Raw genomic sequence first — 456,945 nt, forward strand, 5'->3', positions numbered from 1 at the left:
TCAATGGTAAGGGTACGCTTGACTACCAGCTCGGCGTGCGTGACCGCGTGCAGTTCGGCGCCAACTACCGTGGCAAACGCTTGACGCCGCAGGGCTACATTCTGCCGTTCGCCGTCTTCAATCTCGGTTACCGCCGCCAGGTCGATGAGCAGTGGACGATGGTGGCCACCTTGTCCGATGCCTTCAATACCCAACGCCAGCGCCGCGTGTATGAGACGGCGGATTTCAGCGGTACCTACCGCCGCCAGCAAATGGGACAGGTTGCCTACGTGGGGCTGTCCTACAACTTTGGCGGTGTCCGCAAGGCCAAAGATGCTGAATTCAACTACGAATAACCGGGAGAGAAATATGCGACCGAACGCCATGCTGAACAAAGTGCCTGAGGTGACACTGAGCTTCTGGCTGATCAAAATCTTGTCCACCACTGTCGGCGAGACCGGGGCCGATTATCTGGCGGTCAACGTCGGACTGGGCACGCTGATGACCGACGCCATCAGCGCTTGCTTGCTACTGGCCGTGCTGGTGTGGCAATTGCGACAGCAACGCTATGTGCCGTGGGTGTACTGGTTGACGGTTGTGCTGCTGAGCGTGGTCGGAACGCAGATCACTGACGCGCTGACGGATGGCATGGAAGTCAGCCTGTACGCCAGCACCGCCGTATTTAGCCTGCTGCTCGCTACCGTGTTTTTCCTGTGGTATCGGCGGGAGCGGACTTTGTCCATCCACACCATCTTCACGCGCCAGCGCGAACTGTTTTACTGGGCCGCGATTCTGTTCACTTTTGCGCTTGGTACTGCCGCCGGCGACCTGGCCACCGACGCGCTGGGCCTTGGCTTCCGTGTGGGCGTGTTGGTGTTCGGCGGCCTGATTGCGGCTATTTATGTGGCTTTCCGCTGCGGCGCCAATCCGGTGCTGACGTTCTGGCTGGCCTACATCCTGACCCGGCCGCTCGGCGCTTCGCTGGGCGACCTGTTGTCGCAAGCCCCGGAGTATGGCGGCATCGGCTGGGGCACGGTCAATACCAGCATTGTTTTCCTGCTGGTGATTGCCGGGCTGGTTGCTGTGCTGAGCCGTTCGTCGTCACCGGCTTCTTCCCAACCCTAGAAAGGATTCATCACGAAATTCCCTCGCATGATTCTGGCCAATGCCAATGTCCCACGGCTGGGCGCTATGCGACTAGGCGCTGAACCGCGCGTTTGATGCGCTGCGGGCCAGCCATCCGGATGCTGTCGCCTGCAAGAATACACTGGCAGAATTATTGTCAGCTTTTGAAGGCTGGCACGAATACTGCATAGCAGCGGGCTAGCCTGCGCTGGTGCATGTTTATGGTGCAGGAAAGCCACTCTTGACCATTTTCGGAACCAGTGTATGCACAATGACGAATAACGACCAGACCGATCCTATCGATGAAATTGCCGGTTTGGGACGCTGGTCGATGGTGCGCGGCACACCACACTTGAGCCTGTCCGCAGTGGCGATGCGCTTGCTGGGAATGGAATCCCGCGAAGCAGGGCAGCCATGGCGGTTGCGGGTGGTGCCGGAGGATCGCGACGTGCTCGATGGCGCGTTGGACGCCATCGCCAGCCGTGGCGCGGCGGTGGCCTGTGAATTCCGCCTGATCGAGCGCGAGCAGGGCGTGCGCTGGCTGCGCCTGCAGTCGGTGGCCTCGCCGCAGGGCACGGTCGTCAACGGCATGCTGACCGATGTCACGCTGATGAAGCGCGCTGCGCTGCGTGAACGCTTCAACTTCGCGCTGACCCAATACTTGATCGGCACCGATACGCTGGATGAGGCGGTGTACAAGATCATCCACCTGGTGTGCGAAGAGCTGGGCTGGGAGTGGGGCGCGTTCTGGGCGCTGGACCACAGCGGCGCTGCTGAAGTGCTGCGCTGCCGCCATATTTGGCACACACCAGATCGCGACTATTTACAGTTGCGCAGTGCCGCCGCCATGCTGGCGGTTCAAGCTGGTGATGGCGCAGTCGGCCAGACCTGGCTGAGCGGCCAGTCGCTGTGGGTCGATGTCAGCGCTGCGCACGGCGATGTGTCGCGGGTGCAGGCGGCGGCACAGTGCGGCTTGCAATCGGGCTTCTTCTTCCCGGTGACTTATGTTGGCGCTGATGAGCGCTTGCACAGCGTGGGGGTGCTGGAATTCTTCAGCGCCGAACCGCGCCAGCGCGAGGCGCAGCTGCCGGGGCTGGCTGAGTCGATCTCCGCCTTGATCGCCCAGGCCGGCCAGCGCATGGTGCAGCAGGAGCGGGTGCGCGTGCTGGCCCAGACCGATGAGATGACTGGCTTGTTCAACCGCGCCCACTTCCATGCGTTGCTGGATGCAGCTTGCGCGCGGGGCGAGCGCTTCGGCCTGCTGTACATCGACCTGGACCAATTCAAGCCGATTAATGACGGCTTTGGCCACGCGGCTGGCAATATGGTGCTGTGCCAGTTCGCTGAGCGCTTGCGGCAGTTGGCGCCGGCCGGGGCCCGCATCGCGCGTCTTGGCGGCGACGAGTTCGCCATGATGACGCCGGCTGGCGCTGGCCAGCAAGTGCTCGATGTCTTGGCTGCGGAGATCCTCGACGCCGCTCGCACGCGGTTCAATTACCTTGGACACGACTTGTCGGTCTCGGCCAGCATCGGCGTCAGCTTGTTCCCGCTGCACGGCGCCGATACGGCCCAGCTGCTGCACTCGGCCGACGCCGCCATGTACCTGAGCAAGCGCAATGGCCGCAACCTGGTCAGCTATTTCTGCAACGAATCCGATACCCAGCAGCGCGTAGTGGCGGCGCAGTTGCTGATGCTGTCGGCCTTGCAGGATGCCCTGCAGCGCAATGAGTTCTTCGTCGAGTACCAGCCGATTTGCGACCTGCAAAACGACAAGGTGGTCGGGCTGGAGGCCTTGATCCGCTGGCGCAAGGCCGATGGCAGCATCGTGCCGCCTGACCAGTTCATCCCGGTGGCCGAGCAAAGCCGGCTGATCGTCTACATTGGCCGCTGGGTGATCGAGCAGGTGTGCCGCGACCTGCCACGCTTGCAGGCGGCCGGGCTGCCGGACATCCAGGTGCACGTCAACATGGCTGCGCCGGAGTTCCTCGACGACGATTTGCCGCGCGAGTTAATGGCTATCGTCGAGGCCGCCGGCGTTGATCCGGCGCGCATCTGCCTGGAGCTGACCGAAGGCGTGATCATGCGGCGCATCGAAAAGACTTTGCCCATCATGCAGGAGCTGGTGCGGCTGGGTTTTGAGATCAGCCTCGACGATTTCGGCATGGGCTATTCCTCGCTGTCCCTGCTGAAGACCTTGCCGATCAGCTCGATCAAAATCGACCGCGTGTTCCTGCAAGGCGTGCCGCACAACCGCAACGATTGCGCCATCGTCCGCACCATCATCGACCTCGGCCTCAACATGCAGTTGCGGATTATCGCGGAAGGCGTGGAAAGCGCCGCGCAGCTGGGCTTCCTGCGGCAGTTCGATTGCACGCAGGTGCAAGGCTACTTGTCCGGCCGGCCGATGGAACTGCACAGTCTGCTGGCGCAGCACGGCGAACTGTCGGCAAATTTGACGGTGCGTCCATGCCCGCCAGCGCGCCATACGCTGAGTATTTGATCGATGGCGTGGTGGTCAGCGCCGCCAGCGCGACCAAATACTTGAGCTGGTCGTGCGCGGCGTGATGTAGGAGCTTACTTTTGACGACGGCGACGCGCCAGCAGGCCCAGTATGCCCAAGCCGCTGAGCAGCATGGCGTAGCTATCGGCCTCAGGTACCGCCGTGACCAGGGTCAGCGAGGTCAGGGCGCCGTTCGCGCCCATCATGTTGCGGTTGCCCTTGTTGGTGTACAGGTAGTAGAACGTCGACTGGCTGAAAGCGCTGGCGTCGATGGTGCCTGGAATGCTGTCATTGGCCAGTGCGTTGCCGGTCTGGTCGAAGAAATCCAGCACCATCATTTGCGATGCCGCTGCATTTTCTTGCACGTTGCCGATGGCCAGGCTGTCGCCGCCGCCCAAGATGGCGGCGTTGTTTGACACCTGCACCAGCGTGCTGTCGGAAGTGGTTGAGGCCAGTGCCAGGTTGTGGCCTGCCAGATTGGCCACTACCGAATTGCCCGCGCCGCTAGCGGAGTAGACCGGACCGGCGCCGAAGTTGCCGATCAGGCCAGTCACGGTGTCATAGCTGAAGTGGCCGTACACAAAGTCGCCAACCGAGACGGTATTGCCTGACATGCTGCTGGAGCCGACCAAGCCGCCCGTACCGGTCGATGGCGAGAATTCAACCATTTCCTGGATGTTGGCGGTGAAGTCATATTCATAAACTGTCGCATGCGCAGACGCACACAACGCAGCACTTGCAAGAAATATCCCGATTGTTTTCATGTTGCCACCTTTATTGATTATTTGCAGGTTACAACATTTGAAACTAACTTGTCAACATGTAATCGCTGAATTGCAACGCTTGTTGCCATGGGTTAATGGCCACCAGCCCTTGATGTTTATCAAAGGCTAAGGCGGCCAAGAACTGCTGGAAAGGAAGATTTAATGCAGGAAAGAGGTGAGTCAGGCGCGGCGAGCCTGTGGCGCCGGCGCGTACGCCGGTTCCACGCTGCGTGACTTTTTCAGCACCAGCTGCGCGCCGGATTTACCTTTGGCGCCGCCCTGTGGCGGCAGCTTGAAGACTTCCAGCGCCTTGGCCACGGCCCGGGTTTGCATGTCCAGCACGGCGGTGGCGGCCGAGGCTTCTTCCACCATCTGCGCATTCTGGCGCGTCACTTCGTCCAGCTGCATGATGGCATCCTGCACCTGGTGCACGCCGCTGTTTTGCTCGCGCGTCGAGCCGCTGATGTCGCCCATGATGGAAGCGACCCGGCCGATGGCCGCAATCACCGCCTGCATATCTTCACCGGCGGCGCTGGCCATGCCGGCGCCGACTTCAATCTTGCCGGTCGAAGTGTCAATCAGGGCCTTGATTTCCTTGGCCGCCGCCGCGCTGCGCTGCGCCAGGCTGCGCACTTCGTTGGCGACCACCGCGAAACCGCGGCCGCTCTCGCCGGCGCGTGCCGCTTCCACCGCCGCGTTCAGCGACAGGATGTTGGTCTGGAACGCGATGCCGTCGATCAGGCTGATGATGTCGACGATCTTGCGCGAGGACTGGCTGATGTCATTCATCGCCGCCACCACTTGCGTCACTGCCACGCCGGTGCGTTCGGCCAGGGCCGTCGCTTCGCTGGCCACGCCGCTGGCGGTGTTGACGTTGTCGGCGGTCTGGCCAACCATGCCGGTGATCTGGCCCATGTGGGCCGAGGTCTGTTCCAGGTTGGCCGCTTGCGCTTCGGTGCGTGCCGACAGGTCGCTATTGGCCGCGCGCACCTGGGTGGTGGTGCTGCGGGTCAGGCTGAAATTGCTGCGAATGTCGACCAGAATCGACGCCAGGTTCAGGTTCAGCTGGCGCACAAAGGCTTGCAGCTGACCCAGTTCATCATGACGGTCGACTGCCATGCGGGTGGTCAGGTCGCCGCCCGCCAAAATACGGGTGGCCTTGATGCTGGCTTGGATCGGTGCCACGATAGCCACGTGCAGGTTGCGCCAGCTATACAAGGACAGCGTTGCGGTCAGCAGCGCCATTGCGATGAGTGTGTTGTCGGAGAAATCGAACAGTGCATGACTGGCCATCAGCAATGCCAGCAGCGCCATGCTGCCAAAGCTCAGCGCCAGGCGCTGCGCCAGCGTGACGTCGCGCAGGGCGTTGGTGATTTTTTTCCAGCCGCGTGCCGCTTCCGCGCCGCGCACGATGCGCACACCGTCTGGATTGCCGCCCTTGAGGGTGCGGTACAGTTGTTCGGCCTGCTGGATTTGTTCGCGTTTCGGCTTGGTGCACACCGACATGAAGCCGGTGGTCTTGCCGCCCTCAATCACCGGCGTAACGTTGGCGATGCACCAGAAATAACCGCCATGCTTGCCGCTGTACTTGACCAGTCCGCGCCACGGTTCGCCGGACAGCACAGTGCGCCACATGTCGGCATCGACGTCGGACGGCATGTCCGGGTGGTAGAGCGCATTTTGTTCGCGTCCGTGGAGTTCCTCGTCGGTGTAAGCGCTGGCGTCAGTGAAGGTGGAGTTGACGTAGGTGAGGCGGCCCTTGAGGTCAGTGGTGGTGACGATAGGCTTGCCGTCTTCAAGAACGGTTTCGTGGCCGTGCATGTACAGTCCTGTGCGAGAGTGTGAAAAGTGGACTGCATACTAACAGATTTAGGTCTAAACTAATTCCTGAAAGTATCATTTTTGCACAGGAACAACACTCACCAGTCGGTGCGCAGGCGCAGCATGGCGTAAGGCTGGGTACGGGTGATGTTGTGTTCGGTGAAATCGACGCTGGCCAGGCGGTCGTTGCCGGCGTAATGGGTACGGTCGTAGCTGATGGTGCGGCTGGCCAGATTGTTCAGTTCCAGCGTCAGCATCATATTGGAGGCCGGGCGGAAGTTGACGAAGGCGCGCGCCCAGTTGCTGCCGCTGCTGGTGTCGCGCTCGGCCACTTGCCAGTTATCGTTGCTCCAGCCGTTGTCGACCGAGAAGCCCCAGTTGGCGCGCTGCGCCGGCAAGTCTTGCGAAAACTCCACCCGCCAGGCCAGCGGCTGCTCGCCGGACAGGCGGCGCGTGGCCTGCGTGGCCGGATCGGTCACCGACGACGAGCGCCAGGTGGTCGACAGCTTGAGCAAGCCTTGCGGCACGGCCCAGCTGTCGGTTGGCAGGTTCAGCATGCCGGTGACGCTGTCGGTATTGGCATCGCCGATATTGCCGGCCGTGTCGACGATGGCCGAGGCAGTGCGGATCGGCATGCGGTCGATGACGTCGCTGATGTGCGCTTGTGTGTAGCTCAGCATGGCCGCGCCGCGTTCCCAGAAGCGGTATTCCAGCGCGCCTTCGCACAACCATGTCTTTGCTGGCACCAGGTCGGGCGTGTCGGCGCGCAGCGTTTTGTCGGCCATGCCGAAATAGCCAGCGTTGTCGTAGAAATTGAACTGGCTGACTTCGCGTTCCAGTCGCAGGCGCAGTTGCAGCGCTTGGGAAGGCGACAGCGACAAGCGCAGTCTCGGCTTCGGATAGACGTAAGCCTTGCCGTCCTGCTGATTGGCGCTGGTGCTCATACTGGAGTGCTCGATGCGCACGCCTGCCTCGGCGTTGAGCGAGCTGTCCACTTGCCACGCCGAGGACAATTGGCCCTCGATGCGCGATTCCTGTATCCGCGCGCCGACGCCTGGCGTGACGACGGACTGCGCGTTAGCCTGATAGGTGTTGCTGGTGTCGTTAGCGTTGACCGAGTGTTCGATGCCGCCGCGTATCACCACGCCATCGTGCGCTTGCCAGATCAGCTGGCCAGCCACGACTTGTTCGCTGGCGGTGTTGGTGGTGAGCGAGTGTGCGGTGCCGCCGCCGGTGGCATAGCCCCAGTCGTTGCCGTTTTCGGAGGCGCGGTGCAGTAGCTTGAGGTCCATGCTGGCGCCGCGGGCAAGGTCGCGCGTGTAGGCCAGGCCCTGTTCCACCGTGCGGCCGCCGTTGTCGTTGATGTTCAGTGCAGGGGCTGCACCATCAAAGTGAATCTGTGACTGGTAGGACCACGGATTGACTGCGCCGCTCAAGGTCAGTTGGCCATCCAGCACGTCCTGCCCATAGTTCAGCTTGACCGACTTGTTTTCCGAGATGCCCGCACCGTTGATAGCCACTTCGGCAGTCGGCGTAACGTCGGCGTACTGCGTGGTACGCGAGCCGTGTCCCTGGCCGGTATCCGGCGAGCGGCGCCAGCCCACCGTGACATTGATATTCTTGTCGCCGCGTTTCAGGCTGTAGTTGCCGTCCAGCGTAGGCTGCAGGCTACCGTCCGGCATCACAAAACTGGACACCGTGGTGGACGCGGCCACCAGGTCCATCGGCTTGAGCAGCACATTGGCGACTGTCGGGTAGCCTTGCATGTCGATACCGCTGCTGCCGCCATTGATCACATCGATGCGCTCGACCGCCGCAACCGGGATGCGGCCCAGCACATCGCTGAGCGGTTCGGTTTTGGAAGTAGGGCGCTTGCCGTTGATCAGCACATTGCCGGCCGTGCCGCGCCCCGGATTGCCGCCTTCAAACACAAAGCCCGGCAAGCGCGACACCATATCCATCGCGCTATTCGACTGAAACTGGTTGAAGTATGCCGGCGCGAACGACTGCGCGCCAACCTGCCCGGCGGCGGCAAGCGCGCAGGCAAGAAGGATGGCTTGGCGGAGGGAGATCGTTCGGCTCATCCCGACATTGTGCAATGAACACCTTCGGACCGCAACAAGAACCTAGCTGCGCCGGAAATCCTTGGGTGTTCTGCCCATGCGTTTCTTGAACAAACGGCTGAAGTAGGCCGGGTCCTGGAAACCTAGTTCATAAGCGATGCTGGCGATGCTGGCGGGGAGATAGGTCAGCTTGCGGCAGGCTTCCAGCATTAGCCGGTCCTGCGTCAAATCGAAAGCTGATTGACCGGACAGTTTGAGGCACAAGCGGTTCAGCCGCGTCGGCGTGACGCGCAGCGTCTCGGCGTATTGGCCTACCTGCCACTGTTCCTTGTAGTGCTGCTCGACCTCCGCGCGGAAGCGGCTGAATAGTTCGAAGTCGCTGCGGCCCGACTGGTCGGCCAGCGTGTGTTCGGCCTGCGCGCGCACCAGCAGCAGCAAGGCGCTGCGCGCTAGCCACTCCAGCATCAGCGTGTGGCCGTATTCCGGCCATGCCGCTTCCAGCCGAAGGTTTTCCAGCAAAGCCACCAGCCGTTGCTGGATCGCGCCAAGATCGATTGCCAGCGGCTGCACGAACAGCGGTGAGTACAAATCACCTTGCCCATGCGCGGCCGAGAAAATTACGTTTTGGTCCACCGTCAGTACGTAGCCGTGCGCCTCCGGCGAGAAGTCGAAGCCATGCACCACCGACGGATGAATGGTGATGGCGACCGGGCCGCCACGCTGCCATATGGTGTCGCCGATGCTGGCGCGGACTTCGCCGCCCAGTAGAAAAAGTACCTGAAATAAGCCGGGGTGCGTATGGCTGCCGATGTGCCAGTCGTGCAGACGGCTGCGCGTCTCGATCAGTTCAATATGTACAAACTCCGCATTGACGGTGCGCGTTTGCTCGCCGTACAGGGCGAACTGGGGAATGTCGGTGGTTGGCATGGCGATGTGCTGGTCTCTCGTCTGTCAAAATAGTACAAGTTTTAGCGATTTTCATCCATGTTTTTTGCGCGCTAACGCCGCTACGATGGCGTCATACCTACACAACATTGGAGATAAAACATGCGCACCCAAGTCGCTATTATTGGCGCCGGTCCCGCCGGCCTTTTGCTGTCCCATTTGCTGCATCTGCAAGGGATTTCTTCCATCGTTCTTGAAACCCGTTCGCGCGCCGACATCGAAGCCACCATCCGCGCCGGCGTGTTGGAACAGGGCACGATGGATGTGCTGACCGCCGCCGGCGTCGGTGAACGCATGCGCAAGGAAGGCGCGCTGCATCACGGTTTCGAGCTGTCGTTCGGCGGCAAGCGCCATCGCATCGACCTGCATGGCCTGACCGGAAAATCCATCACCGTCTATCCGCAGCATGAGGTGCTGAAGGATCTGGTGGCGGCGCGGCTGGCGGCGCAAGGTACCATCCTGTTTGAAGTGAGCGAGGTTGCGCTGCATGATGTGACGTCCACCGATCCTTATGTGACGCTGCGCCATGAAGGCGAAGCGCTGCGCATTGAGGCGGATTTCATTGCTGGCTGCGACGGCTATCATGGCGTGTCGCGTCCCGCCATGCCAGATCAGTCATCGCGCCAGGACTACCAGAAGATTTACCCATTTGGCTGGTTTGGCATTTTGGTGGAATCGGCACCGTCGTCCGAGGAATTGATCTATGCGCAGCATGAACGCGGCTTTGCGCTGGTCAGCACCCGCTCGCCGACTGTGCAGCGCCTGTACTTCCAGTGCGATCCGAAAGACAGCGTCGATAACTGGTCGGATGACCGCATCTGGGCCGAGCTGCATGGGCGGTTGGAGAATCACGATGGCTGGAAACTCAAGGAGGGCAAGATTTTTCAGAAAGGGATTATCGGCATGCGCAGCTTTGTGTCGACGCCGATGCAGGCGGGCCGCTTGTTCCTTGCCGGCGACGCTGCGCACATCGTGCCGCCGACTGGTGCTAAAGGTTTGAATCTTGCGGTGTCCGATGTGAAGCTGCTGGCACAAGGCCTGCAGGAGTTCTATCACAATGGCAGCGAGACCACGCTGGCGGGCTACACCAAGCAGGCATTGAAACGCATCTGGCGCGCCGAGTGCTTCTCGTGGACCATGACCCGTTTGCTGCATACCTTTGCTGACCATACGCCGTTTGAACGCGAGATGCAGCGCGCGGAATTGGAAAACATCGTTAAATCGCCAGCGCTGGCGACAGCGCTGGCTGAAAACTACGTCGGCGCGTTTTAAGCGTCTGCCAAAAACTCCAACACCAGCGCCGCGAATGCTGCAGGTTGTTCGATGGCGCTGATGTGGGAGGCTTGCGGCAGCACACGTAGTTGCGCACGGGGCAGCTGCTTCGCCAGTTCTTCTGCCATCGCCGGCGGTGTGCCCGCATCCAGCTCGCCGGCGATGACCAGCACGGGAACGTTAATGCCTGGCAGGCGCGCAGTAGTATTTACGCCGCCGACTGCCGAGCAGCAGGCCACGTAGCCATCTTGGTCAGTAGTCAGCAGGCGACGGCGGAAGCGTTCCACCGTGGCGCCGCGTTCGGCGCGGAAGCCGTCGTGGAAGTAGCGTCCCATCACCGCTTCTGTAATCGCTGCAATGCCGCCTTCGCGCACGGTGGCGATGCGTTGCTCCCACATCGCTTGCGCAGCAGGCGGATACGATGACGTGGTATTGGCCAGCACCAGCGCTGATACCAGCGAGGGATGGCGCAGCGCCAGTTCCTGTCCCACCATGCCGCCCATCGACAAACCAATCCATGTCACCGGGCCGGAATCCAGCTCGCGCAGCAGGCGCGCGGCATCGTCGGCCAGATCTGCCATGGCGTATGGACCGGCCGGCGCGTCGGAACTACCTTGGCCGCGATGGTCGTAGGCGATTACGCGGCTGTCTTCTGACAGCAGGTTGGCCAGGTGATCCCACATAGTGAGGTCGCAGCCCAGCGCGTGGCTGAGGACTACGGTGCGGCGCGGCGTCTTGCCGTTGCGCGGCCCGCGCACGCTGTAGTGCAGTGCAGGCAGGCTGGCGGTGCGGCCTTCGCGGCCAATGCCGGGATGGGCGGTGGCGGCAGGCGCGAACGGCTCCACCGCGTAGCCGATTTGCGGGCCGACTTCGCGCAGGATGGCCAGCGCGTGGGTGAAGGCGGTGTTCGCGGCCGGCACGCCGGCGTAGATGGCCGACTGGATCAACACTTCTTTCAGTTCGTCCGGCGTCAGGCGGTTGCCTTCTTCGCCTAGCAACGCAGCGCGCACGTGCAGGTCGAATTCTTCCCAGCGGCCTAGCGCGATGGTGATGGACAGGACGATGGCGCGGCGGGTCTTTTGCTCCAGGCCCGGGCGGCCCCAGATTTCATTCCACGCGAAGCGCGTGATCAGGTTCTGGAAATCGGCGTTGAAGGTGTTGGCGTTGTTTAGCGAACGCTCTACCCATGCGTCACCGAGGATGGCGCGGCGGTTGTGCAGGCCGCGTTCGAAGTCGTGGTCGATAGGATCGTAGCTCATGATGGTGTTGAGAGTTTGGTGATGTCTGCGCGCAGTTGGCGCAGCTGTTGTTCGGCGAGGCGCTGGGCCGGACGCGCCAGCGCGGCGGCATCTTGTGCGTCGCCCGGATAGATCAGGTCTTTGAATTCGCCGATATTGCGCAGCATGCGCGCGCTGTCGATGTGCAGGCCCGCGAGGGCTTCGTTCAATGCGTACAAGGCGCCGTGCGCGCTGAGGAATAGCGATGGCCACTCGGCCAATTCCGCCTGCCAGTTGCCAAGGCCACGCTCGTGCTGCTGACCCATGGCCGCCAGCAGCGCGGCCGCGTGCTGCGGCGTGCGCGTTGCGGCAGCCAAGGCGATCATCGACGATACCGGATTGCGCTTGTGCGCCATTGCCGACGAACCGCCACGGCCTTCGCCGGACGGTTCCGCCAGTTCGGCGATCTCTCCTTGTGCCATCAAGCTCAGGTCCGCAGCGATCTTGCCCAGACTGCCGGACAGCACAGCCACTTCAAGTCCCAGCCGTACCCACTCGTCGCGCTGTGTGTGCCACGCGGCGTCCGGCGCGCGCAAGCCGAGGATGGCGGCCATGCGCTCGACCACCGTCGGACCTTGCTCGCCGATGACGGACAGCGTGCCGACCGCGCCACCCAGTTGCAATTGCAAGGCGCGGGCTGCGTGTTCGCGCAAGCGCGCGCGTGCACGCACCAGCGGCGCTAGCCAACCGGCGAACTTGAAGCCCAGTGTGGTGATGAGGGCCGGCTGCATCAGTGTGCGCGCCAGCACCGGTGTGGCGGCGTGCTGCTCGGCCAGTTCCAGCAGGCGGCCAGTCAGGTCGTGCAGGCCGTCATCCAGCAGCTGCAAGGCTTCGCGCGTGGCCAGTACCATTGCAGTGTCGATCACGTCCTGGCTGGTGCCGCCGAAGTGCACCTTGCGGGCCGCTTCGGCGTCGATGTTTGCTACGGATTTGGTCAGCTCCTTCACCAGCGGGATGGCCAGGCTGCCGGCACGGCGGCTGGCGACCACCAGCGCGCCGACGTCGTAGCGCTGCACGTCACAGGCTTGTGCGATGGTATTCGCGGTGGCTTGCGGCAGCAGGCCCACATCGGCCTGCGCCTGTGCCAAGGCCTGTTCGAAGCGCAGCATGGCTTGCACAATCGCGGCGTCGTCGAACACCGCGATCATGTCGCTGCTGGTGAGGAAGCTATCGAAGATTGATACGCTCATGGATAACGGTTACTCATAGTCGAAGAACACGGTTTCGTGTTCGCCCTGCATGTGGATGTCCCAGCGGTAGCTGCCGTTGGCCTGGCGCGCAGCCAGCAGCGTGGCGCGGCGTGCGGCAGGTACCTGTTCCAGTATAGCGGACTGCGACAGTGCCGCGTCGTCGGCCAGGAACACGGCGGTGAACTGGTGCTTCACCAAGCCGCGCGCGAACACGGTGACGTAGGCTACCGGTTCGCCGGGCGCTTGCTCGACTTTGGACAGCTGGAAGCGGAAGCCGCCATCCTCGCCGCTTGGCACGCGGCGGAAGCCGGGGATGTCTGCTGCGGCTTCCGCATCGGCGGCGGAAGGCTGCCACGATTCGAGCTGCGCGTCGTTGATTGGCACACCAGCGCCGTCGTAGATGATGCCGTGGATGGTGATGACGCCCGCTGCGGCGTTCAATTCAGTCGCCCATTTCCATGCTTCGTGCGAGAACGGGCCGATGGTTTGTGAAGTGGTGATATTGCTCATGGCTGGATTCCTCAGATGCCGAATGGGGTGGCGTCACGTCCGCGCAGGACGATGTCGAATTCATAGCCCAGCATTTGGTCGCTGACGGTTTGCTCAAGGCTGAAGCGCGAGATCAAGCGGTCGCGCGCGGCGAGGTCGGGAATGCTCTGGAAAATCGGGTCGTATTCAAATAGCGGGTCGCCGGGGAAGTACATCTGCGTCACCAGCCGTTGCGCATACACGTTCCCGAACAGCGAGAAGTGGATGTGCGCCGGGCGCCAGGCCTTGTCGTGATTCCCCCACGGGTACGGGCCCGGTTTAATGGTGACGAGGCGATAGCGGCCGTCGTCGTCGGTCATCATCTTGCCCCAGCCATTGAAGTTGGGATCGAGCGGCGCGTCATGCTGGTCCTTCTTATGGCGATAGCGGCCGGCCGCGTTGCACTGCCAGACTTCCAGCAGCGAGTTGCGTACCGGCTTGCCGTCTTCATCGACGATGCGGCCGGTGACGACGATCTTCTCGCCGATCGGCTCCGCCTCGCCATGCTTGGTCAGGTCGGCGTCGTTGGGCAGCAGGATGCGCGACTTCGGCGCGATGTTTTGCGAGACCGGTACCGGCGCGTCGAGGCGCAGCAGCGGTTGGCGCGGGCCGCGGTGGGTGGTCGATTTGTAGGGCGGATAAACCAGTTCCGGATAAACTCCGGGAGCGATGGCGTCGAATTTCACAGCTGTCTCCTCTGATTGAATGCTGTGATGATGGTACGAAGCGAGGCGGCGGCGGACAAGGTGGCGCAGGCGTGTTATATTCGCTATTCGCACGGAATGTGCGCATATCGCACAAATTTGCATTTATTTGCCATGGATACTGACGAAGACCTCAGCGCGCCGGCCCCGCGCGACCTGGTGGCCGGACTGGAAAAAGGTCTGCAGGTGATCGCCACGTTTGACCAGGAGCGCAGCCGCTTGAGCATCGCCGAGGTGGCGGCGCGCACCGGCTTGACGCGGGCGGCCGCGCGCCGCTACCTGATCACGCTCACGCACCTCGGTTATATGCGGCACGAGAACAAGCTGTTTTCATTGACGCCGATGGTGCTGCGGCTCGGCCAATCGTATTTGCACTCGGCGCGTTTGCCGCGTCTCGCGCAGCCGCTGTTGTATCGATTGGCGTACGAGCAGGGCGAGGCGGCATCGGTCGGCGTACTTGATCACGACCAGCTGGTGTGCGTGGCGGCGGTGAGCGCGGGTCAGCTGGTGTCGGTCACGCTGCAACCAGGGACGCGCGTGCCCGCGTGGTGCACGGCGAACGGCCGCATGCTGCTGGCCAGTTTGCCGCAGGCGCAGTTGGACAGCTATCTCGAACGCGTGCAGCTGGAACCGATCACGGAGTACAGCATCATTGACAAGAAGCGGCTGGGCGAGGCGATCCAGCGCGCCCGCAGCCAGGGTTACGCGCTGGTCGACCAGGAACTGGAGCTGGGCTTGCGCACCATGTCGGTCCCACTGAAAAACTTCCGGGGCGAGGTGGTGGCGGCGATGAATATCAGCGTTCATGCGGGCCGCATGACGCTTGAGCAGATGGCGGAACGCTGCCTGCCAGCGCTGCTGAAGATACAGGTTGAGCTGAATGCCATGCTGTAGTTTGCTGTACCATACCGGCTTTTCCAACGGGGAGGTCCCGTGCGTCTGCTACTGGTTGAAGATGATCCGATGATCGGTGAAAGCATCGAGGAAGGCTTGCGCAGCGAGAGCTACGCGGTCGACTGGGTGCGCAATGGTGGCGATGTGGAACTGGCGCTGTCCGGCGTCGGCTACGATTTGATGCTGCTGGATCTTGGGCTGCCGGGCAAGCAAGGCATGGAGGTGTTGCGCACCACGCGCGCGCGCGGCGACGATTTGCCGGTGCTGATTATCACCGCGCGCGACGGCACGCCGGCCCGCGTCGAAGGACTGGATGCCGGCGCGGACGACTACCTGGTCAAGCCTTTCGATCTGGACGAACTGCTGGCCCGCATCCGCGCGCTGCTGCGGCGGCGCGTCAGCCGCACGCGCTCCGTGATCGAACATGGCGGCGTAAGACTGGATCTCGCCAGCCATGAGGCTACGCTGGATGGCCAGCCGGTCAAGCTTTCGGCCCGCGAGTTTTCGGTGCTGCGCGCGCTGCTGGATAATCCCGGCAGCGTGGTCGCCAAGGCGCAGCTGGAGGAAAAGCTGTACGGCTGGAACGCTGAAGTGGAGAGTAATACCGTCGACGTCTACGTGCACCACCTGCGCAAGAAGTTCGGTCCGGACTTTATCAAGACCGTGCGCGGCGTGGGTTACAAAATACCGGCCGTGCCGTGAAGACCATCCGCCGTCAACTGCTGGCAGGCCTGCTCGGTGCGACGCTGTTATGCGTGGTCGGCGCGAGCGCTTCGCTGTATCGCTCGTTGCGCACGGAGACCAATGAGCTGGCCGATCTCCAGCTGCGCCAGTTGGCGGTGGCGCCGGATAGCGGCTCGCCGCTGGCGGAAGATCCCGAAGAAGAATTTGTCCTGCAAGGCTGGGATGACGGCGGCATGCATGTGTGGCATGCGTCGCGCGGCCTGCAGCCATTGGCGCGTTACCCGGTCAGCGGTTTCAGCACCTTGAAAATTGATGGCCACCACTGGCGCTTGTACGGTGAGGAGAGCCACGGTCGCTACGTGCAGGTAGCGCAGCCGCTGGCAGTCCGCAACAAGCTGGCGGCCGAAATGGCGCTGCGTGCCGGAGCGCCGTTGCTGATATTTGCGTTGGTGCTGGGTGTGCTGGTGGTGGTGGTCGTCGGCCGCGCACTGCGGCCACTGGACCGGTTGGCGCAAGCAGTGGAAGGGCGTTCGCCATCTTCGCTGGAGCCGATTTCCACAGGCGACCTGTCGCCCGAGCTGCAGCCGGTGGCGCTGGCGCTGAACTCCCTGATGCAGCAATTCGATGAGGCCATGACCGCGCAGCGCACCTTTGTGGCCGACGCTGCGCACGAACTGCGCTCGCCGCTGACGGCGCTGAAATTGCAGTTGCAACTGGCCGAACGGGCGCCGACTGAGGAAACACGCGCGCTGGCGTTGGCCAAGCTGCACGAACGGCTGGATCGCAGTACGCATCTGGTGCGCCAGCTTTTGAGTCTCGCGCGGCATGAATCGGCGATGACGGCGGCGCAGCGCAAGCCGGTCGATCTGGGGCGCTTGCTGGAGGCGGCGGTAGCCGATCATTCCGCGCTGGCCGAAAGCCGCGATATCGACCTTGGCGTGGAAGCACCGTGCCAGGTCGTGATCGACGCGGATGAAGACGGCCTGCGCGTATTGCTAAATAACCTGATCGACAACGCGCTGCGCTACACCCAGCGCGGTGGCCGGGTTGACCTGCAGGCTGCCCATGAAGACGGCCGCCGGCTGCTGCGCGTGCGCGACAACGGTCCCGGCGTGCCAGCCGAGCATCGCGGCAGGCTGTTCGACCGTTTCTTCCGCCCGGACGGCCAGCAGGCATGGGGCGCCGGCCTTGGGCTATCTATCGTGCGGAATATCGCTGACCACCACCAGGCCGAGATTGTGCTGGCCGATGGGATGGAAGGGCGCGGCTTGAGTGTGACGGTGCTTTTCTAATACCTTACAACGCTTTGCTGCAAAGCTGGAATTCGGGATCGTCGTCGTAAGGGCGGGTTTCAAAGCCGAGGCTTGCCATCAGTTTGAGCATGGGGCGGTTCTTGCGCAGTACCAGGCCGACGATTTCGTTCAGGCCGCGGTCGCGCGCGACGTCCATGATTTCGGCCATCAGGCGCGTGCCCAGACCCTGGCCGCTGAATTTGTCATCCACCAGCAGCGAGAACTCGCAGCTGCTGCGGTCCGGATTGGCGATGTAGCGCGAGACGCCGATGATGCTTTCGGTCTCGTTGAAACTGCCGTCATCTTCCACGGTGCGCGTGGTCAGCACAGCCACCAGCGCCATTTCGCGGTCGTAGTCGATCAGCGTGTAGCGCGCCAGCATTTGCGCGGACAGTTCGCGCAGCGACGAGGCGAAACGGTTGTAGCGCGACTGCTCGGACAAGCCGCGCACCAGCGATTGCAGCATTTCCGCATCGGTCGGCTGCACCGGCCGCAAAATGTATTGGCCGCCGCCGCGCATCGGCCATTCGCTCGCATAGTTGGATGGATACGGCATGATGGCCAGCTGGTCGTAGCGCTGTGCCAGCGGTGGGGCAGCGCCCACCAGTACACGAGCATCGACCGCCAGCACGCCGTGCTGGTCGACGATCAGCGGGTTGATATCCAGCTCGCGTAGCTGCGGCAGTTCGCACACCATTTCCGACACGCGCAGCAGAATGTGTTCAATACCTTGCAAGTCCACCGCCGGTGCGCCGCGCCATTCGCCCAGCGTGTCGGCCACACGCGCCCGGGAAACCAATCGTTGTGCGAGGAACTGGTTCAGCGGCGGTAGTTCGAGTGCGCGATCGTTGAGCAGGTCGATCATGGTGCCGCCCGCGCCGAAGCCGATCACAGGCCCGAACAGCGGATCGCTGGCGACGCCGATGTAGAGCTCACGGCCATCGCGCTTGCCTGCCATCCGCTGCACTGTGACGCCGTTGATGCGCGCGCCCGGCTGCAAACGCTGGACGTTAGCCAGCATGTCGTTGTAGGCGGCGCCCAGCGCGGCGGCGTCGGCAAGATTCAGCACCACGCCTTGCACCGCCGATTTGTGGCTGATGTCAGGCGAGTCGATTTTCAGGGCCACTGGATAGCCTAGTTGCGCCGCAATCAGTTGCGCCTCGGCGGCGCTGCGGGCCGGCATGGTCGGCGTGATGGGAATGTGGAAAGCCGCCAGCAGGGCCTTGGATTCCATTTCGGTCAGCACGCTGCGGCGCTCGGCCAGTACACCTTCCACCAGCCGGCGCGCGCCTTCCAGATCGGGCTTGGCCAGCTGCGACAGCGGCGGCGGGGTTTGCTGCAGCAGTTGCTGGTTCTGGTAAAACACGGCGATATTGCTGAAGCCATCGACCGCCGCTTCCGGCGTGCGGAAGTTGGCAAGGCCCGACTGGGCGATCAACTGGCGGCCCGGCGTAACGCGCTCGTCGCCCATCCAGCAGGCCAGCAGCGGCTTGCTCAGGCCACGTCCGGCCTCGGTTACGCCGCGCGCGACGGCCAGCGGATCGCCATCCAACTTGGGTGAATAGATCACCAGCAGGCCGTCGATATTCGGATTCTGCGCGCACGAGCGGATCGCAGCGGCGTAGTGTTCCGCGCCAGCTTCCTCGGACAGGTCGAGCAAATCGGTCAGGGTGGCGTGCGGCGGCAGTTCGGGCGCCAGGGCTTGTGCAGCTTCGTCGCCGGGCACACCCAGTTGCAGGCCAAGCTTGGCCAGCCAGTCGGCCGCCAGCACACCGGGGCCACCGCCGTTGCTGATTACAGCCAGCCGCGGTCCGACCGGGCGATAGCGCGAGGCCAGGCACTTCGCGGCGGAGAACAGCTGGACGAAGGTATTCACGCGCACTGCGCCGGTCCGACGCAGCGCCGCGTCGAACACTTCATCGCTGCCGATCAAGGTGCCGGAATGGGTGGCGGCCGCGCGCGAAGCCGCTGCGCCGTTGCCGGATTTGATGATCACCACTGGCTTGGTATTGGCAGTGCCGCGTAGCGCCGACAGGAAGCGGCGGGCGTCGGTAATGCCTTCCATGTAGATGACGATGCTTTCGGTGGCTGGATCGGTAGCCAGGAAGTCCAGCGCCTGCGCCAAGTCGACCGAGGTGTTCGGCCCCAGCGAAATCACTGTCGACAGGCCGACCGCATTGCTGCCGGCCCAATCGAGAATGGCTGAAGTCAGTGCGCCGGATTGCGAGATCAACGCCAGGCTACCGGCTTGCGCCAGTTTGCCCGCCACGCCGGCGTTGAGCTTCAGGCGCGGACGCTGGTAACCGAGGCTGTTAGGCCCGAGCAGGTACATATCGTGTTTGCGGGCGATGGCGTGTAGCTCGACCGCCTGCGCCGGCAGTACACCGGACGAAATAATCAGCGCGGATTTGCACTGGATCCGACCCGCCACTTCAAGCGCGAAGGCCAGTTCGTCGTTGGGTAGCGCGATTAGCGCGAGGTCGGCGCGCGAGTGAACCAGGTCGGCCAGCGTACCGGTCATGCTGACATCAAGGAAGGTCAGGGCGCCTTCGTAGCCGCCTTCGCGCAACTGGGCGCAGATGCTGCGGCCATACACATTCTGTCGCTCTGGTTCATCCGGCGGACCGGCAAACACCACGATCGACTTGGGCGCAAACAGCGGGCTAAGATAGTGCAGATCCATGACATCCTTTTCAGCGACAACAAGGCCACACTATACGCTAATCGCCGGCCTCGATCTAAGCTGCTGTTCCATGAATTCCACGCACACGCGCACCTTGGCCGAACCGGCCAGCCGCTGTGGGTAGACTGCCCAGACATTGGCGCTTTGGGTGTACTGGGGCAGTACCTGTACAAGTTGGCCACTGTGCAGGTACGGTTGTGCATCCCAGTGCGAACGCAGCACGATACCGGCATCTTCCACCGCCCATTGCAGTGCGATCTCGCCGTGGTTGGATGATAGCGAGCCGGTAACCTTTACCGTTTCTTCGTCACCGCTGCCGCTGCGCAGCGACCACACGCCGAACGGCAAGTCGCGCTCCTTGATCGCCAGGCAGTTGTGGCCTGCCAGTTCCTGCAGGCTGCGCGGCTTGCCGTGCCGTTTGAGATATGCAGGCGAGGCGCACAGGATCCGATGATTCGCCATCAGCTTGCGCGCGATGAGTTGCGGTGCAATGTCGTCGCCGATGCGGATGTCGAGGTCAAAGCCTTCCGCCACGATGTCGACCAGCCGGTCGAACACTTCAAACCGGACCTGCAGCGAGGGATGTGCCGCCACCAGCCGTGCCACTACCGGCGCCACCACGTTGCGGCCAAAACCGAAGCTGCTGCTGATGCGCAGCTGGCCGCGCGGCACGTCGCGCCGTTCGGCCACTTCATGCAGCAGGCCGTCGAGATTTTCCAGTATCGTCATGGCGTGCGCGTAGACGCGTTCACCATCCTCGCTGACGATGACGCGGCGCGTGGTGCGGTGGAACAGGCGCACGCCGAGTGCCTGTTCGAGGATGCCGATACGCTTGCTGACGTAGGCCGGCGACATACCCAGTTCCTCGGCCGCCGCTGCGAAGCTGGCTTTGCGTGCAGCGGTCGTAAATACGCGCAGGTCTTCGTTATCGATAGGATTATTCATGAATCGTGTTTTATGACTTCACATTTCATATCATTATAAACACGATTATCCGGTTTATGCTGTGGCTTTCCATGAAGGGAGCTGTCATGAAAGTACATAAAATCGCTGTCCTTGCGGGCGATGGCATCGGCAAGGAAGTCATGCCGGAAGGGATGCGTGCGGTGGAAGCCGCCGCGCGACGTTTCAATTTCGCCATCGAGTGGACTACGTTTGAGTGGCCTAGCTGCGACTATTATCGTGAACACGGCAAGATGATGCCGGACGACTGGATGCTGCAGCTGCAGGGGTTCGATGCGCTGTTCTTCGGCGCAGTCGGTTGGCCGGAGACGGTGCCGGATCACGTGTCGCTGTGGGGATCGCTGCTTAAATTCCGCCGCCAGTTCGACCAGTACATCAACCTGCGCCCGGTGCGCCTGCTGCCCGGCGTGCCTTGCCCGCTGGCGAACAAGCAGCCCGGCGATATCGACATGGTCATCGTGCGTGAAAACACCGAGGGCGAATACTCCAGCGTTGGCGGTCGCATGTTCGAAGGCACGGAACGCGAGTTCGTGCTGCAGGAATCCATCTTCACGCGCACCGGTGTGGACCGCGCGCTGAAGTTCGCGTTTGAACTGGCGCAGAAGCGTCCAAAAAAACACCTCACTTCGGCCACCAAGTCGAACGGTATTTCAATCAGCATGCCGTACTGGGACGAGCGCGTGGATGCGATGGGCATCGACTATCCTGAGGTCAGGCACGACAAGTATCACATCGATATCCTGGCTGCGCGCTTCGTGCTGTCGCCGGAACGTTTCGACGTGGTGGTGGCGTCCAACCTGTTTGGCGATATTTTGTCGGATCTCGGCCCGGCATGCGCCGGCACCATCGGCATCGCGCCATCAGCGAATCTGAATCCGGAGCGCACCTTCCCGTCGCTGTTTGAGCCGGTGCACGGCTCGGCGCCGGATATCTACGGCAAAAACATCGCCAATCCGATCGCCATGATCTGGTGCGGCGCGATGATGCTGGACTTCCTCGGTCACACCGATGCGCATGACGCCATCGTGGCCGCAGTGGAGCGCTGCCTGGTTGACGGTCCGCGCACGCCGGACATGGGCGGGACGGCCGATACCACGTTAGTGGGCAGCGCCATCGCCGCACTTATATAGTGTCGATCAGCGGCTTGACACTGAAGCCGTGCACCAGTATCGACAGCATGATGACGCCGAGCGCGATGCCTATCAGCTCGCGCGCGATGTTCGGCGGCAGACCGGATTGAATCGCGAATACGAGATAGAACAGCGAGCCGATGCCGCGCACGCCAAACCAGCCGGTCAAGCCGCGCATACGCTTGCTGACGCCACTGCCCATCAGCCCAATGTAGACCGCCAGCGGCCGCGCGACCAAAAACAGGAAGGCGGCCACGCCGATGGTTTCGTATGGCAGGTCGCGCAACGAGATCATGCCGCCCAGGATGAGCACCAGCGTCAGCTCGGACAGCCGTTCGAGATGCTCCTTGAACACCAGCGCCTCGGCGCTGACTACCCTCGGTGGCGTAGCGGCGTCGCTGGTATGTGCGGCTTCGGATTTGGCGACATCCGGTTCCAGCATGCCTTGCCGGTCCTTGGGCGCACCGGCCAGCACCAATTCAGTCTGGCGCAGCGCTACGGCAGCGAAGAATACCGCGAGGTATCCAGAGGCTTTGATCATGCTGGCAAAGGCGTACACGATGGCGATGAGGCCGAGCGCCACCAAATCATCCAGGATGTCGTGACGCGGCTCGACGATGCGTAGCTGCCAGCCCAGCCGCGCCAGCCCGGCGCCGGCAGCCACGCCAACTGCGACCGCGCCTGCCGTGGCCCAGCCGACGTCGATGAGCAGCCAGCGAAGATAGTACGTGGCGTCGCCAGTGTTTGCGCCGGCATCCGCACCTCCGCCGACGCCTAACAGGCCTAGGCCCAGCAGCACGAAGGGAAAGGCGCTGCCGTCGTTCATGCCCGCTTCGCAGGTGAGGGTAAAGCGCAACTGGTCCTTATCGCCAGCGTGACGCACTTGCACGTCGGTGGCCAGCACCGGATCGGTCGGCGCGAGTATGCCACCCAGCAGGATGGCAGCGCCGGGAGGCATGTGCAGCACGTAGTGAGCAAACAGCGCCACTAGCGTTACGGTCAATGTCATCGAAATCCACGCCAGCCGCAGTGGTGCACCCCAGCGCGCCAGCTTGAATGGCACCGGCATCTTGATCCCGGCAGAGAACAGGGAGATCAGCAGAGCGGTCTGAGTCAGCATTTCCAGCAACGCCGATTGCTTCCATGGGTCGAAGTGGAGAATGTCGAAAAAGCTCGGGCCGAGAACAATTCCGGCAAACAGGTACACAATCGCCGACGTGAATGGCGAACGCGAAATCGTCGTCGCTGCGAGGCCGCGCGCCAGCATCAGCAGCCCGACCAGCAGGAACCATTGATTATTACTCATGCAGGAAGGCTAAGAGGATTCCTTCAAAATGTATGTGGGATAGGGCACGCTGGAGCGGTTATACTCAGGGCTTACGTCAACGTCGATGGCCAGTGCAAGCTGCTGTCGGTACAAACCATGAATCTGAAATAATGCAGCGCGAAGAACTGGAAGAACAACTGGCGCAGGGCGTACGCCGTTTTGAAAACTGCGCCTTCGATGATGAAGACTTGTCGCGCCTTGATTTGCAAGGCTGCGTGTTCGAACGCTGCACCTTCGCCGAGACCTCGCTGTTTGCCGCCAAGCTGGCGCGCACGCAGTGGCTGCGCTGCCGCGCCGGTGGCGCGGACTTCGAGTCGGTCGATGCGGTGGATGCACGCTTCGACGGTTGCGACCTGAATAACAGTAAATGGCGCCGTTCCAAGCTGGCCTCCGCCGCTTTCAACGGCTGCAAACTGACCGGCGCATCGTTCGAAGAAGTAGCGCACCTTGGCATCCACTTTGAAGAGTGCCTGCTGGTCGGCGCGGACTTGCGCGGCTTCTCGTTCCGCAAGGCGACCCTGAAAGAACTGGATTTCTCGGACGCTTACTTGTCCGGCTGCGACTTCCGCGAGACCGTATTCGAAGGCGGCAGCCTGCGCAACGCTGTGCTCAAGCTGGCCAAGTTCCAGGGTGCGGACCTGCGCGGCGCCAGCATTGAAGGCGTGAAGCTGACCGAGGCTGGCCTGTTCAAAGGTGCGCTGATCTCGCACGCGCAGGCAGCGGCTTTCCTGCGCGAGCTTGATCTCATCGTGGTGTAGCGCCTACTCGCAGCTGAAGTTGGCGGCGTCCTCGATGCTGCCGCTGCCCTTGTACTTCGCCGTTTTCGGATAAGGGCAGAGTGGGCGGGTGCGCGTGGCGGACCATGCTGCCGGCAGATCCGCATTGACGCCGCCCGCGTTGCCGGTTCCGCGCACGCTGGCCTGCACGCTATCGGGCGCCTTGCCTTGCTCCACCCACGCGACCAATGGCGTCAGCATGTCAAATTGATCGGCTGTCGGGCCGCCGGCGCAGTGGTTCATACCTGGTACCGCGAAGAAGCGCGAAAAGTTCGATGCGTCGCCATTGTTCGCCGTGCGCAGCGCGCTGTACCACGCCGTGGTGTCGTCGCTGGAGAAGATAGGATCGCTTGTGCCGTGATAGACCATGATCTTGGCGCCACGGTTTTTCAGCGTCGATAAATCGGATGGATTTGGCGGCAGCATGAAAGACAGTGCGCTTTCCGTGTAGGTAGCGTTGGTAGCGCCGACCTTGGCCAGCATGCTCGCTAGGTCGCCGGTCAGCGCGAAGTTCGCACCGTTGAACGTGGCAGGATTTTCAGGCGGAGCTTCCCAAATCAGTCCCACCGCGCCGCTGTCCAACACCAGCGAGGCGAAGAATTTCCACCACGCCCACCCTTCGTAAGCCAGGCCTGCGTCATAAGGGAAGCTGGAGTAGATCTTGGTTCCCGTCGCCGTGGTCGCGCCGGCAAACAAACTGCCGATGGCCGTTTTCTGCGCCGCGCTCAAACAGGTGCCATCACGCGCACCGCTGCAAGTTGGCACATCGCGATTGAGATCGAAGGCCGCCTGGCATGCTTGCGTGTTTTGCACCATGCCGTCGGTCGCACCGTCGAGCGCATCACATTTTGCCAGTACTGCTTTGGATACCAGCTTGCGTTCCGCCAGCGTGAAGCCGGTCGACGCATCGCCCGGCGTGCTTGCCAGCGCGCTGTAGGTCTTGGCCCCGGCGATATTGGCGATGGCGGCGTAAGGCAGGCGGAAGCCGGGATTCCCGACCAGGAAGCCGTCGTACTGGTCGGCGTAGCGCGCCGCCGCCACCATTGTGTGCCGTCCGCCGTTGGAGCAGCCACCGATGTAGGAGCGGTCCGGCTTTTTTCCGTAAGCGGTTTCGATGATGTATTTGGCCATCGGCGTTAGCTTGCCGACCGCTTGGTAGCCGTAGTCGAGACGCGCTTGCGGATCGATGCCGAACATGGGCGTGGCCGCTCCGTGGCCCGCGTCCGAACTGATGACGGCAAAGCCCATGTTCAGTGCATGATCGAGCGCACCACCGCCACCCACTTCGCCGATGGCGGTGACCACGCTGCCATCCAGGCCGCCATTGGCCTGGTAGAAGAAGCGGCCATTCCAGTTGTTCGGTAGCCGCATCTCGAAGCCGATGGCATAGCTCTGGCCATCCACGGCGCTGGTGCGCTTGAACATCTGCCCAGTGACTTGACAGTGCGCGGGCACCGGCTTGCCGGCGACGGTCAGGGTACCTGTCGTGACGGCGGTGGCACCGGTGATGCTGGTGTTGGCGAAGTTGATTTTGCTTGCCAGTTCAGTGCACGAGGCCAGCGTGGCGCCGGTGGCCGCGCCGAGTTGCGGCAAGCCGTTGCTGGCGCCAGTGGTCTTTGCGCCGGAGCCGCCGCAGGCGGCGAGCAGTAGGGCGGCGGTTGCCGCCGATAGTGCCTGGATATGAGTGGTCTTCATATCAGTTCGGCATGACGTCTTTGAGGACGCCAACTGGCTGGTTCACCAGTTTGCCATTGATTTTCTTGACTTCGCGGATGTACATGTTCTGCACAATGTCGCGCGAGGCCGGGTCGATGCTGATTGGGCCGCGCGGGCTGTCCCACTTCATGTTAGACAGCACTTGCACCGCCTTGTCGCCGGTGACCGTGCCATTCAGCTTGCGGATGGTTTCGTAGATCATGCCCATCGTGTCGTAGGCGACCACGGTGACGAAGGTCGGCGGCGGTGCTTTCGGCAGCGCGTTGGCGTAGGCGGCCAGGAAGGCTTTGTTGGCCGCGTTGTCCAGCGCCGTCGAATAGTTCAGCACCGTGATGGCGCCCAGCGCGCGGTCGCCCAGTGCTTCCAGCGTCGGCGAATCGCTGGTCATGTCGCCGACACCGAGGAACTTGACGCCAGCTTTGTCCAGGCCCTTGTCGCTAAAGGCTTTCAGCACGCCGATGCCGTCTTCCGCACCGGGTGCGAAGAAGAAGAGGGCGTCCGGCTTTTCATCCTTGATGCGCTGTATGAATGGCGAGTAATCTGGATTCGCCAGCGGTACGCGCGAAGCGCCGACTACCTTGCCGCCGCCCGCCGTGAAACCTTTGGCGAAACGCGCTTCGGCATCGATGCCGGTGCTGTAGTCGCTCACCAGCGTGTACACCTTGCCCACCTTGTTGGCCGCGCTCCAGGTGCCGAAAGGCTCGGTCAACTGCTGCATGGTCATGCTGGTGCGCAGCATGTAAGGCGATTTGGCGGTGATGCCGGTGGTGACGGCGTTCATCACGATCATCGGGATCTTGGCCTGCGTGGCAATCGGCGCTACCGCCAGCGCGCTAGGCGTCAGCGAGAAGCCGATCAGGAAGCTGACTTTTTCGCGCGTGATCAATTCCTGTGCTGCGCGTTTGGACAAGTCGGCGTTGGAGCCGCCATCGTCGCGATAGATCACTTCAATCTTCTTGCCCGCGACCTTGTCGCCGTATTGCTGCATATAGGTCTTGATGCCGTCTTCAAACGGCTTGCCGGTGTTGGCGAATGGCCCAGTCAGCGCGGCGATGACGCCGATACGGATGGTATCCTGTGCTTGCGCCATGCCGCCGGCCCAAGCCATGCCTACTGCGATGCCGGCGCATGCGAGTTTTTTCAGTTTCATTGTGTCTCCGTTGTTTTGTTTTATGCAGCGATGATGACGTTTGGATCAGTACCTTCATAAAGCGATGCAACGATGGCCGCGCGGCGCGTGAGCACCGCCGCCTGGTTGATGGAGCCTTTGTCGGTCAGCTCGCGATGATCGATCGACGGTGGCTCCGCTTGCAGCAGCAGGCGGTCAATGCGCATGGATGAACCGCTGGCGTCCGCGTTCAGGCGATTCAACAGGCTTTGGAAGCTGTCGCGCACCGGTGCGCTGGCCAGCACTTTTTCGACGCTGGCGGCGGTGCCCAATCCGGACAGCGGCAGGCAGTGCTCCATGCGCGGGAACACCAGCAGGCCGATGGCGTTACGGTCGATGCCCGTCACCACCGCATCCATCACATACGGAGCCGCCGCGCTGATGACACGCGCCCGCAGCGGACCGACGCTGACGAAGGTGCCGGTACTGAGCTTGAAGTCTTCGGCGATGCGGCCGTCGAACATGAAGCCAAGTTCGCGCCGTTCAGGATCGATAAAGCGTAGCGCGTCGCCGGTGCAGTAGTAGCCGTCACTGTCGAAGGCCGCCGCCGTCAGGTCTGGTGCGCGCCAGTAACCCGGCGTGACGTGCGGCCCATGGAAGCGCGCTTCCAGCTTGTCACCCGAAGGCACCAGCTTTACCTTGCACCCCGGCGCCGGCACGCCTACGTATCCGGCCTTGATGATGTCGCCGGTGCCGAAGGTGCAGGAAGGCGAAGTCTCGGTCATGCCCAAACCCGTCATGATGCGGACCGACTCGCCAGTTTCGGCGATGGCCGCTGCATCGAGCCTGTCCCACGCCGCCTGCGACAGACCTGCGCCGGCGCACAAGAACAGCTTGACGCGGGAGAAGAAGGTGGCGCTGAGCTGCTGGTCGGTCTTCATGGCGTCGGTCAGCATTTCAAATCCCTTTGGGATGTTGAAGTACATGGTCGGCGCGATTTCGGCGAGGTTGCGCAGCGTGGCGGCGAAGTCGCGCGGCGTCGGCTTGCCGTCGTCGATGTACAGGGTACCGCCGTTGTACAAAACGATGCCGACGTTATGGCTGCCGCCGAAAGTGTGATTCCACGGCAGCCAGTCCACCAGCACCGGCGGCTGTTCGCCCATGAAGGGAAAGGTCTGCAGCAGCATCTGCTGGTTACTGCACAACATGCCGTGGGTGGTGATGACGGCCTTGGGCTTCTTGGTTGAGCCGGAGGTGAACAGGAATTTGGCGATGGTTTGCGCGTTCACGTTCGCATGCGCGGCTTCCACGCTCGATGGCGCCACGTCCAGTAGCGCGTTGAAGCGGGTGGCACGGTGGCCTGCTACCTCGCCGTGCGCCAGGATCAGTTCCGCGTCGGCCGGCATCGCGGCGGCGATGGCCTTGGCGAAGGCTGCGCCATCGGATGCGTACAATGCGCCTGGCGTCAGCTGCGTTACCAGTTCCGCCAGTTTGCCGTAGTCCGTTGCCACCAGCGAGTACGATGGCGACACCGGCGCGTACGGTATGCTCGCATACATCGCGCCCAGCGCCAGCTGGAAGTGTTCGAGGTCGTTGCCGGACATGATGAGCAGCGGGCGTTCTGCCGACAAACCGCGATCCAGCAGCGATTGGCCGATGCGGCGTGCGCGGTCCAGCACTTCGGCGTAGGACAGCCGTATCCATTCGCCATCCACACCGCGTCGTGCGACCAGCGTGCGTTCGGGATGCACAGCGGCGCCGGATTCCAGCCGGTCGGTAAAGCGCGGCGGGAAATCGCCCAGCGGTGTGATGGCGTCCACATGCCATAAGCCGTCCTCCTGGTAGACCGCGATTTCCGGGTTGCCCAGCTTGACCGGGCGCTGTGCCGCAGTCCTTGCTTGGTTCATGCGGCCTCCTTAGATCGGGTAGTGACGCGGCGTGGTCTGGATCGTGATCCAGCGCAGCTCCGTGAACTCCGCAATCGCCGCCTTGCCGCCAAAGCGTCCCTGGCCGCTGTGCTTTACGCCGCCGAATGGCATCTGCGCCTCATCATGTACGGTCGGACCGTTGATGTGGCAGATGCCGGACTCGATGCGCTTGGCGACTGCCATTGCGCGGCCGATGTCGCGGCTGAACACTGCGGATGACAGGCCGTATTCGCTGTCGTTGGCGAGGCGCAGCGCTTCTTCTTCCGTGTCGAAGCGCAGGATGGAGACGATGGGGCCGAACGATTCCTGCTGGTAGACCTGCATCTCCGGCGTCACGCCATCGACGATGGCGGGCTGCATCAGGTTTCCCTGTACCTCGGAGGTAGATTGCAGCACGCGCGCGCCGCGTTCCTGAGCGTCACGCAGCATGGCGCTTACTCGCTGGGCTGCGGCGCTGTCGATCATGCCGGTGAGCGGCGCATCGGCGTGGGCTGCTTTCAGCTTGCTGGTCTTGGCCGCGAATTTGTCGAGGAAGGCGTCGGCGATCTTGTTGTCGACGATGATGCGGTCGGCCGACATGCAGATTTGGCCCTGGTTGAAGAAGGCGCTGAAGGCCGCGCCTTCAACGGCAGCGTCGATATCGGCGTCGTCCAGTATCACGATAGGATTCTTGCCGCCCAATTCCAGCAGCACCGGTTTCAGATGCGTGGCGCAATGCTGGGCGATGATGCGGCCCACATTGGTGGAACCAGTGAAGTTAACGCGGCGGACCGCCGGCGCAGCGATCAGACGCTCCACCACTTTCGGCGCATCCTGCGGTGCGTTGGTAATGACGTTGACCACGCCGGCCGGGAAGCCTGCATCTTCAAACACGCTGCCGATCAGGCGATGCAGGGCAGGGCACAGCTCCGACGCTTTCAGGATCACAGTATTGCCGCAAGCGAGCGGCATGGCCAGTGCGCGGGTGCCGAGGATGACCGGCGCATTCCATGGCGCGATGCCGACCACTACGCCGCAAGCCTGGCGCACGCCCATCGCCAGCGAGCCCGGTACGTCGGACGGAATTACTTCGCCGCTGATCTGGGTGGTCATGGCGGCGGCTTCGCGCAGCATATTGGCAGCCAGCGTTACATTGAACTGATACCACACCGGTGCGCCGCCTGCTTCAGCGATGCCGCGTTCGACGAATTCTGCGCGGCGTGCTTCCATTGCGTCGGCGGCCTTGAGCAGCAATGCGCGGCGTGCGCCCGGCAGCATGGCGGACCACGCAGGGAAGGCTGCTTGCGCTGCCTGCACGGCGCGGTCCACATCTTCCAGCGAGGCTGCCGCAGCGCGGCTGGCGACTTCGCCGTTGGCCGGGTTGCGGCGCTCGAACACGGCGCCGTTGTGCGCGGCGGCGGTGGCGCCGCCGATCAGCAAATCGGTATTAAACATGGTTGTCTCCTCTTTGTTTTATTGTAGGGTTTAACCGCGTTTGTAGGTTTGCAGGCCTGGCTTGATGGTTTTATCGTCCAGGAACTGCTTGAGGCCTTGGGCCCGGCCCTTTTCCGGATCGCGGTAGTTGGACTGGTCAACCTTGGCGTACAGGTAGTCCTCGTTCTGGTCCCAATTCAGTTCGCGGCAGCGCTTGAAACCGTTCTTGGCGATGCGCAGTACCGTAGGCGATTTCTCCAGCAGCTTGCCGGCCAGCGCCAGCACGTGGTCGCGCAGTTCGGCGCGCGGCACGCTCTTGTTGACGAGGCCCATGGCAGCGGCTTCCTGGCCGGTGAAGGTGTCGCCGGTCATGATGTAGTGGAGCGCCTGGCGATGGCCCATCGTATCGGCGACGGCTTTGCTGACCAGGTTACCGGGCGGGATGCCCCAGTTGATTTCCGAAAGGCCGAACACCGCTTCATCGGCCGCGATGGCGAGGTCGCAGGCCACCAGCGGCGAGAACGCCCCGCCGAAGCACCAGCCGTTGACCATGGCGATAGTCGGTTTGGAGTACATGCGCAGCAGCTTCCACTGCCATTGCGAGCAATCGCGGCGCAGGCGTTCCTGGAAAATCTCAGGCTTGCCGTCGTTCTCGCGGAAGTATTCTTTCAGGTCCATGCCGGCGGTCCAGCTGTCGCCGGCGCCGGTCAGCACGATCACTTGCGCTTCCTCGTCCAGTTCCAGCGTTTCCAGCACGTCGATCATCTCGCGGTTGAGCGTTGGGCTCATGGCGTTGCGCTTTTCCGGACGGTTGAGGGTAATCCAGCCGATGCTGTTTTCAATATCCACCTTCACGGTTTCCCATCGGCCTGCGTATTTGGACATACAATATCTCCTGTGTGTAAGTTTATTATCAGGCTACCTGATATGTAACTTATACTATACCCACCTTCTACGTTTTACAAGATGAATTTTTATGGTTAAAGCACATTCCGATAATCGGCCGGCGGGACTGGCGTATCTGGTGGGGCGTCTGGATCACATTTTGAACAAGCGGCTGCGCGATTGCGTGGCCCCGGCCGGACTGACGGTGCCGCAGTACACAGCGCTGTCGGTATTCCGTGCCCATGGTTCGCTGTCGAATGCGCAGCTGGCGGTGCGCATCATGACCACGCCGCAGTCGGCCAACGAGATGGTGAAGGCGATGGAGAGCAAAGGCTGGATCGAGCGCTCGCCGGATCCGGCGCACGGCCGCATCATCCAGATCCAGCTGACCGAAGAAGGCCAGACCATCCTGCTTGAATGCGATCCGAAAGTGCGTGAAGTGGAGATGCTGATGTTCCCGGACACCAGCGAGGAGGAACGCGCACTGCTGCTGGCCCAGTTGAAGGGGGCAGTGCGCGCGCTCAGTGTGGAAGGACTTTAGTTCTTGGCTTCTTCGTGGCGCAGCTGCGCGCTCATGCCGTCGCATCTGGCCGACCATGCAGTCAGCCAGTCCGGCATGGCCGGCGATTGTTCCGGCAGGCCGAGGTCTTTGATCAGTACAGCCGGCGGCACCGTGCCTTTAGGCGCGCGGAACACGCCGCGCATGATCACCACGCCGGCGGTACGGCCATCCTTGACGAAACGGTGTTCGAGGAAGCTCCACTTGTCATCCCAGCCCAACATGCGGGTGTGGATTTCAAACGTCTCGAACAGTTTCAGCTCGCGGCGGAATTTGCCCCATGCGTCGCCGACGATGGGCACGGCCTTGAGGCGCAGCGCGGTGCGGAAGGCGCCGGTCTTCAGCACGTAGTCCATGCGGCCGATGTCGGCCATTGTGAAATAGCGGCCATTGGTAACGTGGCGGTTCAAGTCCAGGTCATGCGGCCATACGCCCATGCGGATCACGGTGATGGAAAACGGGTCGGCGGACTGTCGCCACGGACGCTTCAACAGCATCCATATCAGTCGGATCCAAAGATTCATGGTGTACAGGTAAGTAGAGGGTAGCCACCACTATAGGCGAGGCGGTTCTGGTAAGGTAGGTGCAGAAATGACTTTTTTCATGCGACTTTTGCCAACCTCGTTGCCATGCACCTCACCTTACTCTTTGCCGACCAATGCTCAGCCTCCAGCGCCACCACGGCGCTGGAACTGCTCACCGCTGCCAACCTGTTTGCCGGCGAAACCATCTTCGACGTGGTGACGGCGTCGCTGGACGGGAAGCCGGTTAGTACCCTGCGCGGCCAGACTTTACAGCCGGAAGTGGCGCTGGACCAGATCAAGCATACCGATTTGGTGCTAATACCCGGATTCCTCTTCACGCTGCGCGAAGCCTTGCCCGGCTTTGACCGTTACGCCGATTGGCTGCGCAAGCAGCACGCGCAAGGTGCGGTGCTGGCGACCATGTGCACCGCCACTTTCCTGTTGGCGGAAACCGGTTTGCTATCCGGCGCGCGCGCCACCACGCATTGGGCCTTCGCGGACCTGTTCCGCAAACGCTATCCCGATGTGCGCATGGATGAACGCGAGACGCTGTGCGAGGACAACCGCTTCCTTACCAGCGGCGGCGCCAGTGCGGCGATGGATCTGCTGCTGCACCTGATACGCCGTTACGGCTCACTGGACCTGGCGCAGAAGTGCAGCCACTACCTGCTGATCGATAACGCCCGCAGCGAGCAGTCGGTATATGTGATGTGGTCCATGCCGAAGAGTCATGGCGATGACGGCATCCTGCGCGTGCAGAACTGGCTGGAAGAGCACTATGCTGAGCCGCTGTCGATCGACGAACTGGCGCAGCGCTTTGGCTACGGCGCCCGCAACTTCGCGCGCCGTTTCAAGGAGGCGACCGGCTACACACCGCTGGCTTATCTGCAAACACTGCGGCTGGAGAAAGCCAAGCACCTGCTGGAGTCAACCCGCATGAGCCTCGACAGCATTACCTTCAAAGTGGGATATGAGGACAGTAATTCGTTCCGCCGTTTGTTCCAGCAGCGGGTGGGACTGCTGCCTGCGTCGTACCGGAAGAAGTTCCAGCCGCAGGCAGCATAAGAGGAAGGCTTAGTTCAGCGCGGAGTTCTTACGCGCATAGGTGAAGTAGATCACCAGGCCGATGGCCAGCCAGATGCCGAAGGCGACCCAGGTGAACCAGCTCAGGTAAGCCATCAGCGTGACGCAGAAGATCACGGCCAGCGCAGGAATTACCGGCACGCCTGGGCAGCGGAACGCGCGCTTCAGGTCAGGGCGGGTTTTGCGCAGGATGACAATCGCGATCGACACCAGGCTGAATGCCGCCAGCGTACCGATGTTCACCAGCTCATTCAGCACGTTCAACGGCACCAGCGCGGCCAGGATGCCGAACACAATACCAACCAGCCAGGTGGCGAAGAACGGGGTGTGGAAACGGGGGTGCACTTCCGACAGGCGTTTCGGCAGCAGGCCGTCGCGCGACATGGCGTAGATGATACGGGTCTGGCCGAAGGCCATCACCAGGATCACGGTGGTCATGCCCAGGATCGCGCCCAGGTCGACGAAGCCGGCGAACCAGTTCTCACCGGCTTTTTGCAGTGCCAGCGTCACCGGGTGGTCGATGCCAAGGAATTCCTTGAACGGTACGATGCCGGTCATGATGGCCGAGACGATCACATACAACACGGTGCACACAGCCAGCGAACCAATGATACCGATCGGCAGGTCGCGTTCCGGACGTTTCACTTCTTCCGCCGCCGAAGTGACAGCGTCGAAACCGATGAAGGCGAAGAACACCAGTGCTGCGGCGCTCAGGGTACCCTGCATACCGTACGGCATGAATGGCTGCCAGTTGGCCGGGGTGACGTGGCGCGCGCCGACGACGATAAACAGCAGTACCACGCCGATCTTGATGACCACCATGATGTTGTTCATACGGGCCGATTCACGTACGCCGATACTCAGCATCGCGGTCAGCAGCAGCATGATGCACAGCGCCGGCAGGTTGATGATGGTGCTAACGCCAGGGATGGCGCCGGGAGCGGCCGTCAGTGCCACCGGCAGGTGGATGTCGAAACCTGCCAACAGCGATTGGAAGTAACCGGACCAGCCGACCGACACTGCGGAAGTGGCAAGGCCATATTCCAGCAGCAGGTCCCAGCCGATCATCCACGCGGCCAGTTCGCCCAGCGTGGCATAGGAATAGGTATAAATGGAGCCAGCCACCGGCACGGTGGAGGCAAATTCAGCGTAGCACAGCGCAGCGAAACCGCAGGCGATGGCGGCGATCACGAAGGACAGCGTCAGCGCAGGGCCAGCCGTCACTGCGCCGGTACCGGTCAGCACAAAGATACCCGTGCCGACGATAGCGCCTATGCCCATCAAGACCAGGTCCATTGGACCGAGCACTTTCGCCAGCCCGCCCGGCTTCTGGGCGGATGCGATCATGTCATCCAGATTCTTAGTTCTAAAAATGCTCAAAATGGCTCCAATTTTATTGTGGTTATCGTGATTCCCGACGGCGCCTTGTGGGCTTAAAAGTCGGGCGACCGCAAATAATACAATATGGTGGCGCCAATGATGCCGATTAATCACCGAAAAAAGCCGGTGACTGCCGGAGGATGTTTCTTTTTAGTGTCGGAAGGCTTGTCCCAGTTTGCCGAGGTCAATCGGCGGCGGCACAAAGGCCTGGGCGAACAGGATTTGGTCGGCTGCCGGAGCAATACGCTCCACGACCCAGTCGACGACGGGGGCTGCCAGCGGCGAGGCGAGGACGGCGGCGCACAGTGCGGTTTTGAGGATGGCCATGGGTGTCTCCTTTGTTATGGATTCATGTTAGACCGCCCGGCATCCGTGCACGAATGGTTTATATCACTAGCTGGTATTCGTTTTGTCGATAGTTAGCAGCGACGAGACGTACAGCAGGAAGCGGTCCTCAAGCCGCGCCAGATCCAGGCCTGTGACCTCGCCGATGCGACGCAGGCGGTAGTCCAGCGTGTTGCGGTGGATATGCAGCGCGTTTGCGGTGGCGGCCGGATGGCCGTCGTGGGCGAACCATGCTTCCAGTGTGCGCTGCAGCAGTTCCTTGTTCTTGCCTAGCTTTTCAATGGGGGCGCGCAGCTGCGCTCCTTGCCAGCCGGTGTTCAGGCCAGAGAGCAGTACAGGCAGCATGTGGTCGTAGTAACTGTATTGGTGGCGGCGCGGATGGCGCATGCGGCCGATGCGTGCCGCAGTGCGGGCGCTGTGCCACGAAGTGGCCACAGCTTCCATGCCTTGCAGCGCGATACCCATGGTCAGGCGGTGCGGCTGTGGATACAGTTCGCGCAGCACGTTGGACAGCGTGTGCAATTGTTTCTTGTGGCCGGGACCGGGCGCATCGAAGAAGTCGAGCATGGCCAGTTCGCGCTCGCCTGCTGCCGCCGTCAGGAGCGAGGGCAGGCGTGATTGCAGCCGTAGTTGCAGCGCATGCAGGCCAGCGCCATCGTCTGCTTCATCAAGTTCCAGCAGGTAGACCGCGTGCATGCGGTCGAACTGCACGCCGAGACGGTGCGCCCATGCAGTCAGGTCGGCGGGATTGGCATGTTCGCCATTGATCAGGTTAAGGACGAAGGCTTCGCGGTAGCGCGAATCGCGTTGCAGCTCGCCCGCCAACTGCGCCTGTTCGAGGATCATCTCGGCGGTGAGGCGTACCAGTTCGCCGAACTGGCGGACTTCGGCCGGTGCGCCGCTCAGGCCTACTGCACCGCACAATTGTCCGTGCACCGTCAGCGGTAAATTGATGCCCGGCTGGGCGCCGTGCAGGTTGCGCGCGCTGGCGTCGTCGATTTCCACCGTCAACCGTTTGGCCAGTGCCAGTAGCGCGCCAGCATGCAACTCGCCGATGCGGGCCTGGTTGCCGCTCGCGATAATGCTGCCGTTGGCATCCATGACGTTGACGTTGTAGGGAATGATGCGCATGGTGCGCGTGACAATGTCCTGCGCCAGCGCCGTGCTTAGAATGTCCATGCGGGCTATTTTAGGGCATTTGCACAAGAAAATGGCGTAGCTGGCCGCAAAATTCGGGCGTGTGGCCAATGCTTTTTTGTGATCGATTCCAGATAATCGCCGTATCATTAAAAATACACTGGAGACCTGCATGAGCACATCCACCACCACGGCACAGGCCTGGCCGCCCGCGCCCATCCTCGACGGCGCATATAAAAAAGCCAGCTGGCACCTGATCCCGTTCATTTTTGTCTGCTACCTGTTCAATTACCTGGACCGCGTCAACGTCGGCTTTGCGAAGCTGGAGATGCTGGATGCGCTCAAGTTGAGCAATACCGTGTACGGCCTTGGCGCCGGCATTTTCTTCATCGGCTATGTGCTGAGCGGCGTGCCGAGTAACCTGATTCTGCATAAGATCGGCGCGCGGCGCTGGATTTCGGTGATGATGGTCGCTTGGGGCGGACTGTCGGCGTGCATGCTGTTCGTGAATTCCCCAACCTCGTTCTACGTGCTGCGCTTCTTTACGGGCGTGGCGGAAGCGGGCTTCTTCCCTGGCATGGTGCTGTACTTTACGCACTGGTTCCCGACCCAGAAACGCGGCCAGGTGATGGCGCTGTTTATGTCGGCGATTCCGATTTCTGGTTTGATCGGCGGCCCGTTGTCCGGCTGGATGCTGTCACACTTTTCGACTGGCCAGGGCGGCATGGCGGGCTGGCAGTGGCTGTTCTTGCTGCAGGGCGTGCCGACCGTGCTGCTGGGCGTGGGCGTCTACTTCTATCTCAACGACGGCATCACGCAAGCCAAGTGGCTGAGCAGCGAGGAGAAAGCCGCCATGCAGGCCGCACTGGCCAGCGACGAGCAACAGCGTGCCGCTACCAGCAATGTCGGCCAGTCCTTCAGTGCCGTGCTGCGCAACGGCAGCTTGTGGATGCTGGGCGTGATCTACTTCTGCATTCAGATGGGCGTGTATGCGATTAACTTCTGGCTGCCGTCGATTATCAAATCGCTGGGCTTCCAGAATCCGGTGACAGTTGGCTGGCTGAGCGCCATCCCTTACTTGCTGGCGGCCGTGTTCATGGTGTGGGCCGGCCGTTCGGCCGACAAGCACCGCGAACGCCGCTTCCACGTGTCGCTGCCGATGGTGATGGGTCTTATCGGCCTGCTGATGGCGGCCAACTTCTCCAGCAATGCGCTGATCGTGATGATCGGCTTGAGCATGGCGACCATGGGTGCATTGGCTGCGCTGGCGCAGTTCTGGTCTTTGCCTGCGGCCTTCCTTGGCAGCGCTGCAGCGGCGGGCGGCCTGGCGTTGATTAATTCGCTGGGCCAGATCGCCGGTTTCGTCAGTCCCTTCCTGGTCGGCTGGATCAAGGATGCGACCCAGAGCACCGATATGGCGCTGTATATTTTGTCCAGCGTGCTGCTGCTTGGTGCGATACTGGTCTTGCGCATTCCTGCGCGTCTGGTCAACCGTTAAGAGCTGCCGATGAAGATAGTCATAGCGCCCGATTCGTTCAAGGAAAGCTTGACGGCGATGGCCGTCGCCAACGAGATCGAGGCCGGCTTCCGCGAGATTTTCCCCGATGCCGAGTATTGCAAACTGCCGGTCGCCGATGGCGGCGAGGGCACGGTGCAAGCCATGATCGACGCCAGCGGCGGCAAGCTGGTGGCCTTGAAGGTGACTGGCCCGCTGGGCGAACCGGTGGCCGCGTTCTACGGCTTGATGGGCGACGGCCACACAGCGGTGATCGAGATGGCTGCCGCCAGCGGGCTGGAATTGGTCACGCCGGCGCAGCGCAATCCGCTGCGGACCACCAGTTACGGCACCGGTGAATTGATACGCCACGCGTTGAACGCGGGCGCGCGCCGCTTCGTGCTGGGCATCGGCGGCAGCGCCACCAACGACGGTGGTGCGGGCATGCTGCAGGCGCTGGGCGGCCGCTTGCTCGATGCCGGCGGCGAGGACCTCGCGGTCGGCGGCGGCGCGCTGGCGAAATTGGACCGCATCGACTTGTCCGAACTCGATGCGCGCATCAAGGACTGCGTGTTCGATGTGGCCTGCGATGTGAGTAATCCGCTAGTGGGACTGCAAGGCGCTTCGGCCATTTTCGGCCCGCAGAAAGGCGCAACGCCGGAGATGGTGGCGCAGCTGGACGACAACTTGCGCCACTATGCGGCGATCATCACGCGCGACCTTGGCCTCGACGTGGCCGACGTGCCGGGTGCGGGTGCAGGTGGCGGCATCGGCGCCGGCATGATGGTATTCCTCGGTGGGAGCCTGCGGCCGGGTAGCGAGATTGTGACTGCCGCTGTCGGCCTGGATGCGGCGGTGGCGGATGCGGATCTGGTCATCACCGGCGAGGGCCGCATCGACGGCCAGACCATCCACGGCAAAACGCCGATTGGCGTGGCGCGGGTGGCGCAGCGCCACGGCAAGCCTGTCATCGCTATCGCCGGCTCATTGGCGAGCGGCGCGGCGGTAGTGCATGATCACGGCATCGACGCGGTGTTCGCTGCCGTCAGCCGTCCGTGCACGGTGGAGGAAGCGTTGGCTAATGCAGCACTCAACGTGCGCAGCGCGGCGCGTAATATCGCGGCCACGCTGCGTCTCGGAGCCCAGCTCTCTTAGCTGCGTTTGCGGCGAGCGGCAAAGCCCACCAGAATAGTATTTGTTTTTTTAAAATTTCGTTGTTTCTGTGCACAAGCGCGCCGGCAGATAACAGGCCCAAGCTTGTGATAGAGTTGTCTTCCATGTAAGACACAGGAAAACTGTCATGGCGCGACGCCGACTGCCGTCGATTAAAGTGCAAATTTATAGCCTGGTCTGGGCTTGCGCTTTGCCGGCCATCGTGGGCTTTTCGCTGCTGACGGCGCACTTTGTTGAGCGTGAGCGCGACCAGATCCGGCAAGACACGCTGATCACGGCGCGCGCGCTAATGCAGGCAGTGGATCGTGATCTTAACACCGGCATCACCGTGGCGCTGGCGCTGGCCAATTCGCCCAGCCTCGATAAGCGCGATTTCGCCGCCTTCCATGCGGAAGCCACCAGAGCGCTGCGGCCCGAATTCCCCGGTTTTAATTTCGTCCTCAGCGACCGCGATGCGGTGCAGTTGCTGAATACTGCGCGTCCCTACGGCCAGCCGATTCCCGATCCCGGCAGCGCGGCGCGCATCCGCAAGGTGTTCGATACCGGCAAGCCGGTGATTTCCGACGTGTTTATCGGCGGTGCGCTGAAACGCCCGCTGGCCGCCATCCATGCGCCGGTGCTGCGCGACGGTAAAGTGGTGTTCTGTATTTCAACCGCGTTTGTGCCGGAGCGGCTCGGGCAAGTGCTGAAGGAACAGCGTCTGCCGCCGGACCGCGTGATCGCCATCTTCGATGCACAAGGCGTGATCGTGGCGCGGTCGCTGGATGCGGAACATACCGTGGGTAAGAAAGGCGCGCCATCGCTGCTGGCGCAGATGCCCCTCAAGATGGAGGCTGCGGTAGACGCCTCCACGCTGGAGGGCATGCCGGTGTATTCGATGTACAGCCGCTCGCCGTTCAGCGGCTGGGCGGTGGTGATCGGTGTGCCGCGCAGCGTGGTGTGGTCGGAGATACTGGTCTCGGTGCGCTGGATAGGGCTGGTGGTCGGATTGCTGCTGCTGGCTGGCTTCTGTGTGGCGTGGATTTACGGCCGCAATATCGGGCGCTCGGTGGAGCAAGCTGCCGCCGCCAAGGATGCTTTCGTCGCCAATATGAGCCACGAACTGCGCACGCCGATGAACGCGGTGCTGGGCATGGCGCACTTGCTGGGCACGACCCGGCTGTCGCAGGAGCAGAGCCGTTATCTGGAAATGCTGCGCGCGTCCGGCCAATCACTGCTGGGCATCCTGAACGACATTCTCGACTTCTCCAAAATGCAGGCCGGGAAGGTGGAACTGCACCCGGTGCGCTTCAAGCTGGAAGACGTGATGCATGCGGTAGCCACCATCATGAGCGTGAGCGCCGGCGAGAAAGACCTTGAACTGTGCATGGCGGTGGAGCCGGATGTGCCGCGCGAATTGTTCGGCGATGCGCTGCGTTTGCAGCAGGTGCTGGTCAACCTGGCCGGTAATGCGATCAAGTTCACCGAGCGCGGTGAAGTGTCGGTGCTGGTGCAGCGCATGACCAAGTCGCCGCTGACGCTGCGTTTCTGCGTGCGCGACACCGGCATTGGCATGAGCCGCGAACAGTTGGCGCGCTTGTTCTCGCCGTTCACACAGGGCGACCTGTCGTTCACGCGGCGCTTTGGTGGCACCGGGCTGGGACTGACCATTTCCAAGAACCTGATCGAACTGCTGGGCGGGACCATTCATGTCCAGAGCGAGCCGGGGCAGGGCACTGAATTCCGCTTCACGCTGACGCTGGCCGAGGCCGAGGATACGGCGCCGGTGCGCACCGGCGGCACGCTGCATGTGCTGGTGGTGGACGACAACCGCACCAGTCGCACCTTCATTAGCAAGACCATCCTGTCGTGGCACTGGACCAGCGACCGTGTGGCCTCCGGCGAGGAAGCGCTGGCGCAGCTGCGTTCCGGCGCGCAGTACGACGTGGTGCTGGTCGACAGCCAGATGCCGGGCATGGACGGCATCCAGACCATGCGCGCCATCCAGTCATTGACGCCGGTGCCGGTGATTTGCATGGTCGGCGCCTACACGCGCGGTAAGCTGATGCAGGAAATGGCGGAAGCCAGCGCCGCCGCTTTCCTTACCAAGCCGGTTACCGCTTCCAGTCTGTTCGACGCGGTGCAGACCGCGCTGGCGCCGCAGCAGCCGGATGGCGCCGCACCCTCCGCGCCGTCCACGCCGGCGCTGGACGGCGTGCGCATCCTGCTGGTGGAAGACAATCCGGTGAACCAGAACGTGGCGCGTGGGATACTGGAACAGGCGCGCGCCCAGGTGGCGGTGGCGGATCACGGCCAGCTGGCGCTGGACCTGCTGCGCGCCGGCGATTATGACGTGGTGCTGATGGATGTGCAGATGCCGGTGATGGACGGCTTTACCGCCACCCGCAAGATCCGCAGCGAGCTGGGATTGTCGCTGCCGGTGATCGCCATGACGGCGGGCGTGATGGAGTCCGAGCGCGAACAGTGCACCAGTGCCGGCATGGACGACTTCATCGCCAAGCCGATCGACGTGGAGCAGATGTTTGCGATCCTGGCGCGCTATGTGCCGGCAGGTGCGGCCGCGCGTAGCGATAACTAAATGAAAGGTAGCCATCAACGTTTCGATATCGCTGCCTTTTTTAAACTAGCTTATTTGGAATTGTTCGTTTTGTTACACGGGGGTGGCGGCTTATATTGGCGCCCATGAGTACCGTATCTTTTGCTACCGCCGCGCGTGACCAGTTTCTCGGCGGTGAATTCCGCCGCAGTTATGGCTGGCTTACGGCCTGCGTGCACCGGCTGGTCGGCTCGCGCTACGACGCCGAAGACCTGGCTGCATCGGCGTTCACCGAACTCGCAGGAATGGAAGACGTCAGCCATGTGCGCCAACCGCGCGCGCTGCTGACTACCATCGCACGCCGCCTGACGTATGAGTTCTGGCGGCGGCGCGACCTGGAACGCGCGTATCTTGAACAACTGGCGCTCGCGCCTGAATTTTCCGACGCTTCGCCGGAAGACATCTGCGAGGCCATCGACGAATTGATGCGCATCGACGCGGCTTTGCAAGGCTTGAGCGCCAAGGCGCGCGAAGCTTTTATCCTTAGCCAGTTTGAAGAACTGGGCTACGCCGAAATCGCCCAGCGGCTCGGCGTTTCGGTCAGCATGGTACGAAAATACCTGGCGCAGGCATTCACCGCCTGCTACGCACTCGCATGAAGCTGGCCCCGGCCGAACATCAGGCGGTGATGTGGGAAGTGCGCTTGCGCGAAGGTGACGTTGGCGCCGCAGTGCTGAATGAATTCGATCACTGGCGCACGGCGGCGGCAGCCAACGAACAAGCATGGAACGCCTTGCAGCAACGCCTGTTGCGTATCGGTGGTGCCCGCGCCCGCGATGCGGCAGCCGTGGTGCATGCTTTGCGTACGCCTGCTGTGGAGCGCCGGCGCGCGCTGCGTGCCGCTTTCGGCATGCTGGCGCTGGGTTGCGGCACGTGGGCGCTGCGTGAAGGTGTTCATGGTCTCGGACTGGATGCCGACTGGCAGAGCGCTGTTGGCCAACGCGGTGAGAGTGCGCTGGCCGATGGCACACCGCTGGCGTATGACGCCGACACGCGTATCTATCTGGGCGGCAGCGCCACTAGCCCGGTGCTCGATTTACAGCAAGGGCAGTTGCTGGTCAAATCCAGGGGACAGCGTGGAGGCGTGCTGAGTGTCGCGACCGAGCATGGAACGGTGGTTACCGGCGGCGCGATCTTCAACGTCGGCCGCCTGCTTGAGCGTAGCGTGGTGGCGGTGAGCGCGGGCAGTGCCTTGCTGCGGCCGAAGGGCGGGCCGGCAGTGCTGGTGTCGGCCGGCGAGACTTTCCACTTTGGCCGCTCCGGCGCGCATGCTGCCGAATTATCGTTTAACGCCGTCAGCGCGTGGACGCGCGGCGTGTGTGTCGCGGACCGCATGCCGTTGGCCGAGCTGCTGGACATCTTCAGTCGCTACCGCAAAGGCCTGCTGCGTGTCAGCGGACCAGCAGCGAAGCTGGAGATCAGCGGCGTGTTCCGGCTGGAGGATATCGAACGCGCCTTGCTGCAGGTGGCGGACATCCTGCCGGTGCGCATCCAGCGCTACGGCCGCTATCTGACGGTGCTGAGTGCTGTCTGAAAAATATTTTTAGTTTGTGGTGACACTTTTCGCTTCTCGCTGCACATGGGTAGTGAAGCGCCTTGATCGAGGCGCCATAACTTTGTGAGGCACGTTTTGCAGAAACCACAGCACATCCTGGCCATCCTGGCCGTGACCCAGCTACTCGCCTTGCCAGCCGCGCTGGCGCAGGACGCTACCCGTCATCCTTACCAGCTAGCCGGTGCGCCGCTGGACAAGATCCTGCTGCGCATCGCCGCCGAAAGCGGCGTGGCGCTGGCTTATGATCCCAAGCTGCTGGAGTCAGTGCGCTCTGCGCCGGTGAACGGCAATTTCAGCGCCACGGAAGCGATTACCCGGGCGTTGGAGGGTACAGGATTTGAGCTGGTCAGCACCGGTGGTGGCCGTACCCTGACTATCCGCCGTGCGCTGGCGGTGCCTGCGGTGGCGCGTCCTGCCGTGCAGGCGGTGATGACGCCGGTGGCTTTGCGTACGCCGGTTGCGGCTGTCGCGGCAGCGGAAGCACCGAACACCGAAGTGCTTGCGCGGGTAACGGTGAACGGCGCCAGGCGCCCGGGTGCCAGCCATGATGCCGATGATGTGCAACGCGCGCCAACGGCATCGTACCGCGTGAGCGGCGAGCAGCTGGAAGAACAGAACCTCACTACACTGGAAGACTTGCAGCAGCTGGTGCCGGGACTGGTCATTCAAAGCACTGATCCTTCGGATACGCAAATCACCATCCGTGGTGTGGGCGACGGTGGTGGTCAGGCCAGCGGCGACCAGAATATCGGCATGCCGAGTAGCGTGGCGATTTATGTCGATAACGTGTATCTGCCACGCGCGGGCATGCTGAGTAGCGGCTTGGGCGACATCGAGTACGCCGAGGTGCTGAGCGGCGCGCAGGGCACGACATTCGGCGCCAACGCCACCGGCGGCGTGTTGAATATCCATACTCGCGCGCCGAGTTTTACGCCGGAGGCTTCGGCCTCGGTGTCGTATGGCCAGAACGGCTATACGCGAGGGCGCGCTTTGCTGTCGGGGGCTTTGTCCGATAACTGGGCCGGACGTTTGAACTTCGTCTACACCAATAACGACGGTCCGGTGACCAATGTCCGCAACGGCAATAAGCTGGCCGGTGTGACCAGCACCGGCGCACGCGGGCAGTTGCTGTACAAGCGTGGCGACAATTTTGACTTGCGATTGAGCGCTGACATCAACGTCACTAACAGTGAGCCAACGCCGGTGCTGTTGTCGACCAATGTGTTCAGCGGCGTGGATAGCTTCCTCAAACACTCGGCGGCGGTAGGCAACCATGTGGTGTTTGGACCGAATGTCGATCTGGATGATGAGAATAGCGTGCACGTAAAGCAGGGCGGTGCGTCGGTGGAAGCCAACTGGCGTTTCGACAACGGCTACAAGCTGCGCTCTGTGACGTCGTATCGTTTTTTCCGTTCCGATCCTAGCGTTGCTGATGGTTTGAGTGTGGGCGTGTACAACAACACGGGTACGCGGGTGTTGGACCGCACTTGGTCGCAAGAACTGCGGCTTGATTCGCCCGCTGGCGAGAAGTTTGATTATGCGCTTGGCCTGACGTATCTGGGCGAGCATCTGGATACGCTGGCGCACACGCGCTATACCAACAACAAGCTGGCGGGCATTTATCTGGATTCGGCCAGCTACAACGGGCTGGATGTAATCCGCGTCGGCCAGCTGCATGACTATATGCTGTCGCCGTATGCGCAGGGCACGTGGCACTTTGCGCCAACGTGGGATCTGGTGGCCGGCGTGCGCGCGAATTACCAGGAGAAGGGCGGTTCGTTTGTGCGCTACAACCGCGCGGCTTTCAATTCGGGCTATCTGCAGGAGTATCACGTGCTGCCTTCGGGGACACTGGTGCTCAAGCACGAGTTGGCGCCAGCGTGGAGTACGTATCTGGCTGGTTCGTATGGTGAAAAATCTGGCGGCTTGAATATTTCAGCCGGCGCGGCCAAGGCGGCTGGTTACGATACGCTGATCATCAAGCCGGAGAAGACCAAGAGCGCGGAGCTGGGTATCAAGGGTGCGCTGTTGGAGAACAAGGTGCGCCTGAGCGCCGATGTGTTCCTGACCGAGATTACGGATTTTCAGACGCAGGGTTATAACCCTGATGACCAGCAGACGTACTTGATGAATGCCGGTAGCTTCCGCTCGCGCGGTGCTGAGGCCAGCATTGCTGCCGCGGTGGCCAAGGGCTGGGAGGTGAACCTGGCTGGCGTTTATAACGACGCATATTACACGGACTACGCAACTGCGCGCTGCCCTGCTGAGGTGATCTTGTCGCCTAAGCCACCAGCATCGTGCAATTTGACCGGACAGCGAGTGTTCAATGCGCCGAAGACGACGTGGAATGCGAGCACGCGCTATGAATGGCGGAGCGAGAATGGACTCAGTAACTTTGTCGGCGCGCGCTATTCGTATCGTGGCTGGATGTATGGTGCGGTTGATAATTCGCGTCTGACGCGGGTGGATGGTTATGGCCTGGCGTCGTTTTCGGCGGGCTCGCGCGGGAAGCTGGGGCACGGGGAGTGGAGTGCTTCGGTGTGGGTGAACAATGCGTTTGATAAGCAGTATTACCGTCGCGTGGCGAGTGGTGACTATGGTTCGGTGTGGGCGTGGCTGGGCGAGTCGCGGACTGTTGGTGCGACGCTGTCGTACAAATATTGAGGAGTTGGTGGCATGAGTGAATCGCTCAAAAGGCGGCAGTTCTTCAAACTCGCCGCGCTGCTGACCGGCGGTGCGGCGGTGGTTCCTGCGGACGCTGGCGATACGCCGGCGAAAAGCGGCTTGCATAAAAAGGCACCCAGCGACGCCGCGCCGCAGCCGGGAGAAACGCCGCTGCACTGGCTTGACGGCGAAGCGCCCGCCAGCTTCAAAGGCGCGACATGGGGTATCCCCTGGCCCCAAGGCCGGCTCCCCGCCGACACCACATTCGAACTCCGTCCCGCCATCGTCGCCCCTCCCGACCACGCCGCGTCCAGCACCGGCAGCGGCACCGCCAAAGGCAGCGGAACCAGCATCGGCGTCGAGAAGCCGCAGGGGCTTGCAGGCCGCCGCACGGACGCCAGCCACCAGCTCCGTGGCGTCGCTGGCCCGGAAGCCGCCGCAGTGCGTGTGCAATCGTGGCCGCTTGCGTATTGGCCGGACGGCACGCTCAAATGGACGGCCCACGCGTTGCCGCCTGCTGCCGACAGCGCGCTTCCGGGTGGCCACTACACGCTCCATCCGCAGCTAGTCGCAGCCGACCGCTCGCCAGTCGTCAGCGCCTCCGCCGCCGCAGTTCGCCCGCCTGACGACGCGTTGCTGGCGGATGAGGGGCGCGAGGCAATTCTGATTGATACGGGACCGTTGCGCTGCACGCTGGCGCGGCAAGGTTCTGTTCTGGTAGACGCAGTTCTGCGTGAAGGCAAGCCGCTGCTTCGCAATGGCCGCTTGATCCTGCTAGTCGACAGCGCAGCGGACGATGAAGCCACCGACACCAAACGGCGCGCATACGACAGCACCATCACATCAACTACGCTTGAACAAAACGGCCCGCTGCGCGCCGTAGTTCGTATAGACGGCACGCACCAACACACAGACGGCAGCAAACTATTACCGTTCACTGTACGTCTCTACTTCTACAAAAACTCCGACGCCATCCGCATCGTGCACACGCTCACCTACGACGCCGATCCACAGCAAGCCTTCATTCGCGGCGTCGGCCTGCGCTTCAACGTCCCGCTGGCCGCCTCGCTACACGACCGTCACATCAGACTAGCAGGCGCCAACGGCGGCATCTTCGCCGAAGCCGTCCAAGGCCTGACCGGCCTGCGACGCGACGCCGGCCCCGCCGCTGAAGCACAATTGCAAGGACGCGCCGCCATCGCCTTGCCAGAAAACGTTAGCAAAAACCTGCACTACATACCAGCCTTCGGCAGCTATACACTGCTGCAAGCGCACCCGGACGGCTACAGCATCACCAAGCGCACCGGCAAAACCAGCGGCTGGATCCACGCCGCCAGCGGCCAGCGTGCCAGCGGCACCGGCTACCTCGGCACGCCCGACGGTGGTGTCGCTTTCGGCATCCGCAATTTCTGGCAAAGCTACCCGGCACAAATCGATATCCGCGACGCCGAAACAGCAGAAGCCACGGTCACGCTCTGGATGTGGGCTCCACAAGCGCAAGCGATGGACCTGCGCTTTTACCACGACGGCATGGGTGAGATCGACCACGCCAAACAACGCGATGCCCTCGACATCACCTACGAAGACTACGAACCAGGCTTCGGTACACCATACGGCATCGCCCGCACCAGCGAACTGGAATTGCAACTGCTGCCAGCCACACCATCCAACGCAGAACTGGCGGCAATCAGCCATCGCATCCAGTCGCCGCCGATATTGACAACATCGCCCGAACGCCTGCACAGCGCCGGGATCTTCAGCGAATACTGGCACCCAGCAGCGCCACAGCCCACCAAACTCGATCAGCAACTGGCATGGGCCTTCGATTTCTACAAAAATCAAATAGAAGACCGCCGCTGGTACGGCTACTGGGACTACGGCGACGTAATGCATACCTACGACCAACAACGCCACGTTTGGCGCTACGACGTCGGCGGCTTCGCCTGGGATAACTCGGAACTCAGTACCGAAATCTGGCTGTGGCATTACTACCTGCACAGCGGCCGCGCCGACGCTTTCCGCGTGGCCGAAGCCATGACCCGCCACACCGGCGAGGTCGATATCCACCACATCGGCCCATACAGCCCGCTCGGCACGCGCCACGGCGTGCAGCACTGGGGCGACAGCGCCAAACAGTTGCGCGTCTCCACCGCCATCAACCGGCGCTTCTTCTACTACCTGAGCGCAGATGAACGCGTGGGCGACCTGCTGCGTGAACAGGCCGACGCGGTAGACCGCCTGCGCACCATTATCCCCGGCCGAAAAATTGGCCAGAAAGCGCCGCCCAGCGAGCCGGATACTCACGCCAGCGTGGCCTTCGGCACCGACTGGGGTGCGGTGGCCGCTGCATGGTTCACTGAATGGGAGCGCAGCGGCCAGCCGCACTATCGCGACAAACTGTTGGCGAGCATGGCCAGCATCGCCGTCCAACCGTTAGGCTTCTTCGCCGGCGGTGGCGTCATGGACTTGCGTAGCGGCGCCTATCTGCCGGACCCGGATGCGAAGATCAATGTCTCCCACCTGAGCGCCGTCTTCGGCCTGCCGGAAATCGCCAGTGAGTTGATCCGCACCGTGCCGCAGCCTGCCTTCCGCGATGCGTGGCTGCGCTACTGCCGCCTGTACAGTGCCAGCGCGGAAGAACAGAAAGCAGAACTTGGCCAAGACCTTGGCAAATTGAACCTGGGGCAGGGCCACGCACGCCTGCTGGCGTATGCCGCCATTCAGCGACAGGACGGCGCGATGCTGAAGCGCGCGTGGGCGCAATTCTACGAGGGCCGCGCCGGACTACGCGACAAGGACCTGGTCTCCGGGCGCGTTAAACCGCCGCAGGTGCTCAACGAAGTGGAGGAAGCGCCATCACTGTCGACCAACGCAGTCGCGCAGTGGGGCTTGGGCGCTATTGGCCTGCTGGCGCTCGAAGCGCAGGACCGCACGCTGGTGCGCGACGATTTTGCGCGTTTCGATCCACAAGTTTGGGCGGTGGAGGCGGAAGCTGGCAACCACACGGCGGCAGCGTACGTGGAGCACGGCGCGTTGGTGCTGAACGCGGAGCGCGGCTTGACGGTCTGGCTGCGCAAGCAGCTGCTGGGCCACTACGAAATCAACTTTACCCGCACCGTGCTGGCCGACGCGCGGTTGTCGGACTTGAACTTCTTCTGGGAGGCGCAGCTGCCGCAGGGCTTCCGGCAATCCGGCAAACTGGAAGAATACGACGCGCTAAGCCTGTTCTACGCCGGCATCGGCGGTAACACCAACAGCACCACGCGCTTCCGTTACTACGACGGCAGCGGCATGCGCAAACTGCTGCAGGAGTACACGGCACCGGAGTATCTGCTGAAGGCCGGTCACCCTTATCACATCCGTATCGTGGTGGATGCACGCGGCACCCGCCTGTACGTGGATGAGAAAGAGTACTTCTCAGCCCCAGGCCCGCTGCTAGGCGGTGGCTACTTCGGTTTCCGTACCACGCAGTCGCGCCAGAGGGTGGAGCACTTTACAGTACGGCGTGTGGCTTAGGCCAGGCAGCAATGGGACCCGTCGCGCGCCATTCGACGCGGTTGCGGCCGGACTTCTTGGCCTGGTACAGCAAGGTGTCCGCTGCGGTGAACAGTTCCGCGCTGCTTTCCGGCGCGGCGCCGTCCAGCGTTGCTCCGCCTGCGCTTACCGTCAACATTGGCGCCACCGAAGAAGCTTCGTGCGGGATTTGCAGTTCCGTGATCGCCGCGCAGATGGCGCTCACCACTTGCTGCGCCTGGGCCGCTTCGGTGTCGGGCAGCAGCAGCACCAGTTCTTCACCACCGTAGCGCGCGGCCAGGTCGGCCGGACGGCGCAGGCCTGCGGCTGCGGTTCGCGCCACGGCGCGCAGCGCGCGGTCGCCGGCCGGATGGCCGTAATGGTCGTTGTACTGTTTGAACGAGTCGATATCCAGCAAGGCCAGCGACAGCGGGCGGCCGTTGCGGCGGCTGCGCTGCCATTCGGCTTCGTAGACTTCGTCGAAGCGGCGGCGGTTGGCCAGCTCCGTCAGGCCGTCGACGTGGGCCAGGTGTTCCAGCATGCGGCGCTGGCGCACCATCTGCAAATGCATGGCCACGCGCGCCATCACCACGGTTTCGTTGAACGGCTTGGAGATGTAGTCGGCCGCGCCCATTTTCAGGCCGTTGGCCTCATCCTCCGGGCGGGCAAGGCCGGAAATGAACATCACCGTGATGTGCGCCGTCTGGGCGTCGGCACGCAGGCGGCGCAGCACTTCGTAGCCGTCCATGTCCGGCATCACCACATCCAGCAGGATCAGGTCCGGCAGGTGACGTGCGGCGCGTTCCAGCGCTTGCAGGCCGTTCTTTGCCAGCAGCACGGTGTGCTCAGGCTTGAGCAGTTCTGCCAGCACTTGGCGGTTGACGATGTCGTCGTCGGCCACCAGTACTTTTTGAGGTCCCGCAAAATTCATGCGCTAGGTTCCAGTTCAATTTGCAGTGCGCGCGACAGGGCGTCCAACGGCGCCAGCGCTGCATGGTATTCGATGTCGTCCACGGCGTGCTGCAGCGCCGCCGCCAGTGCTGCATGGCGCTGCAACAGCGGCAGCGCGAGCAGCTCGGCCAGCACGTCTTCGGCGCGCGCGTCATCGCTGCGCAAGTAGGCTTCCAGGCGGGTAATCAGCAGTGGGGCGTCGCTGTCGCGGTAGCGTAGCGGTGCCGGCGCCTCGCCCAGTTGCGCCAGGCCGCCAACCACCAGCTCAAGACCGTCCGCCAGTTCGCTGGCGAGCATCGGAATGCGGTCGCTGCGCTGGTTGCGCAGCGCCTGTTCCAAAGCCTGGGCTTGTGACGCCAGATGGAAGGCGCCGATGTAGGCGGCGGTCGATTTCAGGTTATGCGTCAGGCTATGCAGCACTTCATGGTGCCCGCTGGCGAGGGCTTCGCGCACGGTCTGCGCGGCCGGCTGGTACTCTTGCAGGAAGCCGCGTATGCGTTTGTCGAGGCGTCCGCGCTGGCGCTCCACGCCGTCCAGCGCCAGTTGCCAGTCCACGCCCGGTATCGACGGCAGCGGTGCGCTGGCGCCCATGTAATCAGCTGGCGGCGGGGCGATTTGCATGGCGGCGCTGGCCTGCGCGCGGCGGGCGGCCAGGCGCGACGGTGGTATCCATTTGATCAAGGCGCGGAACAGCTGCTCCGGCGCGATCGGCTTAGTAATGTGATCGTTCATGCCGGCGGCCAGGCTTTTGTCGCGGTCTCCGGCCATGGCGTAGGCGGTCATGGCGACGATAGGCAGGTGTTGGCAGCGCGGCATGGCGCGGATGCGGCGGGTGGCGGTGAGTCCGTCCATTTCGGCCATCTGCACGTCCATCAGTATCAGGTCGTAGTCGCTTTGTTCGGCCATGCGTACCGCTTCGCCGCCATGTTCGGCGATGTCGATCTGCAGGCGCGCGGCGGACAGGAAGTCCAGCGCCACCTCGCGGTTGTTGGCGTTGTCCTCGACCAGCAGGATGCGTGCGCCATCCAGCGCCGACAAGTCGCGCAGCGCGAAGCTGGCATTGTCGGAGCGTCGCATTTCACGTGCAGGCTGCTGGTGATGATGCAGCGGCCAGCCGACCGGCATATCGCTGCTTTCGGCGATGCCCAGACGGACGATGAAACTGAAACGGCTGCCGATGCCCGGCGTGCTGACGACTTGTATGTCGCCGCCCATCAGCTCCACCAGCTGGCGTGAGATGCTCAGGCCAAGGCCGGTGCCGCCGTATTTGCGCGTGGTGGTGGCGCCAGCCTGGTGGAAGGACTGGAACAGGCCCTCGACCTGCGACGGACGCATGCCGATGCCGGTGTCGCTAACCGAGAAGCGCAGCGCCACCGTGTCCGCCGTCTTGTCCATCAATTCAACGGCGACGATGATTTCGCCGCGCTCCGTGAATTTGACGGCGTTGCTGGTCAGGTTGATCATCACCTGGCTCAGTCGCAGCGGATCGCCGACTAGCCGTCCCGGCACGCTGCCGTCGACGCGGATTTTCAATTCCACGCGGGCGGCGTCGGATTTGATCACGGTCAGGCTGGCCAGGTGGTCCAGCATCTCCTGCAGTTCAAACGGCGCGGACTCTAGTCCCAGCTTGCCAGCTTCGATCTTGGAGAAGTCGAGGATATCGTTGATCACGGCCAGCAGATGCTCACCCGCGCCGAGAATCTTGCCGAGATAGTTTTGCAGCTTGGGATTGGGCTCCGTCATCAGCGCCAGGCGGCTCATGCCGATGATGGCGTTCATCGGTGTGCGGATTTCGTGGCTCATGTGAGCCAGGAATTCGGACTTGGTGCGCGTGGCTTCCTCTGCGCGCAGCATGGCGGACTGCATGGCCTTGGTGCGCAGGCCGAGGATGCGGGTGAACACCAGCATGTCGAACATATTCCCGAACTGTAGCGCGTGCATAGTCCAGAAATTGGCGTCCACCTTACCGCTGATAACCTGGCTCAGTACCGCCGACGAAGCAAAGCTCACGCCCCAGCCGATCAGGAAGTAGATGCCGACCAAATCGCCGCGCCGCGCGCGGAAGTAAGCACCGGGCAGGCCAAGCAGCATCGGCGTTACGCCCAGCGTGCTGACCACAATTACCAGCGTTTCCACGCTCATGATGTTGGTGATGTAGGCGAGGGCGCTGGCCACGCACAGGATGGCGCCAGCTTTCATCAGGCGGCTGAAGACGCGGTCCTTGCCTGGCCGCGCCAGCGCCTGTTCAACAAACAGGTAGGCACCGCAGGACGCCATCAAGGCGAAGAAGCCGCCGGCGTGGATGCTCATCCACGCATTGTTCTTCCACAGGTATTGGTTGCCAAGACCGAAGAACTCGACCGAGAACAGCGTGGTACCGAGTACCAGCAAGGCGAACTTGCCGTACAGCGGCTCGCGCAGCGAACTCCATTGGGCAAGGCTGTACAGCAGCAGGCACAGACTCAGGCCGGTCAGTACGCCTTGCAACATTTGCTCGTTGAGCGCCGCGCCATGGAAGTTGGCCGGGCGCGCAAGGCTGACCGGCAGTATCATCGCGCCTTCGTTCTGCACGCGCAGCAGCAGGATGTGCTCAGGGCCGGGCGTGAGGTGCAACAGGGCCGCCGGCACGCGGCCGCGCGCTACGCCGTCGGCATCCGGCTGCAGGTTGCCGATCACCTGGTGCTGTGCGATGGCGCCGTTGGTGGCGACGTAGACGTCGATGCGGTTCAGCACCGCGTAGTCGATATTCAGGATCCACTCGCCGTCGCTGCCGGCCGAAACGGCGACGGGAATGCGCAGCCAAACCACGTCTTTGTGCACGCCGAGTGTGGCGTAAGCGGAGTTGGGAATGGCGTAATGCTCGATGGCGGCCAGCGCCGCTTCCGGCGTCATCTTGCCGCCGGCGTCGGACATGATGCGCACCACCGGCCACGCTTCGGCGTAGTCGCGCTGCGCATCAAGCACCAAGGGCCCGGAACCGCCATAGGCCGCGCTGGACACAAAGGCCAGTGCGAGGATCAATAGCAGGTAGCGGGCCAGATGTCTCAGCATGGGATCAGAATCGGTAGTCCAGTCGAACGTCCATGGTGCGCGGATCGCTCGGAGCCAGCATGCCGAAGCTATCGATGGTCATTGGGTGGACCTTGTTCTCGATATTCTTCACGCGCGCCGTTACGCTCCACGCGGCGCGCTGCGGGTGGTAGCGCAGCGTGGCGTCAGTTTGCGTGTAAGCCGGCACGCGGTACTGCAGCAGCTGCGCCGGCACGGCGATGATGTAGGAGGCGCTGCGGCGGGCGTTGACGCCGGCCGTTACTGCGCCGAAGCTGCGCTCATAGCCCAGCATCAGGGTATTGGCCGGCGAGCGGTCCAGCTTATTGCCGGCCCAGTCATGCACGCTGTCCGGGCTATAGCGCACGTAGTGGGCGTCCAGCAGCGAGAAGGCATAGCTGATGCGGTCCTGCGCCGTCGGCAGGAACTGGCCTTCGGCCTCCAGGCCCTTGACGCTGGCTTCACCCGCATTGCTGGTGACGAAGCGCGGCGCACCGGCGACGATGGCAACGCTGGACAACTGCAGGTTGTTGTAGTCGTACTTGAACACCGACAGATTCAGGCTCGCTTTGTTGTCCCAGAAGCGGGTCTTGATGCCGGCTTCATAGGCGCGCAGGGTTTCAGGCTGGTAGATCAGCGCCGCCGCCGGTACCGCCAGTGCGGCCGGGCAGCCGAGGCCAAACTGGGTCGAGCCTTCGAGGCAGCCGTCGTTAAAGCCGCCGGCCTTGTAGCCGGTAGCGACCGAGCCATACACCAGCGTGGCCGGATTCAGATCATAGTCGAGTCCCAGGCGCCACGTGGTTTGGTGCGTGGTCAGGGCGGCGTCGTTCAGCAGCTTGAAGTCGGTAGCCGGATTAAAGCTGGCCGCTTGCTGGAAGTTGGTCGAGCCCACGCGCGATTTGTTGTCGCTGGTGGCACGCGCGCCGGCGGTGGCGCGCAGCTTGTCGGTTACGCGGTAGGTGGCCTGGCCGAACACCGCCTTGCTGGTCGAGAGGGTTGGACCGTTGTCGAATACGTAGTACGGCGGCAGCCCGATCAGGTCCAGGTCGCGGAAGGTGTAGCGCTGCGACGACTCTTCACGGAAGTAGTACAGGCCTGCCTGCGCGCTGAGCGGACCGTCGCCATTGGTGGCGATGCGCAGCTCGTGCGAGTTCTGCGTGTAGTTGCCGAGGAAGCTCTCGCGCACGTTCAACGCCAGCGTAGGCGCCACGCGATAATAGAAGTTGGCCAGCTGGTCGTGATCGTAGTTGCGGTGCGAGCCGAGGTAGTACAGCGTGGCCGCGCCCAGGTCCCAGGTCAGGTCGGCGCTGACGCCGGAAGTGTTCTTGTAGCTGTGTGCCTGCACCGGCGGCGCAATCGCGGCGTTGGGTGCGACGAAATTGTAGGTCAGCTGGGTGCGCGTGCCGCTGTTATACGGGACCGGATTGCCGCTGGCGACGCCGGTGTAGAAATTGGTATCCGGGACATAGCTGTTGTTATTGTCATCGACTTTGGCGTGGTCGTAACGCAGCACCAGTGTGGCGTCGCGCGTGATTTTCAGCTTGGCCGACAGGCGCGCCGAGATATCGTCGCGGTCCTTGCCCAATTCGCGGCCGTTATGCAGGCCGTTAATCAAATAGCTGTCATGCTTGTTGGCCGACATGGCGGCGCGCAGCGACAGCATGTCGTTGACCGGCACGTTGATCATGGCGCTGAATTTGCGGTCGTTGTAGTTGCCGAATTCAGTGGCGACCCATGCTTCGAAGCGGTTGATCGGCTGCTTCGAGATCACGCTCACTACGCCGGCGGTGGTGTTGCGGCCGTACAGTGTGCCTTGCGGGCCGCGCAGCACTTCCACCCGTTCCAGATCATAGAAGCTCAGGTTCTGTGCTTGCGGACGCGCGATGTAGATTCCGTCCATCAGGAAGGCTGCAGACGGATCGCCTTTTTCGGTGGTGTCCGCGTTGGAGACGCCGCGCATGGTGATGCGCAGGCCGTCGGTCGCATAGTCCAGTTCCACATTGGGGATGCGCGCGCCGATGGCGGCGGGCGTATCGAGGCCAGCGCTGTTCAGCTGCTCGGCGGTGAGCGTGGTCATGGAAACTGGCGTTTTCGACTCCAGCGAAGGCGAACGCTGTGCCGTTACCGTTACTTCCTGGATTTGCGCGTGGGCCGCTCCAGCGAGCAGCAGCGGCAGGGCGATCGTCTGTGCTTTCATGATTGATTTCGGATGCAAAACCAGAGAGTCTATCATGCTCGCTAGCATTATTGTAGTTGAAAAAGCAATTATATAGATAAAAAACTCACATTCCGCAGCGCGCCACAGGAGGGAAATGGCGGGCTCGCTGTCGGCAACAAACAACAGTCATCAGCGTTGCCACCAGCGCTTGGCGCCTGCATACGCGCTCCGCGCCGGCACGCTGAACTCGAGGCGCACGCCACCCTCCGGCGCCGTGCTGATCTCCAGTTTGCCGCCTGCGCGGGCCGCGCGTTCGCGCATGCCGATCAGGCCGTAGTGCTTTTGTTTGCTGGCGGCGTCCGGCGACATGCCTTTGCCGTTGTCAGTGATTTGCAGTGTGAAGTATTCGGAGCCGTAGGTCACGCGCGCTTCTACATGGCGGGCGTCGGCGTGCTGGAAAGCGTTGCGCAGCGCTTCGCGCGTGATTTCGCAGGCTTCTTCCGCCACGGCGTCCTGCAGCTTGCGGCGCGTTCCCACCAAGGCCGCGCCGAAGGTGGTAGATGGATGGGCATCGCATAGCTGGCGGCCTGCTTCTTCGGCGGCGCTATGCACATCGTCCACACGGCCGCTGCGCAACTCGTGCACCTGGTCGCGGCCTTCGATGATGGTGTCGTTGGCCTGGTCGAGGATGGGTGCGAGTTTGTGGCGCGCGTCTTCCGGCAAGCCGGCGGAGACCAGGTCGAGCCGCAGTATCAGCGCCTGCACGCTTTGCAGGAAGGTGTCGTGCAGGGTGCGGGCGATGCGTTCGCGTTCGGCCATGCGCACCATCATTTGCGCCGCCACGCGCTTGGTGGCGACACGCACACGGTATAAGTAGAGAAGGTAAAGCAGCGCAGCCAGCGTCACCCCGCACAAAGCCTTGAACCAAAAGGTTTGCACGAACTTAGGCTCGATCTCGAAATCAAGCCGCGCTTCTTCGCCGGTCATTGCACCGTCCTCGTTGAAGGCGCGCACGCGGAAGGTGTAGCTGCCCGGTGCGACGTTGGTATAGTAGGCGATGCGGCGGTTGCCGGCGTCCTGCCAGTCGTCGTTGACGCCGGATAGCTGGTACTGGAAGCGCATGGCTTCGGGCTTGCCCAGTCCCGGCGCGGTAAACTGGATGTTGAAGTTTTGCGATCCGGGATGCAGGCGCAATCCATGCTGCGCGGCATAGCTGGCGGCGCTCGTATCCACGCGCAGCACTTGTGGCACTGGCGTGACAGCATTGCGGCGAACCTCGCTCGGCGCGATGCGCAGCACTCCTGCGCTGGTCATGAACCAGATCCGGCCCGCTTGGTCGGAAAACACGCTAGGCAGGCGGTTACGCAGCATGGCTTGTCCGATGTAGCCATCCGATGCGCCGAGCAGCTGGTACTGCAACGGCGCATCGGGATGTGCCAGCGTGGCCTGCCAGTCGGCGCGGCGCACGTGCAGCACGCCCTGGCCGCCGTTGAGCCACAGGTCACCGTCGGCGCTGACTGCCATGCCGGAGATATTATTGAGCGTCGATGGCTGGGCCGCCGTCAGTTTGCGGAAGCGGCCATCCACCAGCACCGCCAGTCCAAGGTCGCCGCCGGCCACGATGTCTTTGCCCACATTCAGCATGGTCGGAAGGCCGATGCCGCCGGAATCATAGGTGGTCAGCTTGCCGTTGTCGTTAAAGACGATAGTGCCGTCGCCGGTACCGTGCCAACGCTCGCCGGGCTTGCGGCCCGCCACGCCGATGAAGATACGCGGCGGCAGGCTGAAGGCGGTGCGCGGTTGCCAGTGGCCGTCCACCAAGCCTTGCAGGCCCACTTGCTGGCTGGCCATCCACAGTACTTTGCCGTCGTCGACCATGCCGGCGACGTCGTGATCGACTTTGCCTTCTTTATTTAGTGGCAGTGGGATGTGGCTAACCTCACCGCGCAGGCGGCGCTCGATCTCGCTGCGGGTGGCCATGAGCAGCGCGCCATCGTGCGCCGCGGCGAATGAGGCATAGTAGCGCGGCGAGCGTTGCGGCTCGCCAGTACCGGACATGCGCCATGTAATTTCGTTCAGCTCGTCCGTCAACCAGATGGTTCCTGCGCCGTCGTCGCCCATGCTGAAGGCGCCGCTGGCAACTGGCAGCGGCACTGCCAGCAGGCTGTTTTCACGGAAGCGATCAAGGCCGGTCTGGGTGGCGACCCAGATATTGCCTTCCATGTCCTCCATCACGGCGTTGGTGGCGCCACGCGATAGGCCCAGTTGCGGGCTGGCGCGGTCGGTAGCGTCGCGCGCTGTTTCGATCAAGCCGCTGCGCTGTTTGTCACCGCGCGCCACCAGGCACAGGGTTTCCGGGCAGTCGCGGGTCCACAGGTTGCCGTCGCGGTCAAACTGGCCGCCGACGCGCGACTCGGCTGCATTGGACATGGTGGCACGCGGCAGCAGGCGCTGTTGGCCCGGCGGCAGGAACTTCTCCAGCGGGACTGCCTGCGCCTGCTGCGCTTCCAGGATCCACAAGCGGCCGTCGGGCGATTGTGCCAGGCGGCCCTCGCTGTTGCGCAACGCCTGCACTTGTACGAACCTGCCGCTGGCACGGTCCAGCCGATACAGGCCGGTGGTGTAGAGCGCCCACAGTTGGCCATATTGATCGAGCAGCACGTTGCGGATGTCGCGCGCGGGTAGGCCTTGCTCCGGCCCGACCTTGCGCAGCTGTCCGGCGGCATACAGGAACATGCCTTCGGCTCCGGCGATCCACGTGCTGCCGTCATGGTCGATGGCGAGCGTGAGTACCGCGCCGATCGGGCCATCTAGCGACGCAACATCTTCCAGCTTGCCGTTCTTGCGCAGCACCGACAACCCGCCGACCGAATAGCTGATCCACAAATCGCCGTCGGCAGTGGCGCGCAACTCGGTCATGCGGCGGCGCGCTACCTCGCCGATATTGGGCAGGTCCAGATGCTCGAAGCGTACGCCATCGAAGCGGTACAAGCCGGTGGAGGTGCCGAGCCATAGCCAGCCATCGGGCGTTTGCGCCATGTTCTTGATTTCGGCCGGCGCGCCATCACGCGCGGTCCACGAGGCATGGTTGTAATCGCGCAGGCGGATGTCGGGATTCAGGGCTTGCGCCGGATCTGAGAGGCCCAGCGAAACTGCCAGCGCTGCCAGTGCTACCTTGCTGCGGCGGCCGGGTGTTGATACATACATGCTTAATTTCCAAACAGGCGGCGCCACCACGGTGCGTGGTTATCCGCGTAAGCGCGGCGGGCCGGGAGCGACATTGTAACGCTGCTGCCCTTATCCTGTGTGCTACTGATCTCCAGTGCGGCGCCAATGCGTGCCGCGCGTTCGCGCATGCCGACCAGGCCCCAGTGGCCGCGTGCGTCCGGCGCAGCGGCTGCAGCTGCGGGTTGCATGCCCCGGCCATCGTCGCGCACCAGCAGCGTAAATTGCTCCGCGCTGTAGCCGAGGCGAACTTCAATGTGCGCGGCTTGCGCGTGCTGATAGGCGTTGCGCAGTGCCTCGCAGGCGATTTCGCTGATGTCCTCCACCACGCCGGCGCGCAATGCTCGATCGGCGCCGTCGATGCCATCGACTTGCAGCGCGAGCTGTACGCCGGGATAGCTGACGGAGAGCAGGGCGGCGACATCACGCAGGCGGCATTCCAGCTCGTCGACTTCGGCCGAACGCAGTTCGTGCACCTGGGCGCGGCCCTCGCTGATGCTGGCGCGCGCGCTGTGCAGCACTGGCGCCAGCGATTTGCGGGCGGCGCTGTCGTCGGGCAGGGAATCCACTGCGGCATCCAGCCGCAGCACCACGCCTTGCACGCTTTGCAGCACGGTGTCGTGCAGGGTGCGGGCGATGCGTTCGCGTTCCGCCAGCCGCACTTCCATGCGTTCCTCCAACCGCGCGGTCACGATGCGCAAGCGGTACAGATACAGCAGGTATAGCGCAGCGGCGACGGCCAGCAGGCAAGCGGCCTTGAACCACAGCGTTTGCATGAGGGTCGGCGGAATCTCGAACACCGCGCTGGCCGGCTGCTCGCTCCACACGCCGTCTTCATTGACGGCGCGTACCTGGAAGCGGTAAGTGCCTGGCCCCATATTGGTGTAGTAGGCGGCGCGGCGCAAACCGGCCTCCTGCCAGTCGCTGTCGGCGCCGTCCAGCCGGTACTGGAATCGTACGGATTCCGGCTGGCTTAAACTGGCCGCAGCGTAGCTGATGTTAAAACTCTTCGAGCCAGCAGGCAGCACCAGTCCGGGCATGTTCTTGTAGCTGGCGGTCGCGGTATTGACGCCGTACACGGTGGCCACTGGCGCCACCGCATTGCGCTGGATGGCGCGGGTGTCGAAGCGCAGGACGCCGGCAGTGCTGGCGAGCCACAGCTGGCCGTCCTTATCCAGCTTTGCACTTGGGTGGCGATTGAGCAGCATGGCCTTGCCGGCGTAGCCGTCCTGCAGGCCAAACAGCTCGTAGCGCAGCGGCAGCGCGGGATTGGCGAGGCTGGCCTTCCAATCGGCGCTGCGCACGTGGACCAGGCCCTTGCCGCCGTTCAGCCAGCGGTCGCCGTCTGGCGTGATGGCCAGGCCGGAGATGTCTTGCAGGACTTCGGGGTCTGCGCCTTGCAGCTGGCGGAAGGCGCCATTGACCAGCACCGCCAGTCCCTGGTCGCCGCTGGCAACGATATCTTCGCCGGTGAAGATGCCGGTGGCGAGGCCGATCATCGAGGCCGTGTAAGTAGTGAGCTTTTCGTTTTCATCAAATAGTGCGATGTTGCCGTCGGCAAGCGCGATCCATAACTGGCCGGCCTTGGTGCCTGGCACGCCGAGTATCACGCCGGGCGGTAATTTGAATTTGGCGCGTGGTAGCCACTGGCCATCACGCCGTCCGATCAAGCCAGTTTGCGCCGTGACGAGCCACAGGCGCTTGCCATCGTCGGTTACCCCGAGCACGGTCAGGTCACGTGGTTTGCCGTCCGAGCCAGGCAGCTCCGGCAGCGCAATCTTGGTGATCTTGCCCTGATAGCGGGACTCGATTTCACGGCCGTTCGCCAGCATTACGCCGCCATTGAAGTCGCGGGCCACCAGTTGCGCGCTGAGGGACTCGCGCTCCGGTTCAGCGCCGCCTTTCAGACGCCACACGTTGCTGGCGTAGGGATTGGCGACCCATAGCTGACCGTCGCCATCGGTAATCATGGTGGAGATCATGGGGCTCATCTCTAGCGGAATGCGCTGCCGCCGCAATCGGTTGTTGCGGTAGCGGTCCAGGCCTTCCTGGGTAGCGATCCATATATTGTGCTCGCGGTCTTCAAGCAGCGCACTCCCAGCCGGATTTCTTACGCCTTGCGCTGCCTTGGCCTGGTCCGGCGCCGGTGCGTTGATGGTGCCGGTGGCGGCGACTACATGCGCCGGCGTTACGCACAAGTCAGTGGGGCACTTGAGCTGCCACAGGTTGCCATCATGGTCGAAGCGAGCGTTCCAGTCGGAGCCGAAGCCGGGTGTGTTGACCAGGTTCGGCTTGCCCATGCGCGCCGCCGAATCGCTGGGTGCCGGCAAGGCCTGTACCTGTTGCTGGGTAGCGGTCCAGATACGGCCATCGGGTGATTCGATCAACGCAGCGGGTGTGGACAGGCTGCGTACCATCTCGAACTTGCCGCTGGCGCGGTCGTACAAATACGCGCCGGTGAGGGCGGTGACCCACAGCCGTCCGTAGCGGTCTATGCGCACATCGGAAATTTCTTTGGCCGGCGCTTGCGCTACCGCGACGCGTTCGGCCTGGCGTACGTGGACGCGGATCAAGCCATCGTTGGTAGTGAGCCAGATATCGCCATTATCGTCAAACGCCATCTGCGTCGACGGCTGCGTTTTGCCGGTGGGGATAATCTCTTCAAGCCGACCGTCCGGGTGGAGTACGGAGAGGCCGCCGCCCAGCGCGTACGACAGATATAGATCGCCGTTTGGATGCGCGCGAATGTTCGACACGCGGCGGCGCGAAGGATGCTCGGAGCCGGGCAGGTTCTGCTTTTCGAAGCGTACACCATCGAAGCGATACAGGCCGTTCGGGCCAGTGACCCATAGCCAGCCGTCGCGGGTCTGCGCCATGCTGTGGATTTCGGGCGGGGCGCCGTCCTTGGTCAACCAGCTGGCGTGGTTATAGTCTGCGAGCGGCGTGAGAGGATTGAGCGCCAGCGCGGTAGCCGGCAGTAGCGCGAGCAGCAGGATGAAGCGAGATAGCATGGGAGATCCCGGAAGGCCGGCAGGATGCCGGAGCATCCGGGATTGTAGCGTGTAAGCGATGAAAATAGATTAAGCTTTTTTAACGCCCAACTTATAGCCGATGGCCAGTACCACCATCCATGCCGGGATCAGGTAGACCGACAGTTGCAGGTCCGGTGTCAAATACATCACCACCAGGATCGCGGCCAGGAAGCCGAGGCACAGGTAGTTGGTGAGCGGGTAGCCGAGGCTCTGGAATTGGGTTGCTTGTCCGGACGCCTTCTTCTGCGCGCGGAAACGCAGGTGGATCCAGCTGATCAAGCCCCAGTTAATGATCAGGGCCGAGACCACAAGTCCCATCAGGAAACCGAAGGCCTTGGCCGGCATGAAGTAGTTGACCACGACGCAGATGCCGGTCGCCACGGCCGACACGCCCAACGCCGTCAGCGGCACGCCGCGCGCATTGAGTTTCAGGAGCGATTGCGGCGCGTTGCCTTGCTTGGCCAGGCCGTACAGCATGCGGGTGTTCGAATACACGCCGCTGTTGTAGACCGACAGCGCGGCCGTCAGCACCACCACATTCAGCGCGTGCGCCACCACATTGCTGTTCAGCGCATGGAAGATCAGCACGAACGGGCTGCCGCTGGTGACCACTTTCTCCCATGGGTACAGCGACAACAGGATGCCGAGTGCGCCGATGTAGAAGATCAGGATGCGGTAGATGGCCTGATTGGTGGCCTTCGGAATGGTCTCCGATGGATTGTCCGCTTCAGCAGCGGTAATGCCGATCAGTTCCAGCCCGCCGAAGGAGAACATGATGACGGCCATCGCCATCACCAGTCCACTGACGCCATGCGGGAAGAAGCCGCCGTGCTGCCACAGGTTGGCCACCGTGGCCTGCGGGCCGGCGTCGCCGGAGATGAGCAGGTAAGCGCCGAACAAGATCATGCCGACAATCGCCAGCACTTTAATGATCGCGAACCAGAACTCCATCTCGCCGAAAGCCTTCACATTAAACAGGCTGATGGCGTTGATGATGACGAAGAAGACCAGTGCCGACATCCAGGTTGGCACCGCAGGCCACCAGTACTGGACGTAGATGCCGACCGCCGACAGCTCGGCCATGCTGACCAGCACATACAGGACCCAGTAATTCCAGCCTGCCATGAAGCCGGCCCAGTGGCCGCAGTATTTATCGGCGAAGTAGCTGAATGAACCGGCTACCGGCTCGTCCACCACCATCTCGCCCAACTGGCGCATGATGAAGAAGGCGATCAGCCCGGCCACGCCATAGCCAAGCAGCACGGATGGACCGGCCATCTGGATCGTCTGCGCGATGCCGAGAAACAGGCCTGTGCCGATGGCGCCGCCCAGCGCGATTAACTGAATGTGCCGGCTTTTCAGGCCGCGCTTTAGTTCACTCATCTGCTTACCTATGCAAGATCAAAAATTGATTCTCGCATAACTTAGTCTTCGTGCACAGGTAATGGCGTGAACTTGTAATCAGCGCGCGCGAACTCGTGACCGCGCTTGACCGTCAACACCACCGAGCGCACGTTGCCCACATCTTGCAGCGGATCCTTCTGCAGGAAAACCATATTGGCGTACTTGCCCGTTTCCAGCGTGCCGAATTCCTTCTGCTTGCCCAGCGCTTGCGCGGCGTTGGCGGTAGCAGCGATGATGGCCTCTTGCGGTGTGAAACCAGCATACTTCACCAGCTTTTCCAGCTCATGGTCCACTACCGGGAATGGATCATCGCCGGTGTTGTCGCTGTCCGTGCCGGCGATGATCTTGATGCCGGCTTTGTGCATGGCGCGGGTGATGTCGCCTGCCAGTTCGATGTGGCAGTGCGGGCCGTCGGTCTTGTACACGCTCAGGGTGGCGTCCATGAGGGTGCCGGATTTGGCCAGCGCGGCGATATATTTCTTGATGCCCGGGTCTTCGGCGGTAAGGCCTTCATACGATGGCTCACCGGTATGGCCGTAGGCTGATTTTCCTGCTTCGCGCACGTGGCGCGCGATCATGCAGACGTGCGATACCGAGGTCGCACCCAGCGAATCGTAAGGCGAGGCAGGGTATACCTGCATGTGGGTCCAGACCGGGAAGTCCTGCGCCCGGGCTTCGGCAATCAGCTTGCGCACCAAGGTGCCGGGAAGGTTGGCGTAGATTTTCATGCCGGTGGCGCCGGTGCCGCGCGCCTGCGCGATGGCCAACGGCAGCTTGGTCTTATCGTCCACTGCGTACAGCCAAGGCACGGTGCCCGGCTGGGTGCCCAGTGCCGCGACGACGGTGCGTGGGTCTTTGAAGAAGCTGGGCCCGGCCACCAGCGACGCATAGAATACGTCCGGCGACGGGATGCGGTTCAGCAGCGCGTCGCGCGACAGGCCTGCCAGTTCGCGGGCATCGCCGGCCATGTCGCGCACGCCTGTGACGCCGCCGTAGATATTGCGCTTCAATTCAGCTTCGGCGTAAGGGCGGTCCGGATTGGTGGCGTAGTGAACGTGCGAGTCGATCAGGCCTGGCACCACGTACTGGCCTGCCACGTCGACCACGCGCGCACCGTCGGTTTGCTGGGCGGTCAACTGGGTGGCAGGCAGCACGGCTTCGATACGGTCATCCTTGACGATGATGGCCATGCCGGCGCGCGGCGCTGCAGTGGTGCCGTCAATCAGCGTGGCGCCGCGATAGATCACGCGGCCCAGCGCCTTGCCATTCAATTTATCGAGACGTTCCTGCTGGACGTTGGCTTTTGGCTTTTCTTCGGCTGCGTAGGCGGTCGCGCACAATGCGGCGATGATGAATGCTGCGTACTTCAATTTCATATTAGCTCCATACTCCGTCGGCTACGCGCAGGAAGTTCGCGCCGAGGATTTTTTCAATGCGGCTGCTGCTGTGTCCACGTTTGGTCAGCAGGTCTGCCAGTTTCCAGAATTTGTCCCTGCCCACCAGGTCCGGCAGGAAAGGCACGATGTCCGGGCGTTCGCCCGGCGCGCTGATGCCGGCTGCGCGGCGCTGGCGCACTTCGTCTTCCAGCCCTTTCATGTAGGAGGCCATGTCGTCGATCTGCGGCACGGTGCCGTCGGTGCCGAAGCCTACGTGGTCTTCGCCGCAAATATTGATGGCGTGTTCGATGTGCGCGATCAGGTCCGCCGCCATCGGCTGGCGTCCAACGGCCAGGAATGGCATGGAGTAGATGCCGACAAAGCCGCCTTTCTCGGCAACCAGGCGCAGTTCCTTGTCCGTTTTATTGCGCGGCAGGTCGGCCACCGCGCGGCAGCCGGTGTGGCTAATGATGATCGGCGACTTGGATGCGGCGGCGGCATCGAGACAAATTTGTTCGCCGCTGTGGCTCAGGTCCACGAGGATGTGGTTGCGGTTCAGTTCCGCCACCACCTCGTAGCCGAACGGCGTCAGGCCTTTGTTGGTGGGAACGGTGGAGCCGTCGCCCAGCTGGTTCGGGCCGTTGTAGGTTAGCTGGATCACGCGCACGCCGCCCTTGGCGAAAACTTCCACGCGGCGCGCGTCCTTGCCCATCATGACCGCGTTCTGGAAACCGAGAATCACGCCAAGGCGGCCTTCTGTTTGCGCGCGCTTGATGTCGGCGGCGCTGCGCACCAGTAGCAGGTCGGCGGATTTTTTCTGAATCAGGGCATTCCACGCGTGGACGTCGGCCAGCGACTTTTCATACGGATCGCCTTCGCCGAACACATAGCCGATGGTCATATTGAAGGCATTCAGGCCGGAGGCCTTGGCGTCGGCCAGCGCGCGCGCATCGATGCCGAAGTCGTAGGTGGCGCTGTCGCGTTGCACGGCGGGCAAGTTGATGTTGTCGATGTTACCCAGCGCGTCGATGATCAGCGGGCGCTTTTCGCGCAGGGACGGCGAGGCGGCAAAGGCAGGGAGGCCGAATGTGGCAAGGCTGGCAGCGGCGGCGCTGTGCAGGAAGGTGCGGCGGTCGGTCATGTGGTAGTCCTTATTTATTGACAGGCGCGTAAGCCATGCATTCCACTTCAACCTCGCCGCCCAGTGCGAGGCCGTTGGCGCCGAACGCGCTGCGTGCGGGCAGGTGGCCCGGCTTGAAGTAGCTCGCATACACTTTGTTGAAGTCCGCCCACTTGCCCATGTCGGCGATCATGATGGTGCACTTGACGACGTTGTCCATGCCGAGACCCATGCCCTTCAGGATGTCGGCCACGTTGTCCATCGCCTTGCGCGACTGTGCTTCAAAGCCGCCTGGCACCAGGCCCTTGTCGTCTGTGCCCATCTGGCCGGACAGGTAGACGAAATCGCCGGCGCGCACGGCCAGCGAGAATGGACGTCCCGGCGGATTGCCCTTGTTGTAGAACTCCGCGTCGGCGGCGTGGGTGAGGCCTGCGCTAGCCAGCAGCGCCAAGGCGGCGGTGAGGTGTTTGAATGTCATGGCGTTCTCCTTTGTCGCGAAAAATTATAAACAGTTTGTTTAAAAATGGGAAAATAAACGCATGAATCAACAATTTGTTAAAACTCGATGAAAAAAGTTTCAGTGGCGGGCGAGCGCGTCGCCGTGATCAATGCCTTGCGGCCGGTGGTGCCCATGTTGGCGGCAATGGCAGGGCCGCATCTGGAAGTGGTGCTGCATGATGTGAACAAGCCTGAGAACTCGGTGATCGCGATTGCGAACGGCCATATCTCGGGGCGCAGCGTCGGCAGCTCGGTGCTGGAAGGGCCGCAGAATGATCGCGGCTTTGCGGCGGCGACGCGCATCAAATCGCCAGATGGCGCGGTGCACAGCCTCGTTGAAGATTATGTGACGGTGACCAGCGATGGGCGAGAACTGCGCTCGGCATCGGCGATTTTTCGCGACGCGAGCGGCGAACCGTTTGCGACCTTGTGTCTGAACGTGGACATGTCTGGTTTCCAGGCGGCGCATGGCTGGCTGTCGCAGATGTTGAAGCCAATGGTGGTGGCCGTGGCGCCGGCCGCACCGCTTGCGCCGCCTGAGTCGCAGATGGATACGCTGATGCAGGAGATTATCAGCGAAGCAGTGGGCCCAGGTGGCAGCGCCGAGACCATGAAGCGCGAGGAGAAAATCCAGGCCGTTGGCGCCATGCAGCGGCGCGGCCTGTTCATCGTCAAGGGTGGCGTGGAGCGGGCGGCGGCGGCACTCGGCGTGTCGCGCTTCACGGTCTACAACTACATGGAGCAGTTGCGCCGCCGCGAGCTGGAATGACTGCTACTGCCAGTTCATTAAACAAGGCGGTATAATGAGTAGCATGGCCAGGATGGCATAGACGATTTGCAGCGGCACCATCCACTTGGCCCACGTCAGCCAGGGGATGCGCGCCAGTGCCAGCACGCCGACGGTGATGCCGGAGGTAGGGATCATCGGCGTGGTGAATTCGCCGAACTGGTAGGCCAGTACTGCCGTTTGCCGCGACACGCCGACGAGGTCCGCCAGCGGCGCCATGATCGGCATGGTCAGCGCAGCTTGTCCGCTGCCGGAGTGAATGAAGAAGTTGATTACGCTCTGCATCACAAACATTTTCTGCGCCGCGAACACGGGACTGGATGACGCCACCAGCGGCATCAGCGCATGCAGCATGGTGTCGATGATGTGGGCGTCGCGCGCCAGTACCATCGCGGCGCGGGCCAGTGCGATGACCAATGCGGTGCCGACCAGATCGCGCGCGCCTTGCACGAAGGCGGCTACCAGCGTGTCTGAATCCAGCTTGCCGGCGACGCCCACCACTATCGCCATCGCCAAAAATAGTGCGGCAATTTCCTCGATAAACCAGCCGTAGCGCACCACGCCCACTACCATCGCAGCCAACGTGCCGGCGAAGATCCACAGTACCAGCCGATGCGTGCGCGTCAGCGATGAATGATGGTCGGCCGGCATGGCGCTGCGTTTTTCTTCGTCCAGCGCGTAGGTCGGGCTGCGTTGTGGATAGGCTTTGATGCGTGCTGCGTACCACATCAGGAACACGATGGTGGCGGCAGTCGCGAGAGCCCACACCAGCAGCCGGTAGCCAATCCCCGAAAACACCGGTATGCCCGCAATGCCTTGCGCGATGCCGACATTGAAGGGATTCAGGAACGCCGCAGCAAAACCAACCTGCGAACCGACGAACGGAATCGCCACGCCAACCACCGAGTCATAGCCCAGCGCCAGCGCTAACGGCACAAACAACAGCACGAATGGAATGGCTTCCTCGTTCATGCCAAAAGTCGCGCCGCCCAACGAGAACATGGTGACGAACACCGGTATCAGTGCGGCACGTACCGCCGGCGACTGCCGATGCGCTCGGGCGATGCTGCGGATTAACGCTTCAATCGCCTCGGTCTTTTGCAGCACCGCGAAGGCGCCGCCGACGATCAGCACAAATCCGATGATCAGCGACGCTTCGGTAAAGCCCTTGATCGGCGCGATCAGCAGCTGCACCGGGCCTTGCGGTGCGGCTGCCACGTACTGGAAGCTGGCAGGATCGACCAGCTGTTTGCCATCCACTGTGTGCGTTTCGTAGCGGCCGCCCGGCACCAGCCAGGTCGCCGCCGCAATCAGCACCAATATTGCGAACAGCAGCACAAAGGTGTGCGGTAGTTTGAGTTTTTTCATGGTCAGAGGCTCAGAAGTTTGCCTTCGCGGAAAGCCGTGCGGCCTGCGATTTTGCCGATGTTCATACCGCGCAGGACGTGGCGGAAAGCGCTGCGCGCGAAGAATACGCCTGCCGTTCCAGCCCGTACCTGGCTGCTTGCGCCGCTGACTGGATCGATTAGCTCCGCGATCACGCTGCCGGCTTCCACGCGGTCGCCCAAGGCTTTGCGGTACAGCAGCACGCCGGCCTGCGGCGCCAGCAAAGGCTGCACGGCTTCCAGCGCGCTGGCTGCACATAGTGGCGGTGGAAGTGGATTTTCATGCTCAAGTTCCAGCATGCCGTTCAGGGCGAGATAACGCAGGATGGCTTCCGCGTCGGCGTCGGCCAGCTGCTCGCTGACATCGCGCTCGCCGCGTAATTCGATGGTGGCGGCGATGCAGGCTGCCGGTATCGGATGACGGCCGGCGAAATGCTGCGCCAGTTCCCACCACAGACGGCTGCAGGCCTCGTCGAATGGTTCGCCGCCGGATTCGGTAGTCAGCAGCGTAGCGTGCGATTGCATCAGCGACGACAGCGGTGCAATGGCTGCCGCCAAAGGCGTGCCGCTGTAGATGTGCAGCACCGCCTCGTTATCGCAATGCAGGTCCAGCACGATGTCGGCGCCGATGGCGAGTTCCAGCAGTGTCTTTTTCAGTGTTTCGGCGTCATCTGCCGGGCGCCACTCAGCCAGTGAGGCGCGTGCGTGGCGGCGGATGATGCGGACGTTGGCGGCTGCGTCGTCGCCCAGTTCACCTTCCAGCGTTTGTTTTAGTTCCCCGGCCACGTGCTTGTAAGCGCGGTTGAAATTGACGCCGGTACGCAGGTCGAAGCGGCCAAACGGCGTGCCGTGTACCGCCTGCGACAGACCGATCGGATTGGCGGCGGGGACCAGCACGATCTCCGCCCGCAGCTTGCCTTCGCTCTCCAGCGCCGACAACCGGCGACGCAGGAATTGCGCCACCAGCATCCCTGGCACCTCGTCGGCATGCAGCGACGCCTGGATGTAGACGCGCTTTTCAGCTGCGGGGCCGAAGTGAAAACTATGCAGCTCATAGGCAGCGCTGCTGTGCGGCGCCGAAATCGGATGTTTTTGCACTCTCATGGTGATGGGCCGCCCCGGTTTGGGGCGCGATGGTTGGGATGCGGTCGATTATGTATCGCAATTTACACAAAGTAAATCGATGTAAGCAAATTTACAGAAAGTTGTTGAGTTTTGTTTTTGGCGTTGCTAAAGTTGCCTGCAAATAGGATTCCAAATTTTCCGGAAATGTAAGTATGCTTACACCTTTCGGAAAAGGAGAGCTGCATGAAATCAGTGAATACGGCGGAAGTAGCGTTTGCGCATTCGGAGCTGGGACAGCGCTTGTCGGGCGTGATGGCGGAAGGTTCCGCCTCCAACCGCAGCATTGCCGAGTACCTGCTGCGCAATCCGCTGCGCGTGACCGCGCTGAAGATCGACGAGATGGCGGAAGTGTGCCAGGTCTCCAATGCCACTATCAGCCGCTTTGCGCGCGACATCGGCTTTGGCAACTACGCCGCCATGCGCAGCGCGGTGGCCGAAACGCTGCACACAGAGATGCAGCCGGTGGACAAACTGCGCCACACGATTGAGAACCGCAAAGGCACGGTGTGGCCGGGCGATGAAAGCATGGAGTACGCATTGGCGAACATCAGCAGCACCCGCAACAATCAATCGCAGCAAGAGATGAAGCAGGTGGTGCAGAAACTGAGCAAGGCGCGCACCGTGTATGTGCTGGGTTTCGGCCTGTCGTCGCATCTGGCTGGTTTGCTGACGCTGCACCTGCAACCGTTCTGCCACCACGTGGTGGAAGCGGCAGCGGCAGGCGGCACCGAGGTGGCGGCCGGGCACTTGGCCAACATCGGTTCGGGCGATGTGCTGGTGGTGATTTCCTTCCCGCGCTATGCGCTGGATGTAATCCGCCTGGCCCAGTATGCGCGCGACCGCAAGGCTTGCGTGATTTCGATTACCGATGCGCCGGCGTCGCCACTGGTGGAAGTGTCAGAGCATGTGCTGTACGCGACCAGCAGCCATGCCGTGCTGCCAAGTAGCGCGACGGCGGCGGTGGCGGTGATTGAAGCGATGGCGGTATCGCTGATGGTGTCGAACCAGGACAACGTAGAAAAAGCTGCGCGCCTGACGGAGGCAATTTCGGCCTACCTGTATGGCGCCGGCACAAGCAACACCAAGAAGGTGAAGAAGCGCACCGCGAAAAGCGGCGCGTCATAACCGCAATTTCAACAGGGAGTGGGTAATGAGTCTGCATCAGAAGAAAAAACTGGCATTGAAGCTCGCAGTGGGCGTGACGGCGGCAGTAGCGCTGCCGGTCCACGCGCAAGACGAGGCGCAAAAAATCCAGCGCGTGGAAATTACCGGTTCGTCGATTAAGCGTATCGACGCCGAAACCGCGCTGCCGGTGCAGATCATTAGCCGCGAAGATATCGACAAGAGCGGCGTTACCACGGCCGCAGAACTGCTGAAGAATATCAGCGCGAACACGGCGCCGCTGTCGGATGGCGCCAGCATCACGGATGGCACTTCGGGCCAGCGCGGCTTCAACGGCGCCAACTTGCGCGGTATCGGCGTGTCGTCGACGCTGGTGCTGCTGAACGGCCGCCGCCTCGCCAACTTTGCTTCGCCGGGTGATAACGCCGGCGTCGACTTGAATAATATTCCGGCCGGCGCGATCCAGCGCGTGGAAGTGCTGAAGGACGGCGCCTCCGCTATTTACGGTACCGACGCTATCGGCGGCGTGATCAACTTCATCACCCGCAAGGACTACACCGGCGTTGAGCTGAACGCTTCGGCAGCAGGCACGCAGGAAGGCGGCGCGGGCAAGCGCACCGCTAGCGTCAGCGCCGGTTTCGGCAAGCTGCAGGATGACCGCTTCAACGTGTTTGGCGTGCTGGATGTACAGAAGCTCGATTCGCTGCGTTCCAGTCAGCGTGACTTTATCAAGGAACGTCCGCTGGCGGCCAACCTGCCTGCGCTCATGTCCAGCAATACCTACCCGGCCAATATCGACATCTCCAGCGCCCAGCGCGCGGCGCTGATCAGGGCAGGCGTGCTGCCTGCCGGTTCGACTGCTAACCGCATCAACCCAAGCGCACCGGATTGCGCGCCACCAGCCACGGTGTATGCCCCCAAAGGTCCGGGCGGCAAGCTGGGATGCAGCTACGACTACATGGAAGACACGGAGATTTATCCGAAGTCCAGCAAGATCGGTTTCATCGGCCGCGCAACTTTCCAGGTCAGCGCCGATCATCAGGTGTTCCTTGAACTGGTACAGTCGGAAGCGAAGAGCGACTATGTGCTGAGCCCTAATCCGCAGCGCATCCGCAACCTGCCGGTCAGCCTGCTGCCTGAAAAATATCGCACGGTGCTGAGCGCACCGGGTCTGCCGGCGACCTTCAGCGGCATCCGCTACCGCATGACCGAAGCGGGAAACCGTACAAATCAAGTAACCAGCGATGCGCAGCGCCTGGTGCTGGGCGCAACCGGCACCGTAGGCACCTGGGACTACGACGTCGGCCTGTCGCGCGCCGAGAACAAGGCGGTTGACAAATACGTGAACGGCTATGTGCTGTACGATAAATTCGACGCTGCTGCGCGTTCGGGCGTGGTTAATCCGTTTGGTCCATCGTCGCAAGCGGGCCGTGACCTGATCAACAGCATCAAGGTCAATGATGAAGCGCGAAAATCGAAGGGTACTTCGACTGCCATCGACGGCAAGGTCTCCACCTCGCCAGCGACGCTGGAAGGCGGCGACCTTGGCCTGGCTGTTGGTGCGGAAGCACGCCGCGAGCGCAGTACTTTCACGCCGTCGGCGCTGCTGCTGTCGAATAACATCGCCGGTGACCGTGATACTGGCCTAACTGCCGGCTCCACCACCGACCTGGTGGCGACCGACGATGGCCGCACCGTGGCTTCGGTCTACGGCGAGATTAACGCGCCGGTTAGCAAACAGCTGGAACTGCAAGCCGCGCTGCGCTATGACCATTACAGCGAAGTCGGTTCGACCGTCAATCCGAAAATCGGCGTGCGCTGGCAACCGGCCAAGCAGCTGGTGCTGCGCGGTTCGGCCGGTACCGGCTTCCGCGCACCGTCGCTGTCGGACTTGAAGCGTCCAACCACCTACGGCAGCGCATCGAGCTTCCTGACTGACCCTGAATGCGTGAAGAATGGTCTCGATAGCATCGACGGCTGTACCGATCAATGGCCGGTGGAGCGCCGTTCGAATCCGCACCTGAAGCCAGAGAAGTCGCGCCAGTTCTCGCTGGGAGCAGCGTTGGAGGCCATGCCGGGCCTGAACCTGACTGTCGATTACTGGGATATCCGCAAGACCGACGTTATCAGCACCCTGGGCGAACAAATCATCGTCGACAACGCCGCCAAGTACGACGGCAAGTACATCCAGCGTGACAGCGATGGCTTCATCACCAACATCATTCTGCAGAAGGAAAACCAGGGTAAGCTGAATACTTCGGGCGTGGATCTGGGCGTGGATTATAAAACCGCCAACAGCGCCGCCGGCCGCTTCTCGGTCAATGCCACCGGCACGCTAGTGCTGAAGTACGACCGCCAGTTCGGTCCACTGGAGCCGATGCGCAGTAATCTTGGCCTGTTCCTGAACGACCAGGTGATCCAGAAATGGCGCCACCGCGTCAGCTTCGGCTGGGATCGCGGCCCGCTCAACCTGACGCTGGCCAACCAGTTCTCGTCTGGCTATACCGACCAGAATACGACCTACGACCCGGTGGCCGATTCGCTGCTGCCGTCGCGCCGCGTGAAATCGTACTCGCTGTGGGACCTGACCGGCAGCTGGGCGATCAGCAAACAGGCCAAGCTCCGCGCCGGCGTGTTGAACCTGGCCGACACCGCGCCGCCGTACTCGAATCAGGCTTATTATTTCCTGGCAGGGTATGATCCTACCTATACCGATCCGCGCGGACGCAGCGCCTTCATCAGCGTAAGCTACGCATTCAAGTAAGGCAGGACCGGGGAGCGGCGCGCAAGCAGCCGTTCCTCTTTCTTTAGACGGGGAATATGTATGACGATTTTGGTAAAAGCGGTGCGCTTGATATGCGTATCATGCGTAGCGCTGGCAGCACTGTGCATTCAGGTTTCGTATGCGGCCGATGCGCCGCCGCAGGGCAACCTGCTGATCGCCGGCGGCGCGGTCCGCGCGGATAACACCATCATCTGGGAACGGCTGGTGCAACTGGCCGGCGGCATGGGCGCGCGCATCGCAGTGATGCCTAGTGCGGCCGGCAATCCTGAGCGTTCCGGCGCCAATCTCGCGAACACGCTGAATAAATACGGGGCATCGGCCTTCGTCGTGCCGGTGGCTGTGCGTCTCAAAAATTCCGATTACAAAGCGGCTGCCGAAGACGAAACGCTGGCGCGCTCGATCCGCGAGGCGGGCGGCGTTTATTTTGCCGGCGGCGACCAAGGCTACATCACCAAGGCGCTGGTGCGTCCGGATGGCTCGCGCACCGCCGTGCTGCAGGCGATCTGGGATGTGTACAACAAGGGCGGTGTGATCGGCGGCAGCAGCGCCGGCGCGGCCATCATGAGCAGCACCATGTACTACGAAGCCAAGACGGTGCTCGGCACCTTGGCCGCAGGCGTCAACGACGGCCGCGAACTGGCGCCGGGCCTGGGCTTTGTCGGCACCGACCTTTTCGTTGACCAGCACTTGCTGGCGCGCGGCCGCTTCGCCCGCATGCTGCCGGCCATGCTGAAGAAAAATTACAAGCTGGGACTCGGCATCGATGAAAACACGGCGATGATTATCAGCGGTAAGCGCGAGGTAGAGATTATTGGTTACCAGGGCGCGCTGCTGCTGGACCTGAGCCAGGCCAAGACCAATGGCGATATCAAGGAATTCAACCTGACCAATGCCCGCATCAGCTACCTGGATCGCGGTGACCGCTATAACCTCGTCACCGGCCAGTACACGCCGTCCGCCGATAAAGTGGATGGCAAGCTGGATCTGGCCAAGCCATTCCTGAATGAGCAGATCTACACGGCCGACATTTTGGCGCACAACATGGTGCTGGTGATAATGGAAAAGCTGATCAACAATGCCCGCAACGAGGCTATCGGCATCGCTATCGCGCCGCCGGGCGAGGAGCAGGACAACCTGGGGTTCGAGTTCAAGCTGACCCGCGACGCTGCCAGCGCTGGTTATGAATCGGCCACTTCGGACGCCTATACCATCCTCAATCTGCGCATGGACGTGCGTCCGCTGCAGATCACGCGGCCCTGGTATCACTAAAAAGGAACACTTAAGGGTAAATACTAAGTTCACAGTTGTATAAAATGTACGTATCCTTACACCTTTTTAAAAATCGAGAGCAGTATGACGGCAGGTAATGGAGTACCAGCGGACGTCGCGTTCGTGCAATCGGCGCTGGGCAAGGTGCTTGCGGGCGTCCGGGCGGAGGGTTCGGCCTCGCACCGCAGCATTGCAGATTACCTGATGCGCAATCCGATGCGCGGCACGGCGCTCAAGATTGAGGAGATGGCAGAGGGCTGCAAGGTTTCGACCGCCACCATCAGCCGCTTTGCGCGTGACATCGGCTTTAACAGCTACGGCGCGATGCGTAGCGCGCTGGCCGAAACGCTGCACACGGCCATGCAGCCGGTGGAGAAGCTGCGTTCGTCCATCGCCCGCCGCAAGGCTTCGCAGTCGCCGGGCGATGCGAGCATGGAGTATGCGAAGGCTAACCTGGCGACCACGCACAGTGCGAATTCACCGCAGGTGCTGGATGCTGTGGCGCGCAAGATCAGTGGTGCGCGTGCGGTGTATGTGCTGGGTCTTGGCATGTCGTCCTGCCTTGCGTCCATGCTGACGTTGCACCTGCAGCCGTTTTGCGGACACGTGGTGGAGATGGCGGCAGCCGGCGGCACCGAGGTGGCGGCCGGGCAGCTGGTACACATTCGCCGCGGCGACGTGCTGGTGGTGTTCTCCTTCCCACGTTATTCCATTGATGCGATGCGGCTGTCGCAGTTTGCGCGCAGCCAGCGCGCTACCGTGATTGCGATTACCGATAGTCCGTCGGCGCCGATGGTGCCGCTGTCTGATCATGTGTTGTACGCGAGCGGCGCGCATGGCGTGCTGCCTAGCAGTGTGGTGTCGGCGGTGGCGACGATCGAAGCGCTGGTGGTGTCGCTGATGGTGTCCAACAAGGCCAATGTGCGCAAGGCGGCGCGGCTGGGCGAGGTAATCGGTGAGTACATGGTGAATGGTGTGGCCGGCGGCGCTGTTTAGCGGATTTACTAAACTCGCAGCCTTATTTGTTTTTTGAATTGACCGTGATTCGGGCAAGCGCTATAACAGCGGAATGAACCTGTCCAAAATTCTCCCGGCCAGTGCGATCGCGCTGGCTTTGGCATTTCCGGCGTTCGCCACCGCCCAAAGTACGCCTGCAGCGGCGGTTGATGTCTTCATCGGCACCGGCGGCGACGGCCACACCTTCCCCGGTGCGGCGCGACCGTTCGGGATGGTGCAGCTCAGTCCTGATACGCAGGTGCGGCCGTTCCGCCAAAGCTATCCGTGGGCGGCTGGTTACCGTTACGAGGACGACAGCATTCTCGGTTTCTCCCACACTCACTTTTCCGGCACCGGCCATTCTGACCTTGGCGATGTGCTGCTGATGCCATTCAGCGGCGAGACCAAGTGGGAGCCGGGCTATCCGGAGCGGCCGTTTAGCGGCTACCGCTCGCGCTTCAGCCATCAGGACGAACGCGCGGAGCCTGGCTATTACAAGGTGCGGCTGGCGGATAACGAAGTTGATGTTGAGCTGACGGCCAGCGATCGTGTTGGTTTGCATCGCTATCGCTATGCCAAGGGCGCGGAGGCCAAAGTGATGTTGGACCTGCGCTCCAGCATTTACGATTACGCCGCCAAGAATTTGTGGTCGCGTCTTCGTGTGCGGGACAACACGCTGGTCACCGGCATGCGCGAGACGCGCGGCTGGGCGGCCGGACGGCAGCTGTATTTTGCGATCCAGTTCTCGCATCCGCTGACTGCGCGTTCCTTGCGCAATTTCGAGCGCGATGTTGAATATAAAGGTTTTGCCGGGCCGGCCGACAAAGTGTTGGTAGAAGGTAAGGCGCTGGCTGGCGCGCTGGAATTCGGCGTGCCGTCGGATGGGCAGTTGGAGATCAAAGTGGCGATATCGCCGGTGAGCGAGGAGGGCGCTATCGCCAACCTGGCCGAGATGCCGGGCTGGGACTTCGATGCGGAGCGTGCCAAGGCCTCCGCCGCGTGGAATGAAGCGTTGGGCGCTGTCGCCATCGAGGCCGAGCCGGAGATGCGCAAGATGGTCTACACGGCGCTGTATCACAGCATGCTGGCGCCTGGCCTGTTCATGGACCGCGATGGCCGTTATCGCGGGCCGGATAATGAGGTGCACCAAGCGTCGGGCTTCCGCTATCACTCCACTTTCTCGCTGTGGGATACCTATCGCGCGCTCCATCCTTTACTGACGCTGATCCAGCCGGAGCAGCGCAACGTCGACTTTGTGCGTTCGCTGATCGAGTCGCAGAAGCATAGTCCGTACGGCATTCTGCCGGTGTGGCAGTTCCACGGCCAGGAGACGTGGTGCATGATCGGCTACCACGCGGTGCCGGTGATTGCGGATGCGTACATGAAGGGCCTGAAAGGCTTCGACGCTGAAGAGGCCTTGAAGGCCATGACCAGCAGCGCGGAATATGGTCCGTACGGTGGCCTCGAACATTATATGAAGCTGGGCTACGTGCCGATCGACCTTGAGCCGGAAGCGGCATCCAAGACGGTGGAATACGCGTTCGACGACTGGACCATCGCGCGCATGGCGGAGAAGATGGGCAAGAAGGACATCGCTGCCCGCTATTACAAGCGCGCCCAGAACTATCGCAATTCGTTCGATGTGAAGACCGGGTTCCTGCGCGCGAAGAAATCGGATGGCACCTTCCGCGAACCGTTCAATCCAGTGCTGTCCAACTTCGGCAGCGATTACACGGAAGGCAGCGCGTGGCAGTACTCATGGTATATGCCGCACGATAACGCAGGCCTGATCAACATGCTGGGCGGCGACAAGGGCCTGCAGGACAAGATCGACCAGGTGTTCGACGCCAAAGTGGACGACAACGTGTACGCGCACATGGAAGACATTTCGGGCCTGATCGGTCACTACGCGCACGGCAACGAACCATCGCATCACGTGGCTTACCTGTACAACTACGCCGGCGCGCCGTGGAAGACGCAGAAGCGTTTGACCCAAGTGGTGGCGACGCAGTACAACACCAGCGCGGCGGGCCTGTCGGGCAATGATGATTTGGGCCAGATGTCGGCATGGCTGGCCTTCACTGCATTCGGCTTCTACCCGGTTGCTCCGGGTAGCAACGAATACGTGATCGGCCGTCCGTTCCTCGACAAAGCGGTGCTGAATCTGCCCAACGGCAAACACTTCACCGTGCGTGCGCTAGGGCTGAGCAAAGATAAGGTGTACGTCGCCGGCGTGACGCTGAACGGCAAGCCGCTGGCCCAAACCTACCTGCGCCACGATCAGATCACGGCAGGCGGTGAACTGGTATTCACCATGTCCAGCCAGCCAAACAAGGATTGGGGTAACGCTATCGGCACCCGCCCGTATTCCCAGACCGCTTACTGAGAACGGCACGTGGAATATGCAGCATTGATAATGTCTTTATTTTCATTTTTTTAAAACCTTTTTTGCCTTGTCAGGAATATACGGTAGGCGCGTACCAGCGCGCTTCCCGAAACCATTTATATGGATAACTGACATGAAAAAAGTATTCCTGAGGACTCTTGCCGGGTTGAGTTTTATTGCAGCTGGCGCCAATGCGCATGCTGTCACCGATCCAGCCAATGACTTCCTGTCGGTGTACACTGGCAGCAAGGACGGCGCATTTGATGTGTTGTCGGCAGACGTGGGCTATAACGCTGCCAGCAATGAATTTGTATTCCGTACCACCACACTCGGTCCGATTGCCGGCGTGAGTGGCGCAGCCTACGTCTTTGGACTGGATCTGGGTGGTTCGACCAACGCGCCGTTTGCTTCGGTCGGCTTGCCAGGTGTGACGTTTAACGCGACCGTGACGCTGCGCTCGGATGGTACTGGCAGCGTGGGGGCGAAAGCCATCAGCACGCATATCGTCGGCAACGAGATCTTTGCCACGGTGTCTGGCTCGCTGCTGCCATCCAAAGGCTTGGCGCCGAAGGACTATACCTGGACCGTGTGGTCGATTGATAGCCGCGTCGCCGGTCTTGGTCGCCTGGCTGACTTTGCGCCAGACGTCAACATCAAGGTCAGCCCAATTCCTGAGCCGGAGACCTACGCCATGCTGGGTGTGGGCCTTGGTATGCTGGGCTTCGTCGCGCGCCGCCGTTCGCGGACTATTCCCTCGCAAGCTGCTTATTGATGCGGTAGCTCGCGTATCTCAACGGTGCCGCCGGCTTCGTAGTTGGGATTCCCATTGAGGAGGCGGCGGGCGGCGTCGATGCTTTCGGCGCGGATGCGGATATAGCCGTTGATGGCGGTGAGCCCCGGCGGATCGGCGTGATGTTTTTTGAATGCGGCTCCCGCGCCGATTGAGCTTCCGCCATCGAATTGGCCGGATGCCCGCAACTGCGAGAGGTAGTCGTTCCAGCGTGCGTCGTCGTTGGCGATCGCCGGATCTAATACATCGTCGTGCATCAGGAGGATGTACTCGTTCATGCCGAAATCTCCGGCTCGCGGTTGTAGAAGGTGAGGCGGTTGCCGGCCGGGTCTTTGATCGACATTTCACGTCCACCCCACGGCGCTTCATCTGCGCCGGGGCGGGCGTGTTTGTATTCTTTGGCGATTAATTCGGCTTGGTAGGCGTCGACGTCGGTGGTGGCGATGCGGATAGCCGCGCCGGGCGAACAGTCGCCGAAATGGCCGGAGAGGTGCAGCAGGCAGCCATCTTTCGATACCTGCATGTACAAGGGGAAGTTGCCCTCGAAGCGGTGCTCCCAATCGACTTTGAAACCGAGGAAGTCGACATAGAATTCACGCGCCATCGTTTCGTCGAAGATGCGCAAGATGGGGGTGACTGTGCCAAGGCTCATGGCGCCTCCTTAGTTGTTTTAACAACTTTAGCACAGCCTCCGGACTCAGTACACCTCAGGGACGATGATTTCCTGCGGCACCGGGCGGCGCACGTAGTCGTCGTGATACTCGCGCTCCGGCAGGAGGATGGCCGGGTGTTCAACTTCCTCGTATGGCATTTGGCCGAGCAGGTGATGGATACAGTTCAGGCGCGCCTTTTTCTTGTCTACGCCTTGCACCACCCACCACGGCGCTTCCGGTATGTGGGTGCGCTCCAGCATCACCTCCTTGGCGCGCGTGTATTCTTCCCAGCGGCGGCGCGACTCCAGGTCCATCGGGCTCAGTTTCCACTGCTTGAGCGGATCGTGGATGCGGCCGAGGAAGCGTGCGTTTTGCTCTTCGTCGGAAATCGAGAACCAGTATTTGATCACCTGGATGCCGGAACGCGCCAGCATGCGCTCAAATTCTGGCACGGTCTGAAAGAACTCTTCGTATTGATCGTCGGAACAGAAGCCCATCACGCGCTCGACACCTGCGCGGTTGTACCAGCTACGGTCGAACAGTACGATTTCGCCGGCGGCCGGCAGGTGCGAGACGTAGCGCTGGAAGTACCACTGGGTGCGTTCGCGATTGTTCGGCGCGGGCAGGGCGGCCACGCGGCACACGCGCGGATTCAGGCGCTGGACGATGCGCTTGATGACGCCACCTTTGCCGGCGGCGTCACGGCCTTCGAAGATAATCACGACTTTATGACCGGTGTGGACTACCCAGTCCTGCAACTTGACCAACTCCGCCTGCAGGCGGAATAACTCGCGGAAGTAGAGACGGCGCTCTTCTTTGGCTTCGGCGCTGCGTTCGTGCTCGACGACTTGCTTGGTGTGCGGGTCGATCTCGCGGTCTTCCAGCTCCATCTCCAGCTCTTCGTCATAGCTGTCGGTCAGCTCGCGCTGGACGCGGTCCAGTAACTCGTGCTCATTCAGGTTCACGCACTGCTCCTCATTTTGCAATGAGGAGTAGCTTACGCGATGATTATTACGCGCTGATGACCATGCCCGGCAACGCCGGTTCAGCCGGCTGCGGCGCTTCCACGTCCTGCGTTGCCAACTCCAGCTCTTCGAAGGCGTCGTAAGTCAGCTGCATCAGGCGGTCCGGATCAGGTACCAGGTCGGTATCCACGAACAGCGCCAGCTGGATCTGGCCGGCGTAAGAGATGAAGGCCAGGCCGACCCCCAGTTTGCCCGCTTGCGGCACCCAGCAAATCAGATCCGTCAGGCGCGAGCCGGCCAGGTAGCGGCGGCTGGCCGGACCTTCGATATTGGTCAGCACCACCGAGCCTTTGGAGGTGAACAGGTTGAGCGCGAAGTGCTGCAGGGCGGTTGGCAGGCAGCCGGCGATCGACAGGAAGGCCATGGTCGCGCGCGGCTGGTGCGAGCGCTTGATGGCGGTCATGCGGCTGTTGGACAGGCGCAGGCGCTCGGTCGGATTATCCTCGTTGGTCGGCAGGTCGACGGCCACCAGTCCGAATTCGTTCCCCAGCTGGAAAGCGTTGCCCTTCTCGCGCAGGTTGAAGGTGACAGCGGCACGCAGGGCGCGGCCGTCGGGACGCTGTCCACGCTCGGACAGGTAGCTGCGCAGCGCGCCCGAGACGGCGGCCACCCAAACGTCGTTCAGCGTTACACCCATGCGCTTGGACATGGCGCGCACGCGGTCCATCTCCAGCGGCGGCAGCCAGACCAGCTGCTTGGCGCCGGTCATCGGCGCTTTGAACTGGGTGTGCGCATCGGGCCACAGAACGGACAGGCGCGCCACGTGGGCGCCGATCTTCAGCCATGACAGGCCGCGTACCACGGCCGAACAGACTTTGTTATGCGCCACCGCGCGATGCGGATGGCCGACCGGGGAAGGCGTTTTACCATGCAGGCCGTTGTCGTCGGTGAGGTGATTTAGCACGTGCACCAGTCCCAGGCCATCAGTGATGCAATGGTGGACGCGGAACACGATGGCGTGGCCGCCGTTGACGCGGTCCATTACCGTCATGTGCCACATCGGGCGGTCGCGGTCCAGCGGCAGGTGGGCTAGGCGGGTCAGGTGATCATGCAGCTCGGCGCGCGGCACGTCGTGTTCCATGCGCTCCAGTTCAACGTGGCGGTTGATGTCGAACTGCTCGTCCTCTACCCAGTGCGGGCGGCCGCGCAGGCGGATGACTTTCTGCGTAAAGCGGGGATAGTTGGGCAGACGGTGGGCGATGGTGGACACCAGCCGCTCCATGTCTACCGGGCCTTCGAACAGCAGGATACTGTTGATGACCATGAGGTTCTTTTCCGTGTCCATGCGATGCCATGCATAGTCGCGTCGCGTCATTGCCGCTGGTGCTGCGTGGGCTTTGCTCATTTCGTGCTGTCTCCTGTGCGGCGTGGGTCTTTGCCCATCATCTCGCTTATATTTTTATGGGTGCTGCGGACTTCTCAGTTTGTGTTTCCGGTACATCTGCTGCTGCGGCTTTGCCTTCTGCCGATTTCGGTGCGCGTGGGCGCAGGGCGTAGCGGTTCAGGCCAATCATGTGGATGCGGCATAAGTACTCGCTCCAGTTGATGGCGCCCGCATCCACGTTGTAGCGCGCCTGGTCTTCGCTGCTGAAACGCTGGGCCAGCGCTTGCAGGCGGTCGCTCTGAAAGATGTAGCGTGGCGCGGTGTAGAACGAGAAGGTGAGGGCCAGCAGCTGCGTGGTGCGCAGGGCTTCGAGCTTCGGCGATTCGCCTGCTCCCAGCAGCTTGCGCACGCCGCTCCAACTGGCCGCGCCGATGCGCATGGCGCGCAACATCAGCAGGAACAGCGGACGGCTTACCACGCGGAAGTCGTGTTTCGGCTCGTTGTAGAACAGGCGTTCGTACTGGCGCCAGTTGCGCTGCGACTCGCCCTTAATCAGGTCAATCACGCGGCCGACGGTGATGGGGTTGGTGGCGCCGGTGCAGGCCTGGTAGATGCGCAGGGCCGGTAAGGCTTGCAGCGCTTCGGCCGATGCCAGCACAATGCTGTTAGCCACCAGGTCAGCCGGCACGATGTCCACCACCTCATTCGGCTTGGCCGGGAAGAAGTTGGTTTTGTCGCGGGCGTAAGCGAGGATGATGGCGTCGGCCACCTTCACGCCTTCGATCCACCCCGGTACAGGTTCGGCTAATGTGCTCTCGATGATGGAAGGGCGCACGATGGTCAGCGAGCGGCCGCGCATGGCGGCCATTGCCAGCTGCTCGCCCATCCACTTGGTGAAGGTGTAGGTATCATTCCAGCCGTGATAATTGGCTTCGGCGATGCCCAGCTCCGTCAGGCGGCGCGCCAGTTCTTCCGGCTCGCGCACTTCTGCACGCAGCATGGCGATGCGGTGCTGCAGGTGCTGCAGCAAACCGTATAAATCGTAATGGCCGTCGGCGTGGCGCGGGATGGCGGCGCGCGCTGGCGGCACATTGTGCTCAACCATCTGGCCCCGATTGTAGCCGTTGACGTAACAGGTCGATACCTGGATTAGCGGCGCATGGCCAGCACGCGCCAACTCGGTGATGTTTTGCACGCTGGTGGCGTTGATGGCCAGCGCTTCGTCCAGCGCTTCGCGGAAGTTGACGCTGGCGGCGGCGTTGATAGTCAGGTCGACGCGGCGCGCCAGCGCGTTGAATTCGGGGATCGGCATGCCGAAGCCGGGCTCCGTCACTTCGCCGGTGATGCACTCAATTTTTTCGGCGAAGAATTCGGCCAGGAAGGCAGGGCGCTCGGCGCGCAGGCGGTCGAAGACAGAGGAGGTGGCGACGTCGCGCTCGAAGCGGGTACGGGCGTCGGCGCCGTTGCGGCCACCGCGAATCAGCAGCACGATGCGGCCGATGTCGGGCACGCTGCGGATCAACTTCTCCAGTACTACCTTGGCGAGGAAACCGGTGCTGCCGGTGATCAGGATGCGTTTTCCTGAGAGTGCCGCTTGCACATTCAATGCTGGTGTCATAGGTTTCTCGGAAACGAACGGTGTCAGAACTGCAATGAACCGATCTTAGAGCGAAACCTCGTGGTCACTAGCTATTTTGCACTGGCTTGGGGAGCCAAACGCATGGCGTGGGGAGTCATCCCCGATGGCGCTGCGGGTTGGCCGCTGCGGCATTTGTACAACGGGTAAGGAGAGTGGAAGCTCATTCAACTCCGGTGCCGGGCTGATTTCTGCGAAGTTTTGCCCAAAAAGCTAGTTTCAGCATTTCGATGAAACGCTGGTGATTGTCGTTGAAGTGTTCATCGCTTGCATATTTCGTGAGCTGGTATTTGACTTCCGACGTCATAGAATTTCCCCTATAACTTGCTGCTCCGCAGCAACGTTGATAAATGCTCAAAACAACACCGGCCGCATGAGGCGGCCGGTGTTGTTTATTTGTCGCTACGACGATATTAGTTGTCGCGGATACTCCACGCCCGGTTGATGCTCAGGGCCGCCAGCGAGCTGACTGCGCCGGACAGCAGGTACAGACCGGCATACGCCAGACCGAAGTGCGAGGATACGCCCAAGGCTACCAGCGGTGCGAAGCCTGCCCCCACCAGCCACGCCACGTCCGACGTAAGTGCCGCGCCGGTGTAGCGGTATTTCTGCGGGAAGTTGGAGGTCACAGCGCCAGCAGCCTGGCCATACGACAGACCCAGCAGCGAGAAGCCGATCAGGATGAAGGCATCCTGGCCCATCTCGCCGCCGTCAATCAGGAACGGCACGAACAGGCTGAAGATACCGATCATGGTCGCCAGCGTACCCAGCGTACGACGGCGACCGACGTGGTCTGCCACGAAGCCGGAGATGATGATGCCCAGCGCCATCAGGCACACGCCCAGCATCTGCACCTGCAGGAAGCCTGCCAGCGAACGCTGCGAGGTGAGGGTGATCCATGACAGCGGGAACACAGTCACCAGGTGGAATAGAGCGTAGCTAGCCAGCGCTGCCAGCGCGCCGATGATGACGTTGCGCGATTGCGAGCTCATCAACTCACCGACCGGCACCGGATCCAGCTGGTGCTCGTCCAGCAGGTGCGAGTATTCATGTGTGGTCACCAGGCGCAGGCGGGCAAACAGGGCCACCACGTTGATGGCAAACGCCACGTAGAACGGGAAGCGCCAGCCCCAGTCGAGGAAGTCGAGGGAAGTCAGCGTGCTCAGCATGTAGGCAAACAGGCCGGCTGCAATGATGAAGCCGATCGGCGCACCTAGCTGGCCCAGCATGGCGTACCAGCCGCGCTTGTGCTCGGGCGCATTCAGCGCCAGCAGCGACGGCAGGCCGTCCCACGAGCCGCCCTGGGCGATACCTTGCCCGATGCGGAAGATGGATAAAAGCACAATCGACCAGGTGCCGAGCGAGGCGTAGTCGGGCAGGAAGGCGATGCCGGCGGTAGACACGCCCATCACCATCAGCGACAGCGTTAGTTTTGCTTCTCGTGTGAAACGATGCTGTACTGCCATAAAAGCGACAGTTCCGATGGGGCGTGCAATAAAGGCAAGCGCAAAAATGGCAAAAGCGTATAGTGTTCCGTCAAGCCTGCTCTCGTACGGGAAGAACACGGACGGGAACACCAAGGCTGACGCAATGGCGTAGACAAAGAAGTCGAAATATTCGGAAGCGCGCCCGATCACCACGCCAATTGCGATTTCTCCGGGAGAGATATGCCCATCCCTGGCATTGATACTGCGTGCGCCAGGGCTCGTTTGATGATGTTCGTGGACGCCAGCTGCTTGGACGTCACTGATAGAAGTCGTGTTAGCCATAGTCTCTTGTCTCGTGTTAGTTGTTCTTACAAGGGCTGTCCAGGCGGGTAGGACAAAGTGTCCAATGGCAAGAACGGTCCTTAGTGAGTACAGTAGCATGTTCCCAATATTCTGTAACGTACATTACCGCATGATTCCTCCTATCGTTCGTCGTGGATTGCTCCTCGCACCGTTATTGTGGCTCGCTGGCTGCGATACGGTGGTGCTCAATCCTTCCGGGGATATCGCAGCGCAGCAGGCACACCTTGTTGTTGTGTCAACCTTGCTGATGTTGTTGATTATCGTACCTGTCATGTTCCTGATCTGTCTGTTCGCCTGGCGCTATAGAAAGTCAAATACCGCCGCCGAATACAAGCCGGACTGGGACCACTCCACCAAGCTCGAACTGCTGATCTGGGGCGCACCGCTGCTGATCATCATCGTGCTGGGCCTGATCACCTGGATTTACACCCACTTGCTGGACCCATACCGTCCGCTGAGCCGCATCGACGAAAAGCGTCCGATCGCTGCCGGCGTCAAGCCACTGGAAGTACAAGTGGTGTCGATGGACTGGAAATGGATGTTCATTTACCCAGAGCAGGGCATCGCTACCGTGAACGAACTGGTCACCCCGATCGACGTTCCAGTACGTTTCCACATGACCTCGAGCTCGGTGATGAATGCGTTCTACATCCCTGCGCTGGCCGGTATGGTCTACACCATGCCTAGCATGGAAACGCAGCTGAACGCGGTAATGAACAAGGTAGGCGTGTACGACGGCTTCTCCGCCAACTACAGCGGCGCCGGCTTCTCGGACATGAAGTTCAAGTATCACGGCGTCACGCAAGCTGACTTCGACGCATGGGTCGCCAAGACCAAGACCAGCAGCAGCGCGCTCACCCGCGCCGAGTTCCTGGCCCTGGACAAGCCGACCACCAAGCACCCGATCATGCACTTCGGTACTGTGGACGCAGGCATGTACGACCTGATCCTGAACCGTTGCGTGGCTGAAGGCAGCACTTGCATCAACACCCAGATGCACCAGGATGCAACGCGCATCAAGGCAGCGGCAGCCATCAAGAAACTGCCAGAAGAAGTGTGCGAGCCGACCAACGTCGCCGCTACTACTGCTCAACCTACCCGTAAAGAATGACCATGTCTGATCTGAATCTCACCAATCTGATCTTTGGACGGCTGTCGCTGGAAGCAATTCCTTACCACGAGCCTATCCTGATCGGCACCTTCGCTATGGTGGCGATCGGCGGCCTCGCGCTGCTGGCTGCCATGTTTAAATTCCGCCTGTGGGGCCCGCTGTGGCGCGACTGGATCACCTCCATCGACCACAAGAAAATCGGCATCATGTACATGGTGCTGGGTATCATCATGCTGCTGCGCGGCTTTGCCGATGCACTGATGATGCGTGCGCAACAGGCTATCGCTTTCGGCGATAACCCTGGCTTCCTGCCGCCGCACCACTACGACCAGGTATTCACCGCCCACGGCACGATCATGATTTTCTTCGTCGCCATGCCGCTGGTTACTGGTCTGATGAACTACGTGGTGCCGCTGCAAATCGGCGCACGTGACGTTTCGTTCCCGTTCCTGAATAACTTCTCGTTCTGGATGACCACCTTCGGCGCCATGCTGACCATGGTGTCGCTGTTCATCGGTGAATTCGGCAAGACCGGCTGGCTGGCGTTCCCGCCACTGTCGGGTATCGCTGCGTCGCCTGACGTCGGGGTTGATTACTACATCTGGTCCTTGCAGGTCGCGGGTGTGGGTACCACACTATCTGGTGTCAACCTGATTGCGACCATCGTCAAGATGCGCGCACCAGGCATGTCGATGATGAAGATGCCGGTCTTCACCTGGACCGCACTGTGCACCAATGCGCTGATCGTTGCGACCTTCCCGATCCTGACCATCACCCTGGCACTGCTGTCGCTGGACCGTATCGCCGGCTTCAACTTCTTCACCACCGAACTGGGTGGTAACCCGATGCTGTACGTGAACCTGATCTGGATCTGGGGCCACCCAGAGGTGTACATCCTGATCCTGCCAGTGTTCGGCGTATTCTCGGAAATCGTTTCGACCTTCTCGGGCAAACGTCTGTTCGGCTACACCTCGATGGTGTATGCAACCGTCGTGATTACCGTGCTGTCCTACCTGGTATGGCTGCACCACTTCTTCACCATGGGTTCGGGCGCGAGTGTCAACTCGTTCTTCGGTATCACCACCATGATTATCTCGATCCCAACCGGCGCGAAGATTTTCAACTGGCTGTTCACCATGTACAAAGGCCGCATTCGCTTCACCGTGCCAATGATGTGGACCGTCGGCTTCATGCTGACATTCGTAATCGGCGGTATGACCGGCGTGATGCTGGCGGTGCCACCGGCTGACTTCGTGCTGCACAACTCGCTGTTCCTGATCGCTCACTTCCACAACGTGATTATCGGTGGTGTCGTGTTTGGTCTGTTCGCTGGTATCAACTACTGGTTCCCGAAAGCCTTCGGCTACAAGCTGGATGAATTCTGGGGCAAGGTATCGTTCTGGTGCTGGCTGGTGGGCTTCTGGGTTGCGTTCACCCCGCTGTACATCATGGGCTTCATGGGCGTGACCCGCCGTATGAACCACTTCGATGATCCATCGCTGCAGATCTACTTCATCGTTGCTGCCATCGGTGCACTGATCATTGCTGCTGGTATCGGCGCCTTCCTGGTACAGCTGGGCCTGAGCTATATGAACCGCGACAAGCTGCGCGACGTCACCGGTGACCCATGGGATGGCCGTACCTTGGAGTGGGCAACTTCGTCGCCACCGCCAGACTACAACTTCGCGTTCACCCCAGTGGTGCACGACAGCGATAGCTGGTCGGACATGAAAGCCAACCAGTACAAGCGTCCGTTGAAAGACTTCGTTGACATCCACATGCCGAAAAACACCGGCGCCGGCTTCATCATCTCGGCCCTGTCGTTTGGCTTTGGCTTCGCCATGATCTGGCAGATGTGGATTCCTGCAGCACTGGCCTTCGTCGCCATGCTGGGTGCGATCATCGTTCACACCTTTAACTACAAGCGCGATTACTACATCAAAGCTGATGAAGTAACTCGTACCGAAGACGCGCATACTCGTTTCCTGGAAAGCCATGTCTGAAATTAACGCAAACGGCGCCGTGAGCGCCGACCCAAGCGCGCGTTACTACGTGCGTGAACACCACCCAGAGAACGGCACCTTGCTGGGCTTCTGGATCTACCTGATGAGCGACTGCCTGCTGTTCGCCGGCCTGTTCGCCGCTTACGCAGTCCTGGGCCGCAGCTATGCGGGCGGCCCGTCGGGCGCGGAACTGTTTGACCTGCCGCTGGTGGCCCTGAATACCGGCTTCCTGCTGCTGTCGTCGATCACCTACGGCTTCGCCATGATCGCCTCGCAGCGCAAGAACCTGAAAGCCACCATCGTATGGCTGCTGGTAACCGGCGCCTTCGGCCTGTGCTTCCTTTACCTGGAGGTGTTCGAGTTCCTGCATCTGATCCACGAAGGTGCTGGTCCGCAGCGTAGCGCGTTCCTGAGCTCGTTCTTCGCCCTGGTCGGCACCCACGGCCTGCACGTGACCTTCGGTACCGTGTGGCTGGTAACCCTGGTAGTGCAGCTGTCCAAGCACGGCCTGACCCACGAAAACAACCGTCGTCTGATGTGCCTGTCGATGTTCTGGCACTTCCTGGACGTGATCTGGATCGGCGTCTTTACCTTTGTCTATCTGATGGGAGTCCTGCCATGAGCGCACCACATAATCACCATGAGCACGACCACCACGGCCACGACGATCACGGTCATGGCGATGACGGCCACCACGGCAGTCTGAAGGATTACGCGATTGGTTTCATCCTGTCGGTCATCCTGACCGCGATCCCGTTCTGGCTGGTGATGAACCACGCGTTCGAGAAATCGAGCACCACGGCCATCGTTGTGCTGGCATTCGCTGCGGTGCAGGTGATCGTCCACATGGTCTACTTCCTGCACATGAACGGCAAAGCTGAAGGCGGCTGGTCGATGCTGGCTACCGTGTTCACCGTTGTGCTGTTGTTCATCGTACTGTCCGGTTCGATCTGGGTCATGTACCACATGAACAAGAACATGATGCCGTCGATGGGCAACGACGCCCACAACATGCAAGACATGCAATGATGACGGGCGCGATTAAGCGCCAACGTCCCCGCGCCCTGCGCGTCATCCTGGCCCTCGTGGCCGGGGTGATGTTTGCAGGGTTTTTTGCTTTAGGGACGTGGCAAATCTTCAGGCTTCAATGGAAACTGGCGCTGATCGAGCGCGTGGAGCAGCGCGTGCATGCGTCGCCGGTGGCCGCGCCATCGCGCGCACAATGGCCGCAGTTGAACGCCGAAGCGGACGATTACCGCCGCGTGCAGTTGAGCGGCGTGCTGCTCGACGGCTCGACCACACAGGTACTGGCGTCGCTGGATCGCGGCATCGGCTACTGGGTGGTGACGCCGCTGTGCACCGCCGATGGCATCGTGATGATCAACCGTGGCTTCATCGAAGCGGGTGTTGGCGGATGGAAGCCGCAACCTGCGCCGCCAGCTGCGTCGGCGGATGCTTGCGCAGGCGCGCAAGGCCCGACGGTATCGTTCAGCGGCTTGCTGCGATTGAGCGAGATGGCAGGGCGCTTGCGCGCTAACGAGCCGTCGCGGAATTACTGGTACACGCGTGACGTCCAGGCGCTTGCTGCGGCGCGCGGTTTGCCGGCTGTCGCGCCATATTTTGTTGATGCCGATGCGCCGTCCGCGCTCGCTGCAGGTCCGGTTGGCGGCGTACAGCCGAAAGGCGGACTGACGGTGATTTCCTTCGTCAACAACCACTTGGTTTATGCTATCACTTGGTACGCACTGGCCCTGATGGTGGTCGCTGCGGTAGTCTGGGTAATCCGAGATGCGCGCAAACAAAAATCCTAATCCTTACGATCGTGGCCGGCCCGGTATGCCGGTAGTGGAACCGTTGGCGGCGGTGAATGCCTCCGCCAATACCATCACCCATGCTGCGGGCCACAAGAACATGCAGCAGCTGATCCAGCTGCGCTGGATCGCGGTGGTGGGGCAGATCACCACCATCGCCACTGCCTCCATTTTGCTGGGCGTGCAGCTGCCGATGCCGGCCATGCTGAACGTGCTGGCTTGCCTGATCGCGTTCAACGTCGCCAGCATCCTGCGCTGGCAAGAGAACCAGGTGGTCTCCAACAGCGAGCTTTTATTGGCGCTGACGGTGGACGTGGCCAGCCTGACGGCGCAGCTGTACCTGAGCGGCGGCGCCACCAATCCGTTTGTGTTCCTCTACTTGCTGCACGTGATTCTTGGCGCGGTGCTGCTGGAGACGTGGTCCACGTGGACTATCGTGATCGTCACCGGTGCATGCATCGTCGGGCTGGCACTGTTCTCCGAGCCGCTGCCGCTACCGCAGGATCACGCACTGGGCATCTTCAGCTTGTACGTGCAGGGGATGCTGATCTGCTTCATTCTGGATGCGGCGCTGCTGGTCATCTTCATCACGCGGATCACGCAGAATATGCGCGGCAGCGCAGCCAAGCTGGCGGACTTGCGCCAGCGGGCGGCGGAGGAAGAACACATCGTCCGTATGGGCCTTCTGGCGTCCGGCGCGGCGCACGAACTGGGGACGCCGCTGGCAACGCTGGCCGTCATTCTCGGCGACTGGAAGCACATGCCTGAATTTAAAGGCAATCCTGAACTACTGGAAGAAATCGGCGAAATGCAGACGCAGCTCAAGCGCTGCAAGTCCATCGTCAGCGGGATTTTGCTGTCGGCCGGCGAGACGCGCGGCGAGTCGTCGGCCGCAACCACCATCAACACCTTCCTTGATGAGGTGGTGGCTGAGTGGCGCATCGGTCGTCCGGTGGTGGCGTTTGAATTTGAAAACCGCATCACGCCGGACCATCCGGTGGTATCCGACTCCACGCTCAAACAGATGATCTGCAATGTGCTGGATAATGCGCTGGAAGCTTCACCTGCGTGGCTGCGCATGGAGGCTAGCATTGAACGCAAGACCTTGGTGCTGCAGGTGACCGACCAAGGCGCAGGCTTCGATCCATCTATACTGGCGCAATTCGGCAAACCATACAACTCCAGCAAGGGCCGTCCCGGCGGCGGGCTGGGATTGTTCCTGGTGGTGAATGTGGCGCGTACGCTGGGCGGCGAAGTCACGGCGACCAATTTGTCGCAGGGCGGGGCGATGGTGCGTCTGACGCTGCCTTTGTCCGCGATTGAAATCGAATCGGAACAACAATGACTACAGAAGAAGAACGCGTACTGCTGCTGGTAGAAGATGATGCGGCGTTTGCCCGTACTTTAGGGCGTTCTTTCGAGCGTCGCGGCTACAAGGTGCTGCTGGCGGAGAACGTGGACGAGGCCAGTGCGCTGCTGGTCGACCACTCGCCGGGCTACGCGGTGGTCGACTTGAAATTGAAAGGCAATTCATCCGGCCTGGCCTGCGTGCAGATGCTGCACGAGCATGACGAAGAAATGCTGATCGTGGTGCTGACCGGTTTCGCCAGCATCAACACGGCGGTAGAGGCGATCAAGCTGGGGGCGTGCCAGTACCTTGCCAAGCCGTCCAACACCGACGATATCGAAGCTGCGTTCGAGCACGTGGCCGGATCGGCCGACCTCGAACTGACCACGCGTGCCACCTCGGTGAAGACGCTGGAGTGGGAACACATTCACGCCGTGCTGGCGGAGACGGACTTCAACATCTCCGAGGCCGCACGCCGCCTCGGCATGCACCGCCGCACCTTGGCGCGCAAACTGGAAAAGCAGAGAGTGAAATGAGCGAGCAAGGATCCCTGTTCGATTTCGAACCGCCACCGAAGAACACTGACCGGCTGTTCTTTGCCGCTATGCCGGATCGGAATGCGATCGCCTCCATCCGCGCGCTGGCTGCTGAGGTCAAGACGCAGCATGGCTTGACGGGCCGCCTGATCGACGACGCCAAACTGCACGCGACCTTGTGCGTGCTGGGCGACTTTCCTCGTATGCCGGATGCGCTGATCAAGAGCGCCTCCAAAGCCGCCGCACTGGTGGCCGATAGCACGCTGCCATTTAAAGTCAGCTTCGACACCGCGCAGAGCTTTAATACCGGCCCGCGCCATCGTCCGCTGGTATTGACCGGCACCGAGGGCATAGTAGGCCTCAGTGGCTTCTACAAAAACCTCTCTGGCGCGCTGCTAAGAACCAGCGGCTTGCGCAACGCACCAAGCTACACGCCGCACGTCACCATGCTTTACGACGACGTCACCGCGTCGCCGCAAAACGTGACGCCGATCGAATGGACCGTACGCGAATTCGTCCTGCTGCACAGCCATATCGACCAGGGCCGTCCCTACAACATCCTCGCTCGCTGGACGTTCTAAACCCGGGGTCAGTTCTGCCAATCGCACACGGACTCATGTACCAATGGCAGACCTGACCCCGGATTTATGGTAGCGTTGTGTTGTCGATTTCTATCGGGGGCATCATGCTTGTCAGGCGTTGTGCTGTGCTGTTTGTGGAACCGCGCGAGGATCTGGATGTCGATTGGGCGGCCTTGTTTGCAGGGCAGGGCGCGATCGGCGCGACTATTCAATGGGTAGCCCTCGCGCCGCATCTCGGTGACGAAATCATTATCGATGCCGCTGAATTGGCGGCACTGGGCGGCGTCAGTCTCACACTGTGGCAGGAACGCGCCGCTTGCGAATCGCAATTCGGCACCAAGCCTGTAGCGCGCTTGCTGGAACTGGGCCTGCTGCTGAGCGACGCACCGGAAGGCGCACCACTGCGTGAGCGCGACGAAGTACTGCGCTCGCAGCACTGGCGTCCTTTGTCCGCTGCCTTGCATATGTACAGCCGCTGGTCTGATATGCGTGTCGACAAGGGTATGCAATTCCCCAGCTTCGAGGAACTGGTCGATAATTACGGCACGCCGCCAGCTCCCACTATCGACCGCCGCGACGACGGTCGCAGCATCGCGCTGCCGCAGCCCGAACGCTCGTGCCTCGACGACACGCTATTCCAGCGCTACACCGGCCGCAATTTCGATCCCAGCGCAGCGCTGCCGTTAGCCGCTGCATCACGTTTGCTGCAGCGCGCTTTCGGTTCGCAAGGCGAGAAGGAAATGGCGCCCGATGCTTTCGTGCTGAAGAAGCTCAGTCCCTCGGCAGGCGGCTTGCATCCCACGGAAGTGTATGTGCTGGCGCAGCGCGTAGAGGGCATCGCGCCCGGCCTGTATCACTATCAACCGACACGCCACGCACTGGAGCCGCTGGCTGAAATGGCGCCCGCCGAAACTGAGGAACTCGCGCTGCGCATGGTGGCCGACCAGGACTGGTTTCAACCGGCGCCGATGCTGGTGATCTTGGTCTCGCGCGTCGAGCGCAATTTCTGGAAGTACCGCAATCACGCCAAGGCCTACCGCGCACTGCTGCTGGACGCTGGTCACCTGTCGCAGACTTTCTACTTGCTCGCCACGGAAGCCGGCATGCCAGCCTTCGTCACCGCCGCCGTCAACGAGATTGATATCGAACGCGCGCTCGGCCTCGATCCGCTCAAGGACATGGTAGTCGCGGTGTGCGGCTGTGGCCCCGCTTCCGGCGCGCAGAACACGATCGAACTTCGCTACGAGCCATAAAAAAATGCCCGGCCCCTCTACGGGACCGGGCATGTCTGCCGGAGGAGGAGCGTTTAGCGCTGGCCGGACAGGAAGAACGGAATCGCGCCGGCGGCACTGTCCACTTTATCTTTGATGGCGTGACGGTTCGCAGCGATGACTTCTTTTGCAGGCAGGCTGCGGGTGCTTGGGATCTGGCTGGCGTCGAGCTTGATGCCCAGTCCACCCAAGGCCAGTTGCGGGTCTTTCAGAAAACTCTGGCGGAAGCTATCGTCGCCGGCGAGTTTGGACAGCAGCAGGTCGAGGTCTTGCGGGGAATGCGTGGCCATGTCTTACCCTTTCGGTGTTGGGGAAAAAACTGATGCGTGTGGGGAACGCAACTTCATCGTATGACATGCACGATACGATCTCAAGCCATTTCACGCCTAGCAAATTGCTAGGGAGTTTGCACGGCCTCCACTTCGCGCGGCTTGGTCTCGCGGCGCGCGCTGTGCATGACAACTTCGAACGCCAGCGAGAATGCGCGCACCAAATCCGGCAGTGCCGCCGGTTCCTCTCTGAGACGGTCTTCCAGCGCTGTTGACGTTTTAAAAAGTTCGTTTGCAGAAAGATTACCCGCCGCGCCGCGAATCCGGTGCACCAAATCGGCGGCGCGTAACATTTCGCCCGAGTGGATAGCATCTTGAATCTGTTGCAAACTGGATTCAAAGTCGTGCGCGAACAGGCTGAGCAGTTGTGACAGCAGCGCATCGTGGCCGCCCAGCCGCTCCAGCGCGGCGTGCACGTCGATGCCGGGACGCGGCGCAGACGGCGTCTCGCTACGGCGCAGGACCGGCATCGGGTCGGGCTCCGCTGCCGCGCGGCTCAGGTCCGGCGTGACCCAGGTAGCCAGCACCGCGTACAGCGTATCCGGATCGATCGGCTTGGTGACATAGTCGTTCATGTCCATCTCCAGACAGCGCTCGCGGTAGCCGGCCACCGCGTGCGCCGTCATGGCGATGATGGGCAGGCTGGCGTGCCTTTCATCGGCGCGGATCATGGCCGTGGCCTGGTAGCCGTCCATGTCCGGCATCTGGATGTCCATCAGTACCGCATCGTAATTGCCTTCAGCGGTCATGCGCGCCGCGTCCTCGCCGCTGCTGGCGACATCCGCGCGCACACCGGCGCGCTGCAGGATTTCGCTGGCCACCTGCTGGTTGATGGCGTTGTCGTCCACCACCAGCACATAGGCGCCGCGAATGCGCTGCACCGCCACCGATGGCGGCGCGTTGAGGGTGCTCACTTGCTGGCTGGCCTCCAACCCCAGTGCCGACAGCACGGCGTTGCGCAGCAGCTGCGGATTGGCCGGCTTGTCGAGGAAGGGCATGTTGCGGGTCTGCTCGATGGTTTCCTTGTTGTGCTCACGCGCGTAGGCGGTCACCATCAGTACAGCGGGGACGCTGGCCAATTCGCCGTCTTGTGCAATGCGCTGCAGGGTTTCGATGCCGTCCAAGTCGGGCATGTCAGCGTCGATCAGCAGCACGTCGTAGCTCTCCAGCTGCATGGCCGCCACCGCCGCGCTGCCGGAAGCGACCGTGCGCGCGCTCAGGCCCAGGCAGGCCAGCTGCAGTTTCAGCACATGGCGGGTGTTTTCGGAATCGTCCACCACCAGCACGCGCTTGCCCTGCGCGGCCGGCGGCACCGGCGGCAGTAGCGGCGTCTGATCCTGCGCCGCTTGCAGGTGAACGGTGAAACTGAAGCTGCTGCCGACACCCGGTTCGCTGTCGACCTTGATCTCGCCGCCCATCTTGCGCACCAACTGCTGCGAGATGGCGAGACCAAGACCGGTGCCACCGTATAGCCGCGTGGTGCTGGCATCGGCCTGGGCAAAGGCCTGGAACAGGCGCGCTTGCTGTTCAGGACTGATGCCCAAGCCGCTGTCTTCCACCGTAAAGCGGAGCACCAGCGGTCCGCCAGCAATCACGTTGGGTGTGGCCGCATCCAGCTCAACCCGCACCTCGATGTGGCCGCGCGCGGTGAATTTGAGTGCATTGCCGACCAGGTTGACCAGGATTTGCCCTAGCCGCAGCGGATCGCCCAGCAGGTTGGATGGCACGTCCGGCGCAGCCCACAGCACCAGTTCCAGTCCACGCTCGGCGGCGCGCCACGAGAACAGGTCGGCGATCTGGTTCAGTGTATCGGGCAATTCGAAGGGCAGGGCTTCCAGTTCCAGTTTGCCGGACTCGATCTTGGAGAAGTCCAGCACGTCGTTGATGATCTGCAGCAGGCTTTGGCCGGCGCGGCTGATTTTGCGGAAGTAGTCCATCGGCTGCGACGGCAAATCCAGGTGCGTGCCCAGTCCCGCGAAGCCGAGGATGGCATTCATCGGCGTACGGATTTCGTGGCTGATGTTGGCCAGGAAGTCGCTCTTGGCGCGCGTGGCCGCTTCGGCGTTGGCGCGTGCCTGCTCGATCATGCGCATCGAACGGGCTTTTTGGAAGGCCGAGACGTACGGCTCTTTCAGCGCCTTGAGCAGGTCAAGGTCGCTGTCGGAGAAGCTGGCCTGGTACTGGTAGTTTTCGAAAATCAGGTAGCCCTCGACCTGGCCGTCGATCACCACCCGCACCGACAGCAGCGCGCAGACGTCGCCCGGCAGCGAATGCGGGTGGTGCACTTCGAAGATGTCCGGCGCGATCATGTCGGCCGCTGGCGCGTAGCGCAATTCAGCCTGGCGCTGGTCGATGCGGTAGGCATCGGCGGTGGCGTCGATGCGGCCCCACGCGGCGCGCAGGCTCAGTGTTTCGGCGCCGTCTTCGCGCACCAGCGCCAGTGCCGAATCGATGCCCTTGATGATGGTCGATTCGTGCAGGATGGTGTGCAGCAGGGCGTCGAAATCGATTTGCTCGTTGATGGATTTGACGATGGCGTTCAGCTTCTCAAGGTGCTGGGTGCGCGAGTAGACCAGCGCCTGCAAAGCTTCGCCCTTGCGGTGCAGCTGCCGCACGCGCCAGCGCACCAGCGTCCACGCCAGCGCGCACGCGGCGAGGAAGTAGCACAGCCACGCCCACCAGGTCTGGTGCCAGGCTGGCAGCACTTCGACCCGCAGCGTGACCTCGTCCGAATTCCATAAGCCTTCGCGGTTACTGCCGCGCATGCGCAGCACGTAGCTGCCGGGCGGCAGGTGGCCGTAGGTGACGATGCGGCGCGTGGCGTCCACTTCCACCCAATGCTGGTCGAAGCCTTCCAGCAGGTAGGAGTAGCGGTTGCGCTGAGGTGCGGTGTAATCCAGCGCGGCCAGCTCCACTTCGAAACTCTGGTTGTCGGGCCGCAGCACCAGCGTGGGGCCGTCCTTGTGCGTCAGTTCGGATGGCGTAAGCGGCTGCTGGTCCAGCCGCACCGCGCTGATGACCAGCGGCGGGCGATACACCCAGTCGTTCAGCCGGCCCGGATACACCACCGCCATACCGGAGGTGGCGCCGAACACGATATCGCGTTCCAGCGTCACGGTGCTGGCGCCGATGTAGAAAGTGCGGAAGGCCAGGCCGTCGGCGCGGCTTAGCGCGCGTGCGCGCAGGCTACCGGAGTCGATCACGGCGATGCTGTCCGAGGTGGCGGCCCAGATCCGGCCCACCGGGTCCGATTGCAGCGCCATGATGGTGCCGTTGGACAGGCCGGCAGTGGCGGTGACGCGCTCGAAGGTGGGCTCGCCCAGCGCATCGCGCCCGGTCATGACGCAAATGCCGCCGCCGTGGGTGCCGACCCATAGGCGTCCCAGCCGGTCCAGCACCAGCGAGCTGATAACGGCTTCCGACAAGGCGTCCGGCTTGGCGGGATTGGCTTTGATTTGCTCCACTTTGCCGCTGTTGGGGTCGAGCCGGTTCAAGCCGTTGCGGGTAGCGATCCACAGGGCGCCGTCGCCGTCAGCCACCACCGAGTGGATGCGGTTGTCGGTCAGGCCTCCGCCTTCCTGCTGCCCCTGCACGTAGCGCACCAGCGCGCCGGTGGCCGGGCTGTAGCGCAACAGCCCTTCGAAAGTGCCCAGCCAAAGATCGCCCTTGTGGACCGTAATGGTGCCGATGCGCGGATAGGGATTCTGCTGCGGCAGCGGAATGCGCTTGACGGCAGTGCCGTTGCGGCTGGTGTGATACAGGCCAAGCTGGGTGCCGATCCAGGCCTCGCCCGGTTCCGCTTCCGCCATCGACAGCACCATGCGGTTGGGCAGCGCGGTTTCCGGTTTATGCGGATCGGGACGCAGCGCCGCGCGCCGCGCGCCGTTGGGCGGTACGATGTCGACGCCCTGGTCGGCGAGGCCGATCCAGACGTCGCCGCGGCTATCGGTCATCAGCGCCGAGACGGCGGCTTCCTGTGCGCCCGCAGCGCCGAATACCGAGTCGATCGCTTCGCTGTGCGGGTCATACAAGTCGACGCCGCGTTCGGTGGTCACCCACACCATGCCGCCGCGCGAACGCAGCAGGGCGGCGGTGCGGTCGCTACTCAGGCTGAAGGACACGGCTGGCTGATGCAGGATGCGCACACTGTTGTTGCTCTCGGTGCGGTATTCGATCAAGCCGCCGCCATAGGTCGCTGCCCACCAGATGCCGGGCACAGTCTCGGTCAGCGCCAGCACCATATTCGCTTGCACGTCCTTGATGCCTTTGGGCGCGACGATGCGGCCGCTGTCGGCCTGGGCGTCGACGATGCCAAAGCCGCTTTTCAAGGTGCCGAAGCCGACCTGGCCGCGGCTGTTTTCGCCCAGCGCCAGTACGGTGTCGCTCCACGCACCGGGATCGGGGCCGCGCACCGGGATGCCGACGATGGTGGCGCCGGGTTTCATGCGCGACAGGCCGCTGGCTGATCCTATCCACAGGTTGCCGGCGGCATCGGTCAGCAGCGAGCGGATTTGGTTGTCCGGCAGGCCGGGCGTGTCCTCATGCGAGTAGCGGCGGATGGTTTTGTGCAGCGTGTCGTAGTATTTCAGGCCGTTGGGCGTGCCGATCCACAGATTGCCCTTGGCGTCGCTGGCGATGGCGCTGACCAGACCTCGGCTCAGTTCATCGGTGAGGCGCACAAAGCGTTCGGTGTGTTTGTCGTACATCGCCAGGCCGGCAGCGGCGGTGCCGACCCACAGGCGGCCGGCCATGTCGACGTGCAGGGTCTGGATAAAATCGCCCGGCAGACTGGTGGGATCGGCCAGGTCGTGGCGGAAGCTGCGCACGCGATAGCCATCCCAGCGCGCCAGGCCGGACTGGGTGCCGACCCAGATAAAGCCGTCGCCATCCTGCGCCAGCGCCACCCCGACCGGATGCGGCAAACCTTGGTCGAGGCCCAGGTGTTCGAATAGCGGTGTGGCCAGTTGATCCCAGCGTTCTGGGCTGGCGTGGGCCGTGGCGGTGATGCCCAGGCAGGCCAGCAGCGCAAAAACAGCGGTGCAGAGCCAGCGCTGGGCGGCGATCAGGACGCGATTTTTGTAGGCGTGATCGTTCATGGGGTAGGTTAAGCATACGGAAATGCTGACCGAAAGTCTACGACTCGCAGCGGGAAATCGGCTCCGCTTGTACAATCACCACAGGCAAACCAGAGTAGGTATAGACATGAAACCGGAAGTATTGGTATTTGCGGCCAGTCCCTCGGCCAACGTGATGGCGCAACTGGAACAACATTTTCACTGCCACCACCTGTGGCAACAGCCTGCGGAGGCGCGCGAGGTCTGGCTGCATAACGTGGCCGGCAACGTGCGCGCGGTGTTGAGCACCGGCGCGATCGGCATCAGCGCGGCGCAATTGGCGCAGTTGCCCAAGGTGGAAATCGTGGCGGTGAATGGCATCGGTACGGATGCGGTGGATCTGGCAGCGACCCGCGCACGTGGTATCGCGGTCACTAACACGCCGGGCGTGCTCACTGACGACGTCGCCGACCTGGCATTGACGCTGCTGCTGTCGGCCGCACGTCGCCTGCCGGCGCTGGACTTCTTTGTGCGCACTGGCGCGTGGGAAGCCGGCAAGCCGGTGGCGCCGACACGGGCCTTGCGCGGTAAAGTGTGCGGCATCTATGGGTTCGGCCGCATCGGGCAGGCGATTGCGCTGCGGGCGCAGGCTTTCGGCATGCAGGTGCAGTACTTCCAGCCGCGCGCGATCGACGGCGTGGACGTGCCGCGTGCTGACTCGCTGCTAGCCTTGGCCGAGGCCAGCGATTATCTGGCGGTGGCCGCACCGGGCAGCGCCGCCACGCATCACACCGTGAATGCGGCGGTACTGGCGGCGCTCGGCCCGCAAGGTACGCTGGTGAACATAGCACGCGGTTCGCTGGTGGATGAAGAAGCCCTGATCACCGCGCTGCTCGAACGCACACTGGGCATGGCGGCGCTGGACGTCTTCGCCGACGAACCGCGCGTACCGGCCGAGCTGCGAGGACTGGACAATGTGGTACTAACGCCGCACGTTGGCAGCCTGACAGTGGAAACGCGCCATGCCATGGGCCAGCTTGTCGTAGACAACCTGCGCGCCTACTTCTCTGGCCAGCCACTCCTGACACCGGTTGCATAATCGTTTCAGGTTAATCGCGTTGTAATATCACGTGACCGATATTTTTCAGATACTCCGGCTGGCGCGCGTAGTCTCGGGCGCCGACCTGCTGCTACGGCTGCAAAAAAGCCTTCCGACGCTGAGCCGCGCCACCATGATGCGCATGGTGCGTGAGCTGGGCGAGCAGATAGTTGTACGCGGCCCGCCGTCCGCTACGCGGTAGCAGCGAGCCGCTGCCCGTGTATCGTATTCACCGCGCCGACAACCGCACTTTCCTTGAGGTGGAGCGCTTCGACCGTCACGGTGAATTCGGCCGTTCCGCCGTCCGCACCTTGGCTGCGCTGGATGCGTTGTTCGGCCCGGGAGGCGAGCCGCCGTTGCAGCTGGCGCCGGCCTACGACATGCTGCCGATGCTGCATGCGCCGGCGGATGATCGCATCAGCACGGGCTTCCGCGCTGTGTGCAAGGTTAATGGCAGGGAGTTGAAGCGTCTGCGGGCGTTGGCGGCGTGAGGGCCGCCGGTGGCAGCTGGGAGTAGATTTTGACGCAGTTGCGGCCACCGCGTTTGGCGGCATACAGGGCTTCGTCGGCGCGGCTATAGGCCAGTTCGAAGCTAGTACCCATCGCGTTCCAGCTGACGCCTACGCTGGCCGTGATCTGGCGGTTGATCGGCGCGCCGAAGATCTGGTCGGCAATCGCCTCGCAGATGCGCAGGGCGACGTCCCTGGCGTCGTCTAGCGAGGACGTCGGCCACACCACGGAAAACTCTTCACCGCCCACGCGGCCGATTGCCACGCCGGGCCCTAGCAGCGCCTTCAGGCAGGCCACTACGGTGATGATGACGGTGTCGCCGGCCGGGTGGCCGAAATCGTCGTTAATCCATTTGAAGTGATCGATATCCAGCACGATCAACGCGACATCGCCCTGGTCCAGCAGCGCCGAAGCGTGGTCGATAACCGCCGCGCGGTTCAGTGCTCCGCTCAGTGGATCGTGGGTAGCGCGGTATTCCAGCTGCTGCGCCAGTTCGTGCAGCTGGCGGTTCATCTGGTTCATGTCCAGCTCCGCGCGGTCGCTGCGGCGGATCAGGCGGCGGCTCTCGCGCATCAGGCGTTCGTAGTGCACGATCATTTCGGCCAGGGCGGCGCGCGAGTCCGCGCGGTGATCGTTATGCGCTGCCTTGGCATTGGCCAGCGCGGCGCTTTCCAGCGCAAACAGGTCGGCGTCGGCCATAGCTTTCATTAGTTACTCACTGCGTGGTCGTGGAAATCGAGTGCGCCGAAATCGTCCTGCAGTTCCTGGCCGAATTCGAGGATGGTGTCGTCGTCTTCATCGTGGTACCAGTTCAGGTGCACCTGGTTGCCGGCGATGGCGGCGTTGTTCAGCGATTCGAAGAAGGTGAACAGCATCTTGGTGCTGGAACTGTTGAAGTAGGCCAGCGACACATTCACGGTGATCTCGGCATCCTTGCTGCCGTCCAGCCACGCCTGCACACGCGCGATGATCGGGCCATAGAAAGCGGCGGCGTTCTCCGGGTAGGACTCGCCCTTGATCGACAGCGTGTGCTGGTCAAAGCGGAAGTCGATTTCCGGCGAGGTGGGTGAAGCGGCGATAAAAAGTGGTTCCATTGTCGTTCTCTTTTTTCTAATTCAGATAATCGCTTTGATGCAGAAGATGGTGGCGTCCGGATTATGCGTATCCTTGACGAACTCGAATTCCAGCGGCTCGCTGGCGTCGCGCGCCATCGTCAGGAAACCGAGGCCTGCGCCTTTGCTGTCGGCCGGCGTTTCATCGCGCAGGGCTTTCTTGTAGGCGGACTTGATCTCTTCCATCGTCATGGTATGCAGCGGTTCCAGGCGGCTGCTAATGCGCTCCACGTTGGCGCTGTCGACCGGATTGGCGCACAGCAGGAAGAAGCTGTCGCCCTTCATGCCAATGCAGAACGAGCCACGGCGGATTTGGTTCTCGGCCTGCTCGTCGGGCGTCAGCGAATCGGACGAGTAGTGCATGATGTTCTGCGACATTTCAACAAACGACGAGAAAATGCGGCGGCGCGTCGGCCCGGCCGCACCGGCTACGTCCAGGCGCGCCTTGATGGTCTCGGAAATAGCTGCCACCACGTGCTGCGAGAAATAGCCCACGTAGAAAAAGATGATGTGGCGCTTGCGGGCCACGTCAAAGAAGTCGTTGAATTCTTCGTACAGCAAAATTGCTCCTCAGGGGCGGAAACAGAAAAAGGTCAGATCGTCGCGGCGCGGCTGTTCGCCTTGCCACGCCTGGTAGTCGTCCAGCATGGCCTGCGACACGTGGCGCGCACACTCGGTGCGTTTGGCCAGCAGCACATCGCGCATGCGGCGCTTGCCGTAAGCGATGTCCTTGGCGCCGCCGATCTGGTCGATCAGGCCATCGGTGGTCAGGAATAGCAGGCTGCCTTCCGGGATGTCGATGATCTTGTTGGTCCACTGGTAGTCCAGCGGCGAGTCGATATAGCCGACGCCCATGCGTTCACCGTCCACCGTTTGCACCGCCTGCTGCTCGGGATCGAGCTGGAACAGCGACAGCTTGGCGCCGGCGAAGTGCAGCTGGCGGCTGGCGTTGTCGAACCAAAGGAAGGCGGCGTCCATGCCGTCGTTGGATTCGGCCGAGCCGTGGCCTTCCACTTGTCCGAGCATGCCTTTGACGCCGCGATTCACCTCGGCGATCAAACCGGCCGGATCGCGCGGGCCCAATTGCTGCAAGGCCTGCGTTAAAGTGGACGAGGAAATCAGCGTCATGAAGGCACCCGGGACGCCGTGACCGGTGCAGTCAGCGATGGCGGCGAACCAGCCGTCGTCATATTTAGCGAAGTGATAGAAGTCGCCGCCCACGACGTCGCGCGGCTGCCATTCGAGATGCGCGTCATCCAGTACGTCGGACAGGGCGAGATTGGATGGGCGCAGCAGCGAGCGCTGGATCACGCTGGCGTAGTCGATGCTGTGCATGATCTGGCGGTTTTTTTCGGCCTGCATATTGGCCACCACGTTCATCAGTTGCAGGCCAAAACCAACACCGGCCAGTGCGCCGTCACGCGTGACGATGAAGCCGTCGGCCAGGGCTTTCTCGCCTGATTCCACGGCGCGGAAGGTTAGTGCCTCGATGCTCATGGCTCCATCGACGATCAGCGGTTCTTTGTCCATGAAGGCGATGCAGCTCTTTTTACCGTATAGCTCATGGTAGAAGGGCTTGGACATCTGCGACATGAAGATGTTGCGGCTGATGAGGCCAATCGGACGGCCGGCTTCGATCACTGGCAGGCTCATCAGGTCGCGGCGCTCGGTGAACAGCTCCAGCACCGCGAAGTTCGTGGTGTCGGACAGCACCGAAATCGTCTCTACGCACAGGTCGGCGGCAACGGATAAGCGAAAGCGGGGCAGGTGCAAACGAGAGGCATTGAACTCCACGGCCAGGAACCCTTTATCAACACTGAGGCCTGCATGCTACAAGGAAATTGTTACCTCCTTATTACATCTTAACCAGAGGAAAATATTGTTGCTGAAATTGCCTTGCGGTAATAGTGGCGTCATATTCAGTGTGTAAATTGGTGAGAATTCGTGCAAGAGGCACTATTTTTTGATCAAGGCTTATGAAATTCCCTCAATTGAATACGGGTATGCGTGTGGTGGCGTCGTTTGCGGTGCTGCTGTTGGTGATGGTGTGCATGTCGGGCGTGTCGCTGTGGCGTTTGCAGTCGGCCAACGATACGGCGTCCAACTTGGTGAATGAAAAACTGGCGCGCCAGCAGCTGACCTCCGAGTTGCTGGGCGTGACGGAATTGAACGGCCTGCGCGCGATGTCGATCGGCCGCAGCGATAGCCTGGAAGTGTCGGATATTTTCCTGGCGCAGCTGAACAGCGGCGAGAAAGTCGCTGCCGAGATGGAGCGCAAGCTGGCTGCCATGCAGGCCTCGGCCGACGAGGCTGCGCTGGTGCGTGCTGTGGCCGAGAAAAAAACCGCGTTCCTCGCCATGCGCGGCGAGCTGTTCAAGTTCAAGGATAGCGGCCGCATCCAGGAAGTGGGCGACCTGCTGGATAACAAGTGGCCGGGCGTGTTCAAGGCTTACAGCGGCGCGCTGGAAAAGCTGCTGGCTTACCAGACGCAGCAAGCCAAGGCGCTGGCCGAGCAGTCCGCCAGCCAGTTCCAGGGTAGCCGTGCGCTGCTGATCGGCCTGGGTGTGGCGATGCTGGCGCTGGGCGCAGTGCTGGCCTTGATGCTGACGCGTAGCATTGTGCGCCCGCTGACGCGAGCGGTGGAGTTGGCCGAGCAGGTGGCGGGTGGCGAACTGCATGTGGCGATCGAGCATGGCCGCAGCGACGAGATCGGCCAGTTGTTCGACGCGTTGTCGCATATGACCGGCCGTTTGGCTGATACCGTGGGCCGCGTGCGCGATGGCGCGGTGGCGATCGATGCGGCGTCGCGAGAAATCGCCACCGGGAATATGGATTTGTCGCGCCGCACCGAGCATCAAGCGGGCGCGCTGGAAGAAACCGCGTCGGCGATGGACGAATTGACGGCGGCGGTGAAGCAGAATAGCGGCAACGCGCGTCAGGCCAGCCAACTGGCCGTGTCGGCGTCGGAGGTGGCGGGCAAGGGCGGAGCGGTGGTGACGGAAGTGGTGCAGACCATGGCCAGCATCAACGAGTACGCGCACAAAATTGTGGACATCACTAGTGTGATTGATGGCATCGCGTTCCAGACCAATATCCTGGCGCTGAATGCAGCGGTGGAAGCGGCGCGGGCCGGCGAGCAGGGACGTGGTTTTGCCGTAGTAGCTGGCGAGGTGCGCAACCTGGCGCAGCGCTCGGCGGAAGCGGCCAAGGAAATTAAGAAGCTGATCAACGATTCGGCAGAACGCGTGGCCAGCGGCAGTGCGTTGGCTGAAACAGCCGGTGCGACCATGAACGATATCGTGGCCAGTGTGCAGAAGGTGACCACCATCATCGGCGCCATCAGCGCAGCCAGTTCCGAGCAAGAGCACGGCCTCGAACAAGTTAATGCCGCGCTGGGCGAGATGGACGACGTCACCCAGCAAAACGCCGCGCTGGTGGAAGAAGCTGCAGCCGCAGCCGCCTCAATGCAGGCGCAGTCGCGCGAACTGGCACAGCTGGTCGGCTCCTTCAAAACCAGCATGCAGCAAGCCATCGTCCAGCACTTGCCCGTGCGCCCAGCGCTAGCCGCTCCGAAAGGCAGCGACCTCCGCCGCGCTGCATAACAAAGCAAAGCTCGTCAAAGGTCGAGCAAGCGCGAGAAGGTGTGGCTGCTTGGCGCATGTTCGGTTTGTGGACGGCGCATGATGGTGTGGTCGTATTTGGATTGAATGAGGCCATCATGGAGCCGACCCGGACGCAGACTACGCATCCCAGCAAGGAAGCAGTGCGGCGCTTGTTGCAGCAGCGCCGCTTGCAACAAACACCTCCGCTCTCGCCGGAGCGCATCCGCGAAGAACTCGGCTGGAGGCTGTTGCGACCTCCAATGTAACAAAATGCATCGCAATGTAACGCATTGTCATTGTGTCGTCATAAAGGTTTGCTATCTTGCAAGCCTTTCTAACAAGACGGATTGACGACATGAACCGTAAGTCTATTTTCATCGCTGGCTTGAGCGCCGCTTTACTGGCCGCTTGCAGCAGCGATAACGCGCCCGCCACCACCCCCGCACCGGTAGCCGCCGCACCGAAAAACGTCATCTTCTTCCTCGGCGACGGCATGGGCATGACCACCATGACCGCTGCCCGCATCTACTCCGTCGGCGAAGACGGCGAGCTGACCATGGACACGCTGCCGGAAACGGCCTTCGTCAAAACCTATTCGAACGACGCCCAGGTCACCGACAGCGCGCCGTCCATGTCCGCCTACATGACCGGCGTGAAGATGAATAACGAAGTCATCTCCATGTCGCAAAACACCCTGGCCATCGACCCGGTCAACGACTCCGCCGGTAATAAACTGGGCAACAACTGCGGCACCAGCAATGGCACGCCAGCTACCACGTTGCTGGAACTGGCCAAGGCCGCAGGCCTGGGCACCGGTGTGGTCACCACCACCCGCGTGACCCACGCCACGCCAGCTGCGACTTACTCGCACATCTGCCACCGCGATTTGGAAAACGACATCGCCGCCGCAGCGGTACCGGGCGGCACCGGCTACAACTCGGCGCTGGGCACCACCGGCCTCGATGTGCTGATGGGCGGCGGCAGCCAGTTCTTCAAGCCAGTCAAGGACGGCGGCAAGCGTGCCGACGGCCGCGACCTGATCGCTGAAATGAAAGCGAAGAGCTACGCCTACGCCAGCAACGCCACTGAGTTCAACGCCATCGACGGCACCAAGACCGACAAGCTGTTTGGCCTGTTCACCTCCAGCCACATGAGCTATGACCTCGACCGCGATCCAGCCAAAGAGCCTAGTCTGGCCGACATGACCACCAAGGCGATGGACGTCCTGGCCCGTAACGGCAAGGGTTACTTCCTGATGGTCGAAGGTGGCCGCATTGACCACGGCTTGCACGAAACCACCGCCAAGAAAGCGCTGCAGGACACCGTCGCTTTCGACAACGCCATCAAAGCCGCTATCGCCAAGGCCAAACTGACCGACCCGACGCTGGCCAACACCCTGATCGTGGTCACCGCCGACCATGACCACACGATGGTACTGAACGGCTACGCCAAACGCACCGGCAAGACCGCTACCGGCAACGCCGGCGTGCTGGGCGTGGTGAAGAACTACGTGACCGGCGCAGTAGAGAAAGACCTGGACGGCGCACCGTACTCGATCATCGGTTTCGGCAACGGCGAGAACCGCGTGCAAGCCAGCCGCGCAGGCCAGTCGTCGATGGACGATAGCGTCACCAGCGCCAACACCTACCATCAGGAAGCTGTGGTGCGCGTATCGGCGGGCAATGAGACCCACGGCGGCACCGACGTCTTCCTCGGCGCGATCGGCAAGGGCGCCGATACGTTCAGCGGCACCATCGACAACACCAAGGTATTCAGCCTGGTGAAGAGCGCCGCCGGCCTGTAACTCACGCACATACTAAGAACGGACAATGCATATGAAACGTACTTTTATCGCCGCCGCGCTGGCGCTGACCTTTGCCCAAGCCGCCTACGCGGCGGGTGAAGCCAAGAACATCATCTTCTTCCTGGGCGACGGCATGGGCCCATCGACCGTCACCGCCTCGCGCATCTACAAATACGGCGAAGCTGGCAGCCTGACGATGGATACGCTGGAACGCACGGCGCGCATCAAGACTTATTCGAACGACGCCCAAACCACCGACAGCGCACCGTCGATGGCCGCCTACATGACCGGCGTGAAGATGAATAATGAAGTCATCTCGATGTCGCCGGAAACCGTGGCCACCAATCCGGGCAGGGACGCTAACGGCAACCTGGGCGTGAACAACTGCGCAGCAAGTGGCAACGGCACTTCGGCTACCACCATCCTGGAACTGGCCAAGGCCAAGGGCAAAGCCGTCGGCGCCATCACCACCACGGAGCTGACGCACGCCACGCCAGCCACCACCTTCTCGCACATCTGCAACCGCAACGCGCAGTATCACATCGCGGCGCAGCTGGTGCCGGGCGGCGTTGGCTTCAACAGCGCGCTGGGTGACGGCGTTGATGTGCTGATGGGCGGCGGCCGTAATCACTTCACGCCGTTCGACGCGGCCACCAACAAGACCGGCCGCGCCGATGGCCGCAACCTGCTGATCGAATTGGCAGCGAAAGGCTACGCGGTCGGTGCAAACAAGACCGACATGAGCGCTGCTGTCGCCGGCAAGAAGTTCATTGGCCTATACAGCAGCAAGAGCCATCTGGAATATGAACTGGACCGCACCGCGTCGCCGCCAGTGGGCGAGGGCGCGACCCAGCCTAGCCTGGCCGAGATGACCGTCAAGGCGATGGACTTGCTGTCGTCGAACAAGGATGGCTATTTCCTGATGGTGGAAGGCGGCCGTATTGACCACGCACTGCACGGCACCAACGCCAAGCGCGCGCTGACCGACACGATCGCTTTCGATGACGCTATCAAGGCCGCGCTGGACAAGGCCAAGCTGACCGACCCGACGCTGGCCAACACCCTGATCGTGGTCACCGCCGACCATGACCACACGCTGGCCTTCAACGGCTACGGCAAGAAGGGCAATCCTATCCTCGACATCAATCGCGGCTACAAGGACAACCTGCCGAGCAAAGATGCAGACGGCAATACCTACACCACGCTGGTATTTGGTAACGGCCCGAATCGTCCGAACACCCGCGTGAACCTGGATAGCTCAACGGTATTAGCGGATAACTATCTGCAGGAGACCGGCGTGCGCCTGGCTAGCGAAACCCACGGCGGCGGTGACGTCAAACTGTTCGCCACTGGCGCAGGCGCCAAGACTTTCAAAGGCACGCTGGATAACACCAAGGTATTCGCCTTGCTGAAATCGGCCTTCGGTTTCTGATGAAAAGTCTGTTCCTGTTGACGGCCGCGCTGTGCGTGGCCGGTTCGGCCGCCGCCACCGACCTTGATGTGAAGATCGCTTACTACAGCAAGGTGGTGACGGCGGAGGGTGTGACGCGCGAAGCACGTTACGAGGAAACCATGCTGCGCCGCGATGGCCATGTATGGACTGCGCGCGTGCTGCCATCCCGCGCGGAGGCGCATGAACCGGGCTCGCACAAGCACTTCAACCACGTGGTGCTACCGCGTCACGTGGTGCTGGACAAGAACCAGCCGCGCGTCGAGTACATCGATGCGCATGCCAAAACGGTGGTGCTGATTCCGCGCGCCGAGTACGACAACGTCAGCTTCGACGGCTCGTGGGATCACGCTTACTATCTGCTGGATAGCAAACGCCTGAAGTCCATGCCGTTGTCGTCGCGCGCGTCGCCGGTGCCGGGTGCGCGCTGGCGCGAGCGTGAGGACAAGGGCTTGTTCGAACGCGTGCTGTGGGACGAGCAGCGCCAGGTCCCACTGGTGATTGAAAGCGGCGACAAGGCTGCCACTTTCCTGAACCGCACGGAGCTCACCATCCAGCCCGGCCTGACCAGCGACCTGCCGTGGCAAAAGCTGAAAGGCTATGCGCAGAAGGAGTACTCGGACTATCTCGATTGAGCTAGTGCGAAGTGGCGTTCTGGTAGCGCTTCCACATGGTATAAAATGAGGCTCTCCAGGAACCTCCTCCGACTCGCTCATGCCAGCCTCCAAAACGCCGATCCGCACGCCGCCCATGTTCAACCTTGCATGGCCGCTGCTGGTCGAACTGGGGCTGGCGATTGCTTCCAGTGTGGTCGGCACGGCGCTGGCTTCGCGCATCTCCGACGCTGCGGGCGGCGCGTTCGCCATCGCCAGCCAGGTGTCGGCGGCCTTGTTCATTTTGTTCCGCATCATTGGTGCGGGCGTCAGCGTGGTGGTCACGCAAAATCTCGGCGGCGGCCAGCGCGCGGCGGCCGATAAGGTGGCATGCGCGGTGGTCGGCGCCAGCACGTGGCTGGGCGCTTTCACCGGCTTGATCGCCATGCTGGGTGCGAACGGTTTGCTGCATTTGCTGAATACCCCCGCCGAAGTATTGCCACTGGCCGCGCCATTCCTCGTGGCGCTGGGGCCGGCGATGCTGTTCGATGCGTGGAACGCGTCGATGGCCGGCGTGATGCGCGCCCACCTGCGCACCCGCGACACGCTGGTGGTGCTGATCATCATGCACGTCAGCCACCTGCTATTGGCGCTGCCGCTGATGTATGGCTGGGGGCCGCTGCCGGCGCTAGGCTTGCCCGGCTACGCGATCGCGCTGGCTATCAGCCGCATGATCGGCCTGGCGCTGCACCTGCTGATGTGGCGTGTGCACTTGCATATCACGGTCTCGCGCGACGACTGGTGGCGCCTGCCGCGCCAGGAGCTGGCGGCGGTGCTGCATATCGGCTTGCCGGGGGCTGCGGAGAATATCGCGTGGCGGCTGGCCTTCATGGTCAGCGTAGCGACAGCGGCGGAACTGGGCGCCAAGGCGCTGGCCACGCAAGCCTATGTACTGCAGCTGATGGGCGGCGTGATGATGTTCAGTATCGCCACCGGGCTGGCAGTGGAAATCGTGGTGGGCTACTTGATCGGCGCGGGTAAATTGCGTGAAGCGCATCGTGTGGTGAAACGCTCGCTGGCGCGCGGACTGGTGGTGTGCGTGCTGATTGCCGCCGTCGCCGCAGTGTGCGGCCGCTGGCTGCTAGGCTGGTTCACGCAAGATCCCCAGATTCTCACGGCCGGCGCCACGCTGCTGTGGATTACGGTGCTGCTGGAACCCGGCCGCACTTTCAACCTGGTGGTGATCAACGCACTGCGGGCGGCAGGCGATGCGCGCTTTCCGGTGATGGCCGGCGCGTTCTCGATGCTGTTCGTGCTGGCCGGCGGTAGCTGGCTGCTGGGCGTAGTACTGGGCTGGGGACTGCCCGGCGTGTGGATCGCCTACGCCGCCGATGAGTGGATCCGTGGCCTCATCATGTGGCGGCGCTGGCAAACCCACGCCTGGGTGCCGCATGCGCGCACTTCGCGCAAGCGGCTGCGGCCTGCCATCGTGGTCGAAGGCTAGGCGCTTTGCTACTGTCTTACTGCACCGTGAGGATGACCTTCACTGTATCGTCCACCGCCGACTTCTCGATGTAGCCGATTGCGCTGGCGTCAGCCGCCACGGCTTTCTTCACCTCCGCGCTGGAGCCGTACTCCTTGGGCGCGCTGGCTTTCCCGGTGAACACCAGCTTGGACCAGATGGCCTTCACCTGCGTCGAGTCCTTGTCCAGCACCTTCTTGTAAAACTCGTTGCGCAGCGGGCCATCGGTATGTTCGATAGGCGTGAACAGCGTCGATTTACCAAGGAAGAACTGGGCCGCCTGTTCGCTGAACATGCGCGTGGCCGGGTTTTTGGGATTGACGATGACGACGATTTCCGCCGCCATCACCGGGGCCGCAGCCAGCCATACGCCAGCCGCCAGCAGCAGCTTGCCGATAATCTTATGCATGGCATTCTCCTTAGAAGACGAAATCGATGCCTGCGGCATAAACGTTGACCGAGCTACCGGCAAAGCCAGGTTTGGCGTTGACGAAATAGCCGGCGCCTTCACGCGTCTTGATGCGGTCCCACTGCACTTTGAACGCGGCGGATTTGTAGAAGTCCCAACGCAGGCCGATGCCGTTGGTCGACTGCAGGCCGCCTTTGATCGCGCCGTTGACTGCCGCGCTCAGTGGCGCCAGCGGGCCGGTGGTCGGCAGCGTTTCGAAATTGCGGCGGCTGTCCTGTTTCACATCGCCGTGCACGTAGTAGGGCACGAACTTGCCGTAGCGGTAGCCCAGCATGAGGTACCACGAGCTGGTGTCCTGCACCAGCCGTGTATCGGTCTTGCGCTTGGCGAATTCCGCCTGGCCGACGATGTTGTTGTAGTCCATGCTGATGCCGGCCGAGTTGAAAGTGCCCTTGATGTCGGTCAGCGGCAGTTCAGCGGCGACAGAGGTCAGGCCGACAGATTTGATGGTGGCCACCAGTGTATTCAGGCTGGCGTTGTCATACAGGCCGAAGGTGGCGCGCGAATGGCCGAGGCGATAGGTGAACGGGCCGTTTTCCAGCACTACCTGGGTCGAGATCACCGGTTTGAATTCAACGTAGTAGTTGCCCGGCGAGCGCACCTTGGTGCGGCCTACAGCTGCTTGCGCTGTAATGGTACTGTCGCCGAAACTGTGCTGGTAGATGACGTCACCGCCGTCTGCATTGTCGGCGGTGACTTGCCGGTACACTTCATTTGGCGGGCGCAGCATGATGTTGGCGTAGCCGACGTTGCGCACGTCCGAGATCATGTACACCGGCAGGCCGATGCGGCCAAGGCGCAGCGAAAAGTCGTCGTTCAGGCGGATCTTGGCGAAAGCCCACGCCAGCTCGGCGCCGAATTGGTCGTTGCTGCCGTTTTTGCGTACCAGTCCCTGCACGGTGAAGGAGACGGTGTCGCTGTATTTGGCGGTGGCTTGCAAGCCGAGATTTGAATCGACTCCAGCGCGCGCATCCTTGCCGACGCCTGCGGCCTGGTTGACGCGGTTGAATTCCGCCTGGTCGGTATTGGTCATGGTCAGGGCGCCGGTACCGAAGCCGCTGACGGTGATGGGCATGCCATCCTGGGCATGGGTGGTGACGCTGAGGGTACTGAGGATCGCTAAAGTGGTGATGGCGAGCGTGGGTTGTTTCATCGTGTCTCCCGTCCATGAGTTTTCATTGTGCTACTGCTTTTTTAGTATGGGTGTTTTTGAGGGAAATGTCACAATTGTGTTGTGAGAAGGCAACGATTTTGTAAATGCGAGCGCTACCAAGTGATGCAAAGTACAAGCTTACCTAAAGGGCATCCACGATATTGACGGACATTCTTGGCTGGCCCAGCTGGGTTTGCATGACACAATTCCGGCCGCTGTCCTTGGCGCGGTACAAGGCCTGGTCGGCGGCCTTGAGCAATAGCTCCGGCGTCTGTTTTTCACTAGGGATGATGGATGCCACGCCGATGCTGATGGTGACGCAGCCGGCCGGGGCAAGGGCGTGCGGGATGGCCAGCGCCTGGATTTCGGCGCGGATCTTGTCCGCCATCTCGGCCGCCTGTGCAGCGCTGTTGAGCGGCGCGATGAAAGCGAATTCCTCGCCGCCGTAGCGCGCTGCCACATCGGCAGCGCGGTGTACGCCAGCGTCCAGTATGCGTGCCACCTCACGCAAGCAGGCGTCGCCGGCTTGGTGGCCGTAGTTGTCGTTGTACAGTTTGAAGCAGTCAACGTCCAGCATGGCCAGCGCCAGCGGCTCCTGGCAGCGATGGGCGCGGCCCCATTCGCGCAGCAGCGCTTCGTCAAAGCTGCGCCGGTTGGCTAGTCCGGTCAGACCGTCGGTGGTGGACAGGGCGGTCAGCTTGCGGTTGGATTCTTCCAGTTCCCGGGTGCGCAGCTGGACCAGTGCCGCCAGCTCGTGCGCGCGCCGGGTCAGTGCCCGTACACGCAAGCGATACAGTGTGACGATAATCGCAATCACCAGCAGCACTGCACCGGTACGGAACCACCAAGTGCTCCAGAACGGTGGCGTTACAGTGATGGGCAGGACGTACTCCTCGCTGACCATGCCCTTGTTGGTGTACGCGCGCAGATGGAAGCGGTAGCTGCCGGGCGCAAGAAAGGTGTAGGTGGCGATCGGCTGGCCGGCGTCGGCTTGCACCCACTGGCGGTCGAAGCCTTCCATCCAGTAGGCGTAGGTGTTGCGCTTGGGCGCGGCGTAGTGCAGGGCGGCGAATTCCAGCGTCAGCACGGCGGCGTTCCACGGGATGGTCAGGGCGCGCGGCGCCATCACCGGGCCTTCCAGTTGCACGCCTTTGAGGCGCGGGCTGCGGCTCAACGAACGGTCGTAGATGCGGATATCGCTGATGGTCGCTTGCGGCACGGTCGGCGTGCGTAGCGGCAGTTCCGGGTAGACGGCGGTGATGCCGGTGGTGCCGCCGTAATACAGTTTGCCGTCGCTGGTGCGGGTCGAGGAGGCCTGGTACAAGCCGTCGGTCAGGCCGTCGTCGGCGGAATAGTGGGTGAAGGCGCCGGTGTTGGGATCGAGCCGCGACAGGCCGCGCACGGTGCTGATCCACAAAATGCCGGACCAGTCGCTCTCGATAGACTCGACCAGCACAGCGCCGATCTCGCCCGGACCGGTGTAGCGGTGGAAGGCTGGCACACCGTCGCGGCCAGGCACCATGCGATCCAGGCCGCGCGCCGTGCCGATCCAGATGGTGCCGTACATGTCTTCGTACAGGCAGGTGATCTTGTCGCTGCTGATGGTGTCCTGCCGCTGCGGATCGTGACGGAAGTGCTGGAAGCGGTCATCGTCGCCGGCCATCATATCCAGTCCGCTGCCGCGGAAAAATTCGCCGACCCAGACTCGCCCCTGCGAATCCTCCAGCACTGCGCTGGCTTCGTTGATGGCGCGGCTGTCCGGCCGTTCTTCCTGGTGCACGTAGCGCCGCGTGGTGCTGCCAGCGGGATCGTAGCGCATCAAGCTGGCGCCGGTGGCAAGCCACAGCACACCGCCGCGTCCCGGCGCGATGGAATTGACGAAGTTATCGGCAGGGATCTCGAAGTTGATCGAAGCCAGCTTGCCGCCCGCATGATCGAGCCGGTTCATACCCTTGGCCGTGCCTATCCACAGCGGACCGTTGTCCGGCTGCTGGTACAAGCTGTAGACCGAATTGTGATTCAAGCCGCCGTGCGGGCCAGCGGCCGTGTAGTGATGCAGGATGCGTTTGCGCGCCGGGTCGAACAGCAGCAGGCCGTCGTCCACGCCCAGCCAGATCTGGCCGTCGTTGGCCGCTGCTATGGTGCGCACGAAATTCGACGACGGGAAGCTGTCCGGCGCCACATCGCGCGGGATGATACGTTCCAGCCCATAGTTACCCAGGTTGGCGCGCGATACGCCGTCGGTAAAGCTGCCGATCCACAGCGTGCTATTGCGGTCTTCCATGACCGTGTTGACGGCGTTGCTGGGCAGGCTGTGGCCATCTTCGGCCCGATGGGTGTAGGTTTGCACCAGCTGCAGGTCCAGCGTCCAGCGCATCAGGCCTTCGGTGCGGGTGCTGACCCAGGCGTTGTCGTGGCTATCGAAGTAGATATTGTTCACACGTCCGCGCGCACCATCGAGATGCTGGCGCTCGCCCCACGGTGTGCCGTTCTTCCACACCACCAGCCCGGCGTCGGTGCCCATCCATAGCCGGCCATCGGGCGCGAAGCGCATGGCGCGCACGTCGTTCAGTTTCGCATCCGGCCGCTGCTCGCTATCCAGTCGCAGGTGGGTGAAGCCTTGCGCATCCGGCGCCAGGTAGCTCAAGCCGCCGGGCCAGTTGGCGGCCCATAAGCCGCCCTTGGGATCGAGCGCGATGGCGTTGACGTCGTTATAGCCCAGCGCATCGGCGCGCGTAGGGTCGGCCTGGTACATGCGGAACTTGCCGCTGGCCGGATCGAAGTGCTGCAGGCCGCCCCATGTCGCCAACCACAATCCCGTGCCGCCGTCGCCGATGATGCGGCGGATGATGCGCGTGTTGCGTTGTCTGGAATCGGGGTGGTAGCGCTGGAAGCTGTTGGCATCGGGATCGAAGCGCGCCAGGCCTTCGTCGGTGCCGACCCAGATGCGGCCTCGCGCGTCTTCGTGCAAGGCGCCGATGCGGCCTGCCGGTAGCGTAGATGGATTGGCCGGATCGTTAGCGTAGCGGATGGCGCGCCGCCCGTCGTAGCGAAACAAGCCGCCCTCGATGGTGCCGATCCAGATGTAGCCTTGTTTATCCTGCAGCAGCGACACAATAGACTGGCTGTCCGGCCCGAGCGATTCAATCGCTTCAAAGGTCAGCGGCAGCTTCGGTGGCGGCGTGGCGGCGCTGCATGGTTGGAGCAGGCAGGCCAGCAAAATGCAGCACAATGAGAATCCCGGTACGCGCATCGTTGTAGAGACATTTGGTGAGAATTCCGCGTTAAGCTGACTATCAGCGCGGGCCAGTCAAACGTCAATACATTTTTTTCGCTTGTGGTGCGCCCACCATAGGAAGGTTGCGCGCGATGACGCGCAACATTTCATCGACATCAATCGGCTTGGCGATGAAATCGTTCATGCCGCAGGCGATGCATTGCTCGCGCTCGGACTCCATCACGCCTGCGGTCATGGCCACCACTGGCAGGTGCAGTCCCAGCTCGGTGCGAATCTTGGTGGTGGCCTCGAAGCCGTCCATCTCCGGCATCTGCACGTCCATCAGAACAAGGTCGTAGCGATGGGCGTCGTTGCGCAGGCGCTCGACGGCTTCGCGGCCATTGTCGACCGCTTCGATCACGGCGCCCGCATAAGTGAGCATGCTGTTGGCCACCAGCTGGTTGACCGGATTGTCTTCCACCAGCAGCAGCCGCACGCCGTCCAGCCGCTGGCCGCTGCTATCGGCTTCCGCAGCGGGCGCTGCACCTGCGGCTTCGCGCGTATTGGCCTGCGCCTGCTGCAGCGTCTCGGCCAGGCGGGCGCCGGTGACGGGTTTTAGCAGCACCGCATTCGCCGCCTGCGCGCCGTCCGTGTGCAACATCTTCCCTTGACCGAAGGCGCTGATCATCAGGATCACCGGCGCGCGCGCGATGGCGGCATCGGCGCGGATGGCCTGCATGGTGGCCAACCCGTTCATGCCGGGCATGTCCCAGTCGACCAGGATTCCATCGTAGCGCACCGGTTGGCTGCGCAGCAGCGACAAGGCCTGTTCGCCGGAGCTGGCGCTGTCGCAGCTCCAGCCGCGCGCGCGGATGCTGCGGCAGAGGTAATCGGCGCTGGTGCTGTCGTTGTCGATGACCAGCAGGTGCTGGACCGTGCCGATGACGGGCGCCGCATCGGTACCCGCCTGCAAAGGCACAGTCAAGATGAATTCGCTGCCCACGCCGGGCGTGCTGCGCACATCGATGGCGCCGTTCATCAGCGCAGCGATGCGGCGCGAAATGGCGAGGCCAAGGCCGGTGCCGCCGAAGCGGCGCGTCATCGAGGCATCGGCTTGCGAGAAGGGCGCGAACAGTTGTGTGAGCCGGTCGGCAGGAATGCCAATGCCGCTGTCGCTGACCGTGAAGCGCAACGTGGCAGGGGCTTGCGCCAATTCCACCAGCACCGACACCGCGCCTTTCTCCGTGAATTTGATGGCGTTGCCGACCAGGTTAATCAAGACCTGCTGCAAGCGATGGCCGTCGCCGAGCAGCGCCTGCGGCACGCCGGGCTCCACGCCGATGGCCAGTTCGAGGTCCTTCTCGCCGGCGTTGACGGTCATGATGGTGGCTACCGCCTCCAGCATGGCGGACAGGTGGAATGGCGCCGGCGCCAGCTCCATGCGGCCCGCTTCGATCTTGGAAAAATCCAGCACGTCGTTCAGGATGCTGAGCAGCGAATTGCCGGACGAACGTATCATCTCGACATACTTCTGCTGTTCGGCCGACAGCGCGGTATTGCTCAGCAAATGCGTCATGCCCAGCACCGCGTTGAGCGGCGTGCGGATCTCGTGGCTCATATTGGCCACGAATTCGCTCTTGGCGCGGCTGGCCGCTTCGGCCAGGTCGCGTGCTGCGATCAGCGAGCCTTCGGACTCGCGCAGCGCGCCGGTCATCTGCCGCGCCAGCGCGGTAGCGTAGGCCTGGCGCGCCGTCAGCGCACGCACCACGCCGAAGAACAGCAGGCTGATAATCACGCCGGCCAGCAGTACAATGTGCGACTTCTGGCGGTCGATGGCGTTTTCAAACGCCGGCTGCGAGGCAAAGCGCAGCGTCCACTGGTGATGCAGTAGTTGCAGCGTCATGGTGTGCAGATACGGATTCGGATACTGCTGCGGGTCTGCTGCTTCGCGCTCGCTGGCGTACAGCAGCGCGCCCGGCGCGGTGTCGCCGCCATCGAAAATCTCGACCCTTACGCTGCGGTCGGCGGGGCCGAGCAAGTCCTGCATCAATTCGTCGGCGCGGATCGGGCTATACGCAAAGCCCTGCAGCGACGCCATACGCTGGGCTTCGCTGGCGTCCGGCCGCAATTGCGCTTGCTTGCGATAGATCGGGAAGTACATCAGGAAGCCTGGGCTGCCGGCCTGCTGTTCATTCTGCACCAGCACCACCTTGCCGGTCATGGCCGGCATGCCGCTGCGCGCAGCCTGTAGCAAGGCGGTACGGCGTATTGGTTCGGACATCATGTCATAGCCGAAGGCGCGCAGGTTGCGGCCTGCGAATGGCTCGATATACATTACCACGGCCGACATGCCAGGATCGTTGATGCCTTGGGTGTTGTTCCAGATGTGGAAGTCTTCGTAGCCCTGGTTGCGGATGTCGGATTCGGTCACCGCGCGCTGGTCGGCGCGCAGGTACATGCCGTAGCCCAGTCCCATCACGCCGGGGAAGTTGTTGTGCAGGTCCATGCCTTCGACGAAATCGCGCCACTGGTCGCGGGTCGGCTCCTGCTGCGCCTTGAACAGCGCTTGCGCGCCGCGCAGGCCCGATTCGTACAGGATTATGCGACGGCTGATGCGCTTGGCGATGTCGGCGCATTCGGCGTCGAATTGTTCTTGCGCGCGGCGCTCGGCGCCGACGGCCAGCAAGTGCCACACCGCGACCGTCAGGCCGACGCCGATCAGCAGTGTGGCCCATTGCGCAGCGCTGTAGCTGACCGCGCCGTCGCCGGCACGCTTGCGTTCACTAGCGTCCGCGCACAGCACCATCGCGATCAGGCTGAATAGCATGATGAAGCTGGCCAGCGCGATCAGCGCGTCGTTCAGGGTGCCAACCGCGAACGGCCCGCGCCCATTGATGGTGCCCATCACCGCGCTGCCGGCGGCGATGATGCAGACCATGCTGGCGCCGCGCAGGCCGTGGCGGTAGGACGACCATGCAATGGCCAGCACAAACAAATAAGGTAACCATCCGAGGCCGTCCTGGTAGGAGTAGCGGCGGCCGAAGACGGCGATCGCCAACAGCACCAATGCCACCAGCGAGGCGGCGATTTCCAGCGCGCCGCGCCAGCTCCAGCGCGGCCACCGGCGCACGCACCAGATCAGGATGGCCGGGCCGACCAGCAGTACGCCGGCGGTGTCGCCGACCCACCACGTGATGGCGATGGTGCTGAAGGCCGCCGCTGGCGCAAGGCCGAGCAGCACCAGCGTGCTGCTGCCGATGCCTGCGCTGACCATGCACATCACCATCGCCACCAGTGCAAATTTGTAGACGTTCTGCTGCTGCCCCATCGGCTGCTTGACGTCGAAGTAGCGCCGCACCAGCCATACGCCGGCCAGTGCTTCCAGCGTATTACCGCTGGCGATAAGTAGTGAAGCGGCCGCAGTGGCGGTGCTGAGGGACAGGCCGTTGGCGTCGAAGGTGGCGAGGTTGGCGAGCAACGCTCCCAAGAAGATAGCCGGCCAGGCGCGGTACCCCATGAGCAGCAGTGCCGCGAAGGCGATGCCCGACGGCGGCCAGACCGGCGTCGCGTTGGTATGCGCGAACGCCAGCAGCAGGCTGGCGCGGGCAATCAAGGCGTAGCACAGCGTGAGAAGCGTCAACGCGCGCATGGCAGGTTCTTGGGGTTGTCAACGATGAGCCACTATAGCGTAAATATTGTCATAATGGTTTGGCATTCGTGGTGGCAGCGGGTTATATTTTCGTATCTTGTTCATAGTGAGTTCACCTTGTTAATTGTCGCCTTATCGGTGGCATTCGCCGCGCTGGCCGGACTGCTGTCCGCAGCGAATTTCGTCCGCCAGAAGGCGTGGCGCCAGGATGCGCAGCGGCGCAGCGATGAAACGGATCGCCGCTCGCGCGTGCTGGCCGATACGCTGCCGCTGCTGATCGCCTACATCGACCGCGACCTGCGCTATCGCTTCGCCAACGCTTACTACCGCAGCGAGTGGGGTATCGATCCGCAAGCCATGATCGGCAAGACCGTCAGCGAGGTCTTTGGCGCGGCGGCCGAGTCGTGGCTAGACGACCTGCGCTCAGCGCTGGCAGGCCGCCGCCTGCATTTCGAGCGTGAATTCGACGGCGCCGGCGGCGTGCGCCACTTCCTGGTCGATCTGGTGCCGGACGTGGGCTCGGATGGCAAGGTGACTGGCTTCTACCTCACTGCGATGAATATCACGGACCGCAAAAACAGTGAGCAGCGCGCCGAAGCGGCCAGCCGCGCCAAGAGCGAGTTTGTGGCGAACATGAGCCACGAGATCCGCACGCCGATGAATGCGGTGCTGGGCGTGGCCTACCTGCTGGAGAACACGGCGCTCGTCCACACGCAAAAAGAATACGTGGGCATGATTCGTTCGTCTGGCCAAGTGCTGCTGGGGATCTTGAACGACGTGCTGGATTTTTCCAAGATCGAAGCCGGCCGCATGGAGCTGGCGCCGGCCGCCTTCCGTCCGTGCGAGGTGCTGGACGCGGTGGCGAATGTCATGACCTTGAACGCGGCCTCGCGCGGCATCAACCTTGCCATCAGCGTTGATGATGAGGTGCCGCCGGTGCTGGTGGGTGACGCCATGCGCTTGCAGCAAATCCTCATCAACCTGGTCGGCAATGCGATCAAGTTCACGGAACGCGGCGGCGTGACGGTGCGGGTGGCCGTGCTGGCGCAGCAGCGCGACGGCGGTGTGCAGCTGCGCTTTTCGGTGCGCGATACCGGCATCGGCATGGACGAAGACCAGCAGCGCCGTTTGTTCTCGGCGTTCAGCCAGGCCGACGCTTCCACCACGCGCCGCTTCGGCGGCACCGGCTTGGGGCTGGCCATCTGCCGCCGGCTGGCGGAGCTGATGGGCGGCGATATCGCAGTGCGTAGCATGCAGGGTGCGGGCAGCGAGTTTCTGGTGGCGCTGCCGTTCGGCGTTGGCGCTGCGGACGCCGAGGTAGAGGTCCCGATGTGGCAAGGCGCACCTGCGCAAGGCTGGCCGCTGCCGGATGCCGCTGCGGACGCGAAGGATGCGAAGGATGCAGATGGCGCGGAAGGCGAGCCGTCCGATGGCGATGCGCCGCGTCTGCAGGGCCTGCGCTTGCTGCTGGTGGAAGATCATCCTCTGAACCAGGTGGTGGCACGCGGGATGCTGGAGCACGCGGGCGCCAGCGTGGATCTTGCGGAAAACGGCCAACTGGCGGTCGACCGCCTGCGCGAGCGTGCAGCCGATTACGATATGGTGCTGATGGACGTGCAGATGCCGGTGATGGACGGCTTTGAAGCCACGCGCTATGCGCGCCGCAAGCTGGGTTTGACATTGCCGATTATCGCCATGACGGCGGGCGTGATGCAATCGGAGCAGGACCAGTGCATCGCCGCCGGCATGGACGATTTCATCGCCAAGCCGGTCGACGTCGAGCAAATGCTGGGGATCATTTCGCGCCATTGGGATGCAATTCGCGCCAGCTGACGACAATTCGTCGCATGGCACAGCGCAGGTATGGGACAGTGGATACAGTGGCTACACACTTTATCCACCCAGGAGCCCAGCATGTCCCGACTGATGATTGCCTTGTTGTTTGCCGCCGCCGCACCTTCCTTCGCCGCCGACCTGACCATCAACATCGACGGCGTGTCCAGCGCCGAGGGGCAGGTGATGGTGGCTGTCTTCAATTCCGCCGACACCTTCCCGGCCAAGCCGCTACGTGCGGCGGCGGTGCCTGCGCATGAGGGCACGGTGCAGCTGCAAGTGACGGACCTGCCGGCTGGCGACTACGCCTTGGCGGTCTACCATGACGCCAATGGGAACGGCAAAATGGATCGCAATTCGGTCGGCATGCCAACTGAGGATTTCGCCTTCAGTAACAACGCCTTCGGCAAGCGCGGCGCGCCGAGCTTCGAAGATGCGCGCATCGTGCTGCCTGCCAGCGGCGCCACCACCCGCGTCAACCTGCGCTGAACGGAGGCCGTGATGATCAACCGCCGTCAATTCCTGAGTCTTGCCGCTTTGGCTGCCGCACCGTTTCCGGTGCTGGCAGACGTCATCATCAGCGCCCCCGGCGAGCAGGCCGGCCAGGCCACGGTGCTGGGCCGCTTGCCTGCGGACCTGCAAGGCGTCTTTTACCGCAACGGGCCGGGACGCTATGAGCTGGGCGGCGAACGTTATCACCACTGGTTCGACGGCGACGGTTTCGCGCAGCGCTGGCAGATCGCCGACGGCAAGGTAAGCCACGCGGGACGCTTCGTCGCCACGCAGAAATTCGAAGACGAGAGCAAGGCGGGACGTTTCCTGTATCCGGCGTTTGGCACCTACTTCGACCGCAAGGGCATGAAAAACAACGACACCATCAACGCTGCCAATACCAACCTGCTGCCGTTCAACGGCGGCGTGTACGCGCTGTGGGAGGGCGGCTCGGCTACCGAGCTGGATCCGCAAACGCTGGCCACGCGCGGCATCAAGACTTGGCGCAGTGATTTGAAGGCGATGCCGTTTTCGGCTCATCCGAAAATGGATCCGGACGGCGGCCTGTGGAACTTCGGCACCGCGCCGGGCGCGGACAAGCTGGTAATCTATCGCCTGAATGCAAAGGGCGAAGTGGCCCGCACCGCCATCATCCCGGTGCCGCAGTTGAATATGGTGCACGACTTTGTGGTCAGCGGCCGCCACCTGATTTTCCTGCTCGCGCCCTATGATTTCGAATCGGGCCCTGAGCGCAGCTTGCGCGAAAACCTGCTGTGGGCCGGCGATCGCCGTCCGATGCGCGCGGTGGTGGTTGCCAAGGACACGCTGGCCGTGCGCCAGGTGTTCGAATTGCCGGCACGTTCGGTTTTCCATTTCGGGAATGCTTACGAAGATGGCGGCTGCACGCGGTTCGATGCGATCCTGTACGACGGCGACGCGCTGCTCAAGACCACGCTGGAGGCGCGCGAGGCTTTGCGCCCGGTGACGGACCATCCTAGCAGCTGCATACAAATCACGCTGGACTACGCCACTGGCCAGGCGCGCGAGGCGCGGCTGTTCGGCGCCAGTGAGTTCCCGCGCGTGGCGCCGCAAGTAGTGTCGGCGCGTCACCGCAAGCTGCTGGTGCTGGGCGCCAGCGGCCATGATCTGACGCTCGACAGCGTGAACATGATCGACACCGACAGCGGCAAAGCAGACGGCTACGCGTTCGGTGCGGGATGGCAAGTGGAGGAGCACGTGCTAGTGCCGCGTCGCGGCGCACGTTCCGAGACCGACGGCTATGTGGTCGGCGTGGCGCAGGATACGCACCATGCCCAAACCGTGCTGACGGTGTTTGATGCACACAACATGAAGGCCGGTCCGATGGCGTTGGCACGCCTGCCATATCGCGCGCCGGTTTGCTTTCATGGTAACTTTCTGGCGACATGAAAAATTCAATTAAATGCGCAACTGAAAATGACGGCATTCCGCCGTTGGCCCACCCGCTGGAACTGATCCCCGTGTTCCGGCGCTGGCCGAGGTCGATGGGCCGCAACCTGCTGTACACCATCATCTGGAGTTGCGGTATGGGGCTGGTGCTGGCCGCACTGGAGGTGCTGTTGATGCGCGAGGACTTCGAGTCCACCGTGCAGTTCGGGCCCTTGATGCTGATGTCCAACCTGATCGGCTTATTGATCCATGCCGGCTCGGTGCTCTCGAATCGCCTGCTGGATGGCTGGCCGCGCCGCGCACGCGGTCTGCCGCGCATCTTGTTCAGCATGACGCTGATGGGATTCAGCGTCATCACCGGCATCACGCTGGGGAACCTGATCTGGAACGGCACCGATCCAACCATACTGCTGACCAATCGCACGGTGCTAGTCGAATCGCTGGTGATTGCGGCGGCCGTGGCGCTGCTGCTCTACATGGTGCGCAGCGCCGCCGAGCGCCGTTTCGCGCGAGCGATGGAAGAGGCGCGCCAAAAGGAATTCGTCGCATTGAGCGCGCGCATGCTGGCCGAGGCCCGGCTGCGCGCTTTGCAGGCGCAGATCGAGCCGCACTTCTTGTATAACACGCTGGCAAATGTGGTGAGCCTGATCGGACCGCGCCCGGCGCAAGCGCAGCACATGCTGGAGCGCTTCATCGACTACCTGCGCGCCAGCCTGGCCGCCAGCCGCAGCGAGGAAGCGACGCTGGCCTCGGAGACTCAGTTGATTGCGGCCTATCTGGATGTGCTGGCGGTGCGCATGGGAGAGCGCCTGCGCTATCGCATCGAACTGCCGGACGAGCTGCGACAGTTCAGGATCGCGCCGATGCTGCTGCAACCGGTGGTGGAAAACGCTATCGCGCATGGACTGGAACCGAAAGTGGAGGGCGGCGAGATCGTCGTCAGCGCAAGCGTGGAAGATGGCCAGGTGTGTGTGCGCATCAGCGACACCGGCGTGGGTCTGAACGAAGCCGCGCCGCGTAAGCCGGGCGGCGGCGTGGGGCTAAGTAACCTGCGTGAACGCCTGCGCAGTTTGCACGGCGCTGCCGCCAAGGTAGAATTACTAGAAAATCAACCTTGCGGCATGACGGTGCGCCTGATGCTGCCTTTGAATGAGAGTCCAACATCGATACCATCCGCGCCCTGATTGCCGACGACGAAGCCCATTTGCGGGAATACCTGGAAGGCCAGCTGAAATCCGTCTGGCCTGAACTGCGTGTCATCGCGCGCGCCGCCAACGGCATCGAGGCGCTGGCGATGATCGATGAGCAGGCGCCGGATGTGGTGTTCCTCGATATCCGCATGCCGGGCCTCACCGGCCTTGATGTAGCAGCGCGGCTGGTGGGCAGCGCCAAGCCGCCGCACATCGTGTTCGTGACCGCGTTCGACCAATATGCGGTGGAGGCGTTCGAGCATTCGGCGGTGGATTACCTGCTTAAGCCAGCAAGCATTGAGAGGCTGGAGAAAACCGTCGCCAAGTTGAAAGCGCGTGTGGCTGTTCCGGCGGCGGCAGTGCCGGCGGTCGCGCTGCAGGCGTTATTGGCGCAACTGGGCGCGGCGGCAGTCCCGGCGACGGCGCCAGCATCCGCGCCGCTGCAATGGATCCGCGCCTCGCACGGCGAGGAAACGCGCCTCATCGCAATCGAAGAGGTGATCTACTTCCAGAGCAACGACAAATACACCAGCGTGTTCGTGGCAGACGGCGAGAGTTTGATACGCACGCCGATCAGCAAGCTGCGCGAGCAGCTCGATGAACAGCAGTTCTGGCAGATACACCGCAGCGTGATTGTCGCTGCGCGCCATGTAGCAGGCACACGGCAGGACTTCCGCGGACGCTTGATGGTGCAGCTGAAAGGCCGCCCGGAACAGCTGGTCGTGAGCCGTAACTACGTCGACCTGTTCCGGGGGATGTAGCTAATTACTTGATTACTTGGCGATGACCGGCTTGACGCGCGATGCCGCTTCCTTGGCGTTGACGCGTGCGGTTTCCACATCATCAGCGGTGGTCAGTGCCACGCCCATGCGGCGGCGGGCGAACGATTCCGGTTTGCCGAACAGGCGGATGTCGCTGTTTGGCACTTGCAGCGCATTGGCCACGCCTTCAAACGCGATGCCGGCTGCTTCATGCTGGCCGTAGATCACCGCCGATGCACCCGGCGCTTTCAGCGCCACGTTGACCGGCAGGCCGAGGATGGCCTTGGCGTGCAGTTCGAATTCGCTTTGCACCTGGGTCGCCATGGTCACCATGCCGGTATCGTGCGGACGTGGGCTCACTTCCGAGAACCAGACCATGTCGTTCTTGACGAACAGCTCCACGCCGAACAGGCCCAGGCCACCGAGGTCGCCGGTGACTTTGGCGGCGATGTCGCGCGCGCGTTCCAGCGCCACCGGGTCCATGCGGCATGGCTGCCACGATTCCACGTAGTCGCCTTGCACTTGCACGTGGCCGATAGGATCGCAGAACTGCGTTACTACTTTGCCGTCGGCGCCCAGCGAGCGCACGGTCAGCAGGGTGATTTCGTAGTCGAAATCGATGAAACCTTCGACGATGACGCGGCCCGAATCAACGCGGCTGCCGGCGGCGGCGTAGGCCCACGCGGCTTTCACGTCGGCGGCGGAATCCACTTTCGACTGGCCTTTGCCCGACGACGACATCACCGGCTTGACCACGCAAGGGAAACCCACGGCTGCGGCGCCGGCTTCCAGTTCTTCCAGACTGCTGGCGAAACGGTATGGCGAAGTGGCCAGGCCCAGCGTCTCAGCGGCCAGGCGGCGAATGCCTTCGCGGTTCATGGTCAGCTGCGCGGCGCGCGCGGTCGGAATGCAGGTGATCTTGCCGGCAGCTTCCAGCTCCGCCAGTTTGTCGGTGGCGATCGCTTCGATTTCCGGCACCACCAGGTCAGGTTTTTCCTGTTCGATCAGCGCGGCCAACGCGGCGCCGTCGGTCATGTTGATGACGTGGGCGCGGTGCGCAACCTGGTGGCCCGGTGCGTTCGGGTAGCGGTCAACGGCAATCACTTCCACGCCCAGTCGCTGCAGCGCGATGATGACTTCCTTACCGAGTTCGCCGGAGCCAAGCAGCATGACTTTGGTGGCGGTTGGGGACAGTGGCGTGCCGAGAGTGCGTGGAGTATGCATAGTAGTGATTTAAGTTTTTAGAAAGAATAAACCAGGGTGACCGACGTTTGTGTATCGGTGTTTTTCTTGTCAGCCGGGACGTTGGTGTCGTTACGGATGTTGAACGCGGCCTTCATCTGCATGGTGCTGTTGATTTTGGTGAGCAGCGCGGTTTCGGCCATCGAGTGGATGTTCGAGGTGCCGCGTTCCACGCTCAGGTTCTGGCGGAACTGGGCGCTGTCGCTCAGTTTCCATTTCAGGTTGGCGGCGCCACGGATGGTCATGCCGCTTTCCGCTTCGCCTTCCGAGCGTACGCCGCGGAAGTAGCCCGGACCGATTTCCACGTCCAGCGTATGCGTGTCCGACTTGTAGGTTTGGGTGCCGTAACCGACGCCGATGGTCGAATAGCGGGTGTACGCGCCGAATTTGTCGTCGACGTGGGTGGCCAGCGCGAACAGTTTGCCATGGTCGTCTTGCAGCAGCTTGTAGCCTGCTTTGGCCGACAGCGAGAAGCGCTGCGCCGAGCGCTCGCGGACCTTTTCGCCTTCTTCATTGGTGACTTGTTCGTCCTTGAAGTAGCCGGAGACGATGTATTCATTGCTCCACTTGTCGGTTTCCTGCTTGGCGTCGATCTTGCCGGTGACGGAGGTACCGACCGTGTTACCGGAAGTGGAGATGGCGCCCAGTTCAGCGGAGCTATTCCAGCCGAGATGGTTGGTTTGTTCGAGCGAGTCGGTGGCAGCGGCGTGGCCGGCGGCCAGTGCGGAGAGAATCAGGAGATATTTCATGGGACGTGCGTGATACCGAAAGAAGGCAGTATTGTACCCGACATAACACGACAATGCCCCATCATAGGGTGTGCGTGGCCGTACAGACGAAGGCGGCGCTGGGGTAGATGATGATGTCACTTATTGAAGGGGCATCGATCATGAGACTCATCTTGTGCGCGGCATTGGCCGTGATGTGGGGCGCCGCCGCTGCGGAGGTGAATAAATGCGTGGATCAGGAAGGCCATGTGCTGTTCACTGATGCCCAGTGTCCGCAGGTTGCACCGCCGCCGCCGCCACCGGCACAGTCGCCTGAACCTTCGCCTGTGCAGCCAGCGGTACCGGCGCCCCGCAGCCGGTGGGCTGATTTGCCGCATGCTTTGATTCGCAAGCCGGTCAGCATAGACGCCAGTACACTGCAAACCGCGCACCAGTCCATGCTGTTGCAGGATGAACTACGCAAATCGCGTCGTTTGGTCAGCGCCCGTTGACGTAATCTTCCAGACCTGCCGCCAGCGCCTTGTACACGGCGGCGCAGGCGGGATTGCTGCGCAGGTTTTCGTGCATGGCGAGCCAGGTGTCCAGCGGGATGGTGAGCAGGTCAGGTATCACGCGCACCAACGCCGGATCGCGTTGCGCCAGCCTTACCTGGCAAATGCCGATGCCCAGCCCCGCGCGAACCGAGGATAGGTGAACCAGGTCGCTATCGCTGCGGATCGAATAATGTCCATCCGCGAGCTCGCCGAACAGCGGCAAGAACTTGCGCGCGCGGGCGCCTTCCCGATCCAACCCGATCAGCGTGTGCTGTGCCAGTTCCTGCCATGTGTGCGGGATGCCGTGGCGTTCCAGATAATCGCGCCGCGCATGGAACCCAAGATCGATATTGCCAATGCGGCGCGCCACCAGTACGTCCTGCTCCGGGCGTCGCATACGCACGGCGATATCGGCGTCGCGCCGCAGCAGGTTTTCGATACGGTTGGAGGACGCCAGTTCGATGGTGATGCCAGGATGGCTGGCACGCAGTTTCGCCAGTATCGGCGGCAGTACTTCAACGCTGATCACTTCACTGGCGGTGACGCGCACTGCGCCTTTGATTTCGGCGTCTTCGCCGAGTTTCATGCCGGAGGCGGCGCGTAGCAGGGCGGTGGAGGTGGAAGCCAGCGTTTCTGCGTACGGGCGCAATGCATGCGCCGCTTCGGTGGCGATGAAGCCGGACTGCGATCGCGTGAACAGCGATAGCCCAAGCGACTGTTCCAGCGCGTCGATATGGCGGCCGACCGTTGGCTGGGTGAGGCCAAGCGAGCGCGCGGCGCCCGATAGCGAGCCTTCTTGCAGCACGGCGAGGAAGGAACGGTATAAATCCCAGTTTGGTTCGGTCGCGATCATACGAAATTGTATAGCGACTATGCACGTTTCGGTAATTTTCTTTCAGCTCGGCGCAGGCGACACTCCATCCATCGACACTCATACAAGGAGAGCAAACATGGAAGCACTGGTTCTGGGAGCAACCGGCGGCATTGGCGGTGAAGTGGCACGCTTGCTGGTGGCGCGTGGCTGGCGTGTGAAGGCTTTGCACCGCTCGGTGCGCCAGGGTGAAGGACTGGAGTGGATCACCGGCGATGCCATGAACCGTGACGACGTAGTGCGTGCGGCGCAAGGCGTGCAGTTGATCGTGCACGCAGTGAATCCGCCCGGCTACCGCAATTGGGGACAACTGGTGCTGCCGATGATCGACAATACGATTGCCGCTGCTCGCGCATCCGGCGCCCGCATCCTGCTGCCAGGGACTGTCTACAACTACGGGCCTGGCGTGCTGCCACATATTTATGAAGATGCGCCACAGCGTCCCGTCACGCGCAAGGGTGCGATCCGCGTGGAGATGGAACGGCGCTTGAAGGATAGCGGCTTGCCAGTGCTAGTGGTGCGCGCGGGTGACTTCTTCGGACCGAAGGCCGGCAATAGCTGGTTCGCGCAGGGACTGGTCAAACCGGGCAAGCCGGTGACGGTGATCAGCAATCCATCTGCGCCGGGCGTCGGTCACCAGTGGGCCTACTTGCCTGATGTGGCGGAGACGATGGTGCGGTTGGTGGAGCTGGGCGATGCGCTGCCGCTTTTTGCCAACTACCAGATGCAGGGCCATTGGGATGCGGACGGCATGCAAATGCCGGCTGCGATTGCGCGTGCTGCAGGCAAACCCGGACTGCGGGCCGGCGCATTTCCGTGGTGGCTGACGTGGGTGGCTGCGCCGTTCGTACCGGTATTCCGCGAACTGCGCGAGATGCGCTACCTGTGGCGCCAGCCGGTGCGCATGTCGAACGCCTGGCTGCTGGCAGTACTGGGCAGCGAACCGCATACGCCGCTGGACGTTGCGGTCAGCCGCACCTTGCAAGGGCTGGGCTGCCTGCCGGATCAGGTGAGCGCCAGCCCGGCCAGCCCTGCGATGGCTAGCGCGCCGGTTGCCGCGGCGATTGGAACGACGCGACGCGGCCAGTAAGCCAGTAGCAGGGCGGCCATCAGCGCCCCGATGGTCAGCATGCCGAGCCACGCGACGAATCCGGCGCCTGCTCCCCACAGCAAGGCGCAGGGCAGGAGGGCGAACGCCAGCAGCAGACTCCCGGCTACGCGCAGCAGCGTGCGGCGGCCGGGTGGCGCGTCACAGCGATAAAGCTGGCGGTGATGGCGGTCGATGGCCAACGAGAGTCCGGCCATGCCGGCGTGGCAAAGACCGAGCGCGGTCAATACAGTCCATGCGCTCATCATGCTGCCTCCCCGGTGATGCCGACGGTAGCTGCCTTGCGCTGGCCGGTGCGCAGCGCGGCAAACGCCAGTACGAGCCCGAGACCGGCGGCAGTCAGCTCGACGGCGGCGCGTTCTGTGTCGCCGTGCGCGAGATACCCTAGCAGATGCTGGCCGGTAGTCGCCGCATTCAGTGCTGGCAGCAGTAGGCAAAGCGCCGCACCAGCCCACAGCTGCTCGCGCCACGCGCGCGCCACCGGCCGCATCGTAGCGTGCAGCAGGGAGGCTAGCCAGAGCAGGAAGAAAGCTCCGACCTCCCATTCATGCCGCTCTTGCAAGTCCAGCGGCAGCAAGCGGTTGGACCACAGGAAGCCGATGCAGGCCAGCGACAATCCCGCGATGCTGGCCACGTTCAGCGCATCGATGGCCCGGTAGACGCGCGCAGTGGCACTGCCAAATTCGTTCAGTGATTTCTGGCGGCGCTTGACCATGAACAGGATCGCACCGGTCGCCATCATCGCGGTGCCTGCCATGCCGGCGACAAAATAGATCCAGCGGATGACGGAACCGGCAAAGTGCAGGCGATGCAGCTCATCGAGCGTTGCCATCGTGGCGCGCGCGCCGTTGGGTGGAGCGCGGTGCGGCATCTCGGTTTCCAGCAGTGCGCCGCTGACGCCATCGAACTTCATCATGCCGCGCTTACTTAGCAGGTTGCCTTCCTGCGTGTCCGGCGACGTGGTGCTGTAGACCTGCACCGTCATCGCCGCGTCTCCCGGATGATTGACCACCACTGCGTAGGCCGGAGTATGGAAAGTCGTTTCCGCCAGGTGCACCAGCGGATCGAGTGAGGCCAGTGCACCGCTGCGGCCTGACGGCTTGCTCTCAGGGCCGTACTCCCGCACATGCGCTGTTTCGCCGGTGCGCAGTTCCTGCGCCCATGACACCGCCGGCATGTAAGTGCTCCAGCTGATCGCCAGTCCGCTATACACAATCATGAACAGAAAGGGCAGCGCCAGCACGCCCGCCAGGTTGTGTGCATCCAGCCATGAGCGCTGGCCTTTGGCCGGACGGAAGGTGAAGAAGTCCTGGAAGATGCGCTTGTGCGTAATGACGCCGGAGATCAGCGCCACCAGCATCGCAGCCGATGCAAGGCCGACGATCCACAGGCCGGTGGTTCCCGCGTGCAGTGCATGGTGGAACTCGACGAAGTGCATGCCGCCCAGCGTGTCGCGCACGGCGCTGGCTTCTTCCTTCATTGCCGCGCCGGTGGCCGTGGACAGGTGCGCATCGGCGTAGTAGCCTTTTTCGTTCAGCCAGAATACCTGGAACTCATCGGCGCCCGCGCGCGGCCACAGTTCCCACATCTTGCTGTTTGGCGCGTGCTGCGCCAGATAGCGCAAGCCGTGTTTGAGCTGTAGCGCGTGATCGAGCGGCTCGGTGAAGGGGGCTTGCGAAATTTCCTGCGCTTGCTCCGGCCGCATCCAGTCGGAGATGGGATGCACGAACACACTCAGGGTGCCGGTCAGGAAAATGGCGAAGGCCAGCCAGCAGACCCACAGTCCGGCCCAGGTATGCAGCCACGCCATGCGCTGGCGCAAACCGCCCTTGATGCTGCTGCCGCGCCGCGTGCCAAAGCCCCACACGACCAGCGGCGCGTACAAGGCCAGGCCTAGCAGCGCGCCGCCCAGCATGGCGTCGCTGCCCGGCCCATTCAACGCCGACAACAGGGCGGCGCCGATGGAGGCAAACAGGTAGGCGCCAACGATGATGATGGCTATGCGCTTCATGATCAGCGGAAGCGGTAGTTCAGCGACACCATGACGTTGCGCGGCTCGCCGTAGTAATTGCCCCAGCCGGACGAGTAGTAGTGCTTGTCCAGCAGGTTGTTCACGTTAAGTGTAGCCGACAGCTCCCTGCTGATGCGATAGCGCGCCATCATCGCGACCAAGGCATAGCTGTGCTGCGTAAAGCGTTCGCCGGCTGGACTGGCGCCATCCTGGTAGATGTCGCCTTGCCAGTTGACGCCACCGCCAACCGTCAAGCCACTACCGATGCCGGCGATGTCGTAGCTGGTCCACAGCTTGAAGTTATTCAGCGGCTGGTTAGTTTGCAGGCGATTGCCTTGCGCGTCGGCGATGCGTGAGTGCGCATAGCCCGCAGTCAGCTGCCAGCCGCGCTGGATCTGACCCGATACCTCCAGCTCAAAGCCTTTGGCGGTTGCGCCTTTGACGGTGTGGTAGGCGGTGGAACCATCCGGCAGCACCAGTTGGTCGGCATCCATTTCAGCGAGGTTGTCCTGGCGCATATGGAACAGCGACACGCTGGTGCTCAGCAAGCCGTCCAGCAGGTCGCCCTTGATGCCTACTTCAGCGTTCTTGCCTTCCAGCGGCTCGATCACGCGGTTGTTGCGGTCGCGGTAGGTCTGCGGGGAGAAGATGGCGGTGTAGCTGGTGTAGGCCGACCATTGCGGGTTGACGGTGTAGACCACGCCCGCATACGGCGTCACCTTGCCATTTTTTTCGAATGCATCGCTGGTGGCCGAAGCGCCCCAGGTTACGCTGTCGGTGGTACGCTTCCAGTTGGCGACGCGCGTGCCGAGAATGACCGAGAGGTCGTCGCTTGGCCGCAAACGCATCGAGCCATAGCCGGCCAGCTGCTTTTCTTTTTCGGTGTAGCTGCCGCTGATGGTGCCGACGTAATTCGGCGTCGGCGAGTTGCCGTTCCAGGTGAAGAAATTCGGAATGTTGTTGTCGTAACCGGTCAGTATCCATGCCGGGTAGCTTGGACCGGTGTTCTTCATGTCCGAGGCACTCATGCCCACCACCAGTTCATGCTTGCGGCCGAAGGCCTCAAACGGTCCGCTGGCAAAGGCGTCGATGGACAGCTGTTCCGGCTTGCTGTCCCACTTGGTCTGCCACAGCGACAGGCCGGCGCCGGTTTGTTTATCGAGCGCGCCGCGGCCGGCGTAGCCTTGCACCGCGTCGTACTGATTGGCTGCGTAATTAACCGCGACCTTGGCGCTCCAGTCGTTGGCGAAGTAATGTTCCAGCGTGGCGAAGGCCAGGCTTTGCTTGCGGATGTAGTAGCTGGAGCTGGATGCGCTGTTGACCGAGCGCGCGAAATTGGTCTTGGAGCCATCGCTGTAGTAGGGGACGAAGCCGCGGCTGGCGCCATCCAGCTTTTCATTCTGGTAGCTGAAGCCTGCGCTCAACAGGGTAGAAGGGCCGAGGTCTGCTTCAACGATGCTGTAGAACAGATCCTTGTCCTGGTGATAGCGGTCGACGAATGAATTGGCGTTCTGCTGGGCGACGACGATGCGGCCGCGTACATGCTTGTCGTCGCTGAGCGGCGCCGAAACGTCGGCCTGGGCGCGATACTTGTCCCAGCGGCCTGCTTGCAGTTCAGCCTCCGCGCGCAGTTCGCGCGATGGACGCTTACGAACCAGGTTGACGGCGGCAGCAGGGCTGCCGTTACCGCCCATCAGGCCTGCTGCACCGCGCACTACTTCGACGCGCTCGTAGATGCTGGCGTCAAAACCGGCCGGCTCCACCAGCTTGGTGGTCGGGATGCCGTCGAACATATAGGTATCGATGGCGAAGCCGCGCGAGAACATCTGGTCGGTCTCGCGGCTGGCCGACGAGTGCTCCAGCGTGATGCCGGTGGTTTGGCCCACCACGTCCTGCAGGGTCTCAAGGCGCTGGTCTTCAATGCGTTGGCGGTTCATGACGCTGATCGCTTGCGGGGTTTCGCGGATCGACAATTCCAGGCCGGTGGCGCCGCTGCTGCGTGCCTGGCCCGGCGCGCCGTCGCTCATGCCGTGCACTTCCACCTGCGCCAGCGTAGCTACCGCAGGTGCGGACGTCGCCGGCCCTGTCGCTGGCAAACCGACTGCGGCGCTGCGCTTTTGCAGCGTGAGCGTGCCATCGGTGCGGGCAACGAGAGCCAGACCGGTGCCGGACAGCAGGTGCTCCAGCGCGGCGCGCGGCGTGTAGCTGCCGTGCAGCGCAGGGCTGGAGAGGCCGTCGGTCAGCGCCGGATCGAACGACAAGGAGATCCCCGCGCCGACGGCCACGCTAGAGAGGGTGCGGCCCAGCGGACCTGCGGCCAGCTGGTAGGTTTGTTGGGCGGCGGCGGGGAGTTCGGCGGCGACGGCGGTCTGGCCTGCGGCCAGCGCCATGCTGACCAGGGCGATGCGTGCGTTAAGCATTACAGAGACTTTCTTAAAATGGATTCTGTCTCTATGCCAGCCGAGGCGCAAAAAAGTATCACGAAAAATCAACAATATTTTCAGCCGCGCGGCACCAGCGTAATCCAGTAGCCGCGCACGCGCTGCACGGCGTCCACCGGGTAGGTGGAAACCAGCATGTCCAGCGACCGTTCGGTGTCGGTGATGGGGAACGCGCCCGAAACGCGCAGTGCCGCCAGCGCGGGATCGACCCGCAGCACGCCGTTGCGGTAGCGCGAAAGCTCGGTCACGAATTCGTCTAGCCGCATTTGGTCGGCCAGCAGCATGCCGGTGGTCCATGCCGTCAACGCCGGATCAACGGTGCGCAGCGGTGCGATGCTGTGCTGGTTGAAGCGAGTCTGGTTGCCGGCATCAACCACCTGCGCTTCCCCGGCGGTGCGCGCAGGCGTAATGCGCACTGCGCCTTCAATGACGGCAAGATCGGTACTGCATTCGCGGCGGCGCACGTTAAACACGGTTCCCATAGGCTGCATCAGGCCTTCCGTGGTGCTGACGCGCAGCGGCCGGGCTTCGTGAGTGCGGCTGCTGCGCACCAGGATTTCGCCGTTGCGCAGGACGATCAGGCGTTCGCTGTCTGTAAATCGTACATCGATGGCGCTGGCGGTGTTGAGGGTTACGCTGCTGCCGTCGGCAAGCGTGATGGTGCGATGTTCGCCGACGCTGGTATGAATGTCGCCGGACCACGGCTGCGATTCGGCATAGCGCCACGCACCCCAGCCAGCAGGTATCGCGACCATCAGTGCGGCGATGCGCGTGATGGCGGCGCGCCGGGCGGCATCCGGCGTGCGGCTTAATACCGGCATCGCCAGTGCGGGCGGCAGCGTGCCTAGTTTGTTCATCAGCAGCTGCGCGCGTTCCCATGCGAGCGCATGCTGCGGATCGCTGCCGCGCCATTGTTCGCAGGCGTTGCGGTCCGCGCTGGTGGCGCCGTCCTGCAAGCGCACCAGCCATTCCGCCGCTTCTTCAAGCGCCTTGGGCGAGATGCGGGCGTTCACGCGGCATCTTCCATCGCCAGCAGGCATTGGAGAAAGGCTTGTTTCATATAGCGTTTGACGGTGATCAGCGACACGCCGAGGCGGACGGCGATGTCGGCGTAGCCCAGACCATCCAGCTGCGCCATCAGGAAAGCTTGTTTGACCTTGAGCGGCAGGGCATCCAGCATGGCGTCGATGCCGTGTAACGTTTCGAGGATCAGCATGCGCTGTTCCGGCGAGATAGCGGTCGGTTCGGGCAGGGAGGCCAGCGCTTCCAGATAGGCGCGCTCCAGCGATTGGCGTTGATACCAGTTGACCAGTACACCTTTGGCGACCGTCGTCAGGAAGGCGCGCGGCTCATTCAACGCCGCCAAGTCACTACGCCCGAGAATACGGGTGAAAGTGTCTTGCGCCAGGTCGTCCGCATCACAGGCGTTTCCCAGTTTGGCGCACAGCCAGCGCTGCAGCCAGGTGTGATGGTTACTGTACAGGTCTGTGAAATGGGGATGCAGGACGGCGGCTGTCATTTTATGAGAATAAGAACTATTCTCATTTATTCTACAGGACGTGGACAGCCGCCGCAACTTCTTACATGCGCGGTTCGCCGGTTTTGCTGTTGACGGCGATGGTGGAGCCGGGCGGGGTACTCAGTTGCACGCGATGCTGGACGCCGCGATAGTTATACGCCACGTCCCAATATTGCGGCTGCTGGTTGCCGACGCTTTCGCAGCGGCGCACGTCGCGCGTGCTGGTGTTGTTTTGGTTGGCCACATTGTTGCCGATGGCCGCACCGGCAATCGCGCCGCCGGCGGTGGCGACATCGCGCCCGGTGCCGCCGCCGACCTGGTGGCCCAGGATTCCGCCGATCAGCGCACCGGCAATCACGCCGCCGGCGCTGGGGCGTGACGGTTCGTTGACCTGCTGGCGTTCGACCCAGCAGCGCTGCTCCGGCGTGCCGAGCACCGCATGCACGGAGCTGACCGGCACATCGACGATGCGCTCACTCGGACGGCGGCGCCATTCATACGATGGTTGGGCCAATGGCGGCGGGGCTTCGTTGTCGTAGCTGTCGCGCACCGGTACCGGACGGACCGAGGAAATGCGGTTGTTCATGCCCATGCCGGCCAGCGTTTCGTAGCTGCCGCGGCGCAGGACCATGCATTGGCCGCGGAAATTGGCGTCTTCGCACACTTCCCATTGCCCGCGGTCGACCACCACTGAGGATGCGCGGTCGTTGAAGCCGTTGCGCGAAAAGTCGCGCACTTGGCTGTTGGCGGTGAAGGCGCGGCCGCGCAAGCCGTCGCCTTCGTAGAAAGTGATTTGGGCGGAAGCCTGTGCGGCCATGCCGACAGCGGCTGCCGCCACGGCGAATTTCAGCGTATTGTTCATTGTCTTCTCCTGATGGGATGAGACGTGAGCATGGCCGATTTATGCGCCGGTTACTGTACGGTCGCGCACATAGTCAGGGTTCGACAGATTGTGCGCGCTTCAGGCAGCGCAGCACGAAAGTGGAGCGGCTGTGTTTAAGGCCCGGTAATTTATACAGCTTCTTGCGCAGGAATTCTTCGTAGCCTGCGGTGCCGGCGACAGCGACCTTGATCAGGTAATCGTAGTCGCCGGTGAGCAGGTAAGCTTCCGTCACTTCCGGCAGCTTGGCCAGTGCGGCGCCGAATTTTTCGAAGATGTCGTCGTCATGGCGGTCCAGCGTGACCTCGATGATGACAGTGTCGGGATAACCCAGCGCGGTCTGGCTGATCAAGGCCGTGTAGCCCTCGATCATGCCGCCTTCCTCCAGTGCGCGCACGCGGTTCCAGCACGGCGTGGTCGAGAGGCCGACTTTTTCTGCCAGCTTGGTGTTACTCAGGCGGCCGTCCTTGCGCAGTTCGCGCAGGATGCGGCGATCCAGTTCGTCGATTTCCATGGCTATCCAAGATAAATATTCCTCGTATTTTACATCGGGCAGGAGAATCTGCTGATAATAGCGCAAAACGGCAGAAAATCAGGAAGCCTATTTCTGCCATTTCTGGCTATCCTGTTCACATGGATACCACACAAAAAAGCTACCGTTTCTGCATCGAGCCGGATGCGCCGATCGCCACACTGGAGGCGGCATTACAGGTGGTGCGGCGTTTGAACATTGAGTTGCGCGCGCTGCGCACGACTTCCACGCCGTATGGCATGGAAGTCCAGGTGCGCCTGGCGGCGGAAGAGGAAGATATTCTGACGCTATGCCGTATGCGGCTGCATAACCTGATCGGCGTGATGCAGATCAGGGAGATGCCTAGACTGGTGGTGGATAACCAGCGCTATCAGGCGACGTAGCTGTACTTGATCAGGAAGACGATGGCAATGATCCACACCACCGGCTTCACCTGGCGCGCCTGGCCGGTCAGCAGTTTCAGGCCGGCGTAGGTGATGAAGCCGAAGGCGATACCGTGCGCGATCGAGTAGGTGAACGGGATCACCAGCGCGGTAATCGCGGCGGGTACGCTTTCGGTGGTGTCGCTCCAGTCGATGTCGATGAAGTCGCGCAGCATCAGGCAGGCGACGAACAGCAGCGCCGGTGCGGTGGCGTAGGCTGGCACCACGCCGGCGATCGGTGCGAAGAACAGCGCGGCCAGGAACAGGAGTGCCACTACCAGCGCGGTCATGCCGGTACGGCCGCCTGCTTGCACGCCAGCGGCGCTTTCGAGGTAGGCGGTGGTGCTCGACGTACCCAGCACCGAACCGGCGACGATGGCGCAGCTGTCAGCCAGCAGCGCCTTGTTCAAGCGCTCCATCCGGCCGTTGACCAGCAGGCCCGCGCGCGAGGCCACGCCCATCAGGGTGCCGGTGGCGTCGAACAGTTCAACCAGGAAGAACACCAGCACCACATTGAACAGGCCCATATGCCAGGCGCCCTGCAGGTCGAGGTGGAACAGGGTCGGCGAAATCGACGGCGGCAGCGACATGAAGCCGTGGAAGGTATTCCCGCCGAAGAAGAAGCTCATTACCGTCACCGAGACGATGCCGATCAACAGTGCGCCCGGTACTTGCAGGCGGTCCAGCGTCACGATTAGCAGGAAGCCGAAGATGGCCATGATGGTGTGCGGGTTGTGCATGTCGCCCACGCGTACCAGCGTGTCCGGATTGGCGACTACCAGGCCCGCGCTCTTCATCGCGATCAGCGCCAGGAACAAGCCCAGGCCCACCGTGATCGCCACGCGCAGCGAATGCGGAATGCCGTTAACAATATACTCACGCACCTTGAACAGGCTGACGATAATGAACAGGCAACCGGAGATGAACACCGCGCCCAGCGCCGACTGCCACGGTACGCCCATGCCCAGCACCACCGCGTACGCGAAATAGGCGTTCAGGCCCATGCCCGGCGCCATGCCGATCGGGTAGTTGGCGTACAGGCCCATGATCAGGGTGCCCAGCGCCGCAGCGAGGCAGGTGGCCACGAACACTGCGTCCTTGGGCACACCGGCGTCGCCGAGAATGGCGGGGTTGACGAAAATGATATAGGCCATCGTCAGGAAGGTGGTGACACCCGCAACGACTTCGGTTCGGACAGTGCTACCGTGTTCGGAGAGCTTGAAATATTGATTAAGAAATGACATGGCGCGCTCCTGCTGAAACTTCGAGGGGCGAAGAATAGCACGGATGGGCGCAACACTTCGTGGTGTCAAAAGGACAAAAAGATGTGATAATGGAAAAATAGTTATCTAACGTACCTCAAGGCTTGACTATGGAACTTCAGCCTATACAAGAGGGCCGCACCATTGTGCTGAGCCCCGCTGGCCGCATCGATCATACGCATGCCGATGCATTTAAACTGGCCCTCGATCCGCATCTGGCAGACTGCCGCAAGGACGGCCCGCCTTTGGTGATCGATTTTTCCGGCATCACTTATATTAGTAGCATCGGCTTGCGCGCGCTGATGGTGGCGATCAAACAGGTCAAGGCGCAAGGTGGACGCATGGTGCTGGCGGGCCTGCAGCCGCTGGTGCTGGAGGTGTTCACCATCAGCCGCTTCGATATGCTGTTTGAGATTTTCCCCGACCGCGCGAGCGCGCTGGCGGTGCTGGCAACGGCGGTTTCATGAAGGCGCGCATCTGGGGCGCGCGCGGCTCGCTGCCGGTGGCGCTGACCCATAAGCAGATCCGCGCCAAATTGGTGACGGCTTTGGAAGGTGCAATCGGCCGCAACCTCGATAGTACGGACAAGGTGGTGGACTACGTCGACAATCATCTCGGCTTTGAGGTGAGCGGCACTTACGGTGGCAATTCCAGCTGCGTGGAAGTGGAGGCGTGGGATACGGATACCATCCATGAGCACATCGTGCTTGATTTGGGATCGGGTGCGCGTCCGCTGGCTGGTTCCAAGCTGGCCAAGTATGGACCGGGCAAGCCGCAGACCTATCACGTGTTCATGTCGCATCTGCACTGGGATCACATCATGGGGTTCCCGTTCTTTACGCCAGCCTATATTCCAGGTAACCGCATCATCATCTACGGCTGCCATAAGGATCTGGAGACGGCGTTTCGTCGCCAACAGGAGCCGATCAGTTTTCCGGTAGGTTTCCAGCAGTTGGGCGCAACCATCGAGTTTGTGCAGTTGACGCCGGGCGTGCCGCAGCAGGTGCGCGATGTGACGGTGACGGCCAAGCTGCAGCTGCATGCGGGCGATTCGTATGGCTACCGGCTGGAGCAGGGTGGCAAGACGCTGATCTACAGCACGGACTCTGAGCACAAGCTGGATAACGCTGCGGAGCGCGTGGCGTTTGTGGACTTCTTCCGCGACGCGGACCTGGTGATTTTCGACGCCATGTACTCGCTGGCCGATTCGATTTCGGTGAAGGCGGATTGGGGGCACTCCAGTAATGTGGTCGGCGTGGAGCTGTGCCAACTGGCCGGTGTGCACAAGCTTTGCCTGTTCCACCATGAGCCGATCTACGACGATGCGCAGATTTCGCGCGTGCTGGCCGAGACGCGCCGTTATGCGGAGATCACCGGCGAGGCGCCGCTGGAGATTGTGTCCGCCTACGACGGCATGGAAATCGCGCTGTAAGCGCCGCCATGCTGCGCCGCTTGCAAACTCGCGCCTGGGGCGGCGTGCGCGCCGGGCAGGGCAGGCCGCTGGCCTTGCTGGTGGCGCTGGTGCTGGCCGTGCTGCTGGCGCGCGGTGGCGATGGCCCTTTGCCAGCTTTGCGCCTGGCCTTGTTCGATACTTATCAAACCTATTTGCCGCGTGAGCGGCTTTCCGGGCCGGTCCACATTATCAATATCGATGAAGCGGCGCTCAGTGAGTATGGGCAGTGGCCGTGGCCGCGCACTTTGTTCAAGGAGCTGCTGGAGCAGATAGCGGCGCAACGTCCGCTGGCCATCGGGTTGGATATTTTGATGCCGGAGCCGGATAACACCTCGCCCGAAGCGCTGGCGGCGCGCATGCCGGAAGGCCGTCTGCATGACGAGTTGACGCAGTTGCCATCGCACGATGCGCTGCTGGCCGAGCAAATGCGCCGCGCGCCGATTGTGCTGGGCACCGCAGGCTTCATGCACGCGGAAGCCGGTACCAGCGACGCCCTGCGCGTATGGCCGATGCATGTGCGCGGCGCGGACAAAGACGGCTCGGCGGTGGGCGTTCCGGACGCGGCGCACTTGCCGGTGATGCGCTTTCCGCAGGCGATGTCCAGTTTGCCGATGCTGCAGGCGGCGGCGCGCGGGCAGGGGCTATTGTCGGCGAATCTGGAAAAGGGCGTTGTGCGCCGCGCGCCGCTGGTGGGCGCGGTGGGCGACATGCTGGTGCCGTCGCTGTCGATGGAGCTGCTGCGCGTGGCCACCGGCACGCCGGCAATCGAGATCGAGGCCGATGCAAGCGGTGTGCACAGCGTCTCGGTCGGCGATCTGCGCGTGCCCACGCTGCCCGACGGCGCAGTGTGGGTCAACTTTTCCGCGCCGGCGCTGGACCGCTACATCTCCGCGCTGGATGTGCTGCGCGGCCGTATCGATCCCGCTGTCCTGCAAGACAAAATCGTCATCGTCGCCATGACAGGCCTGGGTCTCAGTGACTACAAAACCAACGCGCGCGGCGACCTGCTGCCTGGCGTCGACACCCACGCGCAAATGATCGAAAGCTTTTTTGACGGTGCGTTCCTGCGCCGCCCGCAGTGGATGCGCTGGATCGAAGTGGCAGCCTTCGCGGCCTGCAGCCTGCTAACCATCTGGATGCTGCCGCGCCAGCGCCTGCGCGTTGGCGTACCGATGGCGATCATGCTGGGCGCAGCCTTGTTCGGCGCCGGCGCCTTGCTGTTTGCGCGCGTCGGCCTGCTGTTCGATGCGGCCGGCGTGGTGCTCGGTTACGCAGCCATCTGTCTTAGCCTGCTAACCAGCATGCTGGCGGCCGCAGTACGCGACCGCAAACAATCCGAACGCGCATTGCAAACCGCGCGCGAAGCCGCCGCCCGTACCGCCGGTGAACTCAACGCCGCACGCCGCATCCAGATGGCGTCCCTGCCGCAGGCCGCAAGCTCCTTCCCCGGCGAACACCGCTTCGAACTGGACGCCTTGCTGGAACCGGCCAAGGAAGTTGGTGGCGATTTATATGACTTCTTCAAGCTCGATGACGACCGCGTATTTTTCATGGTCGGCGACGTGTCGGGCAAAGGACTGCCGGCCAGTTTATTTATGGTGGTTGCCAAGGCGCTCTCGCGCAGCATTGCCTTGCGCGGCGAGGCCGATATGGGCGTCATCATGAACAGCGCCAACCGCGAGCTGGTACGCGAGAATCCCGAAATGCTGTTTGTGACCAGCGTTGCCGGCATCCTTGATGCCGCCAGCGGCGCGGTCTACCTGTGCAACGCAGGCCACGACGCACCACGTCGCATCACTGCCGACGGCCGCGCCGAACTGCTGCAATCAGCAGACGGACCTCCGCTGTGCGTGATCGACGATTTCGAATATCCGGTGCAGCAGTACCAGTTGCAGCCTGGCGAAAGCCTGTGCCTGACCACGGACGGCATCAGCGAAGCAATGAACACGGCAGGGGAGTTGTACGGGAACGAACGGCTCAACCGCCTGCTGTCCGGCGTTGCGACCACCGCGCCAGCGGCGGTGGTGCAGGCGGTGCGCGACGATGTGCGCCGCCACGTGGACGGCGCCGAAGCCTCGGATGATTTGACCTTGCTGGTGCTGCGCTGGAACGGCGCAGCAGTGAATTAACGCACGCGGATTTCCACGCGTCGGTTGCGCGGTTCGTCGACGCCGTCCGCAGTCTGGATAAGCAGCTCGCGCTCACCACGGCCTTGCACCGCAATCTGGTCGGCCGCAATTCCGGCTTCCACCAGAATGCGTTTGACCGCTTCGGCGCGGCGCAGCGACAGGGCGTCGTTGTACTCCTGGCGTGCCACCGTGTCGGTATGGCCGATGACGATAATCTCCGGCGCAGGGCGTGCAGCCAGCTGCTGCTTGATCTGCGCTAGCTGGCCCGCCGATTCTGGCGTCAGGTTTTCGGTGTCTGTGATGAAGTAGACGATGAACACCGCTGCACGTTGCGGCAACGCGTCCAGCAGCGCGCCGTAACGGTTCTTGATCTGCGTGCTGTCGCCGCCTGTGGCAACCGCGCCACGGCTATCGACGGCGGCGGTTTGATACGGCTTATCCAGCACCGTGTCTTTGCCCGCCGTGGTGATGATCACGGCGCTCGGTTTGCCGTCCTGGCTAGGCAGCAAAGTGATTTGTTCGGTCGGGCCGCGTTGCAGTTGCGAGACAGCGGCGAGCAGGCACACGGCCCAAATGAGTAAGGCCATAACTTAGTCTCCGTCCTTGACGTCGATGACAAACTCGGTGCCGCGCACGCCTAGAATCGAGGTCGGAGTGCGGAACTGCACCGCACCCGGCGACTGCTTGGACAGCTTGCCCGAGATGACGCCCAGCGTGCCTTTCTTGACCGTGGCGTCCAGCGCGCCCTCGTGCGAGGTCGGGTCGAAAGCGTACTTCTCCAGCCACACATTGCTGTTCGGGCCTACAGCCAGCAGGGTTTCGTCACGCAGCGTGATGCCCACCGAGCCGTCGGCGCCGGTGACTACGCGGTCGCTCGCCATCAGCGCGGCGCCAGCCAGCGCCGGCGTTTTTTTACCTTCGCGTTCGATAGCAGCGCTGCCTTTTGCGGTTTTAATCATGCCAGCCGGGAGGTCGGCGGCGTTAGCCAGCAGCGCAAAGGAGGCTGCCAGCATCGTTATTATTCTTTTCACGGTTCTTCTCCTAACATAAGCATTCCGATAATATGCTCGAATGGACGAAAAAGAAACCGGTATCGCGCATCTGCTGCGTTTTCCGGCACGGCTGGATGCGGTCCCCAGCGCGATGGCGTTTGCCGCCATGGCGCTGACGCAGTCCGGCCTTGCGCCGGGCGTGGTCGCGCGCGCCGAATTAATCCTGGAGGAGCTGCTGCGCAACAGCATCCTGCACGGCTACGGCGGCGACAGCGCCCACGACGTGTGGGTAGGCGTGCGCGGACAGGTGTTGTGCTACGAAGACGCCGCGCCTCCGTTCAATCCCCTGACCGAGGGCCCGCCGCCGCCCGATCCTTCACTGCCGCCGGAGGACTTGATCGTAGGTGGTCTGGGTCTGCTGCTGATTCGCCAGCTGGGTGGTGCCGTGGCTTATTCCTACAGCGAGGGCCACAACCGGATCGAGATCGCCTTACAATAAGGTTTTTATTCCTCAGGATTTCGCATGACCGAGTTCTCCACCGATATCTACACCGAACCACATCCGATCGACGTCAACACGCTGGCTAACCTCGGGCCTTTGGCGCCGATGGCCGGTATCTGGAAGGGCGAGCGCGGGCTGGATATCAAGCCGAAGGCAGATGGCGCGCGCAAGCAGGCTTACGTCGAACGCATCGAACTGTATCCGATCGATCCTGTCACCAACGGCCCGCAGCTGTTCTACGGCCTGCGCTACCTGATCATCGTGAACAAGCCGGATAACGTGAAGACCTACCACGAGCAGGTCGGCTACTGGTTGTGGGAGCCGAAGACCAAGACGGTGATCCAGACGCTGGGTATCCCGCGCGGCCAGATCGCGATGGCTTCCGCCGTGGTGGAGCCGGACGCGAAGGAGTTTGAACTGGTGGCGCGGCTGGACTCCGATACCTACGGCATCCGTTCCAACCCGTTCCTGGAATATGGCTTCAAGACCATCGAGTACCGCATCAAGGTCACCATCAACGACGACGGTACCTGGGGCTACGAGGAAGACACCGTTATGCTGCTGCGCGGCGAGGAAGAATTCCACCACGTGGACCGGAACCTGCTGCACCGCGTGGCCGAACCTGTGCCGAATCCGCTGCACAGCGGCGTTCCAGCATAATCACCACTTAGTCGCCGACCACGTAACCATCGCGGCCATTGCGTTTGGCCGCGTATAGCGCGCTGTCGGCGCGCGCCACCAGCTCGCCGCAGGTTTCATCGTCGCCCTCGTGCAGGGCCACGCCCATGCTGGTGGTGACCTTGCGCTGCTCGTCGTCCAGCATGAACGGGCTGCGCACCGCTTCCACGATCTTGGCTGCTAGCCGGTTCGCTTCCGCCGCATTCGCCACCTGCTCGAATACGATCACGAATTCATCGCCGGCCAGCCGGGCCACAGTGTCCGATGCGCGCACGCTGGCCACCAGCCTGGCCGCAAACTCGCGTAGCACCACATCACCAGCGCCGTGACCCTGCGTGTCGTTGATCTCCTTGAAGTAATCGATATCCAGATAGGCCAGTGCCAGCGGCTTGCGGTGGCGCCGCGAGCGCAGGATAGCTTGCTGCAGCACCTCTTCAAATACCAGCCGGTTGGCGATGCCGGTCAGCGTATCGATGCGCGCCAGCTGTTTGAAGCGGGCCTCGCTGGCGGCGATTTTCTGTTCGTACTCCACCCGTTCCGTAATATCGTGCAGGAAGGCGGTGGCGTAGTAGGCGCCGCCGTGGCGCAAGGAACCGATCGACAGCTCGACCGGGATTTCGCGGCCGTCGCGGTGCAGCGCCGTCACGCGCACGCGGGCATTGATCATCGGGCCTTTGCCGCCTTGTGCGAAGCGGGTCATACCGGTGCGGTGAGCGTCGCGCTGGTCCGGCGGAATAATCAGCTCGGCGATGTCGCGGCCGATGGCCTCTTCGCCGCTCCAGCCGAAGATGCGTTCAGCGGCGCGGTTCCACATGGTGACGATGCCGGTGTTTTCGCAGCTGACGAAAGCATCGGGAGCGCGTTCGAGGATATTGCTGATCAGGGACTCGTTATCGCGGATGGCTTCCTGTGCTTTTTCGCGCTCCGCCATCAGCTCGTGAAAGGCGATGCTCAAGCCGCCGATTTCATCGCGGCGGCGGCGCTGCAGCACGCTGATGTCGGCGCTGCCGCTGCGGATATCGCCGATGTGGCGGTGCAGGCGGTCCAGTGGCCGTAGCAGCACTTGTATCAGTAGCCACGCCAACAGGCCGGCGACAGCGGCGAAAATGGCGGCGGCCAGCAAGGCGTGCTGGCGCATCGCGATCATCGGCGCAAACGCCTCGTCCACCGGGAAGCGTGCGCCAATAATCCAGCCGGTGGACGCCAGGTGCTTGTATGAGTAGATGCCGTCGCTGCCGTCCTTGTTGGTGGCCTCGACCCAGCCTTCAAACCCGTCGAGCGCCATTTCAGTGGCGCGGTTGTAGCCGGGGCGGGCGTTGATGTGAGTGAGCAGGCGCGTGGCGTCCGGGTGATGCAGCAGGATGCCTTCGCGCGTCATGATGAACAAGTAGCCGGTCTGGCCGGGCTTTTGCAGCGCAATCTGGTCAAGGAAGCCGGTGTTGCTGAGGTCTATGCTACCGCCAAACAGCATGGCCACCTTGCCCTGCGCATCACGCACCGGATGCAGAATCATAATCGAGGGCAGGCCAGTGATCTCGCTTTTGTACGGCAGGGAGACTACCGGTTTGCCTGCCGCCATTGCCCGTTCGAAGAATTCGCGGGCGCGTGGATTGGGCGGGCGCGTGGTGGAGGTGTGGTCGCCCTCCGTGTGCAGCAGCATGCCCTCGCGGTTGAAGATGTGCAGGTTGAGGAACTGCTTGCGCGCTACCGGATGGCGGTCGACAAAGGCCTGCATGGCGGCTGGATCGCTGGCGGCGTTTGCGGGAATGGTGTCGGCCATGCTTGCCAGCAGCACCTTGCGTGCTTCGATCTGGGCATCGACTTGCGCGGCGATGGACGAGAGCAGGGAATACTGCTGGTCACCGATCACGCTTTTCATGTCGCGTTCCGCCAGTACCAGCGCCACCAGCGTGACGATCACGGTGGCCGTCAGGACAAGCATGACCACCACTCCGGTCATGCGGAATTTGAGGCTACGCGGTAGCATGGATAGAGCGGCCATGTCGCGAGTATGTCACAAGCGGCGAACAGGTACAATTCAGTCTTTACCTGGAAAGCAGACGATGTTGCGGGCGATTTTATGGGATAACGACGGTGTGCTGGTCGATACGGAACAGCTGTTCTACGAGGCTAACCGAGAGCTGTTCCAGCCATTGGGCCTGGAGCTCAGCGCGCAGCATTTCTTCGACTGGTATTTGGCCGACAATTGCGGCGCGTGGCATTTGCTGGAGCCGCGCCTGTCGGAAGCGCAGGCCGAGGAGCTGCGTTCGGTGCGCAACCGGCGCTATGCGGCGCGGCTGGCGTCCGAGCATATTCCCGCCATCGACGGTGTCACCGAAACGCTGGCCGCCCTGTCGCCGCGCGTGCGCATGGGTGTCGTCACCAGTTCCAATGCCGACCATTTCGAGATTATTCACCACCGCTTGGACCTGCTACCTCATTTCGAATTCGTGTTGACGCATGAATCCTACACCCACAGCAAACCGTCGCCAGAGCCATATTTGCTTGGCCTTCAGCGCATGGGCGTCGGCGCCGATGAGGCGCTGGTGATCGAGGATTCACCGCGCGGCTTGCAGGCTGCTACGGCGGCCGGCATCCGCTGCATCGTCCTGCGCAACGCACTAACGCGGCACTACGATTTCCCCGGAGCCTGGCGCGTGGTCGACACAATGGCGCAGGTGCAGGCGGAAGTGGAAGCGCTGCTATGAGCCACATTCACCTGTGCTGGGAATTAGGCGGCGGTCTTGGACATGCGGGCCGCCTGAAGATGCTGGCGCAGGTGCTGTTGTCGCGCGGCCACCGGGTGACCATGAGTTTGCGCGACTTGATGCATACGCACGCTTTGCTGGCGGATCTGAATGTGCCCAAGCTGCAGGCGCCGGTGTGGCTGCACAGCGCAGCGGGATTACCGCAATCGGCGAATCTCGCGGAGATTGCTTTTCATTGCGGTTATCTCCAGCCGGAGGCGCTGCGCGGCATGGTGGCCGGCTGGCGCGAGATGTTTGCGCTGCTGCAGCCGGACCTGGTGGTGGGAGATTACGCGCCGACGGCTTTGCTGGCGGCGCGCAGCCTGGGTTTGCGCAGCGCTTCGGTAGGCAGCGGCTTCAGTAGCCCGCCGCACGGCCGAGCGCTGCCAGCTTTTCAGTCTGCGCCGGCCGAACGGCTGGCGGCGTCCGAGGCGCGGATGCTGGCGACGGCAAACGCGGTGCTGGCCGGATTCGCCGGGCGGTCAACTTGCATGCAGCCCTACGCGCATGCAGCCGATGTGTTCTGCGGCGACCTGCAGTTGCTGTGCACCTGGCCCGAACTCGATCATTGCGAGACGCGCGGCGAGGCGCAATGGATGGGGCCCAGCTTCGTGGCGCAAGGCGGCATCGCGCCGCAGTGGCCGGAAGGCGAGGGCCGCAAAGTATTCGCCTATCTGAAAGCAGGCCATACCGCGCATGGTGCGGTGCTGAAAGCCTTGGTGGAAGAGGGCTGCCGTGTGCTGGCCTATGTGCCGGAAGTGGCGGCTGGCGGACCTGCGCCGCTGGCAAGTGAGCAGGTGCTGTATGCCGAATCGCCGGTCGCGTTGCCGCAGGCGTTGGCGGAGGCTGATCTCTGCGTTTGCCACGCTGGTGAAGCCACGCTGGCGCAATCGCTGCTGGCCGGCGTGCCGCTGCTGATGCTGCCTTCGCACACCGAACAATTCCTCAGCGCGCGCCGCGTTGCCATGTCCGGTGCTGGCTACAACGCGGCGTTGCTAACGCCAGAATCGGACTGGCGCGCGGTGCTGCGGGCGCTATTGAACGATGCCAGCTACCGCGATGCGGCGCGGGCTTTCGCCGCGCGCCATCAGGGATTTAGCCAGCAACAGATGAACCAAGAGCTAGCGTTGCAACTGGAACGTCTGCTGCCTTAACGCCGCGCCGCCCGGCGCCAGCGCCGGTCAGTTTGAACACGCTGACCGCGCCTACCAGGTTGGAAGCCTGCTCCTGCATGGTGATGGCCGCCGCCGATGCCTGCTCCACCAGCGAGGCATTCTGCTGCGTGGTCTGGTCCATTTCGGTGATGGCGCCGTTGATGTGCTCAATGCCGGACAACTGCTCCTGACTGGCGAAGGCGATTTCGCTCATGATATCGGTCACGCGGCGCACGCTGGTGACGATTTCCTCCATCGTGGCGCCGGCCTGGTCGACCAAGCGTGCGCCTGCATCTACCTTGTCCACCGAGTCGCCGATCAATGCCTTGATCTCCTTGGCTGCGGCGGCGGAGCGCTGCGCAAGGTTACGTACCTCGGATGCCACCACTGCAAAGCCGCGCCCTTGCTCACCGGCGCGCGCGGCTTCCACTGCCGCATTCAGCGCCAGGATATTGGTCTGGAAGGCGATGCCGTCGATGACCGAAATGATGTCGACAATTTTGCGCGCCGAGGCGTTAATCGACGCCATCGTGTCGACCACCTGCGCTACTACCGCACCGCCTTTACCCGCCACATTGGACGCGGACATGGCCAGCTGATTGGCCTGACTGGCGTTGGCGGCGTTCTGCTTGACGGTCGACGTCAGCTCTTCCATCGACGATGCGGTTTCCTCCAGCGAGCCAGCCTGGCGCTCGGTGCGTTCGGACAAATCGAGGTTACCAGCTGCGATTTCGGCCGACGCGGTGCCGATGGAATCCGTACCTTTGCGGACTTCCGAGACGATGGAAATCAGGCTGGTATTCATGTCCTTGAGCGCGGCCGACAGCTGGCCGATTTCGTCGCGGGTGCGGATCTGGATGTCGGAACTGAGGTCGCCGTCGGCCACGGTGCGGGCCACGCGCACGGCGTAGCGGATCGGGCGCACGATGGTGCCGGTCACGTACCAGCCGGCGAACAGGCCCAGTGCTGCACCGGCCACGCCAAGGCCGATCATCAGCAGGCTGGAAGTGCTAGCGGTTTGCTGCGCGTTGGCGCCCGAGTCCTTCATCAGCTGGACCTGGAAGGTCACCAGCTTGTCCAGCGCCGCTACATACACCGTCTGCGCCGGCCGAACTTTTTCCAGCAGCAGTGCGCGCGCAGCCTCCTTGTCGCCGGCCTTGACGGCAGCCACCATCTGGTCGCGTAGCGGCGAGTAGACAGCGCGCGCATCGTTCACTTCCTTGAGCAGCGCCACACCCTGCGGCGCGTGCACGATGGCGCCCAGCTGGTCGAGCAGGGCGCGGATATCTTTGCTGCGCTCGGCGATCGAATCGAAGGCAGCGCCGGTTTCGCCTGCGTCCACCAGTAGCAGGTCACGTAGCGAGCGCGATTGCTGGGCGACGTTGTCCTTGACCTGGTTCAGCAAGCTGATTTTGAGATAGCGGTCGCTGATGGTCAGGTCGATCTCGCTGCTGGTGGCACGCAGGCCGAGCGCACCCACCGTCACCACTATGGCCAGCAACAATGTGCTGAGGGAAAATGCAATCGTCAGCCTGTGGCCGATCTTCAGGTTTGCAATGTTCATGACTCGTCTTTTTGGAGTGTTTTATTAAAAGAAGGTTATTGCCTGTGGGAACACAAAGTGTAGCTTGGAAACACATGCATACCTAGCAATGTTGCTTACTAATATGAACATATGAGTGGATAAAGCAACAACCGTCGTGTATAATCCAATCCAGTGTTGTCGCATCAGAAATAACAAAACATTGCCTCTGGTAGGGCTGGATGTTTGGAGGGGCCGGCGTTCGATAGATAGCCGGCCCTTTTTGTTTGTGCGGCGCTCCGCTAAAATGCGGCGACTACAATGTTTCTAGGAAGTTATGTCGCTGTTTCATCGCACTCTGGCCACAGTTGCACTGCTGGCCGCCAGCCTGGCCTCTGCCGGTGAATGCCCGGCCCACTACGTCGATGGCCGCTTGCCGGAAATCCGCAATACCAAAATGGCTGCCGCTACCACCGAGCTGTGCTACGGCGTATTTGGCGTCATGCATTCAGGCGTCACGCGCACGCCGCTGTGGTCGGCTGAGCACCTGACGGCGCAAAATATCGACGCAGCCAAGACCCTGTCGCGCGAAAATTCTTTCCATCCCGAGTCGCGCCTGCCGGCCCGCGCGCGCGCCGAGTTGTCGGACTACGCCCGCAGCGGCTACGACCGCGGCCACATGGCGCCGAATGGCGACATGCCGGACCGCGCAACCCAGCACGAGAGCTTCACGCTGGCAAATATGGTGCCGCAGGATTCGGACAATAACCGCCACATATGGGCCGGCATCGAAGGTGTGGTGCGCAAGCTGGCGCAGAAGGAGGGCGATTTATACGTGATTACCGGCCCGGCCTTCATCGGTGGCAACCTGCAAAAAGTGGGGAATGTGCTGGTGCCGACGCACTTGTATAAACTGGTGTACAGCCCACGCCAGCGCGCCGGCGCCGCCTTCTTTATCGAAAACCGCGCCGATGCCCAGTACGAGTTGCTGAGCATCGCCCAGCTGGAAGACAAGGTTGGCATCGACCTGCTGCCGTCGCTGCCGGCAGCGCAAAAGCAGGTGCTGCTGCGCGTACCCAAGGTGAAACAACGTCAGGATCGGAGCAAAGGATGAGTAAGTTTGTGCCCTACAAAAATGAGTCGGACGTGCTGCATATTGGCGGTTTGACGATTGAGAACCGGCTGGACCGCATTACCATCAGCGGCGACATCGACCTCACCGCCGACCAGGCTGGCCTGAAGCAAGCGCAAGCGCTCAAGCAGCTGCTGGCCGATGTGGTCGCCAAGCTGGAGGCGCAAGATTTGCCATCGACGCTGCCACCGGCCGCCACCACGTCCGTCGCCAACCCGTTTGACTAAGCCATGCATTTTCCATCCGACACCCACATTCACGTCATTGGCCAAGGCTTGCTGGACCGCACCTTGCCGAAAGCTGACTGGACCCACGCCGCCCACCTGGCCGCCGCCGCATGGCTGCTGGCAGTGCGGCCTGACATCGATGCGCCGACGCAGATGCCAGACATCATCCGCGCCTACAACGAGGCGGTGGGCACGGCCAACACCGATACTGGCGGCTACCACCACACCATCACGCTGGCCTCGCTGCGGGCGGTGGGCGATTTCCTGTCGCGCCAGCCAACTGGCACGCCTTTGCACATCGCCTGTGAAGAGCTGCTGAAAAGTCCTTACGGCGACAAAGCCTGGCTGATGCGCTACTGGAGTCCGGACTTGCTGTTCTCGAAGGAAGCCCGTCTTGGCTGGATCGCCCCGGATCGCGCGCCGCTGCCGTTCTGACGGCTAATCCGCGCCCGGCAGGCTGATGCGATTGCGGCCCATGTGCTTGGCGCGGTACAGCGCTGAGTCGGCCGTGGCCACCAGCTGGCTGGGATCGTTCTCGGCCGCCGCCAGCGCGGTGGCCGCGCCTATGCTGACTGTCACCACATGCTGCTGGCTGCCCAGATTAGGTAGCCGCAATTGCTCGACCCGGCGGCGAATGCGTTCGGCCACGATGGCCGCCCCTTTCAGCGACTGATTGGGCAAGATCACCGCAAATTCCTCGCCGCCGTAGCGCGCCACCAAATCGTTGGCGCGCATTTCGCTCGACACCGCTGTGGCGATACGCTGCAGGCATTCGTCGCCGCCGAGGTGGCCGTAGGCATCGTTGTACTGCTTGAAGTTGTCGACATCCACCATCAATAGCGACAAGGGCTGCTGCTGGCGCAAGGCGCGCTGCCATTCGGCGTTGAGCGTATCATCGAAGCAGCGGCGGTTGGCCAGGCCGGTGAGACCGTCGCGTGTGGCCAGCTGTTCCAGCGCCACTTGCGCGCGCTTTTCCTCGGTGACGTCGCGCAGGGTTTCCACCACGGCCACCAGCTTGCCGTCGCCGTCGAAGATCGGGCTGGCGTCAGCGGCGAGGTAGCGGCGCCGGCCCACGCGCGGCATATCGCACCAGTTTTCCGCGCACAGGTTGTTGTCGGTGTCATTGCGGCGCGCGTGCTGGCGGTACAGGCGGTGCAGTTCGGCGCTGCGGCCCTGGATGACCAGGTCGGCCAACGTTGGGCGCTGCTCTTGATAAAACGGCTTCCAGTGGTCCGAAGTAGCCAGCATTTCCCATGCAGGCACACCGGTCAGGCGCTCGCAAGCGATGTTCCAAATGATGACCTTGCCGTGGATGTCGATCACGAAGGTGGGGATCACCAGCAGCTCCATCAGCTTGAGGGCGAAGCCGTGCTGCTGGTCTGCCTGCGAGAATTCCATCAGGTGCTGGATTTTTTGTGTTCCGCTCATGGGCGCCGCCTTTTATCGTTATTAAATGGGGAAGGACATAGTGAGTGCCGTGCCCGCGCCGGGCGTGCTGGCGATATCGAAACGGCCGCCGGCCTCGCCGACGCGCTGGGCGATGCCGCGCAGGCCCTGGCCGCGACGCATGGACGGCTGTGGCAAGCCGACGCCGTTGTCGCGCACGGTCAGGCGCAGGCAGTGCTCTTGCCGGCACAGGCCGATGCAGACCTCGGAGGCTTGGGCGTGGCGGACGATATTGCTCAGCGATTCCTGCAGCACGCGGTACAGAACAGCCTCCATGCCACCGGGCGGTGCGGCGAAGGCGGCTGGTTCAGCATCCAGCCGGCAGCGGATGCCGCTCAGGCGGGCGAACTGGTCGATTTGTTGTTGCACCGCGCCTTCCAGCCCGGCATTCAGCGCTTCGGTCGGCTGATCGTGGACGATGGCGCGCATGGCGCGGGTGGCGTGCTGGATGCGCTCCTGTAGTTGCTCCAGCGGCTGGCGCAGGGCGGGATAGCTGGCGGCCAGCGCACCGGTGTCGAGGCTGAGCGCCAGCAGGTGCTGGCCGAGGTCATCGTGCAGGTCGCGCGCGATGCGGCGGCGCTCGGCGTCGCGCAGAGAGTGCTGGCCGGCGCTCAGGCGGCAGATCTGGCGCTGGGCATCGGCCAGTGCTTGCGCCGCCTGGACGCGCTGGCGCCGCCACAGCAGCAAGCAGACGATACACAGCAGCGCCGCGAGGGCGGCGGTGACGATATCGATTTCAAGGAGAGGCGGCGCGTATCTCATGGTGTATCTTCCTGTGATGGCCACAAGCCACCATAGCCCGCTTGCCCATCGGAAGCATTGTGAAATGTCAACATCGAGCGATGCTTCCCGGAAAAGTGTGGCGTAGGATATAATCGAGGGTTGTCCAATCGGGAACTATCGTGACTTACAGCATTAAAGAGATTTTCTACACGTTGCAGGGTGAGGGCGCCCACGCTGGACGTCCGGCCGTGTTCTGCCGCTTTTCCGGCTGCAACCTGTGGACCGGCCGCGAGAGCGACCGCGCAAGCGCCATTTGCCAGTTCTGCGATACTGACTTTGTCGGCACCGATGGCGAAGGCGGCGGCAAGTTCAAGACGCCTGAAGAGTTGGCAGCGACCATCAACGCGCTGTGGCCGGCCAGCTACCCCGCTAGCAAGTACGTGGTGTTCACCGGCGGCGAGCCGCTGCTGCAGTTGGACCAGCCGCTGATCGCCGCCATGCACGCGGCCGGCTTCACCATCGCGATTGAAACCAACGGCACGCTGCCGGTGCCGGAAGGCGTAGACTGGATCTGTGTCAGCCCGAAAATGGGCTCCGAGCTGGTGGTGAAGAAGGGCAGCGAAATCAAGGTCGTCATCCCGCAGACCAATCAAGACCTCTCGGTTTACGAACAGCTGGACTTCGAGAATTTCTTCGTGCAAGCGATGGACGGCCCGCTGGCCGAGTTCAATACGAAATTGGCGATCGAAACCTGCAAGCGCAATCCGAAATGGAAACTGAGCCTGCAAACCCATAAACTTTTACAGATACCATAAGCAATGCTGACCATTACCCGCAAGTTGGAATTCGACGCCGGCCACCGTATTCCCGACCACAAGAGCCAGTGCCGAAATCTGCACGGCCACCGCTACACGCTGGAAATCACCCTGACCGGCAACATCATCGACGTTGAAGGCAACTCCGACAACGGCATGATCATGGACTTCTCGGACATCAAGTCGCTGGCCAAAGAGCATCTGGTGGACGTCTGGGACCACGCTTTCATCGTCTACGAAAAAGACGAAGCCGTGCGCGATTTCCTGGCCTCGCTGCCTAACCACAAAACCGTGGTGATCGACCGTATCCCGACCGTGGAAAACCTGGCCCACGTGGCGTTCGGCATCTTGAAAGCTGCCTACAAAGACCGTTACGGTACTGGCCTGCACCTGCACAAGCTGGTGCTGCACGAAACCCCGAACTGCTGGGCCGAGATCACCGATGGTGTCTGATACGGATTTCATGCAGCTGGCGCTGGCACAGGCGCAGCAAGCGTGGGACCTCGGCGAGGTGCCGGTAGGCGCCGTCGTCGTCAAGGATGGCGAGGTGATTGCTGTCGGCTGCAATCAGCCGATCGGCAAGCACGATCCGACCGCGCACGCGGAGATTGTGGCTCTACGCGCCGCCGCCGAAAAGCTCGGCAACTACCGTTTGCCCGGTTGCGAACTGTACGTCACGCTGGAGCCATGCGTGATGTGTTCCGGCGCCATGATGCATGCGCGCCTGAGCAAAGTAGTGTACGGTGCGACGGATCCCAAGACCGGGGCCTGCGGCTCGGTGGTCAATCTGTTCGAGCAGGAGCAGCTCAACCACCACACCGAGATCGTCAGCGGCGTGATGGCCGAGGAATGCGGCGCCATGCTGAAGAACTTTTTTGCTGCGCGCCGTGCGGCAGCTGCGGCCGCCAAGCTAAAAGTGGTATCCTGAATCCCAAGCACGATTTGGGAGAAGGCCTTGGCTACCGCGCAAGCAAACGGCATTACGATCGCCTACGAAACCAGCGGCAGCCCGCTTGATCCGCCGGTGCTGCTGATCATGGGCCTGGGCATGCAGCTGATCGCCTGGCCGCAGGATTTTGTCGATGGTCTGGTGGAGCAGGGCTATTACGTGATCCGCTTCGACAACCGTGATATCGGCCTGTCCAGCAAACTCCATCACCTCAAGAAGCCCCGGCTGGTGTGGGCTTACCTCCAATCGCTGGTGGGCCTGAAGCCTGCCTCCGGCTACACTCTCAACGATATGGCCGACGATGCGCTCGGCCTGCTCGACGCGCTCGGCATCGCGCGCGCCCACGTGGTGGGCATGTCGATGGGCGGCATGATCGCGCAGATTTTCGCCGCCCGCTTTGCTGCGCGCACACTTAGCCTCACTTCCATCATGTCCAGCAGTGGCCGGCGCGGCTTGCCCGGTCCGACTGCGGCGGCACGCGCTGCCATGCTGCGGTCGGCCGATCCGGACGACCGCAAGGCGGTGGTGGACCGCGTGGTCAATATTTATCGTGTGGTGGGCAGTCCAGCCTATCCAACGCCGGAGCGCATGCTGCGCTTAGGCATTGAACGAGCACTGGATCGCGGCCCCAGTCCCGACGGTGTGGCGCGGCAGATGCTGGCCATCGTCGCCTCCGGCGACCGCACACCGCTGCTGCGCAAGATTAGCTGTCCGGCGATGGTGATCCACGGCGCGGCTGACACGCTGGTGCCGGTTGCTTGCGGCATCGCCACCGCCGAGGCGATACCGGGCGCCAGCCTGCACATCATCGAAGGCATGGGCCACGACTTGCCACAGCAGCTGATCGAGCGCCTGCTTGCCTTGCTCGACCAACACCTGCACGGTAATATGGCGCCGGAACTTCCTCCTGCGGTCACGCATCGTGCGGGCAGCGGCACCCATCACTGACTGAGACACTTTGAGCACATCGAATATCGGCATCGCCATTGCGGCGCCCAGCGGCCGCCCGCTGGACATCGACCTCTACAATCAAGGCCTGCAGCGCCTGCAGCAGCAGGGCTACCGGGTCCACAACTACTACGACGACGATAAAAATTTCCAGCGCTTCGGCGGTACGGATGAGTGGCGCCTGGCGCAGCTGAACGCGGCGGCGGCCGATCCCGATGTGCAAGTGGTGATTGCGCTGCGCGGCTCCTACGGCATGTCGCGCCTGCTGCCGATGATCGATTTCCAGAAAATGGCCGATAGCGGCAAGCTGTTTGTCGGCTACAGCGACTTCACCGCTTTCCAGATGCCGCTGTACAAACAGACTGGCCGCGTCAGTTTTGGCGGGCCGATGATGTGCGACGATTTTATCCGTCCCGAGCCGGTGGCCTACACGCTGGATCAATTCTGGAATTGCCTGCGCGGCCCAGTGCACACGGTGCGCGGCGCGGTGGCCGAGGGCGGGGTGGACAATCCGGTGCTGGAGGTCAGCGGCAAGCTGTGGGGCGGCAACCTGGCGATGATGGTCAGCTTGCTGGGCACACCGTACTTCCAGGCGCTGGAACAGGGTATTTGCTTTATCGAGGATATCGGCGAGCATCCGTACCGTATCGAGCGCATGCTGCTGCAACTGTTCTACGCCGGCGCGCTGGATGGCCAGAAGGCGCTGGTGCTGGGCGATTTTTCCGGCTACAAGCTTAATCCGTCTGATAACGGCTACGACTTTGCCGCCATGCTGGCTTACCTGCGCCAGCGTTTGCCGATGCCGGTGCTGACCGGCCTGCCGTTCGGCCACATCAAGGAGCGCGCCACGCTGCCATATGGCGGCATGGCGCATCTGGTGTCGGGTCCGCGTGACTTTGAATTGACGGTCAGCGACTACCCGACCTTGTAGTTACTGCACCCGGCGCACGCGCGGCGCCTGGGTCGTGCCTTCGATTTCGAGGAACAAGGTGCCCAGCGCATTGCGCGTGATCTTGACCTTGGGATTGTCCACTTCGTTGATGCTGCCGGTGCTGTCATCCGCCACGCGCCAGATCTGGCCGTTGGCGAGGCGGAACTGGGTGCCGGCGCTCCAGCCGTCGATGTGGCCGATCAGCGTGCTTTCAATGAAGTTAGGCTCGTCGGCTTTGCGCATTTGCGTGGCGTTCAGGCCGAAGGTGGCGGCTGGCGCGGCAACCGGCTTCACCGCTGCTGGTGCGGGTGCTGCTACCGCTGCAACGGGCGCGACTGGTGTAGCGGCGACAGGAATCGCGTCATAGCAGGCAACACGGCTGGAAATATCGGGAATGGCGCGGCAGCGCAGGAGGTCGGCGTCGTTGGCCAGGGCGGAACCGGATACGGCGAGCAAAACAAGCAAAGCTTTCATCAAACTCTTTCCAGGGTAACGGGCGCCGCAGTCGGCGGCGCCCTCTGTTCCGGATTATATCCAGAACGCGTCCTGGAGTCAGGCGCTGCGACGGCGGCGCACTGCGGCGCCGATCAGACCCAGACCGGCCAACATCATGGCATAGGTTTCCGGTTCTGGAACAGCGGTGACGGTCAGGTCGTAGCCAATAGAAATTTCCTTGCCTTTCGCCAGCGAGTCAAAATGGTAGCCCAAGGAGATGGTGTCGTCGGAATACGAATTGCCGGTGACTGCGGTGGCCAGGTAGTAAGGGTCGGTATTCCAGCCGTAGACGCCGGCATTGCCCGACCAGCCGCCAGTGCTGCTTAACTTGACGGTATAGCCAGTGAACAGGCCTGTGGCCTGGACTGCCGCACCGACGCCTTGGCTCAGGATCTTGTTGTCGGTATCGGAGGTGCCGTAGCTGTTGGAATCCTGGTCAGGGTCAAAGCCGACAGCGAATGCCAGATTATTCAGGGTGGCGCTGGAAGTGTTGCGCAGGACCACATTGGTGTGGATGATGTTCGAGGTGGTGTCAAAGGTGATGGTCTGGGTGATTTTCAGGCCATTGTAGGTTCCGCCCGAGGTCGCCACGTAGGTGGTGCCCGACAGGCTGAAGTCGGCGGTCGAGCTGCCGAAAGGGTTGCCGCCGTAGACCGATGCGGTCGCTGACGAACCACCCACGCCGATAGAGTAGAAGGCGAATGGGGAGCCCGGGGTCAAAAAGTCCGTGGCGCTGGTGAAAGTGCCAGTGCCGGTTGGGTCATACTGCAGACCGGTGAAGGTGGTGAAGTCGATCAGCGAACCGTTGTTGCCCACGCCAAACTTCAGGTAATCACCCGACACCGTTACATCCGCCATTGCCGACTGTGCACTCAAGACCATGACTGCCGACAGGACTGCGCTGTGTAGAATTTTCTTCACTGCTATTCCCCTTTAATTAAATAAAGTTGTTAACTTCGTAGTAAGAGACTGAACCTATCCTCGTTACCCCCGTAACGAGTAGCCATTCTCTAACGAAGTTTTAATATTTGCAACTACAATATTGAATTGATAACGAATATTGCTGCATATCGTTATCTGCCGGCCACACTTGGCTGCCTGGAAAAAAAAGCCCGCCTCCTTGCGGAGGCGGGCTTGATAGCCAGAACGGCAGTTAAGCTTGTTTGCGGCGGCGGGCGAGGAAGCCCACAATGCCCAGGCCGGCCAGCAACATGCCATAGGTTTCTGGTTCAGGCACGGCAGCGGCGGTGATGGTGTAGTCGTAGCCGATCGAAATTTGCTGATGACTCTTCATGTCGCCAAACTTGTAGCCCAGCGCAATGGCATTGTCGCCATCGCCGACATTGGTCACGCCGGCAGTCAGGAAGTAAGGATCGGTCTGCCAGTTGTTGACGGAGGCCGTGGTGTCGACCCAGCCGCTGGTGTTGCTCATGGTGATAGTCAGGCCGGTGTAGGCGCCCATGGCCGACACCGAGGCGCCGACCCCCTGGCCGTTGATCGTGTTCATGGTGGAGTAGGTGCAGCAGGTAGCGTCCTGGTCAGGATCCAGGCCGGTGCCGTACACCACATTTTTCAGTGTGCCGCCGGAAGCGTTGGTCAGCACCACATTGGTGTGGATGATATTGGAATTCAAGTCGAACGAGATGACCTGGGAAATTTTCAGGCCAGCGTAATTGCCGTTCGAGGTGATCACGTAAGTGGTGCCAGCGCCGGTGAAGCTGCCGGTCGTCGAGGTGAATGGGTTATAGCCTGGGCTATAGCCGCCCGCTGTGTCATAGCTGCCGTTCACGCCGATCGAGTAGTAGGAAAATGGTGTACCCGGCGTGATGAAATCGGGGCTGGAGACAAAATTGCCCATACCGGTAGGGTCGAACTTGATGCCTGTAAACGTACCGAAGTCGATCAGCGAGCCGTTATTGCCCACGCCGAATTCCAAATAGTCACCGGACACCGTAACGTCCGCCATTGCCGACTGGGCACCTAGTAACATGACCGCCGACAGTACTGCACTGCGTAGAGTATTCTTCACTTTTTTCCCCTCTTATTAGTTGAAACCCTGTGAATCTTGAATCATCCTCGTTAACCCCTTAACGAACTTTCATTTTCTACCCCTCTTTTAATGATTACAACTAAAATGTTCTAAAGATAATAAAAATTAATCTAGTTGTGATGAGTTCGCCACATGATAAAAAGTCACTAAAAATCACTTGATTGATGTTAGCGCTAGCCTCGGATTGGTCGCATTTATTCAGGTAATTCATTGCTTTACATGCCTAAGTAATTGTTTTGTATGGGTTAAACGTCAGCTTGCGTGATTGCTGTAAGATTCTCTTGCTCGATCCACTTTCCATAAGTTCGCGTGACCATTGTTGTGTCACGATGGCCCATTTGTTTCGCGATATACAAGCCATTCAGTCCAGCTGAAAGGAATGTCGAAGCAAAGGTATGGCATTAGGCCAAGGCGCATTCGAGTCCGGATGGCGGAAAACGGCTCCGTCTCCAATCCTGGTGTATTGACGCGGGCCCAATAGAGCTTGAAGAGTTCCGTTCCGCAGATGATATGGCGGCGGCCTGCTTCGGTTTTGGTCTCTACCCGCTCGATCCACATTTGACCGCTCAACGAGTACCGTGTGTTGATCCCGTCTACCGAACTCCATTTCAGGGCGATGTATTCGCTCGGGCGCATGCCAGCCACAAAAGCAAAGAGCAACATGTTGCGGTCTTCTGGCTTGCAAGTAGCTAAAATCGCGCGGATTTCTACGCCGCCGAACGGCTCCACTTTGTCCTCAACGCGCTGTGCCTCTTTCATGAGTATCTCGCCCCGCAGGCGCTCGGCGTGCTCTTCATCAAATCCGCTGCTGAAAGCAGGTCGCGGATGTGCTGATCCTGCAGAGGATCCATGCCAAGCGCTAGCACGGCTGGCTTTACCGCTGCGGATGGACTTTCTGCGGACCGTGTCGAATGCGGAAATCGCGCATGCCGCAGCGGCGGCCGTGGCGGAGTTCGATCGCAATGGAGTGCTGCGCGTATGCGCTGCCGTTAACGCGCGTCAGCGGGGGCGGCAAAGCTATAAGGTGGCATCGAACCAGACGAGATGCCGCCTCGAACTGCTACGGGGATATTCAGGCCCCGTGTCGGCAACCTTTGCGAGTGGAGCCATCCAGCCTCCACCACGAGTAGTTTGTTATTTTAACCATCACGTTCATGCTAGAATTTACAACTAGTTCCGCTCATTTTTGCCTGCCGCCCGTTATGACTAAAGACCGTGTCAATGAAATCGACCTGCTGCGCTTTATTGCCGCGATTTCAGTAGTGCTGTTTCATTATGCGTTCCGGGGCTTTGCGGCTGATGGGTTGTCGAACATGCCGTATCCGCTGCTGGCGCCGTATGCCAGGTATGGCTATCTCGGGGTCGAGTTGTTTTTCATGATCAGCGGCTTTGTAATCCTGATGACGGCTTCTGGCGGCAGCTTGCGCAGCTTTGTGATCTCACGCGTGGTGCGCCTGTATCCCGCGTTCTGGGCTTGCTGCACACTGACCTTTGCCATGATCAGCCTGTTCGAGGTGCCGCCGTTTCAGGCGGGCTGGCAGCAGTATCTGGTCAACTTGACGATGATGAGTGGCTTTGTCGATGTGCCCTCGATCGACAATGCTTACTGGTCGTTGTTCATCGAACTGAAGTTCTATGCGCTGGTGGCCATCGTGCTGCTACTGGGGCGCGTCCACCAGGTGCAGTTGTGGCTGTGGGCGTGGTTGGGGATTTCCATCGCGAACCAGTTTGTCCATAGCGGCAAGGTTACGATGTTCTTGCTGACGAATTATTCGGCCTTTTTTATTGCGGGCGCCTGCTGCTATCTGATTTGGTCGCGCGGTGCATCGCTGACGCGGCTGGCGATGCTGTTGCTAGCGTGGGGATTGGGCACTTGGCAAGCGCTGGTGCCACTGATGGAATTCGAGCAGCATTACGCCACCAGAATGAGCCGGTTCGGGGTTGTCGTCATCATTGCCGGATTCTTTGTGGTGCTGTTGCTGATTTCGCTGCGTCGCACTGGCTGGATCGGCCAGCGCCGTTGGCTACTTGCGGGCGTGCTCACCTATCCGCTGTATCTGCTGCATCAGAATATCGGCTTCATACTGTTCCACCTGGGCTATCCAGAATGGAATCGCCATCTGTTGCTGTGGAGCGTCGTGGCGGGAATGTGCGTGTTGGCTTACCTGGTGCATCGCATAGTGGAGCAACCTCTGGCGGGGCTGATGAAGCGCGGCCTGGCGGTGGGAATGGCGGCTTTGGACAGTAGGATGCCGCTGCGCCGCTAACCTCGAATAGGGTGGATGGCGCTGGAGTGGGGGTGGCAATGAGAAATTCGGATCTTCCTTTTTTCCATAGATGTATTAACGTCCAGCCACACACCAAGGAGCACACCATATGGGCTTTGTTGACCGGTACCTTCACGCCGTCAATTCATCCGACCTGCGCGACGACATCATAACCTCTCACGCACTGTACAAGTGTGTGGCAGCGGCATCCCTCGCGCTGGCTTTTTCTATTCCCGCGCCAGATCGCGAGGCCCCATGAGTACCGACCTGAATTCCGCCGACTATTTCGCCCAGATTCGTTGGGATCGTATGTGCATGGCGCTGCTTGTGGTGCAGAACGATATGGCCAGACGGACAAAAAATCCGGCCACGACCACCCGAAAGCGGTAAATTCACAATGAAACCATTCTTGCATTTGATTCCTCCTAAATATATTCCGTGTGCAGCGGAAATCCTGTCGCCCTAAAACGTAGGCGAAAATACAGACATTTCCAGGCGAAACCAGCCAAACACGCGTGATATTACCCACTCTATCCGCTAGGCCTGAGGTGGTTTGGAGTAGCCTCTAAAAGCCATCTTGGCATTGCTGTATAATCACTCTTTTTCGCACTACCTAATCTGCAAAGTTCAAGTTCACCATGCTCAGCACAGCAAATATCACGATGCAATTCGGCGCCAAGCCGCTGTTTGAAAACATCTCCGTCAAGTTCGGCGATGGCAACCGCTATGGCCTGATCGGCGCCAACGGCTGCGGCAAGTCCACCTTCATGAAGATCCTCGGCGGCGATCTCGAACCGTCCGCAGGCAACGTGATGCTGGACGTGAACGAGCGCCTCGGTAAGCTGCGCCAGGATCAGTTTGCCTACGAAGAGATGCGCGTGCTGGACGTGGTGATGATGGGCCATACCGAGATGTGGGCCGCTATCGCCGAGCGCGACGCGATCTACGCCAACCCGGACGCCACCGACGACGATTACATGAAAGCCGCCGAACTGGAAGGCAAGGTCTCGGAGTACGACGGCTACACCGCCGAATCGCGCGCCGGTGAACTGCTGCTGGGCGTCGGCATTTCCATCGACCTGCACCAGGGCCCGATGAGCGCCGTGTCGCCAGGCTGGAAGCTGCGCGTGCTGCTGGCGCAGGCACTGTTTTCGAATCCGGACATCCTGCTGCTCGACGAACCGACCAATAACCTGGACATCAACACCATCCGCTGGCTGGAAGATGTGCTCAACGAGCGCAACTCCACCATGATCATCATTTCCCACGATCGCCACTTCCTGAACCAGGTGTGCACCCACGTGGCCGACATGGACTACGGCACGCTGAAGATCTATCCGGGCAATTACGACGACTACATGCTGGCGTCGACGCAAGCGCGTAACCAACAGCTGGCCAACAACGCCAAGGCCAAAGAGAAGGTCGCCGAACTGCAAGACTTCGTGCGCCGCTTCTCGGCCAACAAGTCCAAGGCCCGCCAGGCGACTTCGCGCGCCAAGATGATCGACAAAATCAAGGTCGAGGATATTAAACCTTCTTCGCGTGCCTATCCGTTCGTGCGCTTCGAAGGCGAGAAGAAGCTGCATCGACTGGCCGTGGAAGTGGACAGCATCAGCAAGAAATACGACCGTCTGCTGTTCAACAACTTCAGCATCATGGTGGAAGCGGGCGAACGCATTGCGATCATTGGCGCCAACGGCGCCGGCAAGACCACCATGCTGCGCTCCATCGGCGGCATGGACATCGCCGGCCTGGAAGCGGACCACGGCACCGTCAAGTGGGCGGAAAACGCCAACGTCGGCTACATGCCGCAAGATCCAACCGAAGATTTCGGCAAAGAGATCAACCTGACCGACTGGATGGGCAAGTGGACCAAGGAAGGCGACGACGATCAGGCCGTGCGCTCCATCCTGGGCCGCCTGCTGTTCGGCGGCGACGAAGTGAAGAAGTCGGTCACCGTGCTGTCCGGTGGTGAGAAGGGCCGCATGATGTACGGTAAGCTGATGCTGGGCCGTCACAACGTGCTGCTGCTGGACGAGCCGACCAATCACATGGACATGGAATCGATCGAGTCCCTGAACATCGCGCTGGATAAATACGCCGGCACCCTGATCTTCGTGTCGCACGACCGTGAATTCGTGTCGTCGCTGGCCAACCGCATCATCGAGATCAAGGACAATGAAGTCGTCGACTTCCGTGGTAACTACGAAGAGTATCTGACCAGCCAAGGTATCGCCTAAGCCATCATGCAAGCCATTGAAATCAAACCCGTCGAGTATGAACATCCACAAGACGGCGCGAGCTGCGTAGCCCATGCGTGGGCACGCACGCCAGCCACGCCGGGCGCTGAAGAACGTATCGCGCTGAAAGAGCGCATCAAGCGCTTGCTGAAGGAAAAAGAAGCGGTACTGGTGTCGCACTACTATGTCGACGCCGATCTGCAAGACCTGGCCGAGGAAACCGGCGGCTGCGTCTCCGACTCGCTGGAAATGGCGCGCTTCGGCCGCGATCATCCAGCCAAGACGCTGGTGGTGGCGGGCGTGCGCTTCATGGGCGAAACGGCCAAGATCCTGAGCCCGGAAAAACGCATCCTGATGCCGGACCTGGACGCCACCTGCTCGCTGGACCTGGGCTGCCCGGCCGACGAATTTGCCGCCTACTGCGATCAGCATCCTGACCGCACCGTGGTGGTGTACGCCAATACCAGCGCCGCCGTCAAAGCGCGCGCCGACTGGATGGTGACGTCCTCGATCGGCCTCGATATCGTCAAGCACCTGCACGAGCAGGGCAAGAAGATCTTGTGGGCGCCGGACAAGCATCTCGGTTCGTACATTCAAAAGCAAACCGGCGCAGACATGCTGCTATGGCAGGGCTCCTGCCTCGTGCACGATGAGTTCAAAGGCGTGGAACTGGAACTGCTGAAGGCCCAGTACCCGAACGCGAAGATCCTGGTGCATCCGGAATCGCCGGCCAATGTGGTGGAACTGGCCGATGTCGTCGGCTCGACCACGCAGATTATCAACGCTGCGGTGGAATCGGACTGCGATACCTTCATCGTCGCCACCGACAACGGCATTTTGCACAAGATGCGTGCCGCTGCGCCGGGCAAGCGTTTCATCGAAGCGCCGACCGCCGGCAACAGCGCCACGTGCAAGAGCTGCGCGCACTGCCCGTGGATGGCGATGAACGGCCTGCAAAACCTGGCCGACGTGCTGGAAAATATGGACAACAGCAGCGCGAATGAAATCTTCGTCGATGCGGAAATCGGCAAGCAGGCGGTGACGTCGATCACCCGCATGCTGGACTTCGCGGCAGCCAAGAAAGCCAAGGTACAACCGGGTCCGGACCTGGCAAAAGAAGCACAACTGTTTTCGGGAATCGGCCCTGCATGAGCACTTTGCTGAACAAGTTCGCGCCGTTTGACGACGCGTTGAAATCGGCCTTTGAGGCTAACCTGCTGTCCGCATTGCTGGAAGACGTGGGCAGCGGCGACCTCACTGGCTTGCTGGTGCCGGAAGGCGGCCGCGCGCAAGCGCGCGTGATCGTGCGCGAAGACGCAGTGCTGTGCGGCGCCTCCTGGTTCGAAGGCATCATGAACTGCATGCAGGCCGGGATCGAGATCGACTGGAAGTACGCGGAAGGCGACATGATGAAGGCCGACAGTGTGGTCTGCATGATCACCGGTCCGGCGCGCGCGCTACTGACGGCGGAACGCGCTGCACTGAACTTCCTGCAACTGCTGTCCGGCGTGGCGACGGCCACCCGCAAATACGTGGACGTGATTGCCGGCACCCGCGCCGCCATCCTGGATACCCGCAAAACCCTGCCGGGCATGCGCCTGGCGCAGAAGTACGCGGTGCGTGTGGGCGGCGGCCAGAACCAGCGCCTGGCGCTGTATGACGGCATCCTGATCAAAGAGAACCACATCGCGGCGGCTGGCGGCATCACCAACGCGGTGCTGGCGGCCAAGGCGCTGAACAAGGGCGTTTCGATTCAGGTGGAAGTGGAATCGCTGGACGAGTTGAAGGAAGCACTGGATGCGGGCGCCGTCTCCATCCTGCTGGATAACTTCGATACCGGCATGATGCGCGAAGCGGTGACCATCAACGCCGGCCGCGCACTGCTGGAAGCCTCGGGCGGCATCAATTTCGATACCGTACGCGCCATCGCCGAAACCGGCGTGGACCGCATCTCGATCGGCAGCCTGACCAAAGATATCCGCGCGACTGACTACTCGATGCGCATTATCGGCTGATCACCTTGCGCATCCGGGCCAGTGGCACTTGCACTGGTCCCGGCAGCGCGAGTTCAAATCTCTCCAGTACTTCGAATCCGCAGGCGGTGTAGAGTGGGACGCCGGGCATGGTCGCGGCCAGTTCAAGCGTGTGGAAGCCGCCGGCTGCCGCCGCGTCTGTGCAGTGCTGCAGCAGCAAACGGCCCAGCCCTTGGCGCGCCGCCGATGGATCGACAAAGAAGGCGCGGATGCGGGCCGGCTCGCGCGCTGGATCCAGCAGCGGATCGGCGCCTTGCTTGGTGCGGTCGGCGCCGAACAGGGTGCTGCGTTTGCTCCAGCCGCCGCACGCTGCCAACTGTCCATCCTTTTCAACGACAAAATACGTCTGATCCGCCACTAGCTGGGTATCCACGCCGAACACGTGGCGCGTTACGGCTTGCGCTTGTTCGCTGGTGTAGAAACCTTCGCTCAATTCAATGCCGGAACGCGCAATCAGCGCTTCCATGGCGGGGATGTCGGCTTGCGTGGCGTGGCGGACGGAGATCATTATGTTCGTCGTGGCGGCGTGAGGATGGTGGGCAGGGCTTTGGCCAGCGTCTCTGGATAATCGCGGCTGAAGTGCAGGCCGCGGCTTTCACGGCGTAGCAGGGCGCTGTTGACGATCAGGCTCGCGACTTCCACCAGGTTGCGTAGCTCCAGCAGGTCATGGGTGACGCGGAAGTTCTGGTAGTACTCGTCGATTTCTTCCTTCAGCAGCGAAATGCGGTGCTGGGCGCGCTCCAGGCGCTTGGTGGTGCGCACGATGCCGACGTAGTTCCACATGAAGCGGCGCAGTTCATCCCAGTTGTGGGAGATAACCACTTCTTCATCGGCATCGCCGACGCGGCTTTCATCCCAATCCGGCAGGTAGGGCACTTCGCCTTTTTCCTTGGCGGCGATATCGGTGGCGCAGGCGCGGCCGATGACCACGCATTCCAGCAGCGAGTTACTGGCCAGGCGATTGGCGCCGTGCAGACCGGTGCAGGCGGTTTCGCCGACGGCGTACAGGCCAGGCAAGTCGGTGCGGCCATGCAGGTCGGTGACGATGCCGCCGCAGGTGTAGTGGGCTGCCGGCACAATCGGGATCGGTTCTTTGGTGATGTCGATGCCCAACTCCAAGCAGCGCGCATAGATGGTCGGGAAGTGTTCGATCAGCCAATCGGCCGGCTTGTGGCTGATGTCCAGATGGACGTAATCCAGGCCGCGCTTCTTGATTTCAAAGTCGATGGCGCGCGCCACCACGTCGCGTGGCGCCAGTTCGGCGCGTTCGTCGTGGGCCAGCATGAAGCGCTGGCCGGCGGCGGCGCCGGCTTCCGGCGGCAGCTTGAGCAAGCCGCCTTCGCCGCGGATCGCCTCCGTGATCAGGAAGGACTTGGCGTACGGGTGATACAGGCAGGTCGGATGGAACTGGATGAATTCCATGTTCGACACGCGGCAGCCGGCGCGCCATGCCATGGCAATGCCGTCGCCGCTGGCGGTGTCTGGATTGGTGGTGTACAGGTACACTTTGCCAGCCCCACCGGTACACATCACGGTGTGTTCTGCTGCAAAAGTGTGCACCTGGCCGGTTTGCTCGTCCTGCACGTACAGGCCGTAGCACTTCGGCTGTGCGTTGCCTTTTTTAGCCGGGTGCAGTTTGTCGGACGTAATCAGGTCAACCGCGCAGTGGTGTTCGAACAGGGTGATGTTCGGATGGGCGCGAACTTTTTCTTCCAGCGTGGTTTGCACCGCGTTGCCGGTGGCGTCGGCCGCGTGGATGATGCGGCGCTGGCTATGGCCGCCTTCGCGCGTCAGGTGAAAGCCCAGTTCCGCCGATTCGTCGCGGGTGAACGGTACGCCCTGGTCAATCAGCCATTCGATCGCTTCGCGGCCGTGTTCCACGATGTAGCGGGTGGCGCTTTCGTCACACAGTCCGCCGCCGGCGATGAGGGTGTCGTTAATGTGCTCGGAGTGACTGTCGCCGGAATCCAGCACGGCGGCAATGCCGCCTTGGGCCCAGTTGCTGGCGCCGTCCTTAAGGGCACGTTTGGAAACAATCGCTACGGTACGGGTCTCGGCCAGATGCAGGGCGACCGACAGGCCGGCCAATCCGCTGCCGACGATGGCAACATCAAATTTCATGATTACGCGTTTGGAAATGCACTAAAGAAGCATGACTATAGACCATTTGTCATACTTGCGTCACAAATGGCACAAATAGCCCTTTTGACGTTGCGGATTGCGGGGCCTCAAGACGGCTGCGTGCGGTGTTCCTCATCATGAGAGCTCCGTCGAGGGAGTCTATCGTGATCCGCATCTTTCAACACTATGTGTCCAGAATAGCGCTGATGTTGTTATTGCTGGAGATAGCTATCCTGCTGGCTGCAGCCGTGGCCAGCGCGCCGCTCTGGCCTGCGCTGGCGTTTGCGCTGGTGATGGTGTTCAGTATGGGCACCTTGGGCATGTACGCGCATGACCAGTCGCGCGAAAATATTAAAAGTACACTGCTGCGTATCATGCCGTCGTTTATCTTGGGCTTTTGCCTGATGCAGCTGCTGGCCGGGCTGCTGCCGGATATGCGGCTGGGGAGCATGGTGTTCCTGCTGGGCGGCGGTGCGGTGCTGCTGGCGCGGATGGTGGTGTTCACGTCGGCCCAATCGAGCATGCTGGAACAGCGGCTGATTATCGTCGGCGATGGTGCGATGGCGCGCGAGTGCATGGCGCTGGCGACGAGCAGCGTCAGTTTTCATCCATTCCGGGTGGTCGGCTTTGTGCCGGTGGCTGGCGAATTGCGCGCGGTGCCGCCGGCCATGCTGCTGCCGCCAGACCTGCCGCTGCTTGCGCTGGCCCGGCGTTACGCGGCCGACGAAATCGTGGTAACAGTGGGCGACCGGCGCAATGGCGCGTTCCCGGTGCGCCAGCTGCTGGAGTGCGCGCTGGGCGGCGTGCCGGTGACGGATGCCGCCACGTTTTTCGAGCGCGAGGCTTGCCAGATCAGGGTCGATTCTTTGCAACCGAGTTAATCGCGGTTGAGTTGGGCCAGCTCGGTTTCCGCTTCCGGCACGGCATTCGCCTGCGCCAGCAGGCGCTGGTGGCGCAGCGTGAATTCCTCCACCCGGGCGGTGATGGATGCCACGCGCACCTCGGCTTCGGTCTGCGCCACTTTTAGTTGTTGCAGCATCGGGCTGTAATTCTTGCCGGGATCGTTGCTCTGCTTGAGCTTGCTTTCCTCGACTTTGCGCGCTTCCAGCTGCGCCACCAGCCGTTTGGCGGCGATGATGTCTGGGTGCAGCTCGGTGTATTGCATGCGCAGCGCATCGAGGCTCTTATTTAGTACCGAGATGCGCGCGTCCAGCTCCGGATTGTCGATGGCGGCCGGATTCATGTCGGCGCCAAGCAGGGGCTCGTCTCCGCTGATCTGGTTGGCGATGGCTTTGCGGGCCTGCTCAGCTTCCGCCAATTCCAGCCGGGCAGCGCTGAGGGCGTCCGAAGACTGCATCAGCTGGCCTCCGTAATCGATGCCCTGGCGCGGCAGCAAGCCGTTGTTTTTCAGCTTGAATTCCTTGACGCTGTTTTCGGCGGCGCTCAGCTTGTCCTCGTAGGACTTGATTTGCTCGTCGATAAATTGCACCGCCTTGCGCGTTTCGCCGCTTCGCCCCTTGAGTCCGCCCTCGACAAAAATCGTCAGCAGCGACTGCACCACGTCGCGCACCATGCGCGGATCGCGGTTGTTGTAGCTGATGGTGTAGATGTCGAGGTTGCCGGTGCCGTTAATGCGGATCTTGCCCATCAACTCTTCCAGCTGCTGCTGTTGCTCGCGCGGCGTGCGGGCGTTGATGTCCTGGTCGATCATGCGCAGCACGCGCTCGACATTGGGACGGCTCAGTAAAGTGCGGCTCATGATGGAAACCTGTTGTTCGATATTCGGCACGCTGGTCATGCCCGCCAGCAGGGGTTTGAGGATGCTTTGGGTGTCGACAAACACGCGCGCGGAGGCCTGGTAGTCGTCCGGCAGCAGCGCAACCTTGATCCAGCCCGCGCCCGCCACCAGCCAGGCCACCGATATGGCGTACCAGCGGTACTTCCAGATCCCTTTCAGGCTGGATATCAGCTGGCTGATTAACTCCTCCATATTCGGTACTCCCAACGCAGGCCACAGAAACTCCGATTATATTTTTCTCAACTGGGCAGTCGTTGAGGCAGATCAAGCAGAGGCGGGCGAGATTTCTGAATCATGTCGATGAGGAGGAAATATCATGCGTGCTCTACTGTGTTTGTTGTTGCTGGCCGGCTGCGCCCACCGCGTTTCGCTGGAGACGCCGGATGCCGTGCCGCTGCAAGGCGACTACCAGATCGGCGCCGGCGATGTGGTCAACATCAATGTCTGGCGCAATCCGGAGGTGTCGCTCAGCGTGCCGGTGCGGCCCGACGGCAAGATCACTACACCGCTGGTGGAGGATTTGCAGGCGGCGGGCAAAACCTCCACCGAGCTGGCGCGTAATATCGAAAAGGCGCTCAGCAAATACATCCAGCAGCCGATGGTGACCGTCATCGTTACCAGTTTCGTCGGGCCGTACAGCCAGCAGATCCGCGTGATCGGGCAGGCGGCGCGGCCGCAGGCGCTGGCCTACCGGCAGGGCATGTCGCTGATGGATGTGCTGATCGCGGTGGGTGGGATTACCGACTTTGCGGCTGGCAACAAGGCCAATATCATCCGCATGGTGGATGGTAAGCGGCAAACGGTGCCGGTCAGGCTGCAGGATTTGCTGCGCGACGGCGATATTTCCGCCAATGTGGCGGTACTACCGGGCGATATCCTGGTGATACCGGAAGGCTGGTTCTAGCCTGTGCGAAAATTTTTTTTTGAATTTTTCGGGAACTTTCAAGCTGAGCGGCAGGTCTCAAGGCTATGAACCACCACCCAGGAAGCCCATCGTGCAACATGACGACGCTATTGTTTCGTTTGAGGTCCGCAATGAATTACGTGACCTCATGGTCGGCGAAGGTCAAGCCGAAGCCGCATTGGATCACCCCTTGGATCAACAAACTTTTCATATCCGCATGGCCAACTCGCAAGGCCGACGCGAAGCAGCCAGCCTGCTGCTGAAGAAGATGTACGGCTGGCGCGGCTACGCCGTCGATCCGGGCGTGACGCATACGCCGAACAAAATCACGCTGTTTGCCGAAACCGGCGGCGAAACCGTCGGCACCATGTCCTTGTGTCTGGACAACGACGAAATCGGCCTGCCGGCCGACGAAAATTTCCGCGACAAGCTGGATGAACTGCGCAGCGAACGCCGGCGCCTGTGCGAACCATCGCGGCTGGCGATCGACAAGGGCGTGTCCAAGCGCGTGTTCGCGGCCTTAATTCACATCTCCTACATTTACGCGCACAACATCCACGGCTACACGGATTATGTGATTGAGGTCAATCCACGCCACGTCATGTTTTACAAGCGCATGCTGGGCTTTCGCGACTTTGGCGGCGAGCGGCTATGCACGCGCGTCGGTGCACCAGCGGTGCTGCTGCGGCTGGACCTTGAATACATGGGCGCGCAGATACGCAAGTTTGGTGGCTTGATGGAGCAGCACGGCAACGAACGTTCGTTTTATCCGTATTTCTTCCCCACCTGGGATGAGCCCGGTATCACGGGCCGCCTGATGCTGGGGAAGCTTTGAGGTAGTTGGCCGGAATGGCGTAGGTAATGCCGCTGGGCGCGGTGATCGCCGATTCCTTCACGCCCTTGACGAACACCATGTTGACCACGCCGACCACTTCACCGGTGGCGGGATCGAACAAGGGGCTGCCGCTGCTGCCCGGATACGCCGTGCCATCCAACTGGAACACGGAATAGCCAGGCTGCTGTAGCTGGCGCGCTGTCTTGCCGTCCAGCTGATGCGCGGTGATGGCCGGCGTGGCGAGCGGCGTTATGGCGGAGACGATGCAGCGATGCGTGACGTGGTGCAGGCCCAGCACCATGCCGAGCGGGAATCCCATGAAGGCCAGCGCCTTGCCTTCGCGGACCTTACCGGAATCGCCCAGCTTCAGCGCAGGCAGTGCCGCACCTTTGATGCGCAGGCGGGCCAGATCGTGCTCTTTGTCCAGCGCGACGACAGTAGCGGAACGGAATTGTGCGCCTTCGCCGTTGCGGATCAGCACGCCAAGCGTAGCGCTTTGGCCGTTATTGATAAGGTCGTTCACGACGTGGGCGGCGGTGACCACGGTCAGGCCATCGCCGATGACGAAGCCGGTGCCGACAAAGCCGATTGCCGGTCCGCGCGTTTGTTGCAGGCTGCCGATGCCGACCACGGACGGTTTGATCTCGTCTATCGTTTGCACCAGCTCCTCGGCACCGGTGCGGGCAGCCGGTAGCAATAGCAACAGGCAAAGCAGCAGCTTCATAATGATCCTTTGCTTGGCAGCGCCGCCGTCGATAACAGCAGCATGGATAACAAGGTGATGCGCGGTACGTCCAGCAGGCTGTCGAACAGCCCAACGAGCTGGAATGCCAGCAAGGCGGCCAGCATGGCGCTGTCGCCGCGCCGCAGCAGCACCGCCACGGCGCTGAATAGCAGCAGGCCGTAGGCGCACAGTCCGGCCCAGCCCATCTCAAAGTACAGGTTCAGCACCAGGTTCTTGACGTGCCAGGGCAGGTGATTGCGATCGCTGCTAAAGAACCAGCTTGTATTTGCCTCGGAAAAGCTGCCGTTGCGCAGCAGTTCGTGACCGTCGGGGACGGTGCGCAGGCTGAGATTGTCGATGTCGAGTACGGCCAACTGGCCTTCGGCAGCAATTTCCAATTTGACAGGCAGCTGGTCGCCGCCCAGCACGCCGGAGTCGATGGTGTAGAGGTAGTGCTGCCAGGCGCTGCCATGCGGAATCTGGCGCAAAGGAACGGCCAGACAGTTTTGTGGATACAGTAGCTGGCGCTGGCACACATTGATATGCAGGAAGGCTGGCGGGCCGCCATTCCAGACATCGACACCCAGCGCGTACTGCTGGTGCGGCCGTAGCTGAATGCTTTGCAGCATGCGTAGCAATTCGCCGTAGCCTGCCGCGTACTGTCCCGCGCTCAGGCGCAAGTGCCGGTTGCTGCCCTGATCGATAAATTGATAGCTGGGCGGCAGTTCGCGTTGCGGATAGTACCAATAATAGGTGGCAGGGAATTTTCCAATCCCCATGCCGAGCAGGTTTGCATCGGCATCCATCATGGCTAGCGTGTTTTTCCAGTGGTGCAGCCGTGTAGCCCAATCGTTGCCAATGCTGGCAAACCGCACGTTGACGTAGTAGCCATGGCAGATCGGCACAACGGTGCCCAGCAGGAGCAGACTGGCCAGCGTAGGCGAAAGATGGTGGCGATAGTGTGCTGCGGCCAGCAGGAGCAACGCCATCAGGACCGGCAGGTAGGCGCGATAGCCGCCAAAACGAAAAGCCAGGTCCAGCACGACCACGGCCAGCACCGCACCTGCCAACCCTATCCATCCAGCACGCGGCGCACCGCCGTGCAAGCGGTCCATCAGCATGGGCGCAGCAAGGACAAGCAGGGCGGCGGCCAGCGCGAGATAGAGTCCACGTGAGAAGGTGGCGAGCGCGACATACCACGCCAACGGCAACAGCGCCAGCGCAGCGGCATTGCGCCAGGTGGCGTTGCGGGCCAACAGCCAAGTCGCGAGCAGCGGAATGCTGAGCGCCAGATAGCCGTCCAGCGCCGCGCCACCGGTATGCATGGCGGAAAACGGTGCGCTGATGCGATAGTCAGTGGAAAAATTTAGCAAGCCAGTAAATTGCATCCGTTCGTTGATGGCGGCCGTGCTGACCAGCAGCAGTCCGAGCATCATGCCCGCCACCAGTTGCTCGCGTGGAGCGATGCTGCTTCTGCGTAGCGGCGGCAGCAGCACCACGGTCCACACCCATGCCTTACCGACGCGCAGCGCATTGGCCGAGCTGAGGTAGTTGTTGAAGGTGTTGGCGTCCACCGGCCCGAGCGGCTGCAAGCCGCGCCACATGCCGATGGCCACGGCAAGGCCCATCAGTACCAGTCCGAGGCGAAACAGCGGCGGCCAACGCGGCAATTCGTCGCTGTTGGGCGGCAGGTGCCAGTAGGCCAGCCCGGCGGTCAGCAGCAACAGCAAGTCTATTTCTTCCAGAAAGAACCAGCCGGTGTGGGGCGTAAAGTCCAGTACCGGTAGCAGCGCAAGCAAGGACACCAGCCACAGCGCCGGACGCCAGCACAGCCAGGCTGCATAGGTGGCAAGAATGGGGAGCAGCCAGGTGCCGGCCATTGGATACATGCTCGCGGCCAAGGCAAAACCGGCGAAGAAGATCAGCGCCAGCAGGCGTGCCCAAGACATCTGCATCACCGCTACTGCGCCAGCATGCTGGTGATGGCGTCGTGCCGATCGAAGTCCTTCAAAGCGAGCAAGGGCTCCAGTTGCGAGCGCGCGCCGCGCTTGTCCCCGGACTTATACAGCGCAACGCCGTAGTGATAGCGGATCTCATGGCTTTTGGGCGCTTTTTCGCTGGCTTGCTTGAGCAAAAGCAGGGCGCGCTCCAGCTTGCCTTGCTCCAGCAGCAGCCAACCCAGCGCGTCCGTGATGGCGGGATTATCCGGCGCTTGCCGGTAGGCTTGCTCGGCATACGGCAGGGCGCGCGGATCATGCGTTTGCTGATAAAGCCATGCCAGATTATTCAGCGCGATGAAATGGCCTGGCACTTGCCGCAGCACTTCTTCAAACTGGGCTTTGCTGCCAGCATACTCCTTCAACGTCAGCAAACTGCTGGCATAGTAAAGACGCGACACATGGTCATTGGCATGTCCGGCCAGCCACTGTTGCATCCGCGTGCGCGCTTCGGCCGCATTGCCGGCCTGGGTCAGCGCGCCGTACAGTGCCTGTATGGTAGCCGAGGACGGACGCAATTCGTAGGCTTTCTGATACAGCGCGATTGCCTTGTTCATCGCGCGCGCCGCGCCATCCTTATCGTTGGCAGCTGCGCGGGCGGCGGCCAGCCGCAACTGAACATCGGGCGAATCGGGCTGCAGCGCGGCCAGCTTGACCCAGTTATCCAGCGCGCTGTCCGTTTGGCCGCCACGCGCCTGCAAGGATGCGAGCAGCGCCACCACCTGCGTGTCGGAGGGATGCGATGCCTGTAACTGCTCGGCCAGCGACAGCGCTTTCGCCACCTCGTTGCCGCGGGCATAGAAATGCGCCAGCCGCATCGCCGGCTCCAGCGCATCCGGTCGTGCCTGCGATGCACGTTCTAGCCAGTTGCGCGTTGCCGCCACCTGTCCCTGGCTGGCGGCCAGGCTGGCCAGTGCGGTCATGAGGTCGGCGTTGTTCTTGTCTTTGGCTAGTGCAGCTTCTAGGCGTTGGCGAGCTTGTTCCGGTTTTTTGTCCTGGATGTCCATGCTGGTCAGATTGTCGAGTGCGGGCAGGAAGAGGGGATCGAGCTTGATGGCGCGCTCAAAAGCGGCGCGCGCAGCTGGGCGATCGCGCTGCACTAGCAATACGCCGCCCTTGAGGTTGTGCATCATGGGATTGTCGGGATACTGGGCCACCATACGCTCGGCCACCGCCAGCGCCTTGTCGTACTGACGGTTGCGTAAGTGGCTCAGCACCAGCAGCGTCCCGACACGCGAGGATTTGGCGTCGATGGTGGCCGCTTGCTCCAGCTCGGCGACTGCGCGGTCGTTGTCGCCCGCACCCAAGTGGCTCATCGCCAGCGCCGCGCGCAACATTGGCGCTTGCGGCGACAGCTTGCTGGCCCGCTCGAAATATTCAGCTGATTTGCCGTACTGCCGCTGGCGCAGGTAAAGCTCGCCGGCCAGCGCCATCATTTCCGGATCCTGCTGCTGGCTGGCAAACAGCGGCTCCACCACGGCCAATGCCTGGTCGACGGCGCCGGTACTCATGAGCGTCGAGGCCAGCAGCTTGCTGGCGTAGGGATGGCCGGGATTGGCTTCCAAGAATTTTTGCAAATGCTGCTCGGCCTGGGCGTACGCACCTTTGCTGCGCAGGATCGCCCCCATCAGCAGATTGCTGGGAAGGTGTTCCGGCGCTGTCCGCAACACCAGCGCCAGATGGTCTTGCGCCGCGAGGATCTTGTTTTCTTTGAACTCCAGCAGCGCTTGCGTGTAGATCAGGAGCAGGTTGTTGGCTGCCGCCTGGCGGCCGATGGACAGCTCCTTGCGTGCCTCGTCCAGCTTGCCTGACTGGATATAGAGATTCGCCAGGTCAACATGCGCCTGCACCTGTGCCGGATGTAACTTGAGCACCTGCTGGTAGGCCGCCAGCGCTTCATCGTTCTTGCCAAGCAGGCGCAGTATGTCGCCTTGCATACGTAGGGCGTCGGCATTCTCAGCTTGCTGCGCGAGCGCCTGGCGGACCAGGGCCAGCGCTTGGTCTTTTTTGTCGTCGAGCAGGGCGACGCGTGCCTGCCCCAGCAGGGCCGGTGCGCTGCCGGGGTGGCGCAGCGCGATTTGCGCGAACACGGCGCGGCCTTCATCGATACGGTTCAAACCCAGCAGCGCGTGGCCGCGCAGCGCCATCCACTGCGCTTGCTGCTCGTCGGCTGGAATATCGTCCAGCAGCTTCTGGTATTGGCCCTCCAGCAGCAGCGCCTTGCCCAGCAGCGGCAATACCTCGCCAGCAGGCATTTTCAGGTCGAGCGCGCGGCGCAGTTCCTTGTCGGCTGACTGCACGTCGGCGATGTCCAGATACAGCTGGCCCAGCATCAGCCGCGCTTGCCCGTGCGACGGCGTTTGCTGCAACACATTTTTTAGCTGGATGATGGCGGCCTTGGCTTCGCCGCGCGCGGCGTAGGTCTTGGCTTGGGACATCAAATCGTTCTGGTCCTGGTGGCGGCTGCAGCCAGCCAGTAGCAATAGCAACAAAAAACGCAGCGACGGCATGGCGATCTCCCTAAAAACCCTAGAGTAGGAACGATCAGCGCGGCACTCGTTGATCAGCCGCAAACGGCGCTGCAAAAGGCGCTCGTAGAATCGGCTGACACGAGTATTCAACACATTCTCAACATGAGCGACTACGAAAACGGCACACCGGCCACCAGCGTCTACCAACTGGCGCGCGAGCAGCTACAGCATGAGCAATTTCGCTGGGTGATTAGCGGCGCGGCCGGCTTCATCGGTTCCAACCTCTTGCAAACGCTGCTGGAACTGGGGCAGCAAGTGGTCGGCATCGATAATTTCCTCACCGGCCATCGGCATAACCTGGACCAGGTACGAGAGCAGGTCGGCGCCGACGCGTGGCGCGACTTTTCGCTGATCGAAGGCGACATTCGCGACTTGCAGGCGTGCCGCAGCGCCTGCGATCGTGCCGATTACGTGCTGCACCAAGCGGCGCTGGGCCCTGCCGCGCGCTCGCTGGCCGAGCCCTTGCTGTGCCACGACATCAATGTTTCAGGCTATCTGAACCTGCTGGAAGCAGCGCGCCTGGCCGGGGTGCGGCGCGTGGTGTACGCCGCATCCGCCGCCAGCTATGGCGACCATCCGGCGCTGCCCAAGCAGGAGCAGCACATCGGCCTGGCGTTGTCGCCATATGCCTTGAGCAAGTACGTGGACGAACTGTACGCAGGCGTGTACGCGCGCTGCTACGGGCTGGAGTGTATCGGCCTGCGCTATTTCAATGTGTTCGGGCCGCGGCAGGATGCGAGCGACGCGCACGCGGCTGTGATTCCGCAATGGGTGGCGGCCATGCTCGAAGGGCGCCAAGTCGTCATCCACGGCGATGGCGAAAGCAGCCGCGACTTCTGTTTTGTCGCGAACATAGTGCAGGCAAACTTGTTGGCCGCGCTGAGCTGCCGCCGTGCCGCCATCAACCAGGTCTATAACGTGGCGCTGAACACCCGCACCAGCCTCAACGAGCTGTATTTACTGTTGCTGGAACTGCTGGCGGAGCGCCATCCGCATCTGCACGACCACCGCCCCACCTATGGGCCATTCCGTCCCGGCGATGTACGTCATTCGCAGGCCGATATTTCCAAAGCGGTACAACTGCTCGGCTACGCGCCTACGCACGATCTGCGGCGCGGCCTCAGGCAGGCTTTGCGGTGGTATGAGCAGCATCTTGGCGATGATCTGCCTCAAAAGTAAACCGGGAACTTTATTCGTCGTTATCCCACGGCGTGCCGGCCAATTCCTGCACCAGGAAATCGATCATCACCCGTACCTTGGCGCTCAGGTGGCGACGGCTAGGGTAGACGGCCAGCACGTCCATGTCCGGCATATGATAGTCGGGCAGCACGCGCTGCAAGCGGCCGGCGCGCAGGTCGGCGCCCACCAGGAAGGTCGGCTGCCAGATAACGCCCAACCCGCCCAAGGCGGCCGCGCGCGCGGTGTCGCCGTTATTGGTGTGCATTACGCAGCGAACTTTGACCGCATGGGCGGCGCCGCTGGCGTCCAGCATATGCCATTCGTCGGCGGTAGCGGCGTAGCTGTAGCCGATGCAGGCATGTTGCAGCAAGTCGGTTGGCGTGCGCGGCATGCCGTGTTGCTGGATGTAATCGGGCGAGGCGCACAGCACGTTGCGCGAACTGGCCAGCTTGCGCGCCACATTCGAGGTGGAACCGGCGCGCGAGATGCGCACCGCCATGTCATAGCCTTCCTCGACGATGTCGACCACGCGGTCAATCAGCGCCACGTCCAGCTGCACCTCGGGATACAGACGCATGAATTTGGCCCACAGCGGCGCCAGGTGCAACACGCCAAAGCTGAGCGGGGCATTGATGCGCAGTACGCCGTGCGGCTGCATGGTGGCGGATGAGACAATGGCTTCAGCCTCGGCCACATCGTCAAGAATCGATTTGGCGCGCTCAAACAGGGCTTCGCCGCTGGAAGTCAGCGACATTTTGCGCGAGCTGCGGTTCAGCAGCCGGGTTTGCAGGTGGGCTTCGAGATCGCTGATGTAGCGGGTGACATTTGCCGGTGAGGTATCCAGCGCTTCGGCAGCGCGGGCGAAGCCGTCACGTTTGACGACTTCCACGAACACTTCCAGTGCACGCAGCCGGTCCATGGTCTGCTGTTAGTGCGCCACGTAGTTGGCGGTGGCGGCTTCCTTGATCACGCGGCGGGCACTGCTTTCGTGCGCCATGCCGACCAGTCCGACTGCGGCTTGGGCGTCGCCAGCGTTGGCGGCGCGTTCAAACAGCTCCATCGCTTCGCGGCGCTTGGCCGGGTTGGACAGGTAACGCAAGGCCAGTTCGCGCTGGGCGACCGGCGAACCTTGCTCGGCCCATTCTTGCAGACGGCGTTCGGCGGCGGGTTGGCCGGTAGGGCCGATTTGCATGGCAGCAGCTTCAATCACAGTCGGGGAGGGAATAGCATCTTCTTGAGCCTGGCAGGCAATCAGGGCGCCAACCAGCACCAGCACCGACGATACCAATACACCAGACTTGTTGAATAATTCCATAAATTTAAAACCCTAGTTGAAAGCATTACTACCCAGCCCAGACAGGCCTCTGTGCATCGCACCATTATACTTGCGCCTCGGCAAATTGTCGAATACGCAATAACGTGGCGGTTAAAACCTGCTGAACATCAGTAAAAGCGATATTAGCATGAAGATTTTACGCTTCCCGTTCAGAGTTCACGCGTGCGGGTAACAATTGTAACCATTCGTTAATGGTTGAAAAGCCACAGTTGCACAGGCTACTGCTGTGCAATGCAGCAAAGATGCGGGTTCACAATTCGTGAATGATGGGGAAGAGCTCAGACGCCCTGCGGAGCGTTGCGTTGCAGCCAGGCGTCGGCGTCGCGCAATACCAGTTGATATTCGGACTCGAGTGCGGTGAACAGTGCGGGGATGGCGTCGATATGTTGCTCGACAATCGCTTTTTCCAGCTCGAGGGAGGACTGCACCAGCCGCCGGGCGCCCAAGGTGCCGATCGAACCACGCAAACTGTGGAAGATTTTGCCGGCTTCCTGCAGGCGCTGCTCGCGCAGGGCGGTGGCGGCCTGCTCAAACGGCGCCATGCGCGGCGCGCAGGCATCGCGCACGATCTTGGAGACGATCGCCAGGGCTTTGGCGTCATTCCCCATGTATTTCAACAGGGTGTCGACTGAGAAAATGCTTTCTTCGGCCGAGGATGGACTGGTGTCACTCATGTGTTGCTCCGGGACAGGTTGCTTTTATCCTATCATACGCTGTCCCGGACACAGCGAGATTACTGTTGCCCGTCGTAAAATTGTTGTGACAGGGTTTGCAACGGTGCGCGCGTTACCTTCGGTACAGCAACACTGCCCGGCGGCGCCACCCGGACTGGCTTGCTGCTAGTGTTGGCCGAATGCAACACGTTGCCTGCTGTTTCGGGCGCGGCGTTCCACACCGGTGCATCGAGGCCTTCGAATACGCTCTTCAACTGGTGGCCCCAGGTGCTGCGGATCATCTGGAAGTACTCGTTGCGCTCGTCAATGGTGACGAAGTGGGTAACTGCCAGTTTGTCGGCTTCATAGACCAGCATATCCAGCGGCAAGCCGACGGAAACGTTGGAGCGCAGGGTGGAATCCATCGAAATCAGCGCGCATTTGGCGGCATCGTCGAGCGAGGTGGCTGGGCTGACCACGCGGTCGATGATGGGCTTGCCATACTTGGCTTCGCCGATCTGGAAATAGGTGTTCTCGTCGTGCGATTCGATGAAATTGCCGGCCGAGTAGATCTGGAACAAGCGGCAGCGCTCGCCCTTAATCTGGCCACCGAAGATGATGCTGACGTTGAATTCGATGCCGAACGAGGACAGCGCCTCCGCGTCGCGCTGATGCACCTGGCGCACGGCCTCGCCCAGGATGCGGGCTGCTTCGTACATATTCGGTGCGTTCCAGATGCTGTGGCCGGCGTCGGTTTTCAGTTCAGACACCATCTGCCGGATCGACTGCGAAATTGACAGGTTCCCGGCCGTCATCATGACCATCATGCGGTCGCCGGGGATTTCGAACACGCTCAGCTTGCGGAAGGTGCCGACCTGATCGACACCCGCATTGGTCCGCGAATCGGATAAAAACACCAGCCCGGCATTCAGGCGCATGCCCACACAGTAAGTCATCGTCTCGAGTTCTTGATTGAAAGTATCGTATTTTACTGCGGAACAATCAGCACATCCACACTCAGCGACTCGGTACCGCCGCCGCGCCGCACGCCGCGCACCGGGGCGGCGCTGTCGTAGTCGCGGCCGATGGCGATGCGGCAGTAGGCGTCGGTCATCAGGCGCGCATGGGTGACGTCGATGCTGATCCAGCCGCTGTAATCCTTGTCTTCCACCCAGGCATCGACCCAGGCATGGCTGGCCGCATGGTCGCTGTTTTCCGGATCGATGTAGCCGGACACATAACGCGCCGGGATGCCATGGGCGTGGCAGCAGGCCAGAAACAGGTGCGCATGGTCCTGGCACACGCCTTCGCCCAGCGCCAGCGCCGCACTGGCCGTGGTATCGACGGCGGTCGCACCGCTTTGATACCGAACCGCACCAAAGATGTGCTCTGCCAAACACATCAAGTCGCGCGTCATGGCCTGGCCGTCCGGCAGGCAAGAGGCCGCCAGTTCAAGGATGCCGGGCGTAACGCCGGTCAGGCGGGTCGGCACCGTAAAAATCAGCGGCGACAGGGTATCGCCGTTGGGCACCCGGCCACGGTCGGGCGCGGTAGTCTCGACCGCGCCGCTGGCGACGATGGACAGCGTCTGGTGCGGCAAATCCATGGTCATCATGTGCGACTGGTTGCCGTACGCATCCGTGTAGGCGTGTACGTGGCCGGGCGTGGACAGCTGCCAGGACAGCACGTGCTGCTGCGGCTCCACGCGCGGCGTCAGGTGCAGCTGCTGTATCGTGTAGGCCAGCGGCAAAGTGTAGGTGTAGCGCGTTTCATGCCGTATGGTCAGATGCATAGATTCACCTTTCGCTTACGCCGCCAACGGGACCAGGAAATCGCGGCTGACGCGGTTGCCCAGTTCGTAGATGTCGGCCAGGAAGCGGGTCAGCGTGTCATGCAGGCCTTCCGCCAGGATGTCGTCGATCTTGCCGAACTGGAGTTCTGCGCGCAGGCGGCCGGCGAAACGTTCGGTATCGGCGGAAACGTCGTTGCGCACCTCGTGGAGATTCTGAACCACTTCATCCATGCAGGCTAGCAGAGATCGCGGCATATCGCCGCGCAGCATGAGCAGCTCGGCGATGCGGGCCGGGGTGATGACGTCGCGGTAGACCTTGCGGTAGATTTCAAAGCCGGACACCGAACGCAGCATCGCGCCCCAATAGTAAAAGTCGCGCTGGCTCATGTTCTCGCCGCTCTCGGTGGCGCCGCCGTGGTATTTGACGTCGATAATCCGCGCCGTGTTGTCGGCCCGCTCCAAAAAGGTGCCGAGGCGGATGAAGTGTACGGCCTCGTCGCGCAGCATGGTGCCCTGCGTGACGCCGCGCGACAGGTGCGAGCGGTACTTAACCCATTCGAAGAACTTGCTGGGGTCGGTTTCCAGCAGGTCGGAGTTGATGCGGCGCTGCATGTCCAGCCAGGTCTGGTTCTGGATTTCCCACACTTCCGTGGTCAGCGTGCCGCGCACGGCGCGGGCGTTTTCACGGGCCGCCGTCAGGCAGGCCACGATGGAAGAAGAGTTGCCGGGATCGCGCACCATAAAATCGATGACCTCGCGGCCTTCCAGCGAGTTGTACTTCTGATTGAAGGCGTACTGCAGCTCGGAGATGCCGAGCAGGGCGCGCCAACCCTGCGCCTGCTCCTCCTCGGATTGCGGCAGCATCGAGGTTTGCACGTTCACATCCAGCATGCGGGCGGTATTTTCGGCGCGCTCGGTGTAGCGGGCCATCCAGAATAAGTGGTCAGCGGTTCGGCTCAGCATGATTTATTTCTCCAGAATCCAGGTGTCCTTGGTGCCGCCGCCTTGCGACGAGTTCACCACCAGCGAGCCTTGCTGCAGCGCCACGCGGGTCAGGCCGCCCGGCACCATCGAGATGGTTTTGCCGGACAGGACGAATGGCCGCAAGTCGATGTGGCGCGGCGCGATGCCATTTTCCACGTAGGTCGGGCAGGCCGACAGGGCCAGCGTCGGCTGGGCGATGTAGCCGTCCGGCTTGGCCAGCAAGCGCTGGCGGAAGTCTTCGATCTGCGCCTTGGTCGAGGCCGGCCCGACCAGCATGCCGTAGCCTCCCGCGCCGTGCACTTCCTTGACCACCAGCTCGGGCAGGTTGGCCAGCGTGTAAGCCAGATCCTCTTTTTTGCGGCACTGGTAGGTCGGCACGTTGTTCAGCACCGGCTCTTCCGACAAATAAAACTTGATCATGTCCGGCACATAGGGGTAGATGGATTTATCGTCCGCCACACCGGTGCCGATGGCGTTGGCCAGCGTGACACGGCCGGCGCGGTAGACCGATAGCAGCCCCGGCACGCCGAGCGAGGAATCCGGACGGAAGGCCAGCGGGTCGAGGAAATCATCATCGAGACGGCGGTAAATCACGTCCACCCGTTTCGGGCCGCGCGTGGTGCGCATGAAGACGGTGTTATCGCTGACGAACAAATCCTTGCCCTCGACCAGCTCCACGCCCATTTGCTGGGCCAGGAAGGCGTGCTCGAAGTAGGCCGAGTTGTACATGCCCGGTGTCATGACCACCACGGTAGGATCGTTGATGCCCATCGGTGCCACTGAGCGCAGGTTATCGAGCAGCATGTCCGGGTAGTGGTCGACCGGGGCGATCTTGTTGCGGGCGAACAGTTCCGGGAACAGCCGCATCATCATTTTGCGGTCTTCCAGCATGTAGGAGACGCCGGACGGCACGCGCAGGTTATCTTCCAGTACGTAGAATTCGCCCTGGCCGGCGCGCACGATGTCGACCCCGGCAATGTGGGCATAGATGTCCGACACCACGTTAATGCCTTGCATCTCGGGCCGGTATTGGGCGTTCTTGTAAATTTGCTCGGCCGGGATGATGCCAGCCTTGATGATGTTCTGGTCGTGATAAATATCGTGGATGAACATGTTCAGCGCCTTGACGCGCTGGACCAGCCCGGTTTGCAACTGCTTCCATTCGGCCGCCGGGATGATGCGCGGGATGGTATCGAAAGGAATCAGCCGTTCGGTGCCGGCATCGTCGCCATAGACGGCAAAGGTAATGCCGACGCGGCGGAAGGTCAAATCCGCTTCGGCGCGCTTGCGTTCTATGGTTTCTGCCGACTGGCGCTGCAGCCAGCCGCAGAACTCGCGGTAGTGTTCACGTACTTCAGCACTGGCAGTGTGCGCCATGCCGTCAGCGGTCATTTCATTGAAGAATTTAGCCATATCGAACATTCCCTGTTGAGCACATTTAATCTTGTATCAAGAAGTGTGCCAGTGGAAACGCTCAATTTTGGTGCATGGCTTGCTGGCGGTAGCGTTCGATCTGGCCGCTGTCACGCATCTTTTTGATGATGGCGCCCAACCGTGGCGCCAGCTGGGCGTATCGGCGGTTCAGGTAGGCGTGTACCGGGCCGCGATCCATCACGGCCACCGGGCGAATGCCGACGCCGCGGAATTCCGGCCAGGACAGCAGGGAAGTTACGGTGTCTTCAACGTCCACGTACAGGTCGGAACGGCCGAGCACCAGCTTGCGCAGGCCGGTTTCGGCATTGCGCACTTCGCTGAGATTGGCCGGCGCCACCACCGCCGCCAGCTTGCGGGTCATGATGGGATAGCCCAGCCGGTGCTCGATGCGATAGCTGGTGTCGCGCAAGGATTCGTAGCCAGGCTCCAGCTTGATGTCGCTACGGGTGGCGTAGGCTATGGTGTTGGCGTAGAAGGTAGGTTCAGACACGCGGATCAGGTTGGGATGGGTGTCCTCGTACTCAAAGCTGCGGGCCAGTTCGCCGTCCACGTTGTCGGCGGCGGATTCAGCGGCGGCGCGAGCGGCCGGATAGGCACGAATTTCCAGCTCAATGCCCAGCTGCTTGAATGCGTCGCTGTAGATCAGTTTGAGCCAGCGCGCGGCGAAACCATCGCCATTGCCGACCAGGCTGGCCATAACGATGTGGCGTGGTTCGTCGGCCCAAGCCCGGCTGCCAGCCAAAACGGAAATGGTGATACCGGTGACGAATTGCCTGCGCCGCATGGCGGGTCCTGTCATAGTCGACGACAGGGCCAGTATAACAACTTTATTTCACCAGATCGATTTGCCACAGACCGTTGGCTGCCACCGTTTTGCGGGCCGACAATTGGGCCGGCAAGGCGACTTTCAGCGCTTCAAGCCGGGCCGGGTCAACCAGCACGGTCGGCGTTTCCTGACGCAGGATGGGCAACACGTCCGGTTTGGTGTGACGCTTGAGGATCTTGGCCGCCTGTGTGCCGGCCAACTGGCCGACCTGCTTGAAATCGGCGCCGATGTACAGCGCCGCGCCGGGTACGCTCACCATGGCCAGCGTCACCACCGGCACCTTGTTCTCAATACCGAAATCACCAAGGTCGAGCGACGCTTCGTAGCGGTGTAGGCCGTAGTAAGTATCCAGCGGCACCGCGAACATTTCGGCGCCGGCGGCATACAGTTCCTTCAGCTTGGGTGCGATGTGCTCATTCTTGCTGACCTGGCGCGCGCTGACATCCAGTCCCAGCGGCTTGCCCTTGGTGGTGGCTGCCGCCACATTAGCGATGCCGTTGTCGTCGTCGCTGTGCACCATGCCGATGCGGTGCACTTGCGGGAATACGTCCTGGACCAGCTTGAGCGAATCAGTCATGTCGGTGTACAGGGTGGAACCCGTGGCGCCTTCACCGGCGTCGACCAGCGACACGCAGCCAGCATCTTCCGGATTGGCGACGGCCGTGAACACCAGTGGAATGTGGGCGTCGGTCATCATGCCGCGCGCGTACTTGGTGGCCGGTGTGCCGATAGTCAGTACCAGGTCCGGCTTGGCTTCAACAATGCGGGTCGCCTCCTGGCGGATGCGCAGCAGCACGCCCAGTTTGCTCCAGAAACCGCCATTTTCGGCGTCGAAATCGATGGTGGCCTTGTGCACGCTGAGGTTTTTACCGTCCACCAGGCCATTATTTTGCAGGGACTTGAGGAAGCCGTTCAGTGCTTCGCGATAGGGTTCGATGTCCGTCACTTGCAATACTTCGACCTTGAACACACGAGTATCATCCATCGTTTCGGGCGGCAGCGGTTCAATCGCATGGGCGGACAAAGCGGTGGAAAGCAACAGGGTAGTTATGATTTTGTTCATACCCTGAATTAAACCAGAGAAGCCCGCCAGGCATGCCGCTTATCGCATGCCTTGGCGAGCCAATGTGTGCGCTATGAGGGCCAGCGTCAGATATTGCCGCTGTCCGTGCCACGGCTACTGCTGTAACCTGGATCGCTTTGCAGGTTGCCGCTGCTGCTGCCCATCACGCTACCGCTCGAGGTAACGCCGCCCGGTACACTTTGATGGGTGCCATAGAAACTGTGCAGCTCTGTATTGAACTCCGTACTGGCCATGTCCGGCCAATTGTCCTTGTCGAAGCCAGGTGCGTTTTTCAGGTGTTCTTTCGAGCAGTCCAGCAGGAAGCGCTTGTTGTCAGTGTCCAGTTGCAACGCTTGCCACGGCACGGCAAACAATTTGTCGCCCATGCCCAGCCAGCCGCCGAAGGACAGCACGGCGTAGGCCACTTGGCCGTTGCGTATGTCGAGCATAATTTCCTTGATGTCGCCGAGATCTTCGTCCTGGCGGTTGTAAACATCTTCGCCGATCAGCGTGTCCGCGCCCATCAGGCGCGGGCCGGGGCCCTCGGTGTCGTCGCCGGTGTAGATGCCGTAGGTGTCGCGATCCAGATAGCTCATGATGGTCTCCATGTGGTGAGTAAGTTGACACATCATGCTGGTGGCGCGACTGCCGAGGTATAGGTGCACGCGCGGTGTCGCTGTAGGACAGGACTTAGTTCGCGGGGAACCTAGTGGTAGACTATCGCCCTCGTTAAATTGGAAGAAGAATATGCAAGCACCACTGGAACTCCGCGCCCGCGCGCTGCAATGCCTGGTCGAGCGCGACCCTGCCGCCAAGGTGGCTGCGGTGTATGCGATCGCGGCGGCTTCGCAGGAAGGTAGCTGCGTGCCGGATCCGCAGGCGGTGCTGACATCAGCCGACGACATTCCCGGCCGTCCGGATAAGCCGGAACTGGTGCCGCCGCTACAAGTGGGGCGGCGTGCGATGAACACAGTTGAGGGCAGGGCGATGCTGATCCACGCGCTGGCGCACATCGAGTTCAATGCCATCAACCTGGCGCTGGATGCGATCTGGCGCTTCCCTGGTTTGCCCGCCGAGTACTACACGGACTGGCTGCAGGTGGCAAAGGAAGAGGCCTACCACTACTCGCTGCTGGAAGAGCACTTGCAAAAACAGGACTACTACTACGGCCAGTTCATCGCGCATGACAGCTTGTGGGAGATGGTCGCCAAAACTGCGGACGATGTGCTGGCCCGCATGGCGCTGGTGCCGCGCACGCTGGAGGCGCGTGGGCTGGACGCCAATCCGCCGCTGCGCGCCAAGCTGGCGCAGGCTGGTGACAAGGAAGCCGCAGCGATCCTGGATATTATCCTGCGCGACGAAATCGGCCACGTTGAAATCGGCAATCGCTGGTACAGCTACCTGTGCCGCCAACGCGGGCTGGAACTGATTCCCTCCTACGCCGATCTGGCCCGCCAATACAACGCGCCGACACCGCGTGGACCGTTTAACCTGGAGGCACGCCGCCAAGCCGGCTTTACGGAGGACGAATTACAGGTTCTGCAAGGAGAAAAAACAGCGCCCTGACGGCTTTCCAACACTATCCAAATGCTAGCAAAATGATAAGTCTTGGCGCGTGATACATTGGCCGGGCTTCATTCAACTCAGCTCAAAAAGGATGGGATATGGCCGGTTTCGACTTGAAACTCCACCGTGGTGAAGGCATGGTCTTGTTGGCCATGAACTGGCGCGACGGACAGCAACCGCCAGACGATTTTGTTGGCTTCGCCATCGAGTACAGCGAGCCCGATGGCAAGCGTTACTACCCAGTCAAGAACCGGCTGGCGTTCCGCGCCGACGACGGCAGCCTTAATCCCAACACACTGGCGACCACGCTGTCGCCGATCCAGAAATTCCGCTGGGTGCATTTCCCGCGCAATGCCGACAAATCCGGCGAGTTCAATTACCGCGTAACGCCAGTGTTCATGGATCCCGCAGGCGCCTTGAGTTACGGCGAGCCGCAGGAGCTGGGCATCGAACTCGCACGGGAAACCTATCCCGGCAAGCTGAATGTGACATTCACGCGCGGCTTCGTTTCGTCGCAAGCCTTTGTCGATAAATACCAGGCCTTCGGTCCGATCTCCGAGCTGTTGCCAGCCAAGGCGGTGGATGGCCTGACATTCGAGCCCACTCACCCCAAGGCGAAGGAAGCGCTGGAATGGATGGGCTTTGAAGCACGCGCCGCCATCCTCGATACGCTGGACAAAGCCGTCAAAGATCCCGACGCCCACGTCAGCCTCGTCGCCTACGATTTGAATTTGCCGGAAATCGTCGACAAGCTGGTGGCCTTGGGCGAGCGCGTGCGCGTCATCATCGACGACAGCGCCGAACATGGCGGCGCGCATAGTGCCGAAACTGCCGCCGAAACGCGCTTGAAAGCATCTGCGGGCGCGCACAACGTGCTGCGGCAGGACATGGGCAAGCTACAGCACAACAAGATGATCGTGGTGAACGGGCCGCACCAGAAGATCGTGGTGTGCGGCTCCACTAATTTTAGCTGGCGCGGTTTCTATGTGCAGGCCAATAACGCCATGATCCTGCACAGCGCACAGGCGGTGAAAGTGTTCAGCGCTGCGTTCGAGCAGTACTGGGCGAATTCCGTGAAAGACTTCCGCGACTCCGATTCTGCCGAATGGATACCGCTGGATTTCGGCCAGGTCGATATCAAGGTCACGTTCTCGCCGCATGGCGACAACAACGCCAAACTGGCCGAAATCGCCGCCGATATGCACAGCGCCCAATCCAGCATGCTGTACTCACTGGCCTTCCTGTACCAGACCGAGGGGCCGATACGCGATGCCGTCAAAGCAGTGACCAGTAAACCTGGCGTCTTCGTGTACGGCATATCGGACCGCAAAGTAGGGGGTCTCGATGTGCAGAAACCCGACGGCAATGTCGCTCCCGTGTATCCCGACGTGCTGTCCGGCGACGTACCGCCACCGTTTTCGGAGGAACCGGTAGGCGGCGGTGGCACGCGCATGCACCACAAGTTCGTGGTGCTGGATTTCGACAAGCCGACGGCCCGTGTGTATCTCGGCTCGTATAATTTTTCCGGCCCGGCTGATACCGCGAACGGCGAGAACCTGCTGCTGGTGAAGGATCCGCTGGTGGTCACTGCCTACATGGTGGAGGCAGTGCGCATCTTCGACCATTATCACTTCCGCCTCGCACAGCGTGACGCCAAGCTGGCGCACAAGGAGCTGGTGCTGCAACGGCCACCGACCAAAGCCAGCGAACGCCCATGGTGGTACGAGGATTATCACGACGAGCACAAAATTAAAGACCGCAAGCTATTCAGCGCCTGAAACAGCATACTTCGCAGGTATCAAAGGCATACTAAATCGGTCTTGGACCGTCTCCCGGAACTTGTCTACTCTGCCACAAAGACAATAACTCCGGGAGACACCCATGCAATCCTCATTGCCCGTATCCGCGATCGGTGCGGGCTTTCTCGCCGTGCTGGTTTCGCTTGCCGGGCCGCTGGCGATTTTCTACCAGGCCGCGCAAGCAGGCCACATGTCCAACCAGATGTTCGCATCCTGGGTATGGGGCATAACACTGGGCGCGGCGCTGGCTGGCATCATTCTTAGCTGGACGCTGAAAGCACCCGTCATCACCGCGTGGTCGGCGCCCGGCACTGCGCTGCTGATTCCTCTTTTTCCCGCGCTGTCGATCCACGAAGCGGTCGGCGCTTACCTGACTGCCGCGTTGCTGTTGCTGGCGATCGGCTTGAGCGGCGGCTTCGAACGCCTGATGGCGCATGTGCCCAAGGGCGTCGCCAGCGGCATGATGGCGGGGATTTTGCTGCCGTTTGGCCTGAACGCCTTCAAAGGCATGGGCACTTTGCCGCTGCTGGTGTGTGGCATGCTGGCGGCGTTCCTGATTTTTAAGCGCCTGACTCCGCGCTATAGCGTGGTGTTGCTGCTGGTCGCGGGCATCGCCATTGCCGTGGTGACCGGACAGACACATCTCGCCAGCGTGCAGCTGCAATTGGTGACACCGCAATTCATCACGCCCGTATGGAGCTGGTCCTCGACCTTCAGCCTGGCCTTGCCGCTGGTGCTGACCACCTTGAGCGGACAGTATTTACCCGGCATGGCGATCCTCAAAAGCGCCGGCTACGACGTACCGGTGCGGCGCGTGGTGGCGGTCAATAGCGTGGCTTCGATTCTTACCGCTTTCACCGGCGGCATCACCATCGCCATCGCCGCGATTACCGCCGCCATGTGCACCGGGCGGGATGCGCACGAAGATCCGCGCAAGCGCTACATCGCAGGCATCGCCAACGGCGTGTTCTACCTGCTGGCCGGCTTGTGCGGCGGCTCGGTGGTGATGCTGTTCGCCGCCTTGCCCAAGGAATTGATCGTGACGCTGGCCGGGCTGGCGCTGCTAGGCCCCATTACTGTCAACCTCGCACAAATCGCTGAAGCACCGGAACGAGAAGCCTCGGTACTGACTTTTCTCGCCACCGCATCGGGCATGACCTTCCTCGGCCTGGGCTCGGCGTTCTGGGGCATTTTGATCGGCATGGCCGCGCACCATGTGCTGCGTCCTGCCGCTGCAACCAATCCATCACCACTACTACAACAAGGAGACAAGCACCATGCAGCACATCGACATCCATAAACTAGCGGACAACGCGCGCTTTAACCGCTTCCATGCGGGCATTTTGGCCTGGTGCGCGATCATCATCATTTGCGACGGCTACGACCTGGCCGTCGCCGGTATCGCGCTGCCTTCGATCATGAAGAGCATGGGCGTGACAGCGCAGAATGCCGGCTTCATGGTCAGCTCCGCGCTGTTCGGCATGATGTTCGGCGCCATATTTTTAGGCACGGTGGCGGACCGCATCGGCCGCCCGCGTGCGATTGCAATTTGCCTTGCGCTGTTCAGCGTTTTCACTGCGGCGGCGGGATTGACGCAAGATCCTTACGTGTTTAGCGGCATGCGTTTCCTCGCCGGCTTGGGCATCGGCGGCGTGATGCCGAATGTGGTGGCGCAAATGACGGAGTACTCGCCGCGCAAAATCCGCGCAACCATGGTGACGCTGATGTTCAGCGGTTATGCTGTCGGCGGCATGCTGGCGGCGCTGCTGGGCAAGGGCATGATCGAGGCGTATGGCTGGTCTTCGGTGTTCCTGGCGGCGGGCGTGCCGGTGGTGCTGATTCCGTTCATCCTCAAGTCGCTGCCGGAATCGATGACGTTCCTGGTGCGCCAGCAGCGTATCGATGAACTCAAAGACATCCTGTCGCGCATGGAACCTGGCTATCGCGCCACTGCGCACGACAGCTTTGCTGCGCAGGGCAAAGCCGAAGGCGCGCCTATCGGAAAACTGTTCCAGGACGGCCGCGGTTTCAGCACCGTGATGTTCTGGATCGCCTTCTTTATGTGCCTGTTCATGGTGTACGCATTAAGCTCGTGGCTGGCCAAACTGATGGCCGGAGCAGGCTATAGCCTTGGCTCGGCGCTGACTTTTGTGCTGGTGCTGAACTTCGGTGCGGTGATCGGCGCAGTGGGCGGCGGCTGGCTGGCAGACCGTTTCCACATCAAATACGTTTTGGTGGGCATGTATGCGCTGGCGGCGGTGTCGATTACGCTGCTCGGCTACAAGGTACCGACCGAGGTGCTGTATGTACTGGTAGGTTTCGCTGGCGCTTCGACCATCGGCACGCAGATTGTGACTTACGCTTACGCTGGCCAGTTTTATCCAGCCGCTGTGCGCTCGACCGGCATCGGCTGGGCCTCGGGCGTCGGCCGCAGTGGTGCCATCCTGGCCCCGATTGTGATTGGCACGCTGGTGGGCATGGCACTGCCGCTGGAGCAGAATTTCGTCGCCATCGCCATACCGGCGGTGATTGCGACGATCGCCGTATCGCTGATCCGGCATGGGCGCTCGGCGTCGTCCGTCGTCACAGCGGAGGTGCAGGCGCAAGCCGCTTAAAGCGTCTCGCGGATGTAACTGATGCCGGCCGCGTCGTACACGTCGTAGATCACGGCCAGCATCTTCTGCAGTTCCTCCGTGCGATCCAGCTTGCGCACGCTGAACATCACCGGCGACACGGCGTGGCGGTCGGTCAGGGCGCGGAACACCACGTCGTCGCGGCGCATGCCTTGCACGCTCTCCGGCACGATGGCCACGCCCTGGCCAGCCGCCACCAGGCCAATCGCAATCTGCAGCTCGCGCACTTCGATGATTTTCAGCGGTACGATGGCACGCTCGGACAGCACCGATAGCACCTGGTCGGCAAAGCTGGGGCGCGGCGTCTTTGGATACACCAGCAGCGTTTCTGACTGCAGGTCCACAAGGCTCAATGGATCTGACGACGCCGCGCGCGGATGCGCTACCGGCAGCGCCATCACCAGCCGCTCCTCACGCAGCACGATGCGGCGAATGTTGGGATCTTCACTCTTCACGCGGCCAAAGCCGACGTCAATCACGCCGTCTTTCAGCGCCTTTATCTGCTGCATGGTGGTCAATTCATGAAAGGTCACTTCCACTTCCGGATGCTGCGCGCGATAGCTGCGCACGATGCGTGGCAGCAGGCCATACAGCGTTGAAGCCACAAAACCAATCGACAAAGTGCGCTCGATTTTGCCCACGCGCTGGGTCATGGTTTTGAGTTCGGCCGCTTTGGCCAGCAACTCCTGCGCATGCGCATGAAAGAAGGCGCCAGCCTCGGTCAGCTTGACCGGACGTGTGCCTTTCTCGATCAACTCCACGCCCAATTCCTCTTCGAGTTGCTGGATCTGGCGGCTCAGCGGAGGCTGCGCGATGTGCAAACGCTCAGCCGCGCGGGTGAAGTTCTTCTCGTCCGCGACGGCGACGAAGTAACGCAGGTGACGCAATTCCATTACATACCTTCCGGGTATTGAAACGATGCTAAATCGGTGTTGGACGGGGCGATTCTTCAGGAATATTGTGTCCCTATCCGATCAATTATACAAACTAAATATGATTCAGAACATCGAAGTCATCCTCGCCGACGTGCCGACCATCCGTCCGCACAAGCTCTCAGTCGCGACGATGAATACGCAAACGCTGGTGCTGGTGCGCGTAGTTTGCGCTGACGGCGTCGAAGGCTGGGGCGAGGCCACCACCATCGGTGGTTTGAACTACGGCGAAGAGAGCCCGGAAAGCATCAAGGTCAATATCGACACCCACATCGCGCCTCTGCTCATCGGCATGGAAGCGAGCCAGGTGGCGAAGGCGATGGCCAAGATCCGCAAGATCATTCAAGGCAATCGCTTCGCCAAATGCGCCATCGAGACCGCGTTGCTGGATGCGCAGGCGCGCCGCCTCGGCATCCCGCTCAGCGAGTTACTCGGCGGCCGCGTTCGCGATGCGCTGCCGGTGGCATGGACGCTGGCCAGCGGCTATACCGCCAAGGACATCGCGGAAGCGGAGACCATGCTGGAAAAGCGCCGCCACCGCATTTTCAAGCTAAAAATCGGCGCGCGTCCGCTGGCCGAGGATGTGAAGCACGTGCTGGCGATTAAAAAAGCGCTTGGCGATGCGGTCAGCGTGCGCGTGGACGTGAACCAGGCGTGGAGTGAACTGGAAGCGGTGCAAGGCATCGCCGCACTGGAAGCCGGCGGCGTTGATCTGATCGAGCAGCCGGTACGTGCCGAGAATATGGCAGCGATGGCGCGCCTCGCGCAGCGCTACGCAGTTTCCATCATGGCCGACGAAGCGCTACACGGCCCACAGGATGCGCTGGCGTTCGCGAATGCTTCGGCGGCCGACGTCTTCGCGGTGAAGATCACCCAGTCCGGCGGCCTGATTCCAGCGGCGCAGGTAGCGACGGTGGCGCAGCTGTCCGGCGTGAGCCTGTACGGCGGCACCATGCTCGAAGGCGGGATAGGCACGGCGGCATCGGCCCACCTGTTCTCGACCTTCGCCGATCTTTCAGCCGGCACCGAGCTGTTTGGACCGCTGCTGCTGACCGAGGAAGTGCTGCAAACGCCGCTGGTCTACAAGGACTTCATGCTGCACGTGCCGACCGGGCCTGGCCTCGGCGTCGACATCGACATGGACAAACTGGCGCGCCTGCGCCGCAAATAAAAGGAGATTGCCATGCTATTCCACGTCCGCATGGATGTTCAACTGCCCCCGGCCATGCCGGTCGCGCAGGCCGATGAACTCAAGAAGAATGAACGCGAATTGGCGCAAAGCCTGCAACGCAGCGGCAAGTGGCGCCACCTGTGGCGCATCGCCGGGCAGTACGCCAACTTCAGCGTGTTCGACGTCAACAGCGTCGACGAACTGCACGCGCTACTCACTTCGCTGCCGTTGTTCCCTTACATGAAAATCGAGATCAACCCAATGTGCCGGCATCCATCCTCTGTACGCGATACCGACGCTTAAATCCACAAACCTGAAGGAGACAAAAATGAACCATCAAGAAATCGACACCCTGGTAAAAAGCTGGATCATCGACAGCGCTACCGCCCCGGCCAATCCGCGCGTGCAGCAGGTAGTCGTTGGCCTGGTCAGCGCCTTGTGCAAGACCATCGAAGACCTCGACATTCAAGCCACCGAATTCTGGACCGGCCTCGAATACCTGCGTGAAGCCGGTGTACGCAATGAACTGGGTCTGCTGGCGCCGGGCCTCGGGCTGGAACGCTTCCTCGACATCCGCGCCGACGAAGCGGAAGCCAAGGCCGGCCTGACCGGCGGCACGCCACGCACCATCGAAGGCCCGCTGTACGTGGCTGGCGCTCCGGAGAGCAAAGGCTACGCGCGTCTCGACGATGGCACGGAAGTCGACAAGGCCGAAGTGCTGTTCATGCAAGGCACCGTGCGCGACGAACAAGGCAAGCCGCTGGCCAACGCCAAGGTCGAAGTCTGGCACTGCAACCTGATGGGCGGCTACTCGTTCTTCGACCAGACCCAGTCCGCATTCAACCTGCGCCGCACCATCTACACCGACGGCGAGGGCCGCTACCAGTTCCGCAGCTTCCTGCCAGTCGGGTACAGCTGCCCGCCGGACGGCACCACCCAGCGCCTGTTGGACCAGCTGGGCCGCCACGGCCACCGTCCAGCGCACATTCACTTTTTCATCAGCGCCGAAGGCCAGCGCAAGCTGACCACCCAGATCAACATCGATGGCGATGAATACCTGTGGGACGATTTCGCCTTCGCCAGCCGCGAAGGCCTGGTACCGGCCGTGCGTCACATCACCGATACGGCCAAGATCAGCGCCAAGGGTCTGGACCAGCCATACGCCGAAATCGACTTTGACTTTAGCTTGTACGCCGACCGCGATGCTGCACCGGCAGCAGAAGTTGAGCGCGTGCGCGCCGCTGCATAAGAGGGTGGCCATGATCCCGATTCACAAAGCCAAGCCTTCCATCGACCAGTATCTGGTCGAAGACCACGAGAAAGGCGACTACCGCTTGCACCGCGCCGCCTTTACCGACCCTGAGCTGTTTGAACTGGAGATGAAGTACATCTTCGAGGGGAACTGGATCTACCTGGCCCACGAAAGCCAGGTCCCGAACAATAACGATTACTACACGACGCACATTGGCCGCCAGCCGGTCTTCATCGCGCGTAATCGTCAGGGCGAGCTGAATGCTTTCATCAACGCCTGCACCCATCGCGGTGCGCAGTTGTGCCGCCATAAACGCGGGAACAAGGCGACTTACACTTGCCCATTCCATGGTTGGACCTTCAACAACAACGGCAAGCTGCTGAAAGTGAAGGACCCGGAAGACGCAGGCTATCCGGACTGCTTCAACAAGGAAGGTTCGCACGACTTGAAAAAAGTGGCGCGCTTCGAGAGCTACAAAGGCTTTTTGTTCGGCAGCCTGAATGACGACGTGGCGCCGTTGGCCGAATTCCTGGGCGAGGCGGGCAAGATCATCGACATGATCGTCAACCAGTCTGCCGATGGTCTGGAAGTGCTGCGCGGCGCCTCGACCTACACTTTCGAAGGCAACTGGAAGCTGCAGGCGGAGAATGGCGCGGACGGCTACCATGTCTCGGCGGTGCACTGGAATTACGCGGCCACCACCAACCGCCGCAAGGAAGAAGCGGCGCGCGAAGACAAGATCAAGGCGATGGACGCTGGCAATTGGGGCAAGCAAGGCGGCGGTTTCTACGCTTTCGATCATGGCCACCTGCTGCTGTGGACCCAGTGGGCCAATCCACAGGACCGTCCCAACTATCCGCGCCGCGAGGAATACGCCAGCCAGTTCGGCGGCGCCACGGCGGACTGGATGATCGAACGCTCGCGCAATCTGTGCCTGTATCCGAACGTGTATTTGATGGACCAATTCGGCTCGCAAATCCGTCTGCTGCGGCCTATTTCGGTCGATAAGACCGAGGTGACGATTTACTGCATCGCGCCGAAAGGCGAATCCGACGAGGCGCGCGCACGCCGCATCCGCCAGTACGAAGACTTCTTCAACGTCAGCGGCATGGCAACGCCAGACGACCTGGAAGAATTCCGCGCCTGCCAGCAAGGCTACAAGGGCATCGCGCTGGAATGGAACGATATGTGCCGAGGCTCCAAACACTGGGTGCAGGGTGCCGATGCAGCGGCGCGCGAGATCGGTCTCAATCCGCTGATGAGCGGCGTAAAGACCGAGGACGAAGGCCTCTACACCATCCAGCACCGCTACTGGCTGGACGTAATGAAGAAAGCCTTGAAAGCCGAAGGAGCTGCAGCATGATCAACGATATCTGCGCCTTCCTCTACCGCGAATCACGCCTGCTGGACGATGAGCAGTGGGACGAATGGCTGGAATGCTACCACCCCGACGCCCAATTCTGGATGCCGGCCTGGGATGACGACGACCAGCTGGTAACCAATCCGCAGCGCGAAATCTCGCTGATTTTCTATCCGACGCGTCAAGGCCTGGAGGACCGCGTGTTCCGCATCAAGACCGAGCGTTCCAGTGCCACCATGCCAGACACCCGCACCAGCCATAACATCGCCAACGTGGAGATCGAGAAGCAGGAAGGGCGCATCTACACGGTGCGCTTCAACTGGCATACGCTGAGCCACCGCTACAAAACGGACTTCAGCTACTTCGGCATGGCGCGCTACGTGATCGATTTTTCCGGCGAACGCCCGCTAATCCTCAATAAATACGTGGTGCTGAAGAACGATTACATCAACCAGGTAATCGACATCTATCACATCTAAGGAGACCACGATGAGCTACAACATCGCCCTTCAATTTGAAGACGGGGTGACCCGCTTCATCTCATGCAATGAGAATGAAAAACTGGCTGATGCAGCCTATCGCCAAAAAGTCAACATTCCACTGGATTGCCGCGACGGCGCCTGCGGCACTTGCCGTGGTTTGTGCGAGTCTGGCAGCTACGATATGCCGGAATCCAGTTACATCGAAGATGCGTTGACGCAGGAAGAAGCAGCTCAGCGCCAGGTGTTGGCTTGCCAAATGAAGCCAACCTCGGACTGCGTGGTGAAGATTCCCGCCACGTCCGCAGCGTGCAAGACCGGCGTGTCACGCTACACCGGCAACCTGGCCACGGTACAGCAGCTGTCCGAAACCACGCTGGGATTCGCGATTGAACTGGCGCCGGGGGCGGATGTGGGCTTCCTGTCCGGCCAATATGTCAACGTCGAAGTGCCCGGCACCGGTTTGACCCGGTCCTATTCGTTCAGCTCCGCGCCGGGCGTAAACCGCTTCGAGTTCGTGGTCCGCAATGTGCCGCAAGGCCGCATGAGTACTTTCCTTGCGAAGGACGCGCAAGTCGGCCAGCCGATTGCGTTCTCCGGACCTTACGGCAGCTTCTATTTGCGTGAAGTGCAGCGTCCCTTGCTGCTGCTGGCCGGCGGTACCGGCATCGCGCCATTCCTGTCGATGTTGCAGGTGCTGTCGGCGAGCGGCATGCGCCAGCCGGTGCGCATGGTGTTCGGCGTGACCAATGACGTCGATCTGGTCGCGATCGAGCATTTGCAGCGCATCGCGGCGGCGCATCCGCAATTCAGTTTTCGCACTTGCGTGGCTTCCGACGATAGCGCCCATCCGCGCAAAGGCTATGTCACGCAGCATGTTGAGCAGGAATGGCTGAACGGCGGCGACGTCGATATCTACCTTTGCGGCCCGGTGCCGATGGTGGATGCAGTGCGGCGCTGGCTCAAGGATTGCGGCGTGACGCCGGCGAATTTCTACTTCGAGAAATTCTCGGCCAGCAGTGAGGTGGCGGCATGAGTGCGCGGCGATTTGAAGGGCAGGCTGTCGTCGTCACAGGCGCTGGCCAAGGGATCGGCCGTGGCGTGGCACTGGCGCTGGCACGTGAAGGTGCGCAACTGGTGCTGGCCGACCGCTCCGCGATTGTGGAAGAAGTGGCAGCCGAAGCGCAGGCGCTGGGCGCGCTCGCCGTCGTCGCCCGTGGTGACCTTGAGACATGGGAAGGCGCAGCGGAGCTCAATGACATCGCTGTTGCCGCTTATGGCCGCGTCGATGTGCTGGTCAATAACGTGGGCGGCACGATTTGGGTACAGCCGTATCAGGAATACAAACCGGAACAGGTGGAGGCAGAGGTGCGCCGTTCTCTGTTCCCTACCTTGTGGTGCTGCCGCGCGGTGCTGCCGCAGATGGTGGCGCGCAAGCAGGGCGTGATCGTCAATGTATCCTCGGTGGCGACGCGCGGAATTTATCGCATTCCGTATTCGGCGGCCAAGGGCGCGGTCAATGCACTGACGGCCAGCCTGGCGATGGAGCATGCGGAGAATGGCATCCGCGTCAACGCCGTCGCCACTGGTGGCACAGAAGCGCCGCCGCGCAAGGTGCCACGCAACGTGCAGTCGCTGAATGAGCGGGAGCAGCGCTGGTATCAGGGCATTGTGGACCAGACCAAGGCCAGTAGCCTGATGCACCGCTATGGAACTATCGACGAGCAAGTGAATGCGATCCTGTTCCTGGCGTCCAGCGAATCGTCGTACATCACCGGTAGCGTGCTGCCGGTGGGTGGTGGAGACCAGGGATGATGCACTATCAAATTGACGGGCAGCGCGGCAAGCCATGGCTCATGTTTTCCAATTCGCTAGGCACGGACATGAGCATGTGGGATGCGCAGGTGGAGTACTTAAAGGATGATTTTCATATCCTGCGCTACGACACGCGCGGCCACGGCGGCTCGCCAGCGTCGCCCGGGCCGACCACGCTGGCCGCGTTGGGGCAGGATGTGCTCTCGCTGCTCGACCAACTGGATATCGAGCGAGTGCACTTCTGCGGCCTGTCCATGGGCGGTGCAATTGCGCAGTGGCTGGGCATTCATGCGCCGCAGCGGCTGGACAAGCTGGTGATCGCCAATTCCGCGCCGCGTATCGGCACACAGCAAGGATGGCTGGACCGCGCAGCACAAGTGCGGGAGACCGGACTGGATGGCGTGGCCGATGGCGCAGCAGGCCGATGGTTCACACCGTCCTTCATCGCGCGCGAGCCACAGCGTGTGGCTTCGCTGGTCGCCAAACTGCGTGGAGGTAGCCCGCAAGGATATGCCAACTGCTGCGACGCACTCGCCGCCGCCGACTTGCGTGCCGGCTTGTCGGCCATCACAACACCCACGCTGCTGATTGCCGGCGCCGGCGACCCAGTCACCACCACGAGCGACGCCGCTGCCATGCGTGAGCAAATCCGAGACGCCATCATGGTAACGCTGGACGCGTCCCACATTTCAAACATCGAGGCCGCAGCCGCATTCAATGTGGCACTCAGCGATTTCCTTTGTGGGCCGCCAGCAGACACTCACTGAAGGCGAGCGCCACGCGCGACGGACGTGGTGAGCCGCGCAGGATAGCGACAAAGTCGCAGTGGTACTTGAACAGCGCCGGATGCACCGCGCGCATTTTTCCATCAGCGACAAAGCCGCGCGCGTAATGGTCCGGCAGGAAGCCGAGGTATTGACCGGACAGGATCAGCGTGGCGATCGACTCTTGGTCAAACCCGGTCGCCTTGCGCGGCAGCCGCACCTGCTGGCTGATTTCCATGTTCGGCGAGTGATAGCCCAGGCCCGCAAAATGGTATTCGCGGATACTGTCCCAATCCAGCCTGCTATTCCGCTTGCCAAACAAGGGATGCTGCACGCCGCAGTACAGCAGCATGGTTTCGTCAAACAGCGTGTGGTAGCTCAGGCTCTCCGAACTGCGGTGCGCCGGGATAATGCCGACCTGGTACTGCCCATCGATCACACCACGCTCGATCATGTTGATCGTCCCCACGTGCAGGTTGAGCGACACTTCCGGCGCCCGCTCAGCAAACATGGCAATCGCCTCGTTGATCCGGCACGCCGGATTGCTGGCCGTCTTGTCGAACACCGCCACGTGTAGCTGGCCGCCCATGCGGCTGTGAATGTCATCGACGCTGGCGCGAAACGCATCCGCCGACGCCAGCAGCCGCTGCGTCTCTTCATAAATCCGCTCACCTTCCGCTGTCAGCGCGAACCCGGCGCGGCCACGGCTGCATAGAGTCAGTTTCAGCCGCTCTTCCAGATCCTTGATGTGCTTACTGACCGTCGAAATCCCGATATTCAGTTCCAACCCGGCCGCCGCCATCCCGCCGCAATCGACCACGCTCCTGAACACCTGCAGCAAGCGGAAATCCATATCGCTCAACTGTCCCAGTACCGCCTTGGCTTTTACTTTCATAAATCGCTAACTAAACATCGATAAGTTAATCACAATGAAAGTGAAATACTACCCTAGAATCGTCGCCAACCATGTGTTTTTAACAGGAGAAGAACATGAAACACGGCGAATCGCGCACGGATGCCGCTTGGCTGGAAGCCCACTGGATGCCGTTTTCCGGCAACCGCAATTTCAAAGCTGATCCGCGCATCATCGTCGGCGCCAAGGGTGCCTACTACACCGACAATGACGGCCGCCAGATTTTCGACGGCCTGTCCGGCCTGTGGTGCAGCGGCCTTGGTCACGCCCATCCAAAGATCACCGAGGCAGTCAGCAAGCAGGTCGCCACGCTGGACTACGCGCCGGCCTTCCAGTTCGGCCATCCGCAATCGTTCGCGCTGGCCAATCGCTTGAAGGAACTGACGCCAGAGGGACTGGATTATGTATTCTTCACCGGCTCCGGCTCGGAATCGGCCGATACCTCGCTGAAGATGGCGCGTGCTTACTGGCGCGCCAAGGGCCAGGCCAGCAAGACGCTGCTAATCGGCCGCGAAAAGGGCTACCACGGCGTCAATTTCGGTGGGATCTCGGTCGGCGGCATCGTCGGCAACCGCAAAATGTTCGGGCAGGGCGTGCAGGCCGATCATCTGCCACACACTCAGCTCAAGGAAAACGCCTTCTCGCGTGGTATGCCGCAGCACGGCGTGGAACTCGCCGACGAACTGCTGGATTTGATCGCGCTGCACGACGCCTCCAACATCGCCGCCGTCATCGTGGAGCCATTTTCAGGCTCTGCTGGGGTGGTGATTCCGCCGCAAGGTTACCTGCAACGCCTGCGCGAAATCTGCTCGGCCCACAATATCCTGCTGATTTTCGACGAAGTGATTACCGGCTTTGGCCGCGCTGGCGCCTACACGGCAGCCGAAGCATTTGGCGTTACGCCGGACATCATGAACGTGGCCAAGCAAGTCACCAACGGCGCGCAGCCGCTGGGCGCCGTGCTGGCGTCGAAAGAGATCTACGACACCTTCATGTCGAACGGCGGTCCTGACTACTTGGTCGAATTCGCACACGGCTACACCTATTCCGCACATCCGGTGGCTTGCGCTGCCGGCTTGGCGGCACTGGATGCGCTGGTGAGCGAAAACATGATCGCGCGGGTCCAGGAGCTGGCGCCGCATTTCGAGCAAGCAGTCCACAGCCTCAAAGGCGAACGTCACATCACCGACATTCGCAACTACGGCCTGGCCGCTGGCTTCACCATCGCCGCAGTACCGGGGGAACCTGCGCGCCGCCCGTATGAAATCGCCATGAAGTGCTGGAAGAAGGGCTTCTACGTCCGCTACGGCGGCGATACCATCCAGCTGGCGCCGCCATTTATCTCGACCCGCGAGGAAATCGACCGTCTGGTCAGCGCGCTGGGCGAAGCCATCTACGAAACCGTTTGAAAGAACTTATGCCAAACCAGAATATCATCGGCCACCTGATCAATGGTCAGAACGTCCGCGAAGGCGGCCGCACGCAAGACGTCTTCAATCCTGCCACCGGCAAGGCTGAAAAAAGTGTACTGCTGGCTGACCAGCACACCGTGGAAGCGGCCATCGCATCTGCACAGGCGGCGTTCCCGGCTTGGCGCAACACGCCGCCGCTCAAGCGCGCCCGCGTGATGAGCAATTTGAAACATCTGCTGGAAAAACATGCTGACGCCATCTGCCAGCTGATTACCGCCGAACATGGCAAGGTGCTGAGCGACGCGATGGGCGAACTGCAGCGCGGCATCGAGAATATCGAATACGCCAGCTACGCGCCCGAACTCCTCAAGGGCGAGCACACGAAAAACGCTGGCCCGTCCATCGATTCGTGGAGCGAGATGCAGCCACTGGGCGTGGTCGCAGGCATCACGCCGTTCAATTTTCCGGCGATGGTGCCGCTGTGGATGTGGCCTCTCGCCATCGCTTGCGGCAATACCTTCGTGCTGAAACCATCCGAACGGGCGCCGTCGTCCACACTGCTGATCGCGCAACTGGCGCTGGAAGCCGGGCTGCCGCCGGGCGTACTGAATGTTGTCAACGGCGACAAGGTGGCGGTGGACACGCTGCTCAACGACAAGCGCGTGCAAGCCGTCAGCTTTGTCGGCTCGACGCCGGTTGCCGAATACATTTACGCCACCGGCAGCGCGCAGGGCAAGCGGGTGCAGGCGCTGGGCGGCGCCAAGAATCACGCCATCGTCATGCCGGATGCAGACATTCCACAAGCCGTCAGCGCGTTGATGGGCGCGGCCTACGGCTCGTGCGGTGAGCGCTGCATGGCGATTCCGTTGCTGGTAGCAGTCGGCGACACTACTGCTGATGCGCTGATTGAAGGCCTCAAAACCGAAATCGCTAAAATGCGCGTCGGCCCGGGCACCGATTCGCTTAGCGATATGGGGCCGCTGGTCACGCGACAGCATTGCGACAAGGTGCGCGGCTATGTGGAGCAGGGCGTAGCTGAAGGCGCGAGGCTGGTGGTGGACGGCCGCAGCATCGTTCCGCCTTCCGGCTACGAAGACGGCTACTACCTCGGCCCGTGCCTGTTCGACCACGTCAAACCGGGCATGCGCATTTATCAGGAAGAGATTTTCGGCCCGGTGCTGGGCGTGGTGCGTGTGGAATCGCTGCAGGAGGCAATGGACCTGATCGACGCCCACGAATTCGGCAACGGCACTTGCATCTTCACGCGCGACGGCGAGGCGGCGCGCTACTTCACCGACAGCATTCAAGTCGGCATGGTTGGCGTCAACGTGCCGCTGCCGGTACCGGTGGCGTATCACTCGTTCGGCGGCTGGAAACGCTCCTTGTTTGGCGACCTCGGTGCCTACGGTCCAGATGGTGTGCGTTTCTATACGCGCCGCAAAACCATCACCCAGCGCTGGCCGTCGGCAGGCGTGCGCGAAGGCGCGGTGTTCAGCTTCCCTTCAAGCCGCTAAGTGACCGAGCGCCGGCCCAGCACAACGTGCAGCACAAACAGGCCGGCGCCTGCAAGTCCAATAGTCCAGTGGACGATCGACCAGATCACGCGGTCGCCATCACCAGCTAAATAATAGAGGCCAAAGCCGCTGGCGATCAGCGTCACCATCAGAGCGATCATGCTCCAGCCGGTGACCAGATTGCGACCGGCTTTGATGGCGCGCCGGATGTGCGCATTCATCAGGCTACCGAGGAAGAACAGAACGATCATCGCTGCGCCGCCATGCAGCTTCATGGCCAGCGGTTCCAGCGGATGAACCATTTCGCCGTATTCAGTCATGGGACGCAGGAAGTAGCGCGCAAGCAGCCACGTTGCGCCACTTAACAGCAGTGCGGCCAAACTCACGTAAATGGCGCGGCGGTGCCAACGCTCCAGGCGCAGGTTGATGTGGGGACGGTGACGATGGGTGTGCATGGATCAAATTATAAACGCGCTAGCCTGCCACTGCGACAGCGCCGGATGGCGGACATCCAGGCTAACCAGTACCACTTTGGTCAGCGCATCGGCATTCGCGCAGCAGGGCGCGCGTACTGACACGCTGGCGGTGCCAGTCATGGATGCCCCACTACGCCCATCAACCAGCGCGCTAACCTGTTGACCTTCGAACTCTCGCTGCGAGAAATAGCTGGCGGAGGTGGCAAAGGATTCATTTCGCAGCAGCAGTTGCGTATGCGTCCGCTGCGGATTTCGTGGATCGCGCACCGATACCGGCCAATCACGGTCGCCAAACACACGCAAGTCGCCACCCGCGTTGACGCAGCCTGTCGTGACGTCGCCTTGCAGCAGCGCCGCCACAGCCAGATCCACAGCATAGCCTTTGGCGACGCCGCCTGCATCGATCCAGCCATTGCGCAGCTTGCGCACCGTATCGTGTTCCAGGCATTGGAAGACTGCCTGCTGCGGTTCATAAGCCGGAGCAGCGCTTGCGGGCGCAGGCAGCACACGCCAGCCAGCGAGGCGCGGTGCGCAGGCCAAGTTGAATATCCCGTCCGACGCTGCCTGCATTTGGGTAGCCAGGTGCAGCACCTGCCATGTGTGCGGATGCAAGCGCAGGCAAGCACCAACCGGTGCGCGATTGAAGCGGGAGATGTCGCTATCGGCATCGTGAAAACTCATTAGCCGATGCACCAGCGCGACCGCCTCGAAAGCAGGCGCGAAGGCCTCGTACTCGCAATCGGCGGCGATACTCACCACCGTCCCGAGCCAGGGCTGCGCGCGCTGTTTCATTTTTTTAGCGCCACTTGCGCAATGGCTGCGATGCGGCGCACGCCATCCGTCAGGTGGGTGCATGACAAGGTGGCGCCGCTGATATTGGCGACGCCTTCGCCGATGGACAAGCCACCACCACTGGCGGTCTTGCCAACAAACTGGCGGCGCCATGCAGGCAGCCGAATCTCGCCGCCGTGGCTTTCGCGATACGTGAGTATTTCCACCTGCCGCACGCTGGCATCCGGATTGAGGCCAACCGCATACGAAATCAGTTCAAACTTCCCGATCACATCGTCCAGCACCATATAGCCCAGCAGCTTGTCGCCACTGTATGCGCCGATGACGCGCCAGTTGACTGAGCGGGCCTGCAAGCCGGCCAGCTTCTCAACCTGCTGCATCTGCGGCAGCGTCAGTGCCAGCTCCTGCGGGCGATACGAAGACGCATCCGGGAACATCAACTTGAGCGCCTGGTCAGCACTCAGATACTGCGCAGCGTGGACCGGCAGGCACGCCAGGCCTGCCGCCAGCGGAATGCAATGCTGGTAACGCATCAGTAAGAGAAGCCCATGCCGAGGTTGAGGCGATCGCGGGTCTTATCTTCCTTGAACTTCTGATAGTCCGCCTTCAGCACCACGCCTTCGCCGACCTTCAGGTTAGCGCCGACGGTGATCACTTTTTCGTCCGGCAGCGTCGCCACGCCCAAGCCTTGCGGCACCGGTTCATAGCTCTTGGCGGTGTTGTACTGTTCATAGCGCGCGAATGGACTCAAGGTGTAGTCGCCGGACTTCAGCAACTGGTAGGCCGCCTGCGTGTACCAGCCGGCGAAGCTCTTCGGGACTGGCGTTGGGTTGCCCACGAAGGTTTCGTTCAGCGCAGCAGTGTTGCTGATCTGGCCGCGCGCGTACAACGCCGACAAGTCCCACAGGCCAGGAGTGTAGCGGGCGTGCAGGTCGTAGACGGTGATGCGCGCGTCGTTGGCGGCGAAGCCTTCGGTTTTATGGCCAGCCTTGCCGCTGAAGACCGAGCCGCCCACCAGCAGGCCTGGAACACCGCGCCAGTTCAGCGCACCGTGCACGCTCAAGTCGCGCGATTTGGCAAACTGGCCTTCCTGGTGGATGGAGCCCAGCGGCGATTCGCGGCCCTCGGTGCTGGCTGCGTCCCATTTGCCGAGATCAAAGCCGGTGGTGATGCCGCCTTCCCAGGTCAGACCACCCGCCGTGTCACCGGCCAGGCTCACGCCCACTTCGCGCCAGGTTGAGGGAATGATCGCCGTCTCGACGAAATTGCGTTCGACGCCGTAGTAAGCGGTCGGCTCGTGATTGGTGTTCAGCAGGCCCGATGGAATCAGGAACAGGCCGACCTTGCCACGCAAGCCGTTGCCGAATTCGCGCTCGATGTACAGCTGTTCGATTTCGCTTTCACCCTGATCGGAAGCAGAGACGACGCCGTGCTCCCATTCGAATTCGGAGACCATCTTGGTCTTCTCATCGAAGCGGTGCTCGATGGCGATGACGGCGCGGCGGATGTCGGCCTGGGCGCCACTGGCGTCCTTGGTTGGACGGTTGTAATTGATCTCGCCATAGCCGCTCAGAATAGTAGCGGGAGCCGAGCGCAGTGGTTCAGCTGGGGCGGTGGTGGCTGCCGGCGCCGGTGCTGGCGCACTAGCGATCTCCTGCTGCTTTTGTTCGATGACGGCGGTCTTTTGCTGGTTGGCTTTCAGTTCCGCTTTCAGTTGTTCCAGTTCGGCGGCCATTTTGTCGATACGGGCCAGCAGGTCAGCTTCGCTCGCGGTGGCGGCAAGCGGAGCGCCGATGAATGCAGCGGCGATAGCGGAGGCGATCAGGTGTTTGTTCATGGTGTTATCTCTGCGATTAAGGATTGATCTGGTAGCCGTCAGTCAGGGTGCCGAGGAACTTCACGACATCGTCGATTTCGCTCGGGGACAGGGCAGGGACCATGCCCGGCTGGCGGTTGTACGGCACTTCCGTGGTGTTGACGTTCTTGCGGTATTGAGGTGGCAGGTCGTTGAATTTCTGGACGACGCCGTCCGCACCGAGCGGGTACCACTCTTCCGGATTGGTATCGCGTCGCACGTAAAAACTCACCACGTCTTTCAGGTTGTCGAAGGCGCCGTTGTGGAAGAAGGTCTGGCGCGTGGCGACGTTGCGCAGCGTCGGCACTTTGAAGGCGCCGCACAGGTCGGGATGCTTGTCCACCAGATCCGTGCGATCCGGGCCGCACAGGCCGAGGTCGAAGTACGCCGGATCGGCAGTCGCCTTCAGCTTGGCGTTGCGCGGCAGGCCAAGATTATCGAAGGTGAAATCGGTGAACAGCGGCGGCGAACCATCCGCACCACGCGCGCTCAAATGGCAGCCGATGCAATTGCCTTTGGCCGTATCGTTGAACAGGGCCAGGCCGCGCAGCTCCTGGTCGCTCAGTTTTACTTTACCGGCCAGGAACAGGTCGTACTTGGAATCGAACGGATGGAATTCCGGCGCTTCCTTCTGGTAGGACTGCAGCGCAAACGTGATGCGGCTGAAAGCTTGCTCGGCGTTGTCAAGAATGCCGGCGCCAAACTGCGCGCGGAAGCGTTCAACGTAGGCGGCCTTCTTCAGTTTATCTATCACGCTTTGCTTGCTGCCGTTGTCCATTTCGTGCGGCGCGAGGAATGGGCGTTCGGCTTGTTCGGCCAAGGTCATGGCGCGGCCGTCGCGGTTGAAGCCGCCAGTCGGTGTGCCATCCGCAGCGAAGAAAAAAGCCGGATTCTGGTTCAGGTAGCGCAGCGATGGCGCGGCACGGAAGCCCTGTACATCGCCGCTCGCACCGCCCAGTTGGGCCGACAGGTTGTTGCTTGGACCGTGAGCGTTGGCCGGATCGTGGCAGGTGGCGCAGGATTGTTTGCCCGAGGCGGACAAGCTGGCATCCTTGAATATCAGCTCGCCCAACTGGGCAGCTTCGCCAAGGCCGGCTTCAACCACCGGTGTGGCGGGCGTTGCGGGCGTGGTGGATGAGGCACCCGAGCCGCCGCTACAGGCAGCCAGCGTGGTGAGCAAGGCCGTCAAGCCGGCCAGTAGGCATAGTTTCTTGGTAACCATCTAAGCAGGGAGTAGTTAAATGCAAATAAAAACGATTCGCATTATCTCGCCACCGCTTGTAATTTTGCAAATTACAAATTGGTTATGTTGTATTAATGCACCGGACGTGTTGAACGGTTATAGCAACAGCTTTGCCCTCGCTGCGGAAGGCGGGGACGGCACCCGATTCATGTGGAAACTATCGCGATACTGATTAGGGGTCACGCCAAAGCGCTGTGAGAACACTAGTCGCAACCTCGCTGCGCTGCCGAAGCCGCAACGGTAGGCGACAGTCTTCACAGCCAAGTCAGTTCCCTCGAGGAGATTCCGCGCAGCGTCTATACGTGCCCGCTGCACAAACTCCGCTGGGGGGACCCCGACTTCCTTGGCGAACTGACGACTAAAATGCCGGGAACTCATGCAGACTACGTCGGCCAATAACTCCACCGATAAGTTGTCTGCCAAATGATTCATGACAAAACTCTGGACGCGTGATGCCAGCGACTCCGGCGCAGCGGACGACTGCAGGTAAGGGCTGAACTGTGATTGACCGCCTTGACGCTGAGCGACCACAAGCAGGCGCTTCGCCACAGTCAGGGAGATTGCTGGCCCGTGGTCCTCAGCGACTAGTGCCAGCGCAAGGTCAATTCCTGCGGTAACGCCGGCCGATGTAATCAACCCGCCGTCCCTCATGTGAATACGGTCCTCCTGAATACGGGCCATTGGGAATTGCTGGTTGAGCTGTGCAATATCGCTCCAGTGTGTGGTGACATTCTTATCGTCGAGCAGTCCAGCGCGACCGAGTAAAAACGCACCGTTGCAAATCGAGCCGTAGCGTGGAACCGACTTCGCGACCGCATTTAGCCAGGCTGAAAGTGCTGGGTCGTTTTCGTCCTTTGGAATTTTGGGGCCGCCGGCGGCCAGTACTACGTCGTAATCGATGCCAGCATTACTCAGGTCGAAATCTGTCCCGAGAAGCTGTCCGTTAGAGGCGCGTATCGACGGCGCGGTGCCCACTGTCACCAGCTTATAGCCTGCGCCGGGCTTCACATAGTCATTGGCCTCAGCGAAGACATCCATAGGGCCGGATACGTCGAGGGACTGAACCCCTGGTACCAGGACGAGCGCAACCGTCTTCATCTGACGCTCCGAACGATGAGTGGTGTTTGCGAACGCGCAGCATTTGCGAAGTTATGGAAAATGGTTTTCATGGCTATCTGCTATTTTCCTTTGCGGAGGTAGTCGCTCAAGTGTGCCCTTAGTACCAGGGCTAGCGGCACTGTCGCGATGTATCCGATGTGTTTGAATCCTAAGGCTGCGGTCGTGAAATGATAAATGACATTGCCCCGCCTCGTCAGCTAGTGCGCGCTTTACCTGTGTTTCTTCGATTTGGCAGGCCTCTCGTCCGAAATATGCGGAGTCCTAAATAGATGCAAATTTGGCGGAATTTGACTCTACGTGCTGATTTATGCCGGAAGGATTAGAGCCTATTATCAATTCATCGAAACCCACCAAATTGCCCATCATGAAAACGAAACTTTTACCGGCTTCTTTTTTCGCCCTGACGTTAGGTCTTGCCGAGACTGGGAACGCTTGGCGCCTTGCCCATAACCTGTGGGCACTGCCGCCGTTCGCAGGCGAGCTGCTCCAAGCGCTGGCCATGCTGTCCTTTGTCGTATTCGCTGCGCTCTACGTGCAAAAGTGGTTGGTGCATCGCGGCGCTGCTTCGGCTGAAACCCGTGACCCCGTCCAGTCCGCCTTCCTCGCCTTGATTCCAGAGTCGGTCATTTTAGTCGCGCTGGCTCTGCAGCCTTATGGCCAGCAGTTGGCCGTTGTTATCTTTTGGGTTGGCTCTGCCGCCAACTTGACATATGGGATCTGGAGGCTGGCTGCTAACTGGACGCACCAACGCGACCCGGCGCAGGTGGTGCCGCCCCTGTACCTGCCGTACACCGCCAGCATGCTGGTGAACGCACTGGCTGCGGGTATTTTTGGATATACCAACTACGGCTGGATGCTGTTCGGTATTGGCGGCATCTCCTGGCTCATCCTGGACTCGTCGCTTACGCATCAATTGATGACTGGCGGCCTGGCCGACAAGACTCGCAACTTCATGGGCATCTACACTGCTCCACCCGTCGTGGCACTCGTGGCCTACCAAGTATTGAGCGGCACCGACGCTAACGCAGCTGTCACTTACGCCCTCGCCGGGTATGCGCTGTTCGTGTTCGCCGGCTTGGCCTTTGCGATGAAGTGGCTGGGACAACAGGATTTCGCTCCGGGGTACTGGGCATATACCTTCGGGCTAGCTACGTTAGGCCAAGGCCTCATGCTGATGGCAGAACGCGACCATAGCCTCCCGCTGGAAGGAGTTGCAGCCTTCGCCTTCGCCGCCACTCTCGTTCTGGTGCTGTACGTTGCGTGGGGCTCATTGCGTCTGCTTGCACGCGGCAGTTACTTCCCCGCTGCGCCGGCGCCAGCCACAGTGCACGTCGCGTGAGATGAAGGCCCCGGCTTCATGCCGGGGCTCGCCTGAGTAAAAAATTGCGTTGGAAGCTGGTTGCGGCTTTGACCAACTTGTCGCCTGTCCGTCTCAGAATGCAAAGGGACCAGTGGCAGAGAGCAGGGACCATGCGGATATGTTCGCGGCTTTCAAATCCCACTTAGTAGCAGGGTGTGTAAGGCGGCGGCAGTCCTGCGAACTGAGTAGGGTAACTTTCGGATGTCGGATTAGGGCAGGGGTGCGCTACCGCTGTCCGTTAGATAGGGCTGCTGCTCGGCCACACTTATCTCGCTGTAAAAGGCGTGTCTAAAGGATTACGCTGTGTGGACAGCCTGACATTCCCCGAGTTCACGGACACTTCCGATTGGCCGTCATTGAGGAGCAGGAGCGCGGTGCGCTGCATTTCCATGTAGTCGTGCGCGGTCGCCAGGATTACGCGCTGCTGTGTTCTATCTGGCAGAGCGTTCTCGGTCTCGGGCCGAAAGGCGAATAAATGGGGCAAGTGAATGTGCGCGATCCGCACCAGCTATTGGCACTTGCGAAACCTTCGTGGTGCTTGCTGTCGCGGGCAGTGCAGTGTGACCAAACAGAGCGTAATCACAATTTACGCTCAAAACAATTACTCGCTTTTTTATTCAAAATCGTTCGCAAATAATTGAATATAAAAGGTTATTAATGCAAATGATCTAAGTTAACCTTTACGTAATAGCGTAAACTGTGCAGATAAAAACGGGGATTGACCTAAATCGCTTTTTTGTATGAGCAAAGTTTGGGCATATCCCGAAAATTCCGTAGAGAAAATTTGTTGCGAATCTCCAACAATTAACCTTTGTTAATGTCAAATTTGCTTTATATAAGTAAAAAAATCCCCTCACTCTGAAACTATCTTGACTGATATGCTTTCAGCTGTATAAATGAAAATGGTCGGCATCCGCCGACCATTCGCGCTAAGAGGGACTTCGAAAATAAAATACTACTAAGGCATGAAGAACAGCACGGCAATGCTTTTCTTCAACATAGAACTATTTTTTTGCTCTTTTGACTTTAGTCGACAAGCGTCTAAATGTCAAGAGGAAGACCTCTTACGCCCTAATTTTAGGGGAGGGCGTATGCAACGCTTAGTCAATCCTACCGCAGTGGAAGTTCGTTTCCTTGAAAAGCAAAGAGGCGCTCTGAAATACGATATCTGGACAGGTTATGCTTCCAAAGCAGGTTTCGAGTTTGCTCTCAAATCTATGCCCATCGCTCAGCTTCTTATCTTACTTGAAGCAGATCCTGAAATCATGAGCTATACGCTCAATCAACTAGTGGCGCGAAAAAAGAGTGAGTTAGTCAAAAGTGAAGATCCCGATGCTATTTGCATTTGCGAAAATAGCTCGATCATTTGGTATTTTCTGTCGAATGAATTCTTCAGCAATTCAAAAAGAAAAAGTTGTAAGAATTTTCAGATACCTGATGGTGTTACATCCAGGATAATCACTTATGAATACTTAGATAAAAAAGCAACCTTGCTTAAAAACTGGAGGCGCGGACTATGTTATTTAAAAAGTGCGCTCAACTACGATCTCTCTCCGTACATTAAAGATATCAAATCGCTATTAGCAGAGAAAGGCGAGTTGTCTCTTGAAAGTATATTTTCATTGCTTCAATCAAAAGACCAATCGCTTCTAATTGCATCTGTTTTTCTTCTTTCTCAAAAGCGTGAAGTATTAACTGACATGGACTTCAACGAATTAGGATTTGGCACGCTGGTTCAAGGGAGGTTGTCATGAATAGCACTAATGGCAAGCAACACTTGAGAAGAGTTTCAAGGCGACGTTTGTCCCCGGATCAATCATTAACCGAAAAATGGATTGTTCCCAATATTGAAGATATGAGTGAAGAAGACAAGAAAAGATACAATAGTTATGCTTCGGCGATAAAGGATTATATATCTGGGTGCCCAGTAAGCTATATTAAAAGTGCATATAAAATAAACATAAGCCATTTGCAGTCGCAAATTTGGCGAGCTATTGAATTGGATGATGATGGAATACCTTTCGGTTTTCGAGCACTCATTCCAAATTTACATGTTAAAAAATTACGCAGAACAAAAGATCTACCAGTTGGAAGTGAGGCGACATGTGGAGACTGTGCAGGTGCCTTTAAAAAACTAATGGATAAAGAAGATTTGTGGGGTTGGTTGGAATCTCGGGTTCTCAAACTAGGCCCAGGCCCACATCCAGCAAAAATTACTGCGCTGGAATTGCAGAAAGAACTTACAAAGATCTTGACGGAGCGTGGATATTTAAGAACTGATTATCCATTCAACACCAACCGTCCAGCATATTCTAGTATAGGTAGAGCAATAAAACAAATTAAGAGCAATAATTTCAAGGAGGGAGTTTTGGCTGGCTCTAATGAAGTCGCAAAAACTAATTTCGACGTGATGAGTGGCAAATCAAAATTTTTTAAAGGCAGGCGCCCATTTGAAGAGGTTGAATGTGATGAGCATAAACTACACGGGATTGCAGGCGTAAATATAATTATTGATGGAGTTTTGAAAACTATACCGACGCCCAGGGCGGTAGGAATTGTAATAATAGATAAATTCACGGGTATCCCCCTTGGGGCTACGGTGCACCTTGGCATTGAGGCGAGTGAATCCGCGTTGATCGCAGCAATTAGAAGCGCCATTGTAGATGAACCTGTGATGCTACCGAACGGCGAACCAGCTCCGTCTTTTCGTGCGTCGGACTATTTGCCAGAGGTAAAAGGTGCGGTATGGGACGTTATGCATTTGGACAATGCAAAAATCCATGTAAGCAACGCGTATTTCGAAGCTGAAAAAAGACTTGGGTGCCAGACCTGTTTCGGACCCTTGCGTAGCTGGAGCGCACGACCAAATATCGAATCTACTTTTGGAAATTTAGTAAATCAATATTTCAGCGCGACTCCATCCTTTACAGGTGCCGGAAGCAGTCATGATGGCCGATCCCAGCCAGCACAGGAGGCAGGGAATTGGTATATTGACCTCCCCGTACTTTGTAAACTATTTTACAGCTCGTTAGGTGCCATTACTCTTGCTAACTCAGCAGGAACGCTGTACGAACGTCGGATCGACGTAATTCAAAATTATGTTCACGGCCCAACGCGGCCAATATTAAGACGCCTCCCGCCACCGACAGCAAACACGCCAGAGATTGGCACGTCAATAGAATATGCAACCGTAAAACGTCGCTCTGAACAAAATCCCAATTTTTACATAAATAGAAACGGGAAATATACTAATCAGATATTGGCGAAAAGGGCTGATTTACTTGGTGAAAAAATAATTGTACATATATCGCCCAATGTGCGAACACTTTCAGCATTCTTGCGTAACGGTAAGCCTTTAGGTGAATTGATTGCGGATGGTGTTTGGGGTGGCTTCGATCATACTTCTGAGTTAAGGAAAGCCATTGAAAAAGACAAGGATAAGAAATTTGGCCATTACGGCGAGAAAGCAACTGTCGCCCAGAGCTTCTTGGAGGATTTAGGGAGGCGAGTGCTTAACGAGGCAGAAAAGAAAAAGAATGGAAAAGTGGTAGATGCCGGATTGAAATTAGCTCGCTATATGGAGGCAGCAAAAGTCCCCGTCTTAGATATCGAATCTAAAAAATACGAAGAAGAAAAATCTAAAGAGCAAGGCAACCAAAAAAGTAGTGCCATAGAGCGGGCCCGCCTCGCACGTAAAGCTTTGGAAAATATGAGGAGAAGTAGAAATGAATGATTTTTCTGAAAACTCTGAATCCGATAAAAAATATCGATTCCCAATTGCGAAGCGTGACTATATGGTAGTTACTCCTATGATGCTTGAACTATTTGAAATTGTTTCTAATGATGTAAATAATATGGAAACTGGTATATGTGTTTGGTCAACTTCTAGATTCGGTAAAACCACGGCCAAGGAATATGTTATCAATGAACTAAAAAGGAAAAATAAATCGTTGACTACAATTGATATTTCTATGGGCACTATCGCAAGAGATAGTGCTGCAAACTTTTTTATGTATTTTGAAAGGGCAGGTCTGATTTCCCTTGACGATGAACAAAGTACTGGTGATTATGTTTCAGACATTTCCCGAAGATTACTTGTAATAACATCACAAAGGCAAGAGCCACGCGTTTTGATAACAATCGATGAGGCACATAAAATGACAGGAAAGAGATATTTCTTCCTGATGGATCTGACGAACGAATTGGAGAGACTAGGTATGGCTCCAATAGTATTTTCGATAGGTCAACCAGAAATCCTGGAACTTCGAAGCAATTTCGTGTCAAAGAAGAAAAAAGAAATCGTTGGACGATTTTTAGAAGATCCCATCGCGCTTCTGGGAGTAAGTTGCGAAGACTCTTTTCGTCAGGTACTTGAGTGCTACGATAATCATAATAAGATGGAATTTCCTCGTGGGAGCGGAATATGTATAACTGCCGTCTTTGCATTTAATCAGTACAGATCTGGCTTGCGACTAGAGAATTTCGCAAAAGCCGCATGGCAGGCAATCACAAGCGCTGCTAATAGTTTGCAATTAAATCCAATGGTCGGAATGAAATCATTGGTGAAAATAATACAATGTGCGTTAACTAATATAGCGGCGAATTCCAGTATTGATGATGTAAATACAGAAGAATGGTGGGCTGAAATCTTGGATCAATCTGGGTATCTTAAGCAGCTTGCTCGCAACGCAGGAGATGGCTCCGATGTCGAAACATAATCATCTTACTGAATCATTACGATATTGGGTTCCAGCTTGGTCAAACCCATTCGAGTCGCCTGTTTCGATGTATCAAAAAATTGCGTGGATAAATGCTATTTGCATTTCAGATTATAGATTACTTTCCAACACTAGTTCATGCATGCACGAACGTGCGAATTTACACGCTCGGCTATATGAAAATTTGGAAGAGCGTTATCGAGCCCCCGACATTTGGCTGTGGGACGCAGCACACTTTTCGCATGCCATATGCCCCGAGTGCATTTCTTGTGGATACTGGTCTGAACTACCTCAGATCGCCGGATTAAACCTGTGTCCGATTCATGAAAATCGGCTTCAATGCAGATGCCAACACTGTCTAAATCCAATTTTCTTTGGCCATCCTACATTTCCGAAAACAGTTGCTTTTGTCTGTAGATCATGTGGTATGGCAATTGCTGGCGAATTAAGTGACGCCAGCAAAAAGTGGAATACGTTATCACGCGATGTCTTGATTAATAGGTTTGGCACGCTCGATGCCGTTGCTCAGCGGTTAAAAAAAATTGCTTCTGGCTTTTATAGTTTTCCATGTGAAACGGAGATAAAGGATTATAGGATTATCCTTGAATTACTCAGCCAAGGAGAAATTCGAGAAAATCCGGAAAACCAAAGCCTTTTTGGAAATTACCCCAAGGAAAGAGCAACGGCTATTGCTTTTCTATTGCCAAGTAACGCAGCTACACTTAAAGCTGAGTTAGAGGATTATAAAAAGGCCCAAGCATGGGAGCTTTCACGTAAGTGCGAAGTTGTTGGCTTATCTCCGAAAAACCCAACTTATTCCATGACACGCTTTTCTGCAAGAGAAGAATATCTTGACTATTACGCCAATTCATCATTTTCCACTAATGTACAGAAACTTATCAACGCTTTCCAAGATGAATCAGAGCTGCGATTGAGTATGCGGCTTGATGTATTAAAATCATTGAAAGGAGCACAAATTCTAGTAGAAGATGACCTAATCCAGGAACAGGTCATAGATATTGTTATGTCGTTGTCAACGTGGCAGTTCGCCAGGATATTAGTTCAAGTTAACGAAATTTGTGAGAACTTGAATTTAAAGATATCCGGTAACGTAATAGATGAAAAAACACAAGAGTACATCGGGAATTTACCTTTTGGCATTCAATTAAAAACAGCGCGACTAGATGACCAGCGATTCCGATTTTATATTCCATCCCGCTCTTGGATTCCGCCGTTTAGAATTCGAAAGAAAAATAGTAAAATTGAATTAACCATATTCAATATTCTTCCAGCGTTACTCGCGTAGGCTGCTCTGGGAACTGAGAATCAGAACTCTAAGTTGTGTCGACGCCCCCTTTGGGGAAGCACAGGTACTTGTTACGGGGGATGGACGTGCGAGGAAAATGCCGCGCACCGTCCATACGAGTGAGAATAGCTCTAAGCGAAACATCAAAGCGCCGGGTGAACTTGGTTCTCGATAGTAGCAGTTTGAATCCCCACCATCCTCCTAGACAGTCCGCAGCCTTAACGAATGTCGCCTAACGAAATGCATCAATTTCATCGTATGCTACGCATGTTGATTTGCATCCAAAACTGATAATCATCTAGGCGTCCTCCCTTCGGCCAGGCTGGGGAATAAAGTCACGGTACGACTCCGAACTTATCGAGGAGGACGTCATGTTATTTTGTGGCATTGATCTTCATTCCAACAACTGCCTTGTTATCGTCGTCTCCGACGACAACGACAAGGTGGTGTATTCCAACCGGTTGCCCAACGATCTGGCAACCGTCTGCACAGCGCTCGGCTCGTATCAGCAAGAGCTATCTGGCGTAGTCGTGGAGTGCACGTACAACTGGTACTGGCTGGTCGATGGCTTGGTGGCATCCGGATATTCGCTTCACTTGACCAACACCACTGAAATAAAACAATATGCTGGTCTCTAGCATCGCGACGACGAGTCCGATGCACGTCATCTGGCGCACGTTCTCCGCCTTGGTCTGCCGACGGAAGGCGTTTGGGCATCTCGCGAAACACCGTCCGGCGCTACCTGCGCTCGGAAACCATCGAGCCGGCCTACGCCGAGCAACGCTCCAAAAGCGCCATCCACCAATACGCTTTCCAACTTTCGGCAATGCTCAATACCGAGGCGGCGCGATCACATAAGCAGCGGCGCACGCTGGAACAAATTCACGAAGATCTGAAAAATCTGGGATTCGAGGGATCATACGACAGGGGCGCGGCGTTCGCGAGAACCTGGAGGGGGGGGATTCGAGAGGGGCAACCCGGCAAGCAAACGAACAAATATATCCCAGAAAGAGCTAAGTCAGAGGCCGGTATCTTCAAGCAACTGTAGCAATGTGACGTTTAATGCTTTAGCTAACGCAATGAGAGTGAGCAGTGTGGGATTGTTGTCGCCCCTCTCAATGGCCGAGACGTAACTAAGGTTAAGATCGGCAGCTTGCGCCAATCCTTCCTGAGTTAGCTTTCGCTCCATTCGTATCGCCCTAACCGTCTTACCCATTGCGATTAAGGGAGGCTGCCGCCGTTTTGTTGATAGGGTAGTCACGCGTCGATGATCGCGATATACTCTCGCCTAATCTAGCGGATATATCCGTTATTTCGGTTTTTCTTAGGCCAGCTCTATGACTTTGTTGACTTTAAATTACTTATCCACGCTACCCCGCGCAGCACATAGGTCTTTTAGGCCAGTTGAAATGCGTACATCTATGAGGAAAATATTCATCTCGATCGCTCGCCCGCTCGGGCATTGAGACTTCAAAAAGAGGAAAAGTAATGACGCCAGCAGAGCGTAGATATTTAGGAACGGCACTAGTCAACCTACATGCCAAGATTAGTAACAGGGCATCCCTTAATTCCGCGATTTCGGAATACAACATCCACGTCGGACGCAAAGATGGGCGAGCCGTCACCGAGATGGAACTTCGGTCCGTCCTCTCACAGGTTTCATGGGCGATCGACGGCGAAGATAGCTTGGTTATTCTGCGTAGGGTGAGCTAAATGGAAAGGAGAAGTAACTCATAGTTTCGGGGGAAATCCCTCGCCGCCAATGAAATTTCATTGATCATTGAACGTTTACCGGAGTCGTTCATTAGCACAGGCCAGACGATCGGAATGAGTGCGCGCCAATTGGTCCTGACGTTGCCCCAAAAACCTTTTGCTGCGAGGTGTTGAGAAGCACCCTGCGGTTTATGTAGACGAGCTTGATAGCTCAATTTCCAAGAGAGGGATGTACTTTGCGAAGTAAGAACAACTTTATGCTGCTCGTAGCGGTAACACTGACAGCCTGCGGTGGTGGCTCGACACCAGCTCAGCAACCGAATGTGACGCCAATCGTAACGCCGCCCGCAGTCAATGCGAACGAGCTAGTCCAAAGCGTGCCCGTTCCAAACTACTCAAGCGACAGTGGGAATCTAGTCGTATTCAACGCTGTAAATGCACTTCGTGAAAAAGTGGGATCTGGACTGCTCAGCCAGAATGGCGCTCTCGACAAGTCGGCGCTCGCTCATTGGAACTACCTCGACATCAATACCATCGTTAGCCTGCATAGCGAGGCAGAGGGCAAGATGGGATTCACCGGCGTTGATGCAACTGCACGCGCGAAGGCTGCGGGATACTCAAGCGCATATGTCGACGAAGTTATTTTCGGCACAAATGGCGCCAGCAACTTCGCGGGCTGTACCGCGAGCTGGGCAAATAGCGTTTACCACATCGGAGTCCTCTTTTCGGGCATGCGCGACATCGGTATCTCCGCGCTTAATACGAAAGATGATCCGATTTACGGCAAATATACGGTATGCGTCGCGGACTTCTCAATGGCCACGTCAAAAGCAGAGCAGTTGCCGGCTGACGGCACAATCCGCGTCTACCCGTATGCAGACCAGACTGCTGTTCCAATTGTCTTCTACAACCAGGCCGAATCTCCCATACCGCTTCCCCAATACCAGGAGCTTGGTACGCCAGTTACTCTAAATTTCAAAACCAAATCCTTCGTAGCGTCTGGCGTAAAGCCAGCTATCGCCGTCACACAATTGAATATAACTCCGGCCGGTGGGCAAGCTTTGTCGGCGCGCATTCTAGCAAATACAGCTAGCGGCACTTTTACATCGACCGGTCCTGAGCTGACAGCAGACGATCATATGGCTGCATATGCGCTCACCATTGTCCCTGTGGCCCGGATGGCCGCGAATACAGTTTATACCGTTTCGTTCTCTGGCACCGTAAATGGCACTGCGCTGTCAAAGTCTTGGAAATTCACAACCGCGGCAAATTAATCACGCCGGCCTCCCGTTATTGGGCGGCCGTTTCCTTGAGCTGTTGAGGGGTAGCTATGTCGATGTGGGGAAATGATTCAGGTGGTCGTGACACAAGCCATCTCTATCTCGGATTGGCAATGGGAGCAGTAGACCGCGCCAACCGAGCAGAAGACGAAAATGATAAATTATACGCAGCGGTTGCTGATGTCTACGCAAACAAAATCGTGTGGCAGGCAATTGCGATAGCATATCGGCAGCTCTGCGAAGCGATGCTCGATGAGCTCGCATCGGCTACTGAACCAAAGCACCTAAACAACCCAGCGCATGCCGGCACGCGTACTCTTTTTATCCGGAACGCTCTTGAGCAACAAATCAGCGGTGCCACAAAATTCTATCAAGACAATGGTCACGCCAAGAAATGGCCGGGCCTGCTCGATAAAGTTAGAGGTAGAGCCTTGACGAAAGTCGAAGATATGATTTTTAAAATGGATTTGCATGCCGACGGACACTTCCGAGCGGCGCGACGTAGGGCCGGCAGTACAGGCAAACGCAATCGATAATGGGAGGAGCTGTGCACACCCAAAAGAACATGCCGGAGATCTGGTTTGCTGGAGATTGCCACGGCAAGTTTGCACATATCGTGTCTGCGGCACATAAGTTGCGGCCAGACGGCATTGTGTTCCTGGGGGACCTTGATTGTCCAAGTCCGCTGCAAGACGAGCTCGGAGATTTGCCTGAGCATATCGAAGTAGCGTATATCCCCGGCAATCACGACAGTGATTCCGAATCGAATTGGGACAATCTAACAGCCAGCGGATTTCTAAACCTGCACAGCACTATTGCAAAGGTAGCCGGCGTGCGCATCGCCGGTCTGGGGGGCGTATTCAGAAAGCCTTGGAACCCGCGCAATCAGACTGTGGTCGATCCATTATTCAGCGGGGCCGAATACGCAAAAACGCTCGGCAAAGGAAATCTGTTCCGAGGCGGCTTACCACTGCGGCACCGTACGACGATTTTTCCCGCTGATGTTTTTGAGCTCTCCCAACATTCGGCGGATGTACTCGTTACTCATGAAGCACCTGATCTGCACGAGCTTGGATTCAATACGATTACTCAACTCGCCCAGCGCATGCGTGTAGCGAAGGCATTTCACGGGCATTTACACCAGTCGATCAGTTACCTGTCAAGTCCATGGCAGGCGGTGGGTTTCCGCAGCATCGTCAACCTTTGCGGAGAGGTCATTTACCCTGGCGGCGATACTTGATGCAGCCATCCAAAGTTCGCGTCGCATACAAATCAACTCACGGTAAAGGTCGAAATGCAAAAGGTACTTTCACAGCAGGCAGTCGAAGAAGATGTCCAAAAAGTGATCTCATCACTCGGCACTGTCCCAACCGTTACAGCTATTGAGCTTATTCGTGCCTTGCAGCAGAAAGAGCGCGCGCCCAATATGGCGCCGATCATCTCCGCATTTCTGAGTCATGCAACAGCGGATCTAATTGCGCGCATCTGTCTCGCTCCAGATGCGAATATGAAAGAAGTGTCTAATTTAATCGAGTCCATTGTTGCATTCGCCGGCAGTATTGGCTGCAGCCGTACGTCGACACTCGATATTGAGCTGCGGCGTGTGTTCGTTCCAATGGACTTTCCGGCCCAGCCGCGGGGGGCAGCGCTTAGCGGAGCAAATCCCAAGGTGGCCTTGGTCTCATACGGCGGCAAGTACTACGAGCCAGGCACAGCGCCGCCAGAGGTACTATCGCGCTGGGAGGTGGCCGAAGATCTCGCGCATCAGTTTGTTGAGAGATGCAGAATAACTGAAAAAGGGAAGTATTCTCATCTGTCCCGGCATGAAATCCTTCAACAGTATTTAGACAGACTACTTCAGGCTGGTTGGGGAACCGACTCCGACATGCGTTGGGTCATTCGCAGAACCGCCGTTTTGCTCGAATGGGATATTCCCGATGAGGCAAAATTACGCTAGCCCGCGCAATGAGTTACCGTGTGAGTTTCCGGCTCGGTCTGAAGTCGCCGATGCCAGTTCCTGAAACTACCGCGAATGATCACTGCAAATATCAAGGACGCATGATCACTTTATGGGTCCGTTCGAGCGTCGATGTATCTCTTGCGCGAAAGTTCTAATGACTGCTGAGTCCTGTATCGTCTTCGACTGTTCTCATCCTGATGCATCGATCCCGATCGGACACTTCGAAATCGACATGCACGGCGACGGGCGCTTCGGATACGGATCGCAATATCTGCAAACTTCGCACGCGTTTTCACTTGATCCAATCCATGTGCCCTTGCAAACACCTGAAATCGTTGTCCCTCGTAGAGGGGATGGAACGTATGGCATTTTCTCCGATGCGGGCCCGAACGCTTGGGGCGCTCAGCTCACTATCAAACTGTTACGTGAATCAAATAGCCGCGCGCCACAGAACCTGGTTGAATGGTTCCTTAGTTCGTCCCATCACGGTTCCGGCTGCCTTGGCTTCTCGACTGATCCCAGCACGCCGCCGCAGCTCAACGACGATATTCAATCTTCCCGCGCACTTTCAGGCAAAGCGTTGCAAGAAGTGGAGGCATACACGGATAATCCGGCGATGCGAATCGATGCAGAAACTGCACATCTTCTTTCCCCTGGCCGTAGCCTGGGCGGTGCGCGCCCTAAGACGGTGGTCATGCATGATGGCACAGAACACATTGCTAAGTTCAGCAGATTAAATGATTTGTTCGACGTACCAGCCGCAGAGTATGCCACGCTGAGGCTGGCGACCAAGGCAGGTATCAATGTACCCAGTTTCGAGCTCATCAATATTGGGAAGCGTTCTGTTCTGCTCATTGATCGATTTGATCGCGTGGAGGGGAGTCGTATTCACTACGCAAGCGCACATAGCTTTCTCGATCCGAAGCCGCTTAGTCCTCATGGTCGCGAGTACGTGACCAGTTTCTCGTACGCGGGAATCGCCGAAGTATTGCGGCTCTATGGCGCGGATGCTCGTACGGATGCGCATGAACTATACCGGCGCATGGTGTTCAATATCATGGTGGGCAATGTTGACGACCACTTGCGGAATCACGCTTTCCTGCTGCACCAACATGGCCAGTACCGTCTTTCGCCAGCCTTCGATATCGTACCCCATATTGACGCTGCCAACCGACCGCAGAGCATTGGAGTCGGTGAGTTCGGACCAGCGAGCACGATCGTGAACGCACTTTCGCAATGCGGCCGCTTTCTACTGACGCAGTCTGAAGCACTTGAAATCATCAGCGAGCTGAAGGACGTCACATCCACCTGGCGTGATGAATTCCGGTATGCAGGCATGGCGCGGTGCGACATCAATGCGCTAGCTAGCTGTTTCACTATTGCTGATGCAGTTGAGCGGCAACAAGTGCAGGCCAGCATTTCACTTTTGGCGGCGAAGCGCTGAGCGGTGGCGCGAGTAGACGAAATAGATGACCAGTCCGATGATGAGCCATGCAGTAAAGAATAGCCAGGTCGTCGTCTGAGGAAGTACATTAATCAGAATACACAGTAGAGATGAAAGGTAAGGGTTCGGTGCCGAAGTCTATCCGATTTGACCAGGTGAAAGTGCTTACCGGCGACACCAAGATCTTGGGGGGCACTGCCGCAGAGTGGGATGCTGCCTTTACGGGCAACATGCGACAGACGCTTCAGCATGTAAAACAGCTGGTCGAAAGCGGGGCAACGCGCGATATCTCGACGGCAGTAACTGATGTAGCCAGCACTGTTTCTTCGGCGCATCAATGGTCCAAAGACCGGTGACATTAATCTACTGGGGTTAGATACTACCCTAACAGTCGCTCCATCGCCGAGGGAACGTTGTCCGGCCCAATGGACTTCCCTTGCAGCAGGCGATTTACATCTAGGATCAAGTGCCTCGGGACTAGTACCCACTCGGCATCTAGTCCAGCAGCCAAAGCATCAATTGTGGAAACACGCGCATCAATTTTGCTATTGGGCGACAGCACGGCAGCGATGCGCGGCCGATTAATGCCTGTAGTCTCTGAGAGATATTCCTGGGTCCGCTGCAGGTTTGCACGACGCAATCGTAGTTGTTCGATTAGATTCATAGAGGTTCCTTCCGCAAAGTCTGGTCAACGATACTCTTTATTAAGCGAAATGTACACTTTGCGATACATAACTTATCGGTTTGTACGCCATAGTGAACATTCAAACTCTAGTGTGATTTTATTGTTTTGCCTACTGTGCCAACCTGCTTGATTGTTTTAATAGATCATTTTGTGCCATTTTTTCTATTCAAATATTTATTCAAAAACAGGGAAATCTACTATGAGAATAAAATGATTTTCCATATTAATTTAGTGATTCAGAATCGTGAGAAAAACTTCAAACGCTGACAAACTAGACTTGCTTCTGAAACAGGGGCCAGAGAAAGCGGCATTTTTCCTAAAGGAACTTGACGTCAGCAAGTCAACCTTTTCTCGTCTTTGGACTAGTATTCGAGGTGGTGTTGTGCTGGGGGCGGGCAAAGCAAGGCAATATGCATCGAGGCGCCATGTTTCAGGAGTCGATGCTCCCATCCCTGTGTTTCGTGTCTCAGCGGAGGGGCGGGTCGATCCAATAGGGTATCTTGATGTTTTACAAGGTGAGTTCTATGCAATGACCTCAATGGCGGGTACTCGTTATGAAGTGTATAAAGGCACGCCTTTCTTCTTTCGAGATTTGCGTCCACAAGGCTTTCTGGGGCGTATGGCGCCTGGCAAACATCGCGACTTGGATTTGCAAAACAACATTCTCCGTTGGACAGATGAGCAGGTCCTTCAGTACATCTCCAAGCGGAGTGAAAATGCTGTGGGCGATCTGATTTTAGGGAATGAGTCCTACGCAAGATATATCAATTCCATCGCAACAGAAGAAGCGTCAATCATTGCCGATGAAAATCGTGCACTTCGCTATCCGGTATTGGCGCAAAACTCCATGCAAGGAGAGGCTCCAGCGGCCTCAGCAGGAGGAGAGCAGCCGAAGTTTACTGCAGTAATTCGTCGCCAAGGCACGGAGGACTTGGTGGAGCATGTAATCGTGAAATTCTCCCCAAAAACTAGCACACCGTCGGGAAGACGCTGGGGAGACCTGCTCATATGTGAGCACCTGGCGTTGGCCGTACTAGCTCGTAACGGAATCGCCGCTGCGCAAACCTCAATCCTAGAATTGGATGAACGTGTATTCCTCGAAGTCGTTCGATTTGATCGAGCTGGATTGAGGGGACGCTGCCCAATGGCGAGTTTCTCAGCTCTTGACGGTGATCTGGGCATGATGGACCAGAATTGGACGGCTGTTGCGCGTGAGCTTGGCCGCATGGGAGAGCTACCGGACGAAGATATTGTCACGGTGGAGATTCTAGATCTTTTTGGGTCATTAATTGGAAATACCGATAAGCATCACGGCAATATAGCCGTCGCTTGGACACTAGAAAAGAAACACCGCTTGCTTGATGCTTACGACATGCTTCCAATGCTATATCGCCCCAATTCTGATGGGGAAATAGTTGACCGTGTGTGGACGCCAGCCTATTTGAGGCATCTAGAACTTAAACATCTCCCTCTATGCTATGGCATTGCGATCCAATTTTGGTCAAATGTCCTGAAGGATTCCAGAATATCTGATGAGTTCAAGGGTATAGCTTATCGTCACCTTGAGGCCATGAAACCATTTACGTCAGGTTGACACACTGGCGGCCACAAGTTCGATGCAGATAGGGCGATTCCAATATGATGGTCGTGGAGTAAAATCTGTTTATGCTAGAGTCGAGGCTAAGATAGTTAATCTGCGGAGGACGAATAATGAGCGGTCGAACGGAAGCGATCCCTGTATTTGGACAAGATTTCGAGCAGCTTCAGGTGTTTCTTCTTGATGATGATGGCGTTATATCCCCCATCCGCTTCGCGCGCGTATTCAGCATGAATCTCACGGCACTGGCCGGTGCTGCGCAAGTGTCGATGGAAAAGCTCTGCAAGACGCCGAGCGACGAAGTGGTTCAACGCCATTTGCGCGAAAGTCTTCAAATTACCTGTGCTGCAACTGGCGTTGCACAAAGTGTTGAACGCGCACTATTTTGGCTCAAAAATACACCTATTGAGCCTTTTGGTGATAAGACTGGCTACGAGTTGGCGTCAGAAGGCCGAACAGGCGATGTGCTGCACTATATCGACTCTCTGCAGGCCGGATTCTCCGGCTGAGGCGTACTAGATCAGACTAAAAAAAGACCTCCCACAGGCTTGTGCGACTAAGAGTAGAAATTGAAAATTGCCCTGCGCAGCGGTGCGTTAAATATCCGAAGCGGATGCGAGAAAATTGGTATAGGCCCAAATTACCATCTCAGTTACTTCCTGTATCTCTCGACGCCGAATGCACCCCGGTTAAAAATCGCTTACTGTGTTTGGTCGCGACGCGGTTAATGGAAGGGTCTGTAATCATGAATTGTTCAACCTGCTGCGGCGCCAATGTCGTCCATCAGAGCAAAGCGCTGCACTACACCCACGACGATCGTGCGCATGCCCCTGGGAAGCTCACAGGCTACTTTTGTCAACAATGCGGCACGATGCTAACTGGGCAGCCGGGGTTGACTGGCGCCAAGCTAGAGGCGTGTCGCTCCTTTCCGGCGCTTGTCTTGACCGAGGCCCAACGCGCGGCGCGACGCGAAGCAGGCGGGGTGATCTAATCAAGTGGGGATACGCGACGTTTTCCTGGCTGCGAGAAGTTCCTGTAACTGAGCATTCATTTTTTCCTGCATCTCGACCTGGGTGCGCGCTTGGGCAAGTGAAAGCTCAAGAGTCCGCACCTGCGACGACTGCTTGTCTTGCTCGCCAAGACTGGCCGTAAGCTGGTCCCGAAGCTCTACAGCGCGTGCCTCACGCTCGCGCATCTGGGTGCTCAGCTGTTCGTAAGCAGACTGGATAGCATGCAAATGTTCGAGCTCATCAACCTGTCGTTTTGCGTGTTCTTCGGCTGTACGTAGTGCCTGACGTGTGTGAGTGAGTTCCGTCATAAACCGTGCGCCATCGCGGTTCAAAATCGTTATCTCATCATTCTTGCCAACCAGACTCTGGTTGGCCTGACGCAGCTCCGCCTGCAGTTGCTGAACCTGGAGCTCGTGCCGGCGCGACTCAGCCTCCCGTTGCTCTTTTGCCGCGAGGCGATAATGCTCCAACGCGTCGCGCGCATGCTGGTGTTTTTCCTCCAACGAACGGCGATGGGCTTCATTTTCCGCCAATCTTTGCGATAGGCTATTGGCTTCCTGTGCTGCCAACTGACGGGCGGTGGTCTCCCGCGAAAGCGCTTCCTGTGCGTCGGCGAGCGCAGCTTCGTAGTGTTTGTTTGCCTTTTCGATTGCGGTGATCTGCACGCCCAGGCGTGCGTTCTCTGTTTCAATGGCTCGTATAGCTGCCAGTTGTTCCACCGCTTGGGCTTCAATGACGTTCGTTCGCGCAGCGTAGCGTTCGTCCGCTTCCTCCTGAATTCGAGCGGCCAGTCGCTCAACCAAATCAGTCAGGGCCTCGCTAAGCGAAGTGCGTTTTTTATCCACAGTGCCGGCTTCCTCTTCCAGCTCGCGCAAATACTTGTGGATGGTGGTCTTTGAGCCGGTGTTACCCAATTCAATACGTACTGCGTCAATGGATGGGCGCTGGCCTTTAGCCAGTAGTGCGTCCCGGGCCTTCTGGACTTCCGATTTATATAGGCCTGAACGAGCCATACTGCCTCCATTAGTGAAATACCGTACTGCAATATGTACTACATATTTACGTACTATTTTAACGCAAATTTAGCGAAATATGATTCCGAAATATCAGATTAGATAAGCTAATCTTATCCCGTATGATGCCGAATTTGGGCGTAAAATCTGCCCAATCTAGTACGAAATGGGCAATTCGCCCAGACAACGCCCATGACGATAAACCAGGCTCCTGACGTCGAGTTTTACCTCGATGCCGCCACCCGGAAAAACACCCGCCGCAGCTATGAGGCTGCCGTGCGCCATTTCGAAGTGGATTGGGGCGGCTTTTTGCCCGCCAGTAGCGATTCGATCGCCAAGTACTTGGCAAGCTATGCCGGCACGCTGGCCACCAGCACCTTGACGCATCGCCTGGCGGCCCTGGCACAGTGGCACATCGAGCAGGGCTTTCCGGACCCCACCAAGGCGCCGTTGGTGCGCAAGATACTGCGGGGCATTCGGGCTGAGCATCCAGCGCAGGAAAAGCAAGCCAAACCGCTCCTGATCGAGCAGCTTGATCGGATCGATCGCTGGCTTGCCGATGCCATCACGGCTGCGCGTGATTCTGGCCAACGCGGCGAGCACTTGCGGCACACGCGTAATCGGGCGCTGGTGTTACTGGGCTTCTGGCGTGGCTTTCGCGGCGATGAGCTCACTAGTCTACAGGCCGAGCACGTGCAGCTTGCCGCCGGCGAAGGCATGAGCTGCTTCTTCCCGCGCACCAAGGGGGATCGTCAGCACAAGGGTGTGACGTTCCACGCGCCGGCACTGGCACGGCTGTGCCCGGTGTCTGCCTATCTGGACTGGATCTCGTTGGCGCACATCGAGAGCGGTTCCGCATTTCGCAGCATTGACCGCTGGGGCCATGTCGGCGATGATGGACTGCATCCCAATAGCCTGATACCGTTGCTTCGCGCGATTTTCAGTAAAGTCGGCGTCGACGGCGCCGACGAGTACAGCGGTCATTCCCTGCGCCGCGGTTTCGCGAACTGGGCCGCAGCCGACGGCTGGGACACCAAATCCATGATGGAGTACGTGGGCTGGAAGAGTATTCAAAGCGCGATGCGTTACGTTGACAGCAGCGACCGCTTTGCGCGCCACCGGCCGGCACCGCTACGGCAGATTGACGACGCTGAACAATAAGACTTCAACAGGCCAAGGGGTATCGATGTTCAAGTTCCAAAAGCTTTCCAACTACGGCACCAGCACGCCGGCGGTAGCCAGAACTGTTTTGCAGGCCAAGCCCATCGTCGATGTGTTCAACTGCACGGCGGAGCAGCGAAACGCGCTGCTGGAAAAGCTCTTTGACGTTCAACGCCACCTGTTGAAGTGCGTTGAATGCCGCGATAGCCTGGCGGCAGAAATCGAAGAAGAACGTACGAGCTACTTGATGCCGCAGGCCGACGATCCGCGTGCCAAGGGAGCGTATACGCTGCCTGGCGTGGGTGATCTCCAGTCCAAGGGCGATACATTCTTGCAGTCGGCCAAGTTGGCCATCGCAGCCACCGGGGACATGACCGAGCCGTTTTATGGCAAGGGGTTCGGCCACAAGTACCATCAGTACGCTGCGTGGGCGAAAGAGAAGTTTGGCGCCGCTGACACCTTCACCACGTCGGTAGATGGCGCTGTCCCATTTGTCAAAAGGATCGTTCAGATGCGCAATGCCGTGGATCATCCACGATCCGAACCTGGAGCACCGATGGTCTACGCCAATTTTGATATGGAATTGGCCGACGGGAGGCCGCACCTTGTCGCGCCAGCTTGGTCCCTGACTGGCGAAACATTGCGTCCCATGTTGGATGACTTCGATCGGATCATCGAGTCGATCATCACGCTGGGCGAGCAAATATTGATCAATCTGTTTGAGAAATTCCGGATGGCGCCGATGATTGTGCTTGCCGAAATTCCGGTCGAAAAGCGCCGTACCGAAAACCCCATCCGACTGATGGTTGCAGCAGCTGGGCATCCGCCGAACTAACGATAGGCGGCGCACCATGACTGGGCATAAACAAACCATATCGAAGGCCGATGCGGCAAATCGGCAACTGGCCGTCGCCATCCGAATGTACCTCAATGGTGGGGACATGGTCGCAATCCATACACTGGCCTGCGCCGCGCGCGAGATCTACGAGAAGCACTGCCAAAAGGCCGGCATCAAACGCTTTTATGATGAGATCGCGGCCACCTATCCAGACAGCACGCAGAATCAGATCTTTGACATTTTAAATAGCACCCGCAATTTCCTGAAGCATCCCGATTCGGACGGTAATCTTGACGCCGTGATCGAGTTAAGCGATCGGGACAACAAGCTGACGCTGTTTGTGGCCGCCTATGATTGTGCATGCTTGCTTGGCGAACAGACGCCGGTGATCGTACAGGCATATAACGTGTGGATTCTGGCGACGGAACCAGACCTGCAAGGCGCGTGCACTACCGAAATGGAAACCAGATACCCCGGTCTGGTGAGCGGTTCGGCAGAGGAGCAAAAGGCCATCGGTTTGCGCTTCGTCGAAGATGCGCTATCTGGAAAATTTTTGGGTAACGAAGCATAGATATTTTTACGTAACCCTGCGCATGTTCAGACAAGAGCAATGAAACCCCCATTCAAGAAAAAAACTCTCGCGGTGGTAATTGACCGGACTTTTGCGCTCGTTCACGCGACACCAATCTCGGTCGGAGCGTCACGGCAGAAGATTCGCAAACAAGGGCCTTTTAAGTTGCCAAGTATTAGTCCAGACCATCACTATTTTTGCCACATATTGGGTGGAGTGCTGGAGTTAATCGCTGAACTCCCGGACTTTTCCGATGACAGCAAGATCGCCGTAATGTCCGATTATGGCGGCGAGCATAGCGATGCACATTACAGCACTTATTCTTTTTTGTTCGTTGCACTAAATAAGAACGGTCCTTTTCAAACGCACATGCAAGAGCTGAGACGGAAGCACAAGATCCTCGATCGTTATAGTGAATTCAAGTATAAAGATCTCAAATACGGCCCAAGGAGTCGCGCACTTCCCGAATATCTCCAGCTAATCGATAGTTTCATTCACGGAGCCGTCGTAACCGTGGTGATCGACAAGTCGATAGGATCAGTCTTTGGGACGACCAAAAGTGAAGGACACGCAGCGATTGCGAGACAACTCGAAGGCGGTGACTTTGGGAGTTGGCCTGGCCACGTCGGCGAAAAGGTGATGCGTGTGCTGCATATTCTTGCGGCGTTTACGGCGGCGCTGACGTATGACCAGCAGCGCCTGCTCTGGTACAGCGATACGGATCAGATCAACGACGATGCGAAGGACCGTTCATTTGCACACGTGCAGAAACTGTTCGAGAGAATAGGTGCGATGTACATGACCCACGGGTTCGATGTACTCGGATTTGGGAAATCGTTCTCGGAGAAGGGCTATCTCGACGACCTGTTAAGCGTACCTGATTTAGCCGCCGGTATGCTACAGGATCTTCTAGCGGCCAGAGATTCCGGAACTGAGATTCCCGGCGGGGAGGAAAAACTCGCGGTGCTGAAGTGGCTTGCAACACCTGCCAAGTTTCTGTCGAAAATACATTTACGCATTGCACCTAAGGAGGACGGCACCTATGAAGGTCAAGTTCTTACCCTTGAACCAAAATGGTGAGCTGCATGGTATAGGCGGGACCGGGGAGGATAGGTCAGCGAAAGGCAACAGTCCATTAAGCAATTTTTCTATTACATATCAATTGGTTAGTTCGATTTCTGCGAAAAAATCCGTAATCCCGACCATCCCTCGGGTTCAGCAAAAAGTCACACCAGTACGCTATATGGGCGAAACAGGGGTTTGGAGTAACACCTAACTTCTCATTAAATCAGCTACTTACAGCCGGATTTGAGTATTTTCACACGAATCCCGGCCAACCCTCTAAGGGATATAAGGATGTGATCTCTTATTACTTTTAGGCTTATGTGTCATTTCCGCCTTTATCCCGGCACACCCTCTGCATGACCAACTGGCTGATGGCCGCAGCATCCGCTTGTTCAACGTCATCGACGACTACAATCGCGAAGGACTCGGTATCGAAGTCGACTTCTCGCTGCCGTCTGAACGGGTGATCCGATCGCTCGACAGGATCATCGAGTGGCGAGGTAAGCCCCAAGCCATTCGTTGCGATAACGGTCCTGAGTACATCAGCGCGGTGACCTTGGCTTGGGCGGCGAAGCATGGTATCCGCATCGATTTTATCCAGCCAGGGCAGCCGCAGCAGAACGCTTACGTTGAACGCTACAACCGCACGGTGCGCTACGACTGGCTGGCGCATCACCTGTTCGAAACGCTTGATGAGATACAGGATTTTGCAACCCGCTGGCTGTGGACTTACAATCACGACCGGCCTAACATGGCACTCGGCGGTATCACACCAAAACAGAAGCTCGCCCTGGCCGCTTAACCCTACTTTTAGCGCGCTCTAAAAATGGGGGGATTACCCAGGCGCTCTTCGGCATACATTTTTTTCAGGCGACGATTTTCATCTTCCAGCTCTTTCATGCGGGCCATGAGCGAGGCATCCATGCCGCCGAACTTGGAGCGCCACTTGTAGAACGTGGCGTTGCTGATGCCATGCTCGCGGCATAGTTCCGGGACAGGGGAGCCGCTTTCGGCTTGCTTGAGGATGGCAATGATCTGGCTATCGGTAAAACGGGAGGTCTTCATGCAGAACTTTCAAAAATCTGAGTTTGGAAAATTCTACTTTTAAACGCAATCATTTGGTGGGGGGATTACCGAGTCACCGTATCGGAAATCCTATAATTTCGTAGCTTTGCGATAGAGATTTCGTACCGGTACGGGGCTTTTCAGCTGCTTAGAAAGCTTGCTTGTTCTCATGTATTGCGTGAAAGGATCTGTCGCTGCTGACGCCGGGATGCTGCATTTTTTCCCAGCTATTTTTCCACTCGATCAAATCGTCCGCCTTCATCGGCTTGGCAACAAAATACCCCTGAACTTGGTCACACCCTGAACTTGCCACCAAGTTCCAGTCTTCCTGAGTTTCTACGCCTTCCGCCACCAGATTTAAGTTGAAAATTTTCCCTAACCGCACCGATGATTCCAATATCATTCGGGCAGCATGGTCCTTGCTGGCGCCATCGACAAATGCCCGATCAATTTTCAACTCGCTAAAGGGAAGCTGTTTAAGATTTTCCATAGTAGAAAATCCCGTACCAAAATCATCGATAGACAAGTGAAAGCCTTTTAGGCGCAAACGAGTCAATATTTCGAGACTTAATAAAAAGTTGTCCATTAATCGCGTTTCTGTCATTTCCAAAACAATATGAGTTGGAGGGACACCCGCTTCGGTACTAATTGCCTGAAAAATCTCTGGTAAATCCAGTCGATTTAAATTATCCATCGAAACATTTACTGCAATCTTAAAGTCATAGCCATCTCTCAACCAGCGACCCAGTTGTGCCGTGCCTTTTCTGAGTATAAGCAACGTCAACTCATCTATAAGACCATACTCTTCAATCAAAGGTATAAAAGCAGCGGGAGGTAGCAGTCCGCGCGTCGGATGACGCCAACGCGCCAGGCATTCCACACCGACCATCTGACGCTGCTCAAGTAGGACTTTGGGCTGAAAGTAGATTTCTACACGGTCCGCAAGCAAGCCATCTCGCATATCTTCAGCGCTCAGTCGGTCTGCGTATTCTTGTGTTCGGCGGATGCTTTGGCGATTACCTAACCTTCCTAATGCAGCAACCAAGGCACTGCGGTTGAGCGGCTTTTCAAAAGCCCCTAAAACATGCAGTCCATGAGCTTTTGCAAGGCGTTCTGCTGCGACGCGAACGGAAAGGTCCATCCCTGAGTGCAGAATGACTCCACCCCGAAATTCGGTCGAGGCAGCAAGTCGAAGAAATTCAATACCGTCCATGCCTGGCATTGCCAGATCACAAACAAGTAAATCTGGCCGTGTTTGCTGGAGGAGCCATAGGCCACGCTTACTATCGGACTCGATCACGATATCAAATGTACCTAGCTCGTCAAATGCAGCTGAAATATAGTCAAGCATGAAAGCGTCATCATCAACCACCATCACGCGAAGTGCAGTCTGATTGGGTCTGGTTGGAAACAGTTGATTCATACAATGCCCTTTCAACTTCGACGCGTGTCTTATTGTCACGATTGCGCAACATTAGCTTAGCCACATCTAAGTGTAGCCTTCTTGACACGCAACATATACGCACATTCTCACACTAAGTAGCCCCCTAGAAGTCGAATTGGAAATTTCTTGTTGATTTGCTGAGATGGCCCCGACACCACCAAATCGGATCAGACTATCCGATGCGTGTCAATGTCGGATAAGGACATACATTGCACTATGGGCAGTGGGTGAGCATTCGGGTGAAAAACTACCTAAAGATCTAGGTTTGAGTAGATTAGCGGTGGGTTACGTGATCGAAAACTCTGCGCTATGTTTAGCATGCAATCTCGCGATGTCCGAGAAAGAGGTGACGCGACTTAATGAAATTTAAGAGAAAATGACGCAAGTTAATACATTTGTTTCATTTTTAATAAATACAACTACTAAATATGCACTCTAGTTTTTATCGTGTTTTGAAACCGGAAATTGTCCCCCACTGGCTCTGCCCCACGCTATAATCCACCAAGCTGCTTTTATCTTTTCCTCTGGACGGGTTGAGGAAACCAATCTCTCTATAGCAATCGTCATTCGTTGAATAACATATGATTCGCGAACGAGTTAGAGTCTTACCATTTTAAACGTCACTTTGGGAGGTGGGTGGCTATCTAAAATAGAATTATCGATTCCATTATGCTCCGAGCACTTTATACATTAGATGGCGTCCACCACGGTCTCATAGCTTATGAAAGCGATGATCCAGCTCCCGAAGGGCTGTGTCGGGTGAGATGGTATAAGCTCATCGAGTAGTTTGGTCACTACTTTGCACGTTGGATGATTTTGCCCGAGTGGTTCGAAAAAAGGAAGCTCGACGCTGAATAAGACGAATGTCCCATCATCTAAAATATCGATTTTTGGTAATGGCCAACGCCCTTCAGTGGCGTCAACGAAAGCGGCTGCGGCAATCTGTGCCAGTTGCTTATCCATAGTCACACTCTCTTCTATCCAACCCGCCCTCATATGGAATGCATGTCATTTTAACATGATGGAGACGATGGGGTGAATGATATTGTCAGTCGTCCCTTTGGTTACTTCAACTGCGAGCAGGTCAGCACCGGCCGCCTTTTGCTCCGCCGACGCACTGGGAGGGGAAGACCAAGAGGCAGTGGTCTATGAGTTCTTGGATTTATGGCGCGGTTCTTCATTCCTACTTCTCACCTGAGGTTATGAAATGCGCTTTCGCGGTGCCGAAGACATCGCGTGAACTACGCCCGCGCTTATCTTGGGATACCGGGTGCTGGCCCTATGAGACCGCGAGACTGCATCCACCAAACCAGTTCGTCGAACCAGTGGTCACTAGACATGCCTTTTTGCTTGAGATCGAATCCGTGGCCGCCGCGCTCGTAGACGTGGATTTCTGCAGCCACTCCCGCCTGCCGCCATGCTGTATATAGCTGTATCGCATCGTTTGGCTGATATTTGTCATCCGACGCAGCAGCAATAAAGGCCGGTGGCGCATCGATTGGGACTGGAGTTCGTAGTCCGCCATAAAACAAGGCGACGAAGTCCGGCCTAGATACCATGTCGCCGATCGCAAGATCCGCTGCAAGGAATGCGCCTGCGGAAAAGCCTATAAAACCGACTCGCCTGGAATCGACACCCCATTCTAACGCGCGCTGCCGCACGATTTGCATGGCGCGCGCGCCATCCTCTACAGCATGCTGCTCACCCGCAAAGCGTGGTATCTCGACGGGAGAGCCGCTTTTCGCCCGCGCCATAAGTGTATCCATTTCTTTAATATGGACTTCCGGCATTTGCATCGGATCAGGGGCACTTCTGATCGTCCGGTATTTGAGCACGAACGCTGTAACGCCAAGTTGCGCCATTCGACGCGCGACCGCCGTGCCGCCGGCGTCGTAGCCTAGCACAACGAAGCCTCCTCCGGGAGCGACAATCATCGCTGTTCCGTTGACGCGGCCCGGGGTAGGACGGAATAGTTCAAGCGTCGCTATGCTGACGTTGCGGATCATGGCGTCACCCGTCTTGTCCAGCTGCTCCCGGATTTCGGGAACGCCGAGCGGGGTAATCTTACCTTCAGGATAGATCGGAATAATCAGCCCATCGCCTGTGACGGTTGTCGCAGTGACTGTCGCCGAAAGTAGCATCGCCACGATACTCAGGCTGACTTTTTTGATGGAGTGGTTCATAAGCATTTGTCGGCTTTCAGAACTTGGTTTTAAGGGTAAGGAAGGCCGAACGGGGCTGGACCGGCATGACGAGTGGATTCCCGAAATACTGGTAGGTGTCAAACGAGCGCCGGCCAGCCAGATTAACGACTGAAGCCTGAATCGTAAACCGTCCGAGGTCGTAAGCAGCCTGAGCGTCGATCATGGCGTAACCAGGTACGCTCAACGTGTTGGGCAGCGTGAGCTGACGGGTACTGAGCGCAGTTATTCCCGCGCCAAAAGACAAACCTTCGGCAGCACCGTTAAGGATGCGGTAGTGCGCAGCGAGACGTCCGCTATTGCGAGGCACCCGGGTTAATTCGCTGCCCACCGGAATCGCATTATCCGCTGTCACCCGGGTGTTCGTGTGGGCATAATTGGCAAGCAGCGACAGCGCCGGCGTTGGTTCCCAGATCAGGTCGGCTTCCACTCCGCGCGCACGTTGCTGGCCAGTCTGGATATTGAACCCCACGTTGTTCGGATCCGCCGTGGCGACATTATCGCGAGTCTGGTTGAAGACCGAGAAAGTGCCCGACAACCCGGCTGTCGGTAACGCCAGCTTTAGGCCACCATCGATGTTCCGGGAGGTCTCGGGTTTGGGCACTGCGACGCCAACGAAGCCAAATGCCGCGCGAAAGGCCGTCGCGTAGCCTGCAAAGAGCGCAACGCCGGGAGCGATATCCAACGTTGCCCCGATCCTGGGCGAAAAACGATGGTAGGAGTCATCATTGGCCACGCCGATATTGCTGGCTTCCTCGAATTTGAGTTGCGTATAGCGCAGCGCGCCCGTTACATGTAGCCGGCCGTAGGTCGCCTGATCCTGCAGATAAAAGGCGATCGTCCGATAATGGTCTGTCTGCAGGTAGTTGACCGGCAATTGCGGCGTGTAGATCACGTCATAGACCGGCTTCGCCAAGTCGATTGTTCCCTCGGGCGTATCGCTCACGAATAGTCCCATATTGCTGGAGAAACGGGTCCAGTCGTAATCTAGACCTGCGAGGAAGGTATGCGTACCGCCGAGCATTTCCACCTTCGCCTGCACGTTCGCGTCGAACGTCGCTTCTTTTGTATCGGTGATCATCGTGATCGGAAGGATCGGGTAGACGGTTGGCGTGGCCGGGTCAGGCGCCATCATGTCTGGATCGACGAAGCTGCCATACTCCCGGATCGCGCTCTTGTAATAGCGGCCGCTGACGGTCAGCTTGACGTCATCGGAGAAGCGGTGGCGCAGCGTCGCCTGCCCCATGTGGTTGTTATTCGTGGTCAAAGGCTGTGCCAGCGGCGATCCAGGAAAGGCATTGCGGTCGATCTGTCCCGCCAGCGCCTGCCCGGCCGGCATGCCCGAGTATTCGAGCTGGCTCCGGTGATTGGCCTGGCCTTGAAGCAGCAGATCGGTCGCGGGATCGACCTGGAATGACAGACTGGGCTGCAACGACCAGCGTCGCCCATGAACCTGATCGATCCAGCTTTCGTTGTTCTGGTATTCGCCAGCAATCCTTGCGGCCACGCCAGGAGCAATCGGTACGTTGATGTCACCGGAAGCGCCCTTGTTGGAATAGCTGCCAGCGCGCATCGCCAAGAAGCCGCCAAGCTTGTCGTTTGGCCGCTCGGATTCAATATTGATGACGCCGCCCAGCGGCGTGCCCAGACCGCCGCCGTAGAGGGTGGCGCTCGGCCCCTTGAGTACGTCAATCCGCTCTACGCCCACCAGGCTGGTCGGATCGAACGCCTGCTGGTTGCCTGCGTAGATCGGCAGGCCGTCCAGATAGACCTCGGCAGGAAAGCCACGCACGAGCGGAGAAATCAATAGCTGCTCTTCGGAGCGCGTAGGAACCACGCCGGAAACATTGATCAGCGCCTCGCCCAAGGTGCGGCGGTCTTGATCCTCGATCAGCGATCGAGTCAGCACTTGCACTGACTGCGGCACCTCGATCAGTGGCGTGTCGGTGCGCGTCGCCGCCGTTGCGGTCGGTACAGCGTAACGCTCGCGCCTTCCTGTTACGACAACCTGTTTCATTATCCAGCTCGATGCATCCTGTTTTTGATCGGTTGGCGTGCCACCATGATCGGTGGTTGCATCCAGAACGGGAGAAAGGTCTGCGCCCGGAGCGGCTGCGCCTTTCGCGCGAACGTCAATGCTAGTGGCAAAGGCCGCGGCCACACAAATGCACATATACGTTTTTTTCATCTTATTTTCTGATTCATGTCGTTAGGCGCCGTCATGGCGCAGGAGAAATTCAGGGTTGTCCTTGGTTTAGCGCGCTAAATAAATAGGTGAGCCGTTTCAAAAACGATAGGTGACCGTCAGCTGTGCAGACAGCGGCCGGCTAGGATCGAGCGTGTAGTTGAAGACACTTGCCGATCCGCCGGTGTAATACTTGCGATCGAATAGATTAATGACGTTCAACTGCGTCCGCCATGAGCCGCTTTGATATGACAACGAGGCGTCGGTGCGGACATAGCCGGGCAACTTGTAGGTATTGGGGAGATTCGCTTCCCGTTCGCCGACGTAATAAATGCCAGCACCCACACCCAGCCCTTTCAGCGCTGCGCCCTGGAATTCGTACGTATTCCAGACGCTTGCGTGGTGGCGCGGGACATTGGACAGTGCGTCACCGACCGGCAGGCTGTTGTCGCTCTTCACGAAGGCATCGGTATAGGTGTAAGCAGCGATAAGTTTCCATGCCGGCGTGATCGATCCCGCGATGTCGAATTCGACTCCCCGGCTTGTTTGTTTTCCAGTGAGTACTTGACGCGTCGGATCGAGCGGATCGCTGGTCAGAATATTGGTGCGCTTGAGGTCGAATGCCGCGAGGGTTGCGTTCAGGCGATTCTTAATCAATTCTTGCTTTAGGCCGACTTCAACCTGTTCGCTGAGCTCGGCTTCATACGTACTACTGGTCACGCCGTGGGCGATATTTGGGGCGTGGCTGCGGCTCCAATCCGTGAACAGGGCAGTACTTTCGGTCGGTTGCCAGACCAAACCAATGCGTGGCGAGAAAGCATTCTGGCTACCTCTTGCAACTTCCGATCCGCCCAGCAGCTCACGGTTTTCAAACCGGTCACCACGCAAGCCAACATGAAGTTTGACCTGCGACGTAACATCAATCAGATCCTGAACATACACCCCGAGATCCTTGCCTTGGGCTTGATGGTAAGGGCCCGATGCCGATGCAGCCACGAATGATGAAACGTAGTTGGGGTTGAACAAGTCGAGCGTGAACTGCGATACCGCCGAACCGGCACCACCTTGCTCAAGGTAGCCATAGTCAATGCCGGCGAGCAGAGAATGTCTAAATGCACCGGTTGAGAAATTGCCGAGCAGCTCGGCCTGCGCCGAATACTGCCTCGATGCCTCATTGGCGCCGCTATAAACCGAGACGTCGAGCAGGTTGCCGCCCGTGTATGAGCCGCTGTCCGGGAAGCTCTGTTGGGATAATTGGTGCGCATGGCTGTAATGTGCTGCGGCCCGCACCTTCCATTGAGCGTTGAGCGCGTGTTCGAATATCAGCGTCGCAGCCTCGGTGTCGTTTTTAGCAAAGTCGCCTGCCACGCCGGGATAGACGCCATCGCGCAGCCCAAAATACCGGATGCGGGAAAGCGTCGCGTAATTTGGGAGGTTTGGGACGCCAAAATCAAAGCCATCACGATTCAGATGGTTGAATTCGGTGAGCAGCGTCAGCGAGGTTCCACGGCCGTTATTCCAGCTGATCGCTGGTGCGATTGACCACGAATCGTAGCCCGCGTTATCGCGGAAGGTCGAGTTCTTTTCATATGCGCCGTTGAGGCGGACGCTCAAGCCGCTGTCGAGACCCTGATTGACATCAAGGGTCGAGCGGCGCAAGCCATAGCTGCCCAGTGTCAGACCGACTTCACCGAAGTTCTCCGGCCCCGGTCGCTTGGAAACAGTATTGACGTAGCCACCTACCGCGCCGACACCGCCGTACAGCGCTCCGGCCGCCCCCTTGAAGACCTCCATCTGTTCAATGTTTTGTACATCACGGAATGCCAGATAGCCGTAATTGCGGAAGCCGTCCCTAAGGCCGTTGTTTTCGCTAAAGCCGCGGATATTAAAAAACGTCGCGCCGTTGCCACCGTAATTCGACTCAGCCAGCACGCCACTGACATTGTCGAGTAACTGGTCAGTGCGGGTAACGCCGCGGTCGCGTAAGACTTCGTGAGGAACGACCTGAATCGACGCCGGTAAATCTTTCAATGGGATCGCTGTGCGGCTCGTGCTTTCGGCAACTGCAGCCTGATAGCCGGGATCAGCATCAGCATGAACAAATACAGTGGGTAGCTCTTTAGGGGCGGTTGCGTCAGCCGACCAGGCGATCGAGGCATTAGAAGAAAACGCGATACCGAGCGCGATAACGAGCGGGCGAGCCTTGGTGCTGTTGCATTCAAATTTCATTGTGAATTCCGATTAATTATGTGTAGTTTGCGTATTGGCTTGGTATTTTTCGGGTTGAGATGCCTGTCGGCTGCTGGATAGATCAGCGCCAAAGGATGCATCACGGCGATTTCATTTGTGCAGAAGGGTGTCGCACCGCATCAATGAGGCGGTCGAACAGCAGCACGGCCACCATTGACAGACCCAGTAGCGGGAAGCAACAGCCCAGCACAACGGCGATTACCACTACGCCTTTGGCCAGCCGATCACCTTCCTTGCGCGCCGGCGCGGCCAACTTGCCGGTGGGACGACGCTTCCACCAGGTGATGATTCCGCTGACGCAAAGTGCGATTAGGGTCAGGCAGCCAGCAAGCATGACAATCAGGTTGGGCGTGCCGTACTCGGCCCCCTGGTGCACGCTGACACCCCACTCGGTGATGCGGCCAATGGGGCCGATGCGGTTGGCGCCGATATCCATCAGCACCTTGCCGCTGTATTGGTCAATGTGTACTACCCGCTGCCCTGCAACTTGGCCTGGCGTGCGGATCGCGGAATAGACACCGCGAGGATCGCGCGGCAGCGCCAGACGGTAGCTGCCATCCATCCCAATGCGGGCAAGGTCGGCCACCACCGTATCCGGAGCGACGACGACGGGATTGTTCAACACCGAATAGCTGCTGGTGCCATGGCTGGAATGCGCCATCGCTTTATGTTGCGCGTGCGGGTCGTCCGACGCCGGGACAGATTCCTGCTGCTGTGTCCAAGGTAACTCGCCAAGCTCGGCAGCTGGCAGCGTGGACTTGGGTACACCACGCCACATGCCGTTGGGCACGCCAAGATCGTGTGCGCTCAACCAGGCGTTAACGTTCTTGCCCCAGACCACGGACCACGGCATTCCTGTCAGCGCCAGGAACAAGATGACGACGCCCGCAAAAACGCCAGTGACTGCGTGGAGATCACGCCACCAGATCCTTCCGGCCGCATTGGGACGAATAGACACCACACCAGCAGTTCGTCCACGTGGCCACCACAGGTAAATTCCCGTCGCCATCAACACAATGATCCAGCTGGCCACTATCTCGATGACCACATTACCCGCGTCGCCGGCGATCGCCAACGAATGAACGTGCTTGATGATGGTCATGATGCGGTTGCTTTCGTCGATCGCGCCCGTAACGCGCCCCGTACCCGGATCAACAAACACCTGCAGCGTAGCGCCGTCAAGTCGGATGACGTCGACTTGCGCGTTGCGGCCGCTGTCTGCCGGCGGCGTGTAAGCCTTGGGTTGTCCAGGATAGGCCATCAAGGCTTGGGCAATGATCCTCGTAGGCTGGAGACCTTGGACCTCGCTTGCCGCCGCTGGCCTGAGCATTTCGGACGAATAAACAATGTCGTCGATCTGCTTGTGAAATAGGTATATGGCGCCTGTCACCGCAAGCGAAAAAATAAACGGCACACAAAGGACGCCGGCAAAGAAATGCCAACGCCAGATGCGGCGATACAAGCCAGGCGATCCAGCTGTGGTGTTGGGTACGTTTTGCGTACTCATAGTTTTACCTCAATAGTTAATGGCTTATCTGCGCGAGAGGGATGAGCTTCAGTGAGTGAGACGGCAGCGGCGGCAGGCTATAAGAGGCGAAGTAAAAAAACGCCAACGCTGCAAATGCGGCTGCGTTGAAGCAACGCAACGCTCGAAGGACGAAGGCGAGCGAGTTCAGTGCAGAGATACCTGATTGGTTCATGGCAATCCTCGTTAAACAGGTTCAGATCGCCGCCAGATTTATGGCGGCATAATGCACCGGCAAACCGGGCATAAACTGGAGCTGGAGATGTGACCGCGTCAGCGCACCAGAGTGCTGCTGAAGGCTTGGTCAGGCGAGGAAGGGAGGCGCGCGCGGGTTGGCGGTGGACCACGCATGCAGGGAGTGTGGTGCGGCGTAAAACAGCGGTGGATAGATTTCGCGAACGGAGTCGATGGCAAAGACAAGTGATGAAGAGCCCGTCAATGCAAATGTGCCGCCATGGGTGACGCAAAAAGCACATTGCTCCATTCCATGTTTGGCTGTGGCCGGCTTTTTGCTACTTTCGGAGTCAGTAACTTTGACTACTTTGTAGCCATTGACTGTACAGATTTCCAAGGTGACGGCGGAGTCGGTTCGGGCGGCCAGCGCGTGCGAAATGGTCGGGGCGAGCGCACTGAACAAGATGGCCAGTATGGCGATCCAGATATGCAGTGTTTGTCGCTTTGCCGTTCTGATCATCCTGATATTATAGTAGAAAGTTGTTCTCGATTACCGTCAAGGCAGGCTATAGGGCAATTTGTCCTATTATCCGTATCCTCCATTTGAACAATACCACCTGGTTCAACTCTAGAACAGATCGTCCAAAATGCGTCGCGTCAGGATGGGGCAGCGCGTGATGTCCCGTGCAAAATAGTAGCGATGGCAGCCGTGGACCGCTTGACCGTTGATGTCGGCGACTTGCCTGAAGCCGATCTGTTGGTTACGATGTCCCTCGACCAGCGCGATAGTCGGCGACAACGGTAGTACGGAACAATCCGAAAAATTATCTGGCACCAAAAATTCGGCTTCGTCCGACGTCAAAATGCCCCATCTTTTGCCGACCATTCTTTCACGCTCCCGGCGCATCTCCATCATAAGGCGAAACCCTGTCATGAATCGGCTCGGGATGGTATTGTCCGGCGCGGCGAACACATACCCGTTCGCCTCCAGAATCTCCTGAGTGTCGATCGACATTTCGCGTTCCGGCGCCACAAAGTTTAATCTCGCGTCAGGAATAGGATTAAGGAAGCGCTCGTGCCGCAAGGTCCACAGGAGATACAAGTCGGTGACGGCCTGATTCATCATGGCATCGAGAGTGGTCACGGCACCGGCGACGATCTTTCTTGCTACATCCTGGTACCGGTCCTCAATTGCTTTCATGAACACGGCTTCGGCCTTTTGATCCCAAAGACGACGCGCACAAAAATACGAATTTCCGGGTGCAAGCCACAGATCTTTCTCACCGCTCTTCCGGCGCACCTGCACCGTTCCTTTATCACCGGCAAAACGTGCGATGCACGACTTCGGAAATATGTGCTGGTCGATCGTTAGCCTGTGTGGATTGCCATTTTGCGGCTTTGGATAGCGCATTAGGGCCTCAGGGGAGCTGATTCGTCGCACGTGTCTACGGTGGAGGATGAGGCATCATCGGGCCCAAGACCCGGCGCGTCGAGCATAGCGACAAGCATGGTCTTCAAAGTGGCACAGGCTTGGTCGAAGCTTGGATGAAAATTGAGAGCGTCGACCGCTTCAAATTGCTGTTTCAGTTGCGCGTACCGCTCTTCAAGCTGCTCGAATACTGCTGCAGCATGCCTGACCATGAATTCACGCGCCGGCATAAGTACTTCCGGTTCACGCTCGGCAATCAGGGCGAAGTCGAAGATGTCGCGCCCCGTAATGCGATCACCGCGATGCCACATCTTTTTGGCGATAATCTCGACCGACGTCTCCACGCGCACCTGATGTCCCAGGACTGTCTCAACTTCAAAGCCAGGGGTAGTCAGATTCGGCGCGGCGACGAAGTCGATTTCGCCTTCCGCCAGATACAGCTTGACGTAGCCGGCAGTTTCCACGTAATCAGTGGTGATCGACTCTGCTACATCGCTCAGTCGAGGCGTGACAAAGCCAAGCGACTGCGGGTCGGGAACGAAGATGTCGATGTCCTTGCTGAAACGGTGGCCATAGCGCAGCATGAGAACGGTGCCGCCACCGAATGTCCAGAATGGATCGGCGCGACCGTGTCTGGCTATCTCGCCGATAACCTTCAACGCTTGGTCGAACAGGGTTTCCCAAGTCCGTGGAACTCCCGCCGCGCCGGCCATTACCAGACTGCTCTGCATACTTTCCATTGCTTCGCCCATAGACTGAGGTTTTTCATGATCTTCTTCGTTGGAACCTCAGGCGTGGCCGCCTCAGAGACCGCTTTTACGACGACAGGTAACGGCGTCTCATCAAGCAAGGCCATCAGGTGCGGATGAAACTGTTCTGGTGCTACGCCAGAACGCAGCATCATCGACAACATGTCTGGGGTGACAATGTCCCGATAGCTGGTGCTGATGCTACGGGCTGCGACGGCCAGCGCGCTTTTCATGCCGGATGGTTGCACGGTTTCCATGTCGAGGCCCAGAACATCCATGACTGCTTTTAGTTTCGTGTAACCAAGGTCCTTCAGCGTTCCGTTCTCCAACTGGTTGATCGTCACGCGGGAGAGGCCAGCGAATTTGGCCACATGTTCCTGCAGCAGGCCCGCTTGGACACGCTTGCTATGGATTTCACCACCAATCTGGACAAGGTTCATGGCTCCGCCTAATAATGTTAAGTATGTTTAACATTATATCTTCAAAAATCGAAATTCCAAGATTATAAGTATGCGACAGTTCGTCGCTTGCCTGTTGGCAAGTCGCCAGAAGCGCAGCAGCTATAGCACGGACGATGGAGCTAGCTCCAATTGGTGTCGTAGATATTTTTTGATCCAGAAAAGGTCACGGTTAAGCTTCGCTGGGTCAGATTTGACCTGTATTCGGGTCATCTGTTCTGGCACTGGCGTCGACGAGAGGCAACGTGCATAAATAATTGTTTGTTCGTTGCCAAACTGGCGTCTTCTGCATATAAAATTATCTACGTTTTAAGTTCTGCATTGTGATGTTTGTACAGCCGCGAAACGACGGTCGCCCGCACGCTGCCGGGTGAGCATGAAGTTCGTGGCTCAACCACATAGGAGCCTGAGCCTTGAGCAGCGTTCACGAAACCGCGTATCCTCGCTTAAAGGACGAGTTCACGGAGCAGGAGCTCATTGCCATCTATACGCCCACGCCAGAAGAGCTGCGTTTTGTCGCAGCACGCTACCGCCAGGTAACCTTACAAACATTTCTGCTCATTCAGCTCAAGTTATTACAGCGTCTGGGTTATTTCATCATGCTAGGCAGCGTTCCGAAGGAAGTGATTACGCACATTTGCACCCGGGCCCAGATCAGGGTGCCGACGAAATCAGCGCTGATCCGCTATGACAAATCCGGCACCAAGCAGCGGCACCGCGCCCACTTGCGCCAATATGTTGGCATTCGTGAATTACTTCCGCTCGACGAGATTTGGCTCAAGGAGCAGGCGTTCCAAGCCGCGACGACCAAACAGGAGCTGGCCGACATCATCAACGTACTAATCGAAGAGTTGGTGCAGCGGCGCTTCGAGCTGCCTGCATATACCGAGTTATTTCGACTATCGAGCAACGCACGTGCTACCGTCAACGAACAAATCTACCAATCGGTGGTGAGTCAACTTTCCGACACAGTAATGGAACGGCTCAACGGCTTGTTCAAATCGGTTGCCGGCCGCAGTGCCTGGGATGGGCTCAAGCGCGAGCCGAAGCAGCCGAGCGTACGCGAAGTGACAGAATTCCTTACGCACATCGAGAACATGACGGCGCTCTCGCAGGATTTGCCCAATACCAATAATATCGCAGCGACCAAGCGCGACCAGATGGTACTTGAAGCGCGTGCGTTGGATCTGGCAGAGATGAAGGCGATGAAGCCAATGAAGCGCTACACGCTGGCAGTGCTTCTGATTCAGACGCAGCTGCAGAGGGCGATGGACGATATCGCGGAGATATTCATCAAAACGGTACGCAACATGCACAATGTTGCGGAGGAGCGGCTGCGCCAATATCATCTTCAGCAAGCCGATCAGGTGGAGCGCCTGATCGGCCAGTTCCGCGATGTGCTGACAGCCATTAGCGAAGAAGGCACAGGTGATGAACGCGTAGGCCGCGTGGAAACGCTGTTGGATAATGATCTGGATAGCTGGATTGGTGCCTGCGATGAGCACATGGCGTATGCCGGCAATAACTACTACCCGTTCATGCTCAATAGCTATGTATCAAAGCGCAGTCTGCTGTTCAAATGTTTAGAAGCGCTAGATTTGCGCTCAAGTTCCCAGGACGGCAGCTTGTTACGAGCGATCGAGCAGGTGCAAAAATATCGCTCCAGCCATCGTGAGCAGATTGCCGTTGACGACAGCGGTATCGTCATCGAAGATCATGATTGGATGCCTGACAAATGGCGTGTACTGGTATTTGGGCGGCGCCAAACTACTGAGCCCTCCGCTTATCACCGCAAATACTATGAACTGGCAGTTTTCTCTGAGGTAATGATCGCACTCAAGTCAGGCGACCTGTACGTAGAACAAAGCGGCGACTATGACGACTATCGCAATCATCTGGTCAGTTGGGAGGAATACGAGAGAGAGGTGCACGCGTATAGCGAGATGGTCAGCATCCCCCTGGAGCCGAAGGCTTTCGTGGCCAATCTGCGCACCCAGATGAAGGAGCTGGCAAAGGTCGTCAATCTCAACTTCCCGGAAAATTCCGGCGTCGACATCGACGATTCGGGACTCATTATCCGCCGTTCGGAAAAGCAGAAGCCGCCGCCAGAACTGGAAATGGTCGATCAGGCCATACGCGATCAAATGACTGAATCGAGTATTCTGGACGTACTCACCGAGGTGGAAAAATGGCTGGACCTGCACAAGATTTTCGGGCCGCTGTCAGGGTTTGAACCCAAGGTCGATGAACCACGCAAGCGCTTCATCACCACTTTGTTCTGCTATGGCTGCAACCTGGGACCTACGCAGACCGCACGGTCGGTCAAGGGCTTGTCGCGCCGGCAGGTGGCTTGGCTCAACCTAAAACATATAACCGAGCAGCGCCTGGACAAGGCAATCTTCAGGGTCATCAATGCCTACAACCGCTTCGCTTTGCCGCGCTACTGGGGATCAGGCAAAAGCGCATCAGCCGACGGCACGAAGTGGAATATGTACGAGCAGAACCTGCTGTCCGAGTATCACATCCGATATGGCGGCTACGGAGGCATCGGCTACTATCACGTCTCGGACAAGTACATCGCGCTGTTCAGCCATTTCATCCCGTGCGGCGTTTACGAGGCGGTCTATATTCTCGATGGCTTGATTAACAACCTGTCCGACATACAACCGGACACATTGCACGGCGATACTCAGGCACAAAGCACGCCGGTATTCGGCTTGGCCTACTTACTGGGCATCAACCTGATGCCGCGCATCCGTAACATCAAGGACCTGACATTTTACCGCGCAGATCGGGAGGATAATCTGGAGCACATCGGCAGCCTGTTTCGCGGCAACATTGACTGGAATCTGATTGAGCTACATTTGAAAGATATGCTGCGCGTGGTCATTTCGATCAAGGCTGGCAAGATCGCGCCTTCGACCATTTTACGGCGCCTCGGCACGGCGAGTCGTAAGAACAAGCTTTACTACGCTTTCCGCGAATTAGGCAGGGCGGTGCGAACGCAATTCCTGCTTAAATACATCGACGATGCAGAACTGCGCCGCACGATCAACGCCGCCACTAACAAGAGCGAAGAATTCAACGATTTCGTGAAATGGCTTTTCTTCGGTGGCGATGGCGTGATCGCTGAAAATATTCGTCACGAGCAGAGAAAGGTGGTGAAGTACAACCAGCTGGTCGCCAACATGGTGATACTACACAACGTAGAAGGTATGACGCGCGTACTGAAAGACTTGCAGGCGAAAGGATTCCCGCTGACCGAAGATCTACTTAGAGGAACCGCCCCATATCGGCGCGAGCACATCAACAGGTTCGGAGAATATCCACTTGATCTCGACAAGCCTGTTGAGCCTATAAACTACAAATTGGATTTCTCCCTTTGACTCTGGGGGGAGTGAGATCAATCTTACTCGATTCGCCTTCTGACCACGCATCAATTTGAGGTAGCTCAAAGGCGTAATTGGACCTACCGATCTCGGGCGCCCCCTAATTCTGGCATTCAATCTTTTTGAAAATTCACGGAACGTGAAAATGTAGGAAAAATGAACGTGTTTACCGTTCTCACATACAGAAGATGGAGCAAGCAAGGAGGCCGCGTAGGTGTTCACGTCAGTGGTGAAGCAGTTGCCCAAGAAGCGAGTAGCTTGATTTTATGATTTTCTATTTAAATCATGAACTTAACTTAACTTTGGCGTAGAAAACACGAATCCCGGCCGATCCTCACTCAGCCCTGATCCGGTGTATCGCCTGCAAGTCTTGCTGCTCGACAGATTTGATCGAGACGAAGCGCATGTTCGGACGGCTCATCGCTTCACAAATTGCCTCCGCATCGTTCGCGTCGTTCTTGTTGCTCTTCACGTACGGCTTGACGAACTGCGGTGCGATCAACTTTACGGTGAAGCCTCGCTTTTGCAATTGCCGGGCCCAGTGATAAGCACCGCCACAGGCTTCCATGCCGATCTCGCAGCCCGGTTCGATTTTCTCCAGCAATGCCGCCAGCCATTCTGCCCGGCCCAGCTTCTTACGCCATACGACCTTTTCGCAACGATCAACCCCGTGCACTTGAAAGACATTCTTGGCGAGATCGACGCCGACGCGGATAATCTTCATGGTGGACTCCTTCTCTCAACTGGTTGTGTCGAAACTCCAGTTTAGGCGCTCAGACGCCGACAGGTGAGGAGGAGTCCATCCCATTGCTAATGGCTGAAAGGTAGCCAGCCAAGCGTCACTCAAGCATGACGAGCATTTCCATCTGATCGAATCGCGCTCGCTCCACGTGACTCTGGCTCAGAGTCGCTCAATAGCATATGAATGAGGGAGGAGGGCTCCCAACGCCCCAGATTCGTCGGCCGGAACGCCGATTTCGCGTTTGTCGTCGGTGCCGATGGATGGCGCTTTGCCCTACAACTGCTTGACCTGTCTGGAACCGCACACGACAGGCGCCTTATCCTGTAAGCGCAGCATGTCGAAATAATTTTGTCCCAAAGCGATATTGCGGAAGGCTTCGTCATCGACGAACTGATAAATGTAGCTCGTTACCGTCAATTCTTCCAGATAGGAGTCGAAGGTCTTGTCGTCGGACGCGACGAAGTCGGTGCCCGGCAGGATGCGTTTCGAATACTTGTTGATGAAAGGGATGTACTTGGCCCGTATCGCCGGCTTGAAGAAATAACTGTCGGCGATGACGCGCCACGACAGGTCGATCATCATGTTGGGATGTTTATCCAGCAAGTTCGACAGGAGCTTGATGTGCTTGTCCGGATCGATGTCCGTCAACTCCTTCGACAAGCCCATGTGCAGCCAGACGACCTTGTTGTCGGGATACAGATTGACCACCTCGGTGATCAGGTTCAGATATTTTGTCGGCTGGTCGTTGTCGCCCAAGTCGCCGTGCAGTCCAATGGGCATATTCCGTTCGCGCAGCGCCGCCATGAACGGCCCCCAACCGCGGATTTCCTCCAACGTCACCGGCCGGTGGCCGTTGGCAAATAAGGCTTGCTTGACGAGGTTCAGTTCACCCATCCATTTGAAGAGGCCGGGGAATTCCTGATCCAACACCGACATGCCCGGTTTCACGGTGGCCGGCTTGGCCAGATCCGCAAACGACATCGACATCGTTAGCTTGGGCACCTGAACCGGCAGTTCTGTCACATTTTGCGCATTGATGATGTCGTTCTTCAGGTTAGGCATGACCGGCGTGCCGGGGCAGTTGAGGTAATACGTGCACGCAGAGTCGTAGGGCAGGGTTTGACCTATACCGAACACGTTGGCGTACAGCACGCCCGCGTTTTTCAGCATGCGTGTCAGATCTTGATGAAGGATGGGGCTGCCGCCGAACGGGCGGAAATGCAAATGGCTGTCGACGATGGCCAGATGTGGCTGGGTTAGACGATCGTAGCAAGCTGGACCTGAATCGGCGTGACAAGGGATAGCCAGACAGGCCAAGGCCAGCATGGCGGCGTAGGGCGAGGTGCTTGTTTTCATGAGTTGCTCTCCTGGTCTTCGGCGGACGGACAAGCCCGGCCGCCATGGTTGGCTATCGCCGCCGACATCGCGGCCGCGTCGTCTGGCAAGGACAGCGCCGAATACAGGGCCGCCGCCTGACAATATGGTTTCCACACGTACTGGCCGCTGCGTCGTGCCGCACGAAGCGCGTCCAATGCTTGCAGCCGGTTGCCGGCAGCGGTGTCGATGGTGGCAGCCAGCACCCAGACCTGCACGCTGCGCGTCGACGGTCGCAATGACGACAGTGCCCGTTCTGCATCGCGATAGCGCGCTCGCTCGAAGTAGAATTGCGCCGCTCCGGCCGCATACACCTGCGGATAGCTGTGCATCATCTGGACATAGCGCCGCTCAGCCTGCACAAGCCACGGCCCCTGCTGGTCCGGCGGCAGCAAGTGAGTCAGGTGGTTGAGCAGATGCGGGTCGGGCGAGAGCGATATAGCCAGACGAAGCCTTTCGATCGCCTTTGTCCGCTCGCCGCGACGCACCTCCGCTGTCGCCAATGCATCGAGCAGCGGCACATACAGCGGCAGCCGCTGCAAGGCGGCGAGCAGTATTAGGTATGCTTGCTCATGCTTGCCTTGTTCCGTTAGCAAGCGAGCCTGCCCCAGATACAAGCTGGCCGCCAGCAAGGGGTGAGGGTCGGACAGGTGGGCGCGTGCAAGCTCCAACTGCTGTTGCGCTAGATCGAATTGACCTTGTTCCATCAACCATACCCCCTTGCGCGCATATAGCAGGGGTGTGGCGTTGTCCTCCAAAAGTTGATCCAGCTGGCGCCAGGCCGCCGACTGTCGGCCTCGGTTCCACCATGACTCCGCCTGCAGCACGGACGCTTGGGCATCGTTCATTTGCGCCAGCAACTTGTCTGCGTCCTCGAAGCGATGCAGGCTCAGATAAATCGCCGCCTGCACGGCCTGAACTGTGGTCGTAACCTGCAAAGTGCGCAGCACATCAAGCGCCGCGCCCATCGCGCTGACGTCGGTCACCAACTGGCCCTGCAAGTGCAGCAACCGCGCCAAGTCGATCGCCTCGTCATCCGGCAGCGTTCCGGCTAGACGGCTGCGCTGCAGTACAGCGATGCGATCGCTCAGATTGTGATAAAAGATGGTGCTATCGGTGCTGGGTACATGTTCCAGCCAGTCCGCGGCTGCCAGCGGCGCCAGCGTCGCTAGCGCCACCGCACAGCCGGCCAGCCAGCGCTTGGCCCCGCCGTCAACGGCTCGCTGGCTGTACATACGGGAATTCCGCCACCGCCGGTTTTGCGGGCGCATGCACCCCGACACCACGGTTCGGCTCATCGCGCCGGGGGCCATTGATCAGCAAGGTCATCATGGACTTGATGACGTCCTCGTTTGGCAAACGCCCCCCCATGGATTGCACCGGCTGGCCCAGCACCAGCGATTTTTCGACGCTGAGATATCCTGCCTGCTGGCTATCCATGGTCGCGGTGCGCTCCAAATTCAGGATCAAGAAATCGTCGAGTAGCAAATCCATCAGCGGATGCGGGGTAGTCCAGTCGATGACGTTGCTGCCGTCGAGCGTCTTTTCAAAATTGTCCAATCGGCTCAGACCGCTCTGCAATTCCGGCCGGTACAGCTTTTCATGTTCCGGATCAACGCGGAAACTGTCTTCCGCATTCCAGAGGTCTTTGAGCTTGTCGTCGCGAATGAGGAACACGGTCATTTCGATGCGGCCCATGCGGTCGATCTGCACCGGCTTGCTACCGGTGGTGTGTGTCTCAGACACCGCCGCCCACAACTTGCTTTCCAGTTGGGCGGCGTCGAGCAGGAACACCATGCTTAAGACGTTCTTGCCGGCCAGCGAGTTGAGGCCGGGACGGTTATCCATCCCCTCGTCGCGCCAGACGGGCATGCGCACTCTAGCCAGATCGGTAAATGACTGGTCAGCTCGGTTGCCGGCGAATACCCGCAAACGTGGATCGCCCGCACCAGTCGCAAGATTGACTGGTGCGGCCACTTCCGTCACCTTCTGGCCGTTGCGCAGCAGCGCGCAGCGCATGGTCTGCGCGGTGGCGGCATCGGCGCGGCAACGCAGAAGGTATTCCAGCGCATCGTTGACCTGCGCCCGCAGAGGCTGGGTGGAAAACCCGCTGATCGGCCGAAGCCTAACTCGGTATTCGACGGCGTCGCTGAACCGGGTATCGGCGGTGGCGCCGGGATACACGTTCATGATCAGCGCCAACCGCTTGCCCGGCAGCGAGACGGCGAAGAAATCCGTAATGTCCGCCGCCGGTTCGGCCATTACTGCAGGGCCGTCCCAATGGTCGGTGGCGGCGGCTGGGGGCGGCGCAATGCCTCCCGCTAGCACAAGAGCCAGAGCGGCCGCAAGGTAGCGCGGCATCAGTGCTCAGCCAGCAGCTGTCCCCAGCCGCTGATCCGGGCGCGTATGTCGTTACTGCGCAGACAGTGCCACCATGTGGTGGCGTTTACCGACAGGGTAGGCTTGCCGAGCCAGCCTTCTGCCTGAGCGGCCACGCTCGCCATACGCAGGTCCGTGCCTAGTTGCACCAGCGCCTGCGCCTCCGGCACGTTCACCTCGCGCAAGCATTCGCGCAAGACTGCTTCGGACACATCGCCGATTTCAATCGGATTGGTACAGTGAAGGCTTTTCTGCGCCACGACCTCAACACCGAACTCCTTGAAGAAGGCGACGATTTTCTCGTCCGCGACGGCCGGATAAGGCGTAACGACGCCGATGCGCGTGAATTTGAGCGTGTGCTGGGCAGCCAGCATGGCGTCGACGGGGGTGGTCATGTCGAGCCCTGTATCGGCCTTAATCGAGGCCTTGATCTGGCGGTTGCCTTCCAGTCCACCCCACAGATTGCTACTGGAGATGCCCAACAGCAGACTATCGGGCTTGCACTGCAGCCGCTTGGCAGTCTCCGGCAGACGAGCGTTGACGCCTTCGACGAAGCGCTGCAAGCCGTCGGGCGCCGTCCAATCCACTGCATCGATGATGATGCGGGCGGTGGCAATGGTGGCGGGTTCAACCCGCATGCTCCATAATTCGTTTTCAACGGTGACGTTGGTGGCCGGTGTTAGCACGCCGATCTTCCTACCCCATTGCGATTGCGTCATGATCTTCTCCAATTGAGCGCGCCGGCGCGAATGCCGGCGCTATCGATGCGTCAGTCCAGCAGCGTCGAGCGGAAGTCTTCCACCGATGGCGTTTGGGCGGCATTGGCGCCAGCGATGCGTCCATAGACGATGGTTTCCGAGAAGTTGGTCGACGTCTGGTACTTGAAGCCCCAGATCGAACCGCATTCGCCGGCACCGAACAGGTGAGGAATGGGTTTGCCGTCCGGGTCGAGCACGCGGGCGTGTTCGTCGCGGCGCGGGCCGCCCTGCGTGTTGTACATCAGCGGCACGATCGTGGCGACGTAGTAGGGGGCCTCAATAGCTTTCAGCGTTTCTGGCGGGCGACCGTGGTCGCGGTCCACGCCAGCGCGGGCTTGAGCGTTGTAATTGCTGATGGTGGCGGTCAGCGCTGTCAGTTCGATGCCAGTGATGCGCGACAGTTCCGGCAAGTCATTCGCCACCTGAATCCAGCCCTTGGCAATCTCGGCTGAGTTATCCTTGCTCCACTGGTAGCCTTTGACGACAACGTTGTACGAGAAGATATCCATCCCCAGCGGAGCGCCGCGGCCGTTTTCCTCGTCCATGATCAGGAAGGAGGGCAGCCGCGAGTATTCATAGGCGGGCAGGTTGAATTCGCCGATCGCCGCGCCCGCGTTGTGCGCTTCGAGCCGTGCCTCGTTGACGTAGCGGTCGCCGCGGCTGTCCACGTAAATGAAGCCGGGCCGCCTTACCGTCAGCACGAATCCGGCATCCCAGCCGTCTGGCTTGATGCCGATGGCGCTCGCTTCGGCGTCCATATGCCATAGTTGCGCGCCGACTTTCTCCGCAAGACGCACGCCGTCGCCGGTGTTGTGGGGCGAACCGGAGGCCTGAATCTTTTGTGGACGCAGATATTGGGCTTTCAACTCAGCATCATATTCAAAGCCGCCGCAGGTCATGATCACGCCTTTACGAGCTTTGCAGAAGAAGCGCTCGCCAGCATGGTCGGCAATGACGCCGATGACCTGACCCATGGTGTTCTTGACGATCTCGACGACAGCGGTTCCTGTCATCACTTGAATATTCTTTTCTTTTTCGACATTGCGATTAATTAAATGCCAGACCCTGGCGCCGCCAGTGCGTTCCGGCACGGTAGCGGTCTGTTTCAGACGGCGTAACTGCAGGTTCAGCCCCTTAGCTGCCGGCAATTGGGGAAATGTTTTATCGGGGATGTAATACGAAATGCTGGGGTCGGTTTGTTTATAATCATAGACTTCCAATTCGCCGCCGAGATCGCGAAACCATTGCGGATTGAGTAGCAGACCATCGACAAAGGTTTGTACCAGTTCTTTCGGAGTGGTGCCATGGGTTACCTGATGCAGGTAATCGACAAATTGCTGTTTTTGCTCTTCCAATATCGGATAAGTCATCATTGCCGACGATACTAACGAATTGCCACCGGCTTGGTCGGCCTTTTCCAACAGCAACACCTGCACACCGTGGCGCGCCGCTGTCAAAGCGCTGGTGCCGCCAGCAGAGCCGTAGCCAATGACGATAACATCTGTTTCCACTCTGGTTTGATATTGTGGCATGACTACCTCCTAGTTTTGATGTTTTCTTTTGGAAATTAATGGCGTATTAGCGGGGAAATTCGCAGCGAAACATTTACTATTGTAATGAAAGTGCGTTTTCACTCGAAGGACAGCGTTAGAGGTTTAAAGAAAGCATACCTAGGTTAATTCCATTTTTTTTCATTTGCAAGAAAATTATTAAATAAATTAAATTGTGAGACTTGCAATTAATTAGTTTTGATTTGCAAGGGATATGCCCCCAAGATGGTAGCGCCGTCTCCCGCGATAGTTATGAAAACGGTTTATATCGTTTTTCGGGGACGGGCGTGACAGGAGCACTTACTCTAGCTGCAGGAGCATGGGTACCCCTTAAGGGCATTCGAACTCAGGATTGGCGCAAGGACAGAGTTTTACCGGACGAGCGAAGTGCGTGCCAGTTTTCTAGAGATGTCCTTCATATGCTTGATTTAATTTTTGAAATTATTAGAAGTGCAAGCTAATTTCACTATCGTGACAATCTGTGAATATCTCCATGCGGCAGAGATGGTACTCTGCATACGTTCAATGCTGGAGTGCCAAGCCGCCTCTGCATTGATTAATTTCGTCCGCATAATTCGTAGTATTTAAAATAGAGAATTTAATAAATTTCATGTTAAATGTATTTCGTATGAATAGCAATTTTCCTCATATCAATGGGTAAAATCTAGGGTGAATTTTAAAATTAGTAATTCTAAAATGGAGGTTGCAATGGCTTTTGATATCATGGAAACTGTTAATAATACGGAATCATCTGCCGTTCAGAAATTTAGCTTTTGCACAAACGAAAATATATCTATTGATGAATTTAAGAAGAAAAGACTAAAGTCGGAAGAGTTGCTTTTGACTGGTGTTAGTAAGTACTGTCAGAAAGAATATGGATGGTCTGACGAGAAAACACAAGTGATCGAATCCCAATATAGAGATTTTCTAAGCCTCTATGCAGTTGATTTTTATGGGCAGTTTGTCGCGACAAAAGACGTCGATCTCTATTGGCATATTCACATATTACATACCCGTCTTTACAAGCATCATTGTGAAATTATGTATTCGCGTTTTCTGGACCATGATCCGGTTGCTGGCAATGAAGATCTGACGCCTTACCGGAGTGCCTACAAACAGACCTTAGCCGCTCTGGAGCGAGTGGGCAGTTATCCCTCGGATATAGGGCTGTCCAGTGCCATTGCTGAACCCAAACCCGCGGCGTGCATGAATTCAGCCCCCAAGCCAGCCGCCTGCATGAACGCAGCACCTGCGCCTGCGGCTTGCATGAATGCAGCGCCCAAGCCCGCAGCCTGCATGAACGCAGTACCCAAGCCAGCCGCCTGTATGAACGCATCACCTGCGCCTGCTGCTTGCATGAACGCAGCACCCAAACCAGCTGCCTGCATGAACGCAGTACCCAAGCCAGCCGCCTGCATGAACGCATCACCTGCGCCAGCTGCTTGCATGAACGCAGCACCCAAACCAGCCGCCTGTATGAACGCAGCACCCAAACCAGCCGCCTGTATGAACGCAGCACCCAAACCAGCCGCTTGCATGAACGCAGCGCCCAAGCCCGCAGCCTGCATGAACGCGGCACCACGTGCATAAAGTCGTCTAGGTGGTACGACTGCGTCTTGGCGAAATTCAGGGCGCAGTTTTCCCTTTTCTTGTTTCCATATTTGCTGGACTTGATGACTCCCTCCATGAGTGGCGACAATTTTTTGATTTCTGCCAGCAATGTTCGTGTGCCTTTACCCATATACGGCACAGCTTGGAAAAAGGAGAAGACCGCTGGCTTGGTTGAGCGAGCGATTGATCTGGGGTTTAGAGGTATCGATACCGCCTGCCAGCCTCAGCATTACAATGAAGCCGGCGTGGGCGAAGGCGTGGCTGTTGCATTGCGCAGTGGTTTAAGGCGCGAGCATCTATACATCCAAAGCAAATTTTCGCCGCTCAATTGCCAAGAGTCGAGCAATGTTCCCTACGATCCCAGCGCTAGTTTGACCGATCAGGTCGCACAGTCTTTTCTGCGCTCTCTGGACAATTTGCGAACTACCTATTTGGATGCTTTGCTGCTGCATTCCCCCTTGTCCGAGCCCACAGACACCATGCAAATATGGCGGGTTATGGAAGATATTTTTGATCGCGATGGCTGCAAGCAGTTGGGAGTTTGTAACTTTTACAATCTCAAACAGTTGGAACATCTGTATCACACGGCCCGGGTGAAGCCTGTCATATTGCAGAACCGCTTTTATGCCCAAACTCAATATGACAAGACTATCCGCAAATTTTGTCAACAACACCGTATCATCTATCAAAGCTTCTGGACTCTGTCGGCAAATCCCGACGTGTTGGCCCATCCGGTATTGTTGGCCCTCGCGAAGAAATATCAGCGTACCGCAGCGCAAATTTTTTTTCGTTTCCTTTGCGGGTGCAATATTATTCCCCTGACCGGCACGACCTCGGATGAACATATGAAGCAGGCTTTGGCGATCGTCGAATTTGAATTACACTCTTCCGAGATTCAAATGATTGAATCGTTGCTTTAAATGCAATCTAAGCATGTTCAAGGTGCCGTTTGCTCGCGCATCAGAGCAATACGGAATTTTTCGGCTAGCGCTGCAAAACATAGCATCAGCATCGACTTTCTCCCGCCAAAATCTGGCACAAAGGCTTGAGGCCTTGCTAGAAGAAATCGCGCTTACCGACGAGTTCGGTATCGATGCATTCGGAGTTGGCAAACATACCGCCCGGACTACGCTGATGTGTTAAGCCCCCCAACAACGCTGCTTTCAGCCCTGAATGCAAGAATTGACGGCATTGCTAACAGATAGCGGCGCTAAAGCGAATCGATTCGCCAAACCTGTTGATCTCGCGAAATTAATCAATGCTGATACCGCAGGTTAGCCTCGCAGCAGACCATGATCGGCCTACCGTATCGAAACTACATCGGGCATTCGCATTGACGCTTGATTTTAATATCGAAACTGCGCATGACCAAGTATCCCATTGCTGCTAAGTGTAGACTGTGTGACATCGTAGTCCAGATGACGAGGGAAGACATCATGGAAAAGATCTTTTGTTCGCATTGCTTTCAAATTTTGCAGACAGGATGTCCGACTTGCCCGTCTTGCCAGCAGAGAGTAGGGTATCTAAGTGATGTTGAAAGCCGGAGCATGCTACTGAAGATGCTACTTGACCAGCGCACTGAGGTTCGCTCCACTGCAATTTTCGCACTAGGTTGGCGGAAAGATAGGCTTGCTGCCGATGCACTCGTTGCGTGTGCATTAAGGCATCCTTCCAATATCAGTCAAGGGCTTCAGATCGTGAAAGTACTTGCAACTATCGATAATGGAACACCATTGATGACGGCGTTGCAATACTTGATGGCTCGTCATCCCGGCAGCGAAGTTAAGCAGGCAGCATTTTATGCGCTAAGTCAACATTGATGTCCGCCATTACGCGCTTTCATGAGCGATCTCATTCCGGCGTCTAGTAGACGCTGCGCAGATGGACTTGCGGTGTATCAGCGAGTAGGCTGCTCACTTGTCTAACGTAATAATGTTGCTTTCTGACTTAGGTATCGTCGCAATCCTAAAAGTTTATGAAATGCGCTGCCCATCCAACAGCTGGGTGTCTTCCCGCAATTTCTCTGCCCACGAGATCCTCAATGCCCAAGCTTTGCCCAACTCCTTTTACATTGCTGTATCTGTTACCCGCGCTTTTGCTCTCAAATGACGCCTTTGCCGATGATCCTGTCATTCAGCGTGTACTTGTTGAAGGGTCCCGCACAAGTCAGCTAGGTGTGACCGACTCTGCAAATCAGGGTAGGGTGACCGGGCGCGAGTTGGAATTGCGAACCGTCTATCGACCAGGGGAAATACTCGAAGCCACTCCGGGTCTGATAGTAAGCCAACATAGCGGTGAGGGTAAGGCGAATCAATATTATCTGCGAGGATTTAATCTGGATCATGGGACAGATCTGGCGACGTTTGTCGACGACATGCCGGTTAATCAGCGTAGTCACGCGCACGGCCAAGGCTGGACCGATCTGAATTTCCTTGTCCCAGAACTCGTCGGCCGTCTGAACTACAGTAAGGGACCTTACTCCGCGCGCCAAGGCGACTTTGCCTCCGCTGGCAGCGCCACAGTTACCTACGCCAATCGCTTACCGCAAAATATCGCCACACTAAGTGGCGGTCTAAACGGCTACGGCCGCGCTGCGCTGGCGGCATCAACGGATGCAGGGTCTGGCAGCCTGCTCTACGCTTTGGAGGCCGTGCACAACAATGGCCCGTTCACACAGGGGGACAATTATCGCAAATACAACGGCGTGCTGCGCTACAGTCAGGGGTATGCCGACAACGGCTGGAGCGTCACAGCAATGGCCTACCGCGCCAACTGGAATTCGACAGACCAGATCCCCGAGCGGGCTGTCAACGCAGGCACGATAGCCCGTTTCGATGCGATCGACCCGACTGATGGTGGTGCCTCGAAGCGCCTCAGCTTGTCCGGAACATGGCGCCTAACGACTGGGGACGCAGAATCGAAGGTGAGCGCCTATGTGATACGCAATCGGCTAGATCTGTTCTCAAACTTTACGTATTTTCTGGGTGATCCGGTCAATGGCGACCAGTTCGCCCAGCCGGATCGTCGGGTGACGACCGGCTTTGTCGCAGCGCATACCTGGTATCAACACGACGGGCCCTGGCAAATTTCCGATTGGACGGTTGGGGCTGTTGTTCAAAACGACAGCATCATCAATGGTCTAAATCACACCAAGGCGCAGCAGGTGCTGTCCATTACTCGACAGGATCACATCGTCGAAACAAGCGGTGCGCTGTTCGTGGAAAACGGAACGCGCTGGACAGACACATTCAGAACCGTAGCAGGTTTGCGCGCGGATCGCTACCGGTTCGACGTCAAAAGTGATCTGTCGGCCAATAGCGGCAGTAAAAATACTGGCATGGCTAACCCGTCACTAAATCTAATCTTCGGCCCCTGGTCGCAGACCGAGTTTTACGTCAACTTGGGTAACGGCTTCCACAGTAATGATGCGCGTGGCACGGTCGCAAAAGTCGATCCCAAGACAGGCGAAGCGATGAGCTCCGTATCTGGTCTGGTGCGTTCAAAGGGAATGGAAGTAGGCCTACGTACTGAAGCAATTCCGAAAATGCAAATGTCACTGTCGCTTTACCGGCTTGACTTCGACTCTGAGCTGACCTATGCCGGCGATGCTGGTACGACTGCACCAGGCCGGCCCAGCCGCCGTTACGGCATTGAATTCTCGAACTATTACAAGGCTTTGAAGTGGTTGTCAATAGACTTCGATGTGGCATTTGCGCACGCCAGATCAAGTGATCGTGAGCCGCTTGCAGGTGATTACATCGAAGGCGCCGTCGAAGGCGTGGGCCAACTGGCGCTGACGGTCGATAATCTGGGCCCGTGGTCCGGCGCACTGCGCCTACGTTATTTTGGACCTCGGCCGCTTGTGGAAGACAACAGCGTTCGGTCACACTCTAGCATGACGTTAAATGGACGCATCGGCTACAAGATTAGCCCAAAAACACGGATTGAATTCGAAGGCTTCAACTTGGCGAACCGCAAGGTTTCGGCCATCGACTACTATTACACGTCACAACTGCGAGGTGAAGCTGCCCCGACGAATGATGTCCACTTTCATCCGATTGAATCCCGGTCCTTCCGTGTGACGTTAATCCAAAACTGGTAAAAGCGGCGCGCTCAACTCAAGTGCCTCGCTCACCTCCAGAAAGTAGTCCGGAATCCGGAAGCATTAATATCCTTGCGCGAGGACATCTGCCCAGTCCCCGTGCACGTAGCGCACAAAGCCATCTGCCTGAAATCGCCAAAGATGAAGCCAGTCGTTCTCCAGCAATTGCCGGACAACTGCATGCTTACGAATGACTGTTTCAATTGCCTCCTGTGGAGCATCGATGATCACAGTGAGGCGCAACGGCTCATGCACCCACCGATCACCATCGTGTAGTGACTGGCGAGATAGGCCGATTCGCAGGTCTCCGCCATTGCCCTCGAACACACCTATGTTTCCTCCCACTACGTTGTGAAGCACCTTATTACCACTCCCAAGGTGCAGGGGATCGCAAGTCGAAGCGTGGTATTGCCAGTTGATCCAATTAGTGACCACCATCGGCGCGGTCATCAACAGCTCAAGTACGCTACCATCCGAATCTTGAGTGGCATCATAGTCGTGCAAGAAGCAGCGCCCCGCCAGTACCACCCCACGGCTTCGCTGACGGGGTGCAATCAGAAACGCCGCGTTCCCCGCCAACCCCCACTCAGGGCGTGTCTGTGCGCCATCATTGGCGCGACGGCGTAGTCTATCCAGCAGTTTTTTGCGAGGAGCGGTAGGGTTCAGGTTGAGGGTCGGCGCCCTTACTCTGCGCACCTGATCACAAGCGTGAGCAAATGCATCCTGCAAACGATTCCACCGGGCATGCGCGGCAGCGGGCAGCAAGTCAATATCAAAGCCTTCGATTTCATCGGTGGTGGTGTTATGCAAGGCGGCGAAAAACCAGGTTTCCTTGGGAATGGTAATCCCTTGAGCCTGTAGCCCTGATCGCACTGCGGGCGCATTGAGTAGCTGTGCCAAGCTGCGCGCATTGACCTCTCCGGTTTGGCCACAGCAAGCACCGCAGTCGAGTGCCGCCGCGTGAGCGTTATTGGCCGATTGACTACCATGCGCGACCAACAATATGAAAGGCGCCAAGTTCTTATCCAGGCCCATGGCATGCAGCACCGCAGCCGCTAATGACACCTTGGCATCCAGACTCAATCCAACGATTTGTGGCCGGCAAATGGCGCGATAGCGGGCAGCAAGGCCCTCGAGATCGTCCCGTGCTCTGGCCTTTTTGCTGGGTAGTAGCCACTGTCCAAGTTTGCCGACATAGCCAAGTCCCGCCGACTCGACATAAGAAAACGCCGTGCTGGGCCAGCGGCCGGTGGCATCCCATTGCTTGGTCTGAGCAAAACGCGCCAAGCGGGACCGGCTGGCCGCAGCTTGCAATACTTCGCCAGACACACCTTCGGATGCGTTGGTGGGCAATAAGCAGTCGGTCACCTCGGTAGTCGGTGCGAGCAGCCCCGGAAGTTGAGGTCGCCTTGCGTTGGTGGCCAGCGGGGTATAGGCCACCGGTAGGCCGAAGAAGCCTGCAAATCCGATGGTCTGGACGGCTGGCCACGCGGTTTCAAGCGCACGGCGCAATGGCTCGCTACGCACATCGATGCAAAAGGCGGCCTGTACTTCAACCGCTGGCAATTCTTCCGTTGGGTCGGCCACCGAAAGGAGTCGCTGCGCCAGATCCCGCTGGTAGCCGACTTCCAGTGCCACCTGCCACACCTCGTCGACCAATAAAGCCTGTTCGGCCTGTCTCAATACGGTTGGTGCTTGCCCCCATGTTTGCTGCACGAGTGTGAATGCCTGCACGGCTTGAGCGTCGTCTTTACACTCCAGCAGGAGTAAGCCCCAAGCCAGACGAATAGCTAGCAGCTCTCTCAGATGTGGATCCTCGCCACCTTCCAGTCTAGCCTGCCAGCCCAAGTAGGCACACCAAGAGGCCCAGCCATTGACCGTAAGCAGGACCGATTCCAGGTAGTCGGCCCACACCACCTGAGGCAGTCCTAAACGCTTAAGCACCCAGCGCTCGGCATCTTGCCTTGTGGCGGGCAGTGCATTGAGCGCGCGGCCCAGTCGGGGTAGTCCCATCAGCAAACCAATGCCGTGATCATGTTGCAAAGTGTCGCGCCAGAACGCATACAAGCCCAGCTTGCGCTCCGGCTGCCAATCGGCTTGCTCATCAAAATAGGCCGCACAAGTTTGACTTACTTGATGGGTAATGGCCTGTTTCCAGGACAGTCGGGTATGCCGTTGCTGATCATTGTCAAGCACATCGATTAGTAGCGCCAATTGTTGAACTGGAGGCTCGATGTGAAGGGCTTGCTGGCACTGCCCGGACGTCAACCCAGCTGATCGGGCGTCGGCCACTTGGCGCAACGCATGATCGAGATCGGCGGGACAGATTCTGCCCTCTAGCCAAGCTTGTCTCTGCTGGTTTCGCCGAGGGAATACTTGGACACCGCCGAGCACAGCCATTCTGGCGGCAACCCTGCGCAGCGGCATACCAATGCGTGACCAGTGCGGATTCACCGCGATGGCCCGATCCAGCGGCCACGCTGGTGCAATGGCTTGGCAAGCTTGGCTGCACGCAGTCTCAATTTGATGGTGCAGCGTTACATCTACGGCTTCAGCAAGAGCGACACCTTCTTTCCTACCATGGCGCTGCGGTTGACCGTTGTTCGTCATTTCCATTATGTGGTTCTCCTTGAGCGTGCTCATTTCGGGTCTTTGGCTGCAATTAATGTAAACACTTGTTGACGATCATTATTGAATGGCTCGCGTGTCCAGCGGGCGGGCCAAAGGTGCAGGGCCAGCCGCGTGTAGGCTTCATCCAAATAAAACCCCGCGTAGCTCCAGCGCCGCCACGTTAGCAAAGCATGTGGGCGCAGTTGCAGAGTCGCTAGAAAGACGTATAGAGCCATCATGCCCGTCACTGCGATCAGGCCTAGTGTGGAATCTGGCGCGTTTTGAACTCCGAGCGGCAAGGCATGGGCCAGCAAAGCGGTGCCTGTCAGGCCTGCCACCATGAGCACACCCCATGCTGCCTGTATGCCACTCGCCACCACACTGGTGCGTCTTACAGGCAACCACAACAGAGGTGCCCAAGCCAAGCCCAAAATTACGCTCCACCACCAGGGCCACACTCCGCCTCCGACCATCCACTGAGCCAGCAGTACCGTAGCTACTGCTACAGCGGGAGCAAACAACAAGCTAAGGCCCAATGGGGAATCCTTACCGCGCATGGCCTGGAGGCGGGTCTGCCGCACGACCGCTGAGGCTGAAAGAAAGGCATGTGCCTTGTACAGCGAATGCCCGATTAAATGCAGGGCAGCTAGGTTGTAAAGGCCCAGCCCGCATTCGAGCAACATAAACCCCATCTGGGCTACCGTGGACCATGCCAGTCTAACTTTGATGCTAATGCGGGTCAGCATCACCATGCCTGCCAGCACGGCCGTAACAACACCAAACACCACCAGCAACGTGCGAGCCACCGTAGCCTGCTCCAGTAGCGGCGTAAAGAGAATCAAGACATAGCCGCCGAGATTGACCACGCCTGCGTGCAGGAGGGCGGACACCGGAGTTGGCGCTTCCATTACTTGGGTCAGCCATCCGTGCACCGGCAACAGGGCCGTACGAAGGATGACGGCCAACGCCAGCCCCACGGCGCTAAACTGCAATGAAGTGGACGTCCCTTCACGAGCGACATGCGCCCAAAGATCCGATAACGAGCCGCTTCCCACCTCCCTCCAAGCTAGGATAGCCGCGCCTAACAACAACATATCGGCTAGGCGATCTGCGATCTGCTTCTTGTGCGCCGCGAGCAACGCAAACGGGCGATCCTGATAGAAACACAGCAAATGCTGTAACGCGCCGCCCACCAGAGCCCATGCGGTGACCAGCACCACCCAGTGATCCGCCATCAAGAGCAGATGAACAGCGGCCATAACGCCAGCCAGTGCCGAAACGTAGCGCTGCTGCCCCGCCTCTCCGTCAAGGTAGCGTGAAGAAAAGGCAGCTATGACCGTGCATAGCAATTGCACCAGAACCGCCAGTGCTAGCCCCAACCGACTTGCATGTAACCAGGGACGTACTTCTGGGAGTTGCTGACCGGCAAATGCAGCGATCAAACTGAATGCCAAGGCCACCGCTGAAAGCAGTATGAACGTACGCCAAAGTCGAGCAGCCGAGCGCAATGGCCATCGGGACAGCAGCATGGCTGCAAACATCATGAGAGCAGGCATCAATGTCACCATCGCGAGTAAAACGTTGTTCATAGCCAGACCTCGTAGTTGGACATTGCCCCAATGATGCCGATCGTCTATAGTTCTGTAAAATACATTAATAAGACCAAATCTATACTCAAAACAGAACAATGAAGCTCGAACAATTGAACTTCCATCATCTTTTCTATTTCTGGCACGTCGCAAAGGTCGGTCATTTGACCCAAGCGGCTCAGGAGTTACACACGTCGCAGTCCGCGCTGTCGGCACAGATACGTCAACTGGAAGATCGCATTGGGGAAGTTTTGTTTACCCGTGAGGCGCGCCGTCTGGTGCTGACCGATACTGGCCAACTTGTGCTGTCTTACGCAGAAGAGATTTTTGGTTTGAGCAGGGAAATGCTGGGCCGCCTGCAGGGCCGCAGTGAAGGCGTGACCCGCCTGCGCATTGGCAGCGTGGCAACGTTATCGCGCAACTATCAGGAGAACCGGATTCGCCCATTGCTAACAGATCCGACCGTGGTTTTGACGCTAGAATCTGGGCTATTGGACGGTCTGTTGACGCGCTTGATCCAACATCAACTGGACGTGGTTCTGGCAAACGAAACGGTACCTTCAGATGTGAACCGCCCATTGCACTGCCATTTTCTGGGCAGTCAGGCCATTTCGTTTGTCGGCCCTGCCCACCTATGGGAGCCGCTCAGCTTGCGTGTGCCAGATGATCTCGATAGCCTAGACATTGCGCTGCCAGGGCCGCGTAGCGCGATTCGGGCCCAGTTCGACGCTCTGTGCGCTTCGAGTAACGTGACACCTCGGGTGCGTGCTGAGGTAGATGACATGGCCATGCTACGTTTGATCGCGCGCGACAGTGGCTGGGTGACTGTTCTCCCAGAAGTGGTGGTTCAGGACGAACTGCAGTCCGGTTCCTTGGTTCGCGTTGGGCAATCCGATCTGTTACAAGAGCGATTTTACGCAATCACGACGCCTCATCGACATCACACTGAAGTGCTAGAGCAGCTGCTGTCGGGTACGCAGAGACCTCGTTAGATAGAGCCTTTATGCATAATCAATAGCCGATTGGAAGGATGATAGCCTTTCACCGACTCAATTATGGGTCACCGCTTATGGCCCATTACGCGCATGACGTTTAGCCTCGTTTTCTAAGGCAGTACTGCGGCGTGCACTGTGATCATCCAAAACTCTGCGAATAACAGAGCTGGGCACTCTTTGGTTCTGCAAAAAATGTAATGCTAGCTCATATCCGAGCTGAGCTTGAATATTGACGCCTGCATTGACAATCGCAGCGAGCAATAGATCCGACCTTTCGTAATATTGGCCTATATCCATTGGTTATTCTCGGGATTGGGTGGCGACCGAGCGCACCACCTGTTTATGGTATCCACATATTAACTTTGCTAGTTAGTTAATTCAAGGTAACGATGCGCAGTACAGTTGACCAAATGACTCGAGCACGGGTGCCCGATGCTAAATAATTGCGGGGTCAATGCTAATACTCACGTAATTTGAAGCAGCTCCATTTAGACCTCAAATAGCTGGGGTAGCAGGTCATGAAGGGTCTACGACCGCGTGGTGGCGTTTGCCAGACAGTGGAAGGCGGGTCAATTGGAGTGAGAATTCTGCGAGCAAACGAAAATGTAGAAGTCGAGCAGTACTAGAAGTGGACTATCGATACCTCACCGCCTCAACAAATGCTGAGAAAGCTGGTGATGCTTGGCGCCTGTTAGGGTAATACAGGTGAAAGCCCTGAAAGTAAGGGCACCACTCCGGCAAAATCTGTTTGAGCTTCCCTTTGGCCAGATAAGGCGCCGCCAGTTGTTCAGGAACGTAGGCAAGGCCAACACCATCCACCGCGGCATTAAGGACGTGCACGATGCTGTTAAAGACTAGTTGTCCTTCTACTTTTACGGTGAATGCTTTCCCGTCCTTTTCAAACTCCCACGCGTAAATAGAGCCTGATGGGCGGTGCCGGATATTTACGCAAGTTTGCGCTGTTAAGTCATAAGGTGTCTGGACCGGCGCGTTGCGTTCAAAATAGGTAGGCGAGCCGACAACGACCAATCGCCAATCAGGACCTATTCGGGTGGCAATCATGTCCTTGCTCACGGCTTCGCCCAACCGAATACCCGCATCAAATCTTTCTTCGACAACGTTCGTAAAGCCATAGTCCACGTATAGCTCCAATGAGATGTCTGGATAGTTCTGCAAAAAGGAGGCCAACATGGGCCTTAAGCAAAGCTCGATTGAGTCGTCCGTGCAGGTCACGCGAATTGTGCCGCTCGGCTTTTCCCGCAGTTCACCCAAAGCATCTACCTCGACCATGATCTGATCGAACAAGGGAGCGATTGCACCCATTAGCCGCTCACCGGCTTCCGTGCAGGATACGTTTCTCGTTGTTCGCGCCAGAAGGCGTACCCCAAGCCTTTCTTCAAGCGCGCGCATTGTATGGCTCAGAGCTGACGACGTTACCCCCAGCTTGGCCGCTGCTTTGGTAAAGCTCTTATCCCGGGCAACGGCCAGAAACGCTTGCAGATCATTAACTTTGGTATTTTTCATTGCTGAGTTTTTTTCACAAGAACATCAAGATTGTACCCACTAATCAAACTAAATCAAATCGAGCAAGATGGAGTCCTGATCATTTGAGGAGCAATGAAATGAGTATGACTATTAACGAAAGCGCACCGTCCCTGACTGCATCGGCTACTGAACGCCGCGAATTTGTCAAAAACGCCGGCGCTACCCTTGCCGCGTTAAGTGTACTGTCGGTAGCAGGTAACGCGGCCTTCGCTGCTTCGCCAACAAAAGCGCAAAGTACGTCCGACGGTGCCGACAATTTCTACCAAAGTGACAAAGTCAGCATTCAAAAAGTACATTTTAAAAACCAGTATCAGATGGCCGTCGTAGGTAACCTAGTCACGCCGAAGAATCTGAATCGACGTGCTCAAGCGCCTGCGATTATTGTCGGCCATCCTATGGGGGCGGTGAAGGAACAAAGCTCGATGCTCTACGCGCAAAAGCTGGCGGAGCAAGGCTTCGTGACGCTGGCGATTGATCTGTCATTCTGGGGTGAAAGCTATGGACAGCCCCGTAATTTGGTCGCGCCGGAGCTCTATTCGGAAGCGTTCAGCGCAGCGGTCGATTACCTCGGCACGCAAGATTTCATCGACCGCAACCGCATTGGTGTGTTGGGGATCTGTGGTAGCGGAGGCTTCGCAATCAGCGCCGCCAAAATTGACCCTCGCATGAAAGCGATTGCCACCGTCAGCATGTACGACATGGGCGCAGTCACCCGCAATGGCTTGAAGCACTCGGTCACTCTTGAACAACGCAAAGCGCTGTTGGTCAAGGCTGCTGAACAACGCTACCGCGAATTCGCCACAGGGAAAGGCGAGTTCCTGAATTATCTGCCGGTAAAGCCAACCGCCGATACAGACCCGGTAACGCGCGAATTCTGGGAGTTCTACCGTACTCCACGTGGCATCGCCATTCCGAAAGGACGGACGCTGGAGCTCACGCAGAACCGTATGTTGAGCAGCGAAGTCCGCTTTATGAATTTTTATCCCTTTAACGATATCGAGACAATCGCTCCGCGCCCGCTGCTTTTTATCGCAGGTGACCAGGCACACTCCAAAGAGTTTAGCGAGGAAGCCTATCGTCTGGCGGCAGAGCCCAAAGAGTTGGCCTGGGTTGCGGGTGCTGGTCACGTCGATCTCTATGATCGAATCACCCTGATCCCATGGGACAAGTTGACCAAGTTCTTCACCCAACATCTGGCCGCCTGAACCGGAGAGCACCGTGATAAAAGTCAAAGCCATCGTCGTTGATCAATATGGCGGACCTGAACAGCTTGTCATGCGGGTACGCGAACTAAAACGGGTCGAGGCCGGAGAAGCGCTGGTGCGCATCGCCAAGATCGGCGTCAACTTCGCCGACATCTATCGTCGGACCGGCTTTGACCCACAACCTCTGCCCTTCATTCCCGGGCTCGAAGCGGCGGGCATGGTGGAAGAGGTTGGGGCGGGAGTTCATCACGTCAAGCGCGGTGATCGCGTTGCGTTCGGACGGCAGCCGGGGGCGTACGCGGAGGCCTGCATTGTCCCTGCGGGCAGTCTGATTGCCCTGCCGGATACGCTCTCGTATGAGCAGGGTGCGGCAATCCCGCTTCAAGGAATGACGGCCCACTACCTGATACATGATTTCCGCAAACCAGGCCCTGGTGATGTGGTACTGATTCATGCCGCTGCCGGCGGTGTTGGCTCACTGCTGGTGCAATGGGCACGGCATCTTGGCGCCCATGTCATCGGCTCTGTATCGACACTTCAAAAGGCGCAGGTCGCCCGACGTGTCGGCGCCCATGACGTCATCGTGTACACGGAGCAGAATTTTGCCGAGGAGACTATGCGATTAACGAAGGGGCACGGTGCGGATCTCATCATCGACGGCGTCGCCAAGTCCACCTTTAATGCAAACCTCGATGCTATTGCCGTGCGCGGTCATATTGTGATCTTCGGCGCAGCCAGCGGTCCAGCCGTCCCGATTAGTCCGAATGCGTTGATGCCACGTTCGGTATCACTGTCAGGGGGCGATCTGCAGCATTTCCTGCAGAGTACGGAGGAGTTGCAGCGAAGAGCGCATGACGTCATTACGGGGGTGCTGGAAGGCTGGTTGACGCAGGAAATCTTCCAAATTTTCCCGTTGTCTAAAGCTGCAGAGGCCCACCGCTTATTGCAAGGGCGCCACACTACCGGAAAGCTGTTGCTTTCAACGGGCACCGCAGCAGCATCATCCGATTAATTTTTTGAGAGTATTCTATGAGCGCACAATTATCCGAGGTCGCGATAAGCGATCATGCTGCGAATGGAGAGTCAGCTAGCATTCCCGCACACTGGGGGGCAGTGTTTGCGATGACACTGTGCGTGTTCACGCTGATTGCATCGGAGTTCTTACCTGTTAGTCTGCTGACACCGATCGCGAAAGAGCTTGGTGTGAGCGAAGGCTTGGCCGGCTACGGGATCGCGATCTCTGGTGCCTTCGCTGTGCTGACCAGCCTGTCCATATCTACGCTGGCCGGCACGATGAACCGCAAGACCTTGCTGTTATTGCTGACCGCCTTGATGGGGATTTCAGGCCTGGTGGTCGGCACAGCGACCACCTACGTGACCTACATGCTCGGTCGCGCGCTGATTGGTGTAGTGGTTGGTGGATTCTGGTCAATGTCTGCAGCTGTCGCCATGCGCCTAGTTCCGCCAAATAACGTTTCCAAGGCACTGGCGATCTTCAATGGAGGGAATGCACTAGCTACCGTCGTCGCTGCGCCACTGGGTAGCTATCTCGGCGGCACCATCGGCTGGCGTGGTGCTTTCTTTGCGCTGTTGCCTTTAACGCTGATCGCGCTGGTATGGCAATGGATCAGCTTGCCATCGATGAAGGTTGCGCCGCGTACCACAGCGTCAGCCAATGTATTTGGATTATTGAAACGACCATTGGTGTTGACAGGGATGTTCGCGGTTGGCGCGTTCTTCATGGGACAGTTTGTGCTGTTCACCTATGTGCGTCCCTTCCTGGAAACTGTGACACGCGTTGACTTCGGCACCTTATCGATGGTGCTGCTGGTAATCGGCGTAGCCGGATTTGTGGGCACGCTGGTCATCGGTTCGCTGCTGAAGTGGAGCATGTATCGTACGCTGATAGTGATTCCTCTGTTGATGGCCGTCATCGCATCGGGGCTAATCGCGTTCGGCGAATGGGTACCCGTTGTATTTGTGCTCCTTGGATTGTGGGGGTTGATGGCTACCGCAGCGCCTACCGGCTGGTGGTCGTGGCTGGCGAAAGCCCTACCCCAAGATGCCGAAGCTGGCGGCGGTCTGATGGTCGCGGTAATCCAACTGTGTATCGCCCTGGGATCGATCATCGGCGGCATGCTGTTCGACGGCAGCGGCTACCGCGTCACCTTTATCGTCAGCTCAGTCCTTCTGTTGATCGCCGCAGTGTTGGCATTCAAGACTTCGCGTATCAACCATTCGTCTAACTGAACGGAGAATATATGAAACCACACGTCATCATGCACATGGTAACTAGCATTGACGGTCGCATCGTTACGACCCATTGGCCAAAAGACTTCGCCATAGGCGCGTTGTATGAGGATATACACCAGCAACTAAAGGGTGATGCATGGCTCGTCGGTCCGGTATCAATGGCAGAGTTTGCAGTCGGAGAAGCCAAGCCGGTTGTCAGCAACGAAACCTTCGCGCGTGAAACGTGGAAAGCACCTCACGCACACTCGGGTCCCTACGCCATCGCGCTGGATCGTCATGGAAAATTGCATCTGAATATTGATCGTGCCAATGGCGATCCATTGGTTCTTGTCGTACCCGAAAGCGTCTCCGATAATTATCTGGCTGAACTGCGCCGTGACGGCATTTCGTATCTCTTCGCTGGCGCGTCTGAGCTTCATCTTCCGACGGCAATGAATAAATTGGCACAGGAATTCGGCATCGGGCGCTTACTGCTGGAAGGTGGCGGCGGTATGAATGGCGCCTTCCTCGACGCGGGGCTGATTGACGAAATCACCTTGCTAATGATGCCTTTCGCGGATGGCACGCGCGGCGCTCCTGCGCTGTTTGAAAGAAACGAAGGCACACCGGTAGTGCTAAATCTTGAATCCGTAGTTCAGTTGGAGCGTGGTGTATTGCACCTACGATATAAGGTAACTTAGTCGCGGATGATGAAGCGGAATACTTTTGCTCCGCTAAGCGCTCGCAAAACGATCTCCTAGATCCTGGCGAGCAAGGATATTCAGATCTCATGGGGCTACTATTTCCGCGTCGGTATCGTATTGACCTTGCCGGTACTGTTGATCACGCTGGCCGCGCTCGCCGTGCGCCTGGCTTAATGGAGAAAATTTTATGACCGTTACCATCTACCACAACCCCGACTGCGGCACGTCGCGCAATACGCTGGGCCTGATCCGCAACGCCGGCATTGAGCCGGTGGTTATCGAGTACCTGAAGCATCCGCCTGACCAGGCCACGCTGGTCGAACTGATCGTAAAGTCCGGCCTGAGCATCCACGACGCGATCCGCCAAAAGGGCACACCCTACCTGGAGCTGGGGCTCGACTCGCCATCGAAAACCAAGATGGAATTGCTTGAAGCGATGGTGACCCATCCGATTCTGATCAACCGCCCGTTCGTGGTAACGCCATTGGGCGTGCGGCTGTGCCGGCCGTCGGAATTGGTGCTTGACATCTTGCCGCAACCACAACGCGGCGCCTTCGTCAAGGAGGATGGGGAGCGCGTGATTGACGAACATGGGGAGCGTGTCAAGCATGGATAAGATTGCGAATCTGCCGAACATCAATCCCGAACAGCTTGACATACCGATCACGGCCAAGCTCGCGCAAGTGGGCGAAATGAACCATCCGCCGCGCATCCTGATGCTCTACGGTTCGCTGCGCGAGCGCTCGTTTAGCCGCTTCCTGACCGAAGAGGCCGCGCGCATCCTGGAACACTTCGGAGCGGAGGTGAAGATCTTCGACCCCATGGAGCTGCCGATGGCAGGCAGCGTGCCCGAAGACCATCCGAAGGTCGTCGAGTTGCGCGAGCTGTGCCTGTGGTCCGAGGGACAGGTCTGGTGTAGTCCAGAACGCCACGGCGCCATCACGGCCGTGATGAAAAACCAGATTGACTGGATTCCGCTGGAGATGGGCGCGGTACGCCCTAGCCAAGGCCGCACGCTGGCCGTGATGCAGGTCTGCGGTGGGTCTCAGTCCTTCAATGTGGTCAACACACTGCGCCTGCTGGGGCGCTGGATGCGCATGTTCACCATCCCGAATCAGTCCTCAGTGCCGATGGCCTACAAGGAGTTTGACGATGCCGGCCGCATGCGCCAGTCTGCCTACTATGAGCGCGTGGTAGACGTCATGGAGGAACTGTTCAAAATGACACTACTGCTACGCGGTCGCAGCGACTATCTGACCGATCGCTACAGCGAACGCAATGAGCAACACTTGAAAACCATCAACGCGGCCATTCAGAAAATCTAGGTGGCCTCCGCTACGTATGCGGTCACGAAAGGATCTTGCATGGATAGACGGATAAACGGTGCGATAGGAGCAGAAGCATGATTCACCGATCATCGTCTATCCGAATGAAAAGGCCCACCTCTTTTTAAGGCGGGCCTTTTGTTATGCCGTATCTATCCGACGATTAGAAGCAGCAAGCCAGCATTTTGATGCAGCAGGCGATTTGACCGCAGCAGTCCGCGTTAGCAGCAAACGCAACGGCGGAGGCGGCGAACAGGCCGGCGGCGACAACAATTTTGGTAACTTTCGATTTCATAATCATTCCTCTAATGGTATTTGGTGAAAAGTCTGGAGATAAACCTACCACTGTAGTTAATCCGGTGGCGTCCAAACTTTTTCATAGCGATCGGCGAGAAATGGAGAAAGGTGGGCGGCATGCTCGCGAGCGGGCGGCACCATCACAAATGCCGCTACCGCCGCACCTGGTGCAATCGTCGGCGCCACTGGTGCGCATCCCATGTCGATGCATTGCGCTACATTGCACTCTTTCAGCGGACAGCAAGTATGCAATGCACTCGTCGCGGAAGCGAACGATGCGCAGAGGAAAAGCAATGCCAGCAGGAGAATGCGAATTTTATGCATGCTGTATTCTAGCCCAATCCATACTGCGCTGCCTGTTAGGCGTGGACGCGAGCGATATGCACAAGCCTCAGCTGCGCTAGCTCGAACTTGATCTGACATATTGCGTTCACTGACCTGTCGCATTCGCCTCTAAAGCAGCCCTTGGACGTCTTGGGCTATTTAGAACTTTTCTCATTGAGTAAACTTTCGAGGCGTGGCAAATATTTGTTAATCGCGGCGGTAGCATCCCGCTCGGCAGCACGATAAAGTTCAAGAACAATTGCCCCGGTGGCAGTGAGGTTTGCCCCACCTCGCTCAGCGCCCCCTCGCTTCGTCTCGACTAGCGCTTCCACGAAGTGTTCATTCATCGCTTTTACGAGGGTCCAGACATGCTGGTAGCTCATACCGAGTTCGCGTCCAGCGGCAGCCAATGAACCTGTTCTGTCTATCCACTCCAACACGTCAGCTTTGCCGGGGCCGATGGCTGTCCCATGGGCAATCGATACCCTTAGTCTGGGAAGTGCTTTCAATTCTGTCTTCATTTTTTTGACTGATTCTGGTTATACTTCGATATACAATAAATTTTATATCGGAATCGCTAGCATGTCTTCGTTTGAACCAACTGAGCAGGGATCAGCAAATAGAGCGCATAACGTGTTCACGATTTTCATTGCAGGGGGCGCTGTTGGCGCACTGGGCGGATTGATAGGGCTTGGCGGAGCTGAATTCAGGCTGCCGCTACTTATCGGCCTGTTCGGGTTTGCCGCCATTTCAGCGGTCATGCTCAACAAAACCATCAGCTTGGTGGTCGTTGCCTCAGCGTTGATATTTCGAGCGAAAGCAGTTCCGGTCGACCTCTTACTATCGAACTGGCACATAGCAGTGAATGTGCTGTCTGGTAGTCTTATCGGTGCTTGGTTCGGGGCATCTTGGGCTGTAAAGATGAAAAGCCGTACCCTTTATCAAACTCTAGCGGCAATGCTCGTGCTGATTGCAGTCGTGTTGTTTTTCGGACATCAAACAGAGACGTCCGAGCCGTTGTTTACTGGGCCGAAACTGATAATTGCTGGCGTCATTGCGGGCTTCGGCATCGGCGTTGTGGCAGCCATCATGGGCGTCGCCGGTGGAGAGCTTTTGATTCCAATGCTGATTCTCCTCTTCGGCGTTGATATCAAACTCGCTGGAAGCCTATCCCTTGCCATAAGTCTGCCGACCATGTTGGTAGCGTTTTTCCGCTTTAGCAAAGATGCCGCATTCCGAGTGATAAGGGAGAATAAAGCGTTTGTCGGATATATGGCGTTGGGTTCGATGGTTGGAACAAGCATCGGTGGGCACCTCGTCGGCGTCGTTTCTGTGTCCGTTTTGCTGCCTCTGCTGGCAGCAATCCTACTGGTGTCGTCAGTAAAGGTGTGGAAACATAAATAGTCCACATCGCCTGCTGCCTGCCGGTAGAAGCCGTTGAGAGCTCTACCTGCATCTCCAACGTTCAATGTCACATTCAGGTCATCGCTAGGCGGTAATATCGTGTCGTCTCTCGAATCAACTCCCGATTTGATTTACTGCCTCTATTTCGAGGCAGTTTTTTTTGCCTGCAGAACTAGCGCTGACCCAATGCGATGGTTCCCGCGCCAGCAAGCGCGAGACCTACGCCAACATAGTCATTCCACGAGGGGGTGACCCCATCAACGAAATACAGCCATCCAATTGCAGTAGCGATGTAGATGGCTCCATAGGTGGCGTACACGCGGCCGCTGGCGTCGGGGTGCAGTGTCAACAACCAGACGAATACCATCAAACTCAATGCCGCCGGCAGCGCCAGCCATGCAGAACCTCGTCCGCTTAGCCACAACAGTGGAAGATAGCAGCCTAAAAGCTCTGCAATGGCGGTGGCGAAGAACAAACCAAAAGTGCGTGCAACCGCGATCGTACCATCGCTTGCGTAACCTGTTCCACCAAGCGCACGAATCCACTTTATCGAACCTGTCAACGGGGCAACCGTGCGATAAACAATATCGTATGCATTTTGATTGCTTATCGACGCGGCGATTGCTCGTTGAGTCGGTTCCCTATCCTCAGGGTGGATACGGTCGTAAAAGTCTTCAATTGTCACTCTGACGGACGGCTCAAAAAAGAAGTGCTCTTTTACCTGATCATCCCACTCAAGTACATCGAAGGGCAGATCGCAGTACCAGAAGCCAACATTCGAGAGGCGGCTTGCATACTCAAGGCGCCCGCGATTGCGCTCCAGCTCCTGATTTATTTCTTCGCGCACCGCTCGCTCGCTGGCAAGTTCTTGGCCAAAGAAGTCCACCGACTCGACAATAGCCTGATCAATTGCCTCGTTGAAGCGCATCACATCATCTGCCGCTGAGTCCTCACTCAACGAGTATTTCATCGCCATCCATAGTCTCAAGACGCTCGTGCGTAGGGCGCGGTATTCGCTGACGAGTTGCGTCATTGAAAAGCCGTCTTGGGCGCGTAAGGCAACATGCACCTCAGCTGCAGTATGTGGGGCGTTTGGGGATATAGCGGCCAAGCCGTGAGACTTCGCAGTTCGGTTAGCCTCAGTCTGAGGCTGACGAAGATCGTCACAAATCGCCTGGAGAATCTGTGGTGCGTGGTGTCGCAACGAAAGTACGTCCATCTTTGCGGCGGATGGCAGTTCGGTAGCGGCGAACGCGTCCCACTCTGTGAGTATTTCCTGTATGTGTGAATCAATGAAATCTGACAGCCGCATATATGACATCTTTCCTTTGTGACTTTTAAAATGGCACGGGCATATACTTCGAGTCCTTCCCGATGAGTCGTTGCCGACAGTACACCTACCGACGCGTCCTCACGGTATGGCGTGAGGCGCTGCCCGCCCCAGCTGTAAAGCGCGTGCTTGGGTACTGGCTTGGCGTACTGGAGGAGATCGAGCGCGACACCCGCACGGTATTGGACATTTTGGTCAATTACCGATAGTGCCGTCTTGCTTAGGTATAGATGCTGTACCACAGGCTGCCATTGCATCGAGATTCTCTCAGCATGGTCTTGCTCAAGCAGTTACAGGGTAAGTCCATTGGACCACTGGAAGGCCTGCAGCTGCAACCGATGTAGATCGGCGGGACTCATTTTCAGGTATCGAAGATGGCTATGCATTGCCGTTCCCAACTGAGCCTGTTCGAGCATCTCGACAATATCAAGGAGTCGTCCCAAATCGCCGCTGCGCATTAAGAGGGCAGCACGGACATCGTCAGAGACGACGAGAGTATCAAGCACGTCGGACATCGACATCGAGAACAGAGTATCTATCAGGGACAACATGCCAACAGTAAACCCGGTATCGGCATCCGTTCTTCGCTCCGTACGGGTGTTAAGCAGCATCAATTCAAGGAGCTTACCCCGCACAGTCGCCATTTGCAAAAGTGGCGAAGATAGCTCAATCGTCTCGCCCGGCTTCGCATAAAGAAGGATTTGCAACCAGCGCTGCAATTGACGGCGCCCCAGCACCAATAAGGCCTTCCCGATCGAGTCAATTTTAATATGTGCCCCGGCGGTTGGCGTGTTCACTAAGCGCAATAAATTTAAGCTAATCAGGGGATCATGTTTCACGCTGAGCTCAATAACGCTATTTTCGACATCGGTGTTAATTTGATCGAGTATGCGCAGGATCGCTAATTCCGATGGCGAAATCTTCCGACCAGACAAGACGACTGGACGAGCAAAGTAGTACCCCTGAAAATAGTCAAATCCCAAGCTCAGGCACTGCTGGAACTCTTCGCGCGTCTCGACTTTCTCGGCTAGAAGTTTTTTACCTGCCTTATTCAGTTGACCAAGCAATACTGGCAGAGCGTTCGGCGCCACACCCTTTAAATCAATCTTCACCACATGAACAAGTGGCAGCAACTTTCGCACGTCCTCCGAATCGACAATCACATCGTCCAATGCAAATTTGAAACCGAATTGCTTGAGTTCCGTCACCCGAAGAATAACCTCAGGCGTTGCCTTGACAGTCTCCAATATTTCGAGGACCACTTTGTCGCTGGGAAGAAAGCGGACGAAATCGCTCGCGAGTACCGTCGCGTCGACGTTCACGAAAGCAAGCTGGTGTCCGACAACCTGCTCCATCCCCAATTGGGATACATGGGCAATGACTGCGGCGGTAGCCGAAACGTCATCCGATATGCCCGCTTGGCCGATATCTGCGCTGCGAAAAAGTAACTCAAACCCCATCAAGCGTTGATCCCGCCCGAGGATAGGCTGCCTGGCAAGAAAAAACTCTCCCGACGGTGCTGGCGCACGGACCGTATCGGTCGTAACGAGATCTGTCATTGAAACCCCACTACAGTGCAGAGTATTACGGAACGAGTGATGAGCCATCTTAGCATGACGTAACTTTCCAATAGTCAAAAAAAAGGAGCAGGGAAGAGGTGAAATCAAAGCTGGGCTCTTAGTGCCGCGCAGGGATCACTTCCAAGAACCGACGTCCCACATCAATGCTAAGTTGAAATATGATCAGAATTGATTAGAATGTGACGTCGTTATACAAGGATGCCTGACCGCAATTAAAAGGTCTTGTCCACGGGGAGAGCTGCGCTGGTTTTCGGCAAGATTCGCCGCAGGGATATCACTTTTGGAGGATGCTTATGCCCGTATTTTTTCCCGAACTCCCTGCACGCTGCACGGCGGTTGCCACCGTGGCTTTTGATGCTTACTACAATGGTGATCGCATAATTTGCGAAATTTCGGCCGAGGCGCTGAACGACCACTTCGGTGCGGTGTCTTTTTCAAGCTCAGATCTCGTTGCTGCTTTTGAGCGCAATCGCTTTTTGATCGAGACAGTGGCACGTGCCGTTCTCCCGGCGAGGGCACCGGCCGGTCGTTGCCTGCTAGTCACCGCGGATTTTTGATGCTGTTCTTCGCCGAAGTCGCATGGCGCTACTTGCCCAATCCCAAGCCATTACGCGATGCTATCATCTCGGGCCATGTCGATATCACACAGTTGGCCGGCAGCACGGTATATCTCATCTCCAGACAATGCCACAATGTAGATGAAGTGGAAGCCGCGATCATGCGGCGTAATGCTTGGGTGCGAGTAGTCGCGGACATCGAGAGCGTGGTGCTAGCCACGGCGTTCGTGTTTATTCTGTATTTCGCTTGGCATTTTTAAAAACAAATTGAAAGGGCAAATATGGCACGTGGAACTTTCCTACTGGCCACGACATGCCGCCACGGGCGGCGAAGCTGTCCCCAACTGGCAGGCTTGCCCGAAACTACTCTTGGCTGGATTTTCAAACAGATCCTTTCATCCAGAGGTGGGCCAAGACGAAAAGCGTAGCCGTCTTGACTATCCGATAGGCATGTGACGTTCGGTGTAGCGGCAAGTATGACCACTTTGACTGCGTGACTTGCTCCGCATGGTGAAGGGGAGGCGTTGCAAACCATCCATGGCGGCCGCGAGGAGGAGGTAAAACCATATGCGATCCCGCCATCCCGGACAGCGGGAAGGAATTGAAAACTTATCGCTGTCGCTTGAGCAGTTGATTCCGTCGAGATAAAGGCAATATACAGCGTGAAAGTTCGTAAACTATATAAGAAATCAATTCTTTATTACTTTTCCGCTTATGTGCTATTTCTGGCCTTATCCCGGCTGCCCCTCAAGGAAGCCATTGAGGTAACGACTGAAAATGGTTGGATAGCAAAGGACTTTGTTCCAGCAGTAAAACTTCTCCATGTTCCAGTCATTGATAGCGTCGGGGAATTTATCTCCGCCTGAATCTGAATTGATATAACAAAAAGCCAGCAGATCGCTGGCTTTTTTTGATTTCGTCATGGTGTAGCTGGCTCCCCCCTCCCAACTAAACTGCGCCTAGCTGTTGCTAGTTAGGCGAAGTGCGTTGGGAATGGGGCGCAGTATCGGGCATTGGGCAAGGTTTCTCGTAAAGTAGTAACGGTGACTACCTTGGACAAGAGTGACGTTCAACGACGCACATCGTCATCACTTTGCGATGTAAAGTTTTACACTTGCGCATCGCCATTGATGGGTTACCATTTTCCAATATCACTAATTAAGTGAATATCACTTTACCGTGCGGATTGGTGTAACTCGTTCGTGCATGCTGCCGTGGTTCCGCAACTGGCGGCAGGCCCGGCTCTTGATCGTCAGCAGTTGGCCGTGCGGCTGGCAGAATGGTTCGCCACGCTTCCGCGCAACATCACAGTGGCCTGCGCTAGCTTCACCGACTGGGAGTTGCTGCTCGACGCGCTGGATGGCTCGCTACCAGCAAACCAAATCGGGCGATACGATCTGCGTGCGCACAGTGACTCGGCAGAATTCAACCATGCGTTCATCCGCTATAATGAGCAAAGCGCGCCTTGGCATCACGCGCTGCACGATGCCCGCGCCCACAGGCAAGGCTGGTTAGCGTGGCAGGGCAAAGGAAAGACCAATTGAAATGACGAGGGATGAACTGATCGCAGCCGTGCCTACTCACATGCGAGATGGCAGGCCGTATCTGATTGCGCTCGACGCGATCCCCCAGCCGTGGCGGGGCCAGTTCGAAAATGATTTAGTTGGGAGCGCGTGCCCACTTGATCAGACCCTTGGCAAATGCGCCTTTGTCTGGGATTGGGCCGCATGGGTTAGTGGGAATTGGTATGGGCGTGGGCCTGCTGGGTTAGGGTTAGGGTTAGGCTGATGCTAATCTTCATCGATACGGAGTTCACCGCCCATGCGCACCCTGATCTGGTTACCCTTGACGTGCGCGGTGGCATGGACAAGATCATCACCTACAGAAACAACAAAACAGTATGCGCCGTTGCGACGGCCGTATTTACACTCAACATCCTGAAATTAGGCCAGCCTAATTAAACACTAACGCTATTTAGATTTTATTCATTTATTTAAATAATGACGGTCTATGCAGCCAAGACTGGCCTATCCGATCGTTGAACGCACAACTGGGGTAAGCGAGCTTAGCGCCCGATTTTTTCCAAATTCTGTGTCAGCCCTAAATACGACGCCGAGCCGGGCAAGCGGTTCTACACCAAGGTGGTGAATGTCGGCGTGCGCGATTCAACCTACGTGCTGGACGGCCTGCTGTACCGCGATCAAGCACCTGCGCGAACTTCCTGAGGTCGCTCACCTCGGCGGTCAGCTTGCTGAAAGCTTCACTTTACGCAGCCACAATGCCACGTAATTTCTCAACTTTCTGCTCCTGTTCGACGGTCCTTTGACGGGGCTGGCTCGGCGCCGCCTGCAGCAGCGCAGCGTTGGCCCGTTCGGTGCGCAGTTCCAACTCGGTTTCGCGCAGCCGGTCCGCGTAAAAGGCGGCCTGGGCCGTAGCGGCCCCGTCCACGCGGCGATTCTGGGCCGTCGCCTCGGAGACCGCGTCGGCAATTAGGGCGGGCAGGGCAGACGGCATTGCAAGCAGTACGCCGGTCTCAGGCATCGATTCGACCTGTGTGGTTTCAGCGGCCAGCGCGGCCTTTTCGGTGGCGAGCGTGGACGTTGCCGGCCGCCGGTGCTCCGCGTAGGTACGTAGAAAACGCCGTTAAACGGCGGGGCCGTAGAAGCGGCCAGTTGCGGAGCTAGGGCGGAGTAGCGATTCGGATTTCCGCTTGATCCACATGGGTGACAGGTGCGATTCACGCAACCATACGACGAGGCGCAGGGCACGATTCGTTACTGAGGAACGACAGCATTGGCGATGGGGCAGTAACGAATCGCAGAATACCGCGAGGATTTAATTCGTATCCTTGACAGTAGACGGCTAATGGGTGACCCACTTTTGAGTCAGATTCCGTTGCAAATCAGATTCCGTTGCAAATTCGTGGGGAAGGCGGATCCAATTTTCAATGCAAATTATGCACAATATTGCATTCTTCCGAGAGTTTGCACAACTTAAGGTTTTTCCGATATTTTCAAAATTTTGACAATTCAAGAAACCGCACAGATTTCATGCTTACAGAAAGTTTTTCAGTAAGTGAAATCCCGGCAAATTAGGGGAATAAAGGAGCATAGCTTGTGCTGACGCTCTCAAACAGCCGTTCAAACCATGCCGATATTGTCCGGTTTAGGCGACGACGAATGCGCATGCCATTTTACATAATATAAATTATGCGAAATTATGAAGATTCCCTGGAGCCGGTCACAGAAGCGAGAATCTCGTCGTGGCGTTCGTTGTCGGTCTTGTGCAAATACGCTGCTGTTGTGGCGATGCTGGCGTGGCCGGCGGTTTCTTGCAGGGTTTTCAGTTGCACGCCATTGTTGGCGTGATTGGTCAACATGCTGTGCCGCAGCCAATGCGCTGATGCTGCCCGTAAGGTTGCCGCCATGTCGAAGTTGCCCATCACGTCCGCTGCGCTGGCCGTTTCTGCAAAGATGGCTTTGAGCGCGTCGGACGCGGCTTCGTCGCTAATTCGTACCAGCGCCTCGCCACGGCTAGACAATACCAGCGGCGTGGCGTCGCTGCGGACTGCGTGTGGCGGCATGCCGTAGGCGTGACGATATTGACGGAATGCCGCCAGCATGTCCGGAGGCACCGGCAAACGGCGCGGTTTGTTGCCTTTGCCGAGGACGTCCAGCCACCAGCGGCCGTTGCCTTCAGTGTAAAACGCGCCCATGTTGGCGCTGACGATTTCATTCAACCGGGCGCCGGTGTGGATATACGCGGTCAACAGGAAAAGATCGCGCTCGCGCCGGCGTATGGCCGCTGGCGTCTGGGCGTCACGCGCGGCGGCCGTGGACAGCGCCAGACTCAGCGCGTCCGACGTCAGGTAGCGCGTGATGCGGCTCGCGCTCATGGTTTTGACGTGCTTCACCAGCGCTGCCGGATCGCGCCGCAAGTAGCCGGTGTGCGTGGCGTACGCGAACAATCCTTTGACTGCAATCATGGCCTGGCGGCGGCTGGCGTCGGACAACGGGCCGCTGAACGGCCGGTATCGTGGATCGCTGCGCGGCCATTTGGTGCTCGAAATCCAGTCTTGCGGCGGCGCTTTCAGGAAATCCTTGTAGCCATTCAGGTCGGCTACGTTGAGCTGGCGCAGGGTTTTTCCGGCCTCTTCCCGGCACCACGTGAGGAAGCGAAATAGCTCCTTTTGAGTATTTGCCATCGATTTCGGCCCCAATTCACCGTGGCTGATGAATTCCCGGGCAATTTCGCTGTCCGTACGGGCATCGGTCATGGCGTCCTCGGCGATGGTGCGCAGGGCGTCGATATCACGTTGGCGACGTTGTTCTGCGCCGTCGCTGCGGGCCGGGAATGGATCCAAGTTGATCAGGTCGAATTTTTTTGCTGGCATTACTCATGAAAACTGGACAAATATACAGTCAATTATACAGTATTTCACACAGTGTTTTTAATCGACAATATAAGTAGTAATGTCGATTAAATGACAGCAACGCATTTGGCCAGCGCCGCCCGCAGTTCGCGGATTTTTGGCGGTTTGCTCAGGACCTGGTCAACGTTCACCGGGCCATCTTCACCATCCGGTATCAGGCGCTGGCCCCAGCCTGTCAGCAGGATCACGGGTGTCGCAGGCGCGATTTGCTTGATTGTTTCCGCCACTTTGCGGCCGTCCACGTATGGCATGCCGAGGTCGGTGATCACGACTTCGTAGCCCTGCCCGCTGGCCTCGGCTTCGCGGAAACGGTCGATGCCGCCCTGTCCGCTGTCGGCTTGCGTCACTTGGTGGCCATCCGCGCCCAGGATGTTCCCTAGCGACGCCAGCAAGGTCGGATCATCATCCACGATCAGGATTTTCAGGCTGCTCCCCGGCCGCAGCGCCAGCTGGCTGTCGTCCACATCGATTGCCTGAGACGCCGCCGGGAAGTACATTTTCATCGAGGTGCCCTTGCCCACTGCCGATTCGATCGCCAACCGGGCGCCGTGGCGCTCGGTCATGCCGTACACGGTGGCCAGCCCCAGCCCGGTACCACGCTCGCCTTTGGTGGTAAAAAACGGTTCCATGCAGCGCCGCTGCGTGGCTTCGTCCATGCCGGCGCCGTTGTCGCTGACGTCGATCAGCACCTGTGCGCCGTCCTGCCGCGTGCGCAGCGTGATGATGCCGCCGTCCGGCATGGCGTCCACGGCGTTGAAGACCAGGTTGGTCAAGGCCTCGCGGATTTCGCCTTCCACGCCCAGAATCAGCGGCAAATCCTGGCCCAGATCCTGCCGCATCTCGATCACAATGCCGCGCTGTTGCGGCATGTCCGACCAGCGCGCCCGCGTCAGGTCGACCACGTGCTGCATGATCTGGTTGACGTTGACGGTGCTGAGCGTCAGCTGCGGCGCCCGCTGGCGGTAGAACTCGCGCATCCGCGCCACCGTGGCGGCGACATCGTCGATGGCGCGTTCCATCACTTGCAGGCTGGCGCGGCCGCGTTCGGTCAGGCCGTGCTCGGTTTCCAGCAAGGATTCGGCGTACAAGCCTATCGGCGCGATGGCGTTGTTGATGTCGTGCGCGATGCCGCTGGCCATCTGGCCGAGCGCGCGCAGGCGCTCCTGCTTGGTCACTTGCGCCTGGCTGCGGTGCAGGTCGTCGTAGGCTTGCTGCAGCGTGGCGTTGAGCCGCGCCTGGATGGCGGCCAGCGCCACGTGTTCGCTGAGCTGGCGTAGGAATTCGCAATCGCTGCTGGTAAAGCCTTCGCGCTGGCGGCGCGCCACAATCAATACGCCAAACACGGTGCTTTCGGCCAGCAAGGGCGCCAGCACCATTGATGCCAAACCGCCCTTTGCCAGCCGTTGCGGGAAGGGAAAATCGACCAAGCCGATGTCCGGCTCATATACGAGCTCGCCGGCAACACAACGCGACAGGCCGTTCTGGTCGATGGCAATATGGGCCGCTTCGCCCATCGCCAGCGCCATCGACAAATCATAGCTGCGCACGCCAACGCCGCTGACCACCAGCTCACCATCCGTGTAGACGCAAATCGCGCCAAAATCCACTGGCAACTGGTCCTCAAGGCTCCGAATCACCACCTGGAAAATGCTGCGCAAATCCTGCCGTTCGCCGATCGATCGTGTGATCTGATGCAGCAGGCTCATACGCGTCAGCTGCGCAAACACCCTGCCTTCGGCCGCTTGCCGCTCTTCGATTTCGGCCTGCAGCGCGCGGTTGGCTTGCAGTAGTTCGTTGCGTGACACGGTGGTTTGCCGGAGCCGGTCGACCATATTGTCAAACGCTTGCGCCAAGCTGCCAATTTCGTCGTCCGAGCGCAGGTCGAGCGCGAAATCCATGCTGCCGGCGCCCACCACTTCAGTGGCCCGGTGCAAGCGCGACAACGGCACCGTCACGCTGCGGATGGTCAGGCCCATCGCCCCCAGCACCACAATCAGGATCAGCCCACCCAGCGCAGCACCCGCCACCATTGAATTACTTTGCGCAGCGAGGATGTTTTTGCGGTTGATCTGCGCCAGCGTTTCTGCATCCGACATCATGTTTTGCGCGCGATTCATGATGAGGCCGCTGAGCCGGGCTTCCAGTTCCAGCAAGATCTCGCGCCGTGCTGGCTCTCGCTCCAGCTCGGCCTGCAGTCCTTGCAGTTCATTGAATATATTGCCGATGGAGCGCAGGCGCTGGCGCACGCTGTCCAGCAATTCCCGCTCTTCCTCGTCTTCAAACCGGCCGTTACTGGCGATGAGTTGTTGCAGCGATTCGCGCCGCAGCAGCCATTGCGCGCGGCTGCGCTCCTCGTGATGCAGCACGTATTCCAGTGACAGGTAACGCAAGCCGGAGGTGCCGCGCAGCACCTCGCTTGTCATTTCCGCCTTGGCGATTTCGTCGCGCATCTGCAGCGTGGTACGGGCGAAGATGACCGCCATGATCGCCAGCAGCACGATGCAGATCAGTTGCGCCAGCCTGAGTCGGGTTGCGATTTTCACGCGCTGTCCTAATAGATGATGGTCACTTCGGTGGGATCAACGGTCTTCATCCCATCGAGGTAGACGTAGTCAAGAAAATTGGGCACGGCATGCGCGCTGCTCAGGCCGCGTTTGATAGCCCAGCGCGACTGGTCTTCAAACACCAGCAGCAGGCTCTGGTCCAGCTCCAGTCCGAAATGGCGCGACTGCCACGAGGCCAGCATCGCTGCCCTGCTCTCCGGCGTCAGCCGCGTCAGGAAGGCGGAGGCGGCAGCCGGATGGTCACGGCAGTAGCGCTCGCCATCGTCCAGCGCTTGCAGCAGCCGCACGATGGTCTGCGGATGCTGGCGCAGGTACGGCGTCGGTGCCACCATGTTGTAGATGCTTTCGTAAATATCCTGCCCGGAGAAGCGCAGCGCGTTGGCGCCCTGCTGCTGTTCTATCTGGCCGAGGAAGGGATCCCAGCCGCTGACGGCATCCACTTCGCCCGTCGCCAGCGCTTGCTGTAAGCCGTCCGGCGCATAGTTCACCAGCTGCACATCACCGGTATCGAGGCGCAGGCGGTTGAGGAAAACCTCCAGCGCAAAATGGGCTGACGTGGTGAGTGTCACGCCGATGCGCTTGCCTCGGAGATCGCTGGCCTGCTTGATGCCGTGATCGCGCCGCGCCACCAGCCCGTGGTCCTGGTCGGTGCGGAAGATGGTGCTGATTACCTGCACCGGCGTGCCGTTCAGCGCCGCAAACACGATGGGGATATCAGCCACGGTCGCCATATCGGCCTTGTTCGCCAGCACCGCGCCCAGCGCCTGCTTGCCGGTGTTGTGCGGCTGCAGTTGCACGCGCAACTGGTGATTGGCGAAGTAGCCCTGGCTCTGGGCCGCCACCACCGGGCACGCGCCGAGGTAGTCGATATTGGTGGCGATGATGAGGGATTCGGTCGCAGGGGGCGGCCGGCTTGCTGGCCGCAAGCCCAGCCACAATCCGATGGCGATCCCGGCTAGCAAGGCCGCGCCCACCGCCAGCCACAGCGCTTTACGGCCCGATGGATTCATGGTGGCCTCCTTGGGATACGGCGGCCGGTGCCGGCGCGTCGTGCAATGGCAAGTCAATGCGGAAGGTACTGCCCACGCCCAGCTCGCTTTCCACTTCGATGGCGCCGCGCATGGCTTCCACCAGCCGCTGGGTAATGGTCAGGCCCAGCCCTGTGCCTTCTTCATCGCTGCTCTCGCGGCCAGCGCGGCCGAACGGCAGGAAGATATTGGCCAGCTGGGCCGCGCTCAATCCCACCCCGGTATCGGTGACGACTACCGAACCGTGGCCATTGTGCAGCTCGCAGTTCACGCTGACGCGGCCGCGCTCGCGGTTATATTTGACGGCGTTGGACAACAGGTTGACCAGGATCTGCTTGAGCCGCACCTCGTCCGCGTACAGCACCAGTCGCGTCTCCGGCAACGGCGCCAGCACCACTTGCCGTGCCTGCGCCAGCGGCGTGACGATGGCGTAGGCATCGCGCAATATGGCATCCAGCGGCACCGGGCCCATGTTCAGCGCCACCTTGCCCGCTTCAATCTTGGCGAGGTCGAGTATCTCGTTCACCAGCGTCAGCAAGTGCCGGCCGGACTGCACAATGTTATGGGCAAAGCGCTGGCGGTCGCCTTCGCCTTTGGGGAATTTATCGCTGGAGAGAATTTGCGCAAAGCCGAGGATGCTGTTGAGTGGCGTGCGCAGCTCGTGGCTCATGCTCGACAGGAAATTGGATTTTTCGTGGTTGGCCCGTTCGGCCTCCTTGCGCGCCGCGTCCAGCACGGTGTTCAGCCAGCCCAGCTCTTCCACGCGGTCGCGCAACGCCGCTTCCAGCTGCAGGTTCTGCAACCGCAGCTGGCGCGACTCGCCGGCCCGGTCCAGAATCGGCAGCAAGGTGGCGGCCTTGAACGGTTTGACAATGTAGTCGAGAACGCCAATCTTCATGGCCTTGACGGCGGTATCAACCGTGCCTTCGCCGGTCATGATGATGCAGGCAATGTAGGGATCGAGCGCACGGGCAGCCTCGACCAACGCCAGCCCGTCAATGCCGGGCATGACCAGATCGGTCAGTAGCAAATCGAAACTGCCACTGCGCAGCTGCACCAGCGCGGCTTCGCCGGTGGAACAGCCGACAGCGTCGAAATGGTGCTGCCCAAGAATGTCGCACAGTGCCCTGAGGTGGGAAAGCTGGTCATCCACCACCAGAATCCGTGCGGACGGGACGAATTCGGACATCGGCTCCCCCAAGCAAGGTCATCTTGTATGAGCATTATGCCAAATTCAACATGTCGAAAAGATCACCAAAAATCACAGTCCAAGTGACTTAAGGCCTTGATTTCGCTATAATTCCCGCCTTCATACGTAAGGAATCAAGCCATGACTCTGCTAGCCCACCAGCTTGAACTGCTGTCGCCCGCCAAAACCGCCGAAATTGGCCGTGAAGCCATCTTGCACGGCGCCGACGCCGTCTACATCGGCGGCCCGGCGTTCGGTGCGCGCCACAACGCCAGCAATTCGATCGAGGAAATCTCCAGCCTGGTGGAGTTCGCGCACCGCTACCGTTCACGCATTTTCGTCACCATCAACACCATCTTGCACGATGCTGAACTGGAAGCGGCGCGCAAACAGATCTGGCAGCTGTACGAGGCCGGCGTTGATGCGCTGATTATTCAGGACATGGGCTTGCTCGAAATGGACTTGCCGCCGATCCAGCTGCACGCCAGCACCCAGTGCGACATCCGCACGGTGGAAAAGGCCAAGTTCCTCGGCAACGTCGGCTTCTCGCAGCTGGTGCTGGCGCGTGAACTGACCATCGAACAGATCAAGAAAATCCGCGCCGACGTTGAGACCCCGCTGGAATACTTCATCCACGGCGCGCTGTGCGTGGCGTATTCGGGCCAGTGCTACATCTCGCACGCCGACACCGGCCGCAGCGCCAACCGCGGCGACTGCTCGCAAGCCTGCCGCTTGCCGTACACCCTGAGCGACAGCAAAGGCGGCGTGGTGGCGTATGAAAAACACCTGCTGTCGATGAAGGACAACGACCAGAGCGCCAACCTGGAAGCACTGGTCGATGCCGGCATCCGCTCGTTCAAGATCGAGGGCCGCTACAAGGACATGGGCTATGTGAAGAACATCACCGCCCACTATCGCCTGCTGCTGGACGAGATCATGGAGCGCCGTACCGAGTTCTCGCGCGCCGCCAGCGGCCGCACCAGCATCCTGTTCACGCCAGACGTGGACAAGACCTTCCACCGCGGCCACACCGATTACTTTGCCAACGGCCGCCTGGACGACATCGGCGCCTTCGACAGCCCGAAATACGTAGGCGTGGAACTGGGCACGGTCACCCGCATGGCGACCGACCATATCGATCTGCACACCAATGCCGCGATGGCCAACGGCGACGGCCTCAACTACCTGTTCAAGCGCGAGACCTTCGGTATCCAGGCCAACACGGTGAAAAAGCTGGGCGAGGATGAAGAAGGCCAGCAATGGCGCGTATTCCCGAACGAAGCCATCAGCGCCCTCACCGGCCTGCGGGTCGGTATGACCATCATGCGCAATCGCGACCATCACTGGGAAGGCGCGCTGAACAAGAAGTCATCCGAACGCAAAGTCGGCCTGCACCTGACCCTGAGCGAACACAATGATGGCCTGCGCCTGTCCCTGTGCGACGAAGACGGCCTCACCAGCGAAACCGACGCCGCCATCGCCTTCCAGCCGGCGCAGCAAGCCGAGCAGGCAGACGCCTCGCTGCGTGCCAGCCTGGCCAAGCTGGGCGCCACCATGTTTATTGCGGACAGCGTGGAATTGAATCTGTCCAAGCCGTGGTTCGTGCCGTCGGCCGCCATCAACGCGCTGCGCCGCGACGCCATCGAGGCGCATGAGGCAGTGCGTCTGGCCGCGTGGGACCGTCCTGAACGCAAGGCACCTGCCGAGCCGCCAGCAGAGTTCCCGGACACCCAGCTCAGCTACCTGGCCAACGTTTACAACGAAAAAGCGCGCGCCTTCTATCACAAGCACGGCGTGCAGCTGATCGCCGCCGCTTACGAGTCGCACGAGGAAGCCGGCGAAGTGCCGCTGATGATCACCAAGCACTGCCTGCGCTTCTCGTTCAATCTGTGCCCGAAACAGGCCAAGGGAGTACAAGGCGTGCAAGGCCAGGTCCGCGCGGAACCGATGACGCTGGTTAGCGGCGACGAAACCTACACCCTGCGCTTCGACTGCAAACCGTGCGAAATGCACGTGGTCGGCGCCATGAAACCGGGTATTTTGAAGTCGGCGCCACCGTCGAATATTCCGTACAGCCCGCTCACCTTCCACCGCCAGCGCCCACGCGCTTGAGTAATTTTCATGTAGCGCCCGATCCTGTATCGGGCGCGTTCATGCTAATTAATGTTAATTCTTGTTAGTTGCGCACGATTGCCCAACTGGCTTGACAGGTAATACAACACAATATATCTTCATGGACGTTGCCATGCGGCAATCCAGCCACGAGCCAAGGAGATAGCATGAAGAATCGTCCTGATCGACAGCGATCAATGGAAACGTTTCACCGAATAAGCACCACAGGGCTGCCAATCGCCCTGAGTCTGTTGCTTGCCGCCTGTGGCGGCGGCAGCGATACCACCCAGCCGGCCGAACAACGTGCGGCCAGCGCCATGAAGCTGTCCAACCTGATCGCGTCGGGCGTGTCGTCGAGCGAGCCGGAGGTGGCGCTGACGCCGGTAGCCGCCACGTCCAGCGGTTCCGAACGCGGCGATTTGTCGGCCGCTGCCGCAATCGATCACAACCCAGCCACACGCTGGGGCAGCCTGTTCAGCGACGATCAATACCTGACGCTGGATTTCGGCGTGTCCAAGCCGATCAACCGGGTCCATATCGAGTGGGAGAACGCCCACGCCATCCAATACCTGCTGCAGGTTTCCGATGACAACGCCAGCTGGACCACGATCAAGACCGTGGACAACAGCTTGGGCGGCATCGAGGACTGGAGCGGTCTCGGCGCGCAAGGGCGCTACCTGCGCATGAAGGGCGTCAAGCGTTCGACTGGCTACGGTTATTCGATCTTCGAGATCCAGGCCTATTCCGGCGGCTCGACCGGCAGCACCGATCCAACCCAGCCGACCCCGCCAACCTCGCCAACCTCGCCGGATCCAGTGCCGGTCGATACCAGCAAACCGGGCGTGTCGCTCAAGCCGATCGCCGCAACGTCTTCGCCGGTGGAAAATCCCGGCAACTCGGCCGCCAACGCCATCGACGGCAAGACCAGCACACGCTGGGCCAGCGCCTTCGACGACGGCGCCTGGATCCAGTTCGACTTCGGCGTGAAGACGCAAGTCGGCTACATGAAGCTGCTGTGGGAGAACGCTTACGCCAAACAGTACAACCTGCTGGTGTCGGACGATGGCAACAACTGGACGCAAATCCGCAACGTCGGCAATGGCCAGGGCGGCACCGAAGAGTTCTTCAACCTCGGCGTGAACTCGCGCTACATCCGCTTGCAAGGCGTGGCGCGCGCGACGCAGTACGGCTACTCGCTGTTCGAGGTCGAATTCAAAACGCCGGGCAGCGATAACACGCTGGGCTCGTCGACCACGTCGGCGTTCAAATTCCCTGCCAGCGGTGCGGGCTGGGCGCCCTTGCCTGCTTCCGATGCGATCGAGTCGCTGCAATTCACGCTCGCCGACGGCACGCTGGTCACCCGCTTCGGCGCGCGCGGCCTCGCACGCCACGGCCGTGAGCGCGGCGAAGAGTGGAATGAAATCGGCTACGGCCCTAATGAAACCGTGGATCCGGCCACCGGCCTCCCGGTCGATAAAGGCCCGGGCAATTACCTGACCTTTGTGCCGCAGTACTTCAAGAACCGCACCTGGGGCATGGAGATCATCGACAACAGCAAGGTGGCCGGCGTGACCAAGCCGCAGCTGATCGTCAACCAGTACACCACGGTCGATTTCCTGCAAGGCGGCGTGGCCTTCTTCCGCGCCATCGACCGGCCGGGCGTGACCGGCTACGGCTGGATGGCGCCGGGGCAGCTGGTGGACGACAGCGTCAAGGTCTGCAAACCGATCGCCTACCCGGCCAACAACAAGCTGGCCAGCGTGAACGGCATCAATGGCGCGTGTACCTTGCAGGTCAAGGAATATCCGGGCATGACGGCGCTGGACGCCAACGGCTTCCCTATCGCCGGCAAGGATATCAAGGCGCGTCCGCTGGTACAGGGCGATGTGATCGAAGTGTCGCCGTCGATGTTCTCGACTACCGACTCAATGCTGTCCAAGGGCGACAACGGCGGCATTCGCTACTACTCGTATGAGTGGGTGTACGTGGTCGGCCAGGGCCTGAAGCCATGGTACGGCGTGCAGCCGCGTTTGAACTCGGTGCCGCTGCCGGCGGAGACGCTGTCCGGCGGTCTCGGTTCAGTGGGCTACAACTACTCGGACAACGCGCTGTTCATGTTCCAGCAGCCGCAAACCAATATCGGCATGCAGAATATGCAGCGCTTTGTTGAAGGCCGCCGCTTGTTCCACACCAGCTTCACCACCGGTGAACACAACGAACCGGGTAATGACCGTTACGATGCGGCGGTGGGACTGCAAGGTCCGCACTTCAACCAGTCGTCGTGCTTTGCCTGCCACGTGAACAATGGCCGCAGTGTGGCGCCGGCTGCGCTCAACCAGCGTCTCGACTCGATGTCGGTACGTGTGGCAAGCACCAATGCATCGGGCCAGCAAGTGCCGCATCCGGTGTACGGCACCACGGTGCAGATGAATGCCGTGTCGTCCTCCGGCGCGCCGCAGAACTGGGGCACGGGTGTGCGCGTGTCGAGCTTCGAGACGTCTTCCCGCAAACTGGCCGATGGCACGGCAGTGGAGCTGCGCAAGCCAGTGCTGGCGTTTGAGGGCCCGGTGCCGGATACGGTCTCGCTGCGTGCAGCACAGCCTATCATTGGCGCGGGCCTGCTGGAAGCGGTGGCGGAAGCTGACATCCTGTCGCGCGCTACCAGCACGCCGGATGTCGATGGCGTGAAAGGTGTGGCCAACTACGTGTTTGATCCGGAAAGCGGCGCGGTGCGTTTGGGCCGCTTCGGCTGGAAGGCATCCAAGGCCACGCTGCGCCAGCAAGCTGCATCGGCACTGCTGCAGGATATGGCAGTGACGTCGCCGGTGTATCGCAACCGCTCGTGCAATACTGATCCTGCTGGTTGTGCATCGGCGGCGACACAGAAAGGTATTTCGGAAGCGGACCTGCAATCGCTGTCGCGCTATCTCGCACTGGTGGCAGTGCCGGCGCAACGCAGCTTGGCCAGCGGCTTCCCGAAAGGCGTAGCGCCTATCGATGAACTGAATGTGGATCCGGCCAAAGTATCGGCAGGCGCCAAGGTATTCCAGGGAATGCGCTGCGCGGCTTGCCACACGGCGGAAATGAAGACCGGTAACGGCCACCTGTTTGCGGAACTGCGCAACCAGACCATCCGTCCTTACTCCGACCTGCTGCTGCACGATATGGGCACGGGACTGGCCGACAAGTTTGCCGAAGGCCAGGCCAAGGGCAATATGTGGCGTACCGCGCCGCTGTGGGGCTTGGGCTACACGGAAAAAGTGATGGGCAATGCGGCCAAAGCCGGCTACCTGCACGATGGCCGTGCGCGCAGCCTGACGGAAGCCATCATGTGGCACGATGGCGAAGCCGCCAAGTCGCGCCAGCGCTTCGAGGCTCTCTCGAAGACGGACCGCGAGGCCCTGCTGGCGTTCCTGAAATCGCTGTAATGTAGCCTGCTGCTTTGGGAAAGGACGACTATTTTTTCATGTCGTCCTTTTTCATTTCATCTTTCTTCATGTCGCTCTTCATTTCGTCCTTCTTCATCTCGTCTTTTTTCATACCGTCCTTCTTCATCATCTTATCCTTGGCCATTTTGTCCTTGTGCATGGCCTCTTCCTTGGTTGGTTCCTTCTTCATGGCGTCCTGCGCGTAGGCGGACATGGACAGGCATGCGGTGATCAAAACGATGGCGATGTTTTTCATGATATTTTCCTTCGTAATAAAGAGAGAGATAGTTCAGCTGCCGCCGAACCAGTTATACCCCTGGTCTTCCCAGTAGCCGCCAGAGTAGGTATTGGTGACAAAAATGGCTTGCACGTGCTTGGGATTCTTGTAGCCGAGCTTAGTCGGCATGCGTAGCTTCATCGGATAGCCGTACCGCGGCGGTAGCGTCGCGCCGTCGTAAGTCAGCGCCATCAGCGTTTGCGGATGCAGCGCGGTCGCCATGTCGATGCTGGTGAAATAGTCGTCGGCACATTTGAAGCCGACATACTTCGCGCTCAGGTCAGCGCCAACGTGACGCAGGAACTGCGCAAACGGCACGCCGCCCCAATGGCCAATGGCGCTCCAGCCCTCGACACAAATGTGCCGTGTAATCTGCGATTGCTGCGGCATGGCGCGCAGCTGATCCAGGGTCCATGGCTTGCGGTCGGCGATTAGTCCGCTCAACTCCAGCCGCCAATCATCGCCATCAACCTCGCGGACTTCCTCTTCGCCGTAATAAGCGTTGAACGGGAACGGCTGCGTAATCATGCTGGCCGGGTAAGTTGGCGCCAGGCGGTTGGGATCAAACAGCAAGGCCTGAGCGCGGTCGTTCAAGCGCGAAATACTGGTGAGCGCCTGCTCGATGCTATCCTGGTCATCGGTGGCGCAGCCGGTGAGGAGACTCAGGCCGCCGAGCGTCAGGCCGCGCTGCAGGAAGGCCCGGCGCGAAGGCTGGGCGATGCGTTTCATCGCATCCTTCAGCATCAACTCACCGTCGTTGGGCAGAATGATCTCGCGTTTTTTGAATAGTTTCATGGCAGGTCCGATCGTTAATGGCCGCGCAGCATAGCCAGCAAGGTGCGCGGCACCAGGGCTACCATCACGACATGCAGGGCGATGAAGGCGCATAACGCTGTCATCGCGTAGAAGTGAACGTACCTCGCGCCCTCATAGCCGCCCAGGCACTCGCGCAGCAGCGGAAACTGCACGGACTTCCACAGCACCAGCCCTGATAACACCAGCAGCACACAATCCAGCATGACGAACAGATAGGCCAGGCGCTGGACGCTGTTGTAATGCCGCGGGTCGGCGTGCGACAGCTTGCCCTTCAGCGCTGCGCCCACGTCATGCAGCAGCTGCTGTGGCGAGATCGGGAAAAACTGCCGGCGCAAGCGTCCCGAGAACAGGTTAATCAGCAAATACAGCGCACCGTTGAAGGCCAACAGCCACATCGCCGCGAAGTGCCATTGCAAGGCGCCGCCCAGCCAGCCGCCTAGCGTCAAGCTGCGGGGAATGCTAAAGCCCATAAAGCCGGTCGCGTTGTAAATGCGCCAGCCGCTCGAGACCAGCAACAGCACGGCGATCGCGTTCAGCCAGTGCGTGCATCGAAGCCAGGCCGGATGAATGGTCTTTGACTTGACAGCCGTAGCCGGCATATCATTCAGCCGCAAGTTAGGGAGTTTCATTGTGCATCGCCTGTTTGTGAGGGGCAGTGACAGGTAATTCGCTGCAATCGATGAAGAGGTTACAGCGGCACGCAAAAAAAATTTAATTAAGGCTGTTACCAACGACGCCAATGGAACGAATAACTGAGCATAGCCCCTTGCACCATACCGAGTTGCGGCTGCACGCACTGTTTTTGCAAGGGCTGGATGGCGACGCTGCGGCATATCGCGTTTTTTTGAAGGCGACAGCGCCATATTTGCGGGCTTTCCTGCGGCGCCGCCTGAGTGCTTGGCCGGACCAGGTGGAGGACCTGGTGCAGGAGTCGCTATTGGCGATTCATAACCAGCGCCTCAGCTACGACAGCGGATTGCCGGTGACCGCGTGGATTTACGCGATCGCCCGCTACAAATTGATCGACTGGCTGCGGCGACACGCGCGGCAAGACGGTTTGCACCAGCCGTTGGATGATGAGGATGCGCTGTTTTCCAGCGCCGACCAAGAGGCCGGCGAGGCGCAACGGGATGTATTGAAATTATTGGCCACGCTGCCTGATAAGCAGCGCGATGCGATTATTCACACCAAACTGGATGGTTTGTCTGTGCGTGAAGCGGCCGACATATTGAACATGTCGGAAGCGGCCGTGAAGGTATCCGTGCACCGCGGCTTGAAGACGCTGGCGGCGACATTGCGAGAAACGATATGAAAACAGACGACTTGATAGAGATGCTGTCCAGCGGGCCGGATGCCGGCGTCGCGGCAGGCGCCAAATCCGGAGGCGCCCTGCTACTGCCTTTGTTGGCCGGCTTGGTAGCGAGTGCAGTCCTGATGCTGGTGCTGCTGGGCGTACGTCCGGATCTGGCGGAAGAAATGACGCAGCTCGCATTCTGGAGCAAATTGATATTTTCGCTGGCCTTGGCCGCCGCAGGATGGCTGGCCGTCAAGCGCCTGTCCGCGCCGGGTGCCCGCACCGCCGGGTTGCCATTTTTCTTGAGCATGCCGGTGTTACTGGCATGGTTCGCCGCTGCCCTGCTGCTGGTGAGTGCTGTACCTGAAGCGCGGGCAGGCATGTTCTGGGGCAGCACATGGCGCTACTGCCCCTTGCTGATTGCCTTGATCTCCATGCCCATCTTCGCCGCCACCCTGCACTTTATGCGCAACCGCGCGCCGACTCAGCTACGCACCGCTGGCGCGGCGGCAGGCTTCGCGGCCGGCGGCGCTGCTGCTGCTGTCTACTGCCTGCACTGCCCGGAATTGAGCATCGTCTTCGTCGGCTTCTGGTACTTGCTCGGAATGCTTATTCCTGCGGCAGTCGGGGCCATGATCGGACCACGCGTGCTGGCCTGGTGAGTTACTTGGCCGCGTTGACGATGGCAGTGATCACCGCAGGATAGGCCTGTGCGCCGGTAGCCCGGTTAAACAGGCCTGACTGATGGTTGCTGGACGGACCATTGTCCCAGTACACCGGCACCAAACCGTGCTGGTAGGCTGATTTGGTGATGTACTGATCCCAATACTGGCGGTATTTTCCGGCTGTATCGTACTCGGTGCGCAGGCTGGCCGCATATTCGCCGAGGACCACTGCGACGCCTTTGTCGACGAAGCGGGTCTTCATCTTCTGGAATTGCGTGTCAACGTAGGATTCATTGGCCCACGTTTCGGTAGCTGTACTGTCGGTCGCGATCGAGCCCCACTGCCAGATTGCGCTGCTGGTATTGAGCGTGAAATTGTACGGATCGTAGAAATGCACCTCCATCATCATGCGGCTGGTCGCCGTATCGGTCGGCACCGTATTGGTGGCGTAGGTGTAGTCGATGTTGGTGTTATAGCCTTGTACGATTAGGTGGCGCTGAGCGTTGTTGCTGCCCGTGCCCCGCACCGTATTGACGAAGACTTGATTGAAGCCGTTTTGCACGGCGATGTTTTCCGCCGTCGGCGCGGTGTACACGTCGGTCACCATCACTTCGTTGGTGCCGGCGAATAGCAAGTAGTCGTCATAGTACTGGAAGGTGGTAGCAATCTGCGTCCAGAACTTGGCCAAGCGCGCGTTGGCTGCGGATTGCGCAGCGTAAGTTGGCTGCAGCCAGCCGCCGTCCCAGTGCACGTTGATGATGACGTACAGGCCAGCGCTGCGGGCCGCATCCACCACTTCCTTCACGCGCGCCATCCAGCTGGCGCTGATGTTGTAGTTGGCGTCGGCGTACTGGGTCCACGACAGCGGAATGCGCACGGTCTTGAAACCAGCTGCTTTCACGGCAGTGAACAAGGCTTGATTCGCAGGTGGATTGCCCCAAGCCGTTTCACCGCCGATGGCTTCCATCGAATTGCCGAGATTCCAGCCTGGCGACATTTGCGCCGACAACTGCACGCTGGTCAGGCTGCGCATTGCCCCCACGCGCACCGCCGTAGCAGAGCCGGAATTGCCGCTGCCGCTGGTGGTCGTGAATTTGACCCAGTACCAGTAAGGCACGCCGAGGGTAGGCGTGGTGTCGGTGTAAGTGCTAGCCGTGGCGCTTGGCACGGCAATACGGGTGCGGCCATTGGCGTCGCTATCCGTGTCCCGGTAGATTTGTACTCCGGTCACGATGCCGCTGACGGTCCACGTCAGTTTGATGTTGTCCGATGAACCGGCTGCGCTCAGGCACACGGTGGCGCCGGCCGCCGTACCGCAGCTTTGCGCTTGCGCCGCGCCGCCGCACAGCATGGCCAGCAGCCCAGCCATCGCGACTGGCAGCACGAAGCGCTTGCGCGCGGCGACTATCAGCACGGCCAGTCCCGCCAACAGCATCAGCAAACTGCCCGGCTCCGGTACCGCACTTATCACGGTAAAGTCATCCATCACAAACCAGCCATCGTCGCGCGTAATGCTCACGCGCGAGACGTTCGCAAAATTGGCCGCCACCCATTGATAGCTCTGGCCGATGCTCACATTGCCGGTGCTGCCGATCACGTGGTTGGCTGCGTCGTAGGCCGTAATATTGATCCAGCTGGCGACTGCTCCGTTGGTGTCAGGTGCAGCAAACCACGCGCCGGCCAGGTTGAAGGCGGTCGTGCTGCTGACCGCAAGGTTATCCACGCCATAGCCATTGGTGACGAACGACACGCCGGAATGCGCGCCGTTGCCGTAGCCGTCCACCGTGGTGTCGCCGTAGTACCAGTCTTCGCCCCAGTTCAAGCCAGCGTATGGGCTGCTCAATGCAGTCAGGTCACCGTCCGCATGCAGGTCTTCAAAATCCACCGGCGCGGATTGCGCTTGCGTTGCCAGCATCAAGCCAGCGCTGATAAGTAAACCAATCAGGAAGTTTTTCATCTTGTCCCCTCGCTTAATTGCACGCATCGCCGGTCACTACCGGAATGGCCGAGCCGCTCACCGTCATGCCGAATTCCACGGTGTTACCCGGGTAAATGTCGTGATTCCATGTCTGGTTCGGTACAGCTGTATAGGTCGGATTGCTGCCTGTAACGGCAGCGTTCCAGTATCCTTGCACGACTGAGTTGTCTGTATAGGTCCAGGTGACCGACCAGCCACTAATCACTGTGCTGCGATTGTTGGTGATGCGTACTGCCGCGTTATAGCCGCCGTACCAGGACGCCGTCACCACGTAGCTGCAATGGTTGACTGGCTCCGTGGTAGCCGGTGGGCCGGCGGTGACCGGCGTGACAGCCACATCGCCATCCGCCACCACGCTGCCGTAAGCGATGCCACGGCCCGCAGTGCTCATGTACACGCGGCCAAACACATTCAGGTCGCCGTTGATCATGTGCGCATTGCCGCTGCCGCCGTATTGGTGGGCGTCATCGTTGACGCGCACCCAGGTGACACCTGCGTCAGTTGAGCGCAACACGCCGCGCGTGCCGCCCACAGTGCCCAGCAAGTACAGCGTCGGATAGCTTGCCTCTGGTGCGGCCTTGCCAAAGCCGATGGCGCCGCACTGGTTCACGCTGGCGACCTTGGCAAACGTCGCACCGGAATCGGTCGATCGCGCCAGCCCACCGCCGTTCAGGCATACCCACACATCCCCTTCACGGCCTGGTGCAAGGCGAATGATGCTCGATCCCCCGGAGCCGGGGTTGCCTTTGGCTGCAAAGCTCGCGCCGCCGTCCACGCTCGCCAACAGGCTGCCGCCGTCGTAGGCATAGAACTTGTTCGGATTAACCGGATCCGCTACCGGCCGCGCATTGCTGGAACTGAGACCAGCAACCGGCGTCCAGCTGCCGCCATAATTGGTCGAGCGATAGCTGGTAGACGAATTGGCAGGGCTATGCAGCAGAGCGTAACCATCCGCCGAGAAGGCCAACTGCCCTTGCGATCCATTGAACGACGCCGCCTTGTTCCAGCTTGCGCCGCCGTTGGTGGAGTAGTACAAAGACGAACCGGCACGCGCCATGATGCGGCCATCCTGCGCCGCAATTGCCAGGCCGCTGGTGGTGCCCATTTGCGGACTGTGTTGTACGCCATACTGCGCCGGATCGGCGTTCACGAAACCGTCAAAGTCGCCGATGGTTGATACCAGTGGGCCGCCTTGCACCGTTTCGAAGTTGAACGGCACGGTTTCTTCCAGCCCGGCCACGTTGAAGTTCCACGTGGTGGTTGGTGCGTCGATATCCGCAGTCTTGAACAAGCCGTTGCCTGAGCCTACCCACGCCTTCTTGCTGTCGAAAGGATCAAATTCAATCGAACCGGCCCAATGAATGGAAGCGCCGTTAGTGATCCAGCTCGCGCCGCCGCTATCGAGCGCAAAGCCGCGCGCCACCACATCGGTCCACGTACGGCCAGCGTCGAGCGAAGTGAGGATGCGGTCGCCCCAGGCGTTAGCGCCTTGCTGCATCCAGGTGTTGATGGTGGACGCCACCAAGTGCTTGGGATTAGCCGGATCCACGCTGATACCGCCGAATGGGCGCGCCAGTCCCGCAGGCGTAACGTTTGCCCAGTTACCGCCGACCGCGTTGTATTCCCAAATCTGGCCATTGTCCATCGGCTCACCGTCAGCCGGATGCGGGCCTGCGCCGTTGGCATAAGTGATATACAGCTTGCCCTTCGAAGAGATGGCAGCGCGCTGCGGCATCAGGCTTGCGCTTGGCCCGCCTTTCACTGCGGAGAAGGTGGCGCCGCCGTCGGCACTGAAATACAGATTCGGACCAACCGACGCAAAGCGCGACACGCCGACAAACAGCCGCTTCGCCATGCCGCCGTTCACACTGGACGGATCGGGCAGCACGAAGCTGATGCCGTTATCGTTCGGCGTGGCCGTCACGTCCAGCGCAGTCAAACGATTCCACGTCGCGCCAGCGTCCACGCTCTTGAACAAGCCATTGCGACGCGTGCCCACGTACAGCACATTGCTGGAGCCGGGATCGACTTGCAGCTTTTCGCCGTTCTGCCGTCCCATACCGTTACCGTGCGCCTTGAACTGCGTGCTGACATCGGTCGCGGTAAAGGTCTTGCCGTAGTCGGTGGAATGCAGGATGGCGGTCTTGCCGCCACTGAAGTAGCTGGTGCCAGCCAGCAGATAAATATTCGCCGCGTTACGCGGATCGACTGCCAGCGACTCAATCCCCAGCAAACCGATATCCGGTTCGCTGATCCAGTCGGTCAGCGCAATCCAGCGCGCGCCGTTCTGGTCCCATCGGTAAGCGCCACCCACGTCGGTGCGCGCATACACAACACCGCGCTCCGACTTACTGGGAATGATACCCGATACAAAGCCACCGCCGCCGATGGCAACCGAGTCCCAGTGGTAGTTTTCCGCTGTACAGGCGAGCGGCGTCGATAGCGCTGCCATAAGCAGCGCCAAGCTGTGATTGACCTTCATTTTTCGTCTCCGTCGTTTTATAGTTATCACGTGTTAGCACGCGTGAAATCATTCTGCGACTGGTTTCACGACGGAGCAATTGTGAAAACCACCAAATCCGGGAACGAAATTTGGCAAATCAAGGACTGCGAAAAAATTTGCCTCTGTCTAATCGAGCGGTGTCAGCTCCACGTGACGCAATTCGTAAGGCGTGCCTTCCAGCTGGAAGCCGATCCGCCCCGACGCCGGCGACACGTTCGACACCCGATTTTGCAGCACGCCGTTCACGGTCACCTCCACCATGCCATCGAGGCTGAAGATATCGCATGTATTCCATTCGCCCGCCGGCTTCTCACTGTCCGGCGCCATGTGAGCTTTGATGCGCGGCTCGACACCGGGTGCGCTGGTAAGCGATTCGGCAAAACTACTTGCCGCCATCGGCAGCAAATCTCCCACATTGCCAAACTTGGTCTGCACCTGCAGGCTCACTGGCCACACGCGGTCGAACGTGCCGGGACTGATGTGCAGCAGCACACCGCCGTTCCCCGGCTTGCCCGGCCAGCGCCACTCCACGTGCAGCTTGTAGTTGCGATAGCTCTCGCGCGTGGCGATGAAGCCCGGCGGTTTTCCAGCCGACGCGATCACGCCGCCCGGCAGCATCTGGAAGACATCCACCAGCGACGCCGCTGGTGTGGTTTGCAGCTCCCAGCCGCTGAAATCGCGGCCGTTAAACAGCTCAACCGCGACCGCACTATGGGTGGACACGGCCAGCATCAAGGCAATCAACAATTTATTCATTGTGTGTCTTTACTTATATGGCGTGGCCAGAGTGTAAAGTCATACTTTAGAATCTGGCAAGCGGTAGAAAAATCGCGCTAGACTAGCGATATGGCCATCTACGACACCTTCAAGACCCGGACCGCCCAGGCGCTGCCCCAACTGACGCCGGCGGAACTCAAGCGCATCCAGCGTTTTGGTACACTTGTGTGCTTCAAAGATGGCGAACGCCTGTTCGAGGCGGGGTTGACCTACTTCGGCATGTACGTGGTACTGAAAGGAGCGATCCGCATCAGCCGCTACGACGGCTTGGGGAACACCTCGATCATCACCGAGCACGCGCAAGGCGAATTTGCCGGTGAAATCAGCCAACTGGCCGGCGCCCCGACGCTGGTCAACGGCCACGCGGTCGGCGAAGTGGAGGCGCTCATGCTGAGCGTTGAGGGGCTGCGCGCGCTGGTCGTCGCCGAGGCGGAACTGGGCGAACGCATCGTCCGCGCCTTCATCCTGCGCCGCGTCGAACAAATCCAAAGCCAGGACGGTGGACTGGTGCTGGTCGCCACGCCCGGCCATCCGCGCCTGCATGCCTTGCAGGGCTGGTTGTCCAGTAACGGCCTGCCGCATCGTGTGCTCGATCCACGCAGCGACGAGCAGGCACGCGCGTTGTGCGAACGCTATCAACCGGAAGCACACGACTGGCCGCTGGCCGTGTGCCCCAATGGCGATGTCAAGAAAAATCCCAGCATGGTTGACCTGGGACGCTGCCTGGGCACCCTGCCACCACTCAGTCCTGACGATATCTGGGACGTAATCGTGGTCGGCGCCGGCCCGGCAGGTTTGGCCACCGCGGTGTATGCGGCGTCCGAAGGTTTGTCCGTGCTGGTGCTGGAGACGCGGGCCTACGGCGGGCAAGCCGCAGCCAGTGCACGGATTGAAAACTATCTCGGCTTCCCGACCGGCATATCAGGCGGCGCGCTGGCCGGCCGCGCTTTCGTCCAGTCGCAAAAATTCGGCGTGAAGATGGCAATACCCGCGCCGGCCGGCCGCCTGTTATGCGACACCTCTCCGCTGCAGGTGGAAATGTGCGGCAGCCTCACGCTGCTACAAGGACGCACTGTGGTGTTGTCTTGCGGCGCGCGTTATCGCCGCCCATCGCTGGCGAATCTCAAACAGTTTGAAGGCAAAGGCGTCTACTACTGGGCCTCGCCGCTGGAGGCGGGCCTGTGCGCCAGCGAGGAAGTCATCCTGGTCGGCGGCGGCAATTCGGCCGGACAGGCAGCGGTGTACTTGTCCGCCCATGCCGCCAAGGTGCATATGCTGATCCGCAAAGACAGCCTGGCATCCACCATGTCCAGTTACCTGATCGAGCGTATCGCAGCCACGCCGAATATCGTACTGCACGTGGAATCGGAAATCATTGCGCTGGAAGGCAGCGATGAGGAAGGCTTGCAGCAGGTACGCGTGCGCGACCACCGCAGCCAGCTCGAAACCGATTACGACATCTGCCGCGTTTTCCTGTTCATCGGCGCAGACCCTAACACTGGCTGGCTAGGCGATTGCGGCGTAGAGGTCGACGACAGGGGCTTTATCCTGACTGGTTTCGACGTGCCGGACGGCGACACAACGCGGGCCGGATTGGAAACCAGCGTACCGGGCGTGTACGCTATCGGCGATGTGCGCGCCAATTCCACCAAGCGCGTGGCGGCGGCAGTCGGAGAAGGCGCGGCCGTGGTATCGCAAATCCACGGCTTCCTTGCGCGGCGCAGTTAGGCGATATCGATACGCTGGTGCGGTTCCAGGTCGTGGAAGATGTCTTCCTGATGCAGCGGAATGTACAGGTGTATCGCTTTACCGCGATGGAAAACGCCGCGCAGCTGGTTACACACATTCCACACGTGCTCATATGAGTCATGCACTTCGATCAAGGCCCACGGATTATCCACTTCGCCTTGCCGTATCATCTCCACCCGCTTGACGTTAAAAAAGCGGGTTAGTCCTTCTTCGACGCTCGTTTCGCTGGCGTCACCGTGCAACCCCGTCAAAATTACCTGCATGATTAACTCCTCTCAAGCGATGATATTCAGCCCGCCGTCCACGTAGACCGTACTGCCAGTAAGGCGTTTGGCGTAAGGCGAGGCCAGATAGGCGCAGGTGTTACCCACATCGACGATATCAACCAGTTCACCCAGCGGTGCACGCGACACGGCATCGGCCAGCAAATGATCGAAATCTTTCAGGCCAGAGGCGGCGCGCGTTTGCAGCGGTCCCGGTGAAATGGCGTGGACGCGGATATCGCGCGGTCCCAGTTCATAAGCGAGATAGCGGCAGGCTGCTTCCAGCGCGGCCTTCACTGGGCCCATTACATTGTAGTTGGGGACCACCTTGTTGGCGCCGTGATAGCTCATGGCGAACATGCTGCCGCCATCTTTCATCAGCGGCGCGGCCAGCTTGGCCATGCGCACGAAGGAATGGCAGGATACATCCATCGCCTGCAGGAAGCCGTCCAGCGAACAGTCCAGCAAGCCACCTTGCAGGTCGGCCTTGGGCGCGAAGGCGATGGAGTGGACCAGGATATCCAGACTGCCCTGCTCCGCCAGCGCCGCAAAGACGGCTTCCAGCTGGCCGGGCTGCATCACGTCCAACGGCAGCAACTGCGCGTCAATTTGCTCGGCCAGCGGCGCCACGTGGGGTAGCGCTTTCTCGTTCAGATAGGTCAGCACCACTTGTGCCCCCAGCTTGCGGAACGCCAGCGCGCAGCCCCACGCAATGGACTGTTCATTGGCCACACCGACTACCAGCGCGCGCTTACCGGTCAAAATGGGATAAACCGTTTCCGTATTCATGGCTGTTCCACCAATTCCAAGGCGTGCCGTGCGATCATCAGCTCTTCGTTGGCGGGCACCACCCACACCGGGACCTTGCTACCCGCTGCACTGATGCGTGCCACACCGCGCGCGCCGTTCGCTCGTGCGTTAGCGTCGTCGTCGATCTGCACGCCCAACCAGGTCGCATCACGACAGACTGCGGAGCGCAAGGCCGCGCTGTTTTCGCCTATGCCGCCGGAGAACACCAGCGCATCCAGACCGCCAAGCGCCGCCGCCAGCGAACCGAGTTCGCGACCAATGCGATACACCATCAGCGCAATTGCCGCCTTGGCGCGTGGATCATCGCTTTGCTCCAGCGTGCGCATATCCGACGAGATGCCGGACACGCCCAGCAGGCCAGATTCCTGGTACATCAGCTTCTGCACGGCCGCAACGTCCATACCCAGTTCCTGCATAAGGTAAAGGACCACGCCCGGATCGAGCGCACCGCAGCGCGTGCCCATCGGCAGCCCGTCGACGGCGGTGAAGCCCATGGTGCTGGCCATGCTGCGCCCGGCCTTCATCCCGCACATGCTGGCGCCGTTGCCGAGATGCGCGGCAACGACTTTTGCTTGTGCCAGCGCTGGATCAAGCTTTGGCAGCACACTGGCAATATACTCGTACGACAGTCCATGGAAACCGTAGCGGCGCACGCCCAGATCAGTGATCCGCGCAGGCAGCGCAAACTCTTGCGCCTCGGCCGGCTGGCCAACGTGGAAGGCTGTATCGAAGCAGCCGATCTGCGGCACCTGTGGCGCCATCGCCAGCACTGAGCGCACCGGCGCCAAGTTGTGTGGCAGGTGCAGTGGCGCTAGCGGCACCAGCTTTTCCAGTTCATCGACCAGCGCCGCGTCCAGCCGCTGCGGCCCACTGTGCGCCACACCGCCGTGCACGATGCGATGGCCGACAGCCACCACCCGGTGTCCATCGAGGTGGGTCTGCGCAAAGTCGACCAGGAAGCGCATGCCACCTTCGTGGTCAAGCGGACCGTCACGCCACGCGCGTTCGCCCACCACGCCGCCCTGCGCATCCTGCGCCACAAAGCGCGCAACGCCGCTGTACAGGTTTTCTATCTTGCCCCGCAGAGTAAGATCCAGCGCGGCGCCGCTGTACATCGAGAACTTGATGCTCGACGAACCGGCGTTAATCACGATGATGCAATCGTTGGCCAGCATGGCGTCAGCCTCCGAGAATACGGGCGCCAGACAGTTTGCTATGCGCCACCAGCACAGCCACCGCGCACGACGCCAAGCGTGCCTGCACAGTATCTGCACGGCTGGTGAGGATTATCGGTACACGCGCGCCAAGCACGATGCCTGCCGCACTGGCGCCGGCCATAAAGGTCAGGCTCTTGGCCAGCATATTGCCCGCTTCCAGATCGGGCGCCACCAGCACGTTGGCCCTCCCCGCCACCGGCGACACCAGATGCTTGATAGCGGCGGCTTCCGGGTCGATGGCGTTATCCATCGCCAGCGGACCATCCAGCAGCGCGCCGGTGATCTGGCCGCGATCGGCCATCTTGCACAGCGCGGCGGCATCAATCGTAGAAGGCATTTTGGCGCTCACCGTCTCCACGGCGGCGAGGATGGCGACCTTGATCGGATCAAAGCGCAGTACTTGCGCCAGGTCGATCGCGTTCTGCACGATGTCGACCTTCTCGTTCAAGGTGGGGATGATGTTGACGGCGGCGTCGGTGATGATCAGTGGCTCGGCGCGTCCCGGCACGTCCATCACAAAACAGTGACTGAGGCGGCGCGCGGTGCGCAGGCCGGTGGCCGTGGCGACCACGGCGCCCATCAGTTCATCGGTATGCAGGCTGCCCTTCATCAGCGCGGAAGCCTGGCCTTGGTGCACCAGCTCCACCGCGCGTGCGGCCGATGCGTGACTATGTTCGGTGTCGATCAGCGGCAGCGCGGAGATATCCAGCTGCGCTGCATCTGCTGCCTGCTGGATGCGGTCGCGCGGACCAACCAGTATCGGCTTGATGATGCCCATCCTGGCCGCATCAAGCGCGCCTTCCAGCGCGTTGCGGTCGCATGGGTGGGCGACGGCGACTGTCGCAGGACCTGCGTGCCGCGCTGCGGCAATCAGTTTATCGTAATGCGGGTGCGATACTTCCATGCGATCTCCTCGATAGACGGCACAGAAATAATAACAACTAATGCAAATAAATCAATCGTTTTTTGTGCGACGCCGCAAGCCAAACCAGAGGCACAGCGTTACCGGTACGCCCAGTGCGACGGCGGACACGTGGTCCCACACGCCGTCGCCGACCAGCGCAGAAATCAGGCCGATCAAAGTGAGGACGGCAAGCGCAATCGGCGCGCCCCACATGCGCATGAAGGGACTAGTCATACCGTCGCCTCCTGCTGCCGTTCTTCCTTCGCCGCAGCAGCCCTTGCCGGTGCTGGCGCGCCGCGTTTCAGCCACAAATACAAACCGCTACCCAGCACGAAGATGGTGATCACATCCAGCGCCGCCCACAGGAACTGCATCCACGCGCCACCATAATCACCAAAGTGCAGCGGCTGCGAAATCAGCAGGCCGGTGAGATACCAGGGCAGCTCGCGGCGATCGGTAATCTCGGTGGTTTGCGCATCGATCAGCACCGGCTTGTACAGGCGCGAGGTCAGCGCCGCATCGCCGCGCATGAAAATGCCGTAGTGGTGAGGACTGCTGAACGCCGTACCGGGGAAGGCGACGAAGCCGATCTTCATGCCCGGCTCCGCAGCTACCGCGTGCTCCAGCGACTTTTGCATCGAGCCCAGTTGCGTCGGCGGCGGCAGGCCTTTGTACGGCGCGATCATGTCGGCCATCTCGGTGGTCTGCCAGTACTTCAGCATCAGGTCCGCCCAGGTGTTAATCATGCCGGTGGCGCCAACCACCAGCGCCCATGTCATGGTCACGATGCCCAGCATATTGTGCAGGTCCAGCCACTTCACGCGTGGCCCGCGCTCGCGCCGCACTTCACCGAATTCCAGCTTGCGCATGAACGGCGCGTACAGCACCACGCCCGAGACAATCGCGATCACCAGCAGCAATCCCATGAACCCGAGGAACAGCTTGCCCCACAGGCCGGCGTACAGATCGACGTGCAAATGGAACATCACGCCGAGAAAGCTACCTTCAAAACTCGGCTCGCCCAACACCTTGGCGGTGCGCGCATCAACTGCGATCGATTTGAATTTTTCGTCGGTCGGGTTGTCGCCCATCGTCAGGAACCAGATGCTGGGATCATCCGCTTCCTGCGACAGATACATCGCAATCTTGTTTGGATAAAGTGTTTTGCCTGCGGCCAGTACAGCGTCCAGGCTCGCTTTGGGTGTACTGGCCGGCATCGACGGCGCTTCAATGGCGTTACCCAGCGCGTGATCGATCTCGTGGTGATAGATCAGCGGCAGGCCAGTCACGCAAAGCAGCAGCATGAAAACGGTGCAGATCAAACTGCTCCATTTATGTATCCATGCCCAGCGGCGGACGGTGCTTGGTGTCATTTTCATTCCAAAATACTGTACTTAGACCACAATGATAATGCAAATTACTCTCATTTAGCAGCAAAAATCCGGCACAGAAGATATAATTGGGAATCATTCTCATTTACTTAGTAAATCGCCATGCATAACAGGAATTTGAAGCTGTCCCCATTCGCCCTCGCCGCCATGATGCTGGCTGCCGGTTACGCCTCTGCGGCTGCAGTCGTCGACAGCGACACCCCGGTACAAACTGTCGTAGTCAGCGCTTCCGCCGACGCATCGGCCGAAGGCCTGAGCAAAAACTTCGCCGGCGGCCAAGTCGCACGCGGCGGCCGTGCGGGCATGCTGGGCAACGTCGACATCATGGACGCGCCATTTAATACGCTGAACTTCACCTCGGAACTGATCCAGGACCAGCAAGCGCGCAGCGTGGCGGACGTGCTGCAAAACGATCCTTCGGTGCGCGTAGCGCGCGGCTTCGGTAACTTCCAGGAGTTGTATGTGATTCGCGGCTTCGCCGTCAGTTCTGACGACCTGGCCTACAACGGCTTGTACGGCGTGCTGCCGCGCCAATTCGTTGCGTCGGAACTGCTGGAGCGCGTGGAAGTCTTCCGCGGTGCGAACTCCTTCCTGAATGGTGCAGCGCCGGGCGGCGGCGGCATCGGTGGCTCGATCAACCTGCTGCCGAAGCGCGCAGGCGCCAATCCGCTGACCCAGGTAACGGTTGGTGTTGAAACCGGTGGCCAAGGCTATGCCGCGGTCGACATCTCGCGCCGCTTCGGCGCTGACGGCAATACCGGTATCCGCGTCAACGCAGCGCGCCGCGATGGCGATACCGGCGTCGATAAAGAACACCGTGAACTGAACGTGGCGTCGGTTGGTCTCGATTTCCAGGCCCGCGACTTTCGCCTGTCGGCTGATATCGGCTACCAGGATCACAAGCTGACCAGCCCACGTCCTGCCGTCACTGCCAGCACCGCCATCGCCCTGCCATCCGCGCCGGACAGCGGCAGCAACTGGGCGCAGGACTGGACCCGCTCCAATGAGCGCGATACCTTCGGCACCGTGCGCGGCGAATGGGACCTGAACAAAAACACCGTGGCATGGGCAGCCTTCGGCGCCCGCAGCGGCGACGAAAACAACGTCCTGTCCGAGCCTACCGTGACGAAGGTAGACGGCACCGCAAACGCCTACCGCTTCGACAACACCCGCCACGACAACGTGCGTACCGGTGAAATCGGCGTGCGCACCAAACTGCGCACCGGCGATATCGGCCACACCATCAGCGCCAACGCATCGAGCTACTGGCTGGAGTCGAAGAATGCTTATGCATTCAGCCTGTTCGGCGGCATCGCCACCAACATCTACAACCCGGTCAACGTGACTGCACCACCGGCCAACTTCTTCACCGGCGGTGTGTTGAGCAATCCTGGCCTGACCGCCAAGAGCATCCTGACCAGCTACGCCATCGCCGACACACTGTCGATGATGGATGATAAAGTGCTGCTGACCGTGGGCGCGCGCCACCAGGCCATCAAGGCTGACAGCTACGACTACAATACCGGCGCAACGCAGGCGCACTACGACGAAACCAAAGTCACGCCGGTCGTCGCGGTAGTCTACAAACCGGTGAAAGGCGTGTCGCTGTACGCGAACTATATCGAAGGCCTGCAGCAAGGTCCGACCTCGCCTAGCACCGGCGTCACCAACCCGAACGTCATGTACGCACCGTATGTCTCGAAGCAGAAAGAACTCGGTGTGAAGTATGAACAGGGTACGCTGGGCGCCACCGCCGCCGTGTTCCGCACCAACCAGCCATCGGGCTACGTGCAGGGCGGCGTGTTCGGCATCTTTGGCGAACAGCGCAACCAGGGCCTGGAGATGACCGTGTACGGTGTGCCGCTGAAAGGCCTGCGCCTGTTGGGCGGGCTGACGCTGCTGGATGCCACCCAGCGCAGCACCAAGGACGGTGAGAACCAGGGCAAGAATGTCATCGGCGTGCCGGATACGCAGCTGAACATCGGCGCGGAATGGAGTGTGCCGGGCGTGAGCGGTTTGAACCTGAACGCGCGTACCGTCTACACCTCGTCGCAATACGCTGATGGCGCCAACAAGCAGGAACTGCCGGCGTGGACTCGTCTTGATATCGGTGCCAGCTACGCTACCCGCATCCTGGATCGCAACGTCACCTTCCGCGCACGTATCGACAACGTCACCGACAAGAGCTACTGGGCTTCGGCCGGCGGCTACCCAGGTTCGGGCTACCTGATCCTGGGTGCACCGCGTACCGCCTCGGTATCGGCGACCTTCGAGTTCTAATTAATAGATCTCGCGGCGCAGGCGCTGCATTTGCTGCTCATGGCGCTCGACCCAACGTCGGGCGTCATCCAGCTGGTACTCCAGGCGCTGCAGGTAGTCGTTTAACTCGCGCCGCTCCTGTTCGCGGCGGCGATCCTGCTTGGCCGTTTCGTCGTTGACGGGACGGTCTTTCGCTTCAAGGTTGGCGCGAATCTCGCGCTCCAGCCGTCCCAAACGGTTGCGCGCATCGCGCACGCGGCCTGCCAGTTCATTCGCATCCGCTACCGCCTGCCGCTGCTTGACAGCTGCGATCTCGTAATCCTGTCCGCTAACATACGCGTGCTTTAACTGGTTTTGCAATGCAGGCGCGCACACTTCCACGGCCATGCCAACGTTGACGCGACCACTTTCAAATGCATTCTCCGGCGTGCAATAGCGCGCATTCTCTTGTCGCCATGCGTTGCTGTAAGCGTCCTCCGTGCCGGGAATGACGAACACACCGTCGCGGCTCGCATTGGCGATGCGCTGCTCCAACTTGAAGGGATGGCCGTAACCATCGGCCAGGCCGGTATCACGCCAGTAGGTCAGCAGGCGCGCTTCCCACGCCTCGCGGTATTCGCGTTCGTGGATTTTCAATCCTTTGGCCTTGGCCTCGCGTCCGCGCACGCCGAATTCCTTGCCGCTGGTGGCATCCTTTGTGCCGAGATTGCGCCAGTAGTTGACGATTTCCGTATTCCAGGCAGTGCGATACGAATCTTCCTGTACCTCGACACCGGCGTTGCGCGCGGCAGCAGCGCGGTTGCGGAACTCGCTATCCGGCGTGCCACTACGTGCATCGGCGTAGCCCGCATCCGACCAGAAGGTGCGGTTGCCGGCGCGCCAGCCGTTGGTGTAGGCCATGTCGTCAAAACGCAGCTGCGCGGCGGAAGCCTTGCTGCGATTGGCTTCCTTCTGCGTGAGCGGCAGGCCGCTGGCGCCTTCGCGCTGACCGGTCGCGGTCCAATATGCAGAATTCCCGGCGCTCCAGCCGGCGTCATAGGCGGATGGATTGAGCGGCGTTTTATGTTTGCGCACTGCTTCGCCGCTGGCGTGGCGATCATACTGCGCCAACGTTCCCTGTTGGCCGTCGGTGTCGCCCAGCGCGTACCACAAGTCCCAGTTACCTTGCGCCCAGCCAGCCGTGTAGCGCGTGGCGGCATCGGCGGCAGCTGGCTTATCGGCGTGATCGTCGCAGAAATCTTTGCGTTCAGCGTAGTTGGCCGGCTCGCCGAGCGTACCGTCTTTATGGCCAATGGCGGACCAGTCGCCGACTTTGCAATCGGCCACGCGCTGCATATGGGACTGGCAACCGGCCAGCAACAGGATCAGGGGAATCAGGCGCAGGGATGTTTTCATGCGCCGAATTATAATGCCAATTTACTATCCAAAGTCCACTTCCACACGCAGCCCGGGACCATCATCGCGATTGTCTAGCCGGATGCGCGCGTGATTGCGCGCCGCCGCGCGTTCCGCAATGGCCAGCCCTAGTCCGCTGCCTGGCTGGTCCTGCCCCGGCAGGCGGAAGAAGCGTTCAAACACCTTGCGCTGCATATCCGGCGCAATGCCCGGCCCTTGATCGAGTACCGACAACACCACCGGCAAGGCCGCCGACGAGATGCGCACACTCACACGCCCGCGCTGCGGCGAATATTTGACTGCGTTGCTGACCAGGTTATCGATCAGCGACGCCATGCTTTCAAGGTGCAGCGGCAGCACGCACTGCTCCGGTGCTTGCAACTCAATCTCAATGCCGCGTGTCGCCGCAATCTGTCCCGCCAGCGCCAATCGGTCCGCCACCAGTTCGACCAGATCGCGCTGCAGCAGGCTGGCGTGATCACGATCGCTGCCCGAACGGGCCAACGCCAGCAGCTGGTGCACCGTGTGCGTGGCGCGCTGCACGCCGGTACGCAGGCCGTGCCCAGCTTCCTCGATTCGCTGCGGCGTGCGCGCTTCGCCGAGACTCTCAGCATTGATTTGGATGATCGACAGCGGCGTTTTCAATTCATGCGCGGCGTCGATCAGGAATTCCTGCTCGCGCTCCAACCGTTCCGTGAGCCGCTCCATCAGCCGGTTGACCGAGCCGACGAGAGGCTGTAAATCCTGATAAGGCGTAGACGCCAACGGCGACAAATTCGCCCCCGAGCGCTGTTCAATCTCGCCGACGATGCTGCGTAGCGGTCGCAATCCGGCACGAATGATGAACCATGCAGGCACCAGCAAGAACGGTACGCTGAACAGCAGCGGCGCCAGATAATAGCCAACGCTTGACACCTGCAGCATCCACTCGCCGATCACCTCCGTCGTCATGCGCACAGTGACGCCGGTAGCCGCGTCGCTCTCCACCGATGCGACCCAGCCGTCGCGCAATCCCTGATGATAGGGGCCGGCAGCGGCGTCCGTTGTAGGCAGTCCTGCATCGGGAGACTGATAGACCAAACTGCCCTGCTTCCACACCTGCGTTTGCAGCGCGGGCGTGTACCAGCCCAACTCCTTGTACAAGGCGTAGTGCAGCTGCTCCATCTTGTGCACCACCGGCTGGATCTCGGCAGGCGGACGGCCTTCCATGGTCTGCATCACCACCAGAATGCGCAAGGCGCTGGCGCGTAACTCACGCTGCATGTCGCGCCGCTTGGAGGTGCGCGTTTCATAGACATCCAGCGCCAGGTTGGCCAGCCATACCACAGCCATCACCGAGATGAAGCCGATGAGCAGGCGGCGGAACAGCGAGCGGTTCTTCATTTATCGACCACGTAACCGACGCCGCGCACGGTGCGGATATAGCCTTCGCCGATTTTTTGGCGCAGGTGGGACATGTGCACGTCCAGCGCCGCGCCTTCGCTGTGCGGCAGTGCACGTGCTTCCAGCTCGCGCCGCGTCAGCACGCGGTCCGGATAGCGCATCAGCGCATGCAGCAAGGCGAATTCGGTTTTCGACAGCACCACATTGACGCCGCCGCGCGTAAGGATCATGCGCTTGTCGTCCAGCACCAGATCTTTCACCTTCCAAACCGGCTCGCCGCTCTCTGACCAGCCGGTGGTGCGCCGCATGACCGCGCGCAGGCGCGCTAGCAGCTCGCTGACGGCAAACGGTTTGACCAGATAGTCGTCGGCGCCGCGATCCAATCCGTTCAAGCGGTCTTCCAGGCTATCGCGCGCGGTGATGACAAGGATGGGCAGCGTGTGGCCGCCGGCGCGCAAATCGCGCAGCACTTCCACGCCATTCCCGTCTGGCAGGCCGAGGTCCAGCAGCATCGCGTCAAACGGTTCGGTTTCAGCCCAGCGCCTCGCATCACCGGCGCGGCGCACCCATACCACTTCTTGTCCCGCGTCCTGCAGCGAGGACTGCAGCGCCTTACCCAGCTCTAGGTCGTCTTCGACCAGGCATATCTTCATGTGTTAATACCTCTTTTGCTCATCCCCGATATCTACGCATTTTCTTATCTATAAGTCAATCGCCTGCGCGCCACAGCCTTAGGCAAACGTTAAGGTTTCTTTTGGATTTCATTAAGGAAGACTGGCGAGAATCTGCGTACAACAAATCACCACCACGACACGAGGGAGAGCAATGAACAGGATGAGAACCGCGCCGACGCCTATTGCATCGGCAGTTTGTATGTTGTTAGCTTGCGGCGCCGCGCCAGCATGGGCGCAGGACGAGAACAAACCGATGGAACAAGTGGTGGTGACCGGCATCCGCGCCTCACTCGAACAGGCGCTGACCCGCAAGCGCAATAGCGACACGCTGGCCGAAGTGATATCGGCCGAAGACATTGGCAAAATGCCGGACAAGAACGTGGCCGACGCGGTGCAGCGCGTACCGGGCGTGAACATCTCCTCCTCGGCCGGCGGTGAAGGCGGCTTTGCCGAGAATGACCGCGTGAGCATCCGCGGCACCAGCTCCAGCCTGACGCAGACACTGGTCAACGGCCACTCGATCGGCACCGGCGACTGGTTCGTGCTGGACCAGGCAGGCGCGGTTGGGCGCAGCGTCAGCTACGCGCTGCTGCCGTCGGAAATCGTCAGCGCCGTGACGGTGCAGAAAAGCCAGCAGGCCGATATGGTTGAAGGCGGCGTGGCCGGCTCGGTCAACATCGAAACCCGCAAGCCGCTGGACTTCAAGAAGCAGTTCACTGCCGAAGCCACAGTACAAGCCATCTACGCCGACCTGCCGCGCAAGACCGATCCGCAGATAAACGCCCTGTTCGCGTGGAAGAACGAAGCCAAAACCTTCGGCGCGCTGGTGCAGCTGTTCTCGGAAAAACGCCACGAGCGGCGCGACGGCCAGGAATTCTATGGCTACACGCCGATCGATGCAGAGAGCAATGCGGCCAAGGCGCATCCCGAACTCGCAGGCATCCTGGCGCCGGCCGGCATCAGCGCCTCGCTGTTTGAGCAAGAGCGCAAGCGCACTGGCGGCGCGATCGACCTGCAGTTCAAGCCATCGCGCGACTTCAGTTTCGACATCAACGGTTTCAGCTCCTCGCTGGATGCAGCCAACTATAACCGCAGCTTCTACAACAACATCTCGGCCAATATCAACGCCACCGATCCGAATACTGGCGCTTCCGTTGGCGTGATTCCGTCTGCTTATGTGATCAAGAGCGGCACGCTGGTGTCGGCGACCATTCCAGCCTCGCAGTATCCGGCTATCAGCGCGACCAAGACTTATAACTCCTCGCTGTATTCGGCCTTCGGCGACCAGATTTATCGTCCTGGCTCGGCATCGTCATCGGCCTATCTGGATCTCGACAGCAGCTACCGCGTCAACGATGACTTGCGCATTACCGGCAGCGCAGGCTACACGCGCGGCACCGGCAAGACGCCCGCCGATATCGGTTACGAAGCCGGCCTGACTGGCGCGGGTTCCAGCTACAGCTTGAACGGCATGTCGCCAGCGACCATGTCCTTCCCCGGCGCCGACACCTCCAAGTTCACCAACTACGTCACTGCTGCAGCCTGGGGCTCCAACGTCAAAACGCTGGACACTGAAAAATACGGCCAGCTCGATGGTGAACTGCGGCTTGACCGCGGCGTGATGGAGTCGGCCAAATTCGGCGTGCGCTACGCAGAGCACCATCGCAATGTGAGCCAGCCGGAGAACCGCAGCTGCGCGGCTTGCGACGGCACCACTTCGGCACCGCTGCCGCAATGGGACGGCTCCACCTATCCCGGTAACTTCGGCACCGGCATCAGCAGCGCGGCAGGCTTCCTGCGCGGCGTGTGGCAGATCAGCCCTGCTGCCATTGCCGCATGGGCGGCGAAGTACGACCTGACCGGCGGCCCGACCACCCGCAACTGGGCCGGTGAACTGGATGTGAAGGAAAAAACCAGCGCCGTCTACGGCATGGTCAACCTGGCTGGCGATGGCTGGCGCGGCAACGTCGGCGTGCGCTATGTGCACACCAACCAGGCCACCATCACCAATATCCCGGGCGGCGCCAATCCGATCGGCCAGGATAACGTCAACGGTGAATTCACGCCGACCCTGAACCAGCGCGGCTACAACGATTTCCTGCCTAGTGCGAACCTTAAGATCGACTTGTCGCCAACGCTGGTGGGCCGCGTCGCCGTTGCCAAGACCATGGCGCGTCCCGACTACAGCGCGATGGTTGGCGCGGTCACGCTGAACGACACCAACCTGACCGGCAGTAGCGGCAATCCTAACCTGAAGCCGGTCCGCTCAGTTAACTACGATGCGGCGCTGGAATGGTACTTCTCGCCAAAATCCCTGCTGTCGGCCGGCGTGTTTTATATGGACATGGCGTCGTACGTGACCTACGGTACGGCCAATCTCACCTACTACAACACCTCGTTCAAGCGCTTTGACAGCTACTCGATCTCGTCGCCAACCAATATCGGCGCGAAGAACAAGGGCGTGGAACTGGCGTGGCAACAGCATATCTGGGGCGGCTTTGGCGCACTGGCCAACTACACTTACACCGACGGCAAAGCCGACGATGGACTGGCGGTGGTGGGCAATTCCAAAAACACCTACAATGCCGAGGCTTATTATGAGGACGATAAACTGAGCGCGCGGCTGGCCTATACCTACCGTTCCAGCTTCTCTGGCGGCTTGTATAACAGCTTCCCGCAGGTGATGGCCGGCACCGGCAACCTGGCCGCATCGCTCAATTACAAAATCAACGACAACCTGACGATTACCTTTGATGCGCTGAACCTCAACAACGCCGTGCTGCGCTACTACGGCATGAACAAGGACCAGCCTATCGCGTCGTATTCGAACGGCCGTCAATATTACCTGGGTCTGCGTGGCAAACTCTAAATCTCCTGCCACCACGCGCGTGCTGGCGATTGATGTCTTCCGGGGCATCACCATCGCCGTCATGATCTTCGTGAACACGCTGGCCGGCGTGCGCGGCATGCCGGCCTGGATGGATCATGCGCCGGCCGACGCCGACGCCATGACCTTCCCGGATGTGGTGTTCCCGGCCTTCCTGTTCATCGTCGGCATGTCAATTCCGTTTGCGATGGCGCAGCGCGAGGCCGCAGCCGACCATGGCTGGCGGCTGTGGCGCCACGTGCTGGCACGCGTGGCTGGCTTGCTGGTGCTGGGGGTTTTTATGGTCAACGCCGAGGAAGGCTACAACGAGGCGGCGATGGGCATGTCCATCCATATGTGGTCGCTGTGCTTTTATACCTGCGCGATTGTGGTGTGGGCCGTGTATCGCTTTAAGCACGCGTGGATGCTGCGGGTGGCCGGATTGGCCGGTCTGCTGGTACTGGCGCTGGTGTTTCGCGGCGGCCCGGATGGCAGCCTGCGTTTCGCGCCGCAATGGTGGGGCATACTTGGACTGATAGGCTGGGCGTACCTGTACGGCGCCGTTACATGGGGCCTGACAAGTGGACGCCTGCTACCACTCACCACCATCATGCTTGCCGGTACAGCGTGGTACTGCTTTGCCGGTACGGGAGCAGCACAGACGGAAAACGCCGTGCACGCATCGATCACACTATGCGGCATGCTAACCGCGCAGCTATTCTTCGCCGCCGGCCGCAAAGCCCCGTTCCAGCGCGCACTCCTACTGGCGGCGGGACTGGCGCTGCTGGCGTGGCTGCTGCGGCCCTACTTCCATATTTCGAAGATCTATGCCACGCCTAGCTGGGCCCTGTACAGTTCCGCCATCTGCGTGCTGCTGTTCGCCGCGCTGTTCTGGATGGTAGACTTGAAGCAGTACAGTGGCTGGACCGCATACTTCCGCCCCGCTGCAGCAAATCCGCTGCTGGTGTACATCGTCCCTTACATTGTCTACGCGGCGATGCAGTACCTGCACCTGTCCTTCCCGGCGGTGCTGGGCGCGGGCTGGCCGGGATTGCTATGGGCAATCGCGTACACGGCGTTCATCGTGGCGCTGGCCGTGGTGTTCAAGCGCCTGCACATCAAACTACAACTCTGAATACTATGCGCATCAACTCTATCGACGCCGTGCGCGGCCTAACTGTGGCCGCCATGCTGCTGGTGAACGACGCCGGCGACTGGTCGCACGTCTATCCGTGGCTGGAGCACGCGGAATGGCACGGCTGCACGCCGGCCGATTTCATTTTTCCGATTTTCATGCTGATCGTCGGCGTCTCGATCCAGCTAGCGCTGGGCCGCCAGCTGGACGCCGGCGCACCGGCGCAGCCGCTGGCGCGTGCCGTGCTGCTGCGCGGCGCGCGCATCATCCTGCTCGGTGTAGCCCTGAACGTCGTCGCGGCGTTGCTGCTGGAAGGTCGCGGCTTCCGCTTGCTGGGCGTCTTGCAGCGGATCGGCTTCTGCTTCGCCGTCGCTGGCTTGATGGCGGTCTACCTGCGTAATGCACGCGCACAGTGGGCGGTGTTGGGCGCCATCCTGCTTGGCTACTGGGCGCTGCTGGCCGGCACCGGCATGGAGCCCGGCGCCAACCTAGCCGACCGCATTGATACCGCATTGTTGGGCCACTTCGCTTATCAATATGATGCCGCCACGGGATTGGCGCACGATCCTGAAGGCATATTGAGCACCCTGCCTTCGCTGGCCACCGTCATTCTCGGCATGCGCGCCGGCGACTGGGTACGCTCGCAGCGCATTGCCACGCTGGCCTACGCCGGCGCCGGCGCCATGCTGCTCGGCGGCGTTTGGGCCTCAACGTTAGCGCTACCTCTGAACAAGCAGCTGTGGACTTCCTCCTTCGTGCTGTGGACTGGCGGCTTCGGCATGCTGGTGATGGCGCTGGCCTACCGCCTGATCGATGGCCAAGGCTGGCCACCGCTGGGCCGCGCGATGGGTGTGAATGCGATTGCTGCCTACGCCGGTTCGTGGCTGGCCACCTGCCTGCTGTCGGCCAGTGGCGTGCTGGATCCGCTTTACCACACCGTTTTCCGCGCCACGCTGGCGCCGGCCTTCGGCGCGGAGTTTGCGTCGATGGCGTTTGCAGCGGCCTTCACCGCCGTGTTCTGGCTAGCGATGGCCTACGCCTGGAAACGCGGCTGGCGCGTCACCATTTAAAAACGCCAGCGCAGCGAGACCGTGAGGCTGCGCTCCATTTGCAGCGCCGGTTCACCAATCAAGACGCGCGCCGAGCGCTCGCTGCGCACCAGCAGCGCTTCGGTCATCAGCGACAGGCTCTCGGCCAGCGGCCAATCGTATGCCAGCGCCACGCCGTAACCGACTTCGTTGTTTGGATCAGAAGGAATGTTATCGTGCTCGCTGGTGCTGAAGCGGTCGTAGCGCACCGCCGCCGTGCCGGGGCCGAGCGGATGACTGGCCAGCACAAACCACGACTGGAAATCCAGTCCCACGCCGTTACGCCCCATCATGGTATCGCCGCGCATCGACTGCATCGACACTTCCCACTGGCCTTGCGGACGCCACACCGCGCTCACATGGTCAAAGCGCGTGCGCCAACCGTACTGGCCGTCCTTGACCACAGTGGGATCGGTGAGGTTATCGTAGTGCAGCGCCGCCAGTTCCAGCCCCGTGCCGAAATTCATATTCGCGCCGACGTAGTAGCCCAGCTTTCCATCCAGTTCGCGGAACGGATGGATGGTACGCGACTGCCGCAACAGGTAGCCGGACGGGTGCCGGTACACCGGCAGATCAGCCAATTCCACAGTATCGTTACGGCCGCCGATACGGTCGCTGATCGACCAGCCGCGCCACGACAACAGTGTACCGGTAGGGTCATTGCCAGTGTAGACGGCAGCCAGCACACCCACATCATACGGCGCACCACTGTACCGGCCCAGCCGGCGGGCGCTCCACTCCACGCCGTTGGTGCGCAGCTCTTCGCCGATCCAGCTGTTGATGGCAGAACTGGAGATGGTATGTTTGGGCACCCAGCCCACGCTGTCGTAATCGATTTCCACGCTGGTCGGCGGGAAGAAGAAACCGGCGCGCACGCGGGTTTTCCATGCACCGTCCGGCACCGGGCTCCAGGTCAGGTGCGCCTCGCGCACATCCACCACGCCGCGATGCTGCTGGTCTGCGCTTAATTCCATGCTGGCGCTCACGCTATCGAACAAATCGGCGTCGGCGCGTAGCACCGCCTGGCCGATGCTCAGGCGTGGTGAGTTCTGGTCGTAACGGGTCTTGCCCAAGCCGCTGTCGAGGAAGCTGCGGCCAGCGTCCGAATCGATGGCCCGCACATCCAGCAGGCCGCGCCATTCGACGGTTTGCGCGCCGGCGGAAGTGACGGCCAGCGCCAGCAGGATCGGGGATGTGCGTAATTTCATGCTTGCATGATACACGGCTATAATCCATCGTCCTTCAACCTGGAAGAAGAAAGCTTCGAATGATGAAAAGTTTGTGTATTGTGGGTTTGGCGCTACTGGCCGTTGCGGCTAATGCTGAAACCATCGAACCGGCGCCGCTGAATGAAGTGTGGCTCAACGGCGGCTTCTACACCTACCACTTCCAGCGCGACAAAGACCTGAATGGCGCCAACGGCGGCATCGGCGCCGAATGGCGCTTCTCCACCGTCGCTTCCGCCACTGCGGGCCGTTTCTATAACAGCGACCGCGCCTACTCCAACTACCTCGGCGTCTACTACCAGCCCTTGAAATTTGGTCCGGTGCGCGTGGGCGCAGTGCTCGGCGCCTTTGACGGCTACCCGAAAATGCGAAATGGCGGCTGGTTTCCCGCCGCCATTCCAACCCTCAGCTACGAATATGAACGCGTCGGCGTCAACGTCGCGATCATCCCGACCTACAAAGACCGCTTGTACGGCGGGATCTCGGTGCAGCTCAAACTCAAGGCGTTTTAAGCTGCACGCGTTTTGGTCACGGCGATCTGGTCGAGGATATGTTTCGGCACTTCCGCATAGTGCTTGAACTCCATCGTGTAGGTCGCCCGGCCCTGTGTCAGTGACCGCAGGGTGGTTGAGTAACCGAACATCTCGGCCAGCGGCACCGAAGCGCGGATGATCTTCCCGCCGCCACCCGGGATTTCATCCATACCCTGCACCATGCCGCGCCGCGACGTCAAGTCGCCCATCGCATTGCCCATGAATTCCTCGGGCGTTTCGACTTCCACCTGCATCACTGGCTCCAGCAGCACCGGCCCCGCGCGCCGCATGCCTTCTTTAAAGGCCATCGACCCGGCCATGCGGAAGGCATTTTCGTTCGAGTCCACGTCGTGGTAGGAACCGAAGGTCAGCGTGGCACGCACGTCGACCACCGGATAGCCAGCCAGCACGCCGGTACGCAGCGTCTCCTGGATACCCTTGTCCACCGCCGGTATAAACTCGCGCGGCACCACACCGCCCTTGATGGCGTCGACGAATTCATAGCCTTTGCCGCCCGCTTCCAGCGGTTCCAGCGTCAGCACCACGTGACCATACTGGCCGCGGCCACCGGACTGCTTGACGAATTTGCCTTCCACATCGGTCGCCGTTTTGGTGATGGTTTCCCGATAGGCCACTTGCGGCTTGCCCACCGTCGCCTCCACGCCGAACTCGCGCCGCATGCGGTCCACCAGAATCTCCAGATGCAGCTCGCCCATACCGGACATGATGGTCTGGCCCGACTCTTCATCCGTATGCACGCGGAAGGACGGGTCCTCCTGCGCCAGACGATTCAGCGCGATGCCCATCTTTTCCTGGTCGGCCTTGGTCTTCGGCTCCACCGCCTGCGAAATCACCGGCTCGGGGAAGATCATCTTTTCAAGCACAATCACATGATCCGGCGAGCTTAAAGTATCGCCAGTGGTCACGCCCTTCAGGCCCACCGCCGCCGCGATATCGCCAGCGTAGACTTCCTTGATCTCCTTGCGCTCATTCGCATGCATCTGCAGGATGCGGCCCAGACGCTCCTTCTGCGACTTGGTCGGGTTATACACCGTGTCGCCGGAATTGACCACGCCTGAATACACGCGGAAGAAGGTCAGCTGGCCGACAAACGGATCGGTCATGATCTTGAACACCAGCGCGGAGAACGGATCTTCATCAGTCGGATGGCGTTCGATCGCATTATCGTCCTCGTCGTGACCGGCGATGGCCGGTACGTCCACCGGCGAAGGCAGATACTCAATCACCGCATCCAGCATCGCTTGCACGCCGCGATTCTTGAAGGCGCTACCGGCCAGCATCGGCACGATCTCGTTGCGGACGGTGCGCAGGCGCAGGCCGGTCTTGATCTCGTCCTCGGTCAGCACACCGCCGTCCAGATACTTCTCCAGCAATTCCGGCGTACCTTCGGCAGCCGCTTCCACCATCTTGTCGCGCCATTCCTGCGCCAGCCCTTGCAGGTCAGCCGGGATGTCTTCATAGGTGAACTTGACGCCCAGCGTCTCGTCGTCCCAGTTAATCGCGCGCATTTTGACCAGATCCACTACGCCGTGGAAGTTATCCTCGGCGCCCAGCGGAATCTGGATCGGCACCGCCACACCTTTGAGGCGACTGGCAATCTGCTCGCGCACGCGGAAGAAGTCCGCACCGACGCGGTCCATCTTGTTGATGAACGCAATCCGCGGCACATGGTATTTATTCGCCTGGCGCCACACGGTTTCCGACTGCGGCTGCACGCCGCCGACAGCGTCATACACCATCACCGCACCGTCCAGCACCCGCATCGAGCGTTCGACTTCAATGGTAAAGTCGACGTGGCCCGGGGTGTCGATGATATTGATGCGGTGCTCAGGGAAGTTACCGGCCATGCCTTTCCAGAAGGCGGTGGTAGCGGCCGAAGTGATGGTAATCCCGCGTTCCTGTTCCTGCTCCATCCAGTCCATCGTCGCCGCACCGTTGTGCACTTCACCAATTTTATGGTTGACTCCGGTATAAAAGAGGATGCGCTCGGTAGTCGTAGTTTTGCCGGCGTCGATGTGAGCGCTAATGCCGATATTGCGGTAGCGCTCGATGGGGGTCTTGCGGGTCATCACACTCTCCTTAATGTTGGGACTAACTACATGCTAGCGCGAACGAAAACAATCTTATCTCTCTCCTTGGGCTTGGGCCCGGCCTTGGCTTTCGCCCAGGTCACCGATCTTGAACTGCGGCTGGAACGCTGCTCCGTACTGGGCGATGCCAGCGCCCGCCTGGCCTGCTACGATACGCTGGCGCACCCGGCACAAACACCTGACGGCGAACCGGCCCGTACTCAGCCAGCGGCGCCGCCGCCCGAACCTGTATTGCCACCCAAGGTCGCCGCGCTGACCACCATTCCGCCCGAAGACAACGTCTCGCGCATGGTGCAGGAATGGGAATTGGACCGCCCGGCCAAACGCGGCGTCTTCAACTTCCGGCCGCATAAGGATACCTATATGCTGCTGGTCAACTACAGTTCAAGCACCAATGATGCGCCTTTTCAGGACTTTACGCCTGCCGGCATCGAATCCAAGCACGTGGAGCTGACTTACCAGATCAGTTTCAAGATGAAGCTGATCGAGCAGTTGATGAGTACGCCGGTCGACCTGTGGTTCGGCTACACCCAGAACAGCTACTGGCAAGCTTACAACCGTGCGGCATCGAGTCCCTTCCGTGAAACCAACTACCAGCCCGAGCTGATGCTGGCCACGCCGCTGAATCTGGACCTGGGCATACTCGACGTGCGCTACCTGACGCTGGGCCTGAACCACCAGTCAAATGGCCAGACTTCCACGCTATCGCGCAGCTGGAACCGGGTGTATGCGGAATTGGGGGCGGAGAAAGGCAAGTTCGGCGTGTCGTTCCGCCTGTGGAAGCGGCTGGACAATGCACGCTCCGACAACGATAACATCGACATCGTCGATTTCATGGGGCATGGCGACATCAACGCCACCTACCGCTTCGACGGCAATGAACTATCGCTGATGGCGCGGCGGAATTTCGCCACCGGCCGTGGCGCGCTGCGGGTAGGCTGGTCCTTCCCGGTGGCGGCCAACCTGAAAGGCTATGTGCAAGGCTTCAAAGGGTACGGCCAGAGCCTGATCGATTACAACTACTCGCAGAAATCGCTGGGAGCGGGCTTCCTGGTCGATTTTTAGCGCGGCGAGCCGCCTAGGATGCGCGCCGGCAGCATGACGATGGCGCGCAGCAGCTCAAATACGCCTTCCACGCCGATACCGATCAGGCGGAACGGCAAAGTAATCAGCCACATCAGCGGATAGAGCACCAGCGCCAGCAGGGCCAGCGGCCAGCACAGGAACAGCAATACCAGCCACAGGATAAAACTCAGCATGAGACGCCCCCGGTACGGTTAATTTATTGTCTATAATGACACTCTAATCGAGAGGTGCAGCAGGCGCAATTGACATGCGACCATTTGCAGATAAGGGCGATCAATCGCCGGTTTTCGGGGACAAACGGAAAAATCATGCTCAAACCTTGGTATGCGGCGGTGGCGCTGTGCGGCGCTGGTGTAATGAATGTCCATGCGCAGCAGCAGGCTACGGCGCCCAGCGTGGTGGTGGCCGGCCAGCGCAACGCTTCCGAATGGTTCCGGGTCGAGAGCCAGCACTTTGTGGTGTACTCCAATACCAGCAACGACGATGTCGCCACCTTGCTGCACCAGCTGGAACGGCTCGATTTCATGCTGCGCATTTACACCCGCTCCTTCCTCAAATCCAGCGGCGCCGAGCCCAAGCTCACCTTTTACTACCATGACGGTGCGGTAGCGCTGAATGGGCTGGCGCTGGCCCAGCCGGCCAATGCCATCGGCCTGTACAATAGTTGCAGAGCGGGCGTGCAAGGCTTCGGTGTGCAGTTGGCGACCGGTGATGAAGGCCTGAGCTACCTGTACGAAGCCTACACCCGCCACTTCCTGTACCGCTACACCGATATCCGCGAGCCGATCTCCTTCATCGACGGCCTGGCCCACTACTTCGCCAGCGCGCGCTTCACCGATACCCAGATGAGCATCGGGAAAACGCCTCTCAACGTCGGCAACTACCTGAATTTCCTGGAACAAGGGCGGCTCTACAGCCTGGACTACAAGGATGTGCTGGAACAGAACGACTCGCAAGGCGTCAACTACGCCTCCACGGCGGGCATCAAGCTGGAATTCGCAGCCCGCTCCTGGCTGCTCACGCACTACATGCTGTCGACCGAGGACACGCGCCAGCGCATGGTTGCCTACTTGAGTGCGGTCTACCGCGACGTGCCGATCACGCAAGCGTTTGAGGAAGCTTACGGCATCAAGGTCAGCGAGTTAGGTACCATGCTATGGCGCTACCGGCGGCAAAACATCAAGGTCTTGGCGGTAGTGGTGCCAGACCTGCCACTGGCCAAAATGGAATTCAAGGCCTTGCCACAATCGTCGGGAGAATTTGTGCTGGCCGAGGCCGCGCTAAAATCCTGCCCCGACCGCAAGCAAGGCGAAGCGCTGCTGCAGCGTACCGCCAGCGCGGCGGCGCAATACCCGGCCAACGCCTACGCCCAGCGCGTGCTGAGCCGGGCCCAGATCGATTGGGGCAATCCGCAAGACGCGCTGCCGTATCTGACCATCGCCGCTCGCACACCGGATGCGGAAGTGCTCTACCTGCTGGGCCAGGCCAGCTTGCGCATGTCGCAGCCGGAGGCCGCTCGCGCTTACCTGTTGCGTGCGCTGGCGCTGGATCCAAACTCGCCTGAAACAGCTTATGCGCTTTACCAGACCGGCCTGAAATCGGCCGCCACGCCGGATGACGCGACTTTGCAAGCGGCTGTCTCTGCCTTCAGGAGCGGGCACGAAATCAACACCCTGGCCCGCTCGGCCGCGCTGGCCTACGCCTATGCGGGCGACAATGCGCGTGCCCGCAATACGCTCAAGCTAATGGCCCATAACATCCGCGAGCCGGAACTGGCGGCGTGGGCGCAAACGTGGCTGGGGAAAGTGGTGGCTGGTGTCAGCCAGGAGGCCGTGCTGGCCGAAATGCACAAACAGCCGGCCGAAACGGCCTTCCGTGAGTGGACTATCGCCAACGCTGTTGTCATGCAAACAGTCGAAAAGAACGCCGGCATGCAGGACGCACGCGGACGCGTCGACCAGCAGGCCATGAATCCGAACAATCCGGTCCAGGCGCTGCCGGCCACACCTTATGCGCGTTGAAGCGCTGATTACTGGCCGAGGCAGATAATCTTGGTGACGTATTCCTTGGCGTTGGGCTTCTTCTTGTTGGCCCACGCAATCGCTTCGTTGGCCTGTTCAATGGTCAGTATCGAGGCCTTCTCCTTCGATTTAATGAAGGACACGCCCTCGAACACGCCTTCCTTGCTGCGCATCACCTTGGCGAATACCGGCGGCTTGCTTTCGCCGTCGGCAATCTTGTTTTGCTGGATAAGGTAGCGTTGATCGGTATCAGTCATAAAATTCTCGCGTAAAAGACGAGATTTTACGCGAATGCCGGGATGTGCTGGGCAGGTTGCAATACTGCTTCGTACAAGATCTCTGCTTTCAGCGACGCTTGCAGCGACGGAATCGAGCCGCCGGCGCGGTACTGGAAGCTCACCTGCAGCACATCGCCCTCGCGCGCCTTGACCGGCATCGCCAGCGGCAGCGTCATGTAGTGATTGAGCCAGTCGATGGTGGTCGAGCGTTCCTGCACCACCGCCAGAATGTTCTTGGTCACAAAGCGCATGGCGTTGATCTCGCCGTTGCGCTCGACCACAAACTTGCCCTGCCAAGTGTAAATCAGCTCATTCGGCTGGTTGAAATCGATGATGCTGTAGACGGCCGGCTGCGCCATTTCCACCGTGCCCGGGTAAATTACCGTGGTTTCCTGGAATTGCACGATGGGGGCGTAGAAGCCTTCGAAATCGTACTCCTGCTGCAGCGGCTGCACCGCCATGATGACGGCTTCCGGCAGAAACACCGGCAGCGGACCGTCGAAGCGCTCCAGATAGCGGCGCTTGAACGACTCAATCACCTCCACCTGTTTTTCGCGCAGCATACCGACGTGGATCATCTCGCAGATCACCACATCGACCGGTTCCGGCGGCAGGTATTCAAAGGCATCGGCGTGGATCACTTCGACCTTTTCGCCGTTTGGATTCTTGGCGAGGAATTTGCGGGCCTCCTTCACCATATCCGGATTGAACTCGACGCAATACACCTTGGCCGCCTTGGCCGCCGCGAACCACGACAGCACGCCGGTGCCGCCGCCCAGCTCCAGCACCTTGGCGCCCGGCTTGACGGCATAATCGATGGCCGATTTAAAGCCATGCATGCGGTTTTGGTCCATCAGCATATTGTGATGGTAGTGGACTGGAATAAACTGCCCCAGATAGCAGCTTTCAATTTCGCGTTCGTTCAGCATGGTGGTCCTTGGTGAGTGCCTAAGGACATTATCGTTAAGATTGTTGATGCACCATGCAGGGAACTACGCAGCAAACACCCGTCAATTCTTGCGGCGGGCCAGGAAGGTATTGATGGTTTTGGCAATCCACGGCTTGTCAGCTTTGAGTGCGAATTCGGCGGCGGTGAGATGGAAACCGCCGTCTTTCAGGGTGGCGTCAGCGCCTTGTTCCAGCAGCAGCGCGACCACGGCTTCCTGGCCTTCGCGGGCGGCGATCATCAATGGCGTCATGCCGGATGGGGATTCGGCGTCGATGTAAGCGTGTTTGTCGAGCAGGATGGTGGTGATTTCCACGCTGCCCGCTGCGGCCGCGTAATGTAATGCGGTCCAGCCTTTTTGATTGACTTGCGCGCCGCGCTTCAGCAGCTCCAGCACGGCGGTTTTGTTTTGACGGAAGGCGGCCATCATCAAGGCCGTGTTGCCGTTAGGTGCTTTGGCTTCGAGATCGATGCCCGGCTGGTCCATGAGCAGGCGCGCCACTTTCAGCGATTCGTAACGCATGGCGACGATCAGGCCAGTCTCGCCGTTGGGATCGCGGACATTCGGGTTGACGCCGCGCAGCAGCGCCGTCGCCACCCGGCCCGCGCCATCCAGCTGGGCGGCGCGGAAGAAATCGACTTCATCGTCGGTTTGATCGGCAGCCAAGGCAGGCAGGACCGCCACGGCGGTTAACGCCAACACCAGCAAGCGGCGCGCGCGCTGCATCATGCCGGTACGTTGAACAGCTTGCGGAAGTTGGCGGTGGTCTGCGCCGCGACTTCCTCGACCGGCACGCCTTTCAGCTTGGCGATGTACTCGCCCACGTGCGCCACAAAGCCCGGCTCATTCATCTTGCCGCGATACGGCACCGGCGCCAGGTATGGCGAATCGGTCTCGATCAGGATGCGTTCCAGTGGCAGCTCCAGCGCCACTGCCTGCAACTCCTTGGCGCTTTTGAAGGTCACGATGCCGGAGAAGGAAATATAGAAGCCCATTTCGATGGCGGCACGCGCCACCTCCAGCGATTCGGTAAAGCAGTGCATGACACCGGCCACGCCGCCCGCCTCCGTGCCCGCGCCCTCTTCGCGCATGATACGTATCGTGTCCTCGCTGGCGTTACGGGTGTGGATGATCAGCGGCTTGCGCGTAATGCGCGAGGCCTTGATGTGGGTGCGGAAGCGCTCGCGCTGCCATTCCAGGTCGCCTTCCAGGCGGAAATAGTCGAGGCCAGTTTCCCCGATGGCGATAATTTTCGGGTCATCGGCCAGCTGCACCAGCTGCTCCACCGACGGCTCCGGCGTGTCTTCATAGTCCGGATGCACGCCCACCGAGGCGTAGATGTGCGGATACTGGTGCGCCAGTGCCAGCACCTGCGGGAAGTCCGGCAAATCGACCGACACGCACAGCGCATGGGTCACCTTGTTGTGCTCCATCTGCGCCAGGATGTCCGGCATGCGGGCGGCCAGCTCCGGGAAATTAATATGGCAGTGAGAATCGATATACATGCCGCGATTGTACCTGATCTGCCACGGGCATTAAAAAACGCTTTCCTATTTGCCAATTGCTAGGTTAGCATTCGTGCACGTTATGTAATTACGTTACACGATAAAAGGAGACTTATGAGCACCACCGAAATTTTCCTGTTGGCAATGCTACTGATTTTCGTCACACCCTATCTGGTCTGGCGCCTCGGTAAAACCGATTATTTCGCGCCGCTGGTGGTGGTTCAGATCATCATGGGTATCGTCCTGGGCCCGGGTGTGATGGGCGCTTTGTTCCCCGACTACCACAAATTCATCTTCAATCCAGACGTCACCAAGACCCTGAACGGCATCTCCCAATGGGGTGTAATGCTATTCGTAATGCTGGCTGGCGTTGAGCTGGACCTGAAAAAAGTCTGGCAATACCGCCGCGAAAGCGCCACCACCGCCGGCCTGTCGCTGGGTGTGCCGCTGGTGTTCGGCTGCGGCGCCGCGCTGCTGCTGATGAACTACCAAGGCTGGATCGGCGCCAAAGCCGCCAACTGGCAGTTCATGCTGGGCACCGGCATGGCCTGCGCCGTCACCGCGCTGCCGGTCCTGGTACTGCTGCTGGAAAAACTCGACATCCTGCGCCAGCCGATGGGCCAGCGCATCATGCGCTACGCCAGCCTGGACGACGTCGCCATTTGGGGCGTGCTGGCGCTGATCATGCTCGATTGGGAGCGCGTGGGCCGCCAAGCCGGTTTCCTGGTCGCCTTCACCCTGCTGACCTTTGCCTTCCGCCGCCTGATGGCGCGACTGGAACAGAGCGACCGCTGGTACGTCGCCTTGATCTGGCTGATCGCCTGCTCGTTCGGCGCGGACTGGGCTGGCCTGCACTTCATGGTTGGCGCCTTCCTGGCTGGTGTGGTGATGGATTCGGAATGGTTTGGCATCGAGAACCTGGACCGCCTGTTCAACAGCGTACTGCTGGTGCTGATGCCAGTCTTCTTCCTGAGCACCGGCCTGCGCACCAAGTGGGACATGGGTGGCTACTCGGTATTCTTCGTGGCGGGCCTGCTGCTGGTGGCGTCGGTCGGCGGCAAGCTGGCTGGCGCCCATATCGCCGGCAAAATCCTGAAATGGAAAGACGGTGAAGCCTCGATCATCGGCTGGCTGCTGCAATCGAAAGGCCTGATCGAAATCGTGTTTGCCAACATCCTGCTGGACAAGCAAATCATCACCAACGGCACTTTCACCGCGCTGTTATTGATGGCTGCAGGCAGCACCATGTTGACGATTCCGATCGTGCACCCTAAACTCAACCGTGCACAGAATCGTGGACTGGTAGGTCAAGCCAGTTCCTGAGTTTAAAAGGATGAAAACATGGCGCGTACCGGATTAACCAAGTCTCAAGTCAGGGAAACCCGCGACCAGCTGTTGGCCGAGGGGCGCTACCCTTCGGTTGATGCGGTCCGCCATGCGCTGGGCGACACCGGCTCCAAGTCCACCATCCACAAGCACCTGAAAGAGCTGGCGGAAGAAGACAACAGCGCCGGCCTCAAGCGCGAAGACACCAGCCGCAGCCTGCAAGCGCTGGTTGAGCAACTGGCGGACAAGCTGCATCTGGATGCCGAACGCCGCTACCAAGCCCAGCTGGAGCAAAAAGATCAGGAACTGGCGGCCTTGCGACATGAGATCGAACGCCTGCGGGCCCGCGTGGAAGGGCTGGAAATCGATGCCTATGCCAGCCAGCCGCACGATCACGGCTTTGGCCAGTTCGGCCACATGCAGTCCAGCCTGCGCTGCGGCATCAACGACAGCACGCCGTTCAGCATGTTGATGAACGGCGGCCGTTCAGCGGTGGTCGATTTCGACAGCCCGCAAATCCACCTTACGCCACGCGTTTTCCAAGGATAATCAGGTCGCGCTCGACGCCGTCAAGGTTTGCCACTTTCGGCAGGTGGGCCCAGGTTTCAAAACCGAATTTGGCGAACAGGCCCAGGCTAGGCTTGTTGTGGCCGAAAATGAAGCCCAGCAGCGTGTGCACCTTGATCTGCGGCGCATAGGCAATCGCCTGCTCGATGCAGTAGCGGCCCACGCCTTTGCCGCGCCATGCCTCGGCGATGTAAATCGAAATCTCGGACGTGCCCGAATAGGCTGGACGGCCATAGAAATTCGAGTACGACATCCAGCCCAGGATTTCAGCACCCGTCTCTTCCGACTCAATAATCCACAGCGGACGCTTATCCGGCGTGTGATCGTGATACCACTGCGAACGCGATTCGACTGACACCGGTTCGGTATCGGCAGTCACTTCGCGCGAGGCGATGGTGGTGTTGTAAATGGCGACGATGGTCGGCAGGTCTTCAAGCGTGGCGAGGCGATGGCGGAAAGTCATGAGATAAAAACGAGGTTACAAAGTATGGGTAGCGCGCGAAGAACGCAACGCAGCGCCAAGGATTTCTTCAATCCGCAGGCGGGCGCGCTGGCCGCTCTCGTCGTCCGGGAAATGCACGCCGATGCCCTGCGCCTTGTTGTGGTGCGCGCCGGGCGGCGTGATCCAGGCGACCTTGCCTGCGATGGGATATTTGTTGGGATCGTCCATCAGCGCCAGGATCAGATAGATCTCGTCACCGAGTTTGTATGGCTTCTGGGTCGGCACAAACATGCCGCCGTTTTTCAGGAACGGCATATAGGCGGCATACAGCGCCGCCTTTTCCTTGATCGCCAGCGACAGCACCGTCGGCCGTGGCGTCAACGGCACGGTGTTCGGGTCGAGAGGGCTGGCAGCGGACATTCCTTACCTTTCAGGCGCAGCAGTTGGTGTACTCAAGCAGCATATCCTCCAAAAACAGCTTTGGCGACAGCGGATGATCTGCGGTCGCGCGGCGCTCGTTGGCACCCTTGATCGCGGCCAGCAAGCGGCTGACGTGGATCTTGTCGGCCAGTCCGGCCAGCTCTTTCTGGTAGCGAGGATAATACCGGATGTTACCTGCCAGTTTGTAGGAAAACACATCATAAAGCCAGCGCTGCAACCATGACACCGGTCCGCTCAGCGGGACTTTTTGTAACTTGTCGGCTACTTTCAGCGCGCCTTCAATGCTCGGATGCGCCAGCAGCTGCAGCAGGGTTTCCAGATCCTCGCGACTGCCGGATTCAGCCTGTGTCATGGCGGCCAGCGGTGCGCCGCCCTGCTCGCGCAGCCAGCTGTCGGCATCCGCCACGCCTTGTTCCTTCAACCATGCCAGCGCTTCGCCGTGGCTCGGCATCGGCATGGCGAACTTGCGGCAGCGCGACAGAATGGTCGGCAGCACGCGCTCCAGGCTGTTGGAGGCGACCAGGAATACGGTGCCAGGCGGCGGTTCTTCCAGCGTCTTCAGCAGCGCGTTGGAGGCCGGCATATTCAGCGCCTCGGCCGGATACAGCACCACCACCCGCAAGCCCTGGCGGTGGGTCGAGATATTCATGAAATCCGCCAGCGCACGGATTTGTTCGATCTTGATTTCCTTGGACGGCGTTTTGGACTTGGCGGCCTTCTTGGCTTCGCCCTCGCCCTCTTCGCCATCAGCCGGCGGCTCGTCTTCCATCGACTCCGGCCGCACGCGGCGGTAGTCCGGATGGTTTTGCTGCGAGAACCAGCCGCACGAGGCGCACTGGCCGCAGGCGTGGCCGTCCGCCAGCACCGCCTCGCACAGCAGGCCTTGTGCAAAGCGCTCGATGAAGTCGGATTTGCCTATCCCGGCGGCGCCATGGAACAGGATGGCGTGCGGCATACGCGGGCGCAGCGCTTGCAGCTGCTGCCACGACGATTCTTGCCACGGGTAGATGGAATTGCTCATTAATCAGTATTGTATTTCAAAAGCAAGCGTCGAGGATGCTTGCGATCTGCAATTGAATCGCAGCGATGCTTTGTGTGGAATCGATGACACGGAAGCGCTGCGGGAACTGCGCTGCGCGGCGCAGATACTCGTTGCGGGTGGCGGCAAAAAAGTCGGCCTTCTCCTGCTCAAACTTGTCCAGCTCGCGGGTGGCGTCCAGACGGGCGCGCGCCACATCCAGCGGTACGTCGAACAGCAAGGTCAGGTCCGGCTGCAGGTCCGCGTGCACCCACTGCTCCAGCGCTTCCAGCTTGGCCCGGTCCAGGCCGCGGCCGCCGCCCTGGTAGGCGAAACTGGAATCGGTAAAGCGGTCCGAGATGACCCAGGCGCCGCGCGCCAGCGCCGGCTCGATCACTTCCGCGATGTGTTCGCGGCGGCTGGCAAACACCAGCAGCGCCTCGGTTTCGAGGTGCATTTTTTCGTGCAGCACGATCTCGCGCAGCTTTTCGCCCAGCGGTGTACCGCCCGGTTCGCGCGAGCTCACCAGCTCGATGCCGCGCTGTTGAATGTAGTCCGCAACGAAGGCGATGTGCGTGGACTTGCCGGCGCCATCGATGCCTTCAAAGGTGATGAATTTACTCATTATTCTTATCGTTGATACTGATTGACTGCCCGATTGTGATCGTTCAGGTTGTCCGAGAACTGGCTGGTGCCATTGCCCTTGGAGACGAAATACAGCGCGGCCGTCTTGGCCGGCGCCAGTGCGGCCGTCAGCGATTGCACGCCCGGCAAAGCGATCGGCGTTGGTGGCAGGCCAGAACGCGTGTAGGTATTGTAAGGTGTGTCGGTTTCCAGATCCTTCTTGCGGATTTTTCCATCGTACTTGAGGCCCATGCCGTAGATAACGGTTGGATCGGTTTGCAGCAGCATGCCGATCTTCAGGCGGTTGACGAACACACCCGCGATCATGCCGCGCTCAGACTTCTGGCCGGTTTCCTTTTCCACGATGGAGGCCATGGTCAGCGCTTCGTACGGATTTTTGTACGGCAGCGCCGGATCGCGTTTTTCCCAGGCTTCCGACAAGCGGGTCAGCATCATCACATGCGCCTGCTTGTAAATTTGCAGGTCGCTCGCACCTTTGGCGAACAGATAGGTATCAGGGAAGAACAAGCCTTCGGCCTGCTTGTAATCGGAGGCGATGGCGCTCATCACTTCGGCGTCGGACAGCGCGATGGTGTCGTGCTTCAAGCCCTTGTGCGCGGCGATGGCGGCGCGCATCTGGCGGAAAGTCCAGCCTTCGATGATGGTCAGCTGCTCTTGCGCATACTCGCCGCGCGCCAACTGGTCGATCAGGCGCAGCGGCGTTGAGCCCGGCTTCAGTTCGTAGGAACCAGCTTTCAACTTGGCGCTCTTGCCGGTCACGCGTGCGAGCAGATTGAACAGCAGCGGCTCCATCGGAATCCCAGCTTCAGCGATTTGCTGGCCGGCCGCATGGGCGCCGCTGCCGGGGGTGATGCTGAATTCAATCGCCTCGGCATCCCCGGGGATGATGGGCTTTTGCGACCAGTACATGAAATAACCGCCGCCGAGAATGGCGAGTACGATAAACAGACTAATTATTTTTTTGATAAAAGCCATTGTTGAAGCCGAATTGGTGGATCGGGACGATCTGACGCGTTTTGCGCGACATCACTATAATAAGCCCGTAATGATAATGCCTTCCCAGTGAAAAGATTGAAAATTATGTCTTCCTTGAGCCCTACCCAACTTGCCGCCGGCTTCGTCGCCCGCATCACCGGCCTCGGCCTGATCGCACTGGACGGCGAAGAATCCGCCAGCTTCCTGCACAATCAGCTGACCAACGACGTGGAGCACCTCGGCCAGGGCGAAGCCCGCCTGGCCGGTTACTGCTCGCCGAAAGGCCGCCTGCTGGCCTCGTTCCTGATGTGGCGCAGCACTTCGACTATCTTCCTGCAACTGCCGCATGAAATCCAAGCGCCGGTGCAAAAGCGCCTGTCGATGTTCGTCCTGCGCGCCAAAACCAAGCTGAGTGACGCCACCGAAGCGCCTTCCAATGCGGTGGTGCTCGGCATCGGCGGCGCGCAAGCGCCAGTCGCGCTGCAAGCGTGGTTCGAGACTCTGCCCGCCACGCCGTACGCCAAAGTCGATCACGCACTCGGCACCCTGATCCGCGTGGCCGATGCCTTCGGTGCGCCGCGCTATCAATGGCTGATGTCGACTGAAACCGCTGACACCGTGCTGCCGGCACTGGAAGGCAAGCTACTGGCCGCCTCCAGCGAAGCATGGCAGCTGTCCGAAATCCACGCCGGTGTTCCGCAAATCGCCAAGGGTACGCAAGAACAGTTCGTGCCGCAGATGGTGAATTACGAACTGCTGGGCGGCGTCAACTTCAAGAAAGGCTGCTACCCGGGACAAGAGATCGTCGCGCGCAGCCAGTACCTCGGCAAGCTCAAGCGCCGCACCACGCTGGTCTCGATTCCTGATGCGGCCGCAGCGGCTGGCATGGAAGTGTTTGCCACCGCCGATCCCGAGCAACCATGCGGCATGATCGTCAACGCCGCACCGAACGGCAATGGCGGCGTCGACGCGCTGGTCGAAATGAAGCTGGCCGCGATCGAAGCAGGCTCGGTGCGTCTCGGCTCGGCCGAGGGCACGGCACTGGTCTTCCTCGACATGCCGTACGCGCTGGAACCGCTCGATCTCTAAGCATGGATCTCTACATCTACTACAAGGTCAAGGACGCCGACGCGGCGTCCTTGCAGACGGCTGTCGCCGCGATGCAGGCGGCGCTGGCGCAGCGCCACGGCGTTGCAGGCCAACTCAAACGCCGCCCGGAGTCCAAGGACGGCGTGCAGACGTGGATGGAAGTGTACCCATCCACGCCTGAAGGATTTGCGGCAGCGTTGGACAGCGCTGTCCATGAAGCTGGTGTGCTGGCCTGGATTGCGGGCCTGCGTCACACCGAAGTTTTTCTGGATGTGGTGCCACCATGTGCCTGATCGTTTTTGCCTGGCAGGTCGTGCCAGCGGTGCCGTTGATCGCCGCCGCCAACCGTGATGAATACTACCAGCGCGCCACCGCCCCGGCCGCCGCTTGGCCCGAGCATCCGCAGATTTACGCGGGCCGCGACTTGCAGGCTGGCGGCAGCTGGATGGGCATCACCCAGCCAACGGAAGATGGCCAGCCAGCACGCTTCGCCGCCATCACCAATATCCGCGCACCGGCCGAGCACAAGGATGATGCGCCGTCGCGCGGCCAACTGGTCGCCGATTATCTGGCGAGCAGCATGACGCCGCGGGAATACGTCGAATCCATCCGCGCCACCGCGCATGAGTACAACGGCTTCAACCTCGTGCTGGCCGACCGCGACAGCTTGATCTGGTACTCCAACAAAGGCGACAACGACCCGCGCAACGGCCAACCATTGCAACCCGGCGTCTACGGTCTGTCCAATGCGCTGCTGGACGCACCATGGCCGAAAGTCCTGAAGACGAAAGCCCAATTCGCCAGCCTGCTATGCCTCGGCGCACCGGACGACGCCTTCTTTGAAATGCTGTCCGACACCGCGCAAGCGCCGGACCTGCGCCTGCCCGAAACCGGCGTCTCGCTGGACCTGGAACGCGTGCTGTCAGCAGTGCGCATCGAAAGTCCGAGCTACGGCACGCGCACCTCCACCGTCGTCAAACTCTACGCCGACGCCCACGCCACGCTGCAAGAAATGCTGGTGCATTGAACGGGGTACGCATGATGAGTACCCACCGCCGTTGCGATAGCGCCCTAAAAAAGTACCCCGAACGAAAGGGTCTGACCCCGTACGGGGTCAGACCCTGGCTAGCAGCGGTGTGCGGGTTGGGTTAGTGCCGCACACATTTACGGCAACAAGCAGCATCAACCCCAGACCGACTTTACCTGCTTTAACACGGCTTAACACGTGCTGCGTATCGTCGTGAAATAAGATGGTTGTTCTTGCCCCAGGCAGTACAACCGTCTTATTTTCATGATTATTGCCAGCGCAGATAGCACCTGGATCAACGTATTCGACAAACCTCTCCACGAACGCTACGGCCCCGCGCCGGACGAGGCGCTTCGACATATTTCGCAAGTCAACGCCGGCCGTGTGTGGACCGACACCCGCACCGCCACGCCCGATGAAGCGCTGATGATGCGCATCCGGCTGGCGCTGGCGGAGTTACCGCACGCCGTCAGCGCCCGCTTGCAGGACAGCTTCCTCGGCGTCTATTTCGCCAACGGTCTCGGCTCGTCTGCCGTGACCGATATCGTGGTCTCGCCGCACAGCGAGTTCCTCGGCCTGATCGTCGTACTGGATATAGAAGCGCTCGATCACGCCGGCGCCAACGCCTGGGCTAGCTGGCGCGAACGCTCGCCGTTCGACAACACCGCCGCCATGACACTCACGATGCGCATCGCCGACAATAACGACGATGACCTGCTGCACGCCATCCGCTTCCTGCTGCTGCACGAACTCGGCCACGCGCTCAGCGCCGGCCGAAACTTCCTGCCCGACTGGTGGAGCGGCCTGCCCGACCACAGCACTGTGGACGATTATTCCTACCTGCCGCTCTCCTGGCAGATCGACGACAAGCGCCGCATCGTGCCCTTGCCCGGCAACGACTTTGCCTTGCGCGCCAGCGTCTCGCACTACGACGGCGATCCACGCCTGCCTGCCGGCTACATGACCGACATCTATCGCGCCCTGAAGCGCACCAGTTTCCCAACGCTGTACTCGGCCGCCAGCGTGCACGAGGATTTCGCCGAGTGCTTCGCCTGCTACGTGCACATGGTGCTGCTGAACCGTCCACTGTCGGTCAGCATCCACCAGCACGGCGAGCTGGTGCTGGACTGGCGGATGGACTGGCGCAGCGAGCGCTACGCCCGCAAGCTGGCTTTCTTCGAACGCCTGCTAGGCAGCAGCGCGACCTAGCAAGTTCCGGAAGGCGTTGAACACGCGCTGCATGGCTGGCGCTTTGTACGGGAACATGTCCTCCGGGTCCATTGCGTGGACGATCATGGCGTTGTCCACTTCGAAAATCAGCAAATCACCGTTTGGCATTTCAGCGCAATCGATGCCGAGATATGGCAAGCCCATGCGCTGATTGATGGCCTCCAGCGCCGTTTTGTGGCGCACGGCGAAACCATCGTCGAAGCCAGCCATACAGGCCGCCTCTTCCGCGCGCTTATCCGGGCTGTTGGTCATGCCGGCGTTCAGGTAGTGAATCATCCAGCGCTCGGAAATGGCGTAGTGGCAGATGTACGGCTTGCCATCCACCAGCGCCACGCGGTATTTGCGAAACAAACCGTCAGCGCTGCGGTAGTCGACAAAGCGCGAAATGTAGAACTGCTCGCCCTTCACTTCATTGAGGTACTTGCCCAACTGGGCCGGCGTGTCGACCTTCTCCAGGTTGGTGCCCGCGTGCGAACCGAGTGGGCGCACAATCAAAGGAAAACCTCCATCGCCGAGCAGTGCTTCAATCGGCTGCTCGCGTGACGCGACCTTGAACAAGGTGTAGCGTCCAACGCGCACCGACAGCGGCATCTCGATCCCCGGTGCGCCTTGCAAGGCCGCGCACACGCCGTCCCGCGACAGCTTGCGTATGCGCTCCGGCCGGTTGATCACCGGACGCGGCCAGTCGCTGACGTATTCCGCCAGCCGTTCCAGCAGCGGCTGGTTCGCTTCCGATTCGGCGACGGCCACCAGCATCACGTGATGGTCCGGCACCTCGTCCGGAAACTCTTCGTCGGCGCGCAGGTAAAGCAGTTCCAGCGTGACGTCGCTGTCCTCGACCAGGAATTCGACCGGCGTGTTGGCCATCAGATCGCCGGGGCCCATCAGCACCAGCAGCGTCAGGCCGGGCTGGGGTGACGGCAGCGTGTAATGCTGCTGCAGCATGATGGCCTCCGCCTGCACTGCCAACGCGTCATCACGGTTGCCGGTCAGTTGCAGCACGGTGGAAAAATCCATGTAGGCTTGCCCGTCGTTGGGATAGGTTTGCGCGCGTTGCAGCAGAATCTGGCCGATGGGCGTCAGGTCTTCACCGGCGAAGGCGCGGCGCATCAGTGGGGCCACGCCGATCAAGGGCGCGTTGTGCTGGCCGATGGTGTTGGCATCAAAAGTCATGCGGACTCCGTGGTGTGAGTGTATGTCAGTACGGCGGTCATCAGGGCGTCGAGATCGGTGCGGCCGGTGCGGTGGTTGACAATGGCCACGCGGATCGCCAGCTTGCCGCGCACGGTGGTCAGTGACGGCGCGGCGATGCCGGATTCCTGTAAGTCCGCCACCAAAGCGGCATTGAAGCCATCCACATCGCCGTCGTGACGCACGCGGAAGCAGACGATGTTCAGCGCCACCGGCGCCAGCAGCTCCAGCGCCGGTTCGGCGCACACGCGCTCGGCCAGTTCGCGCGCCAGCACGCAGGTCTGATGGATGGCCTGGCCGATGCGTTCCGCACCGTAGACCTGGAAGGTGAACCACGTCTTCAAGGCGCGGAAGCTGCGCGATAAGTCCGGGCCGAAATCGCACGGCCACGGCGACCCGGCTGCCATGCCGCGCGTATCACGGCGCAGATAGGTTTCGGGGGTGGAGAAAGTTTCGAGGTGCAGCACGCCGTCGCGCACGAGGATGAAGCCGGCGTCGTACGGCACTTGCCCCCATTTGTGGAAGTCGCAGGCGATGGAGTCGGCCAGCTCGATACCCTCCAGCAGCGGCTGCAATGCCGGCGACAGCATGGCCAGCGCTCCGTACGCGCCATCGACATGGAACCACAAGCCGTTGCGCTCGGCGATCGCGGCAATCACCGGCATCTCATCGATCGCGCCCACATCCACCGTGCCCGCCGTGGCGGCGATAAAGAACGGTTGCAGACCGGCCTGGCGGTCAGCCGTGATGGCCACCTCCAACGAGGACGTGCACATCTGGAACCGATCGTTCATCGGGATCTTGCGCAGGTTGGTACTGCCCAGCCCGGCCAGATCCATCGCCTGCGCGATGCAACCGTGCGCACCGGCCGACGCATAAGCCACCAGTTGGCGCTTGGGCGGAATGCCATGGCTGCGCACTTCGCGGCCCAGTGCGTGATAGCGCGCCACCAGCACCGCAATCATATTCGCCATCGAACTGCCGGTCACGAACAAGCCGGAAGCGTACGGCGGGAACTCGAACAAGTCCGCCATCCAGCGCACCAGCTGGCGCTCGACTTCCACCGGAATCTGGTCACGCCCGCCGAGATTGGCGTTCAAGCCCGCCGCCAGCATCTCGGCCAGCATGCCGACTGGCGTGCCGCCGCCATGCACCCAGCCGAAGAAGCCCGGATGCGCATTGCCAACCGCGTACGGCAAAATCTGCTGCATGAATTGCTGGTGCACCTCGGTCAGGTCACGCCCCTGCGTCGGCATGCTGGCTAAGAACGCCTCGCGCGCCACATCGGGAATAGGCTGCCAGACCGGTCGCTGGCGGATGTGTTCCAGATAATCAACCATATCGTCCAGCATGCGGTGCCCCTGGGCGCGGAACTGCTGCCAGTCCGCCGGGTCCAGCGAACCGGCGGAAATTTTTTGCATTTTCTTTGACATTGAACTCAATTTTTCTTCAGGCCTGCCGTTATCACCGGTAGTGGGGTAATTTATCCCATCAAAACGAAGGAAAAAGACCATCATGGACACGAGCAGCATCAGTCGACTGGATTTGCTACCCGCAAGCGCCATGCCCACGTCTGGTAAGAGCGGAGGGACGACGACACCTGCACTGGGTATTGTCGCCTCTAAAGACGCCCCTGCGGCCCGTACACCAAGTAAAACTGAGTTAAGAAATTCGGTCGATGCGCTTAACCAGCACGTCGACAACGATGAAGTACATTTCAGTATCGATGAAGATAGCGGACTTTCCGTGGTGAAAGTGATCGACACTGAAACGAAGAAGGTGCTGCATCAGTTCCCGTCCGAGCAATCGCTGGAAATCGGGAAAAACCTCAATAGCCCTAACAAAGGCCTGCTGATCAACAGCGAGGCCTGAGCAGGCAATTTAGAAGGTGTGCTGCATAGTGATGTGCGGGATGCCGGCCTCGAAGAACTGTTCCCCATCGATGCTGAAACCGTGGCGCAGGTAGAACGGCGCTGCGTGCGTTTGCGCGCTCAGCACCACCACCGTGTCACCGCGCGCCTTGGCTTGCGCCATCAACGCCTGCAGCAACTCGCCGCCGACACCATTGCCACGGCCCGCCTTGCGCACCGCCATGCGGCCGATGTGACCGTCGGGCAGCAGGCGGCCGGTGCCGACCGGCACACCGGCATCATCGTAGGCCACGGCGTGAAGGCAGACCGCATCCATATTGTCCATCTCCAGCTCGGCTGGCACGTTTTGCTCCTGCACGAACACTTCGAAACGGATCAGCTTTGCGTCAGCGCTCAGCGTGCTCCAGTCTCCCAACTTGATCATTGTTTAGCTCCCTTGATTTTGGCGCGCAAGATCTCCCGTAGCTGCGGCGCATGGGTGTAGGGATCGGCCGGATTGTCGCCCGCCACGATGTGCTCCATGCGCTCGCGCACGCCGGTCAATGCTTCCGGATGCGAGTAAATGTAGAACTGGCCGGCGGCAATCGCCTTGAAGGTCGTCTCGGCCACATCCTCGGCCGATACTTTACCTGAAGAGACGGCTTTGTCGGTCATGACTTGTGCGGCCAGCTGGCTGGCGGTTGGTCCAGCCGTCATGCGCACATCTTCCGGACGGTTGCGGTGCGACTGGCTGATGCCGGTCGGGACAAAGTACGGGCACAGCACCGAAGCACCGATCGGCGCTTCAACCAGCTGCAGGTCGTGATACAGGGTTTCGCTCAACGACACCACGGCATGCTTGGAGACGTTGTACACGCCCATTGCCGGCGTGTTCACCAGCCCGGCCATCGAAGCGGTGTTGACGATGTGGCCTTCGAACGCCGGATCTTGGGCGGCGGACGCCAACATCAGCTTGGTGAAGATACGCACGCCGTGGATCACGCCCCAGACGTTCACGCCCATCACCCATTCCCAGTCAGCCTCGGTGTTTTCCCAGATCAGGCCACCCGAGCCAACGCCGGCGTTGTTGAACACCAGGTGCACCGCGCCGAATTCGGCCACGGCGGCATCGGCCAGCGCCTGCACTTGCTCGCTCTTGCGCACATCGCACAGGCGGCCGATCACGCTGGCGCCCTGCGCGCGCAGCTCTTCCGTCGCGCGATCGAGTGCATCTGACTGCACGTCGGCCAGCACCAGCTTCATGCCTTCACGCGCCGCCACGTTGGCGAATTGACGGCCCAAACCACTTGCACCGCCGGTGATGACGGCGACTTTGTCTCGGAATGTTTTCATTTTTTTAGATGAGCTTCACCAGTTGTTTGCCAAAATTACGCCCGTGCAGCAGGCCCATGAACGCTTCCGGCGCGGCAGCCAGGCCGTCCGCCACCGATTCGCGGTATTTGATTTGACGATTGGCGACCAGCACGGCCAGTTCCTGCAAGCCCTGCTGCCAGTATTCCATATGTTCGGTGATGATGAAACCGCGCAGCGTCAGGCGATTGAGTAGCAGCGCGCGCGCGTTCTTGATTGACATGTCGGCGCCATTGAAGCCGCCGATCAGCCCGCACAGCGCGACCCGCGCAAAGGCGTTGGTGCGGCCCAATGCGGCGTCGAGGCAAGCGCCGCCGACGTTTTCGAAAATGGCGTCGACACCATCCGGCGTGGCGGCGGCGAGATCGGCTTCCAGATTACCGGCTTTGTAATCAACGCAGGCATCGAAGCCCAGCTCGTTGACCACGTAGCCGCACTTCTCCGGACCGCCGGCGATGCCGACCACGCGGCAACCGCGCAGCCGCGCCAACTGGCCGACCACGCTGCCGACCGCGCCGCTGGCGGCCGACACAATGATCGTCTCGCCAGCAGCCGCTTCCATGATCTGGTTGAAGCCGTACCACGCCGCCATGCCCGGCATGCCGACCACGCCAAGGAAAGCCGACAAGGGAATACGCGTGGTGTCGAGCTTGCGCAGCAGCAGGCCGTCTGACACGCCCATCTCGGCCCAGCCCAGCATGCCGTTGACGTAATCGCCGACTTTGTAGAACTCGTTGCGCGACGCGACCACCTGGCCGACGGTGCCGCCGATCATGGTCTCCTCCAGCGCTTGCGAAGCAGCGTAGCTGGCGGCCTTGCTCATGCGGCCGCGCATATACGGATCCAGCGACAGGTAGTGATTGCGGATCAGGACTTCGCCATCGGCCAGTTGCGGCACCGGCATGGTTTCGAGGCGAAAGTTCTCCGCCGCCACCGGGCCACGTGGACGCGCCGCCAGTACGATGCGTTGGTACGACTCAGGAATCTCCAACATGCTTACACCGCCGAGACGCCGCCGTCCACAGCCAGGATCTGGCCGGTGATGTGTTTGCCTGCGTCGGAGGCGAACAGCACCGCTGCGCCCTTCAGGTCTTCGTCGTCACCGAGGCGGTTCAGCGGTGCGTGCTTGATCAATTCCTCGCCCATCACCGACAACAGACCCTTGGTCATCTTCGACGGGAAGAAGCCCGGCGCCAGCGCGTTGACGGTAATGCCATGGCGGCCCCACTCACCGGCCAGCGTGCGGGTGAAGTTAACTAGCGCACCTTTCGAGGTGTTGTAGGCGATGGTTTGCATGGTGCCAGGCGGGTTGCCGGCCAGGCCAGCAATCGAAGCGATGTTGATAATACGGCCGTAGCGGCGCGCGATCATCGAACGCTTGCCGACTAGCTGCGACACTACGAAGATGCTGCGGATGTTCAGGTCCATCACCTTGTCCCATGCATCGACCGGATGGTCTTCCGCAGGCGCGCCCCAGCTGGCGCCGGCGTTGTTGATCAGGATATCGATATGGCCGAGGTGGGCAATCGCGCCATCAACCAGTTGCGAAGCCTGCTCGTCCTGGGACAGGTCGGCGGCAATCGCGTGCGCGCTGATGCCGTGTTGCGACAGGTAGGCCACAGCTTCGTCGAGGTCAGCCTGCTTGCGGGCTGAGACCACGATCTTGGCGCCCTGCTCGCCCAGCGCCAGCGCCATTTGCAAGCCGAGGCCGCGCGAGCCGCCGGTTACCAGCGCGGTCTTGCCGGCCAGCGAAAACAGTTCTTGGGTAGTGCGCATTTTGTCTCCTTGGATATTAGAACCACGCATCCTGCATATCGAGCGTGGTGGTGTCTATGCTGGACAGCAGTTCCAGCTGCGGTCCGATTTTTGGCAGCTCCCAGCGGAAGAAATAGCGGCAGGCTTGCAGCTTGCCGCGATAGAAATCAGCATCGCCTTGCTGCATGGATGCGGCGGCCAGCAAGGCCTGCTGCAGCCAGATCCACGCGACTACGATATGGCCGCACGCTTCCAGATAGGTGCTGGCGTTGGCCAGCGTTTTGTTCATGTCGCCAACAGCATACAGCTTCTGCGTGGTTTGCTCCAAGGCTTGCCAGGCATGCTCCAGCGCGTCTGCGTGTGACAGCAATTCCTTGCCGATGTCCGCGTAACCCACCGGTGCGACGTCCGGCGCGCCCACGCTGCCGCGCACTTTACGTACCGTTTTCCGGATCTCGGCGCCAAATGCTTTGAACAAGGCGCCATCTTGCTGCGAAACTTTGCGCCCTAACAGATCGAGGCCGTGGATGCCGTGTGTGCCTTCGTGAATCGCGTTCAGGCGATTGTCGCGATAAAACTGTTCGACGTTGTACTCGCGCGTGTAGCCGTAGCCGCCGTGAACCTGGATCGCCAGTGAGTTCGCTTCCACACACCACTGCGACGGCCACGACTTGGTGATCGGCGTCAGGAATTCCAACAGCCGCGCCGCATGCTCGCGGGCTTCCGGCGTTTCCGCGCTGTTTTGCTCGTCAACCAGACGGGCACTGTACAGCACCAGTCCAAGACCGCCTTCAACATAAGCCTTCTGCGCCAGCAGCATGCGCCGCACGTCGGTGTGTTCGATGATGCGCAGCTGCGGCAGCGACGGATCCTTTTGCGCTGGATGTCGGCCTTGCGGACGATTGCGCGCGTAATCGAGCGCATGCAGGTAGCCGGTGTAGCCCTGCACTGCGGCGTTGAGGCCGACGGCGATGCGGGCCTCGTTCATCATGTGGAACATATTGGCCAGGCCGTGGTGCGGCTTGCCGACCAGGTAGCCGATTGCGCCGCCGTTCTCGCCAAAATTGAGCAAGCAGTTGGTGGTGCCGCGATTGCCCATCTTGTGATTCAGGCCGGCCAGCGCCACGTCGTTGCGCGCGCCGACGCTGCCATCATGATTGACCAGATACTTCGGCACGATGAACAGCGAGATGCCTTTCACGCCCGGAATCAACTTGCCGTCTTCGCCGGGAATCTTGGCCAGTACGAGGTGGATGATGTTTTCCGCCAGCTCATGCTCGCCGGCCGAAATCCACATCTTGTTGCCGGTGATGCGGTACTGGTGTTCGCCGTCTGGCACTGCGCGGGTGGTGATATCCGACAGGCTGGAACCAGCTTGCGGTTCGGACAGGCACATGGTACCGAAGTAGCGGCCTTCCAGCATTGGGTTGACGAAGCGTTCGATCTGCTCCGGCGTGCCGGTCTTGAGCAAGGTGTTGGCATTGCTCATGGTGAGGAAGGTGTAGGCCGCAGTACCGACGTTGGCCGCCGTGAACCAGGCCGCCAGTGCCTTGTCGACTACCGCTGGCAATTGCATGCCACCGCGCTCGTAGTCCTGCCCGGCCGCCATCAGGCCGGCGGCACTGAAGGCATCCAGCGCAGTCTTTACCTCGGGGATGATCTGCACCTTGCCATCGACCACGTGCGGCTCGTGGCTGTCGGACTTTTTGTTGTGAGGGGCGAACAGCTCGGTGGCGAGCCGTTCGGCGGTATCAAGGGCGGCGTCGAAGGTTTCACGGTTGTGATCTTCGAAGCGGCTGCGCTTGGTAAGCGCCTCAGCGTCCAGCCATTCGTACAGCATGAACGCGAGGTCGCGACGCGACAGGATGGTCGAGTCCATGTGGCTTACACCACTTCGAACAGGCCTGCCGCTCCCTGGCCGCCACCGATACACATGGTGACAACGACATATTTAACGCCGCGGCGTTTGCCTTCGATCAGCGCATGGCCGACCAGGCGCGCGCCAGATACGCCGTATGGGTGGCCGACGGCGATGGCGCCGCCGTTCACGTTCAAGCGATCCATCGGGATACCCAGCTTGTCAGCACAGTACAGCACTTGCACGGCGAAGGCTTCGTTCAATTCCCACAGGCCGATGTCTTCGACTTTCAGGCCGGCTTTTTTCAGCAGCTTAGGAATCGCAAACACTGGGCCGATGCCCATTTCATCAGGCTCGCAACCAGCGACCGCGAAGCCACGGAAAACGCCCAGCGGCTGCAGACCTTTAGCGGCGGCGGTCTGCGCGTTCATCACAATCGACATCGAGCCGCCGTCCGAGAACTGGCTGGCGTTGCCGGCGCTGATAACACCGCCCGGCATGGCGCTGCGGATTTTCGAGACGCCTTCGTAAGTAGTATCGGCGCGAATGCCTTCGTCCGCCGAGATGGTCACTTCGCGCGACAGCAGCATGCCGGAAGCTTTGTCAGCCACGCCCATGACGGTAGTCATCGGCACGATTTCAGCATCGAACAGGCCGGCGGCTTGGGCGGCAGCGGCGCGTTGCTGGCTTTGTGCACCGTACTCATCCTGGCGCTCGCGGCTGATGCTATAGCGCTTGGCGACGGTCTCGGCGGTTTGCAGCATCGGCCAGTAGATTTCCGGCTTGTGCTGCGACAGCCAGACTTCCTTATACATATGCAGGTTCATTTCCTGCTGCACGCAGGAGATCGACTCGACGCCGCCAGCGGCGAAAATGTCGCCCTCGCCCGCGATGATGCGCTGGGCGGCGGTAGCGATGGTTTGCAGGCCGGAGGAGCAAAAACGATTGATGGTCATGCCGGCGGTGGTGACCGGGCAGCCGCCGCGAATCGCGATCTGGCGTGCGATATTGCCGCCGGTGGCACCTTCAGGATTGGCGCAGCCGACCAGCACGTCTTCAACTTCACCAGCTTCAATGCCAGCGCGCTGGATCGCGGCTTGCAGCACATGGCCGCCCAGCGTGGCGCCGTGCGTCATGTTGAACGCGCCTTTCCACGACTTGGCCAAACCCGTGCGGGCGGTAGATACAATGACGGCGTCAATCATGAGAGTCTCCTATGGAATGAAGTGTTATTCGGACCAGAATAGCACATTTTTAGTACGGTCGTTCGCAAATTTATTTGTCAGTTTCACGTAAGTTTCGCGCAAGAATGCCGTAAGGTTAAGAGTCCAGACTGCGGATAAGCTGACGAAAGAATAACTATCGCAGCTGGGGAAAAACATCCTACAAAATCAAAGGAGACACACATCATGGCAAATACAGGAACAGCTGACCCGCGCGCGTCGGGCAAAGCCACCCCGATCACCGCCGAAGAGCGCAAAGTGATTTTTGCGTCCTCGCTCGGCACCGTGTTCGAATGGTACGACTTTTATCTGTACGGCTCGCTGGCGCCGATTATCGCCAAGCAGTTCTTTATCGGTGAGCCGACCACCACCTTCATCTTTGCACTGCTGGCGTTTGCTGCGGGCTTCATCGTGCGACCATTTGGCGCGCTGGTGTTTGGCCGCCTGGGCGACATGATCGGCCGTAAATACACCTTCCTGATCACCATCCTGATCATGGGCGCCTCCACCTTCATTGTCGGCTTGTTACCCGGCTACGCGGCGATCGGCATTGCCGCGCCGATTGTGCTGGTGTCACTGCGTATTTTGCAAGGGCTGGCGCTGGGCGGCGAGTACGGCGGCGCAGCCACCTACGTGGCCGAGCATGCACCGCACGGCAAGCGCGGCTCGTTTACCGCATGGATCCAGACCACTGCAACGCTGGGCCTGTTCCTGTCGCTGCTGGTGATTCTGGGCACCCGTACCGCCATCGGCGAGGAAGCCTTCAATGCCTGGGGCTGGCGTGTGCCGTTCCTGGTGTCGGTACTGCTGCTGGGTATTTCGGTATGGATACGCCTGTCGATGAATGAATCGCCGGCCTTCGCCAAAATGAAAGCCGAAGGCAAGACCTCGAAAGCGCCGCTGTCCGAAGCATTCGGCCAATGGAAAAACCTGAAAATCGTAATCCTGGCCCTGATCGGCCTGACCATGGGCCAAGCGGTGGTGTGGTACACCGGCCAGTTCTACGCCTTGTTCTTCATGACCCAGGTACTGAAGATTGATAGTGCCAGCGCCAACATCATGACCGCGCTGTCGCTGGCTCTGGCGACTCCGTTCTTCATCTTCTTCGGCATGCTGTCGGATAAGATCGGCCGTAAATACATCATCCTCGGCGGCTGCGTGCTGGCTGCGGCGACCTACTTCCCACTGTTCGGCGCCCTGGCCCACTACGGCAATCCGCAGCTGGAAGCAGCGCTGAAAAATTCGCCCGTGGTAGTGATCGCTGATCCGGCATCGTGCAACTTCCAGTTCAACCCGACCGGCCAGAAGAAATTCACCTCGTCGTGCGACATTGCTACCAGCATCCTGTCCAACGCCTCGGTGAACTACACCAAGCAAGACGCGCCGGCTGGCAGCGTGGCCAAGATCAAAGTCGGCGATAAGGAAATCACCGCCTTCAACGCGGTGCTGACTGCGGACGGCCTGAACTTCGACAAAGCCAGTAAAGATTCCGACGCTGCGCTGAAGAAAGAAGTTGCCGCCACCGTGAAAGCGGCCGGCTACCCACCTAAGGCGGACGACTCGCAGATCAACAAACCGATGGTGGTCCTGATCCTGTTCATCCTGGTGTTGTACGTGACGATGGTGTACGGCCCGATTGCGGCCATGCTGGTGGAGATGTTCCCGACCCGCATCCGTTACACCTCGATGTCCCTGCCATACCACATCGGTAATGGCTGGTTCGGCGGCCTGCTGCCAACCATCTCGTTCGCGCTAGTGGCGTTCAAGGGCGACATCTTCTACGGCCTGTGGTACCCGATCATCGTCGCCCTGATCACCGTCGTGATCGGCGTACTGTTCATCGGCGAAACCAAGGACAACAACATCTACGCAGCCGACTAACCCCAGCAGTCCCCACCCCAAGCCGCCCCGGGCGGCTTTTTTTCTGGCAAAAACCCGGGGTCAGTTCTGCCAATCGTACACGGCCTCTGCTTTAGATGAGGATTCTTGCCTGCGAACGACGCGACTAACCGTCCGGTAAGAGACGCGAAAATGGGCCGCAATTTCTTTCATGGTGTAGGCAGTAGAAAAATACGCCTCGGTGATGGCTTCATCCCGATTGGCAAATTTTGCCTGGTACTCCGCTAAAGTAAGTGCAAATGCACGCCGGTGCTGTTTGGTGACTTCATTCAACCGAGTAAAGGATTGTGCGCTGCGCCGGCTAGCAACGAAAGCCTCATCTCCCAAAAGGAGTTGATGCATCACATTCTTCATAGGATTAGCCGCACCGACACCCTGCGCAACAAACTGCCGATAGGCTTCAATAGCCTGCTCGCGGTCTAGGCCAAACAGGGAGAGTATCCAGTCGGTCTCCAGCCAGGAGGGCGCTGGAGCATCTTGAACCATCAACTGGTAACTACTCCAGCGCCACTCACCAGGCGCGGCAACCATGCCCGCGCGAACTGGATTCAAAACAACGTAGCGCACCACTTCGCGCCCATAACACTCTTTCTGCACCAAGATCGCCTTATAGCGCCCTTGGAACAAATGGCCAACCAGCTTATGCCTACGGTTACAGTACTGTGAATATTGACCGTTCAGCTGGCGCATTCCGTGGGACAGGTTTGGATCGCCGGTCTCCACAACCAGATGATAGTGATTCGTCATCTGGCAAAAACCGTGAACTTTAAAGTTGAAGCGTGCGCAGGTGCTGGCAAGCATGTCCAACCACACCAGTCGATCGGTATCATCCCGATAAATCACCTGTTGCCGATCACCCCGCGACATGACGTGGTAAAAAGCACCGGCAAATTCCTGTCTTAAAGGTCGGCTCATCCAGACAACATACATCCTCCTGAATCACAGCACATGATGCAGATCATGAGATAGTGAAGAGCTCGTGTGCGATTGGCAGAACTGACCCCGGGTTGCGGGCAAAAAAAACCGCCTCGTGGAGAGGCGGTGAAATAAACCCAAGGAGTCCCTTACTACGATGCTACGGTACTGCAGTGCTACTTAAAACGACTACTTACTGCTGCTTACGGCGGCGCGCAAAGGCGCCGACCATGGCGAGGCCGCCCAACAGCATCGCGTACGTCTCCGGTTCCGGAACCGCCGCAATGCTCGACGAACCAAACTCCACCCGCAGCCCGGTCGGATTACCACCGTTCTGCGCCCAATTGGTCACCACAAAGTCCAGTGTGTTGACGCCGGCGACGAAACCGCTGCTGGCGCCAAAGCTGGTCCAGTTGGTAAAGCCGGACGCGCTGCCGATGACGTTGTTGTTCAGCTTGACCACCACGCTGTTGTCCGCTGCCAATCGGCCGCTGAACGCTGCGCTGGCCGCGTTGAAGCCAGTCAGGTCAAAGCTCAGCGAATAGGTGTAGGTGCCGTTGCTCCATGGGTCAAAGCTTTCGCCCTGGCTGGCGGTCGGCGTGATCCATTTCGAGGTGGTGTCGTTGGACATCCAGGGACCGATCGGCCATTGGGCGTCGTAAGTGATGACGGGGGTGCTGCTGACAGCCGAGCTCAGGCTGTAGTTGGTGTCGTTGGCGCCGCTCACGCCAAGGCCGGTGTTCTTCAGGCCGGTGATAGTGGCAGCGTGGGCGGAGGTGATGGCGGTCAGCGCCAGTGCGGCGGCTGCAATCAGGGAGCGTTTCATGAGAGCCTCTAAAAAATGGTTGGTTAGCGTATCAGCCAGCATCAGTGCGGATGCTTGGTGTTGATCGAACCGTTTTTTAGGGCGTCGAAAGATGGGTGCTGTTGGAACAAATTATAGCGGGCTTTTTCCACTCATGCTCACAAGCCATTTAAATTTCTTTATGGCATGTGAGCATTTTCCCACAGATTACTTCTGTTTGCGGCGGCGAGCGATGGCGCCCACCAGTGCCAGGCCGCCCACCAGCATGGCGTAGGTCTCTGGCTCAGGTACGGCGGTGATATTCGATTCGCTGAACTCGACGCGCAGGCCGGTCGGATTACCGGAACCCTGGCGGTAGTTGGTGACCACGAATTCCAGGCTGTTCTGGCCGGCGACGAAACCGCTGCTGGCGCTGAAGTCCTGCCACGACGAGAAGCCGACGCCGCTGGCGATATCGGTGCCGTTCAGCTTGATGGTGACGGCGTTGTCGGCGGCAAAGTGGCCAGTGAACGAGGCGGTGCTGGCGTTGTAGCCGGTCAGGTCGAAGCTCAGTTTGTAGGTGTAGGTGCCGTCAACGCTAGGATCCAGCGTTTGCGCCTGGTCGAGCAGTGGGGTGATCCACTTGGAGGTCTCGGTATTGTGCAGCCAGGTACCGTCGTTGATCGGCCATGCGGCTTCGGTGCTGGTGTACGCGGTGCTGCTGACAGCCGAGCTCAGGCTGTAGTAAGCGTCGGCGCTGCCGCTCGCACCCAGACCAGTGTTGTACAGGCCGTTGATGGCGTCAGCGTGGGCGGCGGAGATGCTGGCCAGGGCCAGTGCTGCTGCGAAAATAGTGTGCTTCATGGGAATCCCTAAATTTTATCGTTTGAAGTCGTCACGCCCACGTGGACTATCAGCCGTTTCCTGGGCGCAGGAAAACAAAAACGGCCGGGCTCGATTATAACGAGCCCGGCCGAAAATGTGAATACAATATCAATTCATGTGTTCATAATGCAACAACTACTAGTTATTAAGCAACTTTCCTTCTGCGGCCAGCTTAAGCAGCAGCGGCGCCGGTTGCCATGCCTGGCCTTGGTGGCCCTTGGCGTATTTACTGATCGCCGCCAGCACGTTCGGCAGACCGACCGTATCGGCGTAGAACATCGGGCCGCCACGGTACAGCGGGAAGCCGTAGCCAGTCAGGTAGACCATGTCGATATCCGAGGCGCGCAGGGCAATGCCCTCTTCCAGAATCAGCGCGCCTTCATTCACCAGCGAGTACACCAGGCGCTCGACGATTTCCTCGTCGCTGATCTTGCGGCGGGTAATGCCGAGGTCAGCCGAGTGCTGCACGATCATGGCATTGACCTGCTCGTTCGGGTAAGCCTTGCGGTCGCCAGCCTTGTAGTCGTACCAGCCGCCGCCAGTTTTCTGGCCGTAGCGGCCCATTTCGCACAACAGGTCAGCGGTTTTCGAGTAGGTGATCTCTGGCTTCTCAACGTAGCGGCGCTTGCGGATGGCCCAGCCGATGTCGTTGCCGGCTAGGTCGCCCATGCGGAACGGCCCCATGGCGAAGCCGAATTTCTCGGCCGCCTTGTCGACCTGCTCCGGCAGCGCTCCCTCTTCCAGCAGGAAGCCAGCCTGGCGGCTGTATTGCTCGATCATGCGGTTGCCAATGAAGCCGTCGCACACGCCCGACACCACCCCGGTTTTCTTCAGCTTTTTGGACAGTGCCAGCGCGGTGGCCAGCACGTCCTTGCCAGTCTCCTTGCCGCGCACGATTTCCAGCAGCTTCATGACGTTGGCCGGCGAGAAGAAGTGGGTACCGATCACGTCTTGCGGGCGCTTGGTGAAGGCGGCGATTTTGTCGACGTCCAGCGTCGAGGTATTGGTGGCCAGGATGGCGCCCGACTTCATCACTTCGTCCAGCTTGCGGAACACGGCTTCTTTCACGCCCAGTTCTTCAAACACGGCTTCCACCACGATGTCGGCCTGGCCGATCTCGTCGTAGGACAGCGTGCTGGTCAGCAGGCCCATACGCTGGTCCAGCTTCTCTTGCGTCAGCTTGCCCTTTTTCAGGCTGCTCTCGTAATTCTTGCGGATGGTGGCGATGCCTTTGTCCAGTGCTTCCTGTTTGGTTTCCAGCAGCTTGACCGGGATGCCGGCGTTGAGGAAATTCATGGCAATGCCGCCACCCATCATGCCGGCGCCGATCACGGCGGCCGACTTGATGCTGCGCACCGGCGTATCGGCCGGCACGTCGGGCACCTTGCTGGCGGTGCGCTCGCTGAAGAAGGCGTGGCGCAGCGCTTTCGATTCGGTGGTCTGGATCAGGTGCAGGAAGCGCTCGCGCTCGAACTTCATCCCATCGTCAAACTTCATGGTGACCGAGACGGCCACTGTTTCCACGCATTCCAGTGGCGCCGGAAACGGGCCCGACATGGCTTTCACGGTGTTGCGCGAGAATTGCAGGAAGGCTTCGTGGTTCGGATAGTCGACTTTGCGGTCGCGCACTTTCGGCAGCGGACGCGCATCGGCAATCTTTTCCGCAAACGCCACGGCCGATTGCACGATATCGGCATCGGCGGCAAAGATTTCGTCGAACAGGGCCGGCAGTTTTTCCGACAGCACTGGGTTTCCCGACACGATCATATTCAGTGCCGGCTCCAGGCCCAGCACGCGCGGCAGGCGCTGGGTGCCGCCGGCGCCCGGCAGCAGGCCCAGTTTCACTTCCGGCAGCGCAATCTGCGCGCCCGGCAGCGCCACACGATAGTGGCAACCCAGCGACAGTTCCAGGCCGCCGCCCATGCAGACGGTGTGAATCGCCGCCACTACCGGCTTGGTCGAGCTCTCGGCGGTGGCGATCAGGGTGTGCAGGCTAGGTTCCTGCAATGCTTTCGGGGTGTTGAATTCTTTGATGTCGGCACCGCCCGAGAAGGCTTTGCCGGCGCCGGTGATGATGATGGCCTTGACGGCATCATCAGCCAGCGCTTGCTGGATGCCCTTGACGGCGGCCGTGCGCGTTACCAGGCCCATGCCGTTGACCGGCGGATTGTTCAGCGTGATGACGGCAACTGCGCCGTGCACTTGATATTCAGCAGTCATGTCTCTTCCTTGTGTTCTTGGTTGGAATGCTAGGCTTGCTCACTATACCGCATAAAAAGAACGGTCGTGTTATTTTTTTGTGCCGTGCCCGCACTTTTGAATCCGTGCGTGGCACTTTGTAATACTGAGAATGACGACAAAAGCTGTCGCTTGCAGAGTACATTTAACCCTGATTCGTTATTGCCGCGCTTGCCTGCACTTTGAATAAGGGAAATAATTAGTACGCGCCACATATATTCCCCAACCCCGAATATCAGAATAAATCTCACTAAATATCACGATATTTAGTTTGTCCACGACAATTGCTGATTTAAATATACGACAGGGACTCCCATGAACGCTCCTAGCCAGGTAATCCAGACCCATGATGTAGAACTCCAAGCTATCCACGCCGCGCTCAACCGCGTGCAGGCGGTCATCGAGTTTGACCTGGAAGGGAAAATTCTACACGCCAACGACAACTTCCTGCGCGTGCTGGGCTACTCGCTGAGCGAAGTCCAGGGCCGCCATCACTCGATGTTCTGCGAACCGGAATTTGCCTCCAGCGCCGTCTACAAGCAGTTCTGGGCCCGCCTGGCAAAGGGCGAGTACGAGCACGGCGAGTATAAGCGCGTGGCCAAAGACGGCCGCGAGATCTGGATCAACGCCTCCTACAACCCGGTGATGGATGCCGACGGCAAGCCCTACAAAGTGATTAAGTTCGCCACCGACATCACTGAAAACCGCGTCCGCAACGCCGAGTACGAAGGCAAGGTCAGCGCCATCAGCAAGGCCCAGGCAGTGATCGAATTTGACATGCAAGGTCATGTATTGAGTGCTAACGATAATTTCCTTGATGTTATGGGATATTATCTGGACGACATTAAAGGCGAGCATCACCGCATGTTTTGCGATCCTGACTTTTCCGCTAGTGCCGAGTATAAATGTTTCTGGCAGAAACTAAATCGTGGCGAATTCGATAGCGGCCGTTACAAACGCCTCGGAAATAATAAAAAGACTATCTGGATTCAAGCTACTTATAATCCGATTATGGATTTAAATGGCAAGCCATACAAAATAGTTAAATATGCAAGCGATATTACCGCGCAGGTAGCTCTGGAAGAATCGGTAGCCGCCAAGGCCAAATCGGACGGCGAGAAGATTACCCGCCTGCTGGACTCGGTCGCGCGCGCTGCCAATGGCGACTTGACCAGCAAGATTGTGGTCGAGGGCGAAGAGCCGCTAGACCAGCTGGCCGAAGGCATCAGCAAAATGATTGCCGACCTGCGTAAAGTGATCAGCGACGTGGTGATGTCCGCCAGCGGCCTGGCCGACGCCTCCACCACCATTGCCGAACGCTCCAACGGCGTGGCGGTCGGCACCCAGGCGCTGGGCGCTACGGTGGAAGAAATGAATGCCTCCATCGACGGCCTGACCAGCTCGATCAACACGATTGCCAACAACACCTCGGACGCCGACTCAATGGCCAAGTCCGCCCAGCACGAAGCTGAAGTCGGCGCCAAAGCAGTGGCCAAATCGATTGAAGCCATGGACCTGATCAACCGCTCGTCGGAAGACATCGGCGAAATCGTCAAGGTCATCAGCGATATTGCCAACCAGACCAATATGCTGGCCTTCAATGCCGCCATCGAAGCAGCGCGCGCCGGCGAGCACGGGCTGGGCTTCTCGGTGGTGGCGGACGAAGTGCGCAAGCTGGCCGAGCGTTCCTCGCAGGCGACCAAGGAAATCTCCAAGCTGATCAACGAATCGGTCAAGCGTGTGTCAGCCGGCAGCGAGATTTCGCGCCAGGCCAGCGACGCGTTCGACAAGATCCTGGCCGGCGTGATCAAGACCACCATGGCCATTTCCGATATCTCCAAGGCCACCAACGAGCAATTGCTGACGGCGCGCGAAGTCAGCACCGCCGTGCAGTACATTGCCGAGGAAGCCGAGAAATCGGCTGCCGCCTGCGACAGCATTGCCCGCTCGACCGAGGGGCTGAACCAGCGCGCCGGCGACCTGAATAAAACCGTGGCCGGCTTTACGGTGTAATCATGGACGCCACCGGTATCACTCCCGCCACGCTGACCGCGCTGATCGCACTGGTGCGCAAGCACACCGGCATTGCGATGAGCGAACGCAAAAGCGTACTGTTGGAACGCCGCCTGCGCCCGCGCGTGCAGGCACTCAAACTGGGCAGTTACCAGGCTTACCTCGACAAGGTGGAGCAGGACCGGGCCGAAGTGCCGCACTTTATCGACCTGGTCACCACCAACGACACCCTGTTCTTCCGCACCCCGCAGGTGTGGGACTACGTCGAGCAGGAATTCCTGCCGCAGTGGTGGAAAGACCATCCGGGCAAGCGCCTGAAAATCTGGTCGGCAGCCGCCTCCAGCGGCGAGGAACTGTACTCGATGGCCATGCTGTGCGAGGAGTTCCAGGAGCGCCATCCGGGCTTCAGCTACCAGATTCATGCGACCGATATTTCGCAGCAGATCCTGGCGCTGGCGCGTGACGGCCAGTACAGCGGCCGCTCGGTTGAGCGCATCCAGGAAACCCATCCGGACTGGGTGAAAAAATACTTCCGTCCCAGCGCCAATGGCCTGCGGGTGGTGGACGCGCTGAAGAAGAATGTCGACCTGGCGCAGCACAACCTGATGACGCCGCTGAAACCGGCCAAGCAGTTTGACCTGGTATTCCTGCGCAACGTGCTGATTTACTTCGATCAGGAGCATCAGCAAACCATACTGCAACAAGCACGGTTGAGCATGGCTTCGCACGCCATCATGATCGTGGGCGAATCGGAGTCGATCTCGGGCATGAACACCGCCTATCAGTTCGACCGGCCAATGATTTATCGAATGGAATAAGCCATGCATGCCACGTTATTGAACGCTCCAATCCGGCCATCAACGGTGCCGTGGGATGACCTGAGCAGCGACGAATTCCGGGTCATGCCCGGCGGACCGCTGCAAGTGGCGATGGGCCAGCTGAAAATCGGCGTCCGCACCGGCCAGCTGCAAGCGCTGCTGGGCTCCTGCGTGGGCATTGCCTTCATCTGGAAAAAGCAGCGCCGCTGCGGGCTGGCGCATTGCCTGCTGCCGGAAGCTGTTACCGGCCCGGGCGAACTGGGCGCGCGCTATGTCAGTCAGGCTGTGCCTTCGCTGCTGCGCCTGATTGGCGCGACCGAAGCCGATTATGCCGATATCGAAGTCATCCTGGCCGGCGGCGCCACCATGCTGAACGGCTGCTCCAGCCGGCTGCAAATCGGCCAGCAGAATGCCGATGCGGCGCGGCGCTATCTGCGCAAATACGGCCTGAATGTGGCCTACTGCCGCGTCGGCGGAAAATGCGGCCGCACCTTGACCATTGATTGCGCAGCCTGCGACTACACGGTGCAGGAAATCGTCACCCCATGCGCCGGAGCCACCTATGCCTGATGCGTCCACGATTAACTGCACCGAATTGTTTGGCTCCTTTGTGCTGGGCGACGACGAGTTCGCCCTGCCCGCCAACTGCTTCCGCGAAGTAGTGAACTACCCGGCAAAGGTCTCTGCCCTGCCCTTGTCGCCACGCTTTCTCGAAGGCGTGTTCACACTGCGCGGCAGCGTGATCCCGGTGGTTAATCTGGGCCGCGTGTTCAATCCCGAGGCGCGCGCTGCGCTGCCTAGCGATAAAATCGCCATCCTCGATTACGACGGTGTGCTGGTCGGCATACTGTTCGACGCCACCGGCGAAATCCTGCGCGTGCGTCCCGAGCAGCGCAGCACGCTGACCTATGCCGACGGCGAAAAGCGCGGCGTGGTGGCCGGCACCATTCTGCTCGATCATGGCGCGCGGCTGGTGCAAGTGCTCGATCCAGACACGCTGATCCGCATTGAAAACGTGCCGCAGGTGCTGGCACTACAATGCTCCGACCGCGAATCGCGCCGCCATCATGGCGAGCGCCGCCAGTGCGTCAGCTTCCGCGTCGGCATCTCTTCGTTTGCGTTTGAGATGGCGGCGATCCAGGAGATTATCCGCGTGCCGGAGTTGCAGCCTTCGGTGCTGAACAGCGCGCTGTGCCTGGGCCGCATCAACTTCCGTGGCAGCCCGGTAGCGGTGGTAGATTTTGCTACCCTGCTCAATGCGGCCAACCGCGGCGAGCAGGCGACAACCACGGACCAGCGTATCATCGTGGCGCGCATCGACGACGCCACCATCGGTTTTCTGGTTGATTCGGTCGACAACATCGTCAACTTCTACAACGAAGAAATCATGCCGATCCCGATGCTGAGCAAGGCGCGCGCTGGCATGTTCGGCGGCTGCCTGTCCAAGCCGGAGTTGGGCGACATCTTCTTCCTCGACCATCACCAGATCTTCTCCAGCAACGAGATCAAGGAAATGCGCACCGGCCACGCCAACCTGTATCCCAAGGATGATGCACAAGTGGCCAAGATCGAACGGCGCGAAGCGGCGCGCGGCCAGCGCAAGGTCTACATCACCTTTGCGCTGGAGAACAGCTACGCGGTGGAGATCAAGCAGGTGCGCGAGATTATCGACCTCACCGTTGGCGAGATCACCTGCCCGCCCGGCCTGCCCGCCTTCATGCGCGGCATGCTCAACTTGCGCAAGCAGATGGTAACCGTGATCGACCTGCGCGGCCTGTACGGCATGCCGCCGCTAGAAGATGCTTCGCAATCGAAAATTCTGGTCGTCGAACGCGGCGATGAATGCTACGGCCTGCTAGTCGATGCAGTGGAAAACATCATGACCATTGCCGACAACAAGCGCTTCGGCGCGCCCAAGATGATGCGCAATCCAAATTCGCAAGGCGATCCGCGTTCGGAAATGGATGAGGTCATCGACATCGAGGGCGAAGGCGGTGCGCACCAGACCCTGAGCGTGTTCGAATGCGCGCGCCTGCTGGAACGGCTGGCCAAGGAGATCCCGGCGCTGGCGGCATAGACTGCGGTGGAGTACAGTAAGGTCTTTACTCACCCGGAGGTTTATCCATGCCTGTATCGCGCCGCGCCATCGCCCTGTTGATCCCGTTAAGCTTGCTGGCCGCCAGCGCTTATGCCCTGTCGCTGGACGACCTCACCAACAAAGACGCCTCCGGCGGTTTGAAAGCGGCGCTGGAAACCGGCTCGGCCGCTGCCGTGTCCAAACTCGGCGCCGATGGCGGTTTCCTCAACAACGACAAGGTGCGCATCCCGCTGCCGAAGATCCTTGAACAAGCGCGCCCGCTGCTGAAGATGACCGGCAAAAGCCAGCAGCTCGACGACCTCGTGGTGCAGATGAATCACGCCGCCGAAGCCGCCGTACCGATGGCCAAGCCGCTGCTGCTGGACGCGGTCAAGTCGATGAGCATCACCGATGCCAAGAACATCCTGACCGGCGGCGACACCTCGGTTACGGATTTCTTCCGTAGTAAAACGCAGGACAAGCTGGCGGTGCAATTCCTGCCGGTGGTAAAAAAAGTCACCGACAAGTCCGGTGTGGCGACCAAGTACAACGCCGCCATGAGCCTGGCGCCGAAACTGGGCGTGGTGTCCAAAGACCAAGCCACGGTGGAAGGCTACGTCACCCAGCGCGCGCTGGACGGTCTCTACACCATGATCGCTGAAGAAGAGAAAGCCATCCGCGCCGACCCGCTGGGAACCGGCAGCAAACTGATAGGCAAAGTCTTCGGCGCGCTTAAATAAGGTTGTCTCCTCCCTCTGCCCGGTTCGCCGGGCATTTTTTTGCTACAATAGATAGGTAGCCTACCTATCTTACTATCATGACCACCGACATCCCCCAACATGCCATTGCGCTGGCCGACGAGCTGCGCGTGGCCCTGCATCATGTGTTCCGGCGCCTGCGGCAGGAAAGCGACGACGATCCGTCCGGCCTCACCCTGCAGCAGAAAATGCTGATTTCGACCATTAGCCTGCAACCGGGCATCGGCGTGGCCGAGCTGGCGCGACAGGAAAAGCTGCGTGGCCCCACCATGAGCGGCCACATCAAGACGCTGGAAGCATTCAACCTGGTCAAGCGCGACGCGCCTGATCCGGAAGACCGCCGCCGCAGCGGCTTGCTGCTGACCGAGCACGGGACGGCGGTACTGAACGACATCCGTGCCCGCCGTCGCGACTGGCTAGCCCGCAAGCTGGCGCAATTACCGCCAGAAGGCGCAGTCGCCCTGCGCAATGCCCTTATTTACCTCAACGAGATTGGCGAATGAATCAACAGATCCGAAACATCTACATGGGGCTGGTCATCATGATCGCCCTGGCGGCGCTGGACCAGAGCATCGTGGCCACCGCCCTGCCGCGCATCGTGTCCGACCTCGGCGGCATGGCGCACCTGTCGTGGGTGGTGACGGCCTATGTGCTGGCCTCGACCGCCACGATGCCGCTGTACGGCAAACTCAGCGACCAGTACGGCCGCAAGCCGCTGCTGTACACGGCCATCATCATCTTCCTGATCGGCTCGGCGCTGTGCGGGCTGGCGCAGAACATGGTGGAGCTAATCGCCTTCCGCGCTATCCAGGGACTTGGTGCGGGCGGTTTCATGCCGCTGGCCCAAATCGTAATTGCCGACCTGATTCCGCCGGCCGAACGCGGCAAGCGCCAGGGTAGCATCGCCGCCGTGTATGCGGCCACCAGCGTGCTGGGACCGGTGCTTGGCGGACTGATGACGGATTGGCTGTCGTGGCATTCGATTTTCTACATCAACCTGCCGGTGGGCGCGCTGGCGATGTATGTCATTGCTAAGTCCATGCCGCATGATAAGAAGCACCATGCGCACAAGATCGACTATCTCGGTTCGGTGCTGCTGACCGGTGCGATCACGGCGGCGCTGCTGGTGCTGGCGCTGGGCGGCAACGAATGGCCGTGGCATTCGCAGGAAGTGCTGTACACCAGCATACTGGCTGGCGTGCTGGCGATGGCGCTGCTGTGGCACGTACGCCGCGTGCCAGAGCCGGTGCTGCCGCCAGACCTGTTCCACAATCGCGTGTTCAACGTCGCCAGCGTGGTGCTGGCGCTGACCTTCGTTGGTATGATGGGTTCCAGCGTGTTCTTCCCGCTGCTGTTCCAGATGGTGATGGGCGCAACGCCCGCCAGTTCCGGCCTGCTGACCATGCCGATGATGGTGGGCATGGTGATCGCCTCGGCGCTGAACGGCCGCGCGCTGGCCAAGTCGGGCCGCTACAAACCTGCGCAAGTGCTGGGCCTGTCGATGGCGACGGCGGCATTCGCGGCGCTGGCTTGGGGCATCAGCTCGGCAGCCGGCTACATGGTGCTGGAGCCAGCCATCTTCGTACTGGGCGCTGGGCTGGGATTGGTGATGCCGAATATGACCATCGCCGTCCAAAACGCCCTGCCGCTGATGCGGCGCGGCGTCGGCACGGCGATGCTGGGCTTCTTCCGTTCGTTGGGCGGCCTGATCGGCGTGACCGGTTCCGGCGCGATCCTGGCGCAGCAATTGCATGGGCAAGCGGCCAATGCGGAGCTGTACCGCCACGCCATCGGCACCATCTTCAGCGCCGGCACGGTGCTGGTAGGCCTCGGCCTGCTGATGCTGTTCTGGCTACCGGAAACCCCGCTGGCACTGCATAGTCCGGCAAAGCAAGCATGACCGGGTAACAAAAAGGCGCCGATTGGCGCCTTTTCCTTAGCGGCTCAGCGCCAGTAGCGGCCGGCGCACGGTGTCGCGATGGCCGATGCGGGGAGTGCTGGTGTCCAGCTTGAAGGTGCTGACCATTTCTTCCAGCTGTGCGGCTTGCTCTTGCATGGCGTTGGCAGCGGCTGCGGCTTCTTCCACCAGCGCGGCGTTTTGCTGGGTCACTTCGTCCATCGACACGATGGCCTGGTTGATCTGCTCAATGCCCGCGCTTTGCTCTTCGCCTGCGATCATGATCTCGGTCATGATGCCGGTTACACGCTCCACGCTGCTGACGATTTCATCCATCGTCGCGCCGGCTTTATCCACCAGCTGGGTGCCGGCGTCCACTTGCTCCACCGATGCGGTGATAAGCTCTTTAATCTCTTTCGCCGCCGCCGCCGAGCGTTGCGCCAGGTTGCGCACTTCGGTCGCCACCACGGCAAAGCCACGGCCTTGCTCGCCAGCGCGGGCTGCTTCCACGGCCGCATTCAGCGCCAGGATATTGGTCTGGAAAGCGATGCCATCAATCACGCCAATGATGTCGGCAATCTTGCGCGACGAGCTGTTGATGGTGCCCATGGTGTCCACCACTTGCGACACCAGCTGACCACCCTTGCCTGCCACATCTTGCGCGCTCCGCGCCAGCTGGTTGGCTTGACGGGCGTTGTCGGCGTTCTGGCGCACGGTCGAAGTCAGCTCTTCCAGCGAGGACGCGGTTTCTTCCAGCGCCGCAGCCTGGCTCTCGGTACGGCGCGACAGATCGAGGTTGCCGGCGGCGATTTCCGAGCTGGCGGTAGCGATGGCGCTGCTGCCGGTGCGGATGCTGCTGACGGTGCCGGACATCTGGTCCTGCATCTTGGTCAGGCCGTTCATCAGCTTGCCCATTTCGTCGTTGCGGTCGGCAGCGATGCGGTTGGCGAGGTTGCCGGCAGCGATCTGGTCGAAGTGACCCAAGGCCGTTTCCAGCGGACGCAGGATGGCGCGCAGCAAACGCACGGCCGAGAAGATAATCAGCGCCGCACCCAGCACCAGCGCAATGATGTAGCCCTTGGTGAAACCGGAGAAGAACGACTGGCTGTCATCGTAGTGCGACTTGGCGCCGTCCATCTGGAAGTTTTCCAGCTTGACCGAGGCGGCGTCAAACACGCCGAACTGGGCCGACAGGGTTTTCATCGACAGTTCTTCGATCTTGTCCTGACTGTGTTCGCGCAGCGCAGTCATCAAGGCACGCATTTCCTTCACGTACAGGGTGCGTTTGGCGTCTAGATCGGTGGCCAGCGCTTTTTCGTCGTCGCCCAGCGGCAGCGCCAGATAGCTTTTCCATGCCTTGTCGGCGTCTTCGATGAAACCATCGGCGCGGCTGAGAGTCTTGTCGAGGTCCGCTGCTTCAGGATGAAACACGCCGCGGTCAATCACGAAGCGCGAGCGGTTCAGAAAATTCTTGGCGTTGGCCAGCGCGATCGTCGACGCCAGCTGGTTGGAGTACACGTCTTTCAACGCGTAATTGACGGTGTTCATGCCAAAGATGCTCAGGCCGCCAAGGGCCAGCATCAGCACGCCCAATACCGACATAGTCAGGATCAGGCGGGCGCGTATGGTTATGCTGTTGAACATGGTTTTCCTCTAGAAAAATTCCGTAAGGCAATAATGTACGAGGAAAACAGTTCGGGGTCAAACTATTTATTACTAAACTAACTGGGCAGTTGATAGTCTTTATACTGCTCGCGCAGCTTGTTTTTCTGAATCTTTCCGGTGCCGCCGACCGGCAAAGCTTCGGCAAACACCACGTCATCCGGCAGCCACCACTTGGCGATTTTGCCGTCGAAGTGGGCCAGCAACTGCTCGCGCGTGACTTCGCTGCCGGGTCGGCGTACCACCACCAGCAGCGGGCGTTCGTCCCACTTCGGATGGAAGACGCCGATGCAGGCGGCCTGCATTACGCCCGGATGCGACATCGCGATGTTTTCCAGGTCGATGGTGCCGATCCACTCGCCGCCGGATTTGATCACGTCCTTGGCGCGGTCGGTAATTTGCATGAAGCCGTCAGGGCAAATGGTGGCCACGTCGCCAGTCGGGAACCAGCCGTCTTCCAGCACATCGCCGCCCTCGCCCTTGAAATAGCTGGCGATAATCCACGGGCCTTTGACCAGCAGGTTACCCGACGTGGCGCCATCCCACGGCAGCTCCTCACCCAGCTCATCGACGATTTTCATGTCGACGCCATAGATTGCATGGCCTTGTTTTTGCAGAATTTTGCGCTGCTCTCCCTTTGGCAACTCCATGTGTTTGGACAGCAACCCGCCGGTGGTGCCCAGCGGCGACGTCTCGGTCATGCCCCAGCCGTGGATGACCTCTACGCCGAACTCGTCGATCAGCGTATTCATCATGGCCGGCGGACAGGCCGAACCGCCGATCACAGTGCGGCGGAAGGTCGAGAACTTCAGCTTGTTCTGAAGGCAGTAGTTAATCAGGCCTAACCAGACAGTCGGCACGCCGGCCGAGAAGGTCACGCGCTCTTTTTCCATCAGCTCGTAGACCGATTTGCCGTCCAGCGCCGGACCGGGGAAGACCATCTTCGCGCCCGACAGCGGCACAGAATATGGCAAACCCCACGCGTTGACATGGAACATCGGCACCACCGGCATCACGGCGTCATGCGAGGATACGTTCAGCACATTCGGCAAAGCCGAGGCGTAGGCGTGTAGCACGGTCGAGCGGTGCGAGTACAGCGCGCCTTTCGGATTGCCGGTAGTGCCGGATGTATAACACAGTGTCGCGGCGGCGTTCTCGTCGAAGCTTGGCCAAGCGTAATCGCTGGACTGGGCAGCCAGCAAATCTTCGTAGCACATCAGGTTAGGGATTTTGCTGTCGGCCGGCATGCGGTCCGCCGCGCCCAGCAGGATCCAGCCCTTTACCGTTTTGCAGTGCGGCGCAATGGCCTCGATCAGCGGCAGGAAGCAAAAGTCGAACAGCAAATACTGGTCTTCGGCGTGGTTGCAAATGTAGGCTAGCTGTTCCGGATGCAGGCGCGGATTGATGGTGTGCAGCACCGCGCCGCTGCCGGACACGGCATAGTAAGCCTCAAGGTGACGGTAGCCATTCCACGCCAGCGTCGCCACCCGTTCGCCGCTTTGCACGCCCAGCGCTTGCAGGGCATTGGCCAGCTGCTTGGCGCGCTGGTGGCAGTCGCGGAAGGTGTAGCGGTGCAGGTCGCCTTCCACGCGCTGCGAAACAATTTCGCTGTTGGCGTAATGGCGGGCGGCGAATTCGAGGATGCTTGAAATCAGCAACGGCTGATTCATCATCTGGCCCATCAGCATGAGGTCTCCGTGAGTAGTGGTATGGTGATTCGAGTGTGGTGGCTCGTCGCGCGCAGCGTCAATGCTTTTCGATGCTGCAGTGCCGCATTGCCGCCCTGCGGTAAAATCCAGAGCTTAGCCAATCTGGAGCTCATCATTACTGCTGCTAATCTGCCGCTGGACAATTCCTTCGCGTCCTTGCCGCCTGCTTTCTACACCCGTTTGATGCCTACGCCGTTGCCTGCGCCATATCTGGTGGGCGTCAGCGCGCCGGCGGCGGAACTGCTCGGCCTGTCGCCGCAAGACGTGGCCGACAGTCTCGACATCCTGATCGGCAATGCCGTGCCGGAGCGCGGCCAGCCACTGGCCGCCGTGTATTCGGGCCACCAGTTTGGCGTCTGGGCCGGCCAGCTGGGCGATGGCCGCGCCATCTTGTTTGGCGACGTCGCCACCGCGCAAGGCCCGATGGAGCTGCAATGGAAAGGCGCCGGCCTGACGCCCTACTCGCGCATGGGCGATGGCCGCGCCGTGCTGCGCTCGTCGATCCGCGAATTCCTCTGTTCTGAAGCCATGCATGCGCTGGGCATCCCGACTTCGCGCGCGCTATCGGTGGCCGGTTCGGACCAGGGCGTGATGCGCGAAACCGCTGAAACCTCGGCCGTGGTGGTGCGCATGGCGCCTAGCTTCGTACGCTTCGGCTCGTTCGAGCACTGGTACAACCGCAAGAAAAACGATGAGTTGAAACTGCTGGCCGATTACGTGATCGACCGCTTCTACCCTGCCCTGCGCGACGCCGAAAATCCATACGCCGCGCTGCTGGAAGAAGTTACGCGCCGCACCGCGCACATGATCGCGCACTGGCAGGCGGTCGGCTTCATGCATGGCGTGATGAACACCGATAACATGTCCATCCTCGGCCTGACGCTGGACTACGGCCCGTACGGCTTCATGGAAGCCTTCGACGCCAGCCACATCTGCAATCACACCGACCAGCAAGGCCGCTACTCTTACGCTAACCAACCGCAAGTAGGCCACTGGAACTGCTATGCGCTGGCACAGGCGCTGCTGCCGCTGATCGGCGAAATCGAACCAACGCAAGCCGCGCTGGACGTCTACCAGCCTGAATTCGCCGCCAAGATTGACGAACTGCTGCATGCCAAACTGGGCCTCACGCAACTGGAACAGCACGCCGAAGCCGACCGCGATCTGTTCGACAGCCTGTTCGCCACTCTGCCCGGCGTCGATTTCACTCTGTTCTTCCGCCGCTTAAGCGGCGTGCGCGCGGCCGACGCCAGCGGCGACGAACCGCTGCGCGACCTGTTCATCGACCGTCCCGCCTTCGACGCCTGGGCCGAACGCTACCGCGCTCGTCTGCAAGCCGAATCGAGTGACGACACCGCGCGTGCGCTTGCGATGAACCGAGTCAACCCCAAATACGTGCTGCGTAACTATCTCGCCCAAGTGGCGATTGAAAAAGCGCAAAATAAGGACTTTTCCGAGGTGGAGCGTCTGCTGGCCGTGTTGCAGCGCCCTTACGACGAACAGCCCGAGCACGAACACTACGCCGCCTTGCCTCCGGACTGGGCAAGCCATCTTGAAGTCAGCTGTTCTTCTTAAGCGAGAAATAAGTCATGAGCAATAAAGTTGTCAAATCCGACGCCGAATGGCGCACCCAACTCGACCCGATGGAATACCAAGTCACGCGCCATGCCGCCACCGAACGTGCTTTCACCGGCAAGTTCTGGGATCATCACGAAGCCGGCATCTACACCTGCATATGCTGCAACACGCCGCTGTTTCGTTCCGACACCAAGTTTGATTCCGGCTGCGGCTGGCCCAGCTACTTCGAACCAATCGATCCAGCCAATGTGATCGAAAAGGTCGACCGTTCGCATGGTATGCTGCGTACCGAAACCATCTGCGGTGTGTGCGACGCCCACCTCGGCCACGTGTTCCCGGACGGCCCACCGCCGACCGGCCTGCGCTACTGTATTAACTCTGCTTCGCTCCGCTTCGACCCACAAGACTAATAAGAGACATCATGAAATTCCTGTTCGACATGATCCCGGTGTTGCTGTTCTTCGGCGCCTACAAAGGCGCCGGCATGAATGCCGAGGCCTCCCAGCACCTCATCAACACTTATATGAGCGGTATGATTTCCGGCGGTTCCGTCACCGCCGAGCAATCGCCGATCGTGATCGCCACCGTGGTCGGCATCCTGGCCACGATGGCGCAAATCGCCTGGATCAAGCTGCGCGGCCGCAAGGTCGACGGCGTGCTGTGGGTATCGCTGGGCATGTTCGTGGTATTCGGTGGTCTGACGATTTACCTGCACGACGAGGATTTCATCAAATGGAAACTGACCATCGTCTACTGGCTGTTTGCCGTGGTGCTGCTGTTCAGCGACCTGCTGTTTAAAAAGAACCTGATGCGCCAGTCGATGAAGGAGATTATCGAATTGCCCGAGTTGATCTGGTCGCGCCTGAACTTCGCGTGGGTCGCCTTCTTTACCTTCATGGGCGCGCTGAACTGGTATCTGGCGTTTGTGCTGTTTAAAGGGAATACCGACGCGTGGGTCAGTTTTAAAGCCTTTGGCGCTACCGCCATCATGTTTGTGTTTATCATCGCACAAACGATTTATTTATCGCGTCACATGAAAGACCAGGCATGACCCAGGATACCCGGATGGAGCGCATGCGCGCTGCCTTTGAAGCCAAACTGCAACCCACTGAACTGGTGCTGGACGACGACTCCGCCGCCCACGCCGGCCATGCCGGTGCGGCCTCGGGCGGCGGTCATTACAACGTCAGAATTGTTTCGTTACAATTCGAAGGGCTGAAACTCGTCACAAGGCATCGTCTCGTGTATGATTCTGTGCACGATATGATGCATAAAGAGATTCATGCACTGGCCATTACTGCTTTGGCTCCGTCCGAAGTTTGATGGCTGCTATCGGCTTTTAAAATAATTGAAGACAAGAACCTAGCCGTCCAAGCTAATTCGCTATAACTTTCCCCTGACAGGAATTAATAATGACTTTCAAGCCAGCCAAGTTGCTGATCGCACTCCTCGTTGTTGCCGTACCAGCTTTCGCACAAAACGTTGCCGTGGTTAATGGCAAGGCTATCCCGACCTCGCGCGTTGACGCTGTCGTCAAGCAAGTCGTGGCCCAAGGCCAGCAGCCTGATTCGCCTCAGCTGCGCGACATGATCAAGAAAGACCTGATCGGCCGTGAAGTCATGATGCAGGAAGCGGAAAAGCAAGGTTTCGGTAAGAACGCCGACGTGAAAGCGGCACTGGAAAACGCTCGCCAAGCCATCATCATCAACGCGCTGGTAGCGGACTACGTCAAGAAAAACCCAGTATCGGACGCCGACATCAAAGCTGAGTACGACCGTTTCGTGGCGCAAGCTGGCGACAAGGAATACCACGTACGCCACATCCTGCTGGGTACCGAAGCGGAAGCCAACGACGTGATCGCCAAAATCAAAGGCGGCGCCAAGTTTGAAGACCTGGCCAAACTGTCGAAAGACACCGGTTCGGCAGCTAACGGCGGCGACCTGGACTGGGCATCGCCTTCGTCCTTCCCACCAGTGTTCTCGGCAGCCTTCACCGCCCTGCAAAAAGGCCAGGTTACCGAGAAAGCCGTGCAAACCCCTAACGGTTTCCACGTAATCAAAGTGGATGACATCCGTGCAGCCAAACTGCCTACCCTGGAAGAAGTGAAGCCACAAGTGGCCGAAGCCCTGACCCAGAAGAAACTGCAGGCTTACCAGGAAGAACTGGTAAAGAAAGCAAAAGTGCAGTAATGTTATGAAAGGCGGCGCCCTGCGGGGCGCCGTTTTTGATTCAGCGTCGGTATGATGCACCTTCAGAGTGTAATTTTTTAAGGATTTTAAATAATGATGTTGAAGCCAGCCCGCCTGATGTTAGCCCTGATCGCTGTTGCGGCAGCCCCAGCTTTCGCGCAAAACGTCGCGACCGTGAATGGCAAGGCCATTCCAGCCGCCAAAGTCGATCAAATGGTCAAACAAGTAGTGGCCCAGGGCCAACAGCCAGATTCGCCGCAATTGCGCGAAATGGTGAAAAAAGAACTGATCGGCCGTGAAGTCCTGCTGCAAGAAGCGGACAAACAAGGCTACGGCAAAAAGCCGGAAGTGAATGCAGCGATTGATAATGCCCGTCAGAGCATTATTATCAATGCCATGCTGGCTGATTATGTGAAAAAGAATCCAGTAAAAGATGCTGAAATCCAGGCTGAATACGACAAGTATAAAGCTGCTGTTGGCGGCACCGAATATCACTCGCGCCATATCCTGGTTGCGACCGAACAGGAAGCCAAAGATATTATCGCCAAGCTGAAAGCCGGCGGCAAATTCGAAGACCTGGCCAAAGTATCGAAAGACCCAGGTTCGGGCGCCAATGGTGGCGATCTGGGCTGGATGACCCCAGCTAAACTGGTTAAACCATTTGCTGATGCCATGGTCGCACTGAAAAACGGCGAAATTACCCAGACCCCGGTTAAATCGGAATTCGGCTTCCACGTCATCAAACTGGAAGAATCGCGCCCAACCAAATTCCCATCGTTTGAAGAAGTTAAAGCCCAAGTGGCTGAAGGCATTCAACAGCGTAAAATCGTGGCCTACCGCGAAGAACTGCTGAAGAAAGCCAAGATCCAGTAATCTGGTTCTCATCAGCAATAAGCGCCTGCATGCAGGCGCTTTTTTTATGTCCTTTGCAGACTCAATACTGGCTTATACGTGCCAACTACCAGCATGAAACCTGACTTCCTGACCGATGTAGCCATTGCCCTCGCCTCTGAGGCCGTCCCGGAACGCGTACCAGCCATGCGTGCCTACATGCGCGACCAGTTCGACTTCATGGGCGTGCCCACGCCGCAGCGCCGTGGCGCCTGCAGGGGCCTGCTGAAGACCTTGAAAGGCGAGTCATTACTTGAGCATGCCCGCGCCTTGTGGGAACTACCGCAGCGTGAATATCAATACGTGGCGTTGGATCTGCTGGCTATGCACTGGAAAGAATTAAATACCGAAGATATTCCCGCATTGCTGGAATTGGTGCAGGATAAATCATGGTGGGATAGCGTGGATACGCTGGCGGGAATTATTGGCGACGTTTTACGTCACCGTCATTATCATATGGATGAATGCCTGCACCATGATAATTTCTGGATGCGTCGTATCGCTATATTGCACCAATTAGGCTGGCGCGGAAAAACCGATCAGCAGCGCTTATTTGATTATTCTCTTGCGCTAGCCCACGAAAAAGAATTCTTTATTCAAAAAGCCATCGGCTGGGCATTAAGGGATTATGCCCGCCACGCGCCCAACGAAGTCCGTTTATTCACCCACAAACAAAAAGAGCGGCTTGCGCCGCTCTCTTTCCGTGAGGCGAATAAACACCTCGCCGATAATTAGCCTACAAACTTACGGGCATTACGGAACATACGCATCCAAGGCGATTCCTCGCCCCACGATTCCGGCGCCCACGAATGCTGCACCGAGCGGAATACACGCTCTGCGTGCGGCATCATCACGGTGAAGCGACCATCCTGCGTGGTCACCGAAGTCAGGCCTTGCGGCGAGCCGTTCGGGTTGTATGGATAGGCTTCGGTCGCTGCGCCACGGTTGTCGACGAAGCGCATGGCAGCAACGGCTTCGCCGATGTTGCCAGTTTGCGAGAAGTCGGCGTAGCCTTCGCCGTGGGCGATGGCGATCGGGGTCTGGGTGCCGGCCATGCCATTGAAGAAGATTGACGGCGAGTCCAGCACTTCCACCATGGCGAAACGGGCTTCGAACTTCTCCGACTTGTTGGTCGTGAACTTCGGCCATGCATGCGCGCCAGGGATCAGCGGTTTCAGGTTGCTCATCATCTGGCAGCCGTTGCAGACGCCCAGGCCGAAGCTGTCTTTGCGGGCAAAGAACTTGGCAAACTGGTCCGACAGCGCGTTGTTGAACAGGATGGTCTTGGCCCAGCCCTCGCCGGCGCCCAGTACGTCGCCGTACGAGAAGCCGCCGACAGCGATAATGCCCTGGAAGTCATCCAGCTTGGCGCGGCCAGCAATCAGGTCGCTCATGTGCACGTCGACGGCGGTGAAGCCGGCCTGGTGCATGACGTAAGCGGTTTCGATGTGCGAGTTCACGCCCTGCTCGCGCAGGATGGCAACGCGTGGACGCACGCCGGTGGCGATGAACGGTGCAGCCACGTTTTCCGACAGGTCAAAGCTGACTTTCGGGGTGATGCCAGGATCTTGCTCGTCCAGCAGGCGGTCGTATTCAGCATCCGCGCAAGCGGGATTGTCGCGCAGGCGGGCGATGCGCCAGCTGGTCTCGCTCCACAGGCGGTGCAGTTCAACACGCGGCTTGGCGTAGATGATCTTGGCGTCGCGGGTGAATTCGATCACGCCACGGTCATTCAGCTTGCCGATGATGTGGCTGCATGCGCCCAGATTGAACGAACGCAGCACGTCCATCACGGCCGATTTTTCCTCAGCACGCACCTGGATTACAGCGCCCAGTTCTTCCGAGAACAGCGCGCGCAGGGTTTGCTCGTTGCGGCGCTCGGCAATTTGGGTAGCCCAGTTCTTGGCGTCGCCGTGGTCGGCGCCGTGGCCTTCTTCCAGAGTAAGGATGTCGAGGTTGATCGACAGGCCGGCGCGGCCGGCGAAGGCCATCTCAGTCAGCGTGCCGTACAGGCCGCCGTCCGAACGGTCGTGGTAAGCCAGCAGCTTGCCATCAGCGTTCAGTTGCTGGATGGCGGCGAAGAAGGCTTTCACGTCTTCCGGATTATCAACGTCCGGCACCGAGTTGCCCAGCTGGCCCATGACTTGCGCCAGCGCCGAAGCGCCCAGACGGTTCTTGCCGCGGCCGAGGTCGATCAGTATGATGGAGGTTTCGCCCGCATCAGTACGCAGTTGCGGCGTCAGCGATTTGCGCACGTCGTACACCGGAGCGAACGACGATACGATCAGCGAGACCGGCGACAGCACGGCTTTCGACTCATCGCCCTCTTTCCAGGTGGTGCGCATCGACAGCGAATCTTTACCCACAGGGATGGAGATCCCCAGCGCCGGGCACAGTTCCATGCCGACTGCTTTCACGGTGTCGTACAGCGCTGCGTCCTGGCCTGGCTGGCCGCAAGCCGCCATCCAGTTGGCCGACAGTTTGATGTCTTCGATCGAAGCGATAGGCGCAGCAGCGATATTCAGCACCGCTTCGGCAACAGCCATGCGGCCCGATGCAGCAGCGTCGATCACGGCCAGCGGCGTACGCTCACCCATCGCCATTGCTTCGCCTTTGTAGCCTTCAAAGCTCATCGCGGTCACAGCGCAGTCTGCGACTGGAACCTGCCATGGGCCGACCATCTGGTCACGCACCGACATCGCACCCACGGTACGGTCGCCAATGGTAATCAGGAAGGATTTATCGCCCACGGTCGGCAGCAGCAGCACGCGCTGTGCGGCTTCTTCCAGATCCATGCCGGTCAAGTCGATGGCCGGGAAATCGTTTTGCACGTGATGTACGTCGCGCTGCATTTTTGGCGGTTTGCCCAGCAGGACGTCCATCGGCATATCGACCGGGTTGTTGCCCAGTTCCGGATCGATCAGCTTCAGCTGGCGTTCTTCGGTGGCAGTACCAACCACGGCGAACAGGCTACGCTCGCGTTCGCAGATCGACTGGAACAGCGGCAGGTCCGAAGGCGCAATCGCCAGCACATAACGTTCTTGCGATTCGTTGGACCAGATTTCTTTCGGCGCCATGCCGCTCTCTTCCAGCGGAATCTTGCGCAGGTCGAAGATCGCGCCGCGCCTGGCGTCATTGGTAATCTCAGGGAATGCGTTCGACAGACCACCCGCGCCCACATCGTGAATCGAGATGATCGGATTGTTCGCGCCCAGCTGCCAGCAGCAGTTAATCACTTCCTGCGCACGGCGTTCCATTTCCGGGTTGCCGCGCTGGACCGAGTCGAAGTCCAGGTCAGCGGTGTTGGTGCCGGTCGCCATCGACGACGCGGCCGAGCCGCCCATGCCGATGCGCATACCAGGACCGCCCAGCTGCACCAGCAGGCTGCCGACCGGGATGTCGTTCTTGTGGGTGTGCTGCGACGAGATATTGCCGATACCGCCGGCAATCATGATCGGCTTGTGGTAGCCGAACACGGTGTCGTGCGCGCCGGCGAACTGCTTGCCGATGTTCTGCTCGTAGGTACGGAAGTAACCGCCCAGCACTGGACGGCCGAATTCGTTGCTAAACGCAGCGCCGCCCAGCGGGCCGTCGATCATGATCTGCAGCGGCGAAGCGATGCGCTCCGGCTTGCCGTACGGCGTGCCGCTGTCGCGGTAGTCGCTCACCGGTGCGGTGACGACTGCATCGCTTTCCCATGCGCGCACAGCGCCCGGCAGCAGCAGATTCGAGACGGTAAAGCCGCACAGGCCCGCCTTCGGCTTGGCGCCGCGGCCGGTTGCGCCTTCGTCGCGGATTTCACCGCCGGCGCCGGTCGAGGCGCCTGGGAATGGCGAGATCGCGGTCGGGTGATTGTGCGTCTCCACTTTCATCAGCGTGTGGGTCAGCTCGGTCATCGGCGCGTATTGCTGGCCTTCGCCTTGCGGGAAGAAGCGCATCACTTCCGCGCCTTCCATGATCGACGAGTTGTCGCTGTACGCCACGACAGTGCCTTTCGGCTGCAGCTGGTGGGTGTTCTTGATCATGCCGAACAGCGATTTAGGCTGCGCTACGCCGTCGATGGTCCAGTCGGCGTTGAAGATCTTGTGGCGGCAGTGTTCCGAGTTGGCCTGCGCGAACATCATCAGTTCAACATCGGTTGGATTGCGACCCGCCTTGGTGAAGGCGGCGTCCAGGTATTCAACTTCATCATCCGACATGGCCAGGCCGAGGTCGGTGTTCGCCTTATCCAGCGCGGCCTTGCCGCTGCCGATCACGTCGATCGATTCCAGCGGACGGGCTTCCAGTTCGCGGAACAGGCCCGCTGCGTCGTCGGCCGAGCGCAGTACCGATTCGGTCATGCGGTCGTGCAGCAGCGCGGCGACGGCTTGCAGTTCTTCGTCGCTCAGCTTTTTGGCGGCGCCGATGCTGCTACCTAAAATGCCGGTCTTCAGGTTGATACGGAACGCCACACCGCGCTCAACGCGCTTGATGTGCGCCATGCCGCAGTTGTGGACGATGTCAGTGGCTTTCGAAGCCCACGGCGAAATCGTGCCGAAGCGCGGGATAACGAAGAATTCCTCAGCGTGGCCTTCGGTGTTGTCGGCGTGAGCCGGTTCACCGTAGGTCAGCAGGCCGGTCAGGCGCTGGGTGTCGTCGGCGGACAGCGGCGCGGCGGCATCGATGAAGTGGACGTAGTGCGCCTGAACAGCGGCTACAGACGGCAGCACCGCTTGAAGTTGGTTCAACAGGCGTTGGCTACGGAATGCGGACAGGGCGTTGGAACCCGGCAGAATCAGCATGGTGGGAAGGTAGTTGATGCAGCTAGGCTGCGGTTTAAAGGGAGATGGGGCACGAGCTACGATGTAATGCAGAATTTTCCTTTGCGCGCATTATACCGTTTCAGCCCCTCGCCCGCCACCCGCCGCCCTTGGATATTTCGTCGCTGCAAGGCAGCAAAACGTGCCTCCGAAGCAACATTCCGTGCTAAAAATGCTGAAAATCCGGCTTTTCGGCTTGCCTTGGAGTATGCTGATTTGAAAGTAGCCGATCCATGAGAGCAAGCAATGCGCGACTATAGCAACCTGTCGGTTCTGATTGTCGACCCCAGCCAGAGCATGCGCGCCAGCGTGCACAATATGCTGACCCAGGTGAATATCAACAAGGTCGACCAAGCGGTCAGCGCCGCCACGGCGATTCGCGCCCTGACCAACCGTCCCTACGACGTCACCTTGTGCGAATACGACCTCGGCACCGGTGCCGACGGCGCCGGCCAGGACGGCCAGCAATTGCTGGAAGACTTGCGCCACCATAAAGTCATCAGCCCGTGGGCTATTTTTGTGATGCTGACGTCGGAAGGCGTGTACAGCAAAGTGGTCAGCGCGGCCGAGCTGCTGCCGACCGATTACATCCTCAAACCGTTCACGGTAGACATACTGTCGCAACGCATCGGCCGCGCGCTGGAGCGGCGCGCCGTGTTCCTGCCGGTGTACCAGCTGATCGGCCAAGGGCGTTCAGCGGACGCGATTGCCGCCTGCCTCGCCAACGAAGCGGCGCAACCACGCTACGCCGTCGATTACGCCCGCCTGCGCGCCGAGCTGCTGTGCAGTCTGGAACGTCACGCCGAGGCCGAGCAAGCCTACGCAGGCATCCTCAAACTCAAGCCGCTGGGCTGGGCGCTGCTGGGACAGGCGCGCGCCGTCTACGCCCTCGGAAGGCTGGACGACGCCGAAGCGCTGCTGCGCCAGCTGCTGGCGGAGAATCCCAAGTTCATCGCCGCCTACGACCTGCTGGCGCAGCTGCTGCGCGAACGCGACCGCGATCCCGAGGCCAAGCAAGTATTGGAAGATGCAGTGGCGCTATCGCCGCACATGGTGCGCCGCTTGCGCAATCTCGGCGACGTAGCGCTGGCCACTGGCGACATAGCCACCGCCGAGAAAGCCTATAAACAGGTGGTATCCAAGGCCAAGTATTCCGAGTTCCGCGATCCGGCCGACCACGTCAACCTGGTGCGGGCGCTGGTGCACAAGGGCGATGCAGCTGGCGCGGCCAGCGTGGTGCGCGACCTCGAACGCTCGATGCGCAGCAGTCCCGGCGTTGATGTATGCCGCTCGTATGCGGCCTCAATGGTCAAGCAGCTCAGCGGTGACGCCGACGGCGCTGCCGCTGAACTGGCCAAGGCCATGGACAAGCTGGCCGAAGCCACCGGCATGTCGAGCAATCTCAAACTGGGGCTGGCGCACAGCTGCCTCACCAACCGCATGGACGAGCAGGCAGCCGCCCTGTTCGACGAGCTGGTCGCCAGTCCCGACAGCGGAGTCGATCCCGAACAAATAGCCGCGCTGTGCAAGGAAGCGGGCTGTCCTGACCTCGGCAAGCGCTACACCATGACCCAGGACCAGGCGGTGGACCTGGCAGTGCGCGAGGCGGCCGTCCTGAGCCGTTCCGGCGATCCGCGCGGCGCGGTGGCGGTGTTGCAGGACGTGCTGCACCGCTACCCTACCCATACCGACCTGTGGTCCGTCAGCGTGACTACCATGTTGCACCAGATCGCCGAGCTCGGCTGGGACGCCGAACTGGCCACACAATGCACGGCACTGATGCGCCGTATGCGTGAACACAACGCCCAACACCCACTATTGCCGGGTTTGCTGGCACAATATGCATCGTTGCGGCAGAAGGCCGCCACCAACCCTACGCCCGCTGCGGCAGAAAGCAACTGATGGCCGATTACGCTGCCCTCTCCGTCCTGCTGGTCGACCCAAGCCAGAGCATGCGCGCCAACCTGCGCAATATGCTCGGCCAGGCCGGCATTACCAGTGTCGATGACGCCGTCAGCGCCGGCACGGCCATCCGCCAGATCAACAAGAAAAGCTACGACGTGGTGCTGTGCGAGTACGACCTTGGCAGCGGACAGGATGGCCAGCAGCTGCTGGAAGACCTGCGCCTCCACAAGCTGATCGTGCCGTGGACCATCTTCATCATGCTCACGTCGGAAGGCGTGTACAGCAAAGTCATCGGCGCAGCCGAGCTGACGCCAACCGATTACGTGCTCAAGCCCTTCACCGTGGACGCCCTGCTGCAGCGCATCCGCAAGGCGGTTGAGCGGCGCGACGTGTTCCAGCGCGCCTACCAGATGATCGAACTGGGCAACCTGCGCAAGGCCATCGCCGAGTGTGTGGCCGCCGAAGAAAAGAATCCGCGCTACGCGCCTGATTTCGCCCGCCTCCGCGCCGAACTGCTGGCGCAACTGGGTGACCTGGCCGATGCCGAACAAGCCTACACTGTGATCCTGATGACGCGGCCGGTGGCCTGGGCCCACCTCGGGCTGGCGCGCTGCCAGTTCGGCCAGCAGAAATTTCTCGAAGCACAAAGCACGCTGCAGGAACTGCTACAGCACAACGACAAATACATGGCGGCCTACGACCTGCTGGCGCGCACGCACGAAGCGCTGGGCCAGCAGGAAGCAGCCAAGAAGATCCTGGAAGATGCAGTGTCCATTTCGCCGCACATGGTGCACCGCCTGCGCCACCTCGGTGACGTGGCTTACGAAACGGGCGATGTCACGGCGGCTGAAAAAGCCTTCAAACAAGTCGTTGCCAAGGCCAAGTACTCCGAGTTCCGCGATCCGGAAGACCACGTCAAGCTGGTGAAAACGCTGGTGCGCAAAGGTGACGCCAACCAGGCCAGCGGCGTGATCCGCGACATGGAACGCTCGCTGCGCAGCAGCGCCAACGTGGATGCCTGCCGCGCCATCGCCTCCGGACTGCTGCAGGAAATGAGCGGTAACATCACCGCCGCCGCGACCGAGCTGACCAACGCGGTCAACGCTGTGGCGGGCAGCCGGGGACTATCGACCGGGCTGAAAATCGGTCTGGTGCACAGCTGCCTGAACATCAAGCTCGACCAGCAAGCCTCGGACCTGATGCTGAATTTGATGAACGATACCGAAAGCGGCGTATCGATGGACGATGCGGTGCAGGTGTTCGAAAAAGCCGGCCGCCACGATCTGGCGCAAGGCATGGGCGAGCAAATCAAGATTCAGGTGGACGAGCTCATCGCCCACGCCGACGAGCAGCGTTCGCACGGCGACCTGCGCGCGGCGGTCGATACGCTGAATGCCGGCCTGCGCAAGGCGCCGGGCAACCTGGCGCTGCTGCCTGCGGCCACGTCGGCCATGCTCAAACAACTGGACGACCTTGGCTGGGAAGCGCCGTTGGCCGAGCAGTGCCAGTTCCTGCTGGACCGCATGCGCCGGCTCGATCCCGACCATCCGTCGCTGGAAACGCTGCTGGCGCAGTACCAGCACACCCAGCGCAAGTACGGTATTTCGGTGGTGGCTTAAGTTTAGTCGGGGCTGTCGACCTGATAGCCCTTGGCTTTCAACGCAGCCAGATAGCTGTCCGCGCCGACGATATTCGACAGGCGCAGCATGGCGAAGCTACTGGCGTTGGTATTGATTGCCTGCTCGGCCGACGCCACCCACGCCTCCCGCACGCGTTCCTTGATATTCTGGAAGCCAGGACGATTCTTCACAAACTCGGCGCTGAGCATGGCGTCATCGCACTGGGTTTCCTGGTCGGGATAGCTGAGCCTCTGGATCGCCTCCAGGTCACCTTTGGCCCAGGCATTGGCGCGCACGCGCATGGCGTCGATATCGCTTTCCAGCCGCGCCAGCGTGCTGGTGAAGCAAGCGGTATCGGCGAGAGATGATTTCTTGAAGTCTTTCACCATGCCGGACGCGTCGCCCATATCAAGTTTTATGCCGGTCTCGGTGACCTTGATGTTGTGCTGCTTGATGATGGCGTCGATCTTGGTATCGACAGCTTGTCCTCGGGTCAGCCCGGCCTGCTTGAGGCCGGCGCTGAACAGAGTCTGTGCGGCGAAAATCGGGCGCTCACGCTCGATACTGTCATTTTCGCCTATATATTTGGCTTTCAACGGCAGCCAGCGGGCGTAGGCATCGGCCGGCACCACGTCCTTCAAGCTGGCGCCGTCAGGATTCTTTTTCACGCCGATCAGGCTGGGCAACATGGTCAAGCCGCGGAAAAATCCAACATTGGCGTGCGCGGCTGGTGGCGTCAGGTATTCCTGCGATTGGGCCAGCGCAGCCTCGACTTTTTGCGAGCGCCATTCCATTTTCTGCGGCAGTGGCGAGTAGGTGCCGAACACCCACAGCACGTGGTCGCCCTTGCTGACTTTCCACAGGCCGGGGCCGGGACGCTGGCCAACCAGCAGCACCTGCTCCGGCGCGGCCTCCGGTTCTTCCTGCGCCAGTGCGGCGCTCAATGGGATGGTCAGGCAGAGGGCAAGTAGGAGGCGCATGGCTTAAAAACCTGCCAGACCAGCGGTGAGGTAGTGGCTGATGACGTACCATGACACGAAGTACAGTCCGCAGAGCGCGAAAGCCGAAACGATTGCCGCGCGGGGCTGCAAGTGCTTCAGTATCTTACCCATCATGTATCTCCCTGCCGGTTAAAAACCCGACTTTACGTCGCAGCAGGGAGATGGACAAGCTGGGAATCGGTGGTATTGGATTCCGCTACCCTTGGTATCAGGAACCGAAACCGCCACCGCCAGGCGTCTCGATGATGAACACGTCGCCTGGCTGCATGTCGGTCTTGCCGATGTGGCCCAGCACCTCGACGCTGCCGTCGGCGCGCTGCACACTGTTGCGCCCCAAAGCGCCCGGTTCGCCGCCGGCCATGGCGAACGGCGCGTAGATGCGGTTGTTGGACAGGATGGCTGCCGTCATCGGCTCAAGGAAACGCACTTTGCGCACGCCGCCATTGCCGCCATGCCAGCGCCCCGCCCCGCCGCTGTCGGCGCGGATTTCGTAGCTATCCAATCGCACTGGAAAACGGAACTCCAGGATCTCCGGATCGGTTAGGCGCGAGTTGGTCATATTGGTTTGCACCACGCTCGTGCCGTCGAAGCCATCCCCGGCGCCGGAGCCGCCGCTGATGGTCTCGTAATATTGGTACTTGGCGTTCCCGAAGGTGAAGTTATTCATGGTGCCCTGCGCCGCCGCCATCACGCCCAGCGCGCCGTACAGCGCGTTGGTGATGCAGGTCGAAGTCTCCACATTGCCCGACACGACCGAGGCCGGATAGTGCGGATTCAGCATCGAGCCTCGCGGGATCAGCACCTTCAGCGGCTTGAGGCAGCCTGCATTCAAGGGAATCTCATCGTCCACCAGCGTGCGGAACACGTACAGCACCGCCGCCATGCACACCGCAGATGGTGCGTTGAAGTTGTTATCCAGCTGCGCCGAAGTGCCCGTAAAATCAATCTTCGCGCTGCGCGATCCTTGATCGACGCGGACCGCCACCTGGATCTGCGCGCCGTTATCGAGTGGCAGCGTGAACGCGCCATCTTTCAAGGCGCTGATCACGCGGCGTACCGCTTCCTCGGCGTTATCCTGCACGTGTCCCATGTAGGCTCGCACCACGTTGAGTCCGAAGTGCGCCACCATCTTGTGCAGCTCTTCCACGCCTTTCTGGTTGGCGGCAATTTGGGCGCGCATGTCGGCCAGGTTCTGGTCCGGATTACGCGCCGGGTACTGGGCGCCGGCCAGCAACGCACGCGTTTCGTCTTCCAGCATGCGGCCGCCATCAACCAGCTTGAAGTTGTTGATCAATACGCCCTCTTCCTCGATCACGCGCGAATCCGGCGGCATCGAGCCGGGCGTGGTACCGCCGATGTCCGCGTGGTGGCCGCGCGAGCCGACGTAGAACAGGATTTCGGTGCCCGCTTGATCGAACACCGGCGTAATCACCGTCACATCCGGCAAGTGCGTACCGCCGTTGTACGGATCGTTGAGCATGAAGACATCGCCCGCGCGCATGCTGCCTGCGTTCTCGCGCATCACGGTCTTGATGCTCTCTCCCATCGAGCCGAGATGTACCGGCATGTGCGGCGCATTGGCGATCAGGTTGCCGTCGGCGTCAAAGATGGCGCAGCTGAAGTCGAGCCGCTCCTTGATGTTCACCGAGTGCGCGGTGTTCTGCAGCCGCAGCCCCATTTGCTCGGCAATCGACATGAACAGGTTGTTGAAGATTTCCAGCATCACCGGATCGGCCGTGGTGCCGATGGCGCGGCGTTCCGGCAGCGCGGCCACGCGCTTCAGCACCAGGTGATCGTGTATCGTCACCTCGGCCTGCCAGCCGGTTTCCACGATGGTGGTGGCATTCGCCTCGGCGATAATGGCCGGGCCCTTCACCACATCGCCGATGCGCGTGGCGGAACGCTGGTACAAACTGGTTTGCCGCCATTTGCCGCCGGTGTACATCGGCACCACCGCATCTGGCATCAGGCCGGAGACGCGGCGCGGCGCCGGCTCCACCGCTTCGGCCGGCGCATCGGACTTGCCCACGGCTTCCACCGACACCGCCTCCACGATCAGCGCACGCGCCGGCATCAGGAAGGAATAGCGCTTGCGGTAAGCAGCTTCAAACTGCTGCTGCATGCTCTCCACCATATCGAACAGCACAATCAGCGCAGTGTCCGTACCCTCGTAACGCAGGTGCACGCGGTTGATCAGCGAGATGCGTTCGTCGACTACCTGCTGGTGATGCAGGTCGGCACGCGCCTGGCGGCCCAGCGCATGCAGCCGCGCCGCCAGATCGGCGTAGGCCTGCTCGTTCAAACGCAGCTCCACTGCCGCTTCGCGCATCGCCGTCTGGTCGGCGAGGCCCATGCCGTAGGCCGACATCACGCCGGCCAGCGAATGGACGAACACTGTCTTCATGCCCAGCGCATCGGCCACCAGACAGGCGTGCTGCCCGCCCGCGCCACCAAAGCTGGTCAGCGCATACTCGGTGACATCGTGCCCACGCTGCACCGAGATCTGCTTGATAGCGTTGGCCATATTGCCGACCGCGATATCGAGGAAGCCTTCCGCCACCTGCTCCGGCGTGGTCGGCTGGCCGGTGGCGGCGGCGATTTGCGTCGCCATATCGGCAAAGCGCTGGCGCACGGTGGCCGCGTCCAGCGACTGCTTGCCGTCGCTGCCGAACAATTGCGGGAAATGCGCCGGCTGGATTTTGCCGAGCATGACGTTGCAGTCGGTGACCGCCAGCGGCCCGCCGCGACGATAGCTGGCCGGACCGGGATTCGCACCGGCGCTGTCCGGGCCGACGCGATAGCGGCTGCCGTCGAAATGCAGGATCGAGCCGCCGCCCGCCGCCACCGTGTGGATGCTCATCATTGGCGCGCGCATGCGCACGCCGGCAACCTGTGTTTCAAACACGCGTTCAAACTCACCGGAGAAGTGCGACACGTCGGTCGAAGTACCGCCCATGTCGAAGCCGATCACCTTGTCGAAACCGGCCAGCTTGGACGCTCGCACCATGCCGACGATGCCGCCCGCCGGGCCGCTCAAAATCGAATCCTTGCCCTGGAACGCGCGCGCATCGGTCAGGCCGCCGTTGGACTGCATGAATTGCAGGTTCACGCCCGGCAGCTCTTGCGCAACTTGATCAACATAGCGGCGCAGGATCGGTGACAGGTAGGCATCCACCACGGTGGTATCGCCGCGCGCCACCAGCTTCATCATCGGGCTGATTTCGTGCGACACCGAGACTTGCGTGAAGCCCATCTCGCGCGCCAGGTCGGCCACCTTGGTTTCGTGCGCGTGGTAGCGGTAGCCGTGCATGAAGACCACTGCCAGCGAGCGCAGACCGCGATCGTAAGCTTCGGCCAGCCCAGCGCGTGCAGCCGTCAGGTCGAGCGGCGTGACGGTGTCGCCATGCGCGCCCACGCGCTCATCAATTTCGATCAAATGGCTGTACAGCAGCTCCGGCAGCAGAATGCGGCGATCAAACAGGCGCGGACGATTCTGGTAAGCGATGCGCAGCGCATCGCGGAAGCCGCGCGTGATGGCCAGCGCGGTCGGCTCGCCCTTGCGCTCCAGCAGCGCGTTGGTGGCGACCGTGGTGCCCATCTTGACAGCGCTGATCTGTGCCACCGGAATCGGCTTGCCCTTGGCCACACCCATCAGTTGGCGGATGCCGGCAATGGCCGCATCGGCGTAGTGTTCCGGATTCTCGGACAGCAGCTTGAGCGTGCGTAGCCGGCCGTCGGGCGTGCGCGCGACGATGTCGGTAAACGTGCCGCCGCGGTCGATCCAGAATTGCCAATCCATGCATAGCCTCGCTAAGGTGAGAATCATCTATTGTAGTGCGGCCAGCCCGTCGCACGCCAGCCGCCCCGGTAGAAATTTCGATGCTAAAATGGCAGCATGAATCCGCTCTACTCCGTCGCCGAAATCCGCGCCATCGAGCGCGCTGCCGCCGCCGCATTGCCGCCGGGCGCGCTGATGCAGCGTGCCGGCCAGGCTAGCGCCAACGCGGCGCTCGACCTGTTGCCGTTGTCGACCGCCCACGCCCGCGTGCTGGTGCTGGCTGGCCCCGGCGACAATGGCGGCGATGCACTGGAAGCGGCTGCGCATCTTTCCTATACCGGCGCGCAAGTCACACTGATCCACTTTACGCCCAGCGGCGCCTCCTCGCCGGAACGCAACGCGGCACTGCAGCGCGCCAAGGTCAGCGACGCCCGCTTCCGCGAATGGGACGATACCGACATCACGGGCACCGAATGGAGCCTGGTGGTGGACGGCCTGTTTGGCATCGGCCTGAAACGGCCGCTGGACGGCGCTTTCCGCGCACTGGCCGAGGTCATCAACCAATTACGCTGCACGGTGCTGGCGCTCGACGTGCCCAGCGGGCTGGATGCCGACACTGGCGCGGTGATCGGGCCAAACGGCATCGCTATCCACGCCACCCACACGATCACCTTCATCGGCAACAAGCCCGGCCTGCATACCTGCGATGGCCGCGATTACGCCGGCCTGGTCGATGTGGCGCGACTGGAAATCGACGCCAGCCATTACGCGCCGACGCGGCTGCACCTGAACGACGTCAAATTCTTTGCCCGCCATTTGCGCGCCCGCCGGCACAACTCGCACAAGGGAAGCTACGGCAACGTGGCCGTCATTGGTGGCGCGCGCGGCATGGGTGGTGCGCCCATCCTGGCGGCGCGGGCTGCACTCAACAGCGGCGCCGGACGCGTCTACGCCTTGTTTGCGGAAGAAGCGCTGGCCTTCGATCCGGGCCAGCCGGAATTGATGTGCCGGCTGGCTGGCGATTTTGACCTCAGCCTGGCAACGCTGGTGATTGGTCCGGGCCTCGGCGGCAGCCGCGCGGCGCACGATTTGCTGGCAGGCGCCGTCAACTGCGGCAGCGCCTTGCTGGCCGATGCGGATGCCTTGAACTTGCTGGCTGCCGATCCGGCACTGCAAACTGCCATGGCGCACCGGCCTGCTGCCGTAGTGCTGACGCCGCATCCACTGGAAGCGGCCCGACTACTCGGCAGCAGCATCGCCGCCGTGCAGGCGGACCGGCTGGCGGCAGCGCGCGCGCTGGCGGCGCGGCTGCATGCGGTAGTGGTATTGAAAGGATCCGGAACGGTAATTGCCGCGCCAGGCGGCGATGCAGTGATCAACACCACTGGCAATCCGGCGCTGGCTACGGCTGGGACCGGCGACGTGCTGGCAGGATTATGCGGCGCGCTGCTGGCACAAGGCTGGCCGCAGTGGGAAGCCGCGCTGGCGGCGGCCTGGCTGCACGGCATGGCGGCCGATGTACTGGTCACCGAGGGCGCAGGCCCGATCGGCCTGACGGCGGCGGAACTCATCCCAGCCGTCCGCGTCGCGCTGAACCGCATGGTCCAGCATCACGGCCGCTAGCGCTTCAAGTCCGATTCAATCGCCTTCAGAAAGTTCGCGGTCGACCATTCGAGATCATTAACCGTGATGTGCGGCGTATAAAACTGCCCCGCCGCGCGTGGCCTGCCAACATAAACCTTGGTCGGAATGACCACGCGGGCCAAGCCGGAGTTCAACGGCTGGTAACGGACTTCCATGTAGGTGGAGTCGGCCGAACTAGGCGCGCCTATCAGTTTCGTGTTGGGGAACATGGTGAAGTAGTCCAGCGCATCCAGGCAAGCACTCACGCACTGGCCCGGCACGATCACGTAAACTGGACGGTTGAAGGCCAGTGGCGCCGCAGCGGTATGAGATGCCGCGTCTGGCGCCCGCGTGCCGCTGACTAAGAACTTATCATTCCTCTCCATCGCCTGCTGCATTGCATCGGCCAGCGCATTGATACTGGCCGCCAGCTGCGCGTTGCCCTGCTCCTTCAGCATGCCAACCAGCCAGCGCACATGCGCCACATTGCCGGCCGACGCACGCCACCACACCTGCTGCCCGCTGGTGCGCGCCGCATCACGCCGCGCGACCTCCTCGTCGCCCCACAGCGCGGAAGCGAAGTCCAGACTCCACTGGGAGGAGCCGCCATGATTTCCACGCAAATCGATCACGACCGCATCCGCCTGCTGATAGCGCTGCGGCTGCGCGCGTAATTTGGACGACATCGCGCGGTAAGCCGTCCGCTGCGCCTCGTCTGGCTGGAACTCGGGCATCGCCGCCCAGTACAAACCCGGACGCGTTTCGCTCAGGCCCACCGGCAGCACGTCGCCGGTGTAACTCTGCTGCCGCCAGCGTAGCATCTCATCGGTATAAACACTCCATGCCAGCGTCATGGAGAATGGCTTGCCCTCCAGCGTGAACGAACAAACCTGCGGCAGCTGGATAAAGGGATTGCCCTTGTCGACAAAAGCATCCGCTGCCTCGCTCCACCAGTTGCCCGGCTCCTCACTCCGCCCTTGAAACGCAAACACATTGGATTCCACCAGCCACGCAATCGGCAGCCCATCGCAGGATTCAATGCGGCTGCCTGCCGCAGGACCGCCCGGCACGGTGGCGTAGACATACATGCTATCGCCGCGCCATGCGGCAACAAAGCCCGGCCAGCGCCACGGCGCCGGCGATGGCGCAAGAAATCCGACGCCAGCATGGCCGTCATGAAGCACCGTATTGAACCGCGAGAGCGCGGCGTGATAGCCCGCACCATCGCGCACCTGTGCGGCCAATTGCAAACCCGCCTTGCGCGCATCGCCCAACCGCGAAACAAAATCCGGATTGGCCGGATCATAGGTGCCGGGATGGTTCTCCAGCGTGAGCTGATAAGCCGCTTCGATATCGGCAGCAGCCACATCCTGCCACTGGGCAGCGGTTTGCGGCGTTTCCGCAGCCACGGCGGCACCCGCCGCCAGCAGGCAAGCCGTAGCGAGTCTGGGCATCAAACCAAGCGGCCTGCTGCGATGGTGATGGTGCGGCGGCAGCGGGCTGCCATGGCCTGGTCGTGCGTGACCAGCACCAGCGTCGAGCCGTGCTGGCGATTCAGCTCAAACATCAACTGGATCACCGCTTCGCCGGTGGCCGCATCGAGGCTGCCAGTCGGCTCGTCGGCGAACAGCAGTGGCGGCTCGGTGACGAAGGCGCGTGCGAGGGCCACGCGCTGCTGCTCGCCACCGGACAGGTATTTCGGATAATGCTTCAGGCGGGAGGCCAGTCCGACCCGCGACAGCATGGCTTCGGCCCGCTCACGCGCGTGGTTCACGCCGGCCAATTCCAGCGGCAGCATGACGTTTTCCAATGCCGTCAAATGCGCCAGCAGTTGGAAGGACTGGAACACAAAGCCCAGCTTTTCCATGCGCAGCGCTGCGCGGCCATCTTCATCCAGTGCATAAATGTCTACACCGTCCAGCACTACTTTGCCGGCGCTTGGCGTGTCCAGGCCGGCTAACAAGCCGAGCAAGGTCGACTTGCCGGAGCCGGAGGCGCCAACAATCGCCAGCGTCTCCGCCTTTTGCACGGTAAAATCCACCTCGTGCAAAATGGTGAGTTCGCCGCTGGCGTCCGCCACACGCTTGGCCAGGCCGCTGACGGCAATGGCTGGATGCACCACAGACGCCGTCACAGGCGCTGCTGCAGAAGCCGGACCGTCCGGCATGAATTGAGTCGACGCATTAGAAAAATCGGGCATGCTGAATATGTTAAATCGTTTATCTGGAAAGTTCCTGGGCGCCCTGCTCTTGTTATCGGCAGCGGCGAGCGCCTATTCTGCACCAAAAACCGTGCTTGTGCTCGGAGATAGTTTATCGGCCGAATACGGCCTCGCGCGCGGCACCGGCTGGGTAGCGCTGGCAGAGCAAAAGTTCAAGCAAAACAAGATCGATGCGGTGGTGGTCAACGCCAGCGTCAGCGGCGAGACCACCAGCGGCGGCCGCTCGCGCCTGCCCGCCCTGCTGAGCAAGTACAAGCCCGACCTGGTGGTGATCGAACTGGGCGCCAACGACGGCCTGCGCGGCCTGCCGGTGGCCGCCGCCCAAACCAACCTGCGCGCCATGAGCGACGCGGCCGCCAAGGCCGATGCCAAGGTCATGCTGATCGGCATGCGCATGCCGCCCAACTATGGCCGCGACTATGCCGATAAATTCTTCGCCATGTACGGCACGCTGAGCAAGGACATCAAGGCGCCGCTGGTGCCGTTCATGCTGGACGGCGTGGCCGACAAGCCGGCGCTGTTCCAGCCGGATCGCCTGCATCCGCTGGCTGAAGCGCATCCGATTATTCTTGCCAATATCTGGCCCACGCTGCAAAAAACCATTAAGGCCAAATGAAGTATCCAGAAGTACTGAGCATCGAACAGGTGCTGTCGCAACTCGGCACCTTCGACGCCATCATCGACGCCCGCAGTCCGTGCGAGTTCGCGCTCGACCACCTGCCCGGCGCCATCAACGCGCCGGTGCTGGACGATGAGCAGCGCATCCGCGTCGGCACCATGTACAAGCAAATCGGCTCGTTTGAAGCCAAGAAGCTGGGCGCGGCGCTGGTCGCCAAGAACATCGCCCAACACATCGAAGAGCTGTGGATCGATAAACCGCGCGAATGGCGGCCGCTGATTTACTGCTGGCGCGGCGGCAATCGCAGCGGCTCGATGGCGCATATTCTCGCCAAGATCGGCTGGCCGGTAGTGCAGCTGGAAGGCGGCTACAAAGCCTTCCGCCAGCAAGTGAATGCAGCACTGGAGCACGCGCCGGCGCTGAATTTCAAGGTGGTGTGCGGCACTACGGGCAGCGGCAAGAGCCGCTTGCTGGAGGTGCTGGCCTCACAAGGCGCGCAGGTGTTGGACCTGGAACAGCTGGCCGCGCATCGCGGTTCGGTGCTGGGCCATCTGCCGTCGCAGCCGCAGCCTAGCCAGAAGGCATTTGAAACGATGGTCTGGAATGTGCTGCGCCGCTTCGACCCTGCCCGTCCGGTGTTTGTGGAAGCGGAGAGCAAAAAGGTCGGCAACCTGCGCGTGCCGGCCGCGCTGATGGAGGCGATTCGCGCCGCTGATTGCATCGCCCTCACGCTATCGCGCGCGAATCGGGTGCGCTTGCTGATGGAGGACTACCAGCACTTCCTCGATAGCCCACAAACGCTGAATGCGCAACTTGAGCACCTCACGCAGTTGCACGGCAAAGAAAAGATCGCTCACTGGCAGGCGATGTCGCAATCCGGCCAGATGGCGGCGCTGGTCGACGAGCTGCTGGCCCAGCATTACGACCCATCCTACCTGCGCTCCATCGATCGCAACTTCATCAAGTACGCGCAAGCCGTGCCGCTGGAACTGGCCGACATTGACGACGCTTCGTTCGCCGCCGCCGCGCGGCAACTGACCAGCCAATAAAAAAGGGCCGCTTGATGCGGCCCTTTTAGTTTTTACTTCACTTCGGTGACGACAGTCGCCGCTGCAATCGGCTTCAGGATTTTCACCTTGGCTTTTTGCTTCAGCAGTTCGACGTACTGTGCCATCTCTTGCTGGGCAATCAGGTTGCCGATCTGGTCGGATTCCTGTTTGCGCTGCGCTTCATCTTGCTGGGCAGGCTGCTGTACTTTGTTGACGCGGTACAGGCCATAGCCCATGCCTGGCACTTCCACACCAACATACGCTGGCAGCTTGGTGGTGTCGGCTTTCATGACAGCTTGCATGGCCAGGCCGTTGATGCCTTCAGCCTTGGCGCGCGAGACCACTTTGGCAGCGCCAAAACCATTGGCTTCGCCCGATTTCTTGAACGCAGCCAGTTTCTCTTCACCCGCCTTGGCAGCAAGCTTGGCCGCTTCTTCGATGGTCACACGTTGACGGATCGCTGCATCGACTTCAGCCAGCGGACGCTTGGTCGCAGGCTTGAATTCAACGATGCGGCCGGCCACCAGGGTGCTTGGTGCAGTTTCAACGGCTTCGGTGTTGCGCTTGTTGCTGATCGAATCGTTCGAGAATAGCGCGGCCAGGAACTTGGCGTTGTTGTATGGTGCAGGACCGGCGGCAGGCGACGGATTGCGCGATACGCTTGCGGCGGTTTCGATCTTCAGGCCCAGCTTGTCAGCCACTGGCTTCAGGCTGTCCGCTTGCTCGTAGACAATGTTGGTGAACGCTTCGGCCATTTCCGAATATTTCTTGGTGGCCTTCTGCTTTTTCAGCAGGTCGGCCACCTCGCCTTTGACGGTGTCAAATGGCTTGGCAACGGCTGGCTTCAGCTCGGTCACGGTAATGATGTGGAAGCCGAATTTGGACTGCACCAGATCGCTGATCTCGCCCTGTTTCAGTTTGCCGATGGCGCTTTCCACTGGCGCGACAAACAGGCCTTTCTCAACCACGCCCAGGTCGCCGCCCTGCTCGGCCGAACCGGTGTCTTCCGATTTGGCTTTGGCGATCTTGGCGAAGTCAGCCGGGGCCTTGCGTACCTCAGCCAGCACAGCTTCCGCTTTGGCTTTGGCAGCAGCGGTCTCGGCAGCGTTGGCGCCTTCTTTCAGATTGATCAGGATGTGGCTGGCACGGCGGGTTTCCGGCGTGGTGAACTGCGCAGTGTTCTTGGTGTAGTAGTCCGACACTTCGGTGTCGCTCACGCTCACCTGGCTCATGACGGCGTCGTTGCTGAACACCACGTATTCGATCTTGGCCTGTTCAGGCACTTCGAATTGCTTGCTGTTCTTTTCGTAGAAAGCCTTGACCATGTCGTCGGTGACTTTCACCTGCGGCACGAAGTCGGCCACCGGCAGCAGCAGTTCCTGCACTTCGCGCTCTTGCGCGGCGATGTCGGACAGCGATTTGGCGACGCTACGCGGCGCAAAGCCGGTGCCTTCGATGGCCACAGCCAGCTGCTGCAACGCCAGTTCACGGCGCATGCGGGCGTCGTTGTCGACCGGGCGCAGTCCTTGCGCGGCCAGCACCTGCTTGTAGGTGTCCATATTGAAGTTGGCCGGGCCACCGAACATGTCGACGATGGCTTTTTGCAGCTGTGCATCGGTCACATTCAGGTTGGCGTGGATCACTTCAGCGGCGATGGCGCGCTGCGCGATCAGCTGGTCCAGCACGTTTTGCTTGAACTCAGGCGTGTCGAACATTTTCTGATCGAACTGCGCGCCCAAGCGCTGGCGGTAGCTGTCCAGCTGGTTGCGCACGGCGGTATCGAATTCTTGCTGGGTCAGTGGCTTGCCATCGATTTTGGCGATGGTGCCGGCGTCATCGCCAAAGCTCTTGTAACTGCCGATACCGACAAATGCAAACGATGGCACGATGATAATGGCCAGAAAAATCTGCATCAAGCGTTGATGGGTACGAATAAATTCAAACATGGTCTGCCAATTCGGATTGATGGGGCTTGCACATACAAAAAAGGCGAACTCGCGTTCGCCAATTCCGGTTGCCGGATTTTACAATGCACACCCCTCTATAGCAAGGGCGAATTATTGGCAAAACAGCCACGGCGAACCACAAAAATGTTGCTGCGGGCGATATTTAATTAAATATCGGCGCGGAAACGAAAAAACCCGCAGCCTTATTCAAGCTGCGGGTTTCTATATTCTGGCGGAGCGGACGGGGCTCGAACCCGCGACCCCCGGCGTGACAGGCCGGTATTCTAACCAACTGAACTACCGCTCCTAAACGGCATTACGTCGACTTACTAAACTTGATATTTGTTGGCGGAGCGGACGGGGCTCGAACCCGCGACCCCCGGCGTGACAGGCCGGTATTCTAACCAACTGAACTACCGCTCCAGCTGAATATCAAGGTGCTACATATTACATTAAAACTTAATTTCTGGCAAATGTTTCTTGGTGGGCGGTGAGAGGCTCGAACTCCCGACCTAAGCCTTGTAAGGGCTCCGCTCTACCAACTGAGCTAACCGCCCATTTGCCTTTATGAGCAGCCTAGTTATGTACTTCTTAACCGTTGCTGCTCACTGAAGTCCGTTAGTTTACAGCATCTTTCAAAGCTTTACCAGCTTTAAATTTAGGAACTTTAGCTGCTTCAATGGTGATCTCTTCTTTGGTGCGCGGGTTGCGGCCGGTGCGGGCAGCGCGTTCGCTCACAGAGAAGGTACCAAAGCCAACCAGGGTCACGCTGTCGTTTTTTTGCAGGGTGGTGGTTACGCCGTCGATCACTGCGTCCAGCGCGCGAGCAGCAGCCGCTTTCGAAATATCAGCGGTGGTGGCGATATGGTCGATCAATTCAGTCTTATTCAAAGCAATTCCCCGTCACAAAGGTTATATCGTTGTTTCCATTTAAAACATGGAAACAGAAAAATTTCAGGCCGTATTAAACAAGCCAGCCCACCTTGGTGTCAAGGCTGCACAATAGAAAAATAAGTAAAAATAAAAAAACGGGCACTATAAAAGTGCCCGTTTTCTTAGTAATGCAGCTAAACAGTTAGTGTTTTACCACTTCACCCTGGCCATCAGCTTTGGTCGCTGCTGCCGCCACGGCTTCTACCGGTGCGGTTTCGGTCAGCGGTTCCGGCTGGCGTTCCAGTGCGATTTCCAGCACTTTGTCGATCCAACGCACTGGCACGATTTCCAGTTTGTTTTTGACGTTGTCCGGAATGTCGGCCAGATCCTTGACGTTCTGCTCAGGGATCAGCACGGTTTTGATGCCACCGCGCTGGGCCGCCAGCAGTTTTTCCTTCAAGCCGCCGATCGGCAGAACTTCGCCGCGCAGCGTGATCTCGCCGGTCATCGCCACATCGGCGCGTACCGGGATGCCAGTAAACACCGACACCATCGCCACGGTCATCGCAGCGCCGGCGGAAGGACCGTCTTTCGGCGTAGCACCTTCCGGCACGTGGATGTGGATGTCGCTCTTTTCAAACACTTCGTTCTTGATGCCGAGACGGCTGGCGCGGCTGCGCACCACGGTGCGGGCTGCTTCGATCGACTCTTTCATCACGTCGCCCAAGGTACCGGTGCGAATCACACCACCCTTGCCCGGCATTTGCACAGCCTCAATGGTCAGCAGATCGCCACCCACTTCGGTCCATGCCAGGCCGACCACCTGGCCGATCTGGTTTTCTTTCTCTGCCACGCCGAAGTCATAGCGGCGCACGCCCAGGAACTTGTCCAGGTTTTTCGGCGTGACGATCACTTTCTTGTCCGACTTCTTCAGCAGCAGCATCTTCACGACCTTGCGGCAGATCTTCGACACTTCGCGTTCCAGCGAACGCACGCCGGCTTCACGGGTGTAGTAGCGCACGATATCGCGCACCGTCGCTTCGCTGATCGAGATCTCTTCCTCTTTCAAGCCATTGTTCTTGACCTGTTTCGGCAGGAGATAGCGCTGGGCGATACTGGTTTTCTCGTCTTCGGTATAACCCGACAGGCGAATCACTTCCATACGGTCCAGCAGTGCCGGCGGGATGTTGTACGAGTTCGAGGTCGCCACGAACATCACATCCGACAGGTCGAAGTCGACCTCGATGTAGTGGTCCGAGAAGGTGTGGTTCTGTTCAGGATCCAGCACCTCCAGCAGCGCCGACGAAGGATCGCCACGGAAGTCCGCGCCCATCTTGTCGATCTCATCCAGCAGGAACAGCGGGTTGCGCACGCCGACTTTCGCCAGCGATTGCAGCACCTTGCCCGGCATCGAGCCGATGTATGTACGGCGATGACCGCGAATCTCGGCCTCGTCACGCACACCGCCCAGCGCCATGCGCACGAACTTGCGGTTCGTCGCGCGGGCGATCGACTGCCCCAGCGAGGTTTTACCCACGCCCGGAGGACCAACGAAGCACAGGATCGGTGCCTTCAGCTTGTCGACGCGCTGTTGCACTGCAAGATATTCCAGGATGCGTTCTTTAACCTTCTCAAGACCGAAGTGATCGCCTTCCAGCACTTTCTCAGCGTTGGACAGGTCGTTATTGACCTTGGATTTTTTCTTCCACGGCAGGCTGACCAGGGTGTCGATGTAATTGCGCACCACGGTAGCTTCGGCCGACATCGGCGACATCAGCTTGAGTTTTTTCAGCTCGGCGGTAGCCTTGTCCAGTGCCTCTTTCGGCATCTTGGCCAGGGCAACCTTCTTCTCCAGCTCGTCCAGATCGGCGCCGTCTTCGCCCTCGCCCAGTTCTTTCTGGATGGCTTTGACTTGCTCGTTCAGGTAGTACTCGCGCTGCGACTTCTCCATCTGGCGCTTAACGCGGCCACGGATGCGCTTCTCGACTTGCAGGATATCGAGTTCGCCTTCGAGCTGACCCAGCAGGTGCTCCAGGCGCTTGGCGACGCTGAAGATCTCAAGGATCACTTGCTTCTGTTCGAGCTTGAGCGGCAGGTGTGCGGCGACGGTGTCAGCCAGGCGGCCGGCATCGTCGATACCCGACAGCGAAGCCAGGATCTCAGGAGGGATTTTCTTGTTCAACTTAACGTACTGGTCGAACTGCTGAACGATGGCGCGGCGCATAGCCTCGATTTCCGAATCGTCGCCCAGCTCGGAATCGAGCGGCGTCAAGTCGGCCACGAAGTGCGTCGGCGCATCGGTAATTTTGTTAATGCGCGCGCGCTGGGCACCTTCGACCAGCACCTTCACGGTACCGTCCGGCAGTTTCAGCATTTGCAGAATATTGGCCACGCAACCAATTTCATAGATATCGGAAGCAGAAGGTTCGTCCTTGGCAGCGGCTTTTTGGGCGGCAAGCATGATGCTCTTGCCTTGCTCCATAGCGGCTTCCAGCGCCTTGATCGATTTTGGGCGCCCTACGAACAGCGGTATCACCATATGCGGAAAAACGACGACGTCCCGCAGCGGCAATAACGGCAGTTGAGTTTGCTCAGTTAATTTGGAAGTTGTCATGGCGTACCTTATGTGAAAGCGTGATTATGATGTGGGCGCTGTTTTGCCAAATCACAAGACCGACCTACAAGAAATAATTCCCTTATAAAAAGAATGTTTTTCAAAGAAGCAGTCCTACTCTAAAAGTAAGGCTAAATAAAAAAGCCACGCGCGACACAGGTGTCACGAGTGGCTTTCCGAATGAAGCCTGTATTCTTTTATTGATTTTTATTGTACCGCCTTGCCCCATGGATGCGAAATGAATTTTTGCAGTGGCGCGGGACAAGTGTGCACAAGTTATTTAATTCTCACCAGAGGCTTTTGCCTGCTCCTGATAAATCAACAAAGGTTTAGCGCCACTGGTGATGGTATTCTCATCAATAACCACTTTAGTGACATTGGTTTCATTTGGCAGCTCGTACATGGTATCGAGCAGCGCATGTTCCAGGATCGAACGCAGACCACGGGCGCCGGTTTTGCGCGCCAGTGCTTTCTTGGCGATCGCGTGCAGGCCAGCCGGACGGATTTCCAGTTCCGCGCCTTCCATTTCCAGCAGCTTGGAATACTGCTTGATCAGCGCATTCTTCGGCTCGACCAGGATCTGGATCAGCGCTTCTTCGGTCAGCTCGGCCAGGGTGGCAACCACCGGCAGACGGCCCACCAGCTCAGGGATCAGACCGAATTTGATCAGGTCTTCCGGTTCCGCTTCCATCAGCACGTCGCTGACATTGCGCTCGGACTTGCTCTTCACCGAAGCGCCGAAACCGATGCCGGATTTCTCCGAGCGGTTCTCGATCACTTTGGCCAGGCCGTCAAACGCGCCGCCGCAAATGAACATGATGTTGGTGGTGTCGATCTGCACGAAGTCCTGGTTAGGATGCTTGCGGCCGCCTTGTGGCGGTACCGAAGCCATGGTGCCTTCGATCAGTTTCAACAGCGCTTGCTGAACGCCCTCGCCCGACACGTCGCGGGTAATCGATGGGTTGTCTGACTTGCGCGAAATCTTGTCGATCTCGTCGATGTAGACGATGCCGCGCTGGGCCTTGTCGACATCGTAGTTGCAACTTTGCAACAGCTTCTGGATGATGTTCTCAACGTCCTCGCCCACGTAGCCGGCTTCGGTCAGCGTGGTGGCGTCGGCGATCACGAACGGCACGTTCAGCATGCGCGCCAAAGTCTGGGCCAGCAGGGTTTTACCCGAACCGGTAGGACCGACCAGCAGGATGTTGGACTTAGCCAGTTCGACGTCGTCTTTCTTGCCCAGGTGCTTGAGGCGCTTGTAGTGGTTGTACACCGCCACTGACAGGATGCGCTTGGCCGTTTGCTGGCCAATGACGTACTGGTCCAGCAAGTCCTTGATTTCATGCGGCGTCGGCAGGTCCGACTTGGCGCCCGTCACCGACTCGATGGCCGAGGTTTCGTCGCGGATGATGTCATTGCACAGGTCAATGCACTCATCGCAAATGAAGACCGATGGTCCGGCGATGAGTTTCTTCACCTCGTGCTGGCTTTTGCCGCAGAACGAGCAGTACAGAAGTTTTTCGCCGCTGGAGGATTTTTTGTCTGACATGGGCAGTTTTCTTTGGTTACAGGATGCAAGTAATCAGTGCAATGCGGCCCGGAAACTCCGCCTGCATTCACATGCTACCCGAAATAAAAACGAAACGCCCGAACGATTAATCGCCCGAGCGTTTTTTCTAGCTATGCTGCAAAGGTTGCATCAAGCCCGGTTGGTCAACATTTTGTCGATCAAGCCGTACTCTACCGCTTCTTCTGCCGACATGAAACGGTCACGATCGGTATCTTTGGCGATCTGTTCAACGGTTTGGCCGCTGCGTTCTGCCATGATCGAGTTCAGCCGGTGGCGCAGGTACAGGATTTCCTTGGCCTGGATTTCGATATCCGAAGCCATACCTTGCGAGCCGCCCGAAGGCTGGTGAATCATGATGCGCGAGTTCGGCAGCGAGAAGCGCTTGCCTTTGGCGCCTGCGGCCAGCAGGAATGCGCCCATCGAGGCGGCAATGCCGGTGCACAGGGTCGATACATCAGGCTTGATGAACTGCATGGTATCGTAGATCGCCAGGCCGGCCGAAACCGAGCCACCTGGGGAGTTGATGTACAGCGAGATGTCCTTGTCTGGATTTTCGCTTTCCAGGAACAGCAGCTGGGCGACCACCAGATTGGCCATTTGGTCGTTGACCGGACCGACCATGAAGATAATACGTTCCTTCAGCAGACGCGAGTAGATGTCATAAGAGCGCTCGCCGCGACCGCTTTGTTCCACCACCATCGGCACCAGGCCGAGCATTTCGGTGTCCAGCGCCGGATTTCGGTTCATACCAGTCATTCTATTTCCTTGTGAAGCAGCTTTAAGGGCCGGAATGACAATAATACATCATCCGGCCCAAACTGAATTACGCCTGAGCGTTGCTTCCCATCAGTTCGTCAAAGGCGATTGCCTTGGACGAAGTTTTCGACAGGCCCAGTACGTAGTTGACGACGTTTTCTTCCAATACAAGGGCTTCAACTTCGGCCAGACGACGACGGTCGCTGTAGTAGTACTTCAGCACTTCGCGTGGATCTTCGTAGCTTTGTGCGAAGTCTTCGATCTGGGCTTTTACTTGTTCTGGCTGCGCTTGCAGGTTGTTTTCGCCAACCAGTTGCGACAGGATCAGACCCAGGCGTACGCGACGCTCGGCTTTTTCTGCGAACAGTTCTGGTGGGAATGGCACGTCTTTAACGTTCATGCCGCGCTGAGCCATGTCTTGACGGGTCATTTCAGCCAGGCGCTCGGTGTCTTGAGCAACCAGCGATTTTGGCACGTCCAGGGTGGCGGTCTTGACCAGGGTGTCCATCACGGCTTCTTTGTTGCGTGCTTTCACGCGGCCAGCGACTTCACGCTCCAGGTTGACTTTGATGTCTTCGCGCATTTTAGCCACGTCGCCATCGGCCACGCCCAGCGATTTAGCGAATTCTGCGTCAACTTCCGGCAGGTGGGCCCACTCCAGCTTTTGCAGGGTGATGGTGAACGAAGCGGTTTTACCGGCTACGTCTTTACCGTGGTAGTCCTCTGGGAATGCCAGTGGGAAGGTCTTGGCTTCGCCGACTTTCAGGCCAACGGTAGCAGCTTCGAATTCTGGCAGCATGCGGCCTTCGCCCAGTACGAATGGGTAGCCTTCAGCTTTACCGCCTGGGAATTCCACGCCGTCGATCGAGCCAACGAAGTCTACGGTCACGCGGTCGCCATTAGCAGCAACAGCTTCGCCGCCGTCGCCGTGTTCGCCAGCTTCGCCTTTGGTGTGGAAGTGCACGCGCTGTTTGCGCAGGATGTCGATGGTCTTGTCGATTTCAGCGTCGCTGACGTCGGCTTTGACGGTTTCGATTTCTACGGTGGTCAGGTCGCCGATAACGACTTCTGGGTAGACTTCGAAGGTTGCATCGAAGGTCAGCACGCCAGCTGGCGATTCTTGCTTAGGTTCGATGTTAGGGTAGCCAGCTACGCGCAGTTGTGCTTCGTTTGCGGCGTCGTTGAAAGCGCGGCCAACTTTATCATTCAGCACTTCGGTCTCGATCTGATAACCGTATTGTGCTGCGACCATTTTCAGAGGAACTTTGCCCGGACGGAAGCCTGGTGCCTTAGCCGTTTTGGCTTGCACTTTCAGGCGCTTCTCAACTTCAGCGCGGACTTCGGTCAGCGGGAAGGAGATCGTGATACGACGTTCGAGTTTGCCCAAGGTTTCGACTGCAGTTGCCATGTAAAAATCGTCCAAAAAATAAGAAATACAGTTGGTGCGAGGAGGGGGACTCGAACCCCCACACCATTGCTGGCGTCAGGACCTAAACCTGGTGCGTCTACCAATTTCGCCATCCTCGCGGCTTGTTTGCACAAAAGCAAAGGGCGACCTGTAAGTGAAAAGGGTCGCCCTCTTCCTGCTTTCAGAGCAGGAGCTTTCAACTTCAACGCGATATTCTAACGGGTTTTTCGCGGAATGGTGACGATTTTTACCATGTCGCCAACATTCCGCTGTTTTTCGCCCATTTTTGCTTATTTATTGGGCTTTTTCACTCTAAACCAGGCCGCATACAGCGCTGGCAGGAACAATAAAGTGAGTGCTGTGGCCAAAATCAGACCGCCCATGATGGCTACCGCCATCGGCCCCCAGAATACCGAGCGCGACAATGGGATCATTGCCAGCGCTGCCGCAGCGGCCGTCAGGATGATAGGACGGCAACGGCGCACCGCCGATTCGACGATGGCAGTCCACGGATCGTGGCCAGCTTTGATGTCTTGCTCAATCTGGTCGACCAGGATCACCGAGTTGCGGATGATCATGCCGAACAGCGCGATGATGCCGAGGTTGGCCACGAAGCCCAAAGGACGGCCCAGCAACAGCAAGGCCATCGCCGCCCCTGCCACGCCCAGCGGGCCAGTCAGGAACACCAGCAGCGAACGCGAGAAGCTGTGCAGCTGCAGCATCAACAGCGTGAAGATCAGGAACACCGCCAAGGGCAGATTGGCCGCAATCGAGGCTTCCGCTGCGCCGCTATCCGAAGCCGCGCCTTTGACACGGATGGCGTAGCCGGCGGGCAGCGCATCACGCAGCGCTTTCAGTTGCGGCTCGATCTGGCCGGAGACGGTTGGGCCCTGGATGTTATCTGCAACGTCGGACTGCACGGTAATCGCCCAGTCACGCCCTTCCCGCCACACCACGCCCGGCTCCCACACAAAGTGGGCGCGCGCCAGTTGACTGATCGGCACCGACTTGCCGCTGGCAGTCGGGATATTGGTGTCGTTCAGCACGGAGATAGTGTTGCGCTCTTCAATCGGCTGGCGGATCTGGATGTCGATCAGCTTGATACCTTCGCGGAACTGGCCAATGGCGGTGCCGGACAAGATCGTGTTCGCAGCACGCATCACGGTTTGCGAAGTCACGCCCAGCGCGCGCATCTTGTCCTGGTCGAGATCGAGGCGCAGCACCTTGATCGACTCGTTCCAGTTGTCGTTCACGCCAATGGTGTTTGGATTGGCGCGCATGATGTCTTTCACCTGGTCGGCAATCGCGCGCACCTTGTCCACTTCCGTGCCAGTGACGCGGAACTGCACCGGATACGGCACCGGCGGCCCGTTAGGCAGCAGCTTGACGCGGCCGCGCACCTCAGGGAAATCATGCTTGAACACGTCGACGATCTTGTCGCGCAGCGCGGTGCGTGCTTTCAAGTCCTTCGGCAGCACCACGATCTGCGACACGTTCGTCTGCGGGAAAATCTGGTCCAGCGGCAGGTAGAAGCGCGGCGAGCCGGTGCCGACGTAGCTAGTCACGCTGACCACGCCCTCCTGCTTGCGGATGAAGGCTTCGAACTTCTTCACCTGCGCTTCGTTGGCGCTGAAGGTCGTGCCTTCCGGCGTCCACAATTCCACCATCAGCTCAGGACGGCTCGAATCCGGGAAGAACTGCTTCTCGATGAACTTGAAGCCGTAAATACCCAGCGCGAACACAGCCAGCGTGGCGCCGATGGTGATCCAGCGGAATTCAACGCACCAGTTGACCAGCGCACGGAACTTGCGGAAGCCCGGCGTGTCGAACAACTCATGCTCGCCACCGCCGTCGCCATGCGGCTTCACTTTCAGCAGGACGTAGCCCAGGTAAGGCGTGAAGGTCACTGCCACCACCCACGAAATTACCAGCGCCAGCGCGTTAACCGAAAACAGCGAGAAGGTGTACTCGCCTGCTGCGGACTTGGCCAGGCCGATCGGCAGGAAACCTGCGACGGTAATCAGCGTACCGGTCAGCATCGGGATGGCGGTCGATTTGTAGGCGAAGGTGGCGGCGTCGAAGCGCGACATGCCCTCTTCCATTTTGCGCACCATCATTTCCACGGCGATGATGGCGTCATCCACCAGCAGGCCCAGCGCGATGATCAGCGCCCCCAGCGAAATTTTGTGCAGGTCAATGTCCAGCATGCGCATGAACAGGAAGGTCACCGACAGCACCAGCGGAATACTCAGTGCCACCACCAGGCCCGGACGGACGTCCAGACGCAGCTTCGGCTTGCTATGCAAACCTAGCGCCACAAAGCTGACGGCCAGCACGATCAACACCGCCTCAATCAGCGTGTGCACGAACTCGCCCACCGAGGCTTTCACGGCCTCAGGCTGATCGGACACGCGCTCCAGCTCGATACCAACCGGCAGCTTGGCCTTCATCTCGCGCACGGTTTTCTCCATGTGCTTGCCAAGCTGGATGATGTTGCCGCCCTTTTCCATCGACACACCAAGGCCGATCACTTCCTTGCCATTGAAGCGCATCTTGTTGCCCGGCGGGTCCTGGTACTCGCGCTTGATGGTGGCGAAGTCGCCAAGGCGGAAGGTGGTGCCGTTGGCCCGCAACTCCAGCTCTTCAAGATCCTTGACGGTCTTCAGGGCGCCAGTCACGCGCACTTGCAGATTATCGGTCGGCGTTACCAGCACGCCGGTAGCTTCCACCGAGTTCTGCGTGGCGATCTGGTTAACGATGGCCTCGAACGGAATGCCCAGCTGGGCAAATTTCTTGTGCGAGAACTCGATATTGATCTTCTCGTCCTGCACGCCGAACAGCTCGACCTTGGACACCAGCGGCACGGCCAGCAACTGCTGGCGCACGAAGTCGGCGTAGTCCTTCATCTCAGCGTAAGTAAAGCCGTCGCCGGACAGCGCGAAAATGGAACCGTAGGTATCGCCGAACTCATCGTTAAAGAACGGCCCCTGCACGCCGGACGGCAGCGTGCCGCGGATATCGCCTATCTTCTTGCGCACCTGGTACCACGACTGCGCCACCTCTTTCGGCGGCGCCGATTCACGCAGCTTGAGGATGATGGTAGTCTCGCCCGGCTTGGAGTAGCTGGAAATCTCGTCGATATCCGGCGTTTCCTGCAGCTTTTTCTCCAGCTTGTCAGTGACCTGCTCAGCCATTTGCAGCGAAGTCGCGCCCGGCCAGTTGGCCCGCACCACCATCGCGCGGAAGGTGAACGGCGGATCTTCATCCTGGCCGAGGTTGGAATAACTGAGCGCGCCACCAATGAGCAGCACCGCGATCAGGTAACGGGTCAGCGGGATATGCTCCAGCGCCCAGCGTGAGAGGTTGAATCCTTCCTTCATTTGCCGACCCCGTCGTTACCGAGGATCGTGACCTTCTGGCCCGGCTTGAGCAGGTTGACGCCAGCCGTGACCACGGTCTGGCCGGCCTTCACGCCGCTAGCCAGCACGATATCGTTGCCCGCCACACCGCCGATGGCAACCGGCACCAGCTTGACCGCGCCCTGCTCCACGATCCACACCGAGGTGGCTTTTTTCTCATAGAACAGCGCGGTCAGCGGCACTTTGATCTGTGGCGTCGGCGTTTTGGAGGCGAACTGCACCACGGCAGTCATGCCCAGTTTGGCTTCGGCCAGCGAGTCGGGAATCGACACTTTGACGGTGTAGGTACGGGTGGAAGGATCAGCCACCGGCGAAATTTCGCGAATCTTGCCGGCCACCGCGTTCTTTGGATCGGCCCACAGGCGCACCTGCACGTCGGGAACGCGGCGCAAGCTGTCCACCTTATCTTCGGGAATGCCGATGACGATTTCCTTCTCGCCCGATTTGGCCACATTCACCACCGGCGTACCAGCCGCAACCACTTGGCCGATCTCGGCGCTGACCGCCGTCACCACACCATCCACATCCGACAGCAGCGAGGCATAGCCGGCCTGGTTGGACTGGCCGCGATAACCAGCCTGCGCCGCATCCACATTGGCTTGGGCGGCTTTGTAAGTGGAATCCTTGGCGTCCAGCACAGCCTGGCTGACGAAGCTCTTACTGCGCAGTTCCTGGTAACGCTGCAGCTCGGCCTTGGCGAGGTCGCGATTGGTCTCGGCCGCACGCAAGTTAGCCAGCGCCTGTGCCTGCGACAGCTGCAAGTCCTGCGGATCAAGCTGCATCAGTACCTGGCCCTTCTTGATCAGTGTGCCCACATCCACCTTGCGGCTGACAATCTTGCCGGCGACGCGGAAACCGAGGCGCGACTCCACCCGCGCCTTCACTTCACCGGAAAATTCGGCATTCACATCGACGTCGCTGCTGGCTAGCGAGATGGCGCGCACCGGGCGGATATCTTCTGTTTTCTCCGCCTGCTTGGAGCAAGCGCCCAGTACAGCCAGCGCCGAGGCGGCGACCAGCACATTCTTGAGAGTAGACACGAGGGGCTTCCTTTTTAATGACTGACAGGTTATTTATTGATTATAAGCTGAACAACGTCCTTTGCAAATGACTTGTGCGTCATTAATTTTTGGCATGAATACTTGCTCTCATTTCAAGATAGCACTACCATTACGCGCTGGAAACCAATCACACACCGGCACCTGCCGTTCTCCCCGTTTATGCCGGTCGATCACTACGAAAACTTCCCTGTTGCCTCCATTTTGCTGCCCAAGCGCCTGCGCCCGGCGGTAGAAGCAATTTACGCCTTCGCCCGCAGCGCTGACGATTTGGCCGATGAAGGAAATGCCACGCCGGAAGAACGCCTGGCGGCGCTGAATGCCTATGAAGCGGCCCTGGACCGCATCGCCCAGGGCGAGAGCGACCATGAACCGATGTTCGAACGGCTGGCGCAGGTGGTGCGCGAATACGAGATGCCGCTCAAGCCGCTGTACGAATTGCTGTCCGCCTTCAAGCAGGATGTGCTGGTGACGCGCTACCAGACTTACGACGCGCTGCTGGACTACTGCGCGCGCTCGGCCAATCCGGTCGGCTTCATGATGTTGCACCTGTACGGCGCGGCGGATGAGGACAATGTGCGCGATTCGGACGCCATCTGCACCGCGCTGCAGCTGATCAATTTCTTGCAGGACGTGGCGATTGATTTACACAAGGAACGCATCTACATTCCGCTGGAAGACCTGAACCGCTACGCGATTTCGCCGGCGGCGCTGGAACACCCCAGCGCCCGCCCGCGCTGGCGTTCGATGATGCGGTTTGAAGTGGATCGCGCCCGTAAGCTGCTGCTGAGCGGCGCGCCGCTGGCCTTGCGCTTGCCCGGCCGCATCGGCTTTGAACTGCGCATGGTGGTGCAAGGCGGCTTGCGCATTCTCGATGCGATTGAGGCGGTGGAATACGACGTCTTCCTGCACCGCCCCAAGCTGGTCCGGCGCGACTGGATGGGCATCTTCTGGGCCGCCGTACGCATGAAAAAACGCCTGGCAGCCACGCCCCGCACGGCTTGATGCAGCTCAATTGACGCTCATATTGCGAGGCCTATACTCGCAACATGGCTGATATGAACAGAGAAGAAGCGGATGCAAAAATCGGCGCGAGCGAAGCGCGTACCGATTCTAAATTTGCGACCGTCCTCGCCAGGTTCGATGCGCTCACCGCCGCAGTGCGCGAGATGAAGGCGGAAATGCGCAATATAAAAATGACGGTGATTCTGACCGGCGTCAGCACAGGTCTCGCAGTCATTTTCGGTGTGGCCGGCTTCAATGCCTCGCTGCTCAACAATATGCTCGCCTCTTACGACTCACGTAAGGAGCGAGGCCAATGGCAAAGCGAGATCAGGAAGCAGTCCATCGAAACCGAGCTGGCACTGACAAGAATTCGCAAACAACTTGACACAATTGACGCGCGACAGGCGCAAATGAGCGCTGAGTTCGAAAAAATCAAACAGGAGCGAGCGTCTGGGCGGAAATGATTTTTTGCTCGGTGCGTTCTTGCGGGATGGGCGCGGACGAGGACGGCGGCGTGGCTTTCGGCGCGACAACCGGCGTTGTTTGCGGCTTAGATTGCTTCAGCACGAACTCACGCAGTGAAGCCGCTTCCGACACCGACAGCGCCGTCTGGCAATTCACGCCTTCGTTGGAAATCTGCCACTCTTGGTAGTCGCCCACGCTCAGCGAGCGCTGTTTCTGGGCGTCCAGCAGCTTGCAGTGGCTCGCTACTTCCTGCGCTTCCGACAGGTGCTGGGTGTAATACGTGGCCGTTTTCATGGGCGCTGCGTCCTCCGCAGACGAACCTTCACACCCAGCAAACACTGGCAAGATGATCAAGGCTGCGACAATCTGCGACTTCATACGAATACAATCTCCCGAAAAGGTAACATATTGTATCCTTAAATCACGCTACGTTGCAGTAGGTGGTCCCTTCAGTTCAACCACATTACCTTCGGGGTCGGCCACATAAATCGACGGCCCCTCCCCCTCGGCACCGTAGCGGGACTCGACAGCGCCTGCCTCCACACCATGTTCGGCCAGGTGCAAGCGGATCGCCTCGGCATCAAATGGTTCTACCCTCAGGCAGAAATGGTCCATATTGCGCCCCTCCTTGCCAGGCGCCGCGCCGCCCATGCGGCCCAGCTTGCTGTCCAGGGGCACCAGGTCGATCAGCGAGCTGCCGGCGCGCAGCTGCACCAGCCCGATTTCATCCTGCCGCCGCTGCACAGGACAACCCAGTGCACCGCAATAAAAGTCCAGCATCGCCGCCAGATCCACCACCCGCAGCACGACATGGTCAATTTCCCGGATAGAAATCATGTCAACTCCACCAAATAATGAACCGAGACTGTAACTCATTCCTATAAAATAGCGGCTTCGAACAGTCCATTGCTTTTTTATCCATGTCTCCCGACGACTACTGCCAGCAAAAGACCGCCCAAAGCGGCTCCAGTTTCTACTACAGCTTTCTGTTCCTGCCGACGGAGCGTCGCCGCGCCATCACCGCCCTGTACGCGTTTTGCCGCGAAGTGGACGATACCGTCGATGAATGCACCGATGAATCGATCGCCCGCATCAAGCTGGCCTGGTGGCGCAAGGAGATCAGCAGCATGTACGCCGGCCAGCAGACGCACCCGGTAACGCAGGCGCTGCAGCCGCATATCGCGCCGTACAATCTGAAGGAAGAGCACCTGCAGGCCATCATCGACGGCATGGAGATGGATCTGAACCAGACCCGCTACCTCGATTACACCGCGCTCAGCAAATACTGCTGGCACGTGGCCAGCGTGGTCGGCATCCTGTCGGCCAGCATCTTTGGCGTGACCAATCCACAAACCCTGCAGTTCGCGGAAAAGCTGGGCCTCGCATTCCAGCTGACCAACATCATCCGCGACGTCGGCGAAGATGCCCGCAAAGGCCGCATCTACCTGCCGATCAACGAGCTGCAGCAGTTCAACGTCACCGCCGCCGACATCCTCAACAGCAAGCACAGCGAGAAGTTTGAGCAGCTGATGGCGTTCCAGGCCGCCCGCGCGCAAACCGCCTACGACGAAGCCTACGCCCTGCTGCCAAAAGAAGACCGCCGCGCCCAGCGCCCGGGCCTGATGATGGCTGCCATCTACCGCACCGTGCTGACCGAAGTCCAGGCTGACGGCTACCACGTGCTGAACCAACGCATTTCGCTGACGCCGCTCCGCAAACTCTGGCTGGCCTGGAAGACCTACATCCGTGGCTGATCCGGATATCGCTGGCATGCCGGTCGACAAGCGCGGCCAGGCGGATAGCGGCGTAGTGGCGCGCTCCATCGCCGTCATCGGCGCCGGCTGGGCCGGTTGCGCCGCTGCTGTCGAACTGGCGCGCGCCGGCTACAAAGTCACCGTGCTGGAAGCGGCCCGCAGCCTCGGCGGCCGCGCGCGCCGCGTGGAAACCGACCGCAAGCAGCTGGACAACGGCCAGCACATCCTGCTCGGCGCCTACAGCGAAACCCTGCGCCTGATGAAGCTCACCGGCGTCGACCGCGAGCAAGCCCTGCTGACGCTGCCGCTGCAAATGCGTTACGCGCCCGATACCGGTGGCATGGACTTTATCGCGCCAGCATTGCCGCTGCCGGCGCCGCTGCACCTGGCCGCAGCCCTGCTACGCGCCAAGGGCCTGCAACGAGAAGACAAACTCAGCCTAGCACGTTTCTCCACCACAGCCCGCTGGATGGGCTGGCAACTCGACACTGATTGCAGCGTCAGCGAACTGCTGCAACGCTTCGACCAGACCGAACGCCTGATTCAGCTGATGTGGCGCCCACTGTGCCTGGCCGCGCTCAACACGCCCCCGGAGCGCGCCTCGGCGCAGGTGTTCCTCAACGTGCTGCGCGACAGCCTGGGCGCCAAGCGCCGTGCATCAGACATGCTGCTGCCGCGCGCCGACCTGAGCGCCTTGTTCCCGGAAGCCGCCACCCGCTACATCATGGCCAATGGCGGCTCGGTGCGCAGCGGCGCCAAGGTGCAGGCGCTGCGCTCGATTGAAGGCAGGCTGTGGCAGCTGGACATCAGCGGCGCTGCGGTCGGCGGCACATGGAGCACGTATTTCGGCGGCGTGGTGCTGGCCACCGGCGCGGCCCAGGCCGCCGCTCTGTTGCACGACATCCCGGATGCCGATACCACTGCCCTGTGCAGCCAGCTGACCGCCTTCGAGCCGGAAGCCATCACCACCGTCTATCTGCAATACGAGGCCGCCACCAGGCTGGACTTGCCGTTCTACGCCCTGCTCGATGATCCGGACAGCCACCAATACGGCCAGTTTGTGTTCGACCGCGGCCAGCTGGACGCTACCCAAAATGGCTTGCTGGCGGTGATCATCAGCGCCTCCGGTCCGGCCGCCGCCCAGCCGCAGGAATTGCTGGCCGAGGCCGTCGCGGTACAGCTGGCCGTGGTATTCCAGCGCCCGGAACTGGGCCGGCCGGCGTGGTTCAAGGTCATCACCGAAAAGCGCGCCACTTACGCCAGCTCACCCGGTCTGGTCCGCCCCGACAACGCCACCGGCCTGCCGGGGCTGGTGCTGGCCGGCGACTACACCGCCGGCGCCTACCCGGCCACGCTGGAAATGGCCGTCCGCAGCGGCGTCACTGCCGCCCAGTTGCTGAAAGGGAGCGCCGTCCAGTAGCCCTTTTTTGTCGCCTGTGCCGCGTCTTGTGCAGCCTGTCACACGCCGATGGCGTCTGGACAGCCTCTTGGGTACAGTTGCACCATCGGCAAAAAGCACGCAACATTGTGGATTTGATATCATGACCAAGCAGCAATACCTCGACGCGCTCAAGCAGGCCATGCAGGGTCTGCCGCCAGAAACGGTGGCCAAGACCCTGGCTTACTATGAGCAGCGCTTCATCGACGGCCAGGTCGCCGGCCAGAGCGAAGCCGAGGTCTTCAAGGATCTGGACGAGCCGCGCAAGATCGCCATGACCTTGCGCGCCAGCGCCCACATGAGCGCCTTCGAACAAAAGAAAACCCCGTTCAATCTGTTCCGCTTGATGGCTTCCTTCCTCGGGCTGGCCATCTTCAACCTGTTCATGGTGATCCCGGCGATAGTCTACGCCAGCCTGCTGGGCGCCATCTACATCTCAGCGTTCGGCTTCTACATCGGCGGCGTGGCGCTGACCGCCAGCGGCCTGTCGGGCCAGAACGAACTGGCACTGGAAGGTCCGCTGCGCCACCTGATGGAATACACCAACACCCATTTCGACACCCATGAAGAGGAAGAAGACGCCCAAGGCTGGCGTGTTTCGATCAACAACATGGGCGTGCAGGTCAACAAGGACGATAGCGAAACGCCGCCGGACGAAGAAGGCCTGAGCCGCAGCGGCAAGCTGCTGAACCGCGCCGAAGCGGTGGCCGCCGGCGACGTCCACATCACCACCGATTTCGATAGCGGCGCGCGCACCACGCAATCCTTGATCGGCTTAGGACTGATCCTGGGCGGCATCGGCCTGTGCTTGGTCAGCGTTGTACTGACCCGCTACACCGTGATCGGTTTGAAGCGTTACGCGGCGATGAATGCCTCGCTGCTGCGCGGACGTTGAAGGATAAATGATGCGCGCATTAATGAAAATTGGAGCTGGCCTGCTGTTGCTGGCGTTTGTGCTGATTGGCGTGACCTACAGCATGTTGAAGGCCTACGGCAGCAGCAGCCCGACCAGCGTGGCCGGCCGCTCGCTGGGCACCGAGAGCCGCAAGATCGACGCCATGGCCACCGTGGTGGAGTTGAGCGGACCGATCGACCTGATACTGATGCAGGGCCAGACCGCCACGCTCAAGGTGCGCGGCGAGCAGCGTTCGCTGGCGAATATCGAGACCATACAAGACGGCCGCGATCTGCACATCGGCACCAAGGGCATGCTGCTTAATCCGCGCCATCGCTTGCAGGTGGAGCTGGTGCTGCCGTCGCTGGAGGAACTGGTGGTGCACAGCAGCGGCGATACCAAGGTTAGTGGCTTTAACGGCGAACGGCTGGAATTGCAGCTGCACGGTTCGGGCAACGTGAGTTTCACTGGCCGCTATCGCGACCTGACGGCAGGTGCACACGGCAGCGGCAATTTGAACCTGAATGCGGGTAGCAGCGAGAATGTGGAGCTGGAGATGGTGGGATCAGGCCAGATCAGCGCCGCCGGCAGCTGCAAGACGCTGAACGCGGAATTGACCGGTTCCGGCGACTTGAATGCGCGCCATCTGGCGTCGGACAAGGTGACCGTGAATCTGAAAGGCTCGGGCACCAGCCACGTCTTCGCCAAGCAATCGGCCGACCTGACCTTGCGCGGCAGTGGTGATATTCGGGTGCTGGGCAATCCGGACCAGCGCAACGTTCACCGCACCGGTTCCGGCGAAGTTACCTGGGAGTGAGCCACGCAAGCACGTCGCGCGCTGCCGCAACGCCGCCGGCAAAGCATGCCGTGAGCAGGTAGCCGCCGGTCGGTGCCTCCCAGTCGACCATCTCACCGGCCACGAACACGCCCGGCGCAGCTTTCAGCATCGTCCCTTCCAGCGCCGACCAGCACACGCCTCCCGCACTGCTAATCGCTTCATCGATAGGCCGCACGCGCTCCAGCCGCACCGGCAAGCGCTTGATGGCCTGCGCCAGCTGCGCCTCGTCGGCAAACTGCTCCTTGCTTAAACACTCGCGCAACAAGCCTGCCTTCACGCCCTTGATGCCAAGCCGGCTTTGCAAGTGCGTGGACATCGAACGCGCACCGCGCGGCCGCGACACTTCATCGGCCACACGCTCCGCACTCAGGTCCGGCAGCAGATCCAGCCAGATAGTAGTGCTCCCCTCCGCCGCAATCTGGTCGCGCAGCGCAGCGGACAGCGCGTAAATCAAGCTGCCCTCGATACCGCCCTGCGTCACCACAAACTGCCCTTGCTTGCGCATTTCCTTGCCCTGCGCATCGCGCGCAATCACGGCCACCGTCATCAACGGCTCGCCCGCGTGGCGGCTGCTGAAATACTCGCTCCAGTTCACATCAAAGCCGCAGTTGGCCGGCACCAGCGGAGACACCTCCACGCCGCGCGCCGCCAGCAGCGGCATCCACGCGCCATCCGAGCCGAGACGCGCCCAGCTCGCGCCACCCAGCGCAAGGATCACGGCGTCCGCATGCACCTGGCGTTCGCTATCTTCGGTGCTGAAGCGAAGAGCGTCATCCTGCCAGCCCAGCCAGCGATGGCGCATATGGAACTGCACACCACTCTCGCGCAAGCGATGCACCCATGCGCGCAACAGCGGCGCAGCCTTCATATCAGTCGGGAACACGCGGCCCGAGGTACCGACAAAAGTCTCAAGCCCCAGTCCATGCACCCAGTCGCGCACCGCCTGCGGACCGAAATCATCCAGCATCGGACGCAGAGGCTCGGCGCTCGCACCATAGCGCGTGACGAAACCAGCATATTCCTCGGCGTGCGTAATATTCATGCCACTGCGCCCAGCCAGCAGGAACTTGCGGCCGACCGAAGCCATCGCGTCATAAACGTCCACCTGAACGCCGCCCTGCGCAAGCGTCTGCGCTGCCATCAAACCGGCGGGACCGCCGCCGATGACGGCGACGCGAAAAGGTGTCAAACTAGACTGCATGTGAGGTCCAAATCAAAAACAAGGGAGATACAATGGGAGCGATATTCTGGGTCAAGCGCTACCTGCTGGCAGCCGTGTCGCTGTTCGCCATCCTGGCCGCAGTGGAATGGTTCAAGGGCTCGACCGCGAAAGAGGACTACCTCAGCGCCGGCGCTTGGGCGCTGATCGCCGCCGGCATTTTTACCTACACGAGCTGGCGCCGCTACCGCAACGCCATTGCCTGCGGCGCCTGCGACAACATCACCAAGAAATAATCAGCCGCCCGTTACCGGTGGGAAGAACGCCACTTCGGCGCCATCGGCCAGCGCGGTGTCGGCGCCGCACATCACCTGATTGTACGCCATGCGCAGCGCTGGATGGCCCAGCGCCTGCTGCCAGCTGTCGCTGCGCGCCGCCAGATGGTCGCGCAGCGCGCCAACCGTAGCCACGCCGTCCGGCAAAGCCAGCGACTCGGAAGAGACGCCAACAGTCTCGCGCACACTGGCGAAAAATTTTACTGTAACAGCCATCAGTACAATAACTCGCTAAACGGTATAAATCGAACCATGTCGCCGGCGTTGATAACCTGCCCCGGTGGATTGTCGATCAGGCCGTCGCCCCACACCGTAGATGTCAGCACGCCAGAACTCTGGTTACGGAACAGCTCCACACCGCCGTTATCGTTGATGCGGGCGCGCAGGAATTCGTTACGTTTATCGGCTTTCGACCAGCTGAAATCGGCGCGCATATTGAAAGCACGCGGCGCAATCGGCCCTTCCACGCCCTGCAGGCGCAGGATGAACGGACGTACAAACAGCAGGAAGGTCACAAAGCTCGATACCGGATTGCCCGGCAGGCCGATAAAGAACGCCTGCTGCACCTCGCCGAACGCCAGCGGCTTGCCCGGCTTGACGGCGATCTGCCACATATTCAACTTGCCCTCGGCTTCCACTGCAGGCTTGATATGGTCTTCCTCACCAACCGACACGCCGCCCGAAGTGATAATCAAATCATGGCCCTGCGCCGACTGGCGCAGCACAGAGCGCGTAGCCTCCAGCGAATCCGGCACGATGCCGAAATCAGTGATCTCGCAGCCGAGATTTTCCAGCAGCGCGCGCAGCGTGAAGCGGTTAGAGTTGTAGATGGCGCCCGGCGCCAACGGCTCGCCCGGCATGGTCAGCTCGTCGCCGGTAAAGAACACGGCCACGCGCAGCTTGCGCTTGACCGGCAGCTCGGCCAGGCCGACAGATGCGGCCAAGCCCAGTTCCTGGCTACGCAAGCGCGTACCCGCTGGCAGAATCACGCTGCCGCTGGTGATGTCCTCACCCGCCCGGCGTACCCACTCACCGGATTTAGGCACGTGCTTGATGGTGACCACATCGCCAGCCAGCTCGCACTGTTCCTGCATAACGACAGCGTCCGCACCTTCCGGAATCATGGCCCCGGTGAAGATGCGCGCCGCAGTCCCCGGCTGCAAAGGCTGCGGCACATGGCCGGCCGGGATGCGCTGCGATACTTTCAGCGCCGCGCTGCCGCTGACGCAATCGGCGGCACGCACCGCGTAGCCGTCCATCTGGGTATTGTCCGCGCCCGGCACGTTCATGCCGGAAGCCTGCGCCGTTGCCAGCACGCGGCCATTGGCAGACAGCGACGGAATCACTTCGGCGTCCGCCACTGGACGCGCAGCGTCCAGCATGAACGTCATCGCTTCGCTGACCGACAACATCGGCTTGCGCGGCTCGTTCATTACAGCCCCGTGTTGGAAGCGATGTACGCCTTCATGGCCGCGACATCAGGTTTCATTACAACGAACTTCTGCGGCAGGTCTTCGATGTTCTCAAAGCCTTCCGGACGCTCGGCGTCTTCGCCCAGCGCTTCCAGGATGGTTTCGTTGAACTTGGCCGCCAGCGCGGTTTCCAGCACGATCATGGTCACGCCAGGTTCCAGGTTTTCCTTGGCGACCTTGATGCCGTCAGCGGTGTGGGTGTCGATCACGATGCCGTAATCGTCGGCCACGTCGCGGATGGTGTTCACGCGGTCGTCGTGGGTCGACTTGCCGGATTTGAAGCCGTAGTTAGCCACCAGTTTGAACTCGTCGCCATCGCTGCCCGGTTTGCCCGACAGATCGAAGCCGCCGTCGGTGTCCACTTTCTGAAAAAGTGCGCGGGTGCGGTCGCTGTCGCGGCCTACCAGGTCGTAGATGAAGCGCTCGAAATTGGACGCTTTCGAGATATCCATCGACGGGCTGCTGGTGTGATAGGTCTCGGCCGATTTGCGCACGCGGTACACGCCGGTGCGGAAGAATTCATCCAGCACATCGTTCTCGTTGGTGGCTGCCACCAGTTTGTCGATCGGGAGGCCCATCATGCGGGCGATATGGCCGGCGCAGATGTTACCGAAGTTACCCGATGGGACGGTGAACGACACCTTCTGATCGTTCGATGTGGTGGCCGACAGATAGCCACGGAAGTAGTACACCACCTGCGCAACAACGCGCGCCCAGTTGATCGAATTGACGGTGCCGATTTTGTACTTGGCCTTGAATTCCAGGTCGTTCGACACGGCTTTGACCATGTCTTGCGCATCATCGAACACGCCTTCGATGGCGATGTTGTAGATGTTCGGGTCCTGCAGCGAGAACATTTGCGCGGTCTGGAAGGCGCTCATTTTTTTGTGCGGCGACAGCATGAAGACACGGATGCCCTTCTTGCCGCGCATTGCGTATTCGGCGGCGCTGCCGGTGTCGCCCGAGGTGGCGCCGAAGATGTTCAGTTCCGCGTTTTGCTTGGCCAGCGCGTATTCAAACAGGTTACCCAGCAGCTGCATGGCCATATCTTTAAAGGCCAGGGTCGGACCATTGGACAGCGCTTGCAGTACCAGCTTGGTACCGTTCTCGCCTTCTTCCAGTACGCGCAGTGGCGTAATCTGGGTGGCTTTTTCGCCGGCGCGAACGTTTTTGTAGACTTCCTTGGTGTAGGTCTTGGCAGTCAGCGCGCGCAGGTCGGCTTCCGGAATATCGGTCGCGAACTTCTTTAGAATCTCGAACGCCAGGTCGGCGTAGGACAGCTGGCGCCATGCATCCAGCTCAGCGCCGGTCACCTGCGGGTAGGCGGCCGGCAGGAACAGGCCACCGTCAGCGGCGAGGCCGCCCAGCAGAATGTCGGAGAATTGTTGGGAAGACGAAGCGGCAGCCGACGACGCGGCGCGAGTAGACACGTATTGCATAAATGAGAAAAAATTCCAGTTGAGCTGCAGGACGGTACAAAGGCGAGCGGCTATTATAGTGCGCCGCGCGAATTCCGGTGAAATTCACGTTGTTTTATGGTCATGACGTATACTGTTAGCCTCCGCATTTCGCCATACAACGCCATGAAGTCACTGCCGCAACCCCGATTTACCAGCTACCTGTGGGCCTGCTCCGCCACATTGCTGCTGGTGGCTGCGGCTTTCATGTTTTACGTCTGGACCGAAAAACGCATCGACCGCGCCAATGAGCTGCGCTACGCCTCACATAACCTGGTTGAAGAACTGCGCCAATCTTCCGATGATTTGAGCCGCATGGCACGCACCTACGTGGCCACCGGCGACCCGCAGTATCGCAAGAACTACCAAGAGATCATCGACATTCGCGACGGCCGCGCCGCACGCCCGCAAGACTACGAAAATGTCTACTGGGACCTGGTACTGGCCAATGGCCCGCGTCCGCGCGCCAACGGCGGGACCGTCTCCTTGATGCAGCTGCTGCGCGAAGCGCGCCTGGCACCGGACGAACTGGCGCTGCTGGCCGCCGCCAAGAACGAATCGGACAAACTGGTGGCAGTGGAACTGGCCGCGATGGACCTGCGCGCAGGCGGCGACACGGAACGCGCCACCGCTATGCTGCACGACGCGGCCTACCACCAGACCAAGGCCTACATCATGCGGCCTATCGGTGAAGTCAACGAAAACGTCGAGCGCCGCACTCGCCTACAGGTGGAGGAGACTGCACTGGACGCCAACCTGGCGCGCGCCATCTTCATGCTGAGCGGCGTCGTGCTGGTGATGCTGGTATGGCGCGCCAAGCGCCGCCTCGATGCGGAACGCCTGCAAGCAGTCGAACGCACCCAGCGCATCAGCCGCCTGTACTCCGCCCTTAGCCAGTGTAATCAGGCGATTGTGCGCAGTCATTCGGAGGCCGAACTGTTCGAACGGATATGCCGCGATGTGGTGGACTACGGTGGCATGGCGATGGCGTGGATAGGCCTGATCGACCGCGACACCAAGCGCATTACAGTGGCGACCTCGCACGGCGTCGGTATGGAATACCTCGATGCGCTGGAAGTCTCGCTGAATGCGGCATCGCCCGAGGGACGCGGCCCGATCGGCCTGTCCTATCACAGCGGCCAGCCTTACTGGTGCCAGGATTATCAGCACGCGCCGGAGACGGCGCACTGGCACACACACGGTGAGCGCTATGGCTGGGCATCGTCGGCAGCCATCCCGCTGCGCCGCGACGGCGAGATTATCGGATTCTTCGCGCCCTACTCCAGCGCCATCAACGCCTTCGACGAGGATGTGCGCCAGCTATTGAAGGAAATGACGCTCGATATCGAGTTCGCGCTGAAGAACTTCGACCGCGAAGCGGTGCGCCAGCAGGCCGACCAGCGCGTCCACTACCTCGCGCATTACGACGTGCTGACTGGCTTGCCGAACCGCTCGCAATTGCACCAGCGTGCGCGCCAACTGCTGGAACAAGCGCGCGCCAGCCGCGCACCGGCGGCCCTGTTAATGCTGGACCTCGATCACTTCAAGGACATCAACGACTCGCTCGGCCACACCGTCGGCGACGCACTACTGGCAGAACTGGCGCTACGCCTGAGCAGCTGCCTGCGCGACGGCGACATGGTGGCGCGCCTCGGCGGCGACGAATTCATTTTTGTGATGCGCAACTTAAGCAGCAGCGAGACCAGCGACGTGGCACGCAAACTGCTCGACATCATCGGCCAGTCTTACACCGTCGGTCCGCACGACTTGCGCGTCTCGGCTTCCATCGGCATCTCCATGTACCCGGACGATGGCCACGATGTGGAGACGCTGTTGCAGCGCGCGGACGCCGCCATGTACCAAGTCAAACGCGCCGGCCGCCACGATTTCCGCTTCTTCACCGCCGCCATGCAGCAGCGCGCGGCGCGCCACCTGCAACTGGTAAACGCGCTGCGCTACGCCCTGGAACGCCAGCAGCTACACGTCGTGTACCAGCCGCAGGTATCGCTGAAAACCGGCCGCATCGTCGGCGCCGAAGCACTGCTGCGCTGGACCGCCCCGGAACTGGGCGCAGTATCGCCTGCCGAATTCATTCCGGCCGCAGAGGAAAGCGGTTTGATTATACCGATCGGCGACTGGGTGCTGCGCCAGGCCGTACGGCAGGCGCGCCAGTGGCTGGACGACGGCTTGCCGCCGCTGGTGATGGCGGTGAATTTGTCGGCAGTGCAGTTCCGCGCGGCCGATTTGCCGCACCAGGTGTCGCAGATCCTGTACGAGGAAGGCCTGCCGCCGGAGTATCTGGAGCTGGAATTGACGGAGGGCGTGGCGGTGCAGGATCCGCAAGGCGCCATCGCCACCATGAATGCGCTGCACGATCGCGGCATCCGCATGTCGATCGACGATTTCGGCACTGGCTTCTCGTCGCTTAGCCATCTGAAAAAATTCAAGGTCTACAAACTGAAGATCGACCAATCCTTCGTGCGCGACATCAGCACCGACGCCGAGGACAAGGCCATCGTCAGCGCCATCATCAACATGGCGCGCAGCTTGGGGCTGACGACGATTGCGGAAGGTGTGGAGACGGTGGAGCAGCTGGAATTCCTGCGCGAGCAGCTATGCGACGAGATGCAGGGCTATCACATCTCCAAGCCGCTGCCGCCGCAGGAATTTGAGGCGCTGCTTAGCAAGCAGCGTGATTGACGGTGATCACGTGAATCGCCAGGCCACCCAAGGAGGTTTCCTTGTACTTGGCCTGCATGTCGGCGCCAGTCTGGCGCATGGTTTCGATCACTTCATCGAGGCTGACGAAGTGAGTGCCGTCGCCTTTTAACGCCAGCGACGCCGCGGTAATCGCCTTCACCGCGCCCATGCCGTTACGTTCGATGCACGGGATCTGCACCAAGCCGCCGATCGGATCGCAGGTCATACCCAGATGGTGTTCGATGCCGATTTCCGCAGCGTTCTCGATCTGGCCATTGCTGCCGCCCAGCGCAGCCACCAAACCAGCAGCAGCCATTGCACACGCCACGCCGACTTCACCCTGGCAGCCAATTTCCGCACCAGAGATGGAGGCGTTACGCTTGCACAGCATGCCGATGGCCGCAGCCGTCAGCATGAAATTGCGGATGCCGGTAACTGGGTCGCTCGGTTTGCAGTCTTCCGCGTAGTAACGCAGCACCGCCGGGATGATACCGGCCGCACCGTTGGTCGGCGCCGTGACCACGCGGCCACCAGCGGCATTTTCCTCGTTGACCGCCATCGCGTACAGGCTAACCTGATGCAGCGCGTCGTGCGGTAAGCTATTCGGATTGGCGACGTTGGCTTGCGCCTGCGTCCACAGGCTGGCGGCGCGGCGCTTGACGTTCAAGCCGCCCGGCAGCTGGCCTGGCGTTTCCAGTCCTTGCACGATGCAGTCGCGCATCACATGCCAGATCTTGTCGATGCCAGCGTTCAGCACATCGTCGCTGATGCGCGCACACTCGTTCGCGCGCAGCATTTGCGGGATGGTCAGGCCGCTGCGCACGCCGTGCGCCAGCAGTTCGTCCATGGTGCCGAATGGGTAAGGCACGGCGACGCTATCTGCCGCCGCAGTGGCTTCCTCGCCCTCCTCGCGGATAAAGCCACCGCCCACCGAGTAGTAGACTTTGGACACGGTGCGACCATCCTTGCGGGTCAGCGTGAAACGCATGCCGTTCGGGTGCTCAGGCAGCGATTCGGCCATGTGGAATACCAGGTTGGTCCCGCGCTTGAATGGCACCGCGTGCGCGCCGAGCAGCTTCAGTTGGCCCGCCGCTTCGGCGTTGGCCAGTTGCTGATCCACGCTGGTCGGCACCACGTCTTGCGGCGTTTCGCCCATCAGGCCAAGCAGCACGGCTTTGTCGGTGGCGTGGCCAATACCAGTCAGGGCCAGCGAGCCATACAGCTCGGCCTTGACTTCGGTCACGTCGTCGAGGGGAGCGTTATCCAGCAAGAAGCGGCGCGCAGCCACCATCGGGCCCACCGTGTGCGAGCTCGAAGGTCCAATGCCGATCTTGAACAGATCAAATACGCTCATGTCCATCAGGCGGCCTTCCCGAGGTTGACGTCGATATTGGCCAGCATGTCCGCTACCATTTCTTCCACGCCGACGCGCGCTTTCCAGCCCCAGTCGGCGGTGGCGGTGGCATCGTCCAGGCTTTGCGGCCAGGTGTCGGCGATGGCTTGGCGGCTATCCGGCTTGTAAGCGATCTTAAAGTCAGGCACCTTGCGGGTGATGGCTTCTGCCAGCTGCGCCGGATTGAACGAAACGCCCGCCACGTTGTAAGAGGAGCGGACTTTCACCTGCTCCACCGGCGCGTCCATCAACTCGATGGTGGCACGGATGGCGTCCGGCATATAGATCATCGGCAGCGTGGTTTGCGGGCCGAGGAAGCATTCATACTGCTCGCCGCGCAGCGCCGAATGGAAGATCGCAATCGCGTAATCGGTGGTGCCGCCGCCCGGGGGCGACTTGAAGCTGATGATGCCTGGATAGCGGATCGAACGCACATCGACGCCGTACTTCAGGAAGTAGTACTCGCACAGGCGCTCGCCGGCCAGCTTGCTGATGCCGTAGATGGTGGTTGGATCCATCACGGTCAGCTGCGGCGTATCGGTTTGCGGTGTGTTCGGGCCGAAGGCCGCGATTGACGATGGCCAGAAGACTTTCAGCGGCTTGCCGATGACGCCACGTTCACGCGCCACTTCGAGGATGTTCAGCAGACCGTCCATATTCAGCGTCCACGCCTTCAAGGGCGCAGCTTCGCCGGTGGCCGACAGCATGGCCGCCAGCTGGTACACCTGCGTGATGCCTTCGTCGGTCACCAGCGCGGCCAAGGCCTGCTTATCCAGCACGTTCAGCGTGATGTAGCGCGCTGCGTTGTACAGGTTAGTGGTACTGACATCGCTGGCGATGACGTTTTGCTCGCCGTGCTGCGCGGCCAAGGCTTCCACCAGTTCACTGCCGATCTGGCCATTGGCGCCGATAACGAGAATTTTTTGCTGTGTCATTTGATTATGTCCTGACGATGATTACTTGAGCAGTCCCAGCTCGTGACCGGCCTGCTCGAATGCTTTTAATACGGTGTCCAGCTGCTCGCGGGTATGAGCAGCAGACAATTGGACGCGCACGCGCGCCTGGCCCATCGGAACTACAGGGTAGAAGAAGCCGCTGAGCAGCACACCCAGTTCATACATACGCGCCGCAAACTTCTGCGCCACCGGCGCCTCGAACAACATCACAGGAACCACCGGGTGTGTACCCGGTTTGATGGTGAAGCCGATGCGCTCGATCTCCTTGCGGAAGTATGCGGTGTTTTCGTGCAGGCGGTCGCGCAGTTCGGTCGACGACGACAGGCGCTCCAGCACTGCCAGCGAGGCGCCGGCAATCGACGGCGCCAGCGTGTTCGAGAACAGGTAAGGACGCGACTTCTGGCGCAGCATCTCGATCACTTCCTTGCGGCCGGAGGTGAAGCCGCCCATGGCGCCGCCCAGTGCCTTGCCCAGCGTGCCGGTGATGATGTCGATCTTGCCGACCACATTGTGGTGTTCGTGCGTGCCGCGGCCAGTCTTGCCCATGAAGCCGGACGCGTGGCATTCGTCGATCATGATCAGCGCGCCGTATTTGTCGGCCAGTTCAACGATCTTGTCCAGCTGCGCGATGGTGCCGTCCATCGAGAACACGCCGTCGGTGACGATGATCTTGTGGCGTTTGCCGGATGCGTCTTGCAGCTGCTTCTCCAGGTCCGCCATGTCATTGTGGGCGTAGCGGAAGCGCGCAGCCTTGCACAGGCGGATGCCGTCGATGATGGAGGCATGATTCAGTGCATCGGAGATGATGGCGTCGTTCTCGTCGAACAGTGGTTCGAACACACCGCCGTTGGCGTCGAAGGCTGCCGCATACAGTATGGTGTCTTCTGTGCCGAGGAATTTGGAGATGGCCTGTTCCAGCTGTTTGTGCACGGTCTGGGTGCCGCAGATGAAGCGCACCGACGACAGGCCGTAGCCGAATTTTTCCGTCGCTTCGATGGAGGCTTGCGCCACCCACTCCTGGCCCGACAGACCCAGGTAGTTGTTGGCGCACATATTAATCAGGGTGCGACCATCATCGCCCACCACTTCCGAACCCTGGCGCGAAGCGAGTACGCGTTCCGGCTTGTACAGGCCTTGTTCACGCAGATGATCCAGGTTTTGCTGGAGACCGCTGTAGAAGGTGTCTTTTTGATTGCTCATGATGGTCCTTGTATGTGATACGATTTCACGGTCTTATGCGAAATTCATTATTTCGAATGCAAATTCGATATATTGAATTTTAAAGCGATCCAGTGAACTCCGCAACTCAAACAATGAAAACACCAGTTCCAAATAATGCACCACCAGAAGTTGGCGCCTCCCTGCAGCGCCTACGCCTGGCCCGTGGCCTGACGCTGGAAGATTTGTCGCGCATTGCCGGCGTCTCCAAGTCCATGTTATCCCAAATCGAGCGCGAGAAAGCCAATCCGACGATTGCCATTACCTGGCGTCTTGCCAATGCCTTGGGCGTGCAGATTGGCGAGCTGCTGGCGACGGCGCAGCGCGAAACGGAAACCATCCGCGTGATCGACGCCCACGAAACGCCTACCCTGCCCGGGCTGCACGCCGGCTACGTGTTGCGCATCCTCGGCCCGCTGGAGCTGGCGAGTAAATATGAGTGGTATGAATTGACGCTGTCGCCAGGCGGCGAACTGGCCTCGCAAGGCCACGATCCCGGCGCACAAGAGCACCTGACGCTGTTACACGGCTCGGTGGAAGTGGAAGTCGGAAACGACAAGAAGAAGGTCAAGCTGGGTAGCACGGCGCGCTACCCAGGGGACCAGCAGCACATTATTCGCAACGTTGGCAAAACGGAAGCGAAGGCGCTGCTGGTGGTAATCCACCGCTGATTACCAGTTAGATTCGCGCTCCGGCATGGAGGTGATGCGGTGGATCGACAGGTCGGCGCCCTGGAATTCCTCTTCCGGATCAAGGCGCAGGCCCATCGTCTTTTTCAGCATGCCATAAACCAGCGTGCCGCCGACAGCGGCGATCACCACACCCATCACGGTGCCGACGATCTGCGACGCAAACGCCACACCGCCCACACCACCCAGCGCCCTCAGGCCGAAGATGCCGGCCGCGATGCCGCCCCACGCGCCGCACAGGCCATGCAGCGGCCATACGCCCAGCACATCGTCGATCTTCCATTTGTTTTGCGCCAGCGTGAACATCCAGACGAAGATGGCCCCAGCGATGCCGCCGGTGACCAGTGCGCCCAGCGGATGCATGACGTCCGAACCTGCGCACACGGCGACCAGCCCAGCCAGTGGGCCGTTATGGACGAAGCCCGGATCGTTCTTGCCCATCAGGGTGGCGACCAGCGTGCCGCCCACCATCGCCATCAGCGAGTTGACCGCCACCAGGCCGTTCATCTTGTCCAACGCCTGCGCGCTCATGACGTTGAAGCCAAACCAGCCCACCATCAGGATCCATGCGCCCAGAGCCAGGAACGGAATCGACGAAGGCGGATGGGCCGCAACGCCGCCGTTTTTCATGTAGCGCCCACGGCGCGCGCCCAGCAGCAGCACGGCCGGCAGCGCGATCCAGCCACCCACCGCATGGACCACTACCGAACCGGCAAAGTCATGGAACTCGGCGCCGAAGGTTTGCAGCAGCCACGCCTGCACGCCAAAGCGGTGGTTCCACGCGATGCCTTCGAAGAATGGATAGACCAGGCCAACCAGCAGCGCCGTCGCCGCCGTCTGCGGGTGGAAGCGCGCGCGTTCGGCGATGCCGCCCGAAATAATCGCCGGAATGGCGGCGGCAAAAGTCAGCAGGAAGAAGAACTTGACCAGCTCATAGCCGTTTTTAGCGGCCAGCACCTCGGCAGAGGAGAAGAAGTTGACGCCATACGCAATGCTGTAGCCGACGAAGAAGTACACGATGGCCGATACACAGAAATCCACCAGGATTTTCACCAGCGCGTTGACCTGGTTTTTCTTGCGAACCGTGCCTAATTCGAGGAAAGCGAAGCCCGCGTGCATCGCCAAAATCATGATGGCGCCGAGCAGAATAAACAGCGCATCTGCACCGTCTTTGAATCCAGACATCAAAATCACTCCCCAAAATAACGCACACAAAATAAAGATATAAGGTGAAAAGCAATTTGTGTGCCACTTTGGTGCAAAATCTTAAGTCGCTGATTTTAATGTAGTTTCATGTTGGTGCATCGACGGATGCCTTCCGCCGACGCACCAAATAGATGCGCTAAATTGGTGCACCCGGCGGCACCGGCGGCGCGCCATGCAACTTGACGGTGCGCGGATCGGCAAGGTAAGCCATGATCATTTCGCCCGCCTGTTTGCGGCTGTCGGCAGTTACGCCTTTACCCGGATTTTTTTGCAGCCACTGCGCCAGTTCGCGCGCCGAAGCTCGCACTTCGGCCGCCACCTGCTGGTGCAGCTTGCCGCTGTCGAGCAGGCGAAGCAGGCTGTCGGCCACCACCCAGTTGGACGCCAGTTGTACCGCTTCACCGCCGATCACGGAAGCAGGTACCCCGTCGCGCTTCCAGGTTTTTTGCAGCAGCTGCGCCAGTACTTCCTGCACGCCCGGCTGCTTGCTGTCGCGCGCATGCTGCCATGCCACGCGGTTGATGCGTTCCGGGTCGAGCAGGAAACCGGCCGTTTGTCCGGCGCCCGCTTCGGCGATGGAGATGGCGTCGAACACGGAGCCCATGCCGGTGGCGAAATACTCCCGGTTGCGTTCATGGCCCGCTGCGGGCGGCGTCAGGATATCGAGTACGTTGGCCGGCAATGCGAGGTATTCGGCGCGCAGGCTGTCGGTCAGGCGGTTCAGTGCTTGCCGCTGCACCTCGGCCGGCGTGGTCTTGATACCGGCTTTGGCGATACCCGCTTTGACGTCGCCGGCGCTAGTGTAGTCAAAGTCACCGCCGCCGATCAGGCGTGCCAGGGCTTCGCCTTGATAGCGCTGCAGCAGATAGACCGGCACCAGACGCGCTTCCAGTTGACCGATCTGGCGTGCATCCGGTAGCACGTCGACCGAGAAGGTTTGCAGCGCGCGCTGGCGTACAGCGCCCAGCTGGTCCCAGGTCTTCAGCGTGTCCGGGCCGAAGTCCCACAGCAGGCCGTCCGGATGGCTGGCGCCCGGCGAGCGGTCGTCCTGGTCGCTGGAGTACAGCATGCCGGACGCGCGCGCGTCGGCGCGCAGTTTGGCCAGCGCCGCCTGTTCCTGCTCGCCGCTGCCAAAGTCACCGTAGATGTATTTGACGATATAGTCGTCCCACGGGCCGACGCCAACGCTATACGCGTTGGAGATATCGACCTCGCCCTGCGCATTCAGCTTGAGGATCGGGTGCGGATAGTCCATCACCGAGCCATTGCCCATGCGGCTGGCGGCAAAGTTGTGCGCGAAGCCCAGCGTGTGGCCAACTTCGTGCGCGGACAGCTGGCGCAAGCGGGCCAGCGCCATTTGCTCGGCCAGTTTGTGCTTGTCAGCGCTGCTGCTCTTGCCGTATGGCGCAAGCAGCGCTTCGGCGATCAGGATGTCCTGCCGCACGCGCTGTGATCCCAGCGTGACCGCGCCGCGCAGGATTTGACCGGTGCGCGGATCGGCCAGCGCATTCCCATAGGACCAGCCGCGTGTGGCGCGATGCACCCACGAGATGACGTTATAGCGTATGTCCTGCGCGTCCACGCCTTCCGGCAGCAGCTCGACGCGGAAGGCATCCTTGAAGCCAGCCTTTTCAAAAGCGCTGGCCCACCACGATGCGCCTTCAATCAACGCCGAACGCACCGGTTCAGGTGCGCCGCGGTCGACGTAGTAGACGATTGGTTTTTTCACCGTGCTGACGGCGGCCGATGGATCGGTCTTTTCCAGTTTGTGCCGCACTTGCCAGTGCACGTCGATGCTGCTGGCCAGCGGCGTGGCGAAGTCGAAGTAACTGGCGTCAAAGCCGCCGGAGTAAGGGTGGTAGACGCGCGGACGCCAGCTATCTGCTGTCGGCAAGCGCACCATGCTGATACGCTGGCGCATCGACAGGCTGGCCGGATCAGCGCCGACCTGACGCACGAATTCTGCCTGCCCCGGACCGGCAAAGGTCAGCAAGACTTCCAGTTCAACGTTGTCCGGGAAAGCCTTCGCCTCAGCCGCCAGCACCGCGCTGCGCGATGGGTCGACCGAGTAAGCGCCCTGCTTCGCATCGGCCAAACGCGCCGCAATACCGTGACGGTCAACCAGCAGGAAACTGGAGAAGTCCACCAGATGACGGTCTTTGTCGCTGGCGAGAATCTCACCGGACCACAGCACCGAGTTGGAGAACGATTCACGCACGGCGGCACGTTCGTCCTTGTCCGCCGAGTTGGCGACGTAGTTGGTGTTCTCCTGCACCAGGAACAGTTTGGAGCCGTGCTTCTCGAAATGCACCATGCGCATCTCGCCGCTCTGCGCACGGTCCAGGCCTACGTCGTTGGAGCCCAGCGCATAGGGCAAGGAGCTGGCTAGCAGGAAGGGCTGCTCCAGCGCGCCGATCGACAGCAGCACCCTGCCCTTGTCGCTGTCGCGCCAGACGTCGATGAAGCCTGGCTGCGATTGCAGGCCGCGCGTGACGTCGGCAATCGTCTTAGCCGTCGGCGCGGCGGCGGGGGCACCGCTTTGTGCCGCATCGGCGACAGCCACCGGCACAACGCCGGCCATCAGCAAGGCAAGCAGCAGCGGTGCTGCAACCGGCGCCCGCATCATTGCTGGCCCGCCTGCGTCGCAGCGCCGCCATCCATCTGCAGCGCGCGGCTCAGGAAGCCCCAGCGGTCAGTCACTTCTTCGATCTGCTTGGTGGTCGGCTTGCCCGCACCGTGGCCTGCTTTGCTGTCGATGCGGATCAGGATAGGCGCGCCGCCGGTTGCCTGGTCGGCCTGCGCGGTGGCGGCAAACTTGAAGCTGTGGGCCGGCACCACGCGGTCATCGTGATCGGCAGTGGTGATCATGGTGGCCGGGTAGCAGGTGCCCTTCTTCAGATTATGCAGCGGCGAGTATTTGACCAGCGCCTTGAACTCTTCGGCGTTATCAGACGATCCGTAGTCCGAAGCCCACGCCCAGCCGATGGTGAATTTGTGGAAGCGCAGCATGTCCATCACGCCCACTTGCGGCACCGCTGCTGCGAACAAGTCCGGACGCTGCGTCATCGCCGCACCAACCAGCAGGCCGCCGTTGCTGCCACCGCCGATCGACAGTTTCGACGGCGACGTCACCTTGTGCGCCACCAGCCATTCTGCCGCGCCGATGAAATCATCAAACACGTTCTGCTTTTGCAGCTTGGTGCCGGCCGCATGCCACGATTCACCATACTCGCCGCCGCCGCGCAAGTTGGCCATCACGTACACACCGCCCATTTCCAGCCACGCCAGGTTCGCCACCGAGAAGGTCGGCGTCAGCGAGATATTGAAACCGCCGTAGCCGTACAGGTAGGTCGGGTTGCTGCCATCCAGCTTCAGGCCTTTTTTCGAGACGATGAACATCGGCACCTTGGTGCCGTCGCGCGAGGTGAAGAACTCCTGGCGGGTTTCAAACGCGCTTGGATCGAAGTCCACTTTCGGCTGGCGATACACGCTGCTCTTGTTGGCTTTCAGGTCGTAGCGATAGATGGTGCTTGGGCTGGTGAAGCTGGTGTAGGCGTAGAAGGTCTCGCTGTCGCCACGCTTGCCGCTAAAGCCGCCGACGGTGCCAAGGCCCGGCAGTTCGATGTCGTGCAGCGCCTTGCCTTTCAGGTCGTAGACCTTGACCAGGCTATGCGCGTCGCTCAGGTAGTCCACCACCAGTTGGCTGTTGAGCAGCGAGGCGGATACCATGGTGTTGCTGCTCTCCGGGACAATCTGGTGCCAGTTCAGCACACCCGGCTTGCGGGTATCGATGCTGACGATGCGGCCGCGCGGCGCATTGCGCTCGGTGCGGAACAGGAACACCGGGCCGTCGTTGCCGATGAAATCATAGGCCGCGTCGAAGTCCTCCAGCAGGCCGACCACTTTCGAATCCTTCTTGCTCAAATCCTTGTAGAACACGCGATTCTTGTTCTCCGTGCCTTGCGAGCCGACGATGATCAGGAAGCGGCCATCTTCCGTTACTTCCGCGCCGAAGCCCCAGTCCTTGTGGTCTGGACGGTCGTACACCAGCACGTCCGCGCTTTGCGGCGTGCCCAGTTTGTGGAAGTACAGTTTCTGGAAGTAGTTGACGTCAGCCAGCTTGGTGGCTTCTTTCGGCTCGTCGTAACGGCTGTAGAAGAAGCCCGAACCATCGTGCAGCCACGCGGTGCGCGAGAACTTGACCCACTTGATGTGGTCTTCAACATCCTTGCCGCTGTCGATATCGCGCACCTTAATCTCGTTCCAGTCCGAGCCCGATGCAGCGGTGCTGTAAGCGAGGTATTTGCCGTTCGGGCTGACCGCCATTCCCGCCAGCGCCACGGTGCCGTCGGCGGCCAGGGTGTTCGGATCGAGCAGCAGTCGCGGGACGTCGGCCAGCGTCTTCATGGTGTATAGCACCGATTGATTTTGCAGGCCGTCGTTACGGCTGTAGAAATAGCGGCCGCCTTCCTTGAACGGCACGCTGAAACGCTCGAAGTTCCACAGCTTGGTCAGGCGCGCCTTGATCGCTTCGCGGTTGGGGATCTGCGCCAGATAGCTTTGCGTCAGCTGGTTCTGCGCCACCACCCAGTTCTTGGTCTCTTCGCTGTTGGCGTCTTCCAGCCAGCGGTACGGATCGGCGACGACGGTGCCGTGATAGTTGTCCTGCTGGTCCACGGTGCGCGACACCGGGTAGTTCAGCGGGGCGCCCGGCGCCGGGCAGTTTTGTGCCGAAGCCGCAGCGTGGGCGATCAGGAGGGAAGCCAGGAGTGCGCGTCGTTGCATGTGTGATCCGTATCCATGTAGGGTTCATCAAGAATACAGATCATAACGTGAAGCGTAGCAAATAAGACACGTTAGCTGAAAAACAAAGACGTTTTTTATTTGGCGTAGCTGACGTCCACCACCGGCTCCGCTTGGGCGCCGATTGCAATCGGGGCGCGCCATTTTTCCAGCCACGGAATCAGCTGATCGCCCGGGATCGGACGGCTCATGAAGTAGCCCTGCCCCTGGTCGCAGCCCAGTTCCGCCAGCAGGCGCCATACGGCTTCGCTCTCAATCCCTTCCGCCACCACGCGCAGGCCCATGTTGTGACCAAGGTCGATGGTCGAACGCACGATCTTGGTGTCGCCTTCGTCCTTCTCCATATTCAGCACGAAGGACTTATCGATCTTCAGCTCATTCACCGGCAGGCGTTTCAGGTAAGCCAGCGACGAGTAGCCGGTGCCGAAATCGTCAATCGACAAATCGAGGCCCATGGAACTCAGGCGCTCCAGCGTATTCTGGGCGCGCACCGGATCGTCCATGATGGCGCTCTCGGTGATCTCCAGGCAGAAGGAGCCCGGCGTCAGCTTGTGGCGCGCCAGCAGGTCGGCAAATTTGGCCGGCAAGTCCTGGTCCAGTAAATCGCGGGTGGACAGATTGACCGACACTTTCAAATGATGGCCTTTGCTCGCCAGCTCGCGGCACAACTCGGCCGATTTCTCCATCACCCAGCGTGTCAGTATGCGGATAAAGCCGGTCTGCTCGGCGAACGGAATGAACTCGTCGGGGAACACATTGCCGCGCTCCGGATGCACCCAGCGCACCAGCGACTCCATGCCCACCACGCGGCCCGTTTGCAGCGATATCTTGGGCTGCACGTGCAGACGGAACTCGTCGCGCTCGATGGCGTTGCGCAGCTCCGTGAGCAGCGACAGGCTCTTGGCGCTGCCCTTGTCCATCGCCGCGTCATAGACCACCGCGCCGTCGTTGCGCTGCTTGGCGGTGTACATCGCCACTTCGGCCATGCTCAGTAAGGTCTCGCCGTCGTCCGCATGTTCCGGATAGCCGGCGATGCCGAGGCCCGCGCCGATGTCGACCATCTGGTCTTCCAGCGACAGCGGCGTCTCCAGTGCAGCCAGGATTTCAGCCGCCATCATCTGCGCCGAATCGAGATTGGTGGCTGGCAGCAGCACTGCAAATTCATCGCCGCCCAAACGCGCCACCTGCGCCGACGATTGGCGGCGATTCGCCAGCAGTAGCTGCAAGCGGCCCGCCACCTGGCGCAGCAGCGAGTCGCCGAAGCTGTGGCCCATCACGTCGTTCACGTGTTTGAAGCGATCCAGGTCCATCATCAGCACGAACAAATCTTCTTCGCGGCCGCGTGCATCGTGCAGCGCGTCGTTCAGCAGCAGCACGAATTGCGCGCGGTTCGGCAAGTTGGTCAGCGTATCCCAGTACGCCAAGCGCCTGATTTCCTGTTCGCGCTTGGCGATACCTTCGCGCATGGCGTCGAAGGCGTGCGCCAGCTGGCCGATTTCATCCTCACGCCGGCTGTCGATGACGACTTTGTAATCGCCGCCCTCCAGCCGCTTGGCGGTCACCGCCAGCTCACTGATCGGCTGCGCAATACGCTTGGCTGTGAACACGATGGCAATCGCCGAGGCGATGATGCCGCCCAGCGTCAGGCCGATCAGCCAGCGTTCGAGGCGGCGATATTCGGCGGTAGCTTCGTCGATGGAGCGCGCCAGCACCACGCTGGCGTTCTGGCCATTGTCTTCGCCGATCGACATCAGGCGCGCACTGTATTGGGTGGTTTCCACCATGATGTCGAACGGGCCGGCAGGTGCGGCTGGCAAGGCTTGCAGCTGGTCGACCACGGCCTGTGCCGAGGGTCCGACAAAGGTCGAGCCGACCGGCAGCCATTTGCCTTTCGAATCGCGTGTCAGCACCGAGGTATGCAACGAGGTGACTTCGCGCATGTCGTTGGCCAGTTGGCGGTCGATCGGGAAAGTCATCACAATCCAGCCGATAGTAACCGGAGCCTTGATCGGCATGGCGACGATCTGGAATGGGCGGTGATCGACAATCGCGACACCGATAGCGCCGTCGGCGGCTTCTGCCGCGTCCAGCATCGACAGCGCTATTTTTTCCAGGCCGGCCGATTGTGCCGGATTGGTGGTGGCGCTGATCTTGCGGTCATCGCCAATCAGCATCGACAGCGAAGCCTTGATGCGGCGGCCGCTGTTGGCCAGCGCCGATTCGATGGTGGCGCGGTCGCTTTCATCGTTATTGCCGATGGCCGCCACAAACGCCGTATCGCGCGCCAGCAGGCGCGCGCCGAAACGCAAGCTTTGCGCATTCTGGTCCAGCAGGCGGCGGAATACCTTGGTGCCGTTATTCAGCTCGGAACTGATGGCGGTGCGCGCGTTGTTGTCGATGCCATGCTGGATCACTACCAGGCCAACCACCTGCACCACCACAATCAGGAACAGGAACAGCGTGACGATGCGGCTTTCGAGGCTACGAAAGCGAAAACGTGTGCTCAGGTACGTCCAATTAAAGACTGGATGCGGCATCGTCCACCACCACTGGCTTCATCGGCAATTTAAAGACGGCGGTGGCCAGATCACTACCCGCCTTCACGGTCAAAGTCTGCTCCGGCGTGGCGCCGCCCAGCGTGTTGTAGTGCCAGGCCTTGACCACGTATTTGCCGCCGGCCGGCAGCTCAATGCGCGCCGCGCCAGAACCGTCGGTTTTGGCGAAATACGGCGTGTCGACGATTTTGACGTAAGCGAGCATTTTGTCATGAATATTGCAACCAAGCACAACTGTACCCGCTTTATCGAATACTTGCGGCGAAGCGGCCTGGCCGGAATACAGTTTCTGGTCGAATTTGTGGGCTGGCGAGAACGAATAGATGTGGTGCCGGACCTTGTCGTTGTTCGGGAAGTTAATCGCCGCGCCGACCTGCACCACAGTCACCAGCGGCAGGAACTTCAAGCCTTTCTGCTCGATTTGCGCGCCGCCTGGCGATTTGGGCGCCGGCGCGCCGCCTTCCGGCTCCACGTAAATCACAGTATCGGGCAGCACCTTGCCGGTCGCGTCCTGCACCTGCACCACAATCCCGGTCGCGCCGGCGCTACTGGCGCCCAGCAGGGTGCAAACAAAGGCTAAACGGCGTTTAAAACGATGCATAAAGTTCCAGTCCTGAACAAAACATTTCCATAATTCATCATGACGTCATAAATGTCCACTAAGATCGTACAGTTAAACCGATATTTAGCAAACTCCAGCCCGTGAATTCTGCACTCCAGCCGGCCACCGGCGCCACAGTCACTTACCTGAAACCTCGCGAAGAAGATGAGGAGGCCGTGTTGCGCGCGCATTTACATGACATCCTGGCACGTCGACAGCTGAGTGCGCTGTTCCAGCCGATTGTACACATGCAGACGGGCGAAATCATCGCCTATGAAGGATTAATCCGCGGACCATCCGACAGTCCGCTGCATTCGCCGATGAATTTATTCAAGGCGGCGCGCCTCAACGGCCTGACGGTGCAGCTGGAACACTTGTGCCGCAAGGTGGTGCTGGAGCGCTTTGCCGAGCTCGGCCTGCCAGGCAAGCTGTTCCTCAACGTCAGCCCGGAAAGCCTGCTGCAGCGCGACGCGCGCCACGGCGAAACGCTGGAAGTGATCCACCAGATCGGCATCAACCCGGACCGCGTGATCATCGAGCTGACCGAAAACCAGCCCACCTACGACTACGACCTGATGCGCGAAGCGGTACTGCACTACCGCAAAATGGGTTTCCAGATTGCTATCGATGACCTCGGCGAAGGCTTTTCCAGCCTGCGCCTGTGGTCGGAGTTGCGGCCCGAGTTCGTCAAGATCGATATGCACTTCATCCAAGGCATCAACCATGACCCGGTGAAACTGCAATTCGTGCGCTCGATCCAGGAAATCGCCGAAAAATCCAACACCCGCGTGATTGCCGAGGGCATCGAGACGCAAGCCGAGTTGCTGGTGCTGCGCGACGTCGGCGTCGCTTATGGCCAGGGCTACCACCTGGGCCGCCCGCATCCGACTCCGGCCCGGGCCGCGCCAGCGGAAGTGGTCAAGACACTGTCGCGCAACGGTGTGGCGGTGTACCCGCAACGCGCCGCCGACAAGCAAGCGACGATCTGCAAGCTGCTGCATGAGGTGCAGGCGGTGCCGTCAAGCATGAACAACAACGAGGTGTATGAGATTTTCCAGCGCAATCCAGACTTGCTGATTATTCCGGTGGTGGACGATGGCGAACCGCTGGGCCTGATCAGCCGCTTCGTGATGATCGAGCACTTCGCCCGCCCATACGAGCGCGAACTGTACGGTAAAAAGTCCTGCCGCCAGTTCATGGACCAGAAACCGCTGATCGCCGACACCGGCACCAGCTTGCAGGACCTGAGTTTCCGCATGGCGCAGGCCGACGCCCATCACCTGTTCAACGGCTTCATCATCACCGACCAGGGGCGCTACCTCGGCATGGGTACCGGCCACGACCTGATGCGCGAAATCACGCAGATGCAGATCCACGCCGCGCGCTACGCCAACCCGTTGACCCAGCTGCCCGGCAATGTGCCGATCACCGAGCATATCGACCGCCTGCTGGAAAGCAGCACGCGCTTCTGGGTCTGCTATTTCGACCTCGACCACTTCAAGCCGTTCAACGACGTCTACGGCTACCGGCGCGGCGACGACGTGATCCAGCTAACCGGCAACCTGCTCACCAGCCATTGCGACCGCGACCGCGATTTCGTCGGCCACATCGGCGGCGACGACTTCATGGTGCTGTTCCAGAGCGAGGATTGGGAAGCGCGCTGCCAGGCCATTCTGGAGGAATTCGGCCGCAACGTGCAAGACTTTTACAGCACCGAGGACCGCGAGCGCGGCGGCTACATCAGCGAAGACCGGCAAGGCAAGAAGGTGTTTTATTCGCTGATGAGTTTGTCGATCGGCGCGATCCGGGTCGAGCCGCAGCAGTACTACACCCACCACCAGATTGCCACGGCAGCGGCGGAATCGAAAAAGCAAGCCAAGAAAGTCTACGGCAACAGCCTGTTCCTCGACCGCCGCCAGCGCTGATCACTCCACCAGCCGGCTTGGCGGGACGGCCACCGCCGGATGCGAACGCCACCATGTGCGCACCAGCTCCAGCCCGCTCTCCACGGATTGCGGCGTCATCGCCAGCTGCATTTTGCTACGGTTGCTGAGCGCCGCGCCATCGCCGCCCTGCGCCGACAGCGTCAGCCACATAAACGATAGCAGCGGATCACGCTGCACCCCGAGGCCGTTGGCATACATCACACCGAGGTTGTTTTGCGCGCTGGCGTCGCCCTGCTCAGCGGCGCTGCGGTACCAGACTGCGGCCAGTTCATCGTTCTGACTGACGCCGTGGCCGTTGGCATACATCACCGCCACATTGAATTGCGCGCTGACCGCACCCTGCTCCGCCGCCCGCCGATACCATTCCAACGCGCGGCGGTCGTCGCGGTCGATGATGCGGCCGTGCGCGTACATGGCGCCGAGGTTGTACTGCGCCAGCACATGGCCGGCCTCAGCGGCGCGGTGATACCAGACCAGCGCCAGGTCCTCATCGCGCTCGATGCCCCGGCCCAGCGCCAGCATCAGGGCCAGGTTGAACTGCGCATCGACGTCGTCCTGCTCGGCGGCGCGCAGCATCCATGATACGGCGCGGGGCAGATCGGCCGGCACGCCCAGCCCTTCGGCGTAGGCCACGCCGACCAGCCGCTGCGCCGCCGGGATGTCGCGCATCGCCGCTTGCCGGAACCACGCCGTGGCCTGCATTTCGTTGCGCGCCATGCCTAGGCCAAGCTTGTACATCAGCCCGAGGCGCAACTGCGCCTGGGCGTCATTTTGCAGCGCGGCTTTGCGGTACCACGCCAGCGCCAGCGGATAGTTGCGCGGGATGCCGCGGCCGTCGGCATAGCTTTCGCCGAGCAGCGTCTGGGCGCTGGCCAGCCCCTGCTCGGCGGCGCGGCAAAACCAGCTGAAGGCCATTTCATCGCTGCACACCAGGCCGCGTCCCTTGCGGTACATCTGGCCGAGGTTTTGCTGGGCCGATGCCTCGCCCTGGCGTGCGGCGCTGCGGAACCAGTGCACAGCAAGGTCATCGTCCGGCTCCACGCCGCGTCCGTAGTAGTAGATGGCGCCCAGCTGGTTCTGGGCGTAGGCGATGCCTTGGGCGGCAGCCTTGCTCATCCAGCGGAAGGCTTGCGCTTCGTCGCGCGCCACACCGTCGCCGCTTTTAAACATGCGGCCGAGATTAAATTGCGCATAGGGACAGCCGCGTTCGGCGGCTTGCAGAAACCAGCGGTAACTGTCGTACGCGGCTTGGGGCGAGCAGAGCTTTTTCACGGGACACCTCTGACCAAAGTTTTAACAATCTTGATCAAAGTGTAAAACGCGCCACCCTTCAGGGTTTGCGCGCGCTCAAACGCGCCATGATGAAATGCTATCGATTATTGACCAGCGCGCTTTTTGAGGAACTGCGGCACTTTGGCGGCCGCCAGTTTATTGACGGAGACCAGCAAGTCGGTGTCGACCTGGCCGATGCCGTGATGGGAGCGCAGGTGGCGGCCAATGTGGATCAGCACTTTTGCCGCCACTTCGGCATCGGCCTCGGCCCGGTGGGCATTGCCGCCAAAGCGGATGCCGAGCGAACGCGAAAGGTCGCCCAGCTTGTAGCTGCTCAGCTCAGGGAACACGCGGCGCGATAGTTTGAGCGAGCACACCAGCGATTGATGGCGCGGCGTGAGGTCCAGCTGCTCGGCCTCGGCACGCAGGAATTTTTCGTCAAAGCTGGCGTTGTGCGCCGACAGCGCGTCGCTGCCAATAAAATCCAGCAGTTGCGGCACCACTTCGCCGACCGGCGGCGCGCTGTTCACCATCGCTTGCGTGATGCCGGTCAGGCCGGTGATGAAGGATGGGATACGCACGCCGCAATTCACCAGCGACACGTAACGATCGACGATTTCGCCGCCGACGATGCGCAGCGCCGCCACTTCGGTAATGCGGTCACCCATTGCAGGCGACAGCCCGGTGGTCTCAAAGTCCAGCATGACGATGGCTTGATCGAACATGGCTTATCCGAACTTACGCACGGCATCCAGCGCCAGGCCGGCGCCGATGCTGCCGAACAGGTCACCCTCGACCTTGCGCGCCGACGGCACCAGCGCACCGATGCGTTCGCGCAGCTTGAGCACGCCGCTGGAACCGCCGGTGAAGAACACCGTGTCCACGTCTTCGGCTTTCACGCCGGCGTCGCGCAACAAATTAGTGACCGTGGTTTCGACCGAGCCGACCAGGTGGTCAATGGCGCCGTTGAACTGGTCGCGGTTCAGGTCCAGCGTGACCGGCGGGGCCAGGCGGTCCAGCTCCAGCTGCACTTGCGGGGCGCCGGACAGGGCGATCTTGCCCTCTTCCGCCTTCATCGCCAGCCAGTGACCGGCGCGCTCGTCGATCAGGCGCTGCAGGCGCTGCAGCTTTTCCTGTTCGCCCGAATCACGGATCAGGTCGGACAGCTGGGTCCACATTTTCTTGGTGTAGACCTGGTTGATGGTGTGCCACGTGGCCAGGTTGAAGAAGTAGCTGGACGGGACTTCGCTGTTATTGCGCAGGCGGCTGCCGTAGCCGAGCAGCGGCATGATGGACGACAGGCTCAGGTATTTATCGAAGTCGGTGCCGCCGATGTGAACGCCGCCGTTGGCCAGGATATCGTCGCGGCGTTCGGCTTTTTTCGCGCGCTCGGGCGATAGGCGCACCAGCGAAAAGTCGGAAGTACCACCGCCGATGTCGGCGATCAGCACCAGTTCTTCGCGGTCGATTTGCGACTCGTAGTCAAACGCAGCGGCGATCGGTTCGAACTGGAAAGCGATGTCCTTGAAGCCGACCGAACGGGCCACTTCGCCCAGCGTGTCTTGCGCCAGCTGGTCGTTTTCCTTGCTGTCGTCGATGAAGTGGACCGGGCGGCCAAACACGGCCGAGGTGAACTCACGGCCGGCAGCGCGCTCGGCGCGATGCTTCAGCTCGCCGATAAACTGGGCCAGCAGCATGCGGAACGGCAGCGCGCGGCCACCGACCTCGGTCTGGCCGTCGATCAGGCTGGTGCCGAGCAAGCTCTTCATGGAGCGCATCAAACGCCCCTCGTAGCCGGCCAGGTATTCACCCAGTGCGGCACGGCCGTAGGTAACCTCGTCGTCATCCGCGTTGAAGAAGACGACCGATGGCAAGGTGGTCTTGCCATCCTCGAGTCCCAGCATCACCGGGTGGCCGGGACGCACCCAACCAACGGTGGAATTGGACGTACCGAAATCAACGCCGCAAGCAATGGCCATCTCGCCCCTTCCTGTAAATAAGGGGCGGGATTTTATCAGAAATAGCTCTTTTTTGCATTGTTGCCACGGGTGGAGCACCATTTCTTTGCGGAAAGTCGATATTTATTGCCATTGGGTAAGTTTTTAATTATTCTAGATTACCTGAAAAGAATGCACGCCCAAGGCTGCGCCCCTGAGACGATGACCAAATCCAAGCTGTCAGTTGAGCAATGCGCGACCGAGCTGAAAGCCGCTATCGCCGGCGAAAATCGCCGCGTGACGTCATATGATGTGGCGCAGTTGGCCGGGGTGTCGCAATCGGCGGTGTCGCGCTGCTTCAAACCGGGCGCCAGCGTCTCCAAGGACAAACACGCGGCAGTGATGCAGGCCGCCGCCCTGCTCGATTACATCCCCAACGCCGCCGCCCGCAGCCTGATCACGCGCCGCTCGAATATGGTGGCCGTGATCATCACCAACCAGGCCAACCTCTACTATCCGGAGCTGCTGGCCGAAGTCAGCCAGCAATTCAATGCGCGCGGCAAGCGCTTGCTACTGTTCACCCTGCAGCGCGAGAGCGATGTTGACCGCGTGCTGGCCGACGTCTGGCAATACCAGGTCGACGGCGTGATTGCCGCCGCCCGACTGTCGCCCGAACACATCGCAGAATTCGACCGCCGTCGCATGCCGCTGGTGCTGTTCAACCGCATGCTGCGCGACCATTCCGTCAACACCGTCACCTGCGACCATCTGGAAACCGGACGGCTGCTGGTGTCGCGCCTGGCCGCTGCCGGCCATCGCCAGTTCGGCATCATTGCCGGCGACGAAGAATTGAGCGTGGCCTACGAACGCCGGCGCGGCGCCTGCGAGCGCATCGCCGAACTGGGCTTGCCGGCGCCGGTAGTGGTGCCTGGCCAGTACGATTATCGCAGCGGCGCGCTCGGCCTGAAAGCCATCATCGCGCAGCTGGGCGCGGTGCCGGATGCGATTATCTGCGGTAGCGACCTGATGGCGATCGGTTGCCTCGACAGCGCGCGCCACGAGCTAGGCATCGACGTACCGGGCCAGCTGTCGGTGGCAGGTTTCGATGCGGTGGAGCCATCCAACTGGGTCAGCTACAACCTGACCACCTTGCGCCAGCCGATGCCGAAAATGGCGGCGGCCGCAGCCGACCTGCTGTGCGCGCGCATGGCGCATCACGATACAGAAACCGAGAAGCGCGTATTCAGCGCCCAGTTCATCGAAGGCGCCACCGCGCGCCTGACGCCGGTGGGCGCCCGTCTCGCGCCCGTCCGCACGGCTACCGGTTTGCCGCTGCCGGTCGCTATAATGTAGCGGATGAACCAGCCCAATCCCTCGAACTCTCCCCGCTTTACGCCGCAAGGCCTGATCCCGACCGCTGAGCAAACCGCCATCCAGCTGGCGCAGAACAAGGTCGTGCTGGTCGACGCCAACGCTGGCGCGGCCAAGACCACCACGCTGGCGCTGCGCATCGGCGAAGCGCTGGCGCGCGGTCTCGCGCCGGAGCAGATCCTGGCCCTGACCTTCACGCCGGAGGCGCGCGAAGTCCTGCGCCGCCGTCTGCTGGAAGTGGGCCTGGCGCGCGCGACAGTGGACCGCATCGCGGTGCTGAGCTTTGAAGATTTTTCGGCATGGATGCTGGACTTGAGCGACGGCGACAACGTGCGCCAGTGCAGCGAAGTGCGCGCCCTGAAGCACTACGCGCTGCAAGCCATGGACTATGCGGGCGAGCGCTACGCCGGTAGCGTCGACGGGCTGGAACTGCACACCCACAGCCTGGCGCTGAGCCAATTCCTCGATGTGCAGCTGAGCCTGAAGGCCACCATGGCCTTGGAATCCGACGTTGAATTCATGGGGCCGGAAGAAGCGGCCGAAGTGCTGGGCGTGCCGCTGACCGATTACCTGACCACCCTCGAATACGAGCGCCTGCGGCTGGACGGCGGCGCCGGCGCCGTGTTCCGCGGCCCGTTCGACGCCACCTACGACCTGGCCTGCAATCTGCACGGCGGCAGCCGGCTGGTCGACCAGTTCCCCGACTACCGGCTGCTGCTATGCGACGAGCTGCACGATTTGAACGAAGCCGCCTTCCGCATTCTGGATGCGCTGGTGGACCGGCCGCAATGCTATTTCGTCGGCGCGGGCGACAAGGACCAGGTGATCCACGCCAAGCTGGGCGCCAGTGAAGAGTACCTGAACCGCCGCTTCGCCGAACGCTACCCCAAGCTGCAGCGCTATCCGCTGACCCAGACCTATCGCCACGGCCCGCACTTGGCCTACGCCATGGCCGAGTTCAAGCAAAAGCAGGTGGAGTCCAGCCTGCCGCTGCGCACCGAGATCGGCCAAGCGCACTACGCCAGCGATGCCGACTGCGCGCAGCGCGTGTTGGCCGCCGTGCGCCAGTGGAAGGCCGACGGCTACGATATCGACGGCTGCGCCATCCTGATCCGCGACCGCCATCAATCGATGGCAATTGAAAACGCGCTGATCGAAGCCGATATCGACTACCGCACGCCCCCCATGGCCGGCTATTTGCAGCGCGATGAAATCCTGTTCCTGCGCGGCCTGCTGGCAATCGCGCTGAAAGACTTCGCCGCCGTGAAGTCCGAGCAGGTGCGCACCGCCATCGTGGACGCCTTGGTGGCCTTCAGCGAAATGAAATTCTCCGCGCGCAGTATGGACAATTTCAAACAGCAAATCGTGAAAAGCCCCGACCTGCTCGGCGAGCTGTTCCTGATGGAAGACGAGCGCCGCGACGGCGTTGCATCGAGCTATCGCGATGTCGCCAGCGAAGGCACCAAGCGTGCCGTGATCAGCGCGCTGGCCTGGCTATCGAGCATCGATCCGTCCACGCCAGCCGCCGCCGTCCTGACCGAACTGTGCGAGCGCGTGCAGCTCGCCGCCACCGCACGCCGCATCTTCGTGCGCGCCTACGATGCGGGTGTGATCACCAAATCCATCAACAGCCTGCTGGCAGCGGCAGCCAGCTCCGGCCAGAGCCTGGGCGAATTCTGGAGCGCGGTCAACGCGCGCGAAGCCTTCGTGCGCCGCAAGCGCGACCGCAAGTCGGTGCTGATCGAATGTGCGGCCAACGCCAAAGGCAAGGAATTCGACCACGTCATCTTGCCTTTCCTTCAAGAGGGCGAATTTCCCCATCCTTTGCAGCCCAAGCGCGAGGAAGAGAACCTGTTTTACGTGGCCGCCACCCGCGCCCGCGCGCGCCTGACGCTGCTTTCACCAGCCGACCCGGCGCAGCGCAGCAGCTTCATCGGACAAATGCGTTTGCCTAAATCTTCAGCAGCGGCCGAAGCCGCTTTGGAGCGCAATGAACGGGCGCCCGCCCCGGCCCCGGCCTCGCGCCGCTACCTGACGGCCGGCTTCCACGAAAAGGATCAGGTGAAAGCACTTGGCGCCAAATTCGACATCGCCCGCCGTGCCTGGTATGTAGAAAGTGATATCGATTTAAAGCCTTTTGCCCCTTGGTTGAAAAAATAATGCACGGTACCAATATTTCCAAGGGAAACCCTTATATAATACCGGTCGCGGCTGGAGGTACAGCCTCACACCCTTGTGTGTCCCACAAACAAAACCAATTCGGGAGTTTTACGATGAAAGCTAAAACCAATCTTCTGCTGGCAGCCTGCACCATCGCTCTGCTGAGCGCTTGCTCGACCCCAGCTCCAGCCCCTGCACCAGCACCGGCTCCAGCTCCAGTTGCTCCGGCACCAGCCCCAGCACCAGTAGCCGCGCCAGTACCAGCACCAGTTGCTGCACCACTGCCAGCCTACCTGGATCCAAACAGCTCGATCTACAAAAACCGTAGCGTCTTCTTCGACTTCGACAAATACACCGTCAAGCCAGAGTTCGACACCCTGGTTGCTGATCACGCCAAGTTCCTGGCCGCTAACCCGAACGTAGCGATCAAAGTCGAAGGCAACACCGATGACCGCGGCGGCGCAGAATACAACCTGGCCCTGGGCCAGAAGCGCGCGCAAGCCCTGATCACCGCCCTGAAAGTACAAGGCGTGAAAGAAGGCCAGGTAGAAGCCGTTTCGTACGGTAAAGAGAAATCGACCGGTACCGATGACGCAGCACGCGCTCACGACCGTCGCGATGACATCATCTACCCAAGCAAGTAATTATTTGCGGTAATATTGAACGCCCGGCACTGCCGGGCGTTTTTCATTGTGGCTCTCTCTTTTGAGAGCGGTGAAAAGTTGCTGTAGTAGTTAAGCTGGAAGTTTCCATTCATCCCCAATCAGGCGAAGGAAGTTTCATGAAGAATCTCACTACTGCTGCCGGCGCGCCGGTCGTTGACAACCAAAACACCCAGACCGCCGGTCCGCGCGGCCCAGTCCTGCTGCAAGATGTGTGGCACCTGGAAAAGCTGGCCCACTTCGCCCGCGAAGTCATTCCTGAACGCCGCATGCACGCCAAGGGTTCGGGCGCGTACGGCACCTTCACCGTCACCCACGACATCAGCCAATACACGCGCGCGGCGTTATTCTCGGAAGTCGGCAAGAAAACCGACGTGTTCCTGCGCTTCTCCACCGTGGCCGGCGAGCGCGGCGCGGCCGATGCCGAGCGCGATATCCGCGGCTTCGCCGTCAAGTTCTACACCGAGCATGGCAACTGGGACATCGTTGGCAATAACACGCCAGTGTTCTTCTTCCGCGATCCGCTGAAATTCCCGGACCTGAACCACGTGGTCAAGCGCGACCCGAAAACCAACCTGCGCAACGCCGAAAATAACTGGGACTTCTGGACCTTGCTGCCGGAAGCGCTGCATCAAGTCACCATCGTCATGAGCGACCGTGGGATTCCGAAAGGCTACCGCCATATGCACGGTTTCGGCAGCCACACCTTCAGCTTTATCAATGCGGCCAATGAGCGCTATTGGGTCAAGTTCCACTTCGTGTCGCAGCAAGGGATTGAAAACCTGAGCGATGCCGAATCCACCGCACTGATCGGCGTCGACCGCGAAAGCTCGCAGCGCGACCTGTTCGACGCCATCGAGCGCAAGGACTTCCCGCGCTGGAAACTGGCGGTGCAGATCATGCCGGAGGCCGATGCCTCCAAAGTACCGTACCACCCATTCGACCTGACCAAAATCTGGCCGCACAAGGATTACCCGCTAATCGACGTCGGCGTGCTGGAACTGAACCGCAACCCGGAAAACTATCACGCCGAGGTGGAGCAATCGGCCTTCTCGCCGGCCAACGTGGTGCCGGGAGTGAGCTTCTCGCCGGACAAGATGCTGCAATCGCGCCTGTTCTCGTATGGCGATGCGGCGCGCTACCGTTTGGGCGTCAACCATCACCAGATTCCGGTAAACGCGCCGAAATGCCCGTTCCACAACTACCACCGCGACGGCGCCATGCGCATCCTGCCAAACGAAGGCGGCAGCACGCCATACGAGCCGAATAGCCGTGGCGAGTGGACCGAAAGCCCGCAGTTCAAGGAACCGCCGCTGTCGCTGGAGGGTGCGGCCGACCACTGGAACCACCGCGTCGACACCGACTACTACTCGCAGCCCGGCAATCTGTTCCGCCTGCTGACCGCAGAGAAAAAGCAGCTGCTGTTTGAAAACACGGCGCGCGCCATCCGAGGCGTTTCGAAACCAGTCCAGCAGCGCCACATCGACAACTGCACCCAGGCCGATCCAGCCTACGGCGCCGGCGTCGCTGCCGCTATCGCAGCACTCGAAGCTAAATAAGCACTTATGCCGTAGCCATCACGCCCGAGCGCTGCAACAGCAGCACGCAGCGCTCGGACAGGTGCAACACCTGCAATGCTTTGCCGGCACGGGCATAGCGCTCGCTCAGCGCGGCCACGGCCACCACCGCCGAGTGGTCCGCCAAGCGCAAATAGCGGCCATCCAGCACCACCTGCTGCGGATCGCCTTGCAGATCAAACAGTTCATTGAAGCCCGCAACCGAAGCGAAGAACAGCGTGCCATGCGGCGTGTAGGTCTTGACGCTATCTGTCACCGTCGCCTCGGTACGGATCTCACGTGCGTGGCGCCATGCAAAGCTGAGCGCTGCTATCACAATCCCACACAGCACTGCGGTCGCCAGGTCGGTCGCCACCGTGATGACGGTCACGGCCACAATCAGCAAAGCATCGTGACGCGGCACCTTGCCGAGCACCTGCAACGAGCTCCATGCAAAAGTCTGCTGCGCCACCACCAGCATCACACCAACCAGTGCCGCCAGCGGGATGCGCTCGATCAGCGGCGATAAAAACAGTATAAACAGTAATATCATTATCCCGGCCACCGCACCGGAAACACGCGTACGGCCGCCGGAGCTGAGATTAATCATGGTCTGGCCGATCATGGCGCAGCCACCCATGCCGCCAAACAGGCCGGATGCCAGATTGGCGGCACCCAGCGCCACGCATTCGCGGTCCGGCAAACCGCGCGTGGCGGTGATTTCATCGGTGAGATTAAAGGTCAGCAGCGTCTCCAGCAGGCCAACCATGGCCATCAGCGCCGCGTAGGGCAGCACAATGCGCAAGGTCGCCATATCAAACGGCACCGCCGGCAAGGCAAACGACGGCAAGCCGCCGGCGATATGCGCCATGTCGCCCAAGGTATGCACCGGCAGCTGCAGCAGCCACGCCAACAGGCCAACGCCGAGAATCGCCACCAGCGCTGGCGGTAGTGCCTTGGTCACACGCGGCAACCAGTACACGACCATCATGGTCAGCAGCACCAGGCCGGCCATCCACGCCAGCGCGCTGCCTTGCAGCCATTGGCCATCCACCTTGAAATGTTGCAGTTGCGACCACGCAATCACAATCGCCAGGCCATTGACGAAGCCGAGCATCACCGGATGGGGCACCATGCTGACCAGCTTCCCTAGCCGCAGCACGCCAAACAGCAGCATGATCAGGCCGCTCAACAGCACCGTCGCCAGGAAGTATTGCAAGCCGTGCTGGGCGACCAGCGCCACAATCACCACCGCCATCGACCCGGCGGCGCCGGAAATCATGCCGGGACGGCCACCGAACAGCGCGGTTATCGTGCAAATAAAGAACGCACCGTACAGCCCGGTAAGCGGATTCAGGTGCGCCACCAGCGCAAACGCTATGCATTCGGGAACCAGCGCAAACGACGTGGTCAAGCCCGCCAGCGCGTTATGAGAAAATTTGGACAAGGGGAGTTTCTGCGGAGAACGATGCAAAAATGCAACAACGCCCTTATTTTACACGGGCAGTCTCGACTTCTCATCGTCATGGGTGAACTGGCGCACATTCAGAACTGGACTTGAGCAGGCACAATGGCGAGGCATAACCGATCAACTTAGCCAGTCAAACTACGCCATGACTACCCTGCACACCGCCAGCTACGCCCTGCAAAGACAGAAAATAGCCGTGGAACGGACGCTGTACGCCCGTTCAGCCGAAGAATCCCTGCTGGCGGCCCGCTGGGCCAGCGCTTGGCACAAGCTGGTGCAGCGCAAGCTGGATCAGGACCTGGCTGCCCGCCTGCCGGCGCGACGCGGGTTTGACGGTTTCCAACTTACCCCGCCCTCCCGCGTGCTGCATTAATTACGCTGCATAACGTTGCGCGGCAACTTGGCTGGCGGCAGGTACTTGATAGCAGCTGCCGGCGCGACGTTCCATGCCATCACGATCCAATACCGTCACGCAGCCGCGGCGATATGCAATTAGCCCTTCCTGTGACAGCTTGCCGGCCGCGCCAGTGATACTCTCGCGGCGCACGCCCAACATATTGGCGATCATCTCCTGCGTCACCTTCAGTTCATTGGACAGCGAACGGTCCAGCCGTTCCAGCAGCCAGCGGCACAACTTCTGCTCGATGCTGGTATGGCGGCTGCCCGCCACGCTCTGTGCCAACTGGGCAAACATCATGCTGGTGTAGCGCATCAGTTGCTGCGCCAACGGCCCACCGGTGTAGAACAGCTCGCGCAGCGTGGCGGTTTTCAAGCGATAGCCATAGCCGGCGGTTTGCACCACAGCAGCAAAACTGGCGCGTTCAGCGGGATTCAGGGCTACACCAACCACGCCCTCGCGGCCCACCACTGCGATCTCAGTGGTGGCGCCATCCTCCATCACGTACTGCAGCGAGACGATAGCGTTGGTCGGGAAATAGGTGTATTCGATGGCATCGCCGTAATCGAACAAGTGCTTGCCTTCTGCCAGCGCGACCAGTTCCAGGTTGCCAAACAAGGCCAGCAGATCCTCGCGCGTCAGCGCCCGCAGTAAATCGTTTTGTTGTGCGCCGATCAGGCTAACGGTATGGCTTGCGTTCATGATGTGCCCCTGAGGATGAATGTCTTTGATGTAGACACTATATCCAGCGGCCTAAGCCGCCGGTATAGGAGCACTTTGTAGTCTTATGTAGGCTATGAACATTGCAAAATGTCATCTTAGTCCTACGAAAAATCCGGGGTCAGGTCCTCCATTTCTACACGATCTCATCATTCAACCGTGATCTAGCACAAAGCCGACAGGAGGAAATTGGCTACGCTGCCCATATGACACGACCACTCCGACTTGAATACCCAGGTGCGCTCTACCACGTGACCAGTCGTGGCGACCGCAAAGCGCCCATTTTTCGTGACGACACTGACAGAGCGATGTGGCTGCAAACGCTAGGCGAGGTTTGCGGGCAATTCCAGTTTGTCGTCTATGCGTTTTGCCAGATGGGGAATCACTATCATCTGCTGGTGGAAACCCTCGATGGCAAGCTAGCCCGTGGAATGCGCCAGCTGAATGGCATCTACTCGCAGTATTTCAACCGCCGCCACGAATTAGTAGGACACGTATTCCAAGGCCGCTACAACGCAATTCTGGTTGAAAAGCACAGCTACCTATGCGAATTAGCACGCTACATTGTCCTGAACCCGGTTCGTGCCCACCTGGTTCGCTCTCCGGAAGAGTGGGCTTGGAGCAGCTACAACCACACCTACACCGAACTTCCAGCGCCAAGCTGGCTGGACGTCCAATGGCTACTATCCAAGTTCAGCTCGCCACACCACCACGCTAGAGAGTCCTATCGCAAATTTGTCCTGGCTGGCGTTGGTCTCGCCAGCCCACTAAAAGATACCTATCGCCAATTGATACTCGGCAGCGAGCAGTTCATCAAACAACTACAGTTACCTGCCGAAGTGCTCAACATCAATGGTGTATCAAAAGTGCAAAGAAGCTCGCTGGCCTTATCGCTCAAAGCCTACCAACAGCAACTCCCCGATCGCGACACAGCGATGGCCGAAGCCTACCGCTCCCATGCTTATACCCTCAGTGAAATCGCCCGCCACTTCGGCGTCTCTCTCACAACGGCGAGCCGCGCCGTAAAGAAGCGGCTCTGATAGCGTTGAGTTCGTGTAGAAATGGGGGACCTGACCCCGGAGTTTAGTAGGCGACGCGCAGTTGCAGGTAGGCGGTGCGCGGGGCGGCGGCCATGCGGCCGGCGTTGCCGTCAACGTTGCGGGTGTAGTAGCGCTTGTCCGTCAGGTTGTTGACGCCCGCCGCCACTTCGTAGGCGCGCTGCTTCCACGACAGTTGCGCGTTCCAGGTGCGGAAGCCCGGGATCAAGCCGACGCCGCCGTTTGCCGCTTCCGCCACGGTGTTGGCGGTGTCGGAATATTGCTTGCTCTGGTGCGTGGTCGACAGGTTGGCAGTCCATGCGCCGACGCGGTAGCGCGCGCCTATGGTGTCGGTGTTGCGCGAGTAGAATGGCACGTCCAGCCCCGCCGTGGCGCCCGATTCCTGGATCGCCTTGGTGTAGGTGTAGTTGGCGTAGACGTTCAGGCCCGCCAGCGCACTCGCTTCGTCAAACGAGTAGTCGACCGCAGTTTCGATACCGTCATGATTAGTCGCGCCGATGTTCTGGAAGGTGGCCGGCGTGATGCCAGGCACTTGCGCGATCTGGTTGTCGAACTTGAGCTTGAAGGCGGTGATCTCCGCGCTCAACGCCGCATCTTTCCAGCGCGCGCCCAGTTCCGCCGTCTTCGCCACTTCCGGCTTCAGCGGGTTGGACGGCGTTTGCGAATTCAACTGGGTATTCTGCACCGCGCCAAACGAGGTGGTGTAGTTGGCAAATACGGTCAGTGCGCGATGCAGCAGGTACGCCACATTCAGCGACGGCAACGCTTTATTATTGCCGGTCTCGAAGCTGGACTTGGCCGTCGCGTCTTCACGCGTCGACGCGATGTGCTCGTAGCGCACTCCCGGCGTGATGCGCCATGCGCCCAACGCGATGCGGTCGTCGATGTAGGCCGAGTGGGCATCGGTGCTATTGATGAAGCTGGTCGTTGCGCCATTTACGCCGGTTGCCACGCTCTGCGCATAGCTGTTATCGTCGCCGCGCTCGCGCAGATAGCGGTAGCCGACCGTGACGTCATGCGTCATGCCGCCGCCGTTGAAGCGCTGCGTGTAGCGCGGCTCGATGCCGGTCACCTGGTAATTGCGCGGCTGCCAGGTCACCTGCGTCTTGGCAGCATTGATCAGCGAACTCTGGCGGAAGCTCTCGTTGTAGTACGCCTTGACTTCAAACTCCTGCGTGGCCGAGATCGTATTCAGGTAGCCCACGTCCACGCCCTTGCGGTCACCGCTCCAGAAGTCGGTCGGGCGCGTGTTCTGGTACGGATTGGCGTTGTACTGCGCCACCGTCAGGCCGCCCGGCGTGTGTGACAGCACGTCGTAGTACGACACCTTGCCGTAAACCTCGCTGTGATGGTCCAACGGGTAGCGGAATTTCAGCGCGAAGTCGTTGACGCGCTCGCCACTGCCCTGGCGCCATTCCGAGCCTTCCATGCCCGAGTACATCAGCGCCACGCCCAGTCCGCTGGCAGCGGTGCCGCCCACAAACGCGCTGTACTGGCGATTGCTGCCGCCCTGGCCAAAGTCGTTATAACGCACAGTGGCATCGCCGCTGACGCCCTCGCCCTGCGGAATCGCACGGCTGCGGAAGTTGATGATGCCGCCGACGTTTTGCGGACCGTAGCGCACCGCACCGCCGCCGCGCACCACGTCGATCGATTCAATATTGTTCAAGCTGACGGGCGCAAACGACAGCTGCGGCTGACCGTATGGCGCCACCGCCAGTGGAATCCCGTCCAGCAGCACGGTCGAGCGCGGCGAGTAGCGTCCGGTCAGGCCGCGCACGCCGATGTTGAGCGAGATCGCGCTGCCCGCCGTGCCCGAGTTGTCGGTCGACTGCACGCCCGGAATCCGGCGCAACACGTCGCCGATATTGGCCGCACCGCTGGCCGCGATGTCCTCCTGATTGACCACCGTGCGCGCCCCGGCAAAATTCTTTACGCTGTTTTGCAGGCCGGAGCCCAGCCAGCTGCCGGAAACCTGGATAGATTCGATCGGCGTTTCATCGGTTTGTTGGGCGTGCGCAGCGGGCGCCAGCAACACGGCCACTGCAGCAGCCACTACGGTCAATTTGAATTCAGGCATGTGAAGAAAGCTTATTGATAAGCAACAACGCAAATGATAACACTTCTCATTCTCAATTTCCAGAGGAGCAACAGATCCGTTATAATTGCCGCATGCTCAAGCACCTCAAACGTCAAACGCTGCACTTGTGGATCGCCATCATGGCCGTCCTCTTTGCTGCGCTTGCGCCGACGGTGTCGCACGCGCTGGCTGCGTCGACTACCGGCGTGCTGGCGGAGATGTGCTCGGTCGGCGGCCCGGCCAAGAAGGCGCCGACCAATGTCATGCACGGCATGGAGCATTGCTCGTACTGCGCCACGCACGGCGGTTCGCCCGCACTGCTGCCGCCAGCATTGAATGGCTTTGCCGTCATCGGTGGCGACGATTTCTATCCGCCCCTGTTTTACACGGCGCCGCAGCCGCTGCACACCTGGAGCGCCGCCAGTCCGCGCGGGCCGCCCACCACTTCCTGATCGTTAGTCTTAGTTTCCGCTGTCCTCTTTAGCGAGGATCGCGGCCATCTTTACGCATCATCAGGAATACCATGAAAACCACTATGTCTCCACTGGCATTAGCGCTGCTGGCCGCGTTCGCGGCCGCCCATGCCGAAGACGCTCCTCAACATCAACTGGGCACTGTCACGATTACCGGCAATCGCCCTACTTCGCTGCCGACGCAAATTCCAACCACGATCGAAGGCATCACGCGCGAAGAGATCGAGCGTGACATCAACGCCACCGATGCAGAGGACGCGCTCAAATATCTCCCTAGCCTGCTAGTGCGCAAGCGCTACATCGGCGATTACAATCACGCAGTGCTGTCGACTCGCGCCTCAGGCACCGGCAACAGCGCGCGCTCGATGGTGTATGCGGATGGCATCCTGCTGTCCAATTACCTGGGCAACGGCGCGAGCTTTGCGCCACGCTGGGGCATGGTCAGCCCCGAGGAAATTGAACGCGTCGATGTGCTGTATGGCCCCTTCTCCGCAGCCTACGGCGGCAACTCGGTGGGCGCGGTGGTCGATTACGTCACCCGCATGCCGACCAAATTTGAAGCGCACGCCAAGCTGACGCTCACGCACCAGCCGTTCAAACTTTACGGCACCAACGATAATTACGACGGCAAGCAAGGCAGCTTCTCGCTCGGCGACCGCAATGGCGCGTGGTCGTGGTTCGTCGATTTGAACCGCACCGACAGCGAAGGCCAGCCACTCACCTTCCCAACGCGCACACTGGCCAGCGGCAAGGCAGGTACGGCGGGCACCCCGGTGACCGGTGCGGTGTCCGGCGTGGATCGCACCAACAATCCGTGGTACCTGCTCGGCACAGCCACGCAATACCACACCGTGCAGGACCAGTTCAAAGCCAAGCTGGCGTATGACTTCTCACCGACCATGCGCGCTACCTACACCTTCGGCTTATGGCGCAACGATTCCGAGGGTCGTCCAACCACCTACTTGCGCGATGCGGCTGGCCAGCCGGTCTACTTCGGCGCCATTAACATCGATGGCCGCAGCTACTCGTTGGGGAAGACCGATTTCAATCTGTCGAACGAAGACCTGCAGCACATCATGCACGGCCTGACGGTGAAGACCAACACCAAGGGCGTATTCGACTGGGAAGTGGCAGCCAGCCTGTATGACTACAACAAGGACCAGCTGCGCGCGCCCGTCAACGAATTGCCTGGCGCGCTATCCGGCGGCAAGGGCCGTCTCGTGAACCAGGGCGGCACTGGTTGGAATACCTTGTCTGCGCGCGGCGTCTGGCGTCCGGATGCAGCGCACGTGGCGGAATTCGGCTACCAGCGCGAGGCCTACAAATTAAGCAGCAAGGAGACGCCGACCGATGACTGGATCAGCGGCGCGACCGTCGGCGATCCAACCTCACGCTTTGCAGGCAAGACCGAAACCAATAGCTTGTATGCGCAAGACATGTGGAAGTTCGCGCCGCAATGGAAGACAGTGCTGGGGGCGCGCTTCGAGCATTGGCACGCGCACGATGGTTTGACGGGCAACGCCACTACGGCCAAGCCGCATCCGGAGCGCAGCGAAAATTATGTGTCGCCTAAGGCGGCGCTGGCCTACCAGGCTAGCGAAGACTGGGTGCTGAAAGCATCGCTGGGCCGCGCGGTGCGCATGCCGACGGTGTCCGAGCTGTATCAAGGTGGCCTCAACGCCGCCGGCCAGTTGACCAATAACGATCCGAACCTGAAGCCGGAAAAATCCTGGACCACGGAGCTAAGCGGCGAGCACAAACTGGCCGACGGCTATCTGCGCCTGACCGCATTCGGCGAGCGCACTGCCGATGCGCTGTACTCGCAAACCAATGTGCTGGTCGCGCCGATGGTGACCAACATCCAGAACGTGGACCTGATCCGCACCAAGGGGCTGGAAGTCTCCTACGCCGCCAAGATACTCGGTTTCGACCTGAGTTCCAGCCTGACGTGGACCGATTCGAAAATCATCCGCAACGACAAGGCGCCAAGCAGTGTAGGTAAATGGCAGCCGCGCATTCCGGAATGGCGCGCCACCGGCGTGGCGACCTATGAGTTCAACGATAAGCTCTCGGCCACGCTGGCCGCGCGCTACAGCGGCAAGCAGTATTCGACGCTGGATAATTCGGACATCAACGGCTTCGCCTACCAAGGCTCCAGCAAGTACTTCACGGCTGATACGCGCGTGCGCTACCGCTTCAACCAGCAGTGGAGCATGGCGCTGGGCGTGGATAATCTGAACAACTACCAGTACTGGAACTTCCACCCTTATCCGCAACGCACCTACGTCGCTGAACTGAAGTTCGACCTGTAAGACTTGTAAAAACCGAAGCGCCGCTGATTTTTTAGCGGCGCTTCGTGCACGCCTAAACATTCATATGATATACTTCTTTATGTCGAAACTTCATAGATCGCGAGAACCATCATGCTGAGTACTGAACATAAAGCCATCATTTCCGCCACTGTGCCTATCCTGGAGCAAGGCGGCGAAGCGCTGACCCGCCACTTCTACCAGTCCCTGTTCCGCGACTATCCGGAAGTAACGCCGTTCTTCAACCAGGCCAACCAGGCCGGCGGTACACAGCAGCGCGCGCTGGCCAATGCGGTGCTGATGTATGCGAAAAATATCGAGAAGCTGGAAAACCTTGGCCCGCTGGTCAACACCATCATCAACAAACACGTGTCGCTGCAGATCCAGCCGGAGCACTACCCTATCGTCGGCGCCGCGCTGCTGAAGGCGATCCGCGAAGTGCTGGGCGCGGAAGTGGCGACCGATGCGGTGATCGACGCATGGGGCGCGGCCTACGGCCAACTGGCCGACATCCTGATCGGCGCGGAAGAAAACATCTACAAAACAAATGAGCAGGCCGAAGGCGGCTGGCGCGGCGCCCGTAGTTTCAAGGTCGCCAGCAAAACGGTGGAGAGTGACGAAATCACGTCCTTCGTGCTGGTGCCCGCCGATGGCGGCAAGGTGGTGGTGCACAAGCCAGGCCAGTACATCGGCCTGACGGTGAAGGTGAACGGCGTTGAGCAGCGCCGCCAGTACTCGCTGTCGGCCGCAGCGAATGGCGCCGATTATCGCATCAGCGTGAAGCGCGAGGACGGTGGTCTCGTATCCGGTTTCCTGCACGATCAGGTGCAGGTGGGCGATACGCTGTCGCTGTTCCCGCCCGCCGGCGACTTTGTGCTGGCAGACAGCGACAAGCCGCTGGTGCTGATCAGCGGCGGTGTCGGCATCACGCCAACGCTGGCGATGCTGACGGCGGCGCTGGCCGGTTCGCGTCCGGTGCACTTCATCCACGCCGCGCGTCACGCCGGTGTGCACGCCTTCCGCGAGCATATCGATGCGCTGGCGGCCAAGCATCCGCAGTTGAAGCGTTTCTATTGCTACGAGAAGGCCGATGACGCGCATGCGTCGCAGCCGCATGCCACCGGTTACCTGAACCAGCAGCAGCTGGCCAAGTGGCTGCCGGAGACGCGCGATGTCGATGCCTACTTCCTCGGTCCCAAGCCGTTCATGAAGGCGGTCAAGGCGCAGCTGCTGGAGCTGGGCGTGCCGGCATCGCAGACTTACTATGAGTTCTTTGGCCCGGCAGAGGCGCTGGCCTGATACGGTTTTCAACTATGTAAAGCCGGATTTCTTCGTGTACTCGGGTGAAGGCGGATGCAATACTAAAAGCATCAACGCCTCCCCCCAAGGAAAACATGAAGCGCAGAACCCTGTTGAAACTGGCGGCCGGCAGTGCCGCTGTCGCCGGTTTTTCTCCCGTCTCGCTGGTCGTCGCCGCTCCGCTCAAGGAGCTGCGTCTGGACTACGCTTACTACTCGCCTGCTAGCCTGGTGCTGAAGCGCTTCGGCTGGCTAGAGGATGAGTTCAAAGCCGACGGCGTTCAGGTGCGCTGGGTGCTGAGCGCCGGCAGCAATCGCGCGCTGGAATATCTCAACGCGAACAGCATCGACATCGGTTCGACTGCGGGCCTGGCTGCCTTGCTGGCCAAGGCGAACGGCAATCCGATCAAGACACCTTACATTTTCTCGCGTCCCGAGTGGACCGCGCTGGTGGTGCGCAAGGATTCCAACATCCGCTCTGTCGCCGATTTGAAAGGCAAGAAGGTCGCCGCCACCAAAGGCACCGATCCTTACCTGTTCCTGCTGCGGTCCTTGCAGACTGCAGGCCTGAAACGCAGCGATATCGAACATGTGAGCTTACAGCATGCGGATGGCCGCGCGGCGCTGGAACAAGGCAAGGTGGATGCGTGGGCCGGTCTCGATCCACACATGGCAGCCAGTGAGCTGGAAAGCGGCTCGAAGCTGATTTACCGGAATGTGGCTTTCAACACCTACGGCTTCCTGAACGTACGCGAAGACTTCCTGGCGACCCGTCCGGCGGAAGTGGCGCGCGTGATCAAGGCATATGAAAAAGCACGTGCATGGATACGAGCGAATCCGAGCGAAGCGGCGAAGATTTTGTCAGAAGAAGCCAAGGTGTCGCTGTCCGTCGCGCTGTTGCAGGTGAAGCTGCGCACGGACTTCAGCAATCCACAGCCTGGCGCAGAGCATGTGAAGGCCTTGCAGGTCGCTGCGCCGATCCTGAAGGCGGAAGCGCTGGTGAAAGCCGACACGGACCTGAACCGCGCCATCGCGGAGCTGGTCGACACGCGTTTCGCGCAGCCCTATATCGCGCGTAGCTAGGAGCGGTAAGCATGAGTAATCACCTCGCCGCGCCGGTGGATGCGCCGTCTGCGGCGGATGCGGCGGAACTTGCCCATGCCGCCAGCGCGGCGCGAGCCGGTCTGGCGTCGCTCGTGCGCGGTGTGGCCGGGCAGCGCGCGCGCCGCGTGCTGCTTGCCTTGCTGCTACCGGTGACGGCGCTGCTGGCGATGGAGTTTTCTGTGCGCGGCGGCTTGATTCCTTCAAACCTGCTGCCGGCGCCAAGCCAAATTCTCGATACGCTGCGCGACCTTGGCGCACAAGGCCTGTTCGGACATATCGCCGCCAGCACCTTGCGTGTGGCGGCCGGCTTTGCGAGCGGCGCGATACTGGCTGTGCTGCTGGGCGCCACGGTCGGCTTGAGCCGCCACGCAGAAGCTATTCTCGATCCGACGTTCCAGGCACTGCGCGCGATTCCATCGCTGGCGTGGGTGCCTTTGCTGCTCCTCTGGCTAGGCATAGACGAGGCGCCAAAAATCGTGCTGATTGCGATCGGCGCCTTCTTCCCGATCTACATGGGCGTCGCCTCCGGCATACGCGGCGTGGACCGCAAGTTGATTGAAGTCGCTCGACTCTACCGGCTCTCCAACATCGCTTTGACCAAGCGCGTGCTGCTGCCTGCCGCACTGCCAGCTATCCTGACCGGCTTGCGCAACGGCCTTAGTCTCGCGTGGATGTTCATGGTCGCCGCAGAACTGATCGCCGCCAGCAAAGGCCTAGGCTACCTGCTCTCCGACGGCCGCGAAACCAGCCGCGCCGACATCGTCCTCGCGGCCATCACCTTGTTGGCCATCCTCGGCAAAATCAGCGACACGCTGATGGCCGCCATTGAACAACGCAGCCTCGCATGGCGCGACAGCTACGCGTGAGCATTGCACTCGATATTCACGTCAAAGAAAAGCGCTACGGCGCCCGCACCGTGATGCGCGACGTCAGCCTGCAACTACAACAAGGCGAAATCGTCAGCCTGATCGGCGCCAGCGGCTGTGGCAAAAGCAGCCTGCTGTCCATCGCTTCAGGACTGGACCAGAATTTCAGCGGCGAGATCCGGCTCGATGGCGCGCTCCTGCAAGGCGCCAGCAGCGACATCGGTTTTATCTTCCAGGAGCCGCGCCTGTTCCCGTGGCTGACAGTTGCGGAGAATGTCGCCTTCGACAGCAACAACGCACTGTCGACGCAACGATTGGTCACGCGCCTGCTGGCGGAAGTCGGCCTGCACAACCATGCCAACGCGCTACCCAAGCAGCTCTCTGGCGGACAAGCGCAACGCGCCGCCATCGCACGCGGCTTGTTCACACAGCCGCGCGTGCTGCTGCTCGATGAGCCCTTCTCCGCCGTCGATGCCTTCACGCGCATGAAGCTACAGGACCTGCTATTGAAAGTGGCCCTGGAACACCAGCTCACCGTGCTGCTGGTCACGCACGACATCGACGAAGCACTCTACCTGAGTGACCGCATCGTCCTGCTGGACGGTGGCCTGACCGAGTTCCATCCCGGCCCGGCCCCGCGCAAACGCGGCGACGTGGATGCGGCCCAGCTCAAGGCCGCAATCCTCGACAGCCTGCACGTTTAGAACTTGGCGCGCACGCCGAACACCACGTTACGGCCAGGCAGCGGCGCGATATCCTTCAACACCGAAGTCGAAGTGCGGATCTCGGCGTTGGTCAGGTTCTTCGCCAGCAGGAACCAGGTCAGGTCGTAATCGCCCAGCTTTTGCGTGTACGAAGCGTTGGCGTTCAGCTGGTTGTAGGACGGCGTGGTCGTGGTCTCGAACGACGCCAGGCGATCCTGCGATTGCGCGTGCACCAGCGACAAACCAGCGCGCCAAGCGCCCATCTTGTACGCGGTGCTCACGCCGACGCGGCTGGCCGGTTGCAGCGGCAGGTTGCCGCCCCGTTCCAGCTTGCCGTGCGTGGTGTCGGCGAACAGACGGCCAGACCAGCCGGCGCCGGTCGGGTTATATTCCAGCTCCGCTTCCGCGCCCTGGATCGTGGCGTCAGCCTGCTCGAAGATACGCTCGCGCAGTTCGCCGCCCGGATTGCCTTCTTCGTCCAGCAGCTTACCGGTGATGTGGCCGTAGATGAAATCACTGACCTTGTTACGGAATAGGTTGGCCTTCCAGCGCACCAGACCCGAGGTCTTCTGCAGGTTGACTTCGATATTGCGCGAGGTCTCCTTCTTGAAATCGGCGTTACCGATATCGAAGGTTACAGTGGCGTCGTGCGGACCGCTGGAGTACAGCTCCTCAGTCGACGGCGCGCGCTGCGCATACGACAGGGTCGCGCCCACTGCGTAGCCAGGCACGAACGGCCACAATGCACCTACCGATCCCGATTGCAGGTTGAACGAGCGGTCCACGCCCGTCACCGGTTCGCGCTTGACGCGCTCCACACGTGCGCCCGCGTTGAACTTGACCGGGCCGATGTCGCGTTCTTCCACCAGGAAGGCCGCGTTGGAGGTCGAATGCGTGACCGGCACCGTATCCGGTCCGCCTTCCGCGCTCAACGCGGAGAAGTTGGTGTTTTCAGTTTGCACGCCGAAGGTGCCGTGCCAGCCGGCCACCGGTTTGTGCGCCAGTTCCACGCGCGTCTCCAGCGAGTGGTTCTTGAACAGCACTTCCGGCGCGCCGTCTTCGCCGATTTCGGCGTGCTTGTAGTCGGTGTAGCCGGCCTTGAACTTAAAGCTCTCGAAGCCTGCAAACGGCGCCTTTACCAGGCTATCGATGTCGTAGCGATTTTGCTTTTGGTCGATCTTGGAGCCTTCCTCACTTGGAATGCCGTACACATTCGACAAGCGCGATGCCGATACGCCGACAAAGCCCCAGCTGTCCACATACGAACCGCCGATGCCGCCGGTGCGCGAGCGCGTATCGGAATGCTGCAAGCGGCCGACCGGCGTGTTGTAGTCGTCGGCATTGCGCAGGTTACCATCGATGTGCCATGCCAGCTTATCGACCGAACCATCCAAGGTGCCGGAGGCATTGCGGCCACTATCTACCGTGCTGGCGCGTGCTTCCATCTGGCCGGTCAGCTTTGGCTCCAGCGTGGTGGGAATACGTTCGTTGACGACATTGACCAAGCCGCCGATCGCGCCCGAGCCATACAGCAGCGCGGCCGGGCCGCGCAGGATTTCGATCTGCTGTGCCACCGCGCCTTCCGCCGCCACTGCGTGGTCGTTGGACAGGCCGGAGACGTCGGAGACGGCCATGCCGTTCTCCAGCATCTTGACGCGCGCGCCTTCCAGTCCGCGAATAATGGGGCGCGATGCGCCAGCGCCGAACGCCGATGCGGACACGCCCAGTTCCTGCGACAGCGTCTCGCCCAGCGAGCTACCGGCTTTGTCGCGCAGCTCATCGCCGGCCAGCACCTTGGCCGGTGCCAAAATTTGTTCGTTGGCGCTATTGCCAAATGGGTTAGCCGTAACAACAACTTGTTGAACCGGTGCGGCCTGGCCGAAAGCCAGCGACGAATAAGCGGACAGGATCGCGCTGGCCAGCAGCGTGCGTTGAATCTTCATGTAAAACCTCTAGCGATATAAGTGACACGCGCGCAGCAGCGCCTTCCCGGCGGCTGCGGCGAAATAAAAATCAAAACGGATTTCGGGTGTCAGGCCAGAGGGGGTGCGCGCGATTGGAAGACGCAGGTGGTCCGTTCGCACGCAGCCAGCGTTGCCGGCAGGTGCACCGGACCGGTGCTGAGGGTGGAGATAGCGAGTGTGAGCGGCGAACTGGTAATGGCCGCAGCCATCTGCGCCACCGACACGCATTCCGCGCAGACCTTGTGCACGGCTACGCGCTTGCGGTGCTCGGCATGGTCTTCGTCGGTCAGTACCAGGTTTTGCTGCTCGATGCCGCTCCAGTGGCTGTAGACGTGCGTTACCCCGACCTGCTGCGTCAGGAGCAGCAGGAGCGCAAGGAACACGTGAACAAAGGGAGTACGGCGCAACATGGCCGATATTCTAACCGCAAGCGCGCCGCCTGCGCCAGCAGGCATTAATGTTATGATGCGCGGCCATGAAAAAACCGCTCATCACTCTCGCCTGCGCATTGACGCTCACCGCCTGCGCACCCTTCACTGCCCGCCAATCAGCCTCTCAAGACATCACGGTTTCCAGCCTGCGCTACATCGGCGAGCAGCGTTTGCCGTGGCGCCAGCAATTCCAGGGCACGACCATCGGCGGCTTGTCCGGCATCGACTACGACGCCGTCAACGACGAATGGGTGATGATCAGCGACGACCGCTCGCAATTCAATCCTGCGCGCCTGTACCGCGCCAAGCTGTCCTACGATGCGCGGTCGTTCAAATCGGTGCAGGTCACCGGCGTGACGACGCTGCTGCAGCCAGAAGGGACGCCCTACCCTTCGCGCGAGGAATACAAACGCAGCATCGGCATGGTGCCGGACCTTGAAACCATCCGCGTCGATCCTCAGGACGGCAGTATCTGGTATGGCAGCGAGGGCGATGTCGGGCTGTCGCTCGATCCCTTCATTCGCCGCGCCGCGCCGGATGGCCGCCACCAATTCACGCTGCCGCTGCCGCCGATGTTCACGGTGTCGAAGGAGCACAAATTCGGCCCGCGCCACAACCAGAGCTTTGAAGGCTTGAGCTTTACGCCGGATGGCCGCACCCTGTGGGTGTCGCTGGAAGGCCCGATGTACCAGGACGGCCCGGAGCCGACGCCGGCGCAAGGCGCGGTCAACCGCATCACCCACTTCAGCCGCGACGGCAAGGTGCTGGGCCAGTATGCCTATCCGCTCGAACCGATTCCGGCCGCACCGGGCAAAGGCAAGTACGCCGACAACGGCATTTCGGAAATCCTGTCGCTCAGCGAACAGCGCATGCTGGTGATGGAGCGCTCCGGCGTGCAGGCTGATGACGGCAGCTACAAGGATTATGTGCGCATCTACGAAATCGACGCCACGGGTGCCACCGATATCCAGCAGCTGCCGACCTTGAAGGACGCCAGCTACCAGCTGGTGAAGAAGCGTTTGGTGCTGGACCTCGGCACGCTGCATTTGCCCATCGTCGACAACCTGGAAGGCATGTCGTTCGGGCCGCGCCTGGCCAATGGCCACGCCAGCCTGGTGCTGATTTCGGATGATAACTTTAGCAAGACACAAGTCACCCAGCTATTGCTATTCGAATTGCTTCCATGAATCTGTCATACTATTGCTTTTAGTGGCTATCCCAAACAACGATGGACCCGAGACGCGAGCATGTCAGGCGCCTGCTACAGGTGGACGCCTACATCACTGACCTTCATGGAAAGAATGCACAACCGGCGCAGATTATCGATATCTCGCGCATGGGCGTGGCATTTGTCAGCGATACCGCCATGCCGACCAATGAGCAGTACCTCTTGAGCTTCAACTTCCCCGGCAGTGACATCCGCAACGAGATCACGCTGACGGTGCTGCATTGCGCCAGCATCGGCTCGCAGGGCCGCTTCCGCAACGGCGCGCGCTTCCTCGTCATTTCCGAAGCCTGCGCCGACCGCATCTTCGAATACGTCACCACCGCACCGGCATAAGCAGCCTACCAGCCGATATCCTTTAATAGCGGGTAGGTCAAGTCGAACGGCGGCTGGCCCTCGTGCTTGAGATCGGCATTGATGGCTGGCTCCATCAACTGATTCGGCGTGGCGCTGGTGTCGTAATGCGATACCGACGAGCCCGGCTGATTGGGGCGCGGCGCGTACATCAGCACCCTGCCCAGTACATCCGTCCCAGCACGCAGCGCCAGGTTCACACCGAGGTTGGCAAACAGTCCCGAGTGCATGCGCGTGCGCGCGGCAATAGCTTGCTTGAGCGCCGCACCATCCTCTAGCGTGATACGCACGGCCGAAATGACGATGCGTGTATCGCTGCCACCCAGGCCCGGCGGCGGCGCAGCGGCCACGTTGTCCACGACAATCACACCAATCGCACCGGCATTCTGCACATTGCGCACCTTGACCACGAAGGTGCACAGGCCACGGTCCACCAGCGCAATTTTTCCTTTCACCGCCAACGCGTTGACCACTGACAGCGGCGCGCAGGCCAGCCCCAGGTCAGGCGGCGTGTCGATCACGGGCATCACCTCGCCGGTCAGCCCCGGCGTGCCCAGCGGCGGACCAAACGCTGCCGTGCCTACTTGAATCACGCCCGCCACAGCTGGCGGTGACAAGATAGTGAGCACCGGCGTGCCGGCTTGCAGCACCGCACTGGCCGCATTGGTGACCCGCACCCCGCTCCACACCAGCTTGCCTGACTTGACGGCCGAGGCCGCGCGCTCGGCGTTGTTCATGTCTTTCCACACTTTGCCAGTGCTGGTATCGAGAAGGAAGTAATCCCAGATGCTGGGAAGGCCGGCCAGCAGCTCGCCGCTTTGGTCGTCGGTATAAGTCTGGAAGCCGAGGCCATGTGCGAACTCATGCAGCAACACCGTCACCAGGTCGGTGTTGGCGCCGTGCTGGTTGTCGAGCCCAAGATAAAACGGCGAACCGGTAAAGCAGCCCGGCTGGCCAAGATTGACGTTGAAACGCGCCCGCACATCCGGCGTGGCAGGGTCGGCGTCGAGGCCCAGCAGCTTGTTGGTCTCGGCCTTGCCGAACCACGCATGGGCTTGCGGCGCGCCGGGGAAATCGGCAAACACTTCCAGCGCGCCGGCGCTACCCAGCACGGCGGCGGTGTCGGTGCACGGCAAGGCGTCCCAGGTAGCCAGCACGCGAATCAGCACGCTGCTATCAAGCGTCGCGCCCCATTTGCTGGCTGCGGCCTGGAATGCGTTGAGGCGCTGTGCACCCAGCGTGGTGCCGGTGTTGCCGCCGACCGGCGCCACCGGTGTCGGGTCGTTGAAGCCGATGCCAGCAGGATCGCCGTTGACGATGGTAATGGTGGCGGCCGGCCAGCAAGCGGACGAGACCAGCAGCGCGGCGATGGCGAGCAGGCGTTTCATTTTCGTTCTCCTGGCAGCGGCGCACAGGTTTCGGTGACGCTGCCATCAGCGGCTTTATGCGCTAACGCAAAGCGGGCCTGACGCTCATCCAGCATCAGGCTGACGCCGCCGTGTGCTGCTTTGGGCAGCGGCGGCGCCTGGCGGACCAGCGGCGCCGGTGCGCGCGCGGCCGCCGTCAACAGTGCGGCCTGTTCGGGATTGGGGCCGGTCAGCTGGCCGGTGACAGGATCTTTGTAGGCCATGAAGCCGCCCTGCCCGGCAACCGACGGCGCCAGCGGTTGCGCGACGACCTGCACGTGCGGGAAGCTCATGATGCCGTCGTTACCGGCCTGCGCCGCCATCATGCTGGCGTACACACCGGCCGCTGCCAGCCAACGCTTGCGCGGACGGCATCCAGCGCGCAGCGCCAGTGCGCCGAGGCAGATCAGCGCCACCGTGCCTGGTTCGGGAATGGCGTTGATGCTGAGGCTGTCGATACCAATGTAGTCGCCATTGAGACTGATGTCATCGACCACGTAGCGGAAGGCAAAGCGGCCGCGGTCCGGCGTGGCCAGGCCGTTGACCAGCAAGGTGTAATCCTGCCAGCCGGTGTCGGTACGGGATTCGTAAGCGGCCAGCAGATCCTTGCCAGCGTACACCTCCACGCGGTCAAGCAAGCCTTCGCCGAGGAGGCGTAGCGAGAACGTCAGCGACTCGCCATTGGCCAGCACCACTTCCGGCGTCAGCAGCCAATTGCTGACCGAGCCGCCAAAAGCTGCATTGTTGAAGTTGGCCGCGATATAGGAATCCGCCCCCGTTACTATATACAGACCTTGATCCTCAAGGTTTTGGCCAGCCAAGTTCGGCATGATTGTTGCCCCCAGTCGCCCATGATCCGGGGGGTGTTGTCACCGAACTTGGTGGGTGGCTGGTGATCGCT

The 456,945-nt window shown here is 60.1% G+C and carries 392 protein-coding genes, 4 tRNA genes and 6 pseudogenes (1 of these 402 running past the window's edge); 191 read left to right on the forward strand and 211 right to left on the reverse strand.

Going from position 1 to position 456,945, the window contains the following annotated elements:
- The 3 genes from GTP46_RS04850 to GTP46_RS04860 form a co-directional block, all read left to right on the forward strand.
- Positions 1-335 carry the end of a TonB-dependent receptor domain-containing protein gene (locus GTP46_RS04850; protein WP_161005498.1) on the forward strand. It extends 1,753 nt beyond the left edge of the window, so 335 of the gene's 2,088 nt are visible here — the last part of the coding sequence; the start codon falls outside the window, past its left edge; it ends in the stop codon at positions 333-335.
- Positions 336-363: 28 nt separating this feature from the next.
- The gene (locus GTP46_RS04855; protein WP_161005847.1) at positions 364-1,104 is read left to right on the forward strand and encodes a COG4705 family protein; all 741 of its coding nucleotides are present in this window, start codon (positions 364-366) and stop codon (positions 1,102-1,104) included.
- A gap of 271 nt (positions 1,105-1,375) precedes the next feature.
- The gene (locus GTP46_RS04860) at positions 1,376-3,604 is read left to right on the forward strand and encodes a putative bifunctional diguanylate cyclase/phosphodiesterase (protein WP_161005499.1); all 2,229 of its coding nucleotides are present in this window, start codon (positions 1,376-1,378) and stop codon (positions 3,602-3,604) included.
- 74 nt (positions 3,605-3,678) lie between these two features.
- Here the strand turns inward: GTP46_RS04860 and GTP46_RS04865 are convergent, their stop codons facing one another.
- The 4 genes from GTP46_RS04865 to GTP46_RS04880 all read right to left on the reverse strand — a co-directional run bounded on the left by GTP46_RS04865 (position 3,679) and on the right by GTP46_RS04880 (position 9,179).
- Positions 3,679-4,272 (reverse strand): PEP-CTERM sorting domain-containing protein, encoded by a 594-nt coding sequence (locus GTP46_RS04865; RefSeq protein ID WP_229258805.1) that lies wholly within the window; start codon positions 4,270-4,272, stop codon positions 3,679-3,681.
- Between the two features lie 276 nt (positions 4,273-4,548).
- A complete protein-coding gene (locus GTP46_RS04870) occupies positions 4,549-6,189 on the reverse strand; it encodes a methyl-accepting chemotaxis protein (protein ID WP_161005501.1) in 1,641 nt (546 codons plus the stop codon).
- Positions 6,190-6,287: 98 nt separating this feature from the next.
- Positions 6,288-8,273, reverse strand: coding sequence for a TonB-dependent receptor plug domain-containing protein (locus GTP46_RS04875; RefSeq protein ID WP_161005502.1), 1,986 nt, complete (start codon positions 8,271-8,273; stop codon positions 6,288-6,290).
- Positions 8,274-8,315: 42 nt separating this feature from the next.
- Complete coding sequence (locus GTP46_RS04880) at positions 8,316-9,179, reverse strand: helix-turn-helix domain-containing protein (RefSeq protein ID WP_161005503.1); 864 nt, start codon at positions 9,177-9,179, stop codon at positions 8,316-8,318.
- Positions 9,180-9,299: 120 nt separating this feature from the next.
- Between GTP46_RS04880 and GTP46_RS04885 the strand changes: the two genes are divergently transcribed.
- Positions 9,300-10,469, forward strand: coding sequence for a 4-hydroxybenzoate 3-monooxygenase (locus GTP46_RS04885; RefSeq protein ID WP_161005504.1), 1,170 nt, complete (start codon positions 9,300-9,302; stop codon positions 10,467-10,469).
- Here the strand turns inward: GTP46_RS04885 and pcaCD are convergent.
- From pcaCD to pcaH, 4 genes are read right to left on the reverse strand one after another with little or no spacing between them, the layout of a single operon-like run.
- Positions 10,466-11,728, reverse strand: coding sequence for a bifunctional 4-carboxymuconolactone decarboxylase/3-oxoadipate enol-lactonase PcaCD (gene pcaCD / locus GTP46_RS04890; RefSeq protein WP_161005505.1), 1,263 nt, complete (start codon positions 11,726-11,728; stop codon positions 10,466-10,468). The genes GTP46_RS04885 and pcaCD overlap by 4 nt on opposite strands.
- The gene (pcaB, locus tag GTP46_RS04895; RefSeq protein ID WP_161005506.1) at positions 11,725-12,936 is read right to left on the reverse strand and encodes a 3-carboxy-cis,cis-muconate cycloisomerase; all 1,212 of its coding nucleotides are present in this window, start codon (positions 12,934-12,936) and stop codon (positions 11,725-11,727) included. Before pcaB ends, pcaCD begins: the two co-directional genes overlap by 4 nt.
- Before the next feature lie 9 nt (positions 12,937-12,945).
- Complete coding sequence (locus GTP46_RS04900) at positions 12,946-13,446, reverse strand: peptidase associated/transthyretin-like domain-containing protein (RefSeq protein WP_161005507.1); 501 nt, start codon at positions 13,444-13,446, stop codon at positions 12,946-12,948.
- A gap of 11 nt (positions 13,447-13,457) precedes the next feature.
- Positions 13,458-14,150: a protocatechuate 3,4-dioxygenase subunit beta gene (gene pcaH / locus GTP46_RS04905; RefSeq protein ID WP_161005508.1), complete on the reverse strand. Its 693-nt coding sequence runs from the start codon at positions 14,148-14,150 to the stop codon at positions 13,458-13,460.
- A gap of 132 nt (positions 14,151-14,282) precedes the next feature.
- Between pcaH and GTP46_RS04910 the strand changes: the two genes are divergently transcribed.
- From GTP46_RS04910 to GTP46_RS04920, 3 genes are read left to right on the forward strand one after another with little or no spacing between them, the layout of a single operon-like run.
- Positions 14,283-15,062: an IclR family transcriptional regulator domain-containing protein gene (locus GTP46_RS04910; protein ID WP_161005509.1), complete on the forward strand. Its 780-nt coding sequence runs from the start codon at positions 14,283-14,285 to the stop codon at positions 15,060-15,062.
- Between the two features lie 39 nt (positions 15,063-15,101).
- Positions 15,102-15,764 (forward strand): response regulator, encoded by a 663-nt coding sequence (locus tag GTP46_RS04915; RefSeq protein ID WP_161005510.1) that lies wholly within the window; start codon positions 15,102-15,104, stop codon positions 15,762-15,764.
- Positions 15,761-17,038 (forward strand): ATP-binding protein, encoded by a 1,278-nt coding sequence (locus GTP46_RS04920; protein WP_161005511.1) that lies wholly within the window; start codon positions 15,761-15,763, stop codon positions 17,036-17,038. Before GTP46_RS04915 ends, GTP46_RS04920 begins: the two co-directional genes overlap by 4 nt.
- A 4-nt stretch (positions 17,039-17,042) precedes the next feature.
- Here GTP46_RS04920 and GTP46_RS04925 read toward each other — a convergent pair whose 3' ends face one another.
- Positions 17,043-19,721: a bifunctional acetate--CoA ligase family protein/GNAT family N-acetyltransferase gene (locus GTP46_RS04925; protein WP_161005512.1), complete on the reverse strand. Its 2,679-nt coding sequence runs from the start codon at positions 19,719-19,721 to the stop codon at positions 17,043-17,045.
- A gap of 30 nt (positions 19,722-19,751) precedes the next feature.
- Positions 19,752-20,666, reverse strand: coding sequence for a LysR substrate-binding domain-containing protein (locus tag GTP46_RS04930; protein ID WP_161005513.1), 915 nt, complete (start codon positions 20,664-20,666; stop codon positions 19,752-19,754).
- Positions 20,667-20,752: 86 nt separating this feature from the next.
- Here GTP46_RS04930 and GTP46_RS04935 point away from each other — a divergent pair, with 86 nt between their 5' ends.
- Complete coding sequence (locus tag GTP46_RS04935; protein WP_161005514.1) at positions 20,753-21,814, forward strand: tartrate dehydrogenase; 1,062 nt, start codon at positions 20,753-20,755, stop codon at positions 21,812-21,814.
- Here the strand turns inward: GTP46_RS04935 and GTP46_RS04940 are convergent.
- Positions 21,807-23,120 carry a cation:proton antiporter gene (locus tag GTP46_RS04940; RefSeq protein ID WP_161005515.1) on the reverse strand — a complete coding sequence of 438 codons (1,314 nt, stop codon included), beginning with the start codon at positions 23,118-23,120 and terminating at the stop codon, positions 21,807-21,809. The genes GTP46_RS04935 and GTP46_RS04940 overlap by 8 nt on opposite strands.
- Before the next feature lie 131 nt (positions 23,121-23,251).
- Between GTP46_RS04940 and GTP46_RS04945 the strand changes: the two genes are divergently transcribed.
- A complete protein-coding gene (locus tag GTP46_RS04945; protein WP_161005516.1) occupies positions 23,252-23,899 on the forward strand; it encodes a pentapeptide repeat-containing protein in 648 nt (215 codons plus the stop codon).
- Between the two features lie 3 nt (positions 23,900-23,902).
- Here the strand turns inward: GTP46_RS04945 and GTP46_RS04950 are convergent, their stop codons facing one another.
- The 5 genes from GTP46_RS04950 to GTP46_RS04970 are packed head-to-tail and all read right to left on the reverse strand — an operon-like array spanning position 23,903 to position 30,967.
- Positions 23,903-25,612, reverse strand: a complete 1,710-nt coding sequence (locus GTP46_RS04950; protein WP_161005517.1) for a tannase/feruloyl esterase family alpha/beta hydrolase — start codon at positions 25,610-25,612, stop codon at positions 23,903-23,905.
- Position 25,613: 1 nt separating this feature from the next.
- The gene (locus GTP46_RS04955) at positions 25,614-26,783 is read right to left on the reverse strand and encodes an ABC transporter substrate-binding protein (RefSeq protein ID WP_161005518.1); all 1,170 of its coding nucleotides are present in this window, start codon (positions 26,781-26,783) and stop codon (positions 25,614-25,616) included.
- A gap of 20 nt (positions 26,784-26,803) precedes the next feature.
- Positions 26,804-28,648, reverse strand: a complete 1,845-nt coding sequence (locus tag GTP46_RS04960) for a feruloyl-CoA synthase (RefSeq protein ID WP_161005519.1) — start codon at positions 28,646-28,648, stop codon at positions 26,804-26,806.
- A gap of 9 nt (positions 28,649-28,657) precedes the next feature.
- The gene (locus GTP46_RS04965; protein WP_161005520.1) at positions 28,658-30,103 is read right to left on the reverse strand and encodes an aldehyde dehydrogenase; all 1,446 of its coding nucleotides are present in this window, start codon (positions 30,101-30,103) and stop codon (positions 28,658-28,660) included.
- A gap of 30 nt (positions 30,104-30,133) precedes the next feature.
- The gene (locus tag GTP46_RS04970; RefSeq protein ID WP_161005521.1) at positions 30,134-30,967 is read right to left on the reverse strand and encodes a p-hydroxycinnamoyl CoA hydratase/lyase; all 834 of its coding nucleotides are present in this window, start codon (positions 30,965-30,967) and stop codon (positions 30,134-30,136) included.
- Between the two features lie 91 nt (positions 30,968-31,058).
- Here GTP46_RS04970 and GTP46_RS04975 point away from each other — a divergent pair, with 91 nt between their 5' ends.
- Entirely contained in the window at positions 31,059-31,508 is a 450-nt protein-coding gene (locus tag GTP46_RS04975) for a MarR family winged helix-turn-helix transcriptional regulator (RefSeq protein WP_161005522.1), read from the forward strand.
- Here GTP46_RS04975 and GTP46_RS04980 read toward each other — a convergent pair.
- Positions 31,505-32,023, reverse strand: a complete 519-nt coding sequence (locus tag GTP46_RS04980; RefSeq protein ID WP_202414151.1) for a thioesterase family protein — start codon at positions 32,021-32,023, stop codon at positions 31,505-31,507. The genes GTP46_RS04975 and GTP46_RS04980 overlap by 4 nt on opposite strands.
- 132 nt (positions 32,024-32,155) lie before the next feature.
- Between GTP46_RS04980 and GTP46_RS04985 the strand changes: the two genes are divergently transcribed.
- Positions 32,156-33,115, forward strand: a complete 960-nt coding sequence (locus GTP46_RS04985; RefSeq protein WP_161005524.1) for a GlxA family transcriptional regulator — start codon at positions 32,156-32,158, stop codon at positions 33,113-33,115.
- Between the two features lie 9 nt (positions 33,116-33,124).
- On the opposite strand, the gene bcaP is transcribed toward GTP46_RS04985, so the two are convergent.
- The 3 genes from bcaP to GTP46_RS05000 all read right to left on the reverse strand — a co-directional run bounded on the left by bcaP (position 33,125) and on the right by GTP46_RS05000 (position 36,037).
- Positions 33,125-34,513: a branched-chain amino acid transporter BcaP gene (gene bcaP / locus GTP46_RS04990; protein WP_161005525.1), complete on the reverse strand. Its 1,389-nt coding sequence runs from the start codon at positions 34,511-34,513 to the stop codon at positions 33,125-33,127.
- 150 nt (positions 34,514-34,663) lie between these two features.
- Complete coding sequence (locus GTP46_RS04995) at positions 34,664-34,840, reverse strand: hypothetical protein (RefSeq protein ID WP_161005526.1); 177 nt, start codon at positions 34,838-34,840, stop codon at positions 34,664-34,666.
- Positions 34,841-34,906: 66 nt separating this feature from the next.
- Entirely contained in the window at positions 34,907-36,037 is a 1,131-nt protein-coding gene (locus GTP46_RS05000) for a sugar diacid recognition domain-containing protein (RefSeq protein ID WP_161005527.1), read from the reverse strand.
- 130 nt (positions 36,038-36,167) lie between these two features.
- Here GTP46_RS05000 and GTP46_RS05005 point away from each other — a divergent pair, with 130 nt between their 5' ends.
- The 7 genes from GTP46_RS05005 to GTP46_RS05035 all read left to right on the forward strand — a co-directional run bounded on the left by GTP46_RS05005 (position 36,168) and on the right by GTP46_RS05035 (position 48,994).
- Positions 36,168-37,493, forward strand: a complete 1,326-nt coding sequence (locus tag GTP46_RS05005; RefSeq protein ID WP_161005528.1) for an MFS transporter — start codon at positions 36,168-36,170, stop codon at positions 37,491-37,493.
- A 9-nt stretch (positions 37,494-37,502) separates the two neighbouring features.
- A complete protein-coding gene (locus tag GTP46_RS05010; RefSeq protein WP_161005529.1) occupies positions 37,503-38,645 on the forward strand; it encodes a glycerate kinase in 1,143 nt (380 codons plus the stop codon).
- A gap of 145 nt (positions 38,646-38,790) precedes the next feature.
- Positions 38,791-41,241 (forward strand): hybrid sensor histidine kinase/response regulator, encoded by a 2,451-nt coding sequence (locus GTP46_RS05015; protein WP_161005530.1) that lies wholly within the window; start codon positions 38,791-38,793, stop codon positions 41,239-41,241.
- 104 nt (positions 41,242-41,345) lie between these two features.
- Complete coding sequence (locus GTP46_RS05020; protein WP_161005531.1) at positions 41,346-41,858, forward strand: sigma-70 family RNA polymerase sigma factor; 513 nt, start codon at positions 41,346-41,348, stop codon at positions 41,856-41,858.
- A complete protein-coding gene (locus GTP46_RS05025; protein WP_161005532.1) occupies positions 41,855-42,793 on the forward strand; it encodes a DUF4880 domain-containing protein in 939 nt (312 codons plus the stop codon). Before GTP46_RS05020 ends, GTP46_RS05025 begins: the two co-directional genes overlap by 4 nt.
- A 96-nt stretch (positions 42,794-42,889) precedes the next feature.
- Positions 42,890-45,478, forward strand: a complete 2,589-nt coding sequence (locus GTP46_RS05030; protein WP_161005533.1) for a TonB-dependent receptor — start codon at positions 42,890-42,892, stop codon at positions 45,476-45,478.
- A 12-nt stretch (positions 45,479-45,490) separates the two neighbouring features.
- Positions 45,491-48,994: an exo-rhamnogalacturonan lyase family protein gene (locus tag GTP46_RS05035; protein WP_161005534.1), complete on the forward strand. Its 3,504-nt coding sequence runs from the start codon at positions 45,491-45,493 to the stop codon at positions 48,992-48,994.
- Here the strand turns inward: GTP46_RS05035 and GTP46_RS05040 are convergent.
- The 9 genes from GTP46_RS05040 to GTP46_RS05080 form a co-directional block, all read right to left on the reverse strand.
- Positions 48,972-49,922: a diguanylate cyclase gene (locus tag GTP46_RS05040; protein ID WP_161005535.1), complete on the reverse strand. Its 951-nt coding sequence runs from the start codon at positions 49,920-49,922 to the stop codon at positions 48,972-48,974. The two genes, GTP46_RS05035 and GTP46_RS05040, sit on opposite strands and share 23 nt — an antisense overlap.
- Positions 49,919-52,993, reverse strand: coding sequence for a hybrid sensor histidine kinase/response regulator (locus GTP46_RS05045; RefSeq protein WP_161005536.1), 3,075 nt, complete (start codon positions 52,991-52,993; stop codon positions 49,919-49,921). Before GTP46_RS05045 ends, GTP46_RS05040 begins: the two co-directional genes overlap by 4 nt.
- 4 nt (positions 52,994-52,997) lie before the next feature.
- Positions 52,998-55,187, reverse strand: a complete 2,190-nt coding sequence (locus GTP46_RS05050; protein WP_161005537.1) for a TonB-dependent receptor — start codon at positions 55,185-55,187, stop codon at positions 52,998-53,000.
- Between the two features lie 150 nt (positions 55,188-55,337).
- Positions 55,338-58,355 (reverse strand): sensor histidine kinase, encoded by a 3,018-nt coding sequence (locus GTP46_RS05055; protein WP_161005538.1) that lies wholly within the window; start codon positions 58,353-58,355, stop codon positions 55,338-55,340.
- A gap of 2 nt (positions 58,356-58,357) precedes the next feature.
- The gene (locus tag GTP46_RS05060; protein ID WP_161005539.1) at positions 58,358-61,384 is read right to left on the reverse strand and encodes a sensor histidine kinase; all 3,027 of its coding nucleotides are present in this window, start codon (positions 61,382-61,384) and stop codon (positions 58,358-58,360) included.
- 69 nt (positions 61,385-61,453) lie between these two features.
- Complete coding sequence (locus GTP46_RS05065) at positions 61,454-62,788, reverse strand: amino acid permease (RefSeq protein ID WP_161005540.1); 1,335 nt, start codon at positions 62,786-62,788, stop codon at positions 61,454-61,456.
- 41 nt (positions 62,789-62,829) lie between these two features.
- Complete coding sequence (locus tag GTP46_RS05070; protein ID WP_161005541.1) at positions 62,830-64,185, reverse strand: amidohydrolase family protein; 1,356 nt, start codon at positions 64,183-64,185, stop codon at positions 62,830-62,832.
- Between the two features lies 1 nt (position 64,186).
- The gene (locus tag GTP46_RS05075) at positions 64,187-65,326 is read right to left on the reverse strand and encodes a dipeptidase (RefSeq protein ID WP_161005542.1); all 1,140 of its coding nucleotides are present in this window, start codon (positions 65,324-65,326) and stop codon (positions 64,187-64,189) included.
- A 10-nt stretch (positions 65,327-65,336) separates the two neighbouring features.
- Positions 65,337-65,783: a RidA family protein gene (locus tag GTP46_RS05080; RefSeq protein ID WP_161005543.1), complete on the reverse strand. Its 447-nt coding sequence runs from the start codon at positions 65,781-65,783 to the stop codon at positions 65,337-65,339.
- A gap of 87 nt (positions 65,784-65,870) precedes the next feature.
- Between GTP46_RS05080 and GTP46_RS05085 the strand changes: the two genes are divergently transcribed.
- Positions 65,871-66,572 (forward strand): helix-turn-helix transcriptional regulator, encoded by a 702-nt coding sequence (locus tag GTP46_RS05085; protein ID WP_161005544.1) that lies wholly within the window; start codon positions 65,871-65,873, stop codon positions 66,570-66,572.
- Between the two features lie 3 nt (positions 66,573-66,575).
- Here GTP46_RS05085 and GTP46_RS05090 read toward each other — a convergent pair whose 3' ends face one another.
- The gene (locus GTP46_RS05090; protein WP_161005545.1) at positions 66,576-67,958 is read right to left on the reverse strand and encodes a YfcC family protein; all 1,383 of its coding nucleotides are present in this window, start codon (positions 67,956-67,958) and stop codon (positions 66,576-66,578) included.
- A gap of 2 nt (positions 67,959-67,960) precedes the next feature.
- Entirely contained in the window at positions 67,961-69,079 is a 1,119-nt protein-coding gene (locus GTP46_RS05095) for a succinylglutamate desuccinylase/aspartoacylase family protein (protein ID WP_161005546.1), read from the reverse strand.
- A gap of 204 nt (positions 69,080-69,283) precedes the next feature.
- Here GTP46_RS05095 and GTP46_RS05100 point away from each other — a divergent pair, with 204 nt between their 5' ends.
- The 6 genes from GTP46_RS05100 to GTP46_RS05125 all read left to right on the forward strand — a co-directional run bounded on the left by GTP46_RS05100 (position 69,284) and on the right by GTP46_RS05125 (position 78,430).
- Complete coding sequence (locus GTP46_RS05100) at positions 69,284-70,225, forward strand: MurR/RpiR family transcriptional regulator (protein ID WP_161005547.1); 942 nt, start codon at positions 69,284-69,286, stop codon at positions 70,223-70,225.
- A gap of 25 nt (positions 70,226-70,250) precedes the next feature.
- The gene (locus tag GTP46_RS05105; RefSeq protein ID WP_161005548.1) at positions 70,251-72,986 is read left to right on the forward strand and encodes a TonB-dependent receptor; all 2,736 of its coding nucleotides are present in this window, start codon (positions 70,251-70,253) and stop codon (positions 72,984-72,986) included.
- A 60-nt stretch (positions 72,987-73,046) separates the two neighbouring features.
- A complete protein-coding gene (locus GTP46_RS05110; protein ID WP_161005549.1) occupies positions 73,047-74,276 on the forward strand; it encodes a cyanophycinase in 1,230 nt (409 codons plus the stop codon).
- A gap of 84 nt (positions 74,277-74,360) precedes the next feature.
- Positions 74,361-75,272 (forward strand): MurR/RpiR family transcriptional regulator, encoded by a 912-nt coding sequence (locus tag GTP46_RS05115; RefSeq protein WP_161005550.1) that lies wholly within the window; start codon positions 74,361-74,363, stop codon positions 75,270-75,272.
- 73 nt (positions 75,273-75,345) lie between these two features.
- Complete coding sequence (locus GTP46_RS05120; protein WP_161005551.1) at positions 75,346-77,658, forward strand: GH92 family glycosyl hydrolase; 2,313 nt, start codon at positions 75,346-75,348, stop codon at positions 77,656-77,658.
- 133 nt (positions 77,659-77,791) lie between these two features.
- Positions 77,792-78,430 carry an FxDxF family PEP-CTERM protein gene (locus GTP46_RS05125; protein ID WP_161005552.1) on the forward strand — a complete coding sequence of 213 codons (639 nt, stop codon included), beginning with the start codon at positions 77,792-77,794 and terminating at the stop codon, positions 78,428-78,430.
- Here the strand turns inward: GTP46_RS05125 and GTP46_RS05130 are convergent.
- The 7 genes from GTP46_RS05130 to GTP46_RS05160 form a co-directional block, all read right to left on the reverse strand.
- Positions 78,424-78,726 (reverse strand): YciI family protein, encoded by a 303-nt coding sequence (locus GTP46_RS05130; RefSeq protein WP_161005553.1) that lies wholly within the window; start codon positions 78,724-78,726, stop codon positions 78,424-78,426. The genes GTP46_RS05125 and GTP46_RS05130 overlap by 7 nt on opposite strands.
- Entirely contained in the window at positions 78,723-79,100 is a 378-nt protein-coding gene (locus GTP46_RS05135; protein ID WP_161005554.1) for a glyoxalase superfamily protein, read from the reverse strand. The genes GTP46_RS05130 and GTP46_RS05135 overlap by 4 nt, the downstream gene beginning before the upstream one ends.
- 45 nt (positions 79,101-79,145) lie before the next feature.
- Complete coding sequence (gene ppk2, locus GTP46_RS05140) at positions 79,146-79,991, reverse strand: polyphosphate kinase 2 (RefSeq protein ID WP_371869578.1); 846 nt, start codon at positions 79,989-79,991, stop codon at positions 79,146-79,148.
- 121 nt (positions 79,992-80,112) lie between these two features.
- Positions 80,113-81,471, reverse strand: coding sequence for a wax ester/triacylglycerol synthase family O-acyltransferase (locus GTP46_RS05145; RefSeq protein ID WP_161005555.1), 1,359 nt, complete (start codon positions 81,469-81,471; stop codon positions 80,113-80,115).
- A gap of 46 nt (positions 81,472-81,517) precedes the next feature.
- Complete coding sequence (locus GTP46_RS05150; protein WP_161005556.1) at positions 81,518-83,068, reverse strand: fatty acyl-CoA reductase; 1,551 nt, start codon at positions 83,066-83,068, stop codon at positions 81,518-81,520.
- 181 nt (positions 83,069-83,249) lie between these two features.
- Positions 83,250-83,393: a hypothetical protein gene (locus GTP46_RS05155; RefSeq protein WP_161005557.1), complete on the reverse strand. Its 144-nt coding sequence runs from the start codon at positions 83,391-83,393 to the stop codon at positions 83,250-83,252.
- Positions 83,394-83,499: 106 nt separating this feature from the next.
- Positions 83,500-84,855 (reverse strand): MFS transporter, encoded by a 1,356-nt coding sequence (locus tag GTP46_RS05160; RefSeq protein ID WP_161005558.1) that lies wholly within the window; start codon positions 84,853-84,855, stop codon positions 83,500-83,502.
- A gap of 130 nt (positions 84,856-84,985) precedes the next feature.
- Here GTP46_RS05160 and cyoA point away from each other — a divergent pair, with 130 nt between their 5' ends.
- From cyoA to GTP46_RS05205, 9 genes are all read left to right on the forward strand, one after another.
- Positions 84,986-85,987, forward strand: a complete 1,002-nt coding sequence (gene cyoA / locus GTP46_RS05165; RefSeq protein ID WP_161005559.1) for a ubiquinol oxidase subunit II — start codon at positions 84,986-84,988, stop codon at positions 85,985-85,987.
- Positions 85,984-87,990 (forward strand): cytochrome o ubiquinol oxidase subunit I, encoded by a 2,007-nt coding sequence (cyoB, locus tag GTP46_RS05170; RefSeq protein WP_371869565.1) that lies wholly within the window; start codon positions 85,984-85,986, stop codon positions 87,988-87,990. The genes cyoA and cyoB overlap by 4 nt, the downstream gene beginning before the upstream one ends.
- On the forward strand, positions 87,983-88,612 hold the full coding sequence (cyoC, locus tag GTP46_RS05175; protein WP_161005561.1) for a cytochrome o ubiquinol oxidase subunit III: 630 nt from the start codon (positions 87,983-87,985) through the stop codon (positions 88,610-88,612). The genes cyoB and cyoC overlap by 8 nt, the downstream gene beginning before the upstream one ends.
- On the forward strand, positions 88,609-89,019 hold the full coding sequence (cyoD, locus tag GTP46_RS05180) for a cytochrome o ubiquinol oxidase subunit IV (RefSeq protein ID WP_161005562.1): 411 nt from the start codon (positions 88,609-88,611) through the stop codon (positions 89,017-89,019). Before cyoC ends, cyoD begins: the two co-directional genes overlap by 4 nt.
- Positions 89,016-89,801, forward strand: coding sequence for an SURF1 family protein (locus GTP46_RS05185; RefSeq protein WP_161005563.1), 786 nt, complete (start codon positions 89,016-89,018; stop codon positions 89,799-89,801). The genes cyoD and GTP46_RS05185 overlap by 4 nt, the downstream gene beginning before the upstream one ends.
- A gap of 25 nt (positions 89,802-89,826) precedes the next feature.
- The gene (locus GTP46_RS05190; protein WP_161005849.1) at positions 89,827-91,146 is read left to right on the forward strand and encodes an ATP-binding protein; all 1,320 of its coding nucleotides are present in this window, start codon (positions 89,827-89,829) and stop codon (positions 91,144-91,146) included.
- Positions 91,143-91,685, forward strand: coding sequence for a response regulator transcription factor (locus tag GTP46_RS05195; RefSeq protein ID WP_161005564.1), 543 nt, complete (start codon positions 91,143-91,145; stop codon positions 91,683-91,685). Before GTP46_RS05190 ends, GTP46_RS05195 begins: the two co-directional genes overlap by 4 nt.
- Positions 91,682-92,266 (forward strand): 2'-5' RNA ligase family protein, encoded by a 585-nt coding sequence (locus GTP46_RS05200; protein WP_161005565.1) that lies wholly within the window; start codon positions 91,682-91,684, stop codon positions 92,264-92,266. Before GTP46_RS05195 ends, GTP46_RS05200 begins: the two co-directional genes overlap by 4 nt.
- A gap of 104 nt (positions 92,267-92,370) precedes the next feature.
- Positions 92,371-93,519 carry a putative peptide maturation dehydrogenase gene (locus GTP46_RS05205; protein WP_161005566.1) on the forward strand — a complete coding sequence of 383 codons (1,149 nt, stop codon included), beginning with the start codon at positions 92,371-92,373 and terminating at the stop codon, positions 93,517-93,519.
- A 53-nt stretch (positions 93,520-93,572) separates the two neighbouring features.
- On the opposite strand, the gene GTP46_RS05210 is transcribed toward GTP46_RS05205, so the two are convergent.
- Both GTP46_RS05210 and GTP46_RS05215 read right to left on the reverse strand, forming a co-directional pair.
- Positions 93,573-93,827 carry an NHLP-related RiPP peptide gene (locus tag GTP46_RS05210; protein WP_161005567.1) on the reverse strand — a complete coding sequence of 85 codons (255 nt, stop codon included), beginning with the start codon at positions 93,825-93,827 and terminating at the stop codon, positions 93,573-93,575.
- 107 nt (positions 93,828-93,934) lie between these two features.
- Positions 93,935-98,962: a response regulator gene (locus GTP46_RS05215; RefSeq protein WP_161005568.1), complete on the reverse strand. Its 5,028-nt coding sequence runs from the start codon at positions 98,960-98,962 to the stop codon at positions 93,935-93,937.
- 106 nt (positions 98,963-99,068) lie between these two features.
- On the opposite strand from GTP46_RS05215, the gene GTP46_RS05220 reads away from it, so the two are divergent.
- Genes GTP46_RS05220 through GTP46_RS29410 form a run of 3 tightly spaced genes read left to right on the forward strand, consistent with a single transcriptional unit; the run spans position 99,069 to position 100,510 of the window.
- Positions 99,069-100,019 (forward strand): 2-hydroxyacid dehydrogenase, encoded by a 951-nt coding sequence (locus tag GTP46_RS05220; protein WP_161005569.1) that lies wholly within the window; start codon positions 99,069-99,071, stop codon positions 100,017-100,019.
- Positions 100,020-100,050: 31 nt separating this feature from the next.
- Complete coding sequence (locus GTP46_RS05225; protein WP_161005570.1) at positions 100,051-100,221, forward strand: hypothetical protein; 171 nt, start codon at positions 100,051-100,053, stop codon at positions 100,219-100,221.
- A gap of 16 nt (positions 100,222-100,237) precedes the next feature.
- On the forward strand, positions 100,238-100,510 hold the full coding sequence (locus GTP46_RS29410) for a hypothetical protein (RefSeq protein WP_202414153.1): 273 nt from the start codon (positions 100,238-100,240) through the stop codon (positions 100,508-100,510).
- Here the strand turns inward: GTP46_RS29410 and GTP46_RS05235 are convergent.
- From GTP46_RS05235 to GTP46_RS05250, 4 genes are read right to left on the reverse strand one after another with little or no spacing between them, the layout of a single operon-like run.
- On the reverse strand, positions 100,467-101,228 hold the full coding sequence (locus tag GTP46_RS05235; protein WP_161005850.1) for a GGDEF domain-containing protein: 762 nt from the start codon (positions 101,226-101,228) through the stop codon (positions 100,467-100,469). The two genes, GTP46_RS29410 and GTP46_RS05235, sit on opposite strands and share 44 nt — an antisense overlap.
- Positions 101,229-101,236: 8 nt before the next feature.
- Positions 101,237-101,623 carry a DUF1987 domain-containing protein gene (locus GTP46_RS05240; protein ID WP_161005571.1) on the reverse strand — a complete coding sequence of 129 codons (387 nt, stop codon included), beginning with the start codon at positions 101,621-101,623 and terminating at the stop codon, positions 101,237-101,239.
- A gap of 21 nt (positions 101,624-101,644) precedes the next feature.
- Positions 101,645-102,202 (reverse strand): SiaB family protein kinase, encoded by a 558-nt coding sequence (locus GTP46_RS05245; protein ID WP_161005572.1) that lies wholly within the window; start codon positions 102,200-102,202, stop codon positions 101,645-101,647.
- 9 nt (positions 102,203-102,211) lie between these two features.
- A complete protein-coding gene (locus GTP46_RS05250) occupies positions 102,212-103,414 on the reverse strand; it encodes a SpoIIE family protein phosphatase (RefSeq protein ID WP_202414154.1) in 1,203 nt (400 codons plus the stop codon).
- 203 nt (positions 103,415-103,617) lie between these two features.
- Between GTP46_RS05250 and GTP46_RS05255 the strand changes: the two genes are divergently transcribed.
- From GTP46_RS05255 to GTP46_RS05275, 5 genes are all read left to right on the forward strand, one after another.
- Positions 103,618-105,243, forward strand: coding sequence for a methyl-accepting chemotaxis protein (locus GTP46_RS05255; protein ID WP_161005574.1), 1,626 nt, complete (start codon positions 103,618-103,620; stop codon positions 105,241-105,243).
- A 355-nt stretch (positions 105,244-105,598) separates the two neighbouring features.
- The gene (locus GTP46_RS05260) at positions 105,599-107,047 is read left to right on the forward strand and encodes an alkaline phosphatase (protein WP_161005575.1); all 1,449 of its coding nucleotides are present in this window, start codon (positions 105,599-105,601) and stop codon (positions 107,045-107,047) included.
- Between the two features lie 25 nt (positions 107,048-107,072).
- Complete coding sequence (locus GTP46_RS05265; RefSeq protein ID WP_443093203.1) at positions 107,073-108,479, forward strand: alkaline phosphatase; 1,407 nt, start codon at positions 107,073-107,075, stop codon at positions 108,477-108,479.
- Positions 108,479-109,132, forward strand: coding sequence for a hypothetical protein (locus GTP46_RS05270; protein ID WP_161005577.1), 654 nt, complete (start codon positions 108,479-108,481; stop codon positions 109,130-109,132). The genes GTP46_RS05265 and GTP46_RS05270 overlap by 1 nt, the downstream gene beginning before the upstream one ends.
- Positions 109,133-109,211: 79 nt before the next feature.
- Positions 109,212-110,594: an MATE family efflux transporter gene (locus tag GTP46_RS05275; protein ID WP_161005578.1), complete on the forward strand. Its 1,383-nt coding sequence runs from the start codon at positions 109,212-109,214 to the stop codon at positions 110,592-110,594.
- Positions 110,595-110,610: 16 nt separating this feature from the next.
- On the opposite strand, the gene GTP46_RS05280 is transcribed toward GTP46_RS05275, so the two are convergent.
- The 4 genes from GTP46_RS05280 to GTP46_RS05295 all read right to left on the reverse strand — a co-directional run bounded on the left by GTP46_RS05280 (position 110,611) and on the right by GTP46_RS05295 (position 119,100).
- The gene (locus GTP46_RS05280; protein WP_161005579.1) at positions 110,611-111,021 is read right to left on the reverse strand and encodes a type 2 periplasmic-binding domain-containing protein; all 411 of its coding nucleotides are present in this window, start codon (positions 111,019-111,021) and stop codon (positions 110,611-110,613) included.
- 10 nt (positions 111,022-111,031) lie between these two features.
- Positions 111,032-112,234, reverse strand: coding sequence for a hypothetical protein (locus GTP46_RS05285; RefSeq protein ID WP_202414155.1), 1,203 nt, complete (start codon positions 112,232-112,234; stop codon positions 111,032-111,034).
- Positions 112,235-112,376: 142 nt separating this feature from the next.
- On the reverse strand, positions 112,377-115,466 hold the full coding sequence (locus GTP46_RS05290; RefSeq protein WP_161005580.1) for a diguanylate cyclase: 3,090 nt from the start codon (positions 115,464-115,466) through the stop codon (positions 112,377-112,379).
- A gap of 85 nt (positions 115,467-115,551) precedes the next feature.
- Positions 115,552-119,100, reverse strand: a complete 3,549-nt coding sequence (locus GTP46_RS05295; RefSeq protein WP_161005581.1) for a CHASE domain-containing protein — start codon at positions 119,098-119,100, stop codon at positions 115,552-115,554.
- Between the two features lie 117 nt (positions 119,101-119,217).
- Between GTP46_RS05295 and GTP46_RS05300 the strand changes: the two genes are divergently transcribed.
- The 5 genes from GTP46_RS05300 to GTP46_RS05320 all read left to right on the forward strand — a co-directional run bounded on the left by GTP46_RS05300 (position 119,218) and on the right by GTP46_RS05320 (position 124,804).
- Entirely contained in the window at positions 119,218-120,933 is a 1,716-nt protein-coding gene (locus tag GTP46_RS05300; RefSeq protein ID WP_229258806.1) for an ATP-binding protein, read from the forward strand.
- Between the two features lie 81 nt (positions 120,934-121,014).
- Entirely contained in the window at positions 121,015-121,422 is a 408-nt protein-coding gene (locus tag GTP46_RS05305) for a DUF2141 domain-containing protein (protein ID WP_161005583.1), read from the forward strand.
- A 12-nt stretch (positions 121,423-121,434) separates the two neighbouring features.
- On the forward strand, positions 121,435-122,853 hold the full coding sequence (locus tag GTP46_RS05310) for a carotenoid oxygenase family protein (RefSeq protein ID WP_161005584.1): 1,419 nt from the start codon (positions 121,435-121,437) through the stop codon (positions 122,851-122,853).
- Positions 122,850-124,037, forward strand: coding sequence for a sensor histidine kinase (locus GTP46_RS05315; protein ID WP_161005585.1), 1,188 nt, complete (start codon positions 122,850-122,852; stop codon positions 124,035-124,037). The genes GTP46_RS05310 and GTP46_RS05315 overlap by 4 nt, the downstream gene beginning before the upstream one ends.
- A 20-nt stretch (positions 124,038-124,057) precedes the next feature.
- Complete coding sequence (locus tag GTP46_RS05320; protein ID WP_229258807.1) at positions 124,058-124,804, forward strand: LytR/AlgR family response regulator transcription factor; 747 nt, start codon at positions 124,058-124,060, stop codon at positions 124,802-124,804.
- Between the two features lie 12 nt (positions 124,805-124,816).
- Here the strand turns inward: GTP46_RS05320 and purT are convergent, their stop codons facing one another.
- Complete coding sequence (gene purT, locus GTP46_RS05325) at positions 124,817-126,028, reverse strand: formate-dependent phosphoribosylglycinamide formyltransferase (protein ID WP_161005586.1); 1,212 nt, start codon at positions 126,026-126,028, stop codon at positions 124,817-124,819.
- A gap of 17 nt (positions 126,029-126,045) precedes the next feature.
- A complete protein-coding gene (locus GTP46_RS05330; RefSeq protein WP_161005587.1) occupies positions 126,046-126,795 on the reverse strand; it encodes a DUF481 domain-containing protein in 750 nt (249 codons plus the stop codon).
- A 140-nt stretch (positions 126,796-126,935) separates the two neighbouring features.
- Here GTP46_RS05330 and GTP46_RS05335 point away from each other — a divergent pair, with 140 nt between their 5' ends.
- A complete protein-coding gene (locus GTP46_RS05335; protein ID WP_161005588.1) occupies positions 126,936-127,265 on the forward strand; it encodes a hypothetical protein in 330 nt (109 codons plus the stop codon).
- Here the strand turns inward: GTP46_RS05335 and GTP46_RS05340 are convergent.
- On the reverse strand, positions 127,252-128,160 hold the full coding sequence (locus tag GTP46_RS05340) for a LysR family transcriptional regulator (protein ID WP_161005589.1): 909 nt from the start codon (positions 128,158-128,160) through the stop codon (positions 127,252-127,254). The genes GTP46_RS05335 and GTP46_RS05340 overlap by 14 nt on opposite strands.
- A 97-nt stretch (positions 128,161-128,257) precedes the next feature.
- Here GTP46_RS05340 and GTP46_RS05345 point away from each other — a divergent pair, with 97 nt between their 5' ends.
- On the forward strand, positions 128,258-129,268 hold the full coding sequence (locus GTP46_RS05345; protein WP_161005590.1) for an NAD(P)H-binding protein: 1,011 nt from the start codon (positions 128,258-128,260) through the stop codon (positions 129,266-129,268).
- Here the strand turns inward: GTP46_RS05345 and GTP46_RS05350 are convergent.
- The 7 genes from GTP46_RS05350 to GTP46_RS05380 all read right to left on the reverse strand — a co-directional run bounded on the left by GTP46_RS05350 (position 129,184) and on the right by GTP46_RS05380 (position 136,651).
- The gene (locus GTP46_RS05350; protein ID WP_161005591.1) at positions 129,184-129,534 is read right to left on the reverse strand and encodes a DUF3325 domain-containing protein; all 351 of its coding nucleotides are present in this window, start codon (positions 129,532-129,534) and stop codon (positions 129,184-129,186) included. The genes GTP46_RS05345 and GTP46_RS05350 overlap by 85 nt on opposite strands.
- A complete protein-coding gene (locus GTP46_RS05355) occupies positions 129,531-131,297 on the reverse strand; it encodes a PepSY-associated TM helix domain-containing protein (RefSeq protein WP_161005592.1) in 1,767 nt (588 codons plus the stop codon). The genes GTP46_RS05350 and GTP46_RS05355 overlap by 4 nt, the downstream gene beginning before the upstream one ends.
- 2 nt (positions 131,298-131,299) lie before the next feature.
- Positions 131,300-133,717, reverse strand: a complete 2,418-nt coding sequence (locus GTP46_RS05360; protein WP_161005593.1) for a TonB-dependent siderophore receptor — start codon at positions 133,715-133,717, stop codon at positions 131,300-131,302.
- 80 nt (positions 133,718-133,797) lie between these two features.
- Positions 133,798-134,751 (reverse strand): FecR domain-containing protein, encoded by a 954-nt coding sequence (locus GTP46_RS05365; protein WP_371869566.1) that lies wholly within the window; start codon positions 134,749-134,751, stop codon positions 133,798-133,800.
- The gene (locus GTP46_RS05370; RefSeq protein ID WP_161005595.1) at positions 134,748-135,257 is read right to left on the reverse strand and encodes a sigma-70 family RNA polymerase sigma factor; all 510 of its coding nucleotides are present in this window, start codon (positions 135,255-135,257) and stop codon (positions 134,748-134,750) included. The genes GTP46_RS05365 and GTP46_RS05370 overlap by 4 nt, the downstream gene beginning before the upstream one ends.
- A 61-nt stretch (positions 135,258-135,318) precedes the next feature.
- Positions 135,319-136,119, reverse strand: a complete 801-nt coding sequence (locus GTP46_RS30170; RefSeq protein WP_308495417.1) for a beta/gamma crystallin-related protein — start codon at positions 136,117-136,119, stop codon at positions 135,319-135,321.
- A gap of 73 nt (positions 136,120-136,192) precedes the next feature.
- Complete coding sequence (locus GTP46_RS05380) at positions 136,193-136,651, reverse strand: Lrp/AsnC family transcriptional regulator (RefSeq protein WP_161005596.1); 459 nt, start codon at positions 136,649-136,651, stop codon at positions 136,193-136,195.
- A gap of 119 nt (positions 136,652-136,770) precedes the next feature.
- Here GTP46_RS05380 and GTP46_RS05385 point away from each other — a divergent pair, with 119 nt between their 5' ends.
- On the forward strand, positions 136,771-137,052 hold the full coding sequence (locus tag GTP46_RS05385) for a hypothetical protein (protein WP_161005597.1): 282 nt from the start codon (positions 136,771-136,773) through the stop codon (positions 137,050-137,052).
- Here GTP46_RS05385 and GTP46_RS05390 read toward each other — a convergent pair.
- Positions 137,040-138,335, reverse strand: coding sequence for an NCS2 family permease (locus GTP46_RS05390; RefSeq protein WP_161005598.1), 1,296 nt, complete (start codon positions 138,333-138,335; stop codon positions 137,040-137,042). The two genes, GTP46_RS05385 and GTP46_RS05390, sit on opposite strands and share 13 nt — an antisense overlap.
- 128 nt (positions 138,336-138,463) lie before the next feature.
- Here GTP46_RS05390 and GTP46_RS05395 point away from each other — a divergent pair, with 128 nt between their 5' ends.
- From GTP46_RS05395 to GTP46_RS05405, 3 genes are read left to right on the forward strand one after another with little or no spacing between them, the layout of a single operon-like run.
- The gene (locus GTP46_RS05395) at positions 138,464-138,820 is read left to right on the forward strand and encodes an STAS domain-containing protein (protein WP_161005599.1); all 357 of its coding nucleotides are present in this window, start codon (positions 138,464-138,466) and stop codon (positions 138,818-138,820) included.
- Positions 138,817-139,785, forward strand: coding sequence for an MBL fold metallo-hydrolase (locus tag GTP46_RS05400; protein WP_161005600.1), 969 nt, complete (start codon positions 138,817-138,819; stop codon positions 139,783-139,785). Before GTP46_RS05395 ends, GTP46_RS05400 begins: the two co-directional genes overlap by 4 nt.
- 8 nt (positions 139,786-139,793) lie before the next feature.
- The gene (locus tag GTP46_RS05405) at positions 139,794-141,935 is read left to right on the forward strand and encodes a CHASE2 domain-containing protein (protein ID WP_161005601.1); all 2,142 of its coding nucleotides are present in this window, start codon (positions 139,794-139,796) and stop codon (positions 141,933-141,935) included.
- Here the strand turns inward: GTP46_RS05405 and GTP46_RS05410 are convergent.
- Both GTP46_RS05410 and GTP46_RS05415 read right to left on the reverse strand, forming a co-directional pair.
- Positions 141,932-142,522, reverse strand: coding sequence for an OmpA family protein (locus GTP46_RS05410; RefSeq protein ID WP_161005602.1), 591 nt, complete (start codon positions 142,520-142,522; stop codon positions 141,932-141,934). The genes GTP46_RS05405 and GTP46_RS05410 overlap by 4 nt on opposite strands.
- 3 nt (positions 142,523-142,525) lie before the next feature.
- Positions 142,526-142,966 carry a FecR family protein gene (locus tag GTP46_RS05415; RefSeq protein WP_371869567.1) on the reverse strand — a complete coding sequence of 147 codons (441 nt, stop codon included), beginning with the start codon at positions 142,964-142,966 and terminating at the stop codon, positions 142,526-142,528.
- A 40-nt stretch (positions 142,967-143,006) separates the two neighbouring features.
- Here GTP46_RS05415 and GTP46_RS05420 point away from each other — a divergent pair, with 40 nt between their 5' ends.
- On the forward strand, positions 143,007-143,426 hold the full coding sequence (locus GTP46_RS05420) for an ATP-binding protein (protein ID WP_161005603.1): 420 nt from the start codon (positions 143,007-143,009) through the stop codon (positions 143,424-143,426).
- A gap of 24 nt (positions 143,427-143,450) precedes the next feature.
- Positions 143,451-144,089 carry an FABP family protein gene (locus tag GTP46_RS05425; RefSeq protein ID WP_161005604.1) on the forward strand — a complete coding sequence of 213 codons (639 nt, stop codon included), beginning with the start codon at positions 143,451-143,453 and terminating at the stop codon, positions 144,087-144,089.
- 7 nt (positions 144,090-144,096) lie between these two features.
- Here GTP46_RS05425 and GTP46_RS05430 read toward each other — a convergent pair whose 3' ends face one another.
- A complete protein-coding gene (locus tag GTP46_RS05430) occupies positions 144,097-146,049 on the reverse strand; it encodes a diguanylate cyclase domain-containing protein (RefSeq protein WP_229258808.1) in 1,953 nt (650 codons plus the stop codon).
- Between the two features lie 121 nt (positions 146,050-146,170).
- Here GTP46_RS05430 and GTP46_RS05435 point away from each other — a divergent pair, with 121 nt between their 5' ends.
- Complete coding sequence (locus GTP46_RS05435; protein WP_161005605.1) at positions 146,171-146,815, forward strand: HAD family hydrolase; 645 nt, start codon at positions 146,171-146,173, stop codon at positions 146,813-146,815.
- A complete protein-coding gene (locus GTP46_RS05440) occupies positions 146,812-148,008 on the forward strand; it encodes a glycosyltransferase (RefSeq protein ID WP_161005606.1) in 1,197 nt (398 codons plus the stop codon). Before GTP46_RS05435 ends, GTP46_RS05440 begins: the two co-directional genes overlap by 4 nt.
- Here the strand turns inward: GTP46_RS05440 and GTP46_RS30175 are convergent.
- A complete protein-coding gene (locus GTP46_RS30175; RefSeq protein WP_161005607.1) occupies positions 147,950-149,572 on the reverse strand; it encodes a methyl-accepting chemotaxis protein in 1,623 nt (540 codons plus the stop codon). The genes GTP46_RS05440 and GTP46_RS30175 overlap by 59 nt on opposite strands.
- Before the next feature lie 295 nt (positions 149,573-149,867).
- Here GTP46_RS30175 and GTP46_RS05450 point away from each other — a divergent pair, with 295 nt between their 5' ends.
- Genes GTP46_RS05450 through GTP46_RS05460 form a run of 3 tightly spaced genes read left to right on the forward strand, consistent with a single transcriptional unit; the run spans position 149,868 to position 151,324 of the window.
- The gene (locus tag GTP46_RS05450; protein ID WP_161005608.1) at positions 149,868-150,644 is read left to right on the forward strand and encodes a DNA/RNA non-specific endonuclease; all 777 of its coding nucleotides are present in this window, start codon (positions 149,868-149,870) and stop codon (positions 150,642-150,644) included.
- Entirely contained in the window at positions 150,641-150,889 is a 249-nt protein-coding gene (locus GTP46_RS05455) for a histidine phosphatase family protein (protein WP_161005609.1), read from the forward strand. The genes GTP46_RS05450 and GTP46_RS05455 overlap by 4 nt, the downstream gene beginning before the upstream one ends.
- A 3-nt stretch (positions 150,890-150,892) precedes the next feature.
- A complete protein-coding gene (locus GTP46_RS05460; protein WP_161005610.1) occupies positions 150,893-151,324 on the forward strand; it encodes a hypothetical protein in 432 nt (143 codons plus the stop codon).
- A gap of 3 nt (positions 151,325-151,327) precedes the next feature.
- On the opposite strand, the gene GTP46_RS05465 is transcribed toward GTP46_RS05460, so the two are convergent.
- Both GTP46_RS05465 and GTP46_RS05470 read right to left on the reverse strand, forming a co-directional pair.
- Complete coding sequence (locus GTP46_RS05465; protein ID WP_229258809.1) at positions 151,328-152,317, reverse strand: sensor domain-containing diguanylate cyclase; 990 nt, start codon at positions 152,315-152,317, stop codon at positions 151,328-151,330.
- A 21-nt stretch (positions 152,318-152,338) separates the two neighbouring features.
- Entirely contained in the window at positions 152,339-153,097 is a 759-nt protein-coding gene (locus tag GTP46_RS05470) for a sensor histidine kinase (RefSeq protein ID WP_161005611.1), read from the reverse strand.
- A 140-nt stretch (positions 153,098-153,237) separates the two neighbouring features.
- Between GTP46_RS05470 and queE the strand changes: the two genes are divergently transcribed.
- The 5 genes from queE to GTP46_RS05495 are packed head-to-tail and all read left to right on the forward strand — an operon-like array spanning position 153,238 to position 156,701.
- Positions 153,238-153,873, forward strand: a complete 636-nt coding sequence (gene queE / locus GTP46_RS05475) for a 7-carboxy-7-deazaguanine synthase (protein WP_161005612.1) — start codon at positions 153,238-153,240, stop codon at positions 153,871-153,873.
- A gap of 3 nt (positions 153,874-153,876) precedes the next feature.
- Positions 153,877-154,326, forward strand: coding sequence for a 6-carboxytetrahydropterin synthase QueD (gene queD, locus GTP46_RS05480; RefSeq protein ID WP_161005613.1), 450 nt, complete (start codon positions 153,877-153,879; stop codon positions 154,324-154,326).
- A complete protein-coding gene (gene tadA, locus GTP46_RS05485; protein WP_161005614.1) occupies positions 154,316-154,801 on the forward strand; it encodes a tRNA adenosine(34) deaminase TadA in 486 nt (161 codons plus the stop codon). The genes queD and tadA overlap by 11 nt, the downstream gene beginning before the upstream one ends.
- Positions 154,802-154,828: 27 nt before the next feature.
- A complete protein-coding gene (locus GTP46_RS05490; protein WP_161005615.1) occupies positions 154,829-155,770 on the forward strand; it encodes an alpha/beta fold hydrolase in 942 nt (313 codons plus the stop codon).
- Between the two features lie 10 nt (positions 155,771-155,780).
- A complete protein-coding gene (locus GTP46_RS05495) occupies positions 155,781-156,701 on the forward strand; it encodes an LD-carboxypeptidase (protein ID WP_161005616.1) in 921 nt (306 codons plus the stop codon).
- Here the strand turns inward: GTP46_RS05495 and GTP46_RS05500 are convergent, their stop codons facing one another.
- The 4 genes from GTP46_RS05500 to GTP46_RS05515 all read right to left on the reverse strand — a co-directional run bounded on the left by GTP46_RS05500 (position 156,702) and on the right by GTP46_RS05515 (position 160,005).
- Positions 156,702-157,175 carry a hypothetical protein gene (locus GTP46_RS05500; RefSeq protein ID WP_161005617.1) on the reverse strand — a complete coding sequence of 158 codons (474 nt, stop codon included), beginning with the start codon at positions 157,173-157,175 and terminating at the stop codon, positions 156,702-156,704.
- 78 nt (positions 157,176-157,253) lie between these two features.
- The gene (locus GTP46_RS29670; protein WP_371869568.1) at positions 157,254-158,117 is read right to left on the reverse strand and encodes a PEPxxWA-CTERM sorting domain-containing protein; all 864 of its coding nucleotides are present in this window, start codon (positions 158,115-158,117) and stop codon (positions 157,254-157,256) included.
- Between the two features lie 232 nt (positions 158,118-158,349).
- Positions 158,350-159,225, reverse strand: coding sequence for an FxDxF family PEP-CTERM protein (locus GTP46_RS29675; RefSeq protein WP_371869569.1), 876 nt, complete (start codon positions 159,223-159,225; stop codon positions 158,350-158,352).
- Between the two features lie 345 nt (positions 159,226-159,570).
- Positions 159,571-160,005 carry a site-specific integrase gene (locus GTP46_RS05515; RefSeq protein WP_161005618.1) on the reverse strand — a complete coding sequence of 145 codons (435 nt, stop codon included), beginning with the start codon at positions 160,003-160,005 and terminating at the stop codon, positions 159,571-159,573.
- A 443-nt stretch (positions 160,006-160,448) separates the two neighbouring features.
- On the opposite strand from GTP46_RS05515, the gene GTP46_RS05520 reads away from it, so the two are divergent.
- From GTP46_RS05520 to nadC, 5 genes are all read left to right on the forward strand, one after another.
- A complete protein-coding gene (locus GTP46_RS05520) occupies positions 160,449-161,513 on the forward strand; it encodes an acyltransferase family protein (RefSeq protein ID WP_161005619.1) in 1,065 nt (354 codons plus the stop codon).
- Between the two features lie 255 nt (positions 161,514-161,768).
- Positions 161,769-161,903: a hypothetical protein gene (locus GTP46_RS30060; RefSeq protein WP_267877402.1), complete on the forward strand. Its 135-nt coding sequence runs from the start codon at positions 161,769-161,771 to the stop codon at positions 161,901-161,903.
- A gap of 248 nt (positions 161,904-162,151) precedes the next feature.
- The gene (locus GTP46_RS05525) at positions 162,152-163,753 is read left to right on the forward strand and encodes an ABC-F family ATPase (protein WP_161005620.1); all 1,602 of its coding nucleotides are present in this window, start codon (positions 162,152-162,154) and stop codon (positions 163,751-163,753) included.
- A 6-nt stretch (positions 163,754-163,759) separates the two neighbouring features.
- Positions 163,760-164,905 (forward strand): quinolinate synthase NadA, encoded by a 1,146-nt coding sequence (nadA, locus tag GTP46_RS05530; protein ID WP_161005621.1) that lies wholly within the window; start codon positions 163,760-163,762, stop codon positions 164,903-164,905.
- Complete coding sequence (gene nadC / locus GTP46_RS05535) at positions 164,902-165,768, forward strand: carboxylating nicotinate-nucleotide diphosphorylase (RefSeq protein ID WP_161005622.1); 867 nt, start codon at positions 164,902-164,904, stop codon at positions 165,766-165,768. The genes nadA and nadC overlap by 4 nt, the downstream gene beginning before the upstream one ends.
- Here nadC and GTP46_RS05540 read toward each other — a convergent pair.
- Both GTP46_RS05540 and nadB read right to left on the reverse strand, forming a co-directional pair.
- Positions 165,758-166,294 carry a GNAT family N-acetyltransferase gene (locus tag GTP46_RS05540; RefSeq protein ID WP_161005623.1) on the reverse strand — a complete coding sequence of 179 codons (537 nt, stop codon included), beginning with the start codon at positions 166,292-166,294 and terminating at the stop codon, positions 165,758-165,760. The genes nadC and GTP46_RS05540 overlap by 11 nt on opposite strands.
- Positions 166,294-167,907 (reverse strand): L-aspartate oxidase, encoded by a 1,614-nt coding sequence (nadB, locus tag GTP46_RS05545; RefSeq protein ID WP_161005624.1) that lies wholly within the window; start codon positions 167,905-167,907, stop codon positions 166,294-166,296. Before nadB ends, GTP46_RS05540 begins: the two co-directional genes overlap by 1 nt.
- Positions 167,908-168,113: 206 nt before the next feature.
- Here nadB and GTP46_RS05550 point away from each other — a divergent pair, with 206 nt between their 5' ends.
- A complete protein-coding gene (locus GTP46_RS05550) occupies positions 168,114-168,788 on the forward strand; it encodes a hypothetical protein (protein ID WP_202414156.1) in 675 nt (224 codons plus the stop codon).
- On the opposite strand, the gene GTP46_RS05555 is transcribed toward GTP46_RS05550, so the two are convergent.
- Complete coding sequence (locus tag GTP46_RS05555; RefSeq protein ID WP_229258810.1) at positions 168,785-169,897, reverse strand: XrtA system polysaccharide chain length determinant; 1,113 nt, start codon at positions 169,895-169,897, stop codon at positions 168,785-168,787. The two genes, GTP46_RS05550 and GTP46_RS05555, sit on opposite strands and share 4 nt — an antisense overlap.
- A 124-nt stretch (positions 169,898-170,021) precedes the next feature.
- Here GTP46_RS05555 and GTP46_RS05560 point away from each other — a divergent pair, with 124 nt between their 5' ends.
- A complete protein-coding gene (locus GTP46_RS05560; RefSeq protein ID WP_161005625.1) occupies positions 170,022-170,609 on the forward strand; it encodes an XrtA/PEP-CTERM system exopolysaccharide export protein in 588 nt (195 codons plus the stop codon).
- Between the two features lie 190 nt (positions 170,610-170,799).
- Positions 170,800-171,444 (forward strand): N-acyl amino acid synthase FeeM domain-containing protein, encoded by a 645-nt coding sequence (locus GTP46_RS05565; protein WP_229258811.1) that lies wholly within the window; start codon positions 170,800-170,802, stop codon positions 171,442-171,444.
- On the opposite strand, the gene GTP46_RS05570 is transcribed toward GTP46_RS05565, so the two are convergent.
- Genes GTP46_RS05570 through prsT form a run of 3 tightly spaced genes read right to left on the reverse strand, consistent with a single transcriptional unit; the run spans position 171,413 to position 176,675 of the window.
- Positions 171,413-172,168, reverse strand: coding sequence for a S1 family peptidase (locus GTP46_RS05570; RefSeq protein WP_161005627.1), 756 nt, complete (start codon positions 172,166-172,168; stop codon positions 171,413-171,415). The genes GTP46_RS05565 and GTP46_RS05570 overlap by 32 nt on opposite strands.
- Positions 172,165-174,123, reverse strand: coding sequence for a hypothetical protein (locus GTP46_RS05575; protein ID WP_161005628.1), 1,959 nt, complete (start codon positions 174,121-174,123; stop codon positions 172,165-172,167). Before GTP46_RS05575 ends, GTP46_RS05570 begins: the two co-directional genes overlap by 4 nt.
- A gap of 5 nt (positions 174,124-174,128) precedes the next feature.
- On the reverse strand, positions 174,129-176,675 hold the full coding sequence (gene prsT / locus GTP46_RS05580; protein ID WP_161005629.1) for an XrtA/PEP-CTERM system TPR-repeat protein PrsT: 2,547 nt from the start codon (positions 176,673-176,675) through the stop codon (positions 174,129-174,131).
- Positions 176,676-176,798: 123 nt separating this feature from the next.
- On the opposite strand from prsT, the gene GTP46_RS05585 reads away from it, so the two are divergent.
- Positions 176,799-177,875, forward strand: coding sequence for an SDR family oxidoreductase (locus GTP46_RS05585; RefSeq protein WP_161005630.1), 1,077 nt, complete (start codon positions 176,799-176,801; stop codon positions 177,873-177,875).
- Positions 177,876-177,885: 10 nt separating this feature from the next.
- On the opposite strand, the gene GTP46_RS05590 is transcribed toward GTP46_RS05585, so the two are convergent.
- The 10 genes from GTP46_RS05590 to GTP46_RS05635 form a co-directional block, all read right to left on the reverse strand.
- On the reverse strand, positions 177,886-178,794 hold the full coding sequence (locus GTP46_RS05590; protein WP_161005631.1) for a LysR family transcriptional regulator: 909 nt from the start codon (positions 178,792-178,794) through the stop codon (positions 177,886-177,888).
- A 9-nt stretch (positions 178,795-178,803) separates the two neighbouring features.
- The gene (locus GTP46_RS05595; RefSeq protein ID WP_161005632.1) at positions 178,804-179,190 is read right to left on the reverse strand and encodes a hypothetical protein; all 387 of its coding nucleotides are present in this window, start codon (positions 179,188-179,190) and stop codon (positions 178,804-178,806) included.
- Positions 179,191-179,489: 299 nt separating this feature from the next.
- Positions 179,490-179,885 (reverse strand): Hpt domain-containing protein, encoded by a 396-nt coding sequence (locus GTP46_RS05600; protein ID WP_161005633.1) that lies wholly within the window; start codon positions 179,883-179,885, stop codon positions 179,490-179,492.
- A 59-nt stretch (positions 179,886-179,944) separates the two neighbouring features.
- Complete coding sequence (locus GTP46_RS05605) at positions 179,945-180,820, reverse strand: proteasome-type protease (protein WP_161005634.1); 876 nt, start codon at positions 180,818-180,820, stop codon at positions 179,945-179,947.
- Positions 180,821-180,852: 32 nt separating this feature from the next.
- Positions 180,853-181,656, reverse strand: a complete 804-nt coding sequence (locus GTP46_RS05610) for a transglutaminase family protein (RefSeq protein ID WP_161005635.1) — start codon at positions 181,654-181,656, stop codon at positions 180,853-180,855.
- A 15-nt stretch (positions 181,657-181,671) separates the two neighbouring features.
- Complete coding sequence (locus tag GTP46_RS05615) at positions 181,672-182,619, reverse strand: alpha-E domain-containing protein (RefSeq protein ID WP_161005636.1); 948 nt, start codon at positions 182,617-182,619, stop codon at positions 181,672-181,674.
- Between the two features lie 3 nt (positions 182,620-182,622).
- Entirely contained in the window at positions 182,623-184,053 is a 1,431-nt protein-coding gene (locus GTP46_RS05620) for a circularly permuted type 2 ATP-grasp protein (protein WP_161005637.1), read from the reverse strand.
- Between the two features lie 61 nt (positions 184,054-184,114).
- Positions 184,115-184,858, reverse strand: a complete 744-nt coding sequence (locus GTP46_RS05625; RefSeq protein ID WP_161005638.1) for a transporter substrate-binding domain-containing protein — start codon at positions 184,856-184,858, stop codon at positions 184,115-184,117.
- Positions 184,859-184,901: 43 nt separating this feature from the next.
- The gene (locus tag GTP46_RS05630; protein ID WP_161005639.1) at positions 184,902-185,963 is read right to left on the reverse strand and encodes an ABC transporter substrate-binding protein; all 1,062 of its coding nucleotides are present in this window, start codon (positions 185,961-185,963) and stop codon (positions 184,902-184,904) included.
- A gap of 86 nt (positions 185,964-186,049) precedes the next feature.
- The gene (locus GTP46_RS05635) at positions 186,050-186,559 is read right to left on the reverse strand and encodes a PRC-barrel domain-containing protein (protein WP_161005640.1); all 510 of its coding nucleotides are present in this window, start codon (positions 186,557-186,559) and stop codon (positions 186,050-186,052) included.
- Positions 186,560-186,710: 151 nt separating this feature from the next.
- Here GTP46_RS05635 and GTP46_RS05640 point away from each other — a divergent pair, with 151 nt between their 5' ends.
- The 4 genes from GTP46_RS05640 (at position 186,711) to GTP46_RS05655 (ending at position 191,943) form a co-directional block, all read left to right on the forward strand.
- On the forward strand, positions 186,711-187,529 hold the full coding sequence (locus GTP46_RS05640; RefSeq protein ID WP_161005641.1) for a ferritin-like domain-containing protein: 819 nt from the start codon (positions 186,711-186,713) through the stop codon (positions 187,527-187,529).
- A gap of 98 nt (positions 187,530-187,627) precedes the next feature.
- The gene (locus GTP46_RS05645; RefSeq protein WP_161005642.1) at positions 187,628-189,307 is read left to right on the forward strand and encodes a phospholipase D-like domain-containing protein; all 1,680 of its coding nucleotides are present in this window, start codon (positions 187,628-187,630) and stop codon (positions 189,305-189,307) included.
- Positions 189,308-189,410: 103 nt separating this feature from the next.
- Complete coding sequence (locus GTP46_RS05650) at positions 189,411-190,628, forward strand: benzoate/H(+) symporter BenE family transporter (RefSeq protein WP_161005643.1); 1,218 nt, start codon at positions 189,411-189,413, stop codon at positions 190,626-190,628.
- Positions 190,606-191,943 carry an MFS transporter gene (locus GTP46_RS05655; RefSeq protein WP_161005644.1) on the forward strand — a complete coding sequence of 446 codons (1,338 nt, stop codon included), beginning with the start codon at positions 190,606-190,608 and terminating at the stop codon, positions 191,941-191,943. Before GTP46_RS05650 ends, GTP46_RS05655 begins: the two co-directional genes overlap by 23 nt.
- On the opposite strand, the gene GTP46_RS05660 is transcribed toward GTP46_RS05655, so the two are convergent.
- Positions 191,940-192,854, reverse strand: coding sequence for a LysR family transcriptional regulator (locus tag GTP46_RS05660; protein ID WP_161005645.1), 915 nt, complete (start codon positions 192,852-192,854; stop codon positions 191,940-191,942). The two genes, GTP46_RS05655 and GTP46_RS05660, sit on opposite strands and share 4 nt — an antisense overlap.
- Positions 192,855-192,954: 100 nt before the next feature.
- Here GTP46_RS05660 and GTP46_RS05665 point away from each other — a divergent pair, with 100 nt between their 5' ends.
- From GTP46_RS05665 to pcaD, 8 genes are read left to right on the forward strand one after another with little or no spacing between them, the layout of a single operon-like run.
- A complete protein-coding gene (locus GTP46_RS05665) occupies positions 192,955-194,064 on the forward strand; it encodes a muconate/chloromuconate family cycloisomerase (protein ID WP_161005646.1) in 1,110 nt (369 codons plus the stop codon).
- Between the two features lie 12 nt (positions 194,065-194,076).
- Entirely contained in the window at positions 194,077-194,367 is a 291-nt protein-coding gene (gene catC, locus GTP46_RS05670) for a muconolactone Delta-isomerase (RefSeq protein WP_161005647.1), read from the forward strand.
- Positions 194,368-194,392: 25 nt separating this feature from the next.
- A complete protein-coding gene (catA, locus tag GTP46_RS05675; RefSeq protein WP_161005648.1) occupies positions 194,393-195,313 on the forward strand; it encodes a catechol 1,2-dioxygenase in 921 nt (306 codons plus the stop codon).
- A gap of 10 nt (positions 195,314-195,323) precedes the next feature.
- Positions 195,324-196,679: a benzoate 1,2-dioxygenase large subunit gene (benA, locus tag GTP46_RS05680; protein WP_161005649.1), complete on the forward strand. Its 1,356-nt coding sequence runs from the start codon at positions 195,324-195,326 to the stop codon at positions 196,677-196,679.
- A complete protein-coding gene (gene benB, locus GTP46_RS05685) occupies positions 196,676-197,155 on the forward strand; it encodes a benzoate 1,2-dioxygenase small subunit (protein ID WP_161005650.1) in 480 nt (159 codons plus the stop codon). Before benA ends, benB begins: the two co-directional genes overlap by 4 nt.
- A gap of 10 nt (positions 197,156-197,165) precedes the next feature.
- The gene (gene benC / locus GTP46_RS05690; protein WP_161005651.1) at positions 197,166-198,191 is read left to right on the forward strand and encodes a benzoate 1,2-dioxygenase electron transfer component BenC; all 1,026 of its coding nucleotides are present in this window, start codon (positions 197,166-197,168) and stop codon (positions 198,189-198,191) included.
- Positions 198,188-198,970, forward strand: coding sequence for a benzoate diol dehydrogenase BenD (benD, locus tag GTP46_RS05695; RefSeq protein ID WP_161005652.1), 783 nt, complete (start codon positions 198,188-198,190; stop codon positions 198,968-198,970). Before benC ends, benD begins: the two co-directional genes overlap by 4 nt.
- On the forward strand, positions 198,967-199,737 hold the full coding sequence (pcaD, locus tag GTP46_RS05700; RefSeq protein ID WP_161005653.1) for a 3-oxoadipate enol-lactonase: 771 nt from the start codon (positions 198,967-198,969) through the stop codon (positions 199,735-199,737). The genes benD and pcaD overlap by 4 nt, the downstream gene beginning before the upstream one ends.
- On the opposite strand, the gene GTP46_RS05705 is transcribed toward pcaD, so the two are convergent.
- Entirely contained in the window at positions 199,697-200,629 is a 933-nt protein-coding gene (locus GTP46_RS05705; protein WP_161005654.1) for a LysR family transcriptional regulator, read from the reverse strand. The two genes, pcaD and GTP46_RS05705, sit on opposite strands and share 41 nt — an antisense overlap.
- Positions 200,630-200,724: 95 nt before the next feature.
- Between GTP46_RS05705 and aptA the strand changes: the two genes are divergently transcribed.
- Both aptA and GTP46_RS05715 read left to right on the forward strand, forming a co-directional pair.
- Entirely contained in the window at positions 200,725-202,056 is a 1,332-nt protein-coding gene (gene aptA, locus GTP46_RS05710) for an omega-aminotransferase AptA (RefSeq protein ID WP_161005655.1), read from the forward strand.
- Positions 202,057-202,064: 8 nt separating this feature from the next.
- Positions 202,065-203,573: a CoA-acylating methylmalonate-semialdehyde dehydrogenase gene (locus GTP46_RS05715; RefSeq protein WP_161005656.1), complete on the forward strand. Its 1,509-nt coding sequence runs from the start codon at positions 202,065-202,067 to the stop codon at positions 203,571-203,573.
- Here the strand turns inward: GTP46_RS05715 and GTP46_RS05720 are convergent.
- From GTP46_RS05720 to GTP46_RS05745, 6 genes are all read right to left on the reverse strand, one after another.
- Entirely contained in the window at positions 203,570-204,028 is a 459-nt protein-coding gene (locus GTP46_RS05720; protein ID WP_161005657.1) for a DUF4405 domain-containing protein, read from the reverse strand. The genes GTP46_RS05715 and GTP46_RS05720 overlap by 4 nt on opposite strands.
- A 3-nt stretch (positions 204,029-204,031) precedes the next feature.
- Complete coding sequence (locus tag GTP46_RS05725) at positions 204,032-204,841, reverse strand: FAD:protein FMN transferase (RefSeq protein WP_161005658.1); 810 nt, start codon at positions 204,839-204,841, stop codon at positions 204,032-204,034.
- Positions 204,838-205,374, reverse strand: a complete 537-nt coding sequence (locus tag GTP46_RS05730; RefSeq protein WP_161005659.1) for an FMN-binding protein — start codon at positions 205,372-205,374, stop codon at positions 204,838-204,840. The genes GTP46_RS05725 and GTP46_RS05730 overlap by 4 nt, the downstream gene beginning before the upstream one ends.
- Positions 205,374-206,678 carry a putative porin gene (locus GTP46_RS05735; protein ID WP_161005660.1) on the reverse strand — a complete coding sequence of 435 codons (1,305 nt, stop codon included), beginning with the start codon at positions 206,676-206,678 and terminating at the stop codon, positions 205,374-205,376. Before GTP46_RS05735 ends, GTP46_RS05730 begins: the two co-directional genes overlap by 1 nt.
- A 16-nt stretch (positions 206,679-206,694) precedes the next feature.
- Positions 206,695-207,918, reverse strand: coding sequence for a cytochrome-c peroxidase (locus GTP46_RS05740; protein WP_161005661.1), 1,224 nt, complete (start codon positions 207,916-207,918; stop codon positions 206,695-206,697).
- A 117-nt stretch (positions 207,919-208,035) separates the two neighbouring features.
- Positions 208,036-209,037, reverse strand: coding sequence for a GlxA family transcriptional regulator (locus GTP46_RS05745; RefSeq protein WP_161005662.1), 1,002 nt, complete (start codon positions 209,035-209,037; stop codon positions 208,036-208,038).
- Positions 209,038-209,422: 385 nt separating this feature from the next.
- Here GTP46_RS05745 and GTP46_RS05750 point away from each other — a divergent pair, with 385 nt between their 5' ends.
- The 7 genes from GTP46_RS05750 to GTP46_RS05780 all read left to right on the forward strand — a co-directional run bounded on the left by GTP46_RS05750 (position 209,423) and on the right by GTP46_RS05780 (position 217,490).
- Positions 209,423-210,397, forward strand: coding sequence for an SLAC1 family transporter (locus GTP46_RS05750; RefSeq protein ID WP_161005663.1), 975 nt, complete (start codon positions 209,423-209,425; stop codon positions 210,395-210,397).
- A gap of 1,112 nt (positions 210,398-211,509) precedes the next feature.
- Positions 211,510-212,172: a hypothetical protein gene (locus GTP46_RS05755; RefSeq protein WP_161005664.1), complete on the forward strand. Its 663-nt coding sequence runs from the start codon at positions 211,510-211,512 to the stop codon at positions 212,170-212,172.
- Positions 212,169-214,151, forward strand: a complete 1,983-nt coding sequence (locus tag GTP46_RS05760; RefSeq protein ID WP_161005665.1) for a hypothetical protein — start codon at positions 212,169-212,171, stop codon at positions 214,149-214,151. The genes GTP46_RS05755 and GTP46_RS05760 overlap by 4 nt, the downstream gene beginning before the upstream one ends.
- Positions 214,144-215,136 (forward strand): AAA family ATPase, encoded by a 993-nt coding sequence (locus tag GTP46_RS05765; RefSeq protein ID WP_161005666.1) that lies wholly within the window; start codon positions 214,144-214,146, stop codon positions 215,134-215,136. The genes GTP46_RS05760 and GTP46_RS05765 overlap by 8 nt, the downstream gene beginning before the upstream one ends.
- A gap of 427 nt (positions 215,137-215,563) precedes the next feature.
- Positions 215,564-216,442 carry a hypothetical protein gene (locus GTP46_RS05770; protein WP_161005667.1) on the forward strand — a complete coding sequence of 293 codons (879 nt, stop codon included), beginning with the start codon at positions 215,564-215,566 and terminating at the stop codon, positions 216,440-216,442.
- Between the two features lie 371 nt (positions 216,443-216,813).
- On the forward strand, positions 216,814-217,080 hold the full coding sequence (locus tag GTP46_RS05775; protein WP_161005668.1) for an IS110 family transposase: 267 nt from the start codon (positions 216,814-216,816) through the stop codon (positions 217,078-217,080).
- A 71-nt stretch (positions 217,081-217,151) separates the two neighbouring features.
- Positions 217,152-217,490 (forward strand): hypothetical protein, encoded by a 339-nt coding sequence (locus GTP46_RS05780; protein WP_161005669.1) that lies wholly within the window; start codon positions 217,152-217,154, stop codon positions 217,488-217,490.
- On the opposite strand, the gene GTP46_RS30280 is transcribed toward GTP46_RS05780, so the two are convergent.
- On the reverse strand, positions 217,461-217,658 hold the full coding sequence (locus tag GTP46_RS30280) for a helix-turn-helix domain-containing protein (RefSeq protein ID WP_161005670.1): 198 nt from the start codon (positions 217,656-217,658) through the stop codon (positions 217,461-217,463). The two genes, GTP46_RS05780 and GTP46_RS30280, sit on opposite strands and share 30 nt — an antisense overlap.
- Before the next feature lie 754 nt (positions 217,659-218,412).
- On the opposite strand from GTP46_RS30280, the gene GTP46_RS05790 reads away from it, so the two are divergent.
- The 8 genes from GTP46_RS05790 to GTP46_RS05825 all read left to right on the forward strand — a co-directional run bounded on the left by GTP46_RS05790 (position 218,413) and on the right by GTP46_RS05825 (position 225,630).
- A complete protein-coding gene (locus GTP46_RS05790) occupies positions 218,413-219,429 on the forward strand; it encodes a CAP domain-containing protein (RefSeq protein ID WP_161005671.1) in 1,017 nt (338 codons plus the stop codon).
- 56 nt (positions 219,430-219,485) lie between these two features.
- A complete protein-coding gene (locus GTP46_RS05795; protein WP_161005672.1) occupies positions 219,486-219,971 on the forward strand; it encodes a hypothetical protein in 486 nt (161 codons plus the stop codon).
- A gap of 11 nt (positions 219,972-219,982) precedes the next feature.
- On the forward strand, positions 219,983-220,675 hold the full coding sequence (locus tag GTP46_RS05800) for a metallophosphoesterase family protein (protein WP_161005673.1): 693 nt from the start codon (positions 219,983-219,985) through the stop codon (positions 220,673-220,675).
- Positions 220,676-220,729: 54 nt separating this feature from the next.
- Positions 220,730-221,392, forward strand: coding sequence for a hypothetical protein (locus GTP46_RS05805; protein WP_161005674.1), 663 nt, complete (start codon positions 220,730-220,732; stop codon positions 221,390-221,392).
- Between the two features lie 157 nt (positions 221,393-221,549).
- Positions 221,550-222,839, forward strand: a complete 1,290-nt coding sequence (locus GTP46_RS05810) for a type II toxin-antitoxin system HipA family toxin (protein ID WP_161005675.1) — start codon at positions 221,550-221,552, stop codon at positions 222,837-222,839.
- A 110-nt stretch (positions 222,840-222,949) separates the two neighbouring features.
- Positions 222,950-223,195: a hypothetical protein gene (locus GTP46_RS05815; RefSeq protein WP_161005676.1), complete on the forward strand. Its 246-nt coding sequence runs from the start codon at positions 222,950-222,952 to the stop codon at positions 223,193-223,195.
- 573 nt (positions 223,196-223,768) lie between these two features.
- On the forward strand, positions 223,769-225,118 hold the full coding sequence (gene yjjJ, locus GTP46_RS05820) for a type II toxin-antitoxin system HipA family toxin YjjJ (protein WP_161005677.1): 1,350 nt from the start codon (positions 223,769-223,771) through the stop codon (positions 225,116-225,118).
- A 116-nt stretch (positions 225,119-225,234) separates the two neighbouring features.
- Positions 225,235-225,630 (forward strand): DUF2384 domain-containing protein, encoded by a 396-nt coding sequence (locus tag GTP46_RS05825; RefSeq protein WP_161005678.1) that lies wholly within the window; start codon positions 225,235-225,237, stop codon positions 225,628-225,630.
- 482 nt (positions 225,631-226,112) lie between these two features.
- Here GTP46_RS05825 and GTP46_RS05830 read toward each other — a convergent pair whose 3' ends face one another.
- Positions 226,113-227,144: a DNA-binding protein gene (locus GTP46_RS05830; RefSeq protein ID WP_202414158.1), complete on the reverse strand. Its 1,032-nt coding sequence runs from the start codon at positions 227,142-227,144 to the stop codon at positions 226,113-226,115.
- A 192-nt stretch (positions 227,145-227,336) separates the two neighbouring features.
- Here GTP46_RS05830 and GTP46_RS05835 point away from each other — a divergent pair, with 192 nt between their 5' ends.
- From GTP46_RS05835 to GTP46_RS05855, 5 genes and pseudogenes are all read left to right on the forward strand, one after another.
- Entirely contained in the window at positions 227,337-228,305 is a 969-nt protein-coding gene (locus GTP46_RS05835; protein WP_161005679.1) for a site-specific integrase, read from the forward strand.
- A 25-nt stretch (positions 228,306-228,330) separates the two neighbouring features.
- A complete protein-coding gene (locus GTP46_RS05840; protein ID WP_161005680.1) occupies positions 228,331-229,140 on the forward strand; it encodes a hypothetical protein in 810 nt (269 codons plus the stop codon).
- A gap of 16 nt (positions 229,141-229,156) precedes the next feature.
- Positions 229,157-229,714 (forward strand): hypothetical protein, encoded by a 558-nt coding sequence (locus GTP46_RS05845; RefSeq protein WP_161005681.1) that lies wholly within the window; start codon positions 229,157-229,159, stop codon positions 229,712-229,714.
- 39 nt (positions 229,715-229,753) lie between these two features.
- A complete protein-coding gene (locus GTP46_RS05850) occupies positions 229,754-230,794 on the forward strand; it encodes a hypothetical protein (protein ID WP_202414159.1) in 1,041 nt (346 codons plus the stop codon).
- A gap of 337 nt (positions 230,795-231,131) precedes the next feature.
- Positions 231,132-231,581, forward strand: a pseudogene (locus GTP46_RS05855) (integrase core domain-containing protein); the annotation flags it as partial.
- A 38-nt stretch (positions 231,582-231,619) separates the two neighbouring features.
- On the opposite strand, the pseudogene GTP46_RS05860 reads toward GTP46_RS05855, so the two are convergent.
- The 12 genes and pseudogenes from GTP46_RS05860 to GTP46_RS05915 form a co-directional block, all read right to left on the reverse strand.
- A pseudogene (locus GTP46_RS05860) lies at positions 231,620-231,844 on the reverse strand (transposase); the annotation flags it as partial.
- A gap of 148 nt (positions 231,845-231,992) precedes the next feature.
- Positions 231,993-233,267 (reverse strand): EAL domain-containing response regulator, encoded by a 1,275-nt coding sequence (locus tag GTP46_RS05865; RefSeq protein WP_161005682.1) that lies wholly within the window; start codon positions 233,265-233,267, stop codon positions 231,993-231,995.
- A 711-nt stretch (positions 233,268-233,978) separates the two neighbouring features.
- Complete coding sequence (locus GTP46_RS05870; protein WP_161005683.1) at positions 233,979-234,251, reverse strand: hypothetical protein; 273 nt, start codon at positions 234,249-234,251, stop codon at positions 233,979-233,981.
- 290 nt (positions 234,252-234,541) lie between these two features.
- A complete protein-coding gene (locus GTP46_RS05875) occupies positions 234,542-235,471 on the reverse strand; it encodes an alpha/beta hydrolase (protein ID WP_202414160.1) in 930 nt (309 codons plus the stop codon).
- Positions 235,472-235,487: 16 nt separating this feature from the next.
- Positions 235,488-237,677 (reverse strand): TonB-dependent siderophore receptor, encoded by a 2,190-nt coding sequence (locus tag GTP46_RS05880; protein WP_202414161.1) that lies wholly within the window; start codon positions 237,675-237,677, stop codon positions 235,488-235,490.
- A gap of 96 nt (positions 237,678-237,773) precedes the next feature.
- The gene (locus GTP46_RS05885; RefSeq protein ID WP_161005684.1) at positions 237,774-239,903 is read right to left on the reverse strand and encodes a TonB-dependent siderophore receptor; all 2,130 of its coding nucleotides are present in this window, start codon (positions 239,901-239,903) and stop codon (positions 237,774-237,776) included.
- 100 nt (positions 239,904-240,003) lie between these two features.
- Positions 240,004-241,431 (reverse strand): PepSY-associated TM helix domain-containing protein, encoded by a 1,428-nt coding sequence (locus GTP46_RS05890; protein WP_161005685.1) that lies wholly within the window; start codon positions 241,429-241,431, stop codon positions 240,004-240,006.
- Positions 241,432-241,447: 16 nt separating this feature from the next.
- Positions 241,448-241,624, reverse strand: coding sequence for a hypothetical protein (locus GTP46_RS05895; RefSeq protein ID WP_161005686.1), 177 nt, complete (start codon positions 241,622-241,624; stop codon positions 241,448-241,450).
- Between the two features lie 129 nt (positions 241,625-241,753).
- On the reverse strand, positions 241,754-242,143 hold the full coding sequence (locus GTP46_RS05900; protein WP_161005687.1) for a DUF2946 domain-containing protein: 390 nt from the start codon (positions 242,141-242,143) through the stop codon (positions 241,754-241,756).
- 108 nt (positions 242,144-242,251) lie between these two features.
- Entirely contained in the window at positions 242,252-243,034 is a 783-nt protein-coding gene (locus tag GTP46_RS05905) for a hypothetical protein (RefSeq protein WP_161005688.1), read from the reverse strand.
- Positions 243,034-243,783: a nucleotidyl transferase AbiEii/AbiGii toxin family protein gene (locus GTP46_RS05910; RefSeq protein ID WP_229258812.1), complete on the reverse strand. Its 750-nt coding sequence runs from the start codon at positions 243,781-243,783 to the stop codon at positions 243,034-243,036. Before GTP46_RS05910 ends, GTP46_RS05905 begins: the two co-directional genes overlap by 1 nt.
- Entirely contained in the window at positions 243,765-244,241 is a 477-nt protein-coding gene (locus GTP46_RS05915; RefSeq protein ID WP_161005689.1) for a helix-turn-helix domain-containing protein, read from the reverse strand. Before GTP46_RS05915 ends, GTP46_RS05910 begins: the two co-directional genes overlap by 19 nt.
- A gap of 431 nt (positions 244,242-244,672) precedes the next feature.
- On the opposite strand from GTP46_RS05915, the gene GTP46_RS05920 reads away from it, so the two are divergent.
- A complete protein-coding gene (locus tag GTP46_RS05920) occupies positions 244,673-247,645 on the forward strand; it encodes a Tn3 family transposase (protein WP_161005690.1) in 2,973 nt (990 codons plus the stop codon).
- Positions 247,646-247,988: 343 nt separating this feature from the next.
- Here GTP46_RS05920 and GTP46_RS05925 read toward each other — a convergent pair.
- The 6 genes and pseudogenes from GTP46_RS05925 to GTP46_RS05950 form a co-directional block, all read right to left on the reverse strand.
- Positions 247,989-248,372, reverse strand: a pseudogene (locus GTP46_RS05925) (IS110 family RNA-guided transposase); the annotation flags it as partial.
- A gap of 291 nt (positions 248,373-248,663) precedes the next feature.
- Positions 248,664-249,746 (reverse strand): amidohydrolase family protein, encoded by a 1,083-nt coding sequence (locus tag GTP46_RS05930; RefSeq protein ID WP_161005691.1) that lies wholly within the window; start codon positions 249,744-249,746, stop codon positions 248,664-248,666.
- Entirely contained in the window at positions 249,743-250,999 is a 1,257-nt protein-coding gene (locus GTP46_RS05935; RefSeq protein WP_161005692.1) for a tetratricopeptide repeat protein, read from the reverse strand. The genes GTP46_RS05930 and GTP46_RS05935 overlap by 4 nt, the downstream gene beginning before the upstream one ends.
- On the reverse strand, positions 250,977-252,125 hold the full coding sequence (locus GTP46_RS05940) for a DUF4331 family protein (RefSeq protein WP_161005693.1): 1,149 nt from the start codon (positions 252,123-252,125) through the stop codon (positions 250,977-250,979). The genes GTP46_RS05935 and GTP46_RS05940 overlap by 23 nt, the downstream gene beginning before the upstream one ends.
- Positions 252,125-252,862: a maleate cis-trans isomerase family protein gene (locus GTP46_RS05945; protein ID WP_161005694.1), complete on the reverse strand. Its 738-nt coding sequence runs from the start codon at positions 252,860-252,862 to the stop codon at positions 252,125-252,127. The genes GTP46_RS05940 and GTP46_RS05945 overlap by 1 nt, the downstream gene beginning before the upstream one ends.
- 50 nt (positions 252,863-252,912) lie before the next feature.
- Positions 252,913-254,433, reverse strand: a complete 1,521-nt coding sequence (locus GTP46_RS05950; protein ID WP_161005695.1) for an FAD-dependent oxidoreductase — start codon at positions 254,431-254,433, stop codon at positions 252,913-252,915.
- A gap of 726 nt (positions 254,434-255,159) precedes the next feature.
- On the opposite strand from GTP46_RS05950, the gene GTP46_RS05955 reads away from it, so the two are divergent.
- The 5 genes from GTP46_RS05955 (at position 255,160) to GTP46_RS05975 (ending at position 260,164) form a co-directional block, all read left to right on the forward strand.
- Positions 255,160-256,041 (forward strand): UCP032817 domain-containing protein, encoded by an 882-nt coding sequence (locus GTP46_RS05955; protein ID WP_161005696.1) that lies wholly within the window; start codon positions 255,160-255,162, stop codon positions 256,039-256,041.
- Between the two features lie 95 nt (positions 256,042-256,136).
- Positions 256,137-256,982 carry an aldo/keto reductase family protein gene (locus tag GTP46_RS05960; RefSeq protein ID WP_161005697.1) on the forward strand — a complete coding sequence of 282 codons (846 nt, stop codon included), beginning with the start codon at positions 256,137-256,139 and terminating at the stop codon, positions 256,980-256,982.
- A gap of 13 nt (positions 256,983-256,995) precedes the next feature.
- Positions 256,996-257,205 (forward strand): hypothetical protein, encoded by a 210-nt coding sequence (locus GTP46_RS05965; protein ID WP_161005698.1) that lies wholly within the window; start codon positions 256,996-256,998, stop codon positions 257,203-257,205.
- A 293-nt stretch (positions 257,206-257,498) separates the two neighbouring features.
- Positions 257,499-257,882 (forward strand): HEAT repeat domain-containing protein, encoded by a 384-nt coding sequence (locus GTP46_RS05970; RefSeq protein WP_161005699.1) that lies wholly within the window; start codon positions 257,499-257,501, stop codon positions 257,880-257,882.
- A 221-nt stretch (positions 257,883-258,103) separates the two neighbouring features.
- Positions 258,104-260,164 (forward strand): TonB-dependent receptor, encoded by a 2,061-nt coding sequence (locus GTP46_RS05975; protein WP_161005700.1) that lies wholly within the window; start codon positions 258,104-258,106, stop codon positions 260,162-260,164.
- Between the two features lie 63 nt (positions 260,165-260,227).
- Here the strand turns inward: GTP46_RS05975 and GTP46_RS05980 are convergent, their stop codons facing one another.
- Together GTP46_RS05980 and GTP46_RS05985 are read right to left on the reverse strand one after the other, a co-directional pair.
- A complete protein-coding gene (locus GTP46_RS05980) occupies positions 260,228-262,774 on the reverse strand; it encodes a YbcC family protein (RefSeq protein WP_161005862.1) in 2,547 nt (848 codons plus the stop codon).
- A gap of 29 nt (positions 262,775-262,803) precedes the next feature.
- Positions 262,804-264,363: an NADH-quinone oxidoreductase subunit L gene (locus tag GTP46_RS05985; protein WP_161005701.1), complete on the reverse strand. Its 1,560-nt coding sequence runs from the start codon at positions 264,361-264,363 to the stop codon at positions 262,804-262,806.
- 98 nt (positions 264,364-264,461) lie between these two features.
- Here GTP46_RS05985 and GTP46_RS05990 point away from each other — a divergent pair, with 98 nt between their 5' ends.
- Entirely contained in the window at positions 264,462-265,355 is an 894-nt protein-coding gene (locus tag GTP46_RS05990) for a LysR substrate-binding domain-containing protein (protein ID WP_161005702.1), read from the forward strand.
- Between the two features lie 636 nt (positions 265,356-265,991).
- Here GTP46_RS05990 and GTP46_RS05995 read toward each other — a convergent pair.
- Entirely contained in the window at positions 265,992-266,882 is an 891-nt protein-coding gene (locus GTP46_RS05995) for a LysR family transcriptional regulator (protein ID WP_161005703.1), read from the reverse strand.
- Between the two features lie 98 nt (positions 266,883-266,980).
- Between GTP46_RS05995 and GTP46_RS06000 the strand changes: the two genes are divergently transcribed.
- The 7 genes and pseudogenes from GTP46_RS06000 (at position 266,981) to arsH (ending at position 272,369) form a co-directional block, all read left to right on the forward strand.
- On the forward strand, positions 266,981-268,108 hold the full coding sequence (locus GTP46_RS06000) for an alpha/beta hydrolase (RefSeq protein WP_229258814.1): 1,128 nt from the start codon (positions 266,981-266,983) through the stop codon (positions 268,106-268,108).
- A gap of 13 nt (positions 268,109-268,121) precedes the next feature.
- Positions 268,122-269,120: a quinone oxidoreductase family protein gene (locus GTP46_RS06005; protein ID WP_202414162.1), complete on the forward strand. Its 999-nt coding sequence runs from the start codon at positions 268,122-268,124 to the stop codon at positions 269,118-269,120.
- A 110-nt stretch (positions 269,121-269,230) separates the two neighbouring features.
- Complete coding sequence (locus tag GTP46_RS06010; RefSeq protein WP_161005865.1) at positions 269,231-270,358, forward strand: MFS transporter; 1,128 nt, start codon at positions 269,231-269,233, stop codon at positions 270,356-270,358.
- A gap of 11 nt (positions 270,359-270,369) precedes the next feature.
- Complete coding sequence (locus tag GTP46_RS06015; RefSeq protein WP_161005704.1) at positions 270,370-271,041, forward strand: dihydrofolate reductase family protein; 672 nt, start codon at positions 270,370-270,372, stop codon at positions 271,039-271,041.
- A gap of 60 nt (positions 271,042-271,101) precedes the next feature.
- Positions 271,102-271,218: pseudogene (locus GTP46_RS06020) on the forward strand (ArsB/NhaD family transporter); the annotation flags it as partial.
- 13 nt (positions 271,219-271,231) lie between these two features.
- Positions 271,232-271,660: an arsenate reductase (glutaredoxin) gene (gene arsC / locus GTP46_RS06025; protein WP_161005705.1), complete on the forward strand. Its 429-nt coding sequence runs from the start codon at positions 271,232-271,234 to the stop codon at positions 271,658-271,660.
- On the forward strand, positions 271,653-272,369 hold the full coding sequence (arsH, locus tag GTP46_RS06030; RefSeq protein WP_161005706.1) for an arsenical resistance protein ArsH: 717 nt from the start codon (positions 271,653-271,655) through the stop codon (positions 272,367-272,369). The genes arsC and arsH overlap by 8 nt, the downstream gene beginning before the upstream one ends.
- Positions 272,370-272,532: 163 nt before the next feature.
- Here arsH and GTP46_RS30065 read toward each other — a convergent pair whose 3' ends face one another.
- The 3 genes from GTP46_RS30065 to GTP46_RS06040 all read right to left on the reverse strand — a co-directional run bounded on the left by GTP46_RS30065 (position 272,533) and on the right by GTP46_RS06040 (position 273,511).
- A complete protein-coding gene (locus GTP46_RS30065) occupies positions 272,533-272,664 on the reverse strand; it encodes a hypothetical protein (protein ID WP_267877403.1) in 132 nt (43 codons plus the stop codon).
- A gap of 56 nt (positions 272,665-272,720) precedes the next feature.
- Positions 272,721-272,990: a hypothetical protein gene (locus tag GTP46_RS06035; RefSeq protein ID WP_161005707.1), complete on the reverse strand. Its 270-nt coding sequence runs from the start codon at positions 272,988-272,990 to the stop codon at positions 272,721-272,723.
- A 155-nt stretch (positions 272,991-273,145) separates the two neighbouring features.
- A complete protein-coding gene (locus tag GTP46_RS06040; protein ID WP_161005708.1) occupies positions 273,146-273,511 on the reverse strand; it encodes a winged helix-turn-helix domain-containing protein in 366 nt (121 codons plus the stop codon).
- Here GTP46_RS06040 and GTP46_RS06045 point away from each other — a divergent pair.
- Positions 273,450-274,394, forward strand: coding sequence for a sulfite exporter TauE/SafE family protein (locus GTP46_RS06045; protein ID WP_161005709.1), 945 nt, complete (start codon positions 273,450-273,452; stop codon positions 274,392-274,394). The genes GTP46_RS06040 and GTP46_RS06045 overlap by 62 nt on opposite strands.
- A gap of 172 nt (positions 274,395-274,566) precedes the next feature.
- Here the strand turns inward: GTP46_RS06045 and GTP46_RS29680 are convergent, their stop codons facing one another.
- The 3 genes and pseudogenes from GTP46_RS29680 to GTP46_RS06055 form a co-directional block, all read right to left on the reverse strand.
- Positions 274,567-274,893, reverse strand: a complete 327-nt coding sequence (locus GTP46_RS29680) for a YnfA family protein (RefSeq protein ID WP_371869579.1) — start codon at positions 274,891-274,893, stop codon at positions 274,567-274,569.
- Between the two features lie 36 nt (positions 274,894-274,929).
- Positions 274,930-275,715, reverse strand: a pseudogene (locus GTP46_RS30070) (PAS domain-containing protein); the annotation flags it as partial.
- 299 nt (positions 275,716-276,014) lie between these two features.
- Positions 276,015-277,283, reverse strand: coding sequence for an EAL and HDOD domain-containing protein (locus GTP46_RS06055; protein ID WP_161005711.1), 1,269 nt, complete (start codon positions 277,281-277,283; stop codon positions 276,015-276,017).
- 314 nt (positions 277,284-277,597) lie between these two features.
- On the opposite strand from GTP46_RS06055, the gene GTP46_RS06060 reads away from it, so the two are divergent.
- Complete coding sequence (locus GTP46_RS06060) at positions 277,598-277,861, forward strand: DUF1488 family protein (protein ID WP_161005712.1); 264 nt, start codon at positions 277,598-277,600, stop codon at positions 277,859-277,861.
- A complete protein-coding gene (locus tag GTP46_RS06065; protein ID WP_161005713.1) occupies positions 277,861-278,121 on the forward strand; it encodes a hypothetical protein in 261 nt (86 codons plus the stop codon). The genes GTP46_RS06060 and GTP46_RS06065 overlap by 1 nt, the downstream gene beginning before the upstream one ends.
- 471 nt (positions 278,122-278,592) lie before the next feature.
- On the opposite strand, the gene GTP46_RS06070 is transcribed toward GTP46_RS06065, so the two are convergent.
- The gene (locus tag GTP46_RS06070) at positions 278,593-278,784 is read right to left on the reverse strand and encodes a hypothetical protein (RefSeq protein ID WP_161005714.1); all 192 of its coding nucleotides are present in this window, start codon (positions 278,782-278,784) and stop codon (positions 278,593-278,595) included.
- Positions 278,785-279,075: 291 nt separating this feature from the next.
- Here GTP46_RS06070 and GTP46_RS06075 point away from each other — a divergent pair, with 291 nt between their 5' ends.
- Entirely contained in the window at positions 279,076-279,405 is a 330-nt protein-coding gene (locus GTP46_RS06075; protein ID WP_161005715.1) for a hypothetical protein, read from the forward strand.
- Between the two features lie 243 nt (positions 279,406-279,648).
- On the forward strand, positions 279,649-279,822 hold the full coding sequence (locus GTP46_RS06080) for a hypothetical protein (protein WP_161005716.1): 174 nt from the start codon (positions 279,649-279,651) through the stop codon (positions 279,820-279,822).
- Between the two features lie 304 nt (positions 279,823-280,126).
- Here the strand turns inward: GTP46_RS06080 and GTP46_RS06085 are convergent, their stop codons facing one another.
- The 5 genes from GTP46_RS06085 to GTP46_RS06105 form a co-directional block, all read right to left on the reverse strand.
- The gene (locus GTP46_RS06085; RefSeq protein ID WP_161005717.1) at positions 280,127-280,402 is read right to left on the reverse strand and encodes a hypothetical protein; all 276 of its coding nucleotides are present in this window, start codon (positions 280,400-280,402) and stop codon (positions 280,127-280,129) included.
- A 676-nt stretch (positions 280,403-281,078) separates the two neighbouring features.
- Entirely contained in the window at positions 281,079-282,254 is a 1,176-nt protein-coding gene (locus GTP46_RS06090; RefSeq protein ID WP_161005718.1) for a tyrosine-type recombinase/integrase, read from the reverse strand.
- Between the two features lie 86 nt (positions 282,255-282,340).
- The gene (locus GTP46_RS06095; protein WP_161005719.1) at positions 282,341-284,836 is read right to left on the reverse strand and encodes an ATP-binding protein; all 2,496 of its coding nucleotides are present in this window, start codon (positions 284,834-284,836) and stop codon (positions 282,341-282,343) included.
- Positions 284,837-284,844: 8 nt separating this feature from the next.
- On the reverse strand, positions 284,845-285,867 hold the full coding sequence (locus GTP46_RS06100) for an ABC transporter substrate-binding protein (protein ID WP_161005720.1): 1,023 nt from the start codon (positions 285,865-285,867) through the stop codon (positions 284,845-284,847).
- On the reverse strand, positions 285,848-287,074 hold the full coding sequence (locus GTP46_RS06105; RefSeq protein WP_161005721.1) for a hybrid sensor histidine kinase/response regulator: 1,227 nt from the start codon (positions 287,072-287,074) through the stop codon (positions 285,848-285,850). The genes GTP46_RS06100 and GTP46_RS06105 overlap by 20 nt, the downstream gene beginning before the upstream one ends.
- 141 nt (positions 287,075-287,215) lie before the next feature.
- Between GTP46_RS06105 and GTP46_RS06110 the strand changes: the two genes are divergently transcribed.
- Both GTP46_RS06110 and GTP46_RS06115 read left to right on the forward strand, forming a co-directional pair.
- Positions 287,216-289,186: a peptidase U32 family protein gene (locus GTP46_RS06110; RefSeq protein WP_161005722.1), complete on the forward strand. Its 1,971-nt coding sequence runs from the start codon at positions 287,216-287,218 to the stop codon at positions 289,184-289,186.
- Between the two features lie 197 nt (positions 289,187-289,383).
- Positions 289,384-292,614: a di-heme oxidoredictase family protein gene (locus tag GTP46_RS06115; RefSeq protein WP_161005723.1), complete on the forward strand. Its 3,231-nt coding sequence runs from the start codon at positions 289,384-289,386 to the stop codon at positions 292,612-292,614.
- A 28-nt stretch (positions 292,615-292,642) separates the two neighbouring features.
- Here GTP46_RS06115 and GTP46_RS06120 read toward each other — a convergent pair whose 3' ends face one another.
- The 3 genes from GTP46_RS06120 to GTP46_RS06130 are packed head-to-tail and all read right to left on the reverse strand — an operon-like array spanning position 292,643 to position 294,336.
- On the reverse strand, positions 292,643-292,870 hold the full coding sequence (locus GTP46_RS06120) for a pentapeptide MXKDX repeat protein (RefSeq protein WP_161005724.1): 228 nt from the start codon (positions 292,868-292,870) through the stop codon (positions 292,643-292,645).
- A 33-nt stretch (positions 292,871-292,903) separates the two neighbouring features.
- Positions 292,904-293,686, reverse strand: coding sequence for a molybdopterin-dependent oxidoreductase (locus tag GTP46_RS06125; RefSeq protein ID WP_161005725.1), 783 nt, complete (start codon positions 293,684-293,686; stop codon positions 292,904-292,906).
- Between the two features lie 14 nt (positions 293,687-293,700).
- On the reverse strand, positions 293,701-294,336 hold the full coding sequence (locus GTP46_RS06130; RefSeq protein WP_229258815.1) for a cytochrome b/b6 domain-containing protein: 636 nt from the start codon (positions 294,334-294,336) through the stop codon (positions 293,701-293,703).
- Positions 294,337-294,446: 110 nt separating this feature from the next.
- On the opposite strand from GTP46_RS06130, the gene GTP46_RS06135 reads away from it, so the two are divergent.
- Together GTP46_RS06135 and GTP46_RS06140 are read left to right on the forward strand one after the other, a co-directional pair.
- A complete protein-coding gene (locus GTP46_RS06135; RefSeq protein ID WP_161005726.1) occupies positions 294,447-295,019 on the forward strand; it encodes a sigma-70 family RNA polymerase sigma factor in 573 nt (190 codons plus the stop codon).
- The gene (locus tag GTP46_RS06140) at positions 295,016-295,663 is read left to right on the forward strand and encodes an NrsF family protein (RefSeq protein WP_161005727.1); all 648 of its coding nucleotides are present in this window, start codon (positions 295,016-295,018) and stop codon (positions 295,661-295,663) included. Before GTP46_RS06135 ends, GTP46_RS06140 begins: the two co-directional genes overlap by 4 nt.
- 1 nt (position 295,664) lies before the next feature.
- On the opposite strand, the gene GTP46_RS06145 is transcribed toward GTP46_RS06140, so the two are convergent.
- The 3 genes from GTP46_RS06145 to GTP46_RS06155 form a co-directional block, all read right to left on the reverse strand.
- Entirely contained in the window at positions 295,665-297,623 is a 1,959-nt protein-coding gene (locus GTP46_RS06145) for a glycoside hydrolase family 5 protein (protein WP_161005728.1), read from the reverse strand.
- A 13-nt stretch (positions 297,624-297,636) separates the two neighbouring features.
- Positions 297,637-300,126: a cellulose binding domain-containing protein gene (locus GTP46_RS06150; protein ID WP_161005729.1), complete on the reverse strand. Its 2,490-nt coding sequence runs from the start codon at positions 300,124-300,126 to the stop codon at positions 297,637-297,639.
- A 147-nt stretch (positions 300,127-300,273) separates the two neighbouring features.
- Positions 300,274-300,903, reverse strand: a complete 630-nt coding sequence (locus GTP46_RS06155) for a 3-keto-disaccharide hydrolase (protein WP_161005730.1) — start codon at positions 300,901-300,903, stop codon at positions 300,274-300,276.
- A gap of 90 nt (positions 300,904-300,993) precedes the next feature.
- Between GTP46_RS06155 and GTP46_RS06160 the strand changes: the two genes are divergently transcribed.
- The gene (locus GTP46_RS06160) at positions 300,994-302,652 is read left to right on the forward strand and encodes an FAD-dependent oxidoreductase (protein WP_161005731.1); all 1,659 of its coding nucleotides are present in this window, start codon (positions 300,994-300,996) and stop codon (positions 302,650-302,652) included.
- Here the strand turns inward: GTP46_RS06160 and GTP46_RS06165 are convergent.
- From GTP46_RS06165 to GTP46_RS06190, 6 genes are read right to left on the reverse strand one after another with little or no spacing between them, the layout of a single operon-like run.
- Positions 302,649-302,936 (reverse strand): RNA-binding protein, encoded by a 288-nt coding sequence (locus GTP46_RS06165; protein WP_161005732.1) that lies wholly within the window; start codon positions 302,934-302,936, stop codon positions 302,649-302,651. The two genes, GTP46_RS06160 and GTP46_RS06165, sit on opposite strands and share 4 nt — an antisense overlap.
- Positions 302,937-302,948: 12 nt before the next feature.
- A complete protein-coding gene (gene fabI / locus GTP46_RS06170) occupies positions 302,949-303,725 on the reverse strand; it encodes an enoyl-ACP reductase FabI (RefSeq protein WP_161005733.1) in 777 nt (258 codons plus the stop codon).
- Positions 303,722-304,921: an acetate/propionate family kinase gene (locus GTP46_RS06175; protein WP_161005734.1), complete on the reverse strand. Its 1,200-nt coding sequence runs from the start codon at positions 304,919-304,921 to the stop codon at positions 303,722-303,724. The genes fabI and GTP46_RS06175 overlap by 4 nt, the downstream gene beginning before the upstream one ends.
- Before the next feature lie 4 nt (positions 304,922-304,925).
- Positions 304,926-305,867, reverse strand: a complete 942-nt coding sequence (locus tag GTP46_RS06180; RefSeq protein ID WP_161005735.1) for a phosphate acetyltransferase — start codon at positions 305,865-305,867, stop codon at positions 304,926-304,928.
- Between the two features lie 51 nt (positions 305,868-305,918).
- The gene (locus tag GTP46_RS06185; protein WP_161005736.1) at positions 305,919-306,101 is read right to left on the reverse strand and encodes a hypothetical protein; all 183 of its coding nucleotides are present in this window, start codon (positions 306,099-306,101) and stop codon (positions 305,919-305,921) included.
- Positions 306,098-307,240: a PepSY-associated TM helix domain-containing protein gene (locus tag GTP46_RS06190; protein ID WP_161005737.1), complete on the reverse strand. Its 1,143-nt coding sequence runs from the start codon at positions 307,238-307,240 to the stop codon at positions 306,098-306,100. Before GTP46_RS06190 ends, GTP46_RS06185 begins: the two co-directional genes overlap by 4 nt.
- A 120-nt stretch (positions 307,241-307,360) precedes the next feature.
- On the opposite strand from GTP46_RS06190, the gene GTP46_RS06195 reads away from it, so the two are divergent.
- Positions 307,361-309,538, forward strand: coding sequence for a TonB-dependent receptor (locus tag GTP46_RS06195; protein ID WP_161005738.1), 2,178 nt, complete (start codon positions 307,361-307,363; stop codon positions 309,536-309,538).
- Here GTP46_RS06195 and GTP46_RS06200 read toward each other — a convergent pair whose 3' ends face one another.
- The 3 genes from GTP46_RS06200 to GTP46_RS06210 are packed head-to-tail and all read right to left on the reverse strand — an operon-like array spanning position 309,539 to position 312,948.
- The gene (locus GTP46_RS06200) at positions 309,539-310,912 is read right to left on the reverse strand and encodes a DUF2799 domain-containing protein (RefSeq protein ID WP_161005739.1); all 1,374 of its coding nucleotides are present in this window, start codon (positions 310,910-310,912) and stop codon (positions 309,539-309,541) included.
- 24 nt (positions 310,913-310,936) lie between these two features.
- The gene (locus GTP46_RS06205; protein ID WP_161005740.1) at positions 310,937-312,295 is read right to left on the reverse strand and encodes an ATP-binding protein; all 1,359 of its coding nucleotides are present in this window, start codon (positions 312,293-312,295) and stop codon (positions 310,937-310,939) included.
- A complete protein-coding gene (locus GTP46_RS06210) occupies positions 312,292-312,948 on the reverse strand; it encodes a response regulator transcription factor (protein ID WP_161005741.1) in 657 nt (218 codons plus the stop codon). The genes GTP46_RS06205 and GTP46_RS06210 overlap by 4 nt, the downstream gene beginning before the upstream one ends.
- Positions 312,949-313,168: 220 nt before the next feature.
- Here GTP46_RS06210 and GTP46_RS06215 point away from each other — a divergent pair, with 220 nt between their 5' ends.
- From GTP46_RS06215 to GTP46_RS06225, 3 genes are read left to right on the forward strand one after another with little or no spacing between them, the layout of a single operon-like run.
- Positions 313,169-315,838, forward strand: a complete 2,670-nt coding sequence (locus GTP46_RS06215; RefSeq protein ID WP_308495418.1) for a TonB-dependent receptor — start codon at positions 313,169-313,171, stop codon at positions 315,836-315,838.
- Complete coding sequence (locus tag GTP46_RS06220) at positions 315,825-316,970, forward strand: DUF5009 domain-containing protein (protein ID WP_161005743.1); 1,146 nt, start codon at positions 315,825-315,827, stop codon at positions 316,968-316,970. Before GTP46_RS06215 ends, GTP46_RS06220 begins: the two co-directional genes overlap by 14 nt.
- Before the next feature lie 5 nt (positions 316,971-316,975).
- Complete coding sequence (locus tag GTP46_RS06225) at positions 316,976-318,040, forward strand: acyltransferase family protein (RefSeq protein ID WP_161005744.1); 1,065 nt, start codon at positions 316,976-316,978, stop codon at positions 318,038-318,040.
- Here GTP46_RS06225 and GTP46_RS06230 read toward each other — a convergent pair.
- Complete coding sequence (locus GTP46_RS06230) at positions 318,037-319,266, reverse strand: hypothetical protein (RefSeq protein ID WP_161005745.1); 1,230 nt, start codon at positions 319,264-319,266, stop codon at positions 318,037-318,039. The two genes, GTP46_RS06225 and GTP46_RS06230, sit on opposite strands and share 4 nt — an antisense overlap.
- 59 nt (positions 319,267-319,325) lie before the next feature.
- Here GTP46_RS06230 and GTP46_RS06235 point away from each other — a divergent pair, with 59 nt between their 5' ends.
- Positions 319,326-319,796 carry a hypothetical protein gene (locus GTP46_RS06235; RefSeq protein ID WP_161005746.1) on the forward strand — a complete coding sequence of 157 codons (471 nt, stop codon included), beginning with the start codon at positions 319,326-319,328 and terminating at the stop codon, positions 319,794-319,796.
- Here GTP46_RS06235 and fusA read toward each other — a convergent pair.
- Positions 319,793-321,907 (reverse strand): elongation factor G, encoded by a 2,115-nt coding sequence (gene fusA, locus GTP46_RS06240; RefSeq protein ID WP_161005747.1) that lies wholly within the window; start codon positions 321,905-321,907, stop codon positions 319,793-319,795. The genes GTP46_RS06235 and fusA overlap by 4 nt on opposite strands.
- Positions 321,908-321,991: 84 nt before the next feature.
- Between fusA and GTP46_RS06245 the strand changes: the two genes are divergently transcribed.
- A complete protein-coding gene (locus tag GTP46_RS06245) occupies positions 321,992-322,993 on the forward strand; it encodes a phospholipase A (RefSeq protein WP_229258817.1) in 1,002 nt (333 codons plus the stop codon).
- On the opposite strand, the gene GTP46_RS06250 is transcribed toward GTP46_RS06245, so the two are convergent.
- Entirely contained in the window at positions 322,990-323,187 is a 198-nt protein-coding gene (locus GTP46_RS06250) for a hypothetical protein (RefSeq protein WP_161005749.1), read from the reverse strand. The genes GTP46_RS06245 and GTP46_RS06250 overlap by 4 nt on opposite strands.
- Before the next feature lie 135 nt (positions 323,188-323,322).
- Between GTP46_RS06250 and GTP46_RS06255 the strand changes: the two genes are divergently transcribed.
- Complete coding sequence (locus GTP46_RS06255) at positions 323,323-325,035, forward strand: tetratricopeptide repeat protein (protein WP_161005750.1); 1,713 nt, start codon at positions 323,323-323,325, stop codon at positions 325,033-325,035.
- A gap of 8 nt (positions 325,036-325,043) precedes the next feature.
- Here GTP46_RS06255 and GTP46_RS06260 read toward each other — a convergent pair whose 3' ends face one another.
- From GTP46_RS06260 to GTP46_RS06275, 4 genes are read right to left on the reverse strand one after another with little or no spacing between them, the layout of a single operon-like run.
- On the reverse strand, positions 325,044-325,292 hold the full coding sequence (locus GTP46_RS06260) for a hypothetical protein (RefSeq protein ID WP_161005751.1): 249 nt from the start codon (positions 325,290-325,292) through the stop codon (positions 325,044-325,046).
- A gap of 26 nt (positions 325,293-325,318) precedes the next feature.
- Complete coding sequence (locus GTP46_RS06265; protein WP_371869580.1) at positions 325,319-326,290, reverse strand: class I SAM-dependent methyltransferase; 972 nt, start codon at positions 326,288-326,290, stop codon at positions 325,319-325,321.
- Positions 326,291-326,323: 33 nt separating this feature from the next.
- Entirely contained in the window at positions 326,324-326,989 is a 666-nt protein-coding gene (locus GTP46_RS06270; protein ID WP_161005753.1) for an ankyrin repeat domain-containing protein, read from the reverse strand.
- A complete protein-coding gene (locus GTP46_RS06275) occupies positions 326,986-327,765 on the reverse strand; it encodes a TatD family hydrolase (RefSeq protein ID WP_092270791.1) in 780 nt (259 codons plus the stop codon). The genes GTP46_RS06270 and GTP46_RS06275 overlap by 4 nt, the downstream gene beginning before the upstream one ends.
- A gap of 114 nt (positions 327,766-327,879) precedes the next feature.
- Between GTP46_RS06275 and GTP46_RS06280 the strand changes: the two genes are divergently transcribed.
- Positions 327,880-329,088, forward strand: a complete 1,209-nt coding sequence (locus GTP46_RS06280; RefSeq protein WP_161005754.1) for a cation:proton antiporter — start codon at positions 327,880-327,882, stop codon at positions 329,086-329,088.
- Between the two features lie 18 nt (positions 329,089-329,106).
- Positions 329,107-329,640 (forward strand): DNA-binding protein, encoded by a 534-nt coding sequence (locus GTP46_RS06285; RefSeq protein ID WP_161005755.1) that lies wholly within the window; start codon positions 329,107-329,109, stop codon positions 329,638-329,640.
- Here the strand turns inward: GTP46_RS06285 and GTP46_RS06290 are convergent.
- Genes GTP46_RS06290 through mltG form a run of 5 tightly spaced genes read right to left on the reverse strand, consistent with a single transcriptional unit; the run spans position 329,615 to position 333,179 of the window.
- The gene (locus GTP46_RS06290; RefSeq protein ID WP_161005756.1) at positions 329,615-330,121 is read right to left on the reverse strand and encodes a GNAT family N-acetyltransferase; all 507 of its coding nucleotides are present in this window, start codon (positions 330,119-330,121) and stop codon (positions 329,615-329,617) included. The two genes, GTP46_RS06285 and GTP46_RS06290, sit on opposite strands and share 26 nt — an antisense overlap.
- Before the next feature lie 15 nt (positions 330,122-330,136).
- Positions 330,137-330,520 (reverse strand): PilZ domain-containing protein, encoded by a 384-nt coding sequence (locus GTP46_RS06295; protein WP_161005757.1) that lies wholly within the window; start codon positions 330,518-330,520, stop codon positions 330,137-330,139.
- A gap of 10 nt (positions 330,521-330,530) precedes the next feature.
- Positions 330,531-331,562, reverse strand: a complete 1,032-nt coding sequence (locus GTP46_RS06300) for a DNA polymerase III subunit delta' (protein ID WP_161005758.1) — start codon at positions 331,560-331,562, stop codon at positions 330,531-330,533.
- Between the two features lie 16 nt (positions 331,563-331,578).
- Positions 331,579-332,184, reverse strand: a complete 606-nt coding sequence (gene tmk / locus GTP46_RS06305; protein WP_161005759.1) for a dTMP kinase — start codon at positions 332,182-332,184, stop codon at positions 331,579-331,581.
- A 5-nt stretch (positions 332,185-332,189) separates the two neighbouring features.
- Entirely contained in the window at positions 332,190-333,179 is a 990-nt protein-coding gene (gene mltG, locus GTP46_RS06310) for an endolytic transglycosylase MltG (protein WP_202414163.1), read from the reverse strand.
- A 105-nt stretch (positions 333,180-333,284) separates the two neighbouring features.
- Between mltG and ygfZ the strand changes: the two genes are divergently transcribed.
- The 4 genes from ygfZ to GTP46_RS06330 all read left to right on the forward strand — a co-directional run bounded on the left by ygfZ (position 333,285) and on the right by GTP46_RS06330 (position 336,504).
- Positions 333,285-334,268 (forward strand): CAF17-like 4Fe-4S cluster assembly/insertion protein YgfZ, encoded by a 984-nt coding sequence (gene ygfZ, locus GTP46_RS06315; RefSeq protein WP_161005760.1) that lies wholly within the window; start codon positions 333,285-333,287, stop codon positions 334,266-334,268.
- A gap of 2 nt (positions 334,269-334,270) precedes the next feature.
- Positions 334,271-334,561 (forward strand): DUF4936 family protein, encoded by a 291-nt coding sequence (locus tag GTP46_RS06320; protein ID WP_161005761.1) that lies wholly within the window; start codon positions 334,271-334,273, stop codon positions 334,559-334,561.
- Positions 334,552-335,295 carry an NRDE family protein gene (locus GTP46_RS06325; protein ID WP_161005762.1) on the forward strand — a complete coding sequence of 248 codons (744 nt, stop codon included), beginning with the start codon at positions 334,552-334,554 and terminating at the stop codon, positions 335,293-335,295. Before GTP46_RS06320 ends, GTP46_RS06325 begins: the two co-directional genes overlap by 10 nt.
- Positions 335,296-335,559: 264 nt before the next feature.
- Positions 335,560-336,504 carry a hypothetical protein gene (locus GTP46_RS06330; RefSeq protein ID WP_161005763.1) on the forward strand — a complete coding sequence of 315 codons (945 nt, stop codon included), beginning with the start codon at positions 335,560-335,562 and terminating at the stop codon, positions 336,502-336,504.
- Here the strand turns inward: GTP46_RS06330 and GTP46_RS06335 are convergent.
- Together GTP46_RS06335 and GTP46_RS06340 are read right to left on the reverse strand one after the other, a co-directional pair.
- Positions 336,484-337,698, reverse strand: coding sequence for an ATP-grasp domain-containing protein (locus GTP46_RS06335; RefSeq protein WP_161005764.1), 1,215 nt, complete (start codon positions 337,696-337,698; stop codon positions 336,484-336,486). The genes GTP46_RS06330 and GTP46_RS06335 overlap by 21 nt on opposite strands.
- Positions 337,695-339,137, reverse strand: coding sequence for a pyridoxal phosphate-dependent decarboxylase family protein (locus GTP46_RS06340; RefSeq protein WP_229258818.1), 1,443 nt, complete (start codon positions 339,135-339,137; stop codon positions 337,695-337,697). The genes GTP46_RS06335 and GTP46_RS06340 overlap by 4 nt, the downstream gene beginning before the upstream one ends.
- A 94-nt stretch (positions 339,138-339,231) precedes the next feature.
- Between GTP46_RS06340 and GTP46_RS06345 the strand changes: the two genes are divergently transcribed.
- Positions 339,232-339,588 carry a flagellar protein FlaG gene (locus GTP46_RS06345; protein ID WP_161005765.1) on the forward strand — a complete coding sequence of 119 codons (357 nt, stop codon included), beginning with the start codon at positions 339,232-339,234 and terminating at the stop codon, positions 339,586-339,588.
- Positions 339,589-339,597: 9 nt separating this feature from the next.
- On the opposite strand, the gene GTP46_RS06350 is transcribed toward GTP46_RS06345, so the two are convergent.
- From GTP46_RS06350 to GTP46_RS06375, 6 genes are read right to left on the reverse strand one after another with little or no spacing between them, the layout of a single operon-like run.
- Complete coding sequence (locus tag GTP46_RS06350) at positions 339,598-340,011, reverse strand: GNAT family N-acetyltransferase (RefSeq protein ID WP_161005766.1); 414 nt, start codon at positions 340,009-340,011, stop codon at positions 339,598-339,600.
- Positions 340,008-340,919: an SDR family oxidoreductase gene (locus GTP46_RS06355; protein WP_161005767.1), complete on the reverse strand. Its 912-nt coding sequence runs from the start codon at positions 340,917-340,919 to the stop codon at positions 340,008-340,010. The genes GTP46_RS06350 and GTP46_RS06355 overlap by 4 nt, the downstream gene beginning before the upstream one ends.
- Before the next feature lie 4 nt (positions 340,920-340,923).
- Entirely contained in the window at positions 340,924-341,931 is a 1,008-nt protein-coding gene (locus tag GTP46_RS06360; protein WP_161005768.1) for an NADP-dependent oxidoreductase, read from the reverse strand.
- A gap of 2 nt (positions 341,932-341,933) precedes the next feature.
- Positions 341,934-342,713, reverse strand: a complete 780-nt coding sequence (locus tag GTP46_RS06365) for an SDR family oxidoreductase (protein ID WP_161005769.1) — start codon at positions 342,711-342,713, stop codon at positions 341,934-341,936.
- A 16-nt stretch (positions 342,714-342,729) separates the two neighbouring features.
- Positions 342,730-344,571: an acyl-CoA dehydrogenase gene (locus tag GTP46_RS06370; RefSeq protein ID WP_161005770.1), complete on the reverse strand. Its 1,842-nt coding sequence runs from the start codon at positions 344,569-344,571 to the stop codon at positions 342,730-342,732.
- Positions 344,572-344,576: 5 nt separating this feature from the next.
- Positions 344,577-345,755: an acetyl-CoA C-acyltransferase gene (locus tag GTP46_RS06375; RefSeq protein ID WP_161005771.1), complete on the reverse strand. Its 1,179-nt coding sequence runs from the start codon at positions 345,753-345,755 to the stop codon at positions 344,577-344,579.
- Between the two features lie 204 nt (positions 345,756-345,959).
- Here GTP46_RS06375 and GTP46_RS06380 point away from each other — a divergent pair, with 204 nt between their 5' ends.
- The gene (locus GTP46_RS06380; RefSeq protein ID WP_202414164.1) at positions 345,960-347,654 is read left to right on the forward strand and encodes an MFS transporter; all 1,695 of its coding nucleotides are present in this window, start codon (positions 345,960-345,962) and stop codon (positions 347,652-347,654) included.
- 60 nt (positions 347,655-347,714) lie between these two features.
- On the opposite strand, the gene GTP46_RS06385 is transcribed toward GTP46_RS06380, so the two are convergent.
- The 4 genes from GTP46_RS06385 to GTP46_RS06400 all read right to left on the reverse strand — a co-directional run bounded on the left by GTP46_RS06385 (position 347,715) and on the right by GTP46_RS06400 (position 352,476).
- Positions 347,715-348,587 carry a transposase gene (locus GTP46_RS06385; protein WP_161005772.1) on the reverse strand — a complete coding sequence of 291 codons (873 nt, stop codon included), beginning with the start codon at positions 348,585-348,587 and terminating at the stop codon, positions 347,715-347,717.
- A gap of 193 nt (positions 348,588-348,780) precedes the next feature.
- Positions 348,781-349,413, reverse strand: a complete 633-nt coding sequence (locus tag GTP46_RS06390; protein ID WP_161005773.1) for a PEP-CTERM sorting domain-containing protein — start codon at positions 349,411-349,413, stop codon at positions 348,781-348,783.
- A gap of 186 nt (positions 349,414-349,599) precedes the next feature.
- A complete protein-coding gene (locus GTP46_RS06395; protein WP_161005774.1) occupies positions 349,600-350,235 on the reverse strand; it encodes a PEP-CTERM sorting domain-containing protein in 636 nt (211 codons plus the stop codon).
- Positions 350,236-350,394: 159 nt separating this feature from the next.
- Positions 350,395-352,476: a 3-hydroxyacyl-CoA dehydrogenase NAD-binding domain-containing protein gene (locus tag GTP46_RS06400; RefSeq protein WP_161005775.1), complete on the reverse strand. Its 2,082-nt coding sequence runs from the start codon at positions 352,474-352,476 to the stop codon at positions 350,395-350,397.
- A gap of 333 nt (positions 352,477-352,809) precedes the next feature.
- On the opposite strand from GTP46_RS06400, the gene GTP46_RS06405 reads away from it, so the two are divergent.
- The 8 genes and pseudogenes from GTP46_RS06405 to GTP46_RS06435 all read left to right on the forward strand — a co-directional run bounded on the left by GTP46_RS06405 (position 352,810) and on the right by GTP46_RS06435 (position 360,060).
- Entirely contained in the window at positions 352,810-354,507 is a 1,698-nt protein-coding gene (locus tag GTP46_RS06405) for a methyl-accepting chemotaxis protein (protein WP_161005776.1), read from the forward strand.
- Positions 354,508-354,509: 2 nt separating this feature from the next.
- A complete protein-coding gene (locus GTP46_RS06410; protein WP_202414165.1) occupies positions 354,510-355,325 on the forward strand; it encodes a CheR family methyltransferase in 816 nt (271 codons plus the stop codon).
- Positions 355,326-355,328: 3 nt separating this feature from the next.
- The gene (locus tag GTP46_RS06415) at positions 355,329-355,895 is read left to right on the forward strand and encodes a chemotaxis protein CheD (protein ID WP_161005777.1); all 567 of its coding nucleotides are present in this window, start codon (positions 355,329-355,331) and stop codon (positions 355,893-355,895) included.
- Positions 355,888-356,811: pseudogene (locus GTP46_RS30285) on the forward strand (chemotaxis protein CheW); the annotation flags it as partial. The gene GTP46_RS06415 and the pseudogene GTP46_RS30285, both read left to right, overlap by 8 nt.
- Positions 356,812-356,883: 72 nt before the next feature.
- Positions 356,884-357,402: a chemotaxis protein CheW gene (locus GTP46_RS30290; RefSeq protein WP_371869581.1), complete on the forward strand. Its 519-nt coding sequence runs from the start codon at positions 356,884-356,886 to the stop codon at positions 357,400-357,402.
- Between the two features lie 47 nt (positions 357,403-357,449).
- On the forward strand, positions 357,450-358,142 hold the full coding sequence (locus GTP46_RS06425) for a DUF4197 domain-containing protein (RefSeq protein WP_161005779.1): 693 nt from the start codon (positions 357,450-357,452) through the stop codon (positions 358,140-358,142).
- Between the two features lie 77 nt (positions 358,143-358,219).
- Positions 358,220-358,663: a MarR family winged helix-turn-helix transcriptional regulator gene (locus tag GTP46_RS06430; RefSeq protein WP_161005780.1), complete on the forward strand. Its 444-nt coding sequence runs from the start codon at positions 358,220-358,222 to the stop codon at positions 358,661-358,663.
- Positions 358,660-360,060 (forward strand): MDR family MFS transporter, encoded by a 1,401-nt coding sequence (locus tag GTP46_RS06435; RefSeq protein WP_161005781.1) that lies wholly within the window; start codon positions 358,660-358,662, stop codon positions 360,058-360,060. Before GTP46_RS06430 ends, GTP46_RS06435 begins: the two co-directional genes overlap by 4 nt.
- Before the next feature lie 36 nt (positions 360,061-360,096).
- Here GTP46_RS06435 and GTP46_RS06440 read toward each other — a convergent pair whose 3' ends face one another.
- Complete coding sequence (locus tag GTP46_RS06440) at positions 360,097-361,701, reverse strand: methyl-accepting chemotaxis protein (protein ID WP_161005782.1); 1,605 nt, start codon at positions 361,699-361,701, stop codon at positions 360,097-360,099.
- 77 nt (positions 361,702-361,778) lie between these two features.
- Complete coding sequence (locus GTP46_RS06445) at positions 361,779-363,401, reverse strand: 3-(methylthio)propionyl-CoA ligase (RefSeq protein ID WP_308495419.1); 1,623 nt, start codon at positions 363,399-363,401, stop codon at positions 361,779-361,781.
- A 210-nt stretch (positions 363,402-363,611) separates the two neighbouring features.
- Between GTP46_RS06445 and GTP46_RS06450 the strand changes: the two genes are divergently transcribed.
- The 7 genes from GTP46_RS06450 to GTP46_RS06480 all read left to right on the forward strand — a co-directional run bounded on the left by GTP46_RS06450 (position 363,612) and on the right by GTP46_RS06480 (position 368,821).
- Positions 363,612-365,003 (forward strand): protein adenylyltransferase SelO, encoded by a 1,392-nt coding sequence (locus GTP46_RS06450; RefSeq protein WP_229258832.1) that lies wholly within the window; start codon positions 363,612-363,614, stop codon positions 365,001-365,003.
- Between the two features lie 14 nt (positions 365,004-365,017).
- A complete protein-coding gene (gene msrB, locus GTP46_RS06455; RefSeq protein ID WP_161005784.1) occupies positions 365,018-365,416 on the forward strand; it encodes a peptide-methionine (R)-S-oxide reductase MsrB in 399 nt (132 codons plus the stop codon).
- A gap of 11 nt (positions 365,417-365,427) precedes the next feature.
- Positions 365,428-366,057 carry a septation protein A gene (locus GTP46_RS06460; protein ID WP_161005785.1) on the forward strand — a complete coding sequence of 210 codons (630 nt, stop codon included), beginning with the start codon at positions 365,428-365,430 and terminating at the stop codon, positions 366,055-366,057.
- Positions 366,054-366,329 carry a BolA family protein gene (locus GTP46_RS06465; protein ID WP_092270683.1) on the forward strand — a complete coding sequence of 92 codons (276 nt, stop codon included), beginning with the start codon at positions 366,054-366,056 and terminating at the stop codon, positions 366,327-366,329. Before GTP46_RS06460 ends, GTP46_RS06465 begins: the two co-directional genes overlap by 4 nt.
- Before the next feature lie 89 nt (positions 366,330-366,418).
- Entirely contained in the window at positions 366,419-367,195 is a 777-nt protein-coding gene (locus tag GTP46_RS06470; RefSeq protein WP_161005786.1) for a peptidylprolyl isomerase, read from the forward strand.
- A 93-nt stretch (positions 367,196-367,288) separates the two neighbouring features.
- On the forward strand, positions 367,289-368,068 hold the full coding sequence (locus GTP46_RS06475; RefSeq protein WP_161005787.1) for a peptidylprolyl isomerase: 780 nt from the start codon (positions 367,289-367,291) through the stop codon (positions 368,066-368,068).
- Between the two features lie 93 nt (positions 368,069-368,161).
- On the forward strand, positions 368,162-368,821 hold the full coding sequence (locus GTP46_RS06480; protein WP_161005788.1) for a DNA alkylation repair protein: 660 nt from the start codon (positions 368,162-368,164) through the stop codon (positions 368,819-368,821).
- On the opposite strand, the gene purL is transcribed toward GTP46_RS06480, so the two are convergent.
- Entirely contained in the window at positions 368,818-372,867 is a 4,050-nt protein-coding gene (gene purL / locus GTP46_RS06485) for a phosphoribosylformylglycinamidine synthase (protein ID WP_161005789.1), read from the reverse strand. The two genes, GTP46_RS06480 and purL, sit on opposite strands and share 4 nt — an antisense overlap.
- 264 nt (positions 372,868-373,131) lie before the next feature.
- On the opposite strand from purL, the gene GTP46_RS06490 reads away from it, so the two are divergent.
- Together GTP46_RS06490 and GTP46_RS06495 are read left to right on the forward strand one after the other, a co-directional pair.
- Positions 373,132-374,787 carry a response regulator gene (locus GTP46_RS06490; RefSeq protein ID WP_161005790.1) on the forward strand — a complete coding sequence of 552 codons (1,656 nt, stop codon included), beginning with the start codon at positions 373,132-373,134 and terminating at the stop codon, positions 374,785-374,787.
- Complete coding sequence (locus tag GTP46_RS06495; RefSeq protein ID WP_161005791.1) at positions 374,787-376,409, forward strand: response regulator; 1,623 nt, start codon at positions 374,787-374,789, stop codon at positions 376,407-376,409. Before GTP46_RS06490 ends, GTP46_RS06495 begins: the two co-directional genes overlap by 1 nt.
- 2 nt (positions 376,410-376,411) lie before the next feature.
- Here GTP46_RS06495 and GTP46_RS06500 read toward each other — a convergent pair whose 3' ends face one another.
- The 3 genes from GTP46_RS06500 to GTP46_RS06505 form a co-directional block, all read right to left on the reverse strand.
- Complete coding sequence (locus GTP46_RS06500) at positions 376,412-377,389, reverse strand: TraB/GumN family protein (protein WP_161005792.1); 978 nt, start codon at positions 377,387-377,389, stop codon at positions 376,412-376,414.
- Between the two features lie 3 nt (positions 377,390-377,392).
- On the reverse strand, positions 377,393-377,524 hold the full coding sequence (locus GTP46_RS30075) for a hypothetical protein (RefSeq protein ID WP_267877404.1): 132 nt from the start codon (positions 377,522-377,524) through the stop codon (positions 377,393-377,395).
- 94 nt (positions 377,525-377,618) lie between these two features.
- On the reverse strand, positions 377,619-381,209 hold the full coding sequence (locus GTP46_RS06505) for a hydantoinase B/oxoprolinase family protein (protein ID WP_161005793.1): 3,591 nt from the start codon (positions 381,207-381,209) through the stop codon (positions 377,619-377,621).
- 96 nt (positions 381,210-381,305) lie between these two features.
- Here GTP46_RS06505 and GTP46_RS06510 point away from each other — a divergent pair, with 96 nt between their 5' ends.
- The gene (locus tag GTP46_RS06510; protein WP_161005794.1) at positions 381,306-382,811 is read left to right on the forward strand and encodes an NAD(P)H-hydrate dehydratase; all 1,506 of its coding nucleotides are present in this window, start codon (positions 381,306-381,308) and stop codon (positions 382,809-382,811) included.
- On the opposite strand, the gene GTP46_RS06515 is transcribed toward GTP46_RS06510, so the two are convergent.
- Positions 382,808-384,265 carry a S41 family peptidase gene (locus GTP46_RS06515; RefSeq protein WP_161005795.1) on the reverse strand — a complete coding sequence of 486 codons (1,458 nt, stop codon included), beginning with the start codon at positions 384,263-384,265 and terminating at the stop codon, positions 382,808-382,810. The genes GTP46_RS06510 and GTP46_RS06515 overlap by 4 nt on opposite strands.
- On the reverse strand, positions 384,265-384,978 hold the full coding sequence (locus GTP46_RS06520) for an ABC transporter ATP-binding protein (RefSeq protein WP_161005872.1): 714 nt from the start codon (positions 384,976-384,978) through the stop codon (positions 384,265-384,267). The genes GTP46_RS06515 and GTP46_RS06520 overlap by 1 nt, the downstream gene beginning before the upstream one ends.
- A gap of 31 nt (positions 384,979-385,009) precedes the next feature.
- On the opposite strand from GTP46_RS06520, the gene GTP46_RS06525 reads away from it, so the two are divergent.
- Together GTP46_RS06525 and mnmH are read left to right on the forward strand one after the other, a co-directional pair.
- A complete protein-coding gene (locus GTP46_RS06525) occupies positions 385,010-385,648 on the forward strand; it encodes an arylesterase (RefSeq protein ID WP_161005796.1) in 639 nt (212 codons plus the stop codon).
- Positions 385,645-386,700, forward strand: a complete 1,056-nt coding sequence (mnmH, locus tag GTP46_RS06530) for a tRNA 2-selenouridine(34) synthase MnmH (protein ID WP_161005797.1) — start codon at positions 385,645-385,647, stop codon at positions 386,698-386,700. Before GTP46_RS06525 ends, mnmH begins: the two co-directional genes overlap by 4 nt.
- 32 nt (positions 386,701-386,732) lie before the next feature.
- On the opposite strand, the gene GTP46_RS06535 is transcribed toward mnmH, so the two are convergent.
- From GTP46_RS06535 to GTP46_RS06590, 12 genes are all read right to left on the reverse strand, one after another.
- The gene (locus GTP46_RS06535; RefSeq protein WP_161005798.1) at positions 386,733-388,646 is read right to left on the reverse strand and encodes a SurA N-terminal domain-containing protein; all 1,914 of its coding nucleotides are present in this window, start codon (positions 388,644-388,646) and stop codon (positions 386,733-386,735) included.
- Positions 388,647-388,876: 230 nt separating this feature from the next.
- Positions 388,877-388,953: transfer RNA gene (locus GTP46_RS06540), tRNA-Asp, on the reverse strand.
- A 39-nt stretch (positions 388,954-388,992) separates the two neighbouring features.
- A tRNA-Asp gene (locus GTP46_RS06545) sits at positions 388,993-389,069 on the reverse strand.
- Positions 389,070-389,127: 58 nt separating this feature from the next.
- A tRNA-Val gene (locus GTP46_RS06550) sits at positions 389,128-389,203 on the reverse strand.
- Between the two features lie 61 nt (positions 389,204-389,264).
- Complete coding sequence (gene hbs, locus GTP46_RS06555) at positions 389,265-389,537, reverse strand: non-specific DNA-binding protein Hbs (RefSeq protein ID WP_070266615.1); 273 nt, start codon at positions 389,535-389,537, stop codon at positions 389,265-389,267.
- Between the two features lie 184 nt (positions 389,538-389,721).
- Positions 389,722-392,133 carry an endopeptidase La gene (gene lon / locus GTP46_RS06560; protein WP_161005799.1) on the reverse strand — a complete coding sequence of 804 codons (2,412 nt, stop codon included), beginning with the start codon at positions 392,131-392,133 and terminating at the stop codon, positions 389,722-389,724.
- Between the two features lie 280 nt (positions 392,134-392,413).
- Entirely contained in the window at positions 392,414-393,682 is a 1,269-nt protein-coding gene (clpX, locus tag GTP46_RS06565) for an ATP-dependent Clp protease ATP-binding subunit ClpX (protein ID WP_154378856.1), read from the reverse strand.
- A 150-nt stretch (positions 393,683-393,832) separates the two neighbouring features.
- Positions 393,833-394,450 (reverse strand): ATP-dependent Clp endopeptidase proteolytic subunit ClpP, encoded by a 618-nt coding sequence (gene clpP, locus GTP46_RS06570; RefSeq protein ID WP_371866049.1) that lies wholly within the window; start codon positions 394,448-394,450, stop codon positions 393,833-393,835.
- A gap of 76 nt (positions 394,451-394,526) precedes the next feature.
- Positions 394,527-395,867, reverse strand: a complete 1,341-nt coding sequence (gene tig / locus GTP46_RS06575; RefSeq protein ID WP_161005800.1) for a trigger factor — start codon at positions 395,865-395,867, stop codon at positions 394,527-394,529.
- A gap of 32 nt (positions 395,868-395,899) precedes the next feature.
- Positions 395,900-395,986, reverse strand: a tRNA-Leu gene (locus tag GTP46_RS06580).
- A 171-nt stretch (positions 395,987-396,157) separates the two neighbouring features.
- Entirely contained in the window at positions 396,158-399,247 is a 3,090-nt protein-coding gene (locus tag GTP46_RS06585; RefSeq protein ID WP_161005801.1) for an efflux RND transporter permease subunit, read from the reverse strand.
- Complete coding sequence (locus tag GTP46_RS06590) at positions 399,244-400,326, reverse strand: efflux RND transporter periplasmic adaptor subunit (protein ID WP_371869577.1); 1,083 nt, start codon at positions 400,324-400,326, stop codon at positions 399,244-399,246. Before GTP46_RS06590 ends, GTP46_RS06585 begins: the two co-directional genes overlap by 4 nt.
- A gap of 180 nt (positions 400,327-400,506) precedes the next feature.
- Here GTP46_RS06590 and hpnC point away from each other — a divergent pair, with 180 nt between their 5' ends.
- Positions 400,507-401,349 (forward strand): squalene synthase HpnC, encoded by an 843-nt coding sequence (gene hpnC, locus GTP46_RS06595; protein ID WP_161005874.1) that lies wholly within the window; start codon positions 400,507-400,509, stop codon positions 401,347-401,349.
- A 44-nt stretch (positions 401,350-401,393) separates the two neighbouring features.
- A complete protein-coding gene (locus tag GTP46_RS06600) occupies positions 401,394-401,813 on the forward strand; it encodes a hypothetical protein (protein ID WP_161005802.1) in 420 nt (139 codons plus the stop codon).
- Here the strand turns inward: GTP46_RS06600 and GTP46_RS06605 are convergent.
- Entirely contained in the window at positions 401,782-402,108 is a 327-nt protein-coding gene (locus tag GTP46_RS06605) for a hypothetical protein (RefSeq protein WP_161005803.1), read from the reverse strand. The genes GTP46_RS06600 and GTP46_RS06605 overlap by 32 nt on opposite strands.
- A gap of 132 nt (positions 402,109-402,240) precedes the next feature.
- Positions 402,241-402,651, reverse strand: coding sequence for a VOC family protein (locus GTP46_RS06610; RefSeq protein ID WP_161005804.1), 411 nt, complete (start codon positions 402,649-402,651; stop codon positions 402,241-402,243).
- An 83-nt stretch (positions 402,652-402,734) separates the two neighbouring features.
- Here GTP46_RS06610 and hpnD point away from each other — a divergent pair, with 83 nt between their 5' ends.
- The 4 genes from hpnD (at position 402,735) to GTP46_RS06630 (ending at position 406,718) form a co-directional block, all read left to right on the forward strand.
- Positions 402,735-403,568: a presqualene diphosphate synthase HpnD gene (gene hpnD / locus GTP46_RS06615; protein WP_161005805.1), complete on the forward strand. Its 834-nt coding sequence runs from the start codon at positions 402,735-402,737 to the stop codon at positions 403,566-403,568.
- A gap of 16 nt (positions 403,569-403,584) precedes the next feature.
- Positions 403,585-404,988, forward strand: coding sequence for a hydroxysqualene dehydroxylase HpnE (gene hpnE / locus GTP46_RS06620; RefSeq protein ID WP_161005875.1), 1,404 nt, complete (start codon positions 403,585-403,587; stop codon positions 404,986-404,988).
- Positions 404,989-405,109: 121 nt separating this feature from the next.
- The gene (locus GTP46_RS06625) at positions 405,110-405,901 is read left to right on the forward strand and encodes a DUF1700 domain-containing protein (RefSeq protein ID WP_161005806.1); all 792 of its coding nucleotides are present in this window, start codon (positions 405,110-405,112) and stop codon (positions 405,899-405,901) included.
- 22 nt (positions 405,902-405,923) lie between these two features.
- A complete protein-coding gene (locus GTP46_RS06630; protein WP_229258819.1) occupies positions 405,924-406,718 on the forward strand; it encodes a head GIN domain-containing protein in 795 nt (264 codons plus the stop codon).
- Here GTP46_RS06630 and GTP46_RS06635 read toward each other — a convergent pair.
- The gene (locus GTP46_RS06635) at positions 406,705-407,940 is read right to left on the reverse strand and encodes a TIGR03862 family flavoprotein (RefSeq protein ID WP_161005807.1); all 1,236 of its coding nucleotides are present in this window, start codon (positions 407,938-407,940) and stop codon (positions 406,705-406,707) included. The two genes, GTP46_RS06630 and GTP46_RS06635, sit on opposite strands and share 14 nt — an antisense overlap.
- Before the next feature lie 32 nt (positions 407,941-407,972).
- Here GTP46_RS06635 and GTP46_RS06640 point away from each other — a divergent pair, with 32 nt between their 5' ends.
- Positions 407,973-408,194, forward strand: a complete 222-nt coding sequence (locus tag GTP46_RS06640) for a hypothetical protein (RefSeq protein ID WP_161005808.1) — start codon at positions 407,973-407,975, stop codon at positions 408,192-408,194.
- Here GTP46_RS06640 and moaD read toward each other — a convergent pair whose 3' ends face one another.
- The 3 genes from moaD to thrC are packed head-to-tail and all read right to left on the reverse strand — an operon-like array spanning position 408,195 to position 411,144.
- The gene (moaD, locus tag GTP46_RS06645; RefSeq protein ID WP_161005809.1) at positions 408,195-408,449 is read right to left on the reverse strand and encodes a molybdopterin converting factor subunit 1; all 255 of its coding nucleotides are present in this window, start codon (positions 408,447-408,449) and stop codon (positions 408,195-408,197) included. It abuts the gene before it with no gap.
- Positions 408,449-409,666 carry a molybdopterin molybdotransferase MoeA gene (locus GTP46_RS06650; RefSeq protein ID WP_161005810.1) on the reverse strand — a complete coding sequence of 406 codons (1,218 nt, stop codon included), beginning with the start codon at positions 409,664-409,666 and terminating at the stop codon, positions 408,449-408,451. Before GTP46_RS06650 ends, moaD begins: the two co-directional genes overlap by 1 nt.
- A complete protein-coding gene (gene thrC / locus GTP46_RS06655) occupies positions 409,666-411,144 on the reverse strand; it encodes a threonine synthase (protein WP_161005811.1) in 1,479 nt (492 codons plus the stop codon). Before thrC ends, GTP46_RS06650 begins: the two co-directional genes overlap by 1 nt.
- Positions 411,145-411,288: 144 nt before the next feature.
- Between thrC and GTP46_RS06660 the strand changes: the two genes are divergently transcribed.
- On the forward strand, positions 411,289-413,862 hold the full coding sequence (locus GTP46_RS06660) for a putative bifunctional diguanylate cyclase/phosphodiesterase (RefSeq protein WP_161005812.1): 2,574 nt from the start codon (positions 411,289-411,291) through the stop codon (positions 413,860-413,862).
- On the opposite strand, the gene GTP46_RS06665 is transcribed toward GTP46_RS06660, so the two are convergent.
- The 3 genes from GTP46_RS06665 to kbl are packed head-to-tail and all read right to left on the reverse strand — an operon-like array spanning position 413,843 to position 417,411.
- Positions 413,843-415,222 carry an L-serine ammonia-lyase gene (locus tag GTP46_RS06665; RefSeq protein WP_161005813.1) on the reverse strand — a complete coding sequence of 460 codons (1,380 nt, stop codon included), beginning with the start codon at positions 415,220-415,222 and terminating at the stop codon, positions 413,843-413,845. The two genes, GTP46_RS06660 and GTP46_RS06665, sit on opposite strands and share 20 nt — an antisense overlap.
- Complete coding sequence (locus tag GTP46_RS06670) at positions 415,222-416,190, reverse strand: NAD-dependent epimerase/dehydratase family protein (RefSeq protein WP_161005814.1); 969 nt, start codon at positions 416,188-416,190, stop codon at positions 415,222-415,224. Before GTP46_RS06670 ends, GTP46_RS06665 begins: the two co-directional genes overlap by 1 nt.
- A 21-nt stretch (positions 416,191-416,211) precedes the next feature.
- A complete protein-coding gene (gene kbl / locus GTP46_RS06675) occupies positions 416,212-417,411 on the reverse strand; it encodes a glycine C-acetyltransferase (protein ID WP_161005815.1) in 1,200 nt (399 codons plus the stop codon).
- A gap of 113 nt (positions 417,412-417,524) precedes the next feature.
- Here kbl and GTP46_RS06680 point away from each other — a divergent pair, with 113 nt between their 5' ends.
- Positions 417,525-418,100 carry a helix-turn-helix domain-containing protein gene (locus GTP46_RS06680; RefSeq protein ID WP_161005816.1) on the forward strand — a complete coding sequence of 192 codons (576 nt, stop codon included), beginning with the start codon at positions 417,525-417,527 and terminating at the stop codon, positions 418,098-418,100.
- On the opposite strand, the gene GTP46_RS06685 is transcribed toward GTP46_RS06680, so the two are convergent.
- The 5 genes from GTP46_RS06685 to GTP46_RS06705 form a co-directional block, all read right to left on the reverse strand.
- The gene (locus GTP46_RS06685) at positions 418,101-419,303 is read right to left on the reverse strand and encodes an ammonium transporter (protein WP_161005817.1); all 1,203 of its coding nucleotides are present in this window, start codon (positions 419,301-419,303) and stop codon (positions 418,101-418,103) included. It abuts the gene before it with no gap.
- Positions 419,304-419,460: 157 nt separating this feature from the next.
- Positions 419,461-421,950, reverse strand: coding sequence for a zinc-dependent metalloprotease (locus tag GTP46_RS06690; RefSeq protein WP_161005818.1), 2,490 nt, complete (start codon positions 421,948-421,950; stop codon positions 419,461-419,463).
- Entirely contained in the window at positions 421,947-424,109 is a 2,163-nt protein-coding gene (locus GTP46_RS06695) for a prolyl oligopeptidase family serine peptidase (protein WP_161005819.1), read from the reverse strand. Before GTP46_RS06695 ends, GTP46_RS06690 begins: the two co-directional genes overlap by 4 nt.
- A gap of 95 nt (positions 424,110-424,204) precedes the next feature.
- A complete protein-coding gene (locus GTP46_RS06700) occupies positions 424,205-426,664 on the reverse strand; it encodes a putative bifunctional diguanylate cyclase/phosphodiesterase (protein WP_161005820.1) in 2,460 nt (819 codons plus the stop codon).
- Positions 426,645-427,283 carry a methylamine utilization protein gene (locus tag GTP46_RS06705; RefSeq protein WP_161005821.1) on the reverse strand — a complete coding sequence of 213 codons (639 nt, stop codon included), beginning with the start codon at positions 427,281-427,283 and terminating at the stop codon, positions 426,645-426,647. The genes GTP46_RS06700 and GTP46_RS06705 overlap by 20 nt, the downstream gene beginning before the upstream one ends.
- A gap of 179 nt (positions 427,284-427,462) precedes the next feature.
- Here GTP46_RS06705 and GTP46_RS06710 point away from each other — a divergent pair, with 179 nt between their 5' ends.
- A complete protein-coding gene (locus GTP46_RS06710; protein ID WP_161005877.1) occupies positions 427,463-429,208 on the forward strand; it encodes a GGDEF domain-containing protein in 1,746 nt (581 codons plus the stop codon).
- Here GTP46_RS06710 and GTP46_RS06715 read toward each other — a convergent pair whose 3' ends face one another.
- From GTP46_RS06715 to GTP46_RS06725, 3 genes are all read right to left on the reverse strand, one after another.
- On the reverse strand, positions 429,209-430,501 hold the full coding sequence (locus GTP46_RS06715; RefSeq protein WP_161005822.1) for a tetratricopeptide repeat protein: 1,293 nt from the start codon (positions 430,499-430,501) through the stop codon (positions 429,209-429,211).
- Positions 430,502-430,605: 104 nt separating this feature from the next.
- Positions 430,606-431,226, reverse strand: a complete 621-nt coding sequence (locus tag GTP46_RS06720; protein ID WP_161005823.1) for a 3'-5' exonuclease — start codon at positions 431,224-431,226, stop codon at positions 430,606-430,608.
- A 3-nt stretch (positions 431,227-431,229) separates the two neighbouring features.
- A complete protein-coding gene (locus tag GTP46_RS06725; protein WP_161005824.1) occupies positions 431,230-432,480 on the reverse strand; it encodes an Hsp70 family protein in 1,251 nt (416 codons plus the stop codon).
- Between the two features lie 180 nt (positions 432,481-432,660).
- On the opposite strand from GTP46_RS06725, the gene GTP46_RS06730 reads away from it, so the two are divergent.
- The 4 genes from GTP46_RS06730 to GTP46_RS06745 all read left to right on the forward strand — a co-directional run bounded on the left by GTP46_RS06730 (position 432,661) and on the right by GTP46_RS06745 (position 438,190).
- Positions 432,661-433,791: a LacI family DNA-binding transcriptional regulator gene (locus tag GTP46_RS06730; RefSeq protein WP_161005825.1), complete on the forward strand. Its 1,131-nt coding sequence runs from the start codon at positions 432,661-432,663 to the stop codon at positions 433,789-433,791.
- Between the two features lie 3 nt (positions 433,792-433,794).
- On the forward strand, positions 433,795-435,969 hold the full coding sequence (locus GTP46_RS06735; protein WP_161005826.1) for a 3'-5' exonuclease: 2,175 nt from the start codon (positions 433,795-433,797) through the stop codon (positions 435,967-435,969).
- Positions 435,970-436,082: 113 nt separating this feature from the next.
- Positions 436,083-436,613 (forward strand): OmpA family protein, encoded by a 531-nt coding sequence (locus GTP46_RS06740; protein ID WP_161005827.1) that lies wholly within the window; start codon positions 436,083-436,085, stop codon positions 436,611-436,613.
- Positions 436,614-436,750: 137 nt separating this feature from the next.
- A complete protein-coding gene (locus tag GTP46_RS06745; RefSeq protein ID WP_161005828.1) occupies positions 436,751-438,190 on the forward strand; it encodes a catalase in 1,440 nt (479 codons plus the stop codon).
- Between the two features lie 4 nt (positions 438,191-438,194).
- On the opposite strand, the gene GTP46_RS06750 is transcribed toward GTP46_RS06745, so the two are convergent.
- Positions 438,195-439,634, reverse strand: coding sequence for a SulP family inorganic anion transporter (locus GTP46_RS06750; protein ID WP_229258820.1), 1,440 nt, complete (start codon positions 439,632-439,634; stop codon positions 438,195-438,197).
- Positions 439,635-439,800: 166 nt separating this feature from the next.
- Here GTP46_RS06750 and GTP46_RS06755 point away from each other — a divergent pair, with 166 nt between their 5' ends.
- Complete coding sequence (locus GTP46_RS06755; protein ID WP_161005829.1) at positions 439,801-440,028, forward strand: hypothetical protein; 228 nt, start codon at positions 439,801-439,803, stop codon at positions 440,026-440,028.
- On the opposite strand, the gene GTP46_RS06760 is transcribed toward GTP46_RS06755, so the two are convergent.
- Positions 440,029-440,754, reverse strand: coding sequence for a Crp/Fnr family transcriptional regulator (locus tag GTP46_RS06760; RefSeq protein WP_161005830.1), 726 nt, complete (start codon positions 440,752-440,754; stop codon positions 440,029-440,031).
- 101 nt (positions 440,755-440,855) lie between these two features.
- On the opposite strand from GTP46_RS06760, the gene GTP46_RS06765 reads away from it, so the two are divergent.
- Complete coding sequence (locus tag GTP46_RS06765; protein WP_229258821.1) at positions 440,856-441,812, forward strand: transposase; 957 nt, start codon at positions 440,856-440,858, stop codon at positions 441,810-441,812.
- Between the two features lie 43 nt (positions 441,813-441,855).
- On the opposite strand, the gene GTP46_RS06770 is transcribed toward GTP46_RS06765, so the two are convergent.
- The gene (locus GTP46_RS06770; RefSeq protein WP_161005831.1) at positions 441,856-443,910 is read right to left on the reverse strand and encodes a TonB-dependent receptor family protein; all 2,055 of its coding nucleotides are present in this window, start codon (positions 443,908-443,910) and stop codon (positions 441,856-441,858) included.
- Between the two features lie 92 nt (positions 443,911-444,002).
- On the opposite strand from GTP46_RS06770, the gene GTP46_RS06775 reads away from it, so the two are divergent.
- The 6 genes from GTP46_RS06775 to GTP46_RS06800 all read left to right on the forward strand — a co-directional run bounded on the left by GTP46_RS06775 (position 444,003) and on the right by GTP46_RS06800 (position 450,664).
- Positions 444,003-444,362, forward strand: coding sequence for a DUF2946 domain-containing protein (locus GTP46_RS06775; protein WP_161005832.1), 360 nt, complete (start codon positions 444,003-444,005; stop codon positions 444,360-444,362).
- A 71-nt stretch (positions 444,363-444,433) separates the two neighbouring features.
- Entirely contained in the window at positions 444,434-446,695 is a 2,262-nt protein-coding gene (locus tag GTP46_RS06780; protein ID WP_161005833.1) for a TonB-dependent receptor, read from the forward strand.
- A 111-nt stretch (positions 446,696-446,806) separates the two neighbouring features.
- Positions 446,807-447,991, forward strand: a complete 1,185-nt coding sequence (gene hmpA, locus GTP46_RS06785; RefSeq protein ID WP_161005834.1) for an NO-inducible flavohemoprotein — start codon at positions 446,807-446,809, stop codon at positions 447,989-447,991.
- Positions 447,992-448,086: 95 nt separating this feature from the next.
- Positions 448,087-449,073, forward strand: a complete 987-nt coding sequence (locus GTP46_RS06790; RefSeq protein ID WP_161005835.1) for an aliphatic sulfonate ABC transporter substrate-binding protein — start codon at positions 448,087-448,089, stop codon at positions 449,071-449,073.
- Positions 449,074-449,084: 11 nt separating this feature from the next.
- Complete coding sequence (locus tag GTP46_RS06795) at positions 449,085-449,960, forward strand: ABC transporter permease (protein ID WP_161005836.1); 876 nt, start codon at positions 449,085-449,087, stop codon at positions 449,958-449,960.
- On the forward strand, positions 449,939-450,664 hold the full coding sequence (locus GTP46_RS06800) for an ABC transporter ATP-binding protein (protein WP_161005837.1): 726 nt from the start codon (positions 449,939-449,941) through the stop codon (positions 450,662-450,664). Before GTP46_RS06795 ends, GTP46_RS06800 begins: the two co-directional genes overlap by 22 nt.
- On the opposite strand, the gene GTP46_RS06805 is transcribed toward GTP46_RS06800, so the two are convergent.
- Positions 450,661-452,607, reverse strand: a complete 1,947-nt coding sequence (locus GTP46_RS06805) for a TonB-dependent receptor (RefSeq protein ID WP_161005838.1) — start codon at positions 452,605-452,607, stop codon at positions 450,661-450,663. The two genes, GTP46_RS06800 and GTP46_RS06805, sit on opposite strands and share 4 nt — an antisense overlap.
- A gap of 89 nt (positions 452,608-452,696) precedes the next feature.
- A complete protein-coding gene (locus tag GTP46_RS06810; protein ID WP_161005839.1) occupies positions 452,697-453,038 on the reverse strand; it encodes a hypothetical protein in 342 nt (113 codons plus the stop codon).
- A 65-nt stretch (positions 453,039-453,103) separates the two neighbouring features.
- Between GTP46_RS06810 and GTP46_RS06815 the strand changes: the two genes are divergently transcribed.
- Together GTP46_RS06815 and GTP46_RS06820 are read left to right on the forward strand one after the other, a co-directional pair.
- Positions 453,104-454,246: an esterase-like activity of phytase family protein gene (locus GTP46_RS06815; RefSeq protein WP_161005840.1), complete on the forward strand. Its 1,143-nt coding sequence runs from the start codon at positions 453,104-453,106 to the stop codon at positions 454,244-454,246.
- A gap of 41 nt (positions 454,247-454,287) precedes the next feature.
- Positions 454,288-454,620, forward strand: coding sequence for a PilZ domain-containing protein (locus GTP46_RS06820; protein WP_161005841.1), 333 nt, complete (start codon positions 454,288-454,290; stop codon positions 454,618-454,620).
- A 5-nt stretch (positions 454,621-454,625) separates the two neighbouring features.
- On the opposite strand, the gene GTP46_RS06825 is transcribed toward GTP46_RS06820, so the two are convergent.
- Both GTP46_RS06825 and GTP46_RS06830 read right to left on the reverse strand, forming a co-directional pair.
- Positions 454,626-456,026, reverse strand: coding sequence for a PA domain-containing protein (locus GTP46_RS06825; protein ID WP_161005842.1), 1,401 nt, complete (start codon positions 456,024-456,026; stop codon positions 454,626-454,628).
- Positions 456,023-456,874, reverse strand: coding sequence for a choice-of-anchor J domain-containing protein (locus GTP46_RS06830; protein WP_161005843.1), 852 nt, complete (start codon positions 456,872-456,874; stop codon positions 456,023-456,025). Before GTP46_RS06830 ends, GTP46_RS06825 begins: the two co-directional genes overlap by 4 nt.
- Positions 456,875-456,945 lie beyond the last annotated feature (71 nt).

It is taken from the genome of Duganella flavida (assembly GCF_009857445.1).
Classification (GTDB): Bacteria; Pseudomonadota; Gammaproteobacteria; order Burkholderiales; family Burkholderiaceae_D; genus Rugamonas; species Rugamonas flavida.

Coding starts and splice junctions, on each gene's coding strand:
- GTP46_RS05105 (WP_161005548.1), top strand. CDS start 70,251: ATGAGTCTGCATCAGAAGAAAAAACTGGCATTGAAGCTCGCAGTGGGC.
- GTP46_RS06440 (WP_161005782.1), bottom strand. CDS start 361,701: ATGTTCAACAGCATAACCATACGCGCCCGCCTGATCCTGACTATGTCG.
- GTP46_RS06015 (WP_161005704.1), top strand. CDS start 270,370: ATGAAACCACACGTCATCATGCACATGGTAACTAGCATTGACGGTCGC.
- GTP46_RS04880 (WP_161005503.1), bottom strand. CDS start 9,179: ATGCCAACCACCGACATTCCCCAGTTCGCCCTGTACGGCGAGCAAACG.
- GTP46_RS06500 (WP_161005792.1), bottom strand. CDS start 377,389: ATGCGCCTCCTACTTGCCCTCTGCCTGACCATCCCATTGAGCGCCGCA.
- GTP46_RS05915 (WP_161005689.1), bottom strand. CDS start 244,241: ATGAACCTTGTCCAGATTGGTGGTGAAATCCATAGCAAGCGTGTCCAA.
- GTP46_RS06200 (WP_161005739.1), bottom strand. CDS start 310,912: ATGAAAACATCCCTGCGCCTGATTCCCCTGATCCTGTTGCTGGCCGGT.
- GTP46_RS06400 (WP_161005775.1), bottom strand. CDS start 352,476: ATGACTGCTGAATATCAAGTGCACGGCGCAGTTGCCGTCATCACGCTG.
- GTP46_RS06340 (WP_229258818.1), bottom strand. CDS start 339,137: ATGCAAAAAATTTCCGCCGGTTCGCTGGACCCGGCGGACTGGCAGCAG.
- GTP46_RS05305 (WP_161005583.1), top strand. CDS start 121,015: ATGTCCCGACTGATGATTGCCTTGTTGTTTGCCGCCGCCGCACCTTCC.
- hmpA (WP_161005834.1), top strand. CDS start 446,807: ATGCTGAGTACTGAACATAAAGCCATCATTTCCGCCACTGTGCCTATC.
- GTP46_RS04935 (WP_161005514.1), top strand. CDS start 20,753: ATGAAAGTACATAAAATCGCTGTCCTTGCGGGCGATGGCATCGGCAAG.
- GTP46_RS05100 (WP_161005547.1), top strand. CDS start 69,284: ATGAAATCAGTGAATACGGCGGAAGTAGCGTTTGCGCATTCGGAGCTG.
- GTP46_RS06180 (WP_161005735.1), bottom strand. CDS start 305,867: ATGGAAGTATCGCACCCGCATTACGATAAACTGATTGCCGCAGCGCGG.
- GTP46_RS05605 (WP_161005634.1), bottom strand. CDS start 180,820: ATGACTTACTGTGTGGGCATGCGCCTGAATGCCGGGCTGGTGTTTTTA.
- lon (WP_161005799.1), bottom strand. CDS start 392,133: ATGACAACTTCCAAATTAACTGAGCAAACTCAACTGCCGTTATTGCCG.
- GTP46_RS06435 (WP_161005781.1), top strand. CDS start 358,660: ATGAATCAACAGATCCGAAACATCTACATGGGGCTGGTCATCATGATC.
- GTP46_RS06795 (WP_161005836.1), top strand. CDS start 449,085: ATGAGTAATCACCTCGCCGCGCCGGTGGATGCGCCGTCTGCGGCGGAT.
- GTP46_RS05705 (WP_161005654.1), bottom strand. CDS start 200,629: ATGAAAGTAAAAGCCAAGGCGGTACTGGGACAGTTGAGCGATATGGAT.
- GTP46_RS06480 (WP_161005788.1), top strand. CDS start 368,162: ATGAAACCTGACTTCCTGACCGATGTAGCCATTGCCCTCGCCTCTGAG.
- GTP46_RS06505 (WP_161005793.1), bottom strand. CDS start 381,209: ATGGATTGGCAATTCTGGATCGACCGCGGCGGCACGTTTACCGACATC.
- GTP46_RS06720 (WP_161005823.1), bottom strand. CDS start 431,226: ATGTTCGATCAAGCCATCGTCATGCTGGACTTTGAGACCACCGGGCTG.
- GTP46_RS04955 (WP_161005518.1), bottom strand. CDS start 26,783: ATGAAACTGAAAAAACTCGCATGCGCCGGCATCGCAGTAGGCATGGCT.
- GTP46_RS05600 (WP_161005633.1), bottom strand. CDS start 179,885: ATGAGTGACACCAGTCCATCCTCGGCCGAAGAAAGCATTTTCTCAGTC.
- GTP46_RS05340 (WP_161005589.1), bottom strand. CDS start 128,160: ATGATCGCGACCGAACCAAACTGGGATTTATACCGTTCCTTCCTCGCC.
- GTP46_RS06135 (WP_161005726.1), top strand. CDS start 294,447: ATGGAACGAATAACTGAGCATAGCCCCTTGCACCATACCGAGTTGCGG.
- GTP46_RS06725 (WP_161005824.1), bottom strand. CDS start 432,480: ATGGCCATTGCTTGCGGCGTTGATTTCGGTACGTCCAATTCCACCGTT.
- GTP46_RS05550 (WP_202414156.1), top strand. CDS start 168,114: ATGTTGTTATTGCTGGAGATAGCTATCCTGCTGGCTGCAGCCGTGGCC.
- GTP46_RS05345 (WP_161005590.1), top strand. CDS start 128,258: ATGGAAGCACTGGTTCTGGGAGCAACCGGCGGCATTGGCGGTGAAGTG.
- GTP46_RS30060 (WP_267877402.1), top strand. CDS start 161,769: ATGAGTACCGACCTGAATTCCGCCGACTATTTCGCCCAGATTCGTTGG.
- GTP46_RS05125 (WP_161005552.1), top strand. CDS start 77,792: ATGAAAAAAGTATTCCTGAGGACTCTTGCCGGGTTGAGTTTTATTGCA.
- GTP46_RS06335 (WP_161005764.1), bottom strand. CDS start 337,698: ATGACTTTTGATGCCAACACCATCGGCCAGCACAACGCGCCCTTGATC.
- GTP46_RS05960 (WP_161005697.1), top strand. CDS start 256,137: ATGAGTGGCGACAATTTTTTGATTTCTGCCAGCAATGTTCGTGTGCCT.
- GTP46_RS06160 (WP_161005731.1), top strand. CDS start 300,994: ATGGCCATCTACGACACCTTCAAGACCCGGACCGCCCAGGCGCTGCCC.
- GTP46_RS05560 (WP_161005625.1), top strand. CDS start 170,022: ATGCGTGCTCTACTGTGTTTGTTGTTGCTGGCCGGCTGCGCCCACCGC.
- mnmH (WP_161005797.1), top strand. CDS start 385,645: ATGAAGTATCCAGAAGTACTGAGCATCGAACAGGTGCTGTCGCAACTC.
- GTP46_RS05315 (WP_161005585.1), top strand. CDS start 122,850: ATGAAAAATTCAATTAAATGCGCAACTGAAAATGACGGCATTCCGCCG.
- GTP46_RS05195 (WP_161005564.1), top strand. CDS start 91,143: ATGACTACAGAAGAAGAACGCGTACTGCTGCTGGTAGAAGATGATGCG.
- moaD (WP_161005809.1), bottom strand. CDS start 408,449: ATGGCTGTTACAGTAAAATTTTTCGCCAGTGTGCGCGAGACTGTTGGC.
- GTP46_RS04855 (WP_161005847.1), top strand. CDS start 364: ATGCTGAACAAAGTGCCTGAGGTGACACTGAGCTTCTGGCTGATCAAA.
- GTP46_RS05895 (WP_161005686.1), bottom strand. CDS start 241,624: ATGAACCAATCAGGTATCTCTGCACTGAACTCGCTCGCCTTCGTCCTT.
- GTP46_RS05995 (WP_161005703.1), bottom strand. CDS start 266,882: ATGAAAAATACCAAAGTTAATGATCTGCAAGCGTTTCTGGCCGTTGCC.
- GTP46_RS05635 (WP_161005640.1), bottom strand. CDS start 186,559: ATGAGCTATCTGGATCGCGACACCTACGGCATCTACACCGGCGACGAC.
- GTP46_RS06230 (WP_161005745.1), bottom strand. CDS start 319,266: ATGAAATTACGCACATCCCCGATCCTGCTGGCGCTGGCCGTCACTTCC.
- GTP46_RS05255 (WP_161005574.1), top strand. CDS start 103,618: ATGAAATTCCCTCAATTGAATACGGGTATGCGTGTGGTGGCGTCGTTT.
- GTP46_RS05590 (WP_161005631.1), bottom strand. CDS start 178,794: ATGGACCGGCTGCGTGCACTGGAAGTGTTCGTGGAAGTCGTCAAACGT.
- GTP46_RS05295 (WP_161005581.1), bottom strand. CDS start 119,100: ATGCGCGCGTTGACGCTTCTCACGCTGTGCTACGCCTTGATTGCCCGC.
- cyoA (WP_161005559.1), top strand. CDS start 84,986: ATGATTCCTCCTATCGTTCGTCGTGGATTGCTCCTCGCACCGTTATTG.
- thrC (WP_161005811.1), bottom strand. CDS start 411,144: ATGCAATACGTGTCTACTCGCGCCGCGTCGTCGGCTGCCGCTTCGTCT.
- GTP46_RS05440 (WP_161005606.1), top strand. CDS start 146,812: ATGAGCCACATTCACCTGTGCTGGGAATTAGGCGGCGGTCTTGGACAT.
- GTP46_RS04860 (WP_161005499.1), top strand. CDS start 1,376: ATGACGAATAACGACCAGACCGATCCTATCGATGAAATTGCCGGTTTG.
- GTP46_RS30065 (WP_267877403.1), bottom strand. CDS start 272,664: ATGAAATCGAAAGTTACCAAAATTGTTGTCGCCGCCGGCCTGTTCGCC.
- kbl (WP_161005815.1), bottom strand. CDS start 417,411: ATGAGCAATCAAAAAGACACCTTCTACAGCGGTCTCCAGCAAAACCTG.
- GTP46_RS05765 (WP_161005666.1), top strand. CDS start 214,144: ATGAATGATTTTTCTGAAAACTCTGAATCCGATAAAAAATATCGATTC.
- GTP46_RS05835 (WP_161005679.1), top strand. CDS start 227,337: ATGACGATAAACCAGGCTCCTGACGTCGAGTTTTACCTCGATGCCGCC.
- GTP46_RS05870 (WP_161005683.1), bottom strand. CDS start 234,251: ATGGATAAGCAACTGGCACAGATTGCCGCAGCCGCTTTCGTTGACGCC.
- GTP46_RS06535 (WP_161005798.1), bottom strand. CDS start 388,646: ATGTTTGAATTTATTCGTACCCATCAACGCTTGATGCAGATTTTTCTG.
- GTP46_RS05985 (WP_161005701.1), bottom strand. CDS start 264,363: ATGAACAACGTTTTACTCGCGATGGTGACATTGATGCCTGCTCTCATG.
- GTP46_RS05940 (WP_161005693.1), bottom strand. CDS start 252,125: ATGCCGCGCTACCTTGCGGCCGCTCTGGCTCTTGTGCTAGCGGGAGGC.
- GTP46_RS05795 (WP_161005672.1), top strand. CDS start 219,486: ATGTCGATGTGGGGAAATGATTCAGGTGGTCGTGACACAAGCCATCTC.
- GTP46_RS06215 (WP_308495418.1), top strand. CDS start 313,169: ATGTTGTTAGCTTGCGGCGCCGCGCCAGCATGGGCGCAGGACGAGAAC.
- GTP46_RS05595 (WP_161005632.1), bottom strand. CDS start 179,190: ATGGAATTATTCAACAAGTCTGGTGTATTGGTATCGTCGGTGCTGGTG.
- GTP46_RS06115 (WP_161005723.1), top strand. CDS start 289,384: ATGGAAACGTTTCACCGAATAAGCACCACAGGGCTGCCAATCGCCCTG.
- GTP46_RS05555 (WP_229258810.1), bottom strand. CDS start 169,897: ATGGAGGAGTTAATCAGCCAGCTGATATCCAGCCTGAAAGGGATCTGG.
- GTP46_RS06470 (WP_161005786.1), top strand. CDS start 366,419: ATGACTTTCAAGCCAGCCAAGTTGCTGATCGCACTCCTCGTTGTTGCC.
- GTP46_RS06145 (WP_161005728.1), bottom strand. CDS start 297,623: ATGAAAAACTTCCTGATTGGTTTACTTATCAGCGCTGGCTTGATGCTG.
- catA (WP_161005648.1), top strand. CDS start 194,393: ATGAACCATCAAGAAATCGACACCCTGGTAAAAAGCTGGATCATCGAC.
- GTP46_RS05135 (WP_161005554.1), bottom strand. CDS start 79,100: ATGAGCCTTGGCACAGTCACCCCCATCTTGCGCATCTTCGACGAAACG.
- GTP46_RS06600 (WP_161005802.1), top strand. CDS start 401,394: ATGGCTGATATGAACAGAGAAGAAGCGGATGCAAAAATCGGCGCGAGC.
- GTP46_RS05420 (WP_161005603.1), top strand. CDS start 143,007: ATGGACGAAAAAGAAACCGGTATCGCGCATCTGCTGCGTTTTCCGGCA.
- GTP46_RS05905 (WP_161005688.1), bottom strand. CDS start 243,034: ATGCGCTATCCAAAGCCGCAAAATGGCAATCCACACAGGCTAACGATC.
- GTP46_RS05465 (WP_229258809.1), bottom strand. CDS start 152,317: ATGAGCGGAACACAAAAAATCCAGCACCTGATGGAATTCTCGCAGGCA.
- pcaD (WP_161005653.1), top strand. CDS start 198,967: ATGATGCACTATCAAATTGACGGGCAGCGCGGCAAGCCATGGCTCATG.
- GTP46_RS06740 (WP_161005827.1), top strand. CDS start 436,083: ATGAAAGCTAAAACCAATCTTCTGCTGGCAGCCTGCACCATCGCTCTG.
- GTP46_RS05000 (WP_161005527.1), bottom strand. CDS start 36,037: ATGGACATTCTAAGCACGGCGCTGGCGCAGGACATTGTCACGCGCACC.
- GTP46_RS05360 (WP_161005593.1), bottom strand. CDS start 133,717: ATGCTTAACGCACGCATCGCCCTGGTCAGCATGGCGCTGGCCGCAGGC.
- GTP46_RS06650 (WP_161005810.1), bottom strand. CDS start 409,666: ATGAACGAGCCGCGCAAGCCGATGTTGTCGGTCAGCGAAGCGATGACG.
- GTP46_RS06085 (WP_161005717.1), bottom strand. CDS start 280,402: ATGCCTGAGACCGGCGTACTGCTTGCAATGCCGTCTGCCCTGCCCGCC.
- GTP46_RS05885 (WP_161005684.1), bottom strand. CDS start 239,903: ATGAAATTTGAATGCAACAGCACCAAGGCTCGCCCGCTCGTTATCGCG.
- GTP46_RS06515 (WP_161005795.1), bottom strand. CDS start 384,265: ATGCCCAGACTCGCTACGGCTTGCCTGCTGGCGGCGGGTGCCGCCGTG.
- GTP46_RS04995 (WP_161005526.1), bottom strand. CDS start 34,840: ATGGCCATCCTCAAAACCGCACTGTGCGCCGCCGTCCTCGCCTCGCCG.
- GTP46_RS05435 (WP_161005605.1), top strand. CDS start 146,171: ATGTTGCGGGCGATTTTATGGGATAACGACGGTGTGCTGGTCGATACG.
- GTP46_RS05060 (WP_161005539.1), bottom strand. CDS start 61,384: ATGCTATCTCGCTTCATCCTGCTGCTCGCGCTACTGCCGGCTACCGCG.
- GTP46_RS05020 (WP_161005531.1), top strand. CDS start 41,346: ATGAGTACCGTATCTTTTGCTACCGCCGCGCGTGACCAGTTTCTCGGC.
- GTP46_RS06195 (WP_161005738.1), top strand. CDS start 307,361: ATGCATAACAGGAATTTGAAGCTGTCCCCATTCGCCCTCGCCGCCATG.
- GTP46_RS05050 (WP_161005537.1), bottom strand. CDS start 55,187: ATGAAAGCACAGACGATCGCCCTGCCGCTGCTGCTCGCTGGAGCGGCC.
- GTP46_RS06670 (WP_161005814.1), bottom strand. CDS start 416,190: ATGACACAGCAAAAAATTCTCGTTATCGGCGCCAATGGCCAGATCGGC.
- tig (WP_161005800.1), bottom strand. CDS start 395,867: ATGGCAACTGCAGTCGAAACCTTGGGCAAACTCGAACGTCGTATCACG.
- GTP46_RS06525 (WP_161005796.1), top strand. CDS start 385,010: ATGCTGAATATGTTAAATCGTTTATCTGGAAAGTTCCTGGGCGCCCTG.
- GTP46_RS05845 (WP_161005681.1), top strand. CDS start 229,157: ATGACTGGGCATAAACAAACCATATCGAAGGCCGATGCGGCAAATCGG.
- GTP46_RS05575 (WP_161005628.1), bottom strand. CDS start 174,123: ATGCAGATGTCTTGGGCACGCCTGCTGGCGCTGATCTTCTTCGCCGGT.
- GTP46_RS04910 (WP_161005509.1), top strand. CDS start 14,283: ATGGATACTGACGAAGACCTCAGCGCGCCGGCCCCGCGCGACCTGGTG.
- GTP46_RS05095 (WP_161005546.1), bottom strand. CDS start 69,079: ATGAGAGTGCAAAAACATCCGATTTCGGCGCCGCACAGCAGCGCTGCC.
- GTP46_RS06690 (WP_161005818.1), bottom strand. CDS start 421,950: ATGATGCGGGCGCCGGTTGCAGCACCGCTGCTGCTTGCCTTGCTGATG.
- GTP46_RS04865 (WP_229258805.1), bottom strand. CDS start 4,272: ATGGTTGAATTCTCGCCATCGACCGGTACGGGCGGCTTGGTCGGCTCC.
- GTP46_RS05805 (WP_161005674.1), top strand. CDS start 220,730: ATGCAAAAGGTACTTTCACAGCAGGCAGTCGAAGAAGATGTCCAAAAA.
- GTP46_RS06415 (WP_161005777.1), top strand. CDS start 355,329: ATGCATGCCACGTTATTGAACGCTCCAATCCGGCCATCAACGGTGCCG.
- cyoD (WP_161005562.1), top strand. CDS start 88,609: ATGAGCGCACCACATAATCACCATGAGCACGACCACCACGGCCACGAC.
- GTP46_RS04950 (WP_161005517.1), bottom strand. CDS start 25,612: ATGAAGACCACTCATATCCAGGCACTATCGGCGGCAACCGCCGCCCTA.
- GTP46_RS05640 (WP_161005641.1), top strand. CDS start 186,711: ATGCAAGCACCACTGGAACTCCGCGCCCGCGCGCTGCAATGCCTGGTC.
- GTP46_RS06370 (WP_161005770.1), bottom strand. CDS start 344,571: ATGGACTCGACCATCCTGTCGCGTCGCGACCTCGCGTTCATGCTGTAC.
- GTP46_RS06625 (WP_161005806.1), top strand. CDS start 405,110: ATGACCAAGCAGCAATACCTCGACGCGCTCAAGCAGGCCATGCAGGGT.
- GTP46_RS06705 (WP_161005821.1), bottom strand. CDS start 427,283: ATGCATCGTTTTAAACGCCGTTTAGCCTTTGTTTGCACCCTGCTGGGC.
- GTP46_RS06280 (WP_161005754.1), top strand. CDS start 327,880: ATGAGCACCACCGAAATTTTCCTGTTGGCAATGCTACTGATTTTCGTC.
- GTP46_RS04970 (WP_161005521.1), bottom strand. CDS start 30,967: ATGTCCAAATACGCAGGCCGATGGGAAACCGTGAAGGTGGATATTGAA.
- GTP46_RS06375 (WP_161005771.1), bottom strand. CDS start 345,755: ATGATTGACGCCGTCATTGTATCTACCGCCCGCACGGGTTTGGCCAAG.
- GTP46_RS05625 (WP_161005638.1), bottom strand. CDS start 184,858: ATGCGGCGCAGGCAATTCGTCACCGGTATCACCATTTCCGTTTTGGCT.
- purT (WP_161005586.1), bottom strand. CDS start 126,028: ATGCATACTCCACGCACTCTCGGCACGCCACTGTCCCCAACCGCCACC.
- GTP46_RS05370 (WP_161005595.1), bottom strand. CDS start 135,257: ATGACAGCCGCCGTCCTGCATCCCCATTTCACAGACCTGTACAGTAAC.
- GTP46_RS05010 (WP_161005529.1), top strand. CDS start 37,503: ATGAAGATAGTCATAGCGCCCGATTCGTTCAAGGAAAGCTTGACGGCG.
- mltG (WP_202414163.1), bottom strand. CDS start 333,179: ATGGCTTTTATCAAAAAAATAATTAGTCTGTTTATCGTACTCGCCATT.
- GTP46_RS04925 (WP_161005512.1), bottom strand. CDS start 19,721: ATGGATCTGCACTATCTTAGCCCGCTGTTTGCGCCCAAGTCGATCGTG.
- GTP46_RS06300 (WP_161005758.1), bottom strand. CDS start 331,562: ATGAGCAATTCCATCTACCCGTGGCAAGAATCGTCGTGGCAGCAGCTG.
- ygfZ (WP_161005760.1), top strand. CDS start 333,285: ATGTCTTCCTTGAGCCCTACCCAACTTGCCGCCGGCTTCGTCGCCCGC.
- GTP46_RS05655 (WP_161005644.1), top strand. CDS start 190,606: ATGCAGCACATCGACATCCATAAACTAGCGGACAACGCGCGCTTTAAC.
- GTP46_RS06780 (WP_161005833.1), top strand. CDS start 444,434: ATGAAAACCACTATGTCTCCACTGGCATTAGCGCTGCTGGCCGCGTTC.
- GTP46_RS05090 (WP_161005545.1), bottom strand. CDS start 67,958: ATGAAAAAACTCAAACTACCGCACACCTTTGTGCTGCTGTTCGCAATA.
- GTP46_RS05385 (WP_161005597.1), top strand. CDS start 136,771: ATGGATACCACACAAAAAAGCTACCGTTTCTGCATCGAGCCGGATGCG.
- GTP46_RS05910 (WP_229258812.1), bottom strand. CDS start 243,783: ATGCAGAGCAGTCTGGTAATGGCCGGCGCGGCGGGAGTTCCACGGACT.
- GTP46_RS05395 (WP_161005599.1), top strand. CDS start 138,464: ATGGAACTTCAGCCTATACAAGAGGGCCGCACCATTGTGCTGAGCCCC.
- GTP46_RS06165 (WP_161005732.1), bottom strand. CDS start 302,936: ATGCAGGTAATTTTGACGGGGTTGCACGGTGACGCCAGCGAAACGAGC.
- GTP46_RS05720 (WP_161005657.1), bottom strand. CDS start 204,028: ATGCACACCCATCGTCACCGTCCCCACATCAACCTGCGCCTGGAGCGT.
- GTP46_RS04875 (WP_161005502.1), bottom strand. CDS start 8,273: ATGAGCCGAACGATCTCCCTCCGCCAAGCCATCCTTCTTGCCTGCGCG.
- GTP46_RS06520 (WP_161005872.1), bottom strand. CDS start 384,978: ATGCCGGACGGTCCGGCTTCTGCAGCAGCGCCTGTGACGGCGTCTGTG.
- GTP46_RS05850 (WP_202414159.1), top strand. CDS start 229,754: ATGAAACCCCCATTCAAGAAAAAAACTCTCGCGGTGGTAATTGACCGG.
- GTP46_RS05470 (WP_161005611.1), bottom strand. CDS start 153,097: ATGAGATACGCGCCGCCTCTCCTTGAAATCGATATCGTCACCGCCGCC.
- GTP46_RS05865 (WP_161005682.1), bottom strand. CDS start 233,267: ATGAATCAACTGTTTCCAACCAGACCCAATCAGACTGCACTTCGCGTG.
- GTP46_RS06320 (WP_161005761.1), top strand. CDS start 334,271: ATGGATCTCTACATCTACTACAAGGTCAAGGACGCCGACGCGGCGTCC.
- GTP46_RS06055 (WP_161005711.1), bottom strand. CDS start 277,283: ATGACAGATCTCGTTACGACCGATACGGTCCGTGCGCCAGCACCGTCG.
- cyoB (WP_371869565.1), top strand. CDS start 85,984: ATGACCATGTCTGATCTGAATCTCACCAATCTGATCTTTGGACGGCTG.
- GTP46_RS05450 (WP_161005608.1), top strand. CDS start 149,868: ATGTCGCTGTTTCATCGCACTCTGGCCACAGTTGCACTGCTGGCCGCC.
- GTP46_RS05990 (WP_161005702.1), top strand. CDS start 264,462: ATGAAGCTCGAACAATTGAACTTCCATCATCTTTTCTATTTCTGGCAC.
- GTP46_RS06465 (WP_092270683.1), top strand. CDS start 366,054: ATGACCCAGGATACCCGGATGGAGCGCATGCGCGCTGCCTTTGAAGCC.
- GTP46_RS06760 (WP_161005830.1), bottom strand. CDS start 440,754: ATGAACGCAAGCCATACCGTTAGCCTGATCGGCGCACAACAAAACGAT.
- GTP46_RS05070 (WP_161005541.1), bottom strand. CDS start 64,185: ATGAAATTGAAGTACGCAGCATTCATCATCGCCGCATTGTGCGCGACC.
- GTP46_RS05935 (WP_161005692.1), bottom strand. CDS start 250,999: ATGTACAGCCAGCGAGCCGTTGACGGCGGGGCCAAGCGCTGGCTGGCC.
- GTP46_RS05650 (WP_161005643.1), top strand. CDS start 189,411: ATGCAATCCTCATTGCCCGTATCCGCGATCGGTGCGGGCTTTCTCGCC.
- GTP46_RS06270 (WP_161005753.1), bottom strand. CDS start 326,989: ATGATGCAGCGCGCGCGCCGCTTGCTGGTGTTGGCGTTAACCGCCGTG.
- GTP46_RS05770 (WP_161005667.1), top strand. CDS start 215,564: ATGGCAATTGCTGGCGAATTAAGTGACGCCAGCAAAAAGTGGAATACG.
- purL (WP_161005789.1), bottom strand. CDS start 372,867: ATGCTGATTCTGCCGGGTTCCAACGCCCTGTCCGCATTCCGTAGCCAA.
- GTP46_RS05330 (WP_161005587.1), bottom strand. CDS start 126,795: ATGAAATATCTCCTGATTCTCTCCGCACTGGCCGCCGGCCACGCCGCT.
- GTP46_RS05900 (WP_161005687.1), bottom strand. CDS start 242,143: ATGATCAGAACGGCAAAGCGACAAACACTGCATATCTGGATCGCCATA.
- GTP46_RS06805 (WP_161005838.1), bottom strand. CDS start 452,607: ATGAAGATTCAACGCACGCTGCTGGCCAGCGCGATCCTGTCCGCTTAT.
- GTP46_RS06685 (WP_161005817.1), bottom strand. CDS start 419,303: ATGTCTGGATTCAAAGACGGTGCAGATGCGCTGTTTATTCTGCTCGGC.
- GTP46_RS06390 (WP_161005773.1), bottom strand. CDS start 349,413: ATGAAACGCTCCCTGATTGCAGCCGCCGCACTGGCGCTGACCGCCATC.
- GTP46_RS05660 (WP_161005645.1), bottom strand. CDS start 192,854: ATGGAATTGCGTCACCTGCGTTACTTCGTCGCCGTCGCGGACGAGAAG.
- GTP46_RS05460 (WP_161005610.1), top strand. CDS start 150,893: ATGCATTTTCCATCCGACACCCACATTCACGTCATTGGCCAAGGCTTG.
- benA (WP_161005649.1), top strand. CDS start 195,324: ATGATCCCGATTCACAAAGCCAAGCCTTCCATCGACCAGTATCTGGTC.
- GTP46_RS06495 (WP_161005791.1), top strand. CDS start 374,787: ATGGCCGATTACGCTGCCCTCTCCGTCCTGCTGGTCGACCCAAGCCAG.
- GTP46_RS05890 (WP_161005685.1), bottom strand. CDS start 241,431: ATGAGTACGCAAAACGTACCCAACACCACAGCTGGATCGCCTGGCTTG.
- GTP46_RS05405 (WP_161005601.1), top strand. CDS start 139,794: ATGCTGCGCCGCTTGCAAACTCGCGCCTGGGGCGGCGTGCGCGCCGGG.
- GTP46_RS05645 (WP_161005642.1), top strand. CDS start 187,628: ATGGCCGGTTTCGACTTGAAACTCCACCGTGGTGAAGGCATGGTCTTG.
- GTP46_RS06610 (WP_161005804.1), bottom strand. CDS start 402,651: ATGATTTCTATCCGGGAAATTGACCATGTCGTGCTGCGGGTGGTGGAT.
- GTP46_RS04965 (WP_161005520.1), bottom strand. CDS start 30,103: ATGTTTAATACCGATTTGCTGATCGGCGGCGCCACCGCCGCCGCGCAC.
- GTP46_RS05085 (WP_161005544.1), top strand. CDS start 65,871: ATGAAAAAAGTTTCAGTGGCGGGCGAGCGCGTCGCCGTGATCAATGCC.
- GTP46_RS05040 (WP_161005535.1), bottom strand. CDS start 49,922: ATGAATTTTGCGGGACCTCAAAAAGTACTGGTGGCCGACGACGACATC.
- GTP46_RS06825 (WP_161005842.1), bottom strand. CDS start 456,026: ATGAAACGCCTGCTCGCCATCGCCGCGCTGCTGGTCTCGTCCGCTTGC.
- hpnE (WP_161005875.1), top strand. CDS start 403,585: ATGCCGGTCGACAAGCGCGGCCAGGCGGATAGCGGCGTAGTGGCGCGC.
- prsT (WP_161005629.1), bottom strand. CDS start 176,675: ATGCCGTCGCTGCGTTTTTTGTTGCTATTGCTACTGGCTGGCTGCAGC.
- GTP46_RS06060 (WP_161005712.1), top strand. CDS start 277,598: ATGCCCGTATTTTTTCCCGAACTCCCTGCACGCTGCACGGCGGTTGCC.
- GTP46_RS05160 (WP_161005558.1), bottom strand. CDS start 84,855: ATGGCTAACACGACTTCTATCAGTGACGTCCAAGCAGCTGGCGTCCAC.
- queD (WP_161005613.1), top strand. CDS start 153,877: ATGCTGACCATTACCCGCAAGTTGGAATTCGACGCCGGCCACCGTATT.
- GTP46_RS05540 (WP_161005623.1), bottom strand. CDS start 166,294: ATGATCTCCGTCCGCCACGCCACGCAAGCCGACATCCCCGCCATGGAA.
- GTP46_RS05215 (WP_161005568.1), bottom strand. CDS start 98,962: ATGAACGATCACGCCTACAAAAATCGCGTCCTGATCGCCGCCCAGCGC.
- GTP46_RS05810 (WP_161005675.1), top strand. CDS start 221,550: ATGACTGCTGAGTCCTGTATCGTCTTCGACTGTTCTCATCCTGATGCA.
- GTP46_RS06105 (WP_161005721.1), bottom strand. CDS start 287,074: ATGTCCGAATTCGTCCCGTCCGCACGGATTCTGGTGGTGGATGACCAG.
- GTP46_RS06735 (WP_161005826.1), top strand. CDS start 433,795: ATGAACCAGCCCAATCCCTCGAACTCTCCCCGCTTTACGCCGCAAGGC.
- GTP46_RS06190 (WP_161005737.1), bottom strand. CDS start 307,240: ATGACACCAAGCACCGTCCGCCGCTGGGCATGGATACATAAATGGAGC.
- clpX (WP_154378856.1), bottom strand. CDS start 393,682: ATGTCAGACAAAAAATCCTCCAGCGGCGAAAAACTTCTGTACTGCTCG.
- GTP46_RS06345 (WP_161005765.1), top strand. CDS start 339,232: ATGGACACGAGCAGCATCAGTCGACTGGATTTGCTACCCGCAAGCGCC.
- fabI (WP_161005733.1), bottom strand. CDS start 303,725: ATGAATACGGAAACGGTTTATCCCATTTTGACCGGTAAGCGCGCGCTG.
- GTP46_RS05005 (WP_161005528.1), top strand. CDS start 36,168: ATGAGCACATCCACCACCACGGCACAGGCCTGGCCGCCCGCGCCCATC.
- GTP46_RS05880 (WP_202414161.1), bottom strand. CDS start 237,677: ATGAAAAAAACGTATATGTGCATTTGTGTGGCCGCGGCCTTTGCCACT.
- GTP46_RS06745 (WP_161005828.1), top strand. CDS start 436,751: ATGAAGAATCTCACTACTGCTGCCGGCGCGCCGGTCGTTGACAACCAA.
- GTP46_RS05500 (WP_161005617.1), bottom strand. CDS start 157,175: ATGAAAGCTTTGCTTGTTTTGCTCGCCGTATCCGGTTCCGCCCTGGCC.
- GTP46_RS04975 (WP_161005522.1), top strand. CDS start 31,059: ATGGTTAAAGCACATTCCGATAATCGGCCGGCGGGACTGGCGTATCTG.
- GTP46_RS05205 (WP_161005566.1), top strand. CDS start 92,371: ATGCTTGTCAGGCGTTGTGCTGTGCTGTTTGTGGAACCGCGCGAGGAT.
- GTP46_RS06695 (WP_161005819.1), bottom strand. CDS start 424,109: ATGCAACGACGCGCACTCCTGGCTTCCCTCCTGATCGCCCACGCTGCG.
- GTP46_RS05200 (WP_161005565.1), top strand. CDS start 91,682: ATGAGCGAGCAAGGATCCCTGTTCGATTTCGAACCGCCACCGAAGAAC.
- GTP46_RS06275 (WP_092270791.1), bottom strand. CDS start 327,765: ATGTATATCGATTCTCACTGCCATATTAATTTCCCGGAGCTGGCCGCC.
- GTP46_RS04930 (WP_161005513.1), bottom strand. CDS start 20,666: ATGAATAATCCTATCGATAACGAAGACCTGCGCGTATTTACGACCGCT.
- GTP46_RS06070 (WP_161005714.1), bottom strand. CDS start 278,784: ATGACGAAATCAAAAAAAGCCAGCGATCTGCTGGCTTTTTGTTATATC.
- GTP46_RS05715 (WP_161005656.1), top strand. CDS start 202,065: ATGCCAAACCAGAATATCATCGGCCACCTGATCAATGGTCAGAACGTC.
- GTP46_RS06225 (WP_161005744.1), top strand. CDS start 316,976: ATGCGCATCAACTCTATCGACGCCGTGCGCGGCCTAACTGTGGCCGCC.
- GTP46_RS05955 (WP_161005696.1), top strand. CDS start 255,160: ATGGCTTTTGATATCATGGAAACTGTTAATAATACGGAATCATCTGCC.
- tadA (WP_161005614.1), top strand. CDS start 154,316: ATGGTGTCTGATACGGATTTCATGCAGCTGGCGCTGGCACAGGCGCAG.
- GTP46_RS06355 (WP_161005767.1), bottom strand. CDS start 340,919: ATGAAAACATTCCGAGACAAAGTCGCCGTCATCACCGGCGGTGCAAGT.
- GTP46_RS05945 (WP_161005694.1), bottom strand. CDS start 252,862: ATGACGCAATCGCAATGGGGTAGGAAGATCGGCGTGCTAACACCGGCC.
- GTP46_RS06010 (WP_161005865.1), top strand. CDS start 269,231: ATGACACTGTGCGTGTTCACGCTGATTGCATCGGAGTTCTTACCTGTT.
- GTP46_RS06255 (WP_161005750.1), top strand. CDS start 323,323: ATGCTCAAACCTTGGTATGCGGCGGTGGCGCTGTGCGGCGCTGGTGTA.
- ppk2 (WP_371869578.1), bottom strand. CDS start 79,991: ATGGAGCTGGAAGACCGCGAGATCGACCCGCACACCAAGCAAGTCGTC.
- GTP46_RS05875 (WP_202414160.1), bottom strand. CDS start 235,471: ATGAACCACTCCATCAAAAAAGTCAGCCTGAGTATCGTGGCGATGCTA.
- GTP46_RS06360 (WP_161005768.1), bottom strand. CDS start 341,931: ATGTTGGAGATTCCTGAGTCGTACCAACGCATCGTACTGGCGGCGCGT.
- fusA (WP_161005747.1), bottom strand. CDS start 321,907: ATGACCCGCAAGACCCCCATCGAGCGCTACCGCAATATCGGCATTAGC.
- GTP46_RS06755 (WP_161005829.1), top strand. CDS start 439,801: ATGACTACCCTGCACACCGCCAGCTACGCCCTGCAAAGACAGAAAATA.
- GTP46_RS06155 (WP_161005730.1), bottom strand. CDS start 300,903: ATGAATAAATTGTTGATTGCCTTGATGCTGGCCGTGTCCACCCATAGT.
- GTP46_RS05045 (WP_161005536.1), bottom strand. CDS start 52,993: ATGCTGAGACATCTGGCCCGCTACCTGCTATTGATCCTCGCACTGGCC.
- GTP46_RS30175 (WP_161005607.1), bottom strand. CDS start 149,572: ATGAACATTGCAAACCTGAAGATCGGCCACAGGCTGACGATTGCATTT.
- nadC (WP_161005622.1), top strand. CDS start 164,902: ATGAGCACTTTGCTGAACAAGTTCGCGCCGTTTGACGACGCGTTGAAA.
- GTP46_RS05035 (WP_161005534.1), top strand. CDS start 45,491: ATGAGTGAATCGCTCAAAAGGCGGCAGTTCTTCAAACTCGCCGCGCTG.
- GTP46_RS06775 (WP_161005832.1), top strand. CDS start 444,003: ATGCTCAAGCACCTCAAACGTCAAACGCTGCACTTGTGGATCGCCATC.
- GTP46_RS05950 (WP_161005695.1), bottom strand. CDS start 254,433: ATGCCACAATATCAAACCAGAGTGGAAACAGATGTTATCGTCATTGGC.
- GTP46_RS05285 (WP_202414155.1), bottom strand. CDS start 112,234: ATGAAACAACCCACGCTCGCCATCACCACTTTAGCGATCCTCAGTACC.
- GTP46_RS06635 (WP_161005807.1), bottom strand. CDS start 407,940: ATGCAGTCTAGTTTGACACCTTTTCGCGTCGCCGTCATCGGCGGCGGT.
- GTP46_RS06830 (WP_161005843.1), bottom strand. CDS start 456,874: ATGCCGAACTTGGCTGGCCAAAACCTTGAGGATCAAGGTCTGTATATA.
- GTP46_RS05380 (WP_161005596.1), bottom strand. CDS start 136,651: ATGGAAATCGACGAACTGGATCGCCGCATCCTGCGCGAACTGCGCAAG.
- GTP46_RS05615 (WP_161005636.1), bottom strand. CDS start 182,619: ATGCTGAGCCGAACCGCTGACCACTTATTCTGGATGGCCCGCTACACC.
- GTP46_RS06450 (WP_229258832.1), top strand. CDS start 363,612: ATGCCTACGCCGTTGCCTGCGCCATATCTGGTGGGCGTCAGCGCGCCG.
- GTP46_RS05400 (WP_161005600.1), top strand. CDS start 138,817: ATGAAGGCGCGCATCTGGGGCGCGCGCGGCTCGCTGCCGGTGGCGCTG.
- GTP46_RS05015 (WP_161005530.1), top strand. CDS start 38,791: ATGGCGCGACGCCGACTGCCGTCGATTAAAGTGCAAATTTATAGCCTG.
- GTP46_RS06090 (WP_161005718.1), bottom strand. CDS start 282,254: ATGCCAGCAAAAAAATTCGACCTGATCAACTTGGATCCATTCCCGGCC.
- GTP46_RS05235 (WP_161005850.1), bottom strand. CDS start 101,228: ATGGCCGACGCCGACCTGTTTGCGCTGGAAAGCGCCGCGCTGGCCAAT.
- GTP46_RS05630 (WP_161005639.1), bottom strand. CDS start 185,963: ATGAACAAAATCATAACTACCCTGTTGCTTTCCACCGCTTTGTCCGCC.
- GTP46_RS06410 (WP_202414165.1), top strand. CDS start 354,510: ATGGACGCCACCGGTATCACTCCCGCCACGCTGACCGCGCTGATCGCA.
- GTP46_RS05260 (WP_161005575.1), top strand. CDS start 105,599: ATGAACCGTAAGTCTATTTTCATCGCTGGCTTGAGCGCCGCTTTACTG.
- clpP (WP_371866049.1), bottom strand. CDS start 394,450: ATGAACCGAAATCCGGCGCTGGACACCGAAATGCTCGGCCTGGTGCCG.
- GTP46_RS06205 (WP_161005740.1), bottom strand. CDS start 312,295: ATGAAGAACCGCTCGCTGTTCCGCCGCCTGCTCATCGGCTTCATCTCG.
- GTP46_RS06730 (WP_161005825.1), top strand. CDS start 432,661: ATGACCAAATCCAAGCTGTCAGTTGAGCAATGCGCGACCGAGCTGAAA.
- tmk (WP_161005759.1), bottom strand. CDS start 332,184: ATGAGTAAATTCATCACCTTTGAAGGCATCGATGGCGCCGGCAAGTCC.
- GTP46_RS05080 (WP_161005543.1), bottom strand. CDS start 65,783: ATGACATTCAAACACCTCACCGCCGCCTTGGCGCTGCTGGCTAGCGCA.
- GTP46_RS04940 (WP_161005515.1), bottom strand. CDS start 23,120: ATGAGTAATAATCAATGGTTCCTGCTGGTCGGGCTGCTGATGCTGGCG.
- GTP46_RS30075 (WP_267877404.1), bottom strand. CDS start 377,524: ATGATGGGTAAGATACTGAAGCACTTGCAGCCCCGCGCGGCAATCGTT.
- GTP46_RS06350 (WP_161005766.1), bottom strand. CDS start 340,011: ATGATCAAGTTGGGAGACTGGAGCACGCTGAGCGCTGACGCAAAGCTG.
- GTP46_RS05240 (WP_161005571.1), bottom strand. CDS start 101,623: ATGGAACCACTTTTTATCGCCGCTTCACCCACCTCGCCGGAAATCGAC.
- GTP46_RS05110 (WP_161005549.1), top strand. CDS start 73,047: ATGACGATTTTGGTAAAAGCGGTGCGCTTGATATGCGTATCATGCGTA.
- GTP46_RS06120 (WP_161005724.1), bottom strand. CDS start 292,870: ATGAAAAACATCGCCATCGTTTTGATCACCGCATGCCTGTCCATGTCC.
- GTP46_RS06475 (WP_161005787.1), top strand. CDS start 367,289: ATGATGTTGAAGCCAGCCCGCCTGATGTTAGCCCTGATCGCTGTTGCG.
- GTP46_RS06460 (WP_161005785.1), top strand. CDS start 365,428: ATGAAATTCCTGTTCGACATGATCCCGGTGTTGCTGTTCTTCGGCGCC.
- GTP46_RS06250 (WP_161005749.1), bottom strand. CDS start 323,187: ATGCTGAGTTTTATCCTGTGGCTGGTATTGCTGTTCCTGTGCTGGCCG.
- GTP46_RS06815 (WP_161005840.1), top strand. CDS start 453,104: ATGAAAAAACCGCTCATCACTCTCGCCTGCGCATTGACGCTCACCGCC.
- GTP46_RS04945 (WP_161005516.1), top strand. CDS start 23,252: ATGCAGCGCGAAGAACTGGAAGAACAACTGGCGCAGGGCGTACGCCGT.
- GTP46_RS05815 (WP_161005676.1), top strand. CDS start 222,950: ATGAAAGGTAAGGGTTCGGTGCCGAAGTCTATCCGATTTGACCAGGTG.
- GTP46_RS06210 (WP_161005741.1), bottom strand. CDS start 312,948: ATGAAGATATGCCTGGTCGAAGACGACCTAGAGCTGGGTAAGGCGCTG.
- GTP46_RS06810 (WP_161005839.1), bottom strand. CDS start 453,038: ATGTTGCGCCGTACTCCCTTTGTTCACGTGTTCCTTGCGCTCCTGCTG.
- GTP46_RS06080 (WP_161005716.1), top strand. CDS start 279,649: ATGCTAATCTTCATCGATACGGAGTTCACCGCCCATGCGCACCCTGAT.
- GTP46_RS05735 (WP_161005660.1), bottom strand. CDS start 206,678: ATGAACAAACACCTGATCGCCTCCGCTATCGCCGCTGCATTCATCGGC.
- GTP46_RS06425 (WP_161005779.1), top strand. CDS start 357,450: ATGCCTGTATCGCGCCGCGCCATCGCCCTGTTGATCCCGTTAAGCTTG.
- cyoC (WP_161005561.1), top strand. CDS start 87,983: ATGTCTGAAATTAACGCAAACGGCGCCGTGAGCGCCGACCCAAGCGCG.
- GTP46_RS05350 (WP_161005591.1), bottom strand. CDS start 129,534: ATGATGAGCGCATGGACTGTATTGACCGCGCTCGGTCTTTGCCACGCC.
- GTP46_RS05730 (WP_161005659.1), bottom strand. CDS start 205,374: ATGCGTTACCAGCATTGCATTCCGCTGGCGGCAGGCCTGGCGTGCCTG.
- GTP46_RS06605 (WP_161005803.1), bottom strand. CDS start 402,108: ATGAAAACGGCCACGTATTACACCCAGCACCTGTCGGAAGCGCAGGAA.
- GTP46_RS05265 (WP_443093203.1), top strand. CDS start 107,073: ATGCATATGAAACGTACTTTTATCGCCGCCGCGCTGGCGCTGACCTTT.
- GTP46_RS04870 (WP_161005501.1), bottom strand. CDS start 6,189: ATGCACGGCCACGAAACCGTTCTTGAAGACGGCAAGCCTATCGTCACC.
- pcaB (WP_161005506.1), bottom strand. CDS start 12,936: ATGAGCGTATCAATCTTCGATAGCTTCCTCACCAGCAGCGACATGATC.
- GTP46_RS05970 (WP_161005699.1), top strand. CDS start 257,499: ATGGAAAAGATCTTTTGTTCGCATTGCTTTCAAATTTTGCAGACAGGA.
- GTP46_RS05430 (WP_229258808.1), bottom strand. CDS start 146,049: ATGCTTGTCCTGACGGCCACCGTGATCGTCACGCTGGTGGCGCTGGTA.
- hpnC (WP_161005874.1), top strand. CDS start 400,507: ATGCCGGTCGATCACTACGAAAACTTCCCTGTTGCCTCCATTTTGCTG.
- pcaCD (WP_161005505.1), bottom strand. CDS start 11,728: ATGAGCTACGATCCTATCGACCACGACTTCGAACGCGGCCTGCACAAC.
- GTP46_RS06235 (WP_161005746.1), top strand. CDS start 319,326: ATGATGAAAAGTTTGTGTATTGTGGGTTTGGCGCTACTGGCCGTTGCG.
- GTP46_RS30170 (WP_308495417.1), bottom strand. CDS start 136,119: ATGAACAATACGCTGAAATTCGCCGTGGCGGCAGCCGCTGTCGGCATG.
- GTP46_RS06385 (WP_161005772.1), bottom strand. CDS start 348,587: ATGAGCCGACCTTTAAGACAGGAATTTGCCGGTGCTTTTTACCACGTC.
- GTP46_RS05585 (WP_161005630.1), top strand. CDS start 176,799: ATGAGCGACTACGAAAACGGCACACCGGCCACCAGCGTCTACCAACTG.
- GTP46_RS06430 (WP_161005780.1), top strand. CDS start 358,220: ATGACCACCGACATCCCCCAACATGCCATTGCGCTGGCCGACGAGCTG.
- GTP46_RS05190 (WP_161005849.1), top strand. CDS start 89,827: ATGCCGGTAGTGGAACCGTTGGCGGCGGTGAATGCCTCCGCCAATACC.
- GTP46_RS05825 (WP_161005678.1), top strand. CDS start 225,235: ATGAGCGGTCGAACGGAAGCGATCCCTGTATTTGGACAAGATTTCGAG.
- GTP46_RS06260 (WP_161005751.1), bottom strand. CDS start 325,292: ATGACTGATACCGATCAACGCTACCTTATCCAGCAAAACAAGATTGCC.
- GTP46_RS05760 (WP_161005665.1), top strand. CDS start 212,169: ATGAATAGCACTAATGGCAAGCAACACTTGAGAAGAGTTTCAAGGCGA.
- GTP46_RS06040 (WP_161005708.1), bottom strand. CDS start 273,511: ATGAAGACAGAATTGAAAGCACTTCCCAGACTAAGGGTATCGATTGCC.
- GTP46_RS05930 (WP_161005691.1), bottom strand. CDS start 249,746: ATGAAAACAAGCACCTCGCCCTACGCCGCCATGCTGGCCTTGGCCTGT.
- GTP46_RS06110 (WP_161005722.1), top strand. CDS start 287,216: ATGACTCTGCTAGCCCACCAGCTTGAACTGCTGTCGCCCGCCAAAACC.
- msrB (WP_161005784.1), top strand. CDS start 365,018: ATGAGCAATAAAGTTGTCAAATCCGACGCCGAATGGCGCACCCAACTC.
- GTP46_RS05980 (WP_161005862.1), bottom strand. CDS start 262,774: ATGACGAACAACGGTCAACCGCAGCGCCATGGTAGGAAAGAAGGTGTC.
- GTP46_RS06000 (WP_229258814.1), top strand. CDS start 266,981: ATGAGTATGACTATTAACGAAAGCGCACCGTCCCTGACTGCATCGGCT.
- GTP46_RS06770 (WP_161005831.1), bottom strand. CDS start 443,910: ATGCCTGAATTCAAATTGACCGTAGTGGCTGCTGCAGTGGCCGTGTTG.
- GTP46_RS04980 (WP_202414151.1), bottom strand. CDS start 32,023: ATGCTGTTGAAGCGTCCGTGGCGACAGTCCGCCGACCCGTTTTCCATC.
- GTP46_RS30280 (WP_161005670.1), bottom strand. CDS start 217,658: ATGGGTAAGACGGTTAGGGCGATACGAATGGAGCGAAAGCTAACTCAG.
- GTP46_RS06365 (WP_161005769.1), bottom strand. CDS start 342,713: ATGCGCACTACCCAAGAACTGTTTTCGCTGGCCGGCAAGACCGCGCTG.
- GTP46_RS05665 (WP_161005646.1), top strand. CDS start 192,955: ATGATTCAGAACATCGAAGTCATCCTCGCCGACGTGCCGACCATCCGT.
- GTP46_RS05830 (WP_202414158.1), bottom strand. CDS start 227,144: ATGGCTCGTTCAGGCCTATATAAATCGGAAGTCCAGAAGGCCCGGGAC.
- GTP46_RS06800 (WP_161005837.1), top strand. CDS start 449,939: ATGGCGCGACAGCTACGCGTGAGCATTGCACTCGATATTCACGTCAAA.
- GTP46_RS06380 (WP_202414164.1), top strand. CDS start 345,960: ATGGCAAATACAGGAACAGCTGACCCGCGCGCGTCGGGCAAAGCCACC.
- GTP46_RS06100 (WP_161005720.1), bottom strand. CDS start 285,867: ATGAATCCATCGGGCCGTAAAGCGCTGTGGCTGGCGGTGGGCGCGGCC.
- GTP46_RS05975 (WP_161005700.1), top strand. CDS start 258,104: ATGCCCAAGCTTTGCCCAACTCCTTTTACATTGCTGTATCTGTTACCC.
- GTP46_RS05270 (WP_161005577.1), top strand. CDS start 108,479: ATGAAAAGTCTGTTCCTGTTGACGGCCGCGCTGTGCGTGGCCGGTTCG.
- GTP46_RS05055 (WP_161005538.1), bottom strand. CDS start 58,355: ATGTATGTATCAACACCCGGCCGCCGCAGCAAGGTAGCACTGGCAGCG.
- GTP46_RS05120 (WP_161005551.1), top strand. CDS start 75,346: ATGAACCTGTCCAAAATTCTCCCGGCCAGTGCGATCGCGCTGGCTTTG.
- GTP46_RS06330 (WP_161005763.1), top strand. CDS start 335,560: ATGATTATTGCCAGCGCAGATAGCACCTGGATCAACGTATTCGACAAA.
- GTP46_RS06630 (WP_229258819.1), top strand. CDS start 405,924: ATGAAAATTGGAGCTGGCCTGCTGTTGCTGGCGTTTGTGCTGATTGGC.
- GTP46_RS05725 (WP_161005658.1), bottom strand. CDS start 204,841: ATGAAACAGCGCGCGCAGCCCTGGCTCGGGACGGTGGTGAGTATCGCC.
- GTP46_RS05115 (WP_161005550.1), top strand. CDS start 74,361: ATGACGGCAGGTAATGGAGTACCAGCGGACGTCGCGTTCGTGCAATCG.
- GTP46_RS05425 (WP_161005604.1), top strand. CDS start 143,451: ATGACCGAGTTCTCCACCGATATCTACACCGAACCACATCCGATCGAC.
- GTP46_RS05745 (WP_161005662.1), bottom strand. CDS start 209,037: ATGAAGACGGTTGCGCTCGTCCTGGTACCAGGGGTTCAGTCCCTCGAC.
- GTP46_RS05750 (WP_161005663.1), top strand. CDS start 209,423: ATGAAAACGAAACTTTTACCGGCTTCTTTTTTCGCCCTGACGTTAGGT.
- GTP46_RS05775 (WP_161005668.1), top strand. CDS start 216,814: ATGTTATTTTGTGGCATTGATCTTCATTCCAACAACTGCCTTGTTATC.
- GTP46_RS06405 (WP_161005776.1), top strand. CDS start 352,810: ATGAACGCTCCTAGCCAGGTAATCCAGACCCATGATGTAGAACTCCAA.
- arsH (WP_161005706.1), top strand. CDS start 271,653: ATGGATAAGATTGCGAATCTGCCGAACATCAATCCCGAACAGCTTGAC.
- arsC (WP_161005705.1), top strand. CDS start 271,232: ATGACCGTTACCATCTACCACAACCCCGACTGCGGCACGTCGCGCAAT.
- nadB (WP_161005624.1), bottom strand. CDS start 167,907: ATGAAATTTGATGTTGCCATCGTCGGCAGCGGATTGGCCGGCCTGTCG.
- GTP46_RS05065 (WP_161005540.1), bottom strand. CDS start 62,788: ATGAGTGAACTAAAGCGCGGCCTGAAAAGCCGGCACATTCAGTTAATC.
- GTP46_RS05840 (WP_161005680.1), top strand. CDS start 228,331: ATGTTCAAGTTCCAAAAGCTTTCCAACTACGGCACCAGCACGCCGGCG.
- benB (WP_161005650.1), top strand. CDS start 196,676: ATGATCAACGATATCTGCGCCTTCCTCTACCGCGAATCACGCCTGCTG.
- GTP46_RS05130 (WP_161005553.1), bottom strand. CDS start 78,726: ATGAACGAGTACATCCTCCTGATGCACGACGATGTATTAGATCCGGCG.
- GTP46_RS06325 (WP_161005762.1), top strand. CDS start 334,552: ATGTGCCTGATCGTTTTTGCCTGGCAGGTCGTGCCAGCGGTGCCGTTG.
- GTP46_RS05455 (WP_161005609.1), top strand. CDS start 150,641: ATGAGTAAGTTTGTGCCCTACAAAAATGAGTCGGACGTGCTGCATATT.
- GTP46_RS05275 (WP_161005578.1), top strand. CDS start 109,212: ATGCCAGCCTCCAAAACGCCGATCCGCACGCCGCCCATGTTCAACCTT.
- GTP46_RS06035 (WP_161005707.1), bottom strand. CDS start 272,990: ATGCATAAAATTCGCATTCTCCTGCTGGCATTGCTTTTCCTCTGCGCA.
- GTP46_RS06665 (WP_161005813.1), bottom strand. CDS start 415,222: ATGGACATGAGCGTATTTGATCTGTTCAAGATCGGCATTGGACCTTCG.
- GTP46_RS06445 (WP_308495419.1), bottom strand. CDS start 363,401: ATGGGCCAGATGATGAATCAGCCGTTGCTGATTTCAAGCATCCTCGAA.
- GTP46_RS05515 (WP_161005618.1), bottom strand. CDS start 160,005: ATGAAAGAGGCACAGCGCGTTGAGGACAAAGTGGAGCCGTTCGGCGGC.
- GTP46_RS06395 (WP_161005774.1), bottom strand. CDS start 350,235: ATGAAGCACACTATTTTCGCAGCAGCACTGGCCCTGGCCAGCATCTCC.
- GTP46_RS06640 (WP_161005808.1), top strand. CDS start 407,973: ATGGGAGCGATATTCTGGGTCAAGCGCTACCTGCTGGCAGCCGTGTCG.
- GTP46_RS06585 (WP_161005801.1), bottom strand. CDS start 399,247: ATGAAGGAAGGATTCAACCTCTCACGCTGGGCGCTGGAGCATATCCCG.
- GTP46_RS06185 (WP_161005736.1), bottom strand. CDS start 306,101: ATGACTAGTCCCTTCATGCGCATGTGGGGCGCGCCGATTGCGCTTGCC.
- GTP46_RS05185 (WP_161005563.1), top strand. CDS start 89,016: ATGATGACGGGCGCGATTAAGCGCCAACGTCCCCGCGCCCTGCGCGTC.
- nadA (WP_161005621.1), top strand. CDS start 163,760: ATGCAAGCCATTGAAATCAAACCCGTCGAGTATGAACATCCACAAGAC.
- GTP46_RS06700 (WP_161005820.1), bottom strand. CDS start 426,664: ATGCCGCATCCAGTCTTTAATTGGACGTACCTGAGCACACGTTTTCGC.
- GTP46_RS05740 (WP_161005661.1), bottom strand. CDS start 207,918: ATGGTTACCAAGAAACTATGCCTACTGGCCGGCTTGACGGCCTTGCTC.
- GTP46_RS06130 (WP_229258815.1), bottom strand. CDS start 294,336: ATGAAACTCCCTAACTTGCGGCTGAATGATATGCCGGCTACGGCTGTC.
- GTP46_RS04885 (WP_161005504.1), top strand. CDS start 9,300: ATGCGCACCCAAGTCGCTATTATTGGCGCCGGTCCCGCCGGCCTTTTG.
- GTP46_RS05790 (WP_161005671.1), top strand. CDS start 218,413: ATGCTGCTCGTAGCGGTAACACTGACAGCCTGCGGTGGTGGCTCGACA.
- GTP46_RS06680 (WP_161005816.1), top strand. CDS start 417,525: ATGAAAACACCAGTTCCAAATAATGCACCACCAGAAGTTGGCGCCTCC.
- aptA (WP_161005655.1), top strand. CDS start 200,725: ATGAAACACGGCGAATCGCGCACGGATGCCGCTTGGCTGGAAGCCCAC.
- GTP46_RS05965 (WP_161005698.1), top strand. CDS start 256,996: ATGTTCAAGGTGCCGTTTGCTCGCGCATCAGAGCAATACGGAATTTTT.
- GTP46_RS06295 (WP_161005757.1), bottom strand. CDS start 330,520: ATGTCCGCTGCCAGCCCTCTCGACCCGAACACCGTGCCGTTGACGCCA.
- GTP46_RS06150 (WP_161005729.1), bottom strand. CDS start 300,126: ATGAAGGTCAATCACAGCTTGGCGCTGCTTATGGCAGCGCTATCGACG.
- hpnD (WP_161005805.1), top strand. CDS start 402,735: ATGTCTCCCGACGACTACTGCCAGCAAAAGACCGCCCAAAGCGGCTCC.
- GTP46_RS05155 (WP_161005557.1), bottom strand. CDS start 83,393: ATGACGTCGGAAGTCAAATACCAGCTCACGAAATATGCAAGCGATGAA.
- GTP46_RS06510 (WP_161005794.1), top strand. CDS start 381,306: ATGAATCCGCTCTACTCCGTCGCCGAAATCCGCGCCATCGAGCGCGCT.
- benD (WP_161005652.1), top strand. CDS start 198,188: ATGAGTGCGCGGCGATTTGAAGGGCAGGCTGTCGTCGTCACAGGCGCT.
- GTP46_RS06140 (WP_161005727.1), top strand. CDS start 295,016: ATGAAAACAGACGACTTGATAGAGATGCTGTCCAGCGGGCCGGATGCC.
- GTP46_RS05520 (WP_161005619.1), top strand. CDS start 160,449: ATGACTAAAGACCGTGTCAATGAAATCGACCTGCTGCGCTTTATTGCC.
- GTP46_RS06490 (WP_161005790.1), top strand. CDS start 373,132: ATGCGCGACTATAGCAACCTGTCGGTTCTGATTGTCGACCCCAGCCAG.
- GTP46_RS06125 (WP_161005725.1), bottom strand. CDS start 293,686: ATGAAACTATTCAAAAAACGCGAGATCATTCTGCCCAACGACGGTGAG.
- GTP46_RS05150 (WP_161005556.1), bottom strand. CDS start 83,068: ATGACACCAGCATTGAATGTGCAAGCGGCACTCTCAGGAAAACGCATC.
- GTP46_RS06285 (WP_161005755.1), top strand. CDS start 329,107: ATGGCGCGTACCGGATTAACCAAGTCTCAAGTCAGGGAAACCCGCGAC.
- GTP46_RS05410 (WP_161005602.1), bottom strand. CDS start 142,522: ATGGCCTTACTCATTTGGGCCGTGTGCCTGCTCGCCGCTGTCTCGCAA.
- GTP46_RS05025 (WP_161005532.1), top strand. CDS start 41,855: ATGAAGCTGGCCCCGGCCGAACATCAGGCGGTGATGTGGGAAGTGCGC.
- GTP46_RS04985 (WP_161005524.1), top strand. CDS start 32,156: ATGCACCTCACCTTACTCTTTGCCGACCAATGCTCAGCCTCCAGCGCC.
- GTP46_RS06290 (WP_161005756.1), bottom strand. CDS start 330,121: ATGACTTTCCGCCATCGCCTCGCCACGCTTGAAGACCTGCCGACCATC.
- GTP46_RS04900 (WP_161005507.1), bottom strand. CDS start 13,446: ATGAGCAATATCACCACTTCACAAACCATCGGCCCGTTCTCGCACGAA.
- GTP46_RS06065 (WP_161005713.1), top strand. CDS start 277,861: ATGCTGTTCTTCGCCGAAGTCGCATGGCGCTACTTGCCCAATCCCAAG.
- GTP46_RS05610 (WP_161005635.1), bottom strand. CDS start 181,656: ATGCATCTGACCATACGGCATGAAACGCGCTACACCTACACTTTGCCG.
- GTP46_RS06820 (WP_161005841.1), top strand. CDS start 454,288: ATGGACCCGAGACGCGAGCATGTCAGGCGCCTGCTACAGGTGGACGCC.
- GTP46_RS06790 (WP_161005835.1), top strand. CDS start 448,087: ATGAAGCGCAGAACCCTGTTGAAACTGGCGGCCGGCAGTGCCGCTGTC.
- GTP46_RS05335 (WP_161005588.1), top strand. CDS start 126,936: ATGAGACTCATCTTGTGCGCGGCATTGGCCGTGATGTGGGGCGCCGCC.
- GTP46_RS05755 (WP_161005664.1), top strand. CDS start 211,510: ATGCAACGCTTAGTCAATCCTACCGCAGTGGAAGTTCGTTTCCTTGAA.
- GTP46_RS04960 (WP_161005519.1), bottom strand. CDS start 28,648: ATGAACCAAGCAAGGACTGCGGCACAGCGCCCGGTCAAGCTGGGCAAC.
- GTP46_RS05310 (WP_161005584.1), top strand. CDS start 121,435: ATGATCAACCGCCGTCAATTCCTGAGTCTTGCCGCTTTGGCTGCCGCA.
- GTP46_RS05570 (WP_161005627.1), bottom strand. CDS start 172,168: ATGAAGCTGCTGCTTTGCCTGTTGCTATTGCTACCGGCTGCCCGCACC.
- GTP46_RS05280 (WP_161005579.1), bottom strand. CDS start 111,021: ATGCATAAGATTATCGGCAAGCTGCTGCTGGCGGCTGGCGTATGGCTG.
- GTP46_RS05220 (WP_161005569.1), top strand. CDS start 99,069: ATGAAACCGGAAGTATTGGTATTTGCGGCCAGTCCCTCGGCCAACGTG.
- GTP46_RS05145 (WP_161005555.1), bottom strand. CDS start 81,471: ATGAGCAAAGCCCACGCAGCACCAGCGGCAATGACGCGACGCGACTAT.
- GTP46_RS06045 (WP_161005709.1), top strand. CDS start 273,450: ATGGCTGTCCCATGGGCAATCGATACCCTTAGTCTGGGAAGTGCTTTC.
- GTP46_RS05390 (WP_161005598.1), bottom strand. CDS start 138,335: ATGTCATTTCTTAATCAATATTTCAAGCTCTCCGAACACGGTAGCACT.
- benC (WP_161005651.1), top strand. CDS start 197,166: ATGAGCTACAACATCGCCCTTCAATTTGAAGACGGGGTGACCCGCTTC.
- catC (WP_161005647.1), top strand. CDS start 194,077: ATGCTATTCCACGTCCGCATGGATGTTCAACTGCCCCCGGCCATGCCG.
- GTP46_RS06175 (WP_161005734.1), bottom strand. CDS start 304,921: ATGCTGGCCAACGATTGCATCATCGTGATTAACGCCGGTTCGTCGAGC.
- GTP46_RS05620 (WP_161005637.1), bottom strand. CDS start 184,053: ATGGCTAAATTCTTCAATGAAATGACCGCTGACGGCATGGCGCACACT.
- GTP46_RS05525 (WP_161005620.1), top strand. CDS start 162,152: ATGCTCAGCACAGCAAATATCACGATGCAATTCGGCGCCAAGCCGCTG.
- GTP46_RS05355 (WP_161005592.1), bottom strand. CDS start 131,297: ATGAAGCGCATAGCCATCATCATCGTTGGCGCCTACCTGTTTGCCTCC.
- GTP46_RS05075 (WP_161005542.1), bottom strand. CDS start 65,326: ATGACCGACCGCCGCACCTTCCTGCACAGCGCCGCCGCTGCCAGCCTT.
- GTP46_RS05210 (WP_161005567.1), bottom strand. CDS start 93,827: ATGGCCACGCATTCCCCGCAAGACCTCGACCTGCTGCTGTCCAAACTC.
- GTP46_RS06660 (WP_161005812.1), top strand. CDS start 411,289: ATGAAGTCACTGCCGCAACCCCGATTTACCAGCTACCTGTGGGCCTGC.